313 protein-coding genes, 6 tRNA genes, 3 pseudogenes, 2 riboswitches and 1 other annotated feature are annotated in these 329,106 nt (G+C 52.6%); of the genes and pseudogenes, 138 read left to right on the plus strand and 184 right to left on the minus strand.

The features are described 5' to 3' along the window. Positions 1–328: 328 nt before the first annotated feature. The 16 genes and pseudogenes from AAIG39_RS05125 to AAIG39_RS05200 form a co-directional block, all read right to left on the minus strand. The gene (locus AAIG39_RS05125) at positions 329–934 is read right to left on the minus strand and encodes a hypothetical protein (RefSeq protein WP_047369738.1); all 606 of its coding nucleotides are present in this window, start codon (positions 932–934) and stop codon (positions 329–331) included. A 10-nt stretch (positions 935–944) separates the two neighbouring features. Next, positions 945–1,970: a DUF968 domain-containing protein gene (locus tag AAIG39_RS05130; protein ID WP_047369737.1), complete on the minus strand. Its 1,026-nt coding sequence runs from the start codon at positions 1,968–1,970 to the stop codon at positions 945–947. After that, entirely contained in the window at positions 1,955–2,323 is a 369-nt protein-coding gene (locus AAIG39_RS05135; RefSeq protein ID WP_047369736.1) for a RusA family crossover junction endodeoxyribonuclease, read from the minus strand. The genes AAIG39_RS05130 and AAIG39_RS05135 overlap by 16 nt, the downstream gene beginning before the upstream one ends. A gap of 2 nt (positions 2,324–2,325) precedes the next feature. Beyond that, positions 2,326–2,526, minus strand: coding sequence for a hypothetical protein (locus AAIG39_RS05140; protein WP_047369735.1), 201 nt, complete (start codon positions 2,524–2,526; stop codon positions 2,326–2,328). Continuing rightward, a complete protein-coding gene (locus tag AAIG39_RS05145; RefSeq protein ID WP_052958817.1) occupies positions 2,523–2,915 on the minus strand; it encodes a LexA family protein in 393 nt (130 codons plus the stop codon). The genes AAIG39_RS05140 and AAIG39_RS05145 overlap by 4 nt, the downstream gene beginning before the upstream one ends. A gap of 192 nt (positions 2,916–3,107) precedes the next feature. Beyond that, entirely contained in the window at positions 3,108–3,572 is a 465-nt protein-coding gene (locus tag AAIG39_RS05150; protein WP_223883579.1) for a hypothetical protein, read from the minus strand. A gap of 140 nt (positions 3,573–3,712) precedes the next feature. Beyond that, on the minus strand, positions 3,713–3,946 hold the full coding sequence (locus tag AAIG39_RS05155) for a hypothetical protein (RefSeq protein ID WP_047369733.1): 234 nt from the start codon (positions 3,944–3,946) through the stop codon (positions 3,713–3,715). Between the two features lie 38 nt (positions 3,947–3,984). Next, the gene (gene recA / locus AAIG39_RS05160) at positions 3,985–5,046 is read right to left on the minus strand and encodes a recombinase RecA (RefSeq protein WP_047373233.1); all 1,062 of its coding nucleotides are present in this window, start codon (positions 5,044–5,046) and stop codon (positions 3,985–3,987) included. Between the two features lie 194 nt (positions 5,047–5,240). Next, a pseudogene (locus tag AAIG39_RS05165) lies at positions 5,241–5,714 on the minus strand (DNA cytosine methyltransferase); the annotation flags it as partial. Continuing rightward, positions 5,675–6,181, minus strand: a complete 507-nt coding sequence (locus AAIG39_RS05170) for a hypothetical protein (protein ID WP_343193328.1) — start codon at positions 6,179–6,181, stop codon at positions 5,675–5,677. The gene AAIG39_RS05170 and the pseudogene AAIG39_RS05165, both read right to left, overlap by 40 nt. Then, a complete protein-coding gene (locus AAIG39_RS05175; RefSeq protein ID WP_047369731.1) occupies positions 6,178–6,489 on the minus strand; it encodes a hypothetical protein in 312 nt (103 codons plus the stop codon). The genes AAIG39_RS05170 and AAIG39_RS05175 overlap by 4 nt, the downstream gene beginning before the upstream one ends. Then, positions 6,483–6,923 carry a hypothetical protein gene (locus AAIG39_RS05180; RefSeq protein ID WP_343193329.1) on the minus strand — a complete coding sequence of 147 codons (441 nt, stop codon included), beginning with the start codon at positions 6,921–6,923 and terminating at the stop codon, positions 6,483–6,485. Before AAIG39_RS05180 ends, AAIG39_RS05175 begins: the two co-directional genes overlap by 7 nt. Positions 6,924–6,936: 13 nt before the next feature. Beyond that, a complete protein-coding gene (locus AAIG39_RS05185; protein WP_139153694.1) occupies positions 6,937–7,482 on the minus strand; it encodes a replication protein P in 546 nt (181 codons plus the stop codon). After that, entirely contained in the window at positions 7,394–8,392 is a 999-nt protein-coding gene (locus tag AAIG39_RS05190) for a DnaT-like ssDNA-binding domain-containing protein (protein WP_343193330.1), read from the minus strand. The genes AAIG39_RS05185 and AAIG39_RS05190 overlap by 89 nt, the downstream gene beginning before the upstream one ends. Positions 8,393–8,446: 54 nt before the next feature. After that, positions 8,447–9,001: a toxin YdaT family protein gene (locus tag AAIG39_RS05195; RefSeq protein WP_047369727.1), complete on the minus strand. Its 555-nt coding sequence runs from the start codon at positions 8,999–9,001 to the stop codon at positions 8,447–8,449. Next, positions 8,982–9,233 (minus strand): YdaS family helix-turn-helix protein, encoded by a 252-nt coding sequence (locus tag AAIG39_RS05200; RefSeq protein ID WP_071845858.1) that lies wholly within the window; start codon positions 9,231–9,233, stop codon positions 8,982–8,984. Before AAIG39_RS05200 ends, AAIG39_RS05195 begins: the two co-directional genes overlap by 20 nt. A 122-nt stretch (positions 9,234–9,355) precedes the next feature. On the opposite strand from AAIG39_RS05200, the gene AAIG39_RS05205 reads away from it, so the two are divergent. The 11 genes from AAIG39_RS05205 to AAIG39_RS05255 all read left to right on the plus strand — a co-directional run bounded on the left by AAIG39_RS05205 (position 9,356) and on the right by AAIG39_RS05255 (position 16,702). Continuing rightward, a complete protein-coding gene (locus AAIG39_RS05205) occupies positions 9,356–9,748 on the plus strand; it encodes a helix-turn-helix domain-containing protein (RefSeq protein ID WP_047373231.1) in 393 nt (130 codons plus the stop codon). A gap of 329 nt (positions 9,749–10,077) precedes the next feature. Continuing rightward, positions 10,078–10,200, plus strand: a complete 123-nt coding sequence (locus AAIG39_RS05210; RefSeq protein ID WP_261802770.1) for a hypothetical protein — start codon at positions 10,078–10,080, stop codon at positions 10,198–10,200. Next, complete coding sequence (locus AAIG39_RS05215) at positions 10,197–10,382, plus strand: DUF1482 family protein (RefSeq protein ID WP_249569368.1); 186 nt, start codon at positions 10,197–10,199, stop codon at positions 10,380–10,382. Before AAIG39_RS05210 ends, AAIG39_RS05215 begins: the two co-directional genes overlap by 4 nt. A 168-nt stretch (positions 10,383–10,550) precedes the next feature. Next, positions 10,551–10,886, plus strand: coding sequence for a hypothetical protein (locus AAIG39_RS05220; RefSeq protein ID WP_343193331.1), 336 nt, complete (start codon positions 10,551–10,553; stop codon positions 10,884–10,886). A 15-nt stretch (positions 10,887–10,901) separates the two neighbouring features. Further along, positions 10,902–11,240 (plus strand): RrF2 family transcriptional regulator, encoded by a 339-nt coding sequence (locus AAIG39_RS05225; RefSeq protein WP_343193332.1) that lies wholly within the window; start codon positions 10,902–10,904, stop codon positions 11,238–11,240. A 138-nt stretch (positions 11,241–11,378) separates the two neighbouring features. Continuing rightward, on the plus strand, positions 11,379–13,880 hold the full coding sequence (locus tag AAIG39_RS05230) for a 3'-5' exonuclease (protein ID WP_343193334.1): 2,502 nt from the start codon (positions 11,379–11,381) through the stop codon (positions 13,878–13,880). Positions 13,881–13,950: 70 nt separating this feature from the next. Further along, positions 13,951–14,199, plus strand: a complete 249-nt coding sequence (locus tag AAIG39_RS05235; RefSeq protein WP_071845857.1) for a DUF4224 domain-containing protein — start codon at positions 13,951–13,953, stop codon at positions 14,197–14,199. Next, complete coding sequence (locus AAIG39_RS05240; RefSeq protein WP_343193457.1) at positions 14,168–15,193, plus strand: tyrosine-type recombinase/integrase; 1,026 nt, start codon at positions 14,168–14,170, stop codon at positions 15,191–15,193. The genes AAIG39_RS05235 and AAIG39_RS05240 overlap by 32 nt, the downstream gene beginning before the upstream one ends. A gap of 284 nt (positions 15,194–15,477) precedes the next feature. Then, entirely contained in the window at positions 15,478–15,846 is a 369-nt protein-coding gene (locus AAIG39_RS05245; protein WP_343193335.1) for a helix-turn-helix domain-containing protein, read from the plus strand. A 74-nt stretch (positions 15,847–15,920) separates the two neighbouring features. Next, positions 15,921–16,409, plus strand: coding sequence for an ImmA/IrrE family metallo-endopeptidase (locus tag AAIG39_RS05250; protein WP_343193336.1), 489 nt, complete (start codon positions 15,921–15,923; stop codon positions 16,407–16,409). Positions 16,410–16,567: 158 nt separating this feature from the next. Further along, the gene (locus AAIG39_RS05255) at positions 16,568–16,702 is read left to right on the plus strand and encodes a hypothetical protein (protein WP_343193337.1); all 135 of its coding nucleotides are present in this window, start codon (positions 16,568–16,570) and stop codon (positions 16,700–16,702) included. A gap of 152 nt (positions 16,703–16,854) precedes the next feature. Here the strand turns inward: AAIG39_RS05255 and AAIG39_RS05260 are convergent. Further along, positions 16,855–16,944: transfer RNA gene (locus AAIG39_RS05260), tRNA-Ser, on the minus strand. A 93-nt stretch (positions 16,945–17,037) separates the two neighbouring features. Between AAIG39_RS05260 and mtfA the strand changes: the two genes are divergently transcribed. Together mtfA and AAIG39_RS05270 are read left to right on the plus strand one after the other, a co-directional pair. After that, entirely contained in the window at positions 17,038–17,835 is a 798-nt protein-coding gene (gene mtfA / locus AAIG39_RS05265; protein ID WP_343193338.1) for a DgsA anti-repressor MtfA, read from the plus strand. 100 nt (positions 17,836–17,935) lie between these two features. Beyond that, a tRNA-Asn gene (locus tag AAIG39_RS05270) sits at positions 17,936–18,011 on the plus strand. Between the two features lie 51 nt (positions 18,012–18,062). On the opposite strand, the gene AAIG39_RS05275 is transcribed toward AAIG39_RS05270, so the two are convergent. Then, positions 18,063–18,986: a LysR family transcriptional regulator gene (locus AAIG39_RS05275; RefSeq protein WP_343193339.1), complete on the minus strand. Its 924-nt coding sequence runs from the start codon at positions 18,984–18,986 to the stop codon at positions 18,063–18,065. Positions 18,987–19,077: 91 nt separating this feature from the next. On the opposite strand from AAIG39_RS05275, the gene AAIG39_RS05280 reads away from it, so the two are divergent. Further along, positions 19,078–19,554, plus strand: a complete 477-nt coding sequence (locus AAIG39_RS05280) for a GNAT family N-acetyltransferase (RefSeq protein ID WP_090087270.1) — start codon at positions 19,078–19,080, stop codon at positions 19,552–19,554. A 51-nt stretch (positions 19,555–19,605) separates the two neighbouring features. Here AAIG39_RS05280 and cbl read toward each other — a convergent pair whose 3' ends face one another. Then, positions 19,606–20,556, minus strand: a complete 951-nt coding sequence (gene cbl, locus AAIG39_RS05285) for an HTH-type transcriptional regulator Cbl (protein ID WP_090087272.1) — start codon at positions 20,554–20,556, stop codon at positions 19,606–19,608. Between the two features lie 101 nt (positions 20,557–20,657). Beyond that, complete coding sequence (gene nac, locus AAIG39_RS05290; RefSeq protein WP_090087275.1) at positions 20,658–21,575, minus strand: nitrogen assimilation transcriptional regulator NAC; 918 nt, start codon at positions 21,573–21,575, stop codon at positions 20,658–20,660. Between the two features lie 332 nt (positions 21,576–21,907). On the opposite strand from nac, the gene AAIG39_RS05295 reads away from it, so the two are divergent. After that, positions 21,908–21,983: transfer RNA gene (locus AAIG39_RS05295), tRNA-Asn, on the plus strand. Between the two features lie 186 nt (positions 21,984–22,169). Beyond that, positions 22,170–22,358, plus strand: a complete 189-nt coding sequence (locus AAIG39_RS05300; RefSeq protein WP_343193340.1) for a YjfB family protein — start codon at positions 22,170–22,172, stop codon at positions 22,356–22,358. A gap of 94 nt (positions 22,359–22,452) precedes the next feature. Here AAIG39_RS05300 and ldtA read toward each other — a convergent pair whose 3' ends face one another. Then, entirely contained in the window at positions 22,453–23,403 is a 951-nt protein-coding gene (gene ldtA / locus AAIG39_RS05305; protein WP_249569381.1) for a L,D-transpeptidase, read from the minus strand. A 180-nt stretch (positions 23,404–23,583) separates the two neighbouring features. Between ldtA and acuR the strand changes: the two are divergent. The 6 genes and pseudogenes from acuR to AAIG39_RS05335 all read left to right on the plus strand — a co-directional run. Beyond that, a pseudogene (gene acuR / locus AAIG39_RS05310) lies at positions 23,584–24,312 on the plus strand (acrylate utilization transcriptional regulator AcuR); the annotation flags it as partial. Next, positions 24,287–25,264 carry an acrylyl-CoA reductase (NADPH) gene (gene acuI / locus AAIG39_RS05315; protein ID WP_090087282.1) on the plus strand — a complete coding sequence of 326 codons (978 nt, stop codon included), beginning with the start codon at positions 24,287–24,289 and terminating at the stop codon, positions 25,262–25,264. The pseudogene acuR and the gene acuI, both read left to right, overlap by 26 nt. A 207-nt stretch (positions 25,265–25,471) precedes the next feature. Further along, the gene (locus tag AAIG39_RS05320) at positions 25,472–26,926 is read left to right on the plus strand and encodes an AMP nucleosidase (protein WP_090087285.1); all 1,455 of its coding nucleotides are present in this window, start codon (positions 25,472–25,474) and stop codon (positions 26,924–26,926) included. An 18-nt stretch (positions 26,927–26,944) separates the two neighbouring features. Next, complete coding sequence (locus AAIG39_RS05325; protein ID WP_343193341.1) at positions 26,945–28,723, plus strand: aminopeptidase P family protein; 1,779 nt, start codon at positions 26,945–26,947, stop codon at positions 28,721–28,723. Positions 28,724–29,080: 357 nt separating this feature from the next. Next, a complete protein-coding gene (locus tag AAIG39_RS05330) occupies positions 29,081–29,704 on the plus strand; it encodes a helix-turn-helix transcriptional regulator (RefSeq protein WP_343193342.1) in 624 nt (207 codons plus the stop codon). An 8-nt stretch (positions 29,705–29,712) separates the two neighbouring features. Further along, a complete protein-coding gene (locus AAIG39_RS05335; RefSeq protein WP_343193343.1) occupies positions 29,713–30,504 on the plus strand; it encodes an EAL domain-containing protein in 792 nt (263 codons plus the stop codon). A gap of 3 nt (positions 30,505–30,507) precedes the next feature. Here the strand turns inward: AAIG39_RS05335 and AAIG39_RS05340 are convergent, their stop codons facing one another. The 5 genes from AAIG39_RS05340 to AAIG39_RS05360 form a co-directional block, all read right to left on the minus strand. Next, positions 30,508–31,320 (minus strand): DeoR/GlpR family DNA-binding transcription regulator, encoded by an 813-nt coding sequence (locus AAIG39_RS05340; protein WP_090087297.1) that lies wholly within the window; start codon positions 31,318–31,320, stop codon positions 30,508–30,510. Between the two features lie 149 nt (positions 31,321–31,469). Next, the gene (locus AAIG39_RS05345) at positions 31,470–32,093 is read right to left on the minus strand and encodes an HAD family hydrolase (RefSeq protein WP_343193344.1); all 624 of its coding nucleotides are present in this window, start codon (positions 32,091–32,093) and stop codon (positions 31,470–31,472) included. Next, positions 32,090–33,601, minus strand: a complete 1,512-nt coding sequence (locus AAIG39_RS05350) for an FGGY-family carbohydrate kinase (RefSeq protein WP_343193345.1) — start codon at positions 33,599–33,601, stop codon at positions 32,090–32,092. The genes AAIG39_RS05345 and AAIG39_RS05350 overlap by 4 nt, the downstream gene beginning before the upstream one ends. A 27-nt stretch (positions 33,602–33,628) precedes the next feature. Then, complete coding sequence (locus tag AAIG39_RS05355) at positions 33,629–34,429, minus strand: BtpA/SgcQ family protein (protein WP_343193346.1); 801 nt, start codon at positions 34,427–34,429, stop codon at positions 33,629–33,631. 43 nt (positions 34,430–34,472) lie between these two features. Beyond that, positions 34,473–35,330 (minus strand): DeoR/GlpR family DNA-binding transcription regulator, encoded by an 858-nt coding sequence (locus tag AAIG39_RS05360; protein WP_090087310.1) that lies wholly within the window; start codon positions 35,328–35,330, stop codon positions 34,473–34,475. Positions 35,331–35,474: 144 nt separating this feature from the next. Between AAIG39_RS05360 and AAIG39_RS05365 the strand changes: the two genes are divergently transcribed. From AAIG39_RS05365 to AAIG39_RS05385, 5 genes are all read left to right on the plus strand, one after another. Next, positions 35,475–36,275 carry an SDR family NAD(P)-dependent oxidoreductase gene (locus AAIG39_RS05365; RefSeq protein WP_343193347.1) on the plus strand — a complete coding sequence of 267 codons (801 nt, stop codon included), beginning with the start codon at positions 35,475–35,477 and terminating at the stop codon, positions 36,273–36,275. 99 nt (positions 36,276–36,374) lie between these two features. Next, positions 36,375–37,511 (plus strand): ABC transporter ATP-binding protein, encoded by a 1,137-nt coding sequence (locus AAIG39_RS05370; RefSeq protein ID WP_343193348.1) that lies wholly within the window; start codon positions 36,375–36,377, stop codon positions 37,509–37,511. 9 nt (positions 37,512–37,520) lie between these two features. Continuing rightward, a complete protein-coding gene (locus tag AAIG39_RS05375) occupies positions 37,521–38,321 on the plus strand; it encodes a carbohydrate ABC transporter permease (protein ID WP_090087322.1) in 801 nt (266 codons plus the stop codon). A gap of 65 nt (positions 38,322–38,386) precedes the next feature. Beyond that, a complete protein-coding gene (locus AAIG39_RS05380) occupies positions 38,387–39,661 on the plus strand; it encodes an extracellular solute-binding protein (protein WP_343193349.1) in 1,275 nt (424 codons plus the stop codon). A gap of 18 nt (positions 39,662–39,679) precedes the next feature. Continuing rightward, positions 39,680–40,591 carry a carbohydrate ABC transporter permease gene (locus AAIG39_RS05385; RefSeq protein ID WP_090087327.1) on the plus strand — a complete coding sequence of 304 codons (912 nt, stop codon included), beginning with the start codon at positions 39,680–39,682 and terminating at the stop codon, positions 40,589–40,591. Between the two features lie 65 nt (positions 40,592–40,656). On the opposite strand, the gene AAIG39_RS05390 is transcribed toward AAIG39_RS05385, so the two are convergent. The 3 genes from AAIG39_RS05390 to AAIG39_RS25665 all read right to left on the minus strand — a co-directional run bounded on the left by AAIG39_RS05390 (position 40,657) and on the right by AAIG39_RS25665 (position 42,458). Then, positions 40,657–40,732, minus strand: a tRNA-Asn gene (locus AAIG39_RS05390). 111 nt (positions 40,733–40,843) lie between these two features. After that, positions 40,844–42,277, minus strand: coding sequence for an EmmdR/YeeO family multidrug/toxin efflux MATE transporter (locus tag AAIG39_RS05395; protein ID WP_343193458.1), 1,434 nt, complete (start codon positions 42,275–42,277; stop codon positions 40,844–40,846). An 88-nt stretch (positions 42,278–42,365) separates the two neighbouring features. Then, the gene (locus AAIG39_RS25665; protein ID WP_425503257.1) at positions 42,366–42,458 is read right to left on the minus strand and encodes a DUF5951 family protein; all 93 of its coding nucleotides are present in this window, start codon (positions 42,456–42,458) and stop codon (positions 42,366–42,368) included. Positions 42,459–42,464: 6 nt separating this feature from the next. Between AAIG39_RS25665 and AAIG39_RS05400 the strand changes: the two genes are divergently transcribed. The 3 genes from AAIG39_RS05400 (at position 42,465) to AAIG39_RS05410 (ending at position 43,703) form a co-directional block, all read left to right on the plus strand. Then, a tRNA-Asn gene (locus AAIG39_RS05400) sits at positions 42,465–42,540 on the plus strand. A 390-nt stretch (positions 42,541–42,930) separates the two neighbouring features. Further along, positions 42,931–43,221, plus strand: coding sequence for a DUF3601 domain-containing protein (locus tag AAIG39_RS05405; protein ID WP_090087333.1), 291 nt, complete (start codon positions 42,931–42,933; stop codon positions 43,219–43,221). 137 nt (positions 43,222–43,358) lie between these two features. Beyond that, on the plus strand, positions 43,359–43,703 hold the full coding sequence (locus tag AAIG39_RS05410; RefSeq protein ID WP_343193350.1) for a gamma-glutamylcyclotransferase family protein: 345 nt from the start codon (positions 43,359–43,361) through the stop codon (positions 43,701–43,703). 46 nt (positions 43,704–43,749) lie between these two features. Here AAIG39_RS05410 and AAIG39_RS05415 read toward each other — a convergent pair whose 3' ends face one another. Both AAIG39_RS05415 and AAIG39_RS05420 read right to left on the minus strand, forming a co-directional pair. After that, positions 43,750–44,775: an LLM class flavin-dependent oxidoreductase gene (locus AAIG39_RS05415; protein WP_343193351.1), complete on the minus strand. Its 1,026-nt coding sequence runs from the start codon at positions 44,773–44,775 to the stop codon at positions 43,750–43,752. Between the two features lie 149 nt (positions 44,776–44,924). Next, positions 44,925–45,809, minus strand: a complete 885-nt coding sequence (locus AAIG39_RS05420) for a LysR substrate-binding domain-containing protein (protein ID WP_249569390.1) — start codon at positions 45,807–45,809, stop codon at positions 44,925–44,927. Between the two features lie 100 nt (positions 45,810–45,909). Between AAIG39_RS05420 and AAIG39_RS05425 the strand changes: the two genes are divergently transcribed. From AAIG39_RS05425 to AAIG39_RS05435, 3 genes are read left to right on the plus strand one after another with little or no spacing between them, the layout of a single operon-like run. Beyond that, the gene (locus AAIG39_RS05425; protein ID WP_090087533.1) at positions 45,910–46,212 is read left to right on the plus strand and encodes a carboxymuconolactone decarboxylase family protein; all 303 of its coding nucleotides are present in this window, start codon (positions 45,910–45,912) and stop codon (positions 46,210–46,212) included. Between the two features lie 4 nt (positions 46,213–46,216). Continuing rightward, positions 46,217–46,603 carry a tautomerase family protein gene (locus tag AAIG39_RS05430; protein ID WP_090087345.1) on the plus strand — a complete coding sequence of 129 codons (387 nt, stop codon included), beginning with the start codon at positions 46,217–46,219 and terminating at the stop codon, positions 46,601–46,603. Next, positions 46,603–47,103: a DUF4865 family protein gene (locus tag AAIG39_RS05435; protein ID WP_090087347.1), complete on the plus strand. Its 501-nt coding sequence runs from the start codon at positions 46,603–46,605 to the stop codon at positions 47,101–47,103. The genes AAIG39_RS05430 and AAIG39_RS05435 overlap by 1 nt, the downstream gene beginning before the upstream one ends. Before the next feature lie 220 nt (positions 47,104–47,323). Here AAIG39_RS05435 and fusA read toward each other — a convergent pair whose 3' ends face one another. Beyond that, positions 47,324–49,426: an elongation factor G gene (gene fusA, locus AAIG39_RS05440; protein ID WP_090087350.1), complete on the minus strand. Its 2,103-nt coding sequence runs from the start codon at positions 49,424–49,426 to the stop codon at positions 47,324–47,326. A 241-nt stretch (positions 49,427–49,667) separates the two neighbouring features. On the opposite strand from fusA, the gene AAIG39_RS05445 reads away from it, so the two are divergent. After that, entirely contained in the window at positions 49,668–49,979 is a 312-nt protein-coding gene (locus AAIG39_RS05445; RefSeq protein WP_090087353.1) for an ArsR/SmtB family transcription factor, read from the plus strand. Positions 49,980–50,051: 72 nt separating this feature from the next. On the opposite strand, the gene cobT is transcribed toward AAIG39_RS05445, so the two are convergent. From cobT to AAIG39_RS05555, 22 genes are all read right to left on the minus strand, one after another. Then, positions 50,052–51,110, minus strand: a complete 1,059-nt coding sequence (cobT, locus tag AAIG39_RS05450; RefSeq protein ID WP_090087356.1) for a nicotinate-nucleotide--dimethylbenzimidazole phosphoribosyltransferase — start codon at positions 51,108–51,110, stop codon at positions 50,052–50,054. A 28-nt stretch (positions 51,111–51,138) separates the two neighbouring features. Then, positions 51,139–51,879: an adenosylcobinamide-GDP ribazoletransferase gene (gene cobS / locus AAIG39_RS05455; protein WP_343193352.1), complete on the minus strand. Its 741-nt coding sequence runs from the start codon at positions 51,877–51,879 to the stop codon at positions 51,139–51,141. Continuing rightward, positions 51,876–52,421, minus strand: coding sequence for a bifunctional adenosylcobinamide kinase/adenosylcobinamide-phosphate guanylyltransferase (gene cobU, locus AAIG39_RS05460; RefSeq protein WP_343193353.1), 546 nt, complete (start codon positions 52,419–52,421; stop codon positions 51,876–51,878). Before cobU ends, cobS begins: the two co-directional genes overlap by 4 nt. Then, entirely contained in the window at positions 52,415–53,938 is a 1,524-nt protein-coding gene (locus AAIG39_RS05465) for a cobyric acid synthase (RefSeq protein WP_343193354.1), read from the minus strand. Before AAIG39_RS05465 ends, cobU begins: the two co-directional genes overlap by 7 nt. Next, a complete protein-coding gene (locus AAIG39_RS05470) occupies positions 53,935–54,750 on the minus strand; it encodes an energy-coupling factor ABC transporter ATP-binding protein (RefSeq protein WP_343193355.1) in 816 nt (271 codons plus the stop codon). The genes AAIG39_RS05465 and AAIG39_RS05470 overlap by 4 nt, the downstream gene beginning before the upstream one ends. Positions 54,751–54,758: 8 nt before the next feature. Next, the gene (locus AAIG39_RS05475; RefSeq protein WP_090087370.1) at positions 54,759–55,442 is read right to left on the minus strand and encodes an energy-coupling factor ABC transporter transmembrane protein; all 684 of its coding nucleotides are present in this window, start codon (positions 55,440–55,442) and stop codon (positions 54,759–54,761) included. Then, a complete protein-coding gene (locus tag AAIG39_RS05480; protein WP_090087374.1) occupies positions 55,423–55,704 on the minus strand; it encodes an energy-coupling factor ABC transporter substrate-binding protein in 282 nt (93 codons plus the stop codon). Before AAIG39_RS05480 ends, AAIG39_RS05475 begins: the two co-directional genes overlap by 20 nt. A gap of 1 nt (position 55,705) precedes the next feature. After that, positions 55,706–56,443 carry a cobalt ECF transporter S component CbiM gene (gene cbiM, locus AAIG39_RS05485; RefSeq protein WP_090087376.1) on the minus strand — a complete coding sequence of 246 codons (738 nt, stop codon included), beginning with the start codon at positions 56,441–56,443 and terminating at the stop codon, positions 55,706–55,708. Further along, on the minus strand, positions 56,440–57,150 hold the full coding sequence (locus AAIG39_RS05490; RefSeq protein ID WP_249569400.1) for a cobalt-factor II C(20)-methyltransferase: 711 nt from the start codon (positions 57,148–57,150) through the stop codon (positions 56,440–56,442). The genes cbiM and AAIG39_RS05490 overlap by 4 nt, the downstream gene beginning before the upstream one ends. Then, positions 57,147–57,941 carry a sirohydrochlorin cobaltochelatase gene (gene cbiK, locus AAIG39_RS05495; RefSeq protein WP_090087383.1) on the minus strand — a complete coding sequence of 265 codons (795 nt, stop codon included), beginning with the start codon at positions 57,939–57,941 and terminating at the stop codon, positions 57,147–57,149. The genes AAIG39_RS05490 and cbiK overlap by 4 nt, the downstream gene beginning before the upstream one ends. A gap of 10 nt (positions 57,942–57,951) precedes the next feature. Beyond that, the gene (locus AAIG39_RS05500) at positions 57,952–58,737 is read right to left on the minus strand and encodes a cobalt-precorrin-6A reductase (RefSeq protein ID WP_090087385.1); all 786 of its coding nucleotides are present in this window, start codon (positions 58,735–58,737) and stop codon (positions 57,952–57,954) included. Next, a complete protein-coding gene (locus tag AAIG39_RS05505; RefSeq protein ID WP_090087388.1) occupies positions 58,734–59,459 on the minus strand; it encodes a precorrin-3B C(17)-methyltransferase in 726 nt (241 codons plus the stop codon). The genes AAIG39_RS05500 and AAIG39_RS05505 overlap by 4 nt, the downstream gene beginning before the upstream one ends. After that, complete coding sequence (gene cbiG, locus AAIG39_RS05510) at positions 59,459–60,514, minus strand: cobalt-precorrin 5A hydrolase (RefSeq protein WP_343193356.1); 1,056 nt, start codon at positions 60,512–60,514, stop codon at positions 59,459–59,461. The genes AAIG39_RS05505 and cbiG overlap by 1 nt, the downstream gene beginning before the upstream one ends. After that, complete coding sequence (locus tag AAIG39_RS05515) at positions 60,495–61,268, minus strand: cobalt-precorrin-4 methyltransferase (RefSeq protein ID WP_343193357.1); 774 nt, start codon at positions 61,266–61,268, stop codon at positions 60,495–60,497. The genes cbiG and AAIG39_RS05515 overlap by 20 nt, the downstream gene beginning before the upstream one ends. Next, positions 61,261–61,830 carry a decarboxylating cobalt-precorrin-6B (C(15))-methyltransferase gene (locus AAIG39_RS05520; protein WP_343193358.1) on the minus strand — a complete coding sequence of 190 codons (570 nt, stop codon included), beginning with the start codon at positions 61,828–61,830 and terminating at the stop codon, positions 61,261–61,263. Before AAIG39_RS05520 ends, AAIG39_RS05515 begins: the two co-directional genes overlap by 8 nt. Beyond that, on the minus strand, positions 61,820–62,425 hold the full coding sequence (gene cbiE / locus AAIG39_RS05525) for a precorrin-6y C5,15-methyltransferase (decarboxylating) subunit CbiE (RefSeq protein ID WP_090087400.1): 606 nt from the start codon (positions 62,423–62,425) through the stop codon (positions 61,820–61,822). The genes AAIG39_RS05520 and cbiE overlap by 11 nt, the downstream gene beginning before the upstream one ends. Continuing rightward, complete coding sequence (gene cbiD / locus AAIG39_RS05530) at positions 62,419–63,558, minus strand: cobalt-precorrin-5B (C(1))-methyltransferase CbiD (protein ID WP_343193359.1); 1,140 nt, start codon at positions 63,556–63,558, stop codon at positions 62,419–62,421. Before cbiD ends, cbiE begins: the two co-directional genes overlap by 7 nt. Further along, positions 63,558–64,187: a cobalt-precorrin-8 methylmutase gene (locus AAIG39_RS05535; protein ID WP_343193459.1), complete on the minus strand. Its 630-nt coding sequence runs from the start codon at positions 64,185–64,187 to the stop codon at positions 63,558–63,560. Before AAIG39_RS05535 ends, cbiD begins: the two co-directional genes overlap by 1 nt. 8 nt (positions 64,188–64,195) lie before the next feature. After that, positions 64,196–65,158, minus strand: coding sequence for an adenosylcobinamide-phosphate synthase CbiB (cbiB, locus tag AAIG39_RS05540; protein WP_343193360.1), 963 nt, complete (start codon positions 65,156–65,158; stop codon positions 64,196–64,198). Beyond that, a complete protein-coding gene (locus AAIG39_RS05545; RefSeq protein ID WP_343193361.1) occupies positions 65,155–66,534 on the minus strand; it encodes a cobyrinic acid a,c-diamide synthase CobB in 1,380 nt (459 codons plus the stop codon). The genes cbiB and AAIG39_RS05545 overlap by 4 nt, the downstream gene beginning before the upstream one ends. Positions 66,535–66,633: 99 nt before the next feature. Further along, a riboswitch (cobalamin riboswitch) is annotated at positions 66,634–66,812 on the minus strand. A 217-nt stretch (positions 66,813–67,029) separates the two neighbouring features. Next, positions 67,030–67,941 (minus strand): transcriptional regulator PocR, encoded by a 912-nt coding sequence (gene pocR, locus AAIG39_RS05550; protein ID WP_090087413.1) that lies wholly within the window; start codon positions 67,939–67,941, stop codon positions 67,030–67,032. A 223-nt stretch (positions 67,942–68,164) separates the two neighbouring features. After that, a complete protein-coding gene (locus tag AAIG39_RS05555; protein ID WP_343193362.1) occupies positions 68,165–68,974 on the minus strand; it encodes an MIP/aquaporin family protein in 810 nt (269 codons plus the stop codon). A 525-nt stretch (positions 68,975–69,499) separates the two neighbouring features. On the opposite strand from AAIG39_RS05555, the gene pduA reads away from it, so the two are divergent. Genes pduA through AAIG39_RS05665 form a run of 22 tightly spaced genes read left to right on the plus strand, consistent with a single transcriptional unit; the run spans position 69,500 to position 86,997 of the window. Then, complete coding sequence (gene pduA, locus AAIG39_RS05560) at positions 69,500–69,784, plus strand: propanediol utilization microcompartment protein PduA (RefSeq protein WP_041851904.1); 285 nt, start codon at positions 69,500–69,502, stop codon at positions 69,782–69,784. Next, positions 69,781–70,593, plus strand: coding sequence for a propanediol utilization microcompartment protein PduB (gene pduB / locus AAIG39_RS05565; protein ID WP_343193363.1), 813 nt, complete (start codon positions 69,781–69,783; stop codon positions 70,591–70,593). Before pduA ends, pduB begins: the two co-directional genes overlap by 4 nt. Positions 70,594–70,611: 18 nt before the next feature. After that, positions 70,612–72,276, plus strand: coding sequence for a propanediol dehydratase large subunit PduC (pduC, locus tag AAIG39_RS05570; RefSeq protein ID WP_041851906.1), 1,665 nt, complete (start codon positions 70,612–70,614; stop codon positions 72,274–72,276). Positions 72,277–72,286: 10 nt separating this feature from the next. After that, complete coding sequence (locus AAIG39_RS05575) at positions 72,287–72,958, plus strand: propanediol/glycerol family dehydratase medium subunit (protein ID WP_343193460.1); 672 nt, start codon at positions 72,287–72,289, stop codon at positions 72,956–72,958. 12 nt (positions 72,959–72,970) lie between these two features. Then, on the plus strand, positions 72,971–73,498 hold the full coding sequence (gene pduE, locus AAIG39_RS05580; RefSeq protein ID WP_343193364.1) for a propanediol dehydratase small subunit PduE: 528 nt from the start codon (positions 72,971–72,973) through the stop codon (positions 73,496–73,498). 15 nt (positions 73,499–73,513) lie between these two features. Then, the gene (locus AAIG39_RS05585) at positions 73,514–75,346 is read left to right on the plus strand and encodes a diol dehydratase reactivase subunit alpha (RefSeq protein ID WP_343193365.1); all 1,833 of its coding nucleotides are present in this window, start codon (positions 73,514–73,516) and stop codon (positions 75,344–75,346) included. Then, entirely contained in the window at positions 75,336–75,674 is a 339-nt protein-coding gene (locus AAIG39_RS05590) for a glycerol dehydratase reactivase beta/small subunit family protein (protein ID WP_343193366.1), read from the plus strand. Before AAIG39_RS05585 ends, AAIG39_RS05590 begins: the two co-directional genes overlap by 11 nt. Before the next feature lie 32 nt (positions 75,675–75,706). Then, positions 75,707–75,982, plus strand: a complete 276-nt coding sequence (gene pduJ / locus AAIG39_RS05595; RefSeq protein WP_041851911.1) for a propanediol utilization microcompartment protein PduJ — start codon at positions 75,707–75,709, stop codon at positions 75,980–75,982. A 22-nt stretch (positions 75,983–76,004) separates the two neighbouring features. After that, positions 76,005–76,496 (plus strand): BMC domain-containing protein, encoded by a 492-nt coding sequence (locus AAIG39_RS05600; protein WP_090087433.1) that lies wholly within the window; start codon positions 76,005–76,007, stop codon positions 76,494–76,496. A gap of 2 nt (positions 76,497–76,498) precedes the next feature. Beyond that, entirely contained in the window at positions 76,499–77,131 is a 633-nt protein-coding gene (locus AAIG39_RS05605; RefSeq protein WP_343193367.1) for a phosphate propanoyltransferase, read from the plus strand. After that, positions 77,128–77,619, plus strand: coding sequence for a microcompartment protein PduM (gene pduM, locus AAIG39_RS05610; RefSeq protein WP_249569415.1), 492 nt, complete (start codon positions 77,128–77,130; stop codon positions 77,617–77,619). Before AAIG39_RS05605 ends, pduM begins: the two co-directional genes overlap by 4 nt. A gap of 3 nt (positions 77,620–77,622) precedes the next feature. Next, positions 77,623–77,898, plus strand: a complete 276-nt coding sequence (locus tag AAIG39_RS05615; RefSeq protein ID WP_090087441.1) for a EutN/CcmL family microcompartment protein — start codon at positions 77,623–77,625, stop codon at positions 77,896–77,898. A 9-nt stretch (positions 77,899–77,907) separates the two neighbouring features. Next, a complete protein-coding gene (pduO, locus tag AAIG39_RS05620) occupies positions 77,908–78,912 on the plus strand; it encodes a two-domain cob(I)yrinic acid a,c-diamide adenosyltransferase PduO (RefSeq protein ID WP_343193368.1) in 1,005 nt (334 codons plus the stop codon). Continuing rightward, positions 78,912–80,303 (plus strand): CoA-acylating propionaldehyde dehydrogenase PduP, encoded by a 1,392-nt coding sequence (pduP, locus tag AAIG39_RS05625; protein ID WP_090087447.1) that lies wholly within the window; start codon positions 78,912–78,914, stop codon positions 80,301–80,303. The genes pduO and pduP overlap by 1 nt, the downstream gene beginning before the upstream one ends. 11 nt (positions 80,304–80,314) lie before the next feature. Next, positions 80,315–81,427 carry a 1-propanol dehydrogenase PduQ gene (locus AAIG39_RS05630; protein ID WP_343193369.1) on the plus strand — a complete coding sequence of 371 codons (1,113 nt, stop codon included), beginning with the start codon at positions 80,315–80,317 and terminating at the stop codon, positions 81,425–81,427. Further along, entirely contained in the window at positions 81,424–82,794 is a 1,371-nt protein-coding gene (locus AAIG39_RS05635; protein WP_343193370.1) for a 4Fe-4S dicluster domain-containing protein, read from the plus strand. Before AAIG39_RS05630 ends, AAIG39_RS05635 begins: the two co-directional genes overlap by 4 nt. A 2-nt stretch (positions 82,795–82,796) precedes the next feature. Beyond that, positions 82,797–83,351, plus strand: coding sequence for a propanediol utilization microcompartment protein PduT (gene pduT / locus AAIG39_RS05640; RefSeq protein ID WP_343193371.1), 555 nt, complete (start codon positions 82,797–82,799; stop codon positions 83,349–83,351). After that, entirely contained in the window at positions 83,351–83,701 is a 351-nt protein-coding gene (gene pduU / locus AAIG39_RS05645) for a propanediol utilization microcompartment protein PduU (RefSeq protein WP_090087460.1), read from the plus strand. The genes pduT and pduU overlap by 1 nt, the downstream gene beginning before the upstream one ends. Before the next feature lie 4 nt (positions 83,702–83,705). After that, a complete protein-coding gene (locus tag AAIG39_RS05650) occupies positions 83,706–84,158 on the plus strand; it encodes a EutP/PduV family microcompartment system protein (protein WP_090087463.1) in 453 nt (150 codons plus the stop codon). Beyond that, entirely contained in the window at positions 84,143–85,351 is a 1,209-nt protein-coding gene (locus AAIG39_RS05655; RefSeq protein WP_090087465.1) for an acetate/propionate family kinase, read from the plus strand. The genes AAIG39_RS05650 and AAIG39_RS05655 overlap by 16 nt, the downstream gene beginning before the upstream one ends. Then, positions 85,348–86,091, plus strand: coding sequence for a uroporphyrinogen-III C-methyltransferase (gene cobA, locus AAIG39_RS05660; RefSeq protein ID WP_249569421.1), 744 nt, complete (start codon positions 85,348–85,350; stop codon positions 86,089–86,091). The genes AAIG39_RS05655 and cobA overlap by 4 nt, the downstream gene beginning before the upstream one ends. 39 nt (positions 86,092–86,130) lie before the next feature. Continuing rightward, positions 86,131–86,997: an L-threonine kinase gene (locus AAIG39_RS05665; RefSeq protein WP_343193372.1), complete on the plus strand. Its 867-nt coding sequence runs from the start codon at positions 86,131–86,133 to the stop codon at positions 86,995–86,997. 25 nt (positions 86,998–87,022) lie between these two features. Here the strand turns inward: AAIG39_RS05665 and AAIG39_RS05670 are convergent, their stop codons facing one another. The 4 genes from AAIG39_RS05670 to dacD all read right to left on the minus strand — a co-directional run bounded on the left by AAIG39_RS05670 (position 87,023) and on the right by dacD (position 90,474). Next, positions 87,023–87,358, minus strand: coding sequence for a DUF496 family protein (locus AAIG39_RS05670; protein WP_139223072.1), 336 nt, complete (start codon positions 87,356–87,358; stop codon positions 87,023–87,025). A 162-nt stretch (positions 87,359–87,520) separates the two neighbouring features. Continuing rightward, entirely contained in the window at positions 87,521–88,579 is a 1,059-nt protein-coding gene (locus AAIG39_RS05675) for an FUSC family protein (RefSeq protein ID WP_090087479.1), read from the minus strand. A 144-nt stretch (positions 88,580–88,723) separates the two neighbouring features. Then, the gene (gene sbmC / locus AAIG39_RS05680; RefSeq protein ID WP_249569422.1) at positions 88,724–89,197 is read right to left on the minus strand and encodes a DNA gyrase inhibitor SbmC; all 474 of its coding nucleotides are present in this window, start codon (positions 89,195–89,197) and stop codon (positions 88,724–88,726) included. 113 nt (positions 89,198–89,310) lie between these two features. Then, complete coding sequence (dacD, locus tag AAIG39_RS05685; RefSeq protein WP_343193373.1) at positions 89,311–90,474, minus strand: serine-type D-Ala-D-Ala carboxypeptidase DacD; 1,164 nt, start codon at positions 90,472–90,474, stop codon at positions 89,311–89,313. A 209-nt stretch (positions 90,475–90,683) separates the two neighbouring features. Between dacD and sbcB the strand changes: the two genes are divergently transcribed. Further along, a complete protein-coding gene (sbcB, locus tag AAIG39_RS05690; protein WP_343193374.1) occupies positions 90,684–92,108 on the plus strand; it encodes an exodeoxyribonuclease I in 1,425 nt (474 codons plus the stop codon). Positions 92,109–92,171: 63 nt separating this feature from the next. Here the strand turns inward: sbcB and AAIG39_RS05695 are convergent, their stop codons facing one another. From AAIG39_RS05695 to AAIG39_RS05700, 3 genes are all read right to left on the minus strand, one after another. Then, the gene (locus AAIG39_RS05695; RefSeq protein WP_249569425.1) at positions 92,172–93,533 is read right to left on the minus strand and encodes an APC family permease; all 1,362 of its coding nucleotides are present in this window, start codon (positions 93,531–93,533) and stop codon (positions 92,172–92,174) included. Then, positions 93,523–93,585 carry a membrane protein YoeI gene (yoeI, locus tag AAIG39_RS25670; protein WP_103245917.1) on the minus strand — a complete coding sequence of 21 codons (63 nt, stop codon included), beginning with the start codon at positions 93,583–93,585 and terminating at the stop codon, positions 93,523–93,525. Before yoeI ends, AAIG39_RS05695 begins: the two co-directional genes overlap by 11 nt. 348 nt (positions 93,586–93,933) lie before the next feature. Then, complete coding sequence (locus tag AAIG39_RS05700; RefSeq protein WP_090087495.1) at positions 93,934–94,758, minus strand: SDR family oxidoreductase; 825 nt, start codon at positions 94,756–94,758, stop codon at positions 93,934–93,936. A gap of 175 nt (positions 94,759–94,933) precedes the next feature. On the opposite strand from AAIG39_RS05700, the gene hisL reads away from it, so the two are divergent. From hisL to AAIG39_RS05750, 10 genes are all read left to right on the plus strand, one after another. Further along, positions 94,934–94,984: a his operon leader peptide gene (gene hisL, locus AAIG39_RS05705; protein WP_103245916.1), complete on the plus strand. Its 51-nt coding sequence runs from the start codon at positions 94,934–94,936 to the stop codon at positions 94,982–94,984. Further along, positions 94,960–95,083, plus strand: a sequence feature (His leader region). It overlaps the preceding gene by 25 nt. A 35-nt stretch (positions 95,084–95,118) precedes the next feature. Beyond that, the gene (gene hisG / locus AAIG39_RS05710; RefSeq protein WP_343193375.1) at positions 95,119–96,018 is read left to right on the plus strand and encodes an ATP phosphoribosyltransferase; all 900 of its coding nucleotides are present in this window, start codon (positions 95,119–95,121) and stop codon (positions 96,016–96,018) included. 98 nt (positions 96,019–96,116) lie between these two features. Beyond that, entirely contained in the window at positions 96,117–97,421 is a 1,305-nt protein-coding gene (hisD, locus tag AAIG39_RS05715; RefSeq protein WP_343193376.1) for a histidinol dehydrogenase, read from the plus strand. Next, positions 97,418–98,479, plus strand: a complete 1,062-nt coding sequence (hisC, locus tag AAIG39_RS05720) for a histidinol-phosphate transaminase (protein WP_343193377.1) — start codon at positions 97,418–97,420, stop codon at positions 98,477–98,479. The genes hisD and hisC overlap by 4 nt, the downstream gene beginning before the upstream one ends. Next, complete coding sequence (gene hisB / locus AAIG39_RS05725) at positions 98,476–99,543, plus strand: bifunctional histidinol-phosphatase/imidazoleglycerol-phosphate dehydratase HisB (RefSeq protein WP_343193378.1); 1,068 nt, start codon at positions 98,476–98,478, stop codon at positions 99,541–99,543. The genes hisC and hisB overlap by 4 nt, the downstream gene beginning before the upstream one ends. Then, a complete protein-coding gene (gene hisH, locus AAIG39_RS05730; protein WP_090087509.1) occupies positions 99,543–100,133 on the plus strand; it encodes an imidazole glycerol phosphate synthase subunit HisH in 591 nt (196 codons plus the stop codon). Before hisB ends, hisH begins: the two co-directional genes overlap by 1 nt. Continuing rightward, positions 100,133–100,870 carry a 1-(5-phosphoribosyl)-5-[(5-phosphoribosylamino)methylideneamino]imidazole-4-carboxamide isomerase gene (gene hisA, locus AAIG39_RS05735; RefSeq protein ID WP_090087512.1) on the plus strand — a complete coding sequence of 246 codons (738 nt, stop codon included), beginning with the start codon at positions 100,133–100,135 and terminating at the stop codon, positions 100,868–100,870. The genes hisH and hisA overlap by 1 nt, the downstream gene beginning before the upstream one ends. Beyond that, positions 100,852–101,628: an imidazole glycerol phosphate synthase subunit HisF gene (hisF, locus tag AAIG39_RS05740; protein WP_090087515.1), complete on the plus strand. Its 777-nt coding sequence runs from the start codon at positions 100,852–100,854 to the stop codon at positions 101,626–101,628. The genes hisA and hisF overlap by 19 nt, the downstream gene beginning before the upstream one ends. Next, positions 101,622–102,233, plus strand: coding sequence for a bifunctional phosphoribosyl-AMP cyclohydrolase/phosphoribosyl-ATP diphosphatase HisIE (gene hisIE / locus AAIG39_RS05745; RefSeq protein WP_090087519.1), 612 nt, complete (start codon positions 101,622–101,624; stop codon positions 102,231–102,233). The genes hisF and hisIE overlap by 7 nt, the downstream gene beginning before the upstream one ends. Positions 102,234–102,379: 146 nt before the next feature. Continuing rightward, positions 102,380–103,384 (plus strand): NAD-dependent epimerase, encoded by a 1,005-nt coding sequence (locus AAIG39_RS05750; protein ID WP_343193379.1) that lies wholly within the window; start codon positions 102,380–102,382, stop codon positions 103,382–103,384. 36 nt (positions 103,385–103,420) lie between these two features. On the opposite strand, the gene ugd is transcribed toward AAIG39_RS05750, so the two are convergent. The 39 genes from ugd to AAIG39_RS05945 form a co-directional block, all read right to left on the minus strand. Next, positions 103,421–104,587 carry a UDP-glucose 6-dehydrogenase gene (ugd, locus tag AAIG39_RS05755; protein ID WP_343193380.1) on the minus strand — a complete coding sequence of 389 codons (1,167 nt, stop codon included), beginning with the start codon at positions 104,585–104,587 and terminating at the stop codon, positions 103,421–103,423. A 313-nt stretch (positions 104,588–104,900) separates the two neighbouring features. Next, positions 104,901–106,814 (minus strand): hypothetical protein, encoded by a 1,914-nt coding sequence (locus AAIG39_RS05760; RefSeq protein WP_343193381.1) that lies wholly within the window; start codon positions 106,812–106,814, stop codon positions 104,901–104,903. A 423-nt stretch (positions 106,815–107,237) separates the two neighbouring features. Continuing rightward, the gene (locus tag AAIG39_RS05765; protein ID WP_343193382.1) at positions 107,238–108,038 is read right to left on the minus strand and encodes a glycosyltransferase family 2 protein; all 801 of its coding nucleotides are present in this window, start codon (positions 108,036–108,038) and stop codon (positions 107,238–107,240) included. 17 nt (positions 108,039–108,055) lie between these two features. Continuing rightward, entirely contained in the window at positions 108,056–108,412 is a 357-nt protein-coding gene (locus AAIG39_RS05770; protein ID WP_343193383.1) for a DMT family transporter, read from the minus strand. A 15-nt stretch (positions 108,413–108,427) separates the two neighbouring features. Continuing rightward, positions 108,428–109,240 (minus strand): sugar phosphate isomerase/epimerase family protein, encoded by an 813-nt coding sequence (locus AAIG39_RS05775; protein ID WP_343193384.1) that lies wholly within the window; start codon positions 109,238–109,240, stop codon positions 108,428–108,430. Then, complete coding sequence (locus tag AAIG39_RS05780; protein ID WP_343193385.1) at positions 109,237–110,022, minus strand: NAD-dependent epimerase/dehydratase family protein; 786 nt, start codon at positions 110,020–110,022, stop codon at positions 109,237–109,239. Before AAIG39_RS05780 ends, AAIG39_RS05775 begins: the two co-directional genes overlap by 4 nt. 14 nt (positions 110,023–110,036) lie before the next feature. Further along, positions 110,037–111,047 carry a glycosyl transferase family 2 gene (locus AAIG39_RS05785; protein ID WP_079496333.1) on the minus strand — a complete coding sequence of 337 codons (1,011 nt, stop codon included), beginning with the start codon at positions 111,045–111,047 and terminating at the stop codon, positions 110,037–110,039. 21 nt (positions 111,048–111,068) lie between these two features. Further along, positions 111,069–112,184: an FAD-dependent oxidoreductase gene (locus tag AAIG39_RS05790; RefSeq protein ID WP_343193386.1), complete on the minus strand. Its 1,116-nt coding sequence runs from the start codon at positions 112,182–112,184 to the stop codon at positions 111,069–111,071. Positions 112,185–112,333: 149 nt separating this feature from the next. Beyond that, positions 112,334–113,740: an NADP-dependent phosphogluconate dehydrogenase gene (gene gndA / locus AAIG39_RS05795; protein WP_047369629.1), complete on the minus strand. Its 1,407-nt coding sequence runs from the start codon at positions 113,738–113,740 to the stop codon at positions 112,334–112,336. A gap of 495 nt (positions 113,741–114,235) precedes the next feature. Then, a complete protein-coding gene (locus AAIG39_RS05800) occupies positions 114,236–116,059 on the minus strand; it encodes an HAD family hydrolase (RefSeq protein WP_343193387.1) in 1,824 nt (607 codons plus the stop codon). Next, a complete protein-coding gene (locus tag AAIG39_RS05805) occupies positions 116,059–120,786 on the minus strand; it encodes a glycosyltransferase (RefSeq protein WP_343193388.1) in 4,728 nt (1,575 codons plus the stop codon). Before AAIG39_RS05805 ends, AAIG39_RS05800 begins: the two co-directional genes overlap by 1 nt. Before the next feature lie 54 nt (positions 120,787–120,840). Continuing rightward, positions 120,841–122,196 (minus strand): ABC transporter ATP-binding protein, encoded by a 1,356-nt coding sequence (locus AAIG39_RS05810; RefSeq protein WP_343193389.1) that lies wholly within the window; start codon positions 122,194–122,196, stop codon positions 120,841–120,843. Next, positions 122,186–123,016, minus strand: a complete 831-nt coding sequence (locus AAIG39_RS05815; protein ID WP_343193390.1) for an ABC transporter permease — start codon at positions 123,014–123,016, stop codon at positions 122,186–122,188. Before AAIG39_RS05815 ends, AAIG39_RS05810 begins: the two co-directional genes overlap by 11 nt. A gap of 28 nt (positions 123,017–123,044) precedes the next feature. Further along, a complete protein-coding gene (locus AAIG39_RS05820; RefSeq protein ID WP_343193391.1) occupies positions 123,045–123,971 on the minus strand; it encodes a glycosyltransferase family 2 protein in 927 nt (308 codons plus the stop codon). Between the two features lies 1 nt (position 123,972). Continuing rightward, a complete protein-coding gene (rfbC, locus tag AAIG39_RS05825; RefSeq protein WP_343193392.1) occupies positions 123,973–124,521 on the minus strand; it encodes a dTDP-4-dehydrorhamnose 3,5-epimerase in 549 nt (182 codons plus the stop codon). Positions 124,522–124,525: 4 nt separating this feature from the next. Then, a complete protein-coding gene (rfbD, locus tag AAIG39_RS05830; RefSeq protein ID WP_425503268.1) occupies positions 124,526–125,419 on the minus strand; it encodes a dTDP-4-dehydrorhamnose reductase in 894 nt (297 codons plus the stop codon). A 24-nt stretch (positions 125,420–125,443) separates the two neighbouring features. Then, complete coding sequence (gene rfbA, locus AAIG39_RS05835; protein ID WP_047369618.1) at positions 125,444–126,313, minus strand: glucose-1-phosphate thymidylyltransferase RfbA; 870 nt, start codon at positions 126,311–126,313, stop codon at positions 125,444–125,446. A gap of 18 nt (positions 126,314–126,331) precedes the next feature. Then, on the minus strand, positions 126,332–127,420 hold the full coding sequence (rfbB, locus tag AAIG39_RS05840) for a dTDP-glucose 4,6-dehydratase (RefSeq protein WP_343193393.1): 1,089 nt from the start codon (positions 127,418–127,420) through the stop codon (positions 126,332–126,334). Positions 127,421–127,825: 405 nt separating this feature from the next. Then, positions 127,826–128,719 carry a GalU regulator GalF gene (galF, locus tag AAIG39_RS05845; RefSeq protein ID WP_090085541.1) on the minus strand — a complete coding sequence of 298 codons (894 nt, stop codon included), beginning with the start codon at positions 128,717–128,719 and terminating at the stop codon, positions 127,826–127,828. Between the two features lie 178 nt (positions 128,720–128,897). After that, complete coding sequence (gene wcaM / locus AAIG39_RS05850; protein ID WP_343193394.1) at positions 128,898–130,307, minus strand: colanic acid biosynthesis protein WcaM; 1,410 nt, start codon at positions 130,305–130,307, stop codon at positions 128,898–128,900. An 11-nt stretch (positions 130,308–130,318) separates the two neighbouring features. Next, positions 130,319–131,539, minus strand: a complete 1,221-nt coding sequence (wcaL, locus tag AAIG39_RS05855; RefSeq protein WP_343193395.1) for a colanic acid biosynthesis glycosyltransferase WcaL — start codon at positions 131,537–131,539, stop codon at positions 130,319–130,321. Beyond that, positions 131,536–132,813, minus strand: a complete 1,278-nt coding sequence (wcaK, locus tag AAIG39_RS05860) for a colanic acid biosynthesis pyruvyl transferase WcaK (RefSeq protein ID WP_343193396.1) — start codon at positions 132,811–132,813, stop codon at positions 131,536–131,538. The genes wcaL and wcaK overlap by 4 nt, the downstream gene beginning before the upstream one ends. Positions 132,814–132,942: 129 nt before the next feature. Beyond that, positions 132,943–134,421 (minus strand): colanic acid undecaprenyl disphosphate flippase WzxC, encoded by a 1,479-nt coding sequence (gene wzxC / locus AAIG39_RS05865; RefSeq protein WP_343193397.1) that lies wholly within the window; start codon positions 134,419–134,421, stop codon positions 132,943–132,945. Positions 134,422–134,430: 9 nt separating this feature from the next. After that, the gene (gene wcaJ / locus AAIG39_RS05870; protein WP_090085531.1) at positions 134,431–135,825 is read right to left on the minus strand and encodes an undecaprenyl-phosphate glucose phosphotransferase; all 1,395 of its coding nucleotides are present in this window, start codon (positions 135,823–135,825) and stop codon (positions 134,431–134,433) included. An 83-nt stretch (positions 135,826–135,908) separates the two neighbouring features. Continuing rightward, on the minus strand, positions 135,909–137,279 hold the full coding sequence (gene cpsG / locus AAIG39_RS05875) for a colanic acid biosynthesis phosphomannomutase CpsG (RefSeq protein ID WP_090085590.1): 1,371 nt from the start codon (positions 137,277–137,279) through the stop codon (positions 135,909–135,911). A gap of 131 nt (positions 137,280–137,410) precedes the next feature. Beyond that, positions 137,411–138,847 carry a mannose-1-phosphate guanyltransferase gene (cpsB, locus tag AAIG39_RS05880; protein ID WP_090085530.1) on the minus strand — a complete coding sequence of 479 codons (1,437 nt, stop codon included), beginning with the start codon at positions 138,845–138,847 and terminating at the stop codon, positions 137,411–137,413. Further along, a complete protein-coding gene (wcaI, locus tag AAIG39_RS05885) occupies positions 138,844–140,148 on the minus strand; it encodes a colanic acid biosynthesis fucosyltransferase WcaI (RefSeq protein ID WP_090085528.1) in 1,305 nt (434 codons plus the stop codon). The genes cpsB and wcaI overlap by 4 nt, the downstream gene beginning before the upstream one ends. Then, a complete protein-coding gene (locus AAIG39_RS05890) occupies positions 140,145–140,618 on the minus strand; it encodes a GDP-mannose mannosyl hydrolase (RefSeq protein ID WP_071195745.1) in 474 nt (157 codons plus the stop codon). Before AAIG39_RS05890 ends, wcaI begins: the two co-directional genes overlap by 4 nt. A gap of 2 nt (positions 140,619–140,620) precedes the next feature. Then, entirely contained in the window at positions 140,621–141,586 is a 966-nt protein-coding gene (gene fcl, locus AAIG39_RS05895) for a GDP-L-fucose synthase (protein ID WP_343193398.1), read from the minus strand. Positions 141,587–141,588: 2 nt separating this feature from the next. After that, a complete protein-coding gene (gene gmd / locus AAIG39_RS05900) occupies positions 141,589–142,710 on the minus strand; it encodes a GDP-mannose 4,6-dehydratase (RefSeq protein WP_041851967.1) in 1,122 nt (373 codons plus the stop codon). A gap of 28 nt (positions 142,711–142,738) precedes the next feature. Further along, positions 142,739–143,287 carry a colanic acid biosynthesis acetyltransferase WcaF gene (wcaF, locus tag AAIG39_RS05905; RefSeq protein ID WP_343193399.1) on the minus strand — a complete coding sequence of 183 codons (549 nt, stop codon included), beginning with the start codon at positions 143,285–143,287 and terminating at the stop codon, positions 142,739–142,741. A gap of 146 nt (positions 143,288–143,433) precedes the next feature. Then, a complete protein-coding gene (gene wcaE, locus AAIG39_RS05910) occupies positions 143,434–144,180 on the minus strand; it encodes a colanic acid biosynthesis glycosyltransferase WcaE (RefSeq protein WP_047369606.1) in 747 nt (248 codons plus the stop codon). Between the two features lie 13 nt (positions 144,181–144,193). Then, positions 144,194–145,414: a colanic acid polymerase WcaD gene (gene wcaD, locus AAIG39_RS05915; protein ID WP_090085522.1), complete on the minus strand. Its 1,221-nt coding sequence runs from the start codon at positions 145,412–145,414 to the stop codon at positions 144,194–144,196. Further along, positions 145,389–146,606 (minus strand): colanic acid biosynthesis glycosyltransferase WcaC, encoded by a 1,218-nt coding sequence (wcaC, locus tag AAIG39_RS05920; RefSeq protein WP_343193400.1) that lies wholly within the window; start codon positions 146,604–146,606, stop codon positions 145,389–145,391. The genes wcaD and wcaC overlap by 26 nt, the downstream gene beginning before the upstream one ends. Then, a complete protein-coding gene (gene wcaB / locus AAIG39_RS05925) occupies positions 146,603–147,094 on the minus strand; it encodes a colanic acid biosynthesis acetyltransferase WcaB (protein ID WP_090085517.1) in 492 nt (163 codons plus the stop codon). Before wcaB ends, wcaC begins: the two co-directional genes overlap by 4 nt. Next, positions 147,094–147,936 carry a colanic acid biosynthesis glycosyltransferase WcaA gene (gene wcaA / locus AAIG39_RS05930; RefSeq protein ID WP_090085515.1) on the minus strand — a complete coding sequence of 281 codons (843 nt, stop codon included), beginning with the start codon at positions 147,934–147,936 and terminating at the stop codon, positions 147,094–147,096. Before wcaA ends, wcaB begins: the two co-directional genes overlap by 1 nt. Positions 147,937–148,076: 140 nt before the next feature. Further along, complete coding sequence (wzc, locus tag AAIG39_RS05935) at positions 148,077–150,239, minus strand: tyrosine-protein kinase Wzc (protein ID WP_343193401.1); 2,163 nt, start codon at positions 150,237–150,239, stop codon at positions 148,077–148,079. A gap of 2 nt (positions 150,240–150,241) precedes the next feature. Beyond that, positions 150,242–150,685: a low molecular weight protein-tyrosine-phosphatase Wzb gene (gene wzb, locus AAIG39_RS05940; protein ID WP_090085512.1), complete on the minus strand. Its 444-nt coding sequence runs from the start codon at positions 150,683–150,685 to the stop codon at positions 150,242–150,244. 6 nt (positions 150,686–150,691) lie between these two features. After that, positions 150,692–151,831, minus strand: a complete 1,140-nt coding sequence (locus AAIG39_RS05945; RefSeq protein WP_090085510.1) for a polysaccharide export protein — start codon at positions 151,829–151,831, stop codon at positions 150,692–150,694. 695 nt (positions 151,832–152,526) lie between these two features. Between AAIG39_RS05945 and AAIG39_RS05950 the strand changes: the two genes are divergently transcribed. Beyond that, positions 152,527–154,110: a TerC family protein gene (locus AAIG39_RS05950; RefSeq protein ID WP_343193402.1), complete on the plus strand. Its 1,584-nt coding sequence runs from the start codon at positions 152,527–152,529 to the stop codon at positions 154,108–154,110. Positions 154,111–154,131: 21 nt separating this feature from the next. On the opposite strand, the gene asmA is transcribed toward AAIG39_RS05950, so the two are convergent. From asmA to udk, 3 genes are all read right to left on the minus strand, one after another. After that, positions 154,132–155,982, minus strand: a complete 1,851-nt coding sequence (asmA, locus tag AAIG39_RS05955) for an outer membrane assembly protein AsmA (RefSeq protein WP_090085506.1) — start codon at positions 155,980–155,982, stop codon at positions 154,132–154,134. A 25-nt stretch (positions 155,983–156,007) separates the two neighbouring features. Then, on the minus strand, positions 156,008–156,589 hold the full coding sequence (dcd, locus tag AAIG39_RS05960; protein ID WP_041851979.1) for a dCTP deaminase: 582 nt from the start codon (positions 156,587–156,589) through the stop codon (positions 156,008–156,010). 82 nt (positions 156,590–156,671) lie between these two features. Then, positions 156,672–157,313, minus strand: coding sequence for a uridine kinase (gene udk / locus AAIG39_RS05965; RefSeq protein WP_041852052.1), 642 nt, complete (start codon positions 157,311–157,313; stop codon positions 156,672–156,674). Positions 157,314–157,667: 354 nt separating this feature from the next. Between udk and AAIG39_RS05970 the strand changes: the two genes are divergently transcribed. Then, positions 157,668–160,997 (plus strand): diguanylate cyclase, encoded by a 3,330-nt coding sequence (locus tag AAIG39_RS05970; RefSeq protein ID WP_249569446.1) that lies wholly within the window; start codon positions 157,668–157,670, stop codon positions 160,995–160,997. On the opposite strand, the gene alkA is transcribed toward AAIG39_RS05970, so the two are convergent. Further along, on the minus strand, positions 160,990–161,838 hold the full coding sequence (alkA, locus tag AAIG39_RS05975) for a DNA-3-methyladenine glycosylase 2 (protein WP_343193403.1): 849 nt from the start codon (positions 161,836–161,838) through the stop codon (positions 160,990–160,992). The two genes, AAIG39_RS05970 and alkA, sit on opposite strands and share 8 nt — an antisense overlap. Positions 161,839–161,972: 134 nt before the next feature. Between alkA and yegD the strand changes: the two genes are divergently transcribed. The 10 genes from yegD to yegS all read left to right on the plus strand — a co-directional run bounded on the left by yegD (position 161,973) and on the right by yegS (position 178,146). Continuing rightward, complete coding sequence (yegD, locus tag AAIG39_RS05980; protein ID WP_249569448.1) at positions 161,973–163,325, plus strand: molecular chaperone; 1,353 nt, start codon at positions 161,973–161,975, stop codon at positions 163,323–163,325. Positions 163,326–163,719: 394 nt separating this feature from the next. Next, positions 163,720–164,961 (plus strand): MdtA/MuxA family multidrug efflux RND transporter periplasmic adaptor subunit, encoded by a 1,242-nt coding sequence (locus AAIG39_RS05985; protein WP_139223060.1) that lies wholly within the window; start codon positions 163,720–163,722, stop codon positions 164,959–164,961. Then, on the plus strand, positions 164,961–168,083 hold the full coding sequence (locus AAIG39_RS05990; protein ID WP_343193404.1) for an MdtB/MuxB family multidrug efflux RND transporter permease subunit: 3,123 nt from the start codon (positions 164,961–164,963) through the stop codon (positions 168,081–168,083). The genes AAIG39_RS05985 and AAIG39_RS05990 overlap by 1 nt, the downstream gene beginning before the upstream one ends. Further along, positions 168,084–171,161 (plus strand): multidrug efflux RND transporter permease subunit MdtC, encoded by a 3,078-nt coding sequence (mdtC, locus tag AAIG39_RS05995; RefSeq protein ID WP_343193405.1) that lies wholly within the window; start codon positions 168,084–168,086, stop codon positions 171,159–171,161. Then, positions 171,158–172,573, plus strand: a complete 1,416-nt coding sequence (gene mdtD / locus AAIG39_RS06000; RefSeq protein WP_090085492.1) for an MFS transporter — start codon at positions 171,158–171,160, stop codon at positions 172,571–172,573. Before mdtC ends, mdtD begins: the two co-directional genes overlap by 4 nt. Next, positions 172,570–174,045 carry an envelope stress sensor histidine kinase BaeS gene (baeS, locus tag AAIG39_RS06005; RefSeq protein ID WP_343193406.1) on the plus strand — a complete coding sequence of 492 codons (1,476 nt, stop codon included), beginning with the start codon at positions 172,570–172,572 and terminating at the stop codon, positions 174,043–174,045. Before mdtD ends, baeS begins: the two co-directional genes overlap by 4 nt. Beyond that, positions 174,042–174,764, plus strand: a complete 723-nt coding sequence (gene baeR, locus AAIG39_RS06010) for an envelope stress response regulator BaeR (protein ID WP_090085488.1) — start codon at positions 174,042–174,044, stop codon at positions 174,762–174,764. The genes baeS and baeR overlap by 4 nt, the downstream gene beginning before the upstream one ends. 37 nt (positions 174,765–174,801) lie before the next feature. Next, positions 174,802–175,515, plus strand: a complete 714-nt coding sequence (locus AAIG39_RS06015) for a tetratricopeptide repeat protein (protein ID WP_343193407.1) — start codon at positions 174,802–174,804, stop codon at positions 175,513–175,515. A gap of 114 nt (positions 175,516–175,629) precedes the next feature. Further along, positions 175,630–176,991 (plus strand): prephenate-dependent tRNA uridine(34) hydroxylase TrhP, encoded by a 1,362-nt coding sequence (gene trhP, locus AAIG39_RS06020; protein WP_090085484.1) that lies wholly within the window; start codon positions 175,630–175,632, stop codon positions 176,989–176,991. Positions 176,992–177,246: 255 nt separating this feature from the next. Beyond that, complete coding sequence (gene yegS / locus AAIG39_RS06025; protein ID WP_343193408.1) at positions 177,247–178,146, plus strand: lipid kinase YegS; 900 nt, start codon at positions 177,247–177,249, stop codon at positions 178,144–178,146. Positions 178,147–178,327: 181 nt separating this feature from the next. Here yegS and fbaB read toward each other — a convergent pair whose 3' ends face one another. After that, the gene (gene fbaB / locus AAIG39_RS06030) at positions 178,328–179,380 is read right to left on the minus strand and encodes a class I fructose-bisphosphate aldolase (RefSeq protein WP_343193409.1); all 1,053 of its coding nucleotides are present in this window, start codon (positions 179,378–179,380) and stop codon (positions 178,328–178,330) included. A 57-nt stretch (positions 179,381–179,437) separates the two neighbouring features. Here fbaB and AAIG39_RS06035 point away from each other — a divergent pair, with 57 nt between their 5' ends. From AAIG39_RS06035 to AAIG39_RS06045, 3 genes are all read left to right on the plus strand, one after another. Continuing rightward, positions 179,438–179,767: a hypothetical protein gene (locus tag AAIG39_RS06035; RefSeq protein WP_343193410.1), complete on the plus strand. Its 330-nt coding sequence runs from the start codon at positions 179,438–179,440 to the stop codon at positions 179,765–179,767. 439 nt (positions 179,768–180,206) lie between these two features. Continuing rightward, positions 180,207–180,941, plus strand: coding sequence for a fimbrial biogenesis chaperone (locus AAIG39_RS06040; RefSeq protein WP_343193411.1), 735 nt, complete (start codon positions 180,207–180,209; stop codon positions 180,939–180,941). 24 nt (positions 180,942–180,965) lie between these two features. Further along, positions 180,966–181,976 (plus strand): fimbrial protein, encoded by a 1,011-nt coding sequence (locus AAIG39_RS06045; RefSeq protein WP_343193412.1) that lies wholly within the window; start codon positions 180,966–180,968, stop codon positions 181,974–181,976. Between the two features lie 124 nt (positions 181,977–182,100). On the opposite strand, the gene thiD is transcribed toward AAIG39_RS06045, so the two are convergent. Both thiD and thiM read right to left on the minus strand, forming a co-directional pair. Continuing rightward, complete coding sequence (gene thiD / locus AAIG39_RS06050; RefSeq protein WP_249569459.1) at positions 182,101–182,901, minus strand: bifunctional hydroxymethylpyrimidine kinase/phosphomethylpyrimidine kinase; 801 nt, start codon at positions 182,899–182,901, stop codon at positions 182,101–182,103. Continuing rightward, on the minus strand, positions 182,898–183,686 hold the full coding sequence (gene thiM / locus AAIG39_RS06055; protein WP_249569460.1) for a hydroxyethylthiazole kinase: 789 nt from the start codon (positions 183,684–183,686) through the stop codon (positions 182,898–182,900). Before thiM ends, thiD begins: the two co-directional genes overlap by 4 nt. Positions 183,687–183,720: 34 nt before the next feature. Then, positions 183,721–183,817, minus strand: a riboswitch (TPP riboswitch). Between the two features lie 171 nt (positions 183,818–183,988). On the opposite strand from thiM, the gene AAIG39_RS06060 reads away from it, so the two are divergent. Continuing rightward, positions 183,989–184,609: a hypothetical protein gene (locus tag AAIG39_RS06060; protein WP_343193413.1), complete on the plus strand. Its 621-nt coding sequence runs from the start codon at positions 183,989–183,991 to the stop codon at positions 184,607–184,609. A gap of 23 nt (positions 184,610–184,632) precedes the next feature. Here the strand turns inward: AAIG39_RS06060 and AAIG39_RS06065 are convergent, their stop codons facing one another. From AAIG39_RS06065 to AAIG39_RS06080, 4 genes are all read right to left on the minus strand, one after another. Next, positions 184,633–184,839, minus strand: coding sequence for a hypothetical protein (locus AAIG39_RS06065; protein WP_343193414.1), 207 nt, complete (start codon positions 184,837–184,839; stop codon positions 184,633–184,635). A gap of 324 nt (positions 184,840–185,163) precedes the next feature. Then, on the minus strand, positions 185,164–185,505 hold the full coding sequence (locus AAIG39_RS06070) for a putative T6SS immunity periplasmic lipoprotein (RefSeq protein ID WP_343193415.1): 342 nt from the start codon (positions 185,503–185,505) through the stop codon (positions 185,164–185,166). Next, a complete protein-coding gene (locus AAIG39_RS06075; RefSeq protein WP_343193416.1) occupies positions 185,502–186,062 on the minus strand; it encodes a type IV secretion protein Rhs in 561 nt (186 codons plus the stop codon). The genes AAIG39_RS06070 and AAIG39_RS06075 overlap by 4 nt, the downstream gene beginning before the upstream one ends. Positions 186,063–186,335: 273 nt before the next feature. Continuing rightward, positions 186,336–186,581 (minus strand): hypothetical protein, encoded by a 246-nt coding sequence (locus AAIG39_RS06080; protein WP_249569166.1) that lies wholly within the window; start codon positions 186,579–186,581, stop codon positions 186,336–186,338. 379 nt (positions 186,582–186,960) lie between these two features. On the opposite strand from AAIG39_RS06080, the gene AAIG39_RS06085 reads away from it, so the two are divergent. The 3 genes from AAIG39_RS06085 to AAIG39_RS06095 all read left to right on the plus strand — a co-directional run bounded on the left by AAIG39_RS06085 (position 186,961) and on the right by AAIG39_RS06095 (position 188,963). Next, on the plus strand, positions 186,961–187,977 hold the full coding sequence (locus tag AAIG39_RS06085) for a zinc-binding alcohol dehydrogenase family protein (protein WP_343193417.1): 1,017 nt from the start codon (positions 186,961–186,963) through the stop codon (positions 187,975–187,977). A 212-nt stretch (positions 187,978–188,189) separates the two neighbouring features. Continuing rightward, a complete protein-coding gene (locus tag AAIG39_RS06090; protein ID WP_090085465.1) occupies positions 188,190–188,522 on the plus strand; it encodes an RcnB family protein in 333 nt (110 codons plus the stop codon). Between the two features lie 15 nt (positions 188,523–188,537). Beyond that, positions 188,538–188,963: a GNAT family N-acetyltransferase gene (locus AAIG39_RS06095; protein WP_090085464.1), complete on the plus strand. Its 426-nt coding sequence runs from the start codon at positions 188,538–188,540 to the stop codon at positions 188,961–188,963. A gap of 17 nt (positions 188,964–188,980) precedes the next feature. Here the strand turns inward: AAIG39_RS06095 and apbC are convergent, their stop codons facing one another. Beyond that, positions 188,981–190,090 carry an iron-sulfur cluster carrier protein ApbC gene (apbC, locus tag AAIG39_RS06100; RefSeq protein ID WP_085005301.1) on the minus strand — a complete coding sequence of 370 codons (1,110 nt, stop codon included), beginning with the start codon at positions 190,088–190,090 and terminating at the stop codon, positions 188,981–188,983. Positions 190,091–190,267: 177 nt separating this feature from the next. On the opposite strand from apbC, the gene metG reads away from it, so the two are divergent. Beyond that, positions 190,268–192,298, plus strand: coding sequence for a methionine--tRNA ligase (metG, locus tag AAIG39_RS06105; RefSeq protein WP_090085461.1), 2,031 nt, complete (start codon positions 190,268–190,270; stop codon positions 192,296–192,298). Positions 192,299–192,384: 86 nt separating this feature from the next. Then, on the plus strand, positions 192,385–192,843 hold the full coding sequence (locus tag AAIG39_RS06110) for a YehR family lipoprotein (RefSeq protein ID WP_090085459.1): 459 nt from the start codon (positions 192,385–192,387) through the stop codon (positions 192,841–192,843). A 41-nt stretch (positions 192,844–192,884) separates the two neighbouring features. Here the strand turns inward: AAIG39_RS06110 and AAIG39_RS06115 are convergent, their stop codons facing one another. Genes AAIG39_RS06115 through AAIG39_RS06125 form a run of 3 tightly spaced genes read right to left on the minus strand, consistent with a single transcriptional unit; the run spans position 192,885 to position 195,810 of the window. Continuing rightward, positions 192,885–193,361, minus strand: coding sequence for a YehS family protein (locus AAIG39_RS06115; protein ID WP_047369574.1), 477 nt, complete (start codon positions 193,359–193,361; stop codon positions 192,885–192,887). Between the two features lie 47 nt (positions 193,362–193,408). Continuing rightward, a complete protein-coding gene (gene btsR / locus AAIG39_RS06120; RefSeq protein ID WP_090085457.1) occupies positions 193,409–194,128 on the minus strand; it encodes a two-component system response regulator BtsR in 720 nt (239 codons plus the stop codon). Further along, positions 194,122–195,810: a sensor histidine kinase gene (locus AAIG39_RS06125; protein WP_090085455.1), complete on the minus strand. Its 1,689-nt coding sequence runs from the start codon at positions 195,808–195,810 to the stop codon at positions 194,122–194,124. The genes btsR and AAIG39_RS06125 overlap by 7 nt, the downstream gene beginning before the upstream one ends. Positions 195,811–196,030: 220 nt before the next feature. Here AAIG39_RS06125 and mlrA point away from each other — a divergent pair, with 220 nt between their 5' ends. Beyond that, complete coding sequence (mlrA, locus tag AAIG39_RS06130) at positions 196,031–196,762, plus strand: HTH-type transcriptional regulator MlrA (protein WP_090085453.1); 732 nt, start codon at positions 196,031–196,033, stop codon at positions 196,760–196,762. A gap of 58 nt (positions 196,763–196,820) precedes the next feature. After that, positions 196,821–196,934 carry a protein YohO gene (locus AAIG39_RS06135; RefSeq protein ID WP_075203650.1) on the plus strand — a complete coding sequence of 38 codons (114 nt, stop codon included), beginning with the start codon at positions 196,821–196,823 and terminating at the stop codon, positions 196,932–196,934. Here the strand turns inward: AAIG39_RS06135 and AAIG39_RS06140 are convergent. From AAIG39_RS06140 to bglX, 5 genes are all read right to left on the minus strand, one after another. Then, a complete protein-coding gene (locus AAIG39_RS06140; protein ID WP_090085451.1) occupies positions 196,909–197,646 on the minus strand; it encodes an ABC transporter permease in 738 nt (245 codons plus the stop codon). The two genes, AAIG39_RS06135 and AAIG39_RS06140, sit on opposite strands and share 26 nt — an antisense overlap. Continuing rightward, positions 197,630–198,577 (minus strand): ABC transporter ATP-binding protein, encoded by a 948-nt coding sequence (locus AAIG39_RS06145; RefSeq protein ID WP_343193418.1) that lies wholly within the window; start codon positions 198,575–198,577, stop codon positions 197,630–197,632. Before AAIG39_RS06145 ends, AAIG39_RS06140 begins: the two co-directional genes overlap by 17 nt. Beyond that, entirely contained in the window at positions 198,574–199,728 is a 1,155-nt protein-coding gene (locus AAIG39_RS06150; RefSeq protein ID WP_343193419.1) for an ABC transporter permease, read from the minus strand. Before AAIG39_RS06150 ends, AAIG39_RS06145 begins: the two co-directional genes overlap by 4 nt. A 2-nt stretch (positions 199,729–199,730) precedes the next feature. Continuing rightward, positions 199,731–200,642: a glycine betaine ABC transporter substrate-binding protein OsmF gene (gene osmF, locus AAIG39_RS06155; RefSeq protein ID WP_090085446.1), complete on the minus strand. Its 912-nt coding sequence runs from the start codon at positions 200,640–200,642 to the stop codon at positions 199,731–199,733. 175 nt (positions 200,643–200,817) lie between these two features. Continuing rightward, a complete protein-coding gene (bglX, locus tag AAIG39_RS06160; protein ID WP_249569172.1) occupies positions 200,818–203,115 on the minus strand; it encodes a beta-glucosidase BglX in 2,298 nt (765 codons plus the stop codon). A 174-nt stretch (positions 203,116–203,289) separates the two neighbouring features. Here bglX and dld point away from each other — a divergent pair. Beyond that, positions 203,290–204,995: pseudogene (gene dld / locus AAIG39_RS06165) on the plus strand (D-lactate dehydrogenase). Positions 204,996–205,132: 137 nt separating this feature from the next. Next, complete coding sequence (locus AAIG39_RS06170) at positions 205,133–205,687, plus strand: GNAT family N-acetyltransferase (RefSeq protein ID WP_090085441.1); 555 nt, start codon at positions 205,133–205,135, stop codon at positions 205,685–205,687. On the opposite strand, the gene pbpG is transcribed toward AAIG39_RS06170, so the two are convergent. Next, positions 205,688–206,626, minus strand: coding sequence for a D-alanyl-D-alanine endopeptidase (gene pbpG / locus AAIG39_RS06175; RefSeq protein WP_090085439.1), 939 nt, complete (start codon positions 206,624–206,626; stop codon positions 205,688–205,690). It abuts the gene before it with no gap. Positions 206,627–206,797: 171 nt separating this feature from the next. After that, entirely contained in the window at positions 206,798–207,385 is a 588-nt protein-coding gene (locus AAIG39_RS06180) for a Yip1 family protein (protein WP_090085437.1), read from the minus strand. A 179-nt stretch (positions 207,386–207,564) separates the two neighbouring features. On the opposite strand from AAIG39_RS06180, the gene AAIG39_RS06185 reads away from it, so the two are divergent. Further along, positions 207,565–208,146 carry a DedA family protein gene (locus tag AAIG39_RS06185; RefSeq protein WP_090085435.1) on the plus strand — a complete coding sequence of 194 codons (582 nt, stop codon included), beginning with the start codon at positions 207,565–207,567 and terminating at the stop codon, positions 208,144–208,146. On the opposite strand, the gene AAIG39_RS06190 is transcribed toward AAIG39_RS06185, so the two are convergent. Beyond that, on the minus strand, positions 208,147–208,920 hold the full coding sequence (locus AAIG39_RS06190; protein ID WP_343193420.1) for an SDR family oxidoreductase: 774 nt from the start codon (positions 208,918–208,920) through the stop codon (positions 208,147–208,149). A 109-nt stretch (positions 208,921–209,029) separates the two neighbouring features. Here AAIG39_RS06190 and AAIG39_RS25795 point away from each other — a divergent pair, with 109 nt between their 5' ends. Beyond that, positions 209,030–209,113: a small membrane protein YohP gene (locus AAIG39_RS25795; RefSeq protein ID WP_090085588.1), complete on the plus strand. Its 84-nt coding sequence runs from the start codon at positions 209,030–209,032 to the stop codon at positions 209,111–209,113. Positions 209,114–209,168: 55 nt separating this feature from the next. On the opposite strand, the gene AAIG39_RS06195 is transcribed toward AAIG39_RS25795, so the two are convergent. The 5 genes from AAIG39_RS06195 to AAIG39_RS06215 form a co-directional block, all read right to left on the minus strand. After that, the gene (locus tag AAIG39_RS06195; protein ID WP_090085432.1) at positions 209,169–210,563 is read right to left on the minus strand and encodes a glycoside hydrolase family 1 protein; all 1,395 of its coding nucleotides are present in this window, start codon (positions 210,561–210,563) and stop codon (positions 209,169–209,171) included. A 15-nt stretch (positions 210,564–210,578) separates the two neighbouring features. Beyond that, entirely contained in the window at positions 210,579–212,438 is a 1,860-nt protein-coding gene (gene bglF, locus AAIG39_RS06200) for a PTS beta-glucoside transporter subunit IIABC (RefSeq protein ID WP_343193421.1), read from the minus strand. 254 nt (positions 212,439–212,692) lie between these two features. Continuing rightward, positions 212,693–213,526 (minus strand): transcriptional antiterminator BglG, encoded by an 834-nt coding sequence (gene bglG / locus AAIG39_RS06205; protein WP_249569177.1) that lies wholly within the window; start codon positions 213,524–213,526, stop codon positions 212,693–212,695. Positions 213,527–213,678: 152 nt separating this feature from the next. Further along, positions 213,679–214,617 (minus strand): tRNA dihydrouridine(16) synthase DusC, encoded by a 939-nt coding sequence (gene dusC, locus AAIG39_RS06210; protein ID WP_090085427.1) that lies wholly within the window; start codon positions 214,615–214,617, stop codon positions 213,679–213,681. Between the two features lie 79 nt (positions 214,618–214,696). Then, positions 214,697–215,239 (minus strand): GNAT family N-acetyltransferase, encoded by a 543-nt coding sequence (locus AAIG39_RS06215; protein WP_343193422.1) that lies wholly within the window; start codon positions 215,237–215,239, stop codon positions 214,697–214,699. A 95-nt stretch (positions 215,240–215,334) separates the two neighbouring features. Here AAIG39_RS06215 and AAIG39_RS06220 point away from each other — a divergent pair, with 95 nt between their 5' ends. The 5 genes from AAIG39_RS06220 (at position 215,335) to sanA (ending at position 219,316) form a co-directional block, all read left to right on the plus strand. Further along, positions 215,335–216,231 (plus strand): LysR family transcriptional regulator, encoded by an 897-nt coding sequence (locus AAIG39_RS06220; protein WP_090085423.1) that lies wholly within the window; start codon positions 215,335–215,337, stop codon positions 216,229–216,231. A gap of 137 nt (positions 216,232–216,368) precedes the next feature. Then, the gene (locus tag AAIG39_RS06225) at positions 216,369–216,767 is read left to right on the plus strand and encodes a CidA/LrgA family protein (RefSeq protein WP_090085421.1); all 399 of its coding nucleotides are present in this window, start codon (positions 216,369–216,371) and stop codon (positions 216,765–216,767) included. Beyond that, entirely contained in the window at positions 216,764–217,459 is a 696-nt protein-coding gene (locus AAIG39_RS06230) for a CidB/LrgB family autolysis modulator (protein WP_249569181.1), read from the plus strand. Before AAIG39_RS06225 ends, AAIG39_RS06230 begins: the two co-directional genes overlap by 4 nt. A gap of 129 nt (positions 217,460–217,588) precedes the next feature. Next, on the plus strand, positions 217,589–218,473 hold the full coding sequence (gene cdd, locus AAIG39_RS06235; protein WP_090085418.1) for a cytidine deaminase: 885 nt from the start codon (positions 217,589–217,591) through the stop codon (positions 218,471–218,473). A gap of 126 nt (positions 218,474–218,599) precedes the next feature. Continuing rightward, the gene (gene sanA, locus AAIG39_RS06240) at positions 218,600–219,316 is read left to right on the plus strand and encodes an outer membrane permeability protein SanA (RefSeq protein ID WP_090085416.1); all 717 of its coding nucleotides are present in this window, start codon (positions 218,600–218,602) and stop codon (positions 219,314–219,316) included. An 18-nt stretch (positions 219,317–219,334) separates the two neighbouring features. Here sanA and AAIG39_RS06245 read toward each other — a convergent pair whose 3' ends face one another. Together AAIG39_RS06245 and AAIG39_RS06250 are read right to left on the minus strand one after the other, a co-directional pair. After that, positions 219,335–219,760, minus strand: coding sequence for a hypothetical protein (locus tag AAIG39_RS06245; RefSeq protein WP_249569182.1), 426 nt, complete (start codon positions 219,758–219,760; stop codon positions 219,335–219,337). A 226-nt stretch (positions 219,761–219,986) separates the two neighbouring features. Next, a complete protein-coding gene (locus AAIG39_RS06250; RefSeq protein ID WP_343193423.1) occupies positions 219,987–220,214 on the minus strand; it encodes a hypothetical protein in 228 nt (75 codons plus the stop codon). A gap of 419 nt (positions 220,215–220,633) precedes the next feature. On the opposite strand from AAIG39_RS06250, the gene AAIG39_RS06255 reads away from it, so the two are divergent. Both AAIG39_RS06255 and AAIG39_RS06260 read left to right on the plus strand, forming a co-directional pair. Continuing rightward, positions 220,634–221,518, plus strand: coding sequence for an SDR family oxidoreductase (locus AAIG39_RS06255; protein ID WP_249569183.1), 885 nt, complete (start codon positions 220,634–220,636; stop codon positions 221,516–221,518). A gap of 331 nt (positions 221,519–221,849) precedes the next feature. After that, positions 221,850–223,655 (plus strand): glycoside hydrolase family 15 protein, encoded by a 1,806-nt coding sequence (locus AAIG39_RS06260; RefSeq protein WP_343193424.1) that lies wholly within the window; start codon positions 221,850–221,852, stop codon positions 223,653–223,655. An 87-nt stretch (positions 223,656–223,742) separates the two neighbouring features. Here the strand turns inward: AAIG39_RS06260 and mglC are convergent, their stop codons facing one another. The 7 genes from mglC to AAIG39_RS06295 all read right to left on the minus strand — a co-directional run bounded on the left by mglC (position 223,743) and on the right by AAIG39_RS06295 (position 231,942). Next, a complete protein-coding gene (gene mglC / locus AAIG39_RS06265; RefSeq protein WP_090085408.1) occupies positions 223,743–224,753 on the minus strand; it encodes a galactose/methyl galactoside ABC transporter permease MglC in 1,011 nt (336 codons plus the stop codon). A gap of 15 nt (positions 224,754–224,768) precedes the next feature. Further along, positions 224,769–226,289 (minus strand): galactose/methyl galactoside ABC transporter ATP-binding protein MglA, encoded by a 1,521-nt coding sequence (mglA, locus tag AAIG39_RS06270; protein WP_047369544.1) that lies wholly within the window; start codon positions 226,287–226,289, stop codon positions 224,769–224,771. Positions 226,290–226,373: 84 nt separating this feature from the next. After that, entirely contained in the window at positions 226,374–227,372 is a 999-nt protein-coding gene (gene mglB, locus AAIG39_RS06275) for a galactose/glucose ABC transporter substrate-binding protein MglB (RefSeq protein WP_090085406.1), read from the minus strand. A 291-nt stretch (positions 227,373–227,663) separates the two neighbouring features. Further along, positions 227,664–228,689 carry an HTH-type transcriptional regulator GalS gene (galS, locus tag AAIG39_RS06280; protein WP_090085404.1) on the minus strand — a complete coding sequence of 342 codons (1,026 nt, stop codon included), beginning with the start codon at positions 228,687–228,689 and terminating at the stop codon, positions 227,664–227,666. Between the two features lie 154 nt (positions 228,690–228,843). Then, a complete protein-coding gene (gene yeiB / locus AAIG39_RS06285; RefSeq protein WP_343193425.1) occupies positions 228,844–230,004 on the minus strand; it encodes a DUF418 domain-containing protein YeiB in 1,161 nt (386 codons plus the stop codon). Between the two features lie 21 nt (positions 230,005–230,025). Then, positions 230,026–230,691 (minus strand): GTP cyclohydrolase I FolE, encoded by a 666-nt coding sequence (gene folE, locus AAIG39_RS06290; RefSeq protein WP_039079972.1) that lies wholly within the window; start codon positions 230,689–230,691, stop codon positions 230,026–230,028. A 123-nt stretch (positions 230,692–230,814) separates the two neighbouring features. After that, complete coding sequence (locus AAIG39_RS06295; protein ID WP_249569187.1) at positions 230,815–231,942, minus strand: YbfB/YjiJ family MFS transporter; 1,128 nt, start codon at positions 231,940–231,942, stop codon at positions 230,815–230,817. 149 nt (positions 231,943–232,091) lie between these two features. On the opposite strand from AAIG39_RS06295, the gene fghA reads away from it, so the two are divergent. Further along, positions 232,092–232,928, plus strand: a complete 837-nt coding sequence (gene fghA / locus AAIG39_RS06300; protein ID WP_343193426.1) for an S-formylglutathione hydrolase — start codon at positions 232,092–232,094, stop codon at positions 232,926–232,928. A 248-nt stretch (positions 232,929–233,176) separates the two neighbouring features. After that, a complete protein-coding gene (locus AAIG39_RS06305) occupies positions 233,177–235,162 on the plus strand; it encodes a ligand-gated channel protein (protein WP_343193427.1) in 1,986 nt (661 codons plus the stop codon). Positions 235,163–235,230: 68 nt separating this feature from the next. On the opposite strand, the gene AAIG39_RS06310 is transcribed toward AAIG39_RS06305, so the two are convergent. The 6 genes from AAIG39_RS06310 to yieE form a co-directional block, all read right to left on the minus strand. Then, positions 235,231–236,700 (minus strand): amino acid permease, encoded by a 1,470-nt coding sequence (locus tag AAIG39_RS06310; RefSeq protein WP_090085394.1) that lies wholly within the window; start codon positions 236,698–236,700, stop codon positions 235,231–235,233. A gap of 242 nt (positions 236,701–236,942) precedes the next feature. Then, the gene (locus AAIG39_RS06315) at positions 236,943–237,680 is read right to left on the minus strand and encodes an amino acid ABC transporter ATP-binding protein (RefSeq protein ID WP_090085390.1); all 738 of its coding nucleotides are present in this window, start codon (positions 237,678–237,680) and stop codon (positions 236,943–236,945) included. Then, entirely contained in the window at positions 237,661–238,317 is a 657-nt protein-coding gene (locus AAIG39_RS06320) for an amino acid ABC transporter permease (RefSeq protein WP_090085388.1), read from the minus strand. Before AAIG39_RS06320 ends, AAIG39_RS06315 begins: the two co-directional genes overlap by 20 nt. Beyond that, the gene (locus AAIG39_RS06325; protein WP_343193428.1) at positions 238,317–238,982 is read right to left on the minus strand and encodes an amino acid ABC transporter permease; all 666 of its coding nucleotides are present in this window, start codon (positions 238,980–238,982) and stop codon (positions 238,317–238,319) included. The genes AAIG39_RS06320 and AAIG39_RS06325 overlap by 1 nt, the downstream gene beginning before the upstream one ends. Before the next feature lie 9 nt (positions 238,983–238,991). Further along, the gene (locus tag AAIG39_RS06330; protein WP_090085383.1) at positions 238,992–239,777 is read right to left on the minus strand and encodes a transporter substrate-binding domain-containing protein; all 786 of its coding nucleotides are present in this window, start codon (positions 239,775–239,777) and stop codon (positions 238,992–238,994) included. 178 nt (positions 239,778–239,955) lie between these two features. Beyond that, a complete protein-coding gene (yieE, locus tag AAIG39_RS06335; RefSeq protein WP_249569190.1) occupies positions 239,956–240,822 on the minus strand; it encodes a DNA-binding transcriptional regulator YeiE in 867 nt (288 codons plus the stop codon). Between the two features lie 120 nt (positions 240,823–240,942). Here yieE and AAIG39_RS06340 point away from each other — a divergent pair, with 120 nt between their 5' ends. The 3 genes from AAIG39_RS06340 to AAIG39_RS06350 all read left to right on the plus strand — a co-directional run bounded on the left by AAIG39_RS06340 (position 240,943) and on the right by AAIG39_RS06350 (position 244,031). Next, positions 240,943–241,995, plus strand: a complete 1,053-nt coding sequence (locus AAIG39_RS06340) for a YeiH family protein (RefSeq protein ID WP_090085379.1) — start codon at positions 240,943–240,945, stop codon at positions 241,993–241,995. Between the two features lie 77 nt (positions 241,996–242,072). After that, complete coding sequence (gene nfo, locus AAIG39_RS06345) at positions 242,073–242,930, plus strand: deoxyribonuclease IV (protein WP_343193429.1); 858 nt, start codon at positions 242,073–242,075, stop codon at positions 242,928–242,930. Continuing rightward, positions 242,931–244,031 (plus strand): sugar kinase, encoded by a 1,101-nt coding sequence (locus tag AAIG39_RS06350; RefSeq protein WP_343193430.1) that lies wholly within the window; start codon positions 242,931–242,933, stop codon positions 244,029–244,031. A gap of 34 nt (positions 244,032–244,065) precedes the next feature. On the opposite strand, the gene AAIG39_RS06355 is transcribed toward AAIG39_RS06350, so the two are convergent. From AAIG39_RS06355 to fruB, 6 genes are all read right to left on the minus strand, one after another. Next, positions 244,066–245,316: a NupC/NupG family nucleoside CNT transporter gene (locus AAIG39_RS06355; RefSeq protein ID WP_249569192.1), complete on the minus strand. Its 1,251-nt coding sequence runs from the start codon at positions 245,314–245,316 to the stop codon at positions 244,066–244,068. 96 nt (positions 245,317–245,412) lie between these two features. Next, positions 245,413–246,348, minus strand: a complete 936-nt coding sequence (locus AAIG39_RS06360) for a pseudouridine-5'-phosphate glycosidase (protein WP_090085370.1) — start codon at positions 246,346–246,348, stop codon at positions 245,413–245,415. Beyond that, positions 246,341–247,276 carry a pseudouridine kinase gene (locus tag AAIG39_RS06365; protein ID WP_249569193.1) on the minus strand — a complete coding sequence of 312 codons (936 nt, stop codon included), beginning with the start codon at positions 247,274–247,276 and terminating at the stop codon, positions 246,341–246,343. The genes AAIG39_RS06360 and AAIG39_RS06365 overlap by 8 nt, the downstream gene beginning before the upstream one ends. Before the next feature lie 294 nt (positions 247,277–247,570). Then, positions 247,571–249,259, minus strand: coding sequence for a PTS fructose transporter subunit IIBC (gene fruA / locus AAIG39_RS06370; protein WP_090085368.1), 1,689 nt, complete (start codon positions 249,257–249,259; stop codon positions 247,571–247,573). A 15-nt stretch (positions 249,260–249,274) separates the two neighbouring features. Beyond that, positions 249,275–250,213: a 1-phosphofructokinase gene (gene fruK / locus AAIG39_RS06375; RefSeq protein WP_047369522.1), complete on the minus strand. Its 939-nt coding sequence runs from the start codon at positions 250,211–250,213 to the stop codon at positions 249,275–249,277. Then, positions 250,213–251,343: a fused PTS fructose transporter subunit IIA/HPr protein gene (fruB, locus tag AAIG39_RS06380; protein WP_249569195.1), complete on the minus strand. Its 1,131-nt coding sequence runs from the start codon at positions 251,341–251,343 to the stop codon at positions 250,213–250,215. The genes fruK and fruB overlap by 1 nt, the downstream gene beginning before the upstream one ends. 380 nt (positions 251,344–251,723) lie before the next feature. Between fruB and AAIG39_RS06385 the strand changes: the two genes are divergently transcribed. After that, positions 251,724–252,500: an isocitrate lyase/PEP mutase family protein gene (locus tag AAIG39_RS06385; RefSeq protein WP_343193431.1), complete on the plus strand. Its 777-nt coding sequence runs from the start codon at positions 251,724–251,726 to the stop codon at positions 252,498–252,500. A gap of 13 nt (positions 252,501–252,513) precedes the next feature. Further along, positions 252,514–253,548, plus strand: a complete 1,035-nt coding sequence (locus AAIG39_RS06390; protein WP_343193462.1) for a bifunctional transcriptional activator/DNA repair enzyme AdaA — start codon at positions 252,514–252,516, stop codon at positions 253,546–253,548. Here AAIG39_RS06390 and AAIG39_RS06395 read toward each other — a convergent pair. Further along, positions 253,545–253,799 carry a YkgJ family cysteine cluster protein gene (locus AAIG39_RS06395; RefSeq protein WP_090085362.1) on the minus strand — a complete coding sequence of 85 codons (255 nt, stop codon included), beginning with the start codon at positions 253,797–253,799 and terminating at the stop codon, positions 253,545–253,547. The genes AAIG39_RS06390 and AAIG39_RS06395 overlap by 4 nt on opposite strands. A gap of 145 nt (positions 253,800–253,944) precedes the next feature. Between AAIG39_RS06395 and yeiP the strand changes: the two genes are divergently transcribed. Then, entirely contained in the window at positions 253,945–254,517 is a 573-nt protein-coding gene (yeiP, locus tag AAIG39_RS06400; RefSeq protein WP_039079953.1) for an elongation factor P-like protein YeiP, read from the plus strand. A 70-nt stretch (positions 254,518–254,587) separates the two neighbouring features. Here the strand turns inward: yeiP and uxuA are convergent, their stop codons facing one another. Further along, positions 254,588–255,778 (minus strand): mannonate dehydratase, encoded by a 1,191-nt coding sequence (gene uxuA, locus AAIG39_RS06405; RefSeq protein WP_343193432.1) that lies wholly within the window; start codon positions 255,776–255,778, stop codon positions 254,588–254,590. A 203-nt stretch (positions 255,779–255,981) separates the two neighbouring features. On the opposite strand from uxuA, the gene AAIG39_RS06410 reads away from it, so the two are divergent. The 9 genes from AAIG39_RS06410 to yejF all read left to right on the plus strand — a co-directional run bounded on the left by AAIG39_RS06410 (position 255,982) and on the right by yejF (position 267,655). Next, the gene (locus AAIG39_RS06410; RefSeq protein WP_090085358.1) at positions 255,982–257,448 is read left to right on the plus strand and encodes a mannitol dehydrogenase family protein; all 1,467 of its coding nucleotides are present in this window, start codon (positions 255,982–255,984) and stop codon (positions 257,446–257,448) included. Positions 257,449–257,563: 115 nt separating this feature from the next. Then, positions 257,564–258,541 (plus strand): CobW family GTP-binding protein, encoded by a 978-nt coding sequence (locus tag AAIG39_RS06415; protein ID WP_343193433.1) that lies wholly within the window; start codon positions 257,564–257,566, stop codon positions 258,539–258,541. 42 nt (positions 258,542–258,583) lie between these two features. Continuing rightward, positions 258,584–259,276: a phosphatase PAP2 family protein gene (locus tag AAIG39_RS06420; protein ID WP_343193434.1), complete on the plus strand. Its 693-nt coding sequence runs from the start codon at positions 258,584–258,586 to the stop codon at positions 259,274–259,276. Positions 259,277–259,710: 434 nt separating this feature from the next. Next, complete coding sequence (mepS, locus tag AAIG39_RS06425; protein WP_039079949.1) at positions 259,711–260,274, plus strand: bifunctional murein DD-endopeptidase/murein LD-carboxypeptidase; 564 nt, start codon at positions 259,711–259,713, stop codon at positions 260,272–260,274. Between the two features lie 194 nt (positions 260,275–260,468). Then, positions 260,469–262,025 (plus strand): cyclic di-GMP phosphodiesterase, encoded by a 1,557-nt coding sequence (locus tag AAIG39_RS06430; RefSeq protein WP_343193435.1) that lies wholly within the window; start codon positions 260,469–260,471, stop codon positions 262,023–262,025. Between the two features lie 95 nt (positions 262,026–262,120). Further along, positions 262,121–263,929 carry an extracellular solute-binding protein gene (locus AAIG39_RS06435; protein ID WP_343193436.1) on the plus strand — a complete coding sequence of 603 codons (1,809 nt, stop codon included), beginning with the start codon at positions 262,121–262,123 and terminating at the stop codon, positions 263,927–263,929. 9 nt (positions 263,930–263,938) lie between these two features. Continuing rightward, entirely contained in the window at positions 263,939–265,039 is a 1,101-nt protein-coding gene (locus AAIG39_RS06440; RefSeq protein WP_090085352.1) for a microcin C ABC transporter permease YejB, read from the plus strand. Then, complete coding sequence (locus AAIG39_RS06445; protein ID WP_343193438.1) at positions 265,039–266,064, plus strand: microcin C ABC transporter permease; 1,026 nt, start codon at positions 265,039–265,041, stop codon at positions 266,062–266,064. Before AAIG39_RS06440 ends, AAIG39_RS06445 begins: the two co-directional genes overlap by 1 nt. Position 266,065: 1 nt before the next feature. Next, positions 266,066–267,655 (plus strand): microcin C ABC transporter ATP-binding protein YejF, encoded by a 1,590-nt coding sequence (yejF, locus tag AAIG39_RS06450; protein WP_343193439.1) that lies wholly within the window; start codon positions 266,066–266,068, stop codon positions 267,653–267,655. A 3-nt stretch (positions 267,656–267,658) separates the two neighbouring features. Here the strand turns inward: yejF and AAIG39_RS06455 are convergent, their stop codons facing one another. From AAIG39_RS06455 to rsuA, 3 genes are all read right to left on the minus strand, one after another. Then, positions 267,659–268,003, minus strand: coding sequence for a YejG family protein (locus AAIG39_RS06455; protein WP_343193440.1), 345 nt, complete (start codon positions 268,001–268,003; stop codon positions 267,659–267,661). 337 nt (positions 268,004–268,340) lie between these two features. After that, entirely contained in the window at positions 268,341–269,534 is a 1,194-nt protein-coding gene (locus tag AAIG39_RS06460) for a Bcr/CflA family multidrug efflux MFS transporter (RefSeq protein ID WP_090085346.1), read from the minus strand. Between the two features lie 16 nt (positions 269,535–269,550). Beyond that, on the minus strand, positions 269,551–270,258 hold the full coding sequence (gene rsuA, locus AAIG39_RS06465) for a 16S rRNA pseudouridine(516) synthase RsuA (protein ID WP_090085344.1): 708 nt from the start codon (positions 270,256–270,258) through the stop codon (positions 269,551–269,553). Positions 270,259–270,412: 154 nt separating this feature from the next. On the opposite strand from rsuA, the gene radD reads away from it, so the two are divergent. Both radD and rplY read left to right on the plus strand, forming a co-directional pair. Beyond that, the gene (gene radD, locus AAIG39_RS06470; RefSeq protein WP_343193441.1) at positions 270,413–272,173 is read left to right on the plus strand and encodes a DNA repair helicase RadD; all 1,761 of its coding nucleotides are present in this window, start codon (positions 270,413–270,415) and stop codon (positions 272,171–272,173) included. 129 nt (positions 272,174–272,302) lie between these two features. Further along, complete coding sequence (rplY, locus tag AAIG39_RS06475; protein ID WP_090085340.1) at positions 272,303–272,587, plus strand: 50S ribosomal protein L25; 285 nt, start codon at positions 272,303–272,305, stop codon at positions 272,585–272,587. Between the two features lie 43 nt (positions 272,588–272,630). On the opposite strand, the gene AAIG39_RS06480 is transcribed toward rplY, so the two are convergent. Continuing rightward, the gene (locus AAIG39_RS06480) at positions 272,631–273,260 is read right to left on the minus strand and encodes a hypothetical protein (RefSeq protein ID WP_343193463.1); all 630 of its coding nucleotides are present in this window, start codon (positions 273,258–273,260) and stop codon (positions 272,631–272,633) included. A 7-nt stretch (positions 273,261–273,267) separates the two neighbouring features. Next, positions 273,268–274,272 carry a nucleoid-associated protein YejK gene (gene yejK / locus AAIG39_RS06485; RefSeq protein WP_090085337.1) on the minus strand — a complete coding sequence of 335 codons (1,005 nt, stop codon included), beginning with the start codon at positions 274,270–274,272 and terminating at the stop codon, positions 273,268–273,270. Positions 274,273–274,404: 132 nt separating this feature from the next. Here yejK and AAIG39_RS06490 point away from each other — a divergent pair, with 132 nt between their 5' ends. The 4 genes from AAIG39_RS06490 to iraP all read left to right on the plus strand — a co-directional run bounded on the left by AAIG39_RS06490 (position 274,405) and on the right by iraP (position 277,250). Next, positions 274,405–274,632, plus strand: coding sequence for a YejL family protein (locus AAIG39_RS06490; protein ID WP_090085335.1), 228 nt, complete (start codon positions 274,405–274,407; stop codon positions 274,630–274,632). Positions 274,633–274,650: 18 nt separating this feature from the next. After that, positions 274,651–276,411 carry an LPS biosynthesis-modulating metalloenzyme YejM gene (yejM, locus tag AAIG39_RS06495; RefSeq protein WP_090085334.1) on the plus strand — a complete coding sequence of 587 codons (1,761 nt, stop codon included), beginning with the start codon at positions 274,651–274,653 and terminating at the stop codon, positions 276,409–276,411. 76 nt (positions 276,412–276,487) lie between these two features. Continuing rightward, a tRNA-Pro gene (locus tag AAIG39_RS06500) sits at positions 276,488–276,564 on the plus strand. A 338-nt stretch (positions 276,565–276,902) separates the two neighbouring features. Further along, complete coding sequence (gene iraP / locus AAIG39_RS06505) at positions 276,903–277,250, plus strand: anti-adapter protein IraP (RefSeq protein WP_039079935.1); 348 nt, start codon at positions 276,903–276,905, stop codon at positions 277,248–277,250. A 21-nt stretch (positions 277,251–277,271) separates the two neighbouring features. Here iraP and AAIG39_RS06510 read toward each other — a convergent pair whose 3' ends face one another. The 3 genes from AAIG39_RS06510 to AAIG39_RS06525 all read right to left on the minus strand — a co-directional run bounded on the left by AAIG39_RS06510 (position 277,272) and on the right by AAIG39_RS06525 (position 279,306). After that, positions 277,272–277,835 carry a hypothetical protein gene (locus tag AAIG39_RS06510; RefSeq protein ID WP_343193442.1) on the minus strand — a complete coding sequence of 188 codons (564 nt, stop codon included), beginning with the start codon at positions 277,833–277,835 and terminating at the stop codon, positions 277,272–277,274. Further along, positions 277,832–278,203, minus strand: a complete 372-nt coding sequence (locus AAIG39_RS06515) for a septal ring lytic transglycosylase RlpA family protein (RefSeq protein WP_343193443.1) — start codon at positions 278,201–278,203, stop codon at positions 277,832–277,834. The genes AAIG39_RS06510 and AAIG39_RS06515 overlap by 4 nt, the downstream gene beginning before the upstream one ends. 638 nt (positions 278,204–278,841) lie before the next feature. Next, positions 278,842–279,306, minus strand: coding sequence for an Lrp/AsnC family transcriptional regulator (locus tag AAIG39_RS06525; RefSeq protein ID WP_090085326.1), 465 nt, complete (start codon positions 279,304–279,306; stop codon positions 278,842–278,844). Positions 279,307–279,419: 113 nt separating this feature from the next. Between AAIG39_RS06525 and AAIG39_RS06530 the strand changes: the two genes are divergently transcribed. Further along, complete coding sequence (locus AAIG39_RS06530) at positions 279,420–280,037, plus strand: LysE family translocator (RefSeq protein ID WP_343193444.1); 618 nt, start codon at positions 279,420–279,422, stop codon at positions 280,035–280,037. Between the two features lie 199 nt (positions 280,038–280,236). Here AAIG39_RS06530 and mqo read toward each other — a convergent pair whose 3' ends face one another. Continuing rightward, positions 280,237–281,895: a malate dehydrogenase (quinone) gene (gene mqo, locus AAIG39_RS06535; RefSeq protein WP_249569209.1), complete on the minus strand. Its 1,659-nt coding sequence runs from the start codon at positions 281,893–281,895 to the stop codon at positions 280,237–280,239. Between the two features lie 278 nt (positions 281,896–282,173). Here mqo and AAIG39_RS06540 point away from each other — a divergent pair, with 278 nt between their 5' ends. After that, positions 282,174–283,409 (plus strand): SulP family inorganic anion transporter, encoded by a 1,236-nt coding sequence (locus AAIG39_RS06540; protein ID WP_249569210.1) that lies wholly within the window; start codon positions 282,174–282,176, stop codon positions 283,407–283,409. On the opposite strand, the gene mgtE is transcribed toward AAIG39_RS06540, so the two are convergent. The 6 genes from mgtE to AAIG39_RS06570 form a co-directional block, all read right to left on the minus strand. Further along, positions 283,372–284,808, minus strand: a complete 1,437-nt coding sequence (mgtE, locus tag AAIG39_RS06545; RefSeq protein WP_343193445.1) for a magnesium transporter — start codon at positions 284,806–284,808, stop codon at positions 283,372–283,374. The genes AAIG39_RS06540 and mgtE overlap by 38 nt on opposite strands. Before the next feature lie 158 nt (positions 284,809–284,966). Continuing rightward, positions 284,967–286,610, minus strand: a complete 1,644-nt coding sequence (locus tag AAIG39_RS06550; RefSeq protein ID WP_249569212.1) for a multidrug ABC transporter permease/ATP-binding protein — start codon at positions 286,608–286,610, stop codon at positions 284,967–284,969. A gap of 73 nt (positions 286,611–286,683) precedes the next feature. Continuing rightward, positions 286,684–287,334, minus strand: a complete 651-nt coding sequence (gene alkB, locus AAIG39_RS06555) for a DNA oxidative demethylase AlkB (RefSeq protein WP_343193446.1) — start codon at positions 287,332–287,334, stop codon at positions 286,684–286,686. Continuing rightward, a complete protein-coding gene (gene ada / locus AAIG39_RS06560; RefSeq protein WP_343193447.1) occupies positions 287,334–288,416 on the minus strand; it encodes a bifunctional DNA-binding transcriptional regulator/O6-methylguanine-DNA methyltransferase Ada in 1,083 nt (360 codons plus the stop codon). Before ada ends, alkB begins: the two co-directional genes overlap by 1 nt. Before the next feature lie 72 nt (positions 288,417–288,488). Then, a complete protein-coding gene (apbE, locus tag AAIG39_RS06565) occupies positions 288,489–289,532 on the minus strand; it encodes an FAD:protein FMN transferase ApbE (RefSeq protein WP_090085583.1) in 1,044 nt (347 codons plus the stop codon). A gap of 113 nt (positions 289,533–289,645) precedes the next feature. Beyond that, positions 289,646–290,767 carry a porin OmpC gene (locus AAIG39_RS06570; protein WP_090085312.1) on the minus strand — a complete coding sequence of 374 codons (1,122 nt, stop codon included), beginning with the start codon at positions 290,765–290,767 and terminating at the stop codon, positions 289,646–289,648. Between the two features lie 842 nt (positions 290,768–291,609). Here AAIG39_RS06570 and rcsD point away from each other — a divergent pair. Beyond that, positions 291,610–294,279: a phosphotransferase RcsD gene (gene rcsD, locus AAIG39_RS06575; RefSeq protein ID WP_090085310.1), complete on the plus strand. Its 2,670-nt coding sequence runs from the start codon at positions 291,610–291,612 to the stop codon at positions 294,277–294,279. A gap of 16 nt (positions 294,280–294,295) precedes the next feature. Further along, positions 294,296–294,946: a response regulator transcription factor RcsB gene (gene rcsB / locus AAIG39_RS06580; protein WP_039079923.1), complete on the plus strand. Its 651-nt coding sequence runs from the start codon at positions 294,296–294,298 to the stop codon at positions 294,944–294,946. A gap of 35 nt (positions 294,947–294,981) precedes the next feature. Here the strand turns inward: rcsB and rcsC are convergent, their stop codons facing one another. Next, on the minus strand, positions 294,982–297,828 hold the full coding sequence (rcsC, locus tag AAIG39_RS06585; protein ID WP_343193448.1) for a two-component system sensor histidine kinase RcsC: 2,847 nt from the start codon (positions 297,826–297,828) through the stop codon (positions 294,982–294,984). 113 nt (positions 297,829–297,941) lie between these two features. Beyond that, complete coding sequence (gene gyrA, locus AAIG39_RS06590; RefSeq protein WP_090085307.1) at positions 297,942–300,575, minus strand: DNA topoisomerase (ATP-hydrolyzing) subunit A; 2,634 nt, start codon at positions 300,573–300,575, stop codon at positions 297,942–297,944. 158 nt (positions 300,576–300,733) lie between these two features. On the opposite strand from gyrA, the gene ubiG reads away from it, so the two are divergent. The 4 genes from ubiG (at position 300,734) to yfaE (ending at position 305,578) form a co-directional block, all read left to right on the plus strand. After that, positions 300,734–301,462 (plus strand): bifunctional 2-polyprenyl-6-hydroxyphenol methylase/3-demethylubiquinol 3-O-methyltransferase UbiG, encoded by a 729-nt coding sequence (gene ubiG, locus AAIG39_RS06595; protein ID WP_343193449.1) that lies wholly within the window; start codon positions 300,734–300,736, stop codon positions 301,460–301,462. 345 nt (positions 301,463–301,807) lie between these two features. Continuing rightward, positions 301,808–304,093, plus strand: coding sequence for a class 1a ribonucleoside-diphosphate reductase subunit alpha (nrdA, locus tag AAIG39_RS06600; protein ID WP_090085303.1), 2,286 nt, complete (start codon positions 301,808–301,810; stop codon positions 304,091–304,093). 100 nt (positions 304,094–304,193) lie between these two features. After that, positions 304,194–305,324 carry a class Ia ribonucleoside-diphosphate reductase subunit beta gene (nrdB, locus tag AAIG39_RS06605; RefSeq protein WP_090085581.1) on the plus strand — a complete coding sequence of 377 codons (1,131 nt, stop codon included), beginning with the start codon at positions 304,194–304,196 and terminating at the stop codon, positions 305,322–305,324. After that, on the plus strand, positions 305,324–305,578 hold the full coding sequence (yfaE, locus tag AAIG39_RS06610; protein WP_090085302.1) for a class I ribonucleotide reductase maintenance protein YfaE: 255 nt from the start codon (positions 305,324–305,326) through the stop codon (positions 305,576–305,578). The genes nrdB and yfaE overlap by 1 nt, the downstream gene beginning before the upstream one ends. Positions 305,579–305,607: 29 nt before the next feature. On the opposite strand, the gene glpT is transcribed toward yfaE, so the two are convergent. Further along, positions 305,608–306,960 (minus strand): glycerol-3-phosphate transporter, encoded by a 1,353-nt coding sequence (glpT, locus tag AAIG39_RS06615; protein WP_249569219.1) that lies wholly within the window; start codon positions 306,958–306,960, stop codon positions 305,608–305,610. A gap of 275 nt (positions 306,961–307,235) precedes the next feature. On the opposite strand from glpT, the gene glpA reads away from it, so the two are divergent. The 3 genes from glpA to glpC are packed head-to-tail and all read left to right on the plus strand — an operon-like array spanning position 307,236 to position 311,291. After that, positions 307,236–308,858, plus strand: a complete 1,623-nt coding sequence (gene glpA / locus AAIG39_RS06620) for an anaerobic glycerol-3-phosphate dehydrogenase subunit A (RefSeq protein WP_343193450.1) — start codon at positions 307,236–307,238, stop codon at positions 308,856–308,858. Next, a complete protein-coding gene (gene glpB / locus AAIG39_RS06625) occupies positions 308,848–310,104 on the plus strand; it encodes a glycerol-3-phosphate dehydrogenase subunit GlpB (RefSeq protein WP_249569221.1) in 1,257 nt (418 codons plus the stop codon). Before glpA ends, glpB begins: the two co-directional genes overlap by 11 nt. Beyond that, complete coding sequence (gene glpC, locus AAIG39_RS06630) at positions 310,101–311,291, plus strand: anaerobic glycerol-3-phosphate dehydrogenase subunit GlpC (protein WP_343193451.1); 1,191 nt, start codon at positions 310,101–310,103, stop codon at positions 311,289–311,291. The genes glpB and glpC overlap by 4 nt, the downstream gene beginning before the upstream one ends. A gap of 38 nt (positions 311,292–311,329) precedes the next feature. On the opposite strand, the gene yfaU is transcribed toward glpC, so the two are convergent. The 6 genes from yfaU to AAIG39_RS06660 form a co-directional block, all read right to left on the minus strand. Beyond that, complete coding sequence (gene yfaU, locus AAIG39_RS06635; protein ID WP_343193464.1) at positions 311,330–312,136, minus strand: 2-keto-3-deoxy-L-rhamnonate aldolase; 807 nt, start codon at positions 312,134–312,136, stop codon at positions 311,330–311,332. Between the two features lie 21 nt (positions 312,137–312,157). Next, a complete protein-coding gene (locus AAIG39_RS06640) occupies positions 312,158–313,447 on the minus strand; it encodes an MFS transporter (RefSeq protein WP_090085294.1) in 1,290 nt (429 codons plus the stop codon). A 54-nt stretch (positions 313,448–313,501) separates the two neighbouring features. Beyond that, entirely contained in the window at positions 313,502–314,707 is a 1,206-nt protein-coding gene (gene rhmD / locus AAIG39_RS06645; RefSeq protein ID WP_090085292.1) for an L-rhamnonate dehydratase, read from the minus strand. Positions 314,708–314,720: 13 nt separating this feature from the next. Continuing rightward, entirely contained in the window at positions 314,721–315,503 is a 783-nt protein-coding gene (locus AAIG39_RS06650) for an IclR family transcriptional regulator (RefSeq protein ID WP_249569224.1), read from the minus strand. A 205-nt stretch (positions 315,504–315,708) separates the two neighbouring features. Then, positions 315,709–316,908: a nicotinamide mononucleotide deamidase-related protein YfaY gene (locus tag AAIG39_RS06655; RefSeq protein ID WP_249569225.1), complete on the minus strand. Its 1,200-nt coding sequence runs from the start codon at positions 316,906–316,908 to the stop codon at positions 315,709–315,711. 93 nt (positions 316,909–317,001) lie between these two features. Further along, on the minus strand, positions 317,002–317,544 hold the full coding sequence (locus AAIG39_RS06660; RefSeq protein WP_090085287.1) for a YfaZ family outer membrane protein: 543 nt from the start codon (positions 317,542–317,544) through the stop codon (positions 317,002–317,004). A gap of 278 nt (positions 317,545–317,822) precedes the next feature. On the opposite strand from AAIG39_RS06660, the gene AAIG39_RS06665 reads away from it, so the two are divergent. Beyond that, the gene (locus AAIG39_RS06665) at positions 317,823–318,014 is read left to right on the plus strand and encodes an NUDIX hydrolase (protein ID WP_139223059.1); all 192 of its coding nucleotides are present in this window, start codon (positions 317,823–317,825) and stop codon (positions 318,012–318,014) included. Positions 318,015–318,052: 38 nt separating this feature from the next. Here the strand turns inward: AAIG39_RS06665 and AAIG39_RS06670 are convergent, their stop codons facing one another. The 9 genes from AAIG39_RS06670 to AAIG39_RS06710 form a co-directional block, all read right to left on the minus strand. After that, a complete protein-coding gene (locus AAIG39_RS06670) occupies positions 318,053–319,003 on the minus strand; it encodes an Rpn family recombination-promoting nuclease/putative transposase (RefSeq protein WP_343193452.1) in 951 nt (316 codons plus the stop codon). 98 nt (positions 319,004–319,101) lie between these two features. Then, complete coding sequence (gene menE, locus AAIG39_RS06675; RefSeq protein WP_090085282.1) at positions 319,102–320,457, minus strand: o-succinylbenzoate--CoA ligase; 1,356 nt, start codon at positions 320,455–320,457, stop codon at positions 319,102–319,104. Continuing rightward, complete coding sequence (gene menC, locus AAIG39_RS06680; protein ID WP_343193453.1) at positions 320,454–321,419, minus strand: o-succinylbenzoate synthase; 966 nt, start codon at positions 321,417–321,419, stop codon at positions 320,454–320,456. Before menC ends, menE begins: the two co-directional genes overlap by 4 nt. Continuing rightward, on the minus strand, positions 321,419–322,276 hold the full coding sequence (menB, locus tag AAIG39_RS06685; protein WP_249569231.1) for a 1,4-dihydroxy-2-naphthoyl-CoA synthase: 858 nt from the start codon (positions 322,274–322,276) through the stop codon (positions 321,419–321,421). Before menB ends, menC begins: the two co-directional genes overlap by 1 nt. Then, on the minus strand, positions 322,273–323,049 hold the full coding sequence (gene menH / locus AAIG39_RS06690) for a 2-succinyl-6-hydroxy-2,4-cyclohexadiene-1-carboxylate synthase (protein ID WP_343193454.1): 777 nt from the start codon (positions 323,047–323,049) through the stop codon (positions 322,273–322,275). The genes menB and menH overlap by 4 nt, the downstream gene beginning before the upstream one ends. After that, a complete protein-coding gene (gene menD / locus AAIG39_RS06695; RefSeq protein WP_343193455.1) occupies positions 323,046–324,716 on the minus strand; it encodes a 2-succinyl-5-enolpyruvyl-6-hydroxy-3-cyclohexene-1-carboxylic-acid synthase in 1,671 nt (556 codons plus the stop codon). Before menD ends, menH begins: the two co-directional genes overlap by 4 nt. A gap of 71 nt (positions 324,717–324,787) precedes the next feature. Then, on the minus strand, positions 324,788–326,086 hold the full coding sequence (gene menF / locus AAIG39_RS06700; RefSeq protein ID WP_425503267.1) for an isochorismate synthase MenF: 1,299 nt from the start codon (positions 326,084–326,086) through the stop codon (positions 324,788–324,790). Between the two features lie 85 nt (positions 326,087–326,171). Next, on the minus strand, positions 326,172–326,477 hold the full coding sequence (elaB, locus tag AAIG39_RS06705) for a stress response protein ElaB (RefSeq protein ID WP_039079901.1): 306 nt from the start codon (positions 326,475–326,477) through the stop codon (positions 326,172–326,174). A 53-nt stretch (positions 326,478–326,530) separates the two neighbouring features. Further along, positions 326,531–326,992 (minus strand): GNAT family N-acetyltransferase, encoded by a 462-nt coding sequence (locus AAIG39_RS06710; RefSeq protein WP_039079900.1) that lies wholly within the window; start codon positions 326,990–326,992, stop codon positions 326,531–326,533. A 72-nt stretch (positions 326,993–327,064) separates the two neighbouring features. Here AAIG39_RS06710 and rbn point away from each other — a divergent pair, with 72 nt between their 5' ends. Then, positions 327,065–327,982, plus strand: a complete 918-nt coding sequence (gene rbn, locus AAIG39_RS06715; RefSeq protein ID WP_343193456.1) for a ribonuclease BN — start codon at positions 327,065–327,067, stop codon at positions 327,980–327,982. A gap of 77 nt (positions 327,983–328,059) precedes the next feature. Then, complete coding sequence (locus tag AAIG39_RS06720; protein ID WP_039079898.1) at positions 328,060–329,085, plus strand: chemotaxis protein; 1,026 nt, start codon at positions 328,060–328,062, stop codon at positions 329,083–329,085. The last annotated feature ends 21 nt before the right edge of the window (positions 329,086–329,106 follow it).

Here is a 329,106-nt window from a genome sequence, read left to right on the forward strand (position 1 = left end):
GGGCCAGCGACCAAAGAGGGCGGCCTCTGCGCAAGCGCCTGACGGTTGGGTAATGAGCCGCCGCCAGTGAGGCCTGAATACGAAAAGCCCCGCAAATTGCGAGGCTTGATATGTTTTGCTTTTCGACGATATGACAGGGGTACTGGTGCAATGCACCCCGCGAATACCCCTGTCGTATCGCCGGAAAACAAAAAACCCGCAGTGCGGGCTTTTCGATTATGTCAGATTGTCGCTTCTCGTCGCTGCCATCGTGGCGCAGCTCTGCCAAGCATGCCTAAATAAAACATTTTTCTGGCCCGTTTTCAATGCAAATAACAAAAAATAACTTTCATGCGTTCTCTACCAGAAGTTTTCGGGCCGACAGGAATACCTTTGCCCTGAATATTTCAAGGCACCAGCGGACGCGTTTTCTGGCCTCATCAGCTGTAAGCCACGGTGCAATAACCTGTAATTCCCGGGTAATGTCTGAGATTTTTTTTCGCGTGGTGTAGTACTGGAGACCCACCAGATAGACCGGATCATTTAAATCCATCGCCCGCAAAACGCTCTGCTCTACAAAATCAGTGTCATCCTTACGAATTGCCTCATCAATTACACTTACTGACGGCCGGGGCCAGAGAATTTCATGCGCACGATTCATTGCAAGTTGTCCCCTGAAACCTTCGCTGCGCGCCTGGTTCAACGCAGCAGTAAAACGCTCCAGAGCTTTATCTGACCAGTTCCTCCCTCTCATCCCATTCCAGCAGGAGTGCCCGCGAGGTTTTTTAGGGCCAGTATTTCCCCTTACGCATTCGCCCCAGACCGTAAGTAAAGACTTTACCCAGGCTGACTGAACAGATGTCAAAGGAGTGAATTTCCCAAGGTAAGTTTTGCGCGGTGCAGTTGCGACAATACCCATACCGGCTAAATGCTGACGACGTTGACGTGGTGTCATGTTTGCTCCTTTACGCCAGAACGCCGAGCGCAAAGGCGCGGTCCAGCAATTTGATAATGAGTTCAGGTTGTGTGCCGTACTGGCGCTCGAACGCCGCCGGGCTGTTGTGAAGTTCGGTATGGTGTTTTCTACAGAGAGGAATGGTGAACGCGTCGTGAGCTTTGGTCGCCATGCCACCCTGCCCCCAGCCAATCATATGATGGGCATCATCGGCGGGGTTGCCGCAGCACATGCACGGTTGGGTCTTCACCCAGGCGAGGAACTTTGGATTTTCCCAGCGGATGCGTTTTGGTCGCGCATAAAGTGTCTGCGGCGCCACGGGATCAACCGCGACTGAAACCACGGGTTTTATGGCTGGTAGCTGAGGAAATGCCGCTTTTTTGACTTTCTCCGCCAGTATGCTGGTGGCTGGCAGAGACGGGACAATATCGGATTCGCGCATAACAGACGACATTGTTTCAACAGGCAAACCAAGCACCCGGCGGGAAACTTCCTCCGGTATGGCCTCAGTAACTCCCCGGAGAATGGCCCACCAGCACAGCTCTGGCAGAGTTACTTCGTGGTCGTCGGCAAATCGCAGCTCACGGCGAATGGCGCGCAAAATCCAGATGGCGGCATTTTTGGCAACGATTTGATCCAGTTCCTGACTGGGTGCTTCACGCAACTGGTTATCGCAGTGCCAGCAAAGCAGTGCAGCGCCACCGGCATGGCGATGAGTAACCAGCTCTTTGTGGTGATAAGTTGAGTGCGGCCACTGGCACTTTTTACCGCGGCGCCGTAACCAGGACTCGAGCCCATTAATACCTCCAGCCGCATTAATAACCTTCTGGTGAGTGAAGAACGGGCACAATGCCGGATCATCAATAAGCATCTGCCGGACAGGCGGTACGGCACCCGAAGGAAGGTCAACCATATTCTCTGGCTGACGCTCCACCAGCACGCGACCAGAAGTGAAAATATGCATTAACTCGCGACCGGGACGCAGAAGCACAACCCCCATATCCCGGGCGATATCCGGTTTCAGCAGGACGCGCATGCCGCCTCCCGGATTATGATTTGCCCGATCTCGCCCCACACTTTAGTTATGTGGCAATCCCAGATGTGCGCATCATCCTCATAGAGCGCATCCATCAGGGCTTTCAGCATGTTGTCGCAGTCAGGCTTAGCCTGGTGTGGCTGGCCGTTATGTTGCTGGCGTTTCTTTTTGCTCCAACTGGCTGGCATAGGCAGGACAAACGTGACATGCGCACCAGACTCAGGCAGGGCTACACCACGCAGTCGCACCTCATCGCAGAACGCCCGGTAACGCATAACCTCAGGGCGCTTTTTCCACTTGTCGGCGCGAGTCATACGGGGTTTGCCCATCGGCACGATTGGATAAATTTGCATACTCACTCCCAGTGCCTCCACTGGTAAGTTTTATCTGGACGCGGTGGCTTGCCCGACTCAGGCAGGCGCGCGCTGACAATCCAGCTCTTATAGTCAGGAGCAAGGCTTTTTTCGGTTTCGACGTGTTTTGCCGTGTAGCGGGCAACCAGCTCCGTGGCTTGTTCGGCGGTGAGGTCAGTATGTGTGAACCAGCCTTTTTTCATTGCCCGCCCTCGTACAGTCGGACAAATTCCTCAGCGCGTGCACGGGCGCCGGGTTCATGGTTCAATAACGCATTCAGCAACTGCACCGCAAGAACAGGCTCCTTGTTACCGACGATTGTTATACCGCGGGCAGCCCCCCGGACCTGGTTAATTAACCCTTTTCGCTCAAGCGCCTTGAGGTGTTCAGCGACTGCATTAACAGAACGGACGCCAATAAGCCCGGCCAGTTCTTTCATGGTTGGCGGGTAACCGTGCTGCCGGATATAGAACAGCAGCAGGTCATATACTTCCTGCTGTCGCGGAGTGAGGTTTTGCAACAACAAGAGGCCGACTGCGTCTTCACGCGTATCAGCCAGTGGATGTTCTGATTTTGAGGTGGTATGCGCCATGGGTCTCTCCGTGGCGCAGCAGGTGTCGGGGGTTCAATCCGACATGGAAGATACTAACAGATAATCGTTGCTATTGGTTAACCGCCGAAAACAGCCGTGACATTAATTTATCTTTATGCATCACCAGTCAGCCATTTTTTGCGGACCGACTGAGAAAATCTATCGAGACTAAGGTCCCGGAGGGCTTGGTGGTTACTTTTGCGATGCGGAGCGTAGCGCTAATTGGTCCAACGCATCTTGTACCTGATTTCTAACATTGTTATTAGTGATGGGAACTTGCTGCATTTGACCGAATGCCATCTGCGTTTCAACCCACATGTCCGCCCATACCTTCGTATCGCTATTGATTTGAGCAAGGGTGAATCGAGTTTTACTTACCGGGGTAGTTGAATAAGCATTCCCAATAAGCGCTTGTGACAAGATTGCCTGTCCGCCCTCCTGCTGTTTCCCGCATGTAATGGTGTTGTCAGTAGACTCAGAGATCATAAAACCAGTAGAGCTACACAACTCAGTTATCCAATCTTTGACTTGTGATTTTTGCGTATTTTTATAAACAGCCTCGGGCTTCCCCGATGCCGTTTGTTTTTTTAAAGGCGCCTGCCCAGCACATCCTACGACACTAAAAATGATTGCGGACGCCATCAGAACTTTTTTCATTATCATCCCCTGATTAGTATGGTTTTGAGCATATTAACCAGGGGATGCTTGAAAGCAACGAAATAGTGTTGAGATTACTTTTTCGCAATATTCTGACTTATGAATCCGCCAACCTTATCTACTATGAGATACCTGGTCAGCTAACATGCCGCATCAGATACGTGACAAACGCGATAACCGGCCTTTTCCAGCATCATTGTGAACATTGAAGGTGTGCCAATAACCTCATCTTCCATCAGCGGCATGAATGAAACCATATCGCCTTTGCGATACATCATGGCACGCTGGCAGTCAGGAAATGACTCGAGATAAGCGATTATCGCCCTGTCTGCACAACGTACCACTGCAAAACCGGTATCAGGCAAGTCATCCATGCCCCCTCCTTCTTCTTGTTTCGCACGACCATATTGGGTTATTCGTTTTCTGCGTCTTCTGTTGCTTCTTCAGGAGGGGTTACATCTGAGGGGATAGCTCCCGCCACCAGCGCATTTTCTCTGATTAGTGACTCTATCTCGCCGGAAACACCTGGGTTTTCCTCAAGCCATTTAGTCGCATTGCCGCGACCATTCCCAATTTTTTCGCCTTTATAGTCGTACCATGCGCCCATTTTTTGGATGATTTTTAACTGGACACCCAGATCAAGAATTTCATCGGTACGGGATATTCCTTTACCAAACAGAAGACGGTAGGAGGCCTTTTTGAACGGCGCCGCCACTTTATTTTTTACAATTTTAACGGTCGTATCCTTACCGACAATCTGCTCGCCTTCCTTGATGTTTGTCGCCCGCACATCCAGGCGAACGGTCGCATAGAATTTCAGCGCGTTTCCTCCCGTAGTAGTCTCCGGGTTACCAAACATGACGCCAATTTTCATTCTCAACTGATTGATAAATATCACCACTGTTTTCGTTTTGCTGATTTCGCCAGCTAATTTACGCATGGCCTGGCCCATCATGCGGGCTTGAATACCCATTTGTGGATCACCAATTTCGCCCTCAAGTTCAGCTTTTGGGACCAGCGCAGCGACAGAGTCAACGACAATCACGCCCACGGCGCCAGAGCGCACCAGAGCGTCGGTAATTTCCAGAGCCTGCTCACCCGTATCGGGTTGCGAAATAAGCAGATTATCGATGTCCACCCCAAGCATTTGCGCATAGCGAGGATCAAGCGCATGTTCCGCATCAATGAAAGCACACTGCCGACCCGTTTTTTGGGCCGCAGCAATAGCAGAAAGGGCGACAGTGGTTTTACCGGATGATTCGGGGCCGTACACTTCAATAATCCTGCCTACCGGGATCCCACCACCCAGCGCGATATCCAGACTAAGCGACCCGCTGGACATCGTTTCAACTATCAGGTTTGAGTTTTCACCAAGGCGCATAATTGAGCCCTTACCAAACTGTTTCTCTATTTGTCCCATCGCAGCCTGGAGGGCTTTTGTTTTTTCTTCCTGGTTGGCAGGTTTCTCATTCATAACTTTTTTCTTATCGTTCGCCATGGCGGATCTCCTGTATGAGCAATAACTGTGTTTATGTACATACTGTATAAATAAACAGTACACTCATAAATTAGAATGATCAATACAGTGAAGGTACAAATTGTTAATGCGGTAGCTGACAATATAAAAAAGAAAACCCGCATGCAGCGGGTTAAATTTATGAAGGTTTACTATGCGGCCATTTCTTTGGCTGAACACATCTCTGGCAGATTAGCCCTCACCAGTGCTTCCGCGAACGGCGGCGGTACCGCGTTGCCGCACCTCGCAACTTGCTTGTCTTTTGCGTACTTCACGCCTTGATAGTCGCGGTCGATGATGTACCACTCCGGGAATCCCTGCGCCCGGTAAAGCTCGCGCGGCTGGAGCATGCGCATACCGATATCAACGATGCGATATACCACGTCTTTGATGGTTACAAACTCGCTGATGCCGTACTCATGCAGGAATGCCGCCACCTGCCCCGCCCGGTGCTCGTCATATTCGTTTTCAGCCAGCATGGTCCTCACCTCACCAAAGTGCAGGCCACCCGCCGTTACGGTCTGCAACGGTGTATCGGTTGGCTGCCCGATATTCGTGCCACGCATTTTAATAACGCTGGACGTGATCAAAGCGTGGTGGTTTCCAGTCGTAATAGTATGGGATGGCGGGCCATCGAGTCGAACTCATTTGCCAGGCACGCCATTTCTTTCAACGTCGGTGAACGCTCTTTGAGGCAGATTATTTCGTGGCGCACCGAATCTGCTGCATAGCTGAATGCATCAGCTCGTGCTTCTTCTCGCAGGGCTGCGATTGCTGCCGATGTGGCGAGGGATTGCATGCAAGCTATGATTGACTTCATTCCAGCCAACAACGCCTCGTCCTCCGAAGCTCCGTTACCTTCTGCAATTGCGGACGCCGCTGCACCTTCCTCGCTATGTTTTAACCAGTTTTCGGGAGTAAGAAGAATGGTGTTTTCCATCGCCAACTGCGCGGTCAGTTCGGTTTGTTTATCCAGTGCAGTAGCCAGGTGAGACACCATTTTGGCGATCTCGATAATCGGTGTGTCAGCCGTCATTGCGGCTGCAAATTCGTGCCCCACACGGGCTACATGTTTGTTTGCAACGATTGTCATTTCTGTGCGCTCCCGAAAATTTTGTGAACCTGATAACCCTGCCATTTTTCGCGGCAAATCTGCGCTGCAGTTTGCGGCGCTGGAGGACAGGCAGCGGGTGCCACTCGCGAACGCCACCGATGTGTAAGCCGGTATTCAGGGTGGTGAGGTTTACCAACGTTTTTCACGATGCCCGCCAGCGTCAGACGTTTCAGGCGGTCGTAGGCCTCTTTGATGTCGCAGCCCAGCAGACTGCGAACCTGCCGTGTGGAAATGGATTTTTCCCGTACCAGAAATTCAACGATGGCGCGTTGCTCAGGTTTCAGCATGCTTCTGCCCTCCGCGCGCGGGCATTGCGAATGCAGCGGTTACGCAATCGGGAAATGTCCTGAATCTCCTGACTGCTTTTTGCCAGTCGCATAATCTCGCTGTATTTCGTAGCAGCACGCAGCCAGTGCCCCCGTGATTCAATCAGAGCAGCCTCTTCAAGCGCCACCCGTAGAACTTCCGGATCGGCTTTTTGACCAAGCTCCGGTAACTCGATATCGGGGATATCGCTGCCGGGCACAACGGTATATTCCCAGTGGGTGCCGTTGTGGCTCCGGGTCATGACACCGCGCTGTACTAACGCAGCCAGTTGCTGCCCCGTCGAACCGGAGTCAGTGTTGAAAACGTCGCATAGTTCCGGGGTGGTAATACCCGGGTGCTGGCTGACATACACAACCAGTCGGTCAGCCTGAGTAATTCGTTTTTGTTTGGTCATTGGTCAAAACTCGTTAGTTGATTAAACCTGCCGCTTTGCGGCGCTTGTACTCTTCCATCAGCAACTGTGCCGGGGTTGGCCCAGCCGGTGCTTTCGGCCCTGCCAGTTGACGCACTACCGGAGGAATCGAGAAACCGTTTTGAACGTGCTTCGTCCACTTGGTCAGTAATTTTTCAGCCAGCCGCTGCAGCTCGTTTTCCGTCATACGTCGGTCCACGCCTGTGCGGCGCATTTCAATGCAGATGTGGTAGAGCACAGGCTGAGGCCATGGATATTTATCGCTGCCGGAATAGCGGTATGACTCATTGCGCCAGCGCTTGTATTCCGCCATCACCATTTCTGATGTCAGGCTGAATGGGTTTGCGCCACTCTCTGATACCAGCGAAACAAATTCTGCCAGGTCTGGCGGCCAAGAGTTCCCGGCGGCGCAGCGCTCCATGCACTGATTGCATACCAGGGTGATTTGCCTCTCAGTCATCGAACCGATCTGAGCTATCCACATAGTCGAGGGTTCGGCCCCGTTCTTCTGCGTCCAGCGGTTCGAGTAGATTTCCGCCATGACTTCCCACAGGCGCCATGCCGTGTCTTCCGCCCGAGGATCCACCATCACGTTCTTTTCGGGCTCGAGCATCCCGGACTTGCTGTACTGCTCTTGAAGCGCTTCCAGAGTGAACTGGCGCATTTTCGTTACCTCTCGCTGCTACGGATTTTTGGTTGTTGGCCCGCGCTACGGGTATGTGCCGGGCAAACTTCTGTTCCCACTGAACCTGCGTGAAAACCTTCATTTCAGCCCCCCAATAGGTTGTGAATTCCGCCAATTCGGTTGGCAGGTAATCCGGTTCTGGTAGAGCTATGCCCCACATCGCTGCTCGTCGCCGGAAATCACGAGACGGGAGCCAGGCATCCGTCATCTGAAATTTGCCGATAGGTTCATCTACGCCTTCCAGATATCGGGGGGCTTGAGTCGGCGGCGGATGTTGTTGCCGTTGTTCTTCCTGATCCTGAAATTCTTCTTCGCGCTCGCTAAGAGAGGGGTTTGATCCTTTTCCCTTCCCTTCCTTTCCTTTTCCGTCAGTGACACCTCCTTGAGCACTCACTGAGTCATCACTGAACTGATTACCACTGCCGCCACTGTTTTCAGTGAGTAGTACCGGAGCGGGTATCTTTGTTGCCGACGGCCGGTTGATTTTCTGATGCTTAGCGAAGCCCTTTATGTGCAAATATTCCTGACCGTTCACTGAGTACTCAGTGAGTAATCCATGAGTGATTAACTCAGCTATGAGGGGTTCGCAGTCGATTAAATCCGCCGGGAACACCTGCATTTTGATCCGCTTGTGGGAACGCTCCATGCATCCCAGGTCATTGGCGAAGTTGAACAACCCAATAAACAGAAGTCGGGCGGGGATCGTGCATTCCACCACCTTTTCATCTGTCCAGAATTCAGGTTTCACTGTTCTGATGCGGGCCATCTAAAACCTCGTATTAATCAGCAAAATGCTGATGGTCATTGGTCAAAACTCGTTTCAAAAACACTGCGGCGCCAGAGTGCTGAGCAATGCCAGCGCTGGTTCTGATATCTCTTTCGGAAGCATCGCGTAAAGCGATGTGGCTGCCTCCCATATCTCTTTTTCAAGGCGCTGCAGAGGCGCGCCCAGCATCTTTGCCTGGTGGGCCTCAGAGCATTCTTTGATTGCTGCAGCCACCAGTTCTGCTTCGGTCTTGCCAGAACGGAGACCGTAGGCGCGTGCTATCTCGATTGGCATCACGGATGAAATCGCCGGGGCCAGTTGCATGACATAGCGGTTGTATTTTTCGGATCCGTTTTCGTTACGCAGATAGCGGAACAAGTTCAGCTTGTTGACTGTGATCCCCTTGCCGCCAGTACGTTTCCATTCTTCTGCCACCAGCCGCGCTATCTGTTCCTGAGCCTGACCCGGCAACGTTTTTTCCCATTCGCTGACGGCGGTATTGATCGCCATCCGTTTCAGGTTGTCCCGCCGCCGCGGTTCAATCTGATTTTTCGATTTCAATGCCAAAGGCGGACATTGATTAGGATGATCAAAGCTGATTGTGTGCATGGGCAGTCTCCTGCTGCGGCAAGCCATCAGTGGGGTTTGGGTAAAGATCGGGGCGTAACTCATGTGGAGTTACTTGCCAGTCCAGAACACGGCAAGCATTCAGGACTTCTGTGCTGGCTACCTGAGTGCGAAACCAGACAGATACTGTCTGAGAGTTTTTACCCAAACGACGTGCTAGTTCCGACTGACTTCCACATAAAGAGATTATTTTCTGTTGAGTGGCTTCTTTCATGGTTCCTCCTGATTTCCGTACCACATGATTGATAATTAATTTATCAGTGTCAAGAAATTTAACTAACCACAACTACAAAGAAACTTTGTATTCTTGGTTACTGGTTTGATTTGGATATGAATATGAACTTTGAAGAACGGCTGATAAGGGCCATTGAAGAGGCTGAAATATCTCAATCTGAATTGGGTCGGCGTATTGACGTTAACTCCCAAACGGTAAGTCATTGGTGTAACGCCGGGAGTTTTCCAAGAAAAGAAAAGCTGGCCCTCTTGCCTCAAGCGCTTGGGAAGCCTCTGTATTGGTTCTTCATGACTGATGAAGAAGAAGAGCATTTAAATTCAGTCACCGCCAGCAAGACAGTCCTTAATTCAAAACAAGCGGCTCTGTTAGAGGTTTTTGATCAACTACCCGAATCAGAGCAGGACCGCTTCATATCATTGGCAAAGACTCGTTTAGAAGAACTTGATGCATTTATGGCTGAGTTCTTACGCAAAAGAAAAATTGACCCTCCGTAATCCCACTTTAACTACATTAAAGCCGCATAATTGCGGCTTTTTTTATGCCCACCCCTTAGCCGTACAGTTATTGCAAAATACGCACTGGTATATTTATTATCAGATTTGCGTTGACTATTGGTATGTTTATTTGTAGCCTGATTTTACAGAATCAGTCATCCAGGCAGGACGCCCACGAAGTAGCTGCCGGCGGCATACGAAACACCGGATGAGATGGCGACATTGATATTCATTTTTCAGTAATTTCGCGCAGCAGGCTTTACCCGTTCCGCTCGCCAGCGATACAGGCACACACTCGACATGAACCTCATCCAAGGGGAGAAAGAACAATGAAGGATTTCGCACGCGTTTCTGTTGGCATTCAGGCCGTGAAGTTGAATTGGGCTGTGGCTCGCATTCGCCAGTTCTGCTATTTCCTGGCGCAGAAAGGCAACCCGGAGATTAAGGCGTGAGCACGTTTTTTTATTTAGTCATCACCGTTTGTGCGCTGACTGGCGAGTGTTCTGATACCCCGCTGGGTGTGTATCAAACCGAAGATGACTGTAATGCCGCCGCAGCGGAGCAAAGCGTTAAAGGCGAATGCTACCCGGTAAGTATTCTGGCTGCCGACCAACAGCCTGCAGTTCATTTTTAAACGAGTTTTGACCAATGACTTACGGCTGTAGCCAGCCTGATGCCCAGTGCACGGGGCATCGTGATGGCAATACCGCCATCATAACCAAACAGGAGGCGATGACCTGTTCTGGTTAAATTGGATAAATCTTCTTTGCCCGCCTCGCGGCGGGCCTTTTTAGGAGGAGATATGTCAGCAAACGAATTAGCGCTGCGTTTCAGCACCGCACCCGCTGAGCAGCTCATCGGCAGACTACCGGTGCTGGAAGTGAAGGAAGCTCTTTGGCAGGAAGTTGAGGATGAAGTACTCACTGAGGTTTATCAGGAACATGAGTTTGAAATGGAAGCAGTATCGGAACAGACAGATGTAGCGAACCGCCTGGCCAGCAAATTCGAACTCGTCGCCGAGACCTTCGGCACCGCCATCAGGCTGGCATTGACGCTACCACCAGCAGAAGCGAAGCAAATTTTGCAAGATGCTATCGACGATAATCCCGGTTACGGCCGGGAGCCGGATAAGGGATAAGTTATGGAATTTGGAATGAAACGTATCATTGCCTCAGTACGCGTCGTCGCTGTAATGAGAAAGCTTTATACCGGCGCACCTGTCACTGTTGCGACCATCAGCAGCGAACTGAAGCTTTCCCCGTCTTACGTTGAACAGATCGTATCAAAGCTGGGGAAGGCCAAAATCGTGCGTGGTCAAAAATGGCCGGGAGGCGGCTACCACCTTTGCAAACCTGAGTCCGAAACCAGCGTCGCCGAAGTGATCCGCGCTGTAACCATAATTCCGCACAGCAGCATTTTCGACCCGGTACTGGTTGCGCTCGACAGTGTTCTCGTCTCGCAACTGTCCGACGCAAAGATCAGTACCCCATAAAGCACAAAACCCGCCGAAGCGGGTTAGTGCCCGGTTAGCCGACCAAAGCTTTCCGGAACGAGTTTTGACCAATGACCAACCGCAGGCGGCTAACCATTAGCTGCCGGGAATCTTACAACCTTTAGGAGCCCGAACGCAATGCAGACATACGCGTTTTTGATTAAAGCGAAAGCCAAAGCGACTGACGCTAAACACCTTTTTTGCTGGCTATCTGCAAAATCCGATTCCCGCGCTGAACGCGAAATTGCCAATATTCTTGAAGATGCAGAAATCGAAACCGGGCGCGGCGCGCCTTATTTGCAGCCGGTTCGGACAGACTGGCCTGTTGTTGATGACCTGCCGGAAGAAGGCAAGCTGGACAATACCTGGTGCGACCGCTACGAACTCAACGAAGATGGACGTTCGTGGAAGCTGATTTCCCGGCCAGCGCCGGAACCGGAAATAACCACCAGCGAGGTTACGACCTCATCAGTACCAGTTGCGAAAGAAGAACTCCCGACTACATCTGACGAAGCAAGTGTTCCTCTGGAAAATCGTGGGCTGGCTGTTCGCATTGCCATTCACCTGCTGAACGATAAATACCAGACTCATATCACGAAGGCGCAGCAGATTACCGCCACCGAGCTGTCACTGGATGAAGGCAACTCCTACATGCAGAATCTCATGCGGGCCATCAGTGACGTTGCTGAATTAACCGACCTGTCATTGCACGTTGAGTGGAAACTGGTGCAGGCAATTAAAGCTGTATTCCCTATGGATGCCGAGCACGCCCCGGCAATTCTGGTCGAATTTGTGACGAACTGGATCTCTGCTGAATCGGATTCCCGCAATCAGTTGGTGGAAGACTGGCAAAGCGGCAAATTCCCGAACAAAGAACCGGCAACCCGGAATGAGGATGTTACCGATACAATGGAACATCCGGCGGCACAACTGGGATTCCGCCAGCAGTTCCTTGCCGCGTACATTTGCGATGAGTTTGCCCATCACGTCACCGCTGACCAGCGGATCATGATCTCCGATCTCATGCTTGACGTAGATAACCATTATGTTCAAAACCTGATGCTGGCCGCCGAGAATGTGGCGGAGGCAAAAAAATATTCCTGGCAAGAGATCTGGAAGCTCACTGACGCTGTAAAAAAAGTATTTGCCCCTTCGGCACGTCATGAACTCGGCGTGGTTTTGCGGTTCATGCAGGCATGGGCAGCAACTCATCATATTGACCGCGGCTTACTGGTTAAGGAGTGGCAGGCTGGCAAACGCGTGGCCGCTATTCAGCGAACTGATTCAGGAACAACTGCTGGCGGTGGCATTCCAACAGACCGCAATCCAGACTACATCCACACGCTGGATACGCTGGACATTGAGATAGCCCTGGCGACGCTACCGATGGATTTCGACATTTACAATTTCCCGGCATCTATCCACCGTCGCGCAAAAGAAATCGTCAGCAACAAAGAAAGCCCATTTAAAGAGTGGTCTGCGGCTTTGCGCAAGACACCGGGTATTCTTGATTTCTCACGTGCTGCAATCTTCGCACTCATCCGCGGCGCCGCCGAAGACGTCCATCGCTTCCCGGCGCTTCTAAATCGATACATCAACAAAAGTCTGGCTGAAAGCAACCACGATGCACCAACCGCTGAAACCCTGGCCGCAGCCCGGCAGGTTAATAGCGCCTCCGTCGTCGCTGCGGTGATTCAGGGCACCGAACCGGTTGAGAGCCTCGATAATCTGGAAACAGGATTTGCTGTTGTAGGGAAACTGGCAGCAGCTAGCAAACCTGAGGCGACGACCGCAACAAAATCGGACGTTGCCAATCTCGGCGCGGGTATTTTCTCCATCGATAACCTGATGGGCCAACAATCCGCCACCAGCACAACCACACTACAGAGCGAGGCTGCCGACGATGTGCAGATGGAAGAAACTGGCCGTGATGAAACCCAGACTGATTCTGCGGTACCGCCGGGCGAAGCAGAAAATGTGTCAACTGAAAGCGGTGCTGCAGCTCGTCCACAGACAACTGCCGTAGATAATAATATTGATACCGGACATCAAATTAACAATGACGAATCATTCACCTTAATGACGCATCTGATGGTTGACCTTGAAACGATGGGCAGCAATCCGGAAGCACCGATAATCGCCATCGGCGCAGTGTTTTTCGATCCGGGAACAGGTAAAACAGGTCCAGAGCTCTATCAGATTGTCAGCCTCGAGTCCGCAATGGAGTTCGGAGCGAAACCTGACGCTGCCACAATAATCTGGTGGATGAAACAGTCAGCAGAGGCGCGCGCAGCGATAACCGGCGGCGATGCTATTTCGCTGATGGACGCCATCGATAACCTCGACGAATTTATTCACACGAATTCAGCCAACGGCATCAAGTATGTGCAGCTCTGGGGCAATGGCAGTTCATTCGACAATGTAATTTTGCGCCGCGCATATGAACAGGTTGGCGCGGAATTGTCTGTGCCGTTCTGGAATGATCGTGACGTGCGCACCATTGTCGAGTTGGGCAAAGTTGTTGGTATCAACCCGCGCTATCAGATCCCTTTCGACGGCGACATGCATAACGCACTGGCCGACGCCCGGCACCAGGTCAAATACGTTTCAGCTATCTGGCAGCGCCTGACTGCAAACTGATTTTCCAAAATCATAAATCAACATCCCGGTCAGTTATCTTTTACTGACCGGTCATTGAGAGAAATGACCGATGCATGAATTAACGCTGTCGCCTCAGGAAATTACAGAAATAACTGGCTACTCGCGCTATACGCATCAGCAACGGCAGTTGCGTTGCCATGGCATTCCGTTCACTACCGATGGGCGGAACCGCCCGATCGTATTACGTCGCAATCTTTTGCCCGGAATAACTGAATTACCTAAGGTTGATGAATATGTCGCTGCAGAACCTAACTACGACGCAATCAATGGGCCGACCACGAAAAGATCCAAAAGATAGACACCTGCCTCCACGGGTGACAAAAAATAAATATAGCTATGTATGGAAACCAAAGGGAACAAAACTGAGTATTACATTGGGCAAGATCCGCGAAACGAGCATGTCAAGGTTGTGGGAGAATTATGAAAAAGCGAAAGCCGAGCGCAACGATGTAATGACTTTCGAAAAATTATGGGGGTTATTTATTTCCAGCCCCTCATTTTTTGAACTGGCTCCCCGCACACAGCATGACTACAGGCAATACCATAAAAATCTGATTCCGGTTTTCGGTAAAATGAGAGCTGATGACATTAAAATAGAAATGGTCAGAATTTACATGGATCGCCGGGGTCAGCGCAGCATCAACCAGGCAAACCAGGAGCTTGGCGGTATGTCTCGAGTTTTTGGATGGGGATTCGAGCGAGGTTATGTGAAGGGAAATCCATGCAAAGGGGTAAGAAAATTCACCCTGAAAGCCAGAGAGGTTTATATTTCCGACGAAGAGTATCAGGCAATTTATGACGAAGCCGTTGTTGCAATGAAAGCAGCAATGGAAATAGCTTATCTTTGTGCTGCCCGATCTTCTGACGTTCGCACTCTAACATTAGACCAACTGTCTGATGCGGGCATTTATATACAGCAGGGTAAGACAGGAACCAAACAGATAAAAGCATGGACAGAACGCCTTCATGCAGCCGTTGAACTAGCCAAGACATTGGGTGGACAAAAATATCTGATATGTAGTTCCAAAAAGGAAATGTATTCCAAAAGCGGTTTTTCTGATCTATGGGAAGATGCCCGACTTCGTGCCGGGAAAAAACTTGGGCGAAAACTGGTCTGTACCTTTCATGATCTTAAAGCAAAAGGCATTTCCGACTATGAAGGCTCAAGTAGGGACAAGCAGCTCTTTTCTGGTCATAAAACCGAAAGTCAGGTACTGGTGTATGATAGAAAAGTTAAAATAACACCAAGCCTCAATGTCAAAAAGCTGCCTAAAAAGCAGGAAAAACACTAGATGTTGTGTTTTTTTTATTTTTTTCTCAATATATTGACAACCAGTATAGCCCTTAAACATAAGGGCTTTCGTGTTTGTCAACCAAAAGCTCACTAATTTCGTTCAATTTTCTAGTCTTGCAATAACGTGTGAGTCTATCTATCTTTCTCCATATCAAACGATTACAAAAAAGTGTGAATTTTTTATTCACCAAAAAGAGAGAATTTCTACAAACATTGTTGAAAATTTCTCTGGATATGGTTCAATGCTTACTAGTCCGCATTGGACCATAAGGAGTAGAGGAGATGAATGTTACCCAACTTGGCCGTTTTCTAAGAAAAGTGCGTATAGATCGTGGGCAGAGACTCAACGATATGGCTGAAGAGATGGAAATGAGCGTTGCCCAGCTCTCAGCGATTGAACTTGGCAAAAGGAGTATTTCACCGAAGGTTAAGCAACGCCTGATTACTTTTTACTCCGCTTTTTGTAGTGGTGAAGAAGAAATTGCAAGGTTGGTCGATGTGTCACAACCATCCTTTAAAGAAGACTTTGAAGATGCAGGCGATCTGCAGCGAGAGCTTTTTATAAGCTTTGCGAGAAGTTATAAGGCATTACCTGAGGAACAAGCCCGACAATGGCTTGATGAACTGAATGAGATAACTTTGAAGAAATAAAAAGGATGAATAGCATGCGGCCTCGACAAAGAATCTTAGGTAACAAAGTAGCTCCGTTGACTAGCGAGAGCATAATGAATAAGGCATTTGGGGCCAGATCTCTCATTCAACGTGTTCTTCAAAACAAAGCACCTTATTTAGATCCTTTGCATTTTTTGGAGAAATTGCACGATGCAGAGGTCATTGTATTAGAGATTGTCGAAAATGAAGAACTCCCCAATGAGTACGCTATAACAATACCGTCTCAGCGAATTATTAAATTACGAACTGATACGTACAATACTGCTTTTAAGGGTGAGCCACGCAGTCGTTTTACTGTTGCTCACGAACTGGGACACTTACTTTTACACGCTAATACAGTGCCTCAGTTTGCCTTTTCTCAGGCACCATCCAATCACCCTTATACAGAGGATGTAGAATGGCAAGCAAATGAATTTGCTGGGTGGCTACTGGTTGATCCCTCATGCACAGATTTACTCAAAACACCAAGGGCTTGTAGCATTGGGTTTGGCGTAAGTCTGGATACTGCGAGGCTCATGCTTGAAAAAATTCAACGACTTTGAGGCTAATTCAGATGAATTAACCTCATAGCCGTAACCAAGAATACTGGGGAGTATAATGCCCTCTCCGTATCCGAAGGTGACGAGTACTTCTTGATGTGGTAATCCGGAGTGTAGTCGTTCACCTTCGGCCTGTAAAGGCAGAAAGTGAGATTCAAATTATGACGCAGAATCTGAACGAGGTTGTTCCGGAAGGGATGGTTGAAGTATTCACCCCTTACATTACCATTAAAGGTAAGCGTATCTACAAAAAAGACGGTGGGATGTTTCATTTCTATGCACCCCCGCGAAAATGATGAGCATTAACCCGCACCAAAAGAGAGCTTCGGCTCTCTTTTTTTGCTTTGTTTAGAGTAACCTACAGCGAAGATATACTAAGAGAGTATACCAATATCATACCAAGTGTGATTTATATCGTTGAATGCTTGTGCTGTAAGTGCTTGAATAGTGGCGGAGAGAGGGGGATTTGAACCCCCGGTAGAGTTGCCCCTACTACGGTTTTCGAGACCGTCCCGTTCAGCCGCTCCGGCATCTCTCCGTTTCAATGGTTGCCATGATGCCAGGTAATTTGGCATTTTAACAGACCCTGTCCCGTTAATTTGGTTCAAGTGGCGAGTTTGCGAGCAAAGCGATGATTAAGTGGCCCTGGAAAACAAAGGAAGCCTCTCACGGTGCGGAATTCCCATGGGAAGATGCGTTAAATATCCCCGTGTTAGCGAGCCTTTCTTTAGATGAACAAGAGAAACTGGTTCAACTTGCAGACCGTTTTTTGCAACAAAAGCGGTTAGTTGCCTTGCAAGGTTTCGAACTGGATGCGCTAAAGAGCGCGCGTATCAGCATGCTCTTTTGCCTGCCGGTACTTGAACTCGGCCTTGAATGGCTGGATGGTTTCCATGAGGTGCTCATCTACCCTGCTCCATTTGTCGTTGACGACGAATGGGAAGATGGCATTGGTCTGGTGCATAGCCAGCGCATCGTTCAGTCGGGGCAAAGCTGGCAACAAGGCCCCATTGTTCTGAACTGGCTGGATATTCAGGATTCGTTCGATGCATCGGGTTTTAACCTTATCATTCACGAAGTCGCCCACAAACTGGACACCCGTAATGGTGACCGGGCAAACGGTATCCCATTCATTCCCTTGCGTGAAGTCGCGGCCTGGGAGCATGACCTGCATGCGGCGATGGAAAACATCCAGGATGAAATCGATCTGGTGGGAGAAAGCGCGGCCAGTATTGATGCCTATGCGGCAACCGACCCTGCGGAGTGTTTTGCCGTACTATCGGAATATTTTTTCAGCGCACCTGAATTGTTCGCCCCACGTTTCCCGGCGCTCTGGCAACGTTTCTGTCAGTTTTATGGCCAGGATCCGTTATCACGCCTGCGCGATCGGCCTTTTTCAGCCAATGACCCCGTGAGCCGTGTGCACTAAAAAGGCAATCTGCGCTTTAATTCACCAGTTGAATCAGCTAGTTAAATTAGGTGTTGACACATACGAACGCGGCAAGTAGTATGCGCCCCGTTCACACGATTCCTCTGTAGTTCAGTCGGTAGAACGGCGGACTGTTAATCCGTATGTCACTGGTTCGAGTCCAGTCAGAGGAGCCAAATTTGAAAACCCGCTTAAGGCAACTTAAGCGGGTTTTTGCTTTTCTGGCCTCATATCCACTTCTCTGCCAGCACCTGCAATTCGCCTTTCAGCCAGTCCGTTGCCGCCCGCTTACCACTACGTTTATGCGAATAGATTTTTACTTCAAACGACGGCACGGCAAAGGGTAGCTCAAAGATAGCTAACTGCGCCGCTTGTTTCATCTTCCCGGCGGCAAAACGCGGGATAGCGAGCAACAGGTCGCTCTGCTCAATAATGAATGGCGCACTGAGCATTGAGGGCGTTTTTATCGTAACCCGCCGCGTATGCCCCATCCGTTCCAGTTGCAAATCTAAAATACCCTGCTTCTCGTTCCAGGGGGTGACTACCAGATGCCTGGCCGCAAGGTAATCCGTCAGCGTCAGTCGCGTGCGCTGGTTGTTGCTGATAACAACATACTCATCTTCAAACCAGACAATTTCTTCCAGTTCCGGATGCGCCACGTCATCCGGCGCACTGAACCCCAGCGCCAGATCAATCTCCCCGGCAAGCAACTCTGTTAGCGCCGGGCTGTGCGGCAAATAGCGCAGCTCAAAACGCAGGCCAGGAGCCGTCTGCTGCAGCCGATTCATCAGGGCCGGGAAAATACAAAAAGCGGTGAAATCCGTAATGGCAATCTGAAAGCAGTCACTGCTGCTGGCAGCGTCAAATGCAGGTTGTGGCGTCAGCTCCTGATTGAGCGATTTTAGCGCCGTGGCAATTGCTGGCGCGATCTGGGTCGCATAAACACTGGGGCACATCCGGTGGCCCTCGCGGTAAAACAGTGGGTCGTTTAACGCAACGCGTAGACGTGAGAGTGCATGACTGAGTGCAGAAGTACTCATTGCCAGCTCTTCGGCAGCGGTTCTGACGGAACGGTGACGATAGATGGCATCGAAAACGGGTAAAAGGTTCAGATCGAGGCGTCGTAAAGCAGGATGCATAATATTCATCAACCAGTGATTTCATTGCACTTAATTCTTTTAACAATAACCCTTATGCTTAACGCCAGCAATTTGAACCCACGCATAACAGACAGGAAGATCAATGAGCATCACGATTCGCCAGGCACGCCCAACGGACGCAAAAGCCATCTTTGACATGATTTATGAACTGGCGGTATACGAAAAGGCCCCGGAAGAGGTAGTGACCACCCCGGACGAAATCAGCGCCACTCTGTTTGGCGCCGACAGTAAAACTGAGGCGTTAATCTGCGAGATCGATGGCAAAGTGGCGGGTTATGCGGTCTTCTTCACCAGCTACTCTACCTGGCTCGGACGCAACGGTATCTATATGGAAGATTTGTACATATCCCCTGACTATCGCGGCGCCGGGGCAGGCAAAGCCTTGTTGAAATACATTGCGCAATGCGCGGTACAACGCAAATGTGGTCGTCTGGAATGGAGCGTGCTCGACTGGAACAAGCCGGCAATTGATTTCTATCTGAGTATCGGCGCAGTGCCGCAAAGCGAGTGGGTACGCTATCGTCTTGATGGCGATGCGCTGCTGAAATTCGCGCAATAACCTGCAATGCGCGCATCCCCCGACGCCATTTGTTCGCGGGGGATGCTGTGTTCAAATCTGGTAATCAATCACCTCTTCGTCCGGTTCCATCACCTGACGTTTGATATCCTCAACCGACAACCCTGCATTACAGAGTTCAATAAAACGCCAGACGTAATTGCGCTGCAGTTGACCACGTTTAAGACCAAGCCAGACGGTATTCGCATCGAACAGATGACGCGTGTCCAGACGCACCAGTTTGCCCTCTTCGTTCTCCCCGCTCGACTGCTCGGCCACCAGCCCGACCCCCAGCCCCAGCTCAACGTAGGTTTTGATGACATCCGAATCCTGGGCGCTGAGCACGATATCAGGCAACAGCCCCTTACGACCAAAAGCTTCATCAATACGGGAACGTCCAGTTATCCCCTGCCGGTAGGTGATAAGCGGCCAACGGCTTATCTCTTCCAGAGTGAGCGGGGATGTTTGCAGCAATGGATGATCTTTCGGTACCAGCAGGCTGTGGTGCCAGCGAAACCAGGGAAAGGCGGCGAGCGTATTGTCATTACTGAGTCGCTCACTGGCGATGCCAATATCAGCGCCACCATTGTGCAGCAGCGTCTCAATCTCCTGCGGCGTTCCCTGAATCAGTTCCAGACGGACTTCCGGGAACAGCGCACGGAACGATTTAATGACCGTGGGCAAACTGTAGCGGGCCTGTGTATGCGTTGTCGCAATCGTCAGCACACCGGATGTATCATTTGTGAAAAGGTCAGCGAGGCGGCGCACATTGCTCGCCTCATTGAGAATACGTTCGGCTATCACCAACAGCGCTTTACCCGGCTCGGTCATACCCAGCAGCCGTTTGCCCCGGCGGATGAAAATCTCAATCCCCAGCTCTTCTTCAAGCTCGCGGATATGACGACTCACCCCGGATTGCGATGTATAGAGCATGTTGGCGACTTCGGTGAGATTATAATCCCGGCGCGCCGCTTCCCGGATAATTTTCAGTTGCTGGAAATTCACCCTTCCCTCCAGGGCCATCAGACATAACGCTATTGTTAAAGTCTGAGGCCTGGCAGAACAAATAATAAAAACCAGCATGTTATTCCGTAATGGAATAACGGTTAACTCACCAGCTGTAGCTCCTGGCTATCCATGGCCGGACGACTTACCAGAGACATAAGAATATCTTTTACCGCCTGTGCCTGCGGGGAGAGCGTGCCGCGGGCAGAAACGTTCAGAGAGAGCGGTAACGTCATCGACGGCGTGGTAATACGCGCCATCCAGCCATTGGCCGCACTGCTCAGGGAACGGGCAGCAGATTCCGGCAGCACCGTCACCCCCATACCACTGGCAATTGCCGCCGTCAGGGTGGCGATCGACTCGATTTCACCGATGATTTTTGCCGTCAGACGACGCAATGAGAATGCTTCATCAACACGCAGACGCACCGCGCTGTAATCACGTGGCAGGAACAGATTCATCTCCGCAACTGCAGTCAAATCAACGCTTTGGCCTGGACAATCGCGTGTACCAACCAGATAAAGATCCTCTTTTAGCAGCGGTAAGCTGGTGATACCGGAACCCGGCGCGCGCTCATACAGCACGGCCATATCGAGTTGACCACTGAGGAGTTTATCGTTCAGTACCGTGCCGCTGTTTTCATGCAAATAGACGGTAACTTCCGGTAATTCTGAGCGCACCGCCTGCAGCAACGGCATCGTAACGGAAGAGGCTGCCGTTCCCGGCGCAAGCCCGATAGAGACCTGTCCACGCAGACATTGCCCTACATTGTTCACCGCCAACTGTGCCTGTTCGCACTGACGCAGGATAGTCCGCGCATGAGCATAGAGGATCTTGCCCGCCTCGGTCGGTGTCACGCCGCGCTTGGTGCGAATCAGCAGTTGTTGATCCAGTTCACCCTCCAGCGTAGCCACCTGCTGGCTCAGCGCGGGCTGCGCGATATGCAGTACCTCAGCGGCCTGAGTCAGGCTGCCGATATCGACGATTTTTACGAAGTATTTCAGGCGTCTTAAGTTCATTTTGCCTCCTGTTCGGAATACCAGTGCCAACGCCGGCAGTCATGTTGTCGGAGGAGTTGCAATATGCTTGCCAGTTTTAGATAAGTCATCCGACCATCGCTAACAGGCTGGATAATAAGAGATTCTGATAATCACAGGGGATGTGATTACTGAAACAGTGGTTTGCCTGATGCCCCATAAGAGACTCCTCTGCCTCATGATGGTGCAAGCGCTCGGCAAATTGCCTTTCTTGCAGGCACATTGTTGAAATAGTCAGCAAACAGTACATGAAAAGTATTGCAGCCTTTGACAAGGCGATCTGGCATCGTTAATATGCGCCCCGTTCACACGATTCCTCTGTAGTTCAGTCGGTAGAACGGCGGACTGTTAATCCGTATGTCACTGGTTCGAGTCCAGTCAGAGGAGCCAGATTCAGAAAACCCGCTTAAGGCAACTTAAGCGGGTTTTTGTTTTTCAACGCAAGCCTCCCTTAATACGACCAGTCAGCGGACCACTTATTCTTTACTAATGTTTTGCCGTGACATGCCGATAATACTGTGAGGCTTTGTCCTCGCACTGTTAGATTTTTTGTTTGTTAACAATAGGATGATCGAAATGGATACATTACAAATCGCATCATTATCGACCAGTCTCAGTGCTTATAACCTCCAGAACCGGGTCAGCACCATTGTCCTGAGAAAAGCGCTGGATAACCAGGAGGCGACGGCAACCGGTATCATTAATCAGATACCTCAGGTGCCGGCAAATCCATCAATTGGTCGTCACGTTAATACCACCGCATAAGCAAGTTTGCCCGGCTACGCTTGCGTTGACCGGGCATTCCTGAGTACCTATGCTGCCAGGGCCCGCTCAGATGCGGGCTTTTTTTATGCGGGGTTTACAGCTGTTCTTTGCTCAAACCATTGCTGTGCGTGGGCTCGCTGATGTTCACAGGCATCCCGGAGCGGCGCTCCAGCACCTGCGCCGCCCTCAGGGCATCAACGCCCTCGCCTTTAATGACGGCATGCAGTGCCGGTGTCAGAGGCAACGGAACTTTATTTGTGGACTCAAACTCGGCGCGATTACGCGACAGCGGCTCATGAACTTCAATCCAGCGGCTGCCGTCCGGCTCCACAGTGGCTTTCACCGGCTGGTCAATCAACTGCACACGGGTACCCACCGGCACGTTGTCAAAGAGATATTTGATGTCGTCGTTACGCAGACGAATGCAGCCCTGGCTTACGCGCAGCCCGATACCAAAATTGGCATTGGTCCCATGAATGGCATAAAGCTTACCGATATAAATGGCATATAGCCCCATCGGGTTATCCGGCCCGGCAGGTACCATCGCGGGCAGCGTTTTCCCCTCTTTGGCGTATTCACGCCGGGTATTCGGCGTAGGAGACCAGGTAGGCCCCTCCTGCTTACGTTCCACTGCGGTAACCCAGTTACGCGGCGTTTCACGACCTGCCTGGCCAATGCCGATCGGCAGGATCTCTACCGTATTGCTCTCTTTGGGATAATAGTAAAGGCGCATTTCGGCGACATTGACGACAATGCCCTGGCGAACGGTGTCAGGCAAAATAATCTGCTGCGGTATCACCAGCGTGGAGCCCGCTTTTGGCAGGAAGGGATCAACATCGGGATTGGCCTCCAGCATATTGCTCAGCCCCTGGCCGTACTGCGCGGCAAAGGCTTCCAGCGGCAACGTATTGCCTTGTGGCACTGTGACAACCTGTACGCTGCCGACCAGCCGACTCCCTTCTGGCGGCAATGGATAGCTCACCGCCAGCGCACTCTGGCTGACGAGCAAAATAAAGAGGCCATAAAATAGTTTTATACGACGCATGATTTCCTTTCCTCAGATGCGACAGGCGTAGCCTAATCATAGTCTTTTTTGTCCCTGTCTCGCTAATGCTCAGGGTTCATACCGCAACTGACAAGTACAGAATGTAGCGCCCTTCTTCGCTTGCTTAACATTGCAATTGCGCGTAGGCTTTCGGCCAATTAAAACCAATCGGTCTAAATCATGGGTAACGAAACGGTCGTTGCGCAAAAGCCCCGTCGTGGCAGACCTCCGAAGGTCGAACGTCCCTTTACCGACACCCGCGAGGAGCTGATTCGCTCGGGCCTGGCGGTGTTGACGGAGACAGGGTATTTGTCTGCAGGTATCGATGCGGTCATAAAAAATATCGCCGTGCCGAAGGGATCGTTTTACCACTGCTTTAAGAGCAAACAGGAATTTGGCCTGGCGGTGCTTGCGGCCTACGGTTCTTTTTTCGCCCATAAGCTGGACAAGTTTCTGCATGATTCCACCGTACCGCCACTTGAACGGATGACGGCTTTTGTTCTTCATGCGGGTAAGGGCATGGCGAAATACCAGTTCCGCCGGGGTTGCCTTGTTGGCAACCTGTTACAGGAGTCCCCTCTCTTACCCGAAGAGTTCCCCCAACGATTAACAGCGATCCTCGAAGAGTGGGAAACGCGCGTCGCCCGTTGCTTTAGCGAGGCGCAGACGCAAGGTGTTATCCCGCAGGATGCCTCGCCGGATAAACTGGCACGGGTGTTCTGGTCCGGCTGGGAAGGCGCGGTGATGCGCGCCAAATTGTTCCAGTCCGCCGACCCGCTGAATCAGTACTGGGAATTCTTTTTGCACAGCATTACTCAAAAATAACACCTGCACAGGACGGCCCTGGCGCCGAAAACCACAGTCAGACGAGGAAAACTCAGTCATGAAAGCTTTAGTTCTGGAACAGATTGAAAATAAAACCCTGGCAGCCGTGAAAGAGATCACTCTGCCCGCCCTCGCCGATGGCGATGTGTTGGTCGACATCGACTGGTCCAGCCTTAATTACAAAGACGCGCTGGCCATTACCGGCAAAGGGAAAATTATTCGGCAGTTCCCGATGGTGCCGGGTATTGATTTCTCCGGGCGCGTCAGCGAAAGCCGCGATCCGCGCTTTATCCCGGGCCAACAGGTGATCCTCACCGGTTGGGGCGTGGGTGAAAACCACTGGGGCGGCCTGGCCGCACAGGCATGTGTTAAAGGTGACTGGCTGGTTTCTCTGCCAGACGCGCTTAGCGCGCGCAACGCGATGATTATAGGTACCGCAGGCTTTACCGCCATGCTGTGCGTGGATGCGCTGGTTGAAGCAGGCGTGAAACCGCAAAGCGGCAAAGTGCTGGTCACTGGAGCCAGCGGCGGCGTTGGCAGTACTGCTGTTGTACTGTTGAAAGCGCTGGGTTACACCGTTGTGGCGGTTTCTGGTCGTGAATCGACCCACGATTTCCTGCGCCAGTTAGGTGCAGATGAAATTTTACCACGCAGCGATTTCGAAGAAACCCGACCGCTGGAGAAACAACTGTGGGCTGGTGCCGTTGATACCGTTGGCAGCAAAGTGCTGGCAAAAGTACTGGCGCAAACTAACTACCGTGGCTGTGTTGCCGCCTGCGGCCTGGCGGGTGGCTTCGATCTGCCGGGCACCGTAATGCCGTTTATTCTGCGTAACGTTCGCCTGCAGGGTGTGGATTCGGTGATGGTGCCGACCGAAGAACGCGCAGCGGTCTGGGCGCGTCTGGCCAGTCTGTTGCCGGAAAGCTACTACCAGCAGGCATCAACCGAAATTGGACTGGAACAAGCTCCGGCGTTTGCCGCCGATTTCCTGAGCAACAAAATTCAGGGCCGTACCCTGGTGAAAATCAACGGCTAATGCTGCCCCCCGGCGCGCTCCGGCGTGCCGGTTCCTGCAACACGATCCCATTTCGCCCTGTTAAAGTTGCCATACTCAATGCGCAGCGATGGCCTTATGGCATTGAGGACAGGTATCCTCCGAAACCCGTTATGCGGAGTTATTGTTTCATAAAGCTGTGACATACTATCGTTTACAGCCGTACACCTGTGAAACAAGGAGTTAATGATGAATAAAAAGGGTGCACATCTGACCCCTGAACAGGCACTGGATCAACTTGAAGCCCTGTATGAGCAGTCAGTGTCGAACCTGCGCGCAGCCATCAGTCGTTATATCGAAGATGGCACGTTACCTACCCACGAAGCACGCACCAATGGCCTTTTCGTCTACCCGGAACTGTCGGTAAGCTGGGATGGCAGCGCCACTAACCCACCGAAAACCCGCGCTTACGCCCGTTTCACTCACTCTGGCTGCTACACCACCACCGTCACCCGCCCCACCCTGTTTCGCAGCTATTTACATGAACAACTCACGCTGCTGTGCCAGGACTATGGCGCGCATATTGAAGTGGGACTGTCTGCGCATGAAATCCCGTATCCCTATGTCATTGACGGTTCGGAGTTGACACTGGATCGTTCAATGAGCGCCGGGCTGACACGCCATTTCCCCACCACCGAACTGGCGCAAATTGGCGATGAAACCGCCGATGGTTTATTCCACCCTACCGAGCTCTATCCGCTGTCACATTTCGATGCCCGCCGCGTGGATTTCTCGCTGGCCCGTCTGCGCCATTACACCGGTACGCCGGTGGAACATTTCCAGCCCTTCGTGCTGTTCACCAACTACACCCGCTATGTAGATGAATTTGTCCGCTGGGGATGTAGTCAGATTCTGGACCCGGAAAGCCCCTACATTGCGCTCTCCTGCGCGGGCGGCCACTGGGTCACCGCTGATACCGACGCGCCAGAGGAGGCCATCTCCGATCTGGCGTGGAAAAAACACCAGATGCCAGCCTGGCACTTGATCACCGCCGACGGTCAGGGCATTACTCTGATTAACATTGGCGTCGGCCCGTCAAACGCGAAAACCATTTGTGACCACCTTGCCGTGTTGCGCCCGGATGTGTGGATGATGATTGGCCACTGCGGCGGCCTGCGTGAGAGCCAGTCGATTGGCGACTATGTGCTGGCACATGCTTATTTACGTGATGACCACGTGCTGGATGCCGTGCTGCCGCCGGATATCCCCATTCCAAGCATTGCAGAAGTGCAGCGCGCCTTGTACGACGCCACCAAAGAGGTGAGCGGCATGCCCGGCGAGGAGGTCAAACAGCGCCTGCGTACCGGCACCGTGGTCACCACTGACGACCGTAACTGGGAGCTGCGTTATTCCGCATCGGCGCTGCGTTTTAACCTGAGCCGCGCGGTGGCTATCGACATGGAAAGCGCCACCATTGCCGCCCAGGGTTATCGCTTTCGCGTACCGTATGGCACGCTGCTGTGTGTCTCTGATAAACCGCTGCATGGCGAAATAAAGCTACCCGGCCAGGCCAACCGTTTTTACGAAGGGGCGATTTCCGAACACCTGCAGATTGGTATTCGCGCCATTGACCTGCTGCGGTCAGAAGGCGACCGGTTGCATTCACGAAAATTGCGTACGTTTAACGAACCCCCGTTCCGCTAACAATAAGGAAGGATTCTTATGCAAACCCCAACACCGCTGGCGGCACTGCGCACGCAACTGGCGGCCATGGATGTTGATGGCATGATTGTGCCACGCGCCGATGCCTACCAGAGCGAAGACTGCGCGCCGCACGATAACAAACTGGCCTGGCTGACTGGCTTTAGCGGCTCAGCAGGTCTGGCGCTGATACTGCGCGATCGGGCGCTGATGTTTGTTGACGGACGCTACCAGGTGCAGGTTCGTCAGGAGGTGGATCTCAATGCCTTTGAAATCCACCATCTGCATAATGAACCGCTGGCGCAGTGGCTTAACGATTCGCTTCCCGCTGGCAGTCGTATCGCATTTGAGCCGTTGCTGATGGTCAATAGCCAGTTTACCGCGCTGGAGGCTACCCATTGTGAACTGGTGGCGTTAAGTAACGATCCCTTTGATGCTATCTGGCATGACCGTCCCCCGGCCCCCTGCGGGGAGATCCGCGAAATGCCGCTGGTGATAAGCGGTGAAAGCAGTGCAGCTAAACGAGCACGTATTGCGCAGGTTCTGGTAAAGGAAGATGTCGATCTGCTGGCTATTACCCAGCCTGATAACATCGCCTGGCTTTTGAATATTCGCGGCTCAGATGTGGCGATGAACCCGGTCGCTCACTCCTTCGCCCTGCTCAGCCGTGACGGAGAGATGGAGTGGTTTATCGATGCGGCAAAAACCCATGCTTTATCGAATGACCTGAAATCCTCCCTGCGGATCTCCGCATGGACCGATTTTCTGCCTCACTGCCAACAGGCGGCGGCTGGCAAAAAAGTGATGCTGGATGCGGATTACGCCCCGGTCGCTCTGCGTTTTGCTATCGAGCACAATGGTGGCGAAGTGGTCTGGCATACAGATCCCATCACGTTTATCAAAGCGCACAAAAACCCTGTTGAACTGGAGGGGTATCGTGACAGCCACCGTCAGGATGGCGCGGCCTGGGTTAACTTTCTGGCATGGCTGGCACGTGAAGTTCCGGCGCGTGAGGCCGCAGGCCGCCCGCTGACCGAGCTGGAAGCGCAGGCAAAACAGCTGGCTTTCCGCCAGCAACAGGCTGGCTTTATTGAACAGAGCTTTAGTACCATTTCCGCCTCTGCCAGCAACGCCGCGATGTGCCACTATCACTCCAGCGAAGCTACCAATGCCGCTATTACCCGTAGCAATTTCTACCTTAACGACTCGGGCGGCCAGTATCGCAATGGCACAACCGATGCCACGCGCACCCTGGCATTTGGTCCCCTGTCTGCTGAGCAGCGTTTGCACTATACCGCTGTGCTGAAAGGCTTTTTGTCGATGTTGACGCTGCAGTTCCCGAGCGGCACGCAGGGGCATCAAATCGATGCTTTTGCCCGACGCGCATTATGGCAGTTAGGTCTCGATTTCGATCACGGCACCGGGCATGGTGTGGGGCATCAGCTGTTAATACATGAACAACCACAACGCATTGCCAAAAAGGTTAATCCGTGGCCGCTGGTCGCCGGGAATATCATGACTATCGAACCGGGCTATTATCTGGCCGATCGCTATGGCATTCGCATTGAAAACCAGGTGGAAGTCGTGGAAAGCCAGCCTGGATTCTGCCGCTTCTCATCGCTGACGCTGGTGCCCATTGATCTCAGTCAGGTCGAGTGGACACTGCTTTCAGACGAGGAAAAACAGTGGCTGGACACCTACCACGAGCAGGTTCGCGCCACACTTTCGCCGCTGGTCGACAGCGTGGCGCGCGCATGGCTGGATACGGCAACAGCCCCGGTCCGCACTTATCAGGGCTAAACAGAAAACCTGCGCATGCGTAATGTGCAGGTTTTAATTTATGGCTATGTTTAACCTCTACAAGAATTATTATCATTATTTTTAAAAGTTATTTGCACCCACATCAGTCCATTACCACTTAATATTGCGGATAAAAGAGATCAATCACATACCTTTCTTGACATAGCCTTACCAATAGCATGGTATTTTATTTTACATTGACACCCCGGTAGATATTGAATATCTATTAGGATTTTTCCTAAGTCAAATTGATTAATTCTTATTTTCTTTAAGATTATGAGAGATTTATTGCTTTTGTTTTATTCAGGTATATAGAATAAACCAGCTAACACCAGGATGCCCAGAGGTTTCAAGGGAATGAAATTCTTAATAAATATTGATAATGACACATTATTCTCAACTGGGATCGTCGGTTTAATTCGTGACGCCATTAAACAATGCAATGTCTCTTCACCTTCTCTTTCCTGGGATTTTAGCGCTGAGAACATTCATAAAGCCGATTTTATTTTCATGACCGTATGTGCGGGAGAATATTACTTATGTTTTAAGGAGTTAATCAATAGAAAAAAGTCAGTGAAAACGTTTATATTTGTCGCAGGGGATACTATTCCAGCCAGACATAGTCTGCCTGACTGCATTAAAGACGCACAGTTATTTCTCCGCAAAGAACGTTCGTCTGTGGTTTACGATGTCATTGTCAAAGCCATTCGCGGTAATCCTGCTGCAAAAGAACGCGCCAAAAGCGCAGGGAAATGCGCTTACTCCTGTATCAACTGCAACTACAAGGCTCTCTCTTTTACTCAGGAGAAAATTGCCTACGGCTTAAACGCCTGTATGGGAATGAATGATATAGCGGATCGTATTGGCATTACCTACAAGACGGCTATCAGTCATAAAAATAATATTATGAATAAATTCAATCTGAACAGTAAACTCGAACTTTATGAATTTATTGCCTGCTATCACAGAAAGAAGCACTAGTGCTTATCATGGAGCCAAAGATGCTTTGTCGATTAAAGCATGCATTACTTGCCAATAATATCAACCTTCACTACCAACCTATTTATTCTGCCCTCACAAAAAAGGTTGTCGGATTTGAAGCATTATTACGCTGGCGTGATTCACAATTTGGACGTGTCTGTCCGGAAACAGTGATTGGGCTCGCCGTTGAAAATGGGTTGATGAGTACCGTTTCGCTCTATGTTATTAAAAAAGCCATTGCCGAAATGGCAACATTACTTTCCCGGCACTCTCTTTTATTAAATCTGAACATCACACCAGGCGATCTGAATTCAGACTCATTTAAGAAAACGCTGCTCAATGAGCTTGCCCGTCATCAGCTTGATGCCTCGTCCATCGTGCTGGAGATAACAGAGGTCAGTTGCAACGACACCCGGGCACTTATCGACAACGCAGTGCAGTTCAGGCAGCACGGTTTTCACCTCGCGCTGGACGATTTTGGTAAAGGTTGTTCGAATCACGAAAGATTGCTCAGCCTTCCCGTTACGGATGTCAAAATTGATAAATTCCTTACTCAGGCGCTGTGCGTAAACGATGTTCGCGGAGTAAGCATACTGAACATGTGCAGGGCATTGTATGAAAAGCCTTACAGGCTCATCTTTGAAGGGGTTGAATTCGCTGAACACCTGGCCTGCATCGGCCGATGGTTTCCCCACGCCCGCGCACAGGGCTGGTATTTTTCTAAAGCGCTCCCCATAGAAGGCGTGCGGGCACTACTGAACGAGATCTCATCCGGCGCACTAACAGAACAGCGGGCTTAAGGCTCAGGGAGCAATCATCACCTGCACATTCGCCAGTTCAAGGGCTGTCGCCAGTACCGCAGGCGGTGCGCTATCGGTGATCAGCAGATCGATATCCTGCCACTGTGCCACCTGCACCAGCGACATATGCTGAAATTTCGCACTGTCGCAGAGCAGCACTTTGAAGCCGGAACGGCGAATTAACACCCGTTTCATCTCCGTCTCATCCAGCGCGCTATCGTAAATACCCTGGCTGGTAATGCCGGATGCGCCGATAAACGCAATATCAAACCAGAATTGCTGGAACTGCTCAATGGCGGACGGCCCGACAATTGCCATCTCGTCATCGCGCATCATTCCCCCTGCCAGATAGACTTCCGGCGCCTGCGCATAGCGGCCCAGCGCATGGGCGATACGCACACTGTTGGTAAATATTTTCAGACGCTCATGCTTCACCAGCTCGTCAACCATAAACAGAGTGGTGGTGCCGATATCAAGCGCCACACTCTGATAGCGCCCGGCCACTTCGGCGGCCATGCGGGCAATGCGCATTTTGCTCTCCCGGTGCAGCGAGAGACGTGCGTCAAAATGCGCCGGAAGCGGATCCATAATCGGCTGGCTGACTGTTTCGGTCAGTACCGCACCGCCGTGTACCCGGCTGAGTTTACCCTCGGATTCCAGTTCAGCGAGATCGCGGCGAACTGTCATCTCCGAGACCGCCAGCTCCGCTGAGATATCCACCACTGTCACGCGCCCCTGTTCGACCAGCATGCTAAGGATCCGTTTTTTACGTTCCTGGGGAAGATAACGGGCCTGAATCTCGGGTTTCGCTGACATGACAATAGATACTCTGTTTCGGGTTGAGGGTGGCTTAAACGATATAGCTCACAATATTACGGGGAAGTGGTGTGATTTAAAACTAAATTTGTTCGAATTTGTTCATTTCGTTGCGCGGAACATCGCTGCCCCGCGCGAAACTGTGCGAATTAAAACCAGTCGAGGATCTGCGCCAGGGAGGTGATTTCTGTTACCCCCGGCTCAGAAGCGGGTGATGCGCCGTAAAACGCGACATGCATACCGGCGGCCTGCGCGGAGCGCATCCCGGTCGGGCTGTCTTCTACCGCCAGTACCGCCGCCGCAGGCAGTCCGAAGGCCCCCAGCGCATGCTGATAAGGTTCGGGCGCCGGTTTGCCATGGTGTACATCATCCAGCGTCACCACCACATCAATACACTCACGAACCCCCAGCGCCTGAAGATTTGCTTCGACGATACGTCGGCACGAATTTGACACACAGGCCTGTTTGACGCCTTTCGCCGCCAGCTTGCGGATGGTTTCACGACTGCCGGGGATGGCGACCAGCTCATGGCTGTGGTCATGATAGTAATCCTCGATCGCCGCCAGCCACACATCCTGGTCCAATCCGGCAGGCAGATCTGCTCGCAGGGCCTGCCAGACATCGTTAATGTGCACGCCGTAAAAGCGCGTCTCGGGAATATGGCTCAGATCCAGGCCGAAGCGACGGCAGGCAGCCAGCAGTGCCCGGTGATGGAGTGGTTCGCTATCGACCAGCGTGCCGTCAACGTCCCAGGCAATGGCGGTAAATTTCATGGTGTCTCCTGGCGGGTCAGTGGACGGCAGGCTTCATAAAGCTGGCGGAAGCGCGGGTATCCCTGGTGGTAAACATCGGCATGTTCAGGCCGTGGCGTAATCACATCTTTGAGGTTGACCCATGCGCTGGCCCCCTTCCAGTCTGACGATACCCCGACACCAATCGCCGCCGTCCAGGCAGCTCCCAGGCAAGAGCCGGGGTGCCCATCGAGGCGACTGAGCGGTTCACCCAGCACATCGGCGACAATCTGCATCCACAGTTTGCTTGCCGAACCGCCGTCAGACACGATATAGCGTTTAACCGGATAGCCGATATCCACCAGCGTGTCGATATGGTGTTTGATGGCATAGGCGTAGGATTCGAGCAGCGCACGCCAGACATGACCCGCGTCGTGGCTGAGCGTCAGGCCAAAGAGAATGCCGCGGGCATTCGGGTCATGTAACGGAGTTTTCTCCCCCAGAAAATAGGGCAGGAAAATCAGGCCATCACTGCCCGCCGGGCGGTTTTCAGCCAGCGAATCCAGATATTGGTGAAGACTCATTCCTTTTTCACGTGCCGCCGCTTCATGCTGCGCCGCGAAGTTCTGCACAAACCAGTTCAGTCCCGAACCGCCGGTCGACATACAGCCGTTTGGCATATAGCAACCCGGCACAAGATGATAATCCAGATACAAGCGCGGGTCCGGGTTAGCGGTTTCCGTGACGGTCAAAATATCCACCGAACCGCCGAATTTAAGCAGCACATCGCCGGGGGAGGTGACACCCGCACCGAGCGCTGACGCAATCAAATCCGCCGCGCCGCCAATCACCGGCGTGCCCTCACTGAGCCCGGTCCAGGCCGCTGCCTGCGCGGTCACCGCGCCAATAATCTCATGAGAACGAACCAGACGAGGAACCGCATAGCGGGGAATATGGGCAAAGGCGATCAGTTCGTCATCCAGCGTATTGCTGCTGATATCAACAAAACCCGCCTCCAGCGCCCAGTTCTGCTCGATGATTTTCTCTCCCGTAAGCTTCCAGTTGATAAAATCATACGAGCCAAATACCGTGGCAATACGTTCAAACACCTCGGGTTCATGATGTTCAATCCAGCGGATTTTCGCCCCCACCAGTTGCTGGTTAATACCGTTTCCGGCGCGCTGTAAAAAGTGCTGGCTATCCATTTCACTGCGCATCTGCTGCACTTGTGCGCCGCTGCGGCCGTCGCTCTGCTGAATACTCGGACGCAGCAGACGCTCTTCACTGTCCAGCAAGACCACGGCAGGCAGCATCCCGGTCACCCCAATACCACAGATATCGCTCGCCGCAACACCGCTTTGCGCCAGCAGTTGCTGGCAAATTTCGCCGACATTCGCCCACCACTGATCCGGTGACTCTTCCGTCCAGCCGCTGTGCGGGGCCGAAAGGGTAACCGGTCGGGAGGCCGTACCGGGCACCTTGTCGGGCAGACCGATCAGAATGCCGATGGTTGAGGTCGTACCAATATCAATGCCTAACAGATACTGCATCTTATCCTCCCGTTCCGAGGGTTGTGGTTAGCGCAGCTTTTCGACCACATCCATAAAGCGTTTAACCCGGTCCCCATCGACCTGGTTCCATGTATGCCCGTCGACCTTAAAGTGCGTGCCGATGACCACACCGCTGGCGATGCTCAGAATATCAGTGACGTTATCGATGTTTGTGCCGGTATTGGCGAAAACCGGAACGTCCTCCACCACTTCGCAGACCTTACGCAGACTGGAGTGTTCTGCCGGTTCACCGGTGATCGGCCCGGAAACCAGGATCGCGTCTGCCAGTGACGAGAAAATGGCACTACGCGCACGCAGTTCGATGGGGCGCGCATCCAGAGAATGAGCGAATTCGGCGTTGATGTTAAAGAGCAATTTCATATCTTCACGGCCAAGGTTGCGGCGCAGGCGAGAGGCGCTGGCGCAATCCGGCTCCCAGATCCCCATATCAGATGCAAACACGCCGGTGAAAATTTCACGGACAAAGCTCGCTCCGGTGGCTGCGCCAATAGCGACGCTGGCGTTAGGATCCCACAGGTAGTTCACACCGAACGGCACCCTGAGCACCGATTTCGCCGCCTGGACCACGGCCGACATGGCAGAGACGCCTTCCAGTGAGGCTTTGAAGACATAAGGACGGTCATTTTCATTGCCGAACATAATCGCATCCACGCCGCCTGCCTGGAGCTTTTCTACATCGCTTATCACATCGTCGATGAGTTTATTGAGTCCACCTTTAGCGTCGTACAGCGGCGCGCCTGGCAGCGCGCCAATATGGGCCATTGCGATAACCGCTTTTTTCTTATTACCCAAAAATTCAAAGATCATAACTTTCTCCGGTGTTGGCTTATATGTCATGGTAAAAAAGCGATCACGCGCCTTTCGGCAACGCAGGCGCGATAATCACATCAATGTTTGCCGCCTCGAGCATCGCCGACAGCACGGGCGGCGGCGCCTGCTCGGTGATCAGGATGTCGAATTGCGCCAGCGTGGCGAGGTGAACCAGCGACATCCGTTGAAACTTACTGGCATCGCACAGCACCACTTTCAGGCTGGAACGGTTGAGATAGAGACGTTTGAGTTCCGCATCCTCAAAGGCGTAGTCATAAATCCCCTCGGCGGTCAGACCAGAGACACCAATAAAAGTGATGTCGAACCACAGGCTGGAAAACTGGTGCAGAGCCGCAGAACCTCCGGTCGACATTTCATCCGGACGCATTCGCCCGCCCGCGAGGTAGATTTCCGCCTTCGCGGAGGCAATGTCATGCGCCACGCGAATGCTGTTAGTAAAAATTTTCAAATGTGAACACTGGCTGAGATAACGCGCTGCAAGAAACGTCGTGCTACCGACATCCAGTGCCAGCGTGCGAAATTTCTTGCCGAGCTCAGCCGCCGCCGCCGCGATGCGCAGCTTAGCTTCGTGGTTTTGTAAAAGCCGGGACTCAAAACTTGGTTCTACCTGGTCAATCGCCACTGCGTTTGCGCTCTGCGGTAAAACCGCGCCACCATGCGTACGGCACAGACTGCCCTTCTGCTCCATCTCCATCAGATCCCGACGGATAGTCATTTCGGAAACGGCGAGCCTCGCGGCCAGTTCCGGTACGGACACCGCACCTTGCTGAACCAGCATCTGCATGACCTCACTCTGACGCGATGCAGCCGAACGACGTAAGCGCACACCGGATCGAGGAGCGTCGGGCTGGAAAGGCTGTGCGTCGTTGTACGTCATCGGCTGACTCCGAACATTGAAATTAACAAAAACAAACATACAAAACAAAATTTGTGATCGCAATTGTTTTTATCATAAGAAATTTGTTTTGTTGTGTTCGTTATATTGGTGTAAAAAATAATCATCAACACAGGGGAAGAGAACATGCACACATCAAATTTGACGTCCGGACACTATCCGGACCTGCAAGGAAAAGTGGCGATTGTTACTGGCGGCGCAACGGGTATTGGCTACGCCATCGCCCGTAATCTGATTCGCCAGGGCATGCGGGTCGCCATTGGAGACATTAACGAAGAAGCGGCCTGGGCAGCGGCAACCGAACTGGGCGCGAACACAGTGGCGTTTCATCTGGATGTTCGTTTACGTGAGTCTGTCGAAGAAGGATTCGGCTGGGTAGATAAAACACTGGGGGACTATGACCTGCTGATCGCCAATGCGGGCGTATCAACCATGCAAAAGGCCCTGGCGATAACAGATGATGAGTGGGATTTTAATTTTGACGTCAACACCCGGGGCATTTTCCTGACTAACCAGATTGCCGCGCGCAAATTTGTGGCGCGCAAATCCGGCACCATCGTAAATACGGCCTCGCTTGCCGCCAAAGTTGGCGCGCCGCTACTGGCCCACTACTCCGCCAGCAAATTTGCCGTACTCGGCTGGACCCAGGCACTGGCGCGGGAGCTGGCCGCAGACGGGATCCGCGTGAACGCTGTCTGTCCAGGATTCGTTAAAACCGGCATGCAGAGCCGGGAAGTACAGTGGGAAGCTCAGTTGCGCGGCATGACGCCTGAACAAGTGATCGATGATTATATTCGCCAGACACCGCTTGGTCGCCTTGAGACACCAGAAGATGTCGCCGAAGTGGTGGCCTTTTTAAGTTCCGACGCCGCGCGCTTTATGACCGGCCAGGGCGTCAATGTCACCGGCGGGGTTTATACAGGCTGATAACACGCCGTTGTGAACAAAGTAACTTTATTTCGAACAAAACCGAACATGGATGTCACCAGTCCCAGGACGGGCAACACGTAACAGAGGTAACCCAATATGGCCTCCATTGAATTACGGAACGTGTCGAAATCCTACAACGGCAATCAGCACAGCGTCCGTAATGTGAATTTGCACATCCGGGATGGTGAATTTGTTATCTTTCTTGGCCCTTCCGGCTGCGGAAAGTCCACCACGCTCCGCATGATCGCCGGACTTGAAAGTATTACCGATGGCACATTGTTAATCGACGGGCGCGATGTGAGTCATGTGGCGCCGCGCGATCGCAATATTGCCGTGGTGTTCCAGAGCTATGCGCTCTACCCGCACATGACCGTTGCCGAAAACATGGCCTTCGGCCTGAAAATGCGTGGCGTTCCGGGCAATGTGATCAACAGTAAAGTGGCCGAGAGCGCCGCGATGCTGGGACTGGATAAACTGCTGCACCGCAAACCAGCAGCGCTTTCCGGCGGGCAACGCCAGCGCGTCGCGCTGGGCCGCGCTATCGTGCGTGAACCGCAGGCCTTTTTGTTAGATGAACCGCTGTCAAACCTGGATGCCCAGTTGCGCGGCGAGATGCGCAGCGAGCTGATTAAGCTTCATCGTCGCCTGGGCAAAACCATGGTCTACGTTACCCATGACCAGGTTGAGGCCATGACGATGGCGGATCGCATTTGCATCATGCGTGATGGTCATTTGATCCAGTGCGGGACTCCGCTGGAAGTCTACAACTACCCGGTAAACACATTTGTTGCCCGTTTTCTCTCCTCCCCGTCCATTAACCTTCTCCCCTGCCTTGTGCAACAGACGGGCACGGATGTCAGCCTGCAACTGTCCGACGGTCCGCAGCTCCCGGTACCGGGCTGGATGGCCGCCGACTATCAAAACCTGGCGGGAAAACAGATGACACTCGGCGTGCGACCAGAAGATTTTCACGCCCATCCACGCAGACCGGACTGGATCCCGCTCGAGATTGCCGTCAGCGGGGTGGAAGCGCTGGGCGCGGAAAACATTGTCAGTGGCACGCTCGGTAAGGTTCCAGTGGTGATACGCCTTGATCATCATACGCACCCGAAGGCGGGCCAGACACTCAGCATCTGGCTCGATCCCAATTCACTGCATCTGTTTCACCCCGACAGTGGAGATGTGGTTGCTCGCCGTAAAACCCCGGACAACGTTGACGCCATCGGAGCGTGAGGAGCGAACATGCTACGAAAAATTGGACTTCATACGGGGCTGGTGCTGGCCTGTCTTTCAATTTTGCTGCCGGTACTGTGGATTGTGAGAACCAGCCTGGTGCCGGAATCAATGGCTTACAGCAGCGATATCTTCCCGCATTTTTCCGGGGAAAATTTCCGTTCGTTGATTGAGGACAACGGCTTTTTACGTCACTACGCCAACAGCCTGATTGTCGCTACCGGGTCGGTTGTCCTCGCCCTGCCGTTTGCCGCCGCTACCGGCTATGCCTTCGCCCGCTTTAAAACCGGCGGTAAAGCGGCGCGCTTTATTATGCTGGCGACCCAGATGTTGCCTGCGGTGGCGCTTGTGTTACCCGCCTTCGCCATGCTGCGAACCGTTGGGCTGACTAACTCGTTGTTTGGGCTGACGCTGGTCTATGCCGCGCTAAACCTGCCGTTTCTGACCTGGATCCTGATGGGTTTTTTCGAAGGGATTCCGGTTGATCTGGAGTGGGCGGCGATGACCGACGGTGCCACTGCCTGGGGGGCGTTCTGGCATGTGGTGCTGCCCGTCTCGCTGCCGGGTCTTGCGGCTTCTGCCGTGCTGGGGTTCATCCTGTCGTGGAATGAGTTCCTTTTTGCGCTGGTGCTTAGCGGGCCAGAGACCGCAACGGTCCCGGTGTCGCTTGCCGCGCTACAGACGTCGAACGGCGTACAGATTGGCAAGGTTTCGGCAGGTATTGTGCTGGCCGTCCTGCCCCTGATGGTCGCCTCACATTTTATTCAGCGTTACATCGTCAAAGGGCTCACCTTCGGCGGTGTTAAGTAAAGTCATGCCATCCAGACAGAAAATTGTCGCCGTTAACACTCCGGCACCTTCTCCAGGAGTTAATTATGTTGAATCGTAAGAAAGTCACATTGTTATCGGGTCTGATAGTCCTTAGCCTTTCGGCGTCCGTTCGGGCGGAAGATGTTGTGCTGCGTGCGTTGATGGAAGATGTTCCGGAGACGAAGATCATTGAAAAAATGCTGCCTGATTTCGAGAAGCAGTATCACATTAAAGTACAGTTCGAGAAAATCGGTTACGGCGATATGCATGACAAGCTGGTTTCGCAACTGATTCAGTCGCAGAGCTACTACAACCTGCTGGAAGTGGATTTTCTGTGGGCGGGGGAATTCAGCAAAGCCGGCTGGCTGGCTGACCTCACGCCGGATGTGAAAAAATCTAACTTTGATATGTCGGCTTTTATTCCGGCCACCGTGTCGCTGATTAATGTGACGGCCAATAAAACCACGCTGATCCCGATGTACAACTATTCCATGGGGCTGATTTACCGCACGGATGTGTTACAGGATGAGAAAATAAAGAGCGCCTATCAGGCGGAGTTTAAAAAACCGCTTGAGCAGCCAAAAACCCTGGAAGAGTACGTTACGCTTGCCAAATTTATTAAAAAGAACAGTGATATGGCTGGAGCGGCTATGCAAGGACAGCGCGGCGATCCGAACAGCATGGAGTTTTCGAATTACCTGTTCTCCAGCGGCGGCGCTTATGTAGATGATAAAGGCAAATCCGCCCTGAACAGCCCGGCGGGGAATAAAGCGATGACGCTGTATGCGGATGCCATCAAGAATGCCGCACAGACCGGTGCGCTTTCCGCCACCCTCGACGATACCGTGCGCCTGATGTGCAGCGGTAAAGCATTCAGTATGTTGACCTACTGGTGGATGCTGCCACAGCTGGATAATGCCACCGCCTGCCCGGCCGTGGCCGGTAAACTCGCGCTGACAACCGTTCCGGGTGGTCACGGGGAGAGCGGCGGCTGGGGTTGGGGTATTCCGAAGAACGTCTCAGATAAAGAAAAACAGGCCGCCTGGACCTTTATTCAGTGGGTACAGAGTAAAGAGGTCACGACTGCACGCGCATTGCAGGGGCACGCGCCTGTTCGCTCAGACGTCTATGAAAATGCCGAGGTACTGAAAAAGTATCCTTACTATAAAGACGCGCTGAATATTGTGGCGTCCGGCAAATCCTTCCCGGTCTTCTCCTATTCCGCTCAGTATGAAGATGTTCTGGGGACGCAGTTGTCCCTGCTGGCGAGTGGCGAAAATACCGTCGACAAGTCGCTGAAAAATGCATCCGACCAACTGGATAAGTTGCTGGTGAAATAAGACAAAGGGGGCCGGCAGATGGCTTTAGCTGAGGAATTTAGCGTGAAACCGAAGTACCGTTTAACAATAGACAGATTCCGCGTAACAGGCTGGGCATTCGCCCTGCCTGGGTTGCTGGCTCTGGCGATTGTGCTCGGCTTCCCTGTTATCTATTCCGTTGTACTGGCTTTTTCGTCGTATACGCTGATGCATGCGGAGATCTTCCCTTTCGCAGGGCTGGATAATTTTATCAGCGTGCTTGGCAGCGATACGTTCTGGCACTCTGCCTGGCTGACTATCCGTTATTCATTACTGACGGTGACCGGTGAATTTATTGTCGGGCTGGGTATCGCCCTGATGCTCAACAAAGTGGTGAAGACCCGCCCGGTCTATTTCGCTTTACTGACTATCCCGATGGCGATGTCGCCGGTGAGCGTGGCGCTGATCTGGCGGATGTTGCTGCAACCGAACCTCGGCATTATCAACCATATGCTGCAAAGCATTGGCCTGCCTGGCGTCGACTGGCTGGGTAACCCTACGCTTGCGTTCTGGAGCATGGTATTTATTGATGTCTGGCAGCAGATGTCATTTGTGGTGCTGATCCTCGCCGCGGGCCTGGCGTCACTGCCTAAAGATCCGTACGAGGCCGCCGAAATTGACGGTGCCAACAGCTTACAGCAGTTCTGGTATATCACCCTGCCGATGCTGCGTCCGGTTTCGGCGATTGCGATTGTGATTCAGTTGATTAACGAGCTTCGTACCTACGATCTGCCCTATATCCTGACCCGTGGCGGGCCAGGTAATGCTACCGAAGTGCTGAGCTTCTTTGCCTATCGCCGGGCGTTTCTGGGGTTGTCACTCAACGAAGGGGCCGCCGCCGCGCTGATTTTGCTGTTGATTGTGCTGGTGATGACCATCGTCTATTTCGTGCTGCTGGAACGGCGCAGATAAACGCGAAGTGGAGGAAGCAGAAAAGCAAAAACCCGCTTAAGTTGCCTTAAGCGGGTTTTCAAATTTGGCTCCTCTGACTGGACTCGAACCAGTGACATACGGATTAACAGTCCGCCGTTCTACCGACTGAACTACAGAGGAATCGTGTGAACGAGGCGCATATTAACGAGGCCTCCAGCCCTTGTCAAAGGCTGTTTTCACAAAAATGTCCGTTTGCCGATTTATTCTCCACTCTGCGGGAAAATGAAGCGCTTACGTGTGATCTCGCGGTACTTTCGTGTATTTCCACAGCCAGCGACCGCTCACCATACGCCAGTAGAAGAGCGCACCGCGCACCGCCCAGTCGAGCACCATACCGAGCCACACGCCGACCACGCCCATTCCGAGCATAATCCCAAGCGTGTAGCCCGCCACGACGCGACATCCCCACATGCCAAGCATCGATACCCACATGGCGAAACGGGCATCACGCGCCCCTTTCTGCCCCGCAGGAAGCACCCACGACGCGGCCCAAATTGGCATAAACGCGGCGTTCAGCCACAGAAGCGTCTTGACCACCTCTTTTACGTCTTCTTCATGGGTATAGAACGACGCCAGCAGCCCGGCAAAGGGCGCCGTACCCCACGCGATAAGCGTCAATATTATGGTCGACAGCCAGAACACATGACGTAGCTGTCGTTCAGCCTGGCCGCGTTGCCCTTTACCCAGCCGCTTGCCGGTAATAATGGTCGATGCCGAGCCCAGGGCGTTACCGGGGAGGTTAATCAGCGCGGCGACGGAGAAGGCAATAAAGTTACCGGCAATAACATTGGTTCCCATCCCGGCGACAAACATTTGCGTCAGCAGTTTCCCGCCGTTAAACAGTACCGACTCGATACTCGCCGGAATCCCAATTCCCATGACTTCCCAGATAATGGCGAAGTTAAGCGGCTTGAAATAGCTTTTTAGCGGGATGCGCAGCGCCGGGTTAAAGCCAATCATCAGCACCCAGATAATAGCAATCGCGCCGATATAACGGGCAATGGTCAGCCCCAGCCCGGCACCGGCAAAACCCAGCCCCGGCCAGGAGAACGCGCCGTAGATCAGGATGCTACTGATAATGATGTTGAGGATATTCATCCCGCCGTTTATCAATAGCGGAATTTTAGTGTTCCCGGCCCCACGCAGCGCGCCGCTACCGATAAGCGCGATAGCCGCCGCCGGATAACTCAGCACGGTGAGTTCCAGATAAGTCAGCGCCAGCGCTTTGACCTCCGGCGTGGCCGCCCCGGCGATAAAGTCGATGATTTGCGTGCCGAAGTAGTGAATAACCGCCGCCAGAATGATGGAGAACAGGGTCATTATCACCAGCGATTGACGCGCTGCCGCCCTCGCCCGCTTTTTATCGAGCTTGCCGAGGCTGAATGCCACGACAACAGTGGTACCAAGATCAATCGCGGCGAAAAACGACATGATCACCATATTAAAGCTGTCGGCCAGCCCCACCCCTGCCATGGCTTCTTTACCGAGCCAACTGACAAGGAAGGTACTGAGCACGCCCATTAACAGGACGCAGGTGTTTTCGAGGAAGATGGGGATGGCGAGCGGCGTGATTTCACGCCAGAACAGGACCTTATAGCTCTTGCGTTTGGCGTACCATGGCGTGCGCATGATAGCCTGGCGTATCGGGGCGACGACGTTCAAAATTGACCTTAGTGAGAAAGATGAAACTTCATTTCAAATGATGGGGGAGAATTCGTGATCCTGCAAAGCATTTCCAAAAAATTGTTGTTAATTACAGCAAACTGCCGTGATTTGCGGCAGTTGCACAAAAGCGTCTGAAATCAGGTTTGACAAAACTTTTTTCGCCGCTAAGATACGACTCCACACCGATTCCTCTGTAGTTCAGTCGGTAGAACGGCGGACTGTTAATCCGTATGTCACTGGTTCGAGTCCAGTCAGAGGAGCCAAATTTAAGAAAAGCAGACGTTTACTGACGTCTGCTTTTTGCATTTCTATCATCTGGTTATCCCTCCTCAGTCGTTCACCCTCCTCCACTAACAACCATTCGAAGCCATATCCTTTTGCTGGTAAAAAATTACAGTACGGGTAATCGGGCAGTAACAATCGTCATTAAATAATAAAGCAGCGCGTATTACTTCCCACATAACTGCACCGTAGTACGCTTAGGTAATTACCTGGATTCAAACGGAAATAAGCTTTCCATTTAAACAACAGCGGAAACATGACCTGTGTAATAACCAGCAGCAAAATAGCATTCATACCGCCAGATATAATATGTGTTCGCAGGCCCCAACGGGCCAGTATAATCAGAACAGGTCATTTATAAGAGCCCCCACATGGACACCCGCCAGCTCAAACAAACCTGTGCCCACCTGGTTGCCGGTAAATACTATAAAGTGGCAAAAACCTTCGTTGATTACGATGGCGTTACCCGCTGTAAAGGTGAAGTCTGGAAGTTTGTTGGTTCCAGTTTTTTAGCTTATGAAAGTGGGCTATCGCTGTTCTTCTGGGTCAAAGGCAAGGTCATGCACGTCAGATTGCAGGCTATCCCGGAAGAACAAGGCCATATCACTGAACACCTCGATCAATACCTTGTTGAACATAATCCCTGGTGGCGGTTCTGGTAATACGCCGCGTCAGACATTGGTCGCAAAGCAATAATAAAACGTGATGAGGAACGGGTTGCGACGTGCGTGATAACCTCTTATTTTAAGAGACTTCTTTCCCCACTGAGGGGCAATATTGCGTGAGCTAACGAGGGAAAATGGAACGTTTGTTTGTCTACGGGACACTCCGTCCGGGTCACTCTAATGCCTTTATTCTGGAAAACATCGGCGGCGAGTGGCTACCTGGATATGTGACGGGCACGTTTTATGAACGCGGCTGGGGTGCGGCGGCGGATTTTCCGGGAATTGTTTTGCAAAAGGGCGGGCCGCAGGTTCAGGGTTACCTGTTTATCTCTGAAAACCTTGAGGCGCACTGGCCCATGCTGGATGAATTTGAAGATGGCTACGATCGCGTTGAGGTTGATGTCACCACCACAAATGGCGAACAGCTCACCGCATGGATCTATCAGCTACAGCCGCAAACGCAGCCGTCAGCGATGTGAATGTAACGCCTCGCCGGTCAAACAGCACGAGGCGTTATTGGCTTTATTAATCGCGCCAGCCCATCGCCGGAGCAACATGTTTGAGGATAGACTCAATCACATGCACGTTGTATTCCACGCCCAGCTGATTCGGCACCGTCAGCAATAAGGTGTCCGCCTCGGCAATCGCCTCATCCTGTTTCAACTGTTCGACAAGCTTGTCCGGCTCGGCGGCAAAGCTGCGCCCGAAAATCGCACGGGTTTTCTCATCAAGAAAACCGACTTTATCGCTGTCGTCACGGCCTGAGCCGAAATACATCCGGTCCTGATCGTTCATCAGCGCAAAAATACTGCGACTGACCGAAACCCGTGGTGTACGGGTGTGCCCAGCTTCCGCCCAGGCTTCACGATAAGCACGGATCTGTTTTGCCTGCTGAATGTGGAACGGCTCGCCGGTTTCATCATCTTTCAGCGTCGAGCTTTGCAGGTTCATCCCCAGCTTCGCCGCCCATACAGCTGTGGCGTTAGAGCCTGCGCCCCACCAGATACGTTCACGCAGTCCGTCGGAAAAAGGCTCAGGACGCAGCAGGCCCGGCGGGTTCGGGAACATCGGCTGCGGATTCGGTTTTGCAAAACCTTCGCCACGCAGCACATCCAGTAGCACTTCGGTGTGGCGGCGAGCCATATCAGACTCGTTCTCTCCCTCCGACGGGGCATATCCGAAGTAACGCCAGCCATCAATAACCTGCTCCGGGGAGCCACGGCTGATACCGAGTTGTAAACGCCCGCCGGAGATCAAATCGGCCGCCCCCGCATCTTCTGCCATATAGAGCGGGTTCTCGTAACGCATGTCGATGACGCCAGTACCAATCTCGATTTTATGGGTTTTTGCCCCAATCGCCGCCAGCAGCGGGAACGGCGAGCTTAACTGACGCGCAAAATGGTGCACCCTGAAATAAGCGCCATCGGCCCCCAGTTCTTCGGCGGCAACCGCCAGATCGATGGATTGCAGCAACGCGTCAGCGGCCGAACGGGTTCCCGACTGCGGCGACGGCGTCCAGTGACCAAATGACAAAAATCCAATCTTTTTCATGACGTGAGTCCTTATTCTCAGGGAAATGTCGGCAGCACATAACGCCACTGCCTTTGATGCTCACTACTCTACGCATTACCTGATGAGAATAAATATCGTTTGTTTAACATAATGCATCAAATTAATTGACCGACATGCGGGTAAACGCGTTATCTCACATTCAATAATGCCGCTTCCATCAGTTGCCCCAGCTTCTCCCGCGCACCGGTATCTGCTGCATTTTCCTGCCCGTGCACCAGCATAATCCCCAGATTACCCGGTGACGGCAAAATGCCTCCGGCAACGCGCAGGTTGCCTGGCATCCCGACACGCGTTCGCAGCGTGATACCCAGCCCCGCCTGTACCGCCGCCCAGATGCCGCTCAGGCTATGGCTGACAAACACCACACGCCAGGCAATCCCCGCCCGATCCAGACAGGCGGTGGCACGCGAGCGCATCAGGCACGGGTTTTCAAACATCACCAGCGGCAACGGCTCACCCTGTGCCAGTAAGGTGCTGATCTCCAGCTCCGGATGCTGTATCCACTCAAGCTGACACTGCCCGAGAAGTTTGCCCTCGCGCGGGGGATTTTCCGACTGCCACAGGAGTGCCATATCCAGCGCGTTGTCATTGAGCGCCGAGAGCAGCGCCTGGTTGCGGTCAACCCGGGCGATGATGCGCAGCCCTGGATGGTGGCGCCTGAACTCGCCCAGAATGCCAGGCATCAGCGATTCGCCAAAATCTTCCTGCATACCAATACGGATCTCCCCCTGGAGCAGTTCGCCTTTCAACGCACGCTGCGCCTCGTCATTGAGCGCCAGCAGGCGGCGGGCATAGCCCATCAGGATCTCGCCGTTGCGGGTTAACGCAAGATGGCGACCCTGCTTCACCACCAGTTCGGCATCGCACTGGTGTTCCAGCTTTTTAAGCTGTGCGCTTACCGCCGAGGTCGATCGGCACAAGCGGCTTGCCGCCAGCGCAAAGCTGCCGCATTCAATACCGGTCACAAAACTGCGCAGCGCGTCGAGGTCAAGCGTCAGGGGAAGTTTTTCCATAATCGTCCTGAAATACGGGATGGTTAGTCGCATATAATTTGATTTTCAGGATGAAACTATTGCGCCAGAATCGCTTTACTGTCAATACGGAGAGAAAATCATGGCGAAGTCTCTTGATCGTGAAACTCTGGCCCGCGTCGCGCCGAAGCTGGCCGAACTGAGTCAGGACGTGCTGTTCAATGATATCTGGAAACGAGAGGCGCTTTCCCCGCGCGAGCGCAGCCTGCTCACACTGGGTGCGCTGACGGCGCTGGGACGTGTGCAGCAGCTTCCCTGGCATATCGGTTTCGCGCAGCAAAATGGTCTGAACCGCGAAGAAATAGCCGAAGCCTTCACCCATCTGGCATTTTACGCGGGCTGGCCTGCGGCAGTTTCTGCCCTCGGTTGTCTGGAAGAGGAGTAAGCGTATGCCCTTCACTCGCATTACTCTGCGTCAGGGATATAGCGACGCGCAAATAACACAGATTTCCGACATCCTGCAGCGCACGCTGGAAGACGAATTTACCGTCCCAGCCGGCGATCGCTTTCAGGTTTTTGAAACGCTGCCCGCCCGCCAGCGCGTGTTTGACCAGCACTATAAAAGCGGCGGGCGCAGCGATAATTTCATTCAGTTTCATATCCTGGCGGGAAAACCCCGAACGCGTGAACAGAAGCAAAATCTCTGCCGCGTACTATGCCAACGGCTACAGAGCGCGCTGGATATTCACCCGAATGATGTGATGGTGATGATCCAGTTCAATACCGTGGACGAATGGAGTTTCAGCCAGGGCCGATTGCAGTCGGAGGAGGCGTGATGATTGTGATGCAATACCGCTTTACCCTGCCCGCCGACTACGACATGGCGGTGATTGAGGCACGCATCCGGGAAAACGGCGCGAAGCTCGATGGTTTTCCTGGTCTGCTGTTCAAGGCGTACCTGGTCTCCCGGCGCGAGGACGCACATTGCGCTGAGAACCGCTACGCCCCCCTGTATGTCTGGAAAGATGCCGGTGCGATGGCGCGATTTTTACAGAGCCCCGGCTTTAAAAAGCTGACTGAGGATTTTGGCTGGCCGCAGGTTGATACCTGGCTGGCGCTGCGTTTGCCCGGTATTGATAAGGTGCGCAATAGTGCCTGGCTGTCGATAAGAAAACAGCAAATTGCCGCACACAGTGACCTTTCGGTCCTGCCACCCGAGGGGCAACTTTGCGCCTGGGATGTCAGCCGCTGGCAGTGGTTGCAGGTAGTTGTTGGCGATGCGCCGCAGGCGAGTCACGAGAATTACCGGATTGGCTATGTTGCAAGTGGAGGGTAGTCCGCAGGTGGCTTGTGTGTGGCCTGCCCCTCTCCCCAAAGTGGACAGGGAAAAACGGATAGCCCGGATAAGGCGTTTACATCGCCATCCGGGAAGGGCGTGAATCGCAGAGATCCCGGATGGCGCTTTGCTAATCCGGGTTACGTGCGGGCGAGAGTGAATGGAAACCTGCGTCATAAAAAACCCCGCCGGAGCGGGGTTTTGATTTACAGCCAACAGGTTACGCTTTGGCGCGGCTGGCAATGATGTCGTCTGCCACATTGCGCGGGGCTTCCGCGTAATGGTGGAACTCCATGCTGTAGGTCGCACGGCCCTGCGACATGGAACGCAGCGTGGTGGAGTAACCAAACATCTCCGCCAGCGGTACGTCGGCGCGGATAATCTGGCTGCCGAAACGCTCTTCCATGCCCTGCACCATCCCGCGACGGGAAGAGAGATCGCCCATAATATTCCCGGCGTACTCTTCCGGCGTTTCCACTTCCACATGCATAATCGGCTCAAGGATCGCCGGGTCCGCTTTGCGCGCGCCATCTTTAAAACCGAAGATCGCCGCCATACGGAAGGCCATTTCCGAAGAGTCGACGTCGTGATACGAACCAAACGTCAGGGTCGCTTTCACGTCCACCACCGGATAACCCGCCAGCACGCCGTTGTTCATGGCTTCGCGCAGCCCTTTTTCCACAGACGGAATATACTCGCGCGGTACCACGCCGCCTTTGGTGGCATCTTCAAACACGAAGCCACTCCCCGGCTCCAGCGGTTCAAGGCTCAGCACAACATGGCCGTACTGACCTTTACCACCGGACTGGCGTACAAATTTCCCTTCGATCTCTTTCACCGCTTTACGCAGGGTCTCGCGATAGGTGACCTGCGGACGCCCGATATTCGCTTCCACGCCAAACTCACGTTTCATACGGTCAACGATAATTTCCAGGTGTAACTCACCCATCCCGGAAATGATCGTCTGGCCGGACTCCTCGTCAGTGTGCAGGCGGAACGACGGATCCTCAGACGCCAGGCGCTGCAAGGCGATACCCATTTTCTCCTGGTCCGCTTTGGTTTTCGGCTCAATCGCGAGCGAAATTACTGGCTCCGGGAATTCCATGCGTTCAAGGGTTATCACCGCATCCGGGTCACTCAGCGTGTCACCGGTGGTCACATCCTTGAGCCCAACACAGGCGGCAATATCACCCGCCCGCAGCTCGTCGACTTCATGGCGATCGTTGGCATGCATCTGCACGATACGACCAATACGCTCTTTTTTGCCTTTCACCGGGTTCCACACTGCGTCGCCTTTTTTCAGCACGCCGGAATAGACACGGATAAAGGTCAGTTGACCCACGTACGGGTCGGTCATCAGTTTGAACGCCAGGGCCGAGAACGGCTCGTCATCGCTCGGATGACGTTCCGCAGGCTGGCCTTTTTCGTCCACGCCCTGAATCGCCGGAATATCCAGCGGCGACGGCATCAATTCAATCACCGCGTCGAGCATGCGCTGCACCCCTTTATTTTTAAAGGCGCTACCGCACAGCATCGGCTGGATTTCCCCGGCCACGGTGCGTTTACGCAGCCCGGCGATGATTTCAGCTTCGTCCAGATCGCCCGTTTCCAGGTATTTGTCCATCAGTTCATCGCTGGCTTCGGCTGCTGCAGAGACCATTTTTTCACGCCACTCCTGAGCGGTGGACAGCAGTTCATCCGGCACAGGGGCATAGCTGAATGTCATACCCTGTGTGGCGTCGTCCCAGACAATGGCGCGCATTTTGATGAGATCCACCACGCCGGTGAAATGCTCTTCTGCGCCGATAGGGATAACAATCGGCACCGGGTTCGCTTTCAGGCGGTCAATCATCATCTGCACCACGCGGAAGAAATCCGCGCCGGGGCGGTCCATTTTGTTGACGAACGCCAGGCGCGGCACATGGTATTTGTTGGCCTGCCGCCAGACGGTTTCCGACTGCGGTTGTACGCCGCCAACGGAGTCATAAACCATCACTGCGCCATCCAGTACACGCATGGAGCGTTCCACTTCAATGGTAAAATCCACGTGCCCTGGGGTGTCGATGATATTGATGCGATGCGGCTCATAACCTCTGTCCATACCTGGCCAGAAGCAGCTTACTGCCGCGGATGTAATGGTAATCCCGCGCTCTTGCTCCTGTTCCATCCAGTCGGTTGTTGCCGCGCCATCGTGTACTTCACCCAGTTTGTGGCTCATCCCGGTGTAAAACAGGATGCGTTCTGTGGTTGTCGTTTTACCGGCATCGATGTGCGCGGAGATACCGATGTTGCGATAACGTTCGAGGGGGATGGGTCGGGGCATGATGCGTCCTTAGTCAGTTTGACAATAAATGGCCGATATGGCCGTTTTGGTTTCGCAGACTATGATAGTCCAATTGTACGAGTATTCTAGTACTATTTTGAAATTTTGCGCTATCATTGAGATTGTTGGACCTGATGCATGGCGCATAGCCGTACCTGTACGCATCGGGTATATTACCGGCCAGCCGCCGATACGGGCTGCTGCTCATGATGAGCAGAGCAACCGCCGACTCAGGAAAACTATGATTGCGAACCACCCCGATACCGAACAAATATTGCTGGAAAACGTCCTTTTTGCCCTTGGTAACCCTCTTCGGCTGTCGATGATCAGGCGACTCGCCGATGGCAGTGAGTTGAGTTGCAATGCATTGCGCCCGGAGGATGTGGCGAAATCCACCATGACCCATCACTGGCGCGTGCTGCGCGACAGCGGCGTGGTCTGGCAGCGTCCACAGGGGCGGGAAAATATGATTTCGTTACGCAGGGAAGATTTGGACGCCCGTTTTCCCGGGCTGCTGGATACGTTGTTGCAGGTGATGCAGGCAGGAAGGTAAGTCCCTCTCCCCAAAGGGAGAGGCGCGAACACATCATGTCACCCCGGTAAGCATCGCGCCACCGGGGATATCTTACTTGCTTTCGGGCAATACAATATTGCTGTTAGCCAGCGTTCCCATCTTGTTGTGCATGGCACAGGCGGCATCCACAAGCTGCATGGCTAATGCCGCGCCACTGCCCTCGCCCAGGCGCATCCCCATATTGAGATACGGCTCCAGACCGAGGTTTTGCAGGGCGATACGCGCCCCTTTCTCCGCCGAAAGATGTGACGGGATCAGGTAATCCTTCACTTTCGGCTCGATACGGCACGCCGCCAGCGCAGAAGCATAGGATAAGAACCCGTCGAGAACCACTGGCAGGCCGCATGACGCGGCACCGATCATCACGCCCGTCATCCCCAGCAGGTCAAACCCCCCCACCTTCGCCAGCACATCCAGCCCATTGTTTACATCAGGCTGGTTAATCTGAATGGCGCGACGCACCACCTGCGCTTTATGCGCAAGCTTCGACTCCGGCAAATTTGCGCCAATGCCCACAACCGACTCCGGCTCTTCCCCGGTCAGTACGCTGACAATGGCTGCCGCCGGCGTGGTGTTTGCCATACCTAATTCACCCACGCCAAAAAGCTGGACGCCATCGGCAGCCTGTTCGCGGGTATAGCGGATGGTTTCCAGCAGCAACTCCTGCGCCTGCGTGGCGCTCATTGCCGGCCCCGTGGCAATGTTGTTACTGCCACGCGCAACTTTCATATTGATAAGGCCGGGGATCGGATCGCTGTCGATACCGACATCCAGCACATGCACTTTCGCCCCGGCCTGCGCTGCCAGCACGCAAACGCCCGTGGTGCCGTGCGTCATATTCGCCGCCTGGATCGCCGTTACCACTTGCGGCGAAATCGCCACCCCTTCGTGCCAGACGCCATGATCGGCGCACATCACGATGATGGCTTTCTTACCTGACTGCGGTTTACCACCTAACCCCGGCATCCCGGCGAGTTGTACCGCCAGCGACTCCAGACGCCCAAGACTTCCGGGCGGCTTGAGTAAACCATCAATATGCTGTTGCGCCTGCGCCATCGCACCCTGATCGAGCGCGGGAATTGCTGCCAGTAACGAAGTCAGTGTTTGCATAGGAATTCTCAGTAGTGGTAAGAGCCGCTCAGAGCAGCGCTATAAGGAAAACCAGTTCACCCAGTTCAATGGCGGCACCCAGCGTGTCGCCCGTTTGCCCGCCCAGCGTGCGTTTAAGCAGCAGGCCGAGCAGAAAAATCGCCAGTGCGGTTATCAGCACAGCGGTCAGACCGCGCATACCTTCCAGCCCCACCGCCACCAGCAGCGCAAACGCCAGCGTGATAACGGTCTGCGTGAAAGTCACCTTGCCGATAAACAAATTGCCCAGCCCCTCTTCACGGGCGTAGCGATGGCCATACATCATCACCACCGCGCAGCCTCGCCCGACGGCACAGGCCGCGGATAACGCAGCCGCAATAGCAAGCCCACGCAGGGACAGTTCGCTGATAACAAGGATTTTCGCCACCAGCACAAACACCAGCGCCAGCCCTCCGTGAGTGCCCAGGCGGCTGTCGCGCATGATCTCCAGCATCCGCTCACGCGTGCGGGCAGAAAAGACGCCATCGCAGGTATCCGCTAATCCGTCGAGATGAAACCCGCCGGTCAGCAACGCCAGAGCCAGTACTGCAAAGAGTGCCGCCAGCGGCGCGCCACACCAGGGCTGGAGCAACATAAACAGGCCACCACTGATGCCGCCAAGTACTACACCGACAAACGGAAAGGTGACGATGCCGCGTACATAATCCTGTACCTCCAGCCCCTGAACCAGGCGGGACGGCACCGGCAAACGGCTGATAAACGACAGCGTGGCAAAGAACAACCTGATCATTTGATTTTGACTCCGATCCCCGACACCACCAGCCAGACGTTATCAGCGGCCTGCGCCAGACGTTGATTCACTCGCCCGGCGATATCGCGAAAATGCCGCGCCAGGCGGTTCTCAGGCACAATGCCCATCCCCACTTCGTTGGTCACCAGCACTACCGGAGCCGGGCAACGGGCGCAGGCAGCAATAAGCCGCTCGATCTCTTCCTGCACCTGCGCTTCCAGCCGCGCATAATCCCAGCCATCCGGATCGCTGTCGCCACCCTGCGCGAACAGCAGGTTGGTGACCATCGTGGTAATGCACTCCAGTAAAATGGCCTCATCCGGAGGGTTATCGGCGGTAATGATATCGGCCAGATCGTGCCAGCGCTCTTCGGTGCGCCAGTGTGCCGGGCGACTATCCCGATGGTGCTGAATGCGGGCCGCCATCTCCTCATCAAAAATTTGCGAAGTGGCGATATAGAGAACCCCCTTCGCGTTTGCAACCAGCGATTCGGCGTGACGACTTTTGCCGCTGCGCGCCCCACCTGTAACCAGCGTTAACATGCGCGTTCCTGATGTTGATGCATAATCTGATAGATCCTCTCGATGTCGATGTGCCTGCGCATGGCGTCAGCCAGCAGGTCAAACTGCTGCGCTTTGTAGTGGGCATAATCCACCGTGCTGTCCAGCGGCGGCAAACCTTTGCGCACACGCAGCGTGTTAATCAACGTGCGGGTAAAATCGTTGCTGTCAAAAAGCCCGTGCAGATAGGTGCCAGATACCAGCCCGTCTTCACTCACCGCACCATCGGCGATACGTTGCCCTTCTTTTTCCAGCCACAACATCGGCCGGCACCCTTCCGACAGGCTGGTTTCGCCCATATGGATTTCATAACCGTGCAGAGGAATATGTCCACAGCCCGCCAGTAGTCCAGGTAGTTCGCCCTGGACGGAGGCCGCTACCAGCGTGGTGGTTTTGTTTTGCGCAAAATGGGTGACGGTATTGAGCAACCCCAGACCCGGCAGCGTACCCAGCTCTGATTCCACCTCATCGATAATGGTTTCCCCCAGCATCTGGTAGCCGCCGCAGACCCCCAGTACCGGCCCCCCCTGACGATGATGCTGTAAAACCGCCTGCGCCAGTCCGCTCTCCTGCAGCCAGGCGAGATCCCCCAGCGTATTTTTACTGCCGGGGAGGATGATCAGGTCGGTATTGTGCAATTCTGACGGTGAGCGAACATAGTGTACGCGCACGTCCGGTTGCGCAGCGAGAGCGTTAAAATCGGTGAAATTAGCGATGTGCGGCAGCTGCACGACGGCAATATCAATGGCCCGCTCGCCGCTGCGAAGATATTTGCCACGCTGCAGCGCCACGCCGTCTTCGTCTTCTAAATCGACCTCCAGCCACGGCATCACACCAAGCACCGGCACCCCGGTCAGCGCTTCTATCTGTTTGATACCAGGCGTCAGCAGAGCCACGTCGCCGCGGAATTTATTAATGATGATCCCTTTCACGCGCCAGCGTTCGTGCTCCTGCAACAGCGCCAGGGTGCCATAAATCGCGGCGAAAACACCACCCCTGTCGATATCGGCCACCAGCACCACCGGGCAACCGGCCATCTCCGCCATCCCCATATTGACGATATCGCGATCGCGCAGATTAATCTCGGCCGGGCTGCCCGCGCCTTCCAGCACAATGGCGTCGTATTCACAACTCAGGCTCTGGTAGACGCTAATAATCTGCTCGCGCAGACGCGGTTTGTAGTCGTGATAGCTGACGGCGTCCATATCGCTCGCCACTTTGCCCATCAACACCACCTGCGCTTTACGGTCGCTGGTGGGTTTGAGCAGAACCGGGTTCATCCGCACATCCGGAACGATGCCCGCCGCTTCCGCCTGAAAAATTTGCGCACGCCCCATCTCTTGTCCGTCCGGGGTGATACCCGAGTTGAGCGCCATATTCTGCGATTTAAAAGGGGCGGTCTTTAATCCATCCTGATACAGAATGCGGCACAGCCCCGCCACCAGTACGCTTTTACCCACGTCTGATGCCGTACCCTGCAGCATAATCGCCAGCGTCATGACGCCTCCTTAATGTGCGTTCCCCGCATACGGGTATAAAATTCAGCTTCACTTTTGCACAGCGGCATACCCAGTTCGGTATGCAGTTTTACCAGCCAGGGTTGTGTTAATCCGGCCTGTTCAATTTGCGCTTTGCGGGCAAACACATCGCCAGGCGTACCGTATGCCAACATTTCGCCGTGGCGCAGAACATACACCGCATCGCAAATCTCATAAATCAAATCAATATCATGGCTGGAAATCACCACATGATTTCCCTGCGCCACAATCCGTTGAATAATCGCAATCATCTGCATGCGCCCGGAGGGGTCCAGCCCGGCGGTAGGTTCATCCAGCAGCAGATATTTCGCCTGCAGGACCAGCGCCCCGGCAATGGCGACGCGTTTTTTCTGCCCGTGGCTCAGGCACTGAATCGGCTGATGGCGAAAAGATTGCGCATCCACCAGGGTCAGCGCATCGTCGGTACGCCGGACAATGTCATCTTCCGCCACGCCAATATTGCGCAGGGCAAAGGCGATATCGCTGTCGATATCGGTGTAGAAAATCTGCTGCTCGGGATCCTGAAACACGGTCGCGACCTGCTGGCGCAACGCAAGCAGCCCGCGCTTGCTGTAATCAAGTGGTTTTCCCTGCCACAACACCGCCCCTTGCTGTGGGCGTAAAATACCGCTCAGATTCATAAACAGCGTCGATTTGCCGCAGCCGTTTGCCCCCACCAGCCCGGTAACCGGCTGGCGCGAAAAATCGAGCGTTAACCCTTTCAGAATGGGCTCTTCCTGATAACTGAACCACAACCCGTCGGTCGCCAGCATGCCATTCCTTACAGGTGAAAATCACCCTGATAGAGTTTGATATCCAGCGTGGTTGCCATCTCTTTGTAGCGCAGCAACACGCGGGTAAATAACAGCCCAACCAGCATCGCCAGCGAGCGGTAGCCCAGCGGTAAAGTTCGGTAGCCAAAGCGCAGGGTTTGCGCCCGGTGAATGGCAGCCGCCTCTTCCAGCAGGATAAAAATAAACCGCCAGGTCAGCAGAATTTGCTCAGTCAGCAGACGCGGCACTCGCCCCTTTCTGAGTAACACAATGAGCTGCGGAAACGGCAGGTTCAGCACCAGCCAGAAGGTGGCCGCCAGCGCCGCCAGGCTGCGCCAGAGGGTCGCATTGGCCATCGCCAGCCCTTCCGGCAACACACCCAGCCAGTAGCTTCCCAGTGGAATGCCCGCCAACAAGTGCTGCGGCTGCCGGGTAATGCTAAACAGTATTGTCACTACCCCCACCAGCAGAAAACCGGTGGGGATCGCCATCCAGCGTAACCAGCGCCAGAACGAAATACGCAGCAGCCAGCAGGTAAAGGCTGCCAGCATCACCAGCAACGCGCCCTGCCCGACAGGGGGGAGCGAAAACGCCAGGATCATCATCGCCAGCCAGAGAAAGAATTTGCGTTCCGGGGCAACAGAGAACCAGCGGCTCTGGTAGCTCAGCCGATCAAGCCCGTTCGTTAGCACGCTGTCTGCCTTTCATGTAGCCCAGAATGTAAAAAATAACCGCCGCACCCAGCGATCCTTGCAGGGTAAAAAGCAGGCTTTCAATTTCACCGCTGGCCGGTTCATACAGCGGCTGAAACCAGGGTTTATAGTGCGGCGCGACAACCTGAATCTGACTTTCCGCCTCGCCGTCAGAGCCGCCGTACTCACCACCGTGATTAATAAAGAACGGCAGAATCACCAGTGCGATAACCATCGAGAGTAAAATCAGTGTCTTTTTCATCTTAATGTCCTTGCGCGGTGATCAACTGACGTTTGGTGAGCTGGTCATAGATCATCACCGTGAGCAGCCCCTCAGCAATCGCAATGGGGATCTGCGTCAGGCAGAAGATACCCATAAATTTGACGATGGAACCGGTCGCCCCTGACTGCGGGTCCGGGAACGCTACGCCAAGCTGTACAGAGGTGACAAAATAGGTCACCACGTCGGCGAGCATGGCGCATAAGAAAACCCCGACATCACGGCGAATACCTGCGCGGCAGGCCATCTGCCAGACCAGATAACCGACGACAGGCCCAATCACCGCCATCGACATGCCGTTTGCCCCAAGCGTTGTCAGGCCGCCGTGCGCCAGCAGTAGCGCCTGAAACAGCAGTACAATCGCGCCGAGAACAGCTACCACACCCGGTCCAAAAAGGATAACCGCCAGACCCACGCCAGTCGGGTGCGAACAACTGCCCGTCACGGACGGAATTTTCAGCGCCGACAGCACAAAGATGAACGCACCGCAAAGCGCCAGCAGTACCTTCTGGTTACTCTCTTCCGCCACAATGTGGCGCAGGCGTACCAGCCCGTACCACAAGCAAGGAAGAAATAACATCCACCAGGCCAGTGCCCACATCGGCGGTAAAAAACCTTCCATGATGTGCATGGCAAATGCCTGCTCCGGTACGACAAGCAGCAACAGGCCTGCTGCCAGCCCGCTTAACGACAGGCGTTTAAGCTGTTGTTCCCGTTTCATAGCCTCTCCCACTGTTTATTCACCAGAATCGTCGAAAAATACGGCAGTGGCTGTTCGTCGCTTACCTCAGCGAGTTGCCGCCAGCACTGTTCTCCCGGCAGGGTCGCTTCGGCCATCATCACTGCGCGGTCAAGCAATCCGGCATCGGCCAGCAACGCTTTGACGCGTGCGAAGCGGCCATAGACTTTCATCAGCACCAGGCTGTCGTGATTCGCCAGCGCCTGTTTAATCTCATCCTCCGGCGCGGTACAGGAGACCACCGCCAGCGATTGTTGCTCCATAGCAAGCGGCGTTTGCGTACGCGCGGCAATAGCGGCAAAAGAGGTCACCCCAGGCACGATTTCCAGCCAGTCAGGGCGCCCCAGACGCTGCAACAAGAAGACCCAGGTGCTGAACAGCATGGCATCACCCAGGGTAATGAAACCCACCTGCTTTCCGGCACGGGTTTCTGCGCTAAGCGCGGCGGCCACTTCATCCCAGACGGCCTCTTTTTCCGCACTGTCGGCACTCATCGGAAAGTGGGTACAGCGGATTTCCGTCTGCTCGCCCAGATATTCCCGCACGATTGAGAGCGCAAGGCTGTCGCCCCCTTTTCTCCCTGCCGGGGCATAAAGCACATCAAGCTTGCCGAGAACGCGCGCGGCGCGCACAGTGAGAAGGTCGCTGGCACCGGGGCCAATCCCTAATGCGTACAGTCTGCCGCTCATGCCGCTGCCTCCAGTGACTCGCTCAGTGCCTTATGCAGATGCGCGACAAACATCGCGCGGATCTCCGGGTTTTCACCCAGTCCCTGCAGCCACGGCGTTGCCGCAATCCCGACACGTTCAAACTGCGTTTTCCACGAATCTTCGTCATCGGACGCCATATCGTTAATGGCGTGATCGCCTGCCACCAGCATCAGTGGCATCAGGTGCACCGCACTGATACCTTCGCGGCGCAGACTGTCTATCAGCACGTCAACTTCCGGGTAGCTTTCCACTGCGCCGACACGCGCCGGGAAACGGTGCGACGCCATCATGTGGTCGAGGCAGGCGTAAGCGGCGAAGGCGTGATGGCTCGCCCCGTGGCCCATAAACACCACTTTTTCACCGTCTGCCAGCGTCGGCATCTGGCGAGCCAGCGCCTGCATCAGAAGCATGTAGTCGTCGTGGCTACTGAGCAGCGGTGCACCGATCACCATGCGTTTGAACAGATGCCGCAGGGTTTGTACCTCGTGGACAATTTTTTCGTATTCGTCACCGTTAATGATATGCAACGACTGGATCGCCACATCCTGATAGCCCAGGTCGGCCAGTTTTTGCAGGGCCTGCAAGGGGGTGTCGATGTGCAGATTGTCGCGGCGTTTGAGCTTGCGAATGATCATTGTGGAGGTAAAGGCCCGAAACAGCGTGCGATCGGGGCAGCTGGCGGCAAGTTCCCGTTCACAGGCCACAATATTTTTTTCACAAGTGTCGTGATAGCTGGTGCCGAAACTCACCACCAGAAGCGCTTTCTTCATGTTCCTTTCCTCACTGTGTGGCAAGCCAGCGCAGCAGTCGCTGCGAAAACGCATCCAGGCTTTCCAGTAGCTCCTCACCCGAAACCGCTGGCTGCGGGCGCGTAATAACAATGCAGGGGATCCCCGCGTCCAGACATGGCTGAACTTTTTCCTGATACCCGCCTTCCGCACCGGAGGCTTTGGTAATCATCACATCCGCACGGCACTGACGGTAAAAGGCGGCATTGAACTCTGCGCTAAACGGCCCGCACATGGCGTAGATCTCGCCAACGCCAAAACCGTTTTCAACGCACTGCGTCATTACATCAGCAACGGGCAGCACCCGCGCCAGCAAGGTCTTCCCGGCAAGCCCCGCGCGCCATCGCGCCAGGTCTTTGCTGCCGGTCGTCAACAACACGCGCTGTCCAAGTCCGTGTGCGACTTTGCAGGCTTCGTCAATCGAGGCGACCTTGTACAAAAGTGGATGTTCCAGCTCCGGTAGTTGTTCCGGGCGCTGATAACGGCTTAGCAGCACGTTTGCCCGCCGACAGGCCGCGGCGATGTTCTGACTGACCACCTCGGCATAGGGGTGTGACGCATCCACCACCCAGCGGGTCTGGTTATCGTTAAGCCAGCGCAGCATGGCGTCAGGTTCCATCCGACCGCAGCGCACCTCGCCGCGGATATCTCCCGCCAGATGCTGTCCGGTGGGGGTTGCCACCGACAGGGTGTAACACACCCCGGCTGCGTCGAGTCGCTGGCAAATGGCCCGCGCATCGCTGGTGCCGCCAATGACCAGTACGTCGCCTGGCCTCACAACTCGTAGCCTCGCGGTGTGATCATCAAGCCGTCCGCCACGTAGGTTGCTTTGTTGCCGACAATGACCAGGCTTGTCATGTCGACCGGTTCAAAATCCATCTCGCCGAGAGTGGTTAGCCACTTCTCTTCTTTTTTACGTCCGGCGGATTTCACAATCCCCACCGGCGTTTGCGGGCTTTTGCTGGCCGCCAGCAGTTCAAATGCGCGCGCAAGGTGCCCTTCGCGGCCTCGGCTACGCGGGTTGTAGAAGCAGATAACAAAGTCAGCTTCCCCGGCGGCGACAATACGTTTTTCAATGACCGGCCACGGGGTCAGTAAGTCGCTCAGGCTGATATGACAGAAGTCATGCATCAGCGGTGCGCCGAGCAGCGCCGCCGCCGCAATACTGGCGGTCATACCGGGGATCAGACGCACTTCCACGTCCAGTTTCTGCTTACTAACCAGTTCAAGAACCAGCCCCGCCATGCCGTAAATGCCAGCATCGCCGCTGCTGATAAGCGCCACGTTATGCCCGGCCTGCGCCAGTTCAATCGCCGCCTGGCAGCGCTCAATCTCTTTGCACATGCCGGTTTTGATCACCTGCTTATCGCCCGTGAACGCTTTCACCAGATGGGTATAGGTTTTGTATCCCACCACGATCTCCGCAGCCTGCAAGGCTTCTGTCGCCTCCATGGTCATCATTGCCTGTGAGCCAGGGCCAATCCCGATAACAGTTAACATCAGTGTGAAACTCCCAAAGTAATAGTGACGCCCTGCTCACGCAGAGTCTCGCCAATCAGTTGCCCACGACTCATCAGCCAGGCTGCGGGGCCGGATACGCTTCCCACGCCGGTGGCCTGACGCACAAAGTCAGAGGCAGGGAAACGATGCTCATGCTGACGCAGGGCATCAGCGGTAAAGATTTCAAACGGCACATGCAGGCTTTCTGCCAGTTGCGTGAGCGCTTTCTCATGCTCTTTCAGGGTGATGCTGCCTATGGCGCGCAGTGCCAGGGGGTCGAAAGCGTATGCCTGCAACTGTTGCTTAAGCAGCCCTGACACCACTGCAAACGGGGTATCGCGACGACAGCCAATGCCCGCCACTACACGACGGGGAACCAGCTTGTAGACCGGCACCGCCAGTTCGGGCAGTTCAGACTGCACGGTCACGCAAATCAGCGCCGTCAACGCAGGCATATCGTCGAGAGAGGCCACCGGAATAAACCCACGCGTGTCGCAGCGTTCAACGTCATTGCGCAATGCGTCTTCACACCACAGGCCGATGCGTTCGCCGCTGACCAGCCAGTGGTTGATTGTCTTTACCGCTCCGCGCAGATCCTCCATGCGCGCATCCAGCTGGCAGGCCAGCGTATCGAGCGCCGCCAGTTCGTTGACATCCGTTGCTGTGGTGATCACCGGGTCCGCACCAAGGATGCCGGCCAGATAACGAGCCAGCGCATTTGCCCCACCGAAATGGCCGGAAAGCAGGCTGATGACGTGCTGTCCACGTTCATCGATAACGATCACCGCCGGGTCGCTGAATTTGTCATTTACCAGCGGGGCCAGTACCCGTACGGCAATCCCCGTCGCGCCGATAAACACCAACGCCGAGTGCTGTGTGAAAGCATCGCGCAGTGACCGGGCAAAACCGCCGTCGAAAGCCACAAAACCCTCTTCCAGCAATTTCTCGCTGGTATAGCAGGTCATGGGCAGTGCTCCTTTCAACCGGTTCGCCAGAGCAACACCGCCGGGCGTCAGACAGAACAGAGCGATAGATTCAGGCTTTACGGTATTCATGGCTAAAATCCGCGGCATAAAGACGTGAGTAGTGGTACTCCTCGCCAAGGAACGATCCAACGAGGATCAGTGCGGTTTTACGAATACCGGCATCGCGAACTTTGTCAGCAATGTCCTCAAGGGTTCCGCGCACCGTCTGGCTTTCCGGCCAGGTGGCTTTATAAATCACCGCCACGGGCGTGGCTGCCGGATAACCGCCTTCGATCAGGCGCTCCGCCACCCGATTAATGCGCTGTACTGAGAGATAAATCGCCATTGAGGTCTGGTGGCTGGCAAAGGATTCCAGCTGTTCCAGCGGCGGAACCGGGGTACGACCTTCCAGGCGGGTAATAATCAGGCTCTGCGACACTTCCGGCACGGTATATTCCACGCCCAGTTCCGCAGCCGCCCCAAGAAAGGCACTCACGCCGGGAACGACCTTCCATTGAATACCGCGTTCAGTCAGCACTTCCCCTTGTTCACGCACTGAGCCATAAAGGGAGACATCACCGGTTTGCAGACGCACCACTACTTTTCCTGCTTTTACACCGGCCTCCATCAGGTCGATAATCTGTTCAAGGTGCAGTTCGGCACTGTCGTGACACTCTGCGCCCGGTGAGCAGTATTCGAGCAGATCGGTATTAATGAGTGAGCCCGCGTAAATAACGACCTGTGCCTGCTGCAACAGGCGGTATCCTTTCAGGGTGATCAGCTCGCGGTCACCGGGGCCAGCACCGACAAACCAGACGGTTTGCGCATCAAATTGTTCAGCCATGAGACTCTTCCTTCTCGCAGGAAATCACAAAAACAGGGTTATTCGGTTTGAAGTAGTGGCCGCTGCCCAACGCATGAAGAAGCGAAACCTGAATTTGCTGGCAGTCCAGCATGGCGACCTGGCAAGCAGCGAGGTGGCTCAGCGCACTGCTGAGGTTCTCCTGCAGGATAAAGGTCATCACCAGGCGTCCACCGGGGATCAGTTGGGCCAAAGACCAGTCAATAAGTTGAATAAGATTGCCACCGCTGCCGCCCATAAAAACCGCGTCGGCGGGCTGGCCTATAAATAACGGCGCCACGCCCGGGACAATGGTGATATTGCGACAGCCAAAGTGCTGGCAGTTCTCTTCCAGCAGCCCCAGCGCCGCCGGATTACGCTCAATGGCCGTCACCTGCAATTGCGGGTGGCAGAGGGCAGCCTCAATGGAGACGCTGCCCGTGCCTGCGCCAATATCAATAAGATGACGCGCGCCGGATAAGTTCAGGCGTGAGAGCGCCAGCGCACGGACCACTTCTTTGGTCATCGGCACATTTTCACCGCGTAAAAACAGTTCATCTTTCATTGAGGATCACCACAACATTCATCTCATACTGCGCATGGACGTCACGGGCGAGCAGCCAGTGAATATGTTCGTTTTCCATCGCCAGATTTTCGCCAATCACCAGCCAGCGCTCACCCGCACCGCGTGCCACCAGGGCAGCGGCAATTTCCCGCGGCCCACAGCGGACATCGGTCACCATTGCGGTTTTAGGGGAACGGGCCAGCGCGTCAAAATCTACGTCGCGCCCGTGGGAGCTGGTAAGCCAGATATCATTCATATCGATACCGGTCTTCGCGCACAGATACTGCACGGCGCTGATGCCCGGAATAATGCGCACCTCTTCAATGCCGAACTCGGCCACCAGCCGTTTGCCAATGCCGTAAAACAGCGGGTCACCGGAGGCAAGCACCACCACGCGCTGATGCATCCGCTGCGCAATCCAGCGGATTAATCCGGGGATGTCAGCATCCAGCACGCGACGTTCGCCGGCAAAATCAGGAAACTGTTCGAGATGGCGTTTGCCACCAATCAGGACATCCGCCTGCGCGACGGTATCCAGCGCCATTGGCGTCATTAAGGCCAGTGAGGCAGGCCCCATTCCTGCGACGGTTAGCATTGCAAATCCTCCACAATGTCCCGGAACGGGCGGTTCGCGCCGAGGATTTGGTTATCAAACGAAAACATGATGGCGTCGCACTGAGGGGGATTTTTGGTAAAGCGCAGGTTCTGCATGACACGTTGACAGATACGCTGCGCCAGATGGTTGTAGAGATGATCGAATCCCGCCGCATCGATGTGCTCCATCGCCGCTTCGGTGGTGTCACATTCGCTCACTTTGAGCAGTAAGTCATGCGGGGCGCCGAGCAGCGCCAGATGCGCCACCAGTGTTTCCATGCGTGCATCGGCAATATGGCTATGGGTGTGGAAGATCCCGGCGGCAATTTTTACCAGCTTACCTGGATGACCAATCAGCACAATTTGCCGATAACCCAGGCGAACGGCCTCTTCAACCATATAGCCCACGAAATTGCTCATGGTGACCACGATATTGCCGGAAAGTCCCATCTGTTCGCGGACAAAGCGCTCCCCGTGGTTGCCAGGCACCAGCACCACTCGTTCCAGCCCGGCTTCGTGTTTGATTTCCAGTTCCAGGGAAAGTGAGCGTTTCCAGCTCTCTTCAGACATTGGCGTGACAATACCAGTGGTACCGATAATCGAAATCCCGCCCAGAATACCCAGCCTGCTGTTGTAGGTTTTTTGCGCCCGTTCTTCCCCTTCCGGTGCGAAGATTTCCACTTCGGCGCCGCGCGAAGGGCCGATCACTTCGCGTACGGCAGCTTCTATAGTCTGCCGCGGCGTACGGTTAATGGCAGCGCTGCCGACCGGCAGGCCAATGCCTTTGCGCGTCACCGTGCCCACACCTTCACCACCAGACAGCACAATCTCTCCGCCTTCATTCAGCGTAACGCGAGCAAAAATCAACATGCCGTGCGTGGCATCGACATCATCGCCACCGTCTTTGCGGATAGCGGCTATACCCTGCTGACCTTCAATATGCGGAGATTCAACGTTAAGGCGCAGCGTGACGCCGGAGGGTGTGACAATCGACACCTGATGAATGATGTGCTGGCGCAGGACCATCAGCGCCGCAACCTTCGCCGCCGCTGTCGCGCAGGATCCGGTGGTATAGCCTTTGCGTAGCGCTTTGCCGTTGTGCCACACCGGAGCGTCGAACGTCTCTTCGCTCATTACGCCTCCCGCATAAAATACAAAAAGGCGTTAATGATAGCCGCCGCTACATTGCTGCCACCTTTGCGTCCCAGCGCGGCAATCCCCGGTAGCCCACTTTCCACCAGCGCATCTTTCGATTCCGCCGCGCCGACAAAGCCGACCGGGACGCCAACTACGCCGCGCACGCGGGGGTTTTGTTCCAGTAAGCGGAAGAGCGCGGTGGGGGCATTACCAAAAACGAAGATTTTGTCGCCCTCTTCGCTGAGCGCCAGATCCACTGCCGCCATTGAGCGAGTGATCCCCGCCTCTTTCGCTTTACGCACCACGCGAGGGTCACTGATATAGCACTTCACCTCACCGCCAAATTTTGCCAGCAGAGTTTTGTTGATTCCGGAAAGGGCCATCGTTGTGTCAGTGTAAAGCGTGCAGCCGCTGTGTATTGCCTGGCCGAGGCTTTCCAGCGCGTGCGGAGAAAACCACAGGATATCCAGCCAGTCGAAATCGGCGGTCGTGTGAATCACTCGTTTGATGATGGCTTCTTGCAGAGGGCTGGCAAAACGGTAGTCAGGCCGGGTTTCGCGAATGATGTCGCCAATAATGACAAAACTTTTGTCTTCAATGGCCTGAGGTTGCTGTAAATAATCCATAGTTTTCATCAGATTGCTGCTCCTGCCAGCGTAACATGCGTAAGCGCAAATACGGCCAGTGCAAGGGTGGAGGCTACCCACATAAGGCGGATGGTTTGCGAAATATCGTCAACAGTGATGGCGCGGGTCTCATCGCCAATCAAGGGTTTTTCGACGCGCTGGCCAAAGTAATCATTTGGCCCGCCAAGCTGCACACCAAGCGCCCCTGCAACGGTGCCCTCCGGCCAGGCGCAGTTGGGACTGCTGTGATTACGTCTATCACGCCAGCCGATGCGAAACGCGCGTGCCGGGTTCAGCCGGCAAAGCCAGGCGGCAACGCTTAACAACAGCCAGCTAAGGCGTGCCGGGATAAAATTGGCCACGTCATCAATACGCGCGCTCACCATGCCAATGGCACGATATTTTTCGTGTTTGTAGCCCACCATCGAATCGAGGGTATTCACAGCCTTGTAGGCCATCGCCAGCGGCGCGCCGCCCAGCAATAAAAAGAACAACGGAGCAATAACGCCATCCACGGTGTTTTCTGCCACGGTTTCCACGACCGCCCGGGTGATCTGCGGCGGCTGTAGTTGCGAGGTGTCGCGCCCGACAATCCAGGAGAGTTTTTCCCGGCTTTGAGCAAGCGTGCCGTGGCGTAAGGCCTGCTCGACTTCCCGTGCCGCATCAGCCAGACAACGCGCCGCCAGCAAGGTGTAAATCATCCACACCTCCACACACCAGCCGAGCCACGGATGGATTGCTTGCGCGAGAGTCAGCACACCGTATGCCGCGCCCCAGGTGGCCCCCACGACTACCACCCACATCACTCCACCACCGATACGCAAAGCACTATCCGAATGACAGACCCGGCGAACGACTCGCTGGGTCTGCGTGATCAGCGCGCCAATCCAGCGGACCGGATGCGGCCAGTGCGGAGGGTCACCCAGCCAGCGGTCAAGAAGCCAGGCGGCACACCAGGCAAGGATCGTCATAGCGCGCTCCTTGCGGCGGCTATCCAGCGGCTCAGCATGGTCGGACGTTGGGCAAAATGGATATGCAAATAGCTGGCGTAGGTGTTGCCCACCTGCCAGCCTCCCTGCCACTGGGATAAGATCTTGCCATCCCGGATTTTCCGGCACTGCATGACCGCATCCTGCTCAGGGTTGAAATCAGAGTAGTGGAATTCATGTCCACGCAACGTCTCGCCTTCATCGGCAAGTAGCGTGGGCTGGCTGGCAGTCGCTTCGCAGTAACCAAAGCGGGTCAGGCCTTTTCCCATCTCGCTGTGGCCGGGTATCACCCCCACCATTGAATGAATATCGCCCGCGTCATCGCGCAGCGTAGAGCCGAGATACATCAGGCCACCGCACTCGGCATAAATCGCCACACCGCGCCGGTGCGCCGAACGGATAGCTTCGAGCATGGATGTATTCGCAGAAAGGGCGCGGGCGTGGAGTTCCGGGTAACCGCCACCAAGCCAGAGCATCTGACATTCGGGCAATTCAGCGTCATGCAGTGGGCTAAAACGCACAATCTTCACACCCGCACTGCGTAGCAACTCTATGTTATCGGGATAATAAAAGTTGAATGCCTCATCATCAGCCAGTGCGAGCGTTAGCCCCTCCCCTTCGCCACATAGAGGTAAGGCGGGCCATTGCCCCTGCGGTAAAGACGGGAGTGTGCTCAGGGAAAGCAACGTATCGATATTCAGTGTTTGCGCGATACACCCGGCAAAATCACGCCAGGGTCGGGAATCGATGACAGATTCACGTGCAGTGACCAGCCCCAGATGACGTTCCGGTAGCGTCACCCCGGACGTGACAGGCACATAGCCCAGCGCAGGAATGCCGCAATAGTGTTCGATAGCATGCCTGAGCAACTGGTAATGGCTGTCGCTATTGACGCGGTTAACAATAACACCCGCGATATTGAGTGCCGGGTCGAAATGTTGAAAACCCATTACCGTAGCGGCGATAGAGGTCGACACCGCTTTTCCATCGACCAGCAAAATGACCGGTACGCCAAGCTGTTTTGCCAGTGCGGCGCTGCTGCAATAATTGGGGTCAGTGCCATAACCATCGTACAGGCCCATAACACCTTCAATCACGGCGATATCCGCGTCGCCCATTTGTTGATTAAACAAGGCATTCAGCGTCGGGGCGGGGAGCATAAAGCTGTCAAGGTTGCGGGACTCAACGCCCGTTACGGCGGTATGCCAGGCGGTATCGAGATAGTCCGGGCCGACTTTAAATGGCTGTACCCGCATACCGCGCTGCTGTAAAACGCTCAGCAAGCCAAGAGTAACGGTGGTTTTACCACAGCCACTTCCGGTACCGGCAAGGATAAAGGCGCGACGCCCGTCAGACATACCTTAAGACCCCGTTCAGGGTGGAAAGGCTGTGTCAGGCTGTGCGTGATTCCAGTCAATGACTGTACGCGTCTGAGCAACTGACTTCCCACCGAAGTTGTTGAGAGTAACCATCAGGTCGGTCTTCTGGCTTAGCGTCGTCCTCGCCCGTCCTTCCCAATCTTGCGATCAGTGGTGATTACGGGGTCGTCAGCATCACAGCAGCGGGGGCTGCGGGGGATTCTCACCCCCTTCCCAGCCGCGATAATTTGCGGCAAACCTGTTGGCTTCATTGTTCGTTTCACTGATACAGCATATTGCTGAAAAGTGATTTTGCTCCTGACTGCAATCTATCGCATCAGGGAAATAAAAACTGGTTCAGTTTATCCCTGCAGGGGCAATAATTTGTTGCGCTATAACAATTTATTGTTCAGCCTTTACTTGAATCTCTTATTTCGACGGCCTTCCAGGCAATTTTATTGATTTGGCAAATAACAAAATATTGTTATCGGAAATTTAATCGCCGTCATAGTTTGCATTATTCTGCAGGCGAAAAACTTGCGGCGTCACCTGGTATGTCTGGCGAAATACTTTGCAAAAATAGCTCGTTTGAGAAAAACCTAAATTACGGGCGATGCTGGCGATACTCCAGTCACTGTGGCAAAGCATTTCACGAGCACTGGCCATACGCTGGCGATTCACCCAGGCATTAAAGCCAATTCCCTGATATTTTTTGAACAGTTTACTGAAATAGTACGGGCTGAGATAAACATGCGCCGCAACATCTTCCAGGCGCAACTCATCCGAGAGATGGGCGTCAATATAGCGCAACGCCTTTTTCATCTTGCTGTCATGAGGCCCCTGATTTCGACTCGTTCGCCCCGTCTCCTGCGCCTGTTGCTGATCTTTGATGACAACAAAGTTGAGCTGTTTTTTAAGACAATTTTCGACAATCAGCTTAAGCAGATCTGCCGATGCGATAACCCGGGAGTAATCCATCTCTGGTACATTCAGAAACTCATCCATTAATTTCTGATCCGCCTGCCAGCGATCATCAATATTAAGAATATTAATGAGTTCAACATTATCGCCTTCGCGCAAACGCACCTGCCCACACAGTACAAACCCGACCAGGTGCCCGGCAATGACCAGAGGAATAGAAAAGTCGGTAAGTCCGGCGTGACAACGGTAGATACAGGGTTGGTTGGATTTAGAGGCTTCGAAGCCGCCACAACGATCGCTCATACGACACCGTGCGCTGTGCTGCGGGTTCTGACGCATCAACTGGCAAAACGGGGTGAAGTTGAAAAGCTCGGAAATTTCTTCGCCGTGGATATTAACGACAACAACGGCCAGACCGGTGGCTTGTGCAAAATCCTGGGCGATTTTATTAATGAGTTCGGAGTTTAGTGCACTCGCAGAAATCATGATAAAACCTCTCAGTTAATTTTAATTTATTGTTATAAACAAACCTATTTTGTTTACACATCATTCATATTAAATAACTATAAATAACATTGAATGACCATAGGTTGAATTCAAGATAACAAAAGTCTCCCTTCCCAGGGAGACGATTAAGTGCGTTCGTGAAAGCAGATCACGAAATAATTTCACACTGGCATTTATTGCATCAGGCTATTCTGAATATGCTTCAGTTTTCACTTTCCTCAAGTTTGCACGCATTGCAGGGCAGATTTTTACCAATCAGATAACGATAGCAGGCAGCCCCCGCGCATCCCCCGATAACAGTGGCGAACATCGGTACCAGGAAATAAGGGATTTCGCGCCCGCCCGTAAAGGCGATTGTGCCCCAGCCCGCCAGGAACAAGAAAATTTTCGGACCGAAGTCGCGGGCCGGATTCATGGCGAAGCCGGTTAGCGGCCCTAAAGAAGCACCGATGACCGCGACCAGGATACCAATCAACAGCGGAGCCAGTGGGCCACGCGGTACGCCGTTACCATCATCCGTTAACGCCATGATCATGCACATAAAGATGGAAGTAATCACGATTTCCACCAGAGCAGCCTGCCAGATACTTAATGCCGGAGCCGCATATGTAGTAAACAGGCCCGCCAGTTGCAAGCTCTCTGCGCTTCCCCGCACCAGATTATGCGCGGTTTCATATTCGACAAACACATTATGGTAGAGCAGATAGACCATTGCCGCGCCACCGCACGCACCGGCTATTTGCGCAATAATGTAGGGCACGACTTTACGCACGGGAAAACAGGCGAAAAGCCATAACGCAATGGTAACCACAGGGTTAAGATGCGCTCCAGACACTCCTGCGGTGAGATAGACAGCCAGGGAAATGCCCAGCCCCCAGATGATGCAAATTTCCCACCATCCAAGCGTCACACCGGCAATTTTCATGGCGCACAGGCATCCGATCCCAAAAAACATAAACAGGCCTGTGCCTAAAAACTCGGCAATACATTGCGCCTTAAGTGAATCATTCATATGTCATCTTCCTGGTTGGGTCACATTCACACCAGCACGCCTGAAGCTGGCAGCAGAGTACAACGCCGGTCACTATAGAAATACGATGCTGAAAAGTGTTGGCAACCTCAGAGTAAAAATGCCAAAAAAATCGCTTCTTAATAACAATATTTTGCCATTCAGGTTAATTGAATATCGGGCTGCGCCCTATTTCATTGGCTATTATCCGCCTAATTGAAATAACAAATTATTGTTATTTTTCCTGTGTCGTTTTACAGCATTGCTCACAGAATTATTTCGCACGCGCAAATATCACAACATATTTATAAAGTCACTATCAAAAATGTAAATATGAAATTTGAATAGCAATATTTTGCTATAACAAGAACATTAAAATAATTATATAAATCAAAAAGATAATCACAAGTCTGACAATTATTTGTTTTAATTAAACCAGGAAGTTTCGAATGTAATTTCAGGACAGCCATTCTTTTTCCTCGCTTATTTGTATAGTCCAAAAATCGGGACAACCTTATCGAGGTCTTTATGCAACAAGAAGCATTAGGAATGGTGGAAACCAAAGGTTTAACGGCCGCAATTGAAGCCGCAGATGCGATGGTGAAATCCGCCAATGTCATGTTAGTGGGCTACGAGAAAATAGGTTCTGGCCTGGTGACAGTCATTGTTCGCGGCGATGTTGGCGCCGTGAAAGCAGCAACGGATGCAGGTGCTGCCGCAGCCGCTCAGGTGGGTGAAGTGAAAGCCGTACACGTCATTCCGCGTCCGCACACTGATGTTGAAAAAATCCTACCTAAGGGAATTAGCCAATGAGTAGCAATGACCTGGTGGAACAGATCATGGCTCAGGTGATCGCCAAAGTGTCATCACCGACACCCGCGATTTCCCCCACTGTAATCCATCCCAAACGAGAGACGGCTATGGCAGAAAAAAGCTGCAGTTTAACGGAATTTGTTGGTACGGCGATCGGCGACACCGTCGGTCTGGTGATTGCAAACGTCGATAGCGCGTTGCTTGATGCGATGAAGCTGGAAAAACGCTACCGCTCAATCGGCATTCTCGGCGCACGTACTGGCGCAGGCCCGCACATCATGGCGGCAGATGAAGCCGTCAAGGCAACCAACACCGAAGTGATCAGCATTGAATTACCGCGTGATACCAAAGGGGGAGCAGGCCATGGCTCACTGATCCTCTTCGGTGGCAATGATGTCTCCGACGTCAAACGTGCCGTCGAGGTTGCGCTAAAAGAACTCGATCGTACCTTCGGCGATGTTTATGCCAACGAAGCAGGTCACATTGAAATGCAATACACCGCTCGTGCCAGCTACGCGCTGGAGAAAGCCTTTGGTGCACCGGTTGGCCGTGCCTGTGGCGTGATCGTTGGCGCACCGGCCTCCGTCGGGGTGTTAATGGCCGATACAGCGCTGAAATCCGCCAATGTGGAAGTGGTGGCCTATAGCTCACCGGCAAAAGGCACCAGCTACAGCAACGAAGCCATTTTGATCATTTCCGGCGATTCCGGCGCCGTGCGTCAGGCCGTCATTTCGGCCCGTGAGATCGGTAAAACCGTGCTGGGCACAATGGGTTCTGAGCCGAAAAACGACCGCCCGTCTTATATCTGATAACAGAGAGGCTGTTTCATGAGATCGAAACGATTTGAAGCGCTGGCGAAACGCCCTGTTAACCAGGACGGCTTTGTGAAGGAGTGGATTGAAGAAGGCTTTATCGCAATGGAAAGCCCGAACGATCCTAAACCCTCCATTCGTATTGTCGACGGCGTGGTTACTGAACTGGACGGTAAACCTGCCAGTAAATTTGACCTGATAGACCACTTTATTGCCCGCTACGGTATCAACCTGGATCGCGCGGAAGAAGTTATGGCAATGGACTCTGTCAAACTCGCCAATATGCTTTGCGATCCTAACGTTAAGCGCAGCGACATTGTGCCGCTCACCACTGCAATGACCCCGGCAAAAATCGTCGAAGTGGTGTCACATATGAATGTGGTGGAAATGATGATGTCGATGCAGAAAATGCGCGCACGTCGCACCCCATCACAGCAGGCACACGTCACTAACGTCAAAGACAACCCGGTACAAATTGCCGCCGATGCTGCAGAAGGCGCGTTCCGCGGATTTGACGAACAGGAAACCACCGTCGCGGTCGCCCGTTATGCCCCTTTCAATGCCATCGCACTGTTGGTCGGTTCACAGGTTGGTCGTCCTGGCGTATTAACACAATGTTCGCTGGAAGAAGCAACCGAACTGAAACTGGGTATGCTCGGCCACACCTGCTATGCGGAAACCATCTCTGTTTATGGTACTGAGCCTGTGTTTACCGATGGCGACGATACGCCATGGTCAAAAGGCTTCCTGGCCTCATCCTATGCATCGCGCGGCCTGAAAATGCGCTTTACCTCCGGTTCAGGGTCAGAAGTTCAGATGGGTTATGCCGAAGGCAAATCCATGCTTTACCTGGAAGCACGCTGCATTTACATCACCAAAGCCGCCGGTGTTCAGGGTCTGCAAAACGGATCGGTAAGCTGTGTGGGGGTACCTTCTGCCGTGCCGTCAGGTATTCGCGCTATCCTTGCCGAAAACCTGATTTGTGCCGCTCTGGATCTGGAGTGCGCGTCCAGTAATGACCAGACGTTTACCCATTCGGATATGCGTCGTACCGCCCGTTTGCTGATGCAATTTTTGCCGGGCACCGATTTTATCTCCTCCGGTTATTCCGCTGTGCCGAACTACGACAATATGTTCGCCGGTTCCAACGAAGATGCGGAAGACTTTGACGATTACAACGTTATCCAGCGCGACCTCAAAGTTGATGGCGGTTTACGCCCGGTGCGTGAAGAAGATGTTATCGCCATTCGCAACAAAGCGGCTCGCGCTTTGCAGGCCGTCTTCGCCGGTATGGGATTACCACCTATCACTGACGAAGAAGTGGAAGCGGCAACATACGCCCACGGCTCAAAAGATATGCCAGAGCGCAATATCGTCGAAGACATCAAATTCGCTCAGGAAATCATCAACAAGAACCGTAACGGTCTCGAAGTGGTAAAAGCCCTCGCCCAGGGCGGCTTTAAAGATGTCGCACAAGACATGCTGAATATTCAAAAAGCCAAACTGACGGGTGACTACCTGCATACCTCCGCCATCATCGTCGGCGACGGGCTGGTGCTCTCTGCGGTAAACGATGTGAACGACTATGCCGGTCCGGCAACAGGTTATCGCCTGCAAGGTGAACGCTGGGAAGAGATCAAAAACATCCCGGGCGCACTCGATCCGAACGAATTGGGCTAAGGGGTGAATGATGGAAATCAACGAAAAATTGCTGCGCCAGATCATCGAAGATGTACTGGCAGAGATGCAAACCAGCGATAAAAAAGTCTCGTTTAGCGCCCAACCTGGTAGTGCGGTAAAAACCGCAGCAACGGCTGAAGGCGGCTTTCTGACGGAAATTGGCGAAGCGAAACCCGGCACTCAACAAGATGAAGTGATCATCGCCGTTGGCCCAGCTTTCGGTCTTTCGCAAACCGTGAATATCGTCGGTTTGCCGCACAAGAGCATCCTGCGTGAAGTCATTGCCGGTATTGAAGAAGAAGGCGTGAAAGCGCGTGTGATTCGCTGCTTCAAATCGTCTGACGTGGCGTTCGTCGCCGTGGAAGGCAACCGCCTTAGCGGCTCGGGTATCTCCGTGGGTATTCAGTCAAAAGGCACAACGGTCATTCATCAGAAGGGATTGCCGCCGCTTTCCAACCTGGAACTTTTCCCGCAGGCACCACTGCTGACGCTGGAAACCTACCGTCAGATTGGCAAAAACGCAGCGCAATACGCGAAACGCGAATCGCCGCAACCCGTACCGACTCTGAACGATCAGATGGCACGGCCGAAATATCAGGCCAAGTCCGCCATTCTGCATATCAAAGAGACCAAGTACGTCGTGACCGGGAAAAACCCGCAAGAGCTGCGCGTTGCGCTTTAAAAGGACAACACCATGAATTCTGACGCAATTGAATCGATGGTTCGTGATGTGCTGAGCCGCATGAATAGCCTGCAGGGAGCAACCCCGGTAATGGCATCAACCGCGCCATCAGGCAGCACCACGCATCAGGCCAAAGTTAGCGATTACCCGCTGGCGAACAAACATCCGGAGTGGGTGAAAACATCCACCAATAAAACCCTCGATGAGCTAACGCTGGAGAGCGTGCTGGACGGGAAAATTACCGCACAGGATATGCGAATCACCCCGGAAACCCTGCGTATCCAGGCATCGATCGCCAAAGATGCAGGACGTGACCGACTGGCTATGAACTTCGAGCGGGCGGCGGAACTGACCGCCGTACCAGATGATCGCATCCTTGAGATTTACAACGCACTGCGTCCCTACCGTTCAACGAAGCAAGAGTTGCTGGATATCGCAGAGGACCTGGAAAGCCACTATAAGGCAAAAATTTGCGCAGCGTTTGTACGTGAAGCGGCAGCGCTTTACGTCGAACGGAAGAAACTCAAAGGCGACGATTAAACACAGGGATGACTTATGCGTTATATAGCTGGCATTGATATTGGTAACTCGTCAACCGAGGTGGCACTGGCCACCATGGATGAAACTGGCGCACTGAATATTGTGAGCAGTTCGCTTGCGGAAACGACGGGTATTAAAGGCACGCTGCGCAATGTATTCGGCATTCAGGAAGCGCTGAACAAAGTTGTCGCCAGTGTGGGTATCTCTGTCAGCGATATCTCGCTTATACGTATTAACGAAGCAACACCGGTAATCGGTGATGTGGCGATGGAAACCATCACGGAAACCATCATCACTGAATCAACAATGATAGGCCATAACCCCAAAACACCCGGCGGCATCGGGCTGGGGGTAGGTATCACTATCACGCCGGAAGAGCTTCTGACCCGTCCAGCGGATCAACCTTATATTCTGGTTGTTTCCGCTGCATTCGATTTTTCCGATGTTGCGCGCATGGTTAATGCCTCAACGCAAGTCGGCTATCACATTAACGGCATCATATTGCAGCGCGACGATGGCGTACTGGTCAATAACCGTCTTGAGCGCCCTGTCCCCATTGTTGACGAAGTGCTTTACATCGAGCGCATTCCGATGGGGATGCTCGCTGCCGTCGAAGTGGCGATGCCTGGAAAAGTTATCGAAAGTCTCTCTAACCCTTACGGCATCGCGACTGTCTTTTCCCTGAGCGCCGATGAGACACGCAACATCGTGCCCGTTGCCAGGGCGCTGATTGGCAACCGTTCCGCTGTCGTCGTGAAAACCCCTTCTGGTGATGTAAAAGCCCGCTCGATCCCCGCAGGGAACATTGAGCTTATAACCCAGGGCAGAACGCTGAAGGTCGACGTTGCCAACGGGGCCGATGCCATCATGAAAGCAGTGAATGAGTGCCCCAGGCTGGATAACGTCACCGGCGAGGCTGGTACCAATATTGGCGGCATGCTGGAACATGTTCGCCAGACCATGGCAGAACTCACTAATAAACCCAGCAGCGATGTATTTATCCAGGATCTACTCGCTGTCGATACCGCCGTACCGGTCAACGTAACAGGGGGGCTGGCGGGTGAATTCTCACTCGAACAAGCCGTTGGCATCGCCTCTATGGTCAAATCAGACCGCCTGCAAATGGCCATGATCGCCCGCGAAATCGAGCAAAAGCTACACGTTGATGTGCAGGTGGGTGGTGCAGAAGCAGAAGCCGCCATCTTTGGAGCCCTCACCACGCCGGGCACATCGAGGCCGCTGGCCATTCTTGATCTTGGAGCCGGCTCGACTGACGCCTCTATTATTACGCCGCAGGGGCAAATTACCGCCACCCATCTGGCCGGAGCCGGAGACATGGTGACGATGATCATCGCTCGCGAACTGGGACTGGAGGATCGCTACCTTGCGGAGGAAATCAAAAAGTACCCGCTGGCGAAAGTCGAAAGCCTTTTTCACCTGCGTCATGAAGACGGCAACGTGCAATTTTTCCCTGCCCCTCTTCCACCCGCAGTATTTGCCCGCGTATGCGTCGTGAAACCCGATGAACTGGTACCGCTGCCTGGAGACCTGGTGCTGGAAAAAGTGCGCCTTATTCGCCGCAGCGCCAAAGAGCGCGTCTTTGTCACCAATGCCCTGCGCGCACTACGCCAGGTAAGTCCAACCGGAAACATTCGCGATATTCCATTCGTAGTGTTGGTTGGCGGCTCCTCGCTCGATTTCGAAATACCGCAGCTCGTCACTGATGCCCTTGCCCATTACCGACTGGTGGCCGGACGGGGAAATATCCGGGGCGTCGAAGGCCCACGAAACGCAGTGGCAACGGGACTGATCCTCTCCTGGCAAAAGGAACATACCAATGGTCGTTAACCAGGACAGCCCGGTCATCGTTATCACGGCGCTCTCAGAGTGCCAGCCGCAGTGGCAGGAAGTGCTGTGGGGAATTGAAGAAGAAGGCATTCCCTGGCGCTGGCAACAGGCAGCCGGGCTTGATGTCGTCGCCCATGCCTGGCAGGCGGCGAACCAATCGGCGCTACTGGTTGGTATCGCCTGCGATAGCCAGCAACTGGTTATCCATTACCGAAATTTACCCGCATCAGCGCCGCTTTTTACGCTGATGCTTCATGAAGACCTCCAGTCCCGGCGCAAGGCAGGTAATAACGCCGCCAGACTGGTGAAGGGGATACCGTTCCGGTAACCACTTTTATCCATAAACAGGAGAAACGCAGTATGAACAACGCATTGGGACTGGTTGAAACAAAAGGTCTGGTGGGTGCAATCGAAGCCGCCGATGCCATGGTGAAATCCGCCAACGTGCAACTGGTAGGTTACGAAAAAATTGGTTCGGGTCTGGTCACAGTCATGGTGCGCGGTGACGTGGGTGCAGTGAAAGCCGCCGTTGACGCAGGCGCTGCGGCAGCCAGCGCGGTGGGTGAAGTGAAATCTTGTCACGTAATCCCGCGTCCGCACAGCGACGTCGAAGCCATTTTACCGAAATCAGCCTGACTGGCAGATAAAGGAGCACAGCGTGAAGCAATCACTCGGATTACTTGAAGTTAGCGGTCTGGCGCTGGCTATCAGTTGCGCGGATGTTATGGCGAAAGCCGCTTCCATCACGCTGCTGGGTATGGAAAAGACCAATGGCTCTGGCTGGACGGTAATCAAAGTCGCCGGCGATGTGGCCTCTGTTCAATCGGCCATCATCACTGGCGCCAACTTTGCGCAAACACGTAACGGGTTGGTGGCACAAAAAGTCATTGCGCGGCCAGCGGAGGGAATTCTGGCCTCTGCGCCAAAGCTTGCAGTCATCCCTAAAGCACCTCCTGTGTTAACAACAACAGCGGAAACCCCGTCTCAGAGCATTGAGAACGCGCTGGCACTACATGAAGAAACGTTCGCCGCTTCCGAACCGGCGACGATTCACCGGGTGACCTGCAACCTCTGCCTTGACCCGGCGTGCCCACGTCAGAAGGGAGAGCCGCGCTCGCTGTGTATTCATAGCGGTAAGCGAGGGGAATAAACATGGATAAACAGTTAGTCGAAAATGTGGTCACCCGGGTTCTGGATGAGATGCGTACGCGTCCCATTCCTCTGGGTATATCGAACCGACATATCCATCTTTCACCTGAGGATTTCGAGCGGTTATTTCCAGGTCAGACGGTGACGGTTAAAAAAGCGTTGCTGCAACCCGGTTATTTTGCGGCGGAGCAGACCGTCACGCTGGCAGGACCAAAAGGGCAACTAAAAAATGTGCGCCTGCTTGGCCCGCTACGCGGCGCCAGCCAGGTCGAGATTTCTCGTACGGACGCCCGTACGTTGGGTATCGCCGCCCCGCTGCGGATGTCCGGCAATCTGGCGGATACACCAGGCATCAGGCTGGTGAGTCCGTATGCGGAAATCGACTTACCCAACGGCGTCATCGTCGCACAACGGCACATTCATATGTCGCCGCTGGACGCTCTGGTTCTGCGCGTTTCCCATGGCGATAACGTCTGCATTGCAATTGAAGGCACCGGGCGCCGGGTGATTTTTGATGATGTCGCCATCCGCGTGGCGCCGGGTTTGCTTCTCGAAATGCATATCGATACCGATGAAGCGAATGCCTGTGGCGCAGATGAACCTGGCGCTCGCGCTCGTCTGGTACCACGCGCATGAACAGCGAACAGTTAGCGCACATTGTCGAGCGGATCGTTACCCGCCTGCAGGCCAGGCAGGGCAACACCCTCACGCTCAGCCAGGAAGAGCTGCGTCATGCCTCTGTGATGAAGTTTTTTCTGAACCATGACGCGCTCTGCGTACAACAAACCGATCTGTGTTTTCTGGGGGCGCTGGCAGACGGCGACCAGGACAACACTGCCGTTGCACATCTGTTTGAAGCTCTGGCGTTGGGCTTGTCCGTGAGCATTACATTAAACAGCAGGCTGCTGCCCTGCCTGCCCCTGAAAACGCTGGCAAAACTGCCTGTGACGTTTATGGATGAGCAAGGAAGCAAGGTGGTAATCCATCAGGAAAAAGTATTGAGTTACCGCGATGTCGCGGGCCTCAATGCATGCTGGCTTGCTATCTCCCGTAAAACGGTCATCACGGCGCTGGCCCGCGACGCGGTAATTTCGCAATACATACGACTCGTGAAGCAGGAGTAAAGCATGCATCTCGCAAGGGTAACTGGCTCGGTGGTATCGACACAAAAATCGGCTTCTCTGGTGGGCAAAAAACTGCTGCTGGTCCGGCGGGTTTCGGCAGACGGCGAACTTCCTGTCAACCCATTACAGGGTGATGAAGTGGCCGTCGATTCCGTTGGTGCAGGTGTCGGCGAACTGGTTCTGCTCAGCAGTGGGTCCAGTGCGAGGCATGTTTTTTCCGGACCGAACGAAGCCATTGATTTGGCAGTAGTGGGCATTGTCGACACCCTGTCGCGCTAAGGAGGAATGATGGCCATTTATACCCGCACTGGCGACGCTGGCACTACAGCCCTGTTTAGCGGCCAGCGCGTCAGCAAAACGCATCCACGCGTCGAGGCATACGGCACGCTGGATGAACTCAACTCCCAGTTGAGCCTCTGTGCGTGCGCCGTGCAAGTCCCTGCCAGCAAGCCATTTCTGGAAGCGGTGCAACAGCAGATTTTCTGGTTTAGCGCCGAACTGGCGAGCGAAAGCGAAACACCCTCGCCAAAACAGCGCTATGTCAGCGCCGAAGATATTGCCGCTCTGGAGCAGGCAATAGATAAGGCGATGTCTCAGGTCGACAACGTACACAGTTTTGTGCTGCCAGGACGCTGCGAAGCAGCTGCCCGCTTGCATGTTGCCCGGACACTGGCCCGCAAAGCCGAACGTCGACTGGTGGAGTTGAGTGAACAAGTAAACGTCCGTCAGGTGCTGATGCGCTATATCAACCGCCTTTCCGACTGCTTATATGCACTGGCGCGCCTGGAAGATCACCAGGCGCACCAGGAAAAAGTGATTCACGAAGTCGCGATGCGCTATCGCGCTGCGGCGCAAGTCATACCGGCGAAAGCCACCGCAATGTCACTTTCATTTCATGATCTTCATCAGCTTGCAAAAGCGGCAATGAAGCGTGCTGGCGACCTTAACGTGCCGGTGGTGATAAGCGTCGTGGACGCCCACGGCATCGGCATGCTGACCTGGCGTATGCCCGACGCGCTGCTGGTCAGTAGCGACCTGGCGCCGAAGAAAGCATGGACGGCAGTCGCGATGAAATCAGCCACACATGAACTTTCTGATGGAGTGCAACCCGGACGCGCGCTGTATGGGTTAGATGCGCACATGGAAGGCAAAGTCGTCACGTTTGGCGGCGGTTTCCCCATCTGGCGTGACGGCAACATTATTGGTGGTCTTGGTATCAGCGGTGGTTCCGTTGAACAAGACATGGACATTGCTCAGACCGCACTTGCGGCGATTAACATGGGAAAAAAATAATGAATACGACCGAACTTGAAGCCCTGATTCGCACCATCCTGAGCGAACAACTGACGCCTGCACCAGAGAAAAAAGAGATCTGCACAAAAGGAGTGTTCGGCACGCCGAATGAGGCTATCAACGCAGCACACCAGGCCTTCCTGCGCTACCAGCAGTGCCCCTTAAAAACCCGTAGCGCCATTATTTCCGGAATTCGCAATGAACTGGCTGCATATCTGGCCGAACTGGCGGAAGAGAGCGCCACAGAAACCGGTATGGGCAACAAAGAAGATAAGTTTCTCAAAAACAAAGCCGCGCTGGAAAATACCCCGGGTATTGAAGATCTCACCACCACTGCGCTGACTGGCGACGGCGGCATGGTGTTATTCGAATATTCCCCGTTTGGCGTTATTGGTTCCGTTGCACCCAGCACGAACCCGACCGAAACCATCATTAACAACAGTATCAGCATGCTGGCAGCAGGAAATACCGTTTATTTCAGTCCGCATCCGGGTGCGAAAAAGGTTTCGCTCAAGCTGATCCGCATGATCGAAGATATCGCTTTCCGCCATACCGGTATTCACAACCTGGTGGTGACCGTAGCCGAGCCCACTTTCGAAGCCACCCAGCAGATGATGGCGCATCCCAAAATCGCCCTGCTGGCAATTACCGGTGGTCCTGGCATTGTTCTGATGGGCCTTAAGAGCGGCAAAAAAGTGATCGGCGCCGGTGCCGGAAACCCACCGTGTATTGTTGACGAAACCGCCGATCTGGTGAAAGCAGCGGAAGACATCATCAATGGCGCATCCTTCGATTACAACCTGCCCTGTATCGCGGAAAAGAGCCTGATTGTTGTTGACTGCGTTGCAGACCGCCTGATGCAACAGATGCAGGCATTTGGTGCGTTGCGCATTACCGGTGCGGATATCGACAAACTTCGTGCCGTCTGTATCCAGGATGGGGTGGCCAACAAAAAACTGGTCGGTAAAAGTCCTTCACACATTCTGCAAGCCGCAGGTCTGAGCGTGCCGCCCAAAGCCCCGCGCCTGTTGATCGCCGAAGTACAAGGCAACGACCCGCTGGTTACCGCGGAGCAATTAATGCCCGTACTGCCTGTCGTTCGGGTTAACGACTTCGATGCAGCCCTCGCCCTTGCCCTCGTGGTTGAGGAAGGTTTGCACCACACGGCGGTGATGCACTCACAAAATGTCTCCCGCTTAAATCTGGCTGCTCGCAGCCTGCAGACCTCCATCTTTGTGAAAAACGGACCGTCTTATGCAGGCATTGGCGTCGGCGGTGAAGGCTTTACCACCTTCACCATCGCAACACCAACCGGCGAAGGTACAACATCGGCAAAAACTTTTGCACGTTCACGCCGTTGCGTACTGACCAACGGCTTCTCCATTCGCTAATTGAGGTCGTTATGAAGAGATTTTCGCTGCAAACGAGACTCTACAGCGGAGCAGGAAGCCTTGAGGTGCTTAAACGCTTTCGTAACAAGCATATATGGATTGTGTGCGACGGTTTTCTTGCCAGCTCACCACTTATTGAAATACTGCGCAAGATGATTCCGACAGACAACCGCGTCAGCGTCTTTAGCGACATTACACCGGATCCGACCATCGCCACGGTTGTGAAAGGCATAACGCAGATGCATTCACTCCAGCCACAGGTGGTTATTGGTTTCGGTGGCGGCTCCGCGCTGGATGCGGCAAAAGCGATCGTCTGGTTCAGCAAACAACAGGGCATCAATATCGAAACCTGTGTCGCTATTCCTACCACCAGCGGCACTGGCTCAGAGGTGACCAGCGCCTGCGTGATAAGCGATCCCGATAAAGGCATCAAATATCCCTTGTTCGATGATGCGCTCTATCCCGATATCGCCATTCTCGACCCGACACTTGTCGTCAGCGTTCCCCCCGCTATCACGGCGAATACCGGCATGGATGTGCTGACTCACGCCCTTGAAGCCTATGTATCGCCCAGGTCCAGCGATTTTACCGATGCGATGGCGGAAAAGGCAGCACAGCTTGTGTTTCAGTACCTGCCGACGGCGGTACGTAAAGGAGATTGCCTGGCGACACGTGGCAAAATGCACAATGCAGCCACTCTTGCCGGAATGGCATTCAGTCAGGCAGGGTTAGGCATTAATCACGCTATCGCCCATCAACTTGGGGGGCAATTTCACCTGCCGCATGGGTTAGCTAACGCACTGCTGCTGGGTGCAGTCATCCGCTTTAATGCCAGTGATAGACGTGCAGCGAAGCGCTATTCCCGGCTGGCAAAAGCCTGCCATTTATGCCCGCCAGGCGCGAATGAAGTGGTTGCCATTAATTCACTGATTCGCCAGATCGAGCAGCTTCGTCAGCAATGTGAGATGCCGACTCTTACAACTGCGCTGAAAGCAGACAAAGGCAAATTCCGTGAGCGGATCCCCGTCATGGTTCAGGCTGCGCTGGCTGATGTCACGCTCAAAACTACACCTCGCCCCGCTGATGGCGATGACATTCGACATCTCCTGGAGGAATTGCTGTGAGTGAAGCGGCCCTTCTCTCGCCCCCCTGGGGCGAACTAACTCCGGTAACGGCTGAGACCATTCGTCAGCGCGTTCGTGAAGCTGGCGTCGTCGGTGCTGGCGGCGCCGGGTTTCCAACCCATGTAAAACTACAGGCACAGGTCGAAATTTTTCTGGTTAATGCCGCCGAATGCGAACCGATGCTGAAAGTAGATCAGCAATTAATGGCGCAACAGGCGGCACGACTGGTGCGTGGCGTGCTTTATGGCATGACAGCAACAGGCGCTACAGAGGGCATTATTGCGCTCAAAGAAAAATATCGCGCCGCCATTGCCGCACTTACCCCACTGCTACCTGCGCAGATTCGTCTGCATATTCTGCCCGACGTCTACCCTGCCGGAGATGAAGTCATCACTATCTGGATGGCGACCGGGCGTCGTGTACCGCCTGCCGCGCTGCCAGTTACCGTTGGGGTGGTCGTCAATAACGTGCAGACCGTCCTCAATATCGCACGTGCCGTGGAACAGCAATATCCCGTGACCCGCAGAACCCTGACGGTAAACGGCGCGGTACGTCATCCTGTGACCGTAACGGTTCCACTGGGTATATCGTTACGGGAAGTGCTGGAGCTGGCGGGTGGTGCCACATCAGACCACCCCGCTTTTATTAACGGAGGTCCGATGATGGGCGGGCTATTGCCATCGCTGGATTCGCCTGTGACAAAAACCACAGGCGGCCTGCTGGTACTGCCGAAATCGCACTCGCTGATTCAACGCCGTCTGCAAGACGATCGTACCGTGCTGTCCATCGCCCGTACCGTCTGCGAACAGTGCAAGTTATGCACCGATCTCTGTCCAAGACATTTGATAGGCCATGAATTGTCACCTCACCTTCTGGTGCGTGCCGTCAATTATCAAAATGTTGCTACGCCGCAAACGCTGCTAAGTGCCCTGACCTGTTCTGAATGCAATGTCTGCGAAAGCGTTGCCTGCCCGACAGGTATCTCACCGATGAGGATCAACCGTCTGCTTAAAGCTGAATTACGCGCCAGCGGCGCACGCTATAACGGGCCACTGCGCGAGGCTGACGAGATGGCGCGCTATCGCCTGATCCCCGTCAAGCGTCTGGTGACCAAACTTGGCCTGCACGACTGGTATCAGGATGCGCCGCTGGAAGAGTGCGACATTACCCCTTCGCAGGTCGTATTACCGCTACGCCAGCATATTGGTGTGCCAGCGATTCCCTGTGTAAAAGAGGGTGAAATCGTCACACGGGGGCAACGTATTGCCGACGTTCCCGAGGGTGCACTGGGGGTGCCCCTTCATGCCAGTATCGACGGCATTATTGCATCAGTCACAGATAAAGCCATTACAGTTGTACGAGGATAACCATGTCACAGGCAATTGGAATACTTGAATTAACCAGCATAGCCAAAGGCATGGAATTGGGTGATGCCATGCTCAAAAGCGCCAATGTGACGCTTCTGGTCAGTAAGACGCTTTGCCCCGGTAAATTTTTAGTCATAGTGGGAGGCGATGTAGGGGCAGTCCAGCAGGCCATTGCCACAGGCGACAGCCAGGCCGGAGAGATGCTGGTCGACAGTCTGGTCCTTCCCAATATTCATGCCAGCGTCCTGCCTGCCATTAGCGGGCTCAATGCCGTAGATCAACGCCAGGCAGTGGGGATCGTTGAGACCTTGAGCGTGGCTGCCTGCGTCAGTGCGGCAGATCGAGCAGTGAAAGCGTCGAATGTCACCCTGGTACGCGTTCATATGGCGTTCGGCATCGGCGGTAAATGTTATATGGTCGTGACCGGCGATATCTCGGATGTGGAAAATGCCGTCGCCGTTGCCAGTGAAAGCGCAGGCGAAAAAGGACTACTGGTGTACCGCTCGGTGATCCCGCGTCCCCATGAAGCCATGTGGCGCCAGATTGTGGAGGGGTAATGGAGATACAACGCAGCACTGAACGCATGATTCAGGAATATGTGCCTGGTAAGCAAGTCACCCTGGCCCATTTAATTGCCAATCCAGGTAAAGATCTCTACAAAAAGCTGGGGTTAAGCGAGACGGCTTCCGCCATTGGCATTCTGACGATTACCCCCAGTGAGGCTTCGATCATTGCCTGCGATATTGCGACCAAATCCGGGGCGGTAGAGATCGGGTTTATCGATCGTTTTACGGGTGCCGTGGTCCTCACGGGGGATGTCTCTTCTGTGGAGTATGCACTACGCCAGGTGACCCGTTCGCTCGGTGAAATGCTGCAGTTTACGACCTGCCTGGTCACAAGGACCTGACGTGATGAAACGAATGATGTTAATTGGCCCAAGCCAGTGCGGTAAGACATCGCTGACGCAACGCTTGCGCGGGGAGGCAATGCGCTATCAAAAGACGCAGGCCATTGTCTGGTCACCTGAGACCATCGATACACCGGGAGAATATCTCGAAAATCGATGCCTCTATAGCGCACTGCTCACCAGCGCCTGTGAAGCAGATGTGGTGGCGCTGGTACTGAATGCCAACGCCGAATGGTGCCCTTTTTCACCCGGATTCACTTTGCCGATGAATCGCCAGACGATCGGCATCATCACCAAAGCTGATCTCGTAGCAGAACAACAGATTGCGCGAATCGGCGAGTGGTTATGGCAATCCGGTGCAGAACATCTTTTTATCACCAGCGCGCAAACCGGTCAGGGTGTCGCTGAGGTCATCGCTTTTCTTCAACGCCAGGAGCACGCATGTCCCGTACAATAATGGCGATCAACGCCGGTAGTTCATCGCTTAAATTTCAGCTTCTCCTCATGCCCGCTGGCACGCTTCTCGGTCATGGTTTGATCGAGCGTATCGGGTCTTCCGATGCTATTTTTACCCTCAGACAGGGGGAACAAAAATGGCAGGAGACACGTGCCATTGCTGATCACAAAGAGGCGGCGGAATTACTGCTGGAAAAATTGCTTTCACATAATATTATCTCCTCGTTATCGGCAATAGACGGCGTGGGGCATCGTGTCGCACACGGTGGAGAAACTTTTAAAGACTCGGCGTTGATTACCCATGACGCACTGGCAGAAATCGAACGCCTTGCGGAACTGGCGCCGTTACACAATCCGGTTAACGCGGCGGGTATTCGCATTTTTCGCAAGGCGCTACCACATGCCCCGGCGGTTGCCGTATTTGATACTTCATTTCACCAAACGCTGGAACAAAGCGCATTTATCTACCCTCTGCCGTGGCGCTATTACGCGGAACTTGGGATTCGTCGCTATGGGTTCCACGGCACCAGCCATAAATTTGTCAGCCAGCAATTAGCCGACAAACTGGGTGTCCCATTAAGCGCATTACGGATTATCTCCTGCCATTTAGGCAATGGCAGCAGCCTGTGTGCTATCAAAGGTGGGCGCTCCGTTAATACCTCTATGGGATTCACACCGCAGTCAGGGGTAATGATGGGTACCCGTAGCGGGGATATCGACCCCTCTGTTTTGCCCTGGGTGGCATTAAAAGAAGATAAGTCGCCGCAACAGCTTAACGCTCTGCTAAATAACGAATCGGGTTTGCTCGGGGTATCCGGGGTATCGAACGATTATCGCGACGTCGAACACGCATCTGACGCAGGCAATGCGCGCGCAACCCTGGCGCTCGCCCTGTTTGTTGAACGTATCCGCGCCACTATCGGCAGCTATGTAATGCAACTGGGTGGGCTGGATGTTCTGCTATTTACCGGCGGCATTGGCGAAAACTCCGCACGAGCCAGAGAGGCAATCTGTCACAACCTGCATTTTCTGGGGCTGGACGTTGATGCGGAGAAAAACGGCCGCAATGCCACGTTTATCCAGACTGACCATTCTGTCGTGAAAGTCGCCGTGATCAATACCAACGAAGAGTTGATGATTGCCCGTGATGTAATGCGTATCGGGTTGCCGGAATATGCGGAGGCAGAAGCATGACGGGTAAAGTCTGGCTGGTGGGCGCAGGTCCCGGCGACCCGGGTCTGATGACCGTAAAAGGATTAAACTGCCTGCGTGAAGCTCAGGCCGTTGTTTTTGACAGGCTGGTTAATCCACTCCTGTTGCAGGAAGCCCCGGCAGGTTGTGAGTTACATGATGTGGGCAAAGAGGCGAACCGCCACCCTATCCCGCAGCCGCAAATCAATCAAATCCTCATTGATTGCGCGCGCAGAGGACTCAGGGTCGTGCGCTTAAAAGGCGGAGATCCCTTTGTTTTTGGCCGTGGGAGCGAAGAGGTACAGGCGCTACGGGAGTGTGGTATCGAATGCGAAGTTGTACCAGGCATCACCTCTGCCATTGGCGGGCTTGCGGCGGCGGGTATTCCGGTAACGCACCGGGACTTTGCCTCCAGTTTTCATGTCATGACCGGGCATTTACAGGATGGTAAAGAACCTCAGGACTGGGGAAAACTTGCGGTTCTGCCGGGGACGCTGGTGATCCTGATGGGAATGTCACACATACAGTCAATCTGTGCCGCACTTATAGGCGCAGGTAAAGCTGCCGATACGCCAGCGGCCGTGGTGATGCATGCCAGCACGCCGAAACAGAAAGTTCTCTGTGCCCCGCTCTCTGCGCTGGCACAAGAGAGCGAGGCCGCCGGGTTTCACGCCCCCGCGCTGATTGTGATTGGCAGCGTGGTGTCATTACGTGAAATTCTGGCGTTCAGCGGATCGGCGTGACACTATCCCGAGGTTACGTATCACAATGAGAGGTTGAACTTGGCGCTGGCACAGTGTCCCGCATCCTGCGGCGAGATCATTCAGGGATGGATCCTGGGTAGTGAAAAGCTGGTTTCCTGCCCTGTCGACTGGTACAGCGAGGTTGAAATTACAACCGGTACGCCTTTGCCTGCTGAACGTCCCCTGGTACGAGCAATGGTAAAACAGGTGCTGGCACACTGGCAGCTACCCGCTTCATTAAGCAATGAAATCCGCATTGACTGCCGCTCGACCATTCCTGTCGCCAAAGGGATGGCGAGCAGCACCGCGGATATCGCAGCAACGGCGGTTGCCACTTCACGTCATCTTGGATTTACGCTTGATGATGTCACGCTTTCTCAGCTTTGCGTGGCGCTGGAACCCACCGACAGTACCGTTTTTCGCTCTCTGACCTTGTTTGATCACAATACCGCGCAAACGCGAATCTCCTGTGAGCACGTTCCCGCACTCGACGTTTTATTACTGGAAAGCCCGTTAACGCTTCGTACAGAAGATTATCATCGCCTGCCCCGTCGGGCTGCGCTGATAACAAATGCTGAAATACTCGACACAGCCTGGCGCAAAGTACAGCGCGCCTGTCTGACAAACGATCCTGCATTATTGGGCGAAGCGGCATCGCAGAGTGCTATTGCAAGCCAGACGCTGCTGCCTAAACCAGGTTTTAATTCGCTGATGGGGATTGTGGAACAGTGCGATTTGTACGGGCTGAATGTGGCCCATAGCGGTAGCGTTGTGGGATTATTTCTGGACAGACAACGTCATGATCTGGCGAAAGTGCGTGAGTTGCTGAGTAAACCTGCACTGCAACGGCACTGGCCGCGCCAATATCTGTTGCGCATGGTAGAAGGCGGGGTAAGAGAACGGTGAGAGAGTGCCTCTCACCGTCAGAGGATTACTCTTGTTTCGGTTCAACGGGTTTCTGTTCACCCATTGTTTTCAGTTTTTTGGAGATCTCGCGGCGTTCTTTAGAGATCTCAGCGTTTTTGATGATGTAATCATCAACGCGGTCTTCGTAATCGCTTTTCATGCTGGCGATGATGCCCTGGATAGCTTCCACGCTCATACCCGGCTTAATATAGTCGCTCAGGTTGTCCAGCAGCAGTACACGTTTCTGGTTATCACGGATCTTTTTCTCAACATCCTGGATTTCGCGCTGCAGTTTATTCTTACGACGGAACAGACGAACAAACTCCAGAACGTCCTGGAATGAAGGCTTACTTGTTTCCATTTTGATACCCCTGCTAATGTGAGATTCGGATTCGTTAAAGCAACCGCCTAAGACCTTACTTTTAGCCGTTGCTGATGACAATGATTTTATCCTTTTCTCTATCATAACCCCAAATCAGGCTGAATCGAAACAGCCTGACTGTTTTTCCGAATTGTATGAGGCTTATTTGCGCAGCGCCCGGCAAATTAAATGGGACATCAACTCCAGTTGCCGTGCCAGCTCCATGCTCAACCATACATAACCATGAATCGAATTCTCCGCCAACGCATCGCCCTGATGATCGCGTAGCAGATCACGTAACTCGGCGACAATTTCGGTCAGCTTTTCAGTATTGGCCAGAATGGGCTGCGGATTACCTTCATAGAGCGCGTGGGCAATGGTTAACAGCGTCTGCTGCGTCATTTGCTGCGTTTCACGTAACGTGCTGGCGTTGAGCATAACGAAGTGGCTTGAGCGGGAAGCCCAGTGCGCGTTCATTTGCAGCTCCAGCACACACACCATATTGCGGCTTACGGTCTGGATAGCTTCAAAAATAGCTTTCTGAATGTGCGTCTCTTTGCTGGCGGGAGTAATCAGGCCGCGCATCTTCACCACGTCATTAAGAATTTTTTGCAGATGCTTGTCCAGACGCGGACGTTCAACGAGATTACGCGAAAAGCCAGCCTGATAGACCCGATTGAAGGCCGTAACGTAGTTTGCCATTTGAATGCGCCAGTGCAGGAAGGCTCGCTGCGGCCAGATACCGGTGAATAGCATTGCCAGTAAAGAGCCCAGAATGACGTCGCCGCTTCGCCATAACGCTGTATTCATATCCCCTGCCGGCGCGCCAACCACAACCGACAGCGTGATACCGATAAGTAATGCCTGATAGGGTTTTTTACCCAGCGCCAGCCAGCCGCAGAGAAACATAGCCCCCGCACACCACATCACCATCAGCGGAAGAGAGAGCAGCTCAAGCTTAAGAGCGACGAGACCCAGAGCGGAGCCGCAGATTGTGCCGCCAATGCGCTCAAAGGCCCTGGGAACCACATTTCCCCAGAATGAAATCGGCCCCATGATCACCACCAGGGTGATGAGTGGCCAGGTCCCCTCGGGTACATTGAGCAGACGAACCAACAAAAAAGTCAGAATAAATGCCAGCGCAATACGTACGCCGTGAACCACGCGATAATGTCGGTAAAGACGGATCTCAAAAGGACTGAGTGATTTGTCGGGACGCACACCCGCTCTCCAGTCAAAAAACAACGAAGGCGCAATTGTAGCGATCTTTCTGCGGCAAGGATCACTGTTTAGAACAAAAAAAGGTCCACTGGTTAAAACCTGCACATCCGGTTTGCCAGTGAACCCCATTAAATTATTGAGCGATCAGAGTACTTTCGGTTCTACGGGAATGTACATATCGATTTCCCAGTATCCATCCTCCTGCGCTGAATTCAGATAGACCTCAAAGCAGGGGCGTAAAGCAATCTGGTACTGCTCGTCAGCCATTAGTTCATCAAAAAAAGCATTCCATGCCTGTTCAAACTCTTCGTTATATACGCGAGCACGCGCAACTGCGTTCAGGCCCGCAGGTATCTCAGTACGTATCACCCCTTCACTGTTTTCGGGAATGACAAAATCAGCCGGAACCGAAATAACCACATCAGCACGTAGCTTTTCCGGGGGCACTTCATCGGGATTGTCATAATAAACCGTGATCCACTCCTGTGTCTGAATCTGCTTACCATGAACCCACATTGCTAACTGCTCGAAGCCTTTTTTGACGGTGACATCCCAGGGGCCAACCAGATGAAACCCGGCGATAGTGCGTTTATCAACCTGCTTTACGGTGTATGCCATGTTACCCTCCTTTTACTGTTCATTTGTACAGCATAGCGGAGTCACGGAAACCAGGAACCGTTGAAAGATGAATTATGTGAGCGGACTCGCGTCGCAGCCAGTCCGCATCCTCATCAGGCCTTATGGTGCAGATAGTCGCTCAAACGTGAGAACCAGCCGCCTTTACCGACACTGTCCAGCGTCACCAGCGGCAAGTGCGCTACCACTTTGTCACGATCATAAAGCTGGATCTCACCTACACGCTGATGCGCAGCAAGTGGGGCTTCCAGGCTTTTATTGTCCATGACGTAACGTGCCTTGATATTCGGCAGTTCCGCTTTCGGCAGCGCCAGCCAGAAGTCCTGATCGGTACCGACCGTCATCTGTTCCTTGTCGCCATACCAGATACGCTCGCTACCGACCTTTTTACCCTTTTGCAGAATCTGCACGGTATCAAAATTTTGCTGGCCCCAGTTCAGCAACTTCCGCGCCTGGTCTTCACGGCCTTTCGGGCTTTCCGCCCCCATCACAACGGCAATCAGGCGACGCTGCCCATCAACGCTTGATGCGATCAAGTTAAAACCGGCCCCGGAGGTATGCCCGGTTTTCAGACCATCAACTTTCAACGATGAATCCCACAACAACCCGTTACGGTTCTGCTGGGTGATACCGTTCCAGGTCAGGCTTTTCTCACTGTACATATGATAAAAATCCGGCTCGCCGCTGATAATGGCGCGGGAAAGTACCGCCAGATCATATGCTGAACTGTGCTGGCCGGGCGCGTCCAGGCCATGTACGGTTTCAAAATGAGTATCACGCAAATTTAGCTTTTGCACATAATCGTTCATCATGCTGACAAACTGTGGCTGGCTTCCCGCCACATAGTCGGCCAGCGCCACACAGGCATCGTTGCCGGAATCGACAATCAGCCCGCGGCTCAGGTCACGCACCGTTACACGATCCCCGGCTTTCAGAAACATTAATGAAGAACCGTCAAAGACCGGATTACCCCGCGCCCAGGCATCTTTACCTACCGTAACCACATCACTGGCGCTGATACGGTGGCTGTCGATGGCGCGATCCACAACATAGCCAGTCATCAGCTTGGTCAGGCTGGCTGGATTACGCTGCTGATGTTCATTGCCTGCAGTGAGGATCTGTCCGGTGGTGTAATCCATTAAGACCCATGAACCTGCCTGAATTTGCGGCGGCTGGGGAGAAATCGGCATATCATCTGCCAACGCGTAATGGATCGTCGCGGACAAAAGAGAGAAGGCAAAAAACAAACGGCATTTCAAAGAAATATCCTCATTTACGTCAAATTAGCCGTTCTTTTTACGCAACTTAATATGTCGATACTGGGACAAATTGCAAACAAATGTGACGAAAGTCATTTTCTTACGTCACATATCGCTTCAGCAATGGCGCTTTGCAGTGCGTTTTCCTTCGGAAGATGCGACGCAATGGTTTACCATAGGAAGGTTATTGATCAACAGGATGAGCTCAGGTGTCTGATTCAACGGCTACGCCCACATTTCTTTTCCATGACTACGAAACGTTCGGCACCAGCCCTTCGCTGGATCGTCCCGCACAGTTTGCCGCGATTCGTACCGACGCCGATTTCAACATCATTGGCGAGCCGGAAGTCTTTTACTGCAAACCTGCAGATGACTATTTGCCTCAGCCAGAGGCGGTGCTGATTACTGGTATTACGCCGCAACACGCCAATGCGAACGGCGTTAATGAAGCTGACTTTGCCCGCCGCATCCATGATTTATTCACCGTGCCCAAAACCTGCGTGCTCGGTTATAACAACGTCCGTTTCGACGATGAAGTGACGCGTAATATCTTCTATCGCAACTTTTACGATCCCTATGCCTGGAGCTGGCAAAACAACAACTCGCGCTGGGATTTGCTTGATGTGATGCGCGCCTGCTATGCCCTGCGTCCGGACGGCATCAACTGGCCGGAAAATGACGATGGGTTACCGAGTTTCCGTCTTGAGCATCTGACAAAAGCAAACGGCATTGAACATAGCAATGCCCATGATGCGATGGCTGACGTTAACGCCACTATCGCCATGGCGCAACTGGTGAAAACCCACCAGCCGAGGCTCTTTGATTATCTGCTGAGCCACCGTAATAAACATAAGCTGGCGGCCCTGATTGATGTCCCGCAGATGACGCCACTGGTGCATGTTTCCGGCATGTTTGGCGCCTGGCGCGGCAATACCAGTTGGGTAGCACCGCTGGCCTGGCATCCGGAAAACCGCAATGCCGTGATCATGGTGGACCTCGCAGGAGATATGTCGCCATTGCTTGAACTGGATGCTGACGCGCTGCGTGAACGCTTATATACGGCGAAAGCAGAGTTAGGAGACAACTCCGCCGTGCCGGTGAAGCTGGTGCATCTGAATAAGTGCCCTATCCTCGCCCAGGCGAAAACGCTGCGTCCTGAGGATGCTGAACGGTTGGGGATTGACCGTAAGCAGTGCCTGGATAACCTGAATATTCTGCGCAATAACCCGCAGGTGCGCGAAAAAGTACTGGCCATCTTTGCCGAGGCCGAGCCGTTTGTTCCCTCTGAAAATGTGGATGCACAGCTTTATAACGGCTTTTTCAGTGATGCGGACCGTGCAGCAATGAACATTCTGCTGGAAACTGAGCCGCGTAATCTCCCGGCGCTGGATATCACTTTTGTCGATAAGCGAATCGAGAAACTGCTGTTCAATTACCGGGCGCGCAACTTCCCCGGAACCCTCGATTATGACGAACAGCAGCGCTGGCTGGAACATCGCCGTCAGGTGTTTACACCTGAGTTTTTACAGGCCTACGCTGATGAGTTACAGATGCTGTACCAGCAGTATGCCGACGATAAAGCGAAGCTGACGCTGCTCAAAGCGCTCTGGCAATACGCTCAGGAGATTGTGTAGCCATCGAATAACAGGCAAAAAAAACCGGAGGCCATGGCCTCCGGTTTGTTATTCAGTTATGAATTACTGAGCGATATCTTCATATTGTGGTACCGGGTTGCGGAAGCTTTTCGTCACGCATGCCAGGTAAACCAGACCGATACCCCCCCAGATGAGACCCAGAATCATTGAGCTCTGCTCCAGGTTAATCCACAGTGCGCCTACGGTGAGCGCGCCACAGACCGGCAGTACCAGATAGTTGAAGTGATCTTTCAGCGTCTTGTTACGCTTTTCACGGATCCAGAACTGCGAGATCACTGACAGGTTAACGAAGGTAAACGCCACCAGCGCACCGAAGTTAATCAACGCAGTCGCCGTCACCAGATCAAATTTAATCGCCAGCAGAGCAATCGCGCCAACCAGCAGTACGTTCCATGCCGGAGTACGCCACTTCGGATGAATATAACCGAAGAAACGGGTCGGGAAGACGCCATCACGGCCCATTACATACATCAGACGCGAAACGCCCGCATGTGCCGCCATACCGGAAGCCAGAACGGTCACGCTGGAGAAAATCAGCACACCCCACTGGAAGGTTTTACCAGCCACGTAGAGCATGATTTCCGGCTGAGAAGCATCCGGATCTTTAAAGCGCGAGATATCCGGGAAGTACAGTTGCAGGAAGTAAGAGGCAACGATGAACACCAGGCCACCAATCAATGCCGTCAGGAAGATAGCCTTCGGGATCACGCGCTCAGCGTCTTTAGTTTCTTCTGACAGAGAAGAGATACCGTCAAAGCCAAGGAATGAGAAGCACAGGATCGTCGCGCCGGTAATCATCGGCACAACGTGTGCACCTTCGGACCAGAATGGACGCGTGCTGGTCAGTGTACCTGCACCTTCACCGTGGGAGACGCCATAAATGATGAGACCAACGATAACGGCCACAATTCCCATCTGCAGAATAACAATCAGGGTATTGAAGTTCGCCACGGTCTTGATGCTGCGCAGGTTAGAGATGGTCATAAAGGCCACCAGCGCGACAACAAAGAGCCACGATGGAACAGAAGGCACCAGCGCTTCAAAGTAGATTTTCGCCAGCAGAATGTTGATCATCGGCATGAACAGATAGTCCAGCAGCGAAGACCAACCCACCATAAAGCCAACCGCCGGGCTGATGGATTTCTGGGCGTAAGTATATGCGGAGCCCGCTGACGGGAAACGGCGAACCAGTTTTCCGTAGCTCAGCGCCGTAAACAGAATGGCGACCAGCGCAAAGGCATATGCCGTCGCAACATGGCCGTCTGTCAAGCCAGAGACGATACCAAACGTATCGAACAGCGTCATAGGCTGCATATAGGCGAGGCCCATCATAACAACCGGAATCAACGTAAGTGTTTTACGTAATTCCACGCGAGAGGTCTTTGGAGTAGCGTTATGCGACATAGTTATCCCCTTTTACGGTGAACGCCAGCGCGTAAGCAAAAGATTGCCCCATTTCTTTATATTCCTCAGCGACAACGACTGTCGGTTTTTAGTAAATATCTATCCGGTACGAAGCCCGGCCTCTTGGATTGAATGACGTTTCTAAAGTGCAAAAAAATAACCGACGTCTTGTTAACGTCGGTTAGTTTCAATTTTTGCAGCGACATATTTTGCACCAAAGTGAGGCGTTTTGACAAGCCTGCGGGATGGCGCTAACAAAGCTTCAACACTTAACTTACTGAATTTAAATAACTCACGCTCAAACCGGGCAAATTAATAGCACTTTTTGCTAAAATATTCCTGCACTGCTTCAGGGAAATGGTTGATTTCCCTCCAGTTCACGCCAGTAAACTGTTTAAAATCAGTCCAGTGGCATGGTCATAGGATTCGGATATTCGTACTCAAACCCCAGTTCGTGGCAAATACGGTTGCCATCAACCACTTTCCCCTTGTCGCCAGGTGCGGAGTCGAGGAACTGAGGTTCAGGCAGGCCAAGCTTGCGTGCCATGGCCGGGTAAAACCTGGCTCGCGCCGGGTGTTCAGGTGCGCATAAATTATAGATATGCCCGCCCTTCGGCGCCTGAAGCAACAGCGTGATGGCAGATATGACATCCGCCAGATGAACGAGGTTGACCCCCTGTTGACCGTCTGGTGCTGTTTTCCCGGCAAAAAAACGCCCCGGATGACGGGCCGGCCCCACCAGCCCTGCCAGGCGCAGAATATCGACCGATGTCCCCGGCAAATTATGCAGCCAGTCCTCAAGCTCTTTCAGTACGCGCCCGCTCGCCGTTGACGGATTGCGCGGTGAGTTTTCTTTCACTGTGCCATTGGTATCGCCATATACCGAGGTGGAGCTGGTAAAAATAATGCGTGGGATATGATAGGCCAGCGCGCTATCAACAATCTCCTGCATCGCCTGCAGGTAGAAGGCCTCGCCGGGGCCACTGCGCCTGGCGGGCAACGTGATAACCAGGGCGTCAACATTCATTAATGCATCCAGATCGTCTGGCTCACAAAACAGGTCCGGTTCGAGTTTCAGCACATAACTTTCAATGCCGCACATACGAGCCGCCTCCACGCCATCCTGAGTGGTTTTGCTGCCGGTGACCTGCCAGCCGCGCGCCGTTAATGACAGCGCCAGCGGCATGCCCAACCATCCTAATCCGACAATAGCGACCTTTTTCATGCGTCTCTCCCGACATTTCGCAGATTCCATTTTAAGGCTACGCCAGCCCGATGAAACTGACAATTCGTACAACGAATATGAAATGATTTAATGATTAAAAAAAGCCCTTGCCTTTGGTGGTTAAAGTGGTTTAGGTTAAACGACATCAAATGAATAAACATTCATCGAGAATTTTATGACAGGCGTTCAATTTAAACTTCACCATCATCACCATCATCCTGACTAGTCTTTCAGGCGATGTGTGCTGGAAGACGTTTGGATCTTCCAGTGGTGCATGAACGCAAGAGAAAGCCCCCGGAAGATTATCTTCCGGGGGCTTTTTTTTTGGACCAAATTCAGCAGGATAATGAGGAAAACAGAATGTTAGACAATACCCGTTTACGCATAGCTATTCAGAAATCAGGCCGCCTGAGCGATGACTCACGCGAATTGCTGGCCCGCTGCGGCATTAAAATCAATCTGCATACGCAGCGTCTGATTGCCCTGGCCGAAAATATGCCGATTGATATTCTGCGCGTGCGTGACGACGACATTCCGGGGCTGGTCATGGACGGCGTTGTCGACCTGGGTATTGTGGGCGAAAACGTTCTGGAAGAAGAGCTTCTGACCCGCCGCGCACAGGGCGAAGATCCGCGATACTTTACCCTGCGCCGCCTTGATTTCGGTGGCTGCCGCCTGTCACTGGCAACCAACGCCGACGAAGAGTGGCAGGGCCCGGCCTCACTTGATGGCAAACGTATCGCCACCTCTTATCCGCACCTGCTGAAACGCTATCTCGACCAGAAAGGCATCACTTTCAAGTCCTGTCTGCTGAACGGCTCTGTCGAAGTGGCTCCGCGTGCAGGTCTGGCGGATGCCATCTGCGACCTGGTCTCTACCGGTGCCACCCTGGAAGCGAATGGTCTGCGCGAAGTTGAAGTGATTTACCGCTCCAAAGCCTGTCTGATTCAACGCGACGGCGACCTGCTGGATGGCAAACAAGAGCTGGTTGATAAATTACTCACCCGTATTCAGGGCGTAATTCAGGCTCGTGAATCAAAATACATCATGATGCATGCGCCAACCGAGCGTCTTGATGAAGTAATTTCCCTGCTGCCGGGCGCCGAACGTCCAACTATTCTGCCGCTGGCAGGCGATCAGCAGCGTGTCGCCATGCATATGGTGAGCAGCGAAACCCTGTTCTGGGAAACCATGGAAAAACTAAAAGCGCTGGGCGCCAGTTCTATTCTGGTACTGCCAATCGAGAAGATGATGGAGTAATCCACCTTACGATTCGCCCGGTGACGCTATGTCTGCCGGGCCTGGACACCCGGGCCGGATAAGCGAACGCGTCACCCTGCCTATAAAGGAAAACGATTATGAGCTTTAACACAATCATCGACTGGAACAGCTGCAGCCCTGAACAGCAACGCGAACTGTTGATGCGCCCGGCAATCTCTGCCTCAGAAAGTATTACCCGCACTGTTGTGGAGATCCTCGACAACGTGAAAAGCAGTGGCGATAACGCCCTTCGCGAATACAGCGCGAAATTTGATAAAACAGACGTTACCGCGCTGAGAGTGACCGCGCAGGAAATTGCCGATGCCAGCGCTCGTCTTGGTGATGATATTAAACAAGCAATGGCCGTGGCGGTAAAAAACATCGATACGTTCCATATCGCGCAAAAACTGCAAACGGTTGATGTCGAAACACTGCCGGGCGTGCGTTGCCAGCAGGTCACCCGCCCTATCGCCTCCGTCGGGTTGTATATTCCTGGCGGTTCTGCACCGCTGTTTTCTACCGTGCTGATGCTGGCCACGCCTGCCCGTATCGCGGGCTGCAAAAAAGTGGTGCTCTGCTCCCCTCCCCCTATTGCGGATGAAATTCTCTATGCGGCGCAACTCTGCGGTGTACAGGAAGTCTTTAAAGTGGGGGGCGCGCAAGCGATTGCGGCTCTGGCATTTGGCACGGAATCTGTGCCCAAAGTCGACAAAATCTTTGGACCCGGCAACGCCTTCGTGACCGAAGCCAAGCGCCAGGTTAGCCAGCGTCTTGATGGTGCCGCTATTGATATGCCGGCAGGCCCGTCAGAAGTGCTGGTCATTGCCGACAGCGGTGCCACACCGGATTTCGTTGCCTCCGATCTGTTGTCCCAGGCGGAACACGGCCCGGACTCACAGGTGATTCTGTTAACGCCAGATGCCGACATGGCCCGTGCAGTTGCGCAGGCCGTTGAACGTCAACTGGCTGACCTGCCCCGCGCGGAAACGGCACGTAAGGCGCTATCTGCCAGCCGCCTGATTGTGGCCAAAGACCTGGCGCAATGCGTGCAAATCTCTAACCAGTACGGCCCCGAGCACTTGATTATTCAGACCCGCAGCGCACGCGATCTGGTGGATGATATCACCAGTGCCGGTTCGGTCTTTTTGGGCGACTGGTCACCGGAGTCCGCTGGTGATTATGCCTCTGGCACCAACCACGTTCTGCCGACGTATGGCTATACCGCCACTTGCTCCAGCCTGGGACTGGCCGATTTTCAGAAACGGATGACCGTTCAGGAGTTATCGCGCGAAGGCTTCGCCTCTCTCGCATCCACTATTGAAACGCTGGCGGCAGCAGAACTGCTCGCCGCTCACAAAAATGCCGTCACCCTGCGTGTGAACGCCCTTAAGGAGCAAGCATGAGTATTGAGGAACTGGCTCGCGCCAACGTACGTGCCCTGACCCCGTATCAGTCTGCCCGTCGTCTTGGCGGTAAGGGCGATGTCTGGCTTAATGCCAACGAATTCCCGACGGCGGTGAAATTTAATCTCACTCAGCAAACGTTAAACCGCTACCCGGAATGCCAGCCGAAAGCGGTTATCGAAGGGTATGCGCAGTACGCCGGGCTTAAACCGGAACAAGTGCTGGTGAGTCGCGGCGCTGATGAAGGCATCGAACTACTTATCCGCGCGTTCTGCGAACCGGGTAAAGACGCCATTCTGTTCTGTCCGCCGACTTACGGTATGTACAGCGTCAGTGCAGAGACGTTTGGCGTGGAATACCGCACTGCCTTAACGCTGGACAGCTGGCAACTGGATCTGCAAAACATCGCCGACCAGCTTGAGAACGTCAAACTGGTATATGTGTGCAGTCCGAATAACCCCACCGGCCAAATCATCAATCCTCAGGACATTCGCGTTGTGCTGGAGATGACGCGCGGCAAAGCGCTCGTGGTGGCCGACGAAGCATATATCGAATTTTGCCCACAGGCGACGCTGGCCGGCTGGCTTGAAGAGTATCCGCACCTGGTCATACTGCGCACGCTGTCGAAAGCCTTTGCGCTGGCAGGTCTGCGTTGCGGTTTCACCCTGGCGAATGAAGAGGTGATCAACCTGCTGATGAAAGTGATCGCCCCCTACCCCCTCTCTACACCAGTGGCCGATATCGCAGCCCAGGCCCTGAGCCCGGAAGGGATTGTGGCAATGCGCGAACGTGTCGCACAGATCGTGGCCGAGCGCGAGTATCTGTCAACATCGCTTCGTGACATTCCCTGCGTGGAGACGGTGTTTGATTCAGAGACCAACTACATCCTGGTTCGTTTCAAAGCTTCCAGCACTGTCTTTAAATCTCTGTGGGATCAGGGCATTATCCTGCGTGATCAAAACAAACAACCGACCTTAAGCGGCTGCCTGCGTATCACTATCGGCACCCGTGAGGAGAGCCAGCGCGTCATCGACGCTTTACGAGCGGAGTCTGTATGAGCCAGAAGTACCTTTTTATTGACCGTGATGGAACCCTGATTTCCGAGCCGCCATCTGATTATCAGGTCGATCGTTTCGACAAGCTGGCCTTTGAACCGGACGCGATTCCGGTTCTGCTCGCACTACAAAAAGCCGGTTTTAAACTGGTGATGATCACCAATCAGGACGGCCTGGGCACCAGCAGCTTCCCGCAGGCCGATTTTGACGGCCCGCATAATCTGATGATGCAAATTTTCACCTCTCAGGGGGTAATTTTCGAAGAGGTATTGATTTGCCCGCACTTCCCGGCTGATGAGTGTGACTGCCGCAAGCCGAAAGTGAAAATGGTTGAACGCTGGCTGGTTGAGCAGACGCTGGATAAAGCGAACAGTTATGTCATTGGCGATCGCGCAACGGATATTGAGCTGGCGGCCAATATGGGCATCGCCGGTCTGCGCTACAACCGCGAGACCCTGAACTGGGCGGCCATTGGTGAGCAGTTGACCAGACGCGATCGCTACGCCCACGTTGAGCGTAAAACCAAAGAGACGCAGATTGACGTTAAAGTGTGGCTGGATCGCGAAGGCAGCAGCAAAATCCGCACCGGCGTGGGCTTTTTCGATCATATGCTCGATCAAATTGCCACCCACGGCGGCTTTCGCATGGAGATCGACGTTAAAGGCGATCTCTACATTGACGATCACCATACGGTGGAAGATACCGGCCTGGCGTTAGGCGAAGCCCTGAAACTTGCTCTGGGCGACAAACGCGGCATCAACCGTTTCGGTTTTGTGCTACCGATGGATGAGTGTCTGGCACGCTGCGCGCTGGATATTTCCGGGCGCCCGCACCTGGAGTATAAAGCTGAGTTTACCTATCAGCGCGTGGGCGATCTGAGTACCGAGATGGTTGAGCACTTTTTTAGATCGCTTTCTTACACCATGGGTGTGACGCTGCATTTGAAAACCAAGGGCAAAAATGATCACCACCGCGTGGAGAGCCTTTTTAAAGTCTTTGGTCGTACGCTGCGCCAGGCCATTCGCGTCGAAGGTGATACTCTTCCCTCCTCGAAAGGAGTGTTGTAATGAATGTCGTTATCCTGGATACCGGCTGCGCTAACCTCAATTCTGTGAAATCGGCCATTTCGCGCCACGGCTACGAGCCGCTGGTTAGCCGCGATCCGGACGTAGTGCTGCGCGCCGACAAATTGTTTTTGCCCGGCGTAGGTACGGCGCAGGCCGCCATGGATCAATTGCGTGAACGCGACCTGATTGAACTGGTAAAAGCCTGCACCCAGCCGGTGCTGGGCATCTGCCTGGGTATGCAGCTACTTGGTCGTTTCAGTGAAGAGAACAGTGGCGTGGATTTACTGGGCATCATCGACCAGGACGTACCGAAAATGGAAGATGTCGGTTTACCACTGCCGCACATGGGGTGGAACCGTGTCTATCCGAAGGCAGGCAATCGTCTGTTTCAGGGGATCGAAGACGGCGCATACTTCTATTTTGTCCACAGCTACGCCATGCCGGTTAACCCTTACACCATTGCCCAGTGTCAATACGGCACGCCGTTTACTGCTGCGGTGCAAAAAGACAACTTCTATGGCGTGCAATTCCATCCGGAACGTTCAGGGCGCGCGGGTGCACAACTGCTGAAAAACTTTCTGGAGATGTGATGATTATTCCGGCTTTAGATTTAATTGATGGAACAGTAGTGCGCCTGCATCAGGGCGATTACGGTCAGCAGCGCGACTACGGCAACGACCCGCTGCCGCGCCTGCAGGATTATGCCGCTCAGGGTGCCCGGGTATTGCATCTGGTAGATTTAACCGGGGCGAAAGATCCGGCGCGCCGCCAGATCCCGCTACTGAAAACCCTGGTCGCCGGAGTGAATGTTCCGGTACAGGTCGGCGGGGGCGTGCGTACCGAAGAGGACGTTGCCGCGCTGCTTGCTGCCGGTGTCGCCCGCGTGGTGGTAGGCTCAACAGCAGTGAAATCCCCCGAGGTGGTTAAAGGATGGTTCGAGCGCTTTGGTGCCGATGCGCTGGTACTGGCGCTGGATGTACGCATTGATGCCGCAGGCAATAAACAGGTGGCGGTAAGCGGCTGGCAGGAAGATTCCGGCGTCTCGCTGGAAGAACTGGTAGAAACCTATCTCCCGGTTGGCCTCAGGCATGTGCTGTGCACCGATATCTCCCGCGATGGTACGCTGGCGGGTTCGAACGTGTCCCTCTATCAAGAAGTCTGCGCGCGATATCCGCAGGTTGCGTTTCAGTCTTCCGGCGGTATCGGCGATATCAATGATATCGCGGCACTACGTGGAACAGGCGTGAAAGGCGTTATCGTAGGTCGCGCTCTGCTGGAAGGTAAATTTACTGTAACGGAGGCCATCCAATGCTGGCAAAACGGATAATTCCTTGTCTCGACGTACGCGATGGTCAGGTGGTCAAAGGCGTTCAGTTCCGTAATCACGAAATCATCGGTGACATCGTGCCTCTGGCGAAACGCTACGCCGAAGAGGGCGCAGACGAACTGGTGTTCTACGATATCACCGCATCCAGTGACGGACGTGTGGTTGACAAGAGCTGGGTAGCGCGCGTCGCGGAAGTGATCGACATTCCGTTCTGCGTGGCGGGCGGGATCAAATCCGCTGACGATGCGCAAAAAATTCTCTCTTTCGGCGCGGATAAGATTTCCATCAACTCCCCGGCGCTGGCGGATCCTGAGCTTATCACCCGTCTGGCCGATCGTTTTGGCGTGCAGTGTATCGTGGTAGGTATTGATACCTGGTTTGATGCGTCGAGCGGCAAATACCACGTCAACCAGTATACCGGTGATGAAAGCCGCACCCGCGTAACTACCTGGGAAACGCTCGACTGGGTACAGGAGGTGCAGAAACGGGGCGCTGGTGAGATCGTGCTTAACATGATGAACCAGGATGGCGTGCGTAACGGTTATGACCTTGAACAACTGAAAAAAGTGCGCGAGGTCTGCCACGTCCCGCTTATCGCTTCCGGCGGCGCGGGTACCATGGAACACTTCCTTGAAGCTTTCCGCGACGCCAACGTCGACGGTGCGCTGGCGGCATCGGTGTTCCATAAGCAAATTATCAATATTGGTGAGTTAAAAACGTACCTGGCAGGTCAGGGCGTGGAGATAAGGGTATGTTAACAGAGCTTCAACTGGCCCAACTGGACTGGGAAAAAACCGACGGACTGCTTCCCGCCGTGGTGCAGCATGCGGTCTCCGGCGAAGTATTGATGCTGGGATATATGAACAAGGATGCGCTGGCGAAAACGCTGGAAAGTGGCAAAGTCACCTTCTTTTCGCGCACCAAAGGGCGTTTGTGGACTAAAGGCGAAAGTTCTGGCCATTTTCTGAATGTGGTGAACATTGCGCCGGACTGCGATAACGATACCCTTCTGGTACTGGCAAACCCCATTGGGCCGACCTGCCATACGGGAACCTCCAGTTGCTTTGGCGACAACGCCCATCAGTGGCTGTTCCTCTACCAACTTGAACAGCTGCTCGCCGAACGTAAAACGGCAGATCCTGCCAGTTCATATACCGCTAAGCTGTATGCCAGCGGCACCAAGCGTATCGCACAAAAGGTTGGCGAAGAAGGTGTGGAAACGGCGCTGGCAGCCACCGTTCACGATCGTGAAGAGCTGACTAACGAAGCGTCAGACTTGATGTATCACCTGCTGGTATTGTTGCAGGATCAGAACCTGGATCTCACCGCCGTTATCGAAAATCTGCGTAAGCGTCACCAGTAATTTCTATGGGGAGTGCCCGCACTCCCCCTCTTCCCCACTGAATTAACAGTTATCATTCTGCTTCTCAACAGGTATGATCCGCCCCATGGTTCAGCGCCGCTCCTGCCGCGCTGCATGTTTTGCATCACCGGACATTGAGGTTGAAGATGAAATTTTTGGTCACCGGCGCGGCCGGCTTTATCGGCTTTCACGTCAGCGAACGTCTGTTACAGGCGGGCCACCAGGTCACAGGGATAGATAACCTTAATGACTACTATGAAGTCAGCCTGAAAGAAGCGCGCCTGAACTTACTTGCAAATGAAAACTTTCGCTTTGTGAAGCTGGACCTGGCCGACCGTGAAGGAATGGCACAGCTGTTTGCCGAAGAGAAGTTCGACCGCGTGATTCATCTTGCCGCTCAGGCTGGCGTACGTTACTCGCTGGAAAACCCACATGTTTACGCCGATGCCAACCTGACTGGTCACCTGAACGTACTGGAAGGCTGCCGCCATAATAAAGTTCAGCATTTGCTGTATGCGTCCTCCAGTTCTGTTTACGGCCTGAACCGCAAGATGCCTTTCTCTACGGACGATTCTGTTGATCACCCGGTTTCGCTTTACGCTGCAACAAAGAAAGCCAATGAGCTGATGTCACATACCTATTCGCATCTTTATGGCTTACCGACCACCGGCCTGCGTTTCTTTACGGTTTATGGCCCGTGGGGACGCCCGGACATGGCACTGTTTAAATTCACCAAAGCCATGCTCGAAGGCAAAAGCATCGATGTCTATAATTACGGTAAGATGAAGCGCGACTTTACCTATGTGGATGATATTGTTGAAGCCATTATCCGCATGCAGGATGTGATTCCGCAGGCCGACCCGAACTGGACCGTTGAAAACGGCTCACCGGCCACCAGCTCAGCGCCCTATCATATCTACAATATCGGTAATAGCTCGCCGGTCGAGTTAATGGATTACATCACAGCACTTGAAGAAGCCCTGGGTATTGAAGCGCAGAAGAATATGATGCCGATTCAGCCGGGAGATGTCCTGGAAACCAGCGCCGATACGCAACCGTTGTATGACACCATCGGTTTTAAACCGCAGACATCGGTTAAAGAAGGCGTGAAAAAATTTGTCGAGTGGTACAAGGCATATTATAACGCTTAAAAAAACGGCCCTGACGGGCCGTTTTCATTTCTGTGCTTAGTCGTTACCGAACAGATCGCGGGTATAGACTTTTGCTTCCACATCCGCCAGTTCCGGCGCCATGCGGTTTGAAATAATCACATCCGATTCTTTCTTGAAGGCATCCAGGTCGCGGACAACGCGAGAATGGAAGAACTCGTCTTCCTGCATTACCGGCTCATAAATGATAACCTGTACACCCTTCGCCTTGATACGTTTCATAATCCCCTGAATAGAGGATGCGCGGAAGTTATCAGAACCGCTCTTCATAATAAGACGGTAGACACCCACCACCTTCGGCTTACGAGACAGGATTGAATCAGCGATGAAGTCCTTACGTGTACGGTTGGCATCAACGATAGCCGCAATAATGTTATTCGGCACCGACTGGTAGTTTGCCAGCAATTGCTTGGTATCTTTTGGCAAACAGTAGCCGCCATAGCCAAAGGACGGGTTGTTGTAGTGATTGCCAATACGTGGGTCAAGGCAAACACCTTCAATGATCTGGCGCGTATTCAGCCCAAGCGCTTCGGCATAGCTGTCCAGCTCGTTGAAATAGGCCACGCGCATTGCCAGATAGGTATTGGCGAACAGCTTGATGGCTTCGGCTTCGGTGGAATCGGTGAACAGCGTCGGGATATCTTTTTTGATAGCCCCTTCCTGCAACAAACCCGCAAAACGCTCTGCGCGTGCTGAACGTTCGCCAATGACGATACGGGACGGATGCAGGTTGTCGTAAAGCGCCTTCCCTTCGCGTAAGAACTCCGGCGAGAAGATGACGTTATCAATGCCGAGCTCATCTTTGATGGACTGGGTGAATCCGACCGGAATGGTAGATTTAATTATCATCACCGCATCCGGGTTGATTGCGTGCACATCGCGGATGACCGATTCAACGCTGGACGTGTTGAAGTAGTTGGTTTTCGGGTCGTAATCAGTCGGGGTGGCGATAATGACGTAATCAGCGCCACGATAGGCATCCTGCTTATCCGTAGTGGCGCGGAAATTCAGCTGTTTAGTCGCCAGATACTCTTCAATTTCTTTATCAACGATCGGCGATTTTTTCTGATTCAGCATATCGACTTTAGCCTGCACGATATCGAGTGCGACCACTTCATGATGCTGCGCAATCAGGATACCGTTTGATAGGCCAACGTAGCCTGTTCCGGAGATTGTTATTTTCATTCGATAAGCAACTTTTGTCAGTGTTTAGAACCGAAGATGGCACTACGCCGCCATCACGCAAGATCAATAACTGTTGGGGTTTTTACCTCTTCTGTTGATAGCCTGTCAAGGCAGGCCCCCGCTGAAATAACCGCGTTTTCATAGAAACTTATTCCACCGTTGCGCAATTGTTTAGAAAAAAACACTGTCAAACCCGGAATTAAGGCGAAAAAAAGCCCGGTTATGACCGCCGGGCTCCTGGAAGATAATCAGCAATTATCGGATAAATCCCGCCCCAATAAGGATCGCGGAACATACCCGTCCATTATCATTTTTATTTTAGCGTCAGAGACCGTTGCAAATTCCGACAAATATAGATCTGATCGCCTGTGCGCCCACCAAGACTCACTGTGTAATCTCCACGTAGCCCGGAGGTATCGACATTTGCCGCAAAGCCCGCGTTTTCGAGATCGGCTTTACCAAACACCGCAACCAGATCACCTCGGCTGTTTTTACTGCTGGCAACAAAGCGATGATGTTGATTTTTGTCGGTTAGCGAGACATAGATTGCATCAAACAACATCCCTTGCCCGGTAGATTTCGCTAACCATCCTTTAAGTACCAAAGGCGTTATAACATCATCATCAATAGCAGGTTCAGTGAGTTGATCAATACTGCCATCACAGTCAATGTCCTTCACAGAAACGGACGGCGAGACGGTAATGGGGTCATTGTATTTTATTTTACGTCGTTGATAGTGGATTAACGGCACTGCAGTAGTCGCTATTTTCGCATCAAATTCCGGTTCAAAATAATAACTGGAATCCGTTTCAAACATAATATCGGTGACGTCTTCTCCTGTAAAACCGTTTTCATCAAAGCCATCAAGCAACGGTGAAGCCCAGATACCACTATGGGAATTGATGATATTTAGCCGATACTCTTTTTGCAGACCAGATTTAAGCTTATATTTAACTTTGACAATATTCCCCCTAAAGAGGAAATTTTTAAGTCTTCCTGTAAGAGAAATTTTAAAATCAGGAAATACTTTCACAATGCTACTTTTAGCCTGAGGAAGAGAATACCAGACACCAAATTGCATTCGTTCATTTTTGCGGGTCACGAAATCTGCTGCCAGGGTTTGATCTCTTGCCGTCAATAACAATAGCGGCTCATTGTTTCTACCATGAGTAAATGCACTTAATTTATAATTTTCAATAATAGCCATTGAAGTTAATGGATCTTCATTTAAGATAAATTTATTATCCAGGCCAATGAAGCTATTACAGTCAGCATTACCACAACCAAGACCGCTATTCCATATTATTTTTTTTGGTTTATCGGCACCACGTAAATAGTCCGCATTAGCTTGATCTAAAATTGGCGTCAATGTCATATAATTTTGAAACAATGGTCGCGGTTTATAGTTCAACTGATTCGCATATGTATACTCGTTATTGTATGGATAGACATCAACCGAGTCCGTGCCGATCATTCCTAAAATGTGATCATCTAATTTATACTGACGATAGCGTTGCGCCATCCTCTCTTCATACGCATTATCAGTAAAAGGCAACTCAAACGGATTACGTATGGCTGAAACGTTGAAGTTTATAAAAGCGAGACTCAACCTAGGTGAATTAACAAAAGCTGAATGTGTACCTAAATAATACAAAAAAATAAAAGAAATAAAAAAAAGCACTTTTGCAAGATATCCTTTATCAAAAGACATCAAAAGCACTATATATGCGCAAGGAACCACAAAATAATCTAAATAATGATCGGATCGACCAAAGCCTAGCTTAAATAAGAACATCCAAGTAACGAGCAGTGGAACCAAAAGGAGTCGACGAAGAAAAACAGCATAAGTAACAAAACAGCCAAGAATAATAAATGCGCAAACAAAAGAAAATCGGTAATTTTCGATATCTAACGTCATATCAACGCCATTACCGTAGCTTAATTCAATATTGACGATAAAATACCTAAAAACCTGGTTGATATCGTCGTATATCAGCACTCCAACAAGAAATGAGGAAGCTATAAAAGAAAAAATAAAGACAATAAAATATTTAACTTTATAATCTTTGAGCGAGGACACCGCCAGGTATCCCCCCAACACAGCTACAGCCATCAACCCATAAAAAAAACGAACGTATAAAAACACTCCAGTTACAGAACCAAGTGCAAAACAAAAAAACATATTAAAATGTATTTTTCCCTCCCTTGTCAACTGTTGATAAAACAAGAAAACTAGCGGCCATAAAAACAGCAGAGATTTAAGGGAATAAAATGAAAAGAAACAAATAAAAATTAGAAAAAAAATATAAATAACCTCGTGTTTTATATATCAAGGAAAAAATCAAAAAAATAACAAGCGAATAAAAAAACAATAAAAAGGATATGGAAAGATAATAACTCAAGGCATTGTAATATTCGCTTACGCGGGTCACTAGCCAAAATAGCGGACCGTAGCTAAAAATGAATGATTGGTCTTCTATAAAGAAAGCATTTGCCACATTCATCCATTGTTCAACGTTATCAATGGAGTCTGGCACTTTCCCTTGTGTAAATAAATTTATAAAAGGAATCAACATCAAAAAAACAAATAAGAATACCAGACTTCTCCTTATTACTGAACGTTGCAATAGGGGTGCCGCAAAATTCACGCTTATTGCCCTCTCTTAACGTTATAAGCACCAAAGCAACTCTTAAATAAAATTTTTAGCACAGCAAGATTTCCTCTAAAACTGCTGATTTTTGTCGGTACTTCCCCTTCCGGGTAGATGCGTGAGGTCGGCAGTTCGATACAACGGAAACCCAGTTTCGGCGCAATATATGACAGGTAGGCCAATAACTCATATGTCATAAATACATCACGGAATGGCGCAACACGCTCATCCAGCAACATTTTACTGCTGTATGCGCGGAAGCCTTGCGTTGTGTCTGTCCAATGGAACCCGGAAGCAATACTCAATACTGGAGCGTGGATGAATTTTATCGCGAAATCGCGCGATTTAGGTGTGTTAACCGCCACGCCACCATTAACAAAACGAGAAGCCTGTACAAAATCATACCCCTGCTCTAACGCGGCTATAAATTGTGGAATAGGTGCAGGATCGTCCTTATCGTTGCCATCAATGGTAATAATATTTTTATAACCTTTTTCCAGAACAAACGCGTAGCCGCAGCGCAATTGTGCGCTTAACTTACCAGGCCCAGTTTTAAGTAAGAGGCCGCTGACGTTCAGTTTTAATAAGTTTTCTGTTTCCAGCGAGCCATCTGTACTACCGCCATCCACAATAATGATATCTGCGATGTCGTTAATATTCAGATTATTCATCTTACTGAGCAGGCTGACGATGCGGTTTCCTTCATTAATGACCGGAATTACTACGCAAGCATCATGCTTTTTTTCCGTCCACAATGTGACGTTGTAGGCAGGAACTTCCCATTTTTTTTCGTTATTCATAGCAAAATCCATTCTTGTTAAGCCGCTTTCGAGGTGATCAATGCAACACCGACAATAACAAACGCAACACCCACAATAGTCGTCCAGTGAAATGTTTCGTTAAAAACAACGACCGACAGTATTGCTACCGCAGCCACCGCACCGGTTGTAAGCACAGGATGTGCAATATTAAGTGGCAACACTGCAAGCGATGCGGCATACAGAACAAATGCGCCACCATAAAGCGCCAGCCCTAACCAGAACGGCCAGTTTGTTAACGACGCAAGCGGGTCTGCAAGTGAAGGGAATTTACGCGGTGGCATCATTGCCATTTTAATCAAAACACTAGCTGAGGCATTACATGCAATGCCTAAAATGAGTATTAACCATTTCAAGGTTGTTGTACCTGTTTAACGATATAAGGAAGTTACATGAGAAAGAGCGCGACGGATAGAAACGAGATGCGACTCCTCTTTCGTGGCGAGCATTTCAATCGTGACCGGGAAAGAGGCCAATTGTGTTTTTAACACTTCGGCCAGCGCGGCATGTCCATTGAACGTATCGCCAACCGTCGCAAGTTGTGCCTCACTGATATGCACATGTCCGATAATATCCTTCGCCTGTGCCACGACAGCCTCGATATTTTCCTGATTAATAATGACAGCTCCGGTATCAAGCTGCATTTTAATATTGGGGTGAGCAATGCCAGTGACAACATCCCAGGTCTCATTGCTTGTGGTCATAAAATTGGCGCCATAAACCGTCGGATTTGGCTCAAGGCAAACAATCACCCCTTGATCGGCAGCAATATCACCAAGTTTACGGAAAAACGTTTGGGCAATACGCTCGGTTTCCGTTGCACTAAGGCCGGAGCAATCTCGGTTTTTTGGCGAGCCAAACACCAGACGAGTAGCCCCCAGAACAGAACCGATACGACAAATATCAGCTAAATGCGCCAGTAGTTTTTCCTGGACCGCTTGCGAACCAAACACATTTAACCCTGTGGTCCCAAACAAGAGTGATTGCATGCCGATGATGTCAATCCCCTGCTCTTTCCACCAGTTTTTTACCGCCATGATATCTGCAGTTGTTGCTTTGGCTGGCTCTGGAAAATACTTCCCGGGCGCAATATCGATAGCATCAACCTGAAACTCTTTAAGCAGAGACAATACGTCGATATCTTCACTAATATCCCAGGCAAGGTTTGAGATGGAAATTCTCATTGCTTATCTTCCTGAGCTTTTTTAGGTTCCGACTGTGCATAATGTCTGACCGCTTGTAGCGTTTCCTTCGCAGAGTACTGGTAATGCGCAGTGCCGCCAAAAAATGCGCCATATACACTGCGCATATCATAAGAAACGGGAGATGCAGCCTGTTGTAGGGTAAATTCGAAACCAAAACCCTCACCCGCAATTTGTGCAACAGAAACAGGCTCAGCCGTCAGATGAACAAGACTGATATTATTTTCGAGTGCTTTGTTAATATCAAACCAGAGGTTAACCATCGGATAAAACTGGAAAACGCTACGGCTTTCGATTTTGGCGACATTATTATCGTTAAGGAAATCGAAAATGATATTCTTACGCAACCCGGGACCTACGAGACCCGGTAATCTCACAATCACATGGCGTGAAAATTTTTGCGCAACAAACTGCTCAAGTCGGTAACGATTCAGACCATAAGCATGCAGATCTTGCACATCAATCGGTGTATTTTCATCAACACCTACAGGGGTTTTAAAAACATCAACCGTGCTGATCAAGACAAAGTTATCACATTCGATACTGTCGAGGCAGGCAATCAGTGAGTCAATTTTCTCACGGTCTCCTTGTGGATCGGCATTGGCAATCCATTTCTGCGCTGGGGCGCCAGCACAGACAACAAGATCGAATTTTTTACCTTTAATATCATTAATATTCGTCGAACGATAAAAATCGTCAAATTGGGTTTGCTTCATCAAAGTGGTGCCAACAAACCCGGTATACCCAATTAACGCCTTCGCCATGTTCTCTCCTGTAATTATCGGTCGCGTCCGGTCTGCACAAGATTAGACTCTTCAGCAGTGGCATCATTTAAAACGTTTACGCGGTCCTGATTCACCATCACCGCGCTATTTTTCTCAAATACGACGGAATAAGCCGCTTGCTCACTTCTATCATCCAGCAGTCGGCTGAGGTATTCACCGAAAAAAGCCAGCATAATGAACTGGAGCATAAAGAGCACCGACATAAACAGAATGGTTGTCGTCCATCCCTCAACAACGTGGCCATTAATGAGATTGACCACAATACTGTAAATAGCAAACAGCAACGCACATGAACTTCCGACGGTCCCAACAACTGACATCCAGCGCAGTGGCCGTGAAGAGTTAAATACCATCAGCCGCACTAAATTACGAAAACCATACACAATCGATTTTTTAACATGATTTTCGCTAATCGGTTGATAAACCAATTCGCTTATGGGGTAGCCGGTCTTTTGAATGCGGAGGTAAAACTGGTGATGAAAACGGCCAGTATCCGTCACCGCATTTACCGCACGACGACTTAAGCAACGCAGTCCGGTAGAGTTCTTGGGAATATGGTAATCAATCGCACTCAAAATATGGGATGCGGTATTGCGTAAAAAGCGATAGACGCATGGCAGAGGTTGATTAGAAACACCAACGACGACATCATAACCAGACTTACACTCTTCAACAGCACGATGAATAACGTCGACGGGATCGGTCAGGTGATCATAAAGAACAACAAAATCACCGATCGCATTTTCAAGCCCGGCAGCCCAAACCACGTCATCATGTGCTGCACCGGAGAGCTGCATAAAGCGCACGCTGGGGATCGTTGCTAAAATTTGATCCACTGCGGACTTTCTCGGTACGTCACGATAGGGGCCTTTAGAAACAACTAAGATTTCGTAATCACTATAATTTACATCCAGTAATTGCTGGATCTGTTGTAATTTTGATGTCAATTCACCCGAGAGATCATGAGTTTTTAAAACAACAGAAACAAAAGATTCGCTTTTCACTTGTGTAGTCTCTTTTTATTCTTAAATAATGTTCATATTCTTAATAGCTTCAACGGCATCGTATACGTTATCTATCTTGCCGCCCATAATACAGTGAAACCCATTCATGCCATGATGAGGTCGGAAAAGAATAGGTCGAGAGTCATCCGTTTCACTGCGTGGTAATAACGTTTTCACTTCCCAGAGCGAGCGTTCGTAACGGCAATCATTGAGAATAGGCATATACCGGGAGGCATCCTTAACCATATAATGCCATGCGCTATTTCTCTTATCCTCATCAAACTTCACATGCGAGTCGCGATATTTTTCACCCGGATTATCATGCCATTCGTAATGCGGCGTATAGCGTACATGACTGAAAGAATGCAGGCCAACAGAAGGGAAAGGCATCACGGAGAAAAACGGACCGCACATAATCGTAAACCCGGTTTTTTTTAATTCATCAGGTACATCAACCAGGCACATTTCTGTCATTTCATGCTTAAGGGGGATAAGTTCAATCCCGGAGTTATCAAGTAAATAATTCAAATGTGAATAGGTGCAATTAAAGACATGATCAGCATGATGGGTCTCAACTTCCCCACTGGTTATATTTCGTACATATGCTGTAATTCTGTTATTGATGCTTTCGACTTTATCAACCGAGTAACCACAGCGATACTCAGCGGTAGAACTTGCCAACCGTTGCAACATCATATCGCGCAGCTTGAATGCATCGAATGCAAATTCTTTGACCGTAAAACAGGCATCGATCAACTGGGGGTTGACCATATTCTGAATTTTAGCAGGCGCCACATCGCAATCGGCACCAATACGCTTACAGAACATACGGAACTGACCCGCAGACACTTTACCCAGCAATTCGCTAATTAAATAATATTTATCAAAATCCGAGTCTACACAATCCCTAAACTCTTCAACAAAACGGGGAAAAGAGATGCGAGAGCGTAAAGCGGTTAATATACTTCGGGGATAATGGTAACCATTATGCACACGGGCCTGATTATTATAAGACGCGCGGGACATATAGTTATTCTCTTTTTCAAAGAGTTTGACTCCGTGTCCTAGCAGAGAAAATTGCTCGGCAAGGTACATACCAAAAAAACCACCGCCGACAATTATTATATCTTTGCGCATGATTGCATTAATGCCTTTAATCAAGTGAGATTTATGTTATTCCTTTTACACTCAAAAAAGCAGAAATAACTTTAAAGTGAAATTTAATTCAAAGTAAAGCCATCCGTTTGGATGGCCTTTTATATATAAGTATTATAAAAGCAGACTAATTAATCAAGCCATTCCGTATGGAACACGCCCTCTTTATCAGTACGTTTATAAGTATGCGCACCAAAATAATCACGCTGAGCCTGGATCAGGTTGGCTGGCAGTACGGCAGCACGGTAGCTATCGTAATAGGCAACCGCAGCAGCAAAGGTCGGGACCGGAATACCATTTTGCACCGCGTAGGCTACAACATCTCGCAGCGCCTGCTGGTACTCATCAGCGATTTTCTTAAAGTACGGAGCCAGCAACAGGTTAGCAATTGCCGGCGTTTCTGCATATGCATCGGTAATTTTCTGCAGGAACTGAGCGCGGATGATGCAGCCTGCGCGGAAAATTTTCGCGATTTCGCCGTAATTCAAATCCCAGTTATATTCATCAGACGCGGCGCGCAACTGAGAGAAGCCCTGTGCATAAGAGACGATTTTACCGAGGTACAGTGCACGACGAACTTTCTCGATAAACTGCACTTTATCACCAGCAGGCTGTGCCTGCGGGCCACTCAGAACTTTAGACGCGGCAACGCGCTGCTCTTTCAGCGAAGAGATATAACGTGCGAATACGGATTCAGTGATCAGGGAAAGCGGTTCGCCGAGATCCAGAGAGCTCTGACTGGTCCATTTACCGGTACCTTTGTTAGCTGCCTCATCCAGAATCACATCGACCAGATAATTACCCTCTTCATCTTTTTTTGTGAAGATATCCTTGGTGATGTCGATCAGGTAGCTGCTCAGCTCGCCTTTATTCCATTCGCTGAAAGTGGTGGCCAGCTCTTCGTTAGACAGGTTAAGACCGCCTTTCAGCAGTGAGTAGGCCTCTGCAATCAATTGCATGTCGCCATACTCAATACCGTTATGCACCATTTTGACGTAATGGCCCGCACCGTCAGCCCCGATATAAGTCACACAAGGCTCACCATCTTCAGCAACGGCTGCAATTTTGGTCAGGATCGGCGCGACCAATTCGTAAGCATCTTTCTGACCGCCAGGCATAATGGATGGGCCTTTCAGCGCCCCCTCTTCACCACCGGAAACACCGGTACCGATGAAGTTAAAGCCCTCGGCAGAAAGCTCACGGTTACGACGAATGGTGTCCTGGAAGAAGGTATTACCGCCATCAATGATGATGTCGCCTTTTTCCAGATAGGGTTTCAGAGAGTCAATAGCAGCATCAGTGCCAGCGCCCGCTTTCACCATCAACAGGATACGACGGGGAGTTTCTAAGGATTCAACAAACTCTTTAACAGTGTAATAAGGAACCAGTTTCTTGCCGGGGTTCTCAGCAATCACTTCTTCGGTCTTATCGCGGGAGCGGTTGAAAACGGAAACGGTATAGCCACGGCTTTCGATGTTAAGCGCAAGGTTGCGCCCCATCACGGCCATACCAACAACGCCGATTTGTTGCTTAGACATTACTTACTCCTGTCAGGTGTGGTAACCCTCTGGCGGTCAGGCCATTGGGCTTAAGTAAAGATTATAGTAACGTAGATTACACACGCTGGGTAATTGCGAAAGAGGCGACTTACCGCAAGGCTATCGCAGCCACTGGAAGCGACAACTCGCAGTTTTTTGACTCAAAAAACGTTACTTCCTCTTGTCGTGTGACATGCCAGTGAATCATCATCTCATCCAGAGAATTTAAGCATCAATAATCAGAACATCCATTGATGAAAAATGCCTTTATTTTAACTACGTATCATGCATGGACAATGAAAACCCAAGGATGACGATTTAATTATGTCATAACCTTGCAAAAACCAACGGTCAAGACTGCAATAAGCCATTAGGTTCAGTTAATAGATTTATCGCTGTACTACGCGTCTTCGATACAAAATAAGCACTACCGTCTATTTAATAATAGATCATTTAACATTAAATAATTATAATCAAGCATGTCGCCAGCATACGTTAGCTAATTAAATAATCTTCAACGCAAAGTGATTTCAATCTTGAGCTACCCCACGCGTCAAAATTTGAAATGCCGGTAATTGCTGAATAGTCCTGCCATTTTTTATTTTGCACGAGAGCAAGCATACTCAAAGTAAGCTCATGAGGCGTCAACTCAATATTGAGACGTTTGCTTAGCGCGTTGTAATTCTCTGCGAATAACATCGCGCCGTCACAGATATCAGAAATACTCTGTGACAGGTCACGTTTTAACCCACGCCCCTGATCACCAACAGGCGCAGATGTTACTGCGTCATAACCAATAATTGAGTCATGCGGCGCAGAGAAAAAGAGTTCAATGGCCACACGGTTTTCATAAATTTGATCAATGAGGGATATATCTGCATTGTCAGCTTCGTACATCGCATGCATTTGCAGGAACGTTTTACGTCTGAGTTTTTCTGCTGTGTTTGCAAGACAGAAATAATAACCGTGAATATCTATATCAATAAATTGCTTCACCGCATGGTAAAACGCTTCTTGTGTTGTACCACTCCATCCTACATCAACGAGAGCAATTTTCTCGCCTGGTTTAATACCTAACTTTTGAATATATGCAAAAAGACCACGGCGGTTTTTGCGGCAAACCAGTAAGATTTGCCATCTCCACGCATATAAGAAATTGGTCATTAATGGGAATAGCTCAGGCGTCAGCGCAGTTTCCGCAGACAGCCCGAAGGAAGCCATAATTTCGGGAGCTGGCGGAACGACACCGATGCGCTCAATGACTTCACGTGGCTGCAACCCCTCAGCACCGGAGAGTAAAAAGGGGATGAACTGCATAAAGTTCTGATCATTAATTATCGCAAGGGTCAGCGCTGTACGGGAACCATAGAAATATGTTGAATCAGGGAAATCACCAACATCGCCCCGCTCCACCATTTTTTGCATTATATAGCCATCACGGGATAAGAAAAACACGTGATCGATCTGGTGCGTTGCCGTCTGCGCTTTAATCCATTTAAGGAAACCAAGAGATGCGGCACCGCCATAGGTAAAGCCTAAACTTTTATAGGCCTGGAGGTCATGGTAACCCTCATGGCTTTTTAACATTCCCTGAGCAAAAGAGAGCGACAGCGGTAGCCCTTTGCAAATGGTGCTTAAGTAGTGGGAGCAATAATGATATGCCAAAAGGCCTTTCTCACGCGGGCGTATCACATCGGATACTTCATTATCACCAACATGTAGAATCTGATCCGGAGAAACATTCAGTTTACGTGCAATAATGTCAAAGAGTTCTCCTGAATCACGCTTAGTAGCGTTTTCATCGCAAGAACTAAAAACCGTAACACCGGTAACACCATGTTTCTCCAGCGCCTGCTCAAAAAAACGTGCTGGCAAGTACATATCGGAGGTAACAATAACCTTTTTCCCGGCCTCTTTTAAGTGCTTAAATAATTCAAAAATAATACCATTTGGCTCAATTAAATTAAGTTCCAGTTGATATTCTGCATTAGCCATTTGTTCAGCGGCTTGCGTATCATGAGTGAAGGCAGCATAAATACCTGCGATAGTAATCTCTTTTTTACCACTGGCGCTCATTTGACGGAACGCTTCACTTTGAGCGCTTTGCCGTTTTGTTTTGAAATTATCAATACCCAGTTGCTTGCCAAGAATATCAAACGCATCCTCAGGGTCAGCAAGTGGACGAGTAAATAATGTATCGAAAAAATCAAAAGAGATCACTTCCGCATCATTTAATGCAGTTACTGGTAAATCTTTAAATGATTCAATCGCTTCTGCAAAGCGATTGAATTCAGGTCCCAGAATAGTATTCATAAGCATCAGCAACCAACCTCAAAATTAATGCCGTTAGGGTGCAAGTTAATATTGAAGAATGGATCGTATTGATAATAACGAGGATGTTTTTCGTTGAGTCGACTGAGTTCGTTCATAAGGCGTCGCACTTTTTCTTCATCCTGATGATCCAATCCACGACTAACGGACTCGTAATGATAAAGTTCAACAGCTGGGCACATTACATTGTAATATCCCGCATCTACGCTGCGGAAACATAAATCTACATCGTTATAGGCGATAGGAAAAGATTCGTCGAACTGACCGATTCGATCGAATTTTTTCCTTTCCATCATCAAACATGCACCGGTTACAGCCAGCCAGTTATATTCCAGCAGGTTACGCATGAAATAACCTGGATGAGCGCGATCAATATTATGTAGCGCATGCATTGGTCCACCGGCAAGATTCAGCACGCCAGCGTGTTGGACAAGATTTGTTTCCGGATAGATTAATTTTGCACCTACTGCACCTACATGTGGCAATTGCGCATATCCTACCAGACGCTCTAACCAGTCAGCATGCAAAACTTCAGTATCGTCGTTCAAGAAAAGCAGAATCTCACCTTTTGATTCAGCCACACCAACATTATTAAGTTCCGAGAAGTTGAACGGACGATCATGGCGAATGACTTTTATCTTTTCTTCGCTTTCAAGCGAGGAAAAGTATTCAAGTGCATCAGCAGCAACAGAGCCATTATCGAGAATAATGATCTCATAATGGCTGTAACGCGTCGTATTTTTAATGGAATCAACACAGCGACGCAAAACATTACAATTGTCGCGGGTAGGAATAATAATGCTGACTAACGGATTACCAATCGGGAAGTAATTTACACGAAAATAGCCTGCCGGTCCCACAACAGGTTCGACAACGCCCTGTTGACCGCGACGAGCCAAGGCGTCTTTGCGTACATTAACAGAGGCTTCCAGGACATAATCTTTCGCTGCAATATCAGAAGCGGTCGATTGGGGAATAATTCGCCAATGGTACAGTACCTTAGAGATATGGCTAATTTTTGATGTCTGTTCAGATACGCGCAAAACAAAATCCCAATCCTGGCAACCATCAAATTCCGAACGTAATAAACCTGTTTTTGCCAGTAATGATTTTTTTACGCAGGAGGCATGGCACGTGAACATCGTGCTCATCATGGTATCCGGCGACCAGTCAGGTTTGAAGTGCGGCTGGACGTAGAATCCTTCTTCTGAGAGTTTATCTTCATCACTATAGATAAAGTCAGGATCATCATTGTTAATGCATAGTGCCATTTCATATAAGCAATCTGGCGTCAGGAGATCATCATGATCCGTAAAGACAATATAGTCCCCCGCTGCATGCTCGATAGCAAAATTCGTTGCACCGGAAATACGGCTATTCGTTTCAAGATGAACAACTTTGATCTGTGGATTGGTAATACTACTTAAGACGTCATAGAGTTGCGGATCGGTACTGCAATCATTAGCCAGAATCAATTCCCACTGAGGGTACCACTGCGCTTCGATAGATTCGATAAGCTCATGGAGCAGATCCAGCGGCGTGTTGTAGATTGGCACCACAATAGAAAAGAGTGGTTTCACGGCCATATTGTTGATAATAACTGATAAATTTTCCGGCTGGGCGGGAGTAACGTAACAGTATTCTGGGGCACCATGTCGCAGATGGTAGCCTTCGCTTCGGTTGTACGTAATTGTGGTCGGCAACATTACCGCCGCTGGGTTTATATTACCAACAGCAGACGCGATATTTTCGTCATTACCAGCAACGAAAGGTGTTGCCATTGGGACTGGTGCGACGGCAGCAGCGTGCAGCATTTGGATCATTCGTTGCTGGCGAAGGCGTGCAATAACTCCCTTCCATCCCTCCCGATGTAACGTACTCATCCCTCGTGAAATAATTTTCTTTAGCCCGTGCTGGCGATACAAGCGTCGGGTAACAGAGGCCAATGCCTTTGATCTGTGCTTTATTTTCCCTACTGCGCGCAGTGGCGCTGTCACTTTCCAGCTGGATGAATTTTCAAGAGCGTTTATTCTTGCCATTGCACCTGCCAGTTGAGCATTAACATGAGCAAGCTGTGCGTTAATAGATGAAAGCTGCACTTTAGTATTTTCAAGTTGTGCATTTTTGACATCCAGTTGCGCCTCGGTCTCTTCTAATTCGGTATGCACATCAATAAGTCGTACTGTGGTCTCGCCCAATTGTACGGTTGAATTCTCCAGTTGCACGGTGGCTTTCTCCAATTGTGCCGTGGTCTTGTCCAAATGTACCGTGGTGTTCTCCAGTTGAACCGCTGTGTTGTTCAGTTCCTCGGTAGTATTATCCAGTCGTACCTTGGTGTTTTCTAGTTGTACCCGGACATTGTCCATCTGTACTTTAGTATTTTCCAGTTGGGTTCTTGTCTTATCTAATTGTCCAGAGGTTTCATCCAATTGCTGAGTAGTTTCTTCAAGTTTTTCAGACGTTATATCCCGTTGTCTGGCAGTCTCCTCCAGTCTTTCTATTGTTTTTTCAAGACGTGTCGTCGTTTCCGTTAGTTCAATATGAGTTTCATTTAACTTCTCGGATACGTCATTTAATTTCTGTTGTTCGAGCATTAAATTATATGTTCTATTGACTTTGAAAATCTCAGCCAGATCACTTTCCCTGATAAGCTCCACTTGAGCTTCAATGTATAATTCAGAGAGCGCAGGAACATTTTTTAATAATATCTGCGGGTCTTGTGATGTCGAATAATAAACATCCTGCTGTTGCCCCTTCTGAACTCGCAGAATATCTATAAATTCACCTTCTGGCTTATGTGGAGTTAACTGCCAGATGATATCACCATCAGCGTTTTTGACTTTTAAGTCAGATACAGAGAACCAGTGACAGCCATCTACCGGATCAAACCGTAGTTTTGTTATAGGTAGTTGGTTATTTCCCTTAATTGCCCAACGAATTGAATTTTTACCCCAATTCAACACAGAGAATTGTGTGTTTTCTTCAGCAAAATTTTCTTCTGCGGAAGCAAAATAGACACAAGCTCGGCTGCGCTTAATACTCACCGGAGCCAGTGGCCGCTCTTCATGCCAGACGATTAAATCATCAAAATTACGCCCCGTAACCTGGTGCTGAAATTCAGCCTCTTTATGCATGTATCGCTGCAGATCATCATCTGTCACCACGATACCTAATGTTGCAAGGATTTGATGTACAAATTCTTTTCTGGTAATTAATTCATTATTTATCAGTGGACGAACCCTTGCCTGATTGAGCACCAGGATGATACCTCTGAACAAGAGATGGCCCAGTTCAATTCGCTCTGTACCTTCCCACTCCACATCGAATAAAACAGGTTGCTCACCAGTAAGAATAATATTCTGGGGAATAGCATCGATAAAATATGCAGGTAAACTAAAAGCAGCATTGAGTACAAGCGGCTGGCCCCTTTCCTGATCTTTCTTAATGAAGTAATCAAGAGCGGTTAACCATTGCTTCATCAAGTTTACAATGTCACTAAACTTCCAATTATCAGCACATAACGCATTAATAAATTGCTGGCCCAGCAATGTCCCACGATAATATTTATCGTTATGCTTCCTGATCTGCGAATATTTATTCTCTTCTCGCTCAACATTCTCACTTACAAAAAAGTGGTAAGAAATATCGACTTCGCCATTTTCAGTGCGTCGGAAAAGTGTTTCTTTAGCATATTCTTTTTTACGTTGTGTACTGTAATGATAAGCAAGGATCGTATTATCTAAAGGTATTTCAGCATCAATGCTGGCAACAAAGATAAATGAGTTCGCAAGTGACACCCCCAGCTTGTTTTTAAAAATTTCAGGGAAGCTATTTTGCAATGAAAACGTCAAATGCGCAGGTAATTGCGGATCGCTGAACACACTTTGAACGGCAAGCGCAGACGCGTCAAATTCCGCCATTTCGCTACCCTGAGGGGTAACTATCGACATAGGAAGTTTGTAATCAGGGAAAGGCAATAATACGTCCGAGTGCTTATAACCCGTTTCAGTGAGAAGCTCACTTAATTCCGCATAACCCCAGGTTTTGGCTTCCCCGACTTTGTAACGACCTTCGATGCCATACATTGACTGACGAATATGATCCTCAGGCGCGCCAGCAAAATACTTAAGACCTAATTTATTCTCAATGGCAATGAATAAAAAGCCGCCGGGCTTAAGCAATTTACGGACTTGGGTAAGTAAATCTTTTTCGGGATGCTCACCATCGCCAAACATTGTTGCATATTCAAGAACGCCTATAAGCGTAATTGCATCGAACTGACGGCCTGGGTTAAAGCGGTCAAAACGCTCTGCAACAACCTGAACATTATCCAGGTCGCGAGTACGGCTGGCAGCTATTGATGCCCGGCGCTGACTCCCTTCCAGAGCCAGAATGTTACCACCGTTTTCGCCAAGAAAACGACTAATTGCCCCACAGCCTGCGCCAATTTCAAGGACATCACCTTGCAATAAGTGGGCAAAAGGACGCAAGACGTTTCCACGCTGTGAGGTCAGATGATAGAGTGTCTGCCAGTCAATGCATTTATTGCGCAGTTCATCCGAAAAAACGGAAATATCTTTTGCATCACGGATAATGCCGGCGAGACGCTCTTCCGCTTCATCGCCATCGTTGTAACCTATGTTGGTGTAGTCTTCACGTCTCCATACATTTAGACTTTTATCGAAAAAATAACCAAGACTTTCGAGTTGAAACATAAAACCCACCTGTATTTGTAACATCGCTCAGGCAATGCCAGGCGATCTCACAGTTCATTGCAGACTAATATGAGTGTCTAAATTTACTAAACCGATAAACTGCACACGGTTCAACACACTCAAATGTATAGAATCGTAACGCCTGTCATGCGGCACCACGGAACCGGCCTCATCGCAACTTGCGATGCCAACCGAGATAAAATAATCCCCGGATGCCAGGTTGACGGGCATTGACAAAGAAGCCTGCATAATATCTCCGGCATTGAACTGCCTGGACATATCAATATTCTGAAATTCGCTATTAGTGTTATAAATTGTCACCCCTTCTTTAGTTTTAAGTGCAAAACCGAAGATAGGGCGATATACCGCATCTTTAAATCTTACATAAAACTGCAAATGGATCGCACGTTCACCTTCAATCACCTGTGGGTATTGTTTATCATCCTGAACCAGTTGATAGTCCAGTATTTCAGCCTTAAGATCGCCCCAGCGGTACTCCGAGGGATTGTAATTAGGCCTTTGTTCATAACTTAGCCCATCCTTGAACCAATTCTGAACATTCAATAAGTCTTGTTGCTTCTGCTCTATAAGTTGCTGCTCAACGTTTGATTGGATTTCATCAGCAACAGCTTCTTTTTCATCCGTTTTGCCAAAGAGAAGGTCGAGATATTTATTCACCACTACGCGTGGGCTGTCTTGCATGAGCATAACTCCGTCATTAATTAAAATGGCAGAGTCGCAATGGGTCACAATCTGTTCAGTCGCATGGGAAACAAACAGAATGGAGGTTCCCCTCTCTTTTAACTGTTTTAAACGTGCAAAACATTTCGCCTGAAACCGTGCATCACCAACGGCCAGCGCTTCATCAACAATTAAGATTTCAGGCTCTATTTGTGCCTGGATAGCAAACGCCAGACGCACCAGCATCCCGCTTGAATAGGAACGAACAGGTGAGTCAATAAAATGTCCGATATCTGCAAAACTAATGATATCATCCAGTTTTTCTTCAATCTCAGATCTGGTCAATCCCAGTAATGCTGCATTGAGGTAAATATTTTCCCGACCCGAAAAATCGTTATTAAACCCGGCACCCAGTTCAAGCAATGCAGCTACACGCCCATGCAACTTAACGTTGCCGGAAGTGGGGGTCAGCGTACCGGCAATTATTTGCAGAAGGGTTGATTTTCCGGAGCCATTTTTACCAACAATCCCGACTGTTTCGCCTTTTTTCAAACGAAAGCTGATGTCCTGCAACGCCCAAAATTCATCATGGTAGAGTCTGGCTACTTTTCCTGTGCGATGATGCACTTTCGGTACAATGAACTCTTTTAATCTTTTAATGGGGTTATCGTAGACTTGATAGCATTTACTGACATTATCAATTTCAATTGCATACAGATCAGATGACATCAGCAAACCCTCCTCTTGTTTTCTGGAACCAGATATAGCAGACATAGGTAATCCAGATAGAGTTTACTGAATATAGTGCTAATCCGAAGAAGTCGGGCAGTTGTCCCCAAACAATAACAATCCTTGATTGCTCAATAATATAGGTCAAGGGATTCAGCAGGACGATACTTTGCATCCATTCTGGCAATGCCGCGAGGGGATAAAAAACAGGCGAAAGAAAGATTAAAACCGTAACAATTACACCAATCGACTGCCCAATATCACGGATATATACACCTAACGAAGAAATAATCCATGACAGACCAAGCGATAATATTACCAATGGTAAAAAGACTAGCGGCGCAAATATAATCGTCCAGTTTATATAACCATTAAATACGAAAAAAGCTATAATTAATACAGCGCTACTGATAATGCTCTGAAAGACAGATGATAAAACAGTGACTACAGGTAATATTTCTAATGGAAATACAACTTTTTTGACATAATTTGAATGCTGTAAAATTAAATTGGGCGATCTTATTAAACACTCGGCCAGAAACGAATGGATGATCATGCCAACAAAAAGAATAACAGCAAACTGTGTTTTAGGTTCATCGGCGGCAGCATTTCCCCACCTGGCTTTGAACACGACAGAGAAAACCAATGTGTATATAGCAAGCATAAGGATAGGGTTAATTAATGACCATAGCACACCAATCGCCGAACCTTTATATTTACTCAGAATGTCCCTTTTTGTCATCTGAAATATGAGACTTCTATTGTTCAACAGCGAACTCATAAGTGAGCCCGCTGTTGCTATTTTTGCTTTTCCACTCACACCTTCACCTCAAAAATCATATCTGACATCAAATCTTATTCAAAAAAATCGCGGCGATGAGCGCGATATTTCCACACCAGGTTTGTCGGTATAATCTTGTTTCAAATATCATCCTGATTCTTTGAAAAATATTCGCATTTCTTTTGTCGTTGAAACTCGACAAGATTCTGGCATTTTCTGGTGTCAATTTATTCTGGAATGGTTTAAGGAGCTCAAGATTTTTATCATTCCAGCGCTTGAAATGCCCGCCCATTAACTTTTTAATTCGCTGAGCACGCGCAATCATTGTCAGATTAGAACCGATGAGGTTTTCCTGATGCTGCCGATATTTTATCGTAGGCGAAGAGTCATAGTGAACATTCCCTCCACAGCCCGTGATCAGTATATACACCCACCAATCATGAGAAACTATTTCCTGCCATTTAGTGGTTTCAATGACAATATCTCTGGCTTGCTTATTAAGCACCATCGTATTACCGCCTGCGATACTTTGTACCAACGCATTACGGAATGAAGGTGTTTTATCAAACAACGGAGAGAGGCCAATAGTAGCCCCTTCTTCATCTGTAAGAATAGTCCTACCGCAATACACTGACGGTATTTGTGAATGGTACGTTAAGTAATTCAAAGCATGGGATAGTTTGGTCTCAATCCATTCATCATCTTGGTCGCTGAAGGCATAGTAATCAAAATCATCGCCACAGCACTCAAGCGCTGAGATAAAATTCCAGGCAAAGCCTTTATTAGGCCCATGGAGCAGGACAATTCTGTCCTCTCCATAGTTTTGCTGGTACTCATGGATAATATCCAGAGTACCATCAGTCGAACCATCATCAGACACAAAAATAACCCAGTTCTGATGAGTTTGATTAGTAATTGAGTCAAGCTGTTTGCGTATAAACTTACTTCCATTGTAAGTACACAAAAGTATCGCAACTCTCTTATCCATCTTCATGTTAGGGATATATTTCCGCACCTGATAAGAGAAGTCCGTTCTGATCTTTTGCCGACAACTGCACTTGACCAGCTTCCGGCCATTCGATATTGATTTGTGGATCGTTCCAGATAATGCAACGTTCCGAGTGTGGTGCATAATAATTTGTTGCTTTATACACAAACTGTGCTGTATTGCTCAGGGTTAAAAAACCGTGGGCAAATCCTTCCGGGATCCATAACTGACGCTTGTTTTCAGCACTTAATACCGCCCCAACCCATTGACCGAAAGTTGCAGAATGTTTTCGAATGTCCACAGCGACATCAAATACTTCCCCTTCGATACAACGGACCAGCTTGCCCTGCGCATGCGGGTCGAGCTGATAATGCAAACCACGAAGCACCCCTTTCTGCGACTGAGAGTGGTTGTCCTGAACAAAGTCGATTTTTTTACCTACCGCTTCTTCAAAAATTTTTTGACTGAAACTTTCAAAGAAAAAACCACGTGCGTCACCAAAAACTTTCGGTTCAAAAATAAATACTTCAGGAATTGCAGTCTTAATTACATTCATTTATTTACTTTCCAAGCATTTCAGTCACGACACGTTTTACACCTACTTTCCAGTCAGGAATAACGGTTGCAAAGGCGGTCTGGAATTTCAGGTTCGACAAACGCGAATTAGACGGGCGTTTAGCCGGGGTTGGATATGCAGAGGTGTCGACCCCTTTCACTTCCTTGATGGCAAGTGATTCACCCAGTTCCTGGGCGACGGAGAAAACATATTGTGCATAGTCATACCAGGTGGTTTCCCCACTGGCGACGAGGTGATAAGTACCAAACAGCGAGGCATTATTTGTCGCAGCGCGGATGGCGGTCGCGGTGCAATCTGCCAACAACTCCGCGCCGGTTGGCGCGCCATGTTGATCGTTGATAATCGCTAATTGTTCTTTTTCTTTTGCCAGACGAAGCATTGTCTTAGCAAAGTTCGCACCACGAGTTGCGTAAACCCAGCTGGTACGGAAAATGAAATGACGTGGGTTGTGGGTTGCCACAGCCAGCTCGCCCGCCAGTTTCGTTTCACCATAAACATTCAGCGGCCCCGTCTGCTCATCTTCAAGACGAAAATGCGTGCCCTGGCCGTTAAAGACATAATCAGTAGAATAATGCACCAATAGCGCACCGAGCTTCGCTGACTCTTTCGCGATTACTTCAACGCTATCAGCATTCAGCAGCTGTGAAAGCTCTCTTTCGCTTTCCGCTTTATCTACCGCCGTATGCGCAGCCGCATTGACAATGACATCAGGTTTCACATAACGAATCGTTTCTGCAATCCCTTCAGGTTTGGTCAGATCGCCACACAATTCAGTATCAAAAAAGTCAACTGCGACAAGTTCACCCAATGTCGACAAAGAACGCTGCAGTTCCCAGCCCACCTGGCCATTTTTTCCAATTAATAAAATCTTCATGATCTTCTCGTCCGCGCAGCTCAGTGCCTATTTTTCGCTAATCAGCAATTGCAAATAACGACCATAGTCGGTTTTCGACAACTTTTTAATCTGTTCCGCAACTTGTTCTTCGTTCAACCAACCTTTACGGAACGCAATTTCTTCAAGACAAGCGACTTTCATGCCCTGGCGCTTCTCAATGGTATGGATGAACTGCGATGCTTCAACCAGGCTGTCATGGGTACCCGTATCAAGCCAGGCAAAGCCACGGCCCAGCAGTTCTACCTGCAGCTCGCCGCGGTCAAGATACATCTGATTCAGTGTAGTAATCTCTAACTCTCCGCGTGCGGAAGGTTTTACCTGTTTTGCCATTTCCACGACATTTTTGTCGTAAAAATAGAGGCCGGTCACTGCCCAGTTGGATTTTGGTTTTAGTGGTTTTTCTTCAATGGATAACGCAGTGTAATTTTTATCAAATTCCACGACACCAAAACGTTCCGGGTCCTGCACCTGATAACCGAATACCATCGCACCCGATGTTAACTGTGCTGCGCTTTCCAGTTTCTTACCGAAACTTTGACCAAAGTAGATGTTATCGCCGAGAACCAGCGCACATGGCTCGTTATTAATAAATTCTTCGCCAATAATAAACGCTTGCGCCAGGCCATCCGGCGAGGGCTGCACTTCATAGGAAAGACGGATACCGAACTGTGAACCATCACCCAATAAACGCTGGAACGATGCCATATCTTCCGGCGTCGTGATAATCAGAATGTCACGAATGCCAGCCAGCATCAGTACAGAGATAGGGTAAAAAATCATCGGCTTGTCATATACTGGCAACAACTGTTTTGACACACCCTGAGTAATTGGATAAAGGCGAGTTCCGGAACCGCCAGCTAATACAATACCTTTCATCATTTCGTCCTTATAATTTTATTCTGCAAGCCCCAGGCGTTCTCCAGCATATGACCCATCCATCACACGCTGCCACCAATCCTTGTTAGTCAAATACCATTCAACCGTTTTACGGATACCTGATTCAAAAGTCTCTTGCGGTACCCAGCCCAGTTCATCTTTTATTTTGCTCGCATCAATGGCGTAACGCAGGTCATGTCCCGGACGGTCGGTAACATAAGTAATTAATTCTGCAAAGCTACCAATATTATTAGGTTTCGCAGTAATGATTTCGTCCAGAATAGAGCAAATAGTGTTTACGACTTCAATATTCTTACGCTCATTGTGACCACCGATATTATAAGTCTCGCCGGCAACACCTTCAGTTACGACCTTATATAAAGCGCGTGCGTGATCTTCAACAAATAGCCAGTCGCGGATTTGCTCACCATTGCCATACACCGGTAAAGGTTTCCCAGCCAATGCATTAAGAATGATCAGCGGAATGAGTTTCTCAGGGAAATGGTACGGTCCATAGTTATTTGAGCAATTCGTTACCAGCGTCGGCAAGCCGTAGGTACGACGCCATGCGCGAACTAAATGGTCGCTGGACGCTTTTGATGAAGAGTACGGACTGCTGGGAGAATATGGCGTTTGTTCGGTAAACAGCGGCAGCGCTGTTCCGGCAGGGACTTCATCAGGATGCGGCAAATCGCCGTAGACTTCGTCCGTTGAGATATGATGGAAGCGGAACGCGGTTTTGCGGGGTTCATCAAGTTGCGCCCAATATTTACGCGCAGCCTCAAGTAATACGTAAGTTCCTACAATATTTGTCTCAATAAACGCCGCAGGTCCGGTAATAGAGCGATCAACATGGCTTTCGGCGGCAAGGTGCATGACCGCATCCGGCTGATGTTCCGCAAAAATCCGTTGCATCGCTTCGGCATCACAGATATCGGCGTGTTCGAAGACATAACGATCGCTATTTTCAATCTCGGTCAGAGATTCGAGGTTGCCCGCGTAGGTTAATTTATCGACATTAACCACAGAATCTTGAGTATTATTAATGATATTACGAACAACAGCAGACCCGATAAAACCTGCTCCACCAGTAACCAATATTTTCACGAGAATATTCCGTTTACTTTGCTAGTTTAACTATGACGTTGATATACAAGGAGCAGACCATGGGGACACATTTGTTCAGGCACGCTACCGCCCCTGGCTCAATAGCTACCAGCGTACTGTGTATAACGTCCAACAATTTTGCATAAACATAAAAGTGTATCAGGTAGCGCAGTGAATGCCGTTACCTGCACAAAATGTTAAACAACCATTTTCTGCTTAAACGCCAATGGAAACAAGGCAAATCTGGATCCGATAAGTAAAATCTGATCAGGTGTAGAATTATTATCCATTGATTTCGCAGTATATGTAAAAAAAGCAGCGAGAGCGGTCAAAGCTATAAGCTCCGGTGACCACTCTCATCTGCCCTTTTGTAAGTTAATGCTTTTCTATTGTCTTTCTATCTGATCACTGCGCCAGAAGTTTCTTAATGCTTTCGCGGAATTTTTGACCTTCTTTCAGATTACGCAGCCCGTAGTTGACGAATGCCTGCATGTAACCCATTTTTTTTCCACAGTCGTAGCTCTCGCCGGTCATCAGCATCGCATCCACAGACTGCTTCTTCGCCAGCTCAGCAATGGCATCGGTTAACTGAATACGTCCCCAGGCGCCTGGCTCAGTACGCTCCAGTTCCGGCCAGATTTCAGCGGAAAGCACGTAGCGGCCCACCGCCATCAGGTCTGAATCCAGCGTTTGCGGCTGATCCGGTTTTTCGATGAACTCGACGATACGGCTCACTTTACCTTCGCTATCCAGCGGCTCTTTGGTCTGAATCACCGAGTATTCAGACAGATCGCCCTTCATGCGTTTTGCCAGTACCTGGCTCCGGCCAGTTTCACTGAAACGGGCAACCATTGCCGCCAGGTTGTAACGCAGCGGATCGGCAGAAGCGGAATCCAGAATGATGTCCGGCAGAACAACCACGAACGGATTGTCGCCAACAATTGGACGAGCGCAAAGAATGGAGTGCCCCAGTCCCAACGGTTGTGCCTGACGCACGTTCATAATCGTCACACCAGGAGGACAGATAGACTGCACCTCAGCTAACAATTGACGTTTGACACGCTGTTCAAGTAACGCTTCCAGCTCATAGGAGGTGTCGAAGTGGTTTTCGACAGCATTTTTGGAAGAGTGAGTCACGAGGACGATTTCTTTGATCCCTGCAGCAACAATTTCGTCGACGATGTATTGAATCATTGGCTTATCGACGATAGGTAGCATCTCTTTAGGAATAGCTTTGGTGGCGGGTAGCATATGCATCCCCAAACCTGCTACCGGAATAACTGCTTTCAAATTAATCATTATGCCTTCCACCTGTAAATGATTGGTAAATTATAGAGCTTCAACTTCTTTTCGCCAGCATCAACGGGACGAGTTGCTGCAAAATATGTTACGCCGATTGTCGTATAATTGCTGTAGATGTAATCCTGACAGTGAAATAAAGTCACCAGGATTCATCGTAAAAGAGGCGCAACGCCCGCTACCGCGACGCAGCCGGCAAACGGAAGTTGAGATTTTGCACATTCACAACCTGATGATCGATACGATCGATATCGACGGAACTCTGCCCTTTTTCATTCACTGCCTTAATATTTGCCAGCGAAAGCAAGGTGTCCTGACGCGCCATAAAACGCCCCCGCACATCCTTGCGTAAATCGAAGTTAAGTTTTAGCGCCGGCCCCACCGATGCTTCTTGCATTACATTGATATTTCTCAGGAAAAGATGCTGTGGCTTGTTATGAAACTCCAGCGTTGCCCGCTGTAAGTTGAGATTGGTAATGGCCACAAACGAGGTAGCGTTCCCGGAAGAAATCTGGATCCCACGCAGCTTGTACTGATTCTGAGCGTTTTCCAGACGAATATCGTTCAGTTTGAAATTTTGTGGAATGGACAAATAATCGCCTTTGATAACCCCGTAGCCAATAAGCATCCCGGCGCTATTGACCATCGACACGTTATCTATGACGAAATTGTCACAACCATATATCGCCACCGTCGCGTTATCGATACCGGCTTTTTTGCTGAAGTCCGGCGTAATATTCTCTGCCTTTATGTTACGAATAATAAAATGTTTGCCATTTTCTACATGGACCAGTTGCCGACAATTGCTGCCAGTGATGTTGGCAACAACAAAATTCTTCACCGCCTGATCTTCCGGATAGGTGTTATCATAGGTACTGCCCGCCAGCCCAATACCGATTCCCCAGTTGATTTTGCCGTTGGTACAGTCAATGTGATCAATGACATGGTCGGAGATGAGAATATCGCGATCGTTAATGGCGACGTTCCATTCCACCGCGTCACCTTGCAGGTAGCTAAAGCGGCTGTTGGTGATTCGGGCGCTAATAATCTGATTATGAAAACCCTGACGCAGGATGGCGTAGTTGGCTTTCGTAACGTTGATGTTATCGATGAGCAGATTACGCATTACCTTCGGCTCTTTTCCACCGATGTAGATTTGCGCCACCGGGCCATAGCCACTCATGTTCAATCCCTGAATAACACAGTCTGAGCCGCGCACATCCAGCGTCAGATTGTACAGACTGCCCCCCTTCTCTCCGATGACCTTACAGCCATCCTGCAATACCAGCCGTCCGCGGCCATTGCTTTTAATACTTCCCCGCACCAACAGCGTTTTCCCGGGCGGGATAAAGACCCCGGTATTGAGGTTTTCGCATACCACTCCCTCCGGGATTTCAACCGTTTGCGCGTCGTTAAAGGCCTGCTTCAACGCCGCAGGCCAGTCGGTTGTCTGATAGCGACGAATATCCACCGTTTCGGCACGCGCTGTGGCAACCGGTAAAAAAGGGAGCGCCGCAAGAGCGGCGCCAGCGGTCAGGAAACTGCGTCGGTTAAACGCAAATCGATTCTTTTTTTCTAGCACAGACATAGGACCTCGATTCAGAGCGCCTGTAGCAGCGTGGCAAGTTGCTGATTGATGCGTTGCTGGTTGAAGTCGGTTTCGATTTTATGGCGCGCATTGGCAATCACTGGCGTCAGATCCTGATGCTGCATTGCACTGAACTCAGCGAGTTTCTCCGCCAGAGTGCGGGCATCATTTTCTGGCACCAGCCAGCCTGATTCCCCTGGGTTGATGAGTTCAGGAATTCCACTATGCAGCGTTGACACCACCGGTATACCCACTGCCATCGCCTCCATGAGCGCCACGGGAATACCTTCCATATCGCCATCCACACCGGTCACCGAAGGCAATAAAAAGAGATCGGCTTCATCCAGCATCGCTTTGACCTCATGGCTGGGCTTAAAGCCCGGCATGTGGATCACATCATCCAGTTGGTATTGCTCAATCAGGGTGCGCAAGCGCCGCTCCCACGGGCCAATGCCCAAAATGGTCCAGGTAAAGGGCACGCCGCGCTCTTTGAGTAAACGGCAGGCTTCAATACCCACATGCAGCCCTTTTTTCTCGGTCAGTCGCGCAACAGAGATCATCTGTAACGGCGTTCCGGGGGCTTTCACCGGGCGCAGGGTAAAACGGGCGATATCCACCCCCATGCGCGAGATGGCAATTTTTTCTTCCGGGCAACCCATATTGCGTAGCCGCCCGGCCCACAGTTCACTGATAGGCAGCATCAGATCGCCACGGCGAAAGAGCTGCTGATATTCCGGCGTATAGTGGCTGAGCACATCCCGGTGCGAAATATCAATGCCGTGGAATACAGTGGCGATTTTGCCTTTCAGCATGCCCAGTTCGCGCAGTTTCGTCGCTGTTACCCCTGCCGGGCCAAAATGGGCAATAAAGACATCGGCACGAAAGAGACGTGGTGTCAGACCGCAAATGGCAGCCAGAATCAGGTTTCGCGCCTCATCACCATAACGCGACATATTCAGCGCTTTCCAGGTGGATGCGCGCCCCGCGCCGCGTAATATCGCTTTCCCGCGATAGCGCAGTTTTGCCAGCCTGCCCTCCGGTTCATCCAGTAGCCAGTGGGTCTTCTCCGCCAGGCGATACTCCGTCCAGGCGCTATGAGTGTTCTGTAAATCGCCCTTATGCAGTGCGACGATCTCCACCTCATAGCCCATATTGATAAACGCCACAATCTGATTCAGAACAAAGGTTTCTGAGGCAAGCGGGAATTTCAGCAAAAAGAAGCTGACTTTCATTTCACCTCCCGGATGCGATCCAGTACCGATTTCACCATCAACGCCCCTTTCTCACGCTCGGCCGCCACGGCGGTGGCAAGACGTTGATTGAGTGCAGGCAACTGTCCCAGAGTGTCAGCCGCCATGGAGGCCAGCGAGCCATCCAGCAGGTGGCGAATGTCCACGGCCATCTCCGGCATACCAAGCTGCTGCATAATCCCGGCTGATTTGTGTTCGTAGTTGATGGCGATAGCGGGCGTGCCGAAGTTCATTGAGATGATGGCAGAGTGCAGACGCGTGCCCACTGTCAGATCGCAGGCGGCGAGAATCTTGCCCATTTCGAGGTCGTTAAGTTCATCCATGACCACGTGGTAGCGGGACGGGTCACTAATATACTGACCCAGATTGAGCGCCACCATTCGGTCATCTTTGTTGTAACTGTCAATGCCGGTACAGGTAGAGAGCGCAATCACTTGCCAGCCGGCATCCAGGATCCGGTTTACCACCTCAGCAAAGGCTTTTTCATAGGCTTGCTGCGTGGTATTGAGACGGCGGTCGAACGGAGCCAGCTCACGTAGCGTAATAGCGACAGTTTTCTGTTTCGCCGCCACATCCAGCCAGTGACGAACGGCGTAGCTGGGGATAAATGACGCATCATCTTCCACCAGCCAGGCGGTATCGACGCCTTGTTCGACTTTATCGGTAGTGATTTCACTCTGCTTCATCAAGTTGAGACTGACGCTCTCACGCAGGATTAACGCGTCGCAATGGCCAAAGACATAATTTGCCAGTTGATTAAACTGCGGATCCTGGAACGGCCCGACGCTGTGACCAATCATGTACAACGGTTTTTTGGCCATAAATGTACACAGGGCATGTTCAAACTGCGGGACGCCGTAAAGATCGACAAAAAAGGAGCCACCGACCTGGATAATTGCGTCATAACCAGCCAGCAGGCGGACGAAATCGGTAAAACCCTGCGCAATGGCAATGTTGCGCAGCTTGCCGCTGTCCGTCACCCGTGAAAGCAGAACCTGGTGCTGGTAGCGCCGACGCAGAACTTTTTTCACCCGCCCCATTAGCCCGGCGGCCGTATTGTGCGCTTTCATCTGGCTGTAGAGCGGGTCGCCCATTACCGGGCGGTTCAGTAACCAGGAAGAACTCACCGGGTAGCGGCTCATTACGTCCACTTCCGCCTGTGGTTCGATGCGGGCAATCGCGTCAAGCAATCCGCGCAAAATGGCGCTGTCGCCACGGTTGCCGCAGGTGTGATTGCCAAGAATTAATAATTTCATAATGACCTCTCAAAGAATTCCCCTCACCCTGACTCTCCAGGAGAGCGCACTGTGTGCCTGATTTAGCAAACTGCGTCCTTTCTCCCTCGCCTCTGCGGGGAAGAGGTTCTGGTAAGGGGAAAATTAATATCAACCTGCACGCAAAAGCGTTTTCATTTTTTCGTTGCGGCAAAACTGGCGCTTCATCTCGACCACCAGCGCATTGCGTGACAGAACAATCATCGCCGCGAACGCCAGCGCGCCTGCACTCACCTGAACAGCAAGCAGTGCCGCTATCGGCAGACGCCCGACGAGTGCCAGCCCCAGCCCATAACTCACCACCAGTGTCGGCAGTGATAAGTAGAACGGCAGCCACAGGCTCAGGATGTACTGGCGATAGCTGGATCCCAGAACAGGTTTGATCATCACGAAATAGCTCAGGACAGTGTTAATAATCTGCACCAGCAGAAAGCCCAGCGTGACGCCAATCGCACCAGCCAGGTGACCGCCGATAATAATGGCGGGAATAAACAAAAAGGTTTTGAACACATTGAATTTAAAGCTGATATCCACCCGGGCTTTGGCCATTAACAATGAGCCAATCGGATTGCCGACCGCGCGCAGCAGACCCACAATGCATAACAATTGCAGGACAGGAATGATGCTGCTCCACTTCTCACCAAACACCAGTGGTACGAAATTATTGGATACCACCAGCAGCCCCAGCAGGATCGGGAAATTAATGATCCCCACCACTGACAATAGCTTGTAAAAATTAAGCCGAAGCTTTTCCGTATCATCCTGAATTTTGGCGAAAGCCGGGAACAGTACGCGCGTAATAATGGGGTTGAGTTTCATTGGCGGGACGACCGCCACGTTATAGGCCAGGTTGTAGCCGCCCGCGACGCTGGCCCCCAGGATACGCGCCAGCACCAGCGTGGAGAGGTTAGTGTTCAGGTAATTAATGATGCTGTCAGCCGTAAGCCAGGCACCAAACTTGAGGTTGGAACTGACCGAACGCAGTGAAAAGTGCAGGCCCGGGCGGTAGATCTTGCGGCCAAACCAGCCAAAGAGCAGCGTACGCACGGCGCTGTTAACCAGATAACCCAGGATGGCGGTCATTGCCAGCGGCCAGTAAAAGGCGCTTACCACCGTGAAGGTAAAGCCTGCCAGCACCGAGACGGTTTCAATGCTACCTATTTTGTTAAACTCCAGCTCCTTTTGCATCAGCGCCCGAAACTGCTGACCATGCGGAATAACCACAAAGGCCAGCGACAGGGTCTTAATCAGCGGCGCCAGATCCGGGTTATGCAACACGCCGGCAATCAGATCGCTGAGAAAAAAGATGGCCACACAGACGACCAGCCCCAGCCCGACATTCAGCCAGTACAGAGTGGTAAGTTCGAGATGGCTTATCTCCTTACGCTGGATAATAGAGTTTGCAATACCGAAATCCGATAACGTATCGGCCAGGGCGATAATCACCAGCGAGACGGTCAACAGGCCAAACTGGTGGTTATCGATAATGCGCGCCAGTACTGTCATCTGTACCAGCCCAAGCCCGATAATGGTCAACGTTGCCATAGCCGACCATTTCGCCCCGCTGATAGTTTTTTCACGTAAGCTCATGGCAACTCCCTAATACGCCGCCTTATTAACAAACCCTTTAAAGATGGTCAGAAAAACAATTTTGATATCGAACCAGAGACTCCACTCACGGATGTACTCAAGGTCGAACTCAACGCGTTTTTCCATTTTTTCCAGCGTATCCGTCTCGCCGCGCCAGCCATTGATCTGCGCCCAGCCGGTAATACCCGGTTTCACTTTATGACGCAGCATGTAACCTTCAATAAGTTGACGGTACTGCTCGTTATGGGCCACCGCATGGGGACGTGGACCGACGATAGACATCCCGCCGGTCAGCACATTGATAAACTGCGGCAGCTCATCCAGCGAGGTCCGGCGCAGGAAGCTGCCGACTTTGGTCACGCGCGGATCGTTTTGCGTCGCCTGGGTCACGACCTTGTCGTTTTCCATCACTTTCATGGAACGGAATTTCCACACCTTGATGGCCTTACCGTCCATGCCGTAGCGGGTCTGACGAAAAATAACTGGCCCAGGGGAGGTCAATTTCACCGCCAGCGAGATCCCCAGCAGAACCGGCGAAATCAGCATCAGGATGAGCGAGGCCAGCACAATATCTTCGAGGCGTTTGAGAATGCGGTTGACGCCCGAAAGCGGCGTGTCATACAGCGGCACCACCGGCACCCCATTCACCTCTTCAACACGCGAATGCAGAATGTTGAAGGTGAAAACATCCGGTATCAGGATCACCGAGCAGGTGGTGTCTGCCAGCTGGCGCACCAGATGTTTAATGCAGTCAGCGTCGTTCATAGACATGGCGATGTAGACATTGTGGATTTTCCCGGCACGGGCATCCTCAAGCAACTGGTCAAAATTACCCACCCAGTCGCTGCTCACGCCACCCGGTTTCGCGTCGTGGTACACACCGACCACCTCAAAGCCCAGCCAGGGTTCGTTACGAAAGCTCTCCAGTAGCTCTTGCCCTGCGGGAAGATCGCCCGCCACCGCAACGCGACGCGTGTTATAGCCATGATTACGCAACCAGCCGGCGGCAAAACGGATCACGCCACGACAGAGGATCAGCCCTGAACTGCTGAGCAAATACCAGGCAAAATAGAGGGCAAAGGTATTGTTAAGTTCGCTGCGAAAAGCCACCAGGCCGGCGCTAAAGACAAAACTGAGCGTCCAGTTTTGCAACAGTAATACCAGCTCGGTCATAAACCGCACACCACGCCATGAACGATAAAAATCGGTCATGCCGCCAATCATCTGGAACACCACCAGGGTAATCAGGGCCATCAGCAGATGCTGATAAAAGAACGGCAACGTATTGAGCCTACAGACGATGTACAGCCCACCGAACATGATGGTGATGTCTGAGAATCGCTGCACGATAGAGATTAACGATGCATTCGTTTTGGCCCGGTCGCGCTTTTTTAGATTTGTCATCGTTGTACCTATTCATTCGTTTTCCCCCCACCCCAGCCCTCTCCCCTTGCGAAAGAGGGTTAGAGTGAAGGGAAAAACAGGGATTACTGTTTCAACAACGCCAGAATGTCCTGTGTTCGCGCCTCCATCAGCGCAGTGTCGCTACGCGATTCCACGTTCAGGCGTACAACCGGCTCGGTATTAGACGAGCGCAAGTTAAAGCGCCAGTCCGGGAAGGACATGCTGATGCCATCGGTACGGTCAACGCTCAGCGCAGAACCGTTGAAATGTGCTTCGACGCGGGCAATTGCCGGGGCGGCATGCTCCAGCTTTAAGTTGATCTCGCCGCTGGCCGGGAACGCCGCCATACGATCGCTTACCAGCGCTTCCAGCGTTTTGCCCTTGAGGCACAGCAACTCAGTCACCAGCAGCCAGGGGATCATGCCGCTATCGCAGTAGGCAAAATCACGGAAATAGTGATGCGCGCTCATTTCACCGCCGTAGATCGCATCCTCTTCGCGCATCCGCTCTTTAATAAATGCGTGCCCGGTTTTCGACATCACAGGCTTACCGCCCGCCGCCGTCACGACATCCACGGTATTCCAGGAAAGGCGCGGGTCGTGGATGATCTTCGCGCCGGGATTTTTCTCCAGGAATGCCTGCGCCAGCAGACCGACGATGTAGTACCCCTCGATAAACTGACCGTTGCCGTCAAAGAAGAAGCAGCGATCAAAATCGCCGTCAAACGCGATACCCAAATCCGCGCGATGTTCGATAACCGCGTTGCGGGTATCGTCACGGCACTCGGGAAGAAGCGGGTTAGGAATACCGTTCGGGAAGTTGCCGTCGGGGGTGTTGTGCACCTTGATAAAGGTGACGGGAACATTGTTCGCCTTAAAGCGCTGCTCCAGAGCGTCAATCACCGGTCCAGCCGCCCCGTTACCAGAATTGATCACCAGTTTTAACGGCTTAAAATTAGCCAGGTCGACATAGCTGAGCAGATGATCAATATACGCATCACGCAGGTTGATTTGCCGATAGCTGCCGCGTTTTTGCGCATTCACAGGCGGGAAGTCATTTGCTTCCGCGAGGCGCTGAACATCACGCAACCCCGTATCACCGCTGATCGGACGGGCGCCCTTTCGCACCAGTTTCATGCCGTTGTAATCCATCGGATTATGGCTGGCAGTGACTTCAATTCCGCCATCAACACCCAGATGGAAGGTGGCAAAGTAGATCTCTTCGGTGCCCGAAAGCCCGATATCCAGAACATCCACACCCGCGTCTTGCAGCCCTTTGGCCAGCGCCAGTTTTAATGTTTCACTCGTCAAACGGACATCGCCGCCCAGCACAATTGTTTGCGGCTTTAAATATTCGCCATAGGCCCGGCCAATTCGCCAGGCAATATCTTCATTCAGCTCTTCACCCAGCTTGCCGCGAATATCGTAGGCTTTAAAACAGGTTAATTTTTCCATCATTACCTCGTTTTCAGGCAACAGTTAGCCCTCTCCGGTGTGGAGAAATAATCAAAAAGCGTTCAGTTGTTATATCTATCCGACTTCGCGTTGCGGCTAATCAGCGACTGTGCGAAAGGTGTCGGACAGCGTCAGATGCGTCCGTAGCGATCTTCAAAGCGCACAATATCGTCCTCTTCGAGATAGGAACCGGAACGTACTTCAATTAAATCGAGAGGTATTTTCCCCGGGTTCTCAAGACAGTGGCGCGCGCCGAGCGGAATGTAGACCGACTCGTTCTCACCCAGCAGTTTGATCTCGTCATTAATGGTGACTTTCGCCGTACCCGCCACCACCACCCAATGCTCAGCCCGATGATGATGCATCTGGACCGAGAGCCCTTCGCCGGGTTTCACAGTGATGCGCTTCACCTGGTAACGATCGCCTGCGTCAATGGAGTCATATTTCCCCCAGGGGCGATAGACTTCACGGTGGATGTGGTGCTCATGGCGGCCATCCGCTTTGATTTGCTCGACCACTTTCTTCACATCCTGCACATGGTTACGGTCAGCTATCAGCACGGCATCCTTGGTCTGTACCACCACAAGATCTTTCACGCCGACGGTGGTGACCAGACCGGACTCCGCATAAACGAAGCTGTTCTCCGTATCATGACTGATGACGTCGCCGTGATGGACGTTTCCCTCAGGAGTATGTGCGCTGATTTCCCACAAAGAGGACCATGACCCCACATCACTCCAGCCGGCATCCATCGGCACCACTACCGCATCGGCCGTTTTCTCCATTACCGCATAGTCGATAGACTCTTCCGGACAGGCCAGGAACGCGGCTTCATCAACACGGATAAAGTCCAGGTCCGGATCCGTTACATTCATCGCGCGCTCGCAGGCCTCATAAATATCGGGACGATATTTTTTCAGCTCTTCCAGATAGCGCCCGGCGCTGAACAGGAACATGCCGCTGTTCCAGTAATATTCGCCACTCGCCACATAACCCTGCGCGGTTTCCAGGTTTGGTTTTTCAACAAACTGCGCCACATCAAAGGCCAGCCCCTCACCTTTACCCGGCGTGACCTCGCCACGGCGAATGTAGCCATAGCCGGTTTCCGGCAGGTCCGGTACGATGCCAAAGGTCACCAGTTTGCCGCTTTCGGCGTAGGCCAGAGCCTGACGCACCGAGGTACGAAACGCCTCTTCGTCCTGAATCACGTGGTCTGCCGCCAGTACCAGCATCAGCGGATCGGAGGTTGGGTTATGACGTTTGATCGCCATAGCGGCCAGCGCGATTGCCGGTGCGGTGTTACGCCCCGCTGGTTCAAGAATGATGTTCTCCGTCAGCTTGTTGAGCTGACGCAACTGCTCGGCAACGATAAAGCGATGCTGTTCATTGCAGATAACCACCGGACTTTCACACTCCACCCCGTCCAGACGGCAGACGGTGGTCTGCAGCATGGTTAAATCACCTTTCAGGCAGAGGAATTGTTTTGGATACAGCACACGGGACAGTGGCCACAGGCGGCTGCCGGAGCCTCCGGCCATCACCACCGGATACAGTTGTGTTTGACTCATGATTTATCCCCATTCCCTTCGTAATTCAGGCGTTCGTCTTGCGCATGGGCGGCCTGCCCTGCACTCACCGCCGGATCGCGTCGGGAGATATCAGTCATAAACTGGGTTAACACGCTCTCTTTCTCGAGCGTGCGTTCGGCATATTCACGTGCCACCGTGTTGGTTTTGGGCATCAAGAGCGCCTGTTCGATACCTGCCGTCAACGCCGGTACGGATTCAGGCTCTACACACACGGCGATACCCGGCGACGCCAGACAAAGCTGGCCCAACTCGGTGGATGCCTCGGCGGTGATAACGGCATTGCCGCCCACAGCGAGGATATTGGTCAGTTTCGACGGCAACACGGCATCCGCCGCGCCACGTTTTTGAATTACCAGATGGCAATCGGCCATTTTGAGCAGCGCTGGCAATGCATCGTAAGACTGCAACGGAAAGAATTTCACATTATCCAGCCCCAGTTGCAGGGCTTGTTTTTCCAGTCTCACTTTGCCGCCACCCTGCCCCACAATCACAAACAACCACGGCTGTTCGCGAAGGTTAGCCGCCGCCGCAATCACATTTTCCAGCCCCTGCTTCTCACCGATATTGCCGGAGTAAAGAATAATTTTTTTATCTTCCGGCAACCCCAGTGTCTGTCTTAGCTGAACGACAGCTTGCGGATCAACGTCGCGAAAGCGGGCCACTTCTGACCAGTTCGGGAAGAAGATTATCCGTCCTGCGTCCACCCCTTTTTCCCGTGCTTTGTTCATCATTGAGCGGGAGATGGTAGACACATTGTCGACATTGTGCAGAGCGCTGCGCTCAAACGCGCTGGCCAATTTCGCCACTTTGCCGGTTTTGCCTTTCCCGGCCATTCCTAAGCCAAGCATGGCGTCGACTTCATAATCCTGAATGTGCAGTAACGTACGGGCACCGGTGAGTTTCGCCAGCAGGCGCATGCCCGGTGTGCAAAACAGCGTCGGTACCACACCGATGATGCGATCCGGCTTCCAGCGTCGCTGTGCCATCAGCGGAAAAAAGCTGCTTACGGCGAAGCTGGTCAGATGAATCAGTCGTTTCAATGTTGATGGCTGTTTCGGCACATACAGTGGACAGCGCCAGACGGTCGCGGCGCCGCTCTCCCGGCGATAACGCCAGGCGGAGTACGCCTTACCCACCTGCCACTGCGGGTAGTAAGGCGGTGCGGTAATGACACGCACGTCATGCCCTTGTTGGGCCATCCATTCAACCATTTCGCCCGTGTATTTACCGATACCGGTTAACTCCGGCGCATAGTTGATGCCGTAAACAAGAATTTTCATAAGCCCGGTACTCCCCGCGCTTCCTTGAAATAGGCGCGGCTATTGTCATGTACCAGCGGATCGGCAATCAGCACATCGGGCGTCAGCCAGCGATAGTCATCGTGCTGTTCTGTCGGCAGCGCCAGCGTGGAGGCATCAACACGTAAGCGAAAGCCGAGCACGATGTAGTGGGTAGAAAAATCGCTGCCGGAAAAGTTGTCGTCATAGAAGTGCTGCCAGACGCCATAAAACTCTCCTGCCGACATCGGCAGGAGTACGCCCAGTTCAGCCAGCGTCAAACGTTCAAACGCGCTCGCCAGAGGTTCATCTTTTTGTACCCGTCCACCCGGTACAAACCAGTAACCCTGCGCCGGACGATTCGTACGCTTGCCGAGCAAAAACTCGCCGCTTTCGTTCTCCACGATAAGATCGATAGAGATAAGCGGAGTCGAACGCACGACCGTGGCAAAATCTTCCGGACGTAAAAACATGATTACCCCCTGAACCGTTGCTGATTTTCGAGGAACCACTGATAGGTACTTGCCAGCCCCTGCTCCAGTGAGATCTCGTGATACCAGCCAAGCGCATGCAGGCGGGAAACATCCAGCAATTTGCGTGGCGTACCATCTGGTTTGGTGGCATCAAAAACCACCCGGCCTTTGTAGCCCACGACCTGAGCGACCGTCTGCGCCAGTTCACGGATCGTGCAATCAAGCCCGGTGCCGACATTAATGTGCGACAACATCGGCTCGGTATTCTCCTGCCACACTTCCCGGTCCAGTTCCATCACATGAATGCTGGCAGCCGCCATGTCATCCACATGGAGAAACTCACGCATCGGCGTACCGCTGCCCCATACCACGACATCAGGCGCATTGCTGAGCGTGGCTTCATGAAAGCGACGCAGCAACGCCGGGATCACGTGGGAGTTGCTCAAGTGGAAGTTGTCATTCGGCCCGTACAGGTTGGTCGGCATCACCGAGCGATAATCGCGGTTGTACTGGCGGTTGTAGGACTCGCACAGTTTGATACCGGCGATTTTGGCAATCGCATACGGTTCGTTAGTCGCCTCCAGCGTCCCCTGTAGCAGCTCACTTTCCGCCATAGGCTGGTGTGCCAGCTTCGGATAAATACAGGATGAACCGAGGAACAACAGCTTGTTCACATCATGCAAATGCGCCGCGTGAATGATGTTGCACTCAATCATCATGTTCTCGTAGATGAAATCTGCCGGGTAGGTGTTGTTGGCGACAATGCCACCTACTTTCGCCGCCGCCAGGTAGACCTGGTCGATACGTTCGCTGGCGAAGAATGCCTGTACCTGCGCGGAATCCAACAGGTTCAGTTCGTCACGGTTACGCAGTACCAGTTCCACATCTTCGCGTTGCGACAGCAGTCTTACGATGGCCGATCCGACCATGCCGCGGTGACCCGCGACAAAGATACGTTGTTTCGTCATTCTCAGGACTCCAGAGCGATGGCAACCTCGTAACCGTGAGCTTTCAACAGCGAATGTTTTTTCGCCGCTTCAAGATCTTTGGCTACCATCTCAGAGACCATCTCCTGCAGCGTGGTTTCCGGTTTCCAGCCCAGTTTTTCGTGCGCTTTGGTCGGGTCACCGAGCAGGGTTTCCACTTCCGCCGGACGGAAATAACGCGGGTCAACGGCAACGATTACATCACCTGGTTTCACGCCAGGAGCGTCATGGCCGGTGACGGAGACGACAATCCCCTTCTCTTCCACACCCTTGCCTTCAAAGCGCAGTTTGATACCCAGTTGCGCTGCCGCCATTTCCACAAACTGACGCACGGAATACTGCACGCCGGTGGCGATAACGAAGTCTTCCGGATGGTCCTGCTGCAGCATCATCCATTGCATCTTCACGTAATCTTTCGCATGACCCCAGTCGCGCAGAGAGTCCATGTTGCCCAGATAGAGGCAAGATTCGAGGCCCTGAGCGATGTTGGCAATAGCGCGGGTAATTTTGCGGGTTACGAAGGTTTCACCACGGCGCGGAGACTCGTGGTTAAACAGAATGCCGTTGCAGGCGTACATGCCATAGGATTCACGGTAGTTAACGGTGATCCAGTAAGCGTACAGTTTTGCCACAGCATACGGGGAGCGCGGGTAGAACGGTGTGGTCTCTTTCTGCGGGATCTCCTGAACCAGACCATAGAGCTCAGAGGTAGAGGCCTGGTAAAAACGCGTTTTCTTTTCAAGACCGAGGAAGCGGATGGCTTCCAGCAGACGCAATGTGCCCATCGCATCCACATCTGCGGTATATTCTGGCGATTCAAAGGAGACCGCTACGTGGCTCATCGCCCCAAGGTTATAAACCTCATCCGGCTGCACTTCCTGCAGAATACGGGTCAGGTTTGAGGTATCCGTCAGATCGCCGTAGTGCAGGTGGAATTTCGGGTTGCTGGTGTGCGGATCCTGATAAATATGGTCCACACGCTCAGTATTGAATGAAGAGGCACGACGCTTAATGCCGTGAACTTCATAACCCTTTTCCAGAAGCAGTTCTGCCAGATAAGAGCCATCTTGCCCGGTAACGCCGGTGATGAGAGCGACTTTAGACATATTTTATTCCTCTATTACTTATCAGAAGTTATTCAGTTTTTACGCGTTCGCGCGTTACCACTGCGGGGTTGCCACGGCAAACTGCATTTGCCGGAAGCGACTTAAAAACACTGCTGCGCGCACCGACAACCGTTCCGTCACCAATACGCACGCCGGGAGCAACAAAGACATCCGTTGCCAGCCAGCATTTATTGCCAATCACGATGGGCGACGCGGTAATATCAAAGTGCGCGCTCATAAAATCGTGACTGCCGGTACACAAATAACATTTCTGTGAAATCACAGAATTAGCGCCGATTGAGATATCGCCCAGGGTATATAAAACAGCGTCATCGCCAACCCAGCTATAATCACCAAGCGTTAATTTCCATGGATACGTTATTTTCACCGACGGACGAATCACTACGTTTTTTCCGATTTTTGCACCGAATAAACGCAGCAGAAAGGCACGCCAGCGATACATAATTTGTGGCGACCAGGCAAATAATGTTGACTGCACCGCCCACCACAATTGAACCTTAATAGCACTCCCGCCCCGAAAGCCTTTCGGCACGGAGAATCCTTGTAAGTCTTGCATCGTGTTTCCTTATACGTTGCCCTTTATTCTTCAGGCCGCCGTTGCGTTGACCGCATTCGTTCATCCGCATCGCTTAGTTAACTAAGCTCACCGGAATTCTCTGAGTTGCTGTCTTCCCGTGACCAGAATTATTCAGGGCATTCACATTACGCTTTGTTATATAAGGCTTTCGCTTTGCCGGTAGTACGCAGGCGTAACAGATACGATAATTCCGCCCAGAATCCCGGCACATGTAATATTTTTCGTTGGACGTTGCGAGCATCCCGACATAATTCAAGGTTATTCGACGTAGACACGCCACCCATTGAAAATTCGGATACCAGACCGTGCAGGCGTTTAAAGCGAAAACCTGCTTTGAACATTCTGGCTGCCAGCGCGTAATCGGAAGAGACTTTATATTGTAAATCGTAGGGGTAGGTTTTCAGGCCGCTCATCGGAAAGAATATTGCCTGATGGCTGGCAGGTAAGCTGTGATAAATATACCAGCCGCGTTTCGCGCTACGGCGTATTTTCGTGCCATCGCCAAAATCTAATAATGCATCGCCAATGTACATTGCATTGTCACGTTCTTGCGCCAGCTGGCGGATAACTTCAACGCTTTCCGGATGGAGGATATCACCTGAATTGAGGAATAACGCGAAGCGGCCATTGGCCATACTGATGCCTTTATTCATCGCATCATAGATGCCGTTATCTTTCTCGCTGACGTAACGTAAGTGGTACTGACCGTTGAGATTTTCCAGAAACTCTGCGGTGCCATCAGCAGAGCCGCCGTCCACAACAATCCATTCGAATGCGATATCCTGCGCCTGCGCCAGATGGGCCAGCGATTTCCAGGTTTTCATCACGCCTTCATAATTACGAAACGCAACAGTAATAACGCTTAGTAACATGTGACCCACCTCGTCATATGCTCGAAATATTTAACGCTTTGCGGAAAATAAACGGGCAAACAATTAAAAATGCGTATTCAGGACTAAAGATCGACCCCGTAAAAAACCACGATATAGGAGCGAACAGATAAAGCTGAACACGAAAATTCTGATTATTACCAAACGCATTGACAGTCATTCTTGCAACTTTGAACAAATACCAACCGGTCAGTAATACGGCAAACCATGAAAAATAGATAATTAACAGATACAAGCCATTGTCTATGGTTTTACCGACATCTGCACCGTTAAAGATTCCGAATGATGCAACATATTCGTAAAGTGAGCCAAATCTTACAACACCATCAATGTTTGTCAGGGAATATCCCACCATCGCCAGCGGCCCGATAATGCGATAATAAGAGGAGGAGCCTTCTGTTCCTAAATCACCGAGACGTTCCGCAATATAAGGAAAGGCGAACACCACCCCGACAACAAATACCGCCAGTGAAATAATGGCCAGCGGCAATTTCTTGCGTATCGCTTCCTTGTTTAAATACTGAAATGCCCATTCCAGTAGATAAAAAAGGATAAATGTCATTACCCCTGAAAACGATCCCGACAGAACAATCCCTGTCAGAATCATAGCATCTGTCTTCGGCGTTTTGATACCAAACTGTTTGATGCTGAGCCAAATTGAGATTAATGCCAGAGCGAAGAATGCCGGTTCGAAATAGAGCGCGGTAGTCCTCTTACCACCAAATTTGATAAAATTCAGTACATAGCTGTTACTGTAAATGAGATATTTCGAAATTATCTCCATGAGGCTGCTGCCGCCAGAGAGAATAATTTGCGCCATTTCCGCCGCCGCCAGCATCACCACCAAAGCAACCACCACATAGAAGAAGCGAAGTATTTTACGGTAGTTATGTGGTGAAACCGTTTTGAAGCGAATGCTCCACACCATGCCGATGATGATAACGATATAAACAAACAGCATGGTTGACGTGACATACTTACTGGCGTTGAGTGACTGACCAAATATGTAGTTAAACAGCGTCAGTCCGGCACCGGTGCCCAGGGCAATCATCAACTTTTTCAGATTGATTTTGTCCACATAGAGCAGCAGCAATAGCGGTAAGAATGTAACGATGGTTATCGGAAAGCTTTCGCCGAGCTGGAAAATCTTCACGTTAACCAGCAGGTAAATCAGCGGCAGCAAGAGATAACTACAGACCCTGATAGAATGAGACATATTCCTCCAGCATCTGTTGCCCACTATATGCACGACGGCTGCGCGCCCGAAACGCCTCCAGCGATGTCCCGAATACGGCCTGCGCGATATCGGCTTTGTGAAGTTGCACCAGTGGCATAACCTCCGCTTCGCTAAAGGTCTTGCCGCCCGACTTCTCCAGAACTTCACGTGCTGCATCGCTGTGCGTAGCAATAACCGGTACGCCGATGGAGAGCGCTTCACACAGAATCAACGGGTAATTATCCACGCGTGAGGTAAAGAGCAGCGCATCCATCTGGTTGAGTTCGCTCATTAACTGACGCTTATCGGTCAGAAAACCGTGGTTCACCACGTTTGGCCCCTCAAAGGGAGAAAACTTGCCGAAGGTATGCAGCTCAACTCGCTCGCCCAGCGCCATCACATCACGAACAAGTTGTTGACTGGTCTTACCGTCATAGCGTAAATCGTGGGCCACCACGGCGATTTTCGGTCGCCCCTGGGTGACAGTAACGGGGGACAAATCCGCCAGAATGGCTTCGGTCGCCACATCAATACCATTATTGATAATGCGACAACGACCCGCGCCGTACAGGCTGTTGAATGCCTCCGCCACATGCTGACTGGGTGAAATAAACTGACAGCCGAGCGCCATCATCTCGTTAAATAAACGGCGTTTCTCTCCCACCAGCTGATGCGCGCGATCCACGTTAACCGGTGGATAGTTCGCCAGCGTCGGGCACTTTTTGCATCCCTGTTTCCAGCCTTCACAGCCATCGGTAAACGCGCAGCGCCCGGTGACGCTCCAGTGATCATGCAATGTCCAGACAAAGGTCACGTCAGGCTTATGCGCTTTCAGTTTCTGGCAGAACGCCACCACGTCATTCAGGTTCAGCCAGTAGCTGTGCATCACGTGAAAGTGCAACACCACCGGCCCTTTGGTGCGGCTGACGCTGCGATAGAGATTATTGAGATTGCCAAAGACATCCCGATTAAACAGGCGAAACAGCGCCAGATTTGCCATAGAGGTCAGACGCGGCGTCTGTTTAATCACGTTGGGATACTGGTCATGGCTGACGCTTTTCTTGCCGCCTTTACCGTAGCCATAGACAAAGCGTGAGTGCATACCCTGCTGCAGCGCCCGCTGGTGTAAATCGAGCGCGACACCTGCCGCGCCACCTTCGGCGAGGCGAACGTTAAATTGTAATATGTTCATTTGATTGCTTTCACCCGCGCTTTTTCACCCACTACCAGCGCATTATCCGGCACGCTGTCGAGCACAACGCTGCCTGCGCCGACCATGACGTTATTGCCAATGGTGATATCACCCAGCAAAACCACGTTGGCCCCCAGTTCGACATTGTTGCCGATAACCGGACAGGCCAGATTGTCTGCGCCACGATTGCCAATGGTCACGCCATGGCGAATGGTGAAATCATCGCCCGCCACCACATTCTTATTAATAACCACAGCGTAGCCATGATGAATGGTGAAACGGCGGCCAATGGTCGCCGCGGCCTGAATCTCATAGCCAAACAGACATTCCGTCATAAAGCGGTAAACTAACAGCACAGGTGCCGCCCACAGATTGTTGAGCACATTTTTCTTGCGCCATACCGAGCAAAAATGGGCGACGCGATAGGCCGCAACCATGCAACACGGGCGCAAGCTCCACTGATTAGCGCGAAAATCTTCCAGTCGCATCATTTCCCTCGCAGACCATCAGCCAGACGCTTGCCATTGCGCACCGAAAACAGCGTCAGCAGCGTGCGCCAGTTCATGCGCTTATTGCGGATCTGGTACAACGTGAACAGCTGATATTTCTTGCTGGCACGGTCAAATTTGGCTTTATGTTTCCGGTAGAAGTGGAAGTAGCCAGAGAATTTTTTCGGCGACGAGGTAATCTGCATCTCACCGTGATTGATGTGCAGAATTTGCGTCGCCTTTTCAATTTTCCACGGCTCGCCATACTGCTCCACCATGCGCAAAAAGATGTCGTAGTCCTGTGCCGCTTTTAGTTGCGTATCGAACAGGCACTCCTTAAAGCGCCAGGACCAGCTGAATACCTGATTGCCCACAATGTTGCGTTTGTAGAACAACTTGCGGGAAAAGGGCGATTTTGGGTAAAGCGGTAAGCTGGCCGGTTGTGAATAGACTTCGCCCTGACAGACATAGTCGTTGGCATAGAGAAAAGCCCGTGATACCAGATGGTGCTTATGTTCCAGAAATACCGACAGGCGATCCGGCGTCCATTCATCATCGTCATCGATACCGGTAATAAACTCGCCTTTCGCCTGCATGATCGCCTGGTTGCGCACCGCGCAGGCGCCGGAATTAAAAGCGTTACGGGTATAAGTCACACGCGGATCATTTAATTCGGCCACATAACCCTGAAGTTGCTCAAAGGCCGTCGAACAGTCGTCAACAATGATCAATTCCCAGTGGGTGTAATCCTGGCGTAGTACCGATTTGATGGCGCGGATAGCCAATTGTTGGCGGTTCCATGTCGGCATATAAATCGAGATTAACGGACGTTCTGTGGTCATTTTTTTCCCCGATTGATCAATATTCCCCTCAGCCTCTCCCTCCCCCGAGGGGCGAAGGAGTGGCCGGCGCCCTATTTGCAAAGGACTGCACTGTTTCCCCCTCTCCCCGGTGGGGAGAGGAACGGAGTGAGGGTTAAACGTTATTTGCTATCAGATTTGTATTCATATTCGTAATAGCCGTAATCCTGATAGCCAGTCGCGCGGCGGAAAATGGAGTTCAGGATGACGCCCTTAACCTGAATACCGTTTTGCGTAAAGCGGCTCAGACTGGTCTGGACCTCTTTCACCGTGTTGACCGCGTAACGCGCGACCATAAGCGTGGTCCCCGCGTGACGCCCCACGATCGCCGCATCCGTTACCGCAAGGATTGGCGGGGTATCAATCAGCACCAGGTCATAGTGCTTACTCGCCCAGTCCAGCAACTGCGTGAATCGCTCGCTCATCAATAGTTCGGACGGGTTCGGCGGGATCTGCCCGCGCGGCACCAGATCAAAGTTCGCTATGGAAGTCTTTTTGGCACAGTTTTCAATACTGCCCTTGCCAACCAGAATGTCTGACAGACCATTAACGTTATCGGTACCGAGCAGTTCATGGGTGTAGCCTTTACGCATGTCGCAGTCGATCATCAGTACGCGTTTGTTGGTCTGGCTAATGACCGCCGCCAGGTTGGCGCAGACAAACGTTTTACCAATCGACGGGCTGACCCCGGTCATCATCAGCACATTATTGGGCGCCTGCATCATGGCGAAATGGAGGCTGGTGCGCAGGCTGCGTACCGCTTCAATCGCCAGATCCGCAGGGTTACCCACCGCCAGCAACTGACGCTGTTTGTAACGCTTGTTGCCCTTGACGGTTTTGACCGTATCGCGCGCTTTTTGCCACTCCGACAGCGGAATGCTGGCATAAACGCTGATCCCCTGCTCTTCCAGCGCCTGCGGGCTTTCGATACCACGATTAAAGAGTGAACGCAGAAGAACCACGACAACAGAGAGGATCAACCCCAGGATAACGCTGCCCAGAATAATCAGCGCTTTTTTCGGTTTCAGTACGCCAGGCTGAGTAATGGCAGCATCGACAATGCGAACATCCCCAACAGTACTGGCCTCGGTAATACGCAGCTCTTGCTGTTTATTCAGCAACTGCATATATACCTGCTGACCAGACTCCACATCGCGCGTCAGACGGACAATCTCCTGCTGCGTTTTTGGCATCGCCGTCACGCGGCTGTTGAGTTTGGCTTTTTCATCTTCCAGCGCTTTGCGTTTTTCCAGCAGTGTGCGATAAGCCGGATGCGCTTTGGTGTACAGCTTGGAAATCTCCGCCTCTTTAAAGGTCAGTTCATTGAGCTGCGCATCGATGTTAACCATGGAGTCGAGCACCGACTTCGCTTCCAGCGGCAGGTCCACGGAGTCTTGCTGCTGACGATAGGTGTTGAGTTTGTTTTCGGCCACGTCCAGTTTGGCGCGAACTTCCGGCAGTTGTTTATTAAGGAACTCCAGGCTTTTCGCCGCTTCCTCGGATTTACGCTCAACGTTCTGTTGCAGGTAGTTGCGGGTAATACTGTTAAGAATATCGCGGATCTGATCGCGATCTTCACCGATATAGGTGAGACTCAAGACACCGGTATCTTTGCCGTTCTCGGTTACGCTCAGATTGTTTTGCAGGTTATTGATCATCCCGAGCGTCGAGAATTTCGTTACGGTGAATTCGCTGTCGTTCGCCGCCTGAATCGCGCTCACCAGCATGGTCACGCCGTCTTTGCTTAACGGCTGTCCCACTTCGCCACGAGAGCTGAATCCCCCGTCGCTGGTCAGAGAGTACTGTTTCGGCCCCAGCACCGTAAGGGTAAAGACCTGATCCTTCATCTCTTTGGGGAGGGTAAAGGTCGTGACTTTGACCGTATCATTCTGCCGCCCCATCAATCTGTCCCAGCCTGCGCCAAAAACCGGAAAGGTGTTTTTGGTCACGGCGATATCCAGATTTAAATCATCGACGGTTTTACCCAGCACCAGCCTTGACTGAATCAACTGAATTTCCGCTTCCGACGCGGGCGGTTTGTTAGCCAGCGCCGAACCGATATCCTGCACCAGGGAATTACCGGTATTCTGCTCTATCTGTACCAGCGCATCCGCACTGTAGATTGGCGTGGCAAACAGGCAGTAAATGATAGCGGCCACGGCAAATAAGCCGGTTATCCCCAGCACCCACCAGCGAGCCTCGACGACTGTACCGATTAATCGCCCTACATCGATTTCATCATTTCCCACCGTCGGCGCGGCGGAATGGTGTGTTTTCTCTGTCATTGTTATCCCTGCTGAGCGTTCAGTGCCTGCGCCCACTGGCGGGCAGACTGGTCAAGTAAGGTGTAAACGGCCTCAAAGGCGTCGCGGCTTTTGCGATACGGATCGGGAATTTCACGTTCATTGTCCCAGTGACCAAACAGCATCACTTTGCCGCGCATTTCCGGCGCGATTTCGCACAATGCGGCGATATGCCGTTTTTCCATGACCAGAATCAGGTCGTAATCACGGCACATTTTTCCGGAAATCTGCCGGGCGCAATGCCCTTCAAGGGACAGATTATTTTCTGCTGCCACGCGGGTTGCCTCTGCATCCGCGCTTTTACCGACCAGCGCCCCCAGACCGGCTGACTCTACCGTTAATGCGGGCTGGTACTTTTTCAGTAGCCGCTCCGCCGTGGGGGAACGACAAATGTTCCCCACACACACCACCAGAATTTTGTTAAACATCGCCTATCACCAGGTGTGAATGTCGCGCGCCGTATCCGTCATGTAGCGAACGCCACTGATGGTTGGCAGCAACTGATTGATGAGACGGTTCCAGCGAGCAACCGGGGCGGTCGTCACATACACCACGTCATACGGCTGGAGACGGAATTCGGTTGCCATCACCAGCGATGTCGCATCGGACATATCAAGCTGATAAATATTGGCAATCTTGCCGCCGCGACCGTTCTCGCCTTTGAGCGGACGAATCACGAAGATGCCGCTGGCGTTGGAGGTTGTCAGATCGATGCCCTCGGCCTGACCCAGCGCTTCGGTCAGCGTCATACCACTGAAGTCCATTTTGAGGGTGCTCTGTTTTTTAACTTCACCCATCACGAAGACTTTCAGATCGTCATTACGCGGTACGAAAAGAATGTCGCCCGGATAGAGCAGACGGTTTTGGCTCAAATCGCCGTTCTGCATCAGCGCCTGCAGAGAGATACGCTGCTCCTTGCCATTATGAGTCAGCACTACGTTGCGCCAGTCGGCGGCATCGGTAAGCCCGCCCGCGGCATTGATTGCATCCAGCACTGTCAGCGGAACGTTAGTGATAGCCTGCTGACCTGATTTGTTGACCTGTCCGGAGACATAGGCTTTCTGCGAACGGAAAGCGGCGATATTAACGTCCACCTGCGGGTCCGCGATGTACGTCGCTAAGCGGCTGGTAATATCACTGCGAATTTCGCCAAGGGTTTTACCCACAACATGTACTTTGCCAATGTAGGGATAGAACATGGTGCCGTCGGGTTGTACCCAGTTACCGGTGTCACTTGAACTACGGTACTGGCCCGCGGGTGTAGTCAGTTCAGGGTGGTCCCAGACGGTGACGCTAAGCACATCACCTGGGCCAACGCGATATTGATAGTTTGAGATTTCCTGGTCCAGCGACATATTCGGCTGGGCGACATTCGGTCGCGGACGTAATTGTTCAACCAGACGTGGCGTCAATGGATAAACATTCACCATGCGGTCTAAATCAAAATCGGCGTCTTGTTGTTTAATCACATCTTTTCCCGTTGTTGACATATTGCTACCGGGAAAGACTGTGCAGCCACTCATCAAGCTCATGGACACCAATAATGGTATCAATTTCGTTTTGGATTTCATCATTGATTAATTATCACTTTTGCAGAGTAATTATCCTGTGTATTTAAATAAGCGACTGGTCACGGCGGAATCAGAATGCAGTTAATCGGAACTTAATATAACTGGTATCAGTCCTAAAAATCGCTTATTCAACCACATGCTATTGACAGAATAATCCAGACTTTTTGACATGCTGTCAGGCAGGCTACCGCCCTTGGCTTTCAGCTACCAATCCACTGATTAAACAGTAAGTTATTGAAAACACCCTTTTGTACTCCGACCCTGATAGAGAATATTCCTGGATGCCTTAAATAAGGCAGTCATAAGGATTTACGCTGTTTAGCTGCATTAAAAATAACTTCACAGGTATATTTGAAACATGCTGGAGGAATTGTTGCAGCTAAGCGAATTACAGGCAAGGCAACATCCCGCCCTAAACATATTTTTAAGAATAATATTAAGAGCAAATATTTAGGTTTTTAGGATTTTATGGATGTTGACAAAATCCTTACCTGCTTTTACGCATGCGAAATATCCGAAAAATAATTTTTATCTGTCGCGGAAAATAATCCCATTACTAATAAGGAAATAGAATTTAATATCTCGTCTGAGCGCAGGCAGAAATAAGATAAATCGCATGTCGGCATTGCAATTTAGATTAGCTTTATCCATGATCAGATAACGACAATTGTTAGAATTGATAAGGTGTTACGCATACGATGGAATGGATTGCCGATCCATCAATCTGGGCTGGGTTGATTACGCTGATTGTGATCGAACTCGTGCTCGGCATTGATAACCTGGTTTTTATCGCAATACTTGCGGAAAAACTCCCTCCGGCGCAACGCGACCGCGCTCGTGTCACAGGGCTATTGCTGGCGATGGTTATGCGCCTGCTACTGCTTGCGTCTATCTCCTGGCTGGTTACGCTCACCAACCCGCTTTTTTCTTTACGCGACCTCAGTTTCAGCGCGCGCGATCTGATTATGCTGTTCGGCGGTCTGTTTCTGCTCTTTAAAGCCACCGTTGAACTCAACGAACGGCTGGAAGGTAAAGACAGCGATAATCCCACGCAACGACGCGGGGCGAGGTTCTGGGCCGTAGTGGCACAAATCGTCGTCCTGGATGCTGTTTTTTCTCTCGACTCGGTGATCACTGCGGTCGGAATGGTTGATCATCTGGCTGTCATGATGGCCGCAGTGATTGTCGCCATCTCGCTGATGCTGTTGGCCAGCAAAGCGCTGACGCGTTTTGTAAACAGCCACCCGACGATTGTCATTCTTTGCCTGAGCTTTTTGCTGATGATTGGCTTTAGCCTCGTTGCCGAAGGCTTTGGTTTCCATATCCCGAAAGGTTATCTGTACGCCGCGATAGGCTTCTCGGTCATGATTGAAGCGCTTAATCAGCTCGCTATCTTCAACCGTCGCCGTTTCCTGTCGGCCAACCAGACCTTACGCCAGCGCACGACTGAAGCGGTAATGCGCCTGCTGAGTGGCAAAAAAGAGGATGCGGAGCTTGATGCACAAACCTCGTCGATGCTGGTTGACCATGACAGTAGCCAGCTTTTTAACCCGCAGGAGCGGCGGATGATTGGCCGGGTGCTTAACCTCAATCAGCGTACGGTGAGCAGTATCATGACTTCCCGTCACGATATTGAACATATCGACCTGAACGCCCCGGAAGAAGAGATTCGCGATTTGCTGGAGAAAAACCAGCATACGCGCATGGTGGTGACCGGCGGCAATGACGAGACCGATTTGCTGGGCGTGGTGCATGTGATTGATTTACTCCAGCAGTCGCTGCGCGGTGAACCGCTCGACTTGAGAGTATTGATCCGCCAGCCGCTGGTCTTTCCGGAAACGTTGCCGCTGTTACAGGCGCTGGAGCAGTTTCGCAGTGCCCGTACCCATTTTGCGTTTGTGGTCGATGAATTCGGTTCGGTTGAAGGTATTGTCACCCTGAGCGATGTAATGGAGACCATCGCCGGGAATCTGCCAAATGAGGTAGAAGAAATTGATGCCCGCCACGATATTCAGAAAAACAGCGACGGTAGCTGGACTGCGAATGGCCATATGCCGCTGGAAGATCTGGTGCAATATGTGCCGCTGCCACTGGATGAAAAACGGGAATACCACACGATTGCCGGGCTACTGATGGAGTATCTGCAACGGATCCCGACACCGGGGGAAGAGGTTCAGGTAGGCGATTATTTATTGAAAACCCTGGAAGTAGAAAGCCACCGCGTCCAGAAGGTGCAGATCATCGCCCTGAATACGGGCGACGAGCTGGATTATCAGGTCTGAGTGACGCCGGGGTTCCCGGCGTTACAATTTGTTGAGCAGTTTTTTCAGGTCTTTACCGTTCTGGCTGTCTTTATTGCGATCCGCCCACTCACTCAGTCGGCGTTTCGCTTCATCCTGCAAATGTTTACGCAAAAGCTGATCGACCTGCAGACTGTAATTCAGCGATTGCCATTTACCATACACATTCAGCGGGATGTCGGTAGATTTCAGGTAGTCGATCAGTTTACTGTCGCCTTTCCAGCCGTCGAGTACACGAATGTTGAAATGGGTGTCACACTGCTCACGCACAAGGTCCATCTCACCCTGACCGGACAGACTCAGCAGCGGTGAGCTGCCCTGCATATCCGCCAGGGTCATGACGCCCGAATCCAGCGACACATCAGTGCTGAAGGTGTCGAGGCGCGTCACGTTATCGTAATTGTCCTGCGCCTGCACGTCACTGCTGCGAGCAACCGCCTGCTGGACCAACTGCTGGAAGTTCAGCCCTTCCATCCGGCTGTCTTTTATTTCGACATGGGCATCGCCCTGCCAGTGACGGCGAAAATCATCGGCATCAATCCGGCTCCCCGAAAAATCTCCCGCCAGAGAGAGTTTGCCCGTAAGGGCTATCGGGTAATTGAACGCTTTAAGGATATTGCCTATTTCGACGTTATCCAGCCGCGGCTGGAAGACTGCGCGTGAATTATCGCGGCGCACATCCAGCATACCGGGCAGAGAGATATCCCCGTCGCCCATTTTCCCCTGCAGGGTAGAAATATTGAGCAACCCGGCGTTATTAGAGAACTGGCCTTTGACGTTATCAAAGCGCATTCCGCGCCAGCGAATACTGTTCGCGGTAAGCGATACCTGCGCGGTGAAATCACGCAGGCTGGTATATTCCGGCTCTACGTTATTGGCGATCACTGGTCGCGGCATACGTGTCTGTGCTTGCTGCCCCTGCTGGTCAGTAGAAGCATCCGTGGAAGCCGTCTCTTTCGGCGCGAGCAGGTTATCGAGATTTAGCGTGTCGAACTGTAAATCCAGCAGCCATTGCGGTTTTGCGGAAAGAATAACGCTGCCTTTACCGCTAAATGCGCTATCGTTGGCGCTAAGGTGCAGATCGCTAAGGGAGATTTGTTGACGATTGCCCTGCCACTGCGCGGAGAAGCTCCCCGCGCCCGTAATACCCTGCGCCGGTACGTCCCCTCCCTGCAATTGCCATTTCAGATCGCTAATGGTCGCCGTAAGATGGCTCGGGTAATCGCTGGCATCCACTTGCGCTTTCAGGGATAACGAGAGATCGCGCTGATCGCGATTCACACGCCCTGAAAAGTCCAGCGTCGCCTGGTGCGCCGCATCCTGTTCCATCTGCAAACGAATATCGCGTACGGTAATCTGTTCTTCGTTTTCATGCTGGAAAACCAGCACGCTATCGGCAACCTGAAGTCGGGCAATGTCCCAGGACCAGCCACGATCTTCCGCAGCCTGCGGCAAGGTATTCTCTTTAGGAGCCACCGGCGCATCATGCTCTGGCGCCGCATAGGTCTGCGGTGTCAGTTGAATAACCGCCCCCTTGAGCATGACCTGTTTCACCTGTAGCTGATGCGAAAGCAGCGGCAACAGCCCAACATCCAGGCGCATATTGTCCGCTTTCACCACAGGGACTTCCGCGCCCGGAGCGGTCAGGGTAACGCGCCCGGAGAGAATGCTTAGTTGCGGCCAGACGTGCCAGCGCAGGGGGCCGTCAAGTTTCAACTGATAGCCGCTACGGGCCTCAACCTGACGCACCATGTAGTCACGAAAATCGTTAGGGTTGACCATGACGACCAACGCCGAAAGGCCGGCTACCAGCACGACCAGTAAAATCATTAGCGTGGTTAACACTCTTCTCATGGCAGCCTCAGTGGGTATAAATCACTCAGTCTTTATCAATACGGCTGGCAACCGCGCCCTGCTGGTCGCGATACTTCGCGTCCTGGCGGCGGTTATACGGACGGTCGGCCGGGCCGGAGAGCGGTTCAAAGCTCAGCGCACCAATAAGCATACCGGGGCGCAATGCCAGCGGCAGTTTGCCAGAATTATAGAACTCCAGCACGATGCTGCCCGACCAGCCGGGATCGATTCGGTGTGCGGTGACATGAACCATCAGTCCCAGACGCGCCAGCGAAGAACGACCATCCAGCCAGCCCACCAGGTCAGCAGGTAATGTCACCGATTCAAAGGTGACGGCCAGCGCCAGTTCCCCAGGGTGCAGGAAAAATGCCTCGCCGTCGGGGAGAACGATTTCATCACTCATCACACGATCGAGCGCCGCGCTCACTTCGTCTTTAGGACCGCTCAGGTCGATGAATGCAGCGGTGTGCCCACGGAAGGTGCGAAATTTGTTGCCCAGACGGACATCGACAGTCGCGCCATTAATGCGCTCAACGGGAGGACGTGGGGTAATCGACAGACGCCCCTGATCCAGCCAGGCTTCAATATCTCGGTCGCAAAGACGCATGGCACTTTCTCCTTTCGTGCATGACGCCCCTGACAATTCAGGGGCAAAGCAAAGTAAACTAAAGGGTACAGCCTATCATGTATTATTCAAAAAACTGGCTGATTTTGGCTTTCAGAATATCAATCGCGATACGGTTTTTGCCGCCGCGCGGCACGATGATATCGGCATACTGCTTGGAAGGCTCAATAAACTGCAGGAACATCGGGCGAACGGTCTTCTGATATTGTGCCATCACCGAGTCCATTGAACGGCCACGTTCGTTCACATCACGCTTGATACGGCGCATCAGGCAGATATCCAGCGGGGTATCAACGAAGATAGAAAAATTCATTTCATCCCGCAGACGCGCGTCGGTCAGCAGCAGAATGCCTTCAAGAATGATGACTTTTTTCGGTTCGATGTGGATAGTTTCCGGTGTCCGGGTATGTTCTACATAACTGTAGACCGGTAATTCAATGGCCTGGCCGCTTTTGAGCATCTGCAGATGCTGGAACAGCAGACTATGATCCATAGAGCTTGGATGGTCATAGTTGGTTTTGACACGCTCTTCCATCGACAGATGACCTTGATCTTTATAGTAACTGTCTTCCGGAATAACGCCGATATGCTCATCGCCTACCTGCTCACGAAGTTCACGATAAAGCGTGCTGGCAATAAGACTTTTACCTGAAGCCGATGCGCCGGCGATGCCGATAATGACGCACTGATGTGACTTATCAGTCATAAATTTAGCGACCTGATTAACCTGGATGTAAAGGAAGGACGACGCCGGAGCGTCAAACGCGGCAATTATAGGGATTTCGCGTCCATGATACCAGTCGAATACGTTCTGTGCGCCGTTCGGGGATAAGGCTCTGTGTTTCTGTCGCAAAATGCACCTTTTCGCAAATCAGAACGTTCAAATTAACAGCGCTTGTTCGCTTTTCCCTGGAAACTAAGTAATTAATAACATTATGATGTCAAATTCTGAGCGGACGGCATAGGAATTGTAAATTGTTTGTACTAGCATAATCCGAACTCATAATTAACTCGTCCGGACGCCGTTCCTGACAACGTAGGGTTTGCGGATTAAGCGGTAATGATGAAACAAAATCAGCGAGTCTTGATGGCCACCCCTGACCTTATACTGCGTCTGCTCAGTTTGGGGCTATTGTCGTTCATCTTTTCATTATTCTCGCTGGAACTGACCCACTTCGGAACCCAACTCTCACCGCTATGGTTTCCCACCGCCCTGATGATGGTGGCGTTTTATCGCCACGCGGGAAAGATGTGGCCGGGCATCGCCGTAGTCTGTTCAATCGGCAGTCTGGCAGCGACCATGGTGATGTTGTCAGCGGGCGCGCTGAATCTTTGGTATACCGTCATTAATATTATCGAAGCGGTGACCGGGGCGATGCTGCTGCGTAAATTTTTGCCCTGGTATAATCCGCTACAAAATTTAAACGACTGGATACGACTGGCTATCGGTAGCGCTCTCATCCCTCCCCTGCTGGGCGGGATTTTAGTTTGTCTGTTAGTCCCCACAGACAACCTCCTGCGCACCTTCATGCTCTGGTCACTCTCGGAGGCCATCGGCGCGCTGGCGCTCGTACCGATTGGTATTCTTTTTAAGCCGCACTACCTGTTGCGCCACCGCAAGCGGCAATTACTTATCGAAACGCTGGCGACCCTGGCCGTTACGCTCAGCCTGAGCTGGCTGGCGATGAACTATCTGCCCTGGCCGTTTACTGCGGTGATCGTGCTGCTGATGTGGAGCGCCATCCGCCTGCCGCGTATGGAAGCTTTCCTTATCTTCCTGATTACCGTGATGATGGTGTCGCTGATTACGGCGGCCGATCCTTTTACGACCACCATGCCAAAAAACAGTGTGATGTTTAACGCACCCTGGCTGCCGTTTTTGATGATTCTTCTGCCCGCTAACGTCATGACAATGGTGATGTATGCTTTCCGGGCTGAACGTAAACATATCAGCGAAAGCGAAGAGCGTTTTCGTAATGCGATGGAATACTCGGCCATCGGGATGGCGCTGGTGGGCATCCAGGGGCAGTGGTTACAGGCCAACAAAGCGCTGTGTAATTTTCTTGGCTACACCCAGGATGAATTGCGGCTGATGACCTTTCAGCAGCTCACCTGGCCGGAAGACCTGAACAAAGACCTTGAACAGTTGGACCTGTTAGTTCGCGGTGAAATTAATACCTACTCACTGGAAAAGCGCTACTACACCCGCAGTGGCGATTTGGTCTGGGCGCTTCTGGCGGTGTCGGTGGTGCGTCACGCGGACGGCTCACCGCGTTATTTCATTGCCCAGGTCGAAGACATTAACGATCTGAAACAGACTGAGTGGGTCAATAAACGGTTGATGGAACGTATCACGCTGGCGAACGAAGCCGGAGGGATAGGTATCTGGGAGTGGGAACTGGAGCCGGATATCATCAGTTGGGACAAGCGTATGTTCGAACTGTATGAGGTGCCATCGCACATCAAACCCACCTGGCAGCTCTGGTATGAACGTATTTTGCCGGAAGACCGGGAAGAGACGGAACGAATTATTCGCGACTCGTTGATGTCGCGGATCGCCTTTAAACTCGAGTTTCGTATTGCCGTTAAAGACGGTATTCGCCATATCCGTACTCTCGCTAACCGGGTGCTTAACCGCAATGGCGAAGTGGAACGCCTGCTCGGGGTCAATATGGACATGACCGAGGTGAAGCAGCTCAACGAAGCGTTGTTCCAGGAAAAGGAGCGCCTGCATATCACCCTGGATTCCATCGGTGAAGCCGTACTCTGTACTGATGTCGATATGAACGTCACCTTTATGAACCCGGTGGCCGAAAAAATGAGCGGCTGGACACAGGAACAGGCGATGTCGCAGCCACTGCTGAACGTGTTGCGGATTACCTTTGGTGAAACCGGTCCGTCGATGGAAAACATCCATAGCGGTGATATGTCGCGCTCAGCCATCGAACAGGACGTGGTACTCCACTGCCGTACCGGCGGTACCTATGATATCCACTACAGCGTGACGCCACTAAGCACGCTGGACGGGCAAAATATTGGCTTCGTACTGGTTATTCAGGACGTCACCGAGTCGCGTAAGATGTTGCGCCAGCTCAGCTACAGCGCCTCTCACGACGCCCTGACGCATCTGGCTAACCGCGTTAATTTCGAAACGCATCTTAAGCGCCTGCTGAAAAGCGTACAGGAGTTACATCAGCGTCATGCGCTGGTGTTTATTGATCTTGACCGTTTTAAAGCAGTGAACGATACCGCCGGTCATGCCGCTGGTGACGCCCTGCTTCGCGAACTCTCCTCACTGATGCTGAGCATGCTGCGCTCTACCGATATTCTGGCCCGTCTTGGCGGCGATGAGTTCGGTCTGCTGCTGCCGGACTGCAATGTCGAAAGCGCACGCTATATTTCCGGGCGCATTATTCAGGCGATTAACGACTACCACTTTATGTGGGAAGGTCGTATGCACCGTATCGGCGCGAGCGCCGGGATCACCATTATTGATGAAACCAATCACCAGGCCTCAGAAGTTATGTCGCAGGCTGACATTGCCTGCTATGCGTCGAAAAATAATGGCCGTGGACTGGTGACTGTCTATGAAGCGCTGCAGGGACAGATGCTCCAGGACCGCAGCATGATGTCGCTGGATGAACAGTGGCGGATGATCAAAGACAATCATCTGATGATGATTGCCCGCAGCGTCGCCTCACCGCGCGTACCGGAAACCTGCAATTTCTGGTTGCTCTCTCTGCGCCTGTGGACCAGCGAAGGCGAAGTGATGGAGGAGCGCGCCTTCCGTGCAGGTTTAAATGAACCAGAGCTAATCCGTGCCCTTGACCGCCGCGTATTCCATGAGTTTTTCCGTAACCATGCCACCGCCGTTGCGGCGAAAGGGTTGGGTGTTGCACTACCGCTCTCTGCTGCCGGGCTTTCCAACAGCAAACTGGTTGAAGAGATTCTGGACCTGCTGGAGCGCGGCCCGATGCCGGGTCGCCTGCTTCATCTGATGATTAACGCCGATGCCCTTATGCGTCAGGGCAAAGAGATCATCGATAACCTGAAAAAACTACGCCATGCGGGCTGCCGTATCATCCTGAGTCACATTGGCCATGATCTGGAAATCTTTAACCATCTTACGCCGCATACCGCCGATTACCTTTTGATCGACCAGGAGTTGGTAACCAATGTTCATGGCAACCTGATGGATGAAATGATGGTCACCATTATTCAGGGGCATGCCCAGCGTCTGGGCCTTAAGAGCATAGCCGGGCCGACAAACCAGCCGCTGATGATGGATACGCTTTCTGGTATTGGCGTTGATTTGATCTTCGGCGACACCATTTCACAACCTCAGCCGCTGGATATTATGCTCAACACCAGCTATTTCGCCATTAACTAGCCGTGAGATCTGGCTGCCAGCCCTCGGTATACCAGATATGCAGCAACGCGTAAGAACGCCACGGCTGCCAGCGCCGGGCGTAGCGGCGGATCTGCGCAGGCGTCATCCCGGCAAAACGCTGCTTAATCAGATAATCATCCGCCAGGAAAACATCTTTCGCCTGCCAGCCGCGCAGGGCGAAATAGTTGGCCGTCCAGCGGCCAATCCCCGGAAAGGTCTGTAGCGTTTTCATCCCACGTTCGACGTCATCCGGCATCGTCAGAGGAAAAGTCCCGTCCAGCACCGATTGCGCGAGAAAGATCAGCGACTCCGCCCGCTTTACCGGCATACCTAATGCTTTGAGCGCCAGCGGATCAACCTGCTCCAGCTGCGCCGGTTGCGGGAACAGAACGAACTGCTCATCCAGCCTGTCGCCACACAGGGCCGCTACGCGGGAAGTCAGCTTTGCTGCCATCGCCACGCTCACCAGTTGGCCTAAAATCGCGCGGACCGCCTGTTCAAACGGGTCCATGCACCCGGGAAGCCGCAGGCCCGGCCGTGCGGCCCCCACGTCCCCAAGCGCATCAGTAATGATCTGTGGCGTGCAGTCGAGATCAAAGAGCTGGCTTAGCCGCTGCAAACAGATATCAGCCACCGGCAACAGCCCTTCGCTCAGCGTAACGTTAAGGGTTGAGCCGGCCTCATCCGGCACAGCAGTAATCACGCCGCGATGCCCGCCAAAGGCAAACGAACGGGTATAGGTGGTCTGCGTAACCACTTCAACGCCAGTAACCGTACGCAAGCGTAAAAAATCCAGTATCCAGGCCCAGTCATAGGGCGGCTGCCAGCGCAGTGTGTACATACGTTCTCCTGTCATCAACGGCTAAGAGCATATACGCATTCATCATTTTGCGCTTTGCTTTGATATTCCAGTTGTCCTGTCGCGCGCATTCGGCTAAAGTCGCCCCCCTTCTTCACTGGCATGGGGATAAACACGTGTTTGTAGGTTTTGATTACGGCACCGCCAACTGCTCGGTCGCCGTTATGCAGGAAGAGACTCCACGACTGTTAAAAATGGAAAATGACAGCACGCTGCTGCCGTCGATGCTCTGCGCGCCAACGCGCGAAGCGGTGAGTGAGTGGCTCTATCGTCACCATAATGTCCCGGCAACGGGGAGCGAAACGCAGGCGCTGCTGCGCCGTGCCGTGAGCTATAACCGCGAAGAAGATATCGACGTCCAGGCGTCAAGCGTCCAGTTCGGCCTGAACTCGCTGCGCCAGTATGTGGAAGACCCGGAAGAGATCTACTTCGTTAAATCGCCGAAATCGTTTCTGGGCGCAAATGGGTTAAAACCACAGCAAATCGCCCTGTTCGAAGATCTGGTTTGCGCCATGATGCTGCACATTCGCCAGCAGGCCGAATCACAACTTCCGCAGACGATAGACCAGGCGGTTATTGGTCGCCCGATTAACTTTCAGGGGTTGGGTGGCGATGATGCCAACACCCAGGCGCAGGGCATTCTTGAGCGTGCGGCAAAACGCGCCGGTTTTCGCGACGTGGTATTTCAGTACGAGCCGGTGGCTGCGGGGCTGGATTTCGAAGCCACATTACGTGAAGAAAAGCGCGTGCTGGTGGTGGATATCGGTGGCGGGACCACTGACTGTTCTTTACTGCTGATGGGGCCGCAGTGGCATAACCGCCCGGATCGTGAGACCAGCCTGCTGGGCCACAGCGGTTGCCGTGTCGGCGGTAATGATCTGGATATCGCACTGGCGTTTAAAAACCTGATGCCGCTGCTCGGTATGGGTGGCCAGACCGAAAAAGGCATCGCGCTGCCGATTCTGCCATGGTGGAACGCCGTCGCGATTAACGATGTACCGGCGCAAACCGAATTCTACAGCGCGGCAAACGGACGTCTGCTTAACGATCTGGTGCGCGATGCCCGCGAGGCGGATAAAGTCGCCCTGCTGCAAAAGGTGTGGAAGCAGCGCCTGAGCTACCGTCTGGTGCGCAGCGCCGAAGAGAGCAAAATTGCCCTCTCCGAACAGGTGGAAACTCAGGCGCAGTTGCCGTTTATCAGTAAAGAACTGGCGACTGCTATCGATCAAGTTGGGCTGGAAGCTGCGTTGAATCAGCCGTTACAGCGTATTCTGGAGCAGGTTCAACTGGCACTGGAAAGCAGCAATACTACGCCTGAGGTGATTTACCTGACCGGGGGTAGCGCGCGTTCGCCGATTATCAAACGCGCACTGTCGCAGGCCCTGCCGGGTATTCCGATTGCCGGAGGTGACGATTTTGGCTCGGTGACCGCCGGTCTTGCGCGTTGGGCGCAGGTGGTATTTCGTTAAACATTAATAAATGCCCGCACAGCGATCTGCGCGGGCATTTAACTTTCCTCCATACGTAACACAAGCGGCAAAGTGGATCTCAATAATCCGCTACCACCACAGAAACGATCTCCATCCTGCTCTCTGCATACTGCCCCCCAAATACAGTAAAGGGGCTAAGGCCAATGGCAGGCTGTAATACACCCTCAGTGATGAATGGTCCGGAAACCCGGCGAGATGTACGTCAGGTGCCGCGCTTTCCAGTTTTTTTTATCGCAAAAACACCCTAACGCAAATCAGATTCTCAGAAAGACGTTTCCAGACAGTACTTCATATTCTCTCCATTTTTCTGACGCCTGCACTCACTAAACTAGTATTATTTCAGGCAATGTTTCCGGATGAGATACGAATAACGATGAAAGGCAGAAAGTCTTCCCGCCTGGTGATAGCAGCAGTGGTGATTATTGTCGGTATTGCTGCTGTTTGGTACGGGTTCCGCCATAAGGAAACGACGCCTGCAACCGGGGCTGGAAACGGGCAAACACAGCGCCCTGGCGCGGGCGGTGGCCGTCATGGTATGCGCGGCGGCGCGCTACCACCGGTACAGGCAGCAACGGCAACCCAACAAGCAGTTCCGCAATATCTTACTGGCCTGGGGACGGTCACCGCGGCCAACACGGTAACGGTGCGTAGCCGTGTGTCCGGGCAGTTGCAAGCCATTCACTTTAAAGAAGGCCAGCAGGTGAAAGCCGGTGATCTTCTTGCAGAAATCGACCCGAGCGAATTCAAGGTTACGCTGGCACAGGCGCAGGGACAGCTTGCAAAAGATAAGGCCACCCTTGCTAACGCCCAGCGCGATCTCGCCCGCTATCAGCAACTGGTAAAAACCAATCTTGTTTCTCGCCAGGATCTGGATACCCAGCAGGCGTTAGTCAGCGAAACACAGGGCACCATCAAAGCCGATGAGGCTGCTGTCGCCAGCGCGCAACTCCAGCTCGACTGGAGCCGCATTGTGGCCCCTATCGACGGACGTGTCGGCCTCAAACAGGTGGATATCGGCAATCAGATCTCCAGCAGCGATACTACCGGCATTGTGGTGTTGACCCAGACTCACCCCATTGATCTGGTATTCACGCTGCCGGAGAACGACATCGCCACCGTTATCAAGGCGCAAAAAGCCGGACAAACGTTAAGCGTTGAAGCCTGGGACCGTACAAATAAACAGAAACTCACCACCGGCACGCTACTCAGCCTTGATAACCAGATTGATGCCACCACAGGGACAATCAAGCTAAAAGCCCGCTTTGATAACCAGGATGACATCCTCTTCCCTAATCAGTTTGTGAATGCGCGCATGCTTGTCTCTACCCAACAGAACGCCGTTGTCATTCCGACTGCTGCCCTGCAGATGGGTAATGAAGGTAACTTCGTCTGGGTGCTCAATGATAAAAACCAGGTCAGCAAACACACGGTGACGCCGGGTATTCAGGACAGCCAAAAAGTGGTGATTGCCGCCGGGCTTTCCGCCGGTGACCGCGTGGTGACAGACGGCATTGATCGTCTGACCGAAGGGGCGACAGTGGAAGTGGTCGATGCCAAAAACGCAGATCAGATGCCGGCCAAACGTGAACGTCCGTCGAAAGGAGCGCAGTCCTGATGCAGTTGCTTCCGCCAGGCAGAACCGGCGGCCCTTCTCGCCTGTTCATTATGCGTCCTGTCGCCACTACTCTTTTGATGGTGGCGATTTTGCTCGCCGGGATTATCGGCTACCGCTTCCTGCCTGTCTCCGCGTTGCCGGAAGTGGATTACCCCACCATTCAGGTCGTGACGCTCTATCCTGGCGCCAGCCCGGACGTGGTGACATCGGCGATTACCGCACCGCTGGAACGCCAGTTTGGTCAGATGTCGGGCCTCAAGCAGATGTCATCACAAAGCTCCGGCGGCGCGTCGGTGGTGACCCTGCAATTCCAGTTGACGCTACCGCTCGATGTCGCCGAGCAGGAAGTGCAGGCGGCCATGAACGCCGCCAACAGTCTGCTGCCCTCTGACCTGCCCAACCCGCCGGTGTACAGTAAAGTTAACCCGGCGGACCCGCCGATCATGACCCTGGCCGTCACCTCTTCCGCCATGCCAATGACCCAGGTAGAAGATATGGTGGAAACCCGCGTGGCGCAGAAAATTTCCCAGGTATCGGGGGTTGGTCTGGTGACGCTTGCCGGCGGCCAGCGTCCTGCCGTGCGCGTCAAACTCAATGCGCAGGCGGTGGCGGCCCTGGGGTTAACCAGCGAAACGGTCCGCACGGCTATCAGCAACGCGAACGTTAACTCCGCCAAAGGGAGTCTGGACGGTCCGGCCCGCGCCGTCACCTTGTCGGCTAATGACCAGATGCAATCCGCCGAAGAGTACCGTCGTCTGATTGTGGCCTACCAGAACGGCGCCCCCATCCGCCTGGGGGATATCGCAACGGTTGAACAAGGGGCGGAAAACAGCTGGCTTGGGGCGTGGGCTAACAAACAGCAGGCGATTGTCATGAACGTTCAGCGCCAGCCGGGCGCGAACATCATTGACACCGCCGACAGTATCCGCGCCATGCTGCCGCAACTAACCAGCAGCCTGCCGAAGTCGGTTGAAGTGAAAGTGCTGTCGGACCGCACCAACAATATCCGCGCATCGGTCTCCGATACCCAGTACGAACTGATGCTGTCTATCGCGCTGGTGGTAATGATCATCTATCTGTTCCTGCGTAATATCCCTGCCACTATCATTCCGGGCGTCGCCGTACCGCTCTCTCTGGTGGGGACCTTCGCGGTTATGGTATTCCTGGGGTTCTCCATCAATAACCTGACGCTGATGGCGCTCACCATCGCCACCGGTTTCGTGGTGGATGACGCCATTGTGGTCATTGAGAACATCTCGCGGTATATCGAAAAAGGCGAGAAGCCGCTGGCCGCCGCGCTTAAAGGGGCTGGCGAGATAGGCTTTACCATCATCTCGCTGACCTTCTCGCTGATTGCCGTACTGATCCCGTTGTTGTTTATGGGCGATATCGTCGGGCGACTGTTCCGCGAGTTTGCCGTCACCCTGGCAGTGGCGATTTTAATCTCGGCGATTGTTTCGCTAACCCTGACGCCAATGATGTGCGCACGCATGTTAAGCGCGGAATCGCTTCGTAAGCAGAACCGTTTTTCCCGCGCTTCGGAGCGATTTTTCGAGCGCGTGATTGCCGCGTATGGTCGCCTGCTCGCCAAAGTGCTCAACCATCCGTGGCTGACCCTGGGCGTCGCCATCACCACCCTGCTGCTGTCGGTCTTTCTGTGGATTGTGATCCCGAAAGGCTTCTTCCCGGTGCAGGATAACGGCATTATCCAGGGCACCTTGCAGGCGCCACAGTCGGCATCGTTTGCCAGCATGGCCGGGCGCCAGCGCCAGGTCGCGGATATCGTGCTCAAAGACCCGGCAGTACAAAGTCTGACCACCTTTGTTGGCGTGGACGGTACCAATCCGGCGCTCAACAGCGCGCGGCTACAGATAAACCTTAAGCCGCTCAGCGAACGAGACGATCGCGTGCCGGTGGTTATTGAGCGCCTGCAACAGTCAGTGGCGAAAATCCCGGGCGCAGCGCTCTATCTGCAACCGACCCAGGATTTGACCATCGATACTACCGTCAGCCGCACGCAGTATCAGTTCACCTTACAGGCAAACTCGCTGACGGCCCTGAGCGAGTGGGTGCCGCAGTTGATGGACAAATTGCAGGCCCTGCCACAACTCGCTGATGTCAGCAGCGGCTGGCAGGATCAGGGGCTGGTGGCCTATGTCAATGTTGATCGCGACAGCGCCAGCCGTCTTGGGATTAGCATGTCTGATGTGGACAATGCCCTCTACAACGCCTTCGGTCAGCGCCTGATTTCTACGATCTATACCCAGGCGAATCAGTATCGCGTGGTGCTTGAACACAACACCGCACAAACGCCGGGGCTGTCGGCGCTGGATAATATCCGCCTTGCCAGTAGCAGCGGCGGTACCGTGCCGCTAAGTTCGATAGCGAAAGTCGAGCAGCGTTTCGCACCGCTGTCGATTAACCATCTTGACCAGTTTCCTTCCACCACCATCTCTTTTAACGTGGCGGAGGGTCACTCACTGGGCGAAGCCGTTCAGGCGATTACCGACAGCGAGAAGACGCTCAACCTGCCGACCGACATTACCACCCAGTTCCAGGGCAGTACCCTGGCGTTCCAGGCTGCGCTCGGCAGCACCGTCTGGCTGGTGGTTGCCGCCGTGGTGGCGATGTACATCGTGCTGGGCGTGCTGTATGAAAGTTTTATTCACCCGGTCACCATTTTGTCTACGTTGCCAACTGCGGGGGTCGGCGCACTGCTGGCGTTGCTTATCGCCGGGAGCGAACTGGACGTTATCGCCATCATTGGCATCATTTTGCTGATTGGTATCGTGAAGAAAAACGCCATCATGATGATTGACTTCGCCCTTGCTGCCGAACGTGAAGAGGGCATGTCGCCACGTGACGCCATTTTCCAGGCCTGTCTGCTGCGTTTTCGTCCGATCCTGATGACCACGCTGGCAGCGCTGCTTGGCGCATTACCGCTGATGCTCAGTACCGGCGTCGGGGCAGAACTGCGCCGCCCGCTGGGGATTGGTATGGTGGGCGGTTTGATGGTAAGCCAGGTGCTGACGCTGTTCACCACCCCGGTTATCTATCTCCTTTTCGACCGACTCGCGCTCTCTCTGCGTCGCCGCTTTCCGCGCCGTGAAGAGGAGGCGTAAATGAAGTTTTTCGCCCTCTTCATTTACCGCCCGGTGGCGACAATACTGATCTCCATTGCCATCACGCTCTGCGGCATTCTGGGTTTCCGGCTGTTGCCGGTAGCCCCGCTGCCGCAGGTGGATTTTCCGGTCATCATGGTCAGCGCCTCTCTGCCAGGTGCATCGCCGGAAACCATGGCTTCGTCGGTGGCGACGCCGCTGGAGCGCTCGCTCGGGCGTATCGCCGGGGTCAACGAAATGACCTCCTCCAGTTCGCTTGGCAGCACGCGTATCATTCTGGAGTTTAACTTTAACCGCGATATCAACGGCGCGGCGCGTGATGTCCAGGCGGCGCTGAACGCGGCGCAAAATCTGTTGCCGAGCGGCATGCCGAGCCGTCCGACCTATCGCAAAGCAAACCCGTCTGCCGCACCGATTATGATCCTGACGCTCACCTCTGATACCTATTCGCAAGGTGAGCTGTACGATTTCGCCTCCACGCAACTGGCGCAAACCATCTCCCAGATCGACGGCGTCGGGGATGTCGATATCGGCGGTAGTTCGCTGCCCGCCGTGCGCGTTGGATTAAACCCGCAGGCCCTGTTTAACCAGGGCGTCTCGCTCGATGCGGTACGTACCGCCATCAACCAGGCCAACGTTCGTCGCCCACAGGGGGCGATTGAAGATGCGACCCACCGCTGGCAGGTGCAGACCAATGACGCGCTAAAAACTGCTGCCGCGTATCAGCCGCTGATCATTCATTACAATAATGGCGCAGCCGTACGCCTGAGTGATGTCGCGTCGGTGACCGACTCCGTTCAGGATATCCGTAACGCCGGGATGACCAACGCTAAACCCGCCATTTTGCTGATGATCCGCAAATTGCCGGAAGCCAACATCATCCAGACCGTCGACAGCATCCGCGCTCGCCTGCCGGAACTGCAAAAAACCATTCCGGCGGCAATAGACCTGCAAATTGCCCAGGATCGTTCGCCCACTATCCGTGCCTCCCTCGCGGAAGTGGAGCAGTCGCTGGTTATCTCAGTCGCGCTGGTTATTCTGGTTGTCTTCCTTTTCCTGCGTTCCGGGCGGGCGACGCTTATTCCCGCGGTGGCGGTCCCGGTGTCGCTGATTGGTACTTTCGCCGCCATGTACCTGTGCGGTTTTAGTCTCAATAACCTCTCGCTGATGGCGCTGACCATCGCCACTGGTTTCGTGGTCGATGATGCCATCGTGGTGCTGGAGAATATCTCCCGCCACCTGGAGGCCGGAATGAAACCGCTACAGGCGGCGCTACAGGGAACTCGCGAAGTCGGCTTTACGGTGCTCTCCATGAGTATCTCGCTGGTCGCGGTTTTCTTGCCGCTATTGCTGATGGAAGGGCTGCCGGGACGCCTGCTACGGGAGTTTGCCGTCACGTTATCGGTGGCTATCGGCATCTCGCTGGCTATCTCGCTTACCCTGACGCCAATGATGTGCGGTTGGTTGCTGCGTAGCCGCAAATCCCCGTCCACCACGCGCAACAGGGGCATTGGCCGTTTGCTGCTCGGCCTACAACGCGCCTATGCAAAGTCACTCAAATGGGTGTTAAACCACGCACGGCTGGTGGGGCTGGTGCTGATTGCCACCATCGCGCTCAATATCTGGATGTATATCACCATTCCGAAAACCTTCTTCCCGGAGCAGGACACGGGCATCCTGATGGGCGGTATTCAGGCGGACCAGAGCATTTCGTTCCAGGCGATGCGCATTAAATTACAGGACTTTATGAAGATCATCCGCGACGACCCCGCCGTAGATAACGTGACCGGTTTTACCGGCGGTTCGCGGGTCAACAGCGGCATGATGTTTATTACCCTTAAAGCACGCAATGTCCGCAATGAAACCGCCCAACAGGTTATCGACCGTCTGCGAGGGAAGCTGGCCAAAGAGCCGGGGGCCAGTCTGTTTTTGGTGGCCGTCCAGGATATCCGCGTCGGTGGTCGACAATCCAATGCCAGCTACCAGTACACTCTGCTCTCCGACGACCTGAGCGCCCTGCGCGAGTGGGAGCCGAAAATTCGTAAAGCGCTCGCCTCGCTGCCGGAGCTGGCGGACGTTAACTCCGACCAGCAGGACAACGGCGCGGAAATGAACCTGACTTACGATCGCGAAAGCATGTCGCGCCTTGGGATCAACGTGCAAGAGGCCAACAGCCTGCTGAACAACGCCTTCGGTCAGCGGCAGATTTCCACCATCTACCAGCCGCTTAACCAGTACAAAGTGGTGATGGAGGTCGACCGACGCTATACCCAGGACATTAGCGCGCTGGATAAGATGTTTGTCATTAACAACGAGGGAAAACCGATTCCGCTCTCCTATTTTGCCCGTTGGCAACCGGCAAACGCCCCACTGGCGGTCAACCATCAGGGGCTATCGGCGGCGTCCACGATCTCCTTCAACCTGCCAACAGGGATGTCGCTGTCCGAAGCGAGTGATGCGATTGACCGCGCCATGACCCAGTTGGGCGTGCCATCTACAGTGCGCGGCAGTTTCGCCGGCACCGCGCAAGTCTTTCAGCAGACCATGAACTCGCAGGTGATCCTGATTCTTGCCGCGATCGCGACGGTCTATATCGTGCTGGGTATTCTCTATGAGAGCTACGTGCACCCGCTGACGATCCTCTCGACGCTGCCCTCTGCGGGCGTCGGGGCGCTGCTGGCGCTGGAGCTGTTTGGCGCGCCTTTCAGTCTTATTGCGCTAATTGGCATTATGCTGTTGATTGGTATCGTGAAAAAGAATGCCATCATGATGGTGGATTTTGCGCTTGAAGCCCAACGGAAGGGGAATCTGAATGCGGAAGAGGCGATTTTCCAGGCCTGTCTGCTGCGTTTCAGACCCATAATGATGACCACACTGGCGGCGCTGTTTGGCGCACTTCCGTTAGTGATTTCGGGTGGTGACGGTTCCGAACTGCGCCAGCCGCTGGGGATAACCATTGTTGGCGGTCTGGTTATGAGTCAATTACTGACGCTGTATACCACGCCGGTGGTCTATCTGTTCTTTGACCGCCTGCAACGCCGATTTGCCCGTAAAAGCAGAGAGCCTGTAACAGAGTGACAGAACTACCTCAAAATGTACGCTGGCAATTGTGGATTGTGGCCTTTGGCTTCTTTATGCAGTCGCTGGACACCACGATTGTCAACACCGCCCTGCCCTCCATGGCGCGAAGTCTGGGAGAGAGCCCGCTGCATATGCATATGGTAGTGGTCTCCTACGTGCTGACTGTCGCCATCATGCTGCCCGCCAGCGGCTGGCTGGCGGATCGCGTCGGGGTGCGTAATATCTTTTTTACCGCCATCATTCTCTTTACCCTGGGCTCGCTGTTTTGCGCGCAGGCCAACACGCTCAATGAACTGATAATGGCCCGCGTATTACAGGGCGTTGGCGGCGCGATGATGGTGCCCGTCGGCAGACTGACGGTGATGAAAATTGTCCCGCGCGATCAATACATGGCGGCAATGACATTTGTCACTCTGCCCGGCCAGGTTGGTCCACTGCTCGGTCCGGCGTTAGGCGGTATCCTGGTGGAGTATGCGTCCTGGCACTGGATCTTCCTCATTAACCTGCCCGTTGGCGTAGTTGGGGCGATAGCCACCCTGTGGTTAATGCCGAATTACACCTTACAAACCCGTCGTTTTGATATCTTTGGCTTTTTGCTGCTGGCGTCGGGAATGGCAACGCTAACGCTGGCGCTCGACGGGCAAAAGGGGTCTGGAATTTCACCGTCGTTGCTCTGCCTTCTGGTGGCAGGCGGCGTGCTGGCGATTGTCATCTATCTGCTGCATGCCAAAGGAAATGCGGGCGCGCTGTTTAATCTGCGTCTGTTTCGCACGCCGTCATTCTCCCTTGGCCTGCTCGGCAGTTTCGCCGGGCGCATTGGCAGTGGCATGCTGCCCTTTATGACACCGATCTTTTTGCAAATTGGTCTGGGCTTTTCGCCGTTTCATGCCGGGTTAATGATGATTCCGATGGTCATTGGCAGTATGGGCATGAAACGGATTGTGGTTCAGTTAGTCAACCGCTTTGGCTACCGCCGTGCGCTGGTAGGCTCAACGCTGGGCCTGGCCACCGTCAGCCTGCTGTTTATGGGGACCGCGCTAATGGGATGGTACGCCCTGTTACCCTTTGTGCTGTTCGCGCAGGGAATGATCAACTCCATGCGTTTTTCATCCATGAATACCCTGACGTTGAAAGACCTGCCCGATGAACTGGCGAGCGGCGGCAATAGCCTGTTATCGATGATCATGCAGCTTTCGATGAGTATCGGCGTCACCGTCGCAGGGCTGTTACTCGGGCTGTTCGGCCAGCACAATTTGTCCGCCGACAGCGGTGTTGCCCATCACGTCTTTCTTTATACCTACCTGTGCATGGCATTTATCATCGCCCTGCCCGCCTTTATCTTTGCCCGAGTCCCGAATGATGTCAGTCAGAACGTGGTCATTTCCCGGCGCAACAGGAGTCAATCATGAAAATCTGGCGACCCGGTATTACCGCTAAACTCTTTCTGGCCATTTTCGCCACCTGTATCGTGCTGCTAATCAGTATGCACTGGGCGGTACGCGTCAGTTTCGAACGGGGTTTTATCGATTACATTAAACATGGCAACGAACAGCGCCTGCAATTGCTCAGCGATGCTCTCAGTGAACAATATGCACAGCACGGCGACTGGGGTTTTTTACGCAACAACGACCGCTTTATCTTCCAGATACTCCGTTCATTCGAGCGCGACAATGAGCGTGAAGGCGGGCCTGGTGGTCCGGGTCCGGAACATGGTGATAACCACCAGCATGAACCGCCGCCAGGCCCTCCCCCGGAGCCGGGCAACGGCATGCCGCCGCATGGCTGGCGAACGCAATTTTGGGTGACAGACGCTTCGGGAGATGTGCTTGTTGGGCCGCGTAGCCCGCTACCTGCCGACGGTACACGACGGGCAATTACGGTGAATGGTCAGACTGTCGGCTGGGTCATCGCCTCGCCGGTGGAGCGCCTGACGCGTAATACTGATATTAACTTTGACCGTCAACAGCGGCGCACAAGCTGGTTAATTGTCGCGCTCTCTACCCTGCTGGCTGCACTGGCAACCTTCCCGCTGGCCCGCGGCCTGCTCGCGCCGGTAAAACGGTTGGTCGAGGGTACGCACAAGCTGGCAGCCGGGGATTTCTCCACCCGCGTTAACCCTGGCAGTCAGGATGAACTGGGTAAGCTGGCGCAGGACTTTAATCAGCTCGCCAGTACGCTTGAGAAAAATCAGCAGATGCGTCGTGATTTTATGGCGGATATTTCCCACGAGTTGCGTACGCCACTGGCGGTGCTGCGCGGCGAACTGGAAGCCATTCAGGATGGGGTGCGGCAATTTACACCGGAGTCGGTGGCGTCATTGCAGGCCGAAGTCGCCACGTTAACCAAACTGGTGGATGATTTGCATCAGTTGTCTATGTCGGATGAAGGCGCGCTGGCGTATCAGAAAAGGCCGGTGGATGTGGTTTCCTTACTGGAAGTGGCCGCCGGGGCGTTTCGTGAACGGTACGCCAGCCGCAACCTGACTATCGACATAACGCTACCGGAGCGCGCCGTGGTCTTTGGAGACCCGGATCGGCTGATGCAACTTTTCAACAATTTGCTGGAAAACAGCCTGCGCTACACCGATAGCGGCGGTGGTATGCACCTCTGCGCCACGCCGGAGGGCAATACGCTGATCATTGATTTTGCCGATAGCGCCCCGGGCGTCAGCGATCAGCAGTTAGGCAGATTATTTGAACGCTTTTATCGTACCGAAGGTTCGCGTAACCGCGCCAGCGGCGGTTCGGGTTTAGGTCTGGCAATCTGCCTGAATATTGTCGAAGCCCATGGCGGCAAGGTCCGCGCCACGCATTCGCCTTTTGGTGGGGTTAGCATTAAAGTTGAATTACCCCTGGAACGGGACATAGCGAGAAACGTATGACTGAGTTACCCATTGATGAAAACACCCCACGCATTTTGATTGTGGAAGACGAACCAAAGCTGGGTCAGTTACTGATTGATTATCTGCGTGCGGCCAGTTACGCGCCGTCGCTGATTAACCATGGCGATCAGGTATTGTCGTATGTGCGCCAGACGCCGCCGGATCTGATCCTGCTTGATCTGATGCTCCCTGGCACCGACGGACTGACGTTGTGCCGGGAAATCCGTCGTTTCTCCAACATCCCCATCATTATGGTAACGGCAAAAATCGAAGAGATTGACCGCCTGCTGGGGCTGGAAATTGGTGCCGATGACTACATCTGCAAACCCTACAGCCCGCGCGAAGTGGTGGCGAGGGTAAAAACCATTCTGCGCCGCTGTAAGCCGCAGCGTGAAATACAGGCGCTGGACGCGGAAAGCCCGCTTATCGTCGATGAAGGACGTTTTCAGGCAAGCTGGCGCAACAAGCAGCTGGATCTAACGCCAGCGGAATTTCGTCTGCTGAAAACCCTCTCCAGCGAACCGGGGAAGGTCTTTTCACGCGAGCAGTTGCTCAATAACCTGTATGACGATTACCGTGTGGTGACTGATCGTACTATCGACAGCCATATTAAGAACCTGCGCCGTAAGCTTGAATCGCTGGATGAAGAACAGTCCTTCATCCGTGCCGTCTATGGTGTGGGTTATCGTTGGGAAGCGGATGCCTGCCGTCTGGCATAATGTTTCTTTCATGCAAAAACTTCATAAGGAATGTGTTATGTCTTTTATGCGCCCGGCACTATGCGCGATCGCGCTTCTGCCCTGCCTTGTCCACGCAGAGGATAGCGATAAAGCACTCGCCGCCGAATGCGCAAAAGTCCCTGGCTACGTTCAGCAGGGCGAAGCGGCCTACAAAGCCCACCAGTATGCAAAAGCGCAGGATGCCTTTGAACGCCAGGTAGCCTGGGGCGAAACCTGTCGCCTTGATGATAAGTTTCTCGCCACCGCTTACAATAACGTCGCCCTGGCCCTGATTCGCCAGGGTGACTACCGCAAAGCCAGCGCATGGCTGAGCATCGCCCCGAATGACCCCAAATCGGTTTACAACCTTGGCCTGATAAAAGACAAGCTGGCGGCACTGCCTGTTCCTGCCTCTCCGGCTGGGGTTTACTGGCAGTACGCGGGCATGGGTGCATGGAATACCCTGACTCTGAAAGCAGAAAAAACCGCTAATCTCTACAAAGCGGATTTTGAAGGCTACTACTTCGGCATGATGGGGCTATGGAGCGGGCCGAACATGGGCCAATTCAGCGAGCCTGTGCATCTTAAAGAGGGCAAAGGCGTAATCGCGCTGCGTGAGGGTGATTATATCCATTGCGATATCAGCCTGGCCGTGGCCCCCAACGGGCTGGATCTGCAAACCGACCAGCCCGATCAGTGCGGGTTCGGACAAAACGTCAGCGCCAGTGGGCACTATATGCGGGTGGAATAACACGATTTACTCTCCTCTTCGCAGAGGCTACAATTCCCGCCCTAAATTTATGGGATCTCCCCAACCGCCTCATCAGTTGAGGCGAATCTGACCTGTCATCAGAACGAGAACATCATGTTTAAACCGGAACTCCTCTCCCCGGCGGGAACGCTGAAAAATATGCGTTACGCTTTCGCTTATGGCGCGGACGCCGTTTATGCGGGCCAGCCCCGTTATTCGCTGCGCGTACGTAATAACGAATTCAACCACGAGAATTTGCAAAAAGGCATTAACGAGGCCCATGAACTCGGCAAAAAATTCTACGTGGTGGTGAATATCGCGCCGCATAACGCCAAGCTGAAAACGTTTATTCGCGATTTAAAACCCGTGGTGGATATGGGGCCGGATGCACTGATTATGTCAGACCCGGGTTTAATTATGCTGGTGCGCGAGCACTTCCCGCAGATGGACATTCACCTGTCCGTGCAGGCTAACGCTGTAAACTGGGCGACGGTAAAATTCTGGAAACAGATGGGGCTGACCCGCGTGATCCTCTCTCGTGAACTGTCGCTTGATGAAATCGGCGAAATACGCGCCCAGGTGCCGGACATGGAAATCGAAATTTTCGTCCACGGCGCGCTGTGTATGGCCTACTCCGGCCGCTGCCTGCTCTCCGGCTATATCAACAAACGCGACCCGAACCAGGGAACCTGCACCAACGCCTGCCGCTGGGAATACAACGTCCAGGAAGGCAAAGAAGATGACGTCGGCAATATCGTGCACAAATACGAGCCGATTGCGGTGCAAAACGTTGAGCCGACGCTGGGAATCGGCGCCCCAACCGACAAAGTATTTATGATTGAAGAGGCCCAGCGTCCGGGCGAGTACATGACCGCGTTCGAAGACGAGCACGGCACTTACATCATGAACTCCAAAGACCTGCGCGCTATCGCCCACGTTGAGCGCCTGACGCAAATGGGCGTGCATTCGCTCAAAATCGAAGGCCGCACCAAATCCTTCTACTACTGCGCCCGCACAGCGCAGGTCTATCGCAAGGCCATTGATGATGCAGCCGCAGGCAAACCGTTTGACACCAGTCTGTTAGAAACCCTGGAAGGACTGGCACACCGTGGCTATACCGAAGGCTTTCTGCGTCGCCACACTCACGACGATTATCAGAACTACGAGTATGGTTACTCCGTTTCAGAGCGGCAGCAGTTTGTTGGCGAATTTACCGGTGAGCGTAAAGGCGAGCTGGCGGCGGTGGCGGTGAAAAACAAGTTTCTCGTTGGCGACAGCCTTGAGCTGATGACGCCGCAGGGCAACGTTAACTTCACCCTGGAACATATGGAAAATGCCAAAGGCGAAGCAATGGAGGTTGCGCCGGGAGACGGTTATACCATCTGGATGCCGGTTCCCCAGGATGTGGTGCTGGAATATGCTCTGTTAATGCGTAATTTCACTGGACAGACCACGCGAAATCCGCACGCTAAGTAATTAACCTGGGTTATTTTTTCAATCGCGAAGAATCTTAGAATCGGATCACATACCGTTGCGGTCATTATGGGTATTATCCTCATCGCTGAAAAACATAACCCATAAATGCTAGCTGTACCAGGAACCACCTCCTTAGCCTGCGTAATCTCCCTTACGCAGGCTGATTTTTTTTATCTCCGCTTTTTCCATCCTTCCAGGCGCGCTCTCCGGTCGTGAGATACACTTTGCTCATGGTATTTTCGAAGAGCGAAAAGGATGAGCAATTTTCCAGGCAGTTTATTGATCCTCAACGGTAAAAGTGCGGGTGACGATATGTTGCGCGAGGCCATTAATCTCCTGCGCAGCGAAGGGATGGATATTCAGGTGCGCGTCACCTGGGAAAAAGGTGATGCAGAGCGCTATGTGGCAGAAGCCATCGAACTGGGTGTCGAAACCGTGATTGCTGGCGGTGGCGATGGCACCATAAATGAGGTCGCCAGCGCGCTGGTACACAGTGATAGCGACAACACACCCGTGCTTGGGATTTTGCCTTTAGGCACCGCGAATGACTTTGCCACCAGCGCCGACATCCCGGAGCCCCTGGATAAAGCGCTGCAACTCGCTATCGTTGGCAAAGCGGTACCCATTGATATTGCCGAAGTGAACGGCAAAACCTGTTTTATCAATATGGCTACCGGCGGGTTCGGCACCCGTATTACCACCGAAACGCCAGAGAAACTGAAAGCCGCGCTGGGCGGTGTCTCTTATATCATTCACGGCCTGATGCGCATGGACACGCTTAAGCCAGATCGCTGCGAAATCAAGGGGGAGGATTTCCACTGGCAGGGTGACGCGCTGGTAATCGGAATCGGTAACGGACGCCAGGCTGGCGGCGGGCAACAGCTGTGTCCAGGGGCACTCATTAACGACGGGCTGCTGCAACTGCGCATTTTCACCGGTGATGAGATCCTCCCCGCCCTGTTCACCACCCTGACCCAACCGGAAGACAATCCACATGTCATTGACGGTAAATCCGCCTGGTTTGAGGTGAGCGCGCCGCACGATATCACCTTCAATCTGGACGGCGAGCCGTTAACCGGGCAGCATTTCAGTATTAACATTTTGCCTGGCGCGCTGAAATGCCGTCTGCCGCCGGACTGCCCGCTGCTCCGTTAAGCCTGACAGTATATTGACTGCGTTCGACCGGTGAAAAAGAGCCAGCGGTTGCCGACGGTGCGAGTGACCGGCAGATAAAACGGTATCTGTGCTGCAAAAAGGATGAATGAAGAGAACCACAAGCCAGCGAAAACGCATCCCTCCCCGTCTGCGCGGAGGAATGCGTTATTTATGCGGAGGTTTAGGCGATAGTAACTTTCTTATCGAGATACACATCCTGAACGGCATTTATTAATTTCACACCGTCAGCCATGGATTTTTTAAACGCCTTACGGCCAAGAATCAGGCCCATACCACCTGCACGCTTATTAATAACCGCTGTGCGCACCGCATCGCTTAAATCAGTTTCGCCGCCCGCTGCGCCGCCAGAATTAATTAACCCGGCACGTCCCATATAGCAGTTCGCCAGCTGGTAGCGCACCAGATCAATCGGGTTATCACTGGTCAATTTGCTATAGACACGTTCATCGGTATAGCCAAAGTTTACCGCTTTGTAACCGCCGTTGTTTTCCGCCATCTTCTGTTTGACGATGTCCGCACCGATGGTTGCCGCTATATGGTTTGCCTGACCGGTCAGGTCAGCGGAAACATGATAATCCACACCGTCTTTTTTGAATGCCGGATTACGCAGGTAAGCCCACAACACCGTCACCATCCCCAGCTCATGGGCACGCTCAAAGGCGGCGGAAATTTCCTCAATCTGCCGACGTGACTCCTCAGAACCAAAATAGATGGTCGCGCCAACGGCAACGGCCCCCATGTTGAACGCCTGCTCTACACTGGCATAAAGCGTCTGATCATATTCTGTGGGGTAGCTCAGGGTTTCGTTGTGGTTGAGTTTGACCAGGAACGGAATACGGTGCGCGTAACGGCGTGACACAGAGGCCAGCACGCCATAGGTGGAAGCCACACAGTTACAACCGGCTTCAATCGCCAGTTCCACAATGTTTTTGGGATCGAAATAGAGCGGGTTGGCAGCAAACGATGCCCCGGCTGAGTGTTCGATACCCTGGTCAACCGGCAAAATCGACAGATAACCCGTTTTGGCGAGTCGCCCGGTGTTATACAACGTCTGCATGTTACGCAACACCGCTGGCGAACGATTGTTATCCATCATCACACGGGTGACGTAATCCTCTCCAGGCAGGTAGAGTTGGTCGGCCGCAATGGTCGTGCAACGGTGTTGTAAGAGGGTGTCGGCATCGTTGCCGAGTAACTGCACAATATCAGTCATCGCTATACTCCCGAAAGCTCCGCACAAAGGCGGATGTTGTTTGTCCTGACCCGATGAATGGGCAAAGTAAGCCTGGTACTGATTGTCGAGGCTTGCCACCGCATCGCATTTTTTCAGCATTTTCTGGTGGCACGTTTCGGCTGGTGGTTTACCACCGTGATTACGTGTCTCTCTTGCCAGCGCTGTGCGATTAGCGGCACTGGCGCGGTTTACGATAATTTTAGGGTCCGGGTTCCGGACTCTATTTCCGCCTTCGCCTCATCTTTTCGTCCGGAGAGGGGAAATCAGCTATTCATGGAAGCGCGCAATCCCAGCGCCAGACAGAATAAGGTCATTCTGAATGATAAATATCTCACGCTGACGAATCTCATTTTTATGATCCCCTGACTGGCAGTAAGCTACATACTCCATTAATTTCGTACTTTCCCCACTCACCAGGCATTTGCATGATAAACATTCCAGAAATTCAGAATACCTGCAAAGTTTAATTTAACAAGAACAAAAAACCACATAAATTATTTCGAAGCACTTTCTTAAAATATATCAATTCACCTTCGCTATGCTTCCAATTCATTAATGGCGAGCCCCCCATGAAACAGAATTATTTACAACCACCACAAAATAGCTAAATGTGAATCAAACCCGCAACTGGAAGCCTGAGGCGACAATCCTGTACATTTCGCAAAAAACGATACTATACTACGCCGCAAAGCAACCCCGACCTGCCAATAACACAAACCATACACATCATGAATTAAAAAATAATTATTATAGTCTCTACAAATATATCTAAAACAAAATATTCCACATGGAGGTGGGAATAAAAATGAAAATGCTTTGTTCACTACTTTTCCTGAGTACGCTTCTTCTTTTATTTGCCGCGCCCTCCCGGGCAGGCATTCAGCTCGACAGCACCCGTGTTATCTATCCTGCCGATAAACGCGAAGTCACGCTCGCGATAACCAATCACGCCGATACGCCACGTCTGATTCATGCATGGGTTGATAATGGCGACTCTGATAGCAGTGCGCAAAGCAACGCCACACCGTTTATTGTTATGCCGCACATTTTTCGCCTTGACCCGGATAAAGACCAGACGCTGCGTATCATATTTACAGACGGCAATGTTCCGCAGGATCGTGAGTCTGTCTTCTGGCTCAATGTGCTGGAGATTCAGCCCAAACATACGGAGAAACAGGCTGACCGCAATACGATGAAAGTCACCATTCGCACCCGTCTGAAGCTGTTTTATCGCCCGCAGGGTTTAGCCGGTTCGCCAAAAGATGCGCTAACACAACTTCGCTGGCGGCGCGTCCCGCAGAAAAAAGGCTATGCCGTCGAATGTGAGAACCCGACGCCGTGGAATATCTCGTTTAACCATGTCGGGCTGAAAGGTGAGTCATTGGGCGATGAAGCGAGACAGAGTGGCATGTGCCCGGCAAAAGGGAAAAGAACCTTTTCGCTAAGGTGGATGCCGGAAAATGCCGGGGGAGAACTGACACTGATTACAATTGACGATTTTGGTGGCTATCACACAGAGGAAGTGAATTACAGCCGTTAAATATTTTGCTATAAGGTTTGAAAAATGAAAAAATTACAGATAGCCATAAACTTATCTCTGCTTCTCGGTTTGTATATTGTTGCTCCATACAGTCAGGCCGGATGCTCAACAACACAACTGATGCAATTTACCTCTAATATCCCCGCGGGCACAACCCTTGCCATTCCGCGAGATATGACAACCGGGCCTGTAGGGAATGTCATATCAATACCAGATAGCCCCTCAGGAGCATTTAACTGCTGGGGTGGAACTTCATTTGCCATGCTTCGCTTTGCATCTGCAATGGAACAGTCAAGTATTGCTGGGGTTTATAAAACGAATATTGCGGGGATTGGCGTAAAAATATCAGACACAGGTTTTCCAAAGGGGAGTGTTGCCGCGTTAAGTAATGACGTACAAAAATGGTATACCTATGGCACAGGTCCCTATACTGGAGCGGGCTGGCTAACAGGAATTAAATTACAGTTTTATATTACTGGGCCTGTGTCGACCGGAATAATTACACTACCAACCCCAACTGTCGAACTCTGGGCAAATGATAGCCTTACTACTGCTAACGGCGCGCGCTATGTCATATTAAGCGTTGGTGGTTCAGTAACAGTAAAAACTCAGTCCTGCGAAACGCCCAATATCTCGGTCGATCTGGATAAGCACGAGAACGCAGAATTCTCCGGTATTAATTCTAAAAGCTCAGCAAAAGCTTTTGACTTCCAAATCAAAAATTGCAGTGCTGGTATGAATTCCGTGAATTACACCTTCTCGCCGGCGGCGGGTGTTACCTTAAAAGAGAGCGGCACGGCAAATCAATACATCACCCTTGATGCCAGCTCCACCGCCAGTGGTGTCGGCATTCAGATGTTATACAACGATGGTTCCATCGTGCCGTTTAACAGTAAAATCAACTATGCCGGTTACAATAAAACAATCGGCGGCAGTTACATCATCCCGATGAAAGCGCGTTATATCCAGACCGCCAGTAATATCAGAGGCGGTACCGCCAATTCTGCCGTCGAATTTACGATGTCATACGAATAGGGTTCAGCACTGCATTTTCCCTCTCACCCCGACCCTCTCCCTCAGGGTGAGGGCGAATTTCAGTGCGTGGCCTGGCCCGGATAACGTATTTACGCCGCCATCCGGGAATCGCGCACGTCTCCTCTCACCACCATTGATGAAAATGGTGCACCGGGCCAATGCCCTGCCCCACTTCCAGCGTGTCCGCCTGCGCCAGTGCCGCCGACAGCCAGCGCTTGGCCTCGCTGATCGTTGCGGCCCAGTCCGCATGGCGTGGACGCAATGCCGCCAGCGCAGCCGACAACGTACAGCCCGTGCCGTGGGTGTTTTTGGTTTTTATCCTTGGGGCGGTAAAACGTTCGGCGCCATTACGGGTGAACAACCAGTCCGGGCTTTCATCATTATCCAGATGTCCTCCTTTCATTAGCACCGCCTCACACCCCAGCGCCAGCAACGCCCGGCCCTGTTCATGCATCTCGCGTTCATTGCACGCATGAGAGGCATCCAGCAGCGCAGCGGCCTCGGGCAGATTGGGAGTGATCAGCGACACCTGTGGCAACAGATGTTCCCGCAGCGCCTTCACCGCCGTGGGGGAAAGCAACGGGTCGCCGCTTTTTGCCAGCATGACGGTATCAAGCACCACATTTTGCACCTTATAACGACGCAAGCGCTCCGCCACCGCTTCTACAATATCGGTTTCTGCCAGCATACCAATTTTAGTGGTGTCAATTCGCACATCGCTGAATACCGAATCCAGTTGCGCGGCGACAAAATCGGGCGCAATGCGATAAACCGACTGCACGCCACGGGTATTTTGCGCCACCAGTGCGGTAATGACCGAGCACCCATAGGCGCCCAGCGCCGAAAAGGTTTTCAGATCGGCCTGAATCCCCGCCCCGCCGCTCGGATCTGTTCCGGCAATGGTCAGTGCATTGATCCGTTTCATGCCAGCCCCTCCCCGTGAAGCGCATAGAGCGCATCAAGAAACGCAGGAATAAAGCTGCCAGGCCCACGCGTTGTTGCCACCGCCAGGCTGCCCGCCTGCGCCATAAAGGCACAGCCCGCCGCCACGTTATACAGGCGGTCGCCCGGCAATGCGCAGCAGGCAGCAACCACTGCCGACAGTGCGCAGCCCGTTCCCACCACCCGGGTCATCAGCACATCGCCGCCCGTAACACGTAGGGTACGAAAACCATCAGTGATGTAATCCACCTCACCGGTCACCGCAACGATAGCCCCGGTCTGGCGGGCCAGCGCCTGGGCTGCAGGCAGCGCGGCAATAGCCGTGTCCGTAGTATCAACGCCACGCCCACCACTGCTCATACCACCGAGCGCCATAACTTCCGAAGCATTGCCGCGTATGGCGGCAGGTTGCAAAGCCAGAAGCTCACGACAAAAATCACTGCGAAAAGCTAACGCCCCGACGGCAACCGGATCCAGCGTCCAGGGTTTACGAGCGGCGTTGGCGCTCAAAATAGCCGTATGCATCGCATCGGCGCGGTCCCGGGTCAGCGTGCCGACATTAATCAGCAACGCGTCCGCAATGGCGGCAAATTGCTGCGCTTCGTCGCGCTCAATCACCATCGCCGGGGACGCACCTAACGCCAGCAGGACATTAGCCGTGAAGGTCTGCACCACATCGTTAGTCATGCAGTGGACAAGCGGCGTACATTTACGAAACTGCTGAAGAATTTGCGCGATTTGCGCGCGGTGAAGCAGGTCAGGTTGCATCGATTCGCTCCTGCCTGGCGTGAAGAAGGGATGCCGGGCAGGCATCTGACTTCCCTACGCTGGCATTATCCAGATCAGGTAATACGGGTATTTCTCAGCCTTCACGAAGAAGGGCACCCCGAGTCAAATAAAATCAATGAGTTGTGATTAACGTCTGTTAATCCCGGATCAGGATAAAGCGACGAAGAAGTCTTGTAAACGGCAAAAGCGGTCCTTATGGGCAATGTGTGACAGGTTGAGTGACACAATGTGTGCCATGTAGAATGCTCTTAAGTCGTCAACTACCGCATAAAAAAGAGGTCATGATGGATTTACAAGCATGGGATAACGTTATCTCTATCGCTTCGAATGCTGTAACAGCGTTTAGTGTGGTTGGCGGCGTCGTCTTCGGAGGGGCTAAACTTCAGGAGATGGTGAAGACCAGAAAAATGGAGCGGGCACTTGATTCGGCAATCGCTCTCAAAGAAGAAATTGATGGCACCAGAAGCCGTTACAATCGTATGCGCTTTGACTTAAACCGCATCATGACTTTTCTCGACACACTGGCGAAATCAGGACAAAGAGCAGACGAAGAACGCTATTATCATATTCAAGACTCCTTGAAAGATATGACGGAAAATACCTTTCGCATTGGTAGCTCTTTTATCAAATTACGTCACTATAATGTTCTGATTAAAGAGGTTTCCTGGGAGCCATTCAACGCCCTTCTTCGTTCTGCTGGTAATACGCAAATTGCCATCTCAAAACTGATGACTCTCATCATGCAGGCTTTGCTTAAAGAACAGATAACACCAGAAGAATTCATGACAATACGCGACGCTTATGATGAACATGGCGCAAAGATGAAAGATGTTAATCACGCCATCTCTGAATTAGATATTATTAATTTTGATAACCTTTTTGATTTCAGAAAAGTACATTAAAAAATCCGGAATTAACCCGGCTCTCATGTTTTCAGTTTTTTCTTTCGCTGCTGCTCATAGTGAGCTAATGCTGACTCCCAACCGTAATCATTCACCCGCTGCAAAAAAGTGCTGCGTGGAAAGTCGAAATATCTCGCAAGGGCTGACAGATTCAGCCAGCTATTGGATCGGTTATCAAGACTCATAGCCAGAAACGGTAGCCCCTTCGAATTGAACAGTTTCATGTGCATGTGAAAATTTCCTTTCCTTTGCTTCGCCTGGCAGCGGGGGCAATGCGTTACCACATCACCGCTGTGTGTTTATTTGACCTGAACCAGCGTCATTTTGAATCGTCACAGGAATGTACTTCATACTTTACTCCCTACGGGGATGAAATCACGGTACAACAAACCAGTATTAACGAGAGTCAGGCCGTTCCTGGGTTTATGGTGCCAGCACCAGTCCGGTGAATAAAGTACGGGCAAGACAGGCGTTTTTTGCTGCAAGGACGTTCGGTTATATCTGTCGCAGGGATGTAGTTGTTGACTTTAAAGCCAGAGATTAATCTGCTCTCCTTATTTTTCCACATTTCCATCGCCATCAATAAAAAACTCGTGAACGTATCTTTTATCATTTAAACCATAGTTAATCACATAGTAATGATTGCTCTGCCATTTAACATTGATGCAATTGACAGGATAAGAAGAATTTAACTTTTCATAACCAGAGCTAACCACTGTTTGTATTTTACCGTTTTCACTTGTATCAACAGTGTAATAATTCAATACATCTTTCTCGTCCGTACTGAAACAAAGATGATTGCCTTTAATAAACGTAGCTCTTGAGTGTGGTGCTGGATTACCGCCAGGGCAACCGGAAAGAAGGAAAAGCAAAGGCAGAATAATTAATTGTTTCATACGGGGAATCCTTTCATCACACTTCTGTATCGTTGAAGCAATGAGTCATCAGAGTTTTTAGGTGAGTAATCTCGTAGTGTAGGGAGAAACATATAATTTCTAAAGCCATAAGTTTGCAATAACCAGTAATCGCTAACTAAAGAAGCTTGTTGCTCTAAGCTATAATGCCAAATATCAGTTTTATCTAAACTATAGCTGTAATCAGCGAAACGAGAGAATAGCCCTCTTGTTCTAACAAACATTCCGTGTTGTGCTTGCCATACATGCATCATCTCATGCATGAATCTGTGTTTTTTCTGTACGTCCACTTCCATTGAGAAATCGTGAGAATAGGTATCTTCCCTAAACCACATTTCACCGTTTGGACTCATAGCGACATCAACAGGCTGTAGGTTAAACGGTAAGTAGCTTTCCCGATGTACCCATATTTGGTTGTACCTGAGTCCTTCCCCGTAAAGCGAACTTGCTAACGCTATCTCACCCATTGTTATAAGTCTCACACCACCGGGTTTAATGCGTGTGCCCGATGTTGCGTTAATCCTCTCATTTACAGGCATTCAAAATCCCTCTGGTCTGTAACGGCGTTAAACCTTTATCGTAATGCTACGCACTCAGGCACAGGTAGGTTTTCTTCCAGGAAAGGTCTGATTTACGTGATAAGATGTAAGACTGGAGCCATGCCTGGTCCCTTGGGTGATTATTTGCAGCCGTAAGTCGGTGCAGAAAACGGCGTGAGGAATACTGGTATGTCTGCTTATCCTGCAAGCAGGATAAGCATTATCTTTGAGAATACCTACGCAACATATTCCCGTCTGCTATGCCCGGATATCTTACTCTGCAACGCCAACAACATAGTGACCATCCTTACTCTTGATCGTGTACCTGTGCGTATCATCGCAAATCACAATCAGAGAACCACCGAATGCGGAAGGATAGACACCCTCAACCTTGTTGCATTCATGTCCAGACTCGCGAATCAGCCTCTGGCTTTCCAGTTTCAGTTGCGGTGATCCAGAATCAGCAAGAGCGCCAGCGCAAATGCCCACGCCCAACATCACAGTAAGAATCCGTTTCAAAGCAACCTCCTTCGCCGGGTAAGTACCGGTATCATCGGCAAAAAGTTAAAAGAAATTAATTAATTCAGTCGATAGAAATTGCAGTTTTTGAGTTTAAAAACGAATAGTAACCAGGCGCACAGGTTGCTACGTAAGGTGCCCGGATAAAACCGCTACCCCGTTGTGCTCTGGCTAACAGCAAAATCCGTGTACAGCACTCTGCCATACGGGATGGCGCTCTGTCACTGCAAACCGCAAGATACATTCAGCGCCAACAAATCCCCGCGCTATTTTCACTCCTGAAGGATAAGTGCTCACCTCCCGCCCGGGTTTTTCACCCGCCGCCTGACGAACTAGCATAAAAACATTCCCTGACGAATAACGACATTACGGAGTGTTTATGAAAGCAATCGCCATTACCCAGGCCGCACAGAACGGCAGCAACATTGATTTTTTAACTGACATTGAATTACCGACGCCAAAAGCCGAAGGACATGATGTGCTGGTCGAGGTGAAAGCCATCTCCGTTAACCCGGTGGATACCAAAGTGCGCGCCGGGTTTAACGCCGATAAACCTCGTGTGCTGGGCTGGGACGCGACCGGTGTGGTTACCGCCGTTGGCGACAAGGTCACATTATTTAAGCCCGGTGATGAAGTCTGGTATGCCGGGGCACTGACCCATCCTGGCAGTAATAGCGAATATCAACTGGTGGATGAGCGCATTGCTTCCCACAAGCCTGCCTCGCTGGATTTCGCCTCTGCTGCGGCCCTACCGCTGACGGCCATTACCGCCTGGGAAATGTTGTTTGATCGTTTAGGCGTGCGCGAAAATGGCAATGAAGGCGACGTGCTGCTGATCGTCGGGGCCGCTGGCGGCGTAGGCTCTATTCTGACGCAACTGGCGCGTAAGCTGACCCGTCTGACTGTGATTGGCACAGCATCCCGCCCGCAAAGCCAGCAGTGGGTCAGAGAACTGGGCGCGCATCACGTTATCGATCACAGCAAACCGTTAACTGAGGAGCTGGCGCGTATTGGCATTAAGCAGGTCAGCCATGTTGCCAGCCTGAACAACACGGAACAACACTATCAACAGTTGATCAACGCCCTGCAACCGCAAGGCAAACTGGCACTCATTGACGATCCGCAATCTCTGGACGTTGTCCCCTTAAAAGTGAAAAGTATCTCTCTGCACTGGGAATTCATGTTTACCCGCTCCATGTTCGAAACGGCCGATATCGCAGAGCAACACCGTTTGCTGGCGCGTGTTGCCGCGCTTATTGACGATGGGGTTATCAAAACCACGCTGGGAGAACACTTCGGCGCCATCAACGCGCAAAACCTGCGCAAAGCACATCAGTTAATTGAGACGCAACGCGCGGTAGGTAAAATCGTGCTGGAAGGATTTTCTGCACACTAACGTGTTGAAACATAGCCAGGATTTCTCTTAAAAACACTTTTATACTCAGGCGGATAGCGAAAAAAGCGTTCCGCCTCTCCTGCTGTTCTCTTCTTTTGCTTACACTTTTTACCAAAGCATTATTTTCATAACATTTTCGCGGTTGCGGCGTCGCCAGACGGTAGTCGATGATAAGTCCCGCGAAATGAGAACCCACGACACCTGGAGAGATTATGGGTAAAACAAAAATGTTGCTTCTGGGAACATTATTGGCAACGGCCAGTACAACTTTTGCTGCACCGCAAACCCCTGCCGCGACAGGCGGAACACAGTCTTATGAAGTGAAGGATTTTGTTGCCGATTTCACGAAATTCACCATCGGCGATACGGTACCCGAAATGTACCGTAGCGAAGAGTACAATATTAAGCAGTGGAACCTGCGCAATTTGCCCGCGCCGGATCCGGGCAGTCACTGGACCTACATGGGTGGAAACTACGTGCTTATTACTGACGCCGACGGTAAAATCTTGAAAGCCTACAACGGCGATATCTTTTACCACCGCTAATTTCAGGAAATCCTATTGATTATTCGTCCCTGGCAAGAGAGCGACCGCCCTTTTCTGCGTACACTGTTTCTGCATTCCCGCAGAGCGAACTGGACATGGCTGGATGGCCGCGACTGGCAACTGGAAGACTTTGATGCCGTTACCCTTGATGAAACCATCTGGGTGGCGGAAGAAGATGGGCACCGGCTGGGCTTTGCCGCCGTTTATGTGAACGACAATTTTCTCCATAGCCTGTTTGTTGACCCGGATGCGCAAGGCAAAGGAGTCGGTAGCGCACTGCTGAAAAAAGTGCAGTCTGAATTTACCAGTACAGGCTCACTGAAATGTCTGACACAAAACCAGCGTGCGCTGGCGTTTTATCAGCACCATGGCTGGCATGTTGAAGCGGAAGGCAAATCGCCTGACGGGGACTATCTGCTCATGCATTATCGGCTGCCCTGACGGGCAGCCTTATCCACTTATACCGCGCGAAACGCAATATCACCGGGAATGACTTCACCCTGCCAGTAGAGTTGCGCCGCAACGCGCCCCGCAAGCTTGCGATACAAACCGGTAAACTCGCTGTCCGGACGGCTTACAACCGTCGGTTGCCCCCGGTCGAGATCTTCACGCAGGCTAATATGCAGCGGCAGTTGTCCCAGCAGTTGCGTGTGGTACTGTTCGGCCAGCTTCTCTGCCCCGCCGGTACCGAAAATCGGCTCGTGATGACCACAATTGCTGCAAATGTGCATACTCATGTTTTCCACGATACCAAGCACCGGCACTTCCACTTTCTCGAACATCACGATGCCTTTTTTGGCATCAATAAGCGCGATATCCTGCGGCGTGGTTACCACCACCGCCCCGGTAACGGGAATATTCTGTGCCAGCGTAAGCTGAATGTCGCCCGTACCCGGTGGCATGTCGAGAACCAGATAGTCGAGATCCGGCCACAGGGACTCTTGCAGCAGTTGCAACAGCGCCTTGCTGGCCATCGGGCCGCGCCACACCATGGCATTATCGTCAGTTACCAGATAGCCAATTGAGTTCGTCGCCAGACCGTGCGCCATAATTGGCGCCATATGAGTGCCATCCGGTGAGGTCGGACGTTCGCCTTCCGCACCCAGCATCATCGGAATGGACGGGCCGTAGATATCCGCATCCAGAATACCGACCTTCGCCCCTTCCGCCGCCAGCGCCAACGCCAGATTGACCGCCGTGGAGGATTTCCCTACCCCGCCTTTACCCGAGCTGACGGCAATAATGTTTTTTACGCCATTAACGCCAGGCTGATTTTTCACCCGTTTTAAGGTGGCAACATTATGGGAGAGCTTCCAGTCAATCGCCCGGGCGCCCGTAAGTCGCAGTAACTCGGCACTGCATTGCTCTTTCAACTCTTCAAACGCGCTGCGCCAGACAAAAGGCATCACCAGTTCGATATGCACAGTGTCATCCAGCCAGGCAACATGATGAACCGCCTTAAGCGCGGTAAGATTATGCTTGAGGGTTGGGTGCTGAAAATTGGCCAGCGTTCCGGCGACGAGCGCACGCAAGGCTTCCGGGGATTTGGCCTGGGATTGAGAGTTCATCCCGACTCCTTGTTATGTTGTTCTAAAAAGACATTGTTAAGGTTCAAGTTTACTCCACTGTCACCCATTTTTCATTTCTCAATAGTGCCCAATCCAGGACGGGCTTTTATGGCACAACTTTTCCCTTTCAGGTAACATCAAGACCCCCTTTTTACTAAAGAAGAAGTAATACCCACTATGACTCAAGTCGCGAAGAAAATTCTGGTAACGTGCGCATTGCCGTACGCCAACGGCTCAATCCACCTCGGCCATATGCTGGAGCACATCCAGGCTGATGTCTGGGTCCGTTACCAGCGAATGCGCGGCCACAATGTCAACTTCATCTGCGCGGACGATGCGCACGGCACGCCGATTATGCTCAAAGCGCAACAACTGGGCATCACCCCGGAGCAGATGATTGGTGACATGAGTCAGGAACACCAGACGGATTTCGCTGGCTTTAACATTAGCTATGACAACTATCACTCTACGCACAGCGAAGAGAACCGCGAGCTGTCGGAGCTTATCTACACGCGCCTGAAAGAGAATGGTTTTATTAAAAACCGCACTATCTCTCAGCTTTACGACCCGGAAAAAGGGATGTTCCTGCCGGACCGTTTTGTCAAAGGCACCTGCCCGAAATGTAAGTCTCCGGATCAGTATGGCGATAACTGCGAAGTGTGCGGCGCGACCTACAGCCCGACCGAACTTATCGACCCGAAATCCGTGGTGTCCGGTGCGACGCCAGAAATGCGTGATTCCGAACACTTCTTCTTCGACCTGCCCTCTTTCAGCGAGATGTTGCAGGCATGGACCCGCAGCGGCGCGTTGCAGGAGCAGGTGGCCAACAAAATGCAGGAGTGGTTCGATGCCGGCCTGCAACAGTGGGATATTTCCCGCGATGCGCCCTATTTCGGTTTCGAAATTCCGAACGCGCCGGGGAAATATTTCTACGTCTGGCTGGATGCGCCTATCGGCTACATGGGCTCCTTCAAAAATCTGTGCGACAAACGCAGTGACCTGAACTTTGACGACTGGTGGAAAAAAGAGTCTGATGCCGAGCTTTATCACTTTATCGGTAAAGATATTGTCTATTTCCACAGCCTGTTCTGGCCCGCCATGCTCGAAGGCAGCAATTTCCGCAAGCCGACCAATCTGTTTGTGCACGGCTATGTGACGGTGAACGGTGCGAAGATGTCCAAATCTCGCGGTACCTTCATCAAGGCCAGCACCTGGTTGAATCACTTTGATGCAGACAGCCTGCGTTACTACTACGCGGCGAAACTGTCTTCCCGTATCGACGACATCGATCTGAATCTGGAAGATTTCGTTCAGCGCGTTAACGCCGATATCGTTAACAAAGTGGTGAATCTGGCGTCCCGTTGCGCAGGTTTTATCGCTAAGCGTTTCGATGGCGTACTGGCGGCGGAACTGGCGGACCCGGCACTGTACAAAACGTTCACCGATGCGTCGGCCACCATTGCAGACGCATGGGAAAGCCGTGAATTCGGCAAAGCGATTCGTGAAATCATGGCGTTAGCCGACGTAGCGAACCGTTATGTTGATGAACAGGCGCCGTGGGTTGTCGCGAAACAGGAAGGTCGCGATGCCGATCTGCAGGCGATTTGCTCTATGGGTATAAATCTGTTCCGCGTGCTGATGACCTGGCTGAAACCGGTTCTGCCGAACCTGAGCGAACGCGTCGAGTCCTTCCTGAATACCACCCTGGAATGGGATGCTATCGAACAGCCGCTGCTGGGCCATAAAGTAAATACTTTCAAGGCGTTGTACAACCGCATTGATATGAAACAGGTCGAAGCGCTGGTTGAAGCGTCAAAAGAAGAAGTGAAAGCCGCTTCCGCTCCGGTAACCGGCCCGCTGGCAGATGACCCGATTGCCGAAACTATCAGCTTTGACGATTTCGCTAAAGTCGATCTGCGCGTGGCGCTGATAGAGAATGCAGAATTTGTCGATGGCTCTGACAAACTGCTGCGTCTGACGCTGGATCTGGGTGGTCAGAAACGTAATGTCTTCTCCGGCATTCGTTCCGCTTACCCTGATCCGCAGGTATTGATCGGTCGCCTGACCGTGATGGTTGCTAACCTGGCGCCGCGCAAAATGCGCTTCGGTATCTCCGAAGGGATGGTGATGGCAGCAGGCCCTGGCGGGAAAGATATCTTCCTGTTAAGCCCTGATGAGGGTGCGCAACCGGGCCAACAGGTAAAATAAATCTCTTAAAGGCGCTGTGAAAACAGCGCCTTTTTTTTATTGCACTATTCTTCAATGGACAGGATTTTTCTAACAAAAGGGGCTTTATGAATATGTTTAAAAAAATGATCGCCATCGCACTGACTACTCTGGTCTTATTTGTTGTTAGCGGCTGTGGTGACAAAGAACAGAGTAAGACATTTAACTGGACGGATGGCAAAACCGAAATATCGCTGACTTATTACTATAAAGATGATGTGGTCTTACGTCAGACGGCAAAGAATAAGATTCAGTACGCCAGCCTGGGGGCAGCAAATAAAGAGGCTGCTATGCAGCGCCTGGGGCCGATCAGCGAGAAATACAAATCGATTCAGGGCGTAACGGAAAGTATAGATTATCAGGACACTTACGCGACAGAAACCTTGACCGTCGATTACACCAAAGTCGATCGTGATGCACTGCAGAAAGTACAGGGTGCGGCGTTCACCGGTGATGTGAAAGATGGCGTCAGCATGACGAAATCACAACAGCTTCTGGAAGCGCATGGTTTTAAAGAAGTGAAATGATAAACGTGCCAGCGCGCGATCCTCACGCGCTGGCATAGCCTTTACTTAGCGGCAGCCTTCGCGTGTTCACGTACCGCCAGTCCACGCAGGAAATAACGTAAGAACTGATCGCCGCATTCACGGAAATTTTTATGTTCAGTCGCCCGCATCATGGCGGTAATCTCCGGCATGGAGACGCGGAATTTCTGCTCAGTGAGGATCGCCAGAATATCGTCTGTTTTCAGCGAAAACGCGATGCGTAATTTTTTAAGGATGATGTTGTTTGTCATCTTACGCTCGGTCACCAGCGCAGGCTGAGACTCATCTTTGCCGCGGCGCTCATAAATCAGGCCATTGAGGAAGACAGACATCATAATGTCGGGGCAGCGCTGAAAGCCCTCCTCATCTTCTTTGTGCAACCAGCCGACAAGCTGCTCGTCGCTCACCGGGGCGTCAGCCAGCGCAAACACACGCTTGAGGTCGCCGTTATTCATTTTCAGTGCGTAGCGTAAGCTACGTAAGATATCGTTATTGAGCATAAAGCCTTCGAAAAAATCATCGTAAGCGCGCAGTCTACCATCAAAAGCTACAACCCCAGCGCTTCTTTTAGGTTCTTAAGATAACGGCGGCTAACCGGCACGGTTTGTCCGTCGCGCAACAGCAATTCAGCCTGACCATTATCTTCCAGACGAATCTCTTTCAGATGCGCCATATTTACCAGATATTGCCGGTGACAGCGCAGCAGCGGCGTACGGCTCTCCAGCGTGCGCAGGGTCAGCTCGGTGAACCCCTCTTTGCCGTCGTGGCTGGTAACATAGACACCGCTCAAGCGGCTACTCACAAAAGCAACCTCATCCATTTGCAGCAGATAAATGCGGCTATGCCCGGTACAGGGAATAAATTTTAGCGAAGCCTGATTTTCCGGCAGCACCGACACATCCTGCACATTACGCTCCTGACGCAACCGGGTGAGGGTTTTCTCCAGACGGCGCGCCTCAATCGGTTTGAGCAGATAGTCAAAGGCGTGTTCTTCAAACGCTTTCACCGCGTATTCGTCGAAAGCAGTAAGAAAAACCACATACGGCCGATGTTCCGGGTCGAGCATCCCCACCATCTCCAGCCCGCTAATGCGCGGCATCTGGATATCAAGAAACAGCACATCAGGGCGCAATTTATGCACCGCGCCAATACCCTCAACGGCGTTAGCGCATTCGCCCACAATCTCAATGTCGCTCTCTTCCTGCAGTAAAATACGCAGATTCTCCCGCGCCAATGGTTCATCATCAACAATCAGCACTTTTAACATGCGCTTTCCTCCAGCGGGAGTCGTAGGGTAATTCGGGTAAAGATATCCGGCTCACAGGCAACCGAAATCCCGCATCCATCGCCAAAACGCGCCCGTAGACGCTTATCCACAAGACTCATCCCTAAACCACTGGCATCTGTTTTGGGTTGATACAGCCCGGCATTATCTTCAATATCCAGTACCAGATGGTCACCGTCCTGGCTGGCATTAATCGTGATTTCCCCCACTCCAAGCAGTTGCGATGTGCCATGTTTGATGGCGTTTTCAACAATGGGTTGCAGGGTAAACGCCGGCAAATGGAGATGCGAAAGTGCATCCGGCACGTGCAGTTGTACCTGTAACCGGGACTGGAAACGCGCCTTTTCAATTTGCAGATACGCATTAACATGTTCAAGCTCATCGGCGAGGGTGACGATTTCCGACGGTCGCTTAAGGTTTTTACGAAAGAATGTCGACAGATATTGCACCAGCAGACCGGCCTGATCGCTGTCACGGCGAATCACTGCCATCAGCGTATTCAGCGCATTGAAGAGAAAGTGAGGATTGACCTGGGCATGCAGTAATTTGATTTCCGACTGGGTCAGTAGCGCCTTTTGCCGTTCATACTGTCCGGCAAGAATTTGTGCCGACAGCAACTGTGCAATCCCCTCACCCAGGGTGCGGTTAATGGAACTAAAGAGCCGGTTTTTCGCTTCATATAATTTGATGGTGCCCACAACGCGCTGGTTTTCCCCACGCAGAGGGATCACCAGCGTTGAACCCAGCTTGCACTGTGGATGCAGCGAGCAGCGGTACGGTACCTCATTACCATCGGCATACACCACTTCGCCACTTTCGATGGCTTTTTGCGTCCAGACGGACGAAATAGGCCTGCCAGGCAGATGATGGTCGTCCCCAGCACCGGTAAACGCCAGTAACTTCTCGCGATCGGTAATCGCCACCGCGCCAATATCCAGCTCCTTATAGAGCACCTGGGCGACCTTCATGCTGTTTTCTTCGTTAAAACCCTGGCGCAAGATCCCTTCGGTGGATGCGGCGACTTTGAGCGCAGTGGCAGAAAACGCCGAGGTGTACTTTTCAAACATGGCCCGTTTGTCGAGCAGAATACGCATAAACAGCGCCGCGCCTACGGTATTGGTCACCATCATCGGGGCCGCAATACTTTGTACCAGATGCAGCGCGCTCTCATAAGGTCGGGCGATAAGCAGGATGATCAGCATCTGCGTCAATTCCGCTACGCAGGTAATGGCCCCGGCGGTGAGCGGATTAAAAACCTGATCCGGGCGGCCACGCTTGATCAGAATACTGTGCACCAGCCCGCCGAGCAGCCCTTCCACAATAGTGGAAATCATACAGCTCAGCGCGGTCATCCCGCCCATTGAATAACGGTGTAATCCGCCGGTTAAGCCCACCAGCCCGCCAACCAGCGGGCCACCGAGCAGGCCGCCCATCACCGCGCCAATTGCCCGCGTATTGGCAATAGAATCTTCGATATGCAAACCGAAGTAGGTACCCATGATGCAGAAAATAGAAAAGGTGACGTAGCAGAGCAGTTTATGCGGCAGACGTACCGTGACCTGCATCAGCGGAATAAAAAGACGTGTTTTGCTCATCAGCCAGGCGATAACCAAAAACACACACATTTGCTGGAGCAGCAGCAACACCAGATTAAATTCGTACATACCCGCAGCACCGCGTTGACTGAAAGCGCGTACCTTACATGGAGTCGCGAAGAGATTCTTTGAGGGGTTCCAAAAAAATGTTAATTCGTGCTCATTATCACAATCCTGAACACATAATGATACGAAAGGGACACATTTAGAACATTAAACAAACAATTCATCCTGGTTTAAGTAAGAACGGCTAAAGTTAAAGTGGGGGATTTCTTGCAAAGGTGAAATCATGGCGCTTTACACGATTGGTGAAGTGGCGATGTTATGCGATATCAATCCCGTGACTTTGCGGGCATGGCAGCGACGCTATGGATTGTTCAAACCGCAGCGTACGGAAGGCGGTCACCGGTTGTTTACCGACGCCGACATCGACCGAATCCGCGAGATAAAACGCTGGATTGATAACGGGGTCCAGGTCAGCAAAGTACAGACCCTGCTCAATAATGAACCTGAGAATGAACGCAATGGCTGGCGCGCACAGCAGGAAGTGATATTGCAGATTCTGCAAAGCGGCAACCTGCAACGACTGCGTCTGTGGATCAAAGAGCGCGGCCACGACTACCCGGCAGAAACCCTGATAACGCGCCTGTTTATCCCTCTTCGCCGCCGCCTGCAATCCCAGCAGCCCGCTCTCACCGTGATGCTCAGCCTGCTGGACGGGGTATTGATTAACTATATTTGCGGCTGCCTGAATACCGCACGCAAGAAAAACGGGCGTGACGCGCTGGTTGTCGGCTGGAATGTGCAGGATACGACCCGGCTATGGCTGGAGGGGTGGATGGCGAGCCAGCAGGGCTGGCGGGTCGACGTGCTGGCGCACTCGTTGAGTTATCTGCGCCCGGAGATGTTTGAAGGGCAGACCTTACTGGTATGGTGCGGCGAGGCCCCTTCATCGTCACAGCAAAAACAGATGCATGAATGGCAGCAAAGCGGACATGCCATTTTTCCCCTTGGCATTTAATGGTTCATTAACAGCACCGCTTCCTCGTATAATACTTTTCTTAACAAAGGAGCGAAAAATGAACCTGTCCAAACTTACCGTCATTGCGATTTTTCTGCTGATGGCGATCGGCGGCATCGGCGGCGTGATGCTTGCAGGCTATTCCTTTATTGTTCGTGGCGGTGCAGGCTGAATAACCGGGCCAGACGCTCGAACCCTCTGTCGACAATAATCGCGGCCAGAGCAACCAGAACAGCCCCCTGCACGACATAAGCCGTATTAAACCCGCTCAAACCGATGATGATCGGCGAACCCAGCGTGCTGGCGCCGACCGTTGACGCAATGGTCGCCGTACCGATGTTAATGATAACGGAAGTGCGAACACCGGCGATAATGACCGGTGCGGCCAGTGGCAGTTCGACTCTGAAAAGTTGCTGCATACTGCTCATTCCCATCCCTTTTGCCACGCTGTGTACGCTCTCCGGCACGGCCGCAATGCCCGCCAGCGTGCCCTGCAATATCGGCAATACGCCGTAGAGGATCAGCGCGATAATGGCAGGCTCGCGGCCAAATCCCATTACCGGTACCGCAATGGCCAGTACGGCTACAGGCGGAAAGGTCTGTCCTACTGCGGCGATGGTCTCCACCAGTGGGCGAAATTCACGGCCCCAGGGTCGCGTTACTAAAATCCCCGCCCCCAGCCCAATGACGATCGCCAGCAGACTCGACACCCCTACCAGCCAGAAATGGGCGAGTGTCAGGGTGACAAAACTTTCCTGCTGATAGACCGGTCGCGGTAACTGGGGAAAAAGCGTACCAAAGAGTGCGCCGCTGTATGGCATCGCCACCAACAACGCGACAAACACGACGATAAGCCAGAGCAGCGGGTCACGCAGATGTCTCACTCAATACCTCCGTTCTGAGCAGGTCGCGAAAATGCAGCGTACCGCAGGGCACACCTTGCGCATCGGCAACCGGGAGCACTTCACTCTGGCGGGCGACAAACAGCGATAAGGCTTCGCGTAACGTCATATCATCGCGCAGTGGTTCTCCCGCCACCGTTTCGCCCGCCCGCATCCAGGCGCTGACATGGCGCAACGAAAGCAAACGAACGCCCAGCTCGCTGCGGCCAAAAAAGTCGCGGACAAACGGGGTTGCCGGGCGCGTCAGCATATCCAGCGGTGTCCCCTGCTGCACAATCGCCCCACTGTCCATCAATACCAGATGATCCGCCAGCTGTAGCGCTTCATCGATGTCGTGAGTGACCAGTACAATGGTACGGCCCAGCAGACGGTGAATCCGTATCATCTCCTGCTGGAGCGCACCACGCGTGACCGGGTCCAGCGCGCCGAAAGGTTCATCCATCAGTAATACCTCCGGGTCAGCCGCAAGCGCGCGGGCCACACCAACGCGCTGCTGCTGTCCGCCGGAAAGCTGATGGGGAAAACGGTCGCGCAGACTTTCATCCAGCCCCAGTAAAGCCATCAGTTCATCCACCCGCGCGGCAATTTTCCCGCGTGACCATTTTTGCAATTGCAACACGGTGGCGATATTGTGCGCCACCGTCCAGTGCGGGAACAGGCCTATCGACTGAATGGCGTAGCCCATCCGTCGACGCAGTTCGAGTACCGGCAGACGCCGAATATCCTCACCTGCAAACTGGATGGTGCCCTCATCGTGTTCCACCAGCCGGTTGATCATTTTCAGGGTAGTGGACTTCCCGGAGCCTGATGTACCAATCAACACGGAAAACGCGCCGGTTTTACATTCAAGATTCAGATCGCTGACCGCCTGTTGGCCGGCGAAAGATTTGCTGACATGCCTGAATTCAATCATGGCTGTTTTACCTCCAGCAGCGCGATACCCAGAGCAAACAGTGCGTCCACGACCACTGCGAGAGTAATAACCGGGATCACACCCAATAACACAAGATCCAGTGCGCTACTTAAAAGCCCCTGAAACACCAGTGCGCCAAAGCCACCTGCACCAATCAGTGCCGCAATCACCGCCATGCCCACAGTTTGTACCGTCACCACCCGCAGACTACGTAGCAAAATGGGTAACGCCAGCGGCAGACGGATATGTAAAAAACGCTGACGGGCGCTCATGCCCATCCCTTTGGCGCTTTCCAGTACATCGACCGGTACCTGATTTAAGCCTGCCACCACGCCACGCACCAGCGGTAGCAACGCATAAAGCACCAGCGCAATCAGCGCAGGTGTGATTCCGGTCCCCGCCACGCCGAGCGATCCCAGCCAGGGAAAATGCGCCACCAGACCCGCCAGCGGCGCGATCAACAGGCCAAAAAGCGCAACGGAAGGCACGGTCTGAATCACATTCAGTATGGCAAATACGGGTTGCTGGCGAGCGGGATGGCGATAACACCACAGACCGATCCCCAGCCCCAGCACCAGCGCCGGGAGCAACGTGCCGAACAACAGTTTCAGATGTTGGGCCAGCGCATCGTTAAAGACATCCTGCCGATTGGCGTACTCCTTAAGCAAAGAGAGCGAGTCCAGTTGCCCACTGAGCAGCAGCCACAGGGGCAGAAGCCAGATTTGCGCATGCAACAGCCAGCGCCAGACCGGGTTAACGGTTAGCCGCCGGATAGCATCACTGCTGGCGAGTAACGACAGCGCCAGCCACAGCCATAAGCCACTGCCAGGAGAGGTACGGGCGAGCGCACTGCCTGACTGCGCCAGATCGCTGGCCGCCCTGCCCGCGCACCAGACTAAAGCACAAAAAGACGCTTCGCTAAGCAGTAGCGCAGCCAGACTGGCAAGCCGCCCCGGAAGAAAGCTCAAAAACAGGAGCCCCGCAGGGAAAAGCAGTCCCCAGGCGGCAAATGCGGGCCAGACCTGCCAGATTGCACGACTCTCCCCGGAGACCAGGCGGTTAGCGGCGTAATTCACGAAGGGTAGTGCCGTTGCCGCCAGCGCCAGTAACACCAGCAGCAACAACACGCGGTTATGACAACGTAGCTCCACGTTTATTTAATCAGTCCCTTTTCTTTCAGGTAGTCGGCGGCCACTTTTTTGGCGTCGAGACCTTCCACTGCAATACTGGCATTCAGTTTCTGCAGCGTTTTTTCATCCAGGCTGGCAAATACCGGCTTTAGCCACTCATCCAGTTGCGGATAGGCTTTCAGCACTGCTTCGCGTACAACCGGCGCAGGCGCATAAATCGGCTGAACACCTTTCGGGTCGGTCAGCGTTTGTAGCCCCAGCGCTGCTACCGGTCCATCTGTACCGTAAGCCATGGCTGCATTCACACCCGATGTTTGTTGTGCGGCAGCTTTGATGGTCACGGCCGTATCGCCCCCCGCCAGCGACAGCAACTGCTGCTGGTTGAGCTTGAAGTTGTAGGCTTTTTCGAAGGCTGGCAAGGCATCGGTGCGCTCGATAAACTCGGCGGAAGCTGCAAGTTTAAAAGTACCGCCCTCTTTCAGATAGCGACTGAGATCCTCAAGGGAGACCAGCTTGTTTTTCTGCGCAACATCCTGGCGTACTGCGATAGTCCAGGTGTTATTGGCAGGCGCAGGCGTCAGCCACACCAGTTTATTTTTCTGCGCATCAAGCTTTTTGACTTTGTCATAGCCTTGTTGCGCATTCTTCCACGCCGGATCGTTCTCTTCTTTAAAGAAAAACGCGCCATTGCCGGTATATTCCGGGTAGATATCCAGTTCACCTGAGGTTATCGCACCGCGCACCACCGGGGTGGTACCCAACTGGACTTTGTTGACGGTTTTCACGCCATGGCTTTCCAGTACCTGCAAAATGATATTGCCCAGCAGAGCGCCTTCGGTATCAATCTTGGAGCCCACCTTAACCGGCTCAGCCGCCTGTGCGCCTGCGGCCAGCATCAACAACCCTGCTGCGCTCCATTGCGAAAGTAATTTCATGCTCGTTCCCCATTGTTTTTGTGGTATCTGGAATTCTGGCTGTGCAAAAAGCGTAGTTGAGAATTAGCCTGGAATAAATCAGTCATTCAGATTTTGATGTTTCTGATTAGACGAAGCGGTTATAACGCGAAGGGTTTAAAGATGAAAGGCCGCTAAAAAGCGGCCTTTGGGGGGGTTATTTGAGGGTAAATTCGCCCTGTTTCACCCGGGCTGAATCCAGACCGATAAAGACATTGAATTTGCCAGGCTCTGCATCGTATTTCATACGTTGATTCCAGAATTTAAGCGCCTCGATATCTATCGGGAAGCTGACAGTTCTGGTTTCACCGGCTTTGAGATCCACTTTTTCGAAGCCGCGCAATTGCTCAACCGGGCGACTCATGGAAGCCGTCACATCCTGCAGGTACATCTGAACAACCGTTGCACCGTCGCGTTTGCCGGTGTTAGTGACATCGACACTGGCCGTCACTTTGCCGTCGCGGGTCATCGTCGGCGCCGACATTTTCACATCGGAGACGGTAAACGTGGTGTAGCTCAGGCCGTAGCCAAACGGATAAAGCGGACCATTGGCCTCGTCGAAGTAGCGTGACGTGTACTTGTTCGGTTTATCGGCATTATACGGACGCCCTGTGTTCAGGTGGCTGTAGTAGACCGGGATCTGCCCGACAGAACGCGGGAAGGACATTGGCAGCTTGCCGGACGGGTTGTAATCACCAAACAGTACATCGGCAATGGCATTACCACCCTCAGTACCGGCAAACCAGGTCTCCAGAATGGCATCTGCCTGCTGATCCTCTTTCACCAGCGCCAGGGGACGGCCATTCATCAGCACCAGCACCAGGGGTTTACCCGTCGCTTTCAGCGCGGCAATCAGGTCACGCTGGCTTTGCGGGATGGTCAGATCCGTACGGCTTGACGCTTCATGCGCCATCCCCTGAGCCTCACCGACGACTGCCACGACGACATCAGATTTCTTCGCCGCTGTAACGGCTTCATCAATCATCTCCTGCGGGCTGCGTTTGTCCTGCACTACGGCTGGCTCATACAAATTGAGGAAATCGACAATGCCTTTATCGTCGGTGATATTCGAACCACGCGCATACAGAACAGTACCTTTCGGCCCCACTGCGTTGCGAATCCCCGTCAGCACGGTCACGGATTGCCCCGCCACGCCAGCGGCTGACCAGCTTCCCATCATGTCACGCTTGCTATCCGCCAGCGCACCGACCACCGCAATAGTCGCATCTTTTTTCAGCGGCAGCGTGTCGAGACGGTTTTTCAGCAGGACCAGACTTTCGCGCGCCACTTCCCGTGCTTCTTTGCGATGCAGACGGCTTTCCGCATTGGTATCTTTCGGATCGGAATCTTTCGGCCCCAGGTGACTGTATGGGTCGTTGAACAGTCCCATGTCATATTTCACGTTCAGCACGTGGCGGGTCGCATCGTCGAGTTCCGCCATAGTGACCTTACCGGATTTGATAAGCCCCGGCAGGTACTTGCTGTAGTATTCGTCGCTCATGCTCATGTTGATACCGGCTTTGAGCGCCACGCGTACCGCATCTTCAGGGTCGGCGGCCACGCCGTGTTTGATCAACTCTTTGATTGCGCCATGGTCAGAAACGGTGATGCCTTTAAAGCCCCACTCATCGCGCAGAACATCTTTAAGCAGCCAGGAATCGGAGGTTGCCGGCGTACCGTTGAGGGAGTTCAGCGCCACCATTACCGCACCGCTGCCTGCATCCAGCCCGGCTTTGTACGGCGGCATATAGTCGTTGAACAGACGCTGCGGGCTCATATCCACGGTGTTATATTCTTTGCCCCCTTCAACTGCGCCATAAGCGGCGAAGTGCTTGACGCTGGTCATGACCGAATAGCGATCCGCCGGGCTTTTGCCCTGCATGGATTTCACCATCGCGCGGCCCATTTCCGTGGTGAGGTAGGTATCTTCGCCAAAGCCTTCGGAGCCACGTCCCCAGCGCGGGTCGCGGGAAACATCCACCATCGGCGCCCAGGTCATGTTCAGGCCATCATCCGCCGCTTCGTACGCGGAAACGCGTCCGACAGTTTTTACTGCATCAAGATTGAAACTGGAGGCCAGCCCCAGGCTAATCGGGAAGACGGTCCGCTGACCATGGACCACATCGTAGGCAAAAAACAGGGGAATTTTCAGGCGGCTAAGCTGCATGACCTGATCCTGCATAGCGCGGATATCCGGGCGGGTCACGGTATTAAAGATGGCGCCGACCTGGTTTTTGGCAATCATGTCACGGATGGCTTCTTTCGGATTGTCCGGCCCGACGCTAATCAGTCGCAGTTGGCCAATTTTTTCATCCACCGTCATTTTTTTTAGTAATTCAGTGACAAACGCATCCCTTGCTTGCGGCGTCAGAGGATGGTTACCAAACATCTCTTCCGCCATCACCGGTTGCAGCGCAAGGCTTACGGCGACACCTACCGAACATAGCCATTTCATGTCGTTCACTCTCTCGTTTATACAGCCGCTCACGGGCCTGACCATGAAAAAAACGCAGTGTGCCATAATCGTAGTCTGGCTTGCAGAGTTATTCTCTGATTTTTCTGAGAATTCCTCACTTTCAGACACTATGCTTTAAAGCGAGAATGCTGTTTCACCACCAGGGAGAGGAAAATGTCTTCTACAACTTCCCAACGCCATGTCGCTTTTATCCGTGAACTCGAACGCCTCGCAGGCGCTTCACATGTCCTGACCGACCCGGCCAAAACTGCACGCTACCGTAAGGGTTTTCGTTCCGGGCAGGGTGATGCGCTTGCCGTCGTCTTTCCCGGCACACTGCTTGAATTATGGCGTGTACTTAGCGCCTGCGTGAGCGCCGATAAAATCATTCTGATGCAGGCGGCTAACACTGGCCTGACCGAAGGTTCAACGCCAAACGGTAACGACTATGACCGCGACATTATTATCATCAGCACTTTGCGGCTCGATAAACTGCATCTGATCGATAACGGCGCGCAGGTGCTGGCTTACCCGGGCACAACCCTTTATTCGCTGGAAAAAGCGTTAAAACCGCTTGGCCGGGAGCCGCATTCGGTCATCGGTTCATCCTGTATCGGGGCATCGGTCATCGGCGGGATTTGCAATAACTCCGGCGGCGCGCTGGTGCAGCGCGGTCCGGCATACACCGAAATGTCCCTGTATGCGCGGATTGACGAAACGGGAAAATTACAGTTAGTCAATCACTTAGGCATTGATCTTGGCAACACGCCGGAGCAAATTTTAAGCAAACTGGATGACGAACGGGTGACCGATGCCGATGTGCGCCACGACGGACGTCACGGGCACGATCTGGATTATGTCACCCGCGTGCGCGATGTGGATGCGGATACGCCGGCACGTTACAACGCCGACCCGGACCGTCTGTTTGAATCCTCCGGCTGTGCCGGGAAACTGGCGGTTTTCGCCGTACGACTGGACACCTTCATCGCCCCAACGCGTCAGCAGGTGTTTTATATCGGTACAAACCAGCCGGAGGTACTGAGCGCGCTTCGCCGCCATATTCTTAGCGAGTTCACCCACCTGCCGGTGGCGGGAGAATATATGCATCGCGATATTTACGATATCGCTGAGCGCTACGGTAAAGATACGTTTCTGATGATCGACAAACTCGGCACCGACAAAATGCCCTTCTTTTTTACCCTGAAAGGCCGCACCGATGCCCTGCTGGCAAAAGCTTCTGTATTCAAGCCACACTTTACCGACCGGGCAATGCAAAAGCTGGGGCATCTGTTCCCCTCTCACCTGCCGCCAAGAATGAAAAGCTGGCGGGATAAATATGAACACCATCTGCTTTTGAAAATGTCGGGGGACGGTATCGCCGAGGCACAACGCTGGCTGGCGGAATATTTTAAGACGGCAGAAGGCGGGTTCTTCGCCTGTACCACAGAGGAAGGGAATAAAGCTTTCCTTCACCGTTTCGCCGCAGCGGGGGCCGCGATTCGCTATCAGGCGGTACATGCTGATGAAGTTGAAGATATTCTGGCTCTGGATATTGCCCTGCGCCGCAATGACAACGACTGGTTCGAACACCTGCCGCCGGAGATCGACAGTCAGTTGACCTGGAAGCTCTATTACGGCCATTTCTTCTGCCATGTTTTCCATCAGGATTATATTGTGAAGAAAGGCGTTGATACACACGCGCTTAAAGAACAGATGCTTGAATTATTGCGCCAGCGCGGCGCGCAATATCCTGCTGAACACAACGTTGGACATCTGTATGAAGCGCCCGCGCATTTAAAAGTTTTTACCTGGAAAACGACCCAACTAACAGCATGAACCCTGGCATTGGGAAAACAAGCAAGAGAAAAAACTGGCAATAAGCTATTGACTCAGTACTTCGTCATTGTCTAACTGAGAGATATGTTTAAGCCAGGCTGTATTGTGCTCTTCATTCGTACTAAAGTAGCAGGCCAGAGAAACGTTTCTCTGGCCTGCTACATTGAGGAGTCACTCCATCATGTCTGCCGTTGATGTCCTGTCCGAAAACGCACTCGTGGTGCGTGATGCCACTGTCGATGATGTTCATGCGATCTCATCTCTCTATGCCTGGCATGTGCTACATGGCCGCGCCTCTTTCGAAGAAGTGCCGCCCACTATCGACGAAATGCGCCAGCGTATGCACAAAATCGCCAGTGACGGGCTTCCCTGGATGGTAGCGCTCTATCACGGCATCGTGGTGGGGTATTGCTATGCGAGCCCTTATCGTCCGCGCCAGGCCTACCGCTACACCCTGGAAGAGTCTATCTACGTTGACGCCAGTATGACCGGACGTGGTATTGGCAGCATGCTGATGGATGCGTTGATTGCGCGCTGTGAAGAAGGACCGTGGCGGCAAATGATCGCGGTGATTGGCGATGGGCAAAATAATGCCGGATCGCTGCGCTTACATAAAAAACACGGCTTCGAAATTGTCGGGCAGCTACGTAGCGTGGGCTACAAGAAAGGTGACTGGCGGGATACGGTTATAATGCAGCGCCCACTCAACGATGGGGACTGGACGCTGCCGGAATAATTAGTCGTTTTGCGCGGTTTGCGCGCCATGGTTTTCTACCATCTGCGCCGCTTTCTGACGTTTGTAGCTTAATGCAGAAGCAGGTACAGGTTGCGCTTTCCCGGTTTCAATCCAGGTCCGTAAACGGCTGGCATCCGCAAAGTGGGTATACTTCCCGAAAGCATCCATGACCACCAGTGCCACCGGCTTATTGTTAATGACGGTGCGCATCACCAGGCAGTGACCGGCCGCATTGGTAAAACCGGTTTTGGTCAGTTGAATATTCCAGTTATCGCGATACACAAGATGGTTGGTATTACGAAACGGCAGCGTATACGCCGGATTACTGAACGTCGCCATATCTTCCCGCGTAGTGCTCAACTGGCCCAGCAGCGGATACTGTTTCGTGGCCATCAGCAGTTTAATCAGGTCGCTCGCCGTGGAAACGTTGCTGGTAGATAAGCCCGTAGGTTCAACATAACGGGTATGAGTCATGCCCAGCGCCTTCGCTTTCGCATTCATCGCACGAATAAACGCGTCATATCCGCCTGGATAATGGTGGGCAAGGCTTGCCGCCGCACGGTTTTCTGAGGACATCAGCGCCAGCAGCAGCATATCTTTGCGACTGATTTCACTGTTCAGGCGTACGCGGGAGTAGATCCCTTTCATTTCCGGCGTATGGCTGATATCCACTTTTATTTTTTCATCCAGCGGCAGATGGGCATCAAGCACCACCATCGCCGTCATCAGCTTAGTGATAGAGGCGATAGGACGCACCAGATCAGGGTGGCTGGAATAGATAACCTGATTGGTTTGTAAATCGACAATCATCGCGCTACCGGAGGCGATTTCAGGTTGTGCGGACGCCGTTGCCGCAGCAGTTTTTGCCAGCGCCTGCGGTGCGACGGGCACGGCAAACATAAGCGCGAGGCTTAATAAAGAAACTCGGATTTTCAGCATGGTGTGACTTCTGATGATTATTCATGCACGTGATTACGCACACCGCATCTGTTTAGGAAATGAATAACAGAAGCTGGCCCTGGCATAATAGCCGCCACGCCCGCATGTCGCCACACAAGATTCATTGCAGAAGATTGCGTTGCTGGTACTTCAACCAGCAACGCAACGCGATTAGAACAGACGGTAGCCGTAACCCCAAAGAATGACCGTAAGCGCCAGCAGTACTTCAAGTACCAGCACCCCAATTGCCAGTGTTGAGCTGGAAAAACTCAACCCCTCCTCTCTGTTGATATTGAGGAAGGTAGGTATTCCCACATAGAGCAGATAACCGGTATAGAAGAGTGCTACGGTACCCACCAGCGCGCACAGCCAGACCAGTGGATAAAGCGCCACAATACCGCTTAAAAAGAGCGGCGTTGCGACATAGCCGGCGAACACCATACAGCGCGCCAGAGAGGGACGCTGCGGGTAGCTTCTTGCCATCCACCAGATGACACGGCCCATTACCGCCACACCGGCGAGCATCAACGCATAGAAGATAACGGCCAGATAAAACGCGGTAAACCAGTTCAACTGAACCACGCTCTCTTCGCCAAAATTCCAGCCTATTTGAGTCGTGCCGATAAAAGCACAGATAACGGGTATCGCCGCCATGATAAGTACATGGTGGGTGTAGTGATGCGAAACGGTTTCGTTTTCACCCTTTATGACCTGCATTTCACGATCGGGATGGGAAAAAAGTCCCCAGACATGGTTCATAACGCCCCCTTGCTGAATGCCCGAATACAGACACTCTAAGTATAAGTCACTCTGCTGGTTATTTTGTGTTCAGCTCAAAAAATACGTAGCGACATCGGGAATAGCGAAACCACGGTTATCTGCGCATTCAATTCATAGGGTGTATGCTTATGGGGTTTAACGGGAGAATTGTTGGACCTATGGATATGAATCATCTTATCAGTCAGTACGGCTATGCCGCGCTGGTTGTTGGTAGTATCGCTGAGGGGGAAACTATCACCCTGCTGGGTGGCGTTGCCGCGCATCAGGGACTGCTTAAGTTTCCGCTGGTGGTTATGGCCGTTGCGTTGGGTGGGATGACTGGAGACCAGTTGCTCTATTTGCTGGGGCGCCGATATGGCATGAAGATCCTGCAACGTTTTTCCCGCCACCAGGACAAAATTCATCAGGCGCAACGCATGATCAATCGCCGCCCGTGGTTGTTTGTCATCGGTACGCGTTTCATGTACGGCTTTCGTATTATTGGGCCGCTACTCATTGGTGCCAGCCATCTGCCCCCGAAAATCTTCCTGCCCCTGAATATTTTTGGCGCCGTCGTCTGGGCGTTAATTTTCTCGACATTAGGTTATCTGGGTGGGGAAGTTATCGGGCCATGGCTGCATCAATTTGACCACCACCTCAAAAAGCTGATTTGGCTGGTGCTGGCCGTGGTAGTGGTCTTTTCCGTGCGCTGGTGGCTGCGGCATCGGCAAAAAAAACGCCGCACCCCACCGTCAGACTAGTTAATGATGGCTGGCGTTAAACTGCGGATTCGCCAGCATAAAGCCGCCGTCGACAATGAACGACTGCCCGGTGGTATAGCTGGCATCCTCAGAACAGAGCCAGGCCACCAGACTTGCGATCTCCTGCGTTTTACCGGGCCTTGCCAGAGGAATGATGGGCATAGAGCCCGGTTTGGCATCATCATCGCTCATGTTATTCATTGGCGTCGCAATCGCACCGGGCGCGACCGCATTAACAAGTATGTTGTAACTAACAAGTTCCAGCGCCATGGATTTGGTTAATCCGCCCAGGGCATGTTTCGCTGCCGTATAGGCGCAGGCATCGGGCAAAGGCGTGTGTTCATGCACAGAGGTGATATTCACAATACGTCCCCCCTCCCCCTGCTTCACCATATGACGCGCGGCAATTTGTGAACATAACAGCGCCCCTTCGACATCCACAGTAAAAATCTTCCGCCACTCTTCCAGACTGACATCCAAAAACGGTGCTTTGGTCATCGCTCCGGCATTATTTATGAGAGCATCAACTCGCCCAAACTCGTTAATCAGCGTCCCGATGGCCTGGGCGCCGTCAGGCAGATGGCTTAAATCGAGCTGGATGGTACGCGCCTGTCTGCCGAGCGCCTCCACCTGTTGCGCAGTATCGCGCGCACCGCTGTCATCCGAGTGCCAGGTGATACCAATATCGAACCCTTTTTCCGCCAGCATTAGCGCGCAGGCTTTACCAATACCTGAATCCGCAGCGGTCACAATAGCGACTTTCTGTATGGTCATATTCCCCTCCGGTCATGAGGCCAAACCTTCAGTATAGAGAAAACGCATATTTCTGAACGATTGCTACACTTTGCGGTGAGTAAAACGCATCAAGGGAGAGAAACGAATGTTGAAGGTATTGCTGTGGGTTATTTTGATTATCTTTTTGATTGGGCTGTTGGTGGTCACCGGCGTGTTTAAGATGATCTTCTAAAAACCGCCCCTCACCTCCGTGGAAGTGAGGGGCTATTTCGAATGACAGCCGCCGCTTACCGCGTCAACGATGCGCCTTTGCTGGCGATGACATCCTTATACCACCAGAAGCTTTTTTTACGGCTTCGGGCCAGCGTACCGTTTCCGGCATCGTCACGGTCAACGTAGATAAATCCATAACGTTTAGAAATCTCCGCTTTCGATGCGCTCACCAGATCAATTGGCCCCCAACTGGTGTACCCCATGATCTCCACCCCGTCTTCGATGGCTTCGCGTACCTGTATCAGATGATCATTGAGGTAGCTGATGCGGTAATCATCATTGATAGTGCCATCGGCCTGGGGTTTGTCTTTCGCGCCCAGTCCGTTTTCCACGATAAAGAGCGGCTTCTGCCAGCGATCCCACATGACATTGAGGAGCGTGCGCAGGCCAATCGGGTCAATCTGCCAGCCCCACTCCGAGCTTGCCAGGTGCGGGTTTGGCACCATACTGAGAATGTTGCCGCGCGCTTTCTGGTTCAGCTCTTCGTCGGTGGTGACACAGCCGGTCATATAGTAGCTAAACGAGATAAAGTCGATGGTGGTGCGCAGCGCGTCACGATCCGCATCGGTGATCTCCAGGTTGATGCCGTTTTCACGGAAGAAACGCCGCATATATCCCGGATATTCGCCACGGCACTGCACGTCACCAAAGAACTGCCAGGTACGGTTTTGTTGCAGGGTTTCCAGCACGTCTTCCGGTTTGCAGCTCAGCGGATACATCAGGCCGCCGAGGATCATATTGCCGATTTTGGCATCCGGAATAATGTCGTGGCAGGCTCTTACCGCCAGCGCGCTCGCCACCAGCTGATGGTGGATGGCCTGAAAGATCTCACCTTTACTGCTGTTTCCCGGAAGACCCACCCCCGTCATCGGCGCATGCAGCGACATATTAATCTCGTTAAAAGTCAGCCACAGTTTCACCTTGTTTTTATAACGTTCAAACACCGTGCGGGCATAACGCTCAAAGAAGGCAATGGTCTGACGGCTGCCCCAGCCGCCATAACCCTTCACCAGCCCCCATGGCATTTCGTAATGGGATAACGTCACCAGCGGCGTCATCCCTTTACTGATCATCTCGTCAAACAGTTTGTCGTAAAACGCCAGCCCCGCTTCGTTGGGCGTGGTTTCATCACCATTGGGGAAAATACGCGTCCAGGCGATGGAGACACGCAGACAGCTAAAGCCCATTTCAGCAAACAGGGCGATATCTTCCGGGTAGCGGTGATAGAAATCGATAGCGATATCTTTCAGGCTGCTGTCGCCCGCCACTCGCTCTACCACGTCACCGAACACGCCTTTGGGTTGCACGTCAGAGGTGGAAAGGCCTTTGCCGTCTTCCAGATAAGCGCCTTCCACCTGGTTTGCAGCGATAGCGCCGCCCCATAAGAAGTCATTCGGGAATGTATTCATTGATATCTCCTTTGATTAACGATTGACGGCCAGCAGCGGCATACCGGATTCCACCGATGTCGATGCCACGGTCGTCACAGCGCGATAGTCGTCACTGTTACTGATGATGATGGGCGTTGCCAGATCGTATCCGGCCGAGAGGATCGCATCGCGATCAAACTCCAGCAGTAAATCGCCAGGCTGTACTTTATCGCCAACGCTGACATGCGCGGTAAAGGGCTTGCCGTCCAGCCTGACGGTATCGATTCCCACATGAATGAGCACCTCAATACCGCTATCGCTTAATAAACCGATGGCGTGTTTGGTCTGGAACAGCGAGGCTACTTCACCGGCAAAGGGTGCAATCACTTTATTGTCCGAAGGGATAATCGCAGCCCCCTGCCCCAGCAGCCCGGCGGCAAAGGTGCTGTCCGGTACCTGCTCCAGCGCCAGGACAGTACCCGTCATCGGGGAGAGGATGTCATTTTCACCCGGCACAACGGCAATCGGTTTTGCCACCACCGCCGTTTTCGGCATTCCCGCCACAAAGGTCAGAATGCACGCCAGCACCAGTGAAACAATCGATCCCAGGATCCCGCCCCATAAGGTGGCATCCACTCCACCCGGCGGGATCATCTGCGCCAGAGTAAAGACATTCGCAAAGCCAAACGAGTAGACGTGACTGTTGCTAAAGCCAACGATCGCTCCGCCAATAGCCCCGGAAAGGCAGCCAAAAATAAACGGACGGCGCAACGGTAGCGTCAGACCATAGACCGCTGGTTCAGTAATACCGAAGATACCCGCAGTGGCCGCCGAACCGGCCAATATTTTCTGGCGTGGGTCACGGGTACGCAGGAAAATCCCCAGTACCGCCCCCACCTGGCCCAGTACCGCAGGCAGCAAAATGGGCAGCATCGTATCCTGGCCGAACACGGTCAGGTTATTGATCATCAGCGGCACCAGCCCCCAGTGCAGGCCGAAAATCACGCACACCTGCCACAGCGCACCCAACGCAGCGCCAGCAAGCCAGGGCGCAAAGACATAAATGGCCTGATAGCCGTGCGCCAGCCCCTGGCTAAGCAAGGTCGCCATCGGGCCAATCACCAGAAAAGTCAGCGGCACGATCACCGCAATACAGATCAGCGGGCCAAAAAAGTTCTTTACCGCCGGATGCAGGAACTTATTGCACTGTTTTTCCAGCCAGCAGCTTGCCCAGGCGGCAATGATGACAGGAATAACCGAACCACTGTAGTTGATAAAGGTAATCGGGATGCCCAGGAAGGTTTCGCTTATCGCCCCGGGTGCCTGACTTACTTCGAACGCTTTGATCATAAGCGGGTGGGTTAATGCCCCCCCAATCGCGAGCGTCACAAAAGCGTTACCGCCAAATTTCTTACCGGCGGTGTAACCAAGTATCAGGGGGAAGAAGAAGAACAGCGCATCGCTGGCGGCAAACCAGATTTGATATGTTCCGCTGTTGGTTGTCAGCCAGCCGCAAACCACGGCAAGCGCCAGGAGCCCTTTCAGGATCCCGGAGGCCGCCATGATGCCAATAAAAGGGGTAAAAATACCGGAAATGGTGTCGATTACCCGCCCAAAAAGAGAGATTTTCTCCCCCTGAGCTGGCTCTGTAACCGGTGTGTCATCCGTGAGCCCGGCTTCATCACGCACCGCCTGCCAGACGTCATGAACGTGGTTACCGACCACCACCTGAAACTGCCCCCCGCTTTCTACGACCATAATGATGCCAGGGTTGGCTTTCAGCCCTGCGGCATCTGCTTTCTTGTTATCTTTGAGCTTAAAGCGTAACCGGGTGGCGCAGTGCACCAGACTGGTAATGTTCTCCTTGCCCCCGACGTGGCTGAGAATATCTTTCGCCAGCGCTTGATATTCCATGCTTTTTCCTTACTTCTTATGCCCGAAGGCTATGACTGAGATAAAAAAAAACCTGAGTCCAGCACCTCGCGGGCCGGGCTCAGGTTTTGCCTGCGAGATGCAGTAACAATCCTGTTTTACACTTCATTCTTTACGTTGCAGGTGCATTGGTAGCCTTGCTCATCCCCGGAACTGACTTAACTACGCTCCCGGGTCTCTGCTGCATCGCCGCCCTCCTGCAAGGAGGATAATGTTGTGTAACTCTTCGCTCTCTTTCAGCGTTTGTCTTTTCGTACACGCTCAATATGAATCGCAAGGAACATAATTTCTTCGGTAGTGAGGTTCCGCTGATAGTTTTGTTCCAGATGGCGAGCCACTTTCTCCGCACAACGCCAGGCGCTGGCATAATTCTCTTTAACGGCCTGGTGCAGTGACAAATCATCATCCTCGACCACCGTGCGCGTTAACATCCGCTGCGAGAAAAATTTCAGGTGCGTGACAAAACGATGGTAGCTGAGCGACTCTTCGTTATAGTCGAGTTTCAACTGGTATTTCACAATATGCAGGATCTCCTGCATTACTTTGGTGATATGCATAACATCCGGCATATCACTGTTAAGCTGCGCGGTGACCAGATGCAGCGCAATAAACCCGGCTTCATCTTCTGGTAATTCCACGCCCAGGCGTTTTGCGATGATCGCCCGCGCCTCTTGTCCAATCTGGAACTCTTTGGGATAGAGACGGCGTATCTCCCACAAGAGAACGTTACGAATCACCTGTCCTGTTTTCAGCCGTTCAATGGCAAAAAAACAGTGGTCTGTCAGGGTGATATACAGGCTCTCCTGCAATTTTCCCAGTCGGCTGCGCGCCAGTTCAATAATGCGATCGCAGGCGGTCATCACCTCAAGCGGGATCTGATTGAGCAGTTCACTTAAGCGCCTGACCAGTTCGTCACTTTGCAGGGCAAAAATCTTTTCGATTTTGCTCTCATCCAGCTCATCGCCGGTACGTTTCTGGAACGCGAGCCCCCGGCCCATGACGACCTGCTCGCGTTGTTGTTCATCCAGCACGACCACCACATTATTATTAAGTATTTTGGCGATTTTCATCCGAACCCCAGAAACAAAAAAACCTGACTTCCGGCAAATGCCAGAACATCAGGTTTAGCCTGCTTATGCAGTAACAATCCGTGGGAAACTCTATCAGGTTGCTTCATTCACTCAATCAATGCCACGCAAAAACGTGACTATGATCGCAGAGTTTACGCTTTTAGCGCCTGAATCGCGCGGGCAATATCCGGCGAGCTTTTAAGAGTACGAATCTGCTCAAACAGCGTGATCGCTTCGACGTACTCTTTGCGCAGATAACCCAGCCACTGTTTGATCCGCGCCACGTGATACATTCCGGTATCGCCCTGCTTTTCCAGCCGCGTGTATTTTTGCAGTAGCGCGACAACCTCGCTCCAGGGCATACGCGGCGCATTTTCTTTCACTACCCGGCTCAGGTTAGGTACGTTCAGCGCGCCACGACCAATCATTACCGCATCGCAGCCGGTCACCGCCATGCAGTCCTGAGCGCTCTGCCAGTCCCAAATCTCGCCATTTGCGACAACCGGAATGCTAAGACGCTGGCGAATCTCACCAATGGCCTGCCAGTTAATACGTTCTGCTTTATAGCCGTCTTCTTTTGTGCGCCCGTGAACCACCAGTTCAGAAGCCCCGGCCTGCTGAACGGCATCGGCAATTTCAAACTGCCGCTCACCGCTATCCCACCCCAGACGCACTTTTACCGTCACCGGCAGGTGAGCGGGTACGGCTTCGCGCATGGCTTTTGCCCCGCGATAAATTAACTCGGGGTCTTTGAGCAGCGTTGCCCCACCGCCGCTGCCATTTACCAGCTTCGACGGGCAGCCGCAGTTGAGATCGACGCCCCAGGAACCTAATTCCACCGCGCGAGCCGCATTTTCCGCCAGCCACTCGGGGTATTGCCCCAGCAACTGCACACGCACCAGGGTGCCGGAGGGGGTGCGACTTTGATGATGCAGTTCAGGGCAGATGCGGTAGAACGATTTTGCCGGCAACAGCTGGTCAACCACGCGCACAAACTCGGTGATACAGTGATCGTAGTCGTTGACCTCGGTCAGCAGCTCGCGCACCAGCGAATCGAGCACACCTTCCATCGGCGCCAGTAATACACGCATACATTGCCCCTGAAAAAATGAGGCGACATAGTAGCGCCTCTGACACAGGGAGAAAAGAGTGTTTCAAAACACGACGGCATCAGGCCGAGCGTGGGTAAACATCCGCCACCGGCAGGGTCGAGCCTCCCTCGCCCAGGGTGCGCTGCATAATGACAATATCCAGCCAGCGACCATGTTTGAAACCGACATTGTTCAACGTTCCTGTTTGGGTAAAACCTGCCCGCTGATGCAGGCGCAGCGACCCCACATTTTCGCTGTTGCCAACAACGGCAATGAGCTGGCGATAGCCGTGGTTTTCTGCCCATTCTATGGCTTTCGCCAGCAACGCTTTGCCTGCGCCACGCTGGCGAAATCGCTCATCTATGTAGATAGAATCCTCCAGTGTGTAGCGGTAGGCATAACGCGTGCGATAGTGTGAGAGGTAGCAATAGCCCTTGACGATCCCCTCTTCGAGGATGACAAACCACGGCAACCCGGCAGTGCGAGTCTTAGTCAAACGCGCCAGCATTTCGTCTCTGTCAGGCGCGGTGGTCTCAAATGAGGCACTGCCATTCACCACGTGCCAGGCGTATATTTGCTGCATTGCGCTAATATGTTGTTCTTCTGCTTCGATAATTTCCATTGTCCGGCTCCTGCTCAGGTGTGTTGACAGGCTAGCCGGATCGCATAAGTACAGACACAGTGCTGCGCTTATTACCCGTATAAGGAAAACTTTGGATGGCACACCTCAGTCTCGATCAATTGACGACCTACAGGCTGGTCATCGGCCGGGGCAGCTTTACTGCTGCAGCCGAAGCGCTGGGGATCTCCCAGCCTGCGGTCAGTTTGCAGATGCGCCAGCTGGAGACCGCTTTGCAAACCCGCCTGATTGAGCGTACTGGTCGTGGCGTTCGTCCGACACCGGCAGGGCTGACGTTACTGGCGCACTGCGAAGAAATTGAAAAAGCCGTGAGTGCAGCGGTGCAATCTGTCGCCATGCACAAGCTCGATATCAGCGGCACGGTTACCCTTGGCACTGGCGCCACGGTGTGTATTCATTTATTGCCAGCCATATTGCAACAGTTGCGTAAAGACTACCCTCAACTGTCGGTCGGCGTCAGAACCGGCAATACGCAGGACATTGTTCGGGGTGTTGAGGAGAACAGTATCGACATAGGACTGGTTACCCTGCCCGCAACCAGCAGAAACCTGGACGTAACGCCGGTCATGGTCGATGAATTCGTCACCATCACGGCAAAACCGCCCGAGGGCGAATCTGGCGCAGAGACGGAGCAACTACCACTGATCGTTTTTGCATCCGGAAGTAGCACACGACAACTTATTGACGGCTGGTTTCAGCGTGCCGGTAAGAGTACCTCGCCAGTGATGGAACTTGGCAGTATTGAGGCGATAAAACGGATGGTACGCGCCGGGCTCGGTTATAGCATTGTGCCGCGGATGTCAGTCACCCAGGCCGAAGATTGCGCAGGCTTAATTATTCAGCCGCTGGTTCCTGCGCTGCACCGCACGCTTGGGTTGATTATGCGCCAGGATAAAGTCGTAAACCGCGCAATGCGCGAAGTGATCCACAGCATCCAGGCGATACCCACCGCACAGAGTAAAGGCAGTGCGTAATTCGCGAACAACAATCTTGTGGTAATGCCCGACGTTCCGGAATGGAATGTTTGGTATGCTCAGAATTCATGATGTGATCGGTAGCACATTTCCGGCTTTAATTGTATGATGAATGCGTTTCATCAAGGGTCTTCACCATGAGTAAATCACTGAACATTATCTGGCAGTACCTTCGCGCGTTTGTTCTGATATATGCTTGTTTATATGCAGGAATTTATATTTCATCACTGCTGCCTATTACTATACCTGGTAGCATCATCGGCATGTTAATCATGTTCGTCCTGCTGGCGCTGCAAATCCTGCCTGCCAAATGGGTTAATCCTGGCTGCTATGTGCTGATCCGCTACATGGCGCTCCTGTTTGTGCCAATTGGTGTGGGCGTAATGCAGTATTACGACATTCTGCGCGCGCAGTTTGGCCCGATAGTGGTCTCCTGTGCCGTCAGTACGGTTATCGTTTTTCTCGTGGTGAGCTGGGCCACTCATCTGGCGCACGGCGAACGTAGAGTCATTGGCGAGAAAGGAAGTGAAAAATGATGGCGTATATCTGGTGGTCGCTTCCGCTCACGCTGGCGGTCTTTTTTGCAGCGCGTAAGCTCTCTGCACGCTTCAAAATGGCGCTGCTTAATCCTTTGCTGATTGCGATGGTGGTGATTATCCCGTTCCTGCTGGTTACCGGCATCCCTTATGACCACTACTTTCAGGGAAGCAAAGTTCTTAATGATTTACTGCAACCTGCGGTGGTCGCCCTGGCATTTCCGCTTTATGAGCAGTTACATCAGATTCGCGCGCGCTGGAAATCCATCATTACTATCTGCTTTTTCGGCAGTATTGTGGCGATGGCGAGCGGAGCCGGTATTGCGCTGATGATGGGCGCATCGCCAGAGATTGCCGCGTCTATTCTGCCCAAATCAGTCACCACGCCAATTGCCATGGCGGTTGGTGGCAGCATTGGCGGTATTCCGGCGATTAGCGCGGTTTGCGTGATTTTTGTCGGCGTACTGGGCGCGGTCTTCGGTCACACGCTGCTGGATGCCATGCGTATTCGCACAAAATCAGCCCGCGGCCTGGCCATGGGCACAGCCTCTCACGCCCTGGGTACCGCGCGTTGTGCGGAGCTGGATTATCAGGAAGGGGCGTTCAGCTCACTGGCACTGGTTATTTGTGGGATTATTACGTCACTGATTGCGCCATTCCTCTTTCCCGTAATCCTCGCGATAGCGGGCTAAAATTTGCGATGAGTCGCGCATTTTTAATTTGAATTGCATACGTTGCATATACAGTGAGATGTTGATCACATATAAAGGCTAAAACGGCCCTTACACTACGATCCCATTACATTGTTATGAGGCAACGCCATGCATTCACGTTTTCACACTGCGTTTCCGGCCCTTGCGGAGAATTTACAGGCCGCACTGGCACCGCTGCTGGCGGACGCGGATTTTCCCGCGATGTTAAGCGCTGAACAGGTATCGACTCTGCTTAACGCCACGGGTATGGACGAAGACGCGTTGGCTTTCGCTCTGTTACCGTTAGCAGCAGCCTGTGCACGTACTGAGCTTTCGCATTTTAATGTCGGCGCGATTGCCCGCGGTATTAGCGGTACCTGGTATTTCGGCAGCAATATGGAATTTCTTGGCGCCACTATGCAGCAAACCGTCCATGCTGAGCAAAGTGCCATCAGCCACGCATGGCAGCGCGGCGAAAAAGCGCTGGCCTCTATCACCGTTAATTACACCCCCTGCGGTCACTGTCGCCAGTTTATGAATGAACTGAACAGCGGCCTGACGCTACGTATTAACTTACCGGGTCGTACGCCACATACCCTGGGTGATTATCTGCCAGACGCCTTCGGTCCTAAGGATCTTGAGATCAAAACCCTGCTACTTGATGAGCAGGACCACGGGTTTACCCTGAGCGGAGACGCACTCTCTCAGGCGGCCATCACTGCGGCTAATAAAAGCCATACGCCGTATACACAGTCACCGTCCGGGGTAGCTATCGAGTGCCGAAACGGGCGGATTTTCAGTGGCAGCTATGCGGAAAATGCCGCATTTAACCCGACATTGCCACCGCTACAGGGCGCTCTGAATCTGATGAGCCTTGCCGGATACGACTACCCGGATATGCAGCGTGCGGTACTCGCCGAAAAAGCCGATGCCCCTCTCACCCAATGGGACGCGACTGTCGCCACGTTGCGCGCCCTGGGTTGCCAGAACGTTGAGCGTGTTTTGCTCGACTGACCTCTCAACTGCGGGCATTTTGCCCGCAGTGATGAAAAACCCCGCAATTGAACGCCCGTTTCTTGCGATTGCCGAACGGGTAAAGTAGCCTTGAGTGAAATTTAACCCTGTACCGAGTTTGTCTGCATGCTAAAGCGCTTTGTATACAGCCTGTTGGTCCTTATCGGCTTACTGCTGTTGACTGCGCTCGGCTTAGACCGCTGGATAAGCTGGAAAACGGCCCCCTATATCTATGATGACCTGCAGGACTTGCCGTGGCGTCAGGTGGGGGTGGTGCTGGGCACCGCAAAATATTATCGCACTGGCGTGATTAATCAGTATTACCGGTATCGTATTCAGGGCGCACTGAATGCCTACAACAGCGGCAAAGTGAATTACCTGCTGTTAAGCGGCGATAACGCTCTGCAAAGCTATAATGAACCGGTAACCATGCGTAAAGACCTGATTGCCGCAGGCGTTGACCCTTCGGATATCGTACTGGACTATGCGGGTTTTCGGACGCTCGATTCGATTGTTCGTACTCGTAAGGTTTTCGATACCAACGATTTTATTATTATCACCCAGCGCTTCCATTGCGAGCGTGCGCTTTTTATTGCCCAGCATATGGGCATCCAGGCGCAGTGCTATGCCGTACCTTCGCCGAAAAATATGTGGAGTGTACGCGTGCGTGAATTTGGCGCACGTCTGGGGACGCTCGCGGATTTATATGTGTTCAAACGAGAACCCCGCTTCCTGGGCCCGCTGGAACCCATTCCCTCATTGCAGGAAGTACCTGATGATGCGCAGGGCTACCCGGCGGTCACCGTCGAGCAGTTACTTGATTTAGATAAGAAAAGTAATTAGATACCTCATAACTCCGTATCAGAACACTGAGACGCCACGCGTAAGGATTTTGGCAGGGCGAATAAGAGAATAATTTCGCGCCATAAATTCTTGATGATCGATATGTACTTGCTCTTGCTTATTCAGCGTCCAGAGCCCCGTCAGCGCATTAAACGGCAATGTGATTTCACCGCCTGGCGTCAGGACTATATACTCACCAGTTCGTAAGTAACCCGCCTGGCATTCAATACGCAACTGCGATCTGTTTTTCATTGAAAATTCAATTTTACTAAAGCCAGTTGGGATAACGGTATAAAACCAGGCGGGCAAATTGGTTATTTTGAGATCACCAAAGTCGGCAACAACAGCATTATCCCGCAGTAACTGCACGGATTTTAAATAGTAGTGAATTGAGTTTGGTCTTTCGTGCGGCGGGTGATCAACTTTAAAATACACAACATTCATAGGCGCTCCAGCTCAGCATTACAACGGCTTGCTCAACTATAATATATAGCGTAAGAAGCAGGTAATTTGCCAACATTAAGAATTGGCTTAAGCGGTAACGTAGCGGCACTTAACTATTTTGTAGTGAAATTAACAAATAAATGAGTAAGATGCCTGAAAATAAGGAGCAGCAGACTGTCATGAGCCACAGCTGCTGCAATGGTAATTATTTATAAACTGAGGGGTATCAGGCAACTTTTTCTTCATACTTATGCAGACTAACCTGGAGATCGTAAATGAGGCTTTTAACCTTCTCCGGCGTCAGACTAAAAAACTGCGACTCGAACGTTGAACCGCCCGGCGCATGAGGGGAAGTACTGTAACCAAAACGAATAACCACGCCATTCAACTCGTCCACTGTTCCCACCTGCCATCCATTAACGGGAAATGCAGGAAATGCTGATTCATTGTTCATCCTAATCTCCTTGTGAATGTTGTGACTCAAAGAGCGTAGCACCGAAATGAAAAAATTAACAATAAAGAATTGGGGAAGTTTTAACGCAAAAGTGAATTTGTTATTCCCTCAACAATATCGCCACGCTTATTAATGACAAGTCCAGGTAAATTCTGAATATATGTTATTCAACAGGAGGTTATCAGTTAACATTTTGTTACCTCAGTGTTCACAAAAAGGGCAAACGGAAGATATATCCTTGACGTAACCTCCTGCAAAAATAACCGCTTCGCTGACAGTACTTTTTCAGAAAATAAACCAAGCAGCGAGTTTTGTTTGTATAAAAATTAAAAAAAACGTTTCGTTATTTCTGTTCAGATAGCGCGAATGAATATTAAGGTCTACCTTAAAATTCTGGTTTACAAAAGAGGAAAATAATTATGTCACCTGCGGATAAGAAACATCTTCATTACCCACGTCCTCCTTTTCCGGCGCAGCCACAGCAGCCGCCAGGATTAGCGTCCGAGATGAAACCTATTCCCGATCATGGGGAAACAAGTTATGTCGGTTCAGGAAGGCTGGCAGGTAAGCGCGCGTTAATTACCGGTGGTGATTCAGGTATCGGTCGGGCCGTTGCGATCGCTTTTGCTCGTGAAGGCGCTGACGTAGCCATTAATTATTTACCTGAGGAACAAGCCGATGCCGAAGCGGTAATCGCCTTGATAACCGCAGAAGGACGTAAAGCGGTAGCGTTACCCGGTGATGTGCGTGACGAGGCATTTTGCCAGCAACTCGTCGCAAGCGCGGTCCGCGAACTGGGGGGACTGGAGATTCTGGTCAACAATGCCGGGCGCCAGCAGTACTGCGAATCCATTGAGGATCTGACCACAGAAGCGTTTGATGCAACCTTCAAGACAAACGTTTATGCGCCCTTCTGGATAACAAAAGCAGCCATCCCTCATTTGCAGGAAGGGGCGGTCATTATCAATACCACCTCGGTTCAGGCTTACCAGCCCAGCCCTATTCTGCTGGACTACGCGCAAACCAAAGCCTGCGGCGTCGCATTTACCAAAGCGCTGGCCCAGCAACTTGGCTCAAAAGGTATTCGCGTCAATGCTGTAGCTCCAGGGCCATACTGGACAGTCCTGCAATCAAGTGGCGGTCAACCTGAGGAAAAAGTGAAACAATTTGGCGCATCCGCACCGCTTGGCCGACCCGGTCAACCCGTGGAGATCGCCCCACTATATGTGCTGTTTGCCTCAGACGAGAGTTCTTACTCTTCTGGTCAGGTCTGGTGTTCTGACGGCGGCACCGGTACGCTGTAATAACTGTGGCAGGCTACGGCCTGCCACTGCTTTTCTCGTTACCCTTACTCTTCCTCGGATAATCTTTTACGTATTACGCATCCAGATTCACTTCTGTTCTGCTTTACATTTCCTGCCTTTGTAAGCGTTACGCCCTGCCCCGCTTGCAGACCGAAAGTGCACCTGCCGCCGGAAGTGTCGACAGTAGACGGAAGAACATCCTCAGCGACTGCTGGTCAGCTTAATGAAAAGACAGGTCATTTTCCTGCGCTATCGCCAATCCTGGTTACGCTTGATCTACGCACTTATTTATGGCGGCAGATGGCCGCCATACTTATGACCAGGAGAAAAGATGAAGAAAGAGTCGTACACTCATCCGCCGCGTCATGATGGCTATGCGGGACTCGGTGATTACGCCGCCATTGGTGATGGTCGCTCGGTGGCGTTAATCGCTCCCGACGGCGCAATTGACTGGTGGTGCGCCCCCAATATGGACTCTCCGCCGCTGTTCGATCGTATTCTCGACGCCGCCAGTGGCGGTTTCTTCCAGATTGAACCTACCGGCGACTATCGCGTTGAGCGCCGCTATCGGGAAAACAGCAACGTACTGGAAACCTGCTATCAGACAGCATCCGGTAGCGTGAAGCTGACCGAATCCCTCAACAGCAATTACGCCGGACGCCTGCCATGGTGTGAACTGGCAAGACGTATCGAGGGCATCGCAGGCGAAGTCGAACTACGGGTGATCTTTGTGCCGGGAACGGCGGCCTGTACCCGTTCACCCTGGATTCAGAACACCGACAAAGGTCAGGTCATCCATATCGGCGATTTAATGGCGATGCTGCGGACCTCTGACGATGTCTCCGTCACGCATTTTGACGATCATGCGATTGAAGGAACGTTTGTCGCCCGCGAGGGTGTGCGTTCGCTGGTGGCGTTACTGGTGAGTCATAAAGAGCCGCTGGCGGTGCCGTCTCTTGAAAAGATTGATGGTCATATTGATATTTCCGACCATGTCTGGCGGCTATGGTGCGAAAGCCTGACCTACGAAGGGGTGTTTCCTGAGCACGTCAAGCGTTCGGCACTGGCGCTGAAGTTTCTGCTCTATTCTCCGACCGGCGCCCTGGCGGCAGCGCCCACCACATCATTGCCGGAAGGCATCGGCGGCGAGAAAAACTATGATTACCGCTACGCCTGGACGCGGGATGCCTGCATGATCATCCGTGCCTTTACCGTTATCGGCGCGCTGGAAGAGTGCAAGGCGGCCTTCTCATGGCTCACCAATACCATCCTGCGCCATGACGGCAAAGTCCGCGTTTGTTATACCCTTGATGGCGGCATCGTTCCGGCAGAAAGCTACCCTCCGCTAAGCGGCTATAAAAACTCGCAGCCGGTGCGCATAGGTAATAACGCCCGCGACCAGCAACAGCTCAGTATGTATGGTGATCTGCTGGCTACCGCCCTGCTGTTTGTCCGCGCCGGACATATCCTGGATCTCACTACCGCCCGGCTACTTGCCGCGCTGGCGAATACCTGCGCCGATATCTGGAAGCAGGAGGATTCGGGCATCTGGGAACTGCATGACTTGCAACACTATACCCACTCCAAAATCACCTGCTGGATTACGCTGGATATTGCCGCGCATCTGGCGCGCGAGGGGCATCTGGAAGCGACGTGGGTAGCCCGCTGGGATCGTGAAAAAGCGCGCATCCAGGCATGGGTTGAGGCGCATTGCTGGTCGGAGAAAAAGCAGGCATATACCTTTTATGCTGGCAGCGACCGGCTCGATGCCTCACTCTGTCTTGCCTGGCATTATGGTAAGCACTGTAATGTGCAGCGCATGCGTTCCACCCTCAATGCCATTATGGATGAACTGGGACACGGCGAACCCATGCTCTATCGCTACAGCGGTGTCGAGCAGGAGGAGAGCACCTTTGTCGCCTGTTCATTCTGGCTGGTGGAGGCGCTGGCGGAGATGGGTGATAAAGACCGCGCCCGACGCTGTATGGATACCATTCTTAAGACGCTTTGCGATAAAGGGAATGTGGAGACGTTTAACGAGATGTTCGATGTGCGCAGTGGCGAATGGCGCGGCAACGTGCCGCAGGGGTTGAGCCATCTGGCGCTGATTTGCGCCGCTGATGCGCTGTCTAAATAGTGAGGGGGAGAAATGCCCGGGTGTGGCGTACTAATGCCGCACCCGGGGCCCGGTCAGCTCCTCTTCGCAACGGAGAGGAGCAGAGTGTTATTTCTTACGGGCGTATTTCAGGGAGTCCAGCGCCACCGCGAAGATGATGATGCCGCCCTTGATAATGTACTGCCAGTACGGGTTGATACCGATATAGGTCAGACCGTAGTTGATAACGGTGAAGATAATAACGCCGGTCACCACACCCAGAACCGTACCCACGCCGCCGCTAAAGGAGACGCCGCCTACCACGCACGCTGCGATGGCGTCGAGTTCATACATAAAGCCAAGGTTGTTGGTTGCCGAGCCGATACGACCCGCTTCCAGCATCCCACCGAACGCATAGAACACACCTGACAGGGCATAGATCATCAGCAGGTTCAGTGCCACGTTAACACCAGACACTTTTGCCGCTTCCGGGTTACCGCCGATTGCAAAAATATTTTTACCGAAGCGGGTTTTGTTCCACAGGACCCACACGAAAGCAACAGCAATCAATGCATAGAAGGTAATGTAAGACAGACGGAACGCACCCAGCGCAACAAAGCCTTGCGTGAAGGTGGAGAAGCCGCTGTCAAAGCCGGAAATCGGCGAGGCGCCCACGAAGTCGTAGTACAGGGAGTTAATACCGTACACGATGATCATGGTACCCAGGGTGGTGATAAACGGCGTCACGTTAAGGTAAGCGATGATAATACCGTTCACCAGACCGATGACCGCACCGATCACACAGACAATGCCGATTACCGCGATGATTGGCATCGTATGCATTTCCGGGAACACTTTGTTGACGTTTTCCATCGACTGCAACAAGGTCGCCGCCACTACGGCCGCCAGACCCACCTGACGTCCTGCGGAAAGGTCAGTACCCTGTGTGACGATAAGCCCGGCCACACCCAGCGCGATAATAATACGCACGGAGGATTGGGTCAGAATGTTACTTAAGTTCAGCAGACTTAAGAACGTAGGATCCTGGAAAATAATAATCGCCAGTAACACTAAAAGAACAACGTAAATACCGCCGTCTTTCAGATAAGTGAGAAAAGTTTTTTTATTTAACGCACTCATGAGGAGCCCCTGATCTTAAAGGTGCAAAGACGCAAGACGGAGTATTTCGTTTTGCGTTGTCGTTTTAGTGTCAACAATTCCGGCAACGAGACCATTGCTCATAACCAGAATACGGTCAGTGATACCTAACAATTCAGGCATTTCAGAGGAAATAATAATAATCCCCTTATTTTTCTTCGCCAGCTCCGCAATCAGCTGATAGATCTCGAATTTCGCCCCAACGTCAATACCGCGCGTTGGTTCGTCAAGCATTAAGATTTCCGGTTGCGTTAACAACCAGCGACCAATAATCACTTTCTGTTGGTTACCACCCGAAAGCGATCCGATCTGGGTACGGTGGCCGGGAGTTTTTACACGCATAGAGTCAATAACCCACTGGGTATCGCTCTTCATACGGGAATTATCCAGCAGACCGACTTTATTTTTATAATTCTGGATATTAGAAATAAGCGAGTTAAATCCGATATCCAGGTAAGCGTAAATCCCGGTAGAGCGACGCTCTTCGGTAACCAGTGCGAAACCATTATTGATGGCTTCATTCGCATTGTGGTTATTAATACTTTTGCCGTGTAGCTTAATAGTACCCGTGGCTTTTTCACGAATACCAAACAATGTTTCTACGATATCGGTACGTTTCGCCCCGACCAGACCAGCAATACCAAGAATCTCACCTTTACGCAGGTCAAAAGAGATATCGCGGATTGACGGCTGGCGCAGTGACGTCAGATTACGCACTTCAAGAATCGTCTCACCTGGTGTGTTCTGGCGATCCGGGAAACGTTGGTTGAGTGAACGCCCCACCATCATCGCAATGATCTTGTCCATATCCAGCCCTTCGAGCGGCTGGGTCGCAATCCACTGACCATCACGCAGGATCGTGATTTCATCACACAGCTGGAAGATCTCTTCCATCTTATGAGAAATATAAACAATACCGCAGCCGCGATCTTTCAGCTTACGGATAATTTTGAAAAGGTGATTAACTTCTTTTTCGGTCAGCGAAGAAGTTGGTTCATCCATGATGACAATTTTGGCATCGTATGAGAACGCTTTTGCAATTTCGATCATCTGCATTTGCGAAACAGATAATGTACCTACGCGCGCACGCGGATCGATATCAATATCCAGCTCATCAAAGATGGCTTTTGTATCACGGTACATTTTGTCCTGATCGACAAACACGCCTTTGGTTGGGTAGCGACCTAACCACATGTTATCCATTACAGAACGTTGCAACACCAGGTTAAGTTCCTGGTGAACCATTGAGATACCATTTTCCAGCGCTTCTTTTGCAGAATGGAAATCGATTTCTTTTCCCTGAAAAAGAATACTACCGGAGTCTTTCTGGTATATCCCAAAAAGGCATTTTAATAATGTCGATTTACCGGCGCCATTTTCACCCATTAATGCATGGATTGAGTGCGGACGCACTTTTAAATTCACATTATCGAGAGCCTTTACCCCTGGAAAAGACTTGTTGATATTGCTCATTTCCAACAAGAATTCACCGGACGACTGAGTATTATTGCTGACCATAATTATACCTTGTTGGCCTGGCATATCGTATTATAAGGGCGCAACTATTATTGTTGCGCCCGGTGAGAACATGCTTAAAACGAATTATTTACTGATGAACTGAGACAGATTGCCCTGATCTACACCAACGTAAGGAATACGAACAATTTTGTTGTCGATTTTCCAGTTGGTGCCGTCAGCTGCGCCTTTACCGTCTGCCAGGTTTTTCGCCAGATCGAAAGTCGCTTTCGCCTGGTTGTTCGCATCGTTCAGCACGGTACCGGCCATTGCGCCAGATTTAACCAGTGCCAGCGCTTCTGGCAGCGCATCCACGCCGAAGACCGGGATAGAAGTTTTGTTGTGTGCTTTCAGCGCTTCAACCGCACCCATTGCCATCGCATCGTTGTTTGCGATCACAACTTCAATTTTGTTTGCGTTAGGACCGGACAGCCATGCGTCCATTTTGTCTTTCGCCTGAGCGGTATCCCACATTGCGGTATCTAACTGCAGCTGCTCAGTTTTGATGCCTTTGTCATTCAGCTCTTTGATAACGTAAGTCGTACGTGCTTCAGCATCCGGGTGACCTGGTTCGCCTTTCAGCAGAACGTACTGGATTTGACCATCTTTGTTCAGGTCCCAGTTTTTGTTGTCAGCCCAGTGTTTGGCAATCAGGTCGCCCTGAATGATGCCGGATTCTTTGGAGTCTGTACCCACATAATAAGCTTTGTCATAGCTATCCAGCGCTTTGCGAGAAGGCTCTTTGTTGAAGAACACAACCGGAATATTCTGGCCACGTGCTTTTTCGATAACGGTGCCTGCAGCAGCCGGGTCAACCAGGTTGATGGCCAGTGCTTTAACGCCTTTTGCCAGCAGAACGTCGATCTGGTCGTTCTGTTTGGACTGGTCGTTCTGGGAGTCGTTCATCAGCAGCTGTACGCCAGAAGCCTCTTTGGCGTCTTTCTCGATGGCTTTACGGACAACTGACATAAAGTTGTCGTCATATTTATAGATGGTCACACCAATACGGGTATCAGCTGCATGTGCGGCTGCGCCAAAAAGCATGCTTGCCATAACAGCAGACAGAGTCAACACCTTCTTATTCATGGTATCTCCGGTTTTTTTATGCAGGGTAGTTCGTGCGAATAATGATCGGCGGGGCAGCAAGTTAATGAAACGTTACTTTTCGCCGAAGTTCACTCAAAAAATTCGTTCTTCCGTGTTCGGTAACGCTCCAATAATGCGCTTTCTTCGATGCTTCAGGCTGAATGACTCAGTGAAAGTGAATAATCACTGTTACATCGTGTTTCAGCTTCTAAAACGCTGACATGATAGTCACCGTCTTGTTAAGATACTGTGAATTTACTCACAGATTGAAAACGGTTACATCAACAAACTTCATAAGTTAGTGATCGTTCCCACAGATTGACGTAAAGCGACAGAATGACGGCGCACCAGCGTCGGCATAAAGCAGTGTGTTGCCTCGGGATCGAGCTTGCCCGCTGCCCCCAGCAGCGCCAGTTCTGTGGCCAGGCGGGCCATTGACGCAATGGGGTAACGCACCGTTGTCAATTGCGGATCGGTATAACGGGCAATCGGGATATCATCGAAACCAATCAAAGAGAGATGCGGTGGCACCGCAATGCCGTTATCTTTCAGCGCCGTTAACGCCCCGGCGGCCATGCTATCGTTATAGGCAAATACCGCTGTAAGCTGCTGGTTACGGCTCAGGAGTTCTACCATAGCGGCCTCCCCGCCCTGCATATCCGGCGAACCCATACCTACCCAGGCGTCCGGCGCGGCAATGCCCTGCTCCGCAAGCGCTTTAACCCAGCCTTCACGGCGCATGTCGTTATCTTCAATCTGATGGCTCGAGGCGAGATAGCCTATGCGTTGATGTCCGTGATTGAGCAACATGCGCGTAGCCATTACCGCGCCGCTGACGTTATCCAGTGAAACACAACGGTGGACGTAACCGGGCACCACGCGATTAATCAATACCATGCCCGGGATCTGCTCCATAAACCCGGCGAGTTCTTCATCGCTTAGCGCTTTTGAATGAACAATCAGTGCGTTACATCGTTGACGTATCAGCACCTCAATGGCATGACGCTCTTTTTCCGCTTCATGATAGCTGTTGCCGATAAGTACATATTTCTGATGCTGTTGCGCCACGGTATCGACCGCCTTCACCAGCGCGCCAAAGAAGGCGTCGGAGACATCCATCACCACCACGCCGATGGTGTCGCTGATCTGCGTGGCCAGTGCCTGCGCGTTGGCATTCGGGCGATAGCCCAGCTGCGCAACCGCCTTCATCACCGCTTCCCGCGTTTCCTGACTGACCAGCGCACTGTTATTCAGCACACGGGAAACCGTCGCGACGGAAACGCCCGCCTGACGGGCCACATCACGAATGGTGATCATAGGGACCAACCTTTATGTTGATTATGGCAGCTCACAGATACCCCCTGTTTAGCAAGGAGGCTATTCTCTCAGTCGGCGAGAAGTTGCTGCGTGAGTGGCATCACACGAATGGAAACGGTTACATCCGTTTTGTTAATGATTGTGATCCAGATCGTTATCTGGATGTGCGCGGCAATGATGTCCCCGCAGCACGTGCGGTTAATTGCCGCCACAACCACTCCATCGGTCCCTGACGGAAACGGCGCAGCCAGAGGACGGAGAAGAGAATATTGACGGCCCAGACAGGTGGGACGAAAGCCAGCAGATGCAAGCGATCGAATTTCATTACCAGGCCAAAACGATAAAACAGGGTGGTACAAATGAGTGTTTGCAACAGGTAATTGCTCAACGCCATCCGCCCAATGCAGGCCACAGCATTGACCAGCCGCCAGCGACATAGCTGTGACCAGAAACCATAGATAAGCGCGGTATATCCCAGCACCTGAATGGGGGCGCCCAGTTCACGCGGCGCTTGCAGAATAAACGCGCACCAGCGATATGCCCAGCCGAGTTGCCATTGGGCAACAATAGCCGGCAGATTTATCGCTACGCCGAGTGCTATCAGAAACACTCCCGTACGGCGATAGTGCCCAGGGCTGAACTGCCCTTTCAGCCAGCCGCTGCGCATCAGCGCTGCGCCCAGCAGCATCAGCCCGGCCAACTCCCAGCCATACTGAGCGCCCAGCGCCAGCAGACCGCTGGAGAGCATGTCAGCACGATTACCAATGGCCTCCATCATGCCGCCCGTAGTCTTCCACCAGACTTCATACTGGATATTGGCCGGCCCCGGCAGCCATGAACGATTGGGTGCGCTACCGGAGATAAACCCCAGTAACAGCAATACCACAATGCCAGTCAAATAGAGGGCAAGGCCGGTATTGAACAGCGCTTTCACACTTTGCGCATCGCGAATCATGCGCCAGCTGATAAGCCCCACCAGCCCATAGGCCAGCAAAATATCGCCGTCCCAGAAGACCAGCGCATGAATGAAACCCAGCAGCACCAGTAATGTGAGACGCGACTGGATCCAGCGTTTGCCGCGTGGCAACAACATTTGCAGGCCCGCGCCAAACAACAGCGCAAACAGGGAGAGGAATTTCACCTGCGCAAACAGGTCGAGCACCGCCCATGTCCAGGCATCGCTTGAGGTGATGCTGCCAGCCCAGGCGGGATTAAGGTAGGCCGCCTTTGGCAGCCCAAAGGCGGTAATATTGAGAAGCAGGATACCGAGAATGGCAATGCCACGAACAAAATCCAGCGTGACATTTCGCTCCATGTATCCGGCTCTCCAGGCTAATTAGTTGTGGTGACGCACAGCGCGCAGGAACTCCTGGCGAGTGTTCTGGCTGGATTTGAACAAGCCACCCAGTGAGGTCGTCGTGGTTGCGCTGGTTGCATCACGAATGCCACGCGCTTTCACACAGTAATGCACCGCGTCAATGGACACAGCCACATTATTGGTCCCCAGCAGCGTTTGCAGCGCCGTCAGAATTTGCTGGGTCAAACGCTCCTGCACCTGCGGACGCTGGGCAAAGAACTGCACAATACGGTTAATTTTCGACAGACCAATGACCGACTCTTTGGGAATATAAGCGACAGTCGCTTTCCCATCGATAGTAACAAAGTGGTGTTCACAGGTGCTGGTCAGCGTAATATCACGCACTGTGACCATCTCATCCACTTTCATTTTATTTTCGATGACGGTGATTTTCGGGAAATTGGCGTAATCCAGCCCCGAGAAAATTTCATCAACGTACATTTTGGCGATGCGATGTGGGGTTTCCATCAGGCTGTCATCATTCAGATCGAGATTAAGGAGCTGCATAATCTCGGTCATATGACCGGCTATCAGGCGTTTACGGGTTTCGTTATCCATGTCGACAGGCGGGCGCAACGGGGTTTCAAGTCCACGGGCAACCAGGGCTTCATGAACGAGAGCCGCTTCTTTACTGAGTGATGACATTTTTATTCTCCTGCAGGTGTGGCATCTTCGCCGTGCAACGGGCGAAGCGAGCAATCATTGTGCGTGAGGTCGCGCACAGAATCCAGTCTTCACGGTGATAATTAATGAAATTGCTCGTACCTTTCACGCCTTCCGTTTCCAGACCAAAATACCGGCCACAACCAGCGCCAGCCCGGCCAGTCCCAGCGCGGGTTCCAGCCGCTGCGTAAGCCAGGTGGAGAGCGCAGAGGTCATCGGCCCAATCAACTGGCCTATGGCATAACCGGTGGTCAGCAACCCCGCCATATACCGGGTATGATTCGGCGCCAGTTCGCGGCCATACAACAGCGAGAGTTGCACCGCGCAGAGAAAACCACCACCGACCAACAGCGCGCCAATGACCAGCCCGCTCATCCCCGGCAACAGGCAGGAGGCCACCACACCTGAACCTTGCAGCCAAAGCACAATCGCCAGCCGCTGATGGCTGTGGCCGACATGGCGCAGGGCGATACTCAGCCCAATCCCGATGACTGCGGCAGCGCCAAACACCGGCCAGACAAACTGTGCGAAAAGGCTACCGGGAAAGCGCAGCGCCGCCATTTGCGAAAGAAAGGTCGCGGGTAATATGTAGCCAAAGCCCGCCAGGCTATAGCTCCAGACCAGCCGTTTCAGGTCGGTCGTCAGGTGCAGCGGTTCCGGCTGAACGCCAGAGCGATGTAACTGGCCTGGACGCGGTAAATAGCGGGCAATCAATACCACCAGCACCAGAGCCAGTACGCCATAGACCTGCCAGGCTGCCGTTGAGGAGAGCGCACGCGACTGAATGACCACCGCCAGCAGACCGCTCAGGGCGATGCCAACCCCCGGCCCGGCAAACACTGCGGCACTCAAGCCCGGACGGGCATAATGCGCCAGACGCTCGTTCGTCCAGGCTGCGGTAAGTACCATCGCCCAGCCGCTCATCGCCCCAATCACCAGACGCAGAGCGCCGTGTGCGACAGCGTTATCCGCCAGTGCTGACAGAAAGGTCAGCGCAACAGCACCCGCAACGCCGAGATACAGACGCATCTCAATATGTTTACTGGCCCGCATCGCATCCCACGCACCCAGTAAATAGCCGAGATAATTCATCGCGGCAACCAGCCCGGCGCTGGTTAATGTCAGCTGTCCATCGCGAATCATCAGCGGCACCTGAGGCGTAAAAGCAAAGCGCCCTATTCCCATTGCCACCACCAGCACGATAAACCCGCAGAGCGCAATGCGTAGCGCCATGAAAACTCCAGACGTTAAAAAAAAGTAAAATTTATGATGCATTATGCTGCAGCGAGGTGAAAGTGAAAGTTGCGCACAGGCGCAAGAATTATCTGTATTATGGGTTATTGTCACGCTTTAACCGTTAACAAATCATTAAGGAGCCTTGCATGGAATTGCTTGAAGAGCACCGCTGTTTTGAGGGGCGCCAACAACGCTGGCGGCACGACTCCGCTGTGCTGAATTGCACCATGACATTCAGCATTTTTTTACCGCCGGCGCATCTGACAACGCCCCCTCCGGTACTGTACTGGCTGTCGGGTCTGACCTGTACGGATGAAAACTTTACCACCAAAGCAGGCGCCCAACGCGTTGCGGCTGAGCTGGGTATTGTTCTGGTGATGCCGGATACCAGTCCGCGCGGCGAAGATGTTGCCGATGCCGACGGCTATGATCTGGGCAAAGGCGCGGGCTTTTATCTCAACGCCACTGAACAACCGTGGTCGGCGCACTACCGCATGTATGACTATCTGCGCGATGAACTGCCCGCGCTAATTCAGTCGCAATTTACCGTGAGTGGACGTTGCGCGATAAGCGGCCATTCGATGGGCGGCCACGGCGCGCTGATCATGGCGCTGAAAAACCCGGGCCGTTTTACCAGCGTTTCTGCTTTTGCCCCGATAGTTAACCCGGCGCAAGTGCCCTGGGGCCAGAAAGCCTTTAGCGCTTATCTGGGCAACGACACCTCAACCTGGCAGGCGTGGGATAGCTGCGCGTTGATGCTGGCGAGCCAAAGTCAGGATGCAATTCCGACGCTTATCGATCAGGGCGATGCCGATCAGTTCCTCGCAGACCAGTTACAGCCCGCCCGTCTGGCTGAGGCCGCCCGCCAGACCGGCTGGCCGCTCACACTGCGCGTTCAGCCTGGCTATGATCACAGCTACTATTTTATGGCCTCGTTTATTGAAGACCACCTGCGTTTCCACGCGCAATACCTGCTCAAATAAACACCGGAGGGCAAAGCCCTCCCCTTTACGTTTCCTTACGTTACCCGCTATCTCCCTGATAATAAATATTTTCCCCTCCTCAATATACACAAATGCAAATGATTTCAATTATCACTCGTATTTACATAAATTCACTTTTTATCCACAATCCCTCCACTTCTCCGTCATAAGCGTTCTTAAAAGGCAATCGCTATAGCCTTCATGGTTTTACCCGATGGAGTTTTATTCATTTACACGGAATGACAAAAATGACTTTACCTCGCGCTAAACTATTGGCTGTCGCCGTCTGCGCAGCTACCTTCCCCCCGGTACTTTTCGCGGCAGACGAAGACACCGTCGTCGTCTCCGCAACCGGGTTTGAACAGAAAATCCAGAATGCACCTGCTTCTATTTCGGTTATTTCTAAACAACAGCTTGAAGATAAAGCGTATCGGGACGTCACCGACGCATTGAAAGATGTGCCGGGTGTGGTGGTGACCGGTGGTGGCAGCAGCAGCGATATCAGCATTCGCGGCATGGCCTCCCAATACACCCTCTTTTTGGTTGATGGTAAGCGAATCAGCACCCGCGGCACACGACCAAACAGTGACAATGCCGGTATCGAGCAGGGCTGGTTGCCGCCGCTGGAATCCATTGAACGTATTGAAGTGATCCGCGGCCCAATGTCATCGCTCTATGGTTCCGATGCCATGGGTGGCGTTATCAACGTCATTACCAAAAAAGTATCCAATACCAAAGGCTGGACTGGCTCACTTCATGGCGATGCCACGTTCCAGGAAAACAGCGATTCCGGCGACCTCTTCCAGACCAACGCCTATGCTTCCGGCCCGCTGATTGACGGCCTGCTGGGCGCGAAAGTGACGGGGCTATTATCCCGTCGCGCAGAAGACAAAATCCTTAACGGTTATAACGAACAGCGCCTGCGCAACGGTGGTGTGACCTTCAATTTCACCCCGGATGATAAAAACGATTTTGACCTGGCTATTGCCCGTGAATTACAGGACCGAAACAGCACGCCAGGGATGTCTTCGGCGGCTGAAACCTGCCGTGGCAACGTTTGTACCCCCAACAGCAAAAGTGAGAGCCGCTACGAGCACACCACTTACTCGTTAACCCACAGCGGCTATTACAGCGATTTCAACACCGTCAGCTACATTCAGCAGGAAGAGACCAATAACCCTGGTCGCCAGATGAAGTCGTATAACACACTCTTTAATAACCAGAACCAGATCTTCCTTGGCAACCATACCCTGACAGTCGGCGGGCAGTATCGTTATGAGAAACTGCGCGATAACGGCAATCAACTGGAAGCGGCGGACGGGCTGAATAAACTCACCCGCTGGAGCTGGGCGCTGTTTGCAGAAGATGAATGGGCGCTGCTCGACAGCCTGACGCTGACCGGCGGCCTGCGTATGGACAAAGATGAAAACTACGGCACCAACTGGACGCCGCGCGGCTACGGCGTCTGGCACCTGACTGACCAGTGGACAATTAAAGGCGGCGTGTCGGCAGGCTACCGCGCCCCGGATCTGCGCCAGTCTTCCGCAAGCTGGGGTCAGGTAACCGGCGGTGGTCGCCTGAACGGTATCATTGTCGGCAACCCCGACCTGAAACCGGAAAAAAGCCTGAGCGAAGAGATTGCCCTGTTGTGGGATAACAATGAGAACCTCAACGCAGGCGTTACGCTGTTTAACACCGACTTCAAAGACAAAATCACCGAAGTACGTCGCTGTAACAGTAGCGCCGATCCGGCCTGCACGATTGGCAGCGTCAGCTACGATTTTGTCAGCGACCGCGTTAACGTCGATAAGGCCAATATGCGTGGCGTTGAGTCCACCTTCGGCTGGAGTATCACACGGGACCTTAACCTGACGGCCAACTACACATTCACCGAGTCAGAACAGAAAAGCGGCCAGTTCTCCGGTAAGCCACTTAACAAAATGCCGAAGCACATGGTCAACACGACGCTCGACTGGCAGGCCACGCAAGATGTGGGACTATGGGGGCGCCTGAATTTCCGTGGTAAAACCTCGGAATACTTAAGCCGAACCTCAATGTCCCAGGGTACGCCCTCTTACAGCCAGGTGGATGTGGGTCTGCGCTACAACGCCAACAAAAATCTGCTGGTCTCGGCGGGGGTTTATAACGTGCTCGATAAGCAGATTGATTACGACACCTACGACACGGTGCTTGATGGTCGCCGTTACACCGTGGGCTTAACGTATAACTTCTGATAACGCTAAAAAAAACGCCACGGCAGAGCGTCGGGGCGTTTTAACTGGTCAGCACGAAAGAGCCGGTGTTACTTCTTAAAGCGTTCCGGGAACACCATATCTTTGTAGCTCACAAAGCGGGTGCCTTTCGACAGCTTGTAACCAAACCAGATTATCAGGAACAGCGGGATACCAATGTAGGTTGCCGCAACAGCGCCCCAGTCAATGGTATCAGCGAGGAAAGCCTGGTAATTCTGGCCCAGGGTGATGATCAGGCACAGAACAAACGCGAAGATCGGCCCCAGCGGGAAGAAACCTGAACGGTACGGCAGATTATTCAGATCGTGCCCCTGCATGACGTAACCACGGCGGAAGCGGTAATGGCTGATGGCAATACCCAGCCAGGCGATAAAGCCCGTCATCCCGGAGGTATTAAGCAGCCACAGGTAAACGGTCTGGTTGCCGAACATGGAGGTCAGAAAACAGAGACCCGCAATGACGGTGGTGGCATACAGTGCATTACGCGGCACGCCGCCTTTCGACAGTTTAGCGAAAATGCGCGGCGCTTTACCGTCGCAGGCCAGGGTGTAGAGCATACGGGTAGAAGCGTACATACCGGAGTTACCCGCCGAGAGTACCGCCGTGAGGATAACGGCATTCATCACCGCCGCCGCAGATAACAGCCCCGCATGTTCAAATACCAGCGTAAACGGGCTGACGCTGATGTCTTTAACATCATTGCGCAGCAGGCTCGGATCGGTATAAGGAATGATCAGGCTGATAACCAGGATAGCGAACACATAGAACAGCAAAATACGCCAGAATACCTGCCGCACCGCGCGTGGAATGTTCTTCTCAGGATCTTCGGACTCACCCGCCGCGATACCAATCAGCTCGGTCCCCTGGAAGGAGAAGCCGACAATCATCGCCACACCAATCATTGCCGATAGCCCGCCCGCAAACGGTGCGTCGCCAATCTGCCAGTTGCTCCAGCCTGCCGGTTGATCGCCCTTGAAAATGCCGACGATCATCATTACGCCAACGACGATAAAGATGATAACGGTGGCCACTTTGATAAGCGAAAACCAGTATTCCGCTTCGCCGAAGCCTTTCACGGAAATGTAGTTGAGCAGGAAGATCACGCACAGGAAGACGGCGCTCCAGATCCAGCCAGGCGTATCCGGGAACCACCAGGTCATCACCAGTTGCGAAGCCACCAGGTCAACGGCGATGGTCACCGCCCAGTTGTACCAGTAGTTCCAGCCGAGCGCGAAGCCAAAGCCTTCTTCAACATATTGCTGACCGTAGGTGGCAAAGGAGCCGGATACCGGCATAAATGCCGCCAGCTCGCCGAGGCTGGTCATCAGGAAATAGACCATCAGACCGATAAGAATATAGGAGAACAGCGCGCCGCCCGGGCCCGCCTGAGAAATCGTCGCCCCTGATGCGACAAACAACCCTGTACCGATTGATCCGCCAATGGCGATCATCGTCAGGTGACGCGCCTTAAGTTCACGGCGAAGCGTGGGCGCTTGTGTGGTTTTAGTTTCGGAAACCATAAGAAAATGCTATCCATCTAAAAAATGAGGCGCGATTGTAGCAAACGAAAGGGCATCCTTCCGGCACAATCAACGTTGTATTAGAGACCTTCATGATCGCCAGTGGATTATAAGTAAAGCAGTGGAATCGATCTCTTGCGAGCGAGGGGGGATAAAGCAGCAAGAAGCTTACAGGCGGCGGCGCAACCGAAACTTACCCTCTCCTTTTGGGAAGAGGGTTAGCGTGAGGAAAAAATAGACTACTAATTCAATCCACGTACTGAGGCGATAAATTGCTGTAACTCAGGGGTTCGCGGCTGGGTAAAGAAGGATTTACTTTCACCCTGCTCCCATACTTTTCCCTGATGCATAAACACCACCCGATCGCCCACTTCGCGGGCAAAACTCATCTCGTGGGTCACCAGGATCAGGGTCATCCCTTCGGCGGCAAGCTGCTCCAGTACACGTAATACTTCGCCCACCAGCTCCGGGTCCAGCGCCGAGGTTATCTCGTCGCACAGTAACACTTTCGGTTTCATTGCCAGCGCACGGGCGATCGCCACGCGTTGCTGCTGCCCGCCTGACAAATTTGACGGGTAATAATCGATTCGCTCACCAAGACCGACCTTCTCCAGCATCTCAATTGCCAGCTTGCGGCACTCATCGGCTGGCAATTTCAGTACCCGACGCGGCGCCAGCATCACGTTCTCCAGCGCGGTCATATGTGGAAACAGATTAAAACTCTGGAATACCATCCCCACCGAGCGGCTGATCTCGCGCGCCTGCGATTCCCTGTCGGTTACCGTCATCCCGCCAAGTTTAATACTGCCGTCCTGGTAGCCTTCAAGCCCGTTCATACAGCGTAACAGGGTGCTTTTCCCGGAACCGCTGCGCCCGATGATCGACACCACTTCGCCCATTTCGATATCCAGGCTTACGCCTTTAAGCACATGGTTGTCGCCATAGTATTTTTGCACGTCATTAATGGTGATGAGCGGCATGGAATTTCTTCTCCAGATAACGGCTGTAACGCGACAGCGGGTAACACATCAGGAAATAGCCCAGAGCGACCAGGCCAAACACTTTAAACGGTGCAAAGGTGACATTGTTCAGCATGGTGCCCGCTTTGGTCAGTTCGACAAAACCGATGATCGAGGCCAGCGCCGTACCTTTAATCACCTGGACGGAAAAGCCGACCGTCGGGGCGATAGCAATACGAATGGCCTGCGGCGCAATCACCCGAAACAGTGTCTGACCAAAACTTAACCCCAGACAGCGACAGGCCTCCCACTGCCCTTTCGGTAACGCCTTAATGCTGCCGTACCAGATATCCAGCAGAAACGCGCTGGTAAACAGCGTCAGCGCCAGCGTTGCCGCCGTCCACGGGCTCACATCAATGCCGAACAGGGCAATACCGAAGAAGGCCAGAAAGAGCTGCATCAGCAGCGGCGTCCCCTGAAAAAGCGCGGCATAAGCGCTGATCAGACGTTTCGGCCAGCGCCAGCGGCTAATGCGTAATATCAGCAGCGGTAAGGTCACCAGCGTGCCGCAGATAAACGCGATCAGCGACAGTAGCAAGGTCCAGCGCGCCGCCAGCAGCAGGTTGCGCAGAATATCCCAGTCGGTAAATGTACTCATCAACTCTCGCTCCCCAGCCACTTCCTTCCCGCCGCCATCAATACCTGACGCATCAACAGTGAAAGCGCCAGATACAACAATGTGGTGACCACATAAACTTCAAAACTTAAAAACGTGCGCGACTGGATCAGGTTTGCGGCAAACGTCAGCTCTTCGTAGGAAACCTGCGAAACCAGCGACGAGCCCAGCATCACGATAATGCACTGGCTGACCAGCGCCGGATAAATACGCCGTAGCGACGGTGGCAGAATGACGCGGAAAAAAGTCTGCGTCTTCGTTAACCCCAGCACACGCGCCGCTTCCCATTGTCCTTTTGGCGCCACCTGAATCCCGGCGCGGATAATCTCCGTACTGTAGGCCCCAAGGTTTACCAGCATGGCGATCAACGCCGCCTCACCTGCCGTTAATTTCAGCCCCAGACCGGGCAGACCGAAAACGATAAAAAAGAGCTGCACCACGAACGGCGTATTACGAATAAGCTCGACATAGGCCCCCCAGATATGGCTCGCCAGCGTGGGCTTGCCGCTTCGCAGCGCCGCGCCCAGTATGCCAAGAGACACACCGCCGATGGTTGCCAGAATGGTTAAGGTTATCGTGGTCCAAAGCCCCGCAAGCAGTTGCGGCCAGAAAGGCCACAGCGCGGCAAAATCAAGCGTTGTCGTCATGCCAGACCCTTACACGCCCAGAGTGGCGGGCAGCGGTGCCTGCATCCATTTCTGCGAGAAATTATTGAGCGTGCCATCTTTCAGCGCCTGTTCAATGAGCTTGTCGACCTCGGCTTTCAGCGCAGGCTCATTTTTCTTAAGTCCGATAAAGCACGGTGAATCTTTAAGCATAAATTTGCTGACCGGCGCTTTTTCCGGGTTCTGGCGGGCAATAGCGGCCACCACAACGTTACCCGTCGCCATGTACTGAACCTGGCCCGAAAGATAGGCAGAGATGGTGGTGTTGTTATCTTCGTAACGTTTGACTTCGGCATCTTTCGGTGCCAGATCGCTTAATACCATGTCCTCCACTGCACCACGAGTGACACCAATCGACTTACCGCTCAGCGCGGCAGCATCCGCCAGAGAGGCCTCTTTCGGACCAAACACGCCGAGGAAGAACGGCGCATAGGCGCGGCTAAAGTCGATCACTTTTTCGCGCTCCGCATTTTTCCCGAGGCTGGAGATAACCAGATCAACTTTATTAGTTTGCAGATAAGGAACCCGGTTAGCGCTGGTTACCGGCACCAGTTCTACCTTCACCTTCATCTCTTTGGCCAGATACTCCGCCATGTCGATGTCATAGCCCTGCGGCTTGAGATCGGTTCCCACAGAGCCAAACGGTGGGAAGTCCTGAGGTACAGCCACACGCAGTACGCCGCGTTTTTGAATATCCTGCAGCTGATCGGCCATCGCCTGCCCTGCACAGGACAACATTAATGCCGCACCCGCTGCCGCCATCATCCACTTTTTCATTCTTGTCACCTCGTCGCTCATGAAACAAAAGATTCTTTGAATAACTTTTTGCAACTAATGTGCCAGCGAGGTAACGACGCAAAAAATCCAGCTACAGCAGGAGTTAAACGGTGGTAAAGGAGAGATAAAGCCAGGCAGCATCACACCATAATGGTGCAGCTGCCTGCTACTGGTGCACTCAAATTTCGCAATAACGCAAAAAGCGATTCAGCGCACTGGAAAGGTGCTTTTGACGGTGATGAATGCGCCACAGGGTGCGCACCAGACGAGGCAGAGGAATGGGGACTTCCACCAATGAACCCGCCTCAAGCTGTTCAGCAATCACGCGCCGTGACAGGCAACTGATACCAAGCCCATGGCGCACGGCATGTTTGATAGCCTCGGAGTTGCCAAGCTCCATTCCAAGATGAAACTCCGGCAAATGGGAGAGCAGCAGGTAATCGACAATTTCGCGCGTACCGGAGCCACGTTCACGCAGGATCCACGGCGCAGCGGCAAGGCGCGCCAGCGTAACCTCCCCCTGCAACAACGGAGAGTCAGGTGGCGCGAACACGACAAGCTCATCCTCAAGCCAGGGTTCCGCGATGATCTCGGCCGTATGGCATGGCCCTTCAATCAGACCAATATCGACGCGAAAATCGGCCACCGCATTAATAACGTCCTGACTGTTACCGACGCTCATATCCAGCGGTAACTGGGGAAAATCACGTCGATAGTGGGCAATGATCTCCGGCAGGATGTAGTTGCCAATTGTACTGCTGGCATAAACGCGGATTGCCCCGTTTTCTTCTCGAAACAGTTGCTCAATTTCCGTCGCCTGCTCCAGTAACGCCAGTGCCCGCGGATAGAGCAAACGGCCATGTTCGTTCACCACCAGCCGTTTACCGACGCGATCGAAAAGCTGAACGCTGAGTTGACCTTCCAGATCGGTCAGCGCAGCGCTGACCGCCGATTGCGATAAAGCCAGCATTTGCGAGGCCTGTGTGGTGGAGCCGCTCTTGAGCACCTCGGCGAAAACTTCGAGCTGCCGTAATGTGATATGCATAAATTTTCACCATCGGGACAAGGGTTACTTACCACTTATAAAGATTAATTATAAATATATAATCAATTTTACCTTTAAGCCAGAGCGCCGTAACCTTTTACCCGGAGAAAGGAGAAGGTTATGACTGAAATCACACATCATGTTCCACGCAAGAATTATGTCGCGCTGTTCGCACCGGGTCTGTTGCTCAGTGCAGTCATCGCCGGGCTGGCATTGTGGCTGGGTAATATTCCTTCGGTGGCGGGTGCAGGCTTTAGTGCACTAACGCTGGCGATTTTATTCGGCATCGCCGCAGGTAATACGCTTTACCCACGACTCCATGTCCATTGTGATGCGGGCGTACTATGGTCAAAACAGCATTTGTTACGTCTCGGTATTATTCTTTATGGCTTGCGCCTGACATTTTCGCAAATTGCTGAGGTGGGCGTCAGCGGCATCGCTATCGACGTCCTGATGCTCTCCAGCACCTTTATGCTGGCCTGCTTCCTCGGTCAAAAGGTGTTTGGGCTGGACAGAAAAACCAGCTGGCTGATTGGCGCAGGCAGCAGTATTTGCGGTGCTGCGGCCGTGCTGGCAACAGAACCAGTGGTCAAAGCCGAATCCAGCAAAGTGGCCGTTGCCGTCGCCACCGTAGTGATTTACGGAACACTGGCTATTTTTATCTATCCGGCAATCTATCCGCTGCTGGCGCACTGGTTCACCCCAGAAGCCTATGGCATCTATATGGGTTCAACCATGCATGAAGTGGCTCAGGTCGTGGCCGCAGGCCATGCCGTCAGCCCGGATGCCGAAAATGCAGCAGTCATTGCCAAAATGCTGCGCGTGATGATGCTGGCGCCGTTCCTGATCCTGCTCGCCTCCCGGGTTAAACAACTCTCCCCTGCGGCAGGCGGCGAAAAAAGCAAAATTACTATTCCGTGGTTTGCCGTGCTGTTTATCCTGGTGGCAGTCTTTAACTCGTTCCATCTGCTGCCGAAAGCTGTGGTTGATGTACTGATTACCGTCGATACGGTTTTGCTGGCAATGGCGATGGCCGCGCTGGGATTAACCACCCATATCAGCGCTCTGAAAAAGGCAGGAGCGAAGCCGTTGCTGATGGCGCTGGCGCTGTTTGTCTGGCTGATTGTTGGTGGCGGTGCAATTAACCTGCTGGTGCACCATTTGATGGCATAAAACCTTAGATCTGTTCCCTGTTAACCCGCTATGATAAAGGTTTGATTCCCCCTGGCGGGTTTAACAGGAGTCTTTACATGAAATATATCGGAGCGCATGTCAGCGCCGCGGGCGGTCTGGCCAATGCCGCCCTTCGCGCAGCAGAAATCGAAGCCACTGCGTTTGCCCTGTTCACAAAAAATCAACGTCAATGGCGTGCCGCACCGCTCACCACCGGAACGATTGATGAATTCAAAGCCGCCTGCGAAAAATACCATTATCAACCGGGACAAATTCTGCCCCACGACAGCTACCTGATTAACCTGGGCCATCCGGTTGAAGAGGCGCTGGAAAAATCCCGTGACGCGTTTCTTGATGAAGTGCAACGCTGTGAACAACTGGGGCTGACGTTGCTGAATTTCCACCCTGGCAGCCACCTGATGCAAATCGACGAAGATAAGTGTCTGGCACGTATTGCCGAATCCATTAACATCGTGCTCGCACAAACCAAAGGCGTCACGGCAGTTATCGAAAACACCGCAGGCCAGGGCAGTAACCTCGGCTTTCGCTTTGAGCATCTGGCCGCGATCATCGACGGTGTGGAAGATAAATCCCGCGTCGGCGTGTGCATCGATACCTGCCATGCCTTTGCAGCCGGGTATGACCTGCGCACCACGGAAAGTACCGCGAAAGTCTTCGCCGAATTTGAACGCGTAGTGGGGTTCCAGTACCTGCGCGGTATGCACCTCAACGATGCTAAAAGCACCTTTGGCAGCCGTGTCGACCGCCATCACAGCCTGGGCGAAGGCAATATTGGTCATGATGCTTTCCGCTGGATCATGCAAGACGATCGTTTCGACGGTATTCCAATGATTCTGGAAACCATCAACCCGGACATCTGGGCAGAAGAGATTGCCTGGCTGAAAGCTCAACAAAATGAAGAGGCCGTGGCGTAAATGAATGACAGGGAAAAACAGATATTACAAATCCTGCGCAGCAACCCACTGATTCAGCAAAATGAGATTGGCGATATTTTACAAATCAGCCGTTCACGCGTCGCCGCCCATATTATGGATTTGATGCGTAAAGGGCTTATTAAAGGCAAAGGCTACATACTGACCGAACAGGATTACTGCGTCGTATTTGGCGCCATTAATATGGATATTCGCGGGGTGGCGGATATTCATTATCCACAGTCCGCCTCCAATCCCGGCAGCATCCACTGCTCCGCAGGCGGCGTAGGGCGTAATGTTGCCCACAATCTCGCCCTGCTGGGCCGCGATGTGCACCTGATCTCCGCCGTAGGGGACGATTTTTACGGCGAAACGCTACTGGAACAGACCCGACTGGCCGGGGTGAATGTGCAAAGCTGTATTCGTCTGCATGGACATAACACCTCTACCTATCTGTCGATTGCCAATCAGCAGGAAGAGACGGTACTGGCCATTAACGATACCCATATTCTGCAGCAATTGACGCCGCAGTTGCTCAATTCCTCGCGCGACCTGGTGATGCATGCGGGCGTGGTACTCGCCGATTGCAACCTGACCGAAGAGGCACTGGAGTGGATCTTCACCATGGCGGGGAATATTCCGGTCTTTGTCGATACGGTTTCCGAGTTCAAAGCCGACAAGATTCGCCCCTGGTTATCACGCATCCATACCCTGAAACCCACGCTACAGGAGTTGCAGATCTTGTGGGGACAGCCGATTCGGCGTGAGGCAGACAAAATTGCGGCGGTCAATTCACTCCATGAACAGGGGGTGCAGCGCATCTTCGTGTATCTGGACGATGACTCCGTATTCTGTTCAAAGCGCGATGGCGAGCAGCTTCTGCTGGCCTCTCCGGATCACGCCTTCACTGACCGTTTCGGTGCGGATGACGGATTTATGGCGGGGCTGCTGTATAGCTTCCTGGAAGGCGGCGATTTTACCGAAAGTGCCCACTTTGCTATGGCCTGTGCAGCGATTTCCCGTGCCAGCGTGAGTATCAATAACCCTGCCCTGTCAGCAGAAAATGCGATGAGCTTGCTCAATACAAATAAAGCGGAAGCGTAAGAACGCACGCCAGTAACGCTGGCGTGCGGTTGACTCAGGCAAGACCGATAAAGAACCCGGCGATGGTGGCACTCATCAGGTTAGAGAGCGTTGCCGCCGCCAGCGCCCGCATACCAAGCTGGGCTATTTCCGGCGCACGCTGGGGAGCTATCGCGGAAAACGCGCCAACCACCACGCCAATGGAACCGAAGTTAGCAAACCCGCACAGTGCAAATGAAATAATGGCGATGGTTTTGACATCCAGCGCGCCACCCGCCTGCAGATAAGGTGAGAAATTGAGATAAGCCACGAACTCATTAATCGCCAGCTTTTGTCCAATCAGGCTGCCAGCCAGCGTCGCATCGTGCCAGTCCACCCCCATGATCCACGCCAGCGGTGCCAGAAGATAGCCGAAGATCCCTTCAAGTGTGGCATTACCGAAACCAAACCAGCCGCCAACGCCGCCGATAATGCCGTTCAGCAACGCAATGATCGCCACAAATGCCATCACCACGGTTGCCACACCAGCAGCAATTTTTAGCCCGGTCATCGCGCCCGATGCCGCCGCTTCGATGATGCTTTTTGGCGGTGTTTCGGTAAAAGAGAGATTTTCAAACGTGACCTGAGAAGCCTCTGTTGCCGGGCTCAGCATTCGGGCAAACAGAATACCGCCCGGAATAGCCATGAGTGACGCTGCCAGCAGGTAATCAATCGGCACCCCCATACCGGCGTAACCGATCATCATCGAACCGGCGATAGACGCCATCCCGCTACAGATCGCGGTAAAGAGCTCGTTGCGGTTAAGTTTATGAATAAAGGGTTTCACGATAGCCGGGATTTCATTCTGCCCGAGGAAAATCGTGGTGACGGCAACGAAGGATTCAATTTTGCTGATCTTAAGCGCTTTCTGGAAAATCCCGCCCAGAATACGGATCAGCAGTCCCATCACGCCGATATAGTAGAGCAGGCTGATTAACGCGGTAACAAAGATAATTGCAGGCAGCACGCGGAAGGCGAAAATAAACCCGGCACCATCAAACAGTACATCCATTTTCGGTCCGACCAGCGAGCCGAAGATAAAAGCGCTGCCCGCATCGCTGTAGGACATCACTTTATGTACCCCCAGCGCCGCCTGCTCAACCAGCCATTTGCCGGGCGGGAAATAGAGCATGATCCCGCCGATAGCGATTTGCAGCAGCAGAGCCGCGCCAACGGTGCGTAAGCTGATACGCTTTTTATTTACTGACAGCAGAAAAGCGATGGCCAGTAATACCACCATACCCAGAAAACTTCTCATTATATCCATAATGATTTTCCCTTCATGCCAGGAAACCCGGCGTAAACGCCAGGTTTTGGTATGTCTGATATCCCTGCGGGCGACCGCTCGCTGCCCGCGCCCGGGTTATGCGAGACGTTGGTACTCTTTTGCGATTTCACACGCCAGTACGGCATTGTTGAATACCAGTTGAATGTTTGATTTCAGGCTGTCGCCACCGGTTAATTCAGCAACACGAGCCAGCAGGAATGGCGTGCTCTCTTTGCCGACCACCCCCTGCTCTTCGGCTTCTTTCACCGCCCGATCAATGGCCGCGTTGATTTTCTCTTCTGCCATTGCAAACTGTTCCGGAATCGGGTTCGCCACCACAAGGCCACCGTTAAGGCCGGTTTGCCATTTCACTGCCATGGCACGGGCGATCTCCTTGGCGCTGTCCAGACGAATACTGACCTCAAATGGACTGGTGCGGCAGAAAAACGCGGGCAGTGATTTAGTCTGATAACCAATTAACGGAACGCCGAAGGTTTCCAGATATTCGGTGGTCAGCCCGAGGTCGAGAATAGATTTCGCCCCCGCACAAACCACTGTAACATTCGTGTGCGCCAGCTCCTGCAAGTCGGCGGAAATATCAAACGTATGTTCAGCACCACGGTGAACACCGCCAATTCCCCCGGTCGCAAAGACTTTAATTCCGGCCAGTGCGGCAATAATCATGGTGGACGCCACCGTGGTTGCGCCATTTAATCCGGCAGCGACCACGAACGGTAAATCGCGGCGACTGACTTTTGCGACGCTATGTCCTTCACGACCTAATAATTCAATTTCGTCTTTTGTCAGGCCAACTTTCATCACACCTTTAATAATTGCAATAGTCGCTGGTACCGCGCCGTTTTTACGAATAGTCTCTTCGACTTCAATTGCCGTTTGCGCATTTTGCGGGAACGGCATACCGTGAGAAATAATTGTCGACTCCAGCGCTACGACCGGCTTGTTATTTTCCAGCGCCTCTTTTACTTCCGCAGAGATATGCAGTAATTCAGGGGAAAGGGTTAATTCAGACATCTTGTTTCTCCACTAGCGATGTGACTTTTGAAAAAGATAAGTCAGGATTATTGGTATATTCGGATGCCAGAGCCATGGACGAACAGCCTTGCGCAAAACGCACCGAATCGATAAATGAAAAACCTTCCACCCAACAGGCCGCCAGACCCGCCATCATAGCGTCGCCGGCCCCGGTGACATTGACCACCTGGGTTTTAATCGGGGGTGACCACCCACTTACGCCATCGCGTTCGCTGTAATAGACGCCGTCGCCGCCCATGCTCAGCACCAGCCGCTGCAGCCCGTGGGTGTGAAACCATTCGGCAACTTTCACCACATCGTCGCGCCCGGAAAGCGTAATGCCGCTTAGTGTTTCAGCTTCAAGACGGTTGGGTTTGAGGGTGTGAATCTGCCCCAGCCAGTCGCGGATTTTCACACATTTCCACGCTGAGACCGGGTCAATGAAAACGGGTGTCTCCCCCACATGAGTCAGCAACCAGGCCAGCGCCTCTTCGCTGATATTGCAATCGACAACAACCACACTGGCATCGCGAATAAAATCGATATGTTTCGCCAGAAACTCTGCCGATAAATATTCAGTAATATTCATATCGTTAATCGCCACCAGCATTTCGCCAGTATTATCCAGTAGCGATAAATAGCTCGAGGTATTCTCACCAGGAACAATAAGACATTTTTCTATTCGCACCCCGGATTGACTGGTTTGATTTAAGAGGGATTGGCCATAAAAATCATCGCCCACTACCGTGAGTAACCAGGACTCGGTTCCCAGCAATGCCAGATTCTGCGAAATATTACGCCCGACACCACCCGGAGTGAATTTTATTTTTCCGGGATTGGAATCTGCGTAATTTAGTACACCATGTGAATAACCAGCCACATCCATATTGGCCGAACCGATAGTGATTATGTAATCCTTTTTACGCATAAAACGCCCTCTGGCAAAAAATGCCATATTAATGAGTTCGTCGAGACAACAATTCGTTTATTGCCTGCTCGCCAAGCCTTATTAGAGCAAATGTTTATTTATGAACATGTGTTTATATTAAGCCTGGTTTGCGTAAAGTAAACATACCTGCGAGAGCAAAGATGAATAGATATGAAGGTCATCACAAATTTATAGGGATCGAGGCTGAAACAAGATGTAGAAATGAGAAGTGGGGCACAGAAGAGAGGGGAAATAAAAAAGGCCGGTTTCCCGGCCTTTTTTTCAGAGGATCACTTATGCAACTTTGGCAACAGCTTCGGTTTCCGGACGTTTCAGGAACGCATAGACCAGACCCGCCAGCAGGGTGCCTGCCACGATAGAGAGCAGGTAACCAACAACCGGGGTGATCGCACCTGGAATCAGCAGAACGAACAGACCACCGTGCGGCGCCATCAGTTTCGCGCCAATTGCCATGGAGATAGCGCCTGTCAGCGCGCCACCGGCGATACAGCAAGGCAGAACACGCATCGGGTCACGTGCAGCGAACGGAATCGCACCTTCTGAGATGAAGCACAATCCAAGAACCAGCGCCGCTTTGCCCCCTTCCTGCTGACCTTTGTCGAATTTCTTACGGGCAACAATGGTGGCCAGCCCCATCGCCAGCGGTGGCACCATACCGGCAGCCATGATGGCGGCCATCGGCGCGTATGTCTGGGTACTCAGCAGACCAACACCAAAGGCGTATGCCGCTTTGTTCACCGGACCACCCATGTCAGTACACATCATGCCACCGAGGATTGCCCCCAGCAGGACAGCATTCGCCGTACCCATGGATTGCAGCCAGGAAGTCAGACCTGCCAGGATACCCGCAACCGGCTTACCGATAAGGTAAATCATCGCCAGACCGACAATCAGGCTGGAGAACAGCGGAATGATCAGGATCGGTTTCAGCGCTTCCATACTTGGCGGCAGCTTAACGCCTTTACTGATGGCTTTCGCCAGGTAACCCGCAAGGAAACCGGCAATGATACCGCCGATAAAGCCCGATCCAGTGCTCACGGCCAACATACCGCCGATAAGACCTGGTGTCAGACCCGGACGGTCAGCGATGGAGAATGCAATGTAACCCGCGAGGACCGGAACCATCAGGGCAAATGCAGAACCACCACCGATTTGCATCAGCGCGGCAGCCAGCGTATCCGGCGTTTTAAATGCAGTAATACCGAAGGCAAAGGACAGTGCGATACACAGACCACCGGCAACGACCATCGGCAGCATATAAGAGACACCGGTCAACAGGTGACGATAGGCGCCAGCGCTCTCTTTTTTGCCTTCACTGCTCGCAGACTGCGTACCGCCGCTCGGCTGATACGTTTTCGCTTCGGCTTGCGCTTTGTCTAATTCCTGTGCCGTTTTCTTTAGGGCCAGACCCGTGGTGGTACGGTACATCGGTTTGCCAGCGAATTTCGCCAGGTCCACTTCGATGTCAGCGGCCACGATCACCAGATCGGCTTGAGCCACCTCTTCCGGCGTGATCGCGTTACCCGCGCCAACAGAGCCGCGTGTTTCCACTTTCACCCACCAGCCACGTTTTTTCGCTTCGGTTTCAATGGCCTCTGCTGCCATAAAGGTATGAGCGACGCCTGTCGGACAGGCTGTGACGGCCACAATGCGTTTCGGACCACTGGTGGAGGCCGCAGGTGCCGCCGCCGGAGCAGTGTAAAGGGAAGCGTGGTTCTTCGCTTCGCTTAAAAACAGTTCCGGATGAGCCACAGCGCGATTGATGTCGCCCAACCAGACTTTCTTGCCGCTCAGCGCGCTGTCAGCCGGCACGCGGGAGCCCAGAACGATCGCCAGTTCAGCTTCACCGGGGTTATCGATAAACTGCAAATTCGCTTTTTGTGCCGCTGCGCCTAACAGGCTTTTCGCCATATACGCGCGAGCTTGGCCGAGTTCAGAATCAATTATCAGCAGCGTTTTCATTATGCTCTCCTGCTGTTAGTTAAAGGGTTTTAAGTCAACACGCGCCATCATCGCGGCTAACTGGGTACGATCGGTAATACCTACATTGCTCTGGCTAACGGCCAGTGCTGCCACGGCAGTGGCCAGGCGCAACGTATGTTCACTGGACTCTCGCATTAACAGGCCATAAATCAGACCGCCAACCATTGAATCCCCTGCGCCAACGGTGCTTACCACCTCCATTGACGGCGGTTTGGCGATCCATTCGCCAGAAGCGTTAACCCACAACGCCCCTTCCGCGCCCAGTGAAATAACCACATGGGCAATTCCTTGTTCACGAAGCGCATGCGCCGCGTCGATCACATCTTTCAATTCTGGTAATTTGCGGCCAGCCCAAATTTCGAGCTCACGACGGTTAGGTTTAACCAGCCACGGCGCAGCCTTCAGACCGGCAACCAGCGCATCGCGGCTGCTGTCGAAAATGATGCATGGGCACTGACTGCGCAGGCGCGTCATCCAGTCGGTAAAGGCTTCCGGGCTCACACCAGATGGCAAGCTGCCGCTGACACACACCATGTCAAACTGACCCAGCCAGGTCAGAGAATCGTTAACAAAACGCTCCCAGTCTGCCGGCGTTACTTCAAAGCCGGAGAAGTTGAAGTCTGTCACTTCGCCGTCTTTTTCCGTCAGCTTCACGTTAATACGGGTACGGCCCTGTACAATCTGGAAACGGTTAGCGATGCCCAGTTCGCTGAACAATTGCTGAAAACCGTCCTGGTTGTCTTTACCCAGGAAGCCGCCAACGGTAACGTCGATGCCCAGGTCTTTCAGGACTTTCGCCACGTTGATGCCTTTACCCGCGGCATGCAGGCCGGTGGTGCGAACCAGGTTCACTTCACCACGTTCAATTTCCGGGGTGAACCCGACCAGATCATAGGCTGGGTTAAGGGTAATGGTGGCTACACGTCTGCTCATTATGCGCCCTCCCCCAGACCGGCAGCGATGGCGTCGCCAATCGCTTTCAGCGCTTGTTCAGCATCATCGCCCTGCGCGGTGAAGCGCAGACGGTGACCTTTCTTCACGCCCAGCGCGACCACTTTCATCAGGCTACGGCCATTGGCGGATTTACCGGTGCCGTCGAGGTTAGCGACAGTCACTTCGCTATTAAATTGTTTGATGGTATTAACCAGCATGGTGCCCGGACGGGCATGCAGGCCATGTTCGTTGCGAACAACAAACTCAGCGGTCAGCAGATTATCAGCAATAGCGTCGTCGCTGGTCAGCAGTGCCAGCAGGGTAGCGGCATCCGCGCTCAGAAGGCGGTCCGCTTTATTGTCAAGCAGCAGATTGCTCAGACGCTTGAGCACGGCAACCGGCTGGTCATCAGCCATTGCGACACTGACCAGCAGCGCAACGCTTTCACCGTTCACGTCAAAAGCTTTTGCAGCACGGCTGACAGCCACCGCGCTTGTCAGGTTGCCCTGCGCGCTGTCGTTCAGCCAGATACCCTGACCGAGGTTCAGGGGTTGTTCGTTAATCGCGCGTGCCACATAGATCGCATCAACCGCACCCGCTTCTTTCAGGCGCGCTGCGTTCAGCGCCTGCAGCGTCACCAGGTCGCTGGCGGCAACGTCAAGGCTAAGAGTATCGTTATCCAGTTTCAGCGACGCTACTTGCTGCTCGCCCATCAGTAACGCACGCAGTTCCTCAGCAGTGGTCGCCGATTGCAGTTGTGCCGCAACAGAGTCATCACTCAGTACGTGGGTCAGCTGACGCAGTAGCCCCAGGTGTTCATCAGAACTGGCGGCGATACCGATAGCCACATAGGCGACCTGGCCTTCCCCCCAGAGAATGCCCTGCGGGAACTGGAATACTTTCACACCGGTTTTCAACACCTGGTCGCGGGTATCGGTAGTTCCGTGCGGAATGGCAATACCGTTGCCAAGGAAGGTCGATGTCTGCTGCTCACGCGCCAGCATGCCATCAACATAACCACCGGCGACATTGCCTGCTTCTGCTAATGCAGCGGCAATCTGACGAATCGCCTCTTCTTTTGTCCCGGCCTGCTGGCCCGGATGGATGTCCTGAATGGATAACTCGAACATGTAAATCTTCTCCTGCTGAACTGAATCGTTTCAGCTAACTTGAGAAATAATGCGCCACCCTGAAATGTGCTGAAAACAAGATGACGCTGAAACGTTTCGAGAAGTCTTGACTTTTCCGGTTCAGCAATCAAGAAAAGTCTCTTTTTTGATGACAAAATTAAGATCTACTGCACATTTCACTCCCTGGATTCCCTTTTTTGCTGAACAAAGCTGACCTGATTTTCACGTCACATTCAGCCCCCATCAGCAGAGCAATATCGGTGAAATGTTGTTCCACTACTGTGAATAAAAAAGAAGAAAAAATACCTGTCCATTTTTCGGTTGTTGGCTGTTACGCCTGTCAGTAGCGTTAAGAGACCACTCAACGGAGGATTGTGACGATGAATTTTGCCCTTTTACACCAACAAGACGAGCCATTGCTGATAGCTAATATCTGGGATGTCTCCAGCGCCAGAGCCGCACAAGCCGCGGGTTACAAGGCCATTGGTACCTCAAGTGCCGCCATTGCAGCAATGTATGGTTATCATGATGGTGACGGCATTACCTTCGCAGAACTCCGTCACCTGATCGTGCGTTTGCAGGCATGCTGTTCCATCCCACTGACCGTCGATATGGAGTATGGCTATGGTGATAGCCAGCAACAGATCATTGAAAATCTGCTCGTCCTGGCTGAACTCGGTGTCGCAGGTATTAACCTGGAAGACAGTCGCGTTCAGCAAGGAAAGCGCGTGTTGCAGGATTCTGCTGAATTTGCGTCGCTGCTTAACGCTATACGCCAGCGCTTTGCTGATACACAACACAGTCTGTTCATTAATGCCCGGACGGACACCTTCTTGCTGGGGGAAGATAAGGCGCTGGCAGAAACACTGGTTCGCGGCAGGCTCTATGCAAAAAGCGGCGCCGATGGTCTGTTTGTCCCTTGCGTAACGCGGCCCTCTGATATTTCGACGATCGCAGCCGCTGTTCCGCTACCGCTTAACGTCATGTGTATGCCTGCGCTGCCCACCTTTGCCGTTCTGAACAGTCTGGGCGTTAAGCGCATTTCGATGGGCGATTTTCCCCATCAGGCATTACAAAACAACGTAAACAAGCTATTTGCTGATATGGTAAAAGCTCACTCATTTGACGCGGTGTTTGCCCATGCAGCAGCAAGATGAATCGACCTGAAATATCTGGTATCAGGCGCTGCTTTCGCGGGCATCCGATTATGCCGGTGTCTTTTTTGTTGGCGTAAAGACGACCGGGGTCTTTTGTATTTCGACCTGCCGGGCGCGTAAACCAAAGCGCGAAAACGTGCTGTTTTACAACGATATTTCCGCCGCACTCGCCGCCGGCTTCCGTCCATGCAAGGTCTGTCGCCCGACGGAAAACGCCTTTAGCGCACCACCAGTCGTCGAACAGGCAATGGCATTATTGCGAACCCAGGGGAACGTCAAAATCAGCGACGCGCAGTTACGCGAACGCAATATTAGCCCCGAGGTCCTGCGCCGCTGGTTTCTCAGGCATCACGGCGTGACCTTTCAGGCCTATCAGCGCATGCTGCGGGTCAACACAGCAATGCAGGAGTTGAAATCGGGTCGTAAAGCTATCGAGACCGCCTATGACAGCGGTTATGATTCCCTAAGTGGCTTTGGTTATACCTTTAAAAAACTGACGGGGCGTGCGCCCACGCAACGAGCGCAGGTGATCCTCATCCAGCGCTTTACCACCCCGCTCGGCCCGATGTTCGTCTGTGCGACGGAAAACGGCGTCTGCCTGCTTGAATTTGTCGACCGACGGGCTCTGGAAACAGAGTTCAGCGATATTCAGCGTCTGTTTGATGCGCGGATCATTGCTGGTGAAAATAGACATACGCGGCAGGCAGAAAAGGAATTAGGCGAGTATTTTGCCGGTACACGTCAGAGATTTACCCTGACACTGGATACCCCGGGAACGGCCTTTCAGCAACATGTCTGGCAGGCATTGGGCTGTGTGGGCTATGCCGGGGTAAGCCATTACGGTGGGATTGCTGCTCAGATGGGTAATTCGAAAGCCGTGCGCGCTGTTGCCAGCGCCACCGGCGCAAATCGTATTGCGATTGTTATCCCCTGCCACCGGATCATTGGCAAGGACGGTGCCATGACAGGCTACGGCGGCGGTATTGCGCGTAAAAAATGGTTGCTGGAACACGAAGCGAAATATCAGCAGAGTGCTGAATTACGTTAAGGTGCGGTCGCGGCTTCAAGGTTAATGAGGAAGGTCATGGCCGCCTCCCGATCGCTGAAACACATCCCGGCGCCTGGTTGCAGGCTGGCGCAGACTTTTGGGCGCAGCGGGGAGTCGAAAATTTTACACTTATAGTCGTCCGCCAGCTGTACACAACGCGTATTGGCCGGCTTGCCCTGTGGCATGCCGGGGATAGGACTTGAAATAGAGGGGGCGATACAGCACGCTCCGCAATCCGTACGGCATTCCATAATAACGACTCTCTGTTGGGTTAGCCGCCAAACTACCTGTTTTCCCCGTCAAACGCAAAACTCAGCGATTCCACTTGCCTGCAAAGGCCCTCGCGGGTACTTTGTCGCGATATTTTCGTTATTTTTAATTTACAGGATCCCACTGATGCCAAGAGCAAACGAAATCAAGAAAGGTATGGTGCTGAACTACAACGGCAAGCTGCTGATTGTAAAGAACATTGATATTCAGTCACCGAGCGCCCGCGGCGCAGCAACCCTTTACAAAATGCGTTTCTCCGATGTGCGCACCGGCCTGAAAGTCGAAGAGCGTTTCAAAGGCGACGATATCGTCGATACCGTGACCCTGACACGCCGTTTCGTTGACTTCTCTTATGTTGATGGCAACGAATACGTGTTTATGGATAAAGAAGACTACACGCCCTACACCTTCACGAAAGAGCAGATCGAAGAAGAGCTGCTGTTTATCCCGGAAGGCGGTATGCCGGATATGCAGGTACTGACCTGGGATGGCCAACTGCTGGCGCTGGAGCTGCCGCAGACCGTTGATCTGGAAATTGTTGAAACGGCACCCGGTATCAAAGGCGCGTCAGCAAGTTCACGCACCAAACCGGCAACCATGAGTACAGGTCTGGTGATTCAGGTTCCGGAATACCTGACCACCGGCGAAAAAATCCGCATTCATATCGAAGAAAGCCGTTATATGGGCCGCGCTGACTAAGTCAGCCATTAAGCGTAAAAAAGGACAGTGTAAACTGTCCTTTTTTTTATCTCTGCGTGAAACTCACAGATTACAACAGATCGCGGAACAGTGTTTTCTTGAGCGCCAGCTCCACGCCACGCACTTCAGCCATCCCTTTCAGGCGACCAATCGCGGAATAACCTGGATTGGTTTTCTTACGCAGATCATCGAGCATCTGATGACCGTGATCCGGACGGAACGGAATCGGGCGCAGATCGCCCGCTTTCTTACGACGCTGTTCTTCACTAAGGATCGCCGCCACAACGGATACCATATCCACATCGCCTTGCAGGTGCGCAGCTTCATGGAAGGTTTTCGGGTTATCTTCACGACAGGTAGAACGCAGGTGCGTGAAGTGAATACGATCGCCGAAAGTCTCAATCATATTCACCAAATCGTTATCGGCACGTACGCCATAGGAACCAGTGCACATGGTGAAACCATTATTGACGCTATCAACCGCATTTTTCAGCCAGTGCATGTCCTCAATGGTCGAGACAATACGCGGCAGGCCGAGGATTGGACGCGGCGGATCGTCCGGGTGTACCGCCAGACGTACGCCGACTTCTTCTGCTACAGCGACAATCGCACGCAGGAAGTAAGCCATATTTTCGCGCAACTGGTCTTTGTTAATACCATCGTATTCCGCCAGACGGGCACGGAACTGATCCAGCGTATACCCCTCTTCCGCACCAGGCAGGCCAGCAATAATATTGCGCGTCAGTTTTTCAATTTCCGCTGCGCTCATCGCTTCAAAATAGGCCTGCGCCTGCTGCTGTTCTTCTTCGGTGTAATCAGCCTGCGCGCCATCGCGCTTGAGGATATAAAGCTCAAACGCAGCAAAAGCAATCTGATCGAAACGCAGCGCTTTTGAACCGTCCGGCAGTTCGTATTCCAGATCGGTACGCGTCCAGTCGAGGATTGGCATAAAGTTGTAGCACACGGTATCGATGCCGCAGGCTGCCAGGTTGCGGATGCTTTGCTGATAGTTGGCAATCCAGGTGTCGTACTGTCCAGTGTGCGTTTTGATATCTTCATGCACTGGAATACTTTCGACCACCGACCAGGTCAGCCCTTTTTCAGCCAGCAATGCCTGACGCTGTTTGATTTCTTCTACCGGCCAGACCTGACCGTTTGGAATATGGTGCAGTGCCGTCACGACACCTGTTGCGCCAGCCTGGCGCACATCCTCTAATGAAACCGGATCGTTCGGTCCGTACCAACGCCAGGTTTGTTCCATCGTTTTCCCCTCAAAGTTGTTATACCAATACAGCAAAGATTATGACGACTACCATACATGTTTAACCGGGAGGGTCAAACACCGCCGTAGCAATGATTGATCCAGCTCACATTACCCGGATATTTCAGGCACACCAATTCAATTTGCTGTCATATAACTTTACACTGCACATTGTTAATTAATGGTTAAACAGGTGTATTTCAATGCAAACAATTGCCTCCGTCACGCTGCCTGAAACGGTGCAGTTACCCCAGTATGATCGCCGTTCATTACGTTCACGCATTGTTCATTTCGGTTTTGGCGCCTTTCACCGCGCACATCAGGCACTGTTGACTGACCGTGTGCTGAACGCGTTAGGGGGCGACTGGGGAATATGCGAAATCAGCCTGTTCAGCGGCGACCAGCTTATGACGCAATTGCGCGCGCAGGATCATTTGTACACTGTGCTGGAGAAAGGAGCCGAAGGTAATAACGCCTACGTTGTTGGCGTGGTTAACGAATGTCTCAATGCCAGACTGGACTCGCTGGCGGCCATTATTGAAAAATTTTGCGAACCGCAGGTGGCCATTGTTTCGCTGACTATCACCGAGAAAGGCTACTGCATCGACCCGGCAACCGGCAAACTGGACCTCACTCAGCCGCGCATTGCCCATGATCTGCAAAACCCAGGTGAACCGCACTCCGCACCGGGCATTCTGGTTGAAGCGCTCTCCCGTCGCCGTGAACGTGGCCTGCCCGCCTTTACCGTGTTGTCTTGCGACAATATTCCGGATAATGGCCATATTGTGAAAAATGCGGTGCTGGGTATGGCGCAAACTCGTTCCACTGAGCTGGCGCAGTGGATTGACACGCATGTCAGTTTCCCGTCAACCATGGTTGACCGTATCGTGCCGGCGGCTACCGACGAATCACTGGCGGAAATAGCCACTGAACTGGGTGTTGCCGATCCCTGTGCCATCAGCTGCGAGCCCTATATTCAGTGGGTCATTGAAGACAACTTTGTTGCCGGACGTCCACAATGGGAAGTGGCAGGCGTGCAACTGGTACAAGATGTTCGCCCGTGGGAACAGATGAAACTGCGAATGCTCAACGGAAGCCATTCCTTTCTGGCGTACCTCGGATATCTTGCCGGGTTTGCCCATATTAGCGACTGTATGCAGGATGACGTTTTTCGCCGTGCCGCACGCCAGTTGATGCTTGGCGAACAGGCCCCCACGCTTGGCATTACCGGTGTGGATCTCAACGCATACGCGGATAACCTGATTGCTCGTTTTTCCAACCCGGCACTTAAACACCGCACCTGGCAGATAGCGATGGACGGCAGCCAGAAACTGCCTCAGCGTATGCTGGATAGCGTGCGCGTACATTTGCAGCGTGAAAGCCACTGGCCGTTGCTGGCGCTTGGCGTGGCAGGCTGGATGCGCTATGTCAGCGGAACGGACGATGCGGGGGCGGCTATTGATGTGCGTGATCCCATGGCCGACAAGATACGCGCCATCGTCGATACCAGCAGTGAAAGGGAGCGCGTGGGAGCATTGCTGGCGCTCAGTGAAATCTTCGGTACAGATTTATCCACAGATCCGCGCTTCGTAGATGAGATCGAAAGTGCATGGCAACAATTGCGCACACAAGGGGCGCACCAGGCGGTACGTAAGGCTCTGCAAATTTAACATTTTCTGCCATTTAAAGGGGCGGAAAGTGCTTTATCCGCTCCTGCCCTTCTCTTTTTAGGCAATTTTCGTCAGGATTATTGCACTTGTTATTGTGCAAAATCGCGGAGTGAACGTGACGAAAACGAATCTGATTACTGGCTTTCTTGGCAGCGGGAAGACCACGTCCATTCTCCATATGCTGGCAAATAAAGATCCCAACGAGAAATGGGCCGTACTGGTCAATGAATTTGGGGAAGTTGGCATTGATGGCGCGTTACTGGCAGACAGCGGCGCTTTGTTAAAAGAGATCCCTGGCGGATGCATGTGCTGCGTGAACGGTCTGCCAATGCAGGTTGGCCTCAATACGCTACTGCGCCAGGGGAAACCCGATCGCTTACTGATTGAGCCTACTGGCCTTGGGCATCCAAAACAGATTCTCGACATGCTCACCGCCCCTGTCTATGAGCCGTGGATTGATCTGCGCGCTACCCTGTGTCTCCTCGACCCACGCCAGTTGCTGGACGAGAAAGCGGCTGGCAATGAAAACTTCCGCGATCAATTGGCGGCGGCTGACATTATTGTCGCTAATAAAGAAGACCGCGCCAGCGCCGCGAGCCAGCAAGCGCTGGAAGCATGGTGGCAGCAACATGGCGGCGATCGTCTTCGTCTCAACGCCACGCAGGGCAACATTCCCGTGTCGATACTGGATAATCCACGCCGCAATCTGCGCACACTTCCAGCCAGCGCCGAACATCACCACCACACCGGCGAAAAGAAAGGGCTGGCGGCGTTAAGTCTGCCTGAACATCAGCGCTGGCGACGCAGCCTGAATAGTGGCCAGGGCCACCATGCATGCGGCTGGATTTTTGACGCGGATACGCAGTTTGACACCATTGGTTTGCTTGAGTGGGCGCGTCTTGCGCCAGTGGAACGCGTCAAAGGTGTAATGCGTATTCCTGAGGGACTGGTGCGTATTAACCGGCAGGGAATGGACCTGCATATTGAGACGCAAAATGTCGCGCCGCCCGACAGCCGAATTGAACTCATCACGGCCAGCGAAGCGGACTGGAACGCCTTGCAGACCAGTTTGTTGAAGCTTCGTTTAGGTTAAGGGCACTACTGTTTTGCCCGTGTTGTTTAAAAATGGTTAAAGATGAAGACTCGTTTACCGCTTATTTTTTTGCTTAATATCGCTGGATTTGCGCTGTTCCTGTCCTGGTATATGCCAGCCAATCATGGATTCTGGTTTCCACTGGACGCAGCAATTTTCCACTTCTTTAATGACGGCCTCGTTGAGAGCCGAACCTTCCTGTGGCTGGTCGCGCTGACCAACAACCGCGCCTTTGACGCCTGCTCGCTTATTGCGATGGGCTGCCTGATGCTCTCTTTCTGGTTGCGTGAAGACCGCGACGGACGTCGCCGTATTCTCATCATTGGCCTGACGATGTTGCTGTTCGCGGTGGTTATTAATCAGCTCGCGCAATTACTTATTCCCGTAAAACGCGAAAGCCCGACACTATTTTTTAGCGGCATTCATCGGGTCAGCGAATTACTGAATTTCCCGACCAAGGACGCCTCCAAAGACAGTTTCCCGGGCGATCATGGCATGATGTTGCTTATTTTTTCTGCGATCATGTTGCGGTATTTCGGTAAAAAAGCGTTCGGCATTGCCCTGATTATATTTGTGGTTTTCGCCTTCCCGCGCGTGATGATTGGCGCGCACTGGTTTACCGATATTGCCGTTGGTTCCCTTTCTGTGGCGCTGATTGGTCTGCCATGGTGCCTGATGACACCACTTAGCGACAAAATTATTAGCCTGTTCAATCGTTACCTACCGGGCAAATAAACAACTTTTAAACACTTTAATAACACGATTGAACGGAAATCATCAGGGATCGTTTTCGATCCCTGACGCAAATTTGCCAAAAATTGGCCTTTTCTGTCATCAACCGGTCATAACAATTACTATCCAAATTAGCGATTTGCATGATTTTTAACCCAAATTGCCGATTTTTTAGCCATTCCTGATAATTAACTTTCTGTATCAGATTTTCTTATAAAAAATCACATAAAAGCGCTCGCAATAGCCGAGGTGATAGGGTAATCTCGGGTCTGCTTTGAGCAAATGAGCGATTATTTTCATAAAGAATAAATTTGTGCGTTCACCCACAGATTTGACCACTGGTAATTGTCTCATTGCATACAGCTAATTACTCTCGCTGCGTTGGCATTTTTTATAACGATATTTATCGTTAAGGACTTCAAGGGAAAATAATTAACATGGTCAAATCTCAGCCGATTTTGAGATATATCTTGCGGGCGATTCCCGCGGTAGCAGTGGCGGTTCTGTTATCAGCTTGTTCAACAAATACCGCGAAAAACATGCATTCTGAGACGCATGCTGTGGGCGAAGATATCTCTTCACTGCAAGCCTCTCAGGATGAATTTGAAAATATGGTGCGTAATCTGGATGTGAAAAATCGCATCCTCGATCAATATGCTGACTGGAAGGGTGTGCGTTACCGTTTAGGCGGCGACACCAAAAAAGGTATTGATTGTTCCGGCTTCGTCCAGCGCACTTTCCGTGAGCAGTTTGGTTTAGAATTACCACGTTCAACCTACGAACAGCAGGAAATGGGTAAATCGGTATCACGCACCAGTTTGCGTACCGGTGACCTGGTGTTGTTCAGAGCAGGGTCAACGGGTCGCCATGTCGGCATCTACATTGGCAATAACCAGTTTGTCCATGCTTCGACCAGTAGTGGTGTGGTGATTTCCAGCATGGATGAACCGTACTGGAAGAAGCGCTACAACGAAGCGCGCCGTATATTGTCCCGTAGCTAACGCATGTTTTCGCCAGTTATCCCTTGGCTGGCGCGAAACGATAAAAGAACACTGCCCCGGCGGTGTTTTTTTATACCCATTTTTCTTGCATGTTTATATGTCTCATTCCACCTTTCCAGGCTATATTCCAGGAAATCAGACAGTTCAAACGCCTGGCTTTTTCCGCTCAAACTCGCCAGATATGGATATAAGTGATGTTGACCCGCACCTTTTCCGCAAGCCGGAAAATTCTTCTGTTTAGCCTTCTGGTCGGTCTCTTCGCGGCTATTGCCGTTAGCGGGATTCAAATTTTAGTCGTTCAGAAGAAACATGAACAAAAGATGAATGCCGTACTCGCGGGTATGCAGCACTGGCTCACAGACTATTTTAGCGATATCAAAACCACCGCAGAGGCGCTCCAGCCGCTAACACTGAATGAGTGCTCGGAAGTCACCAGCGAGTTGACTTCGCGTGCCGCTTTTAGCATGAATGTCCGCGCGTTTTTATTAATCAAAAACAATAACGCTTTTTGTTCTTCCGCTACGGGAGAGATGAATGTACCGATGAAGGATCTCTTGCCGGAAGTTGATCTGAACAAAGACTTTGATATGGTTATCTTACCCGGTACGCCAATGATGCCGGATAAACCTGCGATTGCAATGTGGTTCCGCAGCACCTTGCTTGATGATCGTGGTGTTTTTGTGTCACTGAATGTGAACCTCACCCCTTTCCTGCTTTATACCTCACAACAACAAGAGCTGACCGGTATTGGCCTCGCTATTGGCAACAACGCGATCTCCACTTTTTCGACAGGTCTTGTTGATCTGCGTAACCTGAAAACCGCACCGTTTCGCACGGCTCATCTTGCTGGCTTTCCGCTGACCATTCATCTTTATACCGAGACATGGAAGTCCGAAGACGTACAGTTTGCCCTGCTGTTTGGCGGCATGGTGGGTACACTTGCGGGCTTGCTGACAGCCTGGTATCTGTATATCCGCATGCGTCCTGGCAAAGAGATCCTGACCGCAATTAAACAGGATCAGTTTTATGTGGTGTATCAGCCAGTAGTTGATTCCAGTGAACTGCGTGTGCGCGGTGTCGAGGTGCTGATGCGCTGGAAGCACCCCACCGCCGGTGAGATCCCTCCAGATGCGTTTATCCAGTATGCCGAGGCGCAACAGCTGATCGTGCCGCTGACGCTGCATCTGTTTAAGCTTATTGCCCACGATGCGCCAGTCTTGCAAACGCTGCTGCCACAGGGGGCTAAACTGGGTATTAACATCTCGCCCGGCCATTTGCATGCCGAAAGCTTTGCTGAGGATATTCGAAAGTTTACTCGCTCACTTCCGGAGGACTATTTCCGTCTGGTGCTGGAGATCACTGAGCGGGATATGTTACGCCAGAGTGAGGCGTTGAAATTATTTCAGTGGCTGCATGATGAAGGCTATGAAATTGCCATTGATGATTTCGGCACTGGTCACAGCGCACTTATCTATCTTGAACGCTTTACCGTTGATTATCTCAAAATCGATCGCGGCTTTGTGAACGCTATCGGCACCGAAACCGTCACGTCTCCAGTGCTTGATGCGGTGCTGACGCTGGCGAAACGCCTGAATATGGCCACGGTAGCAGAAGGTGTCGAAACACCGGAACAGGCTCGCTGGCTGCGGGAACATGGTGTTAATTTTATGCAGGGTTACTATTTCAGCCGCCCGATGACGCTTGAACAGTTCACGGTGTGGCATTGCCCGCAGTTTTCATCACGACTATAGGCCGTTAATTATTTCACAACGGGCGCACCCTCCCTTATTATTCAATGAGAAAACGTTGGTGCGCCCGGAGCGCCACAGGTAAAGGATCCCGCCCGATGAAGTTTGTGCGCCTGTTTATTTTGAATTTGCTGCTGGTTGGCGCCGTTACCCATGCGCAAACCATTAAAGAGAGTTATGCGTTTGCCGTTATCGGTGAGCCTAAATACGCCATTAATTTCTCACATTTTGATTATGTGAATCCCGCTGCGCCTAAAGGCGGCAATATTACGCTTTCGTATCTCGGCACCTTCGATAGCTTCAACCGCTTTGCACTGCGCGGTAACGCTGCCGTGCGCACCGAGTCGCTCTATGACAGCCTGTTTACTACCTCTGACGATGAACCCGGCAGCTACTATCCATTGATTGCTGAGGTGGCCCGCTACGCCGATGATTATTCATGGGTCGAGGTCTCAATCAACCCACGCGCCACCTTCCACGACGGTTCACCTATCCGGGCCAGTGATGTGGCATTCACGTTCAATAAGTTTATGACCGAAGGGGTGCCGCAATTCCGTCTGATCTATAAGGGAACCACGGTCAAAGCGATTTCGCCGTTAACGGTGCGTATCGAACTGGGCGAACCGGGCAAAGAGAATATGCTTAGCCTGTTATCTCTGCCGGTTATGCCTGAAAAATTCTGGAAAGATCATAAGCTCAGCGACCCGTTATCTTCTCCTCCCCTCGGTAGCGGACCTTATCGCATCACCAGCTGGCGAATGGGCCAATATGTAACTTATTCCCGCGTAAAGGACTACTGGGGGGCAACGCTACCGGTCAATCGCGGACGCTGGAATTTCGACAGTATACGCTATGACTATTACCTGGATGACAATGTCGCCTTTGAGGCCTTTAAAGCCGGCGCGTTCGATATGCGCACCGAAGGCAGCGCAAAAAACTGGGCGACGCGCTATATCGGCAGCAATTTCGACCGCGGCTATATCATTAAAGATGAGCAGCAAAACACCTCCGCGCAGGATACCCGTTGGCTGGCGTTCAATATCCAGCGCCCGGTGTTTAGCGACCGCCGGGTACGTGAAGCTGTCTCGCTGGCTTTTGACTTCGAGTGGATGAACAAGGCGCTGTTTTATAACGCCTACAGCCGCACCAACAGCTATTTTCAGAACACTGAATATGCTGCGCGCAATTATCCGGATGCCGCGGAGTTGACGCTACTGGCGCCAATGAAAGCCGATCTGCCGCCGGAGGTTTTCACCTCTATTTATACCCCGCCCGTATCCAAAGGCGACGGCTATGACCGGGAAAACCTGCTGAAAGCCAGCGAGCTACTCAAGCAGGCAGGTTGGGAAATGAAAGACCAGAAGCTGGTGAACACCCGGACCGGTAAACCTTTCGTTTTCGAGATGCTGCTGCCTTCTGGCGGAAACAATCAGTGGGTGCTGCCGTTTCAGCACAACCTGGCACGACTGGGTATTACGATGGAAGTCCGTCAGGTCGATAACTCGCAGATAACCAATCGTCTACGCACCCGTGATTACGACATGATGCCACGCGTCTGGCGGGCCATGCCCTGGCCCAGTTCCGATCTGCAAATCTCCTGGAGTTCGCAATATATCGATTCAACCTATAACTCTCCAGGCGTGAAAAGCCCGGTACTGGATAAACTGATCGCGCAAATTATCCAGGCACAGGGAGATAAGCAAAAACTGCTGCCGCTGGGGCGGGCGCTCGACCGGGTGCTGACGTGGAATTATTACATGTTGCCCATGTGGTACATGGCAGCCGATCAGGTGGCCTACTGGGACAAATTTTCGATGCCAGGTATTCGCCCCGTCTATTCACTCGGTTTTGACACCTGGTGGTATGACGTGAACAAAGCGGCAAAACTGCCCGCAGACAGACGCTAAGGAGACAGAATGGGCGCCTATTTTATTCGACGCTTATTGCTGATCATTCCCACCTTGTGGGCGATTATCACCATTAACTTTTTCATCGTGCAGATTGCCCCGGGTGGGCCGGTCGATCAGGCCATTGCAGCGATTGAGTTCGGTAACCAGAGCGGTTTACCAGGTACGACGGTCGAGGGCGGCGGCGCCACACACGCCCGTACCGGTATCGGCAGCGCCACCAGCAACGACAGCCACTATCGCGGCGGACGTGGGCTTGATCCGGAAGTGATTGCTGAAATCACCAAACGCTACGGTTTCGACAAACCGATTCATGAGCGTTATTTCAAAATGCTCTGGGATTATGTCCGATTCGACTTCGGTAATAGCCTGTTCCGCAGTGCCTCAGTGCTACAGCTGATCAAAGAAAGCCTGCCGGTTTCCGTCACGCTTGGACTGTGGGGAACGCTGATCATCTACCTTGTGTCCATTCCACTTGGGATCCGCAAAGCGGTCTATAACGGTAGCCGGTTCGACGTCTGGAGCAGCGCTTTTATTATTATTGGCTATGCAATACCCGCATTCCTGTTTGCTATTTTGCTAATTGTCTTTTTTGCGGGCGGGAGCTATTACGATATCTTTCCACTACGCGGGCTGGTTTCGTCGAACTTCGACACCCTGCCCTGGTACGGTAAGGTAACGGATTACCTGTGGCATATCACCCTGCCTGTGCTGGCTACCGTTATCGGCGGCTTTGCGGCCCTGACCATGCTGACCAAGAACTCATTTATGGATGAGATACGCAAGCAGTATGTGGTCACCGCGCGTGCAAAAGGCGTCAGCGAAAGCAGAATTATGCGCAAGCATGTGTTTCGTAACGCTATGTTGTTGGTTATCGCAGGCTTCCCGGCTACTTTTATCAGCATGTTTTTTACCGGCTCGCTGCTTATTGAAGTCATCTTCTCGCTTAATGGTCTGGGGCTTTTGGGCTACGAGGCTACCGTCTCACGCGATTACCCGGTGATGTTCGGCACACTTTATATTTTCACGCTTATCGGCCTGTTGCTGAATATTCTCAGCGATATCAGTTACACGCTGGTCGACCCGCGCATCGATTTCGAGGGACGCTGATGTTTCAATTAAGCTACGTCAATCAGACTCGCTGGGCGCGTTTTCGCCATAATCGCCGCGGCTTTTGGTCGCTGTGGATTTTTCTGCTGATCTTTTTATTCAGCCTGTTTGCCGAACTGATCGCAAATGATAAACCGCTACTGGTGCATTACAAGGGAAGCTGGTATGTGCCCGTCATTTTCGACTACAGCGAGAGTGAGTTCGGCGGTCCGTTTGCTACGCAAGCGGATTATCAGGATCCCTGGCTGCAGCAGCAAATTGCGCAACATGGCTGGATGATTCAGGCCCCCATCCGCTTCGGCGCGCGCAGTATCAACTACGCCACCACTCAGCCTTTCCCCTCGCCGCCCTCGAAGCAGAACTGGTTGGGTACCGATGCCAACGGCGGTGATGTGCTGGCGCGTATCCTCTACGGAACGCGTATTTCATTGCTGTTTGGCTTAATGTTGACGCTCTGCTCCTGTGTCATCGGCGTCATCGCAGGTGCACTCCAGGGTTATTACGGCGGAAAAATCGATCTGTGGGGCCAGCGCTTTATTGAGGTCTGGTCCGGCATGCCAACGCTGTTCCTGATAATTCTGCTCTCCAGCGTCGTACAGCCTGGTTTCTGGTGGCTGCTGGCCATTACGGTGCTGTTCGGCTGGATGAGTCTGGTCGGTGTAGTGCGCGCTGAGTTTCTGCGTACGCGAAATTTCGACTATATCCGCGCGGCGCAGGCGCTGGGGGTAAACGATCGCAGTATTATGCTGCGCCATATGCTGCCTAATGCGATGGTCGCCACGCTGACCTTCCTGCCGTTTATTTTGTGCAGCTCGATTTCCACCCTGACCTCGCTGGATTTCCTTGGCTTCGGTTTGCCGCTGGGTTCGCCGTCGCTCGGTGAATTATTGCTGCAGGGGAAGAACAATCTGCAGGCGCCCTGGCTGGGTATCGCGGCGTTTTTGTCCGTGGCAGTATTGCTGTCGCTGTTAATTTTTATTGGTGAAGCGGTGCGCGACGCCTTCGACCCTAACAAGGCGGTATAAGATGACACCTCCCCTGTTACGTATTGATTCCCTGTCTATCGCTTTTCGTCAGCAGGAGACGCAGCGCACGGTGGTGGATTCGCTTTCTCTGCAAATTGAGGCGGGTGAAACACTGGCGCTGGTTGGCGAATCCGGCTCCGGCAAAAGCGTGAGCGCATTGTCGATCCTGCGTCTGTTGCCCACTCCGCCCGCAGTCTATCCGCAGGGCGATATCCTCTTCCATGGAGAAAGCCTGCTGCATGCCAGCGAGAAAACCTTACGCCAGGTACGCGGCAATAAAATTGCGATGATTTTTCAGGAACCGATGGTGTCGCTAAACCCACTGCATAGCGTGGAAAAGCAGCTTTATGAGGTCTTATCGCTTCACCGGGGAATTCGTCGGGAGGCCGCCCGCGCCGAGATACTGACCTGTCTGGACCGGGTGGGTATCCGCAATGCCCGTCAGCGTCTGGGGGATTTCCCCCACCAGCTTTCCGGTGGCGAACGCCAGCGCGTGATGATTGCTATGGCGCTACTCACCCGTCCCGAGCTATTGATTGCCGATGAACCCACTACTGCACTGGATGTGACAGTGCAGGCGCAAATTCTGACGCTACTGCGCGAACTGCGTCAGGAGCTGAACATGGGGCTTCTGTTTATCACGCATAACCTGAACATCGTGCGCAAACTGGCGGACAACGTTGCCGTGATGCAAAACGGTCTGTGCGTCGAGCAGAACAGCGCCAGCGCTCTGTTTGCCGCGCCGGCCCACCCCTATACTCAGCGCCTGTTGAACAGCGAGCCCGCAGGCGAGCCGGTTCCGCCAGACCCGCAGGCACCTGTGTTACTGCGCGTGGATAATCTTGGCGTCAGTTTTCCGATCCGCAAAGGTATCTTTAAACGCGTGGTGGGCGAAAACCGGGTGGTCAACAATATCAGCTTCACCCTGCGCGCAGGAGAAACGCTGGGGCTGGTTGGGGAGTCGGGTTCCGGGAAAAGCACCACCGGGCTTGCCCTGTTGCGCCTGATTGCTTCGCAGGGCGCCATCACCTTTGGCGATAGCCCTCTACATACATGGAACCGCAAACAGATGTTACCGGTGCGCCACCGTATTCAGGTGGTCTTTCAGGATCCGAACTCATCGCTTAATCCACGGCTTAACGTTCAGCAGATTATCGAAGAGGGATTACTGGTACACCAGCCTGCGTTAACGCGCGAAGCGCGAGAGGCTGAGGTCATCAGAGTAATGAAGGAGGTCGGTCTGGATCCGGAAACCCGCCGCCGTTTCCCGGGCGAGTTTTCAGGCGGTCAACGCCAGCGTATTGCCATAGCCCGGGCATTGATACTGAAACCTGAGCTGATCATTCTGGATGAACCCACCTCTTCTCTTGATCGCACGGTACAGGCGCAGATACTCGCCTTACTGAAATCGCTCCAGCAGACGCACCATCTGGCTTATATTTTTATCAGTCATGATTTGCAGGTAGTGCGCGCGTTATGCCATCAGGTGATTGTGCTGAAACAGGGAGAGGTGGTTGAACAGGGAGAGTGCCACCGCGTGTTTAGCGCGCCGCAGCAGGACTATACGCGCCAGCTTTTATCACTAAGCTGACGCTCAGAAAGGATTCTGACTGGTGAAGGGTTCGGCGATCGCGACGCCAAAGTTTTTCAGGCGGCAGGTCGCTGCAAACTCATCCTGGCAGCTAACAAACAGACATGGTTCACCTTCGCATTCCACGATGGAGCAATCCACTTCGATGTCACTCAGCGCCTGACTTAGCTTATGCATAACCGGCCACGCGCTATCGCCATCCGGGCTCAATAATTTCAGCGCTACAAGAGTGCCTTCCGCGTCATCGTCATTTTGCGGAATCGGTTCAACCCTGGCGCCTGCAAAACCATCGAGCCAGCGGTAGCACTGGGGTAAACGGTGGATGATGGAGAGTTGTAATGTATTCACTTTCTGTCCCCGGAAGTACCAATCACTTCACAAATATTTCACATTTATATTAACACATTATTGACAAATCGTCTCGTCAGCGGCAGATAAAACGCTAAATGCCATACTGTATGCGGGTTACCGGTTCATTTATCAGGTTTTTATCGATGAACCTCTGCCCTTTTTTCGGCTATATGTACCCGTTTCTGAGATCTAACTCAACCTATTTTACTACAATGATGTGACTTTTTACACAAACGGATTTTACATAAAATAAACAAACATGTCCGAATGTATGTCTGGTTTGGTTGATATGCATCAAAAAAGGGGGCATTTCTGCCCCCCTTCTGTTGAAAGGTTACGCCAGTTTTTTGCCGCGGCTGGCGTAGAGGTAGAAGAGAACAGAGCTGGTCGCGCAGAAGGTGATTGACCAAATCATTGGCCATGCTGAATTAAACGACGAGACAGAAAGCAGCGCGCCGACAATTGCGCCAATACCAAAACGAAACGTGCCGGCAAGCGACGAAGCGGTTCCTGCCATATGGGGAAACTCATCGAGAATAACCGCCATCGCGTTCGACGACACCAGCGAAACACAGCCGACGAAAGCAGCCACGCCCACAACCAGCGACCAGAAACCTGCGCCGAGCAGTGCTGTGATGACCATCCACAGCGCCATCACAAACTGCACCCACAGCCCGCTACGAAACATGTTGAGCGCACCAACACGGCGGACAAAGCGCCCGTTAATGATGGTCATCAGGAATAAAAACACAATGTTCAGTGCGAAATAGTAACCAAAGTCTTGTGGCGAAACATGGTTAATTTCGATGTAGACAAATGGTCCTGCGCTCAGGAAAGAGAACATCCCGGCAAAGCTAAAGCCACTTGCCAGCATATAACTAAGCACACGTTTATGGCGAAACAGAGATGCAAAATTGCCCACTGTCGTGCGCAAATGGAACGGCTGACGGCGCCCGGGCGGCAGGGTTTCACGAATAAACACGGTAATCATCACCGAAACCAGCAAGCCCGCCACCGCCAGGATCCAGAAGATCACATGCCAGCTAAACCATTTCAGCACTGCCCCGCCAATCATTGGAGCAAGCAATGGCGCTATGGTGGTCACCAGCATGACAAACGACATCATCCGCGAAAACTCTTCGCGCGGATACATGTCGCGCATCAGGGCATTAATCACCACGCTGGCTGCGGCTGCCGCCAGACCATGAAAGAAGCGCATGGTAATCAGTTGATCGATACTTTGTGCCAGCGCGCAGGCCCCGGCCGCTGCGGCAAAAATCAGCGTACCGCCGAGGATCACAGGCTTACGCCCGATGCTGTCTGCCATCGGGCCATAAATCAGTTGTCCCAACGCAAAGCCCAGAATGTAGGTACTCAGCGTCATTTGTGCGCTGCCCGCCGGTACGCCAAATTGCCCGGCAATCACCGGGAGCGCGGGCAGATACATATCAATAGATAACGGCATCAACATGGCCAGCAGGCCAAGAATAATCACAATACTCAGTGATGAGTGTGGCCTGTTGGTCACAAGAAGCTCCTGTAAGTTAACGCGCAGGCAAACCGACGCTGGCAATCTCTTCTTCTGTCAGTGCGCGGTACTCTCCCGGCGCCAGATCGTCGTCGAGGGTAATCGCGCCGATACGTTCACGATGTAATCCGATAACGTGGTTGCCTACCGCGGCAAACATACGTTTTACCTGGTGATAGCGCCCTTCGCTGATGGTTAAACGTACCTGCGTCGGGGTGATCACTTCGAGCTGCGCCGGTTGGGTCAGATCTTTCTCGTTATGTAACTGAACACCTTTGGCAAAGCGTTCCGCTGTATCTTCTGCCACTGGCGACTCCAGATCGACCAGATAGGTTTTCTCGCAGTGATGACGCGGTGAGGTAATACGGTGCGACCACTGTCCATCGTCGGTCATCAACACCAGTCCCGTGGTATCGATATCCAGCCGCCCCGCAGCATGCAGTTTGTGTGCTACTGGCTCATCGAGAAAATAGAGTATCGTCGGATGATCGGGATCGTCCGTAGAACAAACATAGCCCTGTGGTTTATTGAGCATGAAATAACGGGGGCCGGTCTGTTGAGCCAGTGCGTTACCCTCATACTCCACCTCGTGTTCCGGGAGTAATTTGAACGCGGCATCTCTGACAATTTCGCCGTCTACGGTAATGTGACTGGCGCGGATTTGACGTCCGGCAATAGCACGGCTTACGCCGAGTTGCTGAGCGATAAACTTATCAAGTCGCATGAAGTTGTTTTGCCTGTATGGTGCTGGGAGCAGGACTTTCGTCCTTAAGAAGACTCAGGTGATTTACGCCTGTCAGTATAGCGGTCATTCTACACCGCTCAAGGGAAAGATTCGTGGCATACTTGTGACATGATGTTGTTACGCCATAAAAAGCATGACTTTTACCTTACGCCCATATCAACGCGAAGCGGTAGACGCTACCCTCGCCCACTTTCGCCACCACGATGAACCGGCGGTGATTGTCCTGCCCACCGGTGCGGGCAAAAGCCTGGTTATTGCTGAACTGGCAAGGGTGGCGCGCGGGCGCGTGCTGGTGCTCGCCCACGTTAAAGAACTGGTCGCACAAAATCACGCGAAATATCTCGCTCTGGGTCTGGAGGCGGATATCTACGCCGCTGGCCTCAAGAGTAAACAGAGTGAGGGCAAAGTGGTGTTTGGCAGCGTACAGTCCGTTGCCCGCAACCTTGACCATTTTCAGGGGGAGTTTTCACTGCTGATTGTCGATGAGTGCCACCGCATCAGCGACGATGACGAAAGCCAGTATCAGCAAATCTTACAGCACCTGCGCAAAGTGAATCCCCGCGTAAGGCTGCTTGGCCTGACCGCAACGCCCTTTCGTCTGGGGAAAGGCTGGATTTACCGTTTTCATTATCACGGCATGGTTCGGGGCGATGAAAAAGCGCTTTTCCGCGACTGCATTTATGAGCTTCCGCTGCGCTACATGATCAAGCATGGCTATCTGACGCCACCAGAACGGCTCGACATGCCCGTGGTGCAGTATGATTTCAGCCGCCTGCAGGCACAGAGTAACGGCCTGTTCAGCGAAGCGGATCTGAACCGTGAACTGAAAAAACAAAAACGCGTCACGCCGCATATCATCAGCCAGATTGTTGAGTTCTCAGAAAGCCGCAAAGGGGTGATGATTTTTGCCGCGACCGTAGAACATGCCCGTGAAATTACCGGACTGTTGCCAGCCGGCGAAGCGGCGCTGATTACTGGCGAAACGCCTGGTCCGCAGCGTGATGAACTTATTGAGGCGTTTAAAGCGCAACGTTTTCGCTATCTGGTGAACGTGTCGGTACTTACTACCGGCTTCGATGCGCCACATGTCGATTTGATTGCCATCCTGCGCCCGACGGAATCCGTCAGCCTGTATCAGCAAATTGTTGGCCGCGGCCTGCGATTGTTTCCCGGCAAAACCAGTTGCCTGATTCTCGATTACGCCGGGAATCCGCACGATCTCTACGCCCCGGAAGTGGGTGCCCCGAAAGGAAAAAGCGATAACGTACCCGTGCAGGTGTTTTGCCCGGCCTGCGGCTTTGCCAATACGTTTTGGGGAAAAACCACGGCGGATGGCACTTTAATTGAACATTTTGGTCGCCGCTGTCAGGGCTGGTTTGAGGACGATGACGGTCAACGGGAACAGTGTGACTATCGTTTCCGCTTTAAAAATTGCCCCCAGTGTAATACCGAAAACGACATTGCCGCTCGCCGCTGTCGGAGCTGCGACACCATTCTGGTCGATCCGGACGATATGCTTAAAGCGGCGCTGAAACTCAAAGACGCGTTGGTCCTGCGCTGTAGCGGAATGGACTTACAGCACGGCGCGGATGACAAAGGCGAGTGGCTCAAAATTACCTACTACGATGAAGATGGCGCAGATGTCAGCGAACGCTATCGCCTGCATACCCCCGCCCAGCGTACCGCCTTTGAGCAGCTCTTTATCCGCCCGCACACCCGTACGCCCGGTGTGCCGTTACGCTGGATCGTTGCCGCCGATATTCTCGCCAGGCAGGCGCTGTTACGACACCCTGACTTTGTTGTGGCACGCAAAAAAGGCCAGTACTGGCAGGTGCGAGAGAAAGTATTCGATTATGAGGGGCGCTTTCGCCGCGCCAATGAGTTACGCGGCTAAGTTCATATCAGTGCGGCTTGTAACAGAGGGGGGATACGGGTATAATCCCGCCCGCTTTTGCATCCGCAGAGCAGATCACTTGCCTGTTGCTGGGTCGCCTGTAGCAGGAACTATTGAAGAGAGTTTTAAATGTCTACTATTAACGCAGAAGTACGTAAAGAGCAGGGTAAGGGTGCGAGCCGCCGCCTGCGCGCAGCTAACAAATTCCCGGCTATCGTTTACGGTGGGAATGAAGCTCCGGTTGCTATCGAACTGGACCACGACCAGCTGTGGAACATCCAGGCTAAAGCTGAATTCTATAGCGAAGTTCAGACCCTGGTTATCGATGGCAAAGAAGTAAAAGTGAAAGTTCAGGCTGTACAGCGTCACGCTTACAAACCGAAACTGACTCACATCGACTTCGTTCGCGCTTAATCGCTAACGAGTGTTGAGAAAAACCCCGCCATGCGGGGTTTTTTTATATCTCATCAAATTCGATTAACGGCCTACCTGTTCGCGGATCGTCTGGCTCTGCCCGTACATCATCACGCTTAAGCTGATTGAGTAATGCCCTCTGGCGAACCGATGCGCTCTCTGGCATCCATGGCAAAATACGTACCGGGATGACCTGCCCCTCACTCAAAGCATCAAACATCTTTTCGTTGCTTATCAGATCCGCGCACTGCCACGTCCGGCCATCAAACTGAAAGTCAAACCAGAGAGTAAACGCCAACTCTTCAATATGCTCACGACGGGAGTATCGTTCGAAGTCGTACTGAATATTGGTCTTTTCCCGCGTTTTGCGTACCAGTGTCGCATTCAGGTTCAGCCCAAAACGCTTGAGCTGCCCTTTCTGATAATAGTAACTGACGCTGCTCAGGGTCGATTTGAAGGCAAAACCGATGAGAAAAAGCCCCACGCACAGAAATACACCACCGAGGAGCCCGGGCATAAAGCGCCCGTCGCTGCGACTAAAGATAAACAGCGACGCGACGCTGAACAGCATACCTGAGGCACAAACCGCCACAAAAACAATAATGTGCTTACGCAATACCTGTCGCAGCAATGCTATATCGACAGGCGGTTTCTGGCGTATTCCTTCACGCACAGTGCGGTCAGTTGCCACCGGTTCTGCGCTGCAGTTGATCGCGCAGATTCGGCGGTGTGCCCTTAATGGTCAACGTATCAGTCGCCGGATCCCAAAAAATACGCTCGCCCAACAGCAAAGCATCGAAGTTAATGGTTAACCCACCACCACTGCCGGCATATTTGGTTAACTGACGCAGCGTACTGCGATCCGCCGGGAAGCTCTCTTCAAGCTCATAGCCCTGCCCCGCGGTAAACTCTTCAAAGCTAACTTCGCTTACGCCCGCCAGCTCTTTTGACAATGACGCCAGTTCAATCTCTTCGCCAGCCTGCAACTGTTCATTACAGTAGGTGTAGACCTGCTGGCGAACATCCTGACGTTCTGATTTATCGAGCTGCGCCTGTGCGGTAAAGTCATCCACCGCCTGCAACAATCCACGGTTCTGCGCTTTGGCGTTTAGCCCTTCGGTTGCACCGAGGAAATCCATGAAAAAGTCAGAAACCTTGCGTCCAACGCGCCCTCTGAGGAAGGTCAAATAACGCGTCGATTGCGGGTTGGTTTCCCACTCGGTTAAATCAACACGCGCTACGATATCCGCATGGTTGATATCGAGATAATGTGTCGCGCTGATGTCCAGTTGCTCATTAACACGCATACTGCTTAAATTATTCAGCACAGCGACCAGCAGGTACTCTACCGCCAGATAACGATAATGGCAGAACAGCACAATGCCACCGTCCGCAAAGGGGTATTTTGCCAGTTCATCACGTAAGCGCCCCGTTGCCGCACGGCTGAACGCGAGAAAATCTTCCTCGCCCTGACGCTGAAGGCGTAATGCCTGCGCCAGTTCGCTGTCGTCGTTAAACAGGCCGTAGGCTTTACTTTTCGCGCTGTAAACCCGGTGTAACTCGGCGACCATCTCCTCAACGGGAGCGGTCGGTTCCAGCAAAGATTCGCGCAACACCAGTTCAAGGTTTTGCTCATCGCGCTTGATAAGCTGGTGCAGGGCAATCTGGTTGATGTCCAGACTCATGATAAACTCTCCTTTTAGACCGGGCGGTATTCAACCACCACGCAAGCAACTGTGCAACTGCTGATAAAAAAGCAGAAAAAAAGCCATTGCTACGGTAATATGTTGCCCTTTATGAATAACTGATTTCGATTTATGCCACAAAATTCCCGCTACAGTGATGAACACGTTGAACAACTGCTAAGTGAGCTGGCCAACGTGCTGGAAAAACACAAGTCTCCGACCGACCTTTCCCTGATGGTTCTGGGGAACATGGTGACGAACTTGATCAATACCAGCATCGCACCTGCTCAACGCCAGGCCATCGCAAAATCTTTCGCCCAGGCACTGCAGTCGTCCGTTAATGACGATAAAGCGCATTAAGGTAAACAGCGACAAGTTATGGTGACTCATCGTCAGCCCTACCGTGAAAAAGTCTCCCAGATGGTAAGCTGGGGGCACTGGTTCGCCCTGTTCAATATTTTATTGTCCATTGTGGTCGGTAGTCGCTATCTGTTTGTTGCCGACTGGCCGACAACGCTTGCCGGGCGGATATACTCTTACCTGAGCGTGGTCGGTCATTTCAGTTTCCTGGTGTTCGCCACCTACCTGCTGATTTTATTTCCCCTCACCTTTGTGGTGATGTCCCAGCGCCTGATGCGGTTCCTTTCCGTTATTCTGGCGACCACAGGGATGACGCTGTTACTTATCGATAGCGAAGTTTTTACCCGTTTTCACCTGCATCTCAATCCCATCGTCTGGGAACTGGTAATTAACCCCGACCAGAATGAGACGGCGCGTGACTGGCAACTGATGTTTATCGGCGTGCCGGTTATCCTGCTCGTTGAGATGCTGTTTGCCACCTGGAGCTGGCAAAAACTTCGCAGTCTGACCCGGCGGCGGCGCTACGCAAAACCGGTGGCAGGGTTCTTTTTCGTTGCCTTTATTGCCACCCACGTTATGTATATCTGGGCGGATGCTAACTTCTATCGCCCCATCACCATGCAGCGTGCAAACCTGCCTCTCTCCTACCCGATGACGGCACGCCGCTTCCTGGAGAAACATGGTCTGTTGGATGCTCAGGATTATCAGCGACGCCTGATTGAACAGGGTAGCCCGGAAGCCGTTTCGGTACAGTATCCATTGAGCGATTTACGTTATCTGGATATGGGATCCGGGCAAAACGTTCTGCTGATTACCGTTGATGGCCTGAATTACTCTGGTTACGAAAAACAGATGCCAGCGCTTGCTGCGTTTGCGGAACAGAACGTGACATTCACGCAGCATATGAGTTCCGGCAACACGGCGGACAGCGGCTACTTTGGCCTGTTTTACGGTATTTCGCCAGGTTACATGGACGGGGTGCTGTCGGCACGCGTGCCTGCTGCGCTCATATCTGCGCTCAATCAGCAAGGTTATCAGTTAGGCCTGTTCTCTTCCGACGGGTTCAGCAGCGCGTTGTATCGTCAGGCATTGCTTTCGGATTTCTCGCTTCCTGCGGCAAAAACACAGACGGACGCTCAAACTGCCGATCAATGGATTGACTGGCTGGGCCATTATGCTCAGGACGATAATCGCTGGTTCTCCTGGGTGGCGTTGAACGGCACCACCCTGCCAGACAGCAATCAGCAGAATTTTACCCGTCGCTATGGTCGCGCTGTGGCCGATGTCGATACACAGATCAACCGTTTACTGGATGCGCTGCGTGAATCGGGCAAGCTGGATGATACGGTGGTGATAATCACCGCCGGTCACGGCATCCCTGCTGATAAGTCGGGCGCTGACTTTGCCTGGTCGCGTGACAATCTGCATGTGCCGCTGGTGATTCACTGGCCGGGTACGCCTGCACAGCGCATCAACAAGCTGACCGACCACAAAGATGTGATGACGACGCTAATGCAGCGCCTGTTACATGTAAGTACGCCAGCAAACGAGTATTCGCAGGGCCAGGATCTGTTTAATGCGACGCGCCGCCATACATGGGTAACCGCAGCAAGCGGCGATGCGTTGGCGATAACGACGCCACAGATGACGCTGGTGCTCAATCAGAACGGCAGCTATCAGACCTGGAGTCCGCAGGGTGAAAAGATTCAGGATCAGAAACCGCAGTTGAGTTTGCTGTTACAGGTTCTGACAGATGAAAAACGGTTTATCGCTAACTGATTGATTATTTATGAATCAGTTAGCTGCCCCTTCACTTGCAATCAGCGGTGAAAAGGGTACTATTACCGCCACAAATCGGCACGTAGCGCAGCCTGGTAGCGCACTGTCATGGGGTGTCAGGGGTCGGAGGTTCAAATCCTCTCGTGCCGACCAAATATTTCACCGGTAAGCTTTACGCGATCGGTTACCCCTTAAAAACCCGCATTCTCTTTGAGTCTGCGGGTTTTTTAATGGCTGCAATCCCCTCACGTCTTACGGCTTTCTCCCTTTGCTTATGAAAACGCATATGAAAACAATGTGCACCGCACTCGCCGATGATGGTGTGTCAAAGAGGGAGTTCCTTTGGTTCCTGAAAGAGATCTTTTCACATCTGTGTCCGGCTCAGCATTTTTCAACGCGTGAAATAACCTAAGCTCATTTAGGCTTTAGAAATGCCACGCTCATGTCTTGTGGGTGGGCAGGACATATGCGGATCAGAGGCAGGGAATCACATGAAAAATGTCATTATTAGTATGATTGCAAAAATTTCAAAGATGGATGCGGAGGCGAAACAGCTGACGGCTCGCGTAGAGGCACAGTCACTGTTGCTCAGTGCCCTGGTACTCACTCTCGGGAAAAACGGCGGCGTTCGCGAAATCATTGAGAACGTAAAGAAAGCCATCAATACGGCGGTCGATGTCTCCGACACGCCGCTTAAATCTGATGCTGAAATGCTGCTCAGCGAATTTACCGATCTGCTTTCTGTCACCCAGTTGCTGGATGACGCTGAATCAGAAATCGATTTCGAAACACTGAACGATCTTTTATCGAATACTGACGATAATCCCGAACAGAAATGATTATCGGAAGATCTGCCCCTGTCAGTTGCACGACTGAGGCATTAATTTGCCCGTATTTTCTTGCCAGCCATAACAACTCGCTTTGAGCGCTGTTGGTTTAGGTTCATAAAGAACTAACAGCCGCTGACCCGCTTCATTGATTTTCCAACTGACGCTGGCTGCCGTCTTTTCTGCCAGTTTTAATGGTCGTTTTTGCGTATCCAGTCCATACAGTTCAACTTGCTCGGCGGCAGCGCCAAACTGGAGCGTCACGGCCAAAAGAGCATTTCCTTGCCAGCGCCATTCAGACAGAGGTTGCAGCGCAGGTGACCAGGCATCCGGCCAACTTGTTGACCATACCGATGATGCAGCCCCCTTGCTCTGTTTAAATAATGCCAGAGAAGAAACGCGGGACTCTCCCTCCCCTTCCTGCCAGGCTACCCAGCGCAATTCCCCCTGAGGGTCGGCATCCAGGAGACTCAGATTGTGCACAGGTTCCGCCATGATGCGATTAATAGTCTCAGGCGTTTTACTCTCCGATGCCTGCACGGCACCACTGGTGATAAAACCCAGGGCAAAAAAGAGAATAGCGAATGTCGTCTTCATGGGGTTACAGGTCCCTGTAGCGTGCTGGCTGGCACAACTATGATGGATTGTAGAGTAATCAAGCCTGCGGTTTTATCGGTAATGGCATTTATCGGCCGCCCACTCAGATAAGCAAACGCAGCCCGGCTTAAATCAAGGACACGTGCCATTGAACCATCGCCAGCCCCACGATCATTGACTTTAACAATGACCGACCGCCCCTGATATGACAGTTTCAGTTTTGTCCCCAGCGGTACTGCATGCCAGCGTTCACGCGGCAGTAAAGCAGCGGTATACGCCGTATGGGTATAAAGATCGCCGCTCGCAGTCATTTTATTGATAAAGAAATCTGAATAGGTCGAAGCCACACCAGAAGCTGGAAGTCCCATTATTTGCTCCGCAATGATGTTAATAAACATGCGCCCTTATGAAGTAAGGAGCTAATAATAAACCTAACTTTTTAGCCGTGTAACAGCAGAAACAAACACTCAGCAATGACTCAGATTAATCTTAAGCATATGCCGTTCATCTATTTTATGGGGGAAAAACAAGGCGGCAGTTAAGTGATGTTGGCGCCCGGATGGTCAGCTAAATACCGACCAGAACAGCTACTATTGAGACCACCATCCGCTACCCTAAAAATATCACTCCGCCGAGCGTGGCACGGCACACTAAGTTGCACGGTACTGACGGTAACGAAGCGCATTTTTGGCAACAGGGAATACCACAACAAATATGCCCAGTGCACCAGGCTGAAGATGCACTGGAACGACAATACGCCCACAGACGCCTGATGACTCCGTTTTTGCATCAATGCGCTAAAGGATATAAAGCACAGAGCCAACAGGCAAAGCGGATATCGGCAACAGAAATGTGCGACGCGGCGACGCAAGACAAGCAGAATCAGCCCGGCCAGTCAGAAAACCCTGTGGCTGCGGCGAGCAGGAAAGGGTTCATTCTCTCTGATAAGAGTCAGTGAGTGTCTGTTAACTGAACAACTCACATTCCCCTGCCAGCATGACAATTTTCATCTTATTGTCTCTAACGGATAGGGTCTGTCATGCACAACGGTCTTCATTACCAGCGTTGAGGTTAAGCGCTGCACGCCAGGCATCGCCGAAAGCTTCTCATCATAGAGTTTCTGAAAGGCCGGTAAATCGCGCGTAACGACCTGCATCATGTAGTCCGGATCGCCAAACAGGCGCTGGACCAGTACCACCTGCGGCACATCCACGATAGCCTCCTCAAAGGCGCTGACCGCTTTCTTATCCGCCTCGCGCAGGGTCACAAACACAATCGCCGAAAAGGTAAATCCCATCTGAACCGGATTTAAGGTAGCGCGATAACCTGTGATCACACCACTCTGTTCCAGCGCGCGTAAACGACGATGGCATGGCGAGAGGCTCAAATTGACCCGCTCGGCCAGATCGGTTATCGACAACCTGCCGTCAGACTGCAGCTCCGCAAGAATCTTTCTGTCGATACTATCCATTTGGAAGATTTTCCCTTTTCAGGTGGAATTAAGGCGCAACATTGCAAACTCATTCTACGGCGTCAGGGATATTCTTTCTATGCAGAATATTGAGAACTTACGGGGCAAAAGCGATGGAAATGAGTGTGGTAATGGGGTTCTGGATTGTCTCCTTTCTCCTGATAATGACCCCGGGTGCCGACTGGGCCTATACCATTACGGCTGGCATCAGCGGACGCGGCATTATTCCGGCGGTCATGGGCTTAATGACAGGTCATTTACTGGCAACGGGCATCGTTGTTGCAGGCATGGGGGTGCTGTTGGCAGGGCATCCACTGGCATTATCCGCCCTTACCCTTTTCGGCGCGCTGTATCTGTTGTGGCTCGGGATCGGCATGTTGCGCTGTCCCGCTGCTATAACAGCAGGACGTACGCAGGCAGACAGTTCATGGAACCGCTGGGCAATAAGAGGTATGTGCATCAGCGGGATGAACCCCAAAGTCTTTCTGCTTTTTCTCGCCCTGTTGCCGCAGTTCACTGACCCGCAAAGTCTCTGGCCCCTTCCCTTGCAGATGTCGGCGCTGGCGCTGCTGCATCTCATCACCTGTACGCTGGTCTATCTGCTGGTGGGATATGGTTCCAGGGCGCTTCTCGCCACCCGGCCGCAGGCGGCAAAAGTGGTCAGCAGGATTTCAGGGGGAATGATGATTGCGATTTCTCTGCTATTGCTGACGGAACAGATTATGCACTGATGAGGTATTGCGCACGGTTTGCCAGCCAACCTTATTGCAGCAGGTGATTTTCGGCCTTACGTTCTGGAGAGTTTGTAATAACTTGCCGTGGTGGTGATGAACGCACCGATGAACCTTCGAAAAACATCAGCGATTATGTCATCGGTTTACGCTGCTTAAACGTAGAGACAAAAAAACCTGCCGAAGCAGGTTTTTTCACTTACAGCGCGATATCCGCTGCGGGTTCATTCTCTGCAGGCACAACATGCGAGGGTTTTCGTACGGGCGGCGTGGCATCCGCCAGCGGCGATTCGTCGCATTTCAGCCCCAGCACGCGACTGGTATAGTGCAACTCCGCATCCGAGGCTTCAACGTTGCCGTCAAGCTTCACGCCAAGGAAAGGGATGATCTCTTTCAGTTTCGCCTGCCACTCAGGGGAAGCGACTTTTTCCGGGAAGACCTTCTGCATCAATTCCAGCATGATAGGCGCGGCAGTGGAAGCACCCGGCGATGCGCCCAGCAGCGCAGCGATGGTGCCCTCTTTGTCGCTAACCACTTCGGTACCCAGACGCAGCTCACCCAGCTTCTTCGCATTGCGTTTGATGATCTGCACGCGCTGCCCGGCCTGCCACAAACGCCAGTCCTCTTTTTTAGCCAGCGGATAGTACTCACAAAGGGCATCAAAGCGATCGTCGTCATTTTGTAGTACCTGGTTCATCAGGTATTTCACCAGGCTGAAATTGGTCATCCCGACGCTTAACATGGGCAGGAAGTTAGAACTGTTGGTTGAACGCAGCAGATCCCACAGCGACCCATTTTTCAAAAAGCGCGTTGAGAAGGTGGCGAACGGTCCAAATAGCAGCACACGTTTGCCATCAATAATACGGGTATCGATATGCGGTACAGACATTGGCGGCGCGCCCACGGTCGCCTGACCATAAACCTTCGCCAGATGGCTGTTCACAACATCCGGGTTTTCGGACACCAGGAACTGACCGCCGACCGGGAAACCTGCGTATTCCGCCGCTTCCGGGATACCGGATTCCTGCAACAGTTTCAGCGCGGCGCCACCGGCACCAATAAAAATAAATTTGGCCTTAATGACCTGATCGACGCCGCTGTTTTTCAGGCTGGCGATGGACACATTCCAGGTGTTATCCGCATTGCGTTTGATGCTGCGGACTTCGCTACCCAGCTTCAGGGAGAAGTTGTCTTTGCGCTGCAAGGAGTGAATCAACTGACGGGTAATCTCGCCGAAATTCACGTCGGTACCGATTTCCGTACGCGTCGCCGCCACTTTCTGCTGCGGGTCACGCCCTTCCATTACCAGTGGTGCCCACGCGCGGATCTGCTCGTGGTTTTCCGTATAGCGCATGCCACGGAATAACGTACTTTGCTGCAACGCTTTGTAGCGAGCACGCAAGAAGTTAACGTTGTCATCGCCCCACACCAGACTCATGTGCGGAACGGTATTAATGAACGAGCGCGGTTCGCTCAGCACACCGGTTTCCACCTGATGCGCCCAGAACTGACGAGAGATACGAAACGCTTCGTTAATCTCAATCGCCTTTTTGATGCTGATGGATCCATCCTGGTTTTGCGGGGTGTAGTTCAGTTCCATCAAGGCGGCGTGCCCCGTACCGGCATTATTCCAGCCGTTGGAGCTCTCTTCCGCCAGCGCGTCCAGCCGTTCCACCATGGTGATCGACCAGTTGGGCTCCAGCTCCTGGAGGTAGGTTCCCAACGTGGCGCTCATGATCCCACCACCGATTAAAAGCACATCCGTTTCCTGCTCTTTCGATGCGTTAGCTTTTGCTGCCGCAGAGACAGCATTAAGCCCGACAGCCATCGAAAACAGTCTGGCAGTCATTCTTTTCATAATGTTAATGCCTTACTTTTAGTGCTGCTTTATTAGCAGTTATCGCGGGTAACTTCGTTAGCGCATCTAACCTAGCACGGGGGAAAGAGGATTTAAATAATGTTTAAACATTAAATAGTCATTACATAAATGTTATTAATAAGTTTAATAATTGCATTAAAAATAACCATGTTTACTGGCAACTTTTGCCAGGAAACAGTAGTATTCTCCGCTTTGTCAAACACATGTCATTCCGTCCTTTTATTGATGCCTGCTGCTGATTACCCCTGCGAAAAGTTATGACTGAAAAATTATTCTCCCCGACAGGTCGGGTCAGCAACGTGCTGCGCTCCCCTCAACTGCTGACGCGCGAAGCGCTGGCAGGCGTTATTACCGCACTGGCATTGATTCCGGAAGTGATCTCCTTTTCGGTGATCGCAGGCGTCGATCCCAAAGTCAGCCTGCTGGCTTCCGTCGTGCTGTGTATCAGCATGTCATTGCTGGGCGGGCGTCCGGCGATGGTAACCGCAGCGGCCGGTTCCGTAGCGCTGGTGATTGGCCCGATGGTGCACCAACACGGCGTCGAATACATTTTGCCAGCCGTGGTGCTCGCAGGCGTCATACAAGTTATCTTTGGCTTAACGCAAATGTCACGTCTGATGCGCTTTGTACCGCAGGCGGTGATGACAGGCTTTGTGAATGCGCTGGGTATTTTGATCTTCTTCGCCCAGGTGCCCCATTTCTGGCACCGCGATCCGCTGATCCTCGCTCTCTTCGCCCTGACAGTACTGATTGTCCTGTGGTGGCCACGGTGGGTGAAAAGCGTGCCCGCACCGCTGGTCGCCATCGTGGTGCTGACATTTTTTACCGTCTTCACCGGACAGACGCTGCCCACCGTAGGCGATGAAGGCCCGATGCAGGGTGGCCTGCCCGGCCTCACCGAATGGCTGGTGCCGTTTAACCTCACCACGTTTGGCATCATCTGGCCCTGCGCACTCAGCATCGCCTTTGTTGGCCTGCTGGAATCGTTGCTGACCGCACGTCTGGTAGATGATTTGACCCACACGTCATCCAACAAAAGCCGGGAAAGTGCCGGCCTTGGTATCGCCAATATTCTTGCCGGTTTTTACGGTGGTATCGCCGGTTGCGCGATGATTGGACAGACCATCGTCAACGTGGAAATGGGCAAAGGCCGCAGCCGCGTGTCAACCATCGTGGCGGGACTGGTGTTATTACTCCTGGTGACGGCACTCAGCGACATCATGGCGGAGATTCCAATGGTTGTACTGGCGGGCATTATGACTATTGTCGCCTGCAAAACCTTTAGCTGGCATAGCCTACATCCGGCAACGCTGCAGCGCGCGCCGATTGCCGAAACAGGGGTGATGATCGTTACCGTTGCGGCAACTATCAGTACCGGTAATCTGGCGATTGGCGTGCTGGCAGGCATGGTGGCGATGGCTATCCTTCCTGCTCGTCTGCATAAGGCGCGTGGCGCTACAGCAGAAAAATCGTCGCCAGTCCAAGAAAAATAAAAAAGCCCCCGGTGTCGGTAATCGCCGTGATCATCACACTAGAACCGACCGCCGGGTCACGCCCGAAGCGGACCATAATCATCGGAATAAGTACGCCCATCAAGGCTGCCATCAGCAAGTTGAGCATCATTGCCAACGTCATCACACCGCCCAGCGCGGCATCATCATAGAGTAGCCAGGTCACAACCCCCATGATTCCGCCCCATACCAGGCCGTTCACCAACGCCACGCCCATTTCACGCAGGACTAAAAAACGAAAGTTACCCGGCTGAATGGTCTGCAATGCCAGGGCGCGAACAATCATAGTGATGGTTTGATTCCCGGTATTTCCACCGATACCGGCAACGACAGGCATCAACGCGGCCAGCGCGACCAGTTGTGAAATGGTGTGTTCAAAACCATCAATCACCCGTGAAGCAATAAATGCCGTGCAGAGGTTAATCGCCAGCCACGCCCAGCGATTTTTCACCGCGCGGGTGACCGGGGCAAAAACATCCTCTTCGGTACTCAGGCCCCCCATCTGACGCAGATCGTTATCAGTCTCTTCGTAGACTACATCCACGATATCATCGATGGTAAGGCGACCGAGCAATTTGCCGTCAGTATCGGTAACAGCAGCGCTAATTAAGTCATCGCGTTCAAAGGTGTGTGCCGCGTCTTCGGCATGCTCATCAGGCGAAAAAGTGACCGGTTCGTCATTCATCACCTCGCTTACCCGGCACGCACTGCCTTTGAGTAAGATGGTTTGCAGCGCCAGTTCGCCAAGCAGTATGCCGTCACGTCCGGTAACGAAGAGTTTGTCGGTATTTTCCGGCATGTTGCCCAGTCTGCGTAAATAGCGCTGTACGGTAGCCAGCGTCAAATTCGGACGCACGGTAATCACTTCAAACTCCATGATTGCCGCAACGCAATTTTTGCCGTAGCGCATAACCTGGCGTACCCGGGCACGATCGGTTGCCGGTAGTGTTGCCATCAGACGTCCGGTCAGATTACGCGGCAGATGCTGCACCAGCCAGATTTGATCGTCGATATCAAGCGTTTGCAGTGCATCCAGCAACGCCTTATCGCTCATGCCATCAATCAGATCTTCCCAGACGTTTTCCGACGCTTCCAGCAAGACTTTGCCGCGTTTGTCATCTTCGACCAGCCGCCACAGCGCAAGACGCCCGTCTATCGGCAATCCTTCCAGGGTATCGGCTAAATCTGGTGCCGGTAGATGCGCCACCAACGCGTTGACTTCGGCTATCTCATTGGTGAGCTTATCGGCGTCAAACTGTTCCGCCAGGGTTAACTCGCCAAGCAAGGTTGCGGTAAGTGATTTTTCGGTGGTGAGGAGCCAGATTAAACGCGCGCGCTCCTGATCGCGCAATCTGCTACTGCTTTTTTTGCTGACAGACATTGGACATTCCCTGCGTAGTAACTCACCTTTCTGAGATAAAGGCGTACAGGTCTAAGCATAGCGGCAGGTGGTGTAAATATTAATACGCCGCACGTACAGATGGGTAAAAGAGAGGTATGTTGTCGATTTTCCGGGCGTTTCCACCCGGAAAGTCACCATTATGCCGTGCGGGCAACCGCATCGCGGGAGGCGAGTTCACGCTCTTCCCCGGTCAGTTCGCTCAATTGGCCGTTACGCATTTCAAGCAAACGATCGGCATGAGTAAAATAATGATCATCATGACTGATGGCGAAAATGGTTTTACCCATTGCCTGCATTAGCGGTAACAGCACCTGGTAGAACTCGCGACGGAAGTGCGGGTCCTGGTCAGCGGCCCACTCATCGAGCAATAAAATATCGCGTTCTTCCGCCAGAGCCAGCAGTAGCGCCACACGCTTTTTCTGCCCTTTCGACAGTTTCAGATTGAGGATTTTACCGTCTTTGAGCTCCAGCTTGTGCGACATCTTAAGCTGTTGCAGCCAGTTATCCACCAGCGCCGGATCCGCCTGTTGTCCATCCGCGCCCAGGAGTTGGTCAAACAGCCAGACATCGGTAAAGACTGCAGAAAACAGCTTGCGGTAATCCTCTGGTTTCTCTTTCGCCAGCGGTTTACCGTCCAGCAGGATTTCGCCAGAAGCCGGTTCATATAATCCGGTTAACAGCATCGCCAGCGTTGATTTACCGCTGCCATTGCCGCCAATCAGGAAGACCAGTTCGCCGCGCTTGAGTGTCAGATTGACCGGCCCCACGGAGAACGTTTTGTCCTGATAGGTAAAAGTGACATCGCGCAGTTCCAGCGTTTTCCAGTCCGGGTAAATCTGCGGGCGCGGGAACTCAGCCTGATACGGCGCCAGTGAGAACTGCTTAAGTTTATTGAACGCGACTTGCGCACTCAACAGCGTCGGCAGTGCGCCGATGGCGGAGAGCAGGGGTGTGCGCAGGAACAAGAGTGTCAATGAGTAGGTCGCCGCGACGCTGGTATCCGCCCAGCCCAGACTGTTTGCCATCCAGAAAACCAGGCCAATCGCCCCCAGCATCATGATATTTGACCAGTTCACCGCACTGAGGTGGAAAGTATCAGCACGGATAATGTGGTGACGATATTCACGGGCATCAGGCAGATACAGGTTGTTATAGATATGTCCGGCACGTTCGCGATTAAGCGTCAGCTCTTTGCGCCCCTCCAGTACGGTCTGAAAGTCGTTGTACAGCTTGTCTTCGGTTTCACGCAGCGTCGCCATATGTTTGTAGACGCGGGAGACCAGAATAAATCCGCCCCAGATAGTCAGTGCCATCCACAACGCGGTTATCACAAGCATTTTACCGGACAACCAGGCCAGATAAGCCGACGAGCCAATGGTGAGGATGATCCCCTGCACCAGTTCCGGCAGACGTACAAACGCGATGGTGATATTACGCACATCACTGGTCAGCCCGGCCAGCAACGAAGCGCTGCCGAGCTGTTCGATACGTTCAACAGGGGTGTCGAGTATGCGCTTGATAAATTCACCGCGCAGGCGATAGACAAAATGGTGACCAAGAGTGGTCAATGCCAGTTGAGAGCCCAGCGTCACCGCCATCAATAACAGAAGTAAACCCAGGAACTCCGGTAACACGGCCAGCGACATATCCACCGTTTCGATCAGACGGAGATTAATAAAGGCAATAAGCCCAATGCCCAGCGCGGCGCTAAGCAACGTTAGCGCAATGACGGCGATAAAAGGCCAGCGGTACTGCCGCCAGACCAGCAGAAGAAGTTCCATCACACAACCCGGTCAACCAAAACAGCCAGCAGTTTAAACGGCTGATTGTTTACATCAAGAATAATTCTTATTTTTATTCAATCTTTCTGGCCTGGCGAAAAGTGAGATTAAAACGGCACTCTCCGGTCGCCGGATGATGGCCCGGCTTAAGCGGTAAAATGCCGTGATAAAAAAGTCGGGACGCCCCACCCCATACCACTACGTCGCCGTGCTCAAGCATTAAACGTTGTAGAGGATCGTTGCGTTTAAGACCGCCAAACTGAAATATCGCTGGTAAGCCAAGTGAGACTGAGACAATAGGCGCACGTAAATCCGGCTCGTCTTTATCCTGATGCAACGAGAGCTTCGCGCCGGGTACATAGCGGTTAATCAGGCAGGCATCCGGCCTGAAATCAGCGTAGCCCGCGGCTACCGCCGCATCATGGCAAAGCGTGGCGAAAACGTCAGGGATCGCAGGCCAGGGATTGCCCGTTTGCGGATCAATCCCGGAATAGAGATAGCCTCTGGCGTCGGTCGTCCAGCCCACTTCACCGCAGTTAGTCATCGCCACCGACATGGTGTAGCCGCCGGGCGTCACCATATGGCGCAGCGGAGACACTTGCGTAACCGCCTCAATACCCGCCAGTAAATCCTGCGTTTTTGCCAGCGCGAAACGCCGCAGGACCACCGCGCCGGGGGCGAGAGGTTCTTGCCAGGGTTCTTCATCGGCAAATAAATCAAGCATCATACCTCCTTCGATTCTGATTCCTGACGCAGAAGACGGGCTTTACGCGTCGCCCCCCAACGATAGCCGGACAAACCGCCATCGGCGCGAACGACCCGATGGCATGGCACCACAATCGCCAGCTTGTTCGCCGCACAGGCGCGGGCGACGGCGCGAACCGCCCCCGGCTTACCAATGGTCTTCGCCAGCGACTGATAGCTGACGGTTTCACCTGCCGGGATGGCGCGCAGGGCATTCCACACCTGGAGCTGAAACGCCGTACCGCGCAAATCAAGAGGCAGTGTAAAAGGTGAAGCCGGATTATCAATGCGCCCTATAACCTCCCCGACTTGTTCAATAAACTGTTCATCTGCCTGCTCGCGCCGGGCGCCGGGAAAAATAGTCCGCAACTCATCGAGCAGCGCATTATCGTTATCAGCCAGCAAAATGGCACAGATCCCACGTTCGCTTTGCGCCACCAGGCAATGGCCCAAAGAACAACGGCTCAGGGCATAGCGGACATTCGTATCGTCACCTCCGCGCCGGTACTGACTCGCTGTCATTCCCAGCGCGGCATCTGCCTGCCGATAGTAGCTGCTGTTATCGGGAAATCCGGCCGCCAGAACCGCATCGGTGATCGTGGCGCTTTCACTGAGCGCGTTGCGCAGGCGCTGGGCGCGAAAAGCAAGCTGCCAGGCTTTTGGTGTCATACCGGTTACGGACTTAAACAGCCGATGGAAATGCCAGGGGCTCATGGCAACGGCATCAGCCAGGGTTTCCAGCGTCACGCTCTGCTCCTGTTCCAGCAAGCGGCACGCCTTTTCCACTTTGGCGATCCGTTGCTGTTGCGGGTCTGCTCTTTCGGGCTGGCAGCGTTTGCAGGGGCGAAACCCGGCAGCCTGTGCGGTATCGGCATCAGGGTAAAAACCAACATTCTCGCGCAGGGGACGGCGTGAACGGCAGGAGGGGCGGCAAAAAATGCCTGTGGTTCGCACTGCAAAGACAAATTTTCCGTCCTGGCTGGCATCACGCGCGCAGACGGCCTGCCAGCACTGGTCATTGGTCAATGGCTGTTGAAAAGCTAACGTAGTGGATGTTTTCATCTCAGGCTCCTCTCTCAAGTTTAGCCTCACTGTGCCCGATAGCCCGGACGAAAAAACCCGCATTCTTGCTGTCTAATTTTTCTCGCTTAGCAGAAACGCAGAAAACTGTGGCGACATCCAGGTGGTGAATTTGTCACCTTCCCGCATGATCATATAAACCGCAAGCCCCTCGTTACGCACAACTTCCTGCGCTTTCGCCGTACCCAGCACCATCAAGCCGGTATCCCATGCATCGGCTTCCAGCGCGGTTGGGGCAATAACCGTCACTGAGACCAGATTGTGCTCAATGGGACGGCCAGTCTGCGGGTCAATGACATGGGAAAGGCGTTTACCGTCCAGCTCGTAGTAATTACGATAGCTGCCAGAGGTGCTAATGCCGTGTCCATTAATATCCACCACGGCCTGGACGGCATTTTCCTGATCGGTAGGCTTTTGTATCGCTACGCGCCAGGGCTGCTCCTGCCCGTTCATACCACGGCTGACCAGCGCACCGCCCACCGACACCAGATAACGAGAGATCCCTTCCCGCTCCATCAGGCGTGCAAGATGATCGGCGGCATACCCTTCGCCAACGGTCGAGAGATCGACGAAAAGATCCGGCAGATCTTTTTGCAGGTACTGCTGATGCGCCTCGTTAATAACCTTAAGATGTTGTAATCCGGTACGCGCTTTGGCTGCATCAATTTGCGCCTGATCCGGGATTTTGTTCGGCTGCTTGTCCGGTCCAAAGCCCCATAAATTTACCAGCGGCCCAACAGTGATATCCATTGCCCCCTGAGTGCGGGCTCCCACGCGCAATGCAACGGTGACAATGTCAGCCATATCGGCGCTCACCGCCCATGGCGCCAGGCTGGAGGAATGGTTAAATCGCATCAGTGCTGAATCGGGTTTCCAGGTCGATAGCGTTTGATCGTCGGCGTCAAGCTGCGCCTGGATTTTCTGTGTCAGGTTTTTCGCTTTCTCCGGACTCAGCGCGATGGCACTGACGCGCCAGAAAGTGCCCATCGTTTTGCCTTCAAGCACTGTGGGCTGTTCTGCCTGCGAGGCAGGTTTATCGCATCCGCTTAATAATGCGAGCGCAAGCAGCAGGCCTGCGCGCAGATATGTCGTCGCCATCGTCTTTTCCCTATACGTTTTGCGCCGCCAGAGTACACCAAATTCACCGGTGGTGAGATGAGGTTCAACCATAAAAAAAGGGGCCAGTTGGCCCCTTTGTCGAGAGTTGCTGCTTAGAACTGGTAAACCAGACCCAGGGCAACAATGTCATCGGTGCTGATGCCAGCCTGACGAGTGAAGGTGTTTTCATCCAGCAGGTTGATTTTGTAATCAACGTAGGTGGACATGTTTTTGTTGAAGTAGTAAGTCGCGCCAACATCAACATATTTCAGCAGATCCTGATCGCCGAAATCACGCGTACCGTTGGTAACGTCTTTACCTTTGGACTGCAGGTAAGCAACGGATGGACGCAGACCGAAGTCGAACTGGTATTGCGCAACCACTTCGAAGTTTTGCGCTTTGTTAGCAAAGCCATAAACGGTGCTGTTGTTCTGGGAGTTGCCGAAACGGGTTGCGTTGTAGGTCTGGGTGTACTGCGCCGCAAGGTAGATGTTGTTAGCGTCATATTTCAGACCACCGCTGTAAACGTCTGCATTGTCACCACTGCCATAAACGCCAGCCGCATTCTGGTCAGCAGTACGTTTAGAGGTAGACATAGCAGCGCCTGCGCTAAAGCCTGCACCCAGATCGTAGGTCAGGGACGCGCCGAAACCGTCGCCATTCTGTTTCAGAGTGCTGCGACCTGTGGTGTTTTCACCGCCGACGCTGCCATTTTTACCCTGATACTGCAGAGCAAAGTTCAGGCCATCAACCAGACCGAAGAAGTCGGTGTTACGGTAAGTTGCAACACCGTTAGCACGGGATTGCATGAAGTTGTCAGCGCCGTAAGTATCGCCACCGAACTCAGGCAGGACGTCAGTCCAGGACGTTACGTCATAGATAACGCCGTAGTTACGACCATAGTCGAAAGAACCCGCATCACCGACACGCAGACCCGCGAATGCCAGACGAGTCCAGGCCTGATCGCTTGCGCCTTCGGTGCTGTTTGCCTGAACGTTGTATTCCCACTGGCCGTAACCGGTGATCTGGTCATTTACCTGGGTTTCGCCTTTGAAGCCGAAACGAACGTAAGTCTGATCGCCATCTACTCCTTTATCATCGGAGAAATAATGCAGACCGTCGACTTTACCGTACAAATCTAATTTGTTGCCGTTTTTATTATAAACTTCCGCTGCATTCGCTGCGCCTGCTACCAGCAGTGCTGGTACCAGGAGGGACAGTACTTTAACTTTCATGTTATTAACCCTCGGTTATATGCGTTTTTATAGCCACCGCTCACTGATTAATCCTATTAATCAGCCTGCAAGTTCATTCTCCTTAAAAATACAGAATAATCCAATAAGAATATGATACGAAAACTTTGAAGATGTTTCATATTGCATTATAGATGTTTCAATTTGTAAAATTAGGGGAACTTTTTTTAGCACAAATAGCTAAAGAATAAAGCACGAATAATCAAAATATAATTTAAGATTCAATAAAAACAGCATGTTAAGTGATTTATATATTTTTAGCACTGATTGCAAAACCAATATCTAAATTCGGCACTAATATAATCAACGCTATCATCATTAACTTTATTTATTATCGTCATTCGATTCTGAATGTCTGTTTACCCCTATTAGGACCGAATGCCTGGCATTCGGTTTTTTTTTACCTTTCTTTACGTAAAAAATTTTATGTCGCACTGCCTGTAAAAATTTATAATGACTATTAAGTAAACAATATCCGTGCCAAAAATTCACTAAAAGATAATCCGATTCTTATTTTCTTGTTAATTCGTGCGATTTTCCTCAACGAGGCGGCAAATATTTGTACAGAACCGCATTAATTGTACATTTTTTAGCGTCTGACGTTTGCCCGTTTTGTTTCGTTCGTGATCAGGACATTTGTCCGAACGAGAGTCTGGAAATTCATTCATTACCCGATATACTGCCTGCTGTACACAGCTCTGCAACATCACACCGACAAGACCGCCATCATTGCTGGCAGGTTCTTACGGCATGGCAGCAACAGAGTCTCAGCACCGGTGCTGAGTCGTCGTCTGCAGTGTTGTCATTACGGGTTACACACACGAATGAGTCGATCGGACACCATGACCCCAGGAAAATTTTCGCTGATACCGGGCAACCTTACCCGTTTCTTTCTTCTATTGATCATTGTCCTGCTGGTTACGTTGGGCGTGATGATACAAAGCGCCGTTAATGCCTGGCTAAAAGATAAAAGCTATCAGGTTGTCGATATTACTCACGCAATGCACAAGCGCATCGATACCTGGCGCTACGCCACCTGGCAAATTTACGACAACATTGCGGCCGCGACCTCTGGAAACGCCAGTGATGGTTTGCAGGAAACTCGTCTTAAGCAGGACGTCTACTATCTGGAAAAACCCCGACGTAAAACGGAAGCGCTGATCTTCGGCTCCCACGACAGCTCTACGCTGGAAATGACGCAGCGAATCTCAACTTATCTCGATACCCTGTGGGGCGCGGAGACCGTTCCCTGGTCGATGTACTATCTGAATGGTCAGGACAACAGCATGATCCTGATCTCGACCCTGCCACTCAAAGATCTCTCCTCCGGATTTAAAGAGTCCACTATTGGCAGCATTGTCGATTCACGCCGCGCAGAGATGCTGCAACAAGCTAACGCACTGGATGAACGCGAGAGCTTCTCTGCGCTGCGTCGTCTTGCCTGGCAGAACGGTTACTATTTCACCCTGCGCACCACGTTTAACCAGCCTGGTCATCTGGCAACGGTTGTCGCTTTTGATCTGCCCATTAATGATCTGATCCCACCGGGCATGCCGCTGGACAGCTTCCGTCTTGATACAGATAACGCGCAAAATAATCTGCGCTCTACTGATAAAGAGAGCACAGACAGCGTTACCATCAATTTCAATAGTTCGAAAATCGAGATTGCTTCTTCGCTCAACTCCACCGGCTTGCGTCTGGTCTGGCAGGTGCCGTTTGGTACACTGCTGCTGGAGACATTGCAGAATATTCTGTTACCGCTGTTGTTGAATATTGGTCTGCTGGCGCTGGCGCTGTTCGGCTATATCACGTTCCGCCATCAGCCGGGCCGTCAGAGCGACGGGCTGGCCCCCACGGGAAATAGTAATGAACTGCGCGTTATGCGCGCGTTTAACGAAGAGATCGTCTCTCTGCTGCCGTTAGGATTGCTGGTACATGATCAGGAAGCCAACCGCACCGTGTTGAGCAATAAAATCGCCGATCATTTGCTCCCGCATCTCAACTTGCAAAACATCACCTCCATGGCCGATCAACATCAGGGGGTGATTCAGGCTACGATCAATAACGAATTATATGAAATCCGCCAGTTCCGCAGCCAGGTGGCGTCGCGCACACAAATATTCATCATCCGCGATCAGGACAGAGAAGTGCTGGTGAATAAAAAGCTCAAACAGGCGCAGCGTCTGTATGAGAAAAATCAGCAAGGTCGCGCCGCATTCATGCAAAACATTGCCGAAGCGCTCAAGCAACCTGTCAAAGCCCTAGCCGGAGAGGCCGCTGCGTTGGGTGACAAAGAGGGTAACCAGCTTGCAGATCATGCCGAAGCGCTGGCAAGACTGGTGGACGAGATACAGCTGGCGAATATGCTGGAAAATGACAGCTGGAAGGGACAATCCACGCTCTTTTCCATTCAGGATCTGATTGATGAAGTGGTGCCGCAGGTACTGCCTGTTATTAAACGTAAAGGACTACAGCTTCTGATCAATAACCATCTTCATGCTAACGAGGAGCGTCATGGCGATCGGGATGCGCTGCTACGCATTTTACTGCTGTTGATCCAGTACGCGGTGACGACAACACAAATTGGCAAGATAACCCTGGAAGTGAGTATGGATGAATCAGCGGAAGATCGCCTGACCTTCCGTATTCTGGATACCGGCAATGGCGTAAGCAACAGCGAGATAGATAACCTGCACTTCCCGTTCCTTAATGCCACTCAGGGCGATCAGTATGGTAAAGCCAATGCCCTCACCTTCTGGCTGTGCGATCAACTGGCAAGAAAACTCGGTGGGCATTTAAATATCAAAGCGCGGGAGGAACTGGGTACCCGTTATTCACTGCACGTGAAAATGGCAGTACGCGCCCAACATGAGGAAGCCGAGGAGAAATTACTGGACGACGTGGTCGCCATGATTGATATCACCTCCAGTGAAATCCGTAATATCGTGGTTCGACAGCTCGAAAACTGGGGGGCAAGCTGTATCTCTCCGGATGAAAGACTATTAAGTCAAGAGTATGATCTGTTTTTAACAGATAATCCGTCTAATCTTACATCCTCGGGCTTGCTTTTAAGCGATGATGAGGCCGGCGTGCGGAAAATTGGCCCCGGACAATTGCGCGTCAACTTTAATATGAGTAACGCAATGCAGGAAGCCATATTGCAACTCATAGAAGAGCAACTGGCACAGGAAGACGTTATGGAGTCGCCTTTGGGGGGCGATGAAAATGCCGAGCTCCATGCCAGTGGTTATTATGCGCTGTTTGTCGACACAGTACCGGATGATGTTAAGAGGTTGTATACTGAATCGGCGACAAGCGATTTCGCTGCACTGGCTCAGACAGCACACCGCCTGAAAGGGGTGTTTGCCATGCTTAATCTGGTTCCTGGTAAGCAGTTATGTGAAACGCTGGAGCATTTAATTCGTGAGAAGGATGTTCCAGGCATAGAAAATTACATCAGCGACATTGACGCTTACGTCAAGAGCTTGCTGTAGCAAGGTAGCCCAATACATGAACAATATGAACGTAATTATTGCCGATGACCATCCGATTGTACTGTTCGGTATTCGTAAATCACTTGAACAAATCGAATGGGTTAATGTAGTCGGTGAATTCGAAGACTCTACAGCACTTATCAATAATCTGCCCAAACTTGAGGCCAATGTTCTTATCACCGATCTGTCAATGCCAGGCGACAAATACGGCGATGGCATTACGCTGATTAAATACATCAAACGCCATTTTCCTAATCTGTCCATCATTGTTCTGACAATGAACAACAACCCGGCCATTCTGAGCGCCGTGCTGGATCTGGATATTGAAGGGATCGTGCTGAAACAGGGCGCGCCAACCGACCTGCCGAAAGCGCTGGCTGCATTACAGAAAGGGAAGAAATTTACCCCGGAAAGCGTTTCCCGCCTGCTGGAAAAAATCAGCGCTGGCGGCTATGGCGATAAACGTCTGTCACCGAAAGAGAGTGAAGTATTGCGTCTGTTTGCCGAAGGTTTCCTGGTCACCGAAATCGCCAAGAAACTGAACCGCAGTATTAAAACGATCAGTAGCCAGAAGAAATCTGCCATGATGAAACTGGGTGTTGATAACGATATCGCCCTGCTGAATTATCTCTCCTCAGTCACACTGACCCAGACTGAGAAAGAGTAATTTCTCCAACCCCGGCACCCCGCCGGGGTTTGTTTTTATCGCCGTTCTTTTCTTACTCGCGCGCTGTAAAGCGCCAGCGTCTGTTTCAGCACATCCAGCGTCACCGGCTTCGACAGGCAGCTATCCATCCCTGATTCAAGGCAACGCTGCTTCTCTTCAGCCAGCGCATTCGCCGTCACGCCGATAACCGGCAGGGTCATCCTCAGTTCGCGGATACGTTGCGTCAGGCGATAACCGTCCATATTCGGCATGTTAACGTCGCTTAGCACAATATCGATGGCGTTCTTACTCAGGACATTCAGGGCATCCACACCGTCGTTAGCCGTTTTGCACTGATACCCCAGCGAGCCAAGCTGATCCGCCAGCAGACGGCGGTTAATGGGATGATCGTCAACAACCAGAATCATCATGTCGTCATTGCGCGCCTCAGTTGCGCCCGGTGGCGGCAACGCGGTAGTGACTTCTGGCACCACCACCTCAACCCGGTGAATACGACCAAGGATGGCAATCAGGTCATGCGGCGATGCCACACTTACCAGCCATTCATTTGGCGCACGCTCGAGTGGGATACCTATATGGCGACGACAGAACAGGACGGCGGCACGCCCGCTCCAGGAGGCCGGTAGCTCATCGTCCGTAATGAAAGTGTCGTTTGCTCCCAGCGGATGACCATCATAGCGCTGAGCCTGAATGCCGTTATGCGCCAGCAGGGTTTCCAGATAACTGTTAAGAAACGCATTACGTACCGCCAGCCAGCAGCAGGTATTCGCCAGGCCATCCACATCCGCAGGCGCAAGCTCAACGGCGTCATACAGCGGAATACGGATAGTAAACTGGCTGCCCATCCCCGGTTCGGTATCGACGCTAATATCCCCATCCATCATGCTGACCAGTTTTTCGCAAATTGCCAGCCCCAGCCCGGTCCCCTGAAAGTTACGCTGCACCCCGGTGCCGACCTGGAAGAAGGGATCAAACAGCCGTACCACTTCTTTGCCCGGTATCCCAACGCCGGTATCGCGCACACGAATACTCAGATAGTACTCATCCCGACGGACATGAAGAATAATGCAGCCTATATCGGTGAATTTGATGGCGTTGCTCAGCAGGTTGGAGATGACCTGCTGAAGACGCATCGGATCGCCATTCAGCGTGGCAGGCACATCCGGCTCAATAAAGCAGTACAAGCCGAGCTGCTTGCGTACCACCAGCGGTGCATAGTTGGCGGTAATGTGACTCATTACTTCACGGGGAGAAAACTCACGCGGCTCAATTTTGAGTTGCTCAGATTCGATTTTCGAGAAATCGAGTATATCGCTAATGATTTTCAACAGCAGACTGGACGAGTTATTCATCGCCGTTACCAGACGGTCGACGCCTTTCGGCAGATCTTTGGTCTGCAACAGATCGAGGTTACCAATAATACCGTACAGCGGCGTGCGCAGCTCGTGGCTGACGGTGGCCAGGAACATCGATTTTGACTGGCTCGCCTGCTCCGCCGCCTGCGCCATCTCCTGTAATGACTCTTCCATTTTCACGCGCGCGGAGACGTCCACCAGTACGCAAATGGCCACGTTTTCATTGCGATAGCGGGAATGGACGAAGCTTATCTGCAAATTGGTATTGTTGCTGGTCAGGACATCCACAAAGTTCACCTGCTGCCCACAGATAATCTGCGTCAGACGCTGGCGGTCTTCATGGGTAAGCATATTCAGATAGTTATGCGCCAGTTCATTACTCAGAATGTTGGTGCCATCCTGGGTACGTAAAATACAGATGCCTACGGGCGCCGAGGCGACAATTTTACGATTGAACTGCTCGTGTTCTTCCAGACGCTGGGCGTCTGTTTCCGCCGGAATAAAAATCCGCCGCTCATACATACGCGCCAGGGTAAACAGGGCAACCCCCACCAGGATGTTAAGTAACACCGCGTTGAGGATCAGCATGCGAATACGTTCAAGCACCATATCCACCGGCACCGAGTAGACTATGCTCAGCGGCGAAGGCGGCAGGCTTTTTTTGAGGATAAGATCATGAAAGCCGGAGGTGTAGCCAAACCAGGATCGCAGTTGCAGCCAGCGCGGGTCCACCTCGATACGATTGTCCGCGCCAGTCAGAGAAACCAGCGCGTGTCCGCTTTCATCAAAAATGGTCACACCCATCGGCAGGCTGCCCGGAGTGAAGAAATTCTCCATCCGGATTGATTGTTCCGTCCCCAGCAACGCCTGCAGACGATTCCCCAGATAAACCGGCGTCAACGCGTAAAAATAGCCGACACCCGGTCGCGGCCCCTGACTCATCCAGTAGAGATTATTGCCGCGCTCATCCTGCGGCGCGTTGCGGTATTTGAGAATGCGCTCATGCAGGCTTTTTAGCGCATCGTCGCGTTCGACCGGCACATCACGCAGGCCAAAATCCGCCACACAGAGATTCTCGCTACCAATCAGAAACACGCGGTTCAGGTCGTATGCCGCCGAGAAACTATCCCGCCAGTAGCGCATAAACCACGCCAGGGACTCCAGAGAACCACGCCAGGCCGTGCCCATTTTGGAGCAGTCGGAATCGGGAAACAGCGGCTGAAAATCGGGCACATCGGTTTTCGCATCAATCCCACGAGAGGCAAGAATACCGTTTTCGGCCGTCAGACGGTTTTCCGCGATGTATTTCAGCTCTTTCATGACATCAGAGGTACGCTGAATATACCGCTGCGCCTGATCGGCGCTGAGGTTAAATTCCTGACGTATTTCCGACTCTTTATCACGCAGCGCGTTGACGATGTAGAACACCGAAAAGAGAGCAATTAGTAGCCAAAGCACCAGAGCCAGCGCGCGGAAAAGATAGCGCGAGACTTTCAGAGTGCTACGAAAAGAGACGAGGTATTTCAACCTGGGGAAACTCCGCCATGAGGGTGTAAAAGTGACTGAGGTTAAAGTAGCGGTAAAATGCCGGTGTCGCAATGGCAAAGAGAAAGGGCCGGAAAACCGGCCCTCAGCACAGATTACTCGTCGGCGTCGTCGTCAGCCGCGCCATCGTCAACTTCCGGGGCGATTTCATCATCCCCTTCCGCGACGCTGCCATCGATGGAGTCAAGTTCTTCGTCGTCCACCGGCTCGGCCACACGCTGCAGACCGACCACGTTTTCATCCTCAGCAGTACGGATCAGAATCACGCCCTGGGTGTTACGCCCTACCACGCTGATTTCAGACACGCGCGTACGCACCAGCGTACCGGCATCAGTGATCATCATGATCTGGTCGGTATCAGTTACCTGTACCGCACCCACCACGGAACCGTTACGTTCGGTCACCTTGATGGAAATAACGCCCTGCGTACCACGTGATTTGGTCGGGTACTCGGTTTCAGCCGTACGTTTGCCGTAGCCATTCTGCGTCACGGTGAGGATTGCCCCTTCGCCACGCGGAATGATCAGCGAAACGACTTTGTCCTCGCCTGCCAGCTTGATACCGCGAACGCCTGTTGCGGTACGTCCCATCGCGCGAACGGCGTCTTCTTTGAAGCGCACTACTTTACCGGCAGCAGAGAACAACATGACTTCGTCCTGACCAGAGGTCAGATCGACGCCAATCAGTTCATCGCCTTCATTGAGGTTAACCGCAATAATCCCGGCAGAGCGCGGACGGCTGAACTCGGTCAGCGCTGTTTTCTTCACGGTACCGCTGGCGGTCGCCATAAAGACACTCACGCCCTCTTCATACTCGCGAACCGGCAGAATGGCGGTGATACGCTCATTCGGCTCCAGCGGCAGAAGGTTGACAATCGGACGGCCACGCGCGCCACGGCTTGCTTCAGGCAACTGATAAACTTTCATCCAGTACAGACGACCACGGCTGGAGAAGCACAGGATCGTGTCGTGGGTGTTGGCCACCAGCAGACGATCAATAAAGTCTTCTTCTTTAATACGCGCCGCAGATTTGCCTTTACCGCCACGACGTTGTGCTTCGTAGTCGGTAAGCGGCTGGTATTTCACGTAGCCCTGATGCGACAGCGTCACCACAACATCTTCTTCGTTGATCAGATCTTCGATATTGATGTCGGCGGTGTTCGCCGTGATCTCAGTACGACGCTCGTCACCGAACTGCTCGCGGATTAATTCCAGTTCTTCGCGGATCACTTCCATCAGACGATCAGCGCTGCCAAGGATGTGCAGCAGCTCAGCGATCTGTTCCAGCAGCTCTTTATACTCGTCGAGCAGTTTTTCATGCTCAAGGCCCGTCAGTTTCTGCAGACGCAGATCCAGAATTGCCTGTGCCTGCTGTTCGGTCAGGTAGTATTTACCGTCACGAATCCCGAACTCCGGCTCCAGCCATTCAGGACGCGCGGCGTTATCGCCCGCACGCTCCAGCATGGCGGAAACGTTGCCCAAATCCCACGGCTGCGCGATAAGACCGGCTTTCGCTTCCGCCGGGGTCGGCGCACGGCGAATCAATTCGATAATCGGATCGATATTCGCCAGCGCAACGGCCAGCGCTTCAAGGATATGCGCACGGTCACGCGCTTTACGCAGTTCGAAAATAGTACGGCGAGTCACTACTTCGCGGCGGTGACGCACGAATGCGGACAGAATGTCTTTCAGGTTCATGATCTTCGGCTGGCCATGGTGCAGTGCCACCATGTTGATACCGAAGGAAACCTGCAGTTGGGTCTGGGAGTAGAGGTTGTTCAGTACCACCTCACCCACCGCATCACGTTTGATTTCAATAACGATGCGCATCCCGTCCTTATCAGACTCGTCACGCAGCGCGCTGATACCTTCAACGCGTTTGTCTTTTACCAGCTCGGCAATTTTCTCGATCAGGCGCGCTTTGTTCACCTGATACGGAATTTCATGCACGATGATGGTTTCACGACCCGTTTTCGCGTCAGCTTCCACCTCGGCGCGGGCGCGAATATAAATTTTGCCACGTCCGGTACGGTACGCTTCTTCAATACCGCGACGGCCATTGATAATGGCGGCAGTCGGGAAATCCGGACCGGGGATATGTTCCATCAGCCCTTCAACGCTGATGTTTTCATCCTCTATATACGCCAGGCAACCGTTAATCACTTCCGTCAGGTTATGAGGAGGAATGTTGGTTGCCATCCCGACTGCAATACCGGAAGACCCGTTCACCAACAGGTTGGGGATCTTGGTCGGCATGACATCAGGGATTTTTTCCGTACCGTCGTAGTTATCGACGTAATCAACGGTCTCTTTTTCCAGATCGGCCATCAGCTCATGGGCAATTTTCGCCAGACGGATTTCCGTATAACGCATTGCCGCCGCGGAGTCGCCGTCAATAGAACCGAAGTTCCCCTGACCATCAACCAACATGTAGCGCAGTGAAAATGGCTGAGCCATACGCACAATGGTGTCATACACCGCGGAATCACCATGGGGATGGTATTTACCGATTACGTCACCAACGACACGGGCAGATTTTTTGTAGGCTTTGTTCCAGTCATTGCCCAAGACGTTCATGGCGTAAAGTACGCGACGGTGAACCGGCTTTAGACCATCGCGGACATCTGGCAGCGCACGGCCAACAATGACCGACATGGCATAATCCAGATAAGAACTTTTCAGCTCTTCCTCGATGTTGACCGGTGTAATTTCTCTCGCAAGGTCGCTCATCTAACCGCTATCCCTCTACTGTATCCCGGATTCAAAGGTCGCAAATTATAACACAACCGTAATGAATCAGGTAAACGGAAAGACCCCGCAGGGCGCTTTATTAGCGCCAGCAGACTGTTATACTCATCCGTCTTGCTAAAAAAGGAGTACGTATCCCCATGAATGCCGAAAAAACGTCGGTTGCTCAAAACGTTGACCAGGCTGAAATCGCCAAATTTGAAGCGGTTGCCTCTCGCTGGTGGGATCTGGAAGGCGAATTCAAACCTCTTCACCGCATCAATCCGTTACGCCTGGGCTATATTGCAGAGCGTGCAGATGGCCTGTTTGGCAAGAATGTATTGGATGTCGGTTGCGGCGGCGGCATTCTGGCGGAGAGCATGGCGCGCGAAGGGGCGACGGTTACCGGGCTGGATATGGGCTCCGAACCGCTGCAGGTCGCCAGACTACATGCTCTGGAGTCCGGCATTCGCGTCGAATACGTACAAGAGACCGTCGAAGATCACGCCAATAAACACCCACAGCAATATGATGTTGTCACCTGCATGGAGATGCTGGAGCACGTACCGGACCCGCAATCGGTGGTCAACGCCTGCGCACGGCTGGTCAAACCCGGTGGCCACGTCTTCTTCTCGACAATTAACCGTAACGGCAAAGCCTGGCTGATGGCGGTGGTTGGTGCCGAGTATGTGCTAAAAATGGTGCCGAAAGGTACCCATGACGTGAAGAAATTTATCAAACCCGCAGAACTGCTCAGTTGGGTGAATCAAGCCGGATTGCAGGAGCGCCACATCACGGGGCTGCATTATAATCCGCTGCTTAATGTCTTTAAGCTCGCTCCCGGTGTGGATGTGAATTATATGTTACATACAAAGGCAAAAAACGTCTGACGTCATTCACTATTCTTATAAAGATTGCGCTACTTCGTGTTGCGCGATCTTCCCTTCCCGATGAAGAAATCAGCGTTTGATCAAATTTTCATTTTTTTTTGCGAAATATTGACATCCCCGCCAGGCCTTATGCGACGTGGACTTAGCGTTTATCACTCTTTTGCAACCTCAATTTAACGTCAAAATCAACTCTTGTACTCAAAAGAATCCTTACTAGAATACTCACCATATAGCGTTTCTCTTATCTTAAACCCCCAACATATAGTATTTATCCACAGAGTTAGTCACAACGCGGTTCTGTGGATAATTGGGGGATATTTTTATTCACGGACAGGTAAATTTCACATGAATCAGAGTCTGCTGGTGACAAAGCGTGATGGTGGTACTGAACGCATCAATCTCGACAAAATTCATCGGGTGCTGGATTGGGCGGCAGAGGGGCTGAGTAATGTATCCATCTCCCAGGTGGAACTGCGTTCCCATATCCAGTTCTATGACGGCATCAAAACGTCCGATATTCACGAGACCATTATCAAAGCCGCTGCGGACCTGATCTCCCGCGATGCGCCTGACTACCAGTACCTCGCTGCTCGCCTGGCCATCTTCCACCTGCGTAAAAAAGCCTACGGTCAGTTCGAGCCGCCAGCGCTGTACGACCATGTGGTAAAAATGGTTGAGCTTGGCAAATACGACACGCATCTGCTGGAAGACTACACGGAAGAAGAGTTCAAGCAGATGGACGGGTTTATCGACCACTGGCGCGATATGAATTTCTCCTACGCGGCCGTTAAGCAGCTTGAAGGCAAATACCTGGTTCAGAACCGTGTAACCGGCGAAATCTACGAGAGCGCGCAGTTCCTGTATATTCTGGTGGCTGCCTGCCTGTTCTCGGGGTATCCACGCGAAACTCGTCTGAGTTACGTGAAGCGCTTCTATGACGCGGTCTCCACGTTCAAAATCTCACTGCCAACACCGATTATGTCCGGCGTGCGTACCCCTACCCGTCAGTTCAGCTCCTGCGTCCTGATCGAGTGCGGCGACAGCCTGGACTCCATTAACGCCACCTCCAGTGCGATTGTGAAATACGTTTCCCAGCGCGCCGGTATCGGCATCAACGCCGGGCGCATCCGCGCGCTGGGTAGCCCGATTCGCGGCGGTGAGGCATTCCATACCGGCTGTATCCCGTTCTACAAACACTTCCAGACAGCGGTAAAATCCTGCTCTCAGGGCGGTGTGCGTGGTGGTGCGGCGACTCTGTTCTACCCGATGTGGCATCTGGAAGTTGAAAGCCTGCTGGTACTGAAAAACAACCGTGGTGTTGAAGGTAACCGCGTGCGTCACATGGACTACGGCGTACAGATCAACAAACTGATGTACACCCGTCTGCTGAAAGGGGAAGAGATCACTCTGTTCAGCCCGTCTGACGTTCCGGGTCTGTATGACGCCTTCTTCGCCGATCAGGACGAGTTCGAGCGTCTGTACACCAAATATGAGAAAGACGACAGCATCCGCAAACAGCGCGTGAAAGCCGTTGAGCTGTTCTCGCTGATGATGCAGGAACGTGCTTCTACTGGTCGTATCTACATCCAGAACGTTGACCACTGCAATACCCACAGCCCGTTTGACCCGGTGGTTGCGCCAGTGCGCCAGTCTAACCTGTGCCTGGAAATCGCCCTGCCGACCAAACCACTGGAAGACGTGAACGATGAAAACGGTGAAATCGCGCTCTGTACGCTGTCCGCTTTTAATCTGGGCGCGATTTCTGACCTCGATGAGCTGGAAGAGCTTGCGGTGCTGGCCGTGCGTGCGCTGGATGCCCTGCTGGATTACCAGGACTACCCGATTCCGGCGGCAAAACGCGGCGCAATGGGACGTCGTACGCTGGGTATTGGCGTGATTAACTTTGCCTACTGGCTGGCGAAAAACGGCAAACGTTACTCCGATGGCAGTGCCAACAACCTGACGCACAAAACGTTCGAAGCAATTCAGTACTACCTGCTGAAAGCGTCTAATGAACTGGCGAAAGAGCAAGGCGCGTGCCCGTGGTTTAACGAAACTACCTATTCCAAAGGCATTATGCCTATTGATACCTACAAGAAAGATTTGGACGGTATCACCAGTGAGCCGCTGCACTATGACTGGGACGCCCTGCGTGAATCGGTGAAAACCTACGGTCTGCGTAACTCCACGCTGTCTGCGCTGATGCCGTCGGAAACCTCATCGCAGATCTCCAATGCCACTAACGGTATTGAACCGCCGCGCGGTCATGTGAGCATCAAGGCATCGAAAGACGGTATTCTGCGCCAGGTGGTGCCGGATTATGAACTGCTGAAAGATAATTATGAGTTGCTGTGGGAGATGCCGAACAATGACGGCTATCTGCAACTGGTTGGCATCATGCAGAAATTTATCGACCAGTCGATCTCTGCAAATACCAACTACGACCCGTCACGTTTCCCGTCAGGAAAAGTGCCGATGCAGCAACTGCTGAAAGACTTGCTTACCGCCTATAAATTTGGCGTGAAGACCCTGTACTATCAAAACACCCGTGACGGTGCGGAAGATGCGCAGGATGATCTGGTGCCGTCCATTCAGGATGATGGCTGCGAAAGCGGCGCATGTAAGATCTAAGCACTTCGCCGGGTGGCGCTGCGCTTACCCGGCCTACGGTTTTGTAGGCCCGGCAAACGCAGTGCCGCCGGGCAATAAAATCTCAACAGGACTCACCGCAATGGCATATACCACCTTTTCACAAACGAAAAACGACCAGCTCAAAGAGCCGATGTTCTTCGGCCAGCCGGTCAACGTGGCGCGCTACGATCAGCAAAAATATGACATCTTCGAAAAGCTGATTGAAAAGCAACTCTCCTTTTTCTGGCGTCCGGAAGAAGTTGACGTTTCCCGCGACCGAATTGATTATCAGGCATTGCCGGAACATGAAAAACACATTTTCATCAGCAACCTGAAATACCAGACCCTACTGGACTCTATTCAGGGGCGCAGTCCGAACGTGGCGCTGTTGCCACTGATTTCGATCCCGGAACTGGAAACCTGGGTTGAAACCTGGGCGTTTTCAGAAACGATCCATTCGCGCTCTTACACCCACATCATCCGTAATATCGTCAACGATCCGGCGGTGGTATTTGACGATATCGTCACCAACGAGCAGATCCAGAAACGTGCCGAGGGCATCTCTGCCTATTACGATGAGCTGATTGAACTGACCAGCTACTGGCATTTACTGGGCGAGGGTACCCACACCGTCAACGGCAAAACCGTGACCGTGAACCTGCGAGAGCTGAAAAAGAAACTGTATCTGTGCCTGATGAGCGTTAACGCGCTGGAAGCTATCCGCTTCTACGTCAGCTTTGCCTGCTCTTTCGCCTTCGCGGAGCGCGAACTGATGGAAGGCAACGCCAAAATCATCCGTCTGATTGCGCGTGATGAAGCACTGCATCTGACCGGTACTCAGCACATGCTGAACCTACTGCGTTCGGGTAGCGATGATCCGGAAATGGCGGAGATTGCCGAAGAGTGCAAACAAGAGTGCTATGACCTGTTCGTCCAGGCGGCTCAGCAGGAGAAAGAATGGGCAGAATATCTGTTCCGCGATGGCTCCATGATCGGCCTGAATAAAGATATCCTCTGGCAGTATATTGAGTACATCACCAATATTCGCATGCAGGCGGTCGGCCTGGATTTACCGTTCCAGACCCGCTCTAACCCGATTCCGTGGATTAATACCTGGCTGGTCTCCGATAATGTACAGGTTGCTCCGCAGGAAGTAGAGGTCAGCTCTTATCTGGTCGGTCAGATCGATGCTGAGGTCGATACCGACGACCTGAGTAACTTCCAGCTCTGATGACACGCGTAACCTTGCGTCTGACGGGCACACAGGTGTTGTGCCAGGAAGAACACCCTTCTCTGCTGGTGGCGCTGGAGTCAAACCGCGTGACGGTGGAATACCAGTGCCGGGAAGGTTATTGCGGCTCCTGCCGCTGTCGCCTGGTTGCAGGCCAGGTCGACTGGCTGACCGAGCCGCTGGCGTTTATCCAGCCTGACGAAATCTTACCCTGCTGCTGCAAAGCAAAAGGGGATATTGAGATTGAAATGTAAAAGGGCCGCACGCGGCCCTTTTTATTTTCTTACCGGCGCTTAGCCGCGACCTGTGCATGATGTTTGCGTTCGCCCATCATCACCACAATCAGCAAGAGCACCGCCAGAATGCTGCCGCCAATCATTACCATAAAACCGCCGTCCCAGCCGAAAAAATCGACGGTGTAACCGACAATCGCGCTGGCCGCCACCGACCCGCCAAGATAGCCGAATAAACCGGTGAAACCCGCTGCCGTACCGGCCGCTTTTTTCGGCGCCAGTTCAAGGGCGTGCAGACCAATCAGCATCACCGGGCCATAAATCAGGAAGCCAATAACAATCATACATACCATGTCTATCGTCGGATTGCCCGCCGGGTTTAACCAGTAGATGATCGTGGCAATGGTGACCAGCGTCATAAAGAAGACGCCTGTAGCACCACGGTTACCTTTGAACACTTTGTCAGACATCCAGCCGCAAATCAGCGTACCGGGGATCCCGGCATATTCGTAAAAGAAATAGGCCCAGGAGGATTTATCCAGCGCGAAATGCTTCACTTCTTTCAGGTAGGTTGGTGACCAGTCCAGAATGCCGTAGCGCAGCAGATAAACGAATACGTTGGCGATAGCGATATACCAGAGCAGACGGTTCGGGAAGACGTACTGCATAAAGATTTGCTTTGCCGTCAGCTCCTCTTCCGCCTTTTCACTGTAATCGTCCGGATAGTCGTTTTTATACTCCTCAATCGGCGGTAAGCCGCAGGACTGGGGAGTATCGCGCATCATGGCGAATGCGAAGATAGCCACAATGATTGCTCCAAACGCAGGCATATACAGCGCCGCCCGCCAGTCGTTAAACCATGCCATACCCAGCAGGAACAACAACGGGGGAATACCGCCGCCCACGTTGTGCGCGCAGTTCCATACAGACACTATCCTGCCACGCTCTTTTTGCGACCACCAGTGCACCATGGTACGTCCGCACGGAGGCCATCCCATTCCCTGGAACCAACCACACATGAACAGCAGCACAAACATAATGGCAATGCTCGAAGTCGCCCACGGGACAAATCCCATGAACAACATGACTGCCGCCGCCAGAATCAGCCCGGCGGGCAGAAAGACACGCGGATTCGAACGATCCGATACCGACCCCATGATGAATTTTGAAAAGCCATAGGCAATGGAGATCCCCGAGAGAGCAAAGCCTAAATCACCACGCGAAAAACCCTGTTCTACGAGGTAAGGCATGGCCAGCGCAAAGTTTTTGCGCACCAGATAATAGGCCGCATAGCCAAAGAAAATACCCAGAAAAATCTGCCAGCGCAGACGACGATAAACCGGGTCAATGCGTTCTTCAGGAAGCCTTTCTCGGTGAGATTCAGGCCGGAAAATACTCAACATAATACGCCTCCGTGGCAGGGTTTTATCATTATAAGTAACTGCAATGAGTGAAAACGAAACCGTAATTTCGTTTGAAACGGTTTTAGCCAGCAAATTCTAGCGACAAAAGGCGATTTGTCGCACCTTATGTTACATATTTATGACAAAGCTCCACTTTCAGACATAAAACCGCCCCTGTTATTTTCGTTTTTTGCTCGAATATGCGCGATATCAAACAATCCACAGCAACAGTGTGGCTAAATGTTTCCATGGAATCCCGCTCGGAAGACGAAAAAATGGGTAACTCAAACGACTACGATGTCATTATCATCGGCGGTGGCGCGACCGGGGCAGGTATCGCCCGCGACTGTGCATTGCGCGGCCTGCGCGTGGTGCTGCTTGAACGCCATGACATTGCGACAGGTGCCACTGGCCGCAATCACGGTTTATTGCACAGCGGTGCACGTTATGCAGTGACTGATAACGAATCCGCCCGGGAATGTATTGCAGAAAACCAAATCCTCAAGCGTATCGCTCGCCACTGTATTGAGCCTACAGACGGCCTGTTTATCACCCTGCCGGAAGACGATCTGGCTTACCAGCCAGTCTTTATTGACGCCTGCCAGCGCGCAGGGATTAACGCGCAGGCCATTACACCAGAAGAAGCGCGGCGTATGGAACCCAGCGTCAACCCGGCACTGACTGGCGCCGTGCGCGTTCCCGACGGCACCGTGGATCCTTTTCGCCTGACCGCCAGCAATATGCTGGACGCGCGTGAACATGGCGCCACTATCCTGACAGGCCATGAAGTCTGCGGCTTAGTTCGTCAGGGCGACAGGGTCACCGGCGTACAATTGATGAACCCGCAAACACATGAACTTTATCACCTGCATGCTCCTGTCGTTGTTAATGCCGCCGGGATCTGGGGCCAGCGCATCGCAGAATATGCGGATTTACGAATCCGAATGTTCCCGGCCAAAGGCGCCCTTCTGATTCTTGACCATCGCATCAACCAGCATGTGATAAACCGCTGCCGTAAGCCGGCAGATGCCGACATCCTCGTGCCTGGCGATACCATTTCCCTGATCGGCACCACCTCCACTCATATCGACTATAAGGATATTGATAACATTCGGGTGACGCCCGAAGAGGTCGATATTCTGCTGCGTGAAGGGGAAAAGCTGGCGCCAGTGATGGCGCAAACCCGTATCCTGCGTGCCTATGCGGGCGTCCGTCCTTTGGTTGCCAGCGACGATGACCCGACAGGACGTAACGTCAGTCGCGGCATTGTGCTGCTCGATCACGCCCAGCGGGACGGAATGGAAGGTTTTATCACTATTACCGGCGGCAAACTGATGACCTACCGTCTGATGGCGGAATGGGCCACTGATGCCGTCTGCCGCAAGCTCGGTCACAGCACCCCCTGTACCACAGCGACAACGCCATTACCTGGCTCACAACAGCCGACAGAACAGGCGCTGAAAAAAATAATCTCACTGCCGGTGCCGCTACGCGGCTCGGCCATTTATCGCCATGGCGATCGCACACCAGCCTCATTAGGCAGCGATCGCCACAGCCGTAGTCTGGTATGCGAATGCGAAGCCGTCACCGCCGGGGAAGTCCAGTACACCGTTGAAAATCTTAATGTTAACTCCCTGCTCGATCTACGCCGCCGTACCCGCGTGGGCATGGGCACCTGTCAGGGTGAGTTGTGCGCCTGTCGCGCAGCAGGCTTGTTGCACAGCATGCGAGTAACCAATGAAACGGAATCTCTTAGCCAACTTTCAGCGTTCCTGAATGAGCGCTGGAAAGGCATCAAACCTGTCGCCTGGGGTGATGCGCTACGAGAAAGTGAATTTACACGTTGGGTCTATCAAGGACTGTGCGGGCTGGAAAAGGAGCCAACTGATGAAATTTGATACGGTTATAATCGGCGGCGGCCTCGCCGGATTACTCTGCGGCATCCGGCTGAGCGAAAATGGCCAACGCTGTGCTATTGTCAGCCGCGGTCAAAGCGCACTCAACTTCTCCTCCGGCTCACTGGATTTACTCTCCCGCCTGCCGGACGGGCAACCGGTCAGCGACCTCATCGCCGGGGTGGATGCGTTACAGCGTATGCAAAGCGAACATCCTTATGCTCTGCTGGGCGGTGAAAGGGTACGCCACTATGCAAAAATGACCCAGACCATGCTGGCAGATTGCGGCCTGGCACTAAAAGGTGACGCAGACACACCGCATATGCGCGTCACCCCGCTGGGTACCTTTCGTCAGGCCTGGTTAAGCCCCGATGAAATTCCTCTCCAGCCGACAAAAGATATGACCATCGGGGTTGTCGGCATTTCTGGGTTTCTCGATTTCCAGCCGCAGCTGGCTGCCGCGTCACTGAGAAAACATGGCATGAATGCGAACGCAGAAGAGATAACGCTGCCAGTGTTGGATCGCGTGCGCGATAACCCAAGTGAATTTCGCGCCGTCAATGTCGCTCGCGTACTGGATATGGCTGAGAATTTTGACGAGATGTACCGCGCCTTACTACCGTTAAGCCGTCAGTACGATGTGCTCTACTTCCCGGCCTGTATTGGCCTGCAGGACAGCACCGTCTTTACGCGCCTCAATCAGCAACTCTCCTGCCCACTGCATTTGCTGCCCACCCTGCCACCATCGGTTCCCGGCACCCGTATGCAATCACGCCTGCAGCAACGCTTTATCCAGAGCGGAGGTACATGGATGCCCGGAGACGAGGTAATACGGGCCGATGTGGAAAAGGGTCGCGTGACACAACTGTGGACACGCAAGCACGAGGATATTCCGCTCCGTCCCCGCCATGTGGTGCTCGCCAGCGGCAGTTTTTTCAGTAACGGTTTGATTGCCGAACGCGATCGCGTCCGGGAAGCCATTTTTGACCTCGACGTTTTACAAAGCCCCGGACGGGAGAGCTGGTATCGCGACAATGTTTTTGATGCCCAGCCGTGGCAACAGTTTGGCGCTATCACTGACGAAACGCTACGCGCTAAGCGCCAGGGCACAACACTGGAGAACCTGTATGTAGTGGGCTCTGTATTAGGCGGTTTTGATGCCGTTGCCCAGGGGTGCGGTGGCGGCGTTTGTGCGGTTACCGCGCTGTATGCCGCAGAACAAATTTGTGCCCGGGGAGAGCTAAAATGACAACAACTCAGTTTGAAAGCTGTATCAAATGCACCGTTTGCACTACGGTCTGCCCGGTCAGTGCGGTAAATCCGTCCTACCCTGGCCCGAAACAGGCGGGGCCCGATGGCGAGCGTTTACGTCTAAAAGATCCGGCACTGTTTGATGAGGCGCTGAAATACTGCACCAACTGTAAACGGTGTGAAACTGCCTGTCCTTCCGGGGTGAAGATTGGCGATATTATTCAGCGTGCGCGTTCGCAATATGCCGTCAATCCGCCTTCACTGCGTAATGCCATACTGAGCCATACGGATTTGATGGGGTCGTTATCCACCCCATTCGCACCGCTGGTTAATACCGCCACGTCGCTCAAGCCTGTTCGCCAGTTGCTTGATAAAGCGCTGAAAATCGATCATCACCGGACACTGCCAAAATATTCCCATGGCACGTTTCGCCGCTGGTATCGCTCCGTTGCCGACAGGCAAAAAGCGTTTGACCAACAGGTGGCGTTTTTTCATGGCTGCTATGTGAATTACAACCATCCGCAATTGGGTAAAGATTTGCTGCAGGTGCTGAACGCGATGGGGATCGGTGTGCAACTGCTACGCCAGGAAAAATGCTGCGGGGTGCCGCTGATCGCCAATGGTTATTTTGCCAAAGCGAAAAAGCAGGCGGAATTTAATATTCGGGCGTTGCAGCAGAGCATCACAGGAGACGGCATTCCGGTGATTGCCACCTCTTCAACCTGTACCTTCACTCTGCGGGATGAATATCCGCATTTGCTGGACGTGGATAATCATCATTTACGTCCGCACATTGACCTGGCAACGCGTTGGATCTGGCGCAAGCTGGAAGAAGGCAATACGCTCAAACTCAAAGAATTACCGTTGAAAGTGGTTTATCACACACCGTGCCATATGGAGAAAATGGGCTGGACGCACTACACCCTGGATCTGCTGCGACGGATCCCCGGGCTGGAACTTAACGTGCTGGAGTCACGTTGCTGCGGGATTGCGGGGACGTATGGCTTTAAGCGGGAAAACTACCCTACCTCGCAGGCAATTGGCGAACCGCTATTCCGCCAGATTGAGGCCAGCGGCGCGGATTTGGTCATCACAGATTGTGAAACCTGTAAATGGCAGGTAGAAATGTCCACCAGCCTTCGCTGTGAACACCCTATCACCCTACTGGCGCAGGCGCTGCGTTAAAGATTTCGCCCGCCGGCATCCTCCCGGCGGGCGAATAGTTAATAACTGCCCTTCGCTGCAGCGGCAGACGGTACAGACCGTTTAAACATCGCTAAACGTTCATCCAACGCACCGGTATATAACATGGTGTCGACACCAACTGCCACGAAATTAGCCCCCCACTCAAGAACTTTCTTTGCCATCAGAGGATCGACCGCCAGAAAACCCGCCGCCTTCCCTGCATCACGAATTTGCTTAATGGCCTGCTGAATGGCACGTTGTACTTCCGGATGACCACTGTTGTCAGGATAGCCCAACGAGGCGGAGAGGTCGGCAGGGCCGATAAATACGCCGTCGATACCATCAACATGCAAAATGGCGTCAAGATTATCCAGCGCCAGTTTGCTTTCAACCTGAATCAACAAAGACAGCTCTTCATTGGCGCGGGCCATATAATTATCAACCCGGCCCCACCGCGCAGCGCGCGCGACACTCGCCCCCACTCCACGAACGCCTTGCGGCGGGTAGCGCGTGGCAGCCACAATATCCTGTGCCTGTTCCGCACTCTCTACCATGGGAATTAACAAGGTACGGGCACCAATATCGAGCACTTGTTTGATAAGAACACGGCTCCCCTCAACGGGCCGAATGACGGCCTGGCTGGTATAAGGGGCAATGGCCTGCAACTGCTGATAGAGATCCTGAATAGTATTCGGCGCATGTTCGCCATCAATCAATAACCAGTCATACCCGCAGGTCGCCGCAATCTCAGCCATATACGACGTGGTGGAACTTAACCACAGACCAATCTGCGTTTCGCCTTTTAGCAGGCCCGCCTTGAACGGATTGGATAAAATCGGATCCATTGTCATTTCACTTCCTTTTTGTCATGAATGAACGCTGTTTGAGTGGGAGACAGAATGTCTGACATTCAGCGTTAAAATGAGCAGCGCACCGGCAATTGCCACGCCGGCAAGGGTCAGAAGCCCGGCAGCACCGCTGGCAAACAGGGTTTCGGCTTTGACACGGATGATCGGGGCCAAAAATCCGCCAACCGCGCCGAATAAATTCACAAAACCAATGCCCGCAGCCAGCGCCGTTCCGGACAGAAGCTGCGTTGGCATGGTCCAGAAAACCGGTTGCACGGCAATAAATCCCACCGCCGCAACGCATAAGGCCAGAATGGCCAGCACGGGAGATACCAGGCCGGAAACGCCAATGCCAATACCCGCCGCTAACAGTGTCAGCGCAGCGATGTTACGTCTTTCCCCCGTCTTGTCGGAATAACGAGGAATAAGCCAGGTACCAAACAGGGCGGCAACCCAGGGGATAGCAGTAACGACAGAGGCGGTGAATCCCACTTTTGTTCCCAGCAACGCGGCCACCTGCGTCGGCAGGAAAAAGATCAATCCATACACCGCGACCTGAATAGTCAGATAAATGAAAGCCAGCTGCCATACCCGTCCATTACGCAGGGCATCGGTCAGACGTGAGGTCACTTTACTTTCCTCTTCGCTGGCCAGCTGAGTCTCAAGAACACCCTTCTCTTGCGGCGTGAGGAAGCGGGCCTGGGCTGGCGTATCATCCAGCCAGAAGAAGGTAAAGATCCCAGCGGAGACAGCAAGCAGACCTTCAATCAAAAACATCCAGAACCACCCCGGATGTCCCATAAAGCCATGCATTTCAAGCAATGCGCCGGACAGCGGCGAACCCAGCGTCAAGGCTAATGGCGCCCCCATGTAAAAAAGTCCCATGATGCTGGCGCGATTGCGCTGTGGGAACCACTGAGAGGTGAGGTAAATCATGCCAGGGAAGAAACCTGCTTCTGCTGCCCCCAGAAGGGTGCGTACAAGCAGAAACCGGGCTTCGGTATCAGCCCAGGCCATCGCCGCAGAGAGAAATCCCCATAACAGGGTGGTCCCCCCAATCCAGTAGCGTGCGCCGAACTTGCGCATCAATAAATTAGCCGGTACGCCGAGGAAGGCGTACACCACAAAAAAGATCCCCGCCCCCAATGCATAAGCCTCGTTGCTCAGGCCGGTGTCTATCTGATACGTCTCTTTTGCAAAACCGATATTGGAACGATCAAGAAATGCCAGGACGTATAACATCAACATAAAGGGGATTAAACGGGCGCGGTTTTTCTTTACCACGCTATCCAATAAGCTGGTATTCATTGTAATGACCTCATGTAGGGCTGCGCCGCGTAGTGACGGCGCGACGCGGAGGAATTAGTGGTTATACGGGCGCTTTAAATTGCAGTTGCGATTAAGTTCGACACCAAAGCCCGGTTTATCCAGAACACGCTTATGGATACGTCCATTCACTGGCACTGGTTCATCCACCAGGATGGGGTCAAATTGCGGACGCAGCGTAGAGCAGTCGGGGCTGGTCATTAAAAACTCACTGAATGGCGTATTAGTAAAGGTAATCACCGCGTGATGGGAATAAACCGAAGAACCATGTGGCACGACAAGTTGTCCGCGCGCTTTTGCGATTGCGGCGATCTCAACCAGCGTCGTTAAGCCACCGCACCAGCCGACATCAGGCTGCATGATATCAATCCCGGTTTCCGAAAGCGTACGAAACGATTGCAGCGTACCGTGATGCTCACCGCTGGTAACCATCATTCCGGCAGGTGCGTTACGTTTCAGTTCGCGATATCCCTCATATTGCTGTGGTGGCAGACACTCTTCGATCCATTTCAGATTATAAGGAGCGCAGGCATGGGCCAGTTTTGTTGCATAGTTAACATCCTGGCTCATCCAGCAATCCAGCATAAGCCAGAAATCTTCACCGCATTTCTCGCGATATTCAGCCACCATTGCCGCATCTTTGCGAATACCCGCATCACCATCATGAGGGCCCCAGTGTGTCGGCATTTTGCCGCCAATAAATCCCATCTCTTTCGCCAGGTCAGGGCGCGCGCCGGTCGCATAAAACTGGATTTCGTCACGTACCGCACCACCGAGCAATTTATAGACGGGTAACCCGACAACCTTGCCAAACAGATCCCACAAAGCCAGGTCGACGCAGGAGATCGTATTCATAACCAACCCGCCAGACCCTGCGTAATACAAGGTGGAATTAAGCATCTGATCATGTATGAGTTTGATATCACTGACACATTTACCCTCGATAAAGCGGTTTAAATGCTTTTCAACGATAAAACAGCCCATCTCTCCGGCGGTGGAAACAGCAAAGCCCGTCTGGCCATTTTCCGCTTCCACCTCAACAATTAAGGTTCCCAGTACGTTGATACCGAAAGACTGTCGGGATTGCTCATAGGCCTTGTATTTGCTCATAGGGGTAGCGATATGATCGTCTATCCAGTGATGGGCTCCCTGATCGTGATAATCACCGCCACCTGCCCCTTTCTCTGCGGTAGCGCCTCCGATAAACCAGGCCCTGACGTGTTTAATTTTCGGTAAGTTCATGATGTTCTCCTTTTTATGATGCTTGCTTGTCGAACGGGCTTTTCCACCCTAAGAGCCGGGAAATATCTTTTGCGCAAGTAATCGCCTTACCTGCCAGGTAATCCCGGTTTTCCTCATTGATTTGCAGACGGGTTCCCACTACCGAGATGGCTGCCGTTAGCGCGTTGCGCGCATCAAAAACGGGGGCTGCAACACATCGGACATCGGGGTAATCTTCGCCATTGTCATAGCTCCATCCGCGGGAACGAATCAGCATCAGTTCATCGTGTAATTGTTGGGCACTGGCAATGGTCGACGACGTCGCTTTTTCCCAGTGCAAATGACGGATGATTTCATCGCGGATCGCAGGCGGCTGCCAGGCCAGCAGACACTTCCCTATACCCGAGCGATAAAGGGAAAGACTTTTGCCCTCATGAGAGCGCACGCTGATGGTGGAGGAGGATTCTATTTTGAGAATGTAATAGGCATTTGCGTCATCAATAATCCCCAGATGACAGAGCAGACCGGTCTCATCCATAAGTTCAGTCAGACGGGGGCGGGCAATTTCGCGCAGATCCATTCTTGCCAAAGCGTGCCCGGCAAGTTCAACGAGCTTTGTCCATAAGCAGTAGTTGTCATTGCTATCAACACGCAATAAACGCGCTTTCTTTAATTCCGCCAAAATTAGATAGGCGGTGCTTTTAGGAATCCCGGTCTCTTCAATGATTATCGCAGCGCTGCAAGGCCCGCTACGAGCGATGAGATTAAGAATGTCGATTGCCCGGCTGAGCGCGGGTACTTTGGTTGATTCCAACATATTGGACTCCAGTCCTGAATATTGGAATCAGTGTTGCGGCTTACCGGACCAGGTTTTGTGAGAACGATCATAAAGCCAGAGTGATCCAGAATGCTGGACATCTCGTGAATAAAAAACGTGAAGTGAAACGCAGATTTTTTCAGGCAGAGTACAACAGGTTGGACTGGAAAAGGCCGGAAGCGCTATTTCTTCCGGCGTAAAAGGATTATTCAACAAATAACGATTCGACGACATTGATCCAGCCATGGTCACTGGCAACATCCTGGCCATTAAGCCAACGGCGCAGAATATTGAGCGCCATCATCGCACAGACCTCCTGGCGTACTATCAGACTATGTCGATTCGTATTAAATTTCACGCGTAAGGCATGCGTGCCTTCCGGTGTCGCCAGCGCAAAGTTCAGATGCTCTTCTTCCAGCCCCGAGATGGTGAGTGCCAGCCCGGCCAGATGGCGATCGCGCAGCCCCGCAGCCCAACGAGCCGTCTGCACTAACGCTTCATCCTGTGAAGGGATGACTTCGCTGACCAGCAACGGCGCGCCCGCACGCGAAAGCTGCAAGGCCACAAGGCCACCGGTGAATTGTTCGCTTAGCGTCAGGCTGAGTTGACGTTCACGCAGTCGACCGGCAAGCAGCGCCGGTAAACCCACGGTACCTTCGAAAATGAGGCTCTCACCGGCTACCCGTTTCACTTCCGGCCATAACGCGTCCATCGCCTCGCGATGCTCTGCAGGACCGGTGAGTTTCAGCTCAATAATGGGCATTGATGAGCGATACCCCATTACCACGCCCTCGGGTAACGTCAAATGCGACAGGTTTTGCGCCAGATCGCTTTCAGAGCGACCAAAGGTTGTCAGGCGCAGACAGACAGGCGGCTCAGGAAGCGTAAAGCGTGCGCGAATGCGCGGAAGAATTTCACGTTCCACCATCACTTTAAACTCCGAAGGCACCCCTGGCGTAAAGAACATCAGGCAGCGATTAAGCTGTAAAGCAAAACCGCAGGCAGTGCCGACAGGGTTATCCACCAGCTCTGCACTGGCAGGAATTTCTGCCTGCTTGCGGTTGCTGGGCGCCATAACGCGTCCGCGCTCGGTAAAGAAGCGCTCCATCTGCGTCAACCATTCTTCATGCAATACCAGCGTTTCGCCCTTCGCCGTTGCCGCCGCCAGCGCACTGAGGTCATCGCTGGTTGGGCCTAATCCACCATTAACAATAAGAATATCCGCCTGCTGGCTGCGTTCACGCAGAATGGCCACCAGGTCGTCGAGGTTGTCGCCAACGGTATTACGTCGGGTAAGCGGTAACCCCTGATTAAAGAAAAAATCTGCCAGCCAGGCGGCATTCGTATCCACGATTTGCCCGTGCAAGACTTCATCGCCGGTTGACAGCATCTCTACGTTTAACATTATTTTCTCCAGCAATAGAGGTTGAAACACTATACCGCATGAAGAGAAGAAAAGAGGTAAGAAACTGGCGCGGACGGACGCCGCGCCGAAAGATCAGAAGCTGGCGTTGACGCCGACATACGGGCCATCTGCCACCGCATTATCGCGTTTGCCTTCTTTGCCAGTCAGATCGACATAACGGTAACCGGCTTCGATGCTGAGCGGACGTATAATGGTCAGGCGAGCACCGGCATTCGCTTCACGGTAGTCATTAACCCCGCTGGAGAGGGAATCGGGAGAGTAATAATATTCGCCAAAGAGGCGAAAACTGTCACTAATCTGCCACGCCAGACCGCCGCCTGCGGCCAGCGCATACCCTTCGCTTCCGGCATTCGGGTTAAGGTAAACACCCTTACCGCCAACAGTCCCCATAAACGGCCCCAGCGGAATGTTATACCCCAGGCCAAGACCGGCGATGTCGCCATTATCATCGTTGTGTGCCCAGTTACCGCTCAACGCGAGGCCACTGGTTTCCGTACCCAACCCAACGCCAAGGTTTGTGTAGTGCTCACCAACCTGGCCGCTCAAGCTCACGGCATTTGCCCCGGCAGACGCCAGCAGAAGGCTGGCAAAACCCAAACATAAACTCTTTTTCATTTCTCTTATCCGCGCAACGATAGTCCACTGTTCCAAAGCGGCTGATTGTACGATCATTTTTTTTAAGAATACTGAACTAAAAATGATTATTTACATCAATCCACGATTTTTATGCGCTCGTTTTCATTAAATGCGCCAGTACAGGACCGTTTGCTACATTTTTGACAGCTTACTGCCCCCGCGCAACGTGAGTGGTATAAGCCCAACCCCGCCCAGGGATAAGGACTCAATCATGCGTCAAAGGGTGATTATGGCGTTTTAGCCGGCCAGTGGACTCGGTGTGGTGGGGCATCGAACCAGGCGAGAAATGGGTATTGCAGCAGATAACGCCGTGGACTTTTAGCGACGAGGTGCGCATGAAAATCTACATCAAAGACAACAAAGAAGAGATCTACATGAGCTCCCTGATTTTTGACTGCACCAGGGAGAACGGTGAAGTGGAGCTTAATGTCGCCCCCGTCGCACGCTAAGCCAGAAAGGACTACTCTTAGAACATAGCGGCGCAGATTTAATGTTTGAACTGCGCCAGTTCCGCTTCACTCAGACCAGTGAGACGCTGCACGATGGCTTTGTCCATCCCACTACGTAACATTTCACAGGCGATGCGAAGCGCCTCTGACTTTTGACCTTCCTCACGTCCTTCATTCCGGCCTTCATGACGGCCTTCTTTGCGCCCCTGACGAAAACCTTTACGCCTGCCGAGTTCTTCCAGTTGTTCAGCAATAGTCATCAACGTCTCCTTATGTTGTGGCGAACGAAGTGCCAGCCGACGAAGAAAAGCTCCGGGTGCTGGCGTGTTGCCTCTGCTCAGTAAATAGTGCATCGCAGCGCGCAATTGCTGCCGCGTAGTGTATCCCAGCGACAAGGTTGTGACCAGTTTGTCCAGCAAGAGGGTCATATCCCGCAGGCGAATGTGTTTTTGTAATAATTCGAGTAAGGCCACACGTCGGTGCGTCATGATCTGCTCGTCTGGCACAATGGTGATATCCACCAACGGAAATGACGCTGTGTACAGTTCACGGGCATGTTGCGGTTGGCTGAACATATCCAGCCAGGATAACGAAAAGGGATACGGGCTAATGCGCCCATGATAAAAAAGCATCGGAATCACCAGAGGCAAGACTGTGTTTCCCGCATCGAGATGTCGCTGCATTGCCGCGACGGCATAACGCATCAAGCGAAAGGCCATAAGCTTATCGGGTGAACTTTGGTGCTCAATGAGTACATAAATATATCCCCCACCATGATGGGTTTTGACCGAGTAGAGCACATCGGAATGTGTTGCACGCAGTGCCTCGTCAACAAAACTTCCGGACTCCAGTTTCAGCGTAGTAAGATCGCAAAGTTGACGTAGCGACGCGGGTAAATGGAGTGTCAGAAAATCGCACGCCGTCTCTTTATGGGTAAGAAACTGCTTGAAAAGCGCATCATGCGTGGTGGATGCAGCGGTGTTCTTCATGGCATTCCTTGCCTGAGCGGAAATGTCAGGACACTAACACCCTTCTGCTGCCGGTGGACATTCCCCGCCTTCAAACTGGAAAGCGCCACGCAAAAAATCTACAGTGCGGCGACCCATAACTGTAGTGCATGGCGTGATATTTTAATCCCGCCGGACGAGAGATGCTCCGGCAAGCGCAACCACGCAACGGGTTGTTGAAAACGCGCGAGCTTATCCTGTACCCAGGCGCTAAACTGCGAGAGTTCGACGGCGTCATCGCACTCCACTACCGCCACAGGTCGATGACCAAATTCGCGGTCCTCACGTGGAATAATGAATACCTGCCGGATTTGCGGGTGCGCCATGATGACACGCTCCACTTCCTCAGGCTGGATACCTTCGCCGCCGCTGAAAAACAGATTATCCAGTCGTCCCAGAATACTCAGACGACCGTCGCGCAGTACACCTTTGTCACGGGTGGCAAACCAGCCCTCATCATTGAGCAAGGGCAGTAATTCCCCGTCACGCCAGTAACCTGAGGCCATACTGTCTGCCCGCAGCCAAATCTCATCGTCAACAATACGCAATGCTCTTCCCGGCAGCAGATAACCGACATCAGGCCGGCCATCTGCCTCTTTCCCGCATACCGTCGACGCAAACTCCGTCAGGCCATAGCCACACCAGGTACGCACACCACGCTCACGCGCATGTTCAGTCAGATCGACCGGGATCGCCGCACCGCCCAGCAAAACGGCTTTGAGCGAAATATCTGCTGCCTCATTCAACAGGCGCCACAACTGCGTAGGCACCAGCGACGCATGGGTACATCCCTGCAAAGCCTCTGCCAGAGTGCTCTCAGAGACAGTTAAGCGCGCGCCTGCCAGCAACCAGCGCCACAAAACTCCCTGCCCGGACACATGGAACAGCGGTAGTGACAGCAGCCAGTCATCTTCTGGCGCGAAAGGAATCATCGCCAGCACCCCTTCTGCGCTGGCAAGGTGCGCTGCGCAGGTATGAACCGCCGCCCTGGGTAAACCTGTCGAACCAGAGGTGAGCGTCATCGACGCCAGACGTTGTGGCTGCCAGTCGACGGTATAAGGTTGGGCAACAGGTCGCAGTTCAAGCGGCGACAGACCCGCAAAGGTGTTGCCATCGGCCAGATTAACGTCAAAACGCAACGTCAGGGCTGGAAGCAATGTCTCCAGCAAAAGCGCGGGCAATTGAGGGTTGATCGGCAGTATACGTGCGCCACACTGCAGTAAGGCCAGCCACGCTAACACCACGTTGGGTTGGTTTCGCCCACGGAGCATCACGCCATCGCCCTCGCTTACCCCCTGGAGAGCAAAACCGGCGGCCAGCGCATCAACACGTACACACAGGTCACGCCAGCTTAAGGTCTCATCCTGCAAGCGAATAGCCGGCGCATCGCCACGCATTTCGCACCAGTAATGCCATGGCCAGGTATTGAACCTCATAGCAGGGCTTCCAGCGTCTCAACGCTATGGCAGGGTAATGGGCTATCCGGCCAACGACGCACAAGCTGAGCCTGCATCAGGCTTAACGTATCGAGACCCGGAATGGTTTCAGGGGTGAGCCATGCGGCAATGCGTGCCAGTTGGGTCAGGCCAAGGCTGGACTCGATTGACGAGCTGATTACCGCCGTCATACCCAACTGCGTGGCCGCTGTCACCTGCGCCTGAACCTTCTCAAGACTTCCGGTTAAGGTGGGTTTAATGACCACCGCACGTACGCCTTCTTCACGCTCGAAAGTGAAGTCAGCGTCACGTAAACTTTCATCCCAGGCAATGGCTATCCCCGTTTCGCGGGCGAAGGCGCGAGAATCATCACGCGTTTTACAGGGCTCTTCCAGAAAAGCAATGCGGTCACGGTAATCCGGATTCACATACTTTGCGAATTGCTGCGCTTTGAGCGGCGTCCAGGCACGGTTAGCGTCCAGACGCAGGCGCAAGTCAGGCATCGCCTCCAGCAGCAAATTTGCTACCATGCCATCGCGCACCGCTTCATACAGGCCGACTTTCATTTTCGCCACTTTTTCGCCCAGCATGGCAGCCAGTGCGGCAAACAGTTCGTCAGGATCGCCCGTACACAGTATCGCGGCACGGTAGTCCGCCGCCTGCGGCAACGAGCCGCGCAGTTCCGCCAGCGCACAGCTGATACCAAAATCAACCGACGGCAATCCCGGCAGCAGATCGCCATACCCCGCTCGCCACTCCCGGGCCCAGCCACAGGCTGCGGCTGTAGCCTCCTCAAGAGACTCCACGCTAAATCCCGGCAAAGGCGAAATCTCGCCCCAGCCTTCACGCACGTCGTCCCGTAGATGAATAAACAGCCCGTCACGGGTTTTCAGCCGCCGGTCACGCAGTACGACGCCCGCGTCCATCGTTATCTGCCAGCGGTAAACTTGCGCGCAGCGCATTACGGGTTCCGCTTAAATTTGCTGAAGTCCGGCTGACGTTTTTCGTTAAACGCATTGCGGCCTTCCTGACCCTCTTCGGTCATGTAGAACAGCATGGTGGCATTACCCGCCAGTTCCTGCAGACCTGCCTGCCCATCACAGTCGGCGTTCAGTGCCGCTTTCAGGCAACGCAGTGCCATCGGGCTGTTCTGCAACATTTCACGGCACCAGCGCACAGTCTCCCGCTCAAGCTCAGCAACAGGCACCACCGTATTGACAAGCCCCATATCCAGCGCCTCTTTGGCATTGTACTGGCGGCACAGGAACCAAATTTCACGCGCCTTTTTCTGACCGACGATACGCGCCATATAGGATGCGCCCCAGCCGCCGTCAAAGGAGCCCACTTTCGGACCGGTCTGGCCAAAGATAGCGTTTTCCGCCGCGATCGTCAGGTCGCACATCATGTGCAGTACGTGGCCGCCGCCAATGGAGTAGCCTGCAACGGCCGCCACCACCGGTTTCGGGCAGGTACGAATCTGACGCTGGAAGTCCAGTACATTCAGATGGTGTACGCCGGAGTCATCCTGGTATCCGCCGTAATCGCCACGGACTTTCTGATCGCCCCCCGAGCAGAATGCCTTTTCGCCTTCACCGGTCAGAATGATCACACCGATGTTGTCGTCATAGCGCGCATCAGCCAGCGCCTGAATCATCTCTTTAACGGTCAATGGACGAAATGCGTTGCGCACATGGGGACGATTAATGGTGATTTTGGCAATACCATCTATCGATTTGTGATAACGAATATCGGTATAACCTTCAGAGCAGTCTTGCCATTCAATCGGTGCGTACAGCATGGTTTCATCGGGATAGATCATAGTGTGCCCTTTATATCGAGACGCAGAATTTGCGCCAGGCAGTTCGCCACGCCATCGGGGCGTTCCCGATGCGCGTTATGCCCGGCGTCAACAATTACATGACAGTCCGCGCTAACCTCAGCTGCCAGCGCGCGAAATTTACTGTCAAACTCACCACATAAATAATGAAATGGAAAAGGCGCCTTTTGCAGCGCAGAGCGTAAGTCCGGTTGTACGGCAAGCGAGGTCGCTTCCAGCATAGTAGCCAACGCCGGGCCATTATTCTGGCTACGTAACGCCACCAGATTTTGCCGTTGTTCCCCACTCAAAGACGCAAAAACCTGTTGTTGATACCAGTCGTTAAAAACGTCAACAAGCGGTTCCACGCGAAATCGCTGCGCCCATTGTCCATCGGAGAGCAGGCGTGCCTGTCGAGCAGTCGCATCCGTCAGCCCCGGATGTCCCCCTTCAACGATCAACCCTAATAGCCCCGCTGGCTGCGAACAGGCAAAGTGCATCGCCACCCGTCCGCCCAGCGAATATCCTATCAGCCAGTATCTTAGTATGTTGTAACTATTAAGAGTGTCACACAGCGCTTCGTTTAGCTGTCTGAAGGATGCCACGCTGATCTCCGCCGAATCACCGTGGCCCGGCAGGTCAATATACAAGCGTGGACATGCTGTGAAGCGCTCACCGATGGGTTGCCATTCACGGCTGTCACCCGAAAAACCGTGCAGAAAAATCAGCCACGGCTTTTGCGGCTCTCCTGGCATGGCTCGCGCATTAAGGATCACAGCTGACTTACCTGCGCGAGCAACTGTTGCAGCGTATGCGCGCCGTCAGTGTCTTTCACCACCAGCTCGATCAGCGTTGTCCCCGCTTTACTCCATGCCCCCACCAGAGCTTGTTCAAGCTCATCCCAGGTTTGGGGATTATGATATTTCAGGCCAAACATCGCCGCCGCATGCTCAAAACGCACATGCTGGGGCATTAGATAAAATTGTTCACGCTCGCTTTGCGGGGTCGGCAATAGTGAGAAGATCTGCCCGCCGTTGTTATTGACCACAATCAACACCATCGGCGCAGAAGCGTGGCGCAGTAATGCCAGCGCATTCAAATCGTACAAGGCAGACAAGTCGCCGACGATTGCAAGCGTGGGCCGCGCCGCGCCGCGCTGTACCCCTGCGGCAGTAGAAATCAGACCATCGATACCGCTCGCGCCACGGTTGCTATAGACCGGATAACCGGCCGGTAGCTGTCCCAGCGCATCCACCAGACGGACCACCAGGCTATTGCCGAGGAACAACTGCCCCTGATCCGGCAGATACTTTGCCAGCCGATGCGCCAGTTGCGCTTCGCCAAAGGTTTCACACTGACGGTCAACCGTCTGCCACGCCTGAGCGGATAATTGTGGGATTTCAGTACACCAGGGTGCGCGTGCTTCTGCCGGATGCAGCTCCAGCCACTCGGCAATACCGGAAACCAGACGGCGACCACGGTGGTGCGCTGGATCAAGCCGCCCGGCAACAGAATCTATTAGCCAGTACTCCTGCGGCTCGCAGGTCGCCTGCCACTGGAGCAATCGCTTACCGGTCAGACTGCTACCAAGTTGAATAACAATATGTGCGGTTTGTAGCTCACTTACCGCACGAGCGTTGCCCAGCCACAGGTCGGCGCACGGCAGCGGTTGTCCGGTTTGTGAAAGGACATCGCCAATAAGTGGCCAACCGAGCATTTTAGCCCATGCGGCAACCAGCTTGCCTTCGGACGCACTCATTCGACCAGCCACGACCACGCCGCGTTTCTGCCGCCAGAAAAACCAGTCGCGTTGTTTCGCACTGCCGATATGTAAATCTTCGCGCAGCCAGGGTTTGTCGCCCTGCCACCAGTCGCCGGGCGCTTGCTGCCAGGCAAGTCCCGTATCATCCATTTCACCGTACAGCGGTTCAGCAAACGGGCAGTTAATGTGCACCGCGCCAGTCTGAGCGGACGCCATAAGATGATCGACAGCTGAAAGCAGCCAACGGGCGGGAATGTCCAGCGACGGACGCGGTAGCGCCAGCGATTGCGTCGGGTGCGACGCAAAGATCCCCGGCTGGCGTATTGCCTGGTTGGCACCACAATCAATGAGTTCGGGAGGTCTGTCGGCGGTGAGAAAAATCAATTTTTCCCCGGTGAGGCTGGCTTCAATCAACGCCGGGTAGAGATTTGCTACGGCTGTACCAGAGGTGACGATGAGCGCCACCGGGGTGCCGCTCGCTTTTGCGAGACCGAGTGCAAGATGCCCCAAACCACGTTCATCAAAATGCGTATGATGGATAAAGGACGGATTTTCTGCCGCCGCCAGCGTCAGCGGCGTGGAACGGGACCCCGGCGCGATACAAACATGTCGCACGCCGTGGCGCGTTAAAGCTTCAAGAATCACCGCGGCCCAGCGTCGGTTAAAAGCACTCACTGACATAAGTTTGTCCAGTATCAATATTGTGGCTTAGTATAAAGAATCGAAAAGAGTAGATTTTTGATATGGGTCGGTTATGCGTGTTTCATTATCAATAATGAACGCAATCCCGCCGCTTTATTTTCGATTTCCTGCCATTCCATTGTCGGGTCGGAACCTGCCACGATCCCCGCCCCCGCGTATAAACGCACAGTGGTATCACTGATTTTTGCACAGCGTAATGCGACACAGAACTCGCTTTGTTTAAGCGACAAATAGCCCGCCGAACCGGCATACCACTCACGCTCAAAGGGTTCATGCTGCGTTATAAAGGCACGCGCCGCCAGACGGGGCAACCCGGCTACCGCGGCAGTTGGCTGGAGCAGCGTTAAACACTCTGCATCATCTTTATGATGCATTTCGGTCCAGATACAGCGCCGCAGATGTTGCACTTTACGCAGTCGAACAATTTGCGGTGGCAACACATCCAGCGTTGAGGTTGCATGCTGTAATCTCTGACAGATATCTTCGACGACCAGCATATTCTCGCGCTGGTTTTTGTCGTCATTCATTAACCAGTCACCCAGCTCAGCAGCCCGCGTATCATCTGTATCGTTAGCGACGGTCCCTGCCAGAGCTTCGGTACGCAATGATCTCCCCCTTCTGCGCCACAGGCGTTCAGGAGACGAACCCAGAAATGCGTTGTGGGGGGCAAAGGCGATAAAAAAATGAAAGCAGTGATGGTTAAGGCGACGGCTCGCCGCCATCAGGGCAGCAGCATTCACCGGTTGGGAGAAACGGTAATCCGTGGCACGCGCAAGTACGACCTTGTCCATCTCACCGCGCGCAATCGCCTGCGTTGCCTGGGTAACCAGCGCTTCCCAGCCCGATTGTTCCGGATAGTGTTGCTGTGAAACCAGCTCCATCTGCACATCTGGCAGCGACTTCACGCGAACCAGGGCATCAATAAATGCACGTGCCTGCGCAACATCGCCGCGTTGTGCTGTGTCATTCATGACAATAAGACGTAAGGATGCCCGTCCCGCTTCCCGGCACCATTCGAGACGCGGCAGGAATAGCTCGCCTTGTTGAGGGTCAAAAGCATTCAGCCCCCAGATACGCAGATCGTATTCGGCATTGTCGTTGAGGAAATGTTGGGCTTCTGTCAGCGAGGTAAAACGCAACACCTGACCCAATGCAGCAGCTTCATCTTCACCGCTACGTTGCTGCCAGTAGAATTGTGGAAAGCAGGACTGACTGGCTAAAAAAGTCAGTGGGTCGAAAGCGTCATTGAGGGCAAAGGCAACGTCAAAGACGTAAAATCCAGGTGAGTTAGCATCAATGCCGGATAATTTCTCGCGTAACTGCTCCAGCGCAGCTGAAATGGAATGCACGCAACCCCCTCCCGCTCAAAAACGCTTAGTATACGGGGTGACTGCGAAAATTAGCAGTACCCCCGTTTAGGGAGGGGATTTTTTATTAACGACGGGCCAGCAGTAACCCTAAGACAAGGCCTACAGAGGCACCTACGCCAATACCATGCCAGGGGTTTTCGTGAACATAATCATCCGCGCGGTAAACCGCTTTTTTCGCCCGATAGTAATAGGTATCAGAAGCGCTACTGACGCGGTTTTTCACTTCATGCAGAGCCTGCTCTGCGCGCGCTTTAAGCTCAATATATTTCTGGTCAGCGGGATCGCCTGAGGAGCGTAACACTTCTTCCAGCGTCTCGCTCAGCAGGGCCAGGTCATCATCGATACGTGAATCATAAAATTGATTAGACATCGGTTTTCTCCATGTTATGTACCTGTCCGCTAACTATAGACAATCACCGCCGGTTACGCCTGGCGCACTTCCCGCGCCATTCCGATGTGCAAAATGCCATCCTCGTCATAAACATCAGTCACCGGAACAAAACCAAAGCGGGCATAAAAATGTTGCAAATGAGCCTGCGCCCCCAGATACAGCGCATGCTGCGGCCAGTGTTGCTGGCAAGAAGCCACCGCACGTTCCATCAATTGGTACCCCAGTTTTTCACCGCGAACCTGCTCACTGACAATCACCCGCCCTATCACAACCGGCTCCAGATCGTCTTCACTTTTCAGAATCCTCGCATAAGCCACCAGCTGATTTTCTTTCCAGCCGAGCAGATGGCGGTTTTGACCGACCAGGTCATCGCCATCAACATCAAGGTACGGGCAAGTTTGTTCAACAATAAAGACTTCACAGCGCAGCTTAAGCAGGGCGTAAAGATCAGCGACGGTTAATTCAGAATGGTGCAGGTCCTGCCAGCGAATCATGATGTGCTCCTTATTTGGTGTGACCTCGTTATACTAAATGCTTTGCCATTAACGCAAAGGGCGTAATGCATTGTGGAACTGATTTTTCTTGGCACCTCGGCGGGCGTGCCGACGCGCACGCGTAATGTGACTGCGATATTGCTCAATTTGCAGCATCCGACACAGGCTGGCCTGTGGTTATTTGACTGTGGTGAAGGGACACAGCATCAGTTGCTGCGAACGTCATTTAATCCCGGCAAACTGGATCGTATTTTTATTACCCACCTGCATGGTGATCACCTTTTTGGCCTGCCAGGACTGCTCTGTAGCCGTTCCATGGCAGGTAATGCACAACCGCTGACGATTTATGGGCCGAAAGGGATTCGCGAATTCGTGGAGACCAGCCTGCGTCTGAGCGGGTCGTGGACCGACTATCCACTCACGATTGAAGAAGTCAGCGAGGGACAGGTAGTGGATGATGGTTTACGCCGCGTAACCGCTTTCGCCCTGAACCATCCGGTAGAGTGTTATGGCTATCGTATTGAGGAGCATGACAAACCGGGCGCCCTGGATGCGCGGGCATTAACTGCCCTGGGCATACCGCCCGGGCCACTTTTCCAGCGTCTCAAAAACGGTGAAACGGTGACCCTCGCAGATGGCCGCATTATTCACGGTGAGGATTTCCTCGCCCCGGCAACACCCGGAAAAAAACTGGCCATTTTTGGCGATACCGCCCCCTGCCCTGCCGCGCTGCAATTGGCCCAGGGTGTCGACATGATGGTACATGAGGCCACGCTGGAATATGCCATGGAGGAAAAAGCAAACAGTCGCGGGCACAGTTCAACGCATCAGGCGGCACAACTGGCGCGGGATGCAGGAGTGGGCAGGCTCATTATAACCCACGTCAGTTCCCGCTATGATGCCGAAGGAAGTCAGCATTTACTTAGTGAATGCCGTACAATCTTTGCGCAAACCACCCTCGCAAAAGATTTTTATACCATTGCGCTATGATGTGATATTGCGCACTCTACTTTTTCCGCAATGTGCCGATAACAGTCTTACCGCAGCCATTCCACATTGAGGGCACCATGGATAATTTCCAGAAAGATATTGATGACAGGGCGAATCTTACCCTGTCGAACCGTTTTGAGCTGTTGCTGTTTCGTCTTGGTGCCTCGATGAAGAACGAGAAATCAGAACTTTTCGGCATAAATGTTTTTAAATTGCGTGAAATCGTTCCGATGCCGACGTTTACCCGTCCTGCCGGGATGAAACCGCCATTAATGGGTATGGTCAACATTCGTGATCAGGTGATCCCGGTGATTGATCTCTCCGCAGTTGCAGGCTGTAAGCCTGAGACTGGCCTCAATATTTTGTTAATTACAGAATATGCCCGCAGCGTGCAGGCGTTTGCGGTAGAGTCGGTAGAGAATATTATTCGTCTGGACTGGAAACAGGTTCATACGGCAGAGAAGGCCATTAACGGCCAGTATATCACCAGTATTGCCTGCCTTGACGAAGACAAAGACAGTAACAATCTGGCGATGGTGCTGGATGTTGAGCAGATTCTTTACGACATTTCACCAGCGGATCACGATCTGCACGGCAACCATCTTCCGGATAAGAAGTTCAATATCAAACCCGGTGCCGTCGCGATTGTGGCAGAAGACTCTAAAGTGGCGAGAGCAATGCTGGATAAAGGGCTGCAGGCGATGCAGATCCCTAACACGATGCACATTACCGGGAAAGACGCCTGGGAGCGTATTCAGGTACTCAGCCAACAGGCAGATGCCGAAGGCGTCCCTATCAGCGATAAGATTTCGATGGTACTGACGGATCTGGAAATGCCGGAAATGGACGGCTTCACCCTGACCCGTCTGATTAAGAGCGATCCGCGCCTTAAGCACATTCCGGTAGTGATTCACTCCTCGCTCTCCGGTAGCGCCAACGAAGACCATGTGCGTAAAGTTCAGGCCGATGGTTATGTGGCGAAGTTTGAAATTAACGAACTGTCGTCGGTCATTCAGGAAGTGCTTGAGCGCTCAGCGAGTCATATCACCGGACCGCTGGTGAGTGGACAAAAAATCATGTCCAGACCGCTACTGGCAAAATAATTTAATCGTTTTTCTTTCAGA

Source organism: Phytobacter palmae, from assembly GCF_039409775.1.
In the GTDB taxonomy this organism is placed as follows: domain Bacteria; phylum Pseudomonadota; class Gammaproteobacteria; order Enterobacterales; family Enterobacteriaceae; genus Phytobacter; species Phytobacter palmae.

Bases quoted from the DNA above. Each gene is read 5' to 3' on its own strand.
- ugd (WP_343193380.1), bottom strand. From the start codon at position 104,587: ATGAAAATAACAATCTCCGGAACAGGCTACGTTGGCCTATCAAACGGT.
- cbiG (WP_343193356.1), bottom strand. From the start codon at position 60,514: ATGAATACCGTAAAGCCTGAATCTATCGCTCTGTTCTGTCTGACGCCC.
- AAIG39_RS05220 (WP_343193331.1), top strand. From the start codon at position 10,551: ATGTCAGCAAACGAATTAGCGCTGCGTTTCAGCACCGCACCCGCTGAG.
- gmd (WP_041851967.1), bottom strand. From the start codon at position 142,710: ATGTCTAAAGTCGCTCTCATCACCGGCGTTACCGGGCAAGATGGCTCT.
- mqo (WP_249569209.1), bottom strand. From the start codon at position 281,895: ATGAAAAGAATGACTGCCAGACTGTTTTCGATGGCTGTCGGGCTTAAT.
- AAIG39_RS05415 (WP_343193351.1), bottom strand. From the start codon at position 44,775: ATGAAAAAGATTGGATTTTTGTCATTTGGTCACTGGACGCCGTCGCCG.
- wcaL (WP_343193395.1), bottom strand. From the start codon at position 131,539: ATGAAAGTCAGCTTCTTTTTGCTGAAATTCCCGCTTGCCTCAGAAACC.
- bglX (WP_249569172.1), bottom strand. From the start codon at position 203,115: ATGAAATGGCTATGTTCGGTAGGTGTCGCCGTAAGCCTTGCGCTGCAA.
- fbaB (WP_343193409.1), bottom strand. From the start codon at position 179,380: ATGACTGATATTGTGCAGTTACTCGGCAACGATGCCGACACCCTCTTA.
- rcsB (WP_039079923.1), top strand. From the start codon at position 294,296: ATGAACAATATGAACGTAATTATTGCCGATGACCATCCGATTGTACTG.
- hisIE (WP_090087519.1), top strand. From the start codon at position 101,622: ATGTTAACAGAGCTTCAACTGGCCCAACTGGACTGGGAAAAAACCGAC.
- AAIG39_RS05345 (WP_343193344.1), bottom strand. From the start codon at position 32,093: ATGAAATTTACCGCCATTGCCTGGGACGTTGACGGCACGCTGGTCGAT.
- cdd (WP_090085418.1), top strand. From the start codon at position 217,589: ATGCATTCACGTTTTCACACTGCGTTTCCGGCCCTTGCGGAGAATTTA.
- wcaM (WP_343193394.1), bottom strand. From the start codon at position 130,307: ATGTCTGTGCTAGAAAAAAAGAATCGATTTGCGTTTAACCGACGCAGT.
- AAIG39_RS05520 (WP_343193358.1), bottom strand. From the start codon at position 61,830: ATGAAAGATGAACTGTTTTTACGCGGTGAAAATGTGCCGATGACCAAA.
- baeS (WP_343193406.1), top strand. From the start codon at position 172,570: ATGAAAATCTGGCGACCCGGTATTACCGCTAAACTCTTTCTGGCCATT.
- osmF (WP_090085446.1), bottom strand. From the start codon at position 200,642: ATGAAATTACTTTCGCAATGGAGCGCAGCAGGGTTGTTGATGCTGGCC.
- pduE (WP_343193364.1), top strand. From the start codon at position 72,971: ATGAATTCTGACGCAATTGAATCGATGGTTCGTGATGTGCTGAGCCGC.
- alkB (WP_343193446.1), bottom strand. From the start codon at position 287,334: ATGCTTGATTTATTTGCCGATGAAGAACCCTGGCAAGAACCTCTCGCC.
- udk (WP_041852052.1), bottom strand. From the start codon at position 157,313: ATGACTGATAAGTCACATCAGTGCGTCATTATCGGCATCGCCGGCGCA.
- AAIG39_RS05490 (WP_249569400.1), bottom strand. From the start codon at position 57,150: ATGAGCGGCAGACTGTACGCATTAGGGATTGGCCCCGGTGCCAGCGAC.
- cbiK (WP_090087383.1), bottom strand. From the start codon at position 57,941: ATGAAGAAAGCGCTTCTGGTGGTGAGTTTCGGCACCAGCTATCACGAC.
- wzxC (WP_343193397.1), bottom strand. From the start codon at position 134,421: ATGAGCTTACGTGAAAAAACTATCAGCGGGGCGAAATGGTCGGCTATG.
- cobA (WP_249569421.1), top strand. From the start codon at position 85,348: ATGACGGGTAAAGTCTGGCTGGTGGGCGCAGGTCCCGGCGACCCGGGT.
- galS (WP_090085404.1), bottom strand. From the start codon at position 228,689: ATGATCACCATTCGTGATGTGGCCCGTCAGGCGGGCGTTTCCGTCGCG.
- nfo (WP_343193429.1), top strand. From the start codon at position 242,073: ATGAAATATATCGGAGCGCATGTCAGCGCCGCGGGCGGTCTGGCCAAT.
- AAIG39_RS06135 (WP_075203650.1), top strand. From the start codon at position 196,821: ATGAACCTGTCCAAACTTACCGTCATTGCGATTTTTCTGCTGATGGCG.
- mlrA (WP_090085453.1), top strand. From the start codon at position 196,031: ATGGCGCTTTACACGATTGGTGAAGTGGCGATGTTATGCGATATCAAT.
- yejK (WP_090085337.1), bottom strand. From the start codon at position 274,272: ATGAGTCTGGACATCAACCAGATTGCCCTGCACCAGCTTATCAAGCGC.
- AAIG39_RS06075 (WP_343193416.1), bottom strand. From the start codon at position 186,062: ATGCCTGTAAATGAGAGGATTAACGCAACATCGGGCACACGCATTAAA.
- AAIG39_RS05650 (WP_090087463.1), top strand. From the start codon at position 83,706: ATGAAACGAATGATGTTAATTGGCCCAAGCCAGTGCGGTAAGACATCG.
- AAIG39_RS06640 (WP_090085294.1), bottom strand. From the start codon at position 313,447: ATGAATACCAGCTTATTGGATAGCGTGGTAAAGAAAAACCGCGCCCGT.
- AAIG39_RS06395 (WP_090085362.1), bottom strand. From the start codon at position 253,799: ATGGAATGCCGTACGGATTGCGGAGCGTGCTGTATCGCCCCCTCTATT.
- AAIG39_RS06190 (WP_343193420.1), bottom strand. From the start codon at position 208,920: ATGACCATACAGAAAGTCGCTATTGTGACCGCTGCGGATTCAGGTATT.
- yieE (WP_249569190.1), bottom strand. From the start codon at position 240,822: ATGCATATCACATTACGGCAGCTCGAAGTTTTCGCCGAGGTGCTCAAG.
- sanA (WP_090085416.1), top strand. From the start codon at position 218,600: ATGCTAAAGCGCTTTGTATACAGCCTGTTGGTCCTTATCGGCTTACTG.
- AAIG39_RS06720 (WP_039079898.1), top strand. From the start codon at position 328,060: ATGGATAATTTCCAGAAAGATATTGATGACAGGGCGAATCTTACCCTG.
- pduJ (WP_041851911.1), top strand. From the start codon at position 75,707: ATGAACAACGCATTGGGACTGGTTGAAACAAAAGGTCTGGTGGGTGCA.
- AAIG39_RS06325 (WP_343193428.1), bottom strand. From the start codon at position 238,982: ATGACGACAACGCTTGATTTTGCCGCGCTGTGGCCTTTCTGGCCGCAA.
- hisA (WP_090087512.1), top strand. From the start codon at position 100,133: ATGATTATTCCGGCTTTAGATTTAATTGATGGAACAGTAGTGCGCCTG.
- rcsD (WP_090085310.1), top strand. From the start codon at position 291,610: ATGAGTCGATCGGACACCATGACCCCAGGAAAATTTTCGCTGATACCG.
- AAIG39_RS05535 (WP_343193459.1), bottom strand. From the start codon at position 64,187: ATGGATTATTTACAGCAACCTCAGGCCATTGAAGACAAAAGTTTTGTC.
- AAIG39_RS05320 (WP_090087285.1), top strand. From the start codon at position 25,472: ATGAATAAAAAGGGTGCACATCTGACCCCTGAACAGGCACTGGATCAA.
- bglF (WP_343193421.1), bottom strand. From the start codon at position 212,438: ATGGAATATCAAGCGCTGGCGAAAGATATTCTCAGCCACGTCGGGGGC.
- pduT (WP_343193371.1), top strand. From the start codon at position 82,797: ATGTCACAGGCAATTGGAATACTTGAATTAACCAGCATAGCCAAAGGC.
- AAIG39_RS06295 (WP_249569187.1), bottom strand. From the start codon at position 231,942: ATGGCGCTACGCATTGCGCTCTGCGGGTTTATCGTGCTGGTGGTGGCA.
- mdtC (WP_343193405.1), top strand. From the start codon at position 168,084: ATGAAGTTTTTCGCCCTCTTCATTTACCGCCCGGTGGCGACAATACTG.
- AAIG39_RS06350 (WP_343193430.1), top strand. From the start codon at position 242,931: ATGAATGACAGGGAAAAACAGATATTACAAATCCTGCGCAGCAACCCA.
- AAIG39_RS05575 (WP_343193460.1), top strand. From the start codon at position 72,287: ATGGAAATCAACGAAAAATTGCTGCGCCAGATCATCGAAGATGTACTG.
- ubiG (WP_343193449.1), top strand. From the start codon at position 300,734: ATGAATGCCGAAAAAACGTCGGTTGCTCAAAACGTTGACCAGGCTGAA.
- wcaF (WP_343193399.1), bottom strand. From the start codon at position 143,287: ATGCAAGACTTACAAGGATTCTCCGTGCCGAAAGGCTTTCGGGGCGGG.
- dusC (WP_090085427.1), bottom strand. From the start codon at position 214,617: ATGCGTGTATTACTGGCGCCGATGGAAGGTGTGCTCGATTCGCTGGTG.
- pduO (WP_343193368.1), top strand. From the start codon at position 77,908: ATGGCCATTTATACCCGCACTGGCGACGCTGGCACTACAGCCCTGTTT.
- AAIG39_RS05300 (WP_343193340.1), top strand. From the start codon at position 22,170: ATGGATACATTACAAATCGCATCATTATCGACCAGTCTCAGTGCTTAT.
- AAIG39_RS06310 (WP_090085394.1), bottom strand. From the start codon at position 236,700: ATGGTTTCCGAAACTAAAACCACACAAGCGCCCACGCTTCGCCGTGAA.
- mtfA (WP_343193338.1), top strand. From the start codon at position 17,038: ATGATTAAGTGGCCCTGGAAAACAAAGGAAGCCTCTCACGGTGCGGAA.
- AAIG39_RS06040 (WP_343193411.1), top strand. From the start codon at position 180,207: ATGAAAATGCTTTGTTCACTACTTTTCCTGAGTACGCTTCTTCTTTTA.
- elaB (WP_039079901.1), bottom strand. From the start codon at position 326,477: ATGTCTAATCAATTTTATGATTCACGTATCGATGATGACCTGGCCCTG.
- wcaA (WP_090085515.1), bottom strand. From the start codon at position 147,936: ATGACCACAGAACGTCCGTTAATCTCGATTTATATGCCGACATGGAAC.
- AAIG39_RS06340 (WP_090085379.1), top strand. From the start codon at position 240,943: ATGACTGAAATCACACATCATGTTCCACGCAAGAATTATGTCGCGCTG.
- AAIG39_RS05190 (WP_343193330.1), bottom strand. From the start codon at position 8,392: ATGGCCCGCATCAGAACAGTGAAACCTGAATTCTGGACAGATGAAAAG.
- AAIG39_RS06365 (WP_249569193.1), bottom strand. From the start codon at position 247,276: ATGCGTAAAAAGGATTACATAATCACTATCGGTTCGGCCAATATGGAT.
- AAIG39_RS06510 (WP_343193442.1), bottom strand. From the start codon at position 277,835: ATGAAGACGACATTCGCTATTCTCTTTTTTGCCCTGGGTTTTATCACC.
- AAIG39_RS05410 (WP_343193350.1), top strand. From the start codon at position 43,359: ATGGAACGTTTGTTTGTCTACGGGACACTCCGTCCGGGTCACTCTAAT.
- AAIG39_RS05125 (WP_047369738.1), bottom strand. From the start codon at position 934: ATGACACCACGTCAACGTCGTCAGCATTTAGCCGGTATGGGTATTGTC.
- AAIG39_RS06085 (WP_343193417.1), top strand. From the start codon at position 186,961: ATGAAAGCAATCGCCATTACCCAGGCCGCACAGAACGGCAGCAACATT.
- AAIG39_RS05385 (WP_090087327.1), top strand. From the start codon at position 39,680: ATGGCTTTAGCTGAGGAATTTAGCGTGAAACCGAAGTACCGTTTAACA.
- AAIG39_RS05335 (WP_343193343.1), top strand. From the start codon at position 29,713: ATGGAGCCAAAGATGCTTTGTCGATTAAAGCATGCATTACTTGCCAAT.
- AAIG39_RS06260 (WP_343193424.1), top strand. From the start codon at position 221,850: ATGAAGAAAGAGTCGTACACTCATCCGCCGCGTCATGATGGCTATGCG.
- AAIG39_RS05465 (WP_343193354.1), bottom strand. From the start codon at position 53,938: ATGACGCTGGCGATTATGCTGCAGGGTACGGCATCAGACGTGGGTAAA.
- AAIG39_RS05555 (WP_343193362.1), bottom strand. From the start codon at position 68,974: ATGAATGATTCACTTAAGGCGCAATGTATTGCCGAGTTTTTAGGCACA.
- cobU (WP_343193353.1), bottom strand. From the start codon at position 52,421: ATGTTAACGCTGGTTACAGGTGGGGCGCGCAGCGGCAAAAGTCGTCAC.
- wcaK (WP_343193396.1), bottom strand. From the start codon at position 132,813: ATGAAATTATTAATTCTTGGCAATCACACCTGCGGCAACCGTGGCGAC.
- mepS (WP_039079949.1), top strand. From the start codon at position 259,711: ATGGTCAAATCTCAGCCGATTTTGAGATATATCTTGCGGGCGATTCCC.
- yeiB (WP_343193425.1), bottom strand. From the start codon at position 230,004: ATGGAGCGAAATGTCACGCTGGATTTTGTTCGTGGCATTGCCATTCTC.
- AAIG39_RS05195 (WP_047369727.1), bottom strand. From the start codon at position 9,001: ATGCACACAATCAGCTTTGATCATCCTAATCAATGTCCGCCTTTGGCA.
- pbpG (WP_090085439.1), bottom strand. From the start codon at position 206,626: ATGCTGAAAATCCGAGTTTCTTTATTAAGCCTCGCGCTTATGTTTGCC.
- AAIG39_RS05890 (WP_071195745.1), bottom strand. From the start codon at position 140,618: ATGTTTTTACGTCCGGAAGATTTTGCCACGGTCGTGCGTTCGACTCCG.
- AAIG39_RS05370 (WP_343193348.1), top strand. From the start codon at position 36,375: ATGGCCTCCATTGAATTACGGAACGTGTCGAAATCCTACAACGGCAAT.
- nrdB (WP_090085581.1), top strand. From the start codon at position 304,194: ATGGCATATACCACCTTTTCACAAACGAAAAACGACCAGCTCAAAGAG.
- radD (WP_343193441.1), top strand. From the start codon at position 270,413: ATGACTTTTACCTTACGCCCATATCAACGCGAAGCGGTAGACGCTACC.
- AAIG39_RS06035 (WP_343193410.1), top strand. From the start codon at position 179,438: ATGGGCAAAGTAAGCCTGGTACTGATTGTCGAGGCTTGCCACCGCATC.
- cpsB (WP_090085530.1), bottom strand. From the start codon at position 138,847: ATGAGTCAAACACAACTGTATCCGGTGGTGATGGCCGGAGGCTCCGGC.
- AAIG39_RS05700 (WP_090087495.1), bottom strand. From the start codon at position 94,758: ATGAAAAAGGTCGCTATTGTCGGATTAGGATGGTTGGGCATGCCGCTG.
- AAIG39_RS06070 (WP_343193415.1), bottom strand. From the start codon at position 185,505: ATGAAACAATTAATTATTCTGCCTTTGCTTTTCCTTCTTTCCGGTTGC.
- nrdA (WP_090085303.1), top strand. From the start codon at position 301,808: ATGAATCAGAGTCTGCTGGTGACAAAGCGTGATGGTGGTACTGAACGC.
- AAIG39_RS05405 (WP_090087333.1), top strand. From the start codon at position 42,931: ATGGACACCCGCCAGCTCAAACAAACCTGTGCCCACCTGGTTGCCGGT.
- yfaU (WP_343193464.1), bottom strand. From the start codon at position 312,136: ATGGATCCGATTTTATCCAATCCGTTCAAGGCGGGCCTGCTAAAAGGC.
- AAIG39_RS06045 (WP_343193412.1), top strand. From the start codon at position 180,966: ATGAAAAAATTACAGATAGCCATAAACTTATCTCTGCTTCTCGGTTTG.
- alkA (WP_343193403.1), bottom strand. From the start codon at position 161,838: ATGTACACACTGCGCTGGCAGCCGCCCTATGACTGGGCCTGGATACTG.
- menD (WP_343193455.1), bottom strand. From the start codon at position 324,716: ATGTCAGTGAGTGCTTTTAACCGACGCTGGGCCGCGGTGATTCTTGAA.
- AAIG39_RS05130 (WP_047369737.1), bottom strand. From the start codon at position 1,970: ATGCGCGTCCTGCTGAAACCGGATATCGCCCGGGATATGGGGGTTGTG.
- AAIG39_RS06435 (WP_343193436.1), top strand. From the start codon at position 262,121: ATGAAGTTTGTGCGCCTGTTTATTTTGAATTTGCTGCTGGTTGGCGCC.
- AAIG39_RS05375 (WP_090087322.1), top strand. From the start codon at position 37,521: ATGCTACGAAAAATTGGACTTCATACGGGGCTGGTGCTGGCCTGTCTT.
- AAIG39_RS06670 (WP_343193452.1), bottom strand. From the start codon at position 319,003: ATGAAGAACACCGCTGCATCCACCACGCATGATGCGCTTTTCAAGCAG.
- AAIG39_RS06180 (WP_090085437.1), bottom strand. From the start codon at position 207,385: ATGAACCATGTCTGGGGACTTTTTTCCCATCCCGATCGTGAAATGCAG.
- glpT (WP_249569219.1), bottom strand. From the start codon at position 306,960: ATGTTGAGTATTTTCCGGCCTGAATCTCACCGAGAAAGGCTTCCTGAA.
- thiD (WP_249569459.1), bottom strand. From the start codon at position 182,901: ATGAAACGGATCAATGCACTGACCATTGCCGGAACAGATCCGAGCGGC.
- galF (WP_090085541.1), bottom strand. From the start codon at position 128,719: ATGATTAATTTGAAAGCAGTTATTCCGGTAGCAGGTTTGGGGATGCAT.
- AAIG39_RS06125 (WP_090085455.1), bottom strand. From the start codon at position 195,810: ATGTACGAATTTAATCTGGTGTTGCTGCTGCTCCAGCAAATGTGTGTG.
- glpB (WP_249569221.1), top strand. From the start codon at position 308,848: ATGAAATTTGATACGGTTATAATCGGCGGCGGCCTCGCCGGATTACTC.
- mglA (WP_047369544.1), bottom strand. From the start codon at position 226,289: ATGGTCAGCAATAATACTCAGTCGTCCGGTGAATTCTTGTTGGAAATG.
- AAIG39_RS05950 (WP_343193402.1), top strand. From the start codon at position 152,527: ATGGAATGGATTGCCGATCCATCAATCTGGGCTGGGTTGATTACGCTG.
- AAIG39_RS06315 (WP_090085390.1), bottom strand. From the start codon at position 237,680: ATGCCGCTCATCACCATTAATGACGTGCAAAAATACTATGGCGACAAC.
- folE (WP_039079972.1), bottom strand. From the start codon at position 230,691: ATGTCATCACTCAGTAAAGAAGCGGCTCTCGTTCATGAAGCCCTGGTT.
- AAIG39_RS05750 (WP_343193379.1), top strand. From the start codon at position 102,380: ATGAAATTTTTGGTCACCGGCGCGGCCGGCTTTATCGGCTTTCACGTC.
- AAIG39_RS05445 (WP_090087353.1), top strand. From the start codon at position 49,668: ATGATTGCGAACCACCCCGATACCGAACAAATATTGCTGGAAAACGTC.
- cbiB (WP_343193360.1), bottom strand. From the start codon at position 65,158: ATGACGATCCTTGCCTGGTGTGCCGCCTGGCTTCTTGACCGCTGGCTG.
- AAIG39_RS06060 (WP_343193413.1), top strand. From the start codon at position 183,989: ATGATGGATTTACAAGCATGGGATAACGTTATCTCTATCGCTTCGAAT.
- wcaI (WP_090085528.1), bottom strand. From the start codon at position 140,148: ATGAAAATTCTTGTTTACGGCATCAACTATGCGCCGGAGTTAACCGGT.
- menE (WP_090085282.1), bottom strand. From the start codon at position 320,457: ATGAGGTTCAATACCTGGCCATGGCATTACTGGTGCGAAATGCGTGGC.
- pduM (WP_249569415.1), top strand. From the start codon at position 77,128: ATGAACAGCGAACAGTTAGCGCACATTGTCGAGCGGATCGTTACCCGC.
- asmA (WP_090085506.1), bottom strand. From the start codon at position 155,982: ATGAGAAGAGTGTTAACCACGCTAATGATTTTACTGGTCGTGCTGGTA.
- AAIG39_RS05655 (WP_090087465.1), top strand. From the start codon at position 84,143: ATGTCCCGTACAATAATGGCGATCAACGCCGGTAGTTCATCGCTTAAA.
- AAIG39_RS06650 (WP_249569224.1), bottom strand. From the start codon at position 315,503: ATGTTGGAATCAACCAAAGTACCCGCGCTCAGCCGGGCAATCGACATT.
- acuI (WP_090087282.1), top strand. From the start codon at position 24,287: ATGAAAGCTTTAGTTCTGGAACAGATTGAAAATAAAACCCTGGCAGCC.
- AAIG39_RS06440 (WP_090085352.1), top strand. From the start codon at position 263,939: ATGGGCGCCTATTTTATTCGACGCTTATTGCTGATCATTCCCACCTTG.
- wcaC (WP_343193400.1), bottom strand. From the start codon at position 146,606: ATGAACATATTACAATTTAACGTTCGCCTCGCCGAAGGTGGCGCGGCA.
- wzb (WP_090085512.1), bottom strand. From the start codon at position 150,685: ATGTTTAACAAAATTCTGGTGGTGTGTGTGGGGAACATTTGTCGTTCC.
- AAIG39_RS05695 (WP_249569425.1), bottom strand. From the start codon at position 93,533: ATGTCGCATAACGCTACTCCAAAGACCTCTCGCGTGGAATTACGTAAA.
- AAIG39_RS05140 (WP_047369735.1), bottom strand. From the start codon at position 2,526: ATGAAAAAAGGCTGGTTCACACATACTGACCTCACCGCCGAACAAGCC.
- fcl (WP_343193398.1), bottom strand. From the start codon at position 141,586: ATGACGAAACAACGTATCTTTGTCGCGGGTCACCGCGGCATGGTCGGA.
- wcaE (WP_047369606.1), bottom strand. From the start codon at position 144,180: ATGTTACTAAGCGTTATTACTGTTGCGTTTCGTAATTATGAAGGCGTG.
- pduP (WP_090087447.1), top strand. From the start codon at position 78,912: ATGAATACGACCGAACTTGAAGCCCTGATTCGCACCATCCTGAGCGAA.
- mglC (WP_090085408.1), bottom strand. From the start codon at position 224,753: ATGAGTGCGTTAAATAAAAAAACTTTTCTCACTTATCTGAAAGACGGC.
- ldtA (WP_249569381.1), bottom strand. From the start codon at position 23,403: ATGCGTCGTATAAAACTATTTTATGGCCTCTTTATTTTGCTCGTCAGC.
- dcd (WP_041851979.1), bottom strand. From the start codon at position 156,589: ATGCGTCTTTGCGACCGAGATATTGAAGCCTGGCTGGATCAGGGGCGT.
- AAIG39_RS05150 (WP_223883579.1), bottom strand. From the start codon at position 3,572: ATGAAAAAAGTTCTGATGGCGTCCGCAATCATTTTTAGTGTCGTAGGA.
- baeR (WP_090085488.1), top strand. From the start codon at position 174,042: ATGACTGAGTTACCCATTGATGAAAACACCCCACGCATTTTGATTGTG.
- AAIG39_RS05945 (WP_090085510.1), bottom strand. From the start codon at position 151,831: ATGATGAAATCCAAAACGAAATTGATACCATTATTGGTGTCCATGAGC.
- AAIG39_RS06090 (WP_090085465.1), top strand. From the start codon at position 188,190: ATGGGTAAAACAAAAATGTTGCTTCTGGGAACATTATTGGCAACGGCC.
- AAIG39_RS06225 (WP_090085421.1), top strand. From the start codon at position 216,369: ATGAGTAAATCACTGAACATTATCTGGCAGTACCTTCGCGCGTTTGTT.
- AAIG39_RS05145 (WP_052958817.1), bottom strand. From the start codon at position 2,915: ATGGCGCATACCACCTCAAAATCAGAACATCCACTGGCTGATACGCGT.
- AAIG39_RS05810 (WP_343193389.1), bottom strand. From the start codon at position 122,196: ATGTCATCTGATCTGTATGCAATTGAAATTGATAATGTCAGTAAATGC.
- fruA (WP_090085368.1), bottom strand. From the start codon at position 249,259: ATGAAAACGCTGCTGATAATTGATTCTGAACTCGGCCAAGCTCGCGCG.
- yfaE (WP_090085302.1), top strand. From the start codon at position 305,324: ATGACACGCGTAACCTTGCGTCTGACGGGCACACAGGTGTTGTGCCAG.
- AAIG39_RS05340 (WP_090087297.1), bottom strand. From the start codon at position 31,320: ATGTCAGCGAAACCCGAGATTCAGGCCCGTTATCTTCCCCAGGAACGT.
- rfbA (WP_047369618.1), bottom strand. From the start codon at position 126,313: ATGAAAGGTATTGTATTAGCTGGCGGTTCCGGAACTCGCCTTTATCCA.
- pduC (WP_041851906.1), top strand. From the start codon at position 70,612: ATGAGATCGAAACGATTTGAAGCGCTGGCGAAACGCCCTGTTAACCAG.
- cpsG (WP_090085590.1), bottom strand. From the start codon at position 137,279: ATGGAAAAATTAACCTGTTTTAAAGCCTACGATATTCGCGGCAAGCTG.
- AAIG39_RS05970 (WP_249569446.1), top strand. From the start codon at position 157,668: ATGATGAAACAAAATCAGCGAGTCTTGATGGCCACCCCTGACCTTATA.
- AAIG39_RS05250 (WP_343193336.1), top strand. From the start codon at position 15,921: ATGAATAAGGCATTTGGGGCCAGATCTCTCATTCAACGTGTTCTTCAA.
- cbiE (WP_090087400.1), bottom strand. From the start codon at position 62,425: ATGCTAACCGTCGCAGGAATGGGGCCTGCCTCACTGGCCTTAATGACG.
- AAIG39_RS05210 (WP_261802770.1), top strand. From the start codon at position 10,078: ATGAAGGATTTCGCACGCGTTTCTGTTGGCATTCAGGCCGTGAAGTTG.
- AAIG39_RS05775 (WP_343193384.1), bottom strand. From the start codon at position 109,240: ATGAGAATTTCCATCTCAAACCTTGCCTGGGATATTAGTGAAGATATC.
- AAIG39_RS05515 (WP_343193357.1), bottom strand. From the start codon at position 61,268: ATGGCTGAACAATTTGATGCGCAAACCGTCTGGTTTGTCGGTGCTGGC.
- AAIG39_RS05425 (WP_090087533.1), top strand. From the start codon at position 45,910: ATGGCGAAGTCTCTTGATCGTGAAACTCTGGCCCGCGTCGCGCCGAAG.
- AAIG39_RS06320 (WP_090085388.1), bottom strand. From the start codon at position 238,317: ATGAGTACATTTACCGACTGGGATATTCTGCGCAACCTGCTGCTGGCG.
- AAIG39_RS06065 (WP_343193414.1), bottom strand. From the start codon at position 184,839: ATGCACATGAAACTGTTCAATTCGAAGGGGCTACCGTTTCTGGCTATG.
- AAIG39_RS06490 (WP_090085335.1), top strand. From the start codon at position 274,405: ATGCCACAAAATTCCCGCTACAGTGATGAACACGTTGAACAACTGCTA.
- AAIG39_RS05765 (WP_343193382.1), bottom strand. From the start codon at position 108,038: ATGAATAACGAAAAAAAATGGGAAGTTCCTGCCTACAACGTCACATTG.
- btsR (WP_090085457.1), bottom strand. From the start codon at position 194,128: ATGTTAAAAGTGCTGATTGTTGATGATGAACCATTGGCGCGGGAGAAT.
- AAIG39_RS05435 (WP_090087347.1), top strand. From the start codon at position 46,603: ATGATTGTGATGCAATACCGCTTTACCCTGCCCGCCGACTACGACATG.
- glpC (WP_343193451.1), top strand. From the start codon at position 310,101: ATGACAACAACTCAGTTTGAAAGCTGTATCAAATGCACCGTTTGCACT.
- AAIG39_RS05780 (WP_343193385.1), bottom strand. From the start codon at position 110,022: ATGGCGAAGGCGTTAATTGGGTATACCGGGTTTGTTGGCACCACTTTG.
- metG (WP_090085461.1), top strand. From the start codon at position 190,268: ATGACTCAAGTCGCGAAGAAAATTCTGGTAACGTGCGCATTGCCGTAC.
- wcaB (WP_090085517.1), bottom strand. From the start codon at position 147,094: ATGCGACTGGAAGATTTTCGCGCTAATCAGTGGAGCTTGCGCCCGTGT.
- AAIG39_RS06355 (WP_249569192.1), bottom strand. From the start codon at position 245,316: ATGGATATAATGAGAAGTTTTCTGGGTATGGTGGTATTACTGGCCATC.
- hisG (WP_343193375.1), top strand. From the start codon at position 95,119: ATGTTAGACAATACCCGTTTACGCATAGCTATTCAGAAATCAGGCCGC.
- AAIG39_RS06360 (WP_090085370.1), bottom strand. From the start codon at position 246,348: ATGTCTGAATTAACCCTTTCCCCTGAATTACTGCATATCTCTGCGGAA.
- AAIG39_RS06570 (WP_090085312.1), bottom strand. From the start codon at position 290,767: ATGAAAGTTAAAGTACTGTCCCTCCTGGTACCAGCACTGCTGGTAGCA.
- AAIG39_RS05590 (WP_343193366.1), top strand. From the start codon at position 75,336: ATGGTCGTTAACCAGGACAGCCCGGTCATCGTTATCACGGCGCTCTCA.
- AAIG39_RS05630 (WP_343193369.1), top strand. From the start codon at position 80,315: ATGAAGAGATTTTCGCTGCAAACGAGACTCTACAGCGGAGCAGGAAGC.
- wzc (WP_343193401.1), bottom strand. From the start codon at position 150,239: ATGACAGAGAAAACACACCATTCCGCCGCGCCGACGGTGGGAAATGAT.
- AAIG39_RS06250 (WP_343193423.1), bottom strand. From the start codon at position 220,214: ATGAACAATGAATCAGCATTTCCTGCATTTCCCGTTAATGGATGGCAG.
- AAIG39_RS05355 (WP_343193346.1), bottom strand. From the start codon at position 34,429: ATGATCTTTGAATTTTTGGGTAATAAGAAAAAAGCGGTTATCGCAATG.
- rsuA (WP_090085344.1), bottom strand. From the start codon at position 270,258: ATGCGACTTGATAAGTTTATCGCTCAGCAACTCGGCGTAAGCCGTGCT.
- hisD (WP_343193376.1), top strand. From the start codon at position 96,117: ATGAGCTTTAACACAATCATCGACTGGAACAGCTGCAGCCCTGAACAG.
- mgtE (WP_343193445.1), bottom strand. From the start codon at position 284,808: ATGTCTGTCAGCAAAAAAAGCAGTAGCAGATTGCGCGATCAGGAGCGC.
- AAIG39_RS06230 (WP_249569181.1), top strand. From the start codon at position 216,764: ATGATGGCGTATATCTGGTGGTCGCTTCCGCTCACGCTGGCGGTCTTT.
- pduA (WP_041851904.1), top strand. From the start codon at position 69,500: ATGCAACAAGAAGCATTAGGAATGGTGGAAACCAAAGGTTTAACGGCC.
- AAIG39_RS05430 (WP_090087345.1), top strand. From the start codon at position 46,217: ATGCCCTTCACTCGCATTACTCTGCGTCAGGGATATAGCGACGCGCAA.
- AAIG39_RS06540 (WP_249569210.1), top strand. From the start codon at position 282,174: ATGACTGAAAAATTATTCTCCCCGACAGGTCGGGTCAGCAACGTGCTG.
- wcaD (WP_090085522.1), bottom strand. From the start codon at position 145,414: ATGTCTCATTCTATCAGGGTCTGTAGTTATCTCTTGCTGCCGCTGATT.
- yejF (WP_343193439.1), top strand. From the start codon at position 266,066: ATGACACCTCCCCTGTTACGTATTGATTCCCTGTCTATCGCTTTTCGT.
- AAIG39_RS06255 (WP_249569183.1), top strand. From the start codon at position 220,634: ATGTCACCTGCGGATAAGAAACATCTTCATTACCCACGTCCTCCTTTT.
- AAIG39_RS06110 (WP_090085459.1), top strand. From the start codon at position 192,385: ATGAATATGTTTAAAAAAATGATCGCCATCGCACTGACTACTCTGGTC.
- AAIG39_RS05205 (WP_047373231.1), top strand. From the start codon at position 9,356: ATGAACTTTGAAGAACGGCTGATAAGGGCCATTGAAGAGGCTGAAATA.
- AAIG39_RS05790 (WP_343193386.1), bottom strand. From the start codon at position 112,184: ATGCGCAAAGATATAATAATTGTCGGCGGTGGTTTTTTTGGTATGTAC.
- ada (WP_343193447.1), bottom strand. From the start codon at position 288,416: ATGAAAACATCCACTACGTTAGCTTTTCAACAGCCATTGACCAATGAC.
- thiM (WP_249569460.1), bottom strand. From the start codon at position 183,686: ATGCAACCTGACCTGCTTCACCGCGCGCAAATCGCGCAAATTCTTCAG.
- rplY (WP_090085340.1), top strand. From the start codon at position 272,303: ATGTCTACTATTAACGCAGAAGTACGTAAAGAGCAGGGTAAGGGTGCG.
- AAIG39_RS05470 (WP_343193355.1), bottom strand. From the start codon at position 54,750: ATGCTGGCGACCGACGGGTTGTGGTTCAGTTATCAGGAAGAGCCCATT.
- iraP (WP_039079935.1), top strand. From the start codon at position 276,903: ATGAAAAATGTCATTATTAGTATGATTGCAAAAATTTCAAAGATGGAT.
- AAIG39_RS05175 (WP_047369731.1), bottom strand. From the start codon at position 6,489: ATGCTGAAACCTGAGCAACGCGCCATCGTTGAATTTCTGGTACGGGAA.
- AAIG39_RS05365 (WP_343193347.1), top strand. From the start codon at position 35,475: ATGCACACATCAAATTTGACGTCCGGACACTATCCGGACCTGCAAGGA.
- AAIG39_RS05800 (WP_343193387.1), bottom strand. From the start codon at position 116,059: ATGCTTATGAATACTATTCTGGGACCTGAATTCAATCGCTTTGCAGAA.
- AAIG39_RS05180 (WP_343193329.1), bottom strand. From the start codon at position 6,923: ATGACCAAACAAAAACGAATTACTCAGGCTGACCGACTGGTTGTGTAT.
- hisH (WP_090087509.1), top strand. From the start codon at position 99,543: ATGAATGTCGTTATCCTGGATACCGGCTGCGCTAACCTCAATTCTGTG.
- AAIG39_RS05240 (WP_343193457.1), top strand. From the start codon at position 14,168: ATGGGCCGACCACGAAAAGATCCAAAAGATAGACACCTGCCTCCACGG.
- AAIG39_RS06220 (WP_090085423.1), top strand. From the start codon at position 215,335: ATGGCACACCTCAGTCTCGATCAATTGACGACCTACAGGCTGGTCATC.
- apbE (WP_090085583.1), bottom strand. From the start codon at position 289,532: ATGGCGACGACATATCTGCGCGCAGGCCTGCTGCTTGCGCTCGCATTA.
- AAIG39_RS05990 (WP_343193404.1), top strand. From the start codon at position 164,961: ATGCAGTTGCTTCCGCCAGGCAGAACCGGCGGCCCTTCTCGCCTGTTC.
- AAIG39_RS05820 (WP_343193391.1), bottom strand. From the start codon at position 123,971: ATGAAGATGGATAAGAGAGTTGCGATACTTTTGTGTACTTACAATGGA.
- hisB (WP_343193378.1), top strand. From the start codon at position 98,476: ATGAGCCAGAAGTACCTTTTTATTGACCGTGATGGAACCCTGATTTCC.
- AAIG39_RS06115 (WP_047369574.1), bottom strand. From the start codon at position 193,361: ATGCTCAATAACGATATCTTACGTAGCTTACGCTACGCACTGAAAATG.
- AAIG39_RS06185 (WP_090085435.1), top strand. From the start codon at position 207,565: ATGGATATGAATCATCTTATCAGTCAGTACGGCTATGCCGCGCTGGTT.
- AAIG39_RS05985 (WP_139223060.1), top strand. From the start codon at position 163,720: ATGAAAGGCAGAAAGTCTTCCCGCCTGGTGATAGCAGCAGTGGTGATT.
- AAIG39_RS05230 (WP_343193334.1), top strand. From the start codon at position 11,379: ATGCAGACATACGCGTTTTTGATTAAAGCGAAAGCCAAAGCGACTGAC.
- AAIG39_RS06550 (WP_249569212.1), bottom strand. From the start codon at position 286,610: ATGGAACTTCTTCTGCTGGTCTGGCGGCAGTACCGCTGGCCTTTTATC.
- AAIG39_RS05670 (WP_139223072.1), bottom strand. From the start codon at position 87,358: ATGGAAACAAGTAAGCCTTCATTCCAGGACGTTCTGGAGTTTGTTCGT.
- AAIG39_RS06330 (WP_090085383.1), bottom strand. From the start codon at position 239,777: ATGAAAAAGTGGATGATGGCGGCAGCGGGTGCGGCATTAATGTTGTCC.
- yegS (WP_343193408.1), top strand. From the start codon at position 177,247: ATGAGCAATTTTCCAGGCAGTTTATTGATCCTCAACGGTAAAAGTGCG.
- AAIG39_RS05480 (WP_090087374.1), bottom strand. From the start codon at position 55,704: ATGAAAAAGACACTGATTTTACTCTCGATGGTTATCGCACTGGTGATT.
- AAIG39_RS05330 (WP_343193342.1), top strand. From the start codon at position 29,081: ATGAAATTCTTAATAAATATTGATAATGACACATTATTCTCAACTGGG.
- AAIG39_RS06445 (WP_343193438.1), top strand. From the start codon at position 265,039: ATGTTTCAATTAAGCTACGTCAATCAGACTCGCTGGGCGCGTTTTCGC.
- recA (WP_047373233.1), bottom strand. From the start codon at position 5,046: ATGAATGAGAAACCTGCCAACCAGGAAGAAAAAACAAAAGCCCTCCAG.
- AAIG39_RS06245 (WP_249569182.1), bottom strand. From the start codon at position 219,760: ATGAATGTTGTGTATTTTAAAGTTGATCACCCGCCGCACGAAAGACCA.
- rhmD (WP_090085292.1), bottom strand. From the start codon at position 314,707: ATGAACTTACCGAAAATTAAACACGTCAGGGCCTGGTTTATCGGAGGC.
- AAIG39_RS05200 (WP_071845858.1), bottom strand. From the start codon at position 9,233: ATGAAAGAAGCCACTCAACAGAAAATAATCTCTTTATGTGGAAGTCAG.
- AAIG39_RS05615 (WP_090087441.1), top strand. From the start codon at position 77,623: ATGCATCTCGCAAGGGTAACTGGCTCGGTGGTATCGACACAAAAATCG.
- AAIG39_RS05280 (WP_090087270.1), top strand. From the start codon at position 19,078: ATGAGCATCACGATTCGCCAGGCACGCCCAACGGACGCAAAAGCCATC.
- wcaJ (WP_090085531.1), bottom strand. From the start codon at position 135,825: ATGACAAATCTAAAAAAGCGCGACCGGGCCAAAACGAATGCATCGTTA.
- fusA (WP_090087350.1), bottom strand. From the start codon at position 49,426: ATGCCCCGACCCATCCCCCTCGAACGTTATCGCAACATCGGTATCTCC.
- yejM (WP_090085334.1), top strand. From the start codon at position 274,651: ATGGTGACTCATCGTCAGCCCTACCGTGAAAAAGTCTCCCAGATGGTA.
- AAIG39_RS05545 (WP_343193361.1), bottom strand. From the start codon at position 66,534: ATGTCTGACGGGCGTCGCGCCTTTATCCTTGCCGGTACCGGAAGTGGC.
- rfbC (WP_343193392.1), bottom strand. From the start codon at position 124,521: ATGAATGTAATTAAGACTGCAATTCCTGAAGTATTTATTTTTGAACCG.
- AAIG39_RS05235 (WP_071845857.1), top strand. From the start codon at position 13,951: ATGCATGAATTAACGCTGTCGCCTCAGGAAATTACAGAAATAACTGGC.
- AAIG39_RS05505 (WP_090087388.1), bottom strand. From the start codon at position 59,459: ATGTTAACTGTTATCGGGATTGGCCCTGGCTCACAGGCAATGATGACC.
- gyrA (WP_090085307.1), bottom strand. From the start codon at position 300,575: ATGAGCGACCTTGCGAGAGAAATTACACCGGTCAACATCGAGGAAGAG.
- AAIG39_RS05255 (WP_343193337.1), top strand. From the start codon at position 16,568: ATGACGCAGAATCTGAACGAGGTTGTTCCGGAAGGGATGGTTGAAGTA.
- menB (WP_249569231.1), bottom strand. From the start codon at position 322,276: ATGATCTATCCCGATGAAACCATGCTGTACGCACCGATTGAATGGCAA.
- AAIG39_RS06515 (WP_343193443.1), bottom strand. From the start codon at position 278,203: ATGGGACTTCCAGCTTCTGGTGTGGCTTCGACCTATTCAGATTTCTTT.
- yeiP (WP_039079953.1), top strand. From the start codon at position 253,945: ATGCCAAGAGCAAACGAAATCAAGAAAGGTATGGTGCTGAACTACAAC.
- AAIG39_RS06215 (WP_343193422.1), bottom strand. From the start codon at position 215,239: ATGGAAATTATCGAAGCAGAAGAACAACATATTAGCGCAATGCAGCAA.
- AAIG39_RS05245 (WP_343193335.1), top strand. From the start codon at position 15,478: ATGAATGTTACCCAACTTGGCCGTTTTCTAAGAAAAGTGCGTATAGAT.
- AAIG39_RS06525 (WP_090085326.1), bottom strand. From the start codon at position 279,306: ATGGATAGTATCGACAGAAAGATTCTTGCGGAGCTGCAGTCTGACGGC.
- AAIG39_RS05585 (WP_343193365.1), top strand. From the start codon at position 73,514: ATGCGTTATATAGCTGGCATTGATATTGGTAACTCGTCAACCGAGGTG.
- cobT (WP_090087356.1), bottom strand. From the start codon at position 51,110: ATGCAAACACTGACTTCGTTACTGGCAGCAATTCCCGCGCTCGATCAG.
- glpA (WP_343193450.1), top strand. From the start codon at position 307,236: ATGGGTAACTCAAACGACTACGATGTCATTATCATCGGCGGTGGCGCG.
- gndA (WP_047369629.1), bottom strand. From the start codon at position 113,740: ATGTCTAAGCAACAAATCGGCGTTGTTGGTATGGCCGTGATGGGGCGC.
- AAIG39_RS06145 (WP_343193418.1), bottom strand. From the start codon at position 198,577: ATGATTGAATTCAGGCATGTCAGCAAATCTTTCGCCGGCCAACAGGCG.
- pduB (WP_343193363.1), top strand. From the start codon at position 69,781: ATGAGTAGCAATGACCTGGTGGAACAGATCATGGCTCAGGTGATCGCC.
- trhP (WP_090085484.1), top strand. From the start codon at position 175,630: ATGTTTAAACCGGAACTCCTCTCCCCGGCGGGAACGCTGAAAAATATG.
- AAIG39_RS05805 (WP_343193388.1), bottom strand. From the start codon at position 120,786: ATGTTTCAACTCGAAAGTCTTGGTTATTTTTTCGATAAAAGTCTAAAT.
- AAIG39_RS06015 (WP_343193407.1), top strand. From the start codon at position 174,802: ATGTCTTTTATGCGCCCGGCACTATGCGCGATCGCGCTTCTGCCCTGC.
- AAIG39_RS06410 (WP_090085358.1), top strand. From the start codon at position 255,982: ATGCAAACAATTGCCTCCGTCACGCTGCCTGAAACGGTGCAGTTACCC.
- pduU (WP_090087460.1), top strand. From the start codon at position 83,351: ATGGAGATACAACGCAGCACTGAACGCATGATTCAGGAATATGTGCCT.
- apbC (WP_085005301.1), bottom strand. From the start codon at position 190,090: ATGAACTCTCAATCCCAGGCCAAATCCCCGGAAGCCTTGCGTGCGCTC.
- hisF (WP_090087515.1), top strand. From the start codon at position 100,852: ATGCTGGCAAAACGGATAATTCCTTGTCTCGACGTACGCGATGGTCAG.
- sbmC (WP_249569422.1), bottom strand. From the start codon at position 89,197: ATGGCATACACCGTAAAGCAGGTTGATAAACGCACTATCGCCGGGTTT.
- AAIG39_RS06655 (WP_249569225.1), bottom strand. From the start codon at position 316,908: ATGTTAAACGTAGAGATGCTGTCAACCGGCGATGAAGTCTTGCACGGG.
- AAIG39_RS05350 (WP_343193345.1), bottom strand. From the start codon at position 33,601: ATGCAGTATCTGTTAGGCATTGATATTGGTACGACCTCAACCATCGGC.
- AAIG39_RS06660 (WP_090085287.1), bottom strand. From the start codon at position 317,544: ATGAAAAAGAGTTTATGTTTGGGTTTTGCCAGCCTTCTGCTGGCGTCT.
- pocR (WP_090087413.1), bottom strand. From the start codon at position 67,941: ATGATTTCTGCGAGTGCACTAAACTCCGAACTCATTAATAAAATCGCC.
- AAIG39_RS06430 (WP_343193435.1), top strand. From the start codon at position 260,469: ATGTTGACCCGCACCTTTTCCGCAAGCCGGAAAATTCTTCTGTTTAGC.
- mglB (WP_090085406.1), bottom strand. From the start codon at position 227,372: ATGAATAAGAAGGTGTTGACTCTGTCTGCTGTTATGGCAAGCATGCTT.
- AAIG39_RS06170 (WP_090085441.1), top strand. From the start codon at position 205,133: ATGTCTGCCGTTGATGTCCTGTCCGAAAACGCACTCGTGGTGCGTGAT.
- AAIG39_RS05135 (WP_047369736.1), bottom strand. From the start codon at position 2,323: ATGCAAATTTATCCAATCGTGCCGATGGGCAAACCCCGTATGACTCGC.
- cobS (WP_343193352.1), bottom strand. From the start codon at position 51,879: ATGATCAGGTTGTTCTTTGCCACGCTGTCGTTTATCAGCCGTTTGCCG.
- AAIG39_RS06710 (WP_039079900.1), bottom strand. From the start codon at position 326,992: ATGATTCGCTGGCAGGACCTGCACCATTCTGAATTAACCGTCGCTGAT.
- AAIG39_RS06305 (WP_343193427.1), top strand. From the start codon at position 233,177: ATGACTTTACCTCGCGCTAAACTATTGGCTGTCGCCGTCTGCGCAGCT.
- AAIG39_RS06530 (WP_343193444.1), top strand. From the start codon at position 279,420: ATGGAAATGAGTGTGGTAATGGGGTTCTGGATTGTCTCCTTTCTCCTG.
- cbiD (WP_343193359.1), bottom strand. From the start codon at position 63,558: ATGAGCGAAGAGACGTTCGACGCTCCGGTGTGGCACAACGGCAAAGCG.
- hisC (WP_343193377.1), top strand. From the start codon at position 97,418: ATGAGTATTGAGGAACTGGCTCGCGCCAACGTACGTGCCCTGACCCCG.
- bglG (WP_249569177.1), bottom strand. From the start codon at position 213,526: ATGAAAATCGCCAAAATACTTAATAATAATGTGGTGGTCGTGCTGGAT.
- uxuA (WP_343193432.1), bottom strand. From the start codon at position 255,778: ATGGAACAAACCTGGCGTTGGTACGGACCGAACGATCCGGTTTCATTA.
- AAIG39_RS05605 (WP_343193367.1), top strand. From the start codon at position 76,499: ATGGATAAACAGTTAGTCGAAAATGTGGTCACCCGGGTTCTGGATGAG.
- AAIG39_RS05225 (WP_343193332.1), top strand. From the start codon at position 10,902: ATGAAACGTATCATTGCCTCAGTACGCGTCGTCGCTGTAATGAGAAAG.
- fruK (WP_047369522.1), bottom strand. From the start codon at position 250,213: ATGAGCAGACGTGTAGCCACCATTACCCTTAACCCAGCCTATGATCTG.
- AAIG39_RS06420 (WP_343193434.1), top strand. From the start codon at position 258,584: ATGAAGACTCGTTTACCGCTTATTTTTTTGCTTAATATCGCTGGATTT.
- fruB (WP_249569195.1), bottom strand. From the start codon at position 251,343: ATGTTCGAGTTATCCATTCAGGACATCCATCCGGGCCAGCAGGCCGGG.
- AAIG39_RS05185 (WP_139153694.1), bottom strand. From the start codon at position 7,482: ATGGCGGAAATCTACTCGAACCGCTGGACGCAGAAGAACGGGGCCGAA.
- AAIG39_RS06385 (WP_343193431.1), top strand. From the start codon at position 251,724: ATGAATTTTGCCCTTTTACACCAACAAGACGAGCCATTGCTGATAGCT.
- AAIG39_RS06195 (WP_090085432.1), bottom strand. From the start codon at position 210,563: ATGAATACATTCCCGAATGACTTCTTATGGGGCGGCGCTATCGCTGCA.
- AAIG39_RS05360 (WP_090087310.1), bottom strand. From the start codon at position 35,330: ATGACGTACAACGACGCACAGCCTTTCCAGCCCGACGCTCCTCGATCC.
- nac (WP_090087275.1), bottom strand. From the start codon at position 21,575: ATGAACTTAAGACGCCTGAAATACTTCGTAAAAATCGTCGATATCGGC.
- cbiM (WP_090087376.1), bottom strand. From the start codon at position 56,443: ATGAAACGGGAACAACAGCTTAAACGCCTGTCGTTAAGCGGGCTGGCA.
- menC (WP_343193453.1), bottom strand. From the start codon at position 321,419: ATGCGCTGCGCGCAAGTTTACCGCTGGCAGATAACGATGGACGCGGGC.
- fghA (WP_343193426.1), top strand. From the start codon at position 232,092: ATGGAATTGCTTGAAGAGCACCGCTGTTTTGAGGGGCGCCAACAACGC.
- AAIG39_RS05325 (WP_343193341.1), top strand. From the start codon at position 26,945: ATGCAAACCCCAACACCGCTGGCGGCACTGCGCACGCAACTGGCGGCC.
- AAIG39_RS05170 (WP_343193328.1), bottom strand. From the start codon at position 6,181: ATGACAATCGTTGCAAACAAACATGTAGCCCGTGTGGGGCACGAATTT.
- AAIG39_RS05420 (WP_249569390.1), bottom strand. From the start codon at position 45,809: ATGGAAAAACTTCCCCTGACGCTTGACCTCGACGCGCTGCGCAGTTTT.
- AAIG39_RS05155 (WP_047369733.1), bottom strand. From the start codon at position 3,946: ATGGATGACTTGCCTGATACCGGTTTTGCAGTGGTACGTTGTGCAGAC.
- AAIG39_RS05380 (WP_343193349.1), top strand. From the start codon at position 38,387: ATGTTGAATCGTAAGAAAGTCACATTGTTATCGGGTCTGATAGTCCTT.